Source organism: Halomonas sp. SCS19 (genome assembly GCF_040147015.1).
GTDB classification, from domain to species: domain Bacteria; phylum Pseudomonadota; class Gammaproteobacteria; order Pseudomonadales; family Halomonadaceae; genus Halomonas; species Halomonas litopenaei.
The window spans coordinates 1945744-2406111 of sequence record NZ_JAMSHN010000001.1; the positions used below are offsets into that span (position 1 = coordinate 1945744).

Consider the following 460368-nt stretch of genomic DNA (forward strand, 5'->3'; position numbering starts at 1 on the left):
CCATGCCATCCCATCACGACACACTGGTCGCTGGACTGCTTGCCCTGGTTGAAGTGGCAAGATATGGCTCACTGCGTGCGGCCGGCGAACAGCTCAACCTCACCAGCGGCGCGGTCAGCCGTCGCCTCGATGCGCTGGAGTCTCGGCTCGGGACCAAGCTGTTGCACCGGACCACCCGTGAGGTTTCACTGACCCTGGCGGGCCGCACCTACCTGGAACGCGCCGTCCCTGCTCTACGGTTACTCGACAAGGCGGCGGATACCTTGCAGGACATCAGTGACCGACCGCGAGGACTGATCCGCCTATCACTACCGGTCAATTTCGGCCGAATCCATATTGCGCCCTTCCTCCCCGAATTTCTCGAACGCCATCCAGACATTGAAGTGGACGCCGACTTCGACGATCGCTTTGTCGATATCGCCTCATCCGGGCACGATCTGGCAGTGCGAGTCGGGGTGCTCGAGAACTCTCGCTTGGTCGCCCATCCCTTGGCCGCAGATCAGCGCATGCTGGTGGCGTCGAAGGTCTACCTTCAACGCCACGGCATACCACGTCACCCATTGGACCTGCTGCACCACAACTGCCTTCACTACACACGTTTCCAGGGTATTCAGCGCTGGCCACTTCGCCGAGGCGACGAGGTTCACAACGTGCCGGTCAGCGGAAGCTACAGAGCGAACTATGGGCACGCACTGGTGATCGCGGCAGAGGCAGGCATCGGCATCCTTCACACCTCCCGTTCCATCGTCGGGGCCTCGCTGGAAGCCGGCAGGTTGCTCCCCGTGCTCGAGGACTGGTCGCTACCGGACATCAGCATCCACGCGCTGCTTCCAGGACGGGATCCTCCAATGCGGGTACGAGCATTGCTCGATCACCTGAAAGACTCGATACCCACATCACTGGCGACAGCCGGCGCGACAGGCTTGGACACCGACACTACGTCGCCACCACTTTTGGACTAGGCGCTGTCCGAAAAGTCGACGAGCGAAGGTTAGACAGGCAGCAACAGCGCAGGGTTGGTAAAAACTGCGACCTGGGCCACAGACACGGCCTCGTCAGCACCTGATTGTTTCACGTGAAACATGCCCCTACACTGGGCCGATTGCGTGACAGCAACCACCCTTACCCATCGCATAGACTAGGTAGACCCATGGCCCCACGACTCGTCATTCTCGACCGTGACGGAGTGATCAATCAGGACTCCGACAACTACATCAAGTCGCTCGCCGAGTGGGTCCCCTACCCCAGCGCCATCACCGCCATCGCCCGCTTGTCCCAACAGGGCTGGACCGTCGCTGTTGCCACCAACCAGTCAGGCATCGCGCGCGGCTACTACGATGAGGCGACGCTGGAGTCCATGCACACCAGGATGCTGAGCCTGGTGGAGGCCGAGGGCGGTCGGATCGAGCATATCGCCTACTGCCCTCACATTAGCGAGGACCGCTGTGATTGCCGCAAACCCTTGCCCGGTCTGCTCCGCCAGATACAGGATGCGCTTGCACTCGACAGCCTGGAAGGCGCCTGGATGGTGGGCGACAGCTACCGGGATCTCGAGGCAGGCGCTGCCATGGGCTGCCGCCTTGCATTGGTGCGTACCGGCAAGGGCGAGCGCACACTAGCCAAGCATCCAGAACTTGGCCGGACAGACAGCGAGGCAGAGGTCTATGACGATCTCGCTGGTTTTGTCGATCAACTGCTGCAAGGAAACCTGGATACCTGAAACGACCCTGCATCAGGCTCGCCCCCTCGTCACCCCTCGCCACCCCTCGGCGAGCCTCCAAGCCTGGCCGCCGACGTGGTTATCCCTTCATCTATCTGCGACTGCCAAGCCCCATGTTTCACGTGAAACATGGCGGCTCGCATTCTTCGTATATCAACGTCCAAACAACAGGTTAGAGCACGGGAAAGCTCTTGCGACTTACCCGCCCGGGAGGTCGTGGTGCTCAATTTTCGGTCTTTCCGTGATGACTGCGAGTGCAATGTATCGAGCCCCCTCCGGACAGGTTCCCGCACGTTCCATATAGTGCGACAACCAAGGCACCCGTCTTAAGCGAGAGACTCATCAGGCCCCAAATAACATGACGTGGATAACAAGACGCGTGTAACAAGATCCAGGCAGCAAGACACAGATGGCAAGACGCGGATCGCAAGATGCGGATAGCCAGACACGGTCCCAGCCTTGGAATCTCAGATCTGATGCCGTGATGTTTCACGTGAAACGTTGCGGAGGAGCGAGGCCACGGACGCAGCTCGATTATGGCTTGCCGTACGCTCTCGTCTGCCCCCCCTTCCGACCATCCCTTCCCCCCCCCCTTCCAACAGCTCCTTCCAACAACACCTCCATTCCTCCCTTTCTGATTCCCTCCTTCCATCCCCCTTCTTTGAGATGACGCCAGCAGTATCGATACGCCGCCTTTTTGACCACTTCAATGTCATCGCGCAAGCCGGATACCTTCCTCCGAGTATCTGCCTGAAGCTCGGGTACTCCCCGTACTCGGCACGAATGCTGATATCGACCAGACATTTGATATCAAAGAGGCGTAAGTCCTGGCTTGAGCAGCTGACCTTATATCGCCAGATGTTTCACGTGAAACGTGCAGGCCGCGCCGCGATGTCCTCAAGCTCCTGCCCACCATACGATCGCCATGGTGACACCGCGCCTTCGTCTTTCCTCTACTGACATCCAGCTACGTCCACTGACTTCCATTGCCGACACACCGCGCCCACTCACCACCCACTCACCACCCACTCACCGCGTTCGCCAGCAGAATCGGACGACCGCAGCCCATGGCGTGCGGTCAGATGTGTATCTGCTCATTCGCGATACACCCTCGCCGGATGGCAATAGAAGCCTGGTGCACCCCGCCCTCTCATAGCGGGCCTTTCAAGAAACCAGCCACCCAGCCATCCAACCATCCGGCCGCTGGCAAACTACTGATACTAGAACAGAAAAAACCCCGATCCTGAAGATCGGGGTTTTGTCGCGTGATGTTTCACGTGAAACATCGAGGCCATGGGCCTGGGACTTCCTGCTGCACTAGATGTCCAGATTGGCCACCAGAGCGTTGCGCTCGATAAAGTCACGACGCGGTTCGACTTCATCCCCCATCAGGGTGTTGAACATCATGTCGGCGGCAACGGCATCTTCGATGGAAACCCGCAGCATACGCCGCGTATTGGGATCCATGGTGGTTTCCCACAACTGCTCCGGGTTCATCTCGCCCAGGCCCTTGTAGCGCTGGATCGACAGACCACGCTGTGCCTCGTTCATCAGCCAATCCAGCGCCTCATAGAAGGTCTTGACCGGCTTCTTGCGCTCACCACGGGCGATATAGGCGCTCTCTTCCAGCAGCCCATCCAGCGTCTCACCGAGGCCAGCGATGGCGCGATAGTCGGCGCTGGTGAAGAAGTCCAGGCCCCAGACGTAGTCGGTGGTCACGCCATGGGCAATCAAGGTTACCGCCGGCAGGAAGAACCCGCGTTCATTGTCTTCCTGCAACGAGAAGGTGTAACGCGGTCCGCCCTCGTAGGCCACCAGATCGTCCATTTCCTTCTGCAGGAACTCGATCCAGTTCTGCATGGTGCCGCGATCACGAAGGCTGTTTTCGCCGTCAAGATGTGCCGCATGGACGATCTTGCGCAGCACCTCGCTGGGATAGACCCGCGACAGACGATCGATGCGCTTCATTACATCACGGTACTGGTTCACCAGAGTCTCAAGCTGAGCCCCGCTGATTCCTGGCGCATCTTCACTGACGCACAACCGCGCTCCGTCCAGGGCGGTGGTGGTCAGGTAGTCGATCATCGCCTGCTCATCCTTGAGGTAGAGCTCCTGCTTGCCACGCTTGATCTTGTACAGCGGCGGCTGGGCGATAAACACATGCCCGCGCTCGATCAACTCCGCCATCTGACGGAAGAAGAACGTCAACAGCAGGGTACGAATATGCGAACCGTCCACGTCCGCATCGGTCATGATGATGATCGAGTGATAGCGCAGCTTGTCCGGATTGAACTCCTCACGGCCAATGCCACAGCCCAGGGCAGTGATGAGCGTCCCGACTTCCGCAGACGACAGCATCTTGTCGAAGCGTGCCTTCTCGACGTTGAGTATCTTGCCCTTGAGCGGCAGGATAGCCTGGGTACGCCGATCACGCCCCTGCTTGGCACTACCCCCGGCCGAGTCACCCTCGACCAGGTAGAGTTCGGACAGACCGGGGTCCTTTTCCTGACAGTCGGCCAGCTTGCCGGGCAGCCCTGCGATGTCCAGGGCGCCCTTGCGGCGGGTCATATCGCGCGCCTTGCGCGCCGCCTCGCGGGCCCTGGCAGCGTCCAGCATCTTGTTGACGATGGCCTTGGCTTCGTTGGGCTTCTCTACCAGATACTCCGAGAAAGACCGCCCAAGCTCCTGTTCTACCGCAGTTTTTACCTCGGAAGAGACCAGTTTGTCCTTGGTCTGGGAGGAAAACTTCGGGTCCGGCACCTTGACCGAGATGATCGCGGTCAGGCCCTCACGGGCGTCGTCACCGGAGGTGTTCACCTTGGTCTTCTTCAGCAACCCTTCCGCTTCAATATAATGATTGAGCGTACGAGTCAGTGAAGCGCGGAAACCGGCCAGGTGGGTACCGCCATCCCGCTGAGGGATGTTGTTGGTGTAGCAGAAGATGTTCTCGGCGAAGGTATCGTTCCACTGCATCGCCACCTCGACCGCCACGCCATCTTCCCGCTCCACATTGAAGTGGAAGACGGGGTTGAGAACGGTCTTGTTGGTGTTGAGGTGGTCGACGAAGGCCTTCAGGCCACCTTCATAGTGAAACAGCTCTTCCTTGCCGCTACGCTCGTCCAGCAGGCGGATAGCCACACCAGAATTCAGAAACGACAGCTCACGCAGACGCTTGGCCAGAATATCGTAGTGAAACTCGATATTGGCGAAGGTCTCGGGAGACGGACGGAAATGCACCCGCGAACCGGTCTGCTCGGTCTGCCCCACCACAGCCAGCGGCGACTCGGGGACACCGTGACGATAGATCTGCTCGTGGACCTTGCCGGCACGCCAGATGGTCAGCTTGAGCTCTTCAGACAGCGCATTGACCACCGAGACACCGACGCCGTGCAGGCCGCCAGATACCTTGTAGGAGTTGTCATCGAACTTACCGCCCGCGTGCAACACCGTCATGATCACTTCGGCCGCCGATACGCCTTCCTCTTCATGAATATCGGTAGGAATGCCACGGCCATTGTCACTGACGGTGATCGACTCATCCGGATGGATGATCACCCTGATCTCGCTACAGTGGCCGGCCAGCGCTTCGTCGATGGAGTTGTCCACCAGCTCGAACACCATGTGATGCAGGCCGGTACCATCATCGGTATCGCCGATGTACATCCCGGGCCGCTTGCGTACGGCATCCAGGCCTTTCAGTACCTTGATGCTCGATGAGTCGTAAGCATGTTCGCTCATTGACCACTCCGTCGTGAAGTCTGTCTGTCTATGGCCTGCAGCTGGCCGAAGCCGTCAGCGTCTTGTTTCACGTGAAACATTGCCATCGGCGTATCGGGTTGCCACAGGTCGGCCAGTACCTCGTGATCCACGCTGGTGATGAAGGCCTGGCAGCGCATCCGCTCCAGCCACTGGCAAAAGATCCTTCGGTGGTTCTGGTCCAGTTCGGCGGGCAGATCGTCGATCAAGTAGAGACAGGTCCTGCCTGTCATCTTCTCGAGTAACCGTCCCTGGGCAAGCTTCAGTGCGCTCACGACGAGTTTCTGTTGTCCTCGTGAAAGCACTTCGACCGCTGGTCGTTTGTCGAGTCGAATCGCCAGATCCGCTCGCTGGGGCCCCTGCTGGGTAAATCCCATCTGACGATCGGTGTCGCGTCCCTGCTCGAGCACCTCGGCCAGATCTCGCTGTCGATCCCAGCCACGGCTATAGCGCAGCGTCAGTGATGGCAGTGAAATCAGCCCTTCCAGCGTTTCCTCGAATACCGGGATAAAGGTATCGATCCATTCCCTGCGCAGGATGTCCATGCGCTCGCCCGAAAGCGCCAGCTCATGCTCCCACACTGACAGGGATTGAGGCTCCATTCTACCATGCCTGAGCAGGGCATTCCGATGTTTCAGGGCGCGACGGAAACGCTGCCAGGCCTGCAGGAAGTCATGTTTCACGTGAAACACTCCCCAATCCAGGAACTCCCTCCTGCCGGCGGGAGATCCCTCCAGCAGGCGGAAGGCGTCGGGGTTGATCAACTGCAGGGGCAGGGTCTCCACCAGACGAGACACCCTGTCGAGTCGCTCACCGCCAATGCGCAGCGTCAATTCGCGCTCCTGACGCAGGCGGCGCAAACCGATCGATACAGGGGGATCACCGGCAAGGCGGCCATGCAGGACAAGGGCGTCAGCATCGTGGTGGAGTACCTGGGATAGCCGACGCGCCCGAAAGGACCGCCCCATGCCCAGCAGGTGGATACCTTCGAGCAGGCTGGTCTTGCCGCTGCCGTTGCTTCCAGTGATCAGGTTGATCCCGGAAGATGGTGAAATATCAAAGGCCTGCAAGTTTCGCAGGCCTTGAAACATCAAGCGGTCTAGCGCCATGGAAAGGCCTTGCTGGCAACGAATACCGTCACAGGCGCATCGGCATCACGACATAGAGGGCATCGCCGCCACCGGGTTCTTCCATCAGCGCACTGCTGTTGGGATCGCCCAGCGTCATCTGCACGCGATCCTCACCCACGGCGTTGAGCACATCGATCAGATAGCCGACGTTGAAGCCGATCTCCATGGCCGGCCCGCTGTATTCGATGGCGATGTTTTCCTCGGCCTCTTCCTGCTCCGGGTTGTTGGCCATCACCCTCAGGTTGCCCTCTTCCAGATTCAGCCGTACCCCACGGTACTTCTCGTTGGAGAGGATGGCGGTACGCGACAGCACCTGACGCAACTCCGAACGTTCAGCGATGAAGACCTTGTCGCCGCCCTTGGGCACGACCCGCTCGTAGTCCGGGAACTTGCCGTCCACCAGCTTGGAGGTGAAGGTGAAGTCCCCAGTGTGAGCACGGATATGGGTAGAGCCCAGGGTCAGGCTGACAGGCTCTTCGGAATCGTCGAGCAGTCGCACCAGCTCGAGTACGCCCTTGCGCGGGACGATCAGCTTCTGGGCCGACTCAATGTTGATCTCCACGGGACGAGAGCTGACCGCCAGGCGGTGGCCGTCGGTAGCCACGGTGCGGACCAGGTTCGGGGCGAACTCCAGCAGCAGGCCATTCAGATAGTAGCGAACGTCCTGCTGCGCCATGGCGAAGGAGGTGGCGTCGATCAGCTGCTTGAGGGTCCCCCGCGGCAACGCCAGTTCGACACTGCTCTGACCATCCTCGATATTCGGAAACTCGGCGACCGGAAGCGTGGACAGGGTAAAGCGTGAACGGCCACTGCGCAGCACGGCCCGCCCATCCTCGATGGACAGCTCCAGCTCGGACTGGTCTGGCAAGGACTTGCAGATGTCCATCAGCTTGCGCGCGGGCACCGTGATGGCGCCAGGCTCATCCACCTGGCTGGCCACGGTGCGGCCGACCAGTTCGACTTCCAGGTCGGTGCCGGTCAAGGCGACCTCGTCCTGTTCGACCTGGATCAGCACATTGGAGAGCACCGGTAACGTCTGACGGCGCTCGACCACACCGGCCACCAGCGTCAGCGGGCGCAGCAGCGCTTCGCGGGAGATGGAAAATTTCATGTCGGCTCCACTTCTTGTCCGGGAGAGTGAGACGGTCACGCGGTTGATGACGTAGAGACGTTAACTGGTCAAAAGCCGCAACAGATTCTTGTAGTCTTCACGAATGTCGGCGCTTTCTTCCTGCAGCGCCTGCACCTTGCGACAGGCATGTAGCACGGTGGTGTGGTCTCGGCCGCCGAAGGCGTCGCCGATTTCCGGAAGACTGTGATTGGTCAGTTCCTTGGCCAGGGCCATGGCGACCTGTCGCGGGCGCGCCACGGAGCGTGAACGCCGCTTGGACAGCAGGTCCGCCAGCTTGATCTTGTAGTACTCCGCCACGGTACGCTGGATGTTGTCCACGCCTACCTGCTTGTCCTGCAGAGCGAGCAGATCCTTGAGCGATTCGCGGATGAAGTCCTGGGTGATCGACTTGCCCATGAAGTGAGAATCGGCGATGACCTTCTTCAGCGCCCCTTCCAGTTCACGCACGTTGGAGCGAATCTTCTGGGCGATGAAGAAAGCCGCATCATGGGGTAGATCCACCTTGGCCTGGTCGGCCTTCTTCATCAGGATCGCCACCCGAGTCTCGAGCTCAGGCGGCTCTATCGCCACCGTCAGCCCCCAGCCAAAACGGGACTTGAGGCGCTCCTCGACGCCGCTGATTTCCTTCGGATAGCGATCCGAGGTCAGGATCATCTGCTGGCCACCCTCAAGCAAGGCATTGAAGGTGTGGAAGAACTCCTCCTGGGAGCGCTCCTTGCCGGCGAAGAACTGGATGTCATCGATCAACAGCGCGTCGACGCTGCGATAGAAGCGCTTGAAGTCATTGATGGCGTTGAGCTGAAGGGCCTTGACCATATCGGCCACGAAGCGCTCCGAGTGAAGATACACCACCCGAGCGTTCTCGCGACGCCCCGCCAGGGCATTGCCCACCGCATGCATCAGGTGGGTCTTACCGAGGCCGACGCCACCATACAGAAACAGCGGGTTGTAGGCTCCCCCAGGGTTCTCCGACACCTGGCGGGATGCCGCCCTGGCGAGCTGGTTGGACTTGCCCTCGACAAACGTCTCGAAGGTGAAGTTGGGATTCAGGCCACTGGAGTGCTTGAGACTGCCCTCGACCTGAACCTGACGCTCACCACCGGGTGGACGCGTGACCGGCGCCTCACCGCCTTCGTCGCGCAGGCGGTCGACCTCGCGCTCATCCCCCACATCGCCGCGGGAGCTGGTGTGCACGGCCGCCGAGCGGGCCGGAGCGGCGGAGACAGGATCGCCGAGTTCGCGAGTCTGGGGTGGGGCCGGCGCAGCACGACGACTGCCCACCGTCAGCATCACCTTGGGCGGCTTGGCCGGCGCCAACTCCCGCATCAGTTCACTGATACGCTTGGCGTACTTGTCACTGACCCAATCGCGCACGAAGCGGTTGGGTGCCAGCAGCCTGAGCTGATTGGACTCCCCTTCTTCCGCCTGCAGAGGGCGAATCCAGGTGTTGAACTGCTGCGAGCTCAGTTCATCCTGAAGGGTTTGTAGACACTGTTGCCAGAGAGCGAGCGACACGCGAGCTACCTTGGTTGAAGAACGACCGCACATTGTAGCCTTGTCACCACGAGTTATCCACACGAGAACGGCACCGAAACCTAGCTGTGGAAAACCCTTGTACGCCATTCGGAGTTGTGCTGGAACAACTTGCTGGCGAACGAGTCCCTGTGGACAATCTCATCATTGATCCACCGGAACCACACCGCTCCTCCCCGCGGTCTCAACGTTTTCTCCACACTTTTATATGCAACGCAACATGTTGAAATTTCATACGAGAACACGCTTATCCACAAAAACTATCCCCAGTAGTAATAACAACATCAGTCAAGAACTTCTCTTTATTGTTATGTAGGCAGTGGGTCATGTCGCGAGGCCGGTCCCAGGTGGCTTGTTCACCCGCCGGTTCGGCTCGAGCAAGAGTTATCCCCAGCCGTCTGGTCCGGACTGGCAGGGGCGAACACCCTGAAACCTGCTTTCTGGCCCGCGAAAAGATTGCACCCAGGGCTTGAAATCACTAAAATATCCGGTCTTGAGCCGAATACCCCCGGGGGCCCGAGCGGATTCCGGGAGCCTCTGGATGTCTATCCGTTCCAAAAAACCACTGTGGGATTAACGAGTTATGAAGCGCACATTTCAACCGAGCGTTCTCAAGCGCAAGCGCGCGCACGGCTTCCGTGCTCGCATGGCCACCAAAAACGGCCGCGCCGTTCTGGCACGTCGCCGTGCCAAGGGCCGCAAGCGCCTGAGCGCCTAAGCGCAGGTCCTTCGTGGCCTGTCTGACCTTTCCCCGGCAATGCCGCTTGCTGACTGCCGGGGACTACCGCCAGGTGTTCGATGGGGCGGTCTACAAGGTTCACGGCAAGGGCCTGATGGCGTTGGCGATTCCCAATGACTTGGGACACCCTCGCCTGGGCCTGGTCTTCAGCAAGAAGAACGTACGCCGGGCCGTCGATCGCAATCGACTGAAACGACTGGCTCGTGAGTCCGTTCGGCATGCACAGCATCGACTTCCCGCCGTGGATATCGTCTTGCTGGCCAGGCGTGGCGTCAACGAGGTCGACAACGACACCGTGCTGCGCCAGCTGTTCGGCATGTGGCGTCGTCTCGAGCGCGAGGCCGAGAAGTCGACTCGTCCCTCGCGGACATCGACGACACCTCGCCACGCGAGTGACACCCGGGGTGACACTCGGTCACAGCCGAAGCAAAGCCGTAACTAGCAGCAAGAGGCTCTTCAATGCCGAACACACTTCGTCCGAGCATGAACGAGTCCCTCTTCCGGCCCCTTGACGTCACCTCTCGCGACGCGGAACGTTTCCGTACGAATACTGGCCTGCCTCCGGCAGGCTTTCGTGTATCTCATGTAGGCGTCTCGCGTGGCGCCATCGGCATGTTCACTTCCCTTCGGGCAGACCCTTCATGGACGTAAAACGACTACTCCTGCTGATCCCCCTGGCGGTGCTCGCCTACCTGATCATGGTGCAGTGGAACCAGGACTACGGTCAGCCGCCCAGCACCCCGGATGCTCCGGCGATCACCAGCAACGCGACCTCAAACGGTGCCGACGCCTCCACATCGGAAGGCCTGGCGGCACCCAGCTCGGCCAATGATGTCGGCAGCGAGCTGCCCGGCAGCAGCGAGCCCGCTGCCAACAGTCGAGATCTCATTGCGGTCATCACCGACGTCCTCGACGTGCGTATCGACCCCCAGGGTGGCGACATCGTCTACGCCGCCCTCCCCCAGCATCTGATGAGCCAGGATGGGGATCGGCCCTACGTGCTGCTGTCCAACAACAGCACCCTGAGCTACGTCGCTCGCTCTGGACTGCAGCTTGACGGCAACAGCGGTCGTATCGCCTTCTCGCCCGAGAAGACCGAGTACCGCCTGGCCGACGGCCAGGACAGCCTGCAGGTGGACATGACCGCCACCGTCAATGGCATCGATATCGTCAAGCGTTTCACCTTCAGTCGTGACGACTACGCAGTCGACGTCAGCTACCTGCTTGCCAACGCTGGCGAGGAGCCGGTCAGCGCACGCTTCATCGGCCAACTGGCCCGCGACAACAACCCGGATCCGTCCACTGGCCCCAAGATGGGCATGCGCTCCTTCCTCGGCGCGGCGTACTCCTCACCGGAGAACCGCTACGAGAAGATCGACTTCGAGGACATCCAGGCAGGCAACTTCCAGAACCGCGAGGTCGAGGGCGGCTGGGTCGCGATCATCCAGCACTACTTCACCTCCGCCTGGGTACCGCCGCAGCAGCAGGACAACCTGTTCTACGCCGCCACCGACAGTCAGGACCGCAACGTTGCCGCCTTCGCCGGCCAGGCCCAGACCCTGGCGCCGGGCGCCGACGCCACCCTGGGTGCCACCCTCTACATGGGGCCCAAGGTGCAGGAGCGGCTTGAGGCCGTGGCTCCGAACCTTGAGCTGACCGTTGACTTCGGCTGGCTGTGGTTCATCGCCAATCCGCTGTTCTGGCTGCTCGATCACATCCACGATCTGATCGGCAACTGGGGCTGGTCCATCGTCATCCTGACCATCATGGTCAAGGCTGCCCTGTGGCCGCTGTCTGCCAAGGCCTACAAGTCCATGGCACGCATGCGCAAGCTTGGCCCGGAAATGCAGCGTCTCAAGGAACGCTTCGGCGACGACCGCCAGAAGATGTCCCAGGAGATGATGAAGTTCTACCAGAAGGAAAAGATCAATCCGCTGGGCGGCTGTCTGCCGATCCTGATACAGATGCCGGTATTCATCGCGCTGTACTGGATGCTGCTGGAGTCCGTGGAACTGCGTCACGCGCCCTTCATGCTGTGGATCCAGGACCTGTCGGTGAAGGACCCCTACTTCGTCCTGCCGATCCTGATGGGCGCCTCCATGTTCGTTCAGCAGATGCTCAACCCGACGCCTCCGGACCCGATGCAGGCGAAGATCATGAAGATGCTGCCGATCGTCTTCACCTTCTTCTTCCTGTGGTTCCCGGCCGGTCTGGTCATCTACTGGGTGTGCAACAACTGCATCTCGATCATTCAGCAGTACGTGATCACCCGCAAGATCGAGGAAGACCCCAGCGTCGGCAAGGGCATGAACACCAAGTAAGTCCTCATGCATGACGCTTCCAGACCCCCGCTTCGGCGGGGGTCTGGCGTTTCAGGGCCCGCACCTCTGGCAACAGCCGTTGGCCACACCAGCCGGACTGGCAAAGCCAAGCGCTGCGCCTGACAATACGCCCGATCATCAAGGAGTCTGACCATGACCACGCCTCTCTACACCCAGGACAGCATCTGCGCCCTCGCCACGCCGCCGGGTCGGGGCGGCGTCGGCATCATACGCGTCTCGGGGCCCGCCTGTGGCGCGATTGCCAGCGCCATGCTGGGCCAGGTACCGGACGCGCGCCAGGCCTTCTACGGACCGTTCAGGGGCGATAACGGGGTAATCGATGAAGGCATCGCGCTGTTTTTCGAAGGGCCACACTCCTTCACCGGCGAAGACGTGCTGGAACTTCAGGGTCACGGCGGCCCGGTGATCATGGACATGCTGCTCGAGCGCTGTGTGGCGCTGGGGGCACGGCTGGCCCGCCCGGGTGAGTTCTCCGAGCGCGCCTTTCTCAATGACAAGCTCGACCTGGCTCAGGCCGAGGCCATCGCCGACCTGATCGACGCCAGCTCCCGTGGCGCCGCCGAAAATGCCTTGCGCTCCTTGCAGGGTGAGTTCTCCACCCGCGTGCAGTCGCTGGTCCAGGGCCTGATCGAACTGCGCATGTACGTCGAGGCGGCCATCGACTTCCCCGAGGAGGAGATCGACTTTCTCGCCGATGGCCATGTCGCGGCCAAGCTGGGCGCGCTCATGACGGAGCTTGCCGAGGTGCGTCGCAGTGCCGGCCAGGGCGCGCTGATGCGCGAAGGCATGAGCGTGGTCATCGCCGGACGGCCCAATGCCGGCAAGTCGAGCCTGCTCAATGCGCTGACCGAACAGGACACCGCCATCGTCACCGATATCGAGGGCACCACCCGGGACGTGTTGCGAGAACATATCCATCTGGACGGCATGCCGCTGCACATCATCGACACCGCCGGCCTGCGCGATACCCCCGACGCGGTGGAAAAGATCGGCGTGGCCCGCGCCTGGAGCGAAATCGAGAAGGCCGACCGGGTCCTGCTGCTGGTGGACGCCACCACCACCGAGGCCACCGACCCCATGGCCATCTGGCCGGAATTCGTCGAGCGCCTGCCGGACGCCTCACGCTTGACCCTGGTGCGCAACAAGGTGGACCAGAGCGGTGAAGCACCGGGACTCGATTTATCCACAACACCTCCTACGCTGCGGCTCTCCGCCAGATCACGTCAGGGTGTGGATAACCTCAAGTCTCACCTCAAGGAGATCATGGGCTTTCAGTCCACCACCGAAGGCCGCTTCTCGGCTCGGCGTCGTCACCTGGACGCCCTCGACCGCGCCCGAGAGGCCCTCGACAACGGCCATGCACAACTCGAAGGCTATGGCGCGGGCGAGCTGCTGGCCGAGGACCTGCGTGATGCCCAGCAGGCGCTGGGGGAGATCACCGGCGAGTTCAGCGCCGACGATCTGCTGGGTGAGATCTTCGGCAGCTTCTGTATTGGCAAGTGAAAGCCTGAAAATGCACAAAAGCCTTTAAAACAGACGCTCCACCAATAGCGAGCACTTACCCACGTTCATGCGCCAGCGATCGCCTCGCCATCCCTTCGGTGATGGCGAAGCCACGCCTGGCGCCGACATGGGGCGCCTGAGGCGTCCGCCATCACTGGTGCCAGGCATCCGCCCCCCGGCCGGCCGGACCGAGGGCTCGTCCAGGGCATCTGTCATACCCGCTACACTGTGGGCAGTGCCCCCTTGCCCACAGGAGTCCCCATGAAAGCTCTTCCCCTGGTTGTCGCAATGGCGCTAGGCAGCGTCTCGCTTTCCGCCCTGGCGGACTGGCAGCTGTCCGGTGACGATTCACGCCTGTGGTTCGGCTCAGTGAAAAACCAGAGCATAGGTGAGACCCACCACTTGGACGGTCTGTCCGGCGGTATCGACGATAGCGGCAAGGTCACCATCGAGGTGGCCACAGAATCGCTGGACACGGGCATCGATATCCGTGATGAACGGATGCTCGAGCACCTGCTGGCCGCGGCCAGCTTCGCGATCTCGGCCCAGGTAGATACCTCCAGCTTCGATTCACTTGGCGTAGGCGAGACCCTGGCGACCAGTATCCCGGTCGATATCAGTCTCGGCTCGGCGTCGACCGAGCAGGAGGCCCAGGTACTGGTGGCAAGACTCGCCGACACACGCTGGCTGGTGGTATCGGATCAGCCGGTATGGCTAAGCGCAGAATCGCTGGGCTTCGAGGACGGCATCGCCGCCTTGCAGGAAATCGCCGGCCTCTCATCCATCGACCGAACCTCACCGGTGGGCTTTCGCTTGATGTTCGAGGCACCATGACCCGGTTGGCGTCTGGCCAGATGACCGACGACCAGGCGCTACTCCTCGACCCACCAGCGCTGGTCGTGGCGCGCTGCGTCACCGAGCAGCGGCAGCCAGTCAGCGATGGCGGCCTGCATGCTGTCGCTGACACCCCAGGGCGGGTTGGCCACCAGCATCCCGCTGCCGTACATACCGTGACTTGCCCCACCCGGGGGGTGCAGGATCACCTCGCTGCGCCATAGTTTGCGTACACCGCTGGCTCTCAGCCTGTCCAACAGCTCCTGGTGGCGCCCGGCGGGCAGCAGTGGATACCACAACAGCAGCACCGCGTGGCGGACCTTGCCGAGGGCATGAATCATGGTCTCGGCGACCTCCAGGTACTCCGACTTGCGCTCGAAACTCGGGTCGACCAGCACGCACAGCCGCGGTGTCTTTACCGGGAGCAGTGACCTGAGCCCGGCCAGGCCATCGCCATGCACGCGTCGAATATTCGCCTGCTGCCCTTCGCCTGCCAGTGACTGCCGGGCCAGGTGGCCGTGCTCACCCGGGTGCAACTCGAACAGGGTCAATCGGTCCTGATCACGCAGCCGATGACCCAGCCACCAGGGCGAGCCCGGGTAGTGGGTCAATTGCTGTGGCCGCGGCTGGACGGAGTCGATCGCCTCAAGCCAGGTCGTCAGCAGTGGATTCTGCGCGCCCGCCTTGCCCGTCTCGGTGCGGCTGTCCCACAAGCGCTTGACGCCCGTCTGGTACTCCTTGAGCCGCGCGGTTTCTTCAGCCGCCAACGGATAGCTTCCTCGCCCGGCGTGAGTATCTATAAACGTAATGGCGCTATCTTTACGTAATAGGTGATCGATCGTGGCGTAAAGCCACAAGTGTTTATGAACGTCGGCGAAATTGCCGGCATGATAGGCGTGCTGATAGGAAAGCATGGATGGTCTGACCTGGTCGTGGGGCGAAAATCGTTCGCCGAGTCGATGGCGTTACGATAACAGCAAGTAGGGGTCTGCGTGCAGACGTATGGACTCATGACAGACATTGGGCTTTAACCGAGTAGGTACGCTGTACCCCCAACGAACCCGAGCCGTTGAACATCATGGAGCCATCGCCAGTTATCGCTGTGACCAAGGTTGGGGCAGCAGCAGGGCTTGGGAGAGACCGGCCAGACAAGAGCAAGAGAGATCTAGCGAGTCCTGGAGAGATCTAGAGGGTCCTGGAGAGACCGGGCAGGAATGAAGAGATAGGCAGGTATCGAAAAGGCCCGCGCCTCTGTCGAGAGGTGCGGGCCTTGCCGTTGCAGTCGCTGCAACGTCGCGACTTCAGCTACGGGCTATCGACGCAAGCGAGAGAAGCCCGCCGAGGGGCAGGCCTCCCTCATACAGGCGGCCGAGTCGCCTTACCCCTGCTGGCCGGTCGGCGTCAGGGTAATCTCGACGCGACGATTCTGGGCGCGACCTTCTTCGGTGTTGTTGCTGGCGATCGGCTGGTTTTCACCGTAGCCGCTCACGTACAGGCGACCGGAGGCGACACCCTGCCCCTGGAGAATAGAGAAGCCCGCCGAGGGGCAGGCCTCCCTTATACAGGTCAGGCAGCCGAATCGCCTTACCCCTGCTGACCGGTCGGCGTCAGGGTAATCTCGACGCGACGGTTCTGGGCGCGACCTTCTTCGGTGTTGTTGCTGGCGATCGGCTGGTTTTCACCGTAGCCGCTCACGTACAGACGACCGGAGGCAACACCCTGCCCCTGGAGGTAGCTGCCCACCGACTGAGCACGACGCTCGGACAGACGCTGGTTGTAGCTGGCGTCGCCGGTAGAGTCGGTGTGGCCGGCGATATTGACGCGGGTTTCCGGATACTGGGTCAGCACGTTGGCCACGTCGTTGAGGGCGCTGGTGGCGCCGCCGGTCAGGTCGGCGGAGTCGAAGCCGAAGGTCACGCTACTCGGCATGTTGAGCACGATGTTGTCACCCTGGCGCTCCACGTCGATCCCGGTACCCTGCATGCTCTGACGCAGTTGTTCTTCCTGGCGATCCATATAGACACCGATGCCACCGCCCACGGCGGCGCCCGCAGCGGCACCAATCAAGGCACGGTCACGTTTGCTGGTGCTGCCGTCGCCACTGATGGCGCCGGCTGCGGCACCGACGGCGGCACCCACAGCGGCGCCAATGCCGGTGTTGTTGCGATCGGTCTGGCCAGTGTAAGGATCCGTTGTGGAGCAGCCAGCCAGAATCACGGCGGCTGCCAGCGGGGCGATCAGTCGAGTCTTGCTGCTCATGGCGTCAACGTCTCCTTCCATGTGGTACATCATCCCTTTCAGTCTTCGCTGAACAGGGTCAAAAGGTCGTTCAAGAATAATAGACCTTGCGCAGAAGCTTGAACCCTGGCGGCGTCTTGCACAATAAGTCCCTTTTCACGCGCCTTGTCGATCTTTGGCGACAACTCTGCCACAGAGCGTCCTGTGTGTGCACACCAGGTATCCAGCGATACCCCGTCGACCAGTCTCAGTGCGTTCATCGCGAATTCCAGCGCCACCTCGTCAGGCTTCACCCGTCGATGACCGGCCACGAAACCCCGTGGATCCTGATGTCGCCGCAGGTAAGCCTCGGGCTGGCGAGTCTTCCAGCGACGCTCGATGTGGAAGCCCGACTCGCCCGGCTGGCTGATCTTGCCGTGGGCACCGGCGCCGATCCCCAGATAGTCGCCGAAGCACCAGTAGTTGAGGTTGTGACGCGCCCGACGCCCGGGCTTCGAGTAGGCCGAGATCTCATAGCGTTGAAACCCTGCCGCCTCGAGACGCTCGTGGCCCAGGTCCTGGATATCCCACAGCACCTCTTCTTCCGGTAGCCGCGGTGGCTTGGCATGAAACTCGGTATTGGGCTCCAGCGTCAGCTGATACCAGGACAGGTGTTCCGGCGCCAGCGTGATGGCCCGCTCCAGGTCGGCAAGCGCGAGCTCCGGGGTCTGCCCCGGCAAGCCATGCATCAAGTCCAGATTGAGATTGTCGAATCCGGCTCGGCGAGCCTCATCGAAGGCGCGCTCGGCGTCCTCGCCGCCATGGATACGACCCAGCGCCGAAAGCTGTTCGTCGTGAAAACTCTGCACGCCAAGCGACAGCCGGTTGATGCCGGCACGGCGATAGTCGGCAAAGCGGCCACGCTCCAGCGTCCCCGGGTTGGCTTCCAGCGTAATTTCGATATCCGAGGCGAAAGGCACCAGCTGGCTCGCCGTATCCAGCAATCGGCGATAGAAATCTCCAGACATCAGACTCGGTGTGCCGCCGCCGATGAAGATGCTGACCAGCTCGCGTCCGTCGGCAAGCCTGGCATCGCTGCGCAGGTCGTCGATCAAAGCCGCCAGATAGGCCTCTTCGGGGAGTTCGGCGCCGCGCCCGACACCGTGGGAATTGAAGTCACAGTAGGGACACTTGCGCACGCACCAGGGCACATGGACATACAGCGCCAGCGGCGGAAGACGAGACACCATCACGAACTCGACCGACGCTCGAGTTCGAGCAGCAGCGCCGAGAGGGCGCGACCGCGATGACTCAGTCGGTTCTTCTCCGCCGCGCCGAGTTCGGCGGCGCTGGCGCCCTGGTCCGGCAGCCAGAACAGTGGGTCATAGCCAAAGCCGCCCTCACCGCGCGGATGGGCCAGGATCTCGCCACGCCAGTCGGCCTGGACGATAAGTGGCACTGGATCCTCGGGATGCTCGAGCAGCACCAGCACGCACCAGTAGCTGGCACCACGGCTCCCCTCGGGCACCTCGGCCATGGCCTCGAGCAACTTGTCGTTATTGCGACCGTCGTCCTTGGGTTCACCGGCAAAGCGGGCGGAATAGATACCGGGGCGACCATCGAGTGCATCCACGGCGAGCCCGGAGTCGTCGGCCAGCACCGGCAGGCCGCTGATACGGCTGGCTTCCCTCGCCTTGAGCAGGGCATTTTCGACAAAGGTCAGTCCCGTTTCCTCGACCTCGGGAACGGCAAACTCCGACTGGGCGTGAACCTTGATGCCCAGTGGCGCCAGCAGCGCGCCCAGTTCCTTGAGCTTGCCGGCGTTTCCACTGGCCAGCACCAGTTCGGTAAGTTGACTCATGGCGTCGCTCTTGATGGGTAGTTCGATAGAAGACACGTCGGCACTATGCCGGCATGTTTGCCTATACTCTATCATGCGCGGTTTGAATGCCGTTTAAGCACAAAGTTGGAAAAAAGATTCAAAAAATACCGGGAAACTGTCCGAAAATTCGCTATTTTCTAGGACCAAGGTATGAAATATTTCGGTACAACCGTGTATCAAGCCTAACTTTACTGTGCAGTAGTTACAGAACCTTACAAAATGAATGAAATAGGCCCATAATGGTCACCACTTACTAGTCATACCCATCCCTGTCAGCAGGCGTCTGCGGGTGCACGGAGACACGACGATGAGCAACAACACAGGACAGATAGTGCTGGTGACTGACCACAACCCTCAGTCACTGCTCTTCATCAACTATATCAAGGACCAATTCCACTGCCCTGTCTCCATCGCCGCCCCCGCCGACACCATCGAGATCGATGACAGTCAGCAGGTGCTGGTACTGATGGACGCCGACCACGTCGACGACGCCGCCATGCAGCATTGGCAGGACGTCAGTGCACGCCACAGCGGCCTGTTGCTCACCGCCTTCAACCTGCGTGACGAAGAGCATGCGCTGGAGGTGCTGTCCTTCATGCATCTGCGAGGGGTCTTCTATCGTCAGGACAGCCTCGACAGTATCTGCAAGGGCATCGCCAAGCTGTTCGAGACCGACGATCTGTGGATGTCACGCTCACTGATGACTCGCCTGATCGAGTTCTCCCGCCGCCAGCAGCTCAATGCCTATCGACCGGCCTGTGGCCTGACCCAGCGCGAGATGGAGATCATCGGACTGCTGGGCTCCGGCGCCTCCAACATGGAAATTGCCGAACGCCTGTGCGTCAGCGAACACACCGTAAAGTCTCACCTGTACAACGTGTTCAAGAAGATTCGCGTCAGCAATCGCCTGCAGGCGGTCAACTGGGCACGCCAGAATCTCGGCGCACCGCCACCTCGACGCTCCACTGCGACACGCTAAGGCTCGACGACCGAGCCCTGGAACGACGGGGGCACAGACGCCTATCGGCTGAGATCGAGCAACGGAATGAAGCGACTGCATCGACAACACAGGTGCAGCCAACAAGGACGCCGGCATCGCCGGCGTCCTTGTTGGTGGAGAAGGATACCTGGCTGGTCTCTTACAACACGCGTATGTGCTCTTCGATCAGGCTGGCCAAGGTCTCCGCCGCGTTGTCGGCCGTGCTGTCCAGCCGCACCAGGTGCAGGCGTTCCTCGTCGGTGAAGTCTTCGAACGCGTCCTGCTGTGCCGCCAGCACCGCCAGGCTCAACGATTCGTCCCGCTCATTGCGCACCGCACGTTTGCTGATGCGACGTCTTAGCGTTTCGTCGTCGGCCTCGAAGCTTACCAGCAGCACCGGCAGTCCCCGGGCCTCGGCCTGCCAGCGCAACAGCTCGCGCTGCTTGCGCTCGAGGAAGGTGCCGTCGACACAGACCATGTAACCGGCGTCCAGCAGAATCCCGGCGCAGGCGGCCAGGCGCTGGTAGGTCTTGTCGGTGGCCTCGCGGGTATAGATATCCACAGGCAGATCGTCACTACCCTGTTGTGGATTGAATCCATGCAGCACCAGGCGCTGAACATCAGAGCTCAGTCGCACCGCCCCCTGGCGTCCCACCAGGGTACGGGTGAAGCGGCTCTTGCCGCTGCCCGACACCCCGACGCCGATCACCAGCGGCGGAAAGCGGAACTCCGCGTGGCGCTCCGCCAGGGTCAGGTAGCGGCGGAAACTGTTCATGGTCTCGGCCATCAGCGACGGACGCTCCTGGCCGCTCACCTGGCGGCGCTGCAGCGCACGGCGCATGCCCGCCATGGACTCGATGACCTGCAACAGTGACAGGATCCGTGCCAGCTCGTAGTCGCCACTGCGACGTAGATAGCCATCCAGCGCCTGATGGGAGAGCGTCATCTCGCCACGCAGTTCGAGTTCCACCCTGAGACTCGCCAGGTCATGGCCGGGATCTGCCATCTCGGGATAGTCGAAGGGCTTGGGATCCTGGGCAGCACTCTGGGCGACCACCAGACGCCCGTTGTCACACAGACGTACATCGGAGTACTCCATGTACCAACGGCTGGGACGCAGGCGATCCTTGCGCACCTCGATGATCGGAGCGAGACGATCGAATTCCTGATCCAGCCACACCTTGAGGGCGTCCAGGCGCTCGACGTCCTCGTCCCCGGTCAGCAGGGATCGACAGGCCGAGAACTCGGCCTCGCTGCGGTGCTTGAGCACCGTCAGCGGTTCCGGCAAATCGCTCTCCGGCGGCAACGGCTCGGCGTGAAACTCGGCCAGCGCGTCCAGCAGTTCTTCCAGGGTAAAGGGCTCCAGCGCGGTGTCCGGCGAAGCGGCGTCATTGCCAGTCATGGTCGGCTCCTGTCAGGCCTGGGTCGTCATCTGGGCGAAGGCTTTCTCGGCAGCGTCCAGGGTCACCTGGATATCCTCCGGCGTGTGTGCACTGGACATGAAGCCAGCCTCGTAGGCCGACGGCGCCAGGTAGACTCCCTGCTCGAGCATGGCGGTGAAGAAACGGCGGAAGGCATCGGCGTCACAGGCGGTGGCCTGGGCAAAGTTCTCGACGCTGCTCTGGGCGGTGAAGAATACCCCGAACATCCCTCCCACGCGCTGGGTGATCATGTCGATACCAGCCTCGCGTGCCCGGCTTTCAAGCCCGTTGCATAGGGTCTCGACACGCTGCGCCAGGGCCTTGTGAAAGCCCGGCTCTTTCAGTTTGGTCAGCAGTGCCACCCCCGCCGCCATGGCCAGCGGATTACCGGCCAGGGTGCCGGCCTGGTACACCGGCCCCAGCGGCGATAGTTCGCTCATGATCTCGCGGCTGCCACCGAAGGCACCCACCGGCATGCCGCCACCGACGATCTTGCCGAGACAGGTCAGATCCGGGGTCACGCCGAAGTGTGCCTGGGCGCCACCCAGGGCGACACGGAAACCGGTCATCACCTCGTCGAAGATCAGCACACTCTGGTGGCGGTCACAGACCTGGCGCAGGGTCTTGAGGAAGTCGGCACTCGGCGGGATGCAGTTCATGTTGCCGGCCACCGGCTCGACGATGATGCAGGCGATCTGACTGCCGATCTCCTCGAAACAGCGCTCCACCTCGTCGATGTCATTGTAGGACAGCGTGATGGTATGTTCGGCCAGAGCGGCGGGCACCCCGGGAGAACTGGGCTCACCGTGAGTCAGCGCGCCGGACCCCGCCTTGACCAGCAGCGAATCGCTGTGACCATGGTAGTTGCCCTCGAACTTGACGATCTTGTCCCGCCCGGTGAAGCCACGGGCCAGGCGAATCGCCGACATGGTCGCCTCGGTGCCCGAGTTGGTCATGCGCACCATCTCGATGCTCGGAATGATCTCGCAGATCAGCTCCGCCATGGTGGTCTCGACCGCGGTCGGGGTACCGAAGGACAGGCCCTTGTCGAGGCGCTCGCGCACCGCGCCCAGCACGTCGGGATCGGCATGGCCGGTGATCATCGGTCCCCAGGAGCCCACGTAGTCGACGTAGCGCTTGCCTTCGACATCGAAAAGGTAGGCGCCCTTTGCGCTCTCCATGAACACCGGCGGACGATGCAGCCCCTTGAACGCGCGCACCGGTGAGTTGACGCCACCGGGAATGTGCCGACAGGCCTGTTCGAAGAGCTCAGCGGATGTGGTCATGGCAACCTCTTTGCCCAAAAGTGAAATTCAATCATCGATGCCACAGACATCGATTCAGCGCGACACCGCCTGTGGATAACCCTGTGGAGGGCATGGGATAACCCGGTGAATTGGGCGCCAATACCTTCCAACAGGGGCTGATCGGGGTCTCTCATGCCGACTGCCGTGTCGCCATCATACCTTGACCTCGTCCGGCGAAAAGCGCGGCGTCGGCATTTTCCACAGCCGGCGAGGCAACGACTGCCCCTGGCCGGGCGTCCAGCCATGGGCCAGCGCCTGCCAGGCAAACACCTGAGCCTGCTCACAAGCCTGCACCAGACTTTCTCCCGCCGCCAGTCGCGTAGCCACAGCAGCGGCCAGGGTACAACCGGAACCATGAAAGGTCGCCGGCAAGCGGGGCCAGGTCCACTGACGATCGCTGTCCGGAGTATGCAGGGTATGGGCGACACGCCCCTTGGCCGTCTGGCCCTGGGGATCATCGGTGCCGGTCACCAGCACCGCCTGACAGCCCTGGTGCATCAGACTGACACAGCGCTCGGTATCATCCTGGTAGTCGAGCCCGGCCAGGCGTGCCAGTTCGCCGCGATTGGGGGTCAGGATATCGACCCTCGGCAGCAGACGCTCGAAGTAGGCGTCGATCAGCTCCTGGGTCGCAAGCGGTGATCCGCCCCCCGCCTTGAGCACCGGATCGGCAACCACCGGCACACCGGGCCGGCGGCGCACCACATCGACCACCGCGTCCAGCGCCTCGAGGTCGGCGATCAAACCGATCTTGATCGCCGCGATCGGCAGGCTCTCCAGCGCTGCGGCCGCCTGGCGAATGGTCGAGGCCGGCACCGGGTGCACCGCCTGGACGTCGACGAGGTCCTGTACCGTCAGTGCGGTAGGCACGGTCAGCGCCCAGCCTCCGCAGGCGGCCACGCTCTCGGCGTCGGCCACCAGGCCGGCACCGCCGGTCGGGTCATGCCCGGCCAGCACCAGCACCATCGGCAGGTGGGGCGAAGTCGAAGGACTCAGGCTATTCAAAAGGGTTTCACCACGGCCAGGATCACGATAGCCACCAGTGCCAGCACCGGCAGTTCATTGAACACACGAAAGAAGGTGGCACTGCGACGGCAACGATCCTCGGCCAGCTGCTTCAGGTAGATCAGGCAGACATGGTGATAGGCCACCAGCGCCACCACCAGCGCCAGCTTGGCGTGCAGCCAGCCCTGGCTCATCAGGGCCGGGTTCAACCACACCAGCAGGGCCCCCAGCAGCAATACCGCCACCATCGAAGGTGTCATGATGCCGCGATAGAGCTTGCGTTCCATCACCATGAAGGTATCCATGCTGGCGTACTCGCCCTTGTCCCGGGCCATGGCGTGGTACACGTAGAGCCGTGGCAGATAGAACATGGCGGCGAACCAGGTCACGATCGACATCAGGTGAAAGGCTTTTATCCACAGATACATGGCGACTCCTCAGGCTGTGGATGGATCAGACAGGCGGTAGTACCGCTCAATGGCATCCCGGGTGATGATACCGGAAATTCGCTTCTGCTTCGGTCGATAGCCGTGTTCCACGTAGAGTCCATCCACCTTGCTTTCGTTCAGCACGTTCAGCGCCTCGGTCAGGGTCGCCTGCAGGTGGATGGCCACCAGGTCCAGTCGCTGGCCGGGGATTTCCAGCAGGTCCAGCAACGCCTCCTTGTCTTCATCGGGGCTGGACGCCGCTGGTGACACCGGCGGTGGCGAGCGATCGACGTTCTTGCCCGCGATGACATCCGCCTGGCCACCGGGGGCGCCCCCCTTGTCCATCAACACATCCATGGCAGCATTGTCGTCGCTGGCTTCGCGCTGATCTTCCGGCGCCGCCTTGTGTTCCTGTTTCTCCCGCTGTTCCTGCTGCTGCTGCTGCTCCTGCTGCTCGAGCAGATAACGCGCGAGGTCGGCCGCCTTCAGCGCCAGGGTCGGCTTGTCGTCGGTGGAACGTTCGATGATGATCCACACCGGTTTGGCCTCGAGCAATGCCCGAGCCTGGGTCTCCGAGATCCGTCGTCTGGTGCGCACCAGGCTGCGCTCCATCACCGCCGGCACCGACACCCGCGACAACGCCTGCATCAACGGTTGCTGAAGGGGGTGCAGACCATGGCGCTTGACGCTGATAAAGAAGCCGTCACAGCGACACAGCTGGCGCGCGGTCAGGCAGGACACCACCACCGCCAGCATGCCCGGCAACAGAATATGCGGCATATGGGTCAGTTCGAGCAGGGCCATCAGCGCCGCCAGCGGCGCCTGCAGCACCGCCCCCATCATCGCCGCCATGCCGATCATCGCGAATAGCCCAGGGTCTGCGGCCTTGTCCGGCCACATCCAGCCCCCGGCAATGCCGAACAGCGCCCCGGCGGCCGCGCCCACCACCAGCACCGGGCCGATGATGCTCACCGGCACTCCGCAGCCTACCGCGAAGGCAGTCAGCAGCAGCTTGCCCAGCACCAGCGCCATCAGAATATCCAGCGTCAAACGATTGAACAGCGCATCGGACAGGCTGTCGTAGCCGATGCCCTGGACCTGGGGGTAGCACCAGGCCAACAGCGCCGCCAGGGCACCGACCAGTGCCAGGCGCCACCACAGCGGCAGACTGGCGATGCGCTCCGAGCGCGAGACATGGATGAACAGACCCGCCAGCAGACCGATACCGAAGGCCATGGCGGCGATCCAGTAGATATTGAACAGCGAGCCCATGGACAGATCGGGAACCGCGAAGGCAGGGTCGGCGCCATAGACCAGCTGGGAGACCAGGGCTCCCATGCAGGCCGCCAGGATGACCGGCATGAAGCCAACGATGGTGTATTCCATCATCACCACCTCCATGGCGAAGATGACCCCGGCGATGGGCGTATTGAAGGAGGCGGCGATACCTGCCGCGGTGCCGCAGGCCACCAGCACCCGCAGGCTGTTGTGGGGCAGGCGCAGCAGTTGGCCGAGGCCACTGGAGGCGGCGGCGCCCAGGTGGATCGCCGGGCCTTCGCGCCCGGCGGACAGCCCCCCGACCACCGACACCACCCCCACCCACCACTGGTTCAACCAGTTGCGCAGCGGAAAGCGGCCCTGGTGATAGGTCAGGCGTTCGATCACATGGCTGACGCCGATCTTGCGGGCAGCCAGTGGCTGACGCCACAGCAGCACACCAATCACCGTCACCGCGATGATCGGCAGCACCATGCGCAGGCCGGTAGACAACTGCTCGAAGGCTTCGGGATCGTCGTAGGGCATCACCAGCATGGCGCCGACCATCAACGCCAGCCGGAAGACCACCATCAGACTGCCGGTGATCAGCCCCGTCACCACCCCCAGCACGCACAGTTGCGGCAGGGCGTCGACGCTCGCCAGCTGGCGACGGAAGGCATCAAGACTGAGATCGGGCAGGCGCATGGAGGTGTGGGTCGCTTCCTTGAGAGCGAAGGGTCGAGTCCCTGACGCAAGATGAAAGGCAGGCTTACCTTAGGTGACTATCTCTTGTGTATCATAGAACGTGACTTGGCACCCAGGCCGCCGTCATCGTCGTCTCTCGGAACCCCCATCGCCTGGCCCGAGAATCTCCAGGCAGGCCTGTGGCCAGGCCATTCGGCTCGCCTTGCGGGCGGCCACATTTCCATGGCAATGCGCTGAAACAGCAAAGTGCAAAGGAGCGTTACGTGATCAAGGTTGGAATCGTCGGCGGCACCGGCTACACCGGCGTCGAACTGCTCAGGCTGCTGGCGCGCCACCCCGAGGTGGAGGTGGACGCGATCACCTCACGAAGCGAAGCCGGCCTCGGCGTGGCCGAACTCTATCCCAACCTGCGAGGTCACTACGACGAGCTGCGCTTTTCCGAGCCTGACCCGGAGCGCCTGGCGCGCTGCGATGCGGTGTTCTTCGCCACGCCCCACGGCGTCGCCCACGCGCTGGCCGGCGATCTGCTGGAGCGAGGCACCCGGGTGATCGATCTGTCAGCCGACTTCCGCCTGCGCGACGCCGGCGTCTGGGCCGACTGGTACGGCCAGCCTCACGGCGCCCCGGGTCTGCTCGAGGAAGCCGTCTACGGCCTGCCCGAGGTCAGCCGCGATCAGATTCGCCAGGCCCGCCTGATCGCCGTCCCCGGCTGCTATCCCACCGCGGTGCAGCTTGGCTTTCTGCCGCTGCTGGAAGCCGGGCTGATCGACGCCGACCACCTGATCGCCGACTGCAAGTCCGGCGTCACCGGTGCCGGCCGTGGCGCCAAGGTGCCCTCGCTGCTGGCCGAGGCCAGTGAATCGATGAAGGCCTACGGCGCCTCCGGCCATCGTCATCTGCCGGAAATTCGCCAGGGGCTCGGCGACGCCGCAGGGGGTGAGGTCGGGCTGACCTTCGTGCCCCACCTGACGCCGATGATCCGCGGCATCCATGCCACCCTGTACGGGCGCCTGACCGGCGACCCCGGTGATCTCCAGCGCCTGTTCGAAGACCGCTTCGCCAACGAGCCCTTCGTCGACGTGATGCCCGCCGGCAGCCATCCCGAGACCCGTAGCGTCAAGGGCGCCAACCTTTGCCGCATCGCCGTACATCGCCCCGGCAACAGCGACACCGTGGTGGTGCTGGCCGTCATCGACAACCTGGTCAAGGGCGCCTCCGGCCAGGCCATCCACGCCCTCAATCTGATGTTCGACTTCGACGAGACCGCCGGTCTCGACGCCCCAGCGATGATGCCCTGAGGCCCATCCCCCCGCTTGCTGCGGGGGAATGTCGACGTAACAGGCACCTTACCTCCGAGGAAAAGTTGACCCTTTTACTCTGGCTTGGGGATAATGACCGATGCGGTCGACGTCGGCTGATCCGCGACATCGACCGCTTTGACCCTGTTTCTCGACCCCGGGAGCTCTCATGAGCGGTGCCGAATCCTTTGTCCCCACCCCGCTACTGCTGTCCGACAACGCCCAGCGCCGACTCAAGGCATTGATGGCCGAAGACGGCGCCAGCAACATCGCCCTGCGCGTCTATGTCACGGGAGGCGGCTGCTCGGGATTTCAGTACGGCTTCGACGTGGCCGACGGCGTCAACGACGACGACACCGAGATTCCCTTCGGCGATGTCGCGTTGGTGGTCGACCCGCTGTCCTACCAGTACCTGGTCGGCTCCACCATCGACTATGAAGAAGGCCTGGCCGGCGCGCGCTTTCTGGTGCAGAACCCCAACGCCACCACCACCTGTGGTTGCGGCGCCTCCTTTATGGTGTAGCGACCTTGCTGCGCGTCAGCCGACGCGACAGCAACACGCCTCTCCAGACAGCGCTTGATGCAGCCCTTGATGTCACCCTCGACGCAGCCTCCCGGCTGCGTCTTGCGTTGTGTCGTGGCGCCACCAGCGTTGGCCCAGCGGATTCTCCCCCAACTTGACCCCTTCCCCGCAACTCGCCATGGTAGTTGAGGATTTCACAATAACGTCAACTGGGGAAAATCATGAAAACCGCCCTTACTTCTGCCGCTCTTACCTCCGCCCTGCTCGCCTTCGGTGTCATCGGCAGCGCCCAGGCCGAGACCCTGAACGTGGCCACCGACCCGAGCTTCGTGCCGTTCGAGATGATGGACCAGGAATCCGGCGAAATGGTCGGCTTCGACATGGACATCATTGCCGAGCTGGCCGAGCGTGCCGGTTTCGAATACGAACTGCGCACCATGGACTTCAACGGCATCATTCCCGCCGTCCAGACCGGTAACGTCGACATCGCCATCGCCGGTATCACCATCACCGACGAACGTGCCGAGATCGTCGACTTCTCCGACCCCTACTACGACAGCGGTCTGAAGATCCTGGTCAACGCCGACGAAGAAGGCGTCAGCGAGATCGATGACCTGTCCGGTATGCGTATCGGCACCAAGATCGGCTCCACCAGCTATGACTTCCTCCAGGAAAACCTGGGCGAGGACGCCGAGATCACCCCCTATCCGGGCACCAGCGACATGTACATGGCCCTGCTCGGTGGCAGCGTCGATGCCGCCTTCTACGACGCCCCCAACGTCGGCTACTTCTCCCAGACCCGTGGCGAAGGCAAGGTCAAGGTCGTTGGTCCGCTGTACGAAGGCCAGCAGTACGGCATCGTCTTCGTCAAGGGCAGCGAGTGGGTAGAGCCGGTCAACGAGGCCCTGGCGGCGATGAAGGAAGACGGCACCTACGACGAGATCCACGCCAAGTGGTTTGGTTCCACCAGCGAGTGATCGCAGTCCATAGCGACCTGGGCAACCGACCTGGGATTCATGGGGGCCGGTACACGACCGGCCCCCTTGGTGTTACCCGGACGTCACCCCGAGGCACTGTCTCGACCCCGGCATCAAGGCCTCTCGCCTTGTCCTGATTTCACGTGCATGACGGAGACCCACTCGTGGACGTCAACTTCCAATTCGACTGGTCGGCGGCGCTGTCCTCCATCCCCCAGCTGCTGACCGGCATCCCCTATACCCTGCTGATTTCCTTCGGCGGTCTGGCCATCGGCTTTGTCATCGGCATCATCTTCGGCCTGTTGCGCATTTCCCCGAGCGCCTGGCTGCGTGTTCCCGCCGTGGCCTACATCGAAATCTTCCGCGGCACCCCGGTACTGGTGCAGGTGCTGTTCATCTTCTATGGCCTGCCGAGCATCCTTGGTGGCCCCATCGATGCGGTCACCGCAGGTATCGCTGCCATCGCCGTCAACTCCGGCGCCTACATCTCGGAGATCGTGCGCGGTGGTGTGCAGTCCATCGAGCGCGGCCAGCGCGAGGCCGGCCTGTCGCTGGGCCTGTCCCGCCGCCAGACCTTCCGCTACATCATCTGGCCCCAGTCCTTCCGCCGCATGATCCCGGCGCTGGGCAACCAGGCCATCATCAGCATCAAGGACACCTCGCTGTTCGCCGTCATCGGCGTTGGCGAGCTGGTGCGCCAGGGCCAGATCTACATCGCCACCACCTTCACCGCCTTGGAGGTCTATCTGATGGTGGCGCTGCTCTATCTTGCCATCACCCTTTCCTTGTCCTTCGCCCTGCGCATGCTCGAGCGCAAGGGCCTGGTGGGCCAGTGAGGTGCAACATCCCATGGAAAATTCCGACATGAACCCAGCCTCTCACGCCCAGGGCGAGCCCATCGTCCGTATCGACAAACTCAACAAGCACTTCGGCTCGCTGCACGTGCTCAAGAACATCGACCTTGAGGTGGCCCAGGGCGAAGTGGTGGTCGTCATCGGCGCCAGTGGCTCCGGCAAGTCGACCCTCATCCGCTGCGTCAATGGCCTGGAAGAATTCCAGCAGGGCGCCCTCAGGGTCGACGGCAACGACCTCAAGCCCGACGGCAAGGCCAGCCAGGCGCTGCAGACCATCCGCACCGAGGTCGGCATGGTGTTCCAGCAGTTCAACCTGTTCCCTCACCTCAGCGTGCGTGACAACGTCACCCTGGCCCCGATGAAGGTGCGCGGCGAAAGCCGTGACAAGGCCGAGGCCACCGCGGAACGGCTGCTCGATCGGGTCGGCATCAAGGACCAGGCCGACAAGTACCCGACCCAGCTCTCCGGCGGTCAGCAGCAACGCGTGGCGTTGGCCCGTGCACTGGCCATGGAGCCCCGTCTGATGCTGTTCGACGAGCCCACCTCGGCGCTGGACCCGGAGATGATCGGTGAGGTGCTCGACGCCATGCGTGAGCTCGCCAGAGAAGGCATGACGATGATGATCGTGACCCACGAGATGGGCTTCGCCCGGGAGGTCGCCGACCGCGTGATCTACATCCACAAGGGTGAGATCGTCGAGCAGGGCAAGCCCGAAGAAGTCTTCGACAATCCGCAGAATGAACGTACCCAGAGCTTCCTGGCGCGAGTGCTCAAGCACTAAAAAAACCGCCCGTTCGAGCCTCTGAAACGCCCTGTCGAGTGATCGACAGGGCGTTTTTTTGGCTTTTTGGGGCTGTGGACAAGATTTTTCACATTTGGCTGCGAAGCCCACTGCCACGGGGGCTGTGGGCAAGTCGGCGAGTTGTTCACCGTCGCGGTGACAACCGCCCCCGAGCTCGGTGGATAACTGGTGGAAGCCGAGCCCTGTGGGCAAGTCGTGATTGTGTCCACAGGCAGATAACACGCCATCAAACGCTGGTACGTCCCTTGTCCAACAAAGGATCAACATTGTATCTATTTGTTTTTTGTAGGTTTAAATGGCTTTTCCACAGAAAGTGTCCACACCAGTAGTTACAACCACTACAGAACTTCCTTTCTTATTCTTTTATTTTTTTATAGGTAGGTAAGTGAAGCTCCTGCCTGACAGACGGGGTGTGGAAAACCCTGACGTTTACCCACAGGAGGGTTTATACTGGCCGGCTATTTTTCGTACGAACCCAATATCCAGACCGCTGGCGCGCTGCGCCGAACGAGGTGAACCTTGGAGTATCCCGACCGCTTTGACGTCATCGTCATCGGCGGTGGCCATGCTGGAACGGAAGCTGCCCTGGCCTCTGCCCGCATGGGTTGCCAGACCCTGCTGTTGACCCACAACATCGAGACCCTGGGCCAGATGTCCTGCAATCCCGCCATCGGCGGGATCGGCAAGAGTCATCTGGTCAAGGAAATCGACGCCCTCGGCGGCGCCATGGGATTGGCGACGGACCTGGGCGGGATCCAGTTTCGCGTGCTCAACGCCCGCAAGGGCCCCGCGGTACGGGCGACCCGTGCCCAGGCCGATCGTGTGCGCTACAAGGCCGCGATTCGTGGCATGCTGGAAAACCAACCGAACCTGACGCTGTTCCAGCAGGCCGCCGGCGACCTGATCGTCGACCAGGACACCGTGCGCGGCGTGGTCACCGAGACTGGACTGCGATTCCTGGCCGAAACCGTGGTGCTGTGCACCGGTACCTTCCTCGGCGGGGTGATCCACATCGGGCTGGACAACAGCCGTGGTGGTCGTGCCGGGGATCCGCCCTCCAATGCCCTGGCCGAGCGTCTGCGCGCCTTGCCGTTTCGGGTCGATCGCCTGAAGACCGGCACCCCGCCGCGCATCGATGCCAAGAGCGTCGACTTCTCGCGCCTCGAGGAACAGCCGGGCGACAGTCCGACTCCGGTGATGTCCTACCTGGGATCACGGGACATGCATCCGCATCAGGTCAGCTGCCACATCGCCCATACCAACGAGCGCACCCACGAGATCATCTTCGACAATCTCGATCGCTCGCCGATGTTCTCCGGGGTGATCGAAGGGGTCGGGCCGCGCTACTGCCCGTCCATCGAAGACAAGGTCCACCGCTTCGCCGACAAGACCAGCCACCAGGTGTTCGTCGAGCCGGAGGGTCTGGATACCCATGAGCTATACCCAAATGGTATTTCGACCTCCTTGCCCTTCGACGTGCAGCTCAAGGTGGTGCGCTCCATCGAAGGTCTCGAGCGGGCCCATATCACCCGTCCGGGCTACGCCATCGAGTACGACTTCTTCGATCCGCGGGACCTGAAGCACTCGCTGGAAACCAAATTTATCCACAACCTGTTTTTCGCCGGCCAGATCAACGGCACCACCGGCTACGAGGAAGCGGGGGCCCAGGGCCTGCTCGCCGGGCTCAACGCCGCGCGTCGCGCCAAGGCGCTCGACGCCTGGTGTCCGCGCCGCGACGAGGCCTACCTCGGGGTGCTGGTGGATGACCTGATCACCCTGGGCACCAAGGAGCCCTACCGGATGTTCACCTCCCGCGCCGAGTACCGGCTGTTGCTGCGTGAGGACAACGCCGACATGCGCCTGACCGAACACGGTCGCGCACTGGGGCTGGTGGACGATGAGCGCTGGGCGCGGTTCAGCGACAAGCGTGAAGCGGTGGAGCGCGAGAGCGCCCGCCTCAAGGCCACCTGGGTGCAGCCCGGGACCGATGCCGCCGCCGACATCGAGCGAATCACCGGCAAGCCGCTGGCCCGCGAGTACAGCCTGATGGACCTGCTCAAGCGCCCGGAACTCGGCTATGCCGACGTGGCTGCGGCCAAGGGTGAGCCGGTGAGCGACGAGACGGTCGCCGAACAGGTCCAGATCCAGGCCAAGTACCAGGGCTACATCGATCGTCAGCAGGACGAGATCGACAAGCTCAAGCGTCACGAGTCCATGGCCCTGCCGACCGATCTCGACTACAGCCGAGTCGAGGGGCTGTCCCACGAGATTCGCCAGAAGCTCGCCGAGGCGCGCCCGGAGACCCTGGCCCAGGCCGGGCGGATCAGCGGGGTGACCCCGGCGGCGGTATCGATCCTGCTGATTCACCTCAAGAAACGCCGGTTGCTCGATGATCGCGAGGTAGCCAGCGGATGAGTCAGGCGATGTCCCCGGCCCTGCAGCAGCGACTGCACGAGCGCTTGAGCGAGGGCCTTGCCGCCCTCGATATCACGGCCACCGCCGCCCAGCTTGACCAGCTTCTGGCCCTGGTGGGTCTGTTGCACAAGTGGAACCGGGCCTATAACCTCACGGCGGTACGCGATCCGCTGGACATGGTCTCTCGCCACGTGCTCGACAGCGCCGCGGTGCTGCCCTGGGTCAAGGGCCCACGGGTGCTCGACGTGGGTGCGGGGCCTGGCCTGCCCGGCCTGGTGCTGGCGATCCTCAACCCCGAGCTCGACGTCAGTCTGCTCGACAGCAACGGCAAGAAGGTACGCTTTCAGCGTCAGGCGGTGATGGAACTTGGGCTCGCCCGGGTGACCCCGATCCAGGCGCGAGTGGAAGCCTATACCCCGGCCGACGGCGGGTTCGATCAACTGATCTCGCGGGCCTTTGCCAGCCTCGAGGACTTCGTCGAGCTGACCCGGCCGCTGCTGGCGCCCCACGGCCAGTGGCTGGCGATGAAGGGACCGGCGGTGGACGGCGAGCTCGAACGCCTGGAGGACGACGTGCGCTGTGTCTCGCGCCATGCGTTGAGGGTGCCGTACGAGTCAGCGGGTCGAGAACTGGTTATGCTGGAACCCGAGGCCGGGGGCCGCTAGGCTCGGGCTTGGGGTTCGGTTTTCACGATTTTGCCGCCACCAGCCACCCGAGAATTTCCACGCAAGGATGACGTCGTGACCAAAATCATCGCCTTGACCAACCAGAAGGGTGGGGTCGGCAAGACCACCTCTGCCGTCAACCTGGCCGCCAGTCTGGCGTCGCTGGATCGCCGCGTACTGCTGGTCGATCTCGATCCCCAGGGCCACGCCACCATGGGCAGTGGTGTCGACAAGCACAGCCTCGAGGGCAGCGTGCTCGACGTCATCCTGGGCGACAAGCGCCCGGTGGAGGTCATCCTCGACTGCCCCGAGGCGGGCTACGCCTTGCTGCCCGGCAATGGCGACCTGACCGCCGCCGAGGTCGAGCTGCTCGATCGTGGTGAAGGCCGCGAGCGGGCGCTGGCCAAGGCGCTGGACGAAGTCGCCGGCGAGTACGACGTGGTGATGATCGACTGCCCGCCGTCGCTGAACATGCTCACCGTCAATGCGCTGACCGCCGCCGATGGGGTACTGATACCGCTGCAGTGCGAGTTCTATGCCCTGGAAGGCCTGTCGGCGCTGCTCGACACCGTCGAGCAGATCAAGGACAGCGTGAATCCGGGCCTCGAGATCTTCGGGATCCTGCGTACCATGTTCGACGCCCGCAACAGCCTGACCCGGGACGTCAGCAAGCAGCTGCGGGACTACTTCGGCGATGCCCTGCTCAAGACCACCATTCCACGCAACGTGCGGGTTGCCGAGGCGCCGAGTCACGGCCTGCCGGTCACCAAGTACGCACGCTTCTCGCGGGGCAGCCAGGCCCACCGGGTGCTGGCCAAGGAACTGATTCGTCGGCTGTCGCTGTAGCCCCGGCCACGGTGGCAAGGGCCAGCAGTGTCGAATTTTTGAGCGTGCTGTGATGAGGATGAATCGATGACGCGCAAACGCGCCCTGGGACGAGGACTGGATGCGCTGATCGGGGCCGGTGCCCGCCGCCGCGAGAGCCTCGATCTGCCCGAGGTGGATGCCGAGCTGACGACCGACGGCGACGAAGACGCCCCGGTGGTGCCGCCTCCCGCGCCGGAGGAACGTCTGGAGCGCCTGCCGCTGGGCCAGCTCAGCCGTGGACGCTACCAGCCAAGGCGCGATATCCAGCCCGAGGCGCTGGAGGAGCTGGCCGACTCGATCCGCGCCCAGGGCGTGATGCAGCCCATCGTGGTGCGTCCGATCGGTCCCGACCGCTATGAGATCATCGCCGGTGAACGCCGCTGGCGGGCCTCCCAGCTGGCCGAGCTGGACGTCATCCCGGCGGTGATCCGCGAGGTGACCGACGAGGTGGCCCTGGCGCTGGCGCTGATCGAGAACATCCAGCGCGAGAACCTCAACCCGGTGGAGGAGGCGCTGGCGCTCAAGCGTCTGCTCGATGAATTCGAACTGACCCAGCAGCAGGTCGCCGATGCCGTGGGCCGTTCGCGTACCCAAGTGACCAACCTGCTGCGCCTGCTGGCGCTGGACCCCGAGGTGCAGACGCTGCTCGAACGCGGTGACCTGGACATGGGCCATGCCCGCGCCCTGTTGACCCTGCCGGCGGCCAAGCAGCGCAAGGCGGCCCATGAGGTGGTCAACAAGGACCTGACCGTGCGCGCCACCGAGGCGCTGGTCAAGCAACTGGCCAATGGCAAGCCAAAGGCCGCCAAGACTGCGCCGAATCAGGACGTGGCCCGGCTGGAGACCCGTCTGGCAGATCTGCTCGGCGCCCCGGTCAAGATCAGCCACGGCAAGGCCGGCAAGGGCAAGGTCACCATCCAGTACTCGAGCCTCGATGAGCTCGACGGCATCCTGGGCCACATCCGCTGAGTGGCGACGACCAGAGACAGCGACCGGATTGCGCGTATCAGCGCAGTAAACCACTTAGGTCGCTAATCACTTTAGCGGCCTTTTCTCCGCATTTGGTCGTAAGCCAGCGCGAAGTGACGACAAATCGTCACGTCTTTGGTTGAAGCCGTTAGGGGGCTTCCCTATAATCGCGCCGGAGTCTGCCGGTGGTCTGTCGCCGGCGATCACGATGGATGACGAGTTCGCGCCAAGAGGCGCGTCGGGAGAGACACTTGGCGGCCAGGATCCAACGACCCCAGGTGCAGCGCCTGCTGATGGCACAGCTCGCTGTGCTGGCGCTGACCAGCGTTGCGGCGGCTGGCATCGACGGTATCTCCGGCGCTTCCTCGGCGGCCCTGGGCGGGCTGGTGGCCTTTTTGCCCAATGTGTTCTTTGCCTGGTGTGTGTTCCGGGCGCAGGGCGCGCGCTACTCCAAGGCCATCGTCAACAATTTCTATCGTGCGGAAGCCGGCAAGTTCGGTTTGACGGCGGCGCTGTTCACCCTGGTGTTCATCGCAGTGCCTCCCTCAAACCCGACTTTTTTCTTTGGCGCTTATGTGGTGACGCTGTTCGTTCATTGGCTGGGGCCCTGGCTGGTGAAACGACCGTCGCACACCTGACAACGAGGCAGACATGGCAGGCACGAATCCGACTCCGACGGAATATATCCAGCACCACCTGCAGAACCTGACCTTCGGGCTGCACCCGGACAATGGCTGGTCGATCGCCCATTCCGCCCAGGAAGCTTCCGATATGGGCTTCTGGGCCGTTCACCTCGATACCCTCGGCTGGTCCGTCGGTCTCGGTCTGATCTTCCTGTGGCTGTTCAAGAAGGCGGCCAACACCGCTACCACCGGCGTGCCTGGTGCGCTGCAGAACTTTGTCGAGCTGATGGTCGAGTTCGTCGACAACTCGGTCAAGGACACCTTCCACGGCAAGAGCAAGCTGATCGCGCCGCTGGCGCTGACCATCTTCTGCTGGGTCTTCCTGATGAACCTGATGGACCTGGTGCCGGTGGACTTCCTGCCGCTGCTGGCGGCCAAGATCGGCGCCCTGTTCGGCGCGGACCCGGCCCACGTCTACTTCAAGGTGGTGCCGACCACCGACGTCAATGCCACCCTCGGCATGGCGCTGTCCGTGTTCGGCCTGATCATCTTCTACACCATTCGTGCCAAGGGCTTCTCCGGCTTCATCGGTGAGCTTACCCTGCACCCGTTCAACTCACCCAACAAGCTGGTCCAGGCGCTGTTCATCCCGGTCAACTTCCTGCTCGAGACCGTGACCCTGATCGCCAAGCCGATCTCCCTGGCCCTGCGACTGTTCGGCAACCTCTACGCCGGTGAGCTGATCTTCATCTTGATCGCGATGATCGGCCTGTGGCAGCTGCCGCTGCACTTCACCTGGGCGGTGTTCCATATCCTGGTCATCACCCTGCAGGCCTTCATCTTCATGATGCTGACCATCGTCTACATGAGCATGGCGGTGGAGAAGCACTGACGGTTTCGCTTCAACCCTAAACCCTTAACCCTAACCCACTGATAAACCTTAGTTTCAACTAAAAACTGGAGAGACCACCATGGAAGCACAAGTTCTGGGTATGACCGCCATCGCCGTGTCCCTGCTGATCGGCCTGGGTGCACTCGGCACCGCCATCGGCTTCGGTATCCTCGGCGGCAAGTTCCTGGAAGGCGCTGCACGTCAGCCGGAAATGGTTCCGATGCTGCAGGTCAAGATGTTCATCGTCGCCGGCCTGCTGGACGCCGTGACCATGATCGGTGTTGGTATCGCGCTGTTCTTCACCTTCGCTAACCCGTTTGTCGGTTAATGTCCGACCGCTCGTCCCGAGCCGTCGATCCGTTAACCCCAAACCCGTAACGCGAGAGGTGCTGGCGTGAACCTGAACCTTACCCTAGTCGGCCAGGCTATCGCCTTTGCGTTCTTCGTCTGGTTCTGCATGAAGTTTATATGGCCGCCGGTCATGCAAGCTCTGCAGGAACGCCAGAAGAAGATCGCCGATGGTCTGGATGCTGCCAGCCGTGCGGCGCGTGATCTCGAGGTGGCCGAGAAAGAGGCCGACGAGACCCTGCGCAAGAGCAAGCAAGAGGCGGCCGAGATCCTGGAACAGGCCCAGAAACAGGCCAACCAGAAGCTCGAGCAGGCACGCGAAGACGCCCGCCTTGAAGGCGAGCGCATGATTGCCAAGGCCAAGTCCGAGATCGAGCAGGAAGTGGCACGCGCGAAGGAAGACCTGCGCGCACAGGTGTCCCGTCTGGCGGTCCTGGGCGCTGAGCGAATCCTGGAGTCCTCCATCGACGAGAAGCAGCACGCTGCCATCGTCGACAAACTCGCCAAAGAGCTCTGAGGAGGTGCCCCATGGCGGAAACGTCAACTATCGCTCGCCCGTACGCCAAGGCTGCCTTTGAGCACGCCGTGGCCAAGGACGCGCTCGACGAATGGTCCGGCATGCTGGCCAGGGTCGCGCAGGTCGTCGGCGACGACGACATGCGCGCCCGGGTGCTCGGCAATCCCAAGCTGTCCAGCGCACAGAAGGCTGATGTTGTCGTCGACGTCTGTGGTGACGCCGTCAATGACGACCTCAAGAACTTCGTTCGCCTGGTCGGCCAGAAGGGTCGCCTGGCGGCGCTCGGCGCCATCGCCGAGCAGTTCGAGGTGCTCAAGGCCCAGCAGGAAAAGCGGGTAGAGGTGGAAATTGTTTCCGCCTTCCCGCTGGCCGAAGCCCAGGAACAATCGCTCGCGAGTGCACTGGCCAAGCGTCTGAACCGCGAAATCTCCATTACCACTCAGGTGGACAAGACGCTCCTGGGCGGCGTGATCCTGCGTGCCGGCGACACCGTCATCGACGGTTCGGTACGTGGTCGATTGAACCGCCTCCAGGAAGCCCTTTCCGCCTGAGTCTGAGGGACATGGCATGCAGCAACTGAATCCTTCCGAGATCAGCGACATCATCAAGCAGCGTATCGAGAAGCTTGACGTCGCATCCGAAGCCCGTAATCAGGGCACGATCGTCAGCGTATCTGACGGTATCGTGCAGATTCACGGCCTCGCCGACGCAATGTTCGGTGAGATGATCGAATTCCCCGGCGGCATCTTCGGGATGACCCTGAACCTCGAGCGCGACAACGTCGGTGCCGTGGTTCTGGGTGATTACCTGCAGCTGGAAGAGGGCATGACTGCCCAGTGTACCGGTCGCATCCTCGAGGTGCCGGTGGGTCCCGAACTGCGCGGCCGTGTGGTCGACGCCCTCGGTAACCCCATCGACGGCAAGGGCGACCTGGGCACCAAGGAAACCGACGCGGTCGAGAAGGTCGCACCTGGCGTCATCACTCGTCAGTCCGTCGACGAGCCGATCCAGACCGGTTTCAAGTCCATCGATGCCATGGTGCCGATCGGCCGCGGTCAGCGTGAGCTGATCATCGGCGACCGTCAGATCGGTAAGTCGGCGATCGCCATCGATGCGATCATCAACCAGAAAGGCACCGGCGTCACCTGTGTCTACGTGGCCATCGGTCAGAAGCAGTCGACCATCGCCAACGTGGTGCGCAAGCTCGAAGAGCACGGCGCCATGGAGCACACCATCGTGGTCGCCGCCGGCGCCGCCGATCCGGCCCCGATGCAGTTCCTCGCCGCCTACTCCGGCTGCACCATGGGCGAGTACTTCCGCGACCGCGGTGAAGACGCGCTGATCGTCTATGACGATCTGTCCAAGCAGGCCGTGGCCTACCGCCAGGTGTCCCTGCTGCTGCGTCGTCCGCCGGGCCGTGAAGCCTTCCCTGGCGACGTCTTCTACCTCCACTCCCGTCTGCTCGAGCGTGCCGCGCGTGTCAACGCCGACTACGTCGAGAAGTTCACCAACGGTGAAGTGAAGGGCAAGACCGGCTCGCTGACCGCACTGCCGATCATCGAGACCCAGGCCGGCGACGTGTCTGCCTTCGTTCCGACCAACGTGATCTCGATCACCGACGGTCAGATCTTCCTCGAGACCGACCTGTTCAACTCAGGCATCCGCCCGGCCATCAACGCCGGTCTGTCGGTGTCTCGTGTGGGTGGCTCGGCACAGACCAAGATCATCAAGAAGCTCGGCGGCAGCGTGCGTCTGGCTCTGGCCCAGTACCGCGAGCTCGCGGCCTTCTCCCAGTTCGCCTCCGACCTGGACGAAGCCACCCGCAAGCAGCTCGAGCACGGTCAGCGCGTCACCGAGCTGATGAAGCAGAAGCAGTACTCGCCGATGTCGGTTGCCGAGATGGCGATCTCCCTGTTTGCCGCCAACGAAGGCTTCCTGGACGACGTCGACGTCAACAAGGTGCTGGACTTCGAACATGCACTCCACGAGTACATGAAGTCCGAGCACGGCGAGTTGCTCGACAAGATCAACGAGTCTGGCGACTACAACGACGAGATCAAGGACGGCCTGAAGCAGGGTCTCGAGAAGTTCAAGTCCTCTCAGAGCTGGTAAGCGTCCACTGGCCCGCCGCAAGGCGGGCCAGGTGGTCGAACAGGATTCTGAGGGTCACCGAACAAGGGTAGATCGCCATGGCAGTCGGAAAAGAGATTCGCACGCAGATTGCGAGCATCAAGAACACGCAGAAGATCACCAATGCGATGCAGATGGTGGCGGCGTCGAAGATGCGCAAGACCCAGGAACGGATGTCGGCGAGCAAGCCTTACGCCGAACAGATCCGTCACGTGGTGGGTCATCTCGCCCAGGCCAACCCGGAATACAAGCATCCGTGGATGGAAGAGCGTGAGGCCAAGCGCGTCGGTTACATCGTCGTCTCCAGCGATCGTGGTCTCTGTGGCGGCTTGAACGTCAACCTGTTCAAGGCGACGGTCAAGGACGCTCAGGCGTGGCACGAGAAGGGCGCCGAGCTCGACTTCTGTGCCCTCGGCAGCAAGGCCAGCAGCTTCTTCCGCAAGTATGGGGGAAGCCTGGTCGCCGCCAAGAGTGGCCTAGGGGAAACGCCGAGTCTTGATGATCTGATCGGCAGCGTGAAGGTGATGCTGGATGCCTACGATGAAGGCAAGCTGGATCGTCTTTACGTGGTGCACAACGAATTCGTCAATACCATGACCCAGAAGCCGGTCGTCCGTCAGCTGCTACCGCTGACCGAGGACACCGCAAAGGTCGAGGAAGACGACGAGAACAAGCGTCCCAGCAGCTGGGACTACCTGTATGAGCCGGATGCCAAGGCGCTGCTCGACAGCCTGCTCGTGCGCTACGTTGAAGCGCAGGTGTATCAGGCGGTGGTCGAGAACACAGCGTGCGAGCAGGCGGCACGCATGGTTGCCATGAAGAGCGCGACCGACAACGCGGGCAATCTGATCGACGATCTGGAGCTGGTGTACAACAAGGCCCGTCAGGCGGCCATTACCCAGGAAATCTCCGAGATCGTTGGCGGTGCCGCCGCTGTTTAAGGCATGCAGGTTTCATTTGCAGGTATTAGAGAGGAACCAAGATGAGCGGACGTATCGTACAAATCATCGGCGCGGTGATTGACGTAGAGTTTCCGCGGGACGATGTTCCCAAGGTCTACGACGCGCTGAAGGTCACCGAAAAGGAGACCATCCTCGAAGTCCAGCAGCAGCTGGGCGACGGCGTGGTGCGCTGCATCGCCATGGGCTCGACCGAAGGGCTCAAGCGCGGCATGAACACCGATAACACCGGCGCGGCCATCTCCGTCCCGGTCGGCCAGGAAACCCTGGGCCGCATCATGAACGTGCTCGGCGAGCCGATCGATGAGGCCGGTGAGATCGGCGAGCAGGAGCGCATGCCGATCCACCGCGAGGCTCCGGGCTACGCCGACCAGGCGGCCACCAACGAGCTGCTCGAGACCGGCATCAAGGTCATCGACCTGGTGTGCCCGTTTGCCAAGGGCGGCAAGGTCGGTCTGTTCGGCGGTGCCGGTGTCGGCAAGACCGTCAACATGATGGAGCTGATCCGTAACATCGCCACCGAGCACAGCGGTTACTCCGTGTTCGCCGGTGTCGGTGAGCGTACTCGTGAAGGTAACGACTTCTACCACGAGATGCAGGAGTCCAACGTTCTCGACAAGGTGGCACTGGTCTACGGCCAGATGAACGAGCCGCCCGGGAACCGCCTGCGTGTGGCCCTGACCGGTCTGACCATCGCCGAGAAGTTCCGTGACGAAGGTCGTGACGTACTGTTGTTCGTCGACAACATCTACCGTTACACCCTGGCCGGTACCGAGGTGTCCGCACTGCTGGGCCGTATGCCGTCCGCGGTGGGTTACCAGCCGACCCTGGCCGAGGAGATGGGCGTTCTGCAGGAGCGTATCACCTCCACCAAGACCGGCTCGATCACCTCCGTGCAGGCCGTCTACGTGCCCGCGGATGACTTGACCGACCCGTCTCCGGCGACCACCTTCTCGCACCTGGACGCCACCGTGGTACTGGCGCGTTCCATCGCCGAGCTGGGTATCTATCCGGCCATCGACCCGCTGGACTCCACCTCTCGCCAGCTTGATCCGCTGGTGGTGGGCGACGAGCACTACAACGTCGCGCGCGGTGTTCAGGGCGTGCTCCAGCGCTACAAGGAGCTCAAGGACATCATCGCCATCCTGGGTATGGACGAGCTGTCCGACGAAGACAAGCAGATCGTGGCACGTGCGCGTAAGATCCAGCGCTTCCTGTCACAGCCGTTCTTCGTTGCCGAGGTGTTCACCGGCTCTCCCGGCAAGTACGTGTCGCTGAAGGAGACCATCCGTGGTTTCCAGGGCATCCTGGACGGCGAGTACGACGAGCTGCCCGAGCAGGCCTTCTACATGGTCGGCACCATCGACGAGGCCGTCGAGAAAGCCAACCAGATGAAGTAATCCCTCTAACCGGGAGACGTCATCATGACGAAAACCATCCAATGCGAGATCGTCAGTGCCGAAGCCTCGGTCTACTCCGGTAGTGCCGAGCAGGTGGTGGCGGCTGGCATCCTGGGGGATCTTGGCATCCTGGCCGGCCACACGCCGCTGCTGACCGAGCTGGCTCCGGGCCCTGTGCGGGTGCTCAACGAAGGCAGCGAGGAGCACTTCTACGTCTCCGGCGGCTTTATCGAAGTGCAGCCCGAGAAGGTGATCGTGCTGGCCGACACGGCGGTTCGCGCATCCGATCTGGATGAAGCGGCCGCCGAAGAGGCCCGCAAGCAGGCCATCAAGGCCATGGAGGACAAGTCGGCGGAGCTGGATTACACCCGCGCCGCGGCGGAACTCTCCGAGGCCCTGGCCCAGCTGCGTACCATCCAGCAGCTGCGCAGGAAGGCCGGCAAGGGCTAAGTTCCCTGGCGCCGATGCCCCACGCCCCCCGAATGGCTGACATTCGGGGGGCGTTTTCGTTGGTGATGGCGGCAGCGAACCGCGACTGACGCTTCTTCGATGCTTGCATTGTGTCTAATGTTCATCCAGACATGGCATCATGTCGCCTTTTCGAGCAGCCCCGATAGGTCGTCTCTTGGGGACACTGCGCCTCAGCGATTTGCGGCAAGGACGCCGGCCATGAGGAGACGCCCATGAATCTGACCCCCAGCCTGGATGCGCACAAGCAGGTGCTGCTGCGTGCCCTCGATCCCCGCGACAGCAAGACGCTGGAAGCCCGCCTGCCCGAGATTCGCTCGGCGGATCTGGCCGAGATCCTCGAGCGACTGATCGAGGATGAGGACCGCCTGGACAGCGCCGTGGCGTTGTTGGCCTGCCTGCCGGTGGGGCGCCAGGCCAGCGTGTTTGGTCACCTGCCATTCGAGGCCCAGGATGCCATGGCGTCTCGCATCGAGGACGCCTGGCTGTCGCGAATCCTCGACAAGATGGGCTCGGACGAACGTGCCGACCTGTTCAAGGTGCTGGGAGATGATCGCAAGGAGGCGCTGTTACGGCGCATGGCGCGGCGCGAGCGCGAGGCGCTCAAGCGTCTGGCGAGCTACGAGGAGGGCACCGCCGGCGCCCTGATGACCGCCGACTATGTGGCAATCCCGATGGGGCTCACCGTGTCCCGGGCGATGATGCGGGTGCGCCAGACCGCTCCCGACGCCGAGACCGTCTACCAGCTGTACGTGGTGGACGAGCACGGCCGCCTGGCTGGCACCATGTCACTGAGACAGCTGATGGTGGCACGGCCCCAGGCGATCATCGACGAGCTGATGATCCACGACGTCATCAGCATCGGTGTGGACGCCGAGCAGGAAGAGGTCGCCCGGGTGGTGGCACGCTACGACCTGCTGGCATTGCCGGTGACGGACACCGACGAGCGACTGGTCGGCATCGTCACCCACGATGACGCCCTGGACGTGGTCGAGTCCGAGGCCACCGAGGACATCCACAAGGGCATGTCGATCGGCCAGCTGGAAGGCGGCGTGTCCCGGGTGCCGCTGTGGAGCCTGTATCGCAAGCGAGTGATCTGGCTGGTATTACTGGTGTTCGGCAACCTCTTCTCGGGAGCCGGCATCGCCCACTTCGAGGACACCATCGCCGCCCAGGTGACCCTGGTGTTCTTTCTGCCGCTGTTGATCGGCAGCGGTGGCAACGCCGGCGCCCAGGCCGCCACCCTGATGGTGCGAGGCATGGCCACCGGTGACGTCGGCATCAAGGACTGGAGCAAGCTGCTCGGCCGAGAACTGCTGGTGGCAGGCTCGCTGGGACTGACCATGGCCCTGGCGGTGGCCCCCATCGGGGTCATTCGAGGCGGTGAGGCGGTGGCCTTGGTGGTGGCCATCAGCATGATCTGCATCGTCTTGTTCGGCAGCCTGCTCGGCATGTGCCTGCCGTTCGTGCTCGATCGGCTGGGCTGGGATCCGGCCACCGCCTCGGCACCGCTGGTCACCACCCTGATCGACGCCTCCGGGGTGGTCATCTACTTTTCCATCGCCACGCTGGTACTGATGGGAACTTGATCGACCGCAGCGGGGGCGGCCAGGGGCCCCTGACAGCGGACAAGAACGCCCGTGGAGTGTATGCTCTTGCGGGCGTTTTGCCTGTTACCCCTCGCTTACGGGTCACTCCATGGATTGGCTACAGATTGTCGTTCTCTCCCTGATTCAGGGAATCACCGAATTTCTTCCGGTATCGAGCTCCGCCCACCTGATACTGGTCCCCGTGTTCAGCGACTGGCCGGACCAGGGACTGGCCTTCGACGTGGCGCTGCACCTGGGTAGCCTTGGCGCGGTGGTCATCTATTTCCGCGACGAGATCCTGCGCATGCTGACGAGCTGGTGTGCCAGCGTCGCCGGTCGCGGCACCGATCAGGACGCTCGGCTGGCCTGGTGGGTGATCCTCGCCACCGTTCCGGTGGGGCTGGCCGGACTGCTGTTCAAGGACGTCATCGAGCAGTATGCCCGCTCGCCCATGGTGCTGGCGTTCGGTCTGATCTTCTTCGGCCTGCTGCTGGGGCTTGCCGACTGGCGCTTCAGGGGCTCGCGCAGCGAGTATCAGCTGCGCTGGAGCGATGCCCTGTGGATCGGCATCGGCCAGGCGCTGGCGCTGATCCCCGGCACTTCGCGCTCCGGCATCACCATCACCGTGGCACTGATGCTGGGCATGGGGCGCGAAGCCGCGGCCCGCTTCTCGTTTCTGCTGTCGATTCCGGTGATCGTGCTGGCGGGGGGGCTCGAGGCCTGCGAGCTGATTCAGACGGGTGTCGATGTGCACTGGGGTGACATGGCGCTCGGCACGCTGCTGTCCGGCGTCAGCGCCTACCTGTGCATCCATTTCTTCCTGTCGTTCATCAAGCGCATCGGCATGCAGCCCTTCGTCGTCTATCGCCTGCTGCTTGGTATCGCCCTGATCTGGCTGTTTGGCTGATATATCTGAAGAGACCCCTCATGACTGGATTCAAGTTCGCTCGGCGTGGATGGCTGACAACCTGGCTGACGCCCCTCCTGATGGCACTGCTGGTGTCCGGTTGCAGCGAAGAGACCACTACCCGTTCGCCGATCACCCTGGAAGGCGACATCTTCGGCACCTTCTACCAGATCACCCTGGCCGACCCGCTGACTCGCGAGCAGGTCGAGGAGATCGAGCAGGGCGTACTCGACGAGATGCACGCGGTCGACGCCTCCATGTCGACCTGGCGCGAGGATTCGGAGCTGTCCGCCTTCAATCAGTCACCGCTGGGGCAATGGCAGCCGATCTCCGATGAATTCATGGAGGTGCTGGCCATCAGCCAGTCGGTCAACCAGCAAAGTCACGGCGCCTTCGACGTCACCGTCGGTAGCCTGGTCAATCTGTGGAGCTTTGGCCCCGAGGCCCGGCCCCGGGAAATCCCCGAGGAAAACGTACTCGAGAAGCGCTTGTCTCAGGTCGGCATGGACGCGCTCGAGATCGACACCGCCGAGGCCCAGGCCCGTCGCCTGCGTGACGTCTACATCGATCTGTCCGGGGTGGCCAAGGGGTTCGCCACCGACGAGGTGGCGGCCTATCTGGATCGTCAGGGTATCGCCAACTACCTGGTCAATCTTGGCGGAGAGGTCAAGGTCAAGGGACGGCGTGACGGCGGCAAGGGGCTTTGGCGCATTGGTATCGAGGTGCCCGAGAACGGTGCGCCCAAGGCTCAGCACGTGGTCGGCCTCGATGACGTCTCGGTGGCGACTTCCGGTGACTACCGTCACTACTTCGAGGCCGATGGCAAGCGCTACTCCCATACCATCGACTCCCGCACAGGGCGCCCCATCACCCATCGACTGGCCTCGGTGACGGTGGTGCATCCGTCCAATGCCTGGGCCGACGCCTGGGCCACCGCGCTGAGCGTGATGGGCGAAGAGGAAGGCATGCAGGCCGCCATCGACCAGGAGTTGCCGGTGGTGATGCTGGTGCGTCAGGGTGAGGGCTGGGAAAGTCGGGTCAGCCCCGCCTTTGTGACGCGCTTTGGGCAGGAGATGGTCGATACCCTGGGGCTGACGGTGGTGACGGATGTCGACACCCCGCTAGAATAGTAGCGCTGGCCTCTCACGACGGATCACTGAAACCGTTGGTCGGTTCGCTACTGTTGCGATATTTGCTTCGATCTTTTGTTTTAGACAAGGAGTCACGATGAGCCTCGATGTGGTGATTCTCGCCGCCGGACAGGGCACCCGCATGCGCTCGAGCCTGCCCAAGGTGCTGCATACCCTGGCGGGCAAGCCGATGGTCCGTCATGTGGTCGATACCGCCCGGGGTCTCGATGCGGATCGCACCCACGTGGTCATCGGGCACGGTGGCGAGCGGGTTCGCGATGCCCTGGCCGACAGCGAGGTTCGCTTTGCCCATCAGGCCGAGCAGAAGGGTACCGGTCACGCCGTCGCCCAGGCGCTGGGCCAGCTCGGCGATGGCAAGGTGCTGGTGCTCTACGGTGACGTGCCGCTGATCCGTCGGCAAACCCTGGCGGCCTTGCTGGAGCAGGTAGACGAGCGCCACATGGGACTTCTGACCGTGACCCTGGACGACCCGGCGGGATACGGCCGCATCGTGCGTGACGATCAAGGCAAGGTGGTGGCCATCGTCGAGCAGAAGGATGCCTCTGAAAGCGAGCTTGCGATCACCGAGTGCAACACCGGCATCATGGCCATGACCAGCGCCCAGCTGAAGCGCTGGTTGCCTGAGCTGTCGTCGGACAACGCCCAGGGCGAGTACTACCTGACCGATGTGATCGCCATGGCCGCCGCCGAGGGCATTGAGGTGGCCACCGCCCAGCCGGCGCGGCCGATGGAGGTCGAAGGCGTCAACAATCGCGCCCAGATGGCGCGTCTCGAGCGAGCATACCAGCGCGACATCGCCGAGGCGCTGATGGAGAAGGGCGTGGCCCTGGCCGACCCAGACCGTCTCGACGTACGTGGCAAGCTGACTTGCGGGCACGACGTCTTCATCGACGTGGGTTGTGTGTTCGAAGGCGAGGTGGAGCTCGGCGAAGGCGTGCGCATCGGCCCCTACTCGGTGGTACGCAACAGCCATGTTGGCGCCGAAAGCGTCATCGAGGCCCACAGCATCGTCGACGGTGCAGTATTGGCCGGGCTGAACCAGATCGGTCCCTTCGCCCGGCTGCGTCCTGGCTCGCGCCTGGCGGTCAAGGCCAAGGTTGGTAACTTCGTCGAAACCAAGAACGCCGAGGTGGGCGAGGGCAGCAAGATCAACCACCTGAGCTACGTGGGTGACGCCCGCCTGGGACGTGAGGTCAATATCGGCGCCGGCACTATCACCTGCAACTATGACGGCGCCAACAAGCACCGTACCGAGATCGGTGACGCCGCCTTCATCGGCTCCAATTCGGCGCTGGTAGCCCCGGTCAGTGTCGGCGAGGGCGCCACCGTCGGTGCCGGCTCCACCATCAGCCGCGACGTCGCCGATCATAGCCTGGCGGTGACAAGGTCTCGTCAGATCGCCAAGGCCAACTGGCCGAGGCCGACCAAGGACGAGGATTGACGGACGCTTCCGCCCGATTCTGCCGTTGCGGCCCCCTCTCGATTGCTGGTCAGCGGTAGCCAATAACGAATCTCTCAAGGAGTGACCCCTATGTGTGGCATCGTCGCCGCGGTGGCCCAGCGCAACGTACAGAACATTCTGCTCGAAGGCCTCAAGCGCCTCGAGTACCGCGGCTATGACAGTGCCGGCATGGCGGTGCGCAGCCCCGAGGGAGAACTGGTGCGCCAGCGCGCGGTGGGCAAGGTGGCCGCGCTCGAGGCGCGACTGGAGGGTTCGGCGCTGCCGGGGCTCAGCGGTATTGCTCACACCCGCTGGGCGACCCACGGTCGCCCCAGCGAGCCCAACGCCCATCCCCACCAGTCGCGTGATCGCCTGGCGGTGGTACATAATGGCATCATCGAGAATCATGAGCAGCTGCGTCGGGAACTCACCGATCAGGGCTATGTGTTCGAGTCCGAGACAGATACCGAGGTGATCGCCCACCTGCTGGAGCGTGAGTCTCGCCGCGACGGTGATCTGCTCAGCGCCTTCCAGCGGGTCGTCGCCGGCCTCGATGGCGCCTACGCCCTGGGGGTCATGGCGGTGGACGAGCCCGATGTGGTGGTCGGCGCGCGCAAGGGCAGCCCGCTGGTGGTCGGCGTCGGCATCGGTGAGGCCTTCCTGGCGTCTGACCCGCTGGCGCTGCTGCCGGTGACCGATCGCTTCATCTATCTGCGTGAAGGCGACGTGGTGCGGCTGTCTGCCAATGGTCGCATCGAGATCTTCGATGCCGAGGGGACCGCCGTCGAGCGTGAGGTCCAGACCTTCGAGCATGGTGACGGCGCCGCCAGCAAGGGCGAGTACCGCCACTTCATGCTCAAGGAAATCCACGAACAGCCGGCGGTGATCGCCGCGGCGCTGGAAGGCCGCCTGGGCGACCGCTCGGTGCTGGTGGAAAGCTTCGGCCCCGATGCCGAGCGACTGTTCCAGCAGGTCCGCCAGATCCATATCGTGGCCTGCGGCACCAGCTATCACGCCGGCATGGTGGCGCGCTACTGGCTCGAGCGCTACACCGGCATCCCGGTGCAGGTGGAGGTCGCCTCCGAGTATCGCTACCGCCAGGTGGTGGTGCCCCAGGGTACCCTGTTCGTGACCCTGTCCCAGTCCGGCGAGACCGCCGACACCCTGGCCGCGCTGCGGTTTGCCATGGAGCAGGACAACTACCTGGGCAGCCTGGGTATCTGCAACGTACCGGGCAGCTCGCTGGTGCGCGAGGCCGACCTGAGCCTGATGACTCAGGCCGGCCCCGAGATCGGCGTGGCCTCCACCAAGGCCTTCACCACCCAGTTGACCGCGCTGATGCTGTTCGCCCTGGCGCTCGGACGAGTGCGTGGCATGGACGAGGACGAGCAGGCGGACATTGTTGCCGCACTGCGGACCCTGCCGGCGCTGTGTAGCCAGGTGCTGGGACTGGACGAAGCCATCGAGCGGTTGTCCACGGCCTTCGCCGAGAAGCATCACGCGCTGTTTCTGGGACGTGGCGCCCACTTCCCCATCGCCCAGGAAGGCGCCTTGAAGCTCAAGGAGATTTCCTACATTCACGCCGAGGCCTACCCGGCGGGCGAGCTCAAGCACGGCCCCCTGGCGCTGGTGGACAGCGAGATGCCGGTGATCTCGGTGGCGCCCAACGACGAACTGCTCGACAAGCTCAAGTCCAACCTGCAGGAGGTCAGGGCTCGAGGCGGCGAGCTGTACGTGTTCGCCGACGAGAATGTCGGCCTGAACGCCAGCGAGGGTATCCAGGTGCTGCATCTGCCCCACGTCCACGAGGCACTGGCGCCGATCCTCTACACCCTGCCGCTGCAACTATTGTCGTACCACGTGGCGGTGCTCAAGGGGACCGATGTCGATCAGCCGCGCAATCTGGCCAAGTCGGTGACGGTGGAGTAGACATACCGTCGGGCGATAGTATGGCAGCGGTCGCAGACTCGGCGTGACGGAAGGGAAATCTTCCCATCAACTCCAGAGAAGGTGTTGATGCAGTCCGTTCTTGTTCTTGGAGGCTAAAGAGAGTGCGGTGACACCCCGGTGTCCCGCGCTCTTTTTGCCTGGGAATGGGGTCCACTTCAGTTCAAGGATGGAGAGCAAGTCACCGATCAATCAGACAGGACTGCGGCCAAATAGCCCGGCACCGGATTTGACGATATCTCGTTGCGTTCTCGGTGGTGATGATTCTGATGTGCTATACAGTCATCAAGGCGTTGAACGGAAAGCGGCGTCGCTTTCGTTGATATTTCCACGCGTTATTTGCGGTCCCCCCTGTTGTGCTGACCTGCACGGGGTAGAGGGTTTCAGGGGAGGGCTGCTGTTTCCGGTGCACATATTGACGCCGAGAGCTCAATCTTTGCGCTACTGGTAAGGGAGCCTCAGCTCTCATCGCTTGTCCTGTCACACGCAACAGCTGACGTGTGCGAGACTCACTCGGCCAGTGTGTTTCCATCCACAGGAGCATCATTCATGAGTACTCAAAGCGAGCAGGCTCCAACCCCGGTTTCGGACGACATGCAGACGGACTATACCGTCGGGCAGGACAACTTCGAGGGCAGCCTGGGGCCTATCGGCTTCGATATACATAACCGGGTCTTCGCCATCTCGGCGCTGGCCTCGATTGTCTTCATCGTGCTGACGCTGCTGTTCCCCGAGCGAGCCGGTAATCTCTTTCAGTCCATTGTCAGCTTCTCCACCGGTACCCTCGACAGCTACTTCATGATCGTGGTGGACGGCTTCATCCTGTTCTGCCTGGCACTGGTCGTGCTGCCATACGGCAAGGTCCGTCTGGGCGGCCCCGACGCCACGCCGGAGTATGGCTACCTGTCCTGGTTTGCGATGCTGTTCGCGGCCGGCATTGGCATCGGCCTGCTGTTCTTCGGCGTGCTGGAACCGGTCTATCACGCCAACGTCTCCTCGCCGCTAGGCACGCCCTCGCCCTTCGGCAGCGACGGGGAACTGAACGCTGAGGCCATCGCCGACGCCACCGCCATGGGGCTGGCCGGCACCTATCTGCACTGGGGCATCCACGGCTGGGCTGTCTACGTGGTAATGGCGCTGGCGCTGTCCATCTTTACCTACAACAAGGGCCTGCCCTTCTCCATCCGTTCGGCGTTCTTCCCGCTGCTGGGTGACCGCGTCTGGGGCTGGTGGGGCCACGTCATCGACATCCTGGCGGTATTCTCGACCCTGTTTGGCCTGGCCACCTCGCTCGGCCTCGGCGCTCAGCAGGCCAACGCCGGCATGAACTTCGTCTTCGGCCTGGACGTCAGCATCACTACTCAGGTGGTCGTGATCGCAGCCGTCACCGCAGTGGCGCTGGTCTCGGTGTGGCGCGGTCTGGAAGGTGGCGTGAAGCGGCTTTCCGAGATCAACATGGGAATGGCCGTGCTGTTCTTCTTCTTCGTGCTGTTCGCCGGCCCGACCCTGGCGGCGCTCGCCGGCTTCTGGGCCGGCCTTGAGACCTACGTGACGAAGTTCATCCCGCTGTCGGCCCCCTTCGGCCGCGAGGACGACGCCTATCGCCAATCCTGGACCATCTTCTACTGGGCCTGGTGGATCAGCTGGGCGCCTTTCGTCGGCATGTTTATCGCCCGCGTCTCCCGGGGGCGTACGGTGCGTGAGTTCGTGATCTGTGTGCTGGTGATCCCGAGTCTGTTCATCTTCATCTGGATGGGCGTGTTCGGCGCCACCGCCCTTGACCAGCTATATGCCAATCCGGCCGGCAGCCTGGTCAAGGAATACGTGATCGACAGCTACAGCCCCGAGCTGTCGCTGTTCGCCATGCTCAACGAGCTGCCGCTGTCGGGCCTGATGTCGACCCTGGGCATCATCCTGGCGCTGATCTTCTTCGTCACCTCGTCGGATTCCGGCTCGCTGGTGATCGATACCATCACCGCCGGTGGCAAGATCGATGCACCGCGCCCTCAGCGCATGTTCTGGGCCACGGTGGAAGGCCTGATTGCCATCGTACTGCTGATCGGCGGCGGACTCTCGGCGCTCCAGGCCGGAGTCACGGCCACCGCGATCCCCTTCTCGGTGGTGATGATTGTGATGTGCTACACCATCATCAAGGCGCTGAACGGCGAGCTTCGTCAGTTACGCCGCCGGGGTGGCTGAGTCCTCTCATCATGCGAAATCTGTCGGCTTTCTTTGGTTGTAGATGCTCTATCTGCTGGCACAACAACGTCGACTGACCCCGTTTTGCTGCATCCAGCTTTGCCCGGCCTCACGAGGTCGGGCTTGTTCCCTTCCTGTTGTGTAGTGCTGAGGGAAGCGTAGGCTCAAGTGTCGCCGCAGATCCAGGAGGTGCGGTCGAGGACAACGCGATATTCCGTCTACCGGGGTATGGCTCCCCCTAGCTCGATAGATCAATGTTCAAGTCATTGATGGTAATGAACACAGTTTTTCTAGATAGGCGCTAGAAGCGTGACGCGATCGGTGCCGGCAGCCCAAATCCACATGAAGTGACGAAGACTCTTTCCAGAGTGATGTCGGCCGAGAGGTATCGCCGACGGCGCGACGAGTCAGCGTCATAGCTGCGAGGCCAAAGGTATCCTGGCGCAGCGCCGGGAAGTCTTGAGGCGACAAAGCAGCTTTATCCGGAGTGTTGGTCCTGGGACATCGGAAACCTCGGCCTGCCAGAGGTAGTGCACCTGAATCCCGAGAGGAATGCGGCGCCCCTGGCGGCAGGGTGTTAAAGAGTCAGAATCATTTCAAGTGTCATCTGTGTTGACAGGCTCCGCGCTGCCGGTCCGAGAACCAGATCACAAAAACAGCACGTTGATGCAGTGGTATTTTCTTGAGGTCGGCCAGGCGCCGCTTCTACTGCCTATCGATATATGCTGTACCGGTACTTGATAAAGAAGAAAGCTCGGAATTTTCCATATTTTCCGGTTCTAGCATTATGAATTTGTAAGATATATTTCTATTGTTTTGCTAATTCGGACGCTTCTTTTTCGTGCTTCATTGGGCACAATATCAAACACCGTCCTCGAACCTTCATTCCTATATTCGTTAGTTAAGCGCTTGGTTATACGTGGTCGCCATTCCTGCGAGTGGTTTGCCGGTCATGCCTGGGTCTCCGAGCGTGTAGGCGTCGGTGATTCAGTTCAGCGACAGCCGCCATGACGACCGCCACGACAACGATAATGAAGGGGGACGGCGATGAGCGGATTGCGATCCACAAGCGCCTTGCTGACGGGAACCGGCCTTTGTCTGCTGATGCCGATCGCGGCCGAGGGGCAGACGTCGATGCAGGAACTCAATGACCTGAAGGCCCAGATCGAACAGCTCAAGGCCCAACAGCAGGCGGCCATGCAATTGGTCGAACAGCAGCAGGCCCAGATCGATAACCTGATCAACCAGCAGGCCAGCATGCAACAGGACGTCGCCGACGTCAGCGAGAACGTGGTCAAACGCACCGAGAGTGGCGACTTCCTGGTGGGAGATACCACGGTGTCCTTTGGCGGCTACATCAAGGCTCAGGCGGCGTTCTCCGACAATGGACTCAGCGACGGCAAGGCCAACGAGACGGTGACGGCGGGGCTGTTGCGCGCCACCGACGATGACGCCGACAACCGCGTCAGTTTCAGTGCGCGGGAAACGCGTCTGAGCTTCGGTACCAGTACACCGCTGGGTGGCGATACCATGAAGACCTATATCGAGACGGACTTCTATGGCGCCGACGACGAAGCCAATGAATTTGTTTCGCACTCCTACGCGCCGCGGCTGCGCCACGCCTACCTGAGCTGGGGCAACTGGCTGGCCGGGCAGTACTGGTCAACCTTCATGGATCTCAAGGGGCTTGGCGAGATCGACGCCTTCAGTACCCATACCGGCTCGATCTTCGTGCGCCAGCCACAGCTTCGCTATACCTATCCGCTGGATTGGGGCAGCCTGCAGTTCGCGGTGGAGAATCCCGAGGACGGCGACGACGACCAGGACACCCCGGACATGGTGGCCCGGGTCAATGTGGACCAGGAGTGGGGGCATGTTTCAGCGGCCACCGTGGTCAGGCGCTTCAGCCTGGATGACGCCGAGGACGACGACAGTCGCTGGGGGGCGGGTTACAGCCTGACCGGACGATTCCCGGTGTTCGAAAAAGACGACCTCATGCTGCAGGCCAACTATGGCAACCTGGGACGCTACATGGCGCTGGGCGCCTACCCCAACGCCAAGGTGGAGGACGGCCAGATCAAGATGGTGGAGTCCTGGGGCGCCTCGGCCATCTATCGTCACTACTGGACCGACACGCTGCGCTCGAGCATCGCCTACTCGGCGACTGAACTCGACAGCAACGGTACCGGCGACGACACCGACAGCTACGACAGCTTCTTTCTCAACCTGATGTGGTCGCCCTTTGCCAACACCACGCTGTCGGCGGAGTACCAGCGCTACGACCTGGATGAGGTGGACGGCGATACCTTCGACCTGGACAGGGTTCAGTTCTCCGCCAAGTACGACTTCTAGGGCTTGTCTGAAAAGTGCCTGCGCTCGGTAATACGGCGTTAAAAATCGGCAGGTGCGCCAGCCCGGTCAAAATGCTCATTTACACCCCGTAAACTGCGCTTTCTCACCGATTTTTGCCTTGTCTAACCTTCGCTCGTCGACTTTTCGGACAGCGCCTAGGAGGCTGAAAATCCCCTGTGTCCGTCGGCTTTTCGGACAGAGTCCCGGCTGAGGGCGAGAAGCTCCGGCGCTCGGCGCCGCTTGAAGCTTGTCAGCATCGCCCCGTTCGGCAACATCGGGCGGGGCGATGCTATGCTGGCGCCCCTGAAACCGTCGAGTCTGCCTTCTTGAACGATCGATCAGCGCAACCACCCATGTACATTGGTCTGCCGATGTGGGCCAATCCCGACTGGCGTGGTGGTCTGTTCCCACCCCACGCCGGGCGCGAGGGTTGGCTCGACGACTACGCCGCCGTATTTAACGCTGTCGAGGGAAATACCACCTTCTACAGCGGGGTGCCCAGGCCAGGAACCGTGGAGAGCTGGGCCCGCCAGGCGCCTGCGGGCTTTCGCTTCTGCTTCAAGCTGCCTCAGGCACTAACCCATGGCAAGCGACTACGCCAGGTGGAAGCCGAGGTGGTGGACTTCCTCGATGCCCTGGGGCCACTGAAGGATCGCCTCGGGCCGGTCATGATTCAGCTCCCCAGGGACTTTGGTCCTGAGGAGGTGCCTGCTCTGGAGAAGGTTCTACGAGATTGGCCACAAGACGTACCCTGCGCAGTAGAACTGCGCCACAGTGAATTTTTCCACAAGGGGAGCGCCGAGAGAGATATCAACGCCCTGTTGATAAGTCATGGCGCCGATCGCGTGATGCTGGATGTCAGGCCGTTGTTTTCCGGGCCGCCCGAGGCCCATTCGGGATTGATCCAGGCTCGTGCGGAAAAGCCAAGACGCCCACTACACGTGATCTCTACAGCAAAATTTCCTGTGATACGTTTCATTGGCCATCTTGACAGCGCCATCAACGAGCACTATTTCACCCCCTGGATAGACCAGCTAGCCTTGTGGATAAAACAGGGGAAAACCCCTTTTCTTTTTGTGCATACGGCGGATAATCGCGAGGCCCCGGAACTGGCCAGAAACCTGTACGCCAGAGTCGCCGATAGAATGGGGTGGCAGGCATTGCCCGGGTTTCCGGGAGATCGACAGAATCAGCTGCTTTGACCATTGTTGGCTGGCGTTTGTTATTGTCATACGCTAGTTTTGTCGGCTGTTCGTCACTTGCCACGGGCCAGAGACGGTCGCCTCCTTATCCTTGGATGGTGACTCGCCTGGACCCACCGGTCTCGACCAGCGCGAACCCTGCGCTGGGGAAGAGTGGTGTGCCGGCAGTGATCCTGCTGACATCCGTCAGACCCCTTGTACATCGGTGGATCCGTGACCCGGACCATCGAGGACGTGGCGACTACAAACACAACGCCGTCATTGCATCCGATCGATCGATGACGACACGTATCCGAAGGGTGATTTATGTCCAAAACGACACACGCGCAGTGGTCATCGCGCTTTTCCTTTATCCTCGCCGCCACCGGTTCCGCTGTCGGGCTTGGTAATATCTGGAAGTTTCCCTACATGGTGGGCGAGAGCGGTGGTGCCGCCTTCGTGCTCGTCTACCTGCTGTGCATCGGCCTGATCGGCCTGCCGATCCTGGTCACCGAGTGGATGATCGGTCGGCGTGGGCAAAGCAACCCGGTCAATGCCATGGCCAGCGTCGCGGCCAAGGCCGGTCAGCCCAAGGTCTGGGCCCTGGTCGGCGTCGCCGGGGTCATCGGTGCCTTCCTGATCCTGTCGTTCTACAGCGTGATCGGTGGCTGGTCGCTGTACTACACCCTCGGTAGCGTGACCGGTGACTTCAGCGGCCAGGACGCCGACGGTATCGGTGCCTTGTTCAGCGGCATGCTGGCAAGCCCCGGTCTGCTGCTGCTGTGGCACTCCATCTTCATGCTGCTGGTCATCGGTATCGTTGCTCGCGGCGTGACCAAGGGCCTGGAAGGCGCGGTCAACGTGTTGATGCCGGCCCTGGCGCTGCTGCTGGTGGTGCTGGTGGGCTACGGCATGACCACCGGCCACTTCGGTGAGGCGTTGAACTATCTGTTCAACCCGGACTGGTCCGCACTCAATGGTGAGGTGGTACTGGCAGCGCTGGGACACGCCTTCTTCACCCTGTCACTGGGCATGGGCATCATGATCGCCTACGGTTCCTACCTCGGCGAGAAGGTCGACCTGATCAAGACCGCACGCACCGTGGTGATCATGGATACCGTGATCGCACTCGGCGCGGGCCTGGCGATCTTCCCGATCGTGTTTGCCAATCAGCTCGACCTGGCCTCCGGCCCGAGCCTGATCTTCGTCACCCTGCCGCTGGCCTTCGGCAATATGGGCGGTGGCCTGATCCTGGGTCTGATGTTCTTCCTGCTGCTGACCTTCGCCGCCCTGACCTCGGCCATTTCGCTGCTCGAGCCGGTGGTCGAGTTTGTCGAAGAGCGCACGCCGTTGTCGCGTTCCGCGTCGGCGGTGGTCTCCGGCATCGGCGCCTGGGCGCTGGGTATCGCCGCTCTGCTGTCCTTCAACGTGTGGAGTGACCCGGTACTGTTTGGCCTCGGGGTGTTCGACCTGCTGGACAAGCTGACCAGCAAGTTCATGCTGCCGTTGACCGGCCTGGGTGCCATCCTGTTCGCGGGCTGGTTCCTCAACCGCGAAGGCGTGGCCGAAGACCTCGGTCTGTCCGGTGGCAAGGAAGCCCTGTGGGTCGCCTTGACCCGCTTCGTGGCGCCCATCGGTGTGGCGGTGGTGTTCATCTCCAGCCTGTAACAGGCGTCATTGCTGCATGCCAGACCAGAGACCCGGCCTTGTGCCGGGTCTCTGCGTTGACAGGCAATGCCAGACGATCCATCGGAACCGGGCGGCAGGGCAAGACTGCCCGTACAGAGTGACCAAAGGGGGACGTCAACGAGGTGGCAGTGGGGCCTCAGCGGGAGCCCAACGAGACGTCAGTGCTTGTTCATTGATGCCTGCAGCCAAAGACATGCATTTGGGAGAGCATGCCAGGAGGGACGCTTGGCGGTGCCTTTGACGCGCCTGGGGCTTTCAGGCGACAGACACCTGATGGCGAGTCTCGTCGGTGCGATTCTCGCAAGGGATGGGCCGGCCGTCGCTCGAGCCAGCGGCCAGGCCCCGAATTATGGTACAGACCCGCGTTGTTGGCGGTCTGGCGCACGTCGGGCCGGCGGCCACGCGTGCTGGTTCAGTCTACCGGGTCAGTGCATTTCGTCGTCGTTGCCGTCTTCCGGCAGTTCGGCGATGTCTTCGGATAGACGCTTGAATTCCCGATGAAGCTCGATGCCGCGGCGGGCTCGCAGGTTACGTTGGGCCGCGGTGCGGGAGCGCCTTTCGTGTTCGGCGACTTCCATGCTCATGAAGATGTCGAGGAGTTCACTCTTGACGGAGGATAACCTTTCGACATTACGCATGATCGATTCTCCTATGCAGTGAATGTGCCGGCATCCAGGACGCTGCGCGACACTGCCCTTTTACTATACCCCAGTTGACAAAAAGATGACGGTGTGGACGTCAATCCTGCAACGTTCTGCCAACGCTAGAAAAAAATCCATCCGGTTGCGCAGGGGCGGCCTGGGGGCTCGATGCATGACGCAGCACAGGGCGCATTTGACGCCGTCATGGGGCATACTGGAACCAGACCGGATCGATAGCGACGGGCATTGCGCCCTGCCAGCTCCGGGTCCTCCCAGCCAGTCAAAGGAGTAGAGGGTGAGTCGCGCGCTGTTTGATGAAATGCGACGTCGCATGGAGCACTTCCGTCGGTCGGAGCAGAAGGTCGCACGCTTCGTATTGCGCAACCCCGACGAAGTTATCCACATGCGTATCGTCGATCTGGCCACCGAGGCCAAGGTCAGCGAGCCCACGGTGGTACGCTTCTGCCGGGCCCTGGGCTGCAACGGCTTTCAGGACTTCAAGTTGAAGTTGGCGCAGATGCTGGCGTCGGGCAGCCAGTTCGCGCAGTTCTCGATGAATGACAGCGACTCCGTGGCCGAGTTTTCCCACAGCATCTTCGATTCCACGGTGGGGACCCTGCTGTCGATCAGGGACCGGCTCGACAACGAGGCGTTGAACAAGACCATCAACGCCCTGGCCATGGCCAATCGCGTCGAGTTCTACGGCTACGGAGCCTCCGGTGCGGTGGCCTTCGATGCTCAGCACAAGTTTTTCAGGCTACAGATTTCCACCGCCGCCTACGCCGATCCGCACATGCAGAACATGTCGGCGGTGACCCTCAAGGAAGGCGATGTGGTGGTGGCGATCTCGCAGACCGGCCGCACCCGGGCACTGGTGGCCAGCGTCAAGCTGGCACGGGAGGCGGGCGCCACCGTGGTCGGTCTCTGTCCCAGCGGCTCCCCCCTGGCGGACGAGGTCGACCTGCCGCTGTACATCGATGTGCCCGAAGACACCGAGATCTACACGCCCATGAGTTCCCGTATCGCCCATCTGGTACTGGTCGACGTGCTGGCGGTGGGAGTGGCGAAGACCCGGGGCCCCAAGCTCGCCGAGCAGCTCAAGGCGGTAAAGCGCAGCCTCAACCCGCTGCGCTATCCGGAGTCTGATCCTTCCTGACCGAGGGCGCCCTGCCTGTCCATTTATCCAGCATCGCTGTGGTAGACTGGGCGCCCATTTTCGATCTCGAGCGGTGCCTTCTCCATGGACGACGTCACGGCGATCATCGACGGCCTCAATGCGGCGCAGCATGAGGCGGTCTGCGCTCCCCAGGGCAATATGCTGGTGCTCGCCGGCGCCGGTTCCGGCAAGACCCGCGTGCTGGTCCATCGCATCGCCTGGCTGATGCAGGCAGAAGGTCTCTCGCCCTACGCGGTGCTGGCGGTGACCTTCACCAACAAGGCCGCCAGGGAGATGCGCACTCGCCTGGAGGCGTTGCTGGGGATCTCGCTGCGCCACGTCTGGGTGGGTACCTTTCACTCCATCGCCCATCGCCTGCTGCGTACCCATTGGCAGGATGCTCGTCTGCCCCAGCACTTCCAGATCATCGACTCCGATGATCAGCTACGTCTGATCAAGCGCCTGTTGAAGGACAACAAGATCGACGACGAGCGTTTTCCGCCCCGTCAGGTGCAGTCGTTTATCAGCGGCTGCAAAGAGGAGGGATTGCGTCCTCACCAGGTCCGGATCAACGGTGACGCCTACGTGGAGCAGATGGTGGCGCTGTATGACGTCTACCAGCTGACCTGCGAACGTGGCGGCCTGGTCGACTTTGGCGAGCTGCTGCTCAGGAGCCTCGAGCTGTTGCGCGACAATCCTGCTCTGCTGGCCCACTATCAGGAGCGCTTCGCCCACGTACTGGTCGACGAGTTCCAGGATACCAACACCCTGCAGTATGCCTGGCTGAAGCTGTTGACCGGACAGCGCACGCCGATGACGGTAGTCGGCGATGACGACCAGTCGATCTACGGCTGGCGCGGGGCACGGGTGGAGAACATTCGTCGCTTCGAGCAGGAATTCACCGACACCAAAACGGTGCGCCTGGAGCAGAACTATCGCTCCACCAGCGCCATCCTCGACGCCGCCAATGCCCTGATCAAGCAGAACTCGGATCGCATGGGCAAGGAGCTGTGGACCGCCGGCAGTCGTGGCGAACCGATTTCGGTCTACGCCGGTTTCAACGACTTGGAGGAGGCGCGCTTTATCGTCGACACCATCAAGGAAAAGGTCGACGAGGGGTTCAAGCGCCAGGAGGTGGCCATCCTCTATCGCTCCAACGCCCAGTCCCGCGTTATCGAGGAGACCCTGATCCGCCAGGGCATGCCCTACCGCATCTACGGGGGCCAGCGCTTCTACGAGCGCCTCGAGATCAAGAATGCGCTGGCCTACCTGCGGCTGCTGCTCAACCGCGACGACGATGCCTCGCTGGAGCGGGTGATCAATGTCCCTGCCCGCGGTATCGGTACCCGCACGGTGGAGGGACTGCGCGATCGTGCCCGTCGTACCGAAGTGTCGCTGTGGCAGGCGATCCACGACACCCTGGCCGAAGGCTCGCTCAAGGGGCGTGCGGCCAACGCCGTGGGTGCCTTTGCCAATCTGATCGAAGGCCTCGACAACGACACCTCGGGGATGGCGCTTCACGAGATCATCGCCCACGTGAATCAGCGCAGTGGACTGATTGACCATCATCTGAGCGAGAAGGGGGAAAAGGGGCAGGCCCGGGTCGAGAACCTGGAAGAGCTGATCAACGCCGCCCGTGCCTTCACCCAGGGCGAGACGCTGGACAACGTCGAAGCCGGGGAGGGCATGGCCGCGCTGGAAGCCTTTCTGGCCGAAGCTGCCCTCAATGCCGGCGAGCACGAGGCCGACGAATTCGAGGACAGCGTCCAGTTGATGACGCTGCACTCGGCCAAGGGGCTCGAATTTCCCATCGTGTTCGTGGCCGGGGTCGAGGAAGGCCTGTTTCCCCACCGCATGTCGCTGGAAGAACCCGGGCGCCTGGAGGAGGAGCGCAGGCTCTGCTACGTCGGGGTCACGCGCGCCATGCAGAAGCTCTACCTTACCCACGCCGAGATCCGTCGCATGCACGGCAAGGAGACCTTTCAGCGCCCGTCGCGCTTTCTGCGTGAGTTGCCGGAGTCGCTGCTCGAGGAGGTGCGTCTGCGTGGCCAGGTGTCACGTCCGGTCAGCGCCCGGCCAACGCCGTCGCGCTTCGCCCAGACGACCGTGGAGGCGAGCGGCGATCTACCTGCCTTGTCGCTGGGCCAGCGGGTACGCCATCCGGTATTCGGGGAGGGGGTCATCCTCAACGCCGAAGGAGAGGGCGAGCGGGCCCGTGTCCAGGTCAGCTTCGAAGGCCACGGCGACAAGTGGCTGGTGCTGGGCTTCGCCAAGCTGGAGGCGCTGTAGCGGGGTCTCAGTCTAGTCATCAAGGCGCCGGTGACCGCCATGGGCCTGCTGACACTGATCCATCTGATCAGCATCCCGGTGACCAACACCTCGGTCAATCCGGCGCGCAGCACGGCGGTGGCGGTGTTCGTGGGAGACTGGGCGCTGGCGCAGCTGTGTTTATTCTGGGTGGCGCCGCTGATCGGTGGTGTGCTGGGTGCGCTTGTCTACCGCCTGATCGGAAGCGCTCGACCGGTGGGCGAGCAGGCGACCTGAGGTGACTTGAGCAAGACGCAGGAAACCGGCCCGGCCATCGCCGGGCCGACCTGCATGGTGGTGGCTTGCAGGCGAATTTCGCTTTGCCGCATACTGCTTGGCGGACACCACGCCGAGCGCGGGGAATGGCGCTTCAGCGCGGCTCCCTGCGCTCCCGGCGTCGACACTACAAGCTTCAGGAGCTCGCCCCATGGAACGTCGTTCCTTCCTCAGGACAGCCGGCCTCGGCGCCGCCGGCGTGGCCGCCGCCCCCTTCGTCAATACCGCCAGCGCACAGGAAACCATCACCTGGAACATGGTGACGTCCTGGCCCAAGAACTTTCCGGCCCTCGGCACCGGAGCCAACGATCTGGCAGCGCGTATCGAGCGGATGTCCGGCGGACGCATGAAGGTCAGGGTCCATGGTGCCGGCGAGATGGTACCGCCGATGGAGGTCTTTGACGCCGTGTCCCAGGGAACCGCCGAGATGGGCCACTCCGCTTCCTACTACTGGCGGGGAAAGGTCGCGGCTTCTCAGTTCTTTACCGCCGTGCCCTTCGGCATGACCACCACCGAGACCAACGCCTGGCTGTACTACGGCGGCGGCCAGGAGCTGTGGGACGAGCTCTACGCCGACCACAACCTCAAGCCTTTCGCGGTGGGTAACACCGGCACCCAGATGGCTGGCTGGTTCAAGAAGGAAATCAACTCGCTCGAGGATATGCAGGGCCTCAAGCTGCGTCTGCCAGGGCTCGCCGGCGAGGCGATGGCCGGGATCGGCGTGACCACCCTGACCATACCGGGTAGCGAGATCTTCACCTCCCTGCAGACCGGCGTGCTCGATGCCGCCGACTGGGTGGGGCCCTACAATGATCTGGCCTTTGGTCTGCATCAGGTGGCTGACTACTACTACACCTCGGCCTGGAATGAACCCAGCGCGGTGCTGGAAGGCACGGTCAACCTGGATGCCTGGAATGCGCTGCCCGATGACCTCAAGGCGGTGGTCAACGAAGCCGCCAAGGCCTCCAACCTGGCCATGATCAGCGAATTTGCCTTCCGCAACGCCGAGGCCCTGGACGCCCTGGTCAACGAGCATGGCGTCAAGCTGCGCTCGTTTCCGGAGGAAGTACTGGCGGCCCTGCATGATTCCTCGCAGCAGGTGCTGCAGAAGCAGGTCGACAACGACGAGGCGTCGGCGCGGATCTACGAGTCCTATCGCAATTTCCAGAGCCAGGTACGCAAGTTCTCTGACGTTGGTGAGTTCGCCTACCTGAAGGCCCGCGATAGCGTGCTTGGCCAAGGCGAGTCCTGACGCCAGGCAAGGCTCAAGAGTGGTGGCGCAGACCCGGCGGTGACGGGCCTGACGTGGTGTTGAAGGCTAGCGACGGAAAACCAGGCGCGCCACGGGCGCGCCTCTCTTGAAGGGCTATCTTGCAGGTCTAGCTCGCACCTCTCTCTCGCCGGTCGCGTTCCCAGCTCTTGCTGAGGTATCGCTCAGGTATCGGATCGGACGCCGCGTATGCGACCGTTGTCATCCAGTGCCACCATCACATGGCGCGCCTCGGTGACCTTATGCAGGTCGGCGTCTTCGGCGTCCTGGAGGGACCGGATCCAGACCTCCACGTCGATCTTGATGGAACTGTGGCCGATATCGCGCACCTCGGTGTAGACGCAGACCAGCGAGCCGACACGCACCGGGCACAGAAAGTCCATGCCTTCGATGGCGACGGTGGCGGTACGTCCCATCGCCTCGCGGCTGGCGGTCCATTCCGCGGCCTGATCCATCAGGCCCACCAGCCAACCTGCCGGGATATCGCCGTGGGCATTGGTATGCTGTCGTGTCGCGGCCAGCTGGAGCGTCAGCTGTCCCTTTGGCACGGGAACGTCATCGAGTTCTGTCATCATGGTGGGCGGCGCCTGGTCGTGGATGTTGTTGTGTCGTCATGGTACCCACCCGGGTCAGTCTTTCTCTACCGTTGGTGTCATGAAACGCCCAGGGGAGCGCATGTCTAGGTTGTCGCGTTGCATAGGTGCGCTCAAGCGCACGCTGTTGGCTCCCAGCCGGGGGCCGAGAACGCTGTCGATAGCGGTGTCGAGCGAAGCGCCGGCAGCGGTGTCGAGAGTGGCGCCGGGAGTGGCGCCAAGAGTGGCGTCGAGGCTGGTCTCGGGCCTGGTGCTTTCCGCCATGCTGGTGTCGGCGAAGGTTGCCGCCCATGACGTGGCCGGCTCTCTCGATGCGGTAGGCTCGGATACCATGGCGGAGTTGATGCTACGTTGGGGCGAGCAGTTCGAAGAACAGCGACCGGGGGTCAGGCTGCAGCTTCAGGTGGCCGGTTCGGCCAGTGCACCGCCTGCCCTGATCGCCGGCACCACCCTGCTGGGCCCCATGTCCAGACCCATGCAGGAGGACGAGTCCGCGGCCTTTCTCGAGCGCCATGGCTACGCGCCGACGCCGGTGGTGGTCGGCAAGGATGCCCTGGTGGTGGTGGTCAATCGCCACAACCCCTTGTCTCGACTGTCTCGAGCAGAGCTCGATGCGATCTTTTCCGACACCCTCGCGTGCGGTGCCAGCGAGAGCATCGAGCGCTGGCAGCAGCTGGGGCTCGAGCGCCCGGGGGGCACCATCCACCTGTATGGCCGCAACGCGGTCTCCGGCACCCATGGATTGTTTCGTCGCCGCGCCCTGTGTGACGGCGAATTCAAGGTATCGGTCATGGTGTCGGCGGGCTCTGCCGCCGTGGTGGCCGCCGTGGGTGACGATCCCGCAGGCATCGGTTACGCCGGCCTGAATCACTTGAATGCGGACGTCAAGGCGGTAGCGATCGGCAACGCCGAAGGCGGGATTCTTCCGCGCCGACAATCGCTGCGAAGCGGCGGCTATCCGTTGTCACGGGACCTGTTGATCTACGTCAATCGCCCACCCGAGGGCGAGCTTCCCGACGTCGAACGGGCCTTTCTCGACATGGTGCTGTCACCCTCGGGCCAACGGGTGGTCAAGGAGCTGGGTTTCGTGGCGCTGCCGCCGTCTGTGCTGGCCGCTCAGCGACATGCCCTGGGGCTGGCTGAACTGCCACGGGACGGGCCTTGAGAGATGCCAGGCCCCGGCCGGGTTGTCATCTGGGTGTCATGAAGTTGTCGTAATCTTTCGCTATACACCGATGGCCCAAGATCAATGTCTGACCCTTCTCCGATAACCTCACTGCACCAGACGAGACAGCGACGTGACCGCCTGGCGACCATGCTGATCACGGCCGGAGGGGTTGGCGTGCTGTTGGCGGTGGTCGCCATTGCGGTATTTCTGCTGGTCGAGGTGCTGCCGCTGTTCTGGCCGGATGGCGCTAGCTTTCCGCTGGAGGCGCTGTGGTCATCGCCAGACGTGAGCGGCGAGCCCGAGTATCGCTGGCTGCCCCATCGGCTGGATGACGCCGCGGTGCCCCAGGCGAGCCTGGCCCCGCTGTTGTGGGGCACCCTGGAAGCGGCCGCCTGGGCGTTGGTGGTGGCGATTCCCTTGGCCCTGGGTGCTGCGGCGCACTCCAGCCTGTACATGTCTCCCGGCCTGCGCGCACGGCTCAAGCCGACGCTGGAGCTGATGGAGGCGATGCCCAGCGTGGTGCTGGGGTTTATCGCGGGTCTGGCGCTGGGGCCCTGGGTCGAACGTCACCTGGCGCAGTCGCTGTCGATTGTGGTGGTGCTGCCCGCGGCGGTGGTGCTGCTGGCGTTGGGCTACCGGTGGTTGCCCGATCGGCTGAAGGCTGCCCTGACGTTACGCTGGGCGGCCCTGTGGTTGATACCCTGTCTGTTGCTGCTGGTGTGGCTGGCGATGAGTGTGGCGCCGATGTGGGAAGGATGGTGGTTCGATGGCGACCTGCGCCTGTGGGTCGAGGAGTCCTGGGGGCTCGACGTGCAGGCACGCAACGCCTTGATCGTCGGGCTGGCCATGGGTTTTGCCGTGATTCCCGGCATCTACGCGCTTGCCGAGGATGCGCTGAGCGATGTGCCTCGGGAGTTGGCCGAAGGCGCCCAGGCCATGGGCGCGACCCGCTGGCAGACGCTCACCCGGGTGATGCTGCCGGTGGCGCTGCCAGGTGTCTTTTCGGCGATCATGATCGGCGCCGGGCGCGCCGTGGGCGAGACCATGATCGTGCTGATGGCCAGCGGCAACAGCGCGCTGATGACGGCGAGCCCGCTGGATGGCTTGAGGTCGCTGGCCTCGAGCATCGCCATCGAACTGCCGGAAGCCGCACCCGGGGGCAGCCACTATCGGCTGTTGCTGCTGGCGGCGCTGGCCCTGTTTGCCTTCACCTTTCTGGTCAACACCCTGGCCGAGGTGGTGCGCGCCCGCCTGAAGCGTCGTTTTACCCGGCGTAAGGGGGACGCATGAAGATTCCCGGCCACACCGCGGTGGGCATGCCCGGCAAGCGGCGCACTCGAGAGGGCCCCTGGGCCTGGTTGGCAGCGGCCTCGGTGGCGCTGTCGCTGATCATGCTGGGGGCCTTGCTGGTGCTGTTGAGCGTCAAGGGCCTGGCCAATTTCTGGCCAGCGACGGTCCACCAGTTGACCCTGAAGAGCGGTGAGATGGTGATAGGGGTTCCCCTGGAGACCCGCGAACTACCCTCCGGGCAGGGGCTGGAGCGGCGCTATCTGACCGCCAATCGTGATGACGGCGGTGGCATCTGGCGGTGGCTCGCCAATGACCAGATCACCGAAGACACCACGCCGGAGGATCTGGTGGTGCTGGAGCGGCGCCACTGGGGCACCTTCCTGGGGCGTCTGGTGGCCTTGCAGTCGGGTGATCAGCGCTTGACCGGTCCGGATGCCTGGACGGTGCTCGAGTCCCGGCTGAAGGAGATCAATGCCCTGCGCGACGAACGTCGGCGTCTGACCCACGACGAGATATTACCGCTGATCCGCAGCATGGAAGACCAGGATGGCCACCGCTCGGAGGATCGGCGTCTGGCCGACCTGCAGCGCCGGGCCAGTGAGCTTCAGCAGCGCATGCAGGGTGACCTGGTGGTGCTCGAGAATGGTCAAGGGCGCCGTCAGGAACAAGCCCTTGCCGAGATACTCGAGGCCTGGCGCCCCAACGCCATGGCCTGGCATGAAAAACTCGGCCACTGGGTGCGGGAGCTGTGGCAGTTTCTGTCCCAGGGGCCACGCGACGCCAATACCGCTGGTGGCGTCTGGCCGGCGATCTTCGGCACCATCCTGATGGTGCTGTTGATGTCGATTCTGGTCACGCCCTTTGGGGTGTTGGCGGCGGTCTATCTCAATGAGGTCGCCCACCAGGGTCGATTGACCCGACTGGTCCGGATCGGCGTGCGCAATCTGGCCGGGGTGCCGTCCATCGTCTACGGCGTGTTCGGCCTGGGGGTCTTCGTCTATGGCATCGGCGGCAGCATCGATCGCTGGTTCTTCGAATCGACGCTGCCCTCGCCGACCTTCGGCACCGGCGGGCTGCTGTGGGCCTCGCTGACCCTGGCGCTGTTGACCTTGCCGGTGGTGATCGTGGCCACCGAAGAAGGTCTTTCGCGGATCCCGCTGCACCAGCGTGAAGGCGCCCTGGCGCTTGGGGCCACGCGCTTCGAGACCCTGACGCGGGTGGTGCTGCCGATGGCCACGCCGGCGATGCTGACCGGCCTGATCCTGGCGGTGGCCCGGGCCGCCGGCGAGGTGGCGCCGCTGATGCTGGTCGGGGTCGCCAAGCTGGCGCCGCAGGTGCCGCTGGACGGGGAGTTTCCCTTCCTCCACCTTGAAAGGAAGTTCATGCACCTGGGGTATCACATCTATGACGCGGCCTTTCACTCCAGCGATGTCCAGGCGGCGATGCCGCTGGTGTATGCCACAGCGCTACTGCTGGTCACGGTGATTCTGGTGCTTAACCTGACTGCAATATTCATGCGTCACTATTTGCGTAAGCGTCATGGTGCCCCGGTGCGCCGATGATGCAGGGAGAGGCAATGTCCATCGATGGCGAGCTGCCCAAGCGTCAGCTGGCCCAGGCAAGACTGGGAAATCGACGCGGGGCGGTCATGGAGTTTTCCGCGGCCGATACCTGCCTGGATATCCAGGGTTTGACCCTGGCCTATGGCGGCAAGACGGCGCTCAAGGATCTGACCCTGCGCATTCCACGCCATCGGGTCACGGCCTTTATCGGGCCGTCGGGCTGCGGCAAGTCGACGCTGTTGCGCGCCTTGAATCGTCTGCACGACCTCAATGAGGACGTCAGTCGTCACGGCCAGATTCATCTGGACGGCCACGATATCCATGACCCCAGGGTGGCGGTGGCCGAGCTCAGGCGTCGGGTGGGCATGGTGTTTCAGGCACCGAACCCCTTCCCCATGTCGATCTACGACAACGTCGCCTTTGGCCTGCGTCTGCAGGGAGGCTTGAGCAAGCGCCGCATCGACGATGTGGTCGAATGGGCACTGAAGTCGGCGGCGCTGTGGGACGAGGTCAAGGGGCGTCTACGGGCGTCGGCCTGGTCGCTCTCGGGAGGCCAGCAGCAGCGTCTGGTCATCGCCCGGACCCTGGCGGTGGAACCCGAGGTGCTGTTGCTCGACGAGCCGGCCTCGGCCCTGGATCCGATCTCGACGCTGAAGATCGAGGAGCTGATTCGCACACTCAAGCCGCATCTGACCCTGGTGCTGGTGACCCACAACATGCAGCAGGCGGCGCGGGTGTCGGACTATACGGCGTTTTTGCACAACGGTGAGCTGGTGGAGTACGGCCCGACCGACACCCTGTTCACGCATCCGCGCCTGAGGCGCACCGAAAACTACATCACTGGACGCATGGTGGGCTAGCGTCCCGTCCCATGCTTCTTCAGGAGACCTTCATGGATATCACCAGCGATACCCACAGCCAGCACATCTCGAGGCAGTTCAATCATGAGCTCGAGGAACTCAAGACCCACCTGATGGCCATGGGTGGCCTGGTGGAAAAGCAGGTGCAGGATGCCGTCAGTTCGTTGCTCGACGCCGACTCTGCACTGGCCTCTCGTGTGGTCGACAACGACCGTGCGGTCAATGACATGCAGGTCAAGATCGACGACGAGTGTACCCGCGTGCTGGCACGCCGTCAGCCGGCGGCCTCGGACCTGCGACTGGTACTGGCGGTGATTCGTGCGGCGTCGGATCTCGAGCGTATCGGTGATGAGGCCAGCAAGATCGCGCGCAACGCCATCGAACTGGTCGACGGCAACAACGGCACCCGCGGCTTCGTCGAGGTGCGCAATATCAGCGAGCACGTGCGTCACATGATGCGTGACGCCCTGACCTCCTTCGCGCGTTTCGACACCGAACTGGCGATGCAGGTGGTGCAGGAAGACGAGCGGGTCGACAGCGAGTATCAGAGCGCCATGCGCTCGCTGATGACCTTCATGATGGAGGATGCGCGTTCGATCTCTCCGGTACTGGGCATCATGTGGATCCTGCGCGCGCTGGAGCGTGTCGGCGATCACGCCAACAACCTGGCCGAGTACGTCATCTATCTGGTCAAGGGCCTGGATATCCGTCACATCGACCCTGACGACCTCAACCAGGAACTGCTCGACGACAGCAGCACGTCTTGACCTCGACGCCCTGAGCGGCGTCAATAGGCCGGCCCCGTCAGGGTCGTTGCCTGCACTCTGAGCATCGGGCCATCGTCGAGACGATGGCCCGATGTCGTTGGGGCACTGTCATCTTCAGCCACTGCCAAGGATCGATGTCATGCTGAATGCCCTCGAGGCGGTCCGCCGCGGAACCCGCCTGGTCTATAGCCAGGGCCTGCGTCGTTATGTGTTTCTTCCCATTCTGGTCAACCTGCTGGTCTACGCCGGCATGCTCAGCTACGTGCTCGGTGAGTTCGGTGGCTGGCTCGATAGCTGGATGGCCATGGTGCCGAGCTGGCTGGAATGGCTCGACTGGCTGATCTGGCCGTTGTTTGTGGTCAGCCTCGTGCTGATCGTGTTCTTCAGCTTTACCCTGGTTACCCACCTGATCGCCGCCCCCTTCTACGGCTTCCTGGCAGCCCGGGCCGAGGTCGAGCTGACCGGCCGCGAGCCCATCGATGATCGTGGCTGGCTCAAGACCGGTCTCGACGCCCTGGGCAGGGAGCTGTTGAAGCTGGCCTATATCCTGCCGCGCATGATCGGGCTGTTTATCCTGAGCTGGATTCCGGTGGTCAACCTGATCGCGCCGCTGTTGTGGGCGGCCTTCAGCGCCTGGGTCATGGCGATCACCTACCTCGACTACCCGATGGATAACAACAAGGTCAGCTTCGCCGACATGCGCAAGCGCCTGTCGGCGCGCTGGTGGCCGAGTCTCAGCTTCGGTGGCCTGGTGACCTTGATCACCTGGATCCCGCTGGCCAACCTGTTTCTGATCCCCGGGGCCGTGGCCGGCGCGGTGCTGATGTGGGATCAGCACTATCGGCAGTTGCCGGTGGTAAGGCGTTGAGCAGCAGTTTGAGCACCGCTATCGGCGTTGTCGATGGCCGTACGGCGTTGAGTAGCGCTGTCGATGGACGTGCGGCATCAAAAGGGGAAAGCAGGGAGGCACCATGACGGCGCTGTTGCCTAGTCTTTTGCTCTATATCGCGGCGGCGCTGGCCGAGATCGCCGGTTGCTTTGCGGTGTGGCGCTGGTGGCGAGATGACGCCTCGGCCTGGTGGCTGCTGCCCGCGGTGGCGAGTCTGGTGGCCTTCGCCTGGCTGCTCAGTCAGATCGATGCCGACTACGCCGGGCGTGCCTTTGCCGCTTACGGGGGCATCTACATCGTGGCGTCGCTGGGCTGGCTGTGGTGGGTCGAGCAGCGCCTGCCGGATCGCTGGGACCTGATCGGGGGAGTGCTGTGTCTGGTGGGTGCCGCGGTCATCCTGCTGGGGCCCAGGAGCTGATGGGAGCACGCTCTGTTCGTTCTGGCGGGGCCTAGTGCACAGCGCCTGCGCGGCCGAGCGCCACCGGGTCGGCCGCTGCCAGCCGGCTCGAGGGAAAGATGCAGCGGAAGGTTGCGCCCTCGCCGAGTCGGGAGTCGATATCCAGGCGTGCCTCGTGGCGCAGCAGCACGTGCTTGACGATGGCAAGCCCCAGGCCGGTACCACCGGTGGCGGTGCTGCGGCCCTTGTCGACCCGGTAGAAGCGTTCGGTAAGGCGTGGCAGGTGCCTCGGATCGATGCCTTCGCCGTCGTCTTCCACCTCGAGGCAGGCGCCTTCGCCGTAGGCACGCCAGCGTAGCGTGATATGGGCGCCGTCACCGGCGTAGCGCACCGCATTGAAGGCCAGGTTGGAGACCGCGCTGTGCATCTCCTTCTCGCTGCCGGTGAGACTGCGCGATTCTTCGACGACGACCTCGATCTGCTGGCGCCCGCCTGACAATGCCTCGGCGTCGCGCTTGACCGCCTGCAGCAGGGTGGTGGGGTCGAGGCGAACGTGGTCGCTGCCGCCCTGGTCGTTCTCGAGTCGTGACAGCAGCAGCAGGTCGTTGACCAGATTCTGCATGCGGCGCGTCTGGCTCTGCATCTGGGCGACCCCCTTGCCCAGGCGCTCCGGCAGCATGCCGGCCATGTCGCTGTAGGTCTCCAGGTAGCCGGTGAGCACGGTCAACGGCGTGCGCAGCTCGTGGGAGACGTTGGCGACGAAGTCGCGGCGCATCTGTTCCAGGCGATGCAGACGGGTGATATCGCGGGCCATGACCAGGCGTTCATCGTCACCGTACAGGGTGATCTGGAACTGCAGGATCATGTTCTCGTCGATGGGGGAGGGCAGGCTCAGCGGTTCGCGGTAGTCACGGGCATTGAAGTAGCCGACGAAGCGCGGGTCGCGCAGCAGGTTGGTGATGTGCTGGCCGCGGTCCAGCGCCGGCTTCAGGCCGAGCATGCGCTCGGCGGAGCTGTTCCACCACTCCAGGTCGCCGTGGCGATCGAGCATCACCACGCTGTCGCGCATTGCCTCGGATGACTCCTGGATACGCTGGAGGGTCGAGCGCAGGCGGCGCTGGGTGATCCGCTGGCCCTTTTGATAGCGATAGAGGCGATCGAACAGCTCGCCCCACAGGCCACTGGCGGTGGGAGGTTCCTGCTGGGGGCGGTGGGTCAGCCAGTCGTGCATCGCGTGCAGGTTGCGCAGGTGATAGCTGAGCCCAAGCGCCAGGCCCAGGCCGATGCCTACGCTGGACAGCGAGAAGGGCCAGCCCAGCAAGGCGCCGAGACCCACCAGCACGGCCAGGCGCCAGACTTCTCGTCTCCACAGACGACCCACGTCAGTTCTCGGCTCCGTTCACCTCATCCCTCCTGGTGCTGCGTTGCGTCGATGGCTCGCTCAGACCTTGGCCGAAAAGCGATAACCGGTACCGCGTACGGTCTGGATCAGTTGCTGATGGGGTTCCCCCAGGGCCTTGCGCAGGCGGCGGATATGCACGTCGACGGTACGTTCTTCCACGTAGACGTTGCCACCCCAGACCTGATCGAGCAACTGGCCACGGGTGTAGGCGCGCTCCTGGTGGGTCATGAAGAACTGCAGCAGGCGATATTCGGTGGGGCCCATGTCCAGTGACTTGCCGTCGACGCTGACGCGATGGCTGACCGGGTCGAGCTTGAGGCCTTCTACCTCCACCGGGTCCTCGACGCCCCGCGGAGTGGCGCGTCGCAGCACTGCCTTGAGTCGGGCCACCAGTTCTCGCGGCGAGAATGGCTTGGTGATGTAGTCGTCGGCGCCGGCTTCGAGACCCTGGATCTTGTTGTCCTCCTCACCCTTGGCGGTGAGCAGGATGATCGGCAGCTCTGCGGTGGTTTCCTCGCGCTTGAGCCGGCGGGCCAGTTCGATGCCGCTGGTGCCCGGCATCATCCAGTCCAGCAGCAGCAGGTCTGGCTGGTCATCGACGATGATGGCGTGGGCGGCCTGAGCATTGTCCGCCTCGAGCACCCGGTAGTCGGCCATTTCCAGCGCCACCGCGATCATTTCGCGGATCGGGGCTTCGTCATCGACGATCAGTACGGTCTTGGCGGTCATCCCGGGAGCCTCTTGGTCAGGGTCTTACACTCGACGGTGACAAATGACACCACGTCAATGTGACAATTAGATGACATTGTATCCATTGTCGAGCGACCGAGACGGGCATTTCCCTCACCCGAGGGAGGGGTAGAGGCTCAGTCCGAGTCCGGCGAACAGCAATAGGCCCGACCAGTGGTTGTTGAGAAAGGCCTGGAAGCAACGGTCGCGGTCACGGCTCTTGATCAGCCGCTGCTGGTGGACAAAGGTCGCGCCCATGGCCAGCCAGCCGAGCCAGAAGAAGCCGCCCAGCGCCAGCAGGCTGCCGGCCCAGGCCAGCAGCCCCAGGGTAGCCAGCTGCAACAGCGCAATGATACGGGTGTCCCAGCGGCCGAACAGTACCGCGGTGGACTTGATGCCGATCTTGAGGTCGTCGTCGCGGTCGACCATGGCGTATTCGGTGTCGTAGGCCACGGTCCACAGCACGTTGGCGGTAAACAGCAGCCAGGCGACCATCGGGACTTCGCCGAGCACCGCGCCGAAGGCCATCGGAATGGCCCAGGAGAAGGCTGCGCCCAGCACCACCTGGGGGAAGTGGGTGTAGCGTTTCATGAAGGGATAGCTGGCGGCCAGCACCGCTCCGATCAACGACAGCCACACGGTAAAGCCGTTGGTCAGCCAGACCAGCGCGAAGGCCGATCCCAGCAGGCACACGAACAGCACCTTGGCCTCCCGCTCACTGATGCGGCCGGTGGCCAGCGGTCGGTTCTTGGTGCGTTTGACGTGGCCATCGAAGTGGCGATCGGCGTAGTCGTTGACCACGCAGCCCGCCGCCCGCATCAGGTAGACGCCGGCGACGAAGATCAGCAGGGTGTCACGGGCCGGAATGCCCTCGGAGGCCACCCAAAGCGCCCACAGGGTCGGCCACATCAACAGCCAGGTACCGATGGGGCGGTCCAGACGCATCAGCGCCAGAAAGTCGGGAATTCGGTTCAGGTATCCAGGGGGACGCAGCAGCGAACGATCCATCGGTCTCTCTCATGCTCTGGCGCAGGTCAGGCGAAAATGAGGCGTAAGCCGGGCAACAGTCGCTCCTCGGAGAAACATCGCCGAGAAGCCTTGGCGCAGCCTAGCGCGAGCCGACGGCCATGACCAGCCAGGCGGCTCGCTCCGAAGGTGGCGACGGAAGGGCGATGGCGGGGTGACAGCCGGTGAGCGACAGCTAGTCAGCCGGTGGCAGAGGCCGACAGCGACAACGCTCGGCCCATGGTCGGCATAAAGCTCTCCTGCACCAGCAGCACCCAGCCGCTGTGACGAAATACCGAGCGGCGTTGCCACAGTCCGGTATAGCCGTGGATCGGCCTGGTGTTACGGCCGATCTGAATGGCGCTGCGCTCGAGATCGGGCTGGCGAAACAGCCAGCTGCCGAGAGAGGTCTCGCCGAGGCCTTCGAAGGGAGCGTCGTGACGCTCGACGATCGGTGCCACGCTGCGCGCCACCACCCAGGGCTCCTCGTCCACGCACAGGGCGACCTCGCGCAGCCAGGCCTGCTCGTCGCTGGCCAGGCCCAGCACGTGGGCCTCGTCAGGCCACGGCAGGCCCTTGGCCTCCGCCAGCAGGCGTACGCGAAAGTGCCCGGCGCCTGCCGCCTCGATCAGGCGTTCTGTCAGGGAGTCCCGCGAGGCCAGCCAGGCGTGCCAGTCAGCGGGCACCGCGATGCCACCGGAGGCCAGCGACACCCAGCCGGGGTCGACGATATCGGCCGCGTCGGCATTCGGCGAAGCGGCTGTGGCTGGCGCGGGATTACCCGGTTCGGACCCCGAGCGCTCCCCCAGGGAGCGGAATGTGGAAGGAAGCTGTGTCATGCGGCCTCGGCAGGGCTGTCGTCACCGGAGGGCGGTGCTCCGGTCGGTCGGCGCATAGTGTACCATGTGGCCCAGCACTCACCCGCTGGTGTGGCCCCGTGCGGGCCGGCCCAGCTTCAACAGCGACCGCCCGGCGGTCGTCGGCAGAGTCGAAGGAAGCGATGCAAGGACCCTTGACCATCATCGGTACCGGCATGGCGGGCATAGGCCTGGCACGCCAGGTGCGGGCGCTGGACGCCCACCGACCGATCACCCTGATCAGCGCCGACTCAGGCGATGACTATTCCAAACCGCTGCTGTCCACCGGCTTCGCCAAGGGCCTGGCGGCGGATCGGCTGGCCGCGCGCTCGGCGCTGGAACTGGCCGATCAACTGGGCGCGGTGGTACGTCCCCACACCAGGGTCGATGCCATCGATCTGGCGTCGCGCACCCTGAGCCTGGGCCAGGAACGCCTGCCCTGGTCGGATCTGGTGATTGCCACCGGTGCCAGCCCCGTGGCGCCCTTCGAGATTCCCGATGCCCTGGCCGGACGGGTGTTCTCGATCAATGATCTCGACGACTATCGGCGTTTTTCGGCAGGCCTCGAGGCGCTGGGGCGCCCGGCTCGGGTGGCCATCGTCGGCCTCGGACTGGTCGGCTGTGAATTTGCCAACGATCTGCACGCCGGTGGTCATCGCGTCTGCCTGGTCGGCCCTGAACCCTCGTTGCTGCCCAGGTTGCTGCCACGGCGGCTGGGTCAGACCCTGAGCCAGGCCTTCATCGAGGCCGGCATCGACGTCATCCATGGCCGTCTGGTGAGCAGGCTCGAAGGTGCCGGTGGTGACATCGGTGTGCACCTCGACGACGGCCATGAGCTGGAGGCGGATATGGTGCTGGTGGCCACCGGTCTGAAGCCGCGCTCTCGGCTGGCGCGAGAGGCCGGTATCGCGACAGATAATGATGCCATCGCCGTCGATCGCTACCTTAAAAGCTCCGATCCTCGTGTTCATGCGCTGGGTGATGTGGCCTCGGTGGACGGTGTCAATGCCATGTACGTGCAGCCGCTGCAGGCTTCGGCCAAGGCGCTGGCTGCGACCCTGTGCGGTCGTCCCACCCAGGTGCGTTACGGGCCCTGGCCGGTGCTGGTCAAGACGCCGCTGCTGCCGGTGGTGGCGCTGCCGCCGATGACCGACAAGGTGCATTGGCGAATCGAGGCCGACGGCGAGGATATCAGCGCCCTGGCCGAGGATGACGAAGGGCGTCTGCAGGGCTTTGCGTTGACGGGAAAATGCGTTCGTCGGAAAGTCGAACTGGCGCGGGCGGCACCGCCGTTGCTAGGCTAGGTTCGTCAACGGCGCGGGTTGTACGCGATACAGCCGTCGTTGAAGGTGCCACCGAGGCAGGGCAATTCTATCGGGGACGACCGCCACGACGTGTGGCTGGCCGGTGCCGTATCGCCGGTTTCGTACCGATGGAAGAGGCAAGGTCCCGTCGGCGGTGGCTCTCGCTAGTCGAAAGACAGTCAGGAAGCGCTGAGCGCACCGTGATGTTCATCGTCGTGGTCAACGATCCTGTTGTCACGGCGCAGGGCCGGGGACTGCCCGTGTGGACACTCGGACAGTGTTTCCATAACAATGATGCCGGTGTCACGGCACCGGAGTATCAAGCCAAACCAGGAGGGCTGTATGCGCAAGCCAGAACTCGCCGCGGCGATTGCCGAGCGTGCCGATCTATCCAAGGACAAGGCCAGCCAGGTGTTGAACGTCATCCTCGACGAAATCACCGGTAGCGTGTCTTCCGGCCAGGACGTGTCGTTGATCGGCTTCGGCACCTTCACCGTGCGCGAGCGTGCCGCCCGCACCGGCAAGAACCCTCAGACGGGCCAGCCGCTGAAGATTCCCGCCAGCAAGACAGTCGCCTTCAAGCCCGGCAAGGGGCTCAAGGACGCAGTCGCCCGCTGAGGTGACGACTACCACCGCCTGTCCTCCAGGCGGTGGATCGATATCGCGGCCCGGTAGCGGGCCGCGCCTACCCGTCGACCGGTGAGGCAACATGACCCTGAGACTGATGCTGTGGCTGCTGGGCGTCATGCTCAAGCGGGCCTTCAAGCGCAAGGCGCGATTCCGCGAACGTCTGCAAGACCGGGGTGGGCTCGATTGGGGCATCGCCACCGAAGATCTGTCCATCGCGCGCCACTATCGCATGCGTCCCACGGGGATCGAGAGTCAGCGCGGACTGCCGGTGGATCTCGATCTGGAACTACGCTTCCAGGACAGTCAGACCGCGATCAAGGTACTCCGGCGCCCCTCCCAGCGCACCTTCCTCGATGCCATGATGGCCGGCCAGCTGCGACTGGTGGGCGACGCCCAGGATCTTGATCGGCTGCAGCGCCTGCTCAAGCACCTGTGAGGCATACCTGATTCATACCCGGCCCACGCCTGGCCCACACCCGGTTCACACCTGGCCATAGCGGCCGGCTTCCTCGCCCAGCCAGCGCCTGATCAGTGGCCTGCTGGCCTCTGCTGCCTGCTCGAGCAGGGCATCGGCCAGTGGAGTGATGCGCGGCAACAGGTCGGCATCGCGCTCCAGGTCGGCGATCTTCATCTGGGCCAGCCCCGTCTGGCGGGTGCCCAGCACCTCTCCGGGGCCACGAATCTCGAGGTCCCGCTCGGCGATGCGGAAGCCGTCGGTGGTCTCGCGCATGACCGACAGGCGCTGTTTGGAGGACTCCGACAGCGGCGGATGGTAGAGCAGCACGCAGTAGCTCTCGGTACTGCCGCGCCCCACCCGGCCACGCAGCTGATGCAGCTGCGATAGCCCCAGACGTTCGGGGTTCTCGATGATCATCAGGCTGGCGTTGGGCACGTCGACACCGACCTCGATGACCGTAGTGGCAACCAGCAGGTCCAGCTCGCCGCTCTTGAAGGCGGCCATCGTCTCGGCCTTCTCGGCCGCCTTCATGCGCCCGTGGACCAGGCCGACGGCCAGGCCCGGCAGAGCCTCGGTCAGCTCCTCGTGGGTCACCTCGGCGGCCTGGCAGGTCATCGCCTCGGACTCCTCGATCAGGGTGCAGACCCAGTAGGCCTGGCGGCCCTCGTCGCAGGCCGAGCGGATGCGCTGAATCACCTCGGGCCGGCGTTCGTCCGGCACCACAGCGGTGGTCACCGGGGTACGCCCGGGCGGCAGCTCATCGATCACCGAGACGTCCAGGTCGGCGTAGGCGCTCATCGCCAGGGTGCGAGGAATCGGGGTGGCGGTCATCACCAGCTGGTGGGGCGTTAGCCCGCCCTGTTCGCCCTTCTCGCGTAGCGCCAGACGCTGATGCACGCCAAATCGGTGCTGTTCGTCGATGATCGCCAGGCCCAGACGAGAAAACACCACATCATCCTGGAAGATGGCGTGGGTGCCGACGATCATGCGCGCTCGACCGTCGGCGATGGCGGCCTTGGTGTCCAGGCGCGCCTTGCCCTTGAGCTTGCCCGACAGCCAGGCCACGTCGATGTCCAGCGGCGCAAACCAGTCGCGGAAGGCGCGGTAGTGCTGCTCGGCCAGCAGTTCGGTGGGGGCCATGATGGCGGCCTGGCAGCCGCCGGCAATGGCCGTCAGTGCCGCCATCGCCGCCACCACGGTCTTGCCCGAACCGACGTCGCCCTGGACCAGACGCAGCATTGGCGCGGGCCTGGCCAGGTCGGCTCCGATCTCGTCGAGCACGCGACGCTGGGCGCCGGTCAACGAAAACGGCAGCTGGGCCAGAAAGCGAGTCTTCAGGCTGCGACCGCTGGGCAGCTCCGGCGCGCCGTCCGACTGAATGCGCAGGCGCACCTCGCGCAGGCTCAACTGGTGGGCCAGCAGCTCTTCCATGGCCAATCGCCGGGTGGCCGGGTGATGCCCGTCGCTTAGCGCCTCGACGTCGCTGTCGGGGGGCGGATGGTGCAGGGTGGCGAGGCTATCGTGCAGCGAGGCCAGGCCGAAGCGCTGACGCAGGTTTTCCGGCAGGTAGTCCGGCAGCGCCTCGGGGGTCTCTTCGAGCAGCGTCATGGCCTGGTCGATCAGCGCCCGCAGACGTGCCTGGGCAAGCCCCTCGGTGGTGGGGTAGATCGGTGTCAGGTGGTCTTCCACCGGCGGTTCACTGCCACCGATCAGACGATATTCCGGGTGGTAGATCTCCAGACCGGTCGCGCCGGCGCGGGCCTCGCCAAAGGCGCGTACCCGCACGCCGGGGCGAAACTGCTGCTGCTGCGCCGGCGAGAAGTGGAAGAAGCGCAGGCTGAGGATGCCGCTGCCGTCACGCAGTCGTACCAGCAGGCTGCGGCGGCGACCGCGGACCACGTCGGCGGCGGATACCTCGCCCTCGACCACCGCCTCGTGTCCCCCCCGCAGGGTGGCGATGGGGGTGATCCGGGTGCGGTCCTGGTAGCGCAACGGCAGGTGAAACAGCAGGTCCTCGATTCGCTCCACCTTGAGCCGGGCCAGCTTCAGGGCCAGCGCCTCGCCGACCCCCTTGAGCGTCGTGACCGGGTCCGCCAGCCCGCTCACGGAGTCTCCGATTCGGCGGCGCGGCAGCGCGCGATGGCTTCGGTCACCGCATCGATGGCCTTGGGCCGGGGAAAGCTGGCGCGCCAGGCGATCGCCACGGTACGTCCGGGGGGATCCGTGAAGGGGCGGCTGATCAGCATGCCGCTCTCGTAGTGGCTGGTGCCGATGGCCGAGCGTGGCAGCACCGTGATGCCGAGTCCCGAGGCCACCATATGGCGGATGGTCTCGAGCGATCCGCCTTCGGCGGTGAGGGTATTGTTGGGGCTGTTGAGCTTGTGGCTGATCGCCGGGCAGGCCTCGAGGATCTGGTCGCGGAAGCAGTGGCCTTCGCCCAGCAACAGCAGGCGTTCATCGAGGAGGTCTTCCTTGGCGATGGTCTCGCGCTCGGCCCAGGGATGCTCCGCCGGCAGCAGCACCTCGAAGTCTTCCTTGTAGAGCGGCTTGGTGACGACGTCGGTCTCGGTGAACGGCAGCGCCACGATGATGGCGTCGAGCTCGCCATTTCTGAGCTTGCGGCGCAGCCCGCCGGTAAAGCCTTCCTCGATGTACAGCGGCATCTGGGGCGCGCCGCGGGTCAGCTCCGGGATCAGGTGCGGGAACAGATAGGGCCCGATGGTATAGATCGCACCGATACGCAAGGGGCTTGCCAACTGGTCCCGGCCGGCGGTGGCCAGTTCCTTGATGGCGCTGCTTTGCTCCAGTACGCGCTGGGCCTGTTCGACGATCTTTTCGCCGAGGGGTGTGACCTGTACCGTGGACTTGGAGCGCTCGAACAGGGCAACCTCCAGCTCCTCTTCCAGCTTCTTCACCGCCACCGAGAGGGTCGGCTGGGAGACGAAACAGCGCTCGGCGGCGCGGCCAAAGTGGCGCTCCTGAGCCAAGGTTACGATATAGCGGAGTTCTGTTAGAGTCATGATGGTGCCGATCGGCATCCTCTATCCGGGGTATTGATCGAGGCGCCAGACGCTGGACGCGCGGGTCTCCGGGCCGGAGCCTCATAGGGATTTTATATCAGGGGGACGCGGTAAAGGTGAAGACAACGACACTGATTGTTGGTTGTGGCGACATTGGCATAACGCTGGGACGCGAGCTGCTCGCCAGTGGACACCGGGTGATCGGCGCGCGTCGCCGGCCCGAACGTCTGGCGGATTCGGGCATCGAAGGCGTCAAGGTCGATCTTGCCGACCCCGAGACGCTGGCTGAACTGCCCGATGCCGACATCCTGGTCTACGTGGTCAGCGCCGACCGCTTCGAGGAGGAAGCCTATCGCGCCGCCTACCCCGAGGGCCTTAAGGCGGTACTGGCGACCATGGCCATCCGTGACAAGGCGCCTCGCCACGTGTTCTTCGTGTCCTCCACCAGCGTCTACGCCCAGCGCGACGGCGAGGTGGTGGACGAGACCAGCCCGGCTGAACCCACCGGTTTCTCCGGTGTGCTGATGCGAGAGGCCGAGCAGGCGTTGATCGAACATGATCTGCCCGGCAGCGTGGTGCGTTTCTCCGGCATTTACGGCCCTGGGCGTGATCGCCTGATCCGCCAGGTGGGCGAGGGCCGCATCGCGCCGGCGTCGCCGACAATGTACTCCAACCGCATCCACCGCGATGACTGCGCCGGGGTGCTGGCCCATCTGATCGGCAAGGCGCTGGAGGGAGCCACCCTCGAGCCCCTGTACCTGGCCAGTGACACCGAGCCGGCCCCGCTCAACGAGGTAATGACCTGGCTGGCGAAACAGCTCAAGGTGGAATGTACCGAAACCATTCAGTCACCGCTGCGTCGCAGGGCCAGCAAGCGCTGCGACTCCAGCTTGTTGATCGACAGCGGGTATCGCTTCCGTTACCCGACCTTCCGTGACGGCTATACCCAGGTGCTGAAGGAAGGCGGTTTTCTCAAGGCCGGCGTGGTGGAGTAAGGCCGGCGTCGAGCACCGGATCGACGAGGGTTTCAAAAGGACCGACAGCGCAAGGTCCGACAGCGCAAGGCCGGCAACGGAAAACTGCCGGCCAGATAGCAGAAAAAGCCCGCAACGAGGTTGCGGGCTTTTTCTTATCGACTTTTTCTTGCGGGCTTTTCTTGCAGACTTTTTCTTGCGGACTGTTTTTGCGGTAGTGGCAACGCGGGGGCGATCGCTTGCCCCGTCTTGTGCAAGACGAACGGGGAGTCACCGCTAAAAATGGCATGACAAGATAGTGCAGCGCACGTCTTGTCCGATAAAAGCGTATTCGCTTTGGTGTCTCGAGTGCGCCGAATGCATCGCCAGGGTCTGACCCTTGTCGGTCACATCCCGCAAGGCTTCAGTAGGCAAGGCGCCAGTTGAGCGCATACAGCTCGAAGCCATCGTTGGGCTCCTTGATACTGGCGTTGGAGTAGTGGGTGGCACTGATCGACAGATCGCCGTAGGGGCCCATCCGTAGACCCAGGGCGAGACGATCCTCGAACTGGAAGGAGCTCCCCAGATCACGGTCCTCGATATGGGTATCGATAAAGGCCGAGGCACCGATGCCGCCTTCCACGAAGACGTGGTCCCAGCTGTAGCGCAGCGCAGGACGCAGGTAGAAGGCCTGGTTGGCGCTACGGTCGTCGCCTTCGAACAGGATCACCCCGGTGCCCAGGCGCAGGTCCAGTGAGGGGTGGTAGCGACTCAGGTCGAAGGTCCAGTCATAGCCCAGATCCAGTGCCCCGGTGCCCTCGCTGGTGGAGCCGAGGCCGAGGGTGGGGCCTGCCGTGGCGGTAGAGGCGAGTCCCATGAGCAGGCAGCAGGCCAGCGGGCGGGCGAGTGAGGTAGTCATGGCGATTCCCCTATCCTTGTTGTGTCCTCGGGTCGTGGATCCGGCTGGCCCGAGCGCTGTTCGTTATTGTCTTTTGCAAATGGCTTTCGACACCGGCATTCGCACTCGTGCCACTGTCGCGTCTTGCCCGGATATCGTTGACGTTGCTGTGCTGTAATACGCTAGTCCCGGGTCCCACCATCGTTCGTGATTCAGGTCACATTCTTCTGCATAGCCGTGAGGTTTCTGCACAGCGGAAAAGCTCTTGTCGATGGACCAACCCCAGGTAGATCGGTCAACAGGCAGACCCTCCGGGTGTACGAAAGGTGGTGTTCCTGTGCCTGGCCGGAGCCTACGCTCAAGGGTGCCACTATCGGTCAGATGGCAGAGCTACCTATGCCGAGTTATCGACTGGTTGCGAGCGTGGTATATCGGCTGCCTTCATGACTAATTGATGACTGTATTAGTTGAATTGAAGTATAAGGCCAGCAGAAACAATCTTCTGATAAAGGTTGTGCTGATTGAGTCATCGCACTACGCAGTAACGATACATGGGGACGAAATTGCTGCGGTTGGTGGGGCAGGCCCCATCGGGTGAGCTGTCGCGACAGGTCGCTCTGCAGCTTGAGAAGGGAATCGGGGGGAGAGGAAGGACCGATCCAGACGATGCCGGGCCGGTGGAAGTAGCCTACGTGGTCGAGGGTCAGCCGACCGGGCGCACAGGGGTAGCGCTGGACCCAGCGACGCAGCTTCAAGGCGGTGGTGTCGCTCTGCTCACCGAGGAAGGCCAGCGTCAGATGAAGGTTGTCGTCGGGGATGCGGCGCCCGCCCAGTTCGGCGTGCAGCCGGTCGGCCAGCCCGCCGAGACGTTGGCGCAGCGCAGTCGGCGGCGTGAGCGCAAGAAACAGTCGCATCCCCGGGTTGCCCAGGCAGGGAGCGAGGCCGGAAATCCAGACGCCTCGGACCCTGACCTCAGGCTCCGTCCATCAGTCGCCGATGACCATCACCGCCTCGGCTTCGAACTGGGCGCCCTTGGGCAGGGCCTTGACGCCGACCGCGGCACGCGCCGGGTACGGCTTGGTGAAGACCTCTTCCATCACCTTGTTGACGGTGGCGAAGTTGTCCAGGTCGACCAGGTAGAGGTTGAGCTTGACGATGTCCTGCAGCGAGCCTGCGGCCTCTTCACACACCGCCTTGAGGTTGGTGAAGACCTGGCGCGCCTGGGCCTCGAAGTCGTCGGAAACCAGCTCCATGGTGGCCGGGTCCAGCGGAATCTGGCCAGACATGTAGACGGTGTTGCCGGCCTTGATGGCCTGGGCGTAGGGGCCGATGGCGGCGGGCGCCTGGTCGGTGTTGATGACAGCCTTGTTGCTCATTGTTGACTCCTGATGTCGTGTCAGCGGCAAATAGCAACACCACCACCAGGGCCGTCATCGGGATGACGGCCCTGGCGTCGGGGCTCAATTGCCAAGTCGAGAGATCTTGCCGATATGCGAAAGGTTACGCAGTCGTTTGATGATGCGTGCCAGATGGGTCCGATTACGCACAGAAAGTGTCAGATTGACGATCGAGAGGCGGGCGTCACGCTCCTCGATGCCGATGCGCTCGATATTGGCGTCGGCGTCGGTGATCAGGCCGGCCAGCTCGGCCACCAGGCCGCGGCGACTTTCGACCTCGAGGCGAAGCGCCACGGGGAAGTCCTCGTCGATGGTGTCCGACCAGTTGAGCGTCAGCAGCTTCTCCGGGTCGCTCTTCAATTCCTGCAGGTTGCGGCACTCGGAGCGGTGTACCACGATGCCCTTGCCCACCGACAGATGGCCGATGATCGGGTCTCCCGGCAGCGGGTGGCAGCAGCGGGCAAACTTGATCACCATGCCTTCGACGCCGCTGATGGTGACCCTGGAGCTGTCCTCGGCGGCCTCGCTATGGGAAATTCGCTCGCCACGGTGCAGTTCCACCAGGCGACGGGCGATCACCTGGGTCATGCGATTGCCAAGGCCAATGGCTTCGAGCAGGGCGGATTCGCTCTGCAGCTCCATCTCCTTGAGCAGTCGTGCCATGACGTCTTCGCCGACGTCCTCCAGATGCACGCCAAACTCGCCCAGCGCCTTGGTCAGCAGGCGGCGTCCCAGCTGTACCGCTTCGGTATGCTGCTGATGCTTGAGCGCATGGCGGATGGCCGAACGCGCCTTGGCGGTAACGACGAAATTGAGCCAGGCGAGGTTCGGCTTGCCGCCCGGAGAGGTGATGATCTCCAGCGTCTGGCCGCTCTCCAGGCGCGATGACAGCGGGGCCAGATGGCGGTCGATGCGACAGGCGATGCAGGTGTTGCCGATCTCGGTGTGCACGGCGTAGGCGAAGTCGATCACGGTGGCGCCCTGCGGCAGCTCCATGATGTCGCCTTTCGGCGTGAACACGTAGATATCATCGGGGAACAGGTCGTTCTTGACGTGTTCGATGAACTCCAGCGAATCGCCGGCATGGCGCTGCATCTCGAGCAGCCCCTTGACCCATTCCCGGGCCCTGGCACGGCTGCCTTCGGCGATCGGGTGGGAAGTCTGCCCGGCCTTGTACAGCCAGTGGGCGGCGATACCGTTGTTGGCCATCGCCTCCATTTCCCGGGTACGGATCTGGACCTCGATGGGCATGCCGCTGTTGCCGAACAGGGTGGTATGCAGGCTCTGGTAGCCGTTGGCCTTGGGGATGGCGATGTAGTCCTTGAAGCGCCCCGGGACTGGCTTGTAGAGATTGTGCACCATGCCGAGGATGCGATAGCAGCTGTCGACGTCGTCGGCGATGATGCGAAAGCCGAACACGTCCATGATTTCGGCGAAGGACTTACGCTGGTCGCGCATCTTGCGATAGATCGACAGCAGGTGCTTCTGGCGCCCGATCACCGTGCCCTTGAGCTCGTGCTCGTCGAGCCGGGTCTGCAGCGCATTCTGCACCTGACGGATGGCCGAGCGACGGTTGCCTCTGGCGCTGGCCACGGCGCGCTTGATGCGTTCGGCGCGCATCGGGTGGATGGCCTGGAACGACAGGTCCTCCAGCTCGACCCTGATGGTATTGATGCCGAGGCGGCTGGCCACCCGGGCATAGATCTCGAGCGTCTCCCGAGCGATGCGGCGCTTCTTGTCCGGGCGCAGCGCGCCCAGGGTACGCATGTTGTGCAGCCGGTCGGCCAGCTTGACGATGATTACCCGGATATCCCGGGACATCGCCATGACCATCTTCTGGAAGTTTTCCGCCTGGGCGACGGCCTTGTCCTCGAAGGTGATCTGGGTGAGCTTCGAGACGCCGTCGACCAGTTCGGCCACGGCTTCGCCGAACTGCCCGGCGAGGGCATCCTTGGAGACCCCGGTATCCTCGATGACGTCGTGCAGCATGGCCGCCATCAGGCTCTGATGGTCCATGTGCATGTTGGCGAGGATGTTGGCCACCGCCAGCGGGTGGGTCACATAGGGTTCGCCGGAGCGACGACGCTGGCCGTCGTGGGCCTGTTCGGCATAATAGAAGGCACGCCTGACCTGCTGGATTTCCTCGGCGGGCAGATAGCCTCCGAGTCGGTCAGACAGATCGTCGATCGTGAACATGTGGCGTGCCCTGACTGCGTGATGAGAGGTCCGAAGGGCGACCCGCGGCCGCCTTCGGCACGATCATTCCTCGGAGGGCGAGGCCTGGTACTCGGGACGGAAGCGGCTGGGCGCCTCGACCGGCTCGTCCAGCACGCTGTGGTCGATCAGGCCCTCGGCGATCTCGCGCAGAGCCATGACCGTGGGCTTGTCGTTTTCCCAGGGAAGCAGCGCGTCGCGTGAGCCACGGGCCAGCTGCCGGGAGCGCTGGGTGGAAATCATCACCAGCTTGAAACGGTTCTCGACGTGTTCCAGACAATCTTCGACAGTAACTCGCGCCATTGGGCCCTTCCTGATCTGACAGACGGTGTGTCGGGCAGGTGCTGGCCTTTCGCGGTCGGCGAGACGGACTGTGCCCCCGTCGACGATTGCGCCCGGGGGTTGCACCTGCGAAGTGACAGGCTAGATTACTCGAGTCACGCCGCCTGTGACAAGACGCCGGGGTCTGGTTGCAGCGCCGAAAAGCGAGCCGTGGGAGGCGTGGGTTGCCCGCGCTCCTCGGCGACTTGCCTTTGATAGCGTGTTCTAGTCGGACAGAAGCGCCTCGAGCAGCGGGGCATGGCGCTGTCCAAGGCGCGGTGTGGCCAGGCGCTGGCTCACTACTAGGGCGCGCAGCTCGTCCAGTGCGGTGGTGAAGTCGTCGTTGATGACCAGGAAGTCGTATTCGCTGTAGTGGGACATTTCGCTGACCGCCTCACGCATGCGCGCGCTGACCACCTGATGGTCGTCGGTGCCGCGGCTCGACAGGCGGCGTTCAAGCTCTTCCCGTGAAGGCGGCAGGATGAACACCGAGACAGCCTCTGGCATCTGCTCGCGAACCTGGCGGGCGCCTTGCCAGTCGATCTCCAGAATCACGTCCTGACCGGCGGCCAGCAGTGTCTCCACGGCGCTGCGCGAGGTGCCGTAGCAGTTGTCGAAGACCCGAGCGTGCTCGAAGAAGTCACCCTGCTCGATCATCGCCTCGAAGGTGGCCATGTCGACGAAGTGGTAGTTCACGCCGTCGACCTCGCCCGGGCGCATGGGGCGGGTAGTGTGGGAGACCGAGACCTGAATGCCGTCGAGACCCTCGATCAATTCACGCACCAGGCTGGTCTTGCCGGCGCCGGAAGGGGCAGAAACGATAAACAGCGTACCTTGGGACATGGGCGGGGTCTTCACTTGGAGGCCTTGGGGATCGAGCGCCGTTCGCGGGCGACTTCGCGGGCGACAAGGTGGCGAAGTATGGCACAGTTGGGCCTGGGCCTGCATCCGCCCAGGCTGACCCGCGACGTCGCTCGGTGGGGCCATCGCTCCCCCTGGACTCTCCGTGAATTCCCCCTGAACTCCCGTGAAAAAGCGCCGTGGAGAGGGAAACGGGACCGCCTGGACGGGCGGCGAGATCGGAAAAAGGCAAGCCGATGGCGGCGGTGGATCCGGGGAGCGTCATTCAGCCGGGGCGGAACAACGTCCGAGCATGGGCAAGGGAGCATAAGACATGAAAGGAACAGCCTGGCGGGCGGCGTTGACGGGGGTGCTGATCCGGCTGGTGGCACGGCTGGTGACGGCGCCCAGGCCGATCTGGTCGGGGGTCGCGCCGGTGGCACGTCAGCGGCTGTACTTTGCCAATCACTCGAGTCATGGCGACTTCGTGCTGATCTGGACCACCCTGCCGCCGCGCCTGCGGGCGCGCACCCGCCCCGTGGCGGGCGCCGACTACTGGCTGGCGTCACGGCTGCGGCGCTTTCTGATCCACGACGTCTTCAAGGGGGTGCTGGTCGACCGCCAGCGCAAGCCCGGCCAACCTGACCCCCTGGCAGTGCTGCGTGAGGCGCTCGACGGCGGCGACTCGCTGATTCTGTTTCCCGAGGGCACCCGCAATACCGATGACAAGGGCCTTTTGCCGTTCAAGCCGGGGCTCTACCACCTGGCCTGCGACTATCCCGAGGTAGAACTGGTGCCGGTATGGATCGATAACCTCAATCGGGTGCTGCCCAAGGGCGAGGTGGTACCGCTGCCGCTGCTATGCACGCTCAACTACGGCGAGCCGCTGGCTCGGATAGAGGGCGAGGACAAGGCCGATTTTCTCGCCCGGGCGAAGCGAGCGCTGCAGGCGCTGGCGCCGGCCGGGGCCAGCGTTCCCAGCGACCCCGTGTCTCCCGACACCGCGCCACCCGACACCGCTCATCCAGGTTCTACCACCCCTGGCTCTACCACCCCAGCTACCAGCACCCCAGACACCACCACCCCAGCTAAAAGCACCCCAGGCTCCGCCACCGAGGCATCTGGCCCCAGGGAGGGGGCGCCGAATGACTGATATCGTGATTCCCGCCGGTCTCGGCACCCTGCTCGCCGCCATCGTCGGGATCTTGCTGGTGGCCAGTAGCGTTGGCTTCGTACTGGCCCGCCGCTATTCGCCCGAGGGCGAAAACGAAGTGATCGAAAACCTCAACCAGCGCATCCGCTCCTGGTGGATCATGACGCTGTTGATGGGTATCGCCCTGCTAGGCGGCAGGACCGGGGTGGTGCTGCTGTTTGCCTTCGCCTCGTTTTCCGCGTTGCGCGAGTTCATCGGCCTGGTGCCGTCACGACGGGCCGATCACTGGGCCCTGGCGCTGGTGTTCTTTGTGGTGCTGCCGGTGCAGTACCTGTTCATCTGGCACCAGTACTACGGCATGTACTCGATCTTCATTCCGGTCTACGCGTTCCTGCTGTTGCCGGTGGTGGCGGCCCTGAGAGGGGATAGTCAGGGCTTTCTCGAGCGGGTCAGCGAGGTCCAGTGGGCGCTGATGGTGTGCGTCTTCTGCGTTTCTCACGTGCCTGCGCTGTTGAGCCTGGACATCCCCGGCTATGAGGGGCGCAACGTGCTGCTGATCGCCTTTCTGATCGTGGTGGTGCAGCTCAGCGATGTCCTGCAGTACGTCTGGGGCAAGCTGCTCGGACGCCGGCGTATCGCCCCCAGGCTATCGCCCTCCAAGACCTTGGAAGGCTTCCTCGGCGGGGTGGCCAGTGCCACCCTGGTCGGGGCCGGATTGGCCTGGATGACCCCCTTTTCCATGGGCCAGGCGGCGCTGCTGGCGCTGATGATCGCGCTGCTCGGCTTCGTCGGGGGGCTGGTGATGTCGGCGATCAAGCGCGATCGCGGGATTAAGGACTGGGGTCACCTGATCGAGGGACATGGCGGCTTTATCGATCGTCTGGATTCGGTGATCTTCTCGGCACCGATCTTCTTCCACGTGGTGCGCTACTTCTGGTCGGTGGCATGAGGCCCTGGTGGCGTCACAGCGCAATGCATGGACTGGTGGGGTTCGTCGCCATGGGCGGCTGGACCGCCTGGGCAAGGGCGCGGCGCCTGCATCGTTTCCTTGCCGAAGGCGGTAACTAAGCCTGGGGACGCGGCGCGGCGCCTGTCATTGCGGTTCTCGATTGGCGAAGGCGGCGCCTGACATTGCGCATTCTGCTCAACGAAGGCGACGCCTGAGTCCGGGGCGAACGATCAGCTCTCGCTGGCGCAGTCGGTGGCCGCGGCGCGGCGCCTGTCGCTGCGCTTCTCGGCGCGCAGGCCGATATAGAAGACCACCAGGCCGCCAAGGGCGAGCCCGGCGCCGACCAGGCCACTGGAGGACCAGGGCGCACCGGCCTTGATGGTCACCCCGGCCAGATAGGCGCCCAGCGCATTGGCGCAGTTGAAGGCGGCGTGATTCATCGAGGCGGCCATGGTCTGGGCGTCGCCGGCCACGTCCATCAGGCGTGTCTGCAGCGCCGGACCCAGCGCCATGCTGGTGCCGACCAGGCCGACGAACAGGATGCCGGTGTAAAGGTTGTCGGCGGCAAAGTAGAAGGCGCCCTGGACCACCAGGCACCACAGCAGGATGCGCGGCACCGCCTTCATCAGATTCTTGTCCGCTGCCCGGGCGCCCACCAGATTGCCGATGATGCCGCCGATGCCGAAGATCGCCAGCACCCAGGGGCCGACCATCTCGGGCATGTCGGCCTGGGCGCGCAGGGTCGGTACCACATAGCTGAACACCGAGAACATGCCGCCAAAGCCGATGCTGGCCACGCCCAGGGTGTAGAGCACCCGCTGTTTGACCAGGGCGGTCAGTTCGCGCTTGGGGCTGGCCTTGACGTCATGCGGCTGACGCGGCACGAACAGCTTGATCAGGCCCATGGTGACAAAGGCCACGACGCCCACCGCGAAGAAGGCGAACTGCCAGCCGAACCACTGGCCGGCCCAGGTGGCCAGTGGCGCGCCGATCACGATGGCGCTGGTCAGCCCCAGCATGACCCGGCTGATGGCTCGGGCGCGTTCTTCCACCGGTACCGCTGCTGCGGCCACCAGGGCGGCCACGCCGAAGTAGGCGCCGTGGGGCAGGCCGGCAAGAAAACGCAGACCGACAAAGGGCCAGAAGCTGGTCGCCAGGGCACTGGCGATGTTGCCCACGGCGAACACCAGCATCAGGCAGATCAGCAGGGTGCGCCGGGGCACCCGCGCGGCCAGCGCCGAGATCAGCGGCGCACCGACCACTACCCCCAGGGCATAGGCGGAGATGGCGTAGCCGACGTCGGCGGCGCTGACCGACAGGTCCTGGGCGACACGCTCCATCAAGCCCATGATCACGAACTCGCTGGTACCGATGCCAAAGCCACCGAGGGCCAGGGCGAGCTCCGCCAGGCGAGGATGACGAGCTCTGAGATGGGTGATGGAGATTGCCATCGGGCCTCCTGGAAAACGAAAACGATCCCGACGGGTGTCGAGATCGTAAATTTACGACAAAAGTATAAGGCATCCGAAAGGTGGGTTCTAGCGCCGAAAACGTCAATCTTGTCGATTAGATAGGGCTAAAATGCGGGTAAGTGACGGTTATGTGTCGTCGAGCCGGGGCGCTCTCCAGCGCCACGGCGAGCTATCGTGTTGTTAATTTTACCACTGTGAAAAAGCGCTCAGCTTTAGCGCATTTCTGTTGAAGAAGTTTCACCTATACGCAGTGTACTGTTTTTCTGTGCTCTTTTTTTGACACGACCAGCAGGCTGATCTCTTCAAAACTCTCCACTGCGCTTAACATTTGATTGAAAATCAATAGCCTGGCATGTGTTCACCGGCAAGTGATCGTGCCGATGTCGACGCGTGATTGTCGTGACGAGTGATGGCGGCGAGTGAGGAACGAACTACCTTAGTAGTTCAGTACCACCCGACTAAGTCCGTTGAGCCCCATTCCTCGGTTCAGCGGCGGTCGTCGTGGCGACGCCGAAACCGATGGTTCGGTGCACGCGCTGACGGCAGGGAGTCGACATGAAGGTCGAACTGCATCAGGCAAGGAGCGGCGACGCGACGCTGACCGAGCGCGTCGAGAAAGCCGGTGGCTGGCTGGTGGAGGCTGGACGCAAACGGCTGCTGGTCGCCGCCAACGCCCGCTGGCGGGCCGTCCGCGAGGCCACGAGCCTGCATGACGCCGATGACGCCGATGACGCGATGGTCCAGGACCTGGGCCAGGGAAGGCTGCACGGTGTCTGCCAGAAGGGTCGGCTGTTCCAGCAGGCCCATCCCGAGGTCCCGGTGCTGCTGGATGCGGGGCGCTATCTGGTGGTGGACCTGCCCAGGTCCGAGGCCAACAGGATCAACAAGCCCCTTGAGCAAAGTGAAGCGCCCTGCTTCCGCCTGTTCCCTTTACGCGAATCGACCCGTCTGTTTCGCCAGGTTGCGCCTCGTCGCGACGCCGCAGGAGCCCGGGCCGTCGACGCTGTCGTCGCGTCGGCCTCCCAGGCCCGCTACGTCACCCTGCTGAGTCAGCTGGTGTCCTATCCGACGCGCCTATCATCGAGCGCCGAGTACGCTCAGGCGGTGGACTGGGCCGAGTCTCAGCTGACCACGGCGGGGCTGGCCGTGGATCGCCAGCAGGTATCGCTGCCCGGCGGCGCCAGCAGCATCAACCTGCTGGCGCGGCTGCCGGGGCAGGCCGCCAGCCCCCGTCACTGGCTGGTGGTCGCTCACCTGGACAGCGTCAACCATCAGGGCGGTCCGTCCGCACCGGCGCCGGGCGCCGACGACAACGCCAGTGGCTCGGCGGCGCTGATGCTGATGGCCGAGGTGCTGGCCGGGCAGCGTTTCGATGATGACCTGAGCTTTGTGCTGTTCGGCGGCGAGGAGCAGGGGCTGCACGGTAGCCGCCAGTTCGTGGCGGGACTCTCCGCTGCCGAGCGGGGGCGCATCACCGGGGTGCTCAATATGGACATGATCGGCTCGATCAACGCCACACCGGCGGCGGTACTGCTGGAAGGCGCGCCCCTCAGCCAGGACATGATTGATGGCCTGAGTGCGGCGGGAGGCCGCTTCACCGATCTCGAACTGCAGGTCTCGCTCAACCCCTTTGCCAGTGATCATGTGCCCTTTATCGACGCCGGCATACCCGCCGTGCTGACCATCGAAGGGGCCGACGGCGCCAATGACGCCATCCATGGACCTAACGATGTCCTGGCCACGGTGGATCCGTCCTACGCCATGAAGATCGTGGCAATGAACCTGGGGTTTGTGGCCACCAGCGCCGGCCTGCACGCGGTCGACGCCCCACCCCTGCCGGAATGCCACTGTCGTGGCGACGAGCGCCACCACCTGGGCGACCCCTGGCGCCAGCTCGAGGCCCATCATGAAGCCCTGCTGGCCCAGTATCGTCGCTGGCAGGGACAAGGTGTCTGGTTGGCGCAGCTGGACGTCGGCTGGCGTCAGGCCTGGCAGCGGTTGGAGTTGCTGCGCTCGCGCAGGGAATGGGAGCGACGGTCTCGGTCAACGGGCCGTTGAACGAGCCAGTGGCAAGGCCGCTCACCCAGCCACTCAGCCAGCCACTCACCCAGCCACTCACCCAGCCAGTGATCGAGTGACGCCCCGGCGAGACGAGAACAGGCAAGACAAGATCAGGTAAAGCAAGACAAGACCGATCAGGAGGATGTGATGCCAAAGGACCTGTGCGGAGACTGGATCGAGATGCGCGAGGAAGGCATCGGCGACTGCACGGTGCTGCGGCACCCGGATTCGCCGGCTGTCACCCCCTCGCGGATGCCGCGAAGGCGCCTGTGTCTGCACCAGGACGGCGCCGTCGAGCTCCACACCGGAGACGCCGCCGACCGCCTTGCCTGCGATGCCCGTGGTCAGTGGCGGCGTGATGGCGATCAACTGCACCTGACACTGCCCGGTTGGGACGGTGACTACGATATCGATGCGCTGGAGGACGATCTTCTGATCATTACCCGTCATTGAGGCCACCAACGCCGCCAATACCGTGCGTTGTGGGGCCACTTGAGGCCAGTTGCTGGCCATTGAACCTGTACTCACGACGCCGACCGGCTGGCCGGCGGGGAGGCTTGCATGTCCGATAACACCACCCATCCGGAACGGTGTCGCTGTTGTGGCACCATGGCGGTTCACCGGCGACTGCTGGACCAGGACCCCGGTTATGCCAGGCGGCGATCGCGCATCGAGGAACACGCCTTTCGCGCCATGCGTGGCACCATCGTCCAGCGTCCGGGGTGCACCCGCATCCCGGTGGTCGTCCACGTGGTCTACAACACCGACGAGCAGAACATCTCGCGGGAGCAGATCGACAGCCAGATCGAGATCCTCAATGAGGACTTTCGCAAGGCCAATGCCGACATCTCGACGGTACCTGCGCCCTTCGCGCCGGTGGCCGCCGATGCCAGGCTATTGTTTGCGCTGGCCACCAGCGATCCCGACGGCAACCCCACCGATGGCATCACCCGCACCCGCACCGACGTCAGCGGTTTCGTCGATGACGACAAGGTCAAGGCCGACGCCAGCGGCGGCAAGGATGCCTGGCCCGCAGACGAATACCTCAATATCTGGGTCTGCCCGCTTTCCGGTGGCCTGCTCGGCTACGCCCAGTTCCCCGGCGGACCCGCCGCCACCGACGGCGTGGTGGTGACCTACACCGGCTTCGGCAACATGGGCACCGCCCGGGCGCCGTTCGACCTGGGGCGCACCACCACCCACGAGATAGGCCACTGGCTCAATCTCTTTCATATCTGGGGAGACGACGGCACCGGCTGCTCCGGCTCGGACTTCGTCGACGACACCCCCAACCAGGGCGGCGCCAACCTGGGCAAGCCGACCTTTCCCAAGGTGTCCTGCGACAACGGCCCCGATGGCGACATGTTCATGAACTACATGGACTACGTCGACGACGACACCATGGTGATGTTCACTGAGGGCCAGGTGGCACGGATGCAGGCCTGCCTGGATGGCCCCCGCAGTGCCATCGGCGAGATGGTGTCGTGCACACCGCTGCACCCCAAGGCGCTGCCAAAGGACGCCCCCAAGGAGTTCACCAAGGAACCGATCAAGGATCCGCCAAAAGAGCGGCCCAAGGATAACCCCAAGGAGTTCGTCAAGGAGCCGGTCAAGGAGAGCGTCAAGGAGGGACCGAAGGACCTGATCAAGGATGGCATCAAGGATGGGATCAAGGACGGCGGCAAAGACGGGATCAAGGATGGCATCAAGGACGGCGGCAAGGAGTTGCCCAAGGACAACCCCAAGGACTTTGGCAAGGATCCAGGCCTGGAGCCGGGCAAATGGAAGCCGCTTGACCCGCCTCCCAAGCAGATCTTCGAAGTGCCGACCAAGCAACTGGTGGAAGGCCCCGTGGGCGGCAAGCAGGCCTTCGAGAATCCGCTACCGGGGGGCTGGGGCAACCAGCCCGTCCAGCCGATGCAACCAATGCAACCAGCCCAGCCGCTGCAGCCCTTTGTGCTGGCCACCGGTCAGGCGCCGTCGGGCGCCTCGCTCAAGCCGCCGGTGGCGGACGGCGGAGGCGAGCAGGATCAGAGCCAGGCGTTGCTTGGCGAGTACGCTCAACTGCTGGCGCAGTACGCCCAGCTCTACCAGCAGGGCATGCTCGATCAGCAGGGGATGCTGGCCTGGCAGCAGGCCTGGGCGGCCTACGTGCAGCTTGGTGGACGGTGAGCGATGACAGGACCCGCGGGCACCCTGTCGGTGCCCGCCTTTTTCGAGGGAGCCGAGCATGATCCTGATCCTGTCGTTTGCCGACAATGCCCATGTCGAGCGGGTACTGCCCCATCTTCACTCGCCGGTGGAGGTGATCGACGTCGCCGACTTCCCCCGGCGCCTGGGAATCCTGGCCTACGCAGGTGCCAGCGGTGACAGCCTGTGGCTGGAACTTGGCGACGGGCGCCGGCTGGCGCTGGACGAGGTGCGCTCGGTATGGAACCGGCGCATCCGTTCCTTTGACCTGGACCCTGCCCTGGGCGACGGCACCGAACGGCTGTTTGCCTGGTCCGAGACCCAGGAGGCGGTGCTTGGACTGTGGTATGCCCTGGATAGCTTCTGGATGAACCATCCGCTGGCCGACGAACGCGCCCAGCGCAAGCTGACCCAGCATCGTCTGGCCCACCGGCTGGGGCTCGAGATTCCCGATACCCTGATCACCAATCGCCCGGACGCCGCTGCCGAGTTTATCGCCCGCCACGGCGACGGTGGAGTGGTACGCAAGGCCTTTCGCAATATCGTCGAGGCGCCGCGAGAGACCCTCAAGGTCGGCCAGGACGAGATGGCCAGGCTCGAGGCGGTTCGTCTGGCGCCGGTGATCTTTCAGGAGTACATCCCGCTGGCGCTGGACCTGCGCGTCACCGCGGTGGCCGGCGAGATGTTCGCGACCGCCTTCAGGAGCGAGCCGCAGTACGAGGTCGACTACCGCAGTGGCGTGGGCAGCGCCGAGGTCTTCCCCTATACCCTGCCGGATGAGGTGGAGGCCGGACTGCGCGCGCTGATGAGAGAGCTTGGACTGGCCTACGGCGCCATCGATCTAAGGGTCACACCCGAGGGGCGTCATGTGTTCTTCGAGGTCAATCCGGCCGGCGAGTACCTGTTCGCCAGCGAACGCAGCGGCCAGCCGATTCCCCAGGCCATCGCCGCCGCCCTGGAGCGCGGCGGCGGCGAGTGGTGACGTCCCCGGCCGGTGGCAGCAGGGCCCCCGGTCGGTGGGATCAGGGCCCCCGGCCGGTATCAGGTCAGTAGGGTCCCTGGGACCCGTCGCCAGGGCTGGTGGATGAGTCTTCCTGCGAATCGGCCGCCTGCGGGCCAAGCGCAAACTCTGATGCACGCTGGCGCACCGCCTGCATCATCAGGCTGACGTCGAGCCCCACCGCCACGAAGCTGGCACCAAGGGAGAGATAGTGTCTGGCAAGCTCCGGGTCACCGGTGAGCACGCCGGCGGCCTTGCCGCTGGCAACGATGCGGGCGATGGCCTCGTCGATGGCGGCCTGGACCTCGGGATGGCCCGCGTCACCGAGATGGCCCATGGAAGCGGCCAGGTCGGCGGGTCCGACAAAGACCCCGTCGACGCCGTCCACCGCGCAGATCGCTTCGAGGTTATCCAGCGCGGTCACGCTCTCCGCTTGGACCAGTAGGCAGATCTCGTCGTTGGCCCGATGCACATAGTCAGGCCGTGCATTCCAGCGTGACGCCCGGACGATGGCGGAGGCTTCACCTCGCACCCCGTCCGGTGGGTAGCGGGTGGCGGCGACCATGGCGCGGGCCTGCTCCGGGGTGTCGATCATCGGCACCAGCAGGGTCTGGGCGCCGATGTCCAGCAGTTGCTTGATCCGCGCCGTCTCGCCGTTCACCACCCGAACCACCGGGTGGCTGTCGTAGGCGGCGACCGCCTGCAGCTGGGCGAGCATGGAGCGCACATCATTGGGGCCGTGCTCGCCGTCGATCAGCAGCCAGTCGAAGCCGGCGCTGGCGCACATCTCTGCGCAGTAGGGGTCGCCCAGCGACAGCCACAGGCCGATTCTGGCCTGGCCACTGGCCATGGCGGTCTTGAAGGGATTGCCGGCGGGGACACCCGCGCAGTGGGAAGGGGTCATGGGCAGCGTCCTTGATGAGTGTCAATCGTCCAGCATCGCCTTGAGCCGACGGAACACCCCGGGGTCCTGGCGCAGCCCGTCGTGCTCGTACTCGTTGGTGATCCAGTAGCGTAGCCGCGGGATCGCCTCGGCGGTGGCCAGCGACAGCTCGGCGTCCACGTACATGTCGTCGAAGTAGATCAGCGCCGCCACCGGCACCCGGTTGGCGGCGAGCTGTCTGGCGTCGTAGAAGGGGCTGGCCAGAGGTCGCCGGGCCAGCTGGTGTACCGCCCCACGGAAGGGCTTGAGGGCGCGAATCTCGTCGAACATCCAGGGGTAGATCATCTCGCCGGTCAGCCTGAGCGGGCGATGACGCTCGTCGAACTGCGGCCCCTGCTGGCGCTCGGCGGCCCAGTCGCACAGGCGCTCAGGGTTGGCGTAGATGTTCTCGTGGATGGCGCCGAACAGCGGATTCTCGTCGAAGCCGGTCAGCGTCATCACCTCCACCAGAAAGTGATGGTTGAGGGCGCTTCGCGTGTCGTCGGTGAAGGCCTCCTCGAGCAGCCAGTGGAGCTGCTCGGCGCCGTCACCCATGCCCAGCATCAGTCCCAGGCTCTGGAAGCGGCGCACGCTCAGTCGGTCGCCGTCGGGCAGGCGGACATCGTGGTCCAGCAGATGGTCGGCGATGGCGTCGATCCGCTCGCGATCATCGGGAAAGCGCGCCAGATACGCCTCAAGCTTGCGCTCCACCCGACGGTGAGTGCGCCGATAGACCTCGTCGGGGTCGGCGTCGAGCGCCGGCAAGCCGCCGGTGATATAGCAGCGGCTCAGTCCCTGAGGCGCGTAGGACAGGTAGGTCAGGGTCAGAAAGCCGCCGTAGCTCTGGCCCAGCGTGGTCCAGGTGGCGCCCTGATAGCGGGTCTTGCGCAGGTGCTCGAAGTCCGCGACCACCGCGTGGGCGTCGAAGCAGGCCAGGTAGTCACCGCCTGCCTCGTCACTGTCGAAGGCGGCCATGGTGGCCTCGGTGATGCGCGAACTGCGTCCGGTGCCACGCTGGTCGGGCAGGATCACCCGATAGTGCTTGAGCGCCTCGTGCAGCCATCCCGGTCCATTGGCGGTGGGGCGTGGCGACTTGCCGCCTGGGCCACCCTGCAGGAACAGCAACAGCGGCAGTTCCTCGTCGACACGGTCTGACGCGCAGACCTCGCGGTAGAACAGGCTCAGGGTCTCGCCGCTGTCCGGGTGGGACCAGTCCAGCGGCACCTCGAGGCGATGGTCGCTGATGGAAAGGCCCGGGATGGCGTGGTCGGAAGGCATGCCTGCATCCTGTGTCGAAAGAGTGACGAGAGAGTATCCGGGCGGCCATGGCCGCCCGGTGCCGAAAGAGACAAGGTCGGCCAGCTTCTTGTTGCCAGCGCTGGCCGACCCTGGCGGTAGCTCAGTCTGCGCCGCGCATGGCCCGGCGAATGAACGGCAGGCAGGCCGCCAGCAGCAGGGCGCTGACGCCACCGATGGCCGCCATGGCAATAAAGTAGCCGACTTCGGTGTCCTCGGTATAGAAGGCGCCGAGCTTGCCGCCGGCGGCGAAGCCGAGCGCCAGCGAGAGAAAGAACAGTGCCATCATCTGGGTCTGGAAGGCCCGCGGTGCGAGCTTGGTGGTCACCGACAGCCCGATCGGCGACAGGCACAGCTCCGAGGCGGTGAAGCCCAGCAGCAACAGCACCAGCATGGCCAGCGGCATGTTCGACCCTTCGCTGCCGAGAAACGGCAGGTAGCCGAGGAAGGTGGCGCCGATGATCGCCATGGCGATCACGAACTTGCCGGCCGACGACGGCTGGCGCTTGCCCAGCGTCGTCCACAACCAGGCGAACACCCCCGAGAACAGGATGATGGTCAGCGCCTGCACCGATACCAGCCAACCCACCGGAATCTCCCAGCCGAACAGGCTGCGATCCACGCGCTGATCGAAGAAGGCGGTGATCACGGTGTAGGACTGGCTGTACAGCGCCCAGTAGGCGGCGCTGGTCAGAAACAGCGGAATGAACGCCAGCACCCGGCTGCGTTCCTCGGGGCTTACGTGGGTGGAGCGCAGGATCACCGCAAAGTAGCAGAGCGCCGCTACAGCGATGATGCCAAGCATCACCCCGGACAGATTGTCGGCACGAATCCAGCCCGCCAGGGCCGCGCCGACCACGAGGGCGAGCACCACCAGGGCGATACCCAGGTAGCGCTTGAGGGTCGCTGGCGCGATGGGGTCCGGCGCGGCCTTCTGATCATCGGGCAGCCCCTTGCGTCCCGCCGTGTACTGGGCCAGACCGATCGCCATGCCCACGGCGGCGATGCCGAAGCCATAGTGGAAGCCGGCGTTCTGCTGCAGCAGACCTGTCAGCAGCGGGCCGACGAAGCCGCCGATATTGATACCCAGATAGAAGATCGAGAAGCCGGCGTCGCGCCGCGGGCTGCCGGGCTCGTACAGGGACCCCACCAGCGCCGAGCAGGTGGCCTTGACCCCGCCGCTGCCCAGCGCCACCAGAATCAGGCCGGCGGTGACGCCGTAGACACCGGGCAGGATGGCCAGGGCGATATGCCCGAGCATGACCACAATGCCCGAATAGAACAGGGTGCGTTCGGCGCCGAACACCCGGTCGGCGAACCAGCCGCCGAGGATGGTGGCCAGATAGACCGAACTGCCGTAGGCACCGACGATACCGATGGCCACCGACTGGTCGATCGCCAGGCCCCCGCGGCTGGCCTCGTAGTACAGGTAGATCAACAGGATCGCCTGCATGCCATAGAACGAAAAGCGCTCCCACACCTCCATGCCGAACAGGGTGGCGAGAGGCCAGGGATGGCCGAAGAAGCGGCGTTTGCCGCTGTCGCCGTGCTGGCGGGCGGCGGCCTCGGTGGTTTTCATCGGGAGCTCCTGCTTTGACGAGAAAATCGGAACGAAAAATACATTTTCCGCCCATGAAAACCCTAAAGCGTTGCGAATTACAGGGCAAAACTCATGTCCGCGATCGGAAAGGCCACGACGAAAAACGACAAGCGGGAGCGAGGACGTTGGCTCACAGCAAAACGAGCGGAACTGCTGCTGCACAGTGATGCTCTGGAGACAGCCCGTCGTGGGGGAGAAGGCCTGCCTGGCTGGGCGGCACGGGCCCCGCCCCTTTCGACGCATAGCCCGCCCCTTTCGGCGCATAGGTAGTGCACGTTTAGCGTGCTACTATCCGCGCGAATGTGCAGGGATAACGTCAGAAGGCGACATGATAAGAACTTTTTTCAAGAAAAAGGTGGCCGAAACGCCACTTGGGAGCATCACCGTCCAGGACCGGACCATCACCGATCTGACGCCACTGGGCAGCAAGCATTCTCCCGGCATGACCAAGGCCGGCAGGCTGTCGTTTGCCGGCTGGATGAACGGTCGCAAGGTCAAGGTCTATAGCGCCTTCTCGACACGTCAGATCGCGTTGAGCCACGCCATTCGCGAACTGCCGGCGTCGGGGCTCAGCTTCCCGGCGATACTCGCCCACGACGACGAGCTGGTCGTCGAAGAGTGGATCCAGGGGCCATCTCTCAAGCAGATCGAACGCTCCAGGGCAGACAAGGCGCCTATCGCTTCGGCGGCGGAGGCGGTGAGCCGCTTTCTCGAGATGGCGCAGTCGGACGAGCGCTATCGCGCCCTGGCCGACGAGCACGCCGGGGCCTTCTGTTACATTGACGACTACCTGCTCAGACGGGTGGACGGCTGGAAGCACCTGGATGCGATCGGTGGCTTTCTGGCCCGCTGGCAGCGTGAGGACGAGCGCCACCGCGCAGCGGTGGGCGCCAGGCTCAGCCACCCTGACCTGTCGCTGGCCAATATCGTGATGGAAGAAGGCAGTGGCCGCTTTGTGGTGATCGACAACGAACTGGTCGGGGTCGGTCCGGGCTGGGTCATCGACTGGCACAATTCCTTCCTCAAGCGGCGCAGCATGGCCGACGCCCCCGTCGTGCCCGAGGCCATCCGACCCTTCATCGACCTGACCTGGCGCCTGCGTCTGCTTGGGTCCGCGCTGTCCACCGGCAAGCTTCATCGCGCCATCGAGCAACTGGACGCCGAGACCGCGCCGAGCTGGTAATGCCCACAACAAGGCGCTGCAGGCCCCCACCGGCAGCGCCTTCCCGCCTCTCGATTGCTTTCCTTCCCGTCGAGTCCCTGGCCGGGGTTCGACTACCTGTTCAGCAGGCCCCAACCCCATACCCCATACCCCATACCCCATACCCCATACCCCATACCCCATACCCCATACCCCATACCCCATACCCCATACCCCATACCCCATACCCCATACCCCATACCCCATACCCCATACCCCATACCCCACCATTGGCTAGTTGCCATTTGCGCTGCGAGTACGGTTGTGCTTTATTGTTCACATCGCACGCAGAATTGCGTGCAATCCTGACAAGGCCGCCAGACGGTCGATAACAACACCAACAATCAGGGTCGTCGCTTGCTTGGCGACCTCAGGAGAAACGGGATGCTCCCGCAGCGTGATCTGGTCGGCTACGCCGATACTCCCCCCACCGGGGCCTGGCCCAACGGCGCCCGCCTGGCGGTCAATATCGTGGTCAACTACGAGGAGGGCTCTGAAAGGTCCTTCGCCATGGGCGACGACGACCAGGAGTCGATGACCGAGTGGGGGAGTTACGTAACTCCCGCTGGCACCCGTAATCTGGCGATGGAGTCGATGTACGAGTACGGCTCGCGGGTCGGCATCTGGCGCATCCTCGACATCCTGCGCGAGGCCGACGTGCGTTCGACCTTCTTTGCCTGCGCGGTGGCGCTGGAGCAGAACCCCCGCGTTGCCCGTGTCGCCAGCGCCGATGGCCACGAATTCTGCAGCCACGGCTATCGCTGGGAGGAGGTCTTTCGCCTCAGCGAAGACGAGGAACGCGAGCACATCCGCCTCGCCATCGAGTCGATCACCGCCACCACCGGCAAGCGCCCTGTGGGCTGGTACTGCCGCTACGGACCCAGCGTGCGTACCCGGCGCCTGCTGGTGGAAGAGGGTGGCTTCCTCTACGACTCCGACGCCTACAACGACGACGTACCCTACTTCACCGAGGTGGCGGGCAGTCGTCAGCTGGTGGTGCCCTACACCACCGACATGAATGACTTCCGCTTCTGGCTTTCTCCTGGGCTTACCTCGGGGCGCGAGTTTCTCGACAACCTCAAGGAAGGCTTCGACGTGCTGTTCGAGGAGTCGGCGCGCGGCCCCAGGATGATGTCCGTCGGCCTGCATCCGCGCATGGTCGGGCGCCCCGGCAAGATTCGCGCGCTCAAGGACTTTATCGCCTACGCCCAGGCCCACGAGGGCGTATGGTTCGCCACCCGTGAAGAGATCGCCCGGGCCTGGCTTGCCCGGGAAGGTGAAGCGACCGGCGTCGTCTGACGTCGCCGATGAACCCCGTGTTTTCTGCTGTACCCGCAACAACGACAATAACCAGAGGAAATATCCCATGAGCCTTTCCTACAAGACCTTCTCCAAGCGTTCCCTGGTGCTGGCCACCGCCCTTTCCGCCGGCCTGGCAGCAGGCGGCGTGATGGCCGAAACCCTCAAGGTCGGTGCCAACATCGGCAACCTGCCCTGGGAGTTCCAGGACGACAGCGGTGACTACGTCGGCTTCGAGATCGACCTGGTCAACGAGGTCGGCAGCCGCCTGGGCTACGACGAGGTGGAGATCAGCAACATTCCGTTCAATGGCCTGTTCTCGGCGGTACAGTCTGGGCGCATCGACGTGGCGGTGTCCTCCATCACCATCACCGACGAGCGTCTGGAGTCGGTGTCCTTCGCCCAGCCCTACTACGACAGCGACCAGTCCCTGGCGACCCACACCAGCAAGGGCATCAGCGGGCTCGAGGACCTGGACGGCAAGGTGGTCGGCGTCGACACCGGCTCCACCGGCGACATCTGGACCAGCGAGAATCAGGAGCAGTACGGGATCAAGGAAATCCGCCGCTACGAAGGCCTGCAGCCGGCCATGCTGGACCTGTCCAGCGGCCGCCTGGACGCCTACATCTCCGATATTCCGGCGGTTCAGTACTACGTGCGTGACAAGCCCAGCCTCGAGGTGGTCAGCCGCATCCCTAGCGGTGAGCAGTACTCGATGATGTTCGCCAAGGACGCCGAGCTTGCCGCCAAGGCCAGCGAAGTGATCAGCGAACTCAAGCAGGAAGGCTTTGTCGCCGAGCTGCACGAGACCTGGTTCGGCGCCGCTCCGGATGCCGGCACCAGCACCGTCGAAGTGCGCGATATGCCTTCCGCCCAGTAAACCTGGCCCAGCAAGTCCCGTGGCCGCGGCGGTGACCGCCGCGGCCAGCGTATTACCCTCGATCGTGGAGACGATCCATGGACCTGGTCCAGACATTCTTCAACTGGGAGGTGCTGGTGCGCACCTTCCCGATGCTCCTGCAGGGGCTCGGCATGACCCTGATGCTGGGCTTTCTGAGCATCCTGCTGGGGCTGATCGGCGGGCTGGGGCTGGCGCTGTTGCGCCTCTACGGCCCCAAGCCGCTGCGTTTTCTCACCATCGCCTACATCGACGTCTTTCGCTCGCTGCCGGTGCTGGTGTGGCTGGTCATCGTCTACTACGCGCTGCCGTTCGTCGGCATCACCCTGTCACCGTTCGCCGCGGCCTGTACCGCCCTGACCATGATCTCGAGCGCCTACGCCGCCGAGATCTACCGCGCCGGTATCGAGGCGGTGCCACGGGGCCAGTTCGAGGCCGCCCAGTCGATCGGCCTGAGCCAGTATCGGGTGATGTGCGACGTGGTCCTGCCCCAGGCGATCCGGCTGATCATTCCGCCGCTGACCAGCAACTGCATCAACGTGATGAAGGACACCGCCCTGGCCTCGGTGGTGGCCATGCCCGACCTGCTCAAGCAGGCTACCCAGGCCCAGGCGCTGGCAGCCAACCCGACACCGCTGATCGGCGCGGCGCTACTCTACCTGGCGGTGCTGCTGCCACTGGTGCGCCTGGTCGGTCTGCTCGAGAAACGCTTCGCCCAGGGCCGGGCCTGACAGGAGAACTGCCATGATCAATGAAACCCGGACAACCCAGGGCGCTACCCAGGGCACTACCCAGGGCACTACCCTTCCCCCGCTCGAGGCTGGTCTGCCCGAGGCGCCCAGAGCGATCATCTCGCTCGAAGGGGTCAACAAGTACTACGGCGACTTCCACGCCCTCAAGAACATCGACCTCAAGGTACGCGAAGGCGAGGTGGTGGCGATTCTGGGCCCGTCGGGCTCCGGCAAGTCGACGCTGATCCGCTGCATCAATCATCTGGAGGCCTACAGCGCCGGCGACATCTACGTCGACAGCGTGCGGGTCCAGCCCGGCCCCGAGCTGATCGAGGTGCGCAAGGACGTCGGCATGGTGTTCCAGAGCTTCAACCTGTTTCCCAACATGACGGTGCTGGAGAACGTGACCCTGGGACCGATCCGGGTGCGTGGCATGAGCCCGGGGGATGCCCAGGCGCGGGCCAAGGAGTTGCTGGAAAAGGTCGGCATCGCCGAGCAGATGTACAAGTATCCAAGCGCCCTGTCCGGCGGTCAGCAGCAGCGGGTCGGCATCGCCCGGGCGCTGGCCAATGAGCCGCGCGTGTTGCTGTTCGACGAGCCCACCTCGGCGCTGGACCCGGAGATGGTCGGCGAGGTGCTCGACGTCATCAAGACCCTGGCCGGCACCGGCGTGACCATGCTGCTGGTGACCCACGAGATGGGCTTCGCCCGCCATGTCGCCGACCGGGTGATCTTTATGGAGGCTGGCCAGATCGTCGAGGAAGGCGCTCCCGAACAGATCTTCTCGGCGCCGCAGGAAGACCGAACCCGCGCCTTTTTCCAGTCGGTGCTGGCTCACTGAACCGTGGCGCCTGTTCGACGGCTGGCTCGGCGCTTGTTTCGCCCCAGCCTTGCCTCTCGACGTCCATGTATCGCCTCTCGACCCCTATTCAAGGACTTCCCATGTCACTCGATTCATCCTCAGACGCTCGCCTTGATCTGACACACGTCAGAGCCCAGTTTCCCTCGCTTGAAAGCGACTGGGTGTTCATGGACAACGCCGGCGGCGCCCAGGTGCCGAAGATGGTGGTGGAACGCATCAGCGACTATCTGCTGGGCGACAACGTGCAGCTCGGCGCGAGCTACGCCCCCAGCCAGAATTCCAAGGCCAAGGTCGACGCCGGCCGTCAGGCGGTGGCGACGCTGGTCAATGCACGCCACGTGGAAGAGCTGGTGTTCGGTCCCAGTTCGACCATCCAGTTCCGCCTGCTGGCCGACGCCATGGCCAGCCAGTTTGCGCCGGGCGACGAGATCATCGTCACCAACACCGACCACGAGAGCCACGTCGGCCCCTGGATGCGCCTAGAGCAGCGCGGCGTCAAGCTGCGCTTCTGGAACTGCAATCCCGAGACTCTGGAGCTGGAGCTGGACACCCTGGCGGAACTGCTCAACGAGCGCACTCGTCTGGTCTGCGTGACCCACGTCTCCAACCTGCTCGGCACCATCAATCCGATCAAGCGGATCGCTGCCATGGCCCACGACGCCGGCGCTCGCATCTGTGTCGATGGGGTGGCCTTCGCCCCGCACCGAGCCATCGACGTCCAGGACTGGGATGTCGACTACTATGGCTTCAGTCTGTACAAGGTATTCGGTCCCCATCACGCGGTGCTCTATGTGAAAAAGGAATGCCTGCTGGAGCTGGATAATATCTACCATCACTTCTTTACGCGTGAGCAGATTCCAGGAAAGATGGAACCGGGAAATCCCAACTACGAGCTGACCTACGCCGCCACCGGTATCCTGGATTACCTGACCTCGCTGACGGGCAATAATGGTGAAGGTGACAAGCGGAAAAAGCTGGAAACAGCCTTCGATGCCATCGCCAAGCATGAAGCGATATTGAGCAAGAAACTGCTCGATTATCTCGCTGGAAAAGAAGGCGTTCGCATCATCGGAAGGCGGGATGCCGATATCGAACATCGCGTCGCGACCATCAGTTTTACCGTGGAAGGGCATCAGTCTGACGAGATCGTGCGAAAGATCGACGAGGCCAAGGTAGGAATCCGCTACGGCGACTTCTACGCCCGTCGCCTGACCGAGGACCTCGGTCTGATGGACATCCAGGGCGTGGTGCGGGTATCCATGGTGCACTACAACACCGAGGCCGAGGTGGACCGACTGATCGAGGCGCTGGACGCCGCACTCTGATGGCGTGGGCCAGAAGCTGGCAATGACGTCGTGGAAATGCACAAAAGGGGCTTCTGGCCCCTTTTCTGCTGCGCATGTCCCAGGCTCAGGGCCGGCCTTGTCTCCTGCTTACGCGGGTTTTTCGGTCTGGCCGGCCCTTTAGCCGAGCAGATCGTCGATGTCGATATCGTAGATGTTGGCCTCGGCGCGGCGGCGCTCGGACAGGTCCAGGCTGTAGAAGATGTGGCGACAGTGCTCCATCATCGACGCGGCGGCGCCCTCGGCGTCGCGCTTTTCGATCAGGTCGACCAGGGTCTGGTGCTCGTGGGTCAGGCACAGCACACCGGTGGGGCGTTCGTAGAGTGACTGGATGATGCAGAAGCGTCGGATGATCGGACGCACGATGGCGATCAGCTCGTCGTTGCCGGTCAGCTCCGCCAGCATCAGGTGAAAGTCGCCGGAGATGCGATTGACGCTGGGCTGGTGCTCCTCGAAGACCTGATGTTCCAGCGCCAGGTGGCGACGTAGCGTGGCGATACCTTCGGCGTCGATACGCTCGCAGGCGATCCGCGCCACCGCGCCCTCGATATGCAGCCGCGTCTCGAAGATATCGTAGGCTTCCTTCACCGATGGCAGCGAGACGAAGGCGCCCCGGTGCATCTCGAAGCGTACCAGACGCTCCGCCGTCAGCCGGTTCAGTGCGCGACGTACCCGGCTACGCGGCGTCTTGAAGGCGCTGGCAAGCTTGGCTTCGTTCAAACGCTCGCCAGGACGCAGACGCTTGTCGATCAGGGCGTCGACGATGCGATCATAGACGAGCTCTTCGGCCAGGGCTTCCGGCTTGGATGGTGCAGCGGAGGTGGCGTCACTCGTCATGGCATTGTCTCGCCAGAAGGCTCGCCCATCATCAGGGGAAAATCACCGGGATGGTTGAGCATTGTGAAAGGTGAAATAGCGTCAACTTACGGCCGTCGTTCAAGGGACAGATTATCACGATGTCACTCGAACGGTAACGTTGGATCGACCAAAGTTCAGGCGCCCAGTGTGCTGCATTTTTGCCATCCGGTCAGCCAGGGCGTACTACTATGAGCAAGCTTCTCGATAACTCCGGACGAACCAGGAAGGATCGGGTAGCGTCCCTTGCCTCGTTCTGGCGCCCGGCTGGGGGTGAGGTTTGCTGTTCCGCTGCCACCAAGGAACGATCAGATGCAGACATTGAAGCCTTCCATCAAGGCCAGCGTGGCGGTATTTGACGACGCCCTGATGAGTCAGGTGCGCGCTCGCTTTCACCACGTCGACCGCTGCCCCTACACCGGCCCCCGGATATTCTTCGAAAACGCCGGCGGATCCCTGACGCTCAAGGCCGTGGTGGCACGCATGGCCGAGGTCGCCGCACTGCCGGACAACGAGCATCGCGACAATGACGCTTCCTGGGCTATTTCGCGCATGGTCGATGACGGCCGCCACGCCATGGCCAGCCTGCTGGGGGTAGAGGATGGCATTGTGTTTGGCGGCGAGACCGGCACCGAGTGCCTGTTCCGGGTGATTCGCGCCGCCGCCAATGCCGCGCCAGCGGGGGGCGACATCGTTGCTTGTGAGCTCGAGCATCCTGCCACCTTTGATGCCACCGCGCAGTGGGCGAGGCGCACCGGCAGGCAGCGGCTGACGGTGCCCTTCGATCCGCATCAGGGGCGCGCCACCGCCGAGGACTATGCCCGCGTCGTGACGCCGGAGACCCGTGTGGCCACCATTTTGCACACCAGCCCGGTGACCGGCATGACCCAGGACGTGGCCGCCATCGCCGAGTCGATTCGCGACATCGCACCGGACTGCTACATCATCGTCGACGGCATCCAGCATGCCCCCCATGGTGCGTTGGCGGTATCGCACTACGGCGTCGATGCCTACGCGGTGTCGCTGTACAAGGTGTTCTGCCCGTTCAACGACGGCTACGCCTGGGTCTCGCCGCGACTCAGTTGCGCCGATCACGACCGCCTGGCGGGCAAGCCGGACGACGCCTGGGAGCTGGGTAGCCGCGATCCTGCCGCCTGGGCCGGCGCCCACGAGATGGTCCGCTACCTCGAGTGGCTGGGAGGACACTTCACCGACGAAAGCGACCGCCGTCAGCGCCTGCTGGCCGCCGGCCAGGCCATGCATGACCAGGAGGCCGCGCTGATGCGTCGGCTGATCGACGGAGCCGATGGTGTCACCGGACTCAGGGACCTGCCCGGCGTGACCCTGATCGGCGAGGCGGATTCGCCCTGGCGGGAAGGCGCGGTTTCGTTCTGCGTGAAGGACCAAGACGCACTGGAGATCGTCGCCGAGCTCGGCAAGCGTGGCATTCGCGTCCACGCCCGCAAGGATGACGCCTATTCCGGCAATATCCTGCGCCCCCTGGGCCTGCCCTCGGTTACTCGGGTGTCATTGGCCCACTACAACACCCCATTCGAAGTGGACGCCTGTCTGGCGGCGCTGAAGGACGTCCTCGGAGCCTGAATATAGCGGCCCCCCGAATTGCCCATTCCGGGCGCCGCTGGTCAGACCTGGCTTGCCAGGACACCGAGTTCAGGCGATGGCTTCGACGCGCACTCGCCGAAGACGCGTTTGGCGCAGCCCTGGCAGACGTCTGGATCCAGCGCCGGGGTAATGGAGGTGATGGCCGCCTCGGTGGTCTCGAAGAAGCGAGCCTCGCCGATTCTCTTCAGATCACCGCGACGGCGTAGCTCATCCATCACCGAGCCCTTGAGCGAGCTGATCATCAGCTCGCCCCCCTGGTCCGTCAGGCGACGGACCTCCTGCAGCAGCATCTCCACGCCCGCCGTATCGATGAAGTTGATGCCCTTGCCGATGATCAGCGCACGGGAGCCCGGCTCTGCGGTGAAGGCGCGAAGACGACGTTGTACGTGGTCGGTGGCGCCGAAGAACAGCGAGCCGTCGATGCGCAGAATCTTGAGCTGTGGGCACTGCTCGAGCTGATAGCGTCTGACGTTGCGGATGAGTCGCCGGGGATGATCTTGGCGCGGCGCCACTTCAAGGACGGTGGGACGCGAGGTGCGCTTTAGATAGAGCACCAGTGACAGCAGCACGCCGATATAGATGGCGAACTCCAGTGCCACCAGCAGGGTAGCGGAGACGGTGGCGACCAGCACCATCGCCTCGTGGCGACTGACGCGTACCAGATGGACGATGTGCGGGATGTCGATCAGGTTCCAGGCGATCAGCAGGATGCCTCCAGCCATGGCGGGTAGCGGCAGATAAGCGGTGATCCCCGGGGCGAAGATCAGGATCAGCGACAGCAGCAGGGCGGCGAACACCGAGGCCAGCGGGGTGCGGGCGCCTGCGTCATAGTTGGCACCGGAGCGGGTAAACGAGCCCGAACTGGCGTAGCAGGAGAAGAAGCCCCCCACGATATTGGACACACCCTGGCCGATGAATTCCTGATTGCCGTCGATCACCTGACGCGAGCGCAGGGCAATGGCGCGGGCGATGGATACCGCTTCGATCAGCCCCAGCAGGGCGATGGCGAAGGCGCCGGAGGTCAGCACACGCAGGCTGTCCGGCGTCAGTTCGGGCAGCGTAACGGGTGGCAGGGTCCCGGGCAGGGCGCCGACCAGCGCCACACCGTGGGCGGCGCCATCGATCCACCAGCAGGCCAGGCTGCCGGCGGCCAGCCCCAGCAGCAGGTGAGGACTACGACGATGGAGGCGTCGTGCTACCAGCGAGGTGATCAGCGAGATCAGCCCGATGGCCAATGCGTAGAGGTTGATATCCGGCAGCGCCCGGAACAGCGCTGACAGCTCGGCCAGGAATCCCTGAGCGTCGATGGACACGCCAAGCAGGTGCTCCATCTGACTGGTGGCGATCAGGATGGCCGCACCAGAGGTGAAGCCGATGACCACCGTGTGAGAGATGAAACTCACCAGATTGCCGAGGCGCAAGAGCCCCATGGCCAGCTGGATCAGTCCGACCAGGAGCGTGATGGTCAGCGCCGCTCCCAGGTATTGGTCGGGTGTCAGCGTGCCGAGGCCGCCGATCACGCTGGCCAGCACGATGGAGAGCGCCGCAGTGGGGCCTGAGATCATGTGCCAGGAACTGCCGAACAGCGCCGCCACCGTGGCCGCGACGATCGCCGTGTAGAGCCCGACCTCCGGTGGCAGCCCGGCGATGAAGGCATAGGCCACGCCCTGTGGCAGTACCAGGATGGCGCCGGTAAGGCCCGCCATCATGTCCGCCGACAGGGTGCGGCGGTCGAGGCCGCGTCCCCAGCGCAGGAAGTGCAGATAACGCTTGGGGGAAGACGCCATGGCGGAACCTCAGGTGGGCAGAAGTAAGGGGTCGGGCAAGCCTAGAGAAATGCGGGTATCCTGAAAAACAAAATTTTTTGCGCTTCCTGAACAAAAAAACCGCATAGGTGAGCCGTGGATACCCAACTGCTGAAGACCTTTCTCGAGGTCAGCCGGCTGCGCAATTTCGGCAAGGCCGCAGAGAGCCTCTGTGTCTCGCCCTCGACGGTCAGCGCACGCATTCGTCAACTCGAGGCGCAGCTGGGGTTGTCGCTGTTCAGCCGCGGCCATCACCACATCGGTTTGACCCCGGCCGGGGAGCGCATGGAGCGTCACGCCCGCTTTCTGCTCGACGCCTGGGAAAGAGCCTACGAGGACACCGCCCTGAGCGAGCGGCACCAGCGGCGTCTGGTGGTGGCGGGGGTCGCCAGCCTCTGGGATATCTTCCTGCAGGACTGGCTCGCCACCATCTATCGCGCCTACCCGACCCTGGGCGTTCGTGCCGAAGAAAGCACCCCGCTGCGGGTGGTCGAGAAGCTGGAGCGCAACATGGTCGACGTCGGCTTCCTCTACGACACCCCGCGCATCAGTGGCGTAGGGGTCGAGGAGGTGGCGACCATCCCGCTGGTGATGGTCTCAAACCAGCCGGATAGAAGCGCCGAGCAGGCGGTGGGCGAAGGCTACATCCGAGTCGAGTGGGGCACGGCGTTTGCCAGCATCCACGAGAGCAGCTTTCCGCAGCGCCAACTGGCGCGAGGCAGGGTCAACAGCGGCCGCATCGCCCTCGGGCTGCTGCTCGAGTGTGGCGGCGCCGCCTACCTGCCCCAGGACATCGTCGCCCCTTGGTGTGACCGGCAGCGGCTGTTCGTGGTCAAGGACGCGCCCGTCATCGAGCTAAAGGCCTATGTGGCCTACCACTGGCACGGCGAGCACCGCGAATTGATCGGCGAGTTGATCGAGCATCTGGGGTGATCTGCCGTTGAGCCGGATGGCTTGTAAAGGTCGCTGCGTCATCGTGCCTGGTGTCTTGGCATCATCACCCTGTCGGATCATCGAACCATGACCATCCGGTTCTCCAAAAACCGCTGGAACACGGTTGAGCCAAGTCGCCCCTACCCACACTGATCGACTTGGAAAAACGGTGGATACAAAAAGCGAAAAGTCCCAGTGAAACCACCGAGGCTGTAGCGCCGACCGGGAACTCCCAATTCACTTGATTCACAGTCAAGTGGATGCGCTAACCAGGGTCAAGGCGTCTTCTGTGCTGAATGCTCGGCTGGCCTTGGCGGATACAGAGGCCCTCACTCAATATTCTGAATCTGAAGATGTAATTTGATGTATTTTTTATTTATAAAACAGTTGGTTAGTTTTATTTTGTGCATAGTTTTTTATTTGTTCCTACCCATCTTACTCCCCATCTGGTAGGAGAGAGACAGTCCTAGCTGAGAGCAAATGCAAACCTACCACAATCAGCTCAAGGTGACGCTCTCGCAGGGGGCTTCGTGCGTGCGATGAAATGTCCACCACCTCTGGGCTGGTATTGAGAGTAATGTCAGCAGCGTAGTGGTGAAAATGCCGCTACTGACCTTGGGGGCGTGCATGATGTCCTGTTCAAGGCTTCCCAGACACCGTTCGCTGCGGGGAACCTTCTTCTTGTTCTGTTGCTGAGCCTGAGCGACAGAAATCTGCTTCATCGGTTGGCTTTGGTCAGACAGTGGCAAGAAAGCCAGGTTTTACCCTGCGGTTGACTCTCCGTCAGCTGCGGAGGTGTTTACGCAGCGCTTCCCTAGCCCCACAGCTACTCACTCTGCGACGGAAATGGGGCTCCCTCGCTTTCTTCCGCCTGATGACGTCGTTGCTCCGGCGTCCATAACGTCTTGAGATAGTTCACCACGGAGCGGATCTCGGCGGGGGTCAGGACATTCTCGAAGGCCGGCATCGTCAGTCGCTCGGTCTTGTTCCAGGGGTCGCGCCATCCCTCGGCGATGATCCGGTAGAGCATCGCATCGGAGTGTTTCCAGGTATGCCCCTCCGGCCCGTGAGGGGGAGCGGGCAATTCGCCCTGGGCATTCTGGTGCTCCCAGTTCGGCTGGCCCTCGCCCTCGCTGCCGTGGCAGCTGGCACAGTACTGCTGGTAGATCCTTTCTCCCTCTTCCAGCCGAGAGGTATCGCGCGAAGAGGGGCCACCCCCCGCCATGGCCTGCCCGGCGGCACTCATCAGCAGCCACGTTGTGACGAGGATCCAGAGCTTACGCATCGGGGGGTGTCCAGGTTTGGCCCTGATCTTCGCTGCGCATGAGCTCCCCCTCGCGATCCAGGGCATAGAGCGTTCCCTGCGGCGCAAGCGTAAGCGTGACGAACGTCGGGCCATCACCCTTTACTTGCTGCCACTCCTGGCCGCCATTGTCGCTGCGCCACAGGCCTTGCTCCGTGGCCACATAGACGTGTTCGGGATCGTCGAGCTTGTAGGCCAGATCATAGACTCTGCCGGCATCGAGCTCCCCGGTCGGTCGCCAGCCGCAGAAGCAATCCATCGACAGGCGAACCGCATCGTCGGACACCGCATAGAGCCAGCCAGTCTGCATGCTCCCCTCCATATCGGAGTGGATGAGCCGGCGAACGGGTTGGGCAGGACCGCTATCCATCTTCTTCCAGGTCGTGCCGGCATCCTCACTCTGGTAGAGGCCGTCGTCGGCAATCACCACATAGAGTGTCTCGGGCTGATGGCGGTGCACGTCCAAGGCGGTAACGTCCTGGTTAGGCAAGCCATCGTTGAGTTCCTGCCAGGTTTCTCCATGATCGGTGCTGCGCTGCACCCCGATCGAGGGGCCGGCGATATAGAGGGCCTGTTCGGCTGTTGCCGGTTCCGATACCGTTACCAACCGTCCCTCCGCTACTTCGTCGGGCAAGGGAATCATCGTCCAGGCCGCCCCGCCATCCGTGCTTTCGAAAAGCTGGTTGGCCTGTACTTTGAGCAGCCGTTCGCCTGTTTGGTCATAACTCAGCGACGGCAATGCCTCCTCGGCGGCCCCGGCCATACTGACGAAGCTCAGACTGGCCATGACCCAGCTCGTCAGTGACAGGGCACGCCAGAAGCGACCCGTGATTTTGTTCATTGCAATATTTCCTCGAATAATGGCTAGCCGATGCTGCCTAGCGCCGGAAAGGTGCGCAATAACCAATAGGACAGCTCGGTCAGTTTGCCGGTGATCATCAAGATGCCCATCAGGATCATGATCAGCCCGGCCGCCAGATGCATGACTCGGCCCCAGCGGCGCAGGAATGGCTGGTGGTGCAGGAAGCGATCGAGCGACACCGCCGTCAACAGAAAGGGCACCCCCAGGCCCAGCGAATAGATGCCGAGCAACGCCATTCCGCTCGAGGCATTGGCCGTCGAGGCGCTGACGGTCAGAATGGCGCCCAGGATCGGGCCGATGCAGGGGGTCCAGCCGAAGGCGAACGCCACACCTAGGAGGTAGGCCGCACCAGGCCCCCCGCCCGCTTCCTTGAGGCGGCCGATCAACCGCCATTCCCGCTGTAACCAGTGCAGCGGAATGAGCCCGGTCATGAAGGCACCGAACAGGATGACGATGAGACTGCCGACCAGGTTCGCCTCCTGGCGATAGATCAGCAGCAGACGCCCGATGGCCGTGGCACTGGCGCCCAGCATCAGGAATATCGTGGTGAACCCGAGCACGAACCAGATCGACTGGGTTAACACCCGGAGTCGCTCCCGTCGATCCGCTTCCCGTATCTGCCCCAGCGAGCGCCCGGCGACGAAGGAGAGATAGCCAGGCACGAGCGGTAAGACACAGGGCGAAGCGAACGAGATCAGGCCCGCCAGAAAGGCCGTCGCCAGGCCGATATTGGCAAGCTCCAGCATCCTCCCCTATCCCGCGGCTAGGCTTGGAGCTTGGATATGGGCCGCTCGGACGGCACCTGGTGATTCGCCGCTTGGCGATTGGCGGATGTCGTCTCCGTGGGTACCGCGGTAGAGGCTTCCACCCCGGCTTGTGTATCAGTGACTTCGTCCTGGTCGGTCGACTTGTTTGTCTTGTCCTTGCATTTCATCATGCACAGTCCTAATCCGCACATGACAAGGCAAGGCAAGAGGCTCACCAAGAGAGGCGCGAGCCCAAGCAGGACCAACTGATCCCAGCCCATGGCAAGACCACCAGCCACCGCCACAGCGCCCAGCAGCATCCAGCGGCGTGGGCCTGTTACCAGGCCTTTCAGTCCGGCTTTCTCTTGGCCCTTTTGGGGCTTGTCGTCACAGCAACTCATGGCGCGTCCTCCTGGGTGGTTTCTATGGTTTCGGCAAGAAAGTCGATCATTTCAGGGGTATCCCACTCGGCCTCCCCGACCAGGCGTCCGATCTCCCTGCCCTGGCGGTCGAGCAGAAGCGTCGTGGGAATACCCACGGCACTGAGGTTCGCGCTGGCCATGCCGGTTGGATCGACGTAGGGAGCTAGATGCTCGATCCCCACCTCCTGATAGAATTCGTTGACGACCTCGATGCCTTTGCGATCGATCGAGAGTGCGACGACCTCGAAATCTGTCCCACCCAATTCAGCCTGGAGGGCATCCAGGGTGGGCATTTCCTCGCGGCAAGGGCCACACCATGTCGCCCAGATGTTGAGCAGGATCAGCTTTCCTCCGAAGGTGGTCAGCGTCAGCGGAGTACCGTCGCCAGCCTCGAAGCTGATTTCCGACACCTCGCGTGGGCTTTCCCAGAGAAGAAACCCATTCGGCCCCACACGTTTGGGTGGTTCGGCGACGGCCAAAGAAGTGATCATTCCCCACAATGCCACCGCTACCCAACTGGTCCCGATCAGTTGTCTCATCACCAAGGCTCACCTTCAGTGGGTGGCGTAAACTTCAGGGGTATCGGTCGGCTGAAAGGCCAGGGTGTAAACCTCCAGTGGGCCCTGTTTCTCGCCCGACATCCCCGGTGAGCCAAGTGGCATTCCGGGTACGCTCAGGCCTTTGATGAAAGGTTTCTCTTCGAGTACCTGGGTGACGCTTTCCACGGGTACGTGGCCCTCGAAGACATAGTTGTCGATGAGCGTGGTATGGCAACCCTGCAGTTTCTCGGAAACATCGTGTTCGGCTTTCATCTTCGCGAGATCGTGAGTATCGATTGTCTCCACTTCGAACCCGTTTCGTTCGAGATACTTGGCATATTCGGCGCAACAGCCACAGTTGGGGTTCTTGTAGAGGGTTGCCGACGTCTCGGCTGCCAACCCTGTCAGGGGGAAGGTCAATAGAGAAGCGATGGTCAGCGCTTTCCAGTGTTTCATACGCTAAGGCTCCATAGAGTTCACGAGAACGTTCGGCAGCGAGGCCGGCTATACTCTCGCGGCATTAATCGAAGGTGTTGACGACAGTATGGCGAATGCGATCCCACACACCGGTGGATAATGTCTCTGGTCCTTCTGCCAACACCTTTACATAGGAAACTAGGTGCTCCGGATCGAATTTGAGCCCATGAAAGCGGGCCCGTATCCGTCCTGATTGGTCGATGACATGAGTCACAACGCCATGCGCCTGGACGCCCTCGGCCACATCGTCGAATTTCAGACCGTAGGCTTCCGCGACCTGGCGTGTGGTGTCGACAAACTCATTTTCGCTTCGATAAAGAAACCGCCAGTTGGCGGGGTCCAGATCGAAATTTTCACCGTAGGCCCGCATGTTGTTGTGCGTGCCGGCAAAGTCCTCGCTGTCGGTAGCGATGGTGATAAATTCAACATCATCTCGTAGGCCGGTATCGTTGACTCGCTCTTGCACCTCGGCAATCAGGTTCATGTGCACCGGGCAGGCTTCCTGGCAGCGGGTGTAGATAAAATTGAGCACCACGACGCGACCTTCCAGGTCGGAAGATGCCACGATGTTGCCCTCAACACCGGCCAGGGAAAAAGTCGGGGCCGGCTGGTCGACAAACTGGGCGTAGCGTTCCCGCTCTTGCAACTCTGCCTCGGCATCTTCAAGGGAATGAGCAAAGGACGAAGCACTTGCCACCAGCCAGAGAATGGCTAATGGAGCATAGATGCATTTACGCAAATGCTGTTCTCCCCTCGCTCCACTAAAATGTAAATGGCTGCTCCTCTGCGGAGCAGCCCCTGGCGATCTCACGTCAGGCGTTACTGTCGGTTTCATGACCCTGTTGCATTTTATCCATCATGGCATTGCATTTTTCCATCATGGTATTCATGTCACTCATCATCCCCATCATGCCACCTTCTTGCATCATGTCCCCATGCATGCCCTTGCCCTCCATTGGCTCCTGCTGCGGATCTTCCTGTGCAAGGAGCGAGCCGGTCCCGAAGGCACTGGTGGCGATGATAGCGACAGTCAGGACTGCAGTGTGACGTTTCCGCATGACACTCTCCTCGATCTTCTTGGGACTCACCTTTCCACCAGCAAGGCTGATGGCACGGCTTGGCTTTGATTTCCACCCTGCAGCAGCGCTGCTTCTTGGAAAGGTATCCTTGAAGCCTACTTCAAGGTCAAGCCCTTATTTTTTGGCGTTTCCGCGTCATGCGGGCGGCCACCCATTGAGCGCTATAACCAGGCCTTGACCTTTGGGCGGCCTCACGGTTGTAGGCTGACTGAAACTGAGTAGGTAAGGAAAAGGCAATGCGAGTCACTGAACTGGCTCGGGCTGGTGGGGTCACTGCGGAAACGGTACGTCACTACACACGTGAGGGGTTGTTACGACCGCAACGGGACCCGCGCAACGGCTATCAACTCTATGACGAGGAGGCACTGGGTCGCCTGCGCCTCATTGATTGCCTTCGCTCGTTGGGAGTCGGCCTCCCAGAAATCAAGCAGATATTGACCTGGGCGGACCAAGACAGCCCTCCGGTTGTTGATAGGCACACGCCGCTGGCTGAACAAGGGCGCCACATTTGCATGAGGATTCAAGAACTTCAGGCGATAGCGCGATGGCTGGATAGCATCGGCCACGATGATGGTCCCGAGGCCCCTAGCCTGAAGCAACTGATCGAATCGCTGGGATCGGAGCAACCGGCCATCGTCACGGATGGTCCGCGCATTGGCCATCAGTGATGCGACGGCGCCATGCTGGCCATATCGTCCATGCCGGTCATGGAGTGCAGATGCCAGAGTTGCCAGACGGCAAACGCTATGATCAGCAACGCCGCCAGCGTGCGGGTCGCTGGATGGCGAATCCATAGCGAGACGCGGCGGGCTGCCATACCGGTCGCCAGGACGACGGGCAGGGTGCCGAGCCCGAAGGCCCCCATCATCGTCGCGGCGCGTAGCGGCTCGGCCACGGCCAGACTCCAGGCCAGCATTGAATAGATCAGCCCGCAGGGCATCCAGCCCCAGATCGAGCCCAGCGCGAAGGCCTGGGGCACCTTCACGACGGGCATCAAGCCTCGACCAAGCGGTTCGATACGCCGCCACAGCGAGCGACCCAGGGCTTCGACACGTAGCAACCCCTTCCACCAGTTGGCGATATACAGCGCCATCAGAATCAGCATGACCGCCGCCAGGATACGCAGCACCATGGCGATGCCGTCCAGGGCATGGTTGAGCACGGAACCGAGCAGCGCCACCAGGGCACCGGCGAGCATGTAGCTGGTGATGCGGCCCAGGTTGTAGCCGAGCAGGAGGCCCGCCAGGCGGCTCGGCTGCCGCATGCTGGGGGGCACGGCAAAGGTCAGGGCACTCATGATCCCGCCACACATGCCGATGCAGTGCGCCCCTCCGAGCAGGCCGAAGACGAAAGCCGCCGCCAATGGCGGTAGGCTCAGGCCGGTGGGATCCATTCAAGGCGCTCTATTTTCGCTATCCCCAGTACCACGAGGAGGAGAATCGAAGGCTGCCGGAGGCGACCCGTGAAGCGCGTCGAGCTCGACCTGCTCGGGTGGATAGCAAAGTCCCCGATCGGAGCAGCCCTGAAAGGTCACCGTGATGGCCAGCGGCCCGGTAGCGGCATCGCTCGCCTCGATGGGCGCACTAAATACCACCTGGTCATAGAACACCTCGATCTCCCCCAGAGACGCGTGCACCATGGGTTCGCCGGGGGGAATTGCCAGCTCACCGAAGCTGACGTCCGCGTCGCGGCTGTCCAGGGCGAATTGGTGGCGATGGAGGTAATAGTCCTCGGCATTGAGGAAGCCGACATAGAGCCGTTCATCGTCTCGCCAGGCGCTAGCCCGGAAGGCTTCATCGGCCGGCAGGAATTCCCGTTGAGCCGAGTTACTGAAGGTGGAGCCTTTGCCACCGCCCACGGGAAACTCTCCACGGGCCGCTACGGGTGTAGCGACGAACAGCAGCACCAGTAGAAAAGCGAAGGCCGTGTTCATGAGGTCGCCGCCGCCTTCGCCCTATCCACTGGCTGACGCCTCGACCAGATGACCAGGGCCAGCCCCGCAATGAGCATCGGTAAGGTCAACAGTTGCCCCATGGTCAGCCAGCCGAAGGCGATGAACCCCAGTTGGGGGTCGGGCAGGCGCACGAACTCCACGCCGAAGCGGAAGGTGCCATAAAGCACCAGGAACAACCCCGAGATGAGCCCTCGCTGGCGCGGTCGGCGCGACAACCACCACAGCACGGCAAACAGTACTACCCCTTCCAGGGCGAACTCGTAGAGCGCTGAAGGGTGGCGCGGCTCCGGCCCCAGCCCCATCATGGGAGGGAAGACCATCGCCCAAGGGATATCGCTGACCCTTCCCGGCAACTCGTGATTGATGAAGTTGCCGAGGCGCCCGGCACCCAGGCCGATCGGCACTAGCGGGGCGATGAAATCGGTCAACTGAAAGAAGGCCAGGCGGTGCTTGCGGGCAAACAGCCATGCCGCGAGCAACACACCGGCCAGGCCGCCATGAAAGCTCATGCCGCCGTCCCAGATTCTGAAGAGCCACAGTGGGTTGGCCAGCAGTTGCTCGAGCCCGTAGAACAGCGCATAGCCCAGACGACCACCGAGGATGATCCCCATGGCACCGTAAAAGATCAGATCGCCGATATCATCGTGATTCAGGTCCAGGCGGTGGGCACGACGACGCCCCAGCCACCAGGCGGCGACCAGCCCGACTACGTACATCAGGCCGTACCAGTGAATCTGTACTGGCCCCAGAGAAATGGCCACGGGATCAATCTGAGGATATTGCAGCATAAGCCTTCCTTATCTGACCGTTACCGGCCGCGTTATCAATAAAAGTAACTTTCAGCACGCTCGATGACTCATTGCTGCCATTTTTCTATCTCCTGAATAACTTTCTCAACATCCTCGGGAGTGATATAGCCCGTATGCTTATAGCGGATAATGCCCTCGGTATCGACGAGGAAAGTCTCTGGCACACCATAGACACCTAGCTCGAACCCAAGATCGCCATCCGGATCAAAAATATTGACTTCGAAAGGTCGTCCAAAATGGTCAAGAAACTCCAGCCCCTTGGCACGGGTGTCCTTGTAGTTGATGCCAATCAAGCGCACACCACGTTCGGCCAGTGTCAGCAACTGGGGCATCTCTTCCTTACAGGTTGGACACCACTCCGCCCAGACATTGACCAGCGTGACCTCACCCTTGAGGAGGGACTCGTCAACACGGCGTGAGGGGGCTTCCAGAGTTGTCAGGGTAAAGGGTGGGAAATGCTTGGCCAGTAGAGCCGAATCGCGAGCGAAAGGATTCATTTCCAAACCACGATAGAGGAAGAACCCCAGTCCCAGGAAAACCAACAGAGGAATAAGCAGTAACAGTCGCCGTTTCACGTATGCGTCTCACAGGATGTCAGCTGTCATGGTTCATGTATTCCGAGCCCAGACGAGTTTTGCCAGGATCGGCAGGAGCGTGATGCCACTGATCAGAATCAACGCGACCGCGAGGCCGTGGGAGTCGGTAGCTATGAGTATCTCCCCGAACATGACGATCAAGTACGCCGTCGGAAGTACGCCAGCCAGCGTGGCAATCAAGAAACGCCAGAAGGCCAGCGGTGTCAGGCCTGCCGCGTAGCTGACGGCATCAAACGAAATGAATGGCACCAATCGCGATGCGAATACGACGAGCATCAACCCCGTCTGAGAGCGTTCTCTGCCCAGCCAGTCGAGGATGGGGCGAGTACGCGACCAGCGATGGATCACCTCATAGCCGAGCAGGCGAGCGATGCCGAAAGCGAGCAACGCGCCGGCCTCGGCACCGATGACCACATACGCCGTCCCCCATAGAGGGCCGTAGATCGCACCGGCCACTATGGCTATCGGCCCACTGGGTATCGGGCTCATGACAATGGCCGCTATCATCATGGCGATAATGGTCAATGGCCCCCAGACCCCCAACTGGCCAACCCACTCACGCAGGACCTGCTTATTGGTGAGCGTCGATAAGGCACCGGTCTCCATCAGGATCCAATAGAGGATCACCAAGCCAATCAGCACAGAAGCTCCCAATATGAGCCTGTGTTTTACACCGAGCGTGCTTGCCATACTCATCTCAGTTGTGTGAGATGACATCTCATGTCACCCCTGTGCCGTTATGGCGCGTCATTCGACACCCAATATGTCGCGAAGCCGGTCGGTCGACACCGCACCATTGATGCGCTGCACATTACCTTCATCATCGCGGTAATAGCTGGTCGGCGTTCCCGTGGCGCCGGCCTCGCGCATGAGCTGGGCATGCCGCCTAAGAAGCGCTCGAATCTCCTCCGACGGCACCACCGGACTGATGCCGCCATTGCGGAAGTTCAATTCATGGGTTTCGAGGGCTTTGGTTGGGGCATTCGACTCAAGGATCGCGGCCGCCTTGCGGAGACTGCCCTCTGACAGAACGCCGACCAGCACATGACGAAGCTGAAGCTCACCTTGATCGATTAGAGACCGTGAGCTCTTCCACAGCGCATTGCAGTAGGGACAATTGGGGTCGGTCAGCGTATACACGATATGTGACGCACTATCAGGTCCTTCCGGAATGAAGCGAGTGTCCTCGAACGCGCTCCAGGTAGCTTCCAGCATCGGTTCCAGCACCAGAGCTTGAAGTTGGTGTTCCATTACAGCGTTGCCCTGAGGATCAATTAAGGTACCGATGATGGCGTGGTCGGAAGTGGAGGGAATATAAGCCGCCACGGGCTCATTATCATAGGACAAGGCATAACCTTGTATATCTCCAGGGGCATTAAAGGTTCCATGGAATTTGAGTCCTTGATCCAATAATGCCGTAATCGATGCGGGTAGGGGGGCTCCAGTAGCGGCTGTACTAATGGCCTGGTGGCCTTCAAGCGAATCGTCCCCCGTTTCCTTCGCCAGAGCGGGGAGCGTAATGAGACCGAACAGCCCTGCAATAACAAGGCAATAAGTGGAATAGATGATTTTCTTCATGAACGGTCTCTTTGTCGCTCTCTGATCAACCCCGGAATCGTGCCTGCTTGTAGCGATGGGCTGTCAGCTATCACGCTTCTTTCCGAAGAACAGATACTTGGCGAGCGCGGCGACGCCAAACACCAGCGCGATAATCAGCAGGATGGAAATGAGCCCCATCCCTGCCATCCCCCACGTGCATGCTTCGCTTCCCATCATCTTGGTCTCCTATTAAATTTTGCTACTCAGACTTGGCGGGCCCGAACCGCCTGGGGTTCACCGCCCGTCACCGGCGAAGCGTCATCGATATCCGGCGTGAAGCGGCGTAGCCGCAACGAGTTGGTCAACACGAAGACGCTGGAGACGCTCATGGCGGCTGCCGCCAGCATGGGGCTGAGCAATACGCCGATGAACGGATAGAGCACGCCCGCCGCCACGGGGATCAGCGCCACGTTGTAGCCATAGGCCCAGACGAAATTCCCGATGATGGTCCGGTGGGTGCGCTTGGAGAGTGCCACGGCATTGACGATGCCCCGCAGGTCGCCACGCATCAGCACGATATCACCGGCCTCGATGGCGATATCCGTCCCGGTACCGATGGCGATGCCCACGTCTGCCTGCGCCAACGCCGGCGCATCGTTGATCCCGTCGCCCACGAAGGCGACCTTACCGCCCTCGGCCTGTAGTCGCTTGATCTCGTCTGCCTTCTGGTCAGGCAGCACCTCGGCGAGTACGCGCTGAATGCCGACCTGTCGGGCGATGGCGTCGGCGGTGGCGCGGTTGTCGCCGGTGAGCATCGCCACTTCCAGCCCCAGCGCCTTGAGTGCTGAAATGGCTTCGGCCGAGCCCTCCTTGAGCGGATCGGCCACCGCGATGACCGCGGCGAGTCGGCCGTCCACCGCGGCATAGAGGGGGCTCTTGGCATCCTCGGCAAGCGCCTTGGCGCGCTCTTCCGCCTTGCCGAGCCCAATCCCGAGCCGGTTCATGTAGCGATCGGCCCCTACGTAAAGCCGGTGACCGGCGACGTCGGCTTCGATGCCGTAGCCCGGCTCGGCGCTGAAATGGCTGACGGCCGGCAGCTCGAGTCCACGCGCCTGGGCGCCGCGCACGATGGCATCGGCGATGGGGTGCTCGCTCTGGGCTTCCACTGCCGCGACCAGTCGCAGCACCTCATTCTCGTGCCCCTCGATCACTTCGAAGTCGGTCAGCTCGGGGCGACCCTGAGTCAGGGTGCCGGTCTTGTCCAGCACGACGGTATCCATCTTGGCCAGCGTCTCGAGCGCCGCGCCCTTGCGAAACAGCACCCCCATCTCGGCCCCCTTGCCGCTACTGACCATGATCGCAGTCGGGGTGGCCAGGCCCATCGCGCAGGGGCAGGCGATCAGCAGCACACTCACCGTGGTGACGAAGGCGAAGGACAGCGCCGGGGCCGGCCCGACGGCGAACCACACCCCGAAGGTGATCAGGGCGATGGCGATGACCACGGGCACGAAGACACCGGCGATCTTGTCGGCCAACTGCTGGATCGGGGGTTTCTCGGCCTGTGCCGCTTCCACCATCTTGACGATCTGTGACAGCACGGTGTCGGCACCGACCCGAGTGGCGCGGAAGGTAAGCGCGCCGTTCTTGTTGATGGTGCCGCCGACGACTTCGGCATCCTGCTGCTTGGCAACCGGTACCGGTTCGCCACTGATCATCGACTCGTCGACGAAGGAATGGCCTTCTTCAACGATGCCATCCACCGGGATACGCTCGCCCGGGCGGGCCAGGATGCGATCGCCGGGCACGACGGCCTCGATCGGCACCTCGACCGCTTCGCCATCGCGGATGACGCGGGCGGTTTTCGCCTGCAACTGCAGGAGCTTCTTGATCGCCTCGGAGGTACGGCCTTTGGCGATGTGCTCGAAGTAGCGTCCCAACAGGATCAGCGTCACGATCACCGCCGCCGCCTCGAAGTAGCTCACGGCGGTATCAGCCGGGAAAAAGCCGGGTACCAGCAGAGCGGCGACCGAATAGAAGTAGGCGGCGCTCGAGCCGATCATGACCAGACTGTTCATGCCCGGGTTGAGATGTCGAAGTTCGGCATAACCACCGCGATAGAAGCGCGCCCCGGCATAGAACTGCACGGGCGTGGTCAGCAGCCACTCGACGCCCATCCAGCCGCGATGCGGCATCAGACTCGCCAAGAGCGCATCAAAGTCGGGAATCACTTTTCCCATGGCGATGATGACCACCGGGATGGTGAGCACTGCCGCGAGAATGACCCGGTGGAGAAGCTGTCGTCCCTCGCGATCCTCGTCGTCCGCCTGCTGCTGCGACTCGGTTTCCTGCGGTTCATAGCCCGCCTCGCGGATGGCATGCTGAATGCGTGCCAGCGATACGGTCCCCGGCAGGAAACGGACGAAGGCCTTCTGGGTGGTGAGATTGACACTCACCTCCACCATGCCGGGCAGCTTGCCGAGCGCTCGTTCTATCCGCGAGACGCAGGATCCGCAGCTCATGCCGGCGACGGGAATCTCGAGGCTCTCCACCACCGGCTGATAGCCCGCCGTTACGATAGCGTCGAGCAGGCTGGCCGTCGTGGAGCCTCCCTCTATCTGGATCGCCGCCTTCTGTGTGGCCAGGTTCACCTGAGCGTTAATCACGCCCGGCTGCTGGCCGAGGGCCCGCTCAACCCGTCCGACGCAGGACGCACAGGACATGCCCCGAATCTCGATATCGACGTTTTCCGCCATTGCGGTCTCCCCCAACTTGGTTCTTCATCAGCCCAGCGTGCGCGCTTCGGGACTCCTGCGTTACACTGCCAGAAGCGACGAGGCCGCTCATTCGTCCCTATCGGCGATGGCGTCGACGATGGGGCAGCCTTCCTGCATCGGTCCTTCGCCTGTACATTCTTCAAGCGTTTTGGACAGCACAGCCTCGATTTGCGAGAGATGCTTGATCTGCTCGCGAATCTTGTGCAGCTTCTCGCCGGCGATGCGCTTGGCCTGTGCCCGGTCGCCGTTGGCATCCTGGAGGATCAACAGCTCACGGATCTCGTCGAGCGTAAAGCCCCACTGCTTGGCATGGACGATGAATTGCAACCGGGCCACGGCATCCAGGGGATAACGCCGATAGTTGGCTTCCGTCCGTGGGGGGGCGGGCATGAGCTTCTCTTTCTCGTAATATCGGATCGCCTGACTGGCGATCCCACTACGTTCGGCAAGCTCACCGATACTGAGGGTTTGCATGGCTTCACCTCTCGCACTGTGAATCGGAGCTTCTAGCCGCCCGACTGGGCCGGGCAGCCTGAGTCACGAGTCGTGACTTCGACTAGTCCGGTTGGCGCACGACCCGCAGATAGGGTGTCTTGGCATCCCAGCCGTCGGGGAAGTGTTGTCTGGCGTCGTCATCCGTGAGCGATGGCAAGATGATGACATCGTCACCGGTTTGCCAGTCGACGGGCGTTGCAACCTTGTGCTTGTCGGTTAGCTGAAGCGAGTCGATGACCCGCAGGATTTCGTCGACGTTGCGCCCGGTGCTGGGCGGATAGGTCAAGGTCAGGCGAATTTTCTTGTCGGAATCGATAATGAAGACGGTACGCACCGTCACCTTGGGGTCGGCTTTCGGGTGGATCATTCCATACAGCGTCGCCACCACCTGGTCTTCGTCCGCCAGTAGGGGATAGTTCAGGGCCGCGCCCTGGGTCTGCTCGATATCCTTCGCCCAGTCGTGGTGAGAAGCGAGGGGGTCGACCGATACCCCCACCAGCTTGACGCCACGCGCGGCGAACTCGTCCTTTCGCCTGGCAAACGCGCCAAGTTCCGTGGTACAGACTGGCGTATAATCGGCGGGGTGCGAGAACAGTACGGCCCAGTCCTTGCCCAGCCACTGATGAAAGCCAAGCGTGCCTTCGGTGGATTCGATCGTGAAATCGGGAGCTATCTCCCCTAGCTGTAGGGTCATCTCACTATCCTTATCTATGGTAAGTGTCGGATGATGCACTACGCACGATAACCTTTAAGTCAACTTTAAGGTCAAGGGCTTTCGAGGAAAGGAGTCTATTCTTTTACGTTATATCAAAAGGCATTAACTCATGGATGACTTTGAGGTAGGCGCAACCCTTAGAATTCTCTGCCTAACCATGTCCGAAGTAGGCGGCCGGCCCCAGGCTGCTTCGCGCCCAGCACCTTGCCCCCCCCCAGGAAGCGTAACGCCTTGGAATCTCTCTCTTCTATCGGTCTGATTGGCGCCTTCGCCGGCGGGTTGGTTTCCTTCTTCTCGCCCTGCACCTTGCCGCTGTTGCCGGCCTACCTGTCGGTGGTCACGGGCGGGAGTGCCGGCAAGGCCGATAGACGCCTGGAGGCATTGATCCTCAGTGCCTTCTTCGTCTTCGGCTTCAGCATCGTGTTCATCCTGTTGGGACTCGGCGCCAGTGGTATCGGCCAGCTGATGCGGGGGTATCGCCAGGAATTCAACTGGGTCGCCGGCTCGGCGGTGATCGTGCTGGGCCTGTTCATGACCGGTGTGTTCCGGTTGCCGCTGTTCCAGCGCACCCTTCAGTTCACACCGAACGTCCAGGGTGGCTCCCCGCTGTCGGCGACGGTGTTCGGGATCTCCTTCGCCATCGGCTGGACGCCCTGTATCGGCCCCATCCTGGGCGCCATCCTGATGGCCACCTCCAGCGCCGCCAGTGCCCAGGCCGGCATGCTCTATCTCAGCGCCTACTCGGCGGGCCTGGCGCTGCCTTTTCTCGCCAGCACCCTGCTGATCAATCGATTCGCCCTGCATCGGCAAAGTCTGGGTAGGTGGAGCGCCTATGCTCGCCCAGTCGCCGGCACGATCGTTATCCTGATGGGCATCGCCATCGTCTCGGGCACCATGACGCGGCTTTCCAGCATCATGGTCGACTGGTTTCCCTCGCTGGCGACACTGGGATAGTCGGGTCGGCGGCGGTGGCAAGGTGTAACCTGTTCATATCAGCGAGGAGAAACGCCACCGACCACGCAACAGAAACCTTTTGTACAATGGAGGGTTCTTCATGGAAAAAGACCCCGTTTGTGGCATGAGCGTCGATCCCGCCTCGACGGAGAGCGTCGAGCATCGCGGTGAGCGTTACTATTTCTGTAGCAAGCAGTGCGCCGAGCACTTTCGCGAGGATCCAGGCGCCGTGCTTGCCGCCACCTCGGCGGCTGCGTCGAAGCCCAGTGGCAAGGCCAATTATTTCTGCCCCATGTGTTCTGGCGTAGAGAGCGAGGAGCCGGGGGAGTGTCCCAAGTGCGGCATGGCGCTGGAACCCGTCAAGCCGCAACCGTCGTCGAGGGTCCAGTATACCTGCCCCATGCATCCGGAGGTGCGGCAGGATGAGCCCGGCGACTGCCCCAAGTGTGGCATGGCACTCGAGCTCACCCGCGTTTCCGGAGAGGAACGCAGCTTCGAGTTTCTCGAGATGTTCCGACGCTTCTGGGTGGGCGGCCTGCTGACGCTGCCGGTGTTGTTCGTCGCCATGGGCAGCGTGCTGCCCGGTATCGGCCCTTGGGTGGATGAGGTGCTGCCCGCCGGCAGTGGTCACTGGATCGAACTGATCTTTGCCACGCCCGTGGTGCTATGGGCCGGATGGCCATTCTTCCTGCGTGGCTGGAAGTCCCTCGTCACACGCAACCTCAGCATGTTCACGCTGATCGCCCTCGGTGTGGGGGCGGCCTATGGCTACAGTGTCGTCGCCACGCTCGCCCCTGGGATATTCCCGGCCACTTTCCGTGACGCCGATGGCTCGGTCGGCGTGTATTTCGAGGCGGCGGCGGTGATCGTCGTGCTGATCCTGCTCGGTCAAGTGATCGAGGCCCGCGCCCGCGAGAAGACCGGCAGTGCGCTGCGCGCGATCCTCGATCTCGCGCCGCCGACCGCACGACGCATCGATGCCGAGGGCAATGACGAGGAGGTCTCGCTCGACGAGCTGTGTACCGGTGACCGTCGACGGGTACGCCCCGGTGACAAGGTGCCGGTCGATGGCGAGGTGCTCGAAGGCCACAGCACGCTGGACGAGTCGATGGTGACCGGGGAGTCCCTTCCCGTCGAGAAGCGCGAGGGCGACACGGTCATCGGCGGCACCGTGAGTGGTCAGGGCAGCTTCGTCATGCGCGCCGACAAGGTCGGCGAGGACACGGTGCTTTCGCAGATCGCGGAAATGGTGGCCGAAGCGCAGCGTTCGCAGCCGCCCGTTCAGCGGCTTGCCGATGTGGTCGCCGGCTATTTCGTCCCCGCGGTGGTTATCGTGGCGATCCTGGCATTTATTGCCTGAGGGATCTGGGGGCCACCGCCGGCGATGGCCTACGCGGTGATCGCCGCGGTATCGGTGCTGATCATCGCGTGTCCCTGTGCGCTCGGCTTGGCGACGCCGATGTCGATCCAGGTTGGGGTCGGTCGCGGGGCCCGGGCGGGCGTGTTGATCAAGAATGCCGAGGCACTGGAACGTTTCGAGAAAGTCGACACCCTGGTCGTCGACAAGACCGGCACCCTCACAGAGGGTAAACCCCGGGTCGTATCCCTCAAGCCCGTTTCCGGCAGTGATGAAGCGCAGTTGCTGCAACTTGCCGGCAGCCTCGAGCGAGGCAGCGAACATCCGTTGGCCGAGGCCATTGTCAGTGCTGCGCAAGAGCATCATGTCGAGCTGAGCGATGCCAGCGATTTCGAGGCGGTGACCGGCATGGGGGTCACCGGTCGGGTCGAAGGACGCGAGCTTGCGCTTGGCAATGCCCGGCTGCTCGAAACACGTGGTGTGGAGGCGCGGGAATGGACGCAGCGTGCCGAGACGCTGCAAGCCGAAGGGCAAACCGTGATGTTCCTGGTGGCCGATGATCAGGTCATGGGACTCATCGGTGTCGCGGACCCGATCAAGGAAACCACCGCACAGGCGATCCGGACGCTCAAAGAGGATGGCCTGCGCCTGGTTATGCTCACCGGCGACAACCGTACCACCGCCGAAGCCGTGGCGCGCCAACTTGGTATCGACTAAATTGAAGCGGACGTACTGCCGGAAGATAAAGGGCGTATCGTGCGCGAGCATCGCGAGGCCGGGCGCGTGGTCGCCATGGCCGGCGACGGCGTCAATGACGCCCCCGCCCTGGCCGAGGCTGACCTCGGTATCGCCATGGGCACGGGGACCGATGTCGCCATCCAGAGCGCGGGGGTGACTCTGGTGAGAGGGGATCTCTCCGGCATTGTTCGCTCCCGGCATCTCAGTCGCCGGGTGATGCGCAATATCCGCCAGAACCTGTTTTTCGCCTTCGTCTACAACAGCCTGGGGGTGCCTCTGGCCGCCGGGGCGCTGTTTCCGTTCACCGGCTGGCTGCTCAGTCCCATCTACGCCGCCGCCGCGATGAGCCTGAGCTCGGTCTCGGTCATCGCCAACGCACTGCGGCTACGCGCCGCCAAGCTATGAGCCGGGGCCGCCGACAACCATAGAGGAGGGGGAGCATCATGGCTTATGTCGACCTGCAGCGACGTAGCGTATTGCGCCGCATCGGCGGTGTGGCGGCGTTGTCGACCCTGGTGGGGGCCGGGGTATGGACCGGGAGATATCGCCCCGCTCTGCGGGCGGCGTCCGCGTCAACGGCCATGGAGGGGCCCTTCGACGTCGACCTGCGTGTGCGAGCCCGTCCCGACAAGGTGGCTATCCTGCCCGGTGCGCCGAGCGACGTCTGGCGCTACACGGCCGAGCGAATCGTCGGGCCTGAAGATACCCTGACGCCCGTGGGTGAGAGTTATACGGGGCCATTGATTCGCCTGCGTCGTGGTCAGCGCTTGCGGGTACGCATCGACAACGATCTCCCCGAAGACACCACCGTGCATTGGCATGGTCTGCACGTACCACCGGACGTGGATGGTCAACCGCGCCTGCCGATCGCGCCAGCGACGAGCATGGCGGTCGCCTTCGATGTCGTGGATCGTGCCGGTCTCTACTGGTACCACCCCCATCCTCACGGCCCCGATGGTGGCCGGGTTGGCTTTCAGAGTTACGCCGGCCTTGCCGGTCCACTGATCATCAACGACGACGCCGAGCGTGCCTTGGAGCTCCCCGACGGAGAGCGGGAACTGGTCCTCATCCTGCAGGATCGCACCTTTAGCAATGGCAATGAGCTTCAGTACATCGACGATGGTGGCATGGGGGCGATGATGACCCGCATGCAGGGCTTTCGCGGGGAGCGGGTACTGGTGAACGGCCACCCGGACGCGCGACGCGAGGTGTCCACGCAGCCATATCGATTGCGCCTGCTCAACGGCTCCAACTCGCGCATCTACAAGCTGGCCTGGAGCGATGGCCGGGCGGTGACCGTCATCGGCACCGACGGTGGCCTGCTCGCCAAGCCCGAGCGGCGCCGCTCGGTCACACTGGCGCCGGCCCAACGGATCGATCTGTGGGTCGATTTTGGCGACACCGAGCCGGGAGAGTCCGTACAGCTGGTGAGCGAGGAGTACCAACTCGGCATGATGGGCGAGCGAATGGGCGACATGATGGACCGGGGCATGATGGGCGATCGAATGGGCGGCATGATGGATCGAGGGATGATGGGTGATCGAATGGGCGAGATGATGGATCGAGGCATGATGCGCGACATGATGGGAAGCGAGCGGCTCTCGCTAGTTACCTTCGCCGTCGTCGCACGGGCGAACGATGCGGAAACCCTGCCGGAACGCTTGGCTCAAGACCTGCCGGCCTCCCCGGTTCAGGCCGATACGCCAGTACGCCGCTTCGAGCTGGGCATGCGCATGATGCAGGGGTTCACGATCAACGGCCGGCAGATGGAGGGCGCGACGGTGGCAGATGACGAGATCGTCCGGCTGGCGCAGACGGAGATCTGGGAGTTCGTCAACAACACCATGATGCCGCACCCCATGCACGTTCATGGACTGCAATTCCTGGTTCAGGAGCGGATATCGGCGGGCGGCAAGACGGACCTGCACGATGGGATCATCGACGCGGGATTGCATGACACGGTGCTGGTGTTCCCGGAGGAACGGGTGCGCATCGCTCTGACCTTCAAGGACTTCGAGGGGTTCTACATGTACCACTGCCACACCATGGAGCATGAGGATGCCGGTATGATGCGCTACTTCAAGGTGGTGGCATAACGAACCGGTCTGGTTTCGATCACACCGTATTTCGATCACCTGGCAACCACACGGGATGACGATACAGATGTCCTTCTACGAGAATCGTGTTCTGCCGCATTTCCTCCACCTGGCGTGTGGCAACACGGTGGTCGATCGTCAGCGGGCGGCCGTGGTGCCGCAAGCCCGGGGCCGTGTTCTGGAGGTGGGTATGGGGTCCGGGCTCAATATTCCCCACTACGATCCGGACCGGGTCGAGCTGGTCTGGGGGCTCGAGCCTTCCGAAGGCATGCGACGCAAGGCCCGCCACAACGTCGCCAGCGCACAGTTCGAGGTGCGCTGGCTGGACCTGCCGGGCGAGGAGGTCCCTCTCGACGACAACAGTGTCGATACCGTAGTGCTCACCTACACCCTGTGCACGATTCCGGACTGGCACCGGGCGTTGGAGCAGATGCGTCGCGTGCTCAAGCCGGGTGGCCAACTGCTGTTCTGCGAACACGGCACGGCGCCCGACGAAGCCGTACGCCAGTGGCAGCGCCGTATCAATCCCCTGTGGCGCAGAGTGGCGGGGGGCTGCCATCTCAACCGCGACATACCCGAGCTTATCGGGCACGCAGGCTTCGGTATCCAGCGGATGGAGACGGGCTATCTTTCGAAGGTCCCGAGGTTCGCTGGCTTCAATTTCTGGGGGGCTGCTGTTCCCCGCTGATCAAGCTCGCGTGTAATGAGGCGATTCCCCGAACAACTGGCCATCCACTTCGATGGCGGTGCCATCCACGAACACTGGCACATAGCTCAGGGTCTTGACCTGATAGTCCAGGATCGGCGGCGCCAAGTGCCTTGCCCAGTAGCGAGCGATGCTCTGGAGCGCGTCGAGGTGGACCGTCCCCATGCGTACCAGGTATTTGCCGAGGCGGCCTCTCGCCGGCACGGTCTCGATGCCCAGCAGCTTCGCCGTGACCGGATCCTGACGAAAGGCGTCCAGATCGGACGCGCGCCATTGCCCGTGGCGAGGGAGGCCACCAGGCTCCAGAGTGTCTTCGCAACACTGGCGTCGTGCTTGAGGTGACTTTGCTAGGTGAACTGGCTCAGCAGGCCACTGAATAGCTATTAATAGACATTATTTAACCCTTGAGCGCCAGAATGCGCCTGGCACCGTTGAGCACAATGACCCCCGCGATGGTGCCGATAATCAGATCCGGATAATTGGTTCCGGTCCACGCGACCAAGGCGCCGGCGGTGATGACCCCCAGGTTGATCACCACGTCATTGGCCGAGAATATCCAGCTTGCCTTCATGTGCGCCCCGCCCTCTCGATGTTTGGATATCAGCAGCAGACAACTGGTATTGGCAATCAATGCGACGAATGCGATAGCCATCATCATCATCGATTCAGGCTCGCTACCGAATACAAAGCGCCTGACCACCTCTGCGAGTACGCCAACCGCCAGAATCAGTTGGAGCACACCTGCAAGATGCGCGGCACGCACCTGCATTTTTACGCTATGCCCAACCGCATACAGGGCGAGCCCGTACACGGCCGCATCGGCAAAATTGTCTAGGGATTCTCCAATCAGGCCGGTGGAGTGCGCGATCAGGCCGGCCGTCATTTCCACCACGAACAGGACCGCATTGATACCGAGCAACCAACGCAGGGTGCCGGACTCCTGCGCGGCAGAGGCCGACGTGTCACCGACCGCCTTGATCGACTCAGGATCGGCAGCGGCCGTTTCCTGAAGCGAGGCTCCTAGCCCCAAGGTTGTCAGTTTTGCGGTGATGGGCTCGACCTCGCCGTCATGCACGACCTCTAATCGGCGGTTCGACAAGTCGAAGGACAGCACCCGAATCTCCTCAAAGCCGTTCAGGGCAAGGCGAATCATTCGCTCTTCCGATGGACAGTCCATCTTCGGCACGGCATAAACGCTGACCCATTTCCCCGATGCTTCGGAGGAGCGACGCATATCGGTATCCGCTATGGGCGTCGCATCGCCGTCACAGGGGGCTCCACAGGTTTTGCTCATGATACGACTCCACTTGAATATTATCGGGCTATCATTTAAAACCATATAGTCACTATAAGGTCAACAGAGCGGAGAGAATCCGTTGAGGAGGAGCTTGGTGCGTATTGGTCAGTTGGCAGAGTTGGTAGGGGTCGATACACAGACGATCCGCTTCTATGAACGACAGGGCCTGTTACCGTCGCCTGAACGGCAGGAGAACGGTTACCGTGTCTATACCGAGGAACATGGTGAGCGGCTGGCTTTCATTTGTCGCTGCAGAATCCTGGACCTGTCGCTAGCAGAGATTCACGAGCTACAGAGGTATCAGGACGACCCTCACCAACCTTGTGCCGCCGTGAACGCTTTGCTCGATGATCACATCTCTCACGTGCGCTCGCAGATAACCGCTCTACAGGCGCTTGAGAAACAACTCGTTTCACTGAGAGCGAGTTGCAACGATGGCCGGGAAGTTGAGGCGTGTGGGGTTCTTGCTGGAATTAGCGAGGGAAGCATGCACCAACAGTAGGTTGACGCATCAACCATTAAATCCGGATACCCTCCCCAGCCGTGCATTAGAATGTACGAGAGTCTGAAGAAACGCCCCAGCGATCCTGTTCGCCAGGGCGCCGCTGTGCTGATGTATTGAACGCTACTCAGTCGCGGTTAGTCACCATTGCCCACTCGCAGGGCCACGAAGTAGGTGCGGCCTTCGCGGTTGAGCAGAACAGGCACCGCTTGATCATCTGGCAGGCGGGTCAGCATCTCCTTCAGCTGTTCCGGACTCTCTACCGGCTGCTGGCCCAGTCTGACCAGCACATCGCCGGGGCGAATGCCGACGGCAGCGGCATGTCCGGCGGGGGCCACCTTGACGATGCGCACCCCGTGATCGATGCCAAGCCGACGCTTCTCCATGTCGTTCAACGGCTGAACCGCGATGCCCAGTCGAACCGGGTCGCCATCGGATTGACCGGGGCCGGCATCCGGCCACTCGCCAACTTCCACCGTGATGGTCTCCTGCTGACCATCGCGCAACACGGAGAGATCAACGTCTTCGCCGGGGGCCGTCTCACCGATCAGGCGCGGCAGCGTGGTGGAGTGGTCCACTTCCTGGCCGTTCACCTCAAGGATGACATCACCGGCCTTGAGGCCGCCTTCTGTCCCAGGGCTGCCGGGCTCGACCTGGGCAATCAAGGCACCCTCGGCCTGCTCCATGCCGAAGGACTCCGCCAGGTCCTTGGATACCGGCTGGATGCTGACGCCCAGCCAGCCGCGGCTCACGTACCCCTCTTCACGGAGCTGGTTGGCCACATCCAGTGCCACATCAATGGGAATGGCGAAGGAGAGGCCCATGTAGCCTCCACTACGGGTCAGGATCTGGGAATTAATGCCCACGACCTCACCGTCGAGGTTAAACAGTGGTCCGCCCGAGTTGCCCGGGTTGATCGCCACATCGGTCTGGATGAAGGGAACGTAGACGTCTTGGGGCAGGGTGCGGTTGATGGCACTGATGATCCCGGACGTCACCGAGTGGTCGAAGCCGAAGGGTGAGCCTATGGCGGCGACCCACTGGCCGACCTGGAGGTTGTCGGAGTTGCCCAGTTGCAGGGTGGGTAGGTTATCCGCCTCGACCTTGAGGACCGCCACATCGGTCTTCTCGTCGGCCCCCACCAGCTCGGCCGAGAGTTCGCGACGGTCGTTGAGGCGCACCAGAATCTTGTCGGCCTCCTTGACCACGTGCGCGTTGGTCATGATGTAGCCGTCTTGATCGAAGATGAAGCCCGACCCCAGTGACCGACGCGGCTCTTCATTGCGATTGGGCGCACCGCCAGGTGGCATCGGGAAGCGGTCGTCGAAGAAGTCACGGAAGATCTCCGGCACCTCCTGCCCCCCAAATTGCCGTGAGGACGTCATGGACCTCTCGACCTTGCGGGAGGTGGAGATGTTGACCACGGCCGGCGCGGCCTCGTCGACCAGTTCCGTGAAGTCCGGCAGCTGTGGCTCGGCGAGGGCTGGCGTTGCCACCATCAGCAGTAAAGCTAAGCTCATCAGCCAGGCGTGCGAGTAAGGCTTGGGTATCACAATGGGCTCCTTCCGGGGGCATGGAACATGGTAGCCAACTTGGTACAGTGCCCACTATGCAAAGTTCCGTACTCCTAACCCCGGCTCGGCCTTCAACAGAGTTCGGGCTTGAAGCTTGAGTTGCTATAGGTTTTATACTGCTGGGTCATCAGGTGACACCACAAGGATGACGCATGGGACATCATCACGATCATCCCCATCTTGCCCCCACCTCTGGTGACCGTCGGGTGAGTATCGCCATCTGGGCCAACGGGATATTGACCCTTGCCCAGATCGTTGGGGGCATTCTGGCGGGAAGCCTCTCGCTGATCGCGGATGCGCTGCACAATTTTTCCGACATGGCTGCGCTTGTCATTGCGTTTGCTGCCCGCAAGATCGCGAGACGACCGCCCGACTCACAGATGACGTTTGGCTATGGCCGAATCGAGGTTGTCGCAGCGCTGATCAACTACACCACCCTCATTATCGTTGGCATTTATCTAATTTACGAAGGCTTCATGCGCATGATCGACCCGCCAGAGATTCAGGGCTGGATAGTCGTTATCATTGGCATTGTCGCTCTTCTTGTCGATGCGCTAACGGCCTTGCTCACCTGGTCGATGCAAAAACATAGCGTCAATATCCGCGCCCTCTTCCTGCACAACCTGTCTGATGCCTTTGCGTCCATCGCCGTGATCATCGGGGGCTCACTGATTCTGCTGTATGACATGCGTTGGGTAGACCCCGCGATTACGATCGGTATTGCACTCTATATTCTCTATCTTGCCTTTACGGAGATAGGTACCCCTATCCGGACACTGATGCTGGGCTCGCCACCCGATGTCGATGGTCAATCCGTCATTGATCTCCTGCGCAGCGTCGAAGGGGTTGAGGATGTGCATCATGTTCACCTATGGCAAATGCAGGAGAATACCGCCGCGCTTGACTGCCACGTGGTGACGACGGAAGCCGGCTGGCAGCAGCTCGAGGCGATCAAGGCGGATATCAAAGCTCAGCTGAAAGCGCGCTTTGGCATTGGCCACTCCAGCTTGGAATTCGAGCATATTGATTATGCACATCAGGATGCCAACCTTTATGGGCATGGATAACACGCCACTATTCGCCGACTTAGGCACCCAACAGCGGCTGAGCTCCACTCAGCAGTATCCTGAGCTTTTTTAAACCTAACTCTTTGAAGTTGAGAGAAAAATGTACAAAAAGGCGACGTTTATCCTGGCCGGAGCGTTGATGCTGACGGCCATCATCGTGATCGTGTCGAGGCCCTCGTTGTTGGGCATGGGCGCCGAGACGGCGAGCCGAGAGGGTGCACAGGCCGAGAATTCGCTGGTGCGCGCGCACTCGCCGGTCCTAGGATCGGAAGAGGCACCGGTGACGGTCGTGGAGTTCTTCGACCCGGCCTGTGAGGCCTGCCGTGCCTTCTATCCGCTGACCAAACGCATCCTGGAAGCCTACCCCGAGAAGGTGCGGCTGGTGGTGCGCTACACCCCCTTCCACGGAGACGTATCCGAAACCGCCATTCGCGTGCTCGAAGTGGCCAGGCGCCAGGATGCCTTCCAACCGGTGCTGGAGGCGCTGCTGGCTCGGCAGAGCCAGTGGGCGGCTCATGGCAGTGTCGATGAGGAAGCGATCATGGAGATCGCCAGCGAGGCCGGACTGAACAGAGCCACAGCCGAAGAGCAGCTCAATTCACCAGAGGTACAGGCGGTCTTCGACCAGGACAAGGCTGACGTCGAGGCCAACCAGATCAGCAAGACGCCGACCTTCTTCGTCAATGGCGAGCTGTTGGACCCCTTCGGCATGCAGGAGCTGGTCGACGCCGTTAACCGTGAGGTAGCCGAGGTCTCCGGCGAAGGGGATGCATCATGACACGACGCTGGTTGCTAGCGGGACTGATGGTCCTGAGCCCCGTGTTGGCTGAAGCCCGTTGGCAAGAGCGTGCCGGATTATCACCGGCCAAGCCGGTATCGGCCAGGGCACAAGGTCGCGTCGCCCAAGAGCTCACTGTGGCACCAGGGGATACCCTGGACGCACTGCTGCAGCAGCTTGGCGTGGATGCCGAGATGCGCACCCAAGCGGCGACCTCGCTGGCGAACAGGTTCGACCCGAGACGATTGCTGCCCGGAGATCGTATCACTTTCACCTCTATGGCGACGGGACAGCCGGTGTCGGTGGCCATCGAGCGTGACTCGGGTATTCAGTACGTCGTCACCCTGGGTGAGCGTCCGTCGACGCGCATTGTCCAGCCTCGCCTCGACACCCTGACCTTGGGTCGTGAAGTAGATGTCAAGACGTCACTCTATGCCGCCTTGGAGGCTGAGGAGATACCCAGGCGTTTCGCAGCAGAGCTTGACATGCTGCTGGGCGGACTCATGGACACACGCCGTGATATCGCGGGGGGCGAGCGCCTGCAATTACTGTGGGAAGAAGATCGCCGTGAGGATGGCACTCGAGTCGGGCCTCCCCGTCTGACCTATATGAGGTTGGTTGACCAGGGGGAGCGGCTGGAGGTGCTGTGGCCGGCGGACCAGAGAACCACCGTGATGCTATTTAAAAATGGTAGCCTCTTGGACTCCTTGCAGATTCCGGTTCTCGGCGCACGCCTGACATCTCCCTTCGGCAACCGGCGCCATCCCGTATCCGGAGAGGTCCGACGTCATGACGGTATCGATCTTGCCGCGCCTCGCGGCACCCCGGTCATGGCCACCGCACGGGGGCGCATTTCCTTCATCGGTCGCCGGGGCGGTTATGGTCGTGTCGTCGAGATAGAGCACGAGACGGGCACCATCAGTCGCTATACGCACCTCAGCCGGTTCGTCGCCAGGCTGGCGGTCGGGGACTCCATCAAGGCCGGCGAAAAACTGGGTGAGGTAGGGGCCTCCGGACTCGCCACGGGGCCCAACCTGCACTACGAGGTGAGAGTGGATGACCGCCCCGTGGATCCTCTCGAGGAAGGGCAGCTCATCCTTCTGAGTGAGTCACCCACACGCCAGGAGTATCGCAGCGCACTTTTCGAGGCTCGGACACGTCTGCAAAAAAACATTGGAACGTCCGCTGCTCCCGATCTGGCCGCATTGGACAATCGATAAGCCACCAGGCGGGCTTGCGATGCAACCCGCCTCGGTGGGCACGATCTGCCTATCGTCATGAGACCCTACCGCCTCAGCGGCAATCGCTTCACCCGGGAAGGGGTTATGGAAGGTATCTCGACAGTCACGCTGGGTTTTTAGGCAGCCTCACCGCCGGCGTGATGGTGTATGTCATTGGCCATGAGATCACTCCCGAGACCATCGCAGCGGTCACCAGAACAAGGCGACCCTGGGAGTCTCAATGGAGCATGGTGATCATGCTGCTCCTGAATGTCTCAACTAGGGCACGCTGGGACGCGCAGGAGGTTACCCAAAGTCGTGAGCGCCTTTGTGGGCTGTCTCACTGATACACAGCTGGTGATCACTCAGCACCTCGATGATCCGGCAGCTTTCGACTTTCCCCCCATCACACTGGCTCACCATCCGCCTGAGCTCGTCACGCAGTGCCGAGAGCCGCTGCAGACGTGTCTCCACTTCCTCCAGGTGATGCTTGGCAACGGCATCGACCTCCTGACAGGACATGTCGGGCTGGTCGGACATCGCCAGTAGCTCACGTACCGCATCCACCGAGAAGCCGAAGTCCCGGGCATGGCGAATGAAGGTCAGCCGTCTGACGGCGCGCTCGTCGTAGCGACGCTGACCCCCTTCAGTCCGTAAGGTGTTTTCCAGCAGCTCGATGCGCTCATAGTAACGCACCGTTTCAGGCTGGCAGCCGGTACGGCGAGCCAACTCCCCGATACCGATGGCATGGCTAATCTCCGGCATCCTGATGCTCCTCTTGCATGACTTGAACCTGTAGTTGCTACAGGGATTATGCTTCCGGACAAGATTAAGACATTCGGAGAGGCAGCGCCATGACCGAACCAACGCAAGGCACCATCCCGTCGACGCTGACACTGCAGGTGGAAGGCATGGACTGCGGCGGCTGCGAGCGCAAGGTAGAGGCCGCTCTGGGCCGCCTGGAGGGCATCGGGGAGGTGTCGGCCAGTTCGGTCACCGGATCGGTGAGGATTCACCCTCAACAGGATACGACGCCTTCTCATGAGGCGATCGAGCGGATCCTTAACGAGCTCGGCTACCAGCTTGCCACCGATGATGAGGGAGATGAGGCGGATGCCGCTCCGGCCTCTTGGTGGCAGACCGCCAAGGGACGCTTGGTGCTCGTCACGGGGGGGCTGCTGGCTCTGGCCTTCGTTCTCCGCCTGGTCTGGCCTAGCCTAGGCAACTGGCCCTTCGTAGCGGCCACCCTGGTGGGGTTGGTGCCCATTGCACAAGGCGCCTGGGGTGCGCTGAAGATGCGCAACCCCTTCACCATCGAGATGCTGATGAGCATCGCCGCCTTGGGGGCCCTGGCCATCAATGCCGCCGCCGAAGCGGCGGTGGTGGTCTTCCTGTTCGCCGTAGGCGAGTTGCTGGAGGGGGTGGCCGCGTCGAGGGCGCGACGCAGCATCTCGGCCCTGGCGGACCTGACGCCGTCCACGGCGAGGCTGATGGAGGATGGGGATACCCGTGAGGTCTCGGCCGCCTCGCTCACGCCTGGGCAGCGAGTCCTGGTGCGACCGGGCGACCGCGTGCCCTGCGATGGACGTATTCTGACCGGCGAATCCGACCTGGATGAGTCACCGATCAACGGGGAGTCGGTGCCCCGCACGCGGGCGCCGGGGGACGACGTCTTTGCCGGCACGGTCAACCTCGATGCCGCCCTGGAGGTGGAGGTAACCCGCGGCGCCGAGGACAACACCATCGCACGGGTCATCCGCCTGGTGGAGGAGGCCCAGGCCGCCAAGGCGCCGGTGGCACGTTTCATCGACCGCTTCGCTCGCTACTACATGCCGGCGGTGGTGGGGCTCGCCCTGCTGATGGCGGTGGTGCCGCCGCTGGTCTCGACCATGGCCTGGTCGGAATCGATCTATCGCGCCCTGGCCCTGCTGTTGATCGCCTGTCCCTGTGCTCTGGTGATCTCAACCCCCGCGGCGATCGCTGCCGGCCTCTCGGCGGGCGCCCGGCGGGGCCTGCTGATCAAGGGCGGCGCGGTGCTCGAACAGCTGGGTAAGCTGCGGACGGTGGCGCTGGACAAGACCGGCACCCTCACCGCCGGCACCCCCAAGGTCACCGACGTGGAGGACTGGGCCACTGGCCAGGGCACGCAAGAGATCCTGAGGCTGGCGGCTGGGATGGAACGTGACTCCAGCCACCCCATCGCCACGGCCATCCTCGCCCACGCTGAGCAGTTGGGCCTTTCCCTTCCACTGGCGAGTGAGAGCCGCGCCCTGTCGGGCCGAGGGGTCTCCGGTCGGGTCGAGGGGCGTGAGTTGAGCCTGATCACCCCCCGCCACCTGGCAGAGCAGGCCGCCCTCGATCACGATCTGACCGCTCGGATCGCCGAGCTGGAACACGCCGGCAAGACTCTCGCCGTGCTGGTCGAAGGCGAGCGCCCGCTGGGCCTGATCGCCGTGCGCGATGAACCTCGCGACGATGCCCGGGAGGGGCTGACGGCGCTGTCGCGCCTGGGCGTGCAGGCGGTGATGCTCAGCGGTGACAATGCGCGTACCGTCGCGGCCATCGGTGACAGCCTGGGCATCGAGGCACATGGCGAGCTGATGCCCGAGGAAAAGGCCCAGCGCGTTCGTGACTGGCAGGCCGCCGGCCGAGGCCCAGTCGGCAAGGTGGGCGACGGTATCAACGATGCGCCGGCGCTGGCCGCGGCAGAGGTGGGCATCGCCATGGGCGGCGGCACGGATGTGGCACTGGAAACCGCGGATGCGGCGCTGCTCAAGAACCGCGTCGGCGGCATCGCCGAGCTGATCGCCCTGTCCCGGGCCACGCTGCGCAACGTCAAGACCAACGTCGCCCTGGCGCTGGGCCTGAAGGCCATCTTCCTGGTGACCACGGCGCTGGGCATCACCGGCATGTGGATCGCGGTGATGGCGGATACCGGCGCCACCGTGCTGGTGACCCTGAACGCCATGCGGCTGCTGGGCTATCGCTTCTCGCCAGGCAATAATGCCACGACTGGCTCGGCAAGCCCGCGCTACCAGGAAGCCACGTCATGAGGACAGAGCGGATACCGACAGTGCCGCGCCGCTGGTACTGGTTGGCATTGGCCGTTATGGTCGGCCTGGCCGACCAGGCCATCAAGGGGCTGGTGCAGGCGCTGATGCCGTATGGCCAGACCATCCCGCTAGCCCCGTTCTTCAATTGGGGCCACTGGTGGAACACGGGAGCGGCCTTCAGCTTCCTCGCCGATGCAGGCGGCTGGCAGCGCTATCTCTTCTTGGGCCTGACGGGGATGGTGACTATTGTCCTGACGATCCTGCTGTGCAGGCCCAGGCCCCGTCTGGAGGCGCTGGGGTACAGCTTGATGCTGGGTGGCGCGCTGGGCAATGGCATCGACCGCCTGGTACGAGGGTATGTCGTAGACTACCTGGACGTCTACTGGCATGAGTGGCACTGGCCCGCCTTCAACCTGGCGGATATCGCCCTGTTCCTGGGTGTCATCGCCTTTGCGATTGCGGCCTTACGTGAGCGTCCCTCCCCCAGAGCGTCTGAGTAACGGCATGGATGCAGAGAACCTGCTAGTCCGGTACATGACGCTTGCCGGCCGGATCTCTCCGGCCCTCGGCTGTTTCCTGGCCCTGACCGCCGGGGGACTGACCACTCTCAGCGCCGCGCCCTTTGCGCTGTGGTGGCTGGGCCCGGTGGCGGTGGCACTGGTCTATTCCGGCATCCATGTCCTGACACCCGCTCAGGCCGGCCTCCGCGGCTGGTGCTATGGGGTGGGCCTGTTCGGCTCCGGTGCCTCCTGGGTCTTCGTCGCGATCCACAACTACGGCTATACGGGGGCGCCCCTGGCGCTCTTCCTCACCGGCCTGTTCGTGGCCAGCCTGGCGCTGTTCTTCGCCGTCCCCTTCTGGCTCTATCGCCGCGTCACGGGCCCACGCCTGGCCTTCCTCAGCTTCGCCGGCATCTGGGTACTCAGCGAGTGGCTGCGCACCTGGCTGTTTACCGGGTTTCCCTGGCTGCTGCTGGGCACGTCCCAGGTAGACTCGCCGCTGGCGGCCTGGGCCCCGGTGGGCGGGGTCTATCTGCTGTCGCTGATCACCGCCCTGACCGGCACCCTGGGCGTGGAACTGCTGAGACGACGCTGGTGGGCCGCGGCGCCCATCGCTGTTCTCTGGCTAGCCCCGATGGCCTTGCCGACCCAGTGGACCTTCCCGGCCGGCGAGCCGCTGCGGGTCGCCCTGCTGCAGGGCAACCTGGATCAGGCGATCAAGTGGACTCCCGAGGGGCAGCGCGAGGCGGCCAGTATCTATACGGCGTTGACCCTTGCACAGTCCAACGACCTCGACCTGGTTGTCTGGCCCGAGGCGGCCCTGCCGATGCTCGAGGAGGAGGCCCGGCCAATACTGGAGCGGGTGCAGTCCAACCTCGCCCCCGACACCGCCTTGCTCACCGGCATCCTGCAGCGCGACGGCGGCGACTACTACAACGGCGTGATCGGCCTGGGTAACGCCGAGGGAAAGTACCGTAAGGCGCGCCTGGTGCCCTTCGGCGAGTACCTGCCGTTGGAGAGCCTGCTCGCCGGCACCATCGCCTTCTTCGACCTGCCCATGCCCACCATGACGCCTGGCACCGACGATCAGGAACCGCTGCGCGCCGCCGGAACCACCATCGGTAACGCCATCTGCTACGAGATCATCTATGCCGACCGGGTGGCCGAGCAGGCGCGCGACGCCGAGCTGCTGCTGACGGTCTCCAACGACACCTGGTTCGGACGCTCCATCGGCCCCCTGCAGCATCTGCAGATGGCCCGCCTGCGCGCCCTGGAGAACGGCCGCTATCTGATCCGCGCCACCAGCAACGGGGTGACCGCCATCGTCGATACTCAGGGCCGTGTCACGGCCCGCGCACCACAGTTCTTGGCGACGAGCCTCCGCGGCGAGGCGCTGCCCATGGTGGGGAACACACCGTTCACACGTACCGGTAGCTGGCCGACCTGGGTGTTGGCCGCCTTACTGGTGCTGCTTGGATGGAAACTCAACACACGTCGGTCTGGATGATAATAGTCCAGTCGAAAAGGGAGAGAATAATGGCTTTATCGGAACGTCACTCTAGTACAGCGAGGAAAGGTCCATGGTGGCAGCTCCGAGCACGCTCAGTGGTGGGGGTGCTGGTCGGTTGGCTGGCACTCATTAGCGTTGCTCAGGCCGAAGAGGAGAACGAGTGGCCCCGCGGCCACTATCCGCTGCCTGAGGAAGGCAATGTGATCGGCGACACCTACCGCATAACGGTGGATGATCGAGGAGATACCCTGCTCGATATCGCCAGGCGACACAACCTGGGGTACAGGGAGATCGTGCGCGCCAATCCGGATGTGAGTCTCTGGATTCCCGGCGAGGGTACCGAGGTGACCATACCCGGGCGCTTCATCCTGCCCGATGCTGAGCGCACCGGGATCGTCATCAACATCGCCGAGCTGCGCCTCTACTACTATCCGGAGGTTGACGATGGTGAAACGCCACGCGTTGAGACCTATCCCATCGGCATCGGTCGTGAAGGCTTCGGTACCCCCCTCGGTGTCACCGAAACCACCATGAATATCGAGAACCCTGCCTGGTACCCACCCGAGTCGGTCCAGCGTGAAGCCAGGGCACGCGGTGAGAAGGCGCCCAGCGTGGTGCCTCCGGGTCCGGATAATCCACTGGGGGATCATGCCATTATCCTGGGTTTCGACGGTTACTTGATTCATGGCACCAACCAGCCGGATGGTATCGGCATGCGTGCCAGCCGTGGCTGTATTCGCATGTTCCCTGAGGACATCGAGTCGATTTTCGACCGCGTGCCACCGAACACCCAGGTCCAAATCGTCAACCAACCCATCAAGATCGGCTGGGAGGAAGAGCAGCCGCTGGTTCAGGCATTCCCGCCGCTGGAAGAAGAAGGGCACAGCATGTCCGCGTTGGAAGACACCGTCACACGCCTCAACCAACGCGGTGTCGAGGGCTTGAGCTTCGATGATGGACAGCTTCGCGGCCTATTGGATGACCCCAGCGGTCGCATGGTGTCCCTGAACCCCAAGCCGGCGCCGGAACCGGATAGAAAGCACGACACTGGCTACAAGGGTATCTACGCAGAAATCGCGCTGCGTAGGCCATGACGACGACATGGCGAGTCTTGTCAGTCTCGTGAGCTGACTCGGTCGTGGCTTATCCAAGGTCTATCGCCCTCTGCATGGCCACTGGCGGTGCGTTGGGGCTCGGCCTTCCTCGCCTACCAGGCACCGAGGTGCGGGCTCTGGCTTTGCCTGCGTTTATAGGCCCACCTTGCCGCATGGTGCGGCGGGCTCCTAAGCTCACCATTGGCGTGCCGATTCTGGGGAGGGAAGGGCTATCGAGCTCGACGTCGCTCTGGGCTACCTGCTGCCGTGGGAGTTCTCACTGACCTGGTCGGCGAGCTGCCTGCTGGCCATCGTGCTCTACCTGCGAGGCCTGCGGCAGCGCAGACGGCGCGGCGAGGCCACCGGCGCGGGCCGAATCCTGGCCTACCTGCTGGGTGTCGCCACCATCTATGGCGTCACCCAGACTCATTACGACTACCTCGCCCAGTACATGTTCTTTACCCATCGGGCCCAGCACCTGGTGCTGCATCACGCCGGCCCCCTCCTGATCGCCCTGGCCGCCCCCTTGCCGGTACTGGCAGACGGCTTGCCGACTCGAATCAGACCCTTCCCCGGGTGGAGCCTGGCCGCGCGCCTGCTGCGTCCTGTTTATCGGACTCTGCAGCATCCACTGATCGCCCCCCTACTGTTCGTCGGGCTGATCTATTTCTGGCTGATTCCCGAGATCCACTTCGACGCCATGCTCAGCGCTGATCTCTATCAGGTGATGAACTGGAGCATGGCGCTGGATGGGTTGCTGTTCTGGTGGCTGATCCTGGATCGCCGCTCGCCGCAACAAGGCGGTCTCGGCTATGGCAAGCGTGTCGCCATCCTGTTGGCGGTGATCCCCCCGCAAATTCTCCTGGGCGCCTATATCACCTTCAGTCGCGACGTGATCTTCGATGTCTACGAGGTTTGCGGTCGCGCCTGGCCGCTGGATCCTCTGACTGACCAACTCCTCGGCGGCCTGCTGACCTGGATTCCCGCCTCGATGATGAGTGCCATTGGGGTTCTGATCATTCTCAGCTTTCTGTTCCGTGACGCCCGCAAGGAGGATGCCGCTGATGTCTCTCACGCCACACGCTAGTCTGCCGCGCCTGGCGAAACGCTGGTGCTGGGCCTTCCTGCTGCTGATCGCGACGCCCGGCACGGTGGCTGCTGCCGAACTGCAGGTCAGCGAGGCGCGTCTTCGGCTTCTGCCCGGGGACCTGCCCGCGGCAGGCTATTTCACCCTCACGAATACCAGTGAGAAGGGCGTCACCCTGACAGGAGCGGATAGCCCCGCTTTCGGCAATGTCACCATGCATCGCACTGTCAATCAGGATGGCATCACCAGTATGCAACCCGTCGCCCAATTAGAACTGGCAGCGGGGGAGCAGATCGAGTTCGCACCGGGGGGCTATCATCTCATGCTCATGAAACGGACTCGCCCCCTCGTTGTTAGTGACGACATCGAGGTGAACCTTCATTTCGCCGGCGAGCAGCGACAGCGTGTCACCTTCCGCGCCGTGGCGCCGACAGCACAGTAGGGGGAGCAGGATGCACCGATGGATCATGGCACTATTCGTGACCCTATGGCTTGCGGGCTGCAGCGAGCCGCCTTGGCAGACCAAGGATATCTCGGGGCTCATGCCTCCCCTGGCGTTCGAGCTTGTCGACGAGAACGGCAAAGACGTCAACGCCGATCAGTTCCTCGGCAAGAGCACACTGCTGTTCTTCGGCTTCACTCACTGCCCCGATGTCTGTCCCACCACCCTCGCGCGCCTCGACGCCGCCACCCAACGCATGGATGAGGCGGCGCGCGACGACATTCAGGTGCTCTTCGTCTCGGTCGACCCTCGTCGCGATGACGCCGAGACGTTGCGAGAGTACACGGATGCCTTCGGCCCCCAGTTCATCGGCCTCACGGGGGATAAAGCGGCCCTCGATGAACTGACACGCCGCTATCGGGTGACCTACGGGTATGGCGAAGAGGACAGCGAAGGCAACTATGATGTGTCGCACTCCAGCGCTGTTTTCGCCTTCAATGATCAGGGAGAGGCGCGCCTGCTGATCCGCGACAGCGATCCTATGGAGGCCGTGGTTGCCGACCTCGAAAGGCTTGCCAGCGGTGCCTGAGTAGTCACTGTCCATCGCCCCTATCTTCCGTAGAGGATCGGTACGGTTCAGGGGGCTGCCGAGGGGGGCTTGGCTAGGAGTACGGTGCAAGGTTCGTCGTTGCGCCTTGAGGCAGCCGAACACGACGTTCGATCACATTTTACTCCTGGAAATTGGATGGGGAGCTGCAAGGGCTATGTGTGAGAGGGCTCCGGGATCAACTTGCCTGGCACCCATCTCAGGTACACCACCATGCCGAACAGCTCGACCAGCGACTGGAAGACGATGACCACCACGGCGGCTTGCCAGGCATCGGGCAGCGTCAGGGCGATGGGTAGCACCACGAAGGAGTTGCGTGTGCCGAAGCTGAAGGTCAGAGTCCTGGCTGATGGCGCGGAGAGCCGGAAGAGCCTGCCGAGGGTCTTGCCCAGGATGGCGGCAAAGGCCAGGTAGGCGACGAAGATCGGCAGCACTTGCAGCAAGACCCCGCCGAGGCCGGCCACGGTCGTCACCTGGGAGGCCGCGATGACAAAGACCACCAGTGCCAGCAGGGGTACGGGCAGTAGGCCCAGGCCATGAACCCACCGTCTGGCATTGAGGTGACGCTCGGCCAGCCGCTCGGTCACCCAGGCCAGGGCCAAGGGGGTGAGAATCAATCCCGCGAAGGCGCTGAGGAGGTGGGTGCTGATCGCTGCCTGGAACCACTCCGCGCCCAGAAAGAGCCAGAGATAGACCGGTAAAGCCAGCAACTGCACGAGCAACAGCGCCGACGTGGCGCGCATGAAATTCGTGAAAGCGGTGCAGCGGCTGGGATTCAGCCTGGACGAGATCGGGCAGCTACTGGCTCTGGAGGATGGTGCTCATTGCAGCGAGGCGGCGGAACTAGCGTCACAGCGACTTGACGACGTGCGCGCCAGGCTGGCTGATCTGACCCGCATCGAGGCGGCCTTATCCCGGCTGGTCGATGAATGCCATGTGCATCAAAGAAAGGTGTCGTGCCCGTTGATCGCTGCCCTGCATGACTGGTAGGTCATGACGGGGCTCGTCAATGTGGTGCTGCCAGCTTCTGGCATTCCATGCAGCCATCTGTTGAAACTGACAGTCTCGAAGAACTCCGACATGCGGTGCAGCGAAGACCTTGACAGCTGTTGGCGGCCAGCCGGTCGTCCATGATGGAGTTGATACGGCTGTTGGGTGGAAATTTCATGCGTGGCCGCCGTGGTCAGTGGGCTGTGGGTAGAGACGGCGACGTTATCGCGCCATGCCGCTCTGTGCGGCGTTTATGCCGCTACCTGATGATTTCGTATCTCACGGTATAAAAGCGGCCCGGGGCCGCTGTGCGCCATTTGTAAGGCAGGGGGTGGTGATCGAGACGACAAGTCGCCTCTACTGTCTCGGCCATGTAGCCGCCTGGCTTAAGAAGCCTGAGGTATCACAGCTAACGAGGGGGATCGGGAAGAGCGGATGTCAGAGGTCCGTGTGATAGGCTTTGCGAGATATTCGATGGCGAAAAGGCACGAGGTAGGGAATGACGGATCATGGTCAGGATAACCACGAGTCTCATCCAGTGGGACACGAGGTAGCCAATACCAAGCACCGGCGGCAGAGGTTTGGCCTGAGTGAGCATTGGCGTGAGCAAGCTCGGAAGGTGGCTTCTGGTGAGCTTGATGATGCCGCAGAGACTTCGCCTACGCCCGATACAGGACCCTCTTCCTCATTTCCCAATGCATCACACGATGATGAGCCACCGGCCACTTTAAAGTCCCTCTTTAGTGACCCCGATCTCCAAGCTGCGCTCAATGCTCCTTGGCCTTCCTGGCCGGCAGCGCCTGATTTGAGCAGTGAATCTGGTGCTGGGGGCATGGGGTTATTTGGAGCGCGCCAAGCGCCAAAGCAATCTCGTCACGATAGACAAGTAGCCGATGTCATGTCCATGCTTCAAGGACAGTTTTATCTCACTACTAATGAGTCGAGAAGCCCACTGCTGACTGATAAGTTTACGGGCGAGACTTTGCCACATTTGGACCCAAAGATCCTTGAGAGGCTGAAGGGAGAGTATTGGAGAACCTCCATAGGAAGGCAGCAGGATGTCTCCTATGGTGTCATCAGGTCTGCCATCAGCAATTTTGTTTATGGTGCTATCCCCGAGGCTGTTCTACCGGTTTACGGTCGTGCAGGCGTTGACTTGAACAGTGGTCGACGTGCGCTGATCTTGGGGAATCAATGCTTGATTTTTTCACCGGGCTTATCGAGCTATGAGATACGGACTGGGATTCCCCATGTCATGCCTCGAGAAAGCTTGCCGGTGTGTGTTCCTGATAACGTTGGGAATGTGCTTCCTCAATCGATATCTACTTTATTCGATGTCACTTCGCTGCCGAAAGATAGTGACCTGTTGGTGATTGCCTGGATGGTCATGGCCTGGCGCTCAGATAGTGCGCCCGTGTTGCTTGAGTTGTTAGGTGAGCCTACTCCTGAGCTGATCGATTCACAGAAGATGCTGAAGACGGTCATAGACCCGGCGAGTAGTCTGTTTGAGATCGAGGTTCCCAAGTCGATAAAGCAAGTGGATATTCGGGCGCAGTGCCATTACCTGATGAGTTTCCATCGAGTGGATTCGCTGTCCAAAACACAGCAGAAAGGCTTGCTTTCGATCATGCAGGGAAAGGCAATGGAGTGGCGCACGAAAACGAAGCGTTCTGGGGTAGATCTTTCCGTCCGTTGTGCGGTCATGCTGAATAGCAGCGAGAGTGTAGTGACCTATGCACCGCTATCCGACGCTACCTTGAGCATAGAGCTGGATGATGCAGGAGGGGGCAAATCTCAAAATGCTGTGGAGGATCGCAGCATGGCGGAGAGAACCATCATTCATGGCCTTCTCCAAATATTTGGCTATGTTAACCAGTTCTGGAGCCATGTTGAAAATGATCGACAATGCGACCGCTATGGTGGTTTGCGAGACCTATGCCGGATAGGTGTACTGGTGGCTGATGCTTTGGGTCGAGATACTGCCGAATTCTGGCAACAACTTGATGCCAACCAGCAAAGTCGTCGCGATTATGAGCTGGAGGAGAATCCTGTCGCGATGGCCGTGAAGCGTCTCATCGATGCGTCGGAAGATGGACGGATAGAGGCCACGGTCAAGGATTGGCTTGTGCTGCTCGATGGGTATCGCCCTGAGCCTGATCCTTCAGGTTCCTGGCCTGTCACGTCCCGAGGGTTGGCGGCCAAGTTCAAGCAGAGCAGGGCCTTGCTTGCGACGTTCGGGGTTCAGCTTGTCCCTCTCGAGAAACGTGGCCCCTATGGGCGCTGGCGTGCCTCATGCGATGCCTCTCGCCAGAAGTAGCGATGGGCTGCCTAGAGCGTGCAAACTGGTATTGGGTTAGACATTGTGACTTATAAATCTAAAAAAACATGAAAATCGACATCCTGCGGCGCTCATGTTGTACGATAATCCATCGCAATGTCTCAATCTCCATCGCTTTGGTGGGTCTCTACCCACTGTCTGAGCAGGGCATGGCCAACCCCCGAGGGCAGTCGTCGCCCCTGCTCCCACTCCTGCAAGGTTCGCACGCTGACTCCCAGATCGGCCGCCAGCGCTGTCTGGCTCATGCCACGAATCCGGCGTAGGGCCATGACGTCACGTAGCAGTCGACGGGTCGGTTCCTTGCGTTCCATCCTGGCGAGGCGACGATCTCCCCAGGGATCGTGGGATGACGATTCTTCTTGGCTGCCACGGGTGTTGTGAGGGAACGAGAGGGAGGGAAACATCGAAGTCGGAAACATTGCAGGCACCATGTTGAGAGAGGTAGGACGGGTCCGCCTAGGACGGACCCATACCATGTCACTCAATCACCAAAGACGACTGCCATCGAAGACATGCGCCCTCTGGCCGAACGGTTTACTGAAGGCCTTGCACAGATAGCTGGCCATGAATACCGCCTCATTCATGGCTATCCAGTCATCCCGATGCAGGGCGCAGGACCAGGGCTCTTTTGTGACCGGGTCTTTGCAGACATGGATCAGCTGATGGAAGCGTGGATCGTCATGATCGAACCCCATTGCCTTCAACCAGGAACGCATCATGCGGTGGTAGAGGTTGTTGAATGAGTAGACCCCGAACCAATCTGGACCGAACGCCCCCAGGCTGTCGTAGGCGTTCCTGTTGAGCATGATCATCAGGTGGTAGTGCGGCTTGTCGCTGTTGACCTGCTCGCGTGCCCACAGGTAGTGCAGCTGGGTCGGGTACTTGGTTTGCCTCCGCTTGAGCTCGTAGCGGAAGAAGTAGAAGAACCGTGCCAGCACGGCGTTGGTCTCATGCATCGGCAGACGCGGCATCTCATCCGGGAAGTGGAGATCCACGCGAAAGATGAAGGTGGAATGGTTGATCCGTGTCACGGCGTCAAGGGTCTGCAAGGACCGTTCCAGGTAGTTCACGACCAGTGGGCCATCTGTCCAATGCTGGACGTCAAAGCCTCGATAGATGTCTTCGTAGTGAAGGCGCAGCTTGTCGTTAAGCGGATGGCAGAGGGGGTGATGTTGAAACATGAGGAGATACCTCGCTGTGGGAATGGTGAAAGATTCCGCAGCGATGGTCTTGTCGATCGATAGGAGGATAATAGGAAGCGGTATGTACTGACCTTGATGTGATGCTGTCGCTCACTTGAACTTCATCATCAGGCGTTTTCCAGTCGCCTGTGAGGTCAATCCCTAGAAGGTCATGTTGGGTGATGGTTTCATTGGGAGTGGTCTGTATGGGACCACTCCTCGGATGATCCTTCATGATCCTGGATGGGCTTTCACAAGTGAGCCCATCATGACCTAGTGACCTATCCCTGTAGACCCTGTTAGGAGTCTAGTGAATCTCCCTATAATACTTACCCGTCAGTGACGCATGTCGGAACCCCAGGGAAACGCTATCCCTGGACATGCCAATCGCCCCAGTTTTCTGGCGAATGAGGTGTCACTAACTTTCTCGGGAAATTCCGTTATCGATCCGTACAAGACACCGCGACGCGATGACGTCACGGTTTCGCTGCATCCCATCTCACAGCGCTGTAAAATATTACGTCGTCCTGGCTTGTCATCCTGGGAAACATCGGACGGATGTTCTGAAACATGCTCAGGAAGCCGACGGAGGCCGGAAAACCCGGCTTTTTCCCGTAGCTGACGTATACCTCGATGATGTTGCGGGTGTGTCGCCCAGGATCTTGCCCGTTGTCGATTCAATCGAATTTCAAACCTGTACTACCTCCTTGAAGCCCCAGACGGGTGGCTTCGTTCTCATGTCTTTTTCGATGGAAGAGGTAATGTCATGTCCATGTCTTGTCCCAGCTGTGGCGCGTTGCGGGTCGTGTCGCGCCATCGCGGGCGGAAGGTAGGAGGCTCCACGGGGGCGGTGGCCGGTACCGCCAGTGGGGCGGCCGGCGCCTGGAGTGGCGCCGAGGCCGGAGCCCTGGTGGGCGCAGTAGGCGGTCCGGTCGGGATCGCTGTCGGCAGTATCGCCGGAGCCGTCTTTGGTGGATTGGTCGGTGGCACGGCAGGCGGTGTCGCTGGGGCACGGCTGGGTAGTCAGCTGGATGATCAGGTGCTCGACAATCTCGAGTGCCGTGCCTGCGGCCACACCTTTCGTCCCCATATCGATTGACCCCTAAAGATCCGTCTCACGAGTCCATCGCTGCTCAGCGATGATCCCGCGACTCCCTTTATCAACATGCTCACGGACGGCCTGCTTCCTTGGGGAGCGGGCTGTTATGCAGTGCTCGACTCTCAAGGAGCTTTCCCCATGGCACACCTGATCGAACAAATGGCCTACGTTGGCGATACCCCCTGGCATGGCCTGGGCCAGCAGCTGTCTCGTCATCAGCCGCTGGAAGTCTGGCGACAGCAGGCCGGCATGGACTGGCACATCGAGGAATCCCTGGTGCGCTTCATTGCCGACGGCGCTGGCCACCTGGGCAGCATCCATTCCTTCCCCGAGCAGAAAGTGCTCTACCGCTCCGATACCAAGGATCCACTGTCGGTGGTCTCCCAGCGTTACAAGGTGGTGCAACCGGAGGAGGTGTTGGAGTTCTACCGTGATCTCACGGAATACGCGGGATACGAATTGGAGACGGCCGGGGTGCTCAAGGGTGGCCGCAAGTTCTGGGCCCTGGCGCGCAGCGGCCTGGGCGGGGCATTGAAGGGCCAGGATCAGGTCAACGACTACCTGCTGCTGGCCACTTCCTGCGACGGCTCGTTGGCCACCGTCGCCACCCCGACGTCCGTGCGGGTGGTCTGCAACAACACCCTGACCATCGCGGTGGATGGCACCTCCCAGGGCGTGAAAGTGCCACATAGCACCGAGTTTCGCCCTCAGCTGGTCAAGCAGCAGCTGGGGATCTCCGTGTCCCAGTGGGACGACTTCATGTACCGCTTGAAGACCCTGGCTGAGCGCAAGGTCAGCCAGGAGGAAGCGAGAACCTACTTCCAGTCGGTGGTCTGCAACGCCGAGGCGCCGATGGACGATCCGTCCAAGCTGCCCAACGTTCGCGCCCTCAATCGCGTCCAGAAGCTCTATCAGGGTGAGGGGCGCGGCTCTCAGCTGTGCACGGCGCAAGGCACCGCCTGGGGCTTACTCAATGCGGTCACCGAGTACGTGGATCACGAGAAGCGCGCCCGCAGCAACGACTACCGCATGGACTCCGCCTGGTTCGGCCAGGGCGCCGGCCTCAAGGACAAGGCGCTGGAGTCTGCCCTTGCGCTGGTGGGCTGATCATCACTCAGCAAAACATCCACCCAGCCTTTCCCTCATCGCGGCAGAGCGCCCGGCCCCTTCAAAGGCCGGGCGCTACTGTTTCAGGAGATACCAATGCAATCGCCCATGACGTTCGAGATATGCCGGGCCCTGACCCAGCTGACCCGTCAGCTGCTGGAGGCCGGCGAACAGGCAACCGAAACCCACGTTCTGGCCAAGGGGCAGGTCTATCGCGTGGCCGTGTCCCTGGAGCCGGTCCCGATCGAGCAGCTCCCTGACGTCATCCAACGCTATCGATAACGGAGGCCATCATGGCAACCCCTATTCATCCCAAGACCGCCAACCAGGCACCGGTCGCACAGGCCACCCAGGACAGCACCGCGATCATCCAGGTGATCGAGCGGGCCGCACTCAATCCCGAGGTCGACATCGACAAGATGGAGCGTCTGCTCCAGATGCAGGAGCGTGTGCTCGACCGCCAGGCGCTGATGGCCTACAGCGCCGCGATGGCGGCCATGCAGACCGAACTGCCGAGCATCGCCGAGCGTGGCAAGACCAACAACGGTCACTACGCCACCTTGGAGGACATCGTCGATACCGTGCGCCCGATCATGAAAAAGTACGGCTTCGCGGTGAGCTTCCGCATTCAGACCCAGGAACGCGGCATCCAGGTCACCGGCGTGCTGATGCACCAGGACGGCCATCGGGAAGAGACCAGCATGCTGTTGCCGGCCGATACCAGCGGCAGCAAGAACGCCGTTCAGGCCTTCGGCTCCTCTACCAGCTACGGCAAGCGCTACGTGCTCTGCGCACTGCTCAACATCACCACCCGCGGCCAGGACGACAACGGTCAGGCCGCCGCCCCGGTCAAACTCGTCACCCCTTTCCAGGCCGGGCAGATCCGGCAGCTGATCGCCGCCTGTCCTCCTGCGACCCAGGAGTGGTTCGTCGGCAAGTACGGCGACGCTGAGCAGGTGCCGCGCGGCGACTTCGACAGATTGCGTGCCTCCCTGCAGAAGCGGGCGCAGCCCAACCATCAACATCACTGATCGGGCGGCGAAGGGACCTCCCCTCGCGGCCTATGCCGTGTCATCGAGAAGGAGAACGTCATGCAGATACTGGCGCTGGACCAGGGCACGCCCGAGTGGCATGCCGCCCGTCTGGGTATCGTCACCATGTCCGAGCTGAAGACTCTGCTGGTCAAGGGCAAGGGACCGGGCGGCTTCGGTGCCGGGGCCCTCAGCTACATGCATCAACTGATCGGAGAGCGCATCACCGGCGAGCCGTCCGATGCCTTTCAGGGCAATGCCCACACCCAGCGCGGCCATGAGCTGGAGCCCGTGGCCCGGGAGCTCTATCACGAGGCCACCGGTCTGCCCCGCCTGGCGCAGGTCGGCATCATCCTCAACCACGGTGTGGGCTATTCGCCGGACTGCCTGGTGGATACCAATGGCTTGGTGGAGATCAAGACCAAGCTGCCCAAGTACCAGATCGAGCTGCTGCTGGCCGACGAGCTACCTCAAGAGCACGTCGCTCAGTGCCAGGGCGGCCTGTGGGTCAGCGAGCGGGAATGGATCGACTTCGTTAGCTACTGGCCGGGGATGCCGCTGTTCGTGAAGCGGGCCTACCGGGACGAGGTGATGATTCGCACCATCGCCGAGCGGGTCGAGGCCTTCTACGAGGAGCTTGATCGTCGCATGGCCATGGTCATGGCGGCCTGATGCCTGATGAAAACCTGGTGGATTTACACGCCTAGTGGTTGGCAGTGAGGAGGTGGTGTCCTTCGCTGAGAGGGGATGCCTTTGAAAAAATAACATGATAATGCCGACACAGCTTCCTGCTTAGGAAGCTGTGTCGGCTGGTGGAGCGGTATTTTTTTAGTCGGCGGGAATGTTGCGGCTAGGTGGAATGACGAGCGTGTTTTTTTACCCTATTTATGCAAGGTCTCTTTCGGCTATTTTTTCTAGGATCCAGTCCTGAATTTCTTCCTCTACCCAGGCGACATTTCTTTCTCCCAAGGATACTGGTTTTGGAAATCTTTCTTCGGAAATGTATTTGTAAATGGTGGAGCGTGCAAGACCTGTAAGGCTGGTGACATCTTTAAGCTTGATTAGTCTCATGGCGCTTTCTCCAGAATTGGCTCATGAGATGTTGTTGGTGTGTAGAAATTTACGTTGTGAGTTAGGGCAGATTTATTGCAGGGCCAAGAAGGTTTGCGACCTTGATAATCGCTTCTTTTCGCTCGTCGAAGTAGTCGTAACGGTCGTAGATGCCTTCGACGCCCTTGAGCTTGTGATTCAAGCAACGCTCCGCGACATGCCCCGGTACACCAACCGCAGCGAGTAAGCTGCGGCAGGTGCGGCGCAGATCATGCACAGTAAACTCGGTGATATCGCCCATCCGGTTCTCTGGTTGCGGCTTCTTGCCAGGCTCCTTGCCAAATAGCTTGGCAATGGCACGATTCAGCGTGTCTTTGCCCATGTGGGCCCGCTTACTGCTGCGGCGATTAGGAAAGACATAGTCCGAGCCGCAGGCACGGATCTTGAGCTCTTCCAGCCAGCCGATGGTTTGCGGTGGGAGGGGAATGACGATCCCGGCGCCTGTCTTGCTGCGCTCACCGCTCAGGTTCCACCGGCCGTTCTTCAGGTCGAATTCTGACCACTGGGCTTCGGTAAGTTCGGTCTTACGTACTCCCAGGACGAGCAGTAGCGCGCAGGCGAGGTAGTTGTCGCGGCTGAAGCTGTCGCTATTGTCTCTGAATGCTTGGAAAACGTTGCGAATCTCATCGAGGCTCAAAACCCTATCGCGGCTTTTCTCAATACCGCCTGCGTCGTTGACGTTGAAGGCTGATGCTGGGTTGTAAGTTAAAATTCCCAGTTTTATGGCGTGGTTGAACATCTGTTTAAGATACATCAGTGTGTCATTAGCTATTGTCGGCCTACCACTATTTGTTACTCGTCTAATTATTTCACGGATATCAATTGGAGTGACAGCATCCAGCGATCTACCCCCGATGAGGGGCGCCACTTCTTTTTTGTATATCCGCTTTGGAATAGCTGGGTGCTTGAGTCTTCTCTCTAGCTCCGGGTACCAGTCAGCAAACAGGTCCTCCACTGTCCTGATCAAGGCTTGGCTATCGCGTTTGCGTTCCTCGATGGGGTCAAGGCCTTTGCGGATAGACTTCTGGTTTTCAACCGCTTTCGTCCGAGCCTCGGCGAGAGAGAGGTGGGCATGTTTGCCCAGTGTCATCTCACGCCGCTTGCCAAACAGCGTGTATCGCAACATCCAGTAAGGAGTTCCTTTCCTCGGTATCATCAGGTACAGGCCGTTGCCGTCGCTGTAGCGCCCTGCTTTACCCTCCTTGACAAGCGACTGGCTCTTCTTGGCGGTAAGGCTTCCCATTATTTCCTCTCGTCCCCCGTGGAAAATAAAACAAACGACCGTTTGATAGCTGCTCGGGCTAGGCTTGGGCTAGATAGGCGGCTCAATGTCATATGAGCTCGTCACTGGCGCCCAGTGGGCCTTTTTGCAACGGCATTTAGAGTGCCAGCGGGCACCTCCCCCACTTTCTCCCGGTCATGCACTCGGATCGACATGGTTGGGGAGTATCTTCAAGGGTATGTGTCTGAGGGAGGAGAGGCAATGCTTTTTCTCCCCGGTTTACTCCCCGATATGATCTGGATTTCCGGGGATGCTGGTGGGTCTTGGTGGATTTCTTATGTCTTTGTTTCTTTGAAAAACAGTAGTTTAATGGTTTTTGATGGCCTTTGGTGGATGCTACTCGATGTTCTGAATCTGCTCGCGCATCTGCTCGATCAGTACCTTCAATTCCACCGCGCAGCGCGTGGTGTCGGCGACCACGGACTTGGACGACAGGGTGTTGGCCTCGCGGTTCAGCTCCTGCATCAGGAAGTCCAGGCGACGGCCGATGGGGCCTTTCTGCTTAAGCTGGCGGCCGACTTCGGTGACGTGGGTGTCGAGGCGGTCGAGCTCTTCGGCGACGTCGGCCTTCTGGGCCATCAGCACCACCTCGGCCTCGAGCCGGTGGGGGTCGAGCTCGACATTGAGGTTGGCGAGCTTCTCCTCGAGCTGGGTGCGCTGACGTTCGAGGATCTGCGGCATCCTTTCGCGTACCTCGGCCACCAGCTCATGGATGGCCGCCAGACGCTCCTCGATCAGCGCCTTGAGCTGCTCGCCTTCCCGGGCTCGGCCTTCCACCAGGTCATTCAGGGCCTGCTTGAACATCTGGTTGGCGGCTTGCTTGACCGCGTCCAGATCGAGGCCTCCGCCTTCGAGCACCCCAGGATGGCCGAGCATGGCCAGGGCGTCGGGCATGTGCACCTCGGGCAGGGTGGCGCGTACCTCGGCCAGGGCCGATGACAGGGCGGCGAGGCGCTCATGGTTGACGCTCAGGCTGTCGCTCTTGTCGCTGGCATCGAAGCGCAGGGTGCACTCGATCTTGCCCCGTGCCAGGCGCTTGCGCAGGGCATCGCGGAAGCCGGGTTCCAGGTCACGCAGGGCCTCGGGCAGACGGAAGTGCGGCTCCAGGTAGCGCTGGTTCACGCTGCGCAGCTCGAGCTGCAGGCTGCCCCAGTCGGCCTCGAGGTCCTGGCGCGAAAAGGCGGTCATGCTGTGAACCATGGCGGGTCTCCTGGCGATTTCCTGGCGAATTCCTGGCGTCGGGCGCGGTGGTGTCGCAAGGCCGTCGAGGGTGGGCTCGACACCGGTGAGCGCAGTGTACCCGATTCATCGGTCAAGGCGTGTAGAATGGGCGGCCTTCGTTTTCCATTCCATGATCGACGTCGTCCCCTTCGCTGCGCCAGGCGATGCCGCGGCAAGAGGCGTGTCGACCAAGAGAGGTGCCATGTCCACGGACATCCGTCGTCCCAGCGGACGCGCTTTTGACCAGACCCGCGAGATTCGTCTCACCCGTGACTACACCCGCCACGCCGAAGGCTCGGTGCTGGTCGAGTTTGGTGACACCAAGGTGCTGTGCAACGCCAGCGTCGAGGCCGGCGTGCCGCGCTGGTTGCGGGGCAAGAAGCAGGGCTGGGTCACCGCCGAGTACGGCATGCTGCCGAGGGCGACCCACTCGCGCAGCGGGCGCGAGGCGTCACGCGGCAAGCAGGGCGGCCGCACCCTGGAGATCCAGCGTCTGATCGGGCGTTCGCTGCGTGCGGCGGTGAACCTGAAGAAGCTTGGCGAGTTCACTATCACCGTGGACTGCGACGTGATCCAGGCCGATGGTGGCACGCGTACGGCTTCGATTACCGGGGGCTGCGTGGCGCTGATCGACGCCATCCGCTACCTGCAGCGCGAGAAGCTGATCAAGACCGACCCCTTTTCGCAGCTGGTAAGCTCAGTATCGGTGGGGCTCTATCGCGGTCAGCCGGTGGTGGATCTCGACTACCCGGAAGACTCCAGCGCCGATACCGACATGAACGTGGTGCTGAGCGAATCCGGCGAGCTGATCGAGGTCCAGGGCACCGCGGAGTCCGGCACCTTCACCCGTGGTCAGCTCAACGCCATGCTGGATCTGGCCGAAAAGGCCGGGAACGAGCTGTTCGAGCACCAGCGTGAGGCGCTCGGCAATCGCGCCTGAGCGGTCGCCGTGACGAGATGAGTCGCATGAACGAAGGCGCCGGCCCCCTGAGGGGCCGGCGCTTTCGTGTCCGGCCCCGGACCCGGGCCAGACGGCGACGAAGGGAGGCTTACAGTTGCAGGTCGTACTCGACGATCAGCGGCGCGAACTCCGAGAAGGTGGCGTCGTAGTCGATCCAGGCGTCGGTGATATGGCGACGGAAGTTCGGCCCGACGATCTGGTAGTCCAGGCGCCAGCCCTCCTGACGGGAGCGCGGCTGATCCTGGTCCAGCGCCGGCCACCAGGTGTACTCGTCACCGTCGCGGTTGATCTCGCGGAAGGTGTCGATGAAGCCGGTGGGACCGAACACCTGGTCCATCCAGGCGCGCTCTTCGGCCTTGAAGCCGGGCGTCGTCTGGTTGTCGGCCCAGTTGGCCAGATCGATGGTCTTGTGGGCGATGTGCCAGGTGCCGCAGATGATGTACTCGCGGCGCTTGCGAGCCATCTTCGACAGGTACTCCTGGTACTGGGCCATGAACGCCTGCTTGGCGTCAGGATCGCTGCCGTCGGGCATCAGGAAGCTGGCGATCGAGAAGCGATCGTAGTCGGCCTGCAGAAAGCGTCCTTCATGGTCGCACTGGGGGAAGCCCAGGCCGTACATGATGGCCTTGGGGATCTTGCGGCAGTAGAGGCCGACCCCTGAGAAACCGTCCTGTTCGGCGTCGAGGAAGTAACCCTCGTAGCCCTCAGGATAAAGAATGCTGTCGTCCAGCTCGAAGCTTTTGGCCTTGATGTTCTGGACGCAGACAACGTCGGCGTCCTGGTTGGCGAGCCAGTCGAGAAAGCCTCGACCGACGGCCTCGCGGATGCCGTTTACATTGATGGTGGCGATTTTCATACGTGGTCCCTTTTGCGTCGCGCGTGTATGATACCCGACGTTTCGACGTTTGGGTAAATGGCCGGTCGAGAAAAACGTGATAAGGCCAGGCAATTGGACAGGAGGCCTCGTGGCTGACATGGCACCTCAACCGCCAGGCGCGGCGCGCCTTCATCCCTACCAGCGGGAGTTCATCGAGTTCGCCATCGGCGAGGGCGTGCTCAGTTTCGGTGAGTTCACCCTGAAGTCGGGGCGGGTGAGCCCGTACTTCTTCAACGCCGGCCTGTTCAAGACCGGCCGCGCCCTGGCGCGCCTCGGGCGCTTCTACGCCAAGGCCATCGAGCAAAGCGGGATCGAGGCCGACGTGCTGTTCGGTCCGGCCTACAAGGGCATTTCGCTGGCGGCGACCACCGCCGTGGCACTGGCTGACCATCATGACCGTGATCTGCCCTTTGCGTTCAATCGCAAGGAGGCCAAGGACCACGGCGAAGGCGGCAACATCGTCGGGGCCGCGCTCGACGGTCGCATCATGATCATCGATGACGTGATCACCGCCGGTACGGCGATCCGTGAGGTGATGGGGCTGATCGACGGCGCCGGCGCCCAGGCCGCCGGGGTGGTGGTGGCGCTGGACCGCCAGGAGCGCGCCAGCGACGACACCGACAAGAGCGCCATCCAGCAGGTGCAGGCCGAGTTTGGCATCCCGGTGGTCAGCATCGTCGGCCTCGACCAGGTGCTGGCCTACCTCGAACAGAGCGGGGGAGACACCCTCAAACCCCACGCCGAGGCCATCCGCGCCTACCGCGAACGCTACGGCGTCAGCGCCTGAGTCGCTATGGCTTCCTTGCGCCGAGGTCTTCCTCCCAGGAGGGCCTCGGTGATCTCCCTGCCTCACATCGTCCTCCGCCGCGATCCTGGTGATGTCCAATGCTCGACGTGGTGCTCTATCAACCCGAGATTCCGCCGAACACCGGCAATCTGATACGCCTGTGCGCCAATACCGGATTTCGCCTGCACCTTATTGAGCCGTTAGGCTTTACCCTAGACGATAAGCGCCTCAGGCGCGCGGGGCTGGACTACCATGAGTGGGCGCGGGTCCGGGTCCACGCCGACTGGCAGACGTTCATCGACGAGGTTTCGCCCTCTCGGGTCTTCGCCGTCTCGACCCGTGGGCGGCGTGGTTACCATGAGCCCGACTATCGTTCCGGCGACGCCCTGGTATTCGGCCCCGAGACCCGAGGCCTGCCCCAGGCGATGCTCGATGCACTGCCGCCGGAGCAGCGCCTGCGCATCCCGATGCTGCCGGACAGCCGCAGCCTGAACCTGTCCAACGCCTGTGCGGTGCTGGTGTTCGAGGCCTGGCGACAACTCGATTTCGACGGCGCGGCGCGACTCGATGTCCAGCCCGGCGCCCAGGACGACGCATGAACGCACCTGTGAAGACGATCCGCGAACGCATCCGCGGCCTCAACCCGCGTCAGCGCGAGGCCGTGCACTTCATCGACGGTCCCTGCCTGGTGCTGGCCGGGGCCGGCTCCGGCAAGACCAGCGTGATCACCACCAAGATCGCCTACCTGATCCAGGAATGCGGCATGAGCGCCCGGCGCATCGCTGCGGTGACCTTTACCAACAAGGCCGCCCGCGAGATGAAGGAGCGGGTCAGCTCGATGCTGCAGGGGCGTGAAGGCCACGGCCTGACGGTCTCGACCTTCCACACGCTCGGCCTCAACATCATCCGCGGCGAGCTCAAGGCGCTGGGCTACAAGCCGGGCTTTTCACTGTTCGATCCGGAAGACGCCAAGGCGCTGCTGCGCGATCTGATGAACAAGGACGCCCAGGTCGACGCCGACCAGATCAATCAGGTCCAGGGAGTGATCTCCAACTGGAAGAACGACCTGATCCTGCCCGGCCAGGCGCTGTCCCACGCCGCCACCGAAGACGAGCAGTACGCCGCCCGGGTCTACGAGGCCTACGTTCGCCACCTCAAGGCCTACAACGCGGTGGACTTCGATGACCTGATCCTGCTGCCGGTGGTACTGCTGCGCGACGACCCCGAGGCGCTGGCCCGCTGGCGTCGCAAGATCCACTACATGCTGGTGGACGAGTATCAGGACACCAACGTCAGCCAGTACATGCTGGTCCGCATGCTGATGGCCGAGCGCCAGACCTTCACCGTGGTCGGCGACGATGACCAGTCGATCTACGCCTGGCGCGGTGCCCGGCCGGAGAACCTGGTGACCCTGGGCGAAGACTTTCCGCGGCTCAAGGTGATCAAGCTGGAGCAGAACTACCGCTCCACCGGCACCATCCTGCGCGCCGCCAACACCCTGATCGCCAACAACCCCCACGTCTACGACAAGACCCTGTGGTCGGACATGGGCCAGGGCGATCCGATCCGGGTGGTGGTCACGCGCCACGAGGAGGCAGAGACCGAGCGGGTCGCCAGCGAGATCCTGACCCGCCGGATCAAGGAGCGCGCCGAATGGCGTGACTTCGCGGTGCTCTACCGTGGCAACTTCCAGGCGCGCCTGCTGGAATTGAAGCTGCAGCACTACCAGATTCCCTACAAGCTGTCCGGCGGCACCTCGTTCTTCTCCCGGGGCGAGATCAAGGACGCCATGGCCTACCTGCGGCTGTTGATCAATCCGGCCGACGACAACGCCTTCCTGCGTATCGTCAACGTGCCGCGTCGCGAGATCGGCCCGACCACCCTGGAGAAGCTCGCCAACTACGCCACCGAGCGCGGCGTCTCGTTGTTCGCCGCCTGTCACGAGCTGGGGCTGGCCGAGCAGCTGCCGGCCCGCGCGGTGGAGCGGCTTACGCGGTTCACCCACTTTATCGATGGGGTGCGCCGCCGCATGGACCAGGGCGACGCCATCGCCGCGATCCGCGAGATGATGCGCGAGATGGACTACGAGGCCTGGCTCTACCAGAACGCCAGCGCCCCCACCATCGCCGAGCGGCGCATGGCCAACGTGTGGATCCTGATCGACCAGCTCGAGAAGTCGATGCAGGCCGATCCGGAAGAGAACACCGCCAGCACCGATACCGAAACCGACGACGTGGAATCGGCGATCTCGCGCCTGGTATTGCGCGATATCCTCGAGCAACAAGCGGAAGAAGATGACTCGGATCGTGTGCAATTGCTGACCATGCACGCCTCCAAGGGCCTCGAGTTCCCCCACGTCTACCTGATGGGTCTCGAGGAAGAGCTGTTGCCTCACCGCAACTCCATCGAGGCCGGCACCGTGGAGGAGGAGCGCCGCCTGGCCTACGTTGGCATCACCCGTGCCCGGCGTACCCTGACCATGACGCTGGCGCGCCAGCGCAAGGCCTACGGCGAGTTGATGGACTGCGCCCCCAGCCGCTTCCTCGACGAGTTGCCGCCGGATGATCTGGAGTGGGAAGGACGCGCCGATCGGGAAGACCCCGAGCGCAAGCAGGAGCGGGGCAAGAGCGCCATCGCCGGGCTGCGCTCGCTGCTGGACTGAATCCATCCACAGCCGCTGGATCGCCACAGGCTGTGGATAAGCCCGATGGCATCAAGGCTTGGCACGACCCGAGTGCAGGACCAGGCCTCGCCAGCAGACCAACGCAAGCGGGGCGCCCATGGGCGCCCCGCTGCTATATCGCGTGAGTCGATTTACTGGGTCATGTAAATGACGGCCGCCTTGATCTCGTCATCGGACAGACTCGGGTTGCCACCCTTGGGCGGCATCGCGTTGAAGCCGTTGATGGCGTGGTCATAGAGGGTGTCCATGCCCTTGGCCAGGCGCGGTTCCCAGGCGGCGGCGTCACCGCGAACCGGGGCGCCGGCGACACCGGCTTCATGGCACGCCATGCAGATGCCGCCATAGACCGCTTCACCATCGATGGCCGCCACCGCCGGGTCGACCTCGGCAGAGCCTGCATCGGTTGCAGCGGCGTCGTCGCCGCCAGCCGCATCGGTGGCGGCAGCGTCCTCACCTGCTGCTTCGTTGCTGGCAGCGGCGGCGCTGTCGTCTGATGCTGTCTCTTCGGCAGGGGCCGCCTCGCTGGCGCCTGCGTCGCTTGACGGCACTTCCATCACCGGCTCGACCAGGTAGGCCACCGCCGCATGGACTTCTTCATCGGACAGGTTCGGGTTGCCGCCACGGGCCGGCATCGCATTGAAGCCGTTAAGAGCGTGATCCAGCAGGGTGTCGAAGCCCTTGGTGGTGCGTTCGGCCCAGGCCGCTTCGTCGCCGCGCTTGGGTGCGCCGGCGACGCCGGTATCGTGGCAGGCCATGCAGATGCCGCCGTAGACGGCTTCGCCATCGACGCCACCGCCCGACGCCGCGGCGTCACCGCCGCCTGACGCGGCGGCCATGGCGCTGCCACATTCCTGGCCTTCGAGGCACACAGAACCTACCGGGGCCAGGCGCTCGGCCATGGCGTCACGCTCGGCATCGTCCTGTGCCATCGCCTGGCCGGAGCCCAGGCCCAGGGTGATCAGACACCCCATGATCAGCTTGCTGGATTTCACTCTCACCACCTCTGTAACGGTCGCTTGATGGAAGTTATTGTTGGTGGCGCCGAGCACGGCCATCGTCCCTATCGCCGGGCGTCACGCTGTGCCGGCAGTATAGCGAGATCGCTCGAGACGGGAAAATGTCGCCCGTCGCCGGGAAGGTGGCGCTGCGGGGCTTGGGCATGCCCTTGGGTGGACACCGGCGGGTGCGCAAGGTAGGATATGGCTCGCCGCGTGACAGGTTCAGGCGGCACCGCGCGCCCTTAGCTCAGCTGGATAGAGCGTTGCCCTCCGGAGGCAAAGGTCAAAGGTTCGAATCCTTTAGGGCGCGCCATAGAATTCAAGGGCTTACGACACTGTCGTAGGCCCTTTTTCATGTCTGGAGGGTGGGTCGGCAGGGGGGCATCGAGCGTTCGAATCGGGCCATTCACTGCCGTTGAATTTGCCCATTGCTGCACGAGCACATGCTTGAAAGTGCACGGTTTTCTGTCGAAGTTCGCCCTTGAGGCGAAAGCGCCTTTGCTGATCTGGATCAAGTCGGCCTTTGTTGCCGAGCGCCGTAGGCCAGGAGCAAGCGGCAGCTTCGCCCCTGGCGTGAACGTTACGCTTCTCTGACGTGGACGTTGCTCTTCTCTGGCGTGGACGTTACCGGGCGCTCGCTGGACGCTTACTCGACCGGGCCGCTATCCAGCTCGCTGAACACGACCTGAGCGTAGTCGCCGTGTTGCTGGTCCGTCTCCCACACCCCGGTACCCAGGCAGGCGCCAGATTCCGGCTTGGTGTTGCACTGGTTATAGGACCCCGCCTTGAAGTACATCCAGTCACCGGCGTAGCCGTGCGGATGATCGGCCTCGTCGACCTCACCGTCGGGACCGACGTTGTCGGCCAGGTTCTGCTCGAAGGTGCGGGTGGGGTGGCCGTCTGACGCGAAGGTCAGGTGCATGACGTCGTCCTTGACCTCGACCCGATAGCGGAAGCTCTCGCCCAGGGCGATGCCCGCCTCGCCCGGATCCTCGCTGCCGCTCCAGTCGTTGCCCCACACCGCGTGGCTGACATCGATGCGCTCGGGGTCATCCTTCTCGAGGTTGCGTTCATAGTTCCAGAACACCGAGCCGGTCTCGTGGTCGGGAAACTTCTTGTAGTAGATCTTCAGCGGTTCGTTGCCGTGGCCGAAGCCATTGTCCTGGGCCAGCACCGCTTCGTCCTTGCCGGCGTGGATCTGGCCGATGACCACCGAGTAGGCCGCTGCCCGGTCGGGCTTGTCGGTGCGCTCGGCGACGTGATCGACCCGCAGCGTGGCATCGAGGTAGCCGCCGATCTGGGCGTAGCGGTCAGCCTCGGGGTGGGAGGCGAGGGCAAAGTTTTGCTCAGGTGCCTTGGGGCCGAAGGCGTCGTCGGCGCCGGCCAGCATCTGACGCAGTTCCGTGCGTGCATTGCTGGAATTGGGGGTGGTGAAGGCGCTATTGGGGGTCACGAAGACCAGATTATTGTTGTCGTTCAGATAGTAGTAGTCCGGATGTTGATAGGACTGAAGCTCGCCGACCGATATCTCGTCGACGTCGTCGTCGCCGTCGACGTCCATGGGCAGGGTTAACTTCCAGGTCGTCAGGTCGAAGACCTGCGCCGGTGGCGTATCCTCGGCGGCGGCCATGGAGGATATACCGAAGGAGGAGACGGCCAGGGCCGACAGCGCGACGATCAAGGGCTTGCGAAGGGGGTGGCGAGGGGACTGGTAAAGGGGCTGGCAAAGGGAATGGCGATGGGAGTGAAAACGGCTGAGATGGTCGTGTTCGAGCACGGCGTTGTTCCTTGTTGTGCTGGGGTGGCATCAGCAAGGCTAGAATTGCGTTTCAATATTGTCAAAGACGATTCATCAAAAATAAAACGAGGTTTTGTTTGTATGGGTTCCATGCCTGATAAAAAAAGCCGCCCGGAAGGGCGGCAAGGCGGGGAACCTGTAGGGCCTATGCGTGGCAGTCGACAAGGGTGGCCTGGGGTGAGCCAATAAGCGGCCCGTCTTCCGACGTGGCGTGAAGGGCCGTTGGCACATCGACCTTGAAGCGGCCCACCAGCGAGGCCATGTCGCGAGCCCGCTTGTCGAGGGACTCGCTGGCGGTGGCAACGCGTTCGACCAGGCCGGTGTTGCGCTGGGTGACGTCCTCGAGTTGCGCCAGTGCCTGAGTGATCTGTTCGATACCCAGCGACTGCTCGGTCGCCGCGGTGGAAATCTCCGACACCAGGGTCGCCGTCTGCTGGGCATGCTCGGAGATGGTGACCAGCGCCTCGCTGGTGGAAGCCACCAGTCGCTCCCCCTTGTCGACCCGCTGCGTACTGGTGGTGATCAACCGGCGGATCAGGGTGGCTTCTTCTGCGCAGCGGCTGGCAAGCTTCTGCACCTCCGAAGCCACCACCGAAAACCCTCGACCCTGGTCGCCGGCGCGCGCCGCCTCCACCGAAGCGTTCAGGGCCAGAATATTGGTCTGGAAGGCGATGTCGTCGATGGCCTCGACGATCCTGGTGACTTCCTGGTTGGCGTCGCGAATCTGTTCCATGGCCGTACGGGTCTGGGCGGCGTTCTGGCTCAGGTCGTTGGCGCGGCAGGCGACTTCACGGGTCATTTCCTGCGCCTGGCGAGCGGAGTCCGAGGTCTGCTTCACGGTGGCGGTGATCTGCTCCATGCTGGAAGCGGTCTGGATCAGTGAGGCCGCCTGCTGCTCCGTCCTGCTCGCCAGGTCATGGTTGCCCCTGGTGATTTCTCCACTGACCGCCTCGACGGCGCTGGCGCTCTTCTTCAGGTTGACCACCAGGCTGGCAATACTGCTCAGCGAGTCGTTGAAGGCGCGGTAAAGCTGCGACAGCTCGTCCTTGCCGGGGACCGCCAGTCGCTTGGTCAGATCATCTTTCTGCTCGCTGATGTCCATCAGGGCAATCTTTAGAGGACGCACCACGCTGCGGGCGGTCACAATCGAAAACACGAAGGTAATGCCCATGACCACAAGCATGGCCAGAGCGTGCTTGAGAAGGTAGCTGAAGGATGCTTTCTGCAAGTCGTCAATACGTGCCATAAGGTGCTGTTCTGCCGACCGGGAGATCTGCTGAATGCCATCGATATACTCGGTCTGGGCCTCGAACCACTCCTGGTGATCGATGCCGAAGCCGCCGCTTGAGGCCTTGTCGAGGACCACGTTGCGCATGGCATTCAAACGCTCGCCAAGTGCGCTGCCGGTCAGCGTCTTGAGCTCCTCCTGAACCCTCGGTGATGAAAGCTCGAAGAAGTTCTTCTTGTGCACATCGGACTTCACGATCAACGAAAGCAGCTTCCTGAACATTACTGGCGATATCGCGTCGGCGCTGAAAGATGCCGCCAGTACCGCCCGTTCTATGCCGGCCAGCTCCTTGATGTTCAAAAGGTCGTAATAGGCCGTCAGCTGACGGGCGACCTCTCCCTGATCGACGCCAAAGGTCAGCTTGGCGACGATATCGATCAGCGCCTCGTTGATGTTGGTATAAGCGTCCGTCGATGCTTCGGCAGATATGTCGAGACCATCGACCTTACGCCGTAGGTCATCCTTCTCCTCAAGCAGACGCTTTGCCAGATCGACCTGTGCTGCGATTCGAGGGTCATGACGGGAAAAGTCTATGTCAGCGATGTAGCGGTCAAATGATTCGGCCTGGGTATTGGTCGCCTCACGTTGCACCGGTAGCTCTGCGTGATAATTACGGCCATGACTGCTGAGAAAGGCGGCCGTCATCCCCCGTTCGCGCTGCAGTTCGTGTACCAGGTTGGCCGAATGACGCCCGAGGATCGCTACCTCTTGAAGATTGTCCATCCGGGTAACGACCGCCTGGCGTTCCAGCACTGTGGAGAGCGTCATCCACAGGATGGAAAGCAGCGGCAAGAAAAGCACCAGGAAGAACTTTCTTCCCATGGTCAGGCGATCAAGGAGTGATGTCATTGGCAGAGGGCTCATGCTGGGAGGGGCCAACCGGCAGTCATGGGGTGAGCGAAGTCATTTCCTGGCTTGCTCATCGCTCGGACTGCCTCCGATTAGCAGCGATGCCAGGGTTATCGACCCATGAAAGCGTCAAGTTGAGAGGAATATGCTAAAGCGCTTCGCACCAATGATCTGGGTCATGAGAGTCGCCGGTTCTCGGCCATGATGCTCAGGTTCGACCGCGACTATTCGCTGGGTGACGGAGGTTTCACGAGAATGGCCGCCTCGGAAGGCGGCCTGTCTTTTTTGCCCAAACCTCAGAACCCAGGTCCTGAGGCGAGTCGGGGGGATGTTTTCGGTCAAGCAGGGTGGTCAGGGAGGGATGGGTTCGGATGGCGGGCATGGGTGCGATGGCTGCGACCGACGAGGGTCACGCCGATATACAGAGCCGACGACACCACGCAGCCGGTCAGCGGACCGATCAACCAGCCCACATCGGCGAACAGCATCATGTAGCCGCTGGTGAAGAAGCCGCCGAGCATGGCCGCCAGCGCCCCCCAGGCCGAGCCCTGCCAGAAGGTCGAGATGAACACCGGGCCGATCAGGCTGGCGAGCAGGGTGCCGGTGCCGAGGATGCCGAGCCAGGACAGCATGAAGGGCGGTGCGTAGAGCATCATCAGCAGCGCCAGCACGCCGAGCACCAGCACCGCGGCCCGGTTCAGGCCCAGGACGCGCCGTGCCGAAGGCTGTCGTTCGGCAAAGATCGCCAGGCGCAGGTCATGGGAGACGCTGGAGGCCACGGTGTGCAAAAGGGAGTTCGCGGTGGACTTCATGGCGAAGATGATGAACAAGGTGATGACGCCCTGGATCGCCGGATGCATGAACTGCTCGAGATAGACCGGCATGGCGCTGTCGGGGTCCGCCAGTCCCGGCAGCTTGACCCTGACGTAGAGCCCGACCAGCGGAATCAGACTGAGCAGGCCGCCGAGCACCGCGACGTAGATGCCGACCTTGTGCAGCTTGACCTCGGGCTTGAAGGCCAGGAAGCGGATCGCCATGAACGGCAGCACCGCCGCGAACAGAAAGGCGTAGGGCAGGACCAGGAAGACGTTGCCTCGGGAGGCGCCGTAGTGGGCCCCGTTGGTCGGGTTCAACAGCTCCGGGTCGATGGCGTTCAAGCCGCTTTCCCACTCGTTCAAGTCAATGGTGGTCAGCATCTGAATGACGATGATGACCGCCGCCAGGGCCATGCCCCAGACCATGATGGTGTCGGTCCAGGCCACCGCGGCCAGCCCCCCGAGCATGGTGTAGAGGATGATCACCCCGACCATCAGCACGGCGCTTTGGTCGAGCTCGATGCCCAGCCAGCTGGCACCCAGAAGCCCCACCGCCTTGATCTGACTGGTCAGGAAGACCAGTAGCAGCACCACGGTGATGATCGCCGATACCGCCTGCAGCACTCGCCCCATGGCGCCGCCGCCGTGGGACTGGCCGATGTACTCGGGGATGGTATTGCTGCCCATCTCGAGCGCCTTGCGCTGCATGAAGCGGGCGAAGTAGAGCACCGCGATGACCATCGCCGGTGCAAAGAAGAAGTTGCCCAGCACCTCGATGGCACCAAACTGGTAGGTGACCCCGGGCGAGCCCATGAAGCCCCAGCCGCTGAATCCGGTGGCAACGATGGTACCGGCACCGACGAAGGCCCCCAGCGAGCGCCCGGCGACCAGGAAGCCGGCGGCGTCATCCTTGTGCATGCGCCGCGAGGACAGGTAGCCCAGATAGAGCATCAGGCCGAAGGTCATCAGCAGAAGCGCCCAATTGAACAGGGTAAAGGAGTCCATGTGCGTCACCTCGGTTGGCGGGCCTTGAGTTCTCGACGCAGGTAGGCTGCACCGGTGTGAATCAGCATGTAGAGCGTTAGAATGGCAAAGGTGGTCAATACCCAGGAGTTCATGAGGAAGCCTCTATTGTTTGTTGTTGGACGTCGACAATCGGCAGTCGTCGAGAGGTAGCGTCGATCTCCATCGACAGATTCAAGGTATTTTCTTGCCGCTGATGCGACCAATAAGAACGACAAATCGATGCATGATCTATGCCAATGAGGCCCCAGGTTGAAGACGATACCGAGTGAGTTATTGCGTACCTTCGTGACCATCAATGAGCTGGGAGGCTTTACCGCGGCAGGAGAGCGTCTGGGGCGTTCCCAGCCCGCCATCAGCCTGCAGATGAAGAAGCTCGAGGAGATGCTGGGTACTCGCCTGTTTCTGCGCGGAAGTCAGCTGGAAATGACCCAGGATGGTGACTATCTCTACCAGGAAGCCAGGGCCATGCTGGCGATCAATGACCGGCTGGTGGAGAAGCTTTGCGGAGGGGGCGTCAGTGGCAAGGTAAGGCTAGGTATTCCCAACGATTTCGAGCTGGCATTTGTGCCGAGAGTGCTGAGGAATCTGGCGCGGGTCTACCCCAATATCGAGGTTGAGGTCGACTGTGAGATCAGCAGGGTCATACTCCAGCGTTTTCACAGACATCACTACGATATCGCCCTGGTGATGGAGCCGGAAAGGGTCGACGATGATCGCGATGCTCGGGATATCCGGGTAGATGACCTGGTCTGGGTGGTCGGCGACACGGCATTGCTCGAGGGTGAAGCGCCGCTGCCTCTGGTCACCTATCCCCTGGGGTGCCTGTACCGCTCGGCGGCGGAAGCGGCGTTGAGGGCCAGGGCGATGCCCTATCGGGTGAGCTACGCCAGTACCAGCCTGCTCGGTATCTTCACCGCGGTGGAGGAGGGCCTGGGCGTGACCGCCCTGGCGCGCAGCGTCAGCCCCGACCACTTGCACTGCGTGGATGGCGCGGACCGGCTGCCCGAGCTTGGACGCGTCACCTTCGGCCTGCACTACCAGACCGGCGAGCTGTCCGTGGCGGCGCACCACGTGCTGGACTACCTCAGGGCCGGGCTCGCCGACATGGGGGGCGAGCGGCCCCCCATGTCACGTCCCGGCCGGTGATCGCCGGATCGGTTCAACTCACGATGTTGTGGGCCGGCCCGTAGGGGAAGCCGGTGATATTGTCGGCGCCGTCTTCCTTGACCACCAGGATGTCGTGCTCGCGGTAGCCACCGGCGCCGGGCTGGCCTTCGGGAATCATCAGCATGGGCTCCATCGACACCACCATGTTTGGCTCCAGTACGGTATCGATGTCCTCGCGCAGTTCAAGACCCGCCTCGCGGCCGTAGTAGTGGCTCAGGGTGCCGAAGGAGTGCCCGTAGCCAAAGGTGCGGTACTTGAGAACGTCGTGTCTGGCGAAGATCTCGTTGAGCTCGTGGGCGATATCGCTGCAGCGGGCACCGGGGCGAATCAGCTGCTGGCCGCGCTCGTGGACCTCGCAGTTGATCTCCCACAGCCGCAGATGGGCATCGCTTGCGTGCTCGCAGAACAGGGTGCGCTCCAGCGCCGTGTAGTAGCCCGAGATCATCGGAAAGGTGTTCAGGCTCAGGATGTCGCCGGGGCGCACGCGACGGCTGGTGACCGGATTGTGGGCGCCGTCGGTGTTGATGCCGGACTGGAACCACACCCAGGTGTCCATCAGCTCGCTCTGCGGGTAGGTCTTGGCGATCTCGCGCACCATGGCGCTCTGGCCGGCCAGCGCCACTTCGTACTCGGGCACCCCGGCGGCGATGGCGTCGCGTACCGCGACACCGCCCACGTCGGCGATACGCGCCCCCTGACGGATCAGCGCGATCTCTTCGGCGGACTTGATCATGCGCATCTGCATGGTGGGTACGCCGATGTCGACCAGCTCTACCTCGCCAAGGGCGCTTTCCAGCTTGTCGCGGTTGGCCAGGGTCAGATGGTCGAACTCCACCCCGATGCGCCGTTTGCCTTCGCATAGCCGCATGATGGCCTTGAAGAAGTTGTCCTTCTGCCAGTCGGTGTAGACGATGTTGTCACCCAGACGGTTGCGCCGATACGGTTGGCCGCCGTCGATGTTGGCGGTGACGGTAGTAAAGCCTCCCTGGGTCACCACCAGTCCGTAGTCGCGGCCGAAGCGACAATAGACGAAGTCACTGAAGTAATTGATGTTGTGATAGGAGGTCAGGACCACGGCATCGACCTGCTGCTCGGCCATGTGCTGGCGCAGACGGGCCAGGCGGCCCTGCATCTCGGCGTCGCTGAAGGTGGGGGTGACCTTTTCACCGTTGGGGATCTCGATCAGAGAGGGCAGTTGCATAGGGGCTCCTTGTAATTCTTGGCCGACAGGGCGGTGGTTCTCATCCTGCGCTGGCGCCAGCCTCGACGCTGACCACCGCGCTGGATCGACTATCGCCGTGGAGCCGTCAACGGCGCCAATCACAACCGCAAATGCCCCCATTTGCGCCAGAAAAATGGTTCTTGAACAGTGCGTTAAAGGAGTGTCTGGAAGCGCTTGTGGTTGCCGCCCGAGGCCTGTCGAAGGGCCACCCTGACCACTGTCCAATGGCTTTGCATAAATCAGGCTTATGCAAAGCATAAAATCTTGAAAATTGTCTAATACGCCTACCTGGCCGAGTCTCAAGTGACGCCTGTCTTGCCGTTAACAAAGCGGTGGCGGGCCCAGATCACAATCACAATGACTCAACGGGTACCCCCATGACCTCCAGGATGCTCCCCCTGCTGGCGCTTGGCGCCTTCGCCGGTCTTTCCACCTCGGCCCAAGCCCTCGACATCAAGCTCGGCCACGTGCTGGCCCCTACCCATAGCTGGCATATCGCCGCTGAAGGCTTCGCCGACGAGGTGCGCGAGGCCACCGAGGGTCGCGTCAACTTCCAGGTCTTCCCCAGCGGCCAGCTCGGCAACGAAAAGACCATGGTCGAAGGCATGCAGATCGGCAGCGTGCCCGCCGGGGTGATCGGCTGCGGCTCCTTCCAGCCGCTGGACGCCCGCTTCGGCATCGTCGAGCTGCCCTACTCCTGGGCGGACCGCCAGGACGCCTACGCCGCCTACGACGGTGAGCTGGGCGAGGCGCTGGAAGCCATCGCCTCCGACTACAACATGAAGATCCTGTCCTGGTGGGAGAACGGCTTTCGCCACGTCACCAACAACCAGGGCCCGGTCGAGACCCCCGAGGACCTGGCCGGCCTGAAGATCCGGGTAACCCCGGACAAGATGCGCCTGGATACCTTCACCGCGCTTGGCGCGAGTCCGGCCCCGCTGTCCTTCGGCGAGCTCTACTCGGCGCTGCAGCAGGGGGTATTCGACGCCCAGGAAAATCCGCTGTCGATCATCCATTCCTCGTCCTTCTTCGAGGTCCAGGACTACGTCTCGCTGACCGGACACGTATGGGCACCGGCCTGCCTGACCGTCGCCAACAACGTCTGGCAGCGCCTGTCCGAGGACGACCAGGCGGCGGTCCAGCAGCTGGCCGACAACTGGCGTGACGAACAGCGCCGCATGACCCAGGAGGACGACTCGCGTCTGGTGGCCGAGCTCGAGGCCGAGGGCATGAGCGTCAACGAGGTCGATACCGCGCCGTTCAATGCCGCCGTCCAGGGCGTCTGGGCCGACTACGAAGACGTCTTCGGCAGCGACCTGATGGCGCTGGTGAAGCGCTATCGCGAAGGGCAGTGATCGCGATGACCGTGCACGGCCTGCTGAACCCCGTGGCGCGCCTCGTCTCGCGCCTGTGCCTGGCGCTGGCCGGCATCGGCGCCGCCCTGCTGGCGGCGCTGGTCGCCTACTCGGTGTTCATGCGCTGGGTGGTGGGGGCGCCGCCCCACTGGGCCGAAGAGCTGCCCCAGCTTGTGCTGGTGTGGACCGCGCTGCTGGCCGGCGTGGCCTGCACCTACAAGCGCAGCCACCTGAGCGCCGGACTGATGCCGCTGCTGGTGAGTTCCCCCGCCGTTCGCAGAGAGATCACCCGGGCCACCGACCTGCTGCTGCTGGTGATGCTGCTGTTGCTGGCCAAGGCCGGCTGGGACCTGGCCTGGCTGACCATGAGCCAGACCACTACCGCGCTGCAGCTACCTGCGGGGCTGGTGTATCTGTCGGTGCCGGTGTGCTGCGCCGGCATGGCGCTGGCGCAGTGTGACCATCTGCTGGCGCGCCAGCCGCTGCCACAGGAGGGCGACGCATGACCCTTGGTGCCTTGACCCTGGTGGGCGTCTTCGCCCTGGCGATCCTGATCGACATTCCCATCGCCTTCGGCCTGATCCTGGCGGTGCTGTCCTATCTGCTGATGTTCGGCGCGGCGCCGATGATGGTCTCTGCCCAGCAGTTCGTGGCGGGCATGGAGAGCTTCACCCTGCTGGCCATTCCGCTGTTCGTGATGGCCGCCCAGTTGATGAATCACGCCGGACTGACCCAGCGTCTGGTGCGTCTGTGCATGGCGCTGGTAGGCGACATCCGTGGCGGCCTGGCGGTGGTCGCGGTGCTGGCCTGCATGATGTTCGGGGCGCTGTCAGGCTCTGGCGTGGCCGACGTCATCGCCATCGGCAGCATGCTGCTGCCGGCGATGCAGCGCAGCGGCTATCACCGCGGCTTCAGCAGCGCCCTGGTGGGCACCGCCAGCTCCATAGGCACGGTGATCCCGCCGAGCATCGTGATGATCGTCTACGGCACCACCTCCAACACCTCGGTTGGCAAGCTGTTCATGGGCGGCGTGATCCCCGGCCTGCTGTTGACCCTAGCGCTGGTGGGGGTGGCCATCTATGTGTCACGCCGCAACGGCTGGTCCGGTGGTACCCGGCCCGAGCCCGGCGAGCGCAAGCGTGCCTTTATCGCCGCCCTGCCGGCGCTGCTGGTGCCGGTGCTGATCATCGGAGGCATCCGCTTCGGCGTCTTCACCCCCACCGAAGCCGCCGCCTCGGCCATCGTCTATGCGCTGATCGTCGGCACCCTGGTCTATCGCAGCCTGAGCCTTCGGGACATCGTCGACAGCGTCATCGCCACCGCGGAGACCTCCGGCGCCATCCTGGTCATCATCGGTGCCGCCGGCATGTTCGCCTGGGGCCTGACCTACGAACAGGTGCCCCAGGCCATCGCCACACTGATCGGCGAGATCACCGACAGCCGCTACGGCGTACTGCTGCTGCTGACCGTGGTGTTGCTGGTGCTCGGCTCCTTCATGGAAAGCATCGCCATCATCATCATCATCATCGTCACCCCCATCGTCATGCCGCTGCTGGTGCAGTACGGCATCGACCCGGTGCACTTCGGGGTGCTGCTGACGGTGAACCTGGCGATCGGCGCCAATACGCCGCCGCTGGGGGTCGACCTGATGGCCGCCTGCCGCATCGCCGGAATCAGCGTGATGGAGTCGTTGCGCTACCTGGGACTGATGCTCGGGGCGATGGTCGCGGTACTGCTGCTGATCACCTTCGTGCCCGACATCGTGCTGTTCCTGCCGAACCTGATGGAGTGACCCATGGAGCCCCTGATCCCGACTCCTTCGTCCCTGGCCTCCTCGGCCCCGTCCCCCAAGCCCCTGGCCCAGTGTCGCAGCTGGCTGTTCGTGCCGGGGCATGACCCGGCACGCCTGGACCAGGCGCTGGCCAGCGGCGCCGAGGCCATCATCGTCGACCTGGAGGAGCTCACCCCGGACGCCGATCGCCGCCAGGCCTGCGACGACTTTGTCGCCTTCGCCGAGCGCTGCCGGCAGCGCCAGAGGCTCCCCATGGCGCGCATCAACCCGCTGACCCAGGGTGGCAAGGGCGAGCTGGCGGCGCTGATGCGGGCACGACCTGCGGCCATCTTCCTGCCCCAGGTCGAGTCCTCCATGGACATCGTGCTGCTGGCCCTGGCACTGGCCCGCGAAGAGCGTCGCGTCGGCCTCGAACAGGGCTGTACCGCGCTGATACCGACGCTGGAGAGCGCCGCCGGTGTGGGCGCCGCAGCGGAGATCCTCAAGGCAAGCCCAAGGGTGAGCGCGGCGCTTCTCGGCAGTGGCGATCTGTCGCGTGACCTGGGCATCGCCGCCGCCGCCGAGCCAGACGAGCGGGCCAGCGTCCTGGCGCCCTGGCGCGAGCGCTTCGTCGACGCCTGCGCCAAGGCCGAGTGTCTGGCCATCGACGGCCCCTGGCCTTATCGAGAGGGCTTCGAGCAAGACCTCGAGTGGGCCATGGCGCGGGGCTTTCGTGCCCGCTGCGTGGTGCTGCCCGAACACATCGCCCCGCTGCACCGGGCCCTGACAGACGCCTGAACCGCCTTTACCACCAACAACGATATCGAGAACCCTGACATGAGCCTGCCAGCCTCCACGCTTTCGCCAACCACGTCCCTTGCGCGCCGCAATGGCGGCCAGATCCTGATGGACCAGTTGCGCGCCCACGGCGCCCGCCGGGTCTTCCTGGTGCCGGGGGAAAGCTATCTGCCCTGCATCGACGCCCTCAACGAGCATCGGGGCGCCATCGAGCCCATCGTCTGCCGTCAGGAAAGCGGCGCCGCCTACATGGCCGAGGCCTACGGCAAGCTGACCAACGAGCCGGGCATCTGCTTCGTGACCCGTGGCCCGGGGGCTACCAACGCCTCCATCGGGGTGCATACCGCCTTTCAGGACTCGACCCCGATGATCCTGTTCATCGGCCAGGTGGGGAACGACTTCGTCGAGCGCGAGGCCTTTCAGGAGATCGACTACCGCCGCATGTTCGGCCCCATGGCCAAGTGGGTCGCCCAGATCGACGCCACCGACCGTATCCCCGAGTACATCGCCCGGGCCTATCGCGTCGCCACCAGCGGGCGTCCCGGTCCGGTGGTGCTGGCGTTGCCGGAAGACACCCTGTGGGGCGAAGCCGAGGTGGCCGACGCCCAGCCCATGGCCAAGCTGCATTCCCACCCCGGCGCGGCTCAGCTTGAGGCGCTCAAGGCGCGTCTGGCCGAGGCCGAGCGGCCCTTCCTGCTGATCGGTGGCAGCGGCTGGACGGCACAGGCCCAGGCCCAGATGGCGGCCTTCGCCGAGCGTTTCGAGCTGCCGGTGGGGGTGGCCTGGCGGCGGCTCGAGTGCTTCGACCAGCGCGATCCGCGCTTTGTCGGCCACGTCGGCTTCGCCATGGACGACGCCCTGCGCGAGCGGCTTGAGCATAGCGACCTGCTGATCGCCGTCGGCACCCGCATGGGCGAGGCCACCAGCGAAGGCTACTCGTGGATCCAGTCGCCGACCCCGCGCCAGGCGCTGGTACACGTCTACCCCGATCCCGAAGAGCTGGGCCGGGTCTATCATGCCGAGCTTGCCATCAACGCCGACGTGGTGGGCTTCGCCGCCGCCCTGGAGGGACTGGCGCCGGACACCTCACCGCGCTGGGCCGACCAGACCCGCGCCGCGCGCGCCGACTACCTGGCGACGCTTGAGCCCCAGCCGGCCCCGGGGCCGCTGAGTCTCGACAAGGTCGCCGCCAGCGTCGATCGTCGCCTGGACGGCCAGGGCTGCATCAGCGTGGGGGCCGGCAACTATGCGCTGTACGCCCACCGTTACGTGCGCTTTGCCGGGCTCGGCAGCTCGCTGGCGCCGACGGTGGGCTCCATGGGCTACGGCCTGCCGGCGGCGATCTCGTTCAAGCTCGAGCATCCCGACCGCCCGGCGGTGTGCTTCGCCGGTGACGGCTGCTTCCAGATGAACCTGCAGGAGCTGGGGGTGGCGCTGCAGTACGACGTCGGCCTGGTGATCCTTCTGTTCAACAACGGCATGTGGGGCACCATCCGCGCCCACCAGGAAAACGACTTCCCTGGCCGCGAGATCGCCCTGACCTTCACCAACCCGGCCTTCACCACCCTGGTCGAGTCCTACGGTGGCCTGGGCGAGATCGTCGAGCGTGACGAGGACTTCGACGCCGCCTTCGAGCGCGCCCTGGCCTTCGCCGAGCGCGAACGCCGTCCGGCGCTGATCGAGCTGCGCTACGAGGCCGACGGCATCGCCCCGGGCAAGCGCCTGAGTGCCATCCGCGAGGCTGCCCTAGCGCGTTGAACAGGCTGCCCTATGGCGTATCGTCAAAGGCGAGGGGCGCCTGGGCGGCGTCGGCCACGTCGATACCGGTGGTCAGGCGGTGCTCCATGGGCACCTTGGCCATGCAGGTGAGGAAGAACTCGATAAAGGTTGTCTCCGCCACGCTGGCGCGGCCTTCGCGGTGCCACATCAGGTGCAGGTCGATGTCGGCCACGCCGTCGTAGGGCGGCAGCGGCCACAGCTCGCCGTCCGCCACCTGCCGGGCTACCAGGTGCTCCGGCAGGCAGCCGATGCCCCAGCCCGCCATGACCATGCGCTGGATCTCCTGCAGACGACTGGACTGCCCCACCACCGGGCCCTTGAGGCCGTGCTGGGCGCGGAACACCGCCAGCGGCGACAGCACCCCGTCGAGCTGCTCGCTGCCGAAGGACACGTAGGCCTCCTGCTTGAGTTCTTCCATGGGCAGGCTGTCGCGGCCGAACAGGCGGTGGCTGCGCCCGCAGTACAGCCGATAGCGCTGGCGCGCCAGCACCTGGCTGTCGAGGTTGTCCGGGCAGCTCTGGGCTAGGCAGATACCCAGCGCGCTCTGGCGCTGTGACAGGGCGTGCTGCACCTCCTGGCTCGACATGTCCTCGATCTCGAAGGTGATCTGCGGATAGCGGCGATGGAAGGCCGCCAGCACGCTGTCGAGAAAGCGACACTGGATACCGGTGATAAAGGCCAGCGAGACGTGGCCGGCCACCTCCGGGTCCGACTCCCCCACCGAGGCCGCCAGGCGTGCCACATTGGCGTAGATATCCACCGCCTCGCGGTACACCAGCTGACCCGCCTGGGTCACCCGAAAGCGATGGCTGTCGCGCTCGATCAGCTTCTGGCCCAGCCGTTCTTCCAGCCGTTTCAGCGACAGGCTCACCGCCGGCTGAGACAGGTACAGGCGCACCGCCGCCTTGCTCACGCTCTCTTCCTGCACGATGACGATAAAGGTTCGCAGCAGGTTCCAGTCCAGGGTGTCGTGAATCGGCCGCATCACCGGCTCCTTTCATTTCTGTCAGCAAGAGGCGCTCGTGGGGACGATCTGTCCTCGCCGAAGGCGCCCTGATGTTGGCCTGTGTATGGTTGGCCAAGCTGTTGTCAGAGAATACACCGTCGGCCGTTGCCGGGCATGGGTTACCTCCTGCCAGCTTCGGCCTGGTCGAGGGTAACCGGCCAGGCGAGTCGATCCCTTGTTGCTGGAAAGAGCTGTTCTTCTGCTGGAAAGTGGCCGATATGGTGTCGAAATTGTCGCCTGTGGCAATAACGACGATGGAGCTGGATGGGCGTCTATATGAAAGAGGGTGTTTTATATAGGTCGTTGTATTATATGGCTTATCAGGTGTTATTGGGGTTTTGTCTCATCATGTTTGGCGTAAAATACTTCGAGATAATAGCCCTTTAATACGAGTTTTTTCACAAGATAGTGCTCTTTGTTTTTCTGGTTTTTATATTTTCATTTTGTTGTATAAATTCCGTAAATTCTACATATTAAAAATCGAAAAACTCGATCGGTGCCTTTCCATTGACCCCGGTGTGTCGGCCTGACTAGATTGAAGTGGTGTCGAAGATCCTTCTGCCGGACGCATCCCGCCTCGGCCACGGATGATAACAACCATAAACGCGAGGAAGACCATGAATCGCTCCCTGTCCCGACTCTCCCGCTCCATCCTGACCGTGTCCGCGCTGTCGCTGTCTGCCCTGTCACTGTCGGCGCTGTCACCCGATGCCCAGGCCACCGATCTGCGCATGCTGTCGAGCTACGACCTGACCTCGGCCTACACCCGCGAAGTCGCCCAGCGCTACATCGACAAGGTCCAGGGCGCCAGCGACGGCGAGGTCTCCATCAGCCTCAATGGCCCCGACGTGGTGCCGCCGTTCGAACAGCTGCAGCCGGTCTCGGTGGGGGTGTTCGATCTGCTCTACACCCACGGCGCCTACCACACCAACACCACCGGTGTCGGCGCGGCCATGGACGGGGTCTTCGTCGATCCTGCCAAGACCCGTGAGTCTGGCCTGTGGGACTTCATCGACAGCCACTACAACGAGCTCGGCCTGAAGCTGCTGGCGATTCCGCCGCTTGGCTCCAGCGGTTTCCAGTACGTGCTCAAGGAGCCCATCGAAGGCTCGCCGGGCCTCGAGGGACGTCGTCTGCGCGGCAGCCCCACCTACACCAACGTGACCCAGGGCCTGGGTGGCACGCCGGTGCTGATGTCCAGCGGCGACGTCTACTCCTCGCTGGATCGTAACGTCATCGACGGCGCCGCCTGGGGCCTCAACGGCGTCGAGGATCTTGGCTGGCACGAGGTGGCGGGCTACTTCTCCAAGCCCACCTTCGGCCAGACCTACACCTACCTGCTGATGAACCTCGACACCTTCAATGGCCTCGACGAGCAGGAGCAGTCGGTGCTGCTGGCCCAGGGCGAGGCGCTGGAAAGCGAGATCGCCGGGGTGCTCGACGAACTGGCGGTCGAGGAATGGGCGCGCCTGCGGGAGCTCGGCATGCACGAAACCGAGTTCGCCCCGGAAGACGCCGAGCGTCTCGACGAACTGGTGACCGAAGGCATCTGGCAGCTCGGCCTCGACAAGTCGCCGGAGGCGGTGGCCAAGATGCGCGAGATCGCCGAAAGCAACGACATGACCCCCTGATCGGATCGCTCCCATGCTGGCTACCCTTGCCCGTTGGCACGATGGCCTCACGCGATTCGGCTTCTACCTCGGCGGTGCCACCCTGTGTGGCATCGTCGTGTGTTTCTGGATCGAAGTGGTGGCCCGCTACTTCTTCAACGCCCCGACCCTGTGGTCGAGCTCCATCGTCGCCTACTGTCTGTGCCTGTCGGCCAGCCTGGCCATGCCGGAACTCGCCCGTACCCGTGGGCACATCGCCATCAGCGTGCTGCAGGACAGCCTGCCCGCCGCCCGGCGGCAGGGCTTCGAGCGCTTCACCTCGCTGCTGACCGCGGCGGTGTGCGCGCTGGCGGCCTGGATGCTGATCAGCGAGAGCCTTCGCCAGTTGGCCAGCGGCACCACCACCGCCATGGGGCTCGATATCCCCAAGGTGTGGGTGTCGAGCTTTATCGGCTACGGCTTTTCCAATACCGCGCTGCACTTTCTGCGGCGCGCGCTGCTGCCCGCCACCGTCGAGTGGCCCAGCGACAGTCCACGGCAGGAGGCGTAGACGATGGAGTGGTATGTCACCCTGGGCCTGGCCGTCGCCCTGCTGATGGGGCTGTTCGCCCTAGGCGTGCCGGTGTTTGTGGCCTTTCTGGCGATCAACGTGGCCGGCACCTTCTGGCTGATGGGCAGCGCCGGCTTCGGCCTGTTTGCCAACAGCGTCTATGACACCGTCACCTCGGAGACGCTGACCACCATCGCGCTGTTCGTGCTGATGGGCGAGCTGCTGTTCCGATCGGGCTCCATCGACGTCATCTTCGATTCCCTCGACACCTTGATGGGGCGCATCAAGGGCCGCCTGTACTTCTTCGTGGTGGCCCTGTCGACGCTGTTCGGCGCGCTGTCCGGCTCGGCCCTGGCGGTGACCGCCATGCTCAGCCGTTCGGCGCTACCGACGATGCAGCAGCGTGGCTACGACGACCGCCTGTCGATCGGCCTGATCCTCGGCGGCGCCGGCCTTGCACCGATCATCCCGCCGAGCCTTCTGGTGATCATCATCGGCTCCATGGTCGACGTCTCCATCGCTCGCCTTTTGATCGCAGGCATCATTCCGGGCATGCTCCTGGCCGGGTTGTTCGTGACCTACGTGGTGGTGCGCATGATGCTGGACCCGTCGCGGGCACCGGCGGTGGACGACTCGGGCGGCGGCAACTGGCGCCAGCGCGGTCGGGCGCTGGCCAACATGGCGCCGTTCTCGATCATCATCTTCTCGGTGCTGGGGCTGATGATGCTGGGGGTGGCGACGCCGTCTGAGTCCGCCGCCACCGGCGTGCTCGGGGCCATTCTGGTGGCCTTCTACTACCGCAAGTTCAGCCTCAAGATGGCCGGACAGGCGCTGCTGTCGTCGCTGTCGATCAGCGCCATGATCATCACCATCCTGGCTTGCTCCAAGCTGTTCAGTCAGCTTCTGTCCTTTACCGGGGCCACCTCCGGGCTGGTGGCCGCCGCCACCGCCATGGACCTGGACACCGGCCTGATGCTGCTGCTGTTGATGCTGATCCCGCTTATCGCCTGCATGTTCATCGACCAGATCGCCTTCATGATGGTGGTCATCCCGATCTACGCCCCGCTGGTCAAGGCCTACGGGTTCGACCCGGTGTGGTTCTGGACGCTGTTTCTGATCAACCTGGCGGTGGGCAGCCTGACCCCGCCGTTCGGCTACAACCTGTTCGCGGTCAAGGGCGGGGCACCCTCGGTGTCGATGCCGACCATCTACGCCGCCGCCTGGCCGATCGTGCTGTGCTTCCTGTTCGGCATGCTGATGCTGTACTGGGTGCCGGGACTGATCACCTGGCTGCCGAGCCTGATATAAGGAAAAACGCTGTGTACACCATCGCCGACCTGCCCGCCCCGCTGGACCCCGCCCGCCATCAGCGCCTGCTCGAGTGCGAGACCGCCACCATCGGTCACTTCCGCGAAGAGGGCTTTATCGACCCCGAGATCCGCTGCCAGCTCGACGAGGTGCGGGTGGCCGGGGTTGCCGTGACCCTGTCGCTGCCGCCGGGAGATGGCACCCTGCTCAACCACGCCATGCGCCTGTTACGTCCCGGCGATGTACTGGTGATCGATCGCCAGGGCGATCGTCGTCACGCCTGCTGGGGCGGGGTGCTGACCGAGGTCGGCTCGCGCCTGGGACTGGCCGGGGTGATCATCGACGGCACCGCCACTGACCTGGCTACCCTGCGCGCAAAGCGCTTCCCGGTGTGGAGCCGCGGCGTCTCGTCGCTGACCACCAAGCTCGCCGACCAGGGCGGTGCCATGAACCTGCCGGTCAGCGTCGGTGGAGTGGTGGTATCCGCCGGCGACGTGGTGCTGGCCGACGAGAATGGCGTGGTGGTACTGCCGCCGTCGGAGGTCGACGCGGTGATCGACCACACCCTGGAACTGCAGCGCCAGGAAGAACGCATCCTCGAGCGACTCGCCCAGGGCGAGTGCCTTCCGGACATCAGCGGAGCAAGTGCCATGGTCGAAAACCGGCTGACACCGTCGAACTGAAGTTGCAACAGTGACCAACGATCAGGCCGCTCCCCACGGGGAGCGGCCTGATCGTTTTTGGGCGCTTGGGAAATGCTATCGCGGGCGAGGCGACATCAGGGTGCGTCGGCTGCATCGATGGCGTCGAGCATGCTCGCCAGCAGGGCTTCGCCTTCACTGCCGTAGCGCTCGCTGATCACCTCGCGCACCGCTGGCTGGGCCTTGTCGATAAAGGCCTGACGGGCCTCGGGGGTGATGGCGTTGACTTCCATGCCGTCGGCCAGCTTCGGCAGGCCGTTGTCGGAGGCCTCGATGATCCGCGACATCGAGCGGCCGGCGTCCACCGCCACATCGGCGGCCCAGTCGATGACCTTCTGCTGCTCGGGGTCGAGCCCGTTGTAGAAGTCCTCGTTGATCAGCCAGATGTAGGGCGTGATCAGGTGGTTGCTGACGGTCAGGTAGGACTGCACCTCGTCGAAGTTGGCGAAGGACGTCTGCTGGATCGGGTTCATCTGGCCGTCGGCCACACCGGTCTGCAGCGCGGTATACACCTCGGACCAGGCCAGTGGCGTGGCCTCGGCCCCCAGGGCATTGATCATCGCTTCGTGGGTGGGCAGCGTCATGGTGCGAATGCGCAGTCCGTCCATGTCGTCGGTGGTCTCGATCGGACGCTGGGAGTTGGTGAACTGGAAGAAGCCGCCGCTGTCGAGCAGCCCCAGCACCTTGAGGCCGTCGGTCTCGGCTTCGAGGTCCTCGGCCAGGGCCTTGCCGAAGTCGCTGTCCAGGTCGATGACCTCGGTGGCCACCGCGATGTTGGGGAAGGCGAAGGGAATATCGAAGATGCCGATACGCGGATAGTGTTCCGCGACGCCACCGGCGGAAGAAATGGTGGACTGCACGATGCCCTGGCCGACCTGATTGATGACGTTGGCATCCTCGCCCAGCTGCCCGGCGGGGAAGATCTCGATCTGAATCTCGCCGTTGGTGGCGGTCTCCACCAGCTGCTTGAACACGGCGGTCATCGCGCCGGAGTTGCTGGCGGTGGGGTCCGGCGGATTGAGGTGGGCGATGCGCATGGTGGTCGCGGCCTGGGTCGAGGCGCTGGCGACCAGGGCGGCGGCGAGAGCGGCGCCCACCAGGGCAGTACGCGGGGCGACGGGGAGGGGCAGTCGAGACATGGTTCACTCCTTGCGTTGTTGTTGGCGCCCGCCGAGCGAGCCAGGCGCCTTGGGTGTTGCACTGCGTCGAGGACAAGCGGCGCCTGGCGCCGCAATAGATTAGCCCGCCAGTCCCAGCATGCGCGGGATGGCCAGACTGATGGGTTCCCAGTAGGCGGTGGCCAGCAGCACCAGCAGCTCGACCACGATGAAGGGCCACAGCGAGCGAGTGATCGATTCGATGCGCTCGCCGGTCACCGACGCCAGCACGAACAGGCAGGCGCCGACCGGTGGTGTCATCAGCGAGATGGTCAGCGACAGGATGATGATCATGCCTGCGTGTACCGGCTCAAGCCCGATGGTCGCGGCCAGGGGGGCGAGCACCGGCGCCAGGATGATCAACGCAGCGTTGATATCCATGAACAGGCCGATGAACAGCAGCAGGGCGACGATCATCGTGACCACCACCACGGGTGACTGCGACACCGACAGGAAGGCGTCGGCGATCAGCTGGGGGATCTGATTGAAGGTCATCCACCAGCCGAGGATCGAGGCCGAGGCGATGATCAGGAAGATGACCCCGGTGATCAGCGCGGTCCTCGCCAGCATCTCGTAGAGATCACGCCAGCCGATGTTGCGATAGCACACGCAGCCGACAAAGAGGGCGTAGAACACCGCCAGCGCAGCGGCTTCGGTGGGCGTGGTGATGCCGGTGAGGATGGCGCCGAGGATGAAGACCGGCAGGATCAGCGCCAGCAGGCTCAGGCGAAATTCCTTGAGAATACGAGCAAGGCTGGTGCCCTGTTCATCCTTGGGCAGGTTGAGGCGGCGGGCGGTGGCCGCGATCAGGCACATGCACACCAGACACAGCAGCAGCCCGGGGATGATCCCGGCGGCGAACAGCCCGGCAATCGACACCCCCATCAGCGAGCCGTAGATGATGGCCAGGGTGGATGGGGGGATGATCGGACCGATGATGGAGCCGGCCGCCGTGACGGCGCAGGCGTAAGGGCCACTGTAGCCGGCCTTCTTCATTGCCGGCACGAGGGTATTGCCGAAGGCGGCGGCGTCGGCGGTGGCCGAGCCGGTGAGCCCGGCGAACATCACCGACGCCAGCATGTTGGAGTGGGCCATGCCGCCGCGCAGCCAGCCCACCAGTGACTGGGCGAAGTTGACCAGGTTCAGGGTCAGCCCGGAACGGTTCATGATCTCGCCGGCGAGGATGAAGAACGGCATCGCCAGGAACGGGAACAGGTTCAGCCCAGAAAAGAACTTGTCAGGGACCATGGCGAGAAAACTGCCACCGCCCATGTCGACGAGTCCCAGCAGCCCGGCGACGCCGAGCACGATACCCACCGGCATGCCGATGACCAGCAGCAGAAAGAAGGCAGAGGCGACTAGCACCATGAGGGCGACTCCTGTTCAGGTGCGCTCGAGCGCCGGTTGGGGGGACGTACGCTTCATGTCCTTCAGCGCAGACAGAGCGAGCTGCAGGCACGCCACTCCGGAGGCGATGGGGAGGATCAGGTAGGGGTAGCCCTTGGGAACCCCGAAGATCATGGTGGACTGACTGAAGCCGCGTTCGACGTAGGTCAGGCTGTAGAAGAACATGACCGCGAAAAAGGCGATGCCGATAAGGTCGAAGGACAGCGCAAGAACACGCTGGAGAAGCGCCGGAAGTCGGTCGAAGAGTACCAGCATGCCGACATGCTGGCGCCGACATATCCCCATGGAGATTGCCAGCAACGCGACCCAGATCATCAGATAACGGGCCATCTCTTCGGTAAAGGTGAGGTTCCAGGGAAGGACATAGCGGGCGAGGATGCCGGTCCAGACGGTGACGACCAGAACGGCGAGCAGAATGACGCAGCAACGCTCCACCCATTGGTCCAGGGTGTGGCTCAGTCGTGCCGCCAGGTCAAGGGTTCGTGACATGGTGATTGGCTCCCGTCGTGTCTTGTGTTTGTTCTTTACATCTTTGGTGCCAGAGTCGGGTTTCTATCGGTTTTTCAGTATTTTGCTGTGTTCAATGTTCCCTTTTTCGACCTGATAAAGCTCGAGGCGATAATAAATGGTGCAAGCGGATGTTCACCTTGGTGCAGACTGACTTTCGCGCTTGAACCCTTGTGGTGAATGTGTCGGTTTATCAGAATATAGGGTTTCTAGAAATTTTCCGTCATGAGATAAGTAGTCACTGGGTTAACGGCTTTTTTGGCACATGATTGTCCCCGTATATTCATCACTACAGAAGATATTGTTACAGCCTGGAGAGCTCATCCAGGCTGTCATGAAGCGCTTCGACCTCCCTCAGGCGCTGCTGACAGGTATCGATATTCTGACGGTAAAAAATGGTGCAGATCGCCTGGATCATGCTGAGGCAGGAGGCGTAGCTGTCGAAGGGTGAAGCCGAGGCCACCCGTGCTTCCAGGCGCCAGTCGCCTGCCAGGGTGGTCGGGCAGGTCGGATCGACCAGCAGCAGGGTCTTGGCTCCCTGCTGACGGCAGCAGTCGAGCAGGCTGGTCTCCTGGCCGGTGCGTCGCCTCAGCGCGATCAGTATCACCAGATCATCCGCTCCTACGTCGACCAGGTCCTCGCCGAGGGTCTGGCCTGGCCGGGGCAGCAGCTGGACATCGGGCCTGAGCAATTGCAATTGACGATGAAAGAAGCTCGCCAGCATCTGGCTGTTGCGAAACCCCGCTAGATGTACCCGGGGCGCCTTGCCCAGGGCCGAGATGGCCTCGCCTAGCGCCGCCTGGTCCAGCTCGGCGAAGCTGCGCGCCAGGTTGTCCTGTTCCTGCGCCAGGTGCATCCCGAGTGCGCTATCCGCATCGAGCCCGCCCAGTGCACTCTGGCTCCCTGACAGCGCTTGGCCCTCCGTCCCGCGTGCCGACGGCTGGCGCGAGCTGCCGCCCTGGGCGGCACTTTCCAGGCCGGTACCCTGCTCAAGCGCACCGCTGTCATGGCCGGTGGCGTTCTGGCCTGTCGCACTGTTGTTGCCAGGAGCCGGTCGACGGGCCTCGGTGGCGCTGGACAGGTACAGCGGCGAGCCCCAGCGCTGGGCGTCACGCACCTGCTGTCTGGCCTCGTTGAAGTCGCGGTAGCCGAGCCGGCGAAACAGGCGTGACGCCGCCGCTCGAGAGGTACCGGCGGCCTCGGCCAGTTCTCCCGCACCGTAGCGCGAGATGTCACCGGGAAAGTTCAGCAGCAGCTCGGCCAGTCGGCGCTCCGCCGGAGGCAGGTCCTGGTGGTGGGCGCGTAGCCTGGCTTCGAGGCTCTGTTCGTGGCTGAGGCTCTGTTCGTGGCTCATGTCGGCGTGGGTCGTGTCGGTCATGAAAGCAGTATGGCACGTGGTAAAGCGATGTGAAAATGTATTTTCAATAATTGACAAAGTGAAAATATGGTTTCAGATTGAGGTGAGATATTCAGGCCAGGTGACCTTTGCCAGGCCAGGGCCCCACCGCCCTCGCTTTGCCCGCCACCCCGCGCACGGGCTCGACGACCGCTTCCCACCGACTCCAGGAGACCCCATGACCGCGCTGATCGAACATTCCCGCTGGCGCCACGTCGCCAACCCACGCGTGACGCCCGGTGCGCCCATCGGCGAGCGTCAGCGCGCGATCCTCCACCAGGCAGCGCTCGAGCAGGCGCGGGACGAGATACGCCGCTGGCCCGGCTACGCCGCGACCCCGCTGGTGGGCCTCGACGGCCTGGCGGCGGCGGCGGGAGTGGCGGCGATCCACTACAAGGACGAGTCGGAGCGCTTCTCGCTAAAAAGCTTCAAGGCCCTCGGCGGCGCCTACGCGGTGCTGCGGTTGATCAAGCGTCGGCTCGGCGAGCAGGTCACCAGCGAGGCGCTGATGGCCGGCGAGTATCGCGACGCGCTGGACGGTTTGACCGTGTGCTGTGCCACCGACGGCAACCATGGTCGCTCGGTGGCCTGGGGCGCTCGTCAGTTCGGCGTGCGCTGCGTGATCTATCTGCACGCCACCGTCTCCCCGGGCCGGGAACAGGCCATCGCCGACTTCGGTGCCGAGATCCGCCGGGTCGCCGGCAACTACGATGATTCGGTCCGTCAGGCCGCCAGCGACGCGGCCGAATACGGCTGGTTCGTGGTGTCGGACACCTCGTATCCCGGCTACATGGAGGTGCCACGGGATGTGATGCAGGGCTACAGCGTGATGGTCGATGAGGCGGTGGATCAGCTCGATCAGCCGCCCACCCACTGCTTCGTTCAGGGCGGTGTGGGGGGGCTCGCCGCCGCGACCCTGGCCCAGCTGTGGGAGGCCTATGGGGTGAATCGTCCGCGCGTGATCGTGGTCGAGCCGGAGCGCGCTGCCTGTCTGCTGGAAAGCGCCCGCAGCGGCGAGCCGGTGGCGGTCGACGGCGACCTCGATACCCTGATGGCGGGGCTCGCCTGTGGCGAGGTGTCGCTGCTGGCCTGGGAGGTGCTCGATGAAGGCATCGACGACTATCTGGCGGTCAGTGATGAAGCGGCGGTGGAGGCGATGAAGCTGCTGGCCGAGGGCGTTGGCGGCGATCCGGCGCTGGTCGCCGGGGAAAGCGCGGTCGCCGGTCTGGTGGGGTTGCTGCTGGCTAGTCAAGAGCCGGATCTGGGCGCCCGGTTGGGCCTCGATGGCAATAGCCGAGTGCTGCTGATCGGCAGTGAAGGTGCCACCGACGCCGAGGTCTATCGTGAACTGGTCGGTGCCAGCGCCGAGGACGTCATCGCACGCGGGAGGGCCAACCATGTGGAATGATCTGCGTATCGACGGCGAACGCCTGTGGCAGCGACTGAACGAATTGGGCGAGATCGGCGCGTTGCCGGGGGGCGGAGTCTGCCGCCTGGCGTTGAGCGAGGAAGATCGCCTGGGCCGTGAGCGAGTGATGGGCTGGATGCAGGAACTCGGCCTCGAGATTCACCAGGACGCCATCGGCAATGTGTTTGGTCTGCGTCCGGGGCAGCAGCCCGGCCCACCGGTGATGACGGGGTCGCATATCGATACCGTGCGCACGGGAGGCCTCTACGACGGCAATCTTGGGGTGCTGGCCGGTCTCGAGGTGGTCCAGACGCTCAATCAGGCCGGTATCGAGACGCGCCGGCCGCTGTGCGTGGCCTTCTTTACCAATGAGGAAGGCGCGCGTTTCGCGCCGGACATGATGGGCAGCCTGGTCTATGTGGGCGGCATGCCACTGGAGCAGGCGCTGTCCACCCGCGGGATCGACGGCGAGAGCGTGGCCGATTGCCTGACGCGTATCGGTGCCGTGGGCGAGCGGCCGGTGGGCCGTCCCGAGGCGCACGCCTTTGTCGAGCTGCACGTGGAACAGGGGCCGGTGCTTGAACAGCAGGGCATCACCATCGGCGCGGTAGAGCAGGTACAAGGCATTTCCTGGTCGGAGTATCGCTTCGACGGCTGCTCCAATCACGCCGGCACCACGCCGATGTCGCTGCGACGTGACGCTGCCCATGGGGCGGTGGCCACCGCCGCCTACGTCCGGCAACGCGTCGAGCAGGCAGGTGGCCATCAGGTGGGCACCGTGGGACGTATGGCGTTCACCCCGGATCTGATCAACGTGGTCCCCCTGAGCGCCAGCATGACGGTGGATCTTCGCAATACCGACGATAGCGTGCTGCGCCAGGTCGAAGAGGACGTGGAGCGCTTCGCCCGGCAGGTCGCCGAAGAGGAGGGTCTGGCGTTCGAGCGACGCTCCCTGGCCCGCTTCGAGCCGGTGGACTTCGATCCTGAAGTGGTGGGGCTGGTCGAGACCACCGCGCGCCGCCTGGGCTACAGCGTGCGTCGCATGCCCAGCGGCGCCGGCCACGACGCCCAGATGCTGGCGCGGGTCTGTCCAACGGCGATGATCTTTGTGCCGAGCGTGGGCGGCATCAGTCACAACATCGAGGAGTACACCGCGCCCGAGGATGTCGCCGCGGGAGCCAACGTGCTGCTGCAGGTGCTGCTCGAGCTGTGCCAGTCCCCTGACGTCCCGAGAGAGAACCCATGAGTCGACATATCGTGGTAGGCGCGGCCCAGTTGGGCCCCATCGCACGCAGTGAGCCACGCTCCCGGGTGATCGAGCGGATGCTGGCGCTGCTGCACAAGGCGCACCGGCGTGGCGCGACCCTGCTGGTGTTTCCCGAACTGGCCTTGACCACCTTCTTTCCCCGCTGGTTTTTCGACGATGCCGATGAACTCGATGGTTTCTACGAAGGCGAGATGCCGGGGGAGGCCACCAGGCCCCTGTTCGAGGCGGCCAGGCAACTGGGTATCGGCTTCTACCTGGGCTACGCCGAACGCATCGAGTCGGGAGGCCGGGTGCACCGTTACAACACCTCGATCCTGGTCGACCAGGCCGGTGAGCTGGTGGGCAAGTATCGCAAGGTGCATCTGCCGGGCCATCATGAGCACGAACCCTGGCGGCCCTTCCAGCATCTGGAGAAGCGCTACTTTGAACCTGGCGAGGACGGCTTTGGCTGCTGGGAGGCCTTCGGCGGCAAGATGGGCATGGCGCTGTGCAATGATCGCCGCTGGCCGGAGACCTACCGGGTCAGCGCACTCAAGGGGGTCGAGCTGCTGATGCTGGGCTACAACACCCCGATCCACTATCCGCCGGTGCCGGAGCATGACCACCTGCAGGGCTTCCACAATCATCTGTGCATGCAGGCCGGGGCCTACCAGAACGGCATGTGGGTGGTGGGCGTCGCCAAGGCGGGCCGCGAAGAAGGCTGCGACCTGCTGGGGCAGAGCTGCATCATCGCCCCCACCGGCGAGATCGTCGCCATGGCCAGCACCCTGGAGGATGAGCTGATCGTCCACGAATGCGACCTGGACCGCACCCGGGAAATACGAGAGCACATCTTCAACTTCCGCCTGCACCGGCGACCGGAGTGCTACGGCGTACTGGTGGACGACGATCAATAGACCAAAAAAAACCGCCCCGAAGGGCGGCAGGCTAGTCACGACCTTCCTGGTCGTGGACACCGCGGCCAAGAAAGCCAGACGGTGTCTTCAGGGAACACAGCTTTGTCGTGGTCGAGGGCTCGACCTTACTGACGAATCAGGTAGTCGAAGGCGCCGAGGGCGGCGGTGGCACCTGCCCCCACGGCGATGACGATCTGCTTGTAGGGCACGGTGGTGACGTCGCCGGCGGCGAAGATGCCGGGGACCGAGGTCATGCCGTGGGCGTCGGTGACGATCTCGCCGCGCTCGGAGAGCTCGATCGGCGAGTCCTTGAGCCATTCGGTGTTGGGCACCAGGCCGATCTGCACGAACACACCTTCCAGCTCGACCTGCTTGAGCTCGCCGCTGGCGCGTTCTTCATAGCTCAGGCCGGTGACGCGGTTGCCGTCGCCGTTGATCTCGGTGGTGCGGGCGCCGGAGATGATCTCGACGTTGGGCAGACTGCGCAGCTTCTTCTGCAGCACGGCGTCGGCACGCAACTCGTCCATGAACTCGAACAGGGTCACGTGGGCGACGATACCGGCCAGGTCGATGGCCGCCTCGACGCCGGAATTGCCGCCGCCGATGACCGCGACGCGCTTGCCCTTGAACAGCGGGCCGTCGCAGTGCGGGCAGTAGGCCACTCCGCGGTTGCGGTACTCGGCCTCGCCGGGCACGTTCATCTCGCGCCAGCGGGCGCCGGTGGCCAGGATCAGCGTCTTGGCGCGCAGGCTGGCGCCGGAGGCGAAGCGCACCTCGTGCTCGCCGCCCGGCTCGCTTGACGGCACCAGAGCTTCTGCACGCTGCAGGTTCATGATGTCGACGTCGTACTGCTTGACGTGCTCTTCAAGCGCGGTGGCAAGCTTGGGTCCTTCGGTCTCCTGCACCGAGATGAAGTTCTCGATGGCCATGGTGTCGAGCACCTGGCCGCCGAAGCGCTCGGCGGCGACGCCGGTGCGGATACCCTTGCGCGCGGCATAGATGGAGGCGGCTGCGCCGGCGGGACCGCCGCCGATGGTCAGCACCTCGAAGGACTCCTTGGCGCTGATCTTCTCGGCTTCACGCTTTTCGGCGCCGGTGTCGACCTTGGCCAGGATCTGCTCGAGGGTCATGCGGCCCTGGTCGAAGGGTTCGCCGTTGAGGTAGACACTCGGCACCGACATGATCTCGCGGGCCTCGACCTCGTCCTGGAACAGGGCGCCGTCGATGGCGTCGTGGGAGATCCGCGGATTGAGGATGGCCATCAGGTTCAGCGCCTGGACCACGTCCGGGCAGTTCTGGCAGGACAGCGAGAAGTAGGTCTCGAAGTGCATGTCCGCGTCCAGCGCCTGGATCTGTTCGATCACCTCGGCGCTGGCCTTGGGCGGATGCCCGCCGACCTGCAGAAGCGCCAGTACCAGTGAGGTGAACTCGTGACCCATGGGGATGCCGGCAAACACCACCCCGGTGGGGGCGCCATCACGATAAAGGGCGAACGACGGCGTGCGTGGGTCCGTGCCTTCGGTGGACAGGCTGATGTGGCCGCTGAGCGCGGCGATGTCGCTGAGCAGGCCGTGGAGTTCCCTGGACTTGTCGCCGTCATCGAGGGTGGCGACAAGCTCGAAGGGGCGGGTGACACGTTCGAGATAGGCTTTCAGCTGTTGCTTGAGAGAGTCGTCCAACATGACAGCGGCAATCCTGATAAAAATCGGAAAATGGTGGTCTGCGGCGGGGGCGTAGTGCCGGTATCGGCGAACTGGCCGATCATTGGGCCGCAGAATCCCCACCGGGCCGAAGGACCCGATCTCGCATAAGCGACTGGTAGGACGACCGAGACGAACGACCCGGTGGGGAAAAGGGTGTCACCTCAGGGGTGACGGGCGCCTCTGGCGAGGCGCCGTGACTGCGACAAGGGACACTAAGGCTGAGTCAGCCAGCCTTGGCGCAGTCACATCTTGCTCAAGACACTTTCGGTCAAGTGTCAGATCTGGCGGACAAGTGCCAGATCTTGCGGACAAGGCTTAGATCTTGCCGACGAGGTCCAGGGACGGCGCCAGGGTCTCTTCGCCTTCTTTCCACTTGGCCGGGCACACCTCGTTGGGGTGGGCGGCGACGTACTGGGCAGCCTTGACCTTGCGCAGCAGCTCTTCGGCGTTGCGGCCGATGTTGCCGGCGTTGATCTCGACGATCTGGATCTTGCCCTCGGGATCGATGACGAAGGTGCCACGCTCGGCCAGGCCGTCTTCCTCGATCAGCACCTCGAAGTTGCGCGAGATGGTCAGGGTCGGGTCGGCGATCATCGGGAACTGCAGCTTGCCGATGGTCTCGGAGCTGTCGTGCCAGGCCTTGTGGGTGAAGTGGGTGTCGGTGGAGACGCTGTAGATCTCGACGCCCAGCTTCTTGAATTCTTCGTAGTTGTCCGCCAGGTCACCAAGCTCGGTCGGGCAGACGAAGGTGAAGTCGGCCGGGTAGAAGAAGACGATGCTCCACTGGCCTTTCATGTCGTCGCTTGAGACGTCGACGAACTCGCCGTTGTGGTAAGCGGTGGCCTTGAACGGCTTGACTTCGGTGTTGATCAGGGACATTCCCGTCTCCTTTGAGCGATGGGTGTATTGTCTGAAGACAGGGCTCACCTTACGCAGAAACGAGCAATTGGATAAATTGAATGGTCCGATAATCCTGATAAGAGATGGCTATGGGGTGGCTGTTCCCTCTAGTCGGCCGCTCTTTCTAACCTGCCGTTTTGCCAGTGGTTTTCTTCTTTCGCTTTCTTCTTTTGCTTTCTTCGCTGAGTTGTCGGAGCGGCTCAGTGCTCGCTTAATCGCGCGCGCAGTCGGCTCACCGCCTGGCTATGGATCTGACACACCCGGGACTCGCTGACCCCCAGCACGGCGCCGATCTCCTTGAGGTTGAGCTCCTCCTGGTAGTAGAGCGCCATCAGCAGTTTTTCCCGCTCGGGCAGCTCGGCGATGGCGGCGACCAGCGCCTCGCGGCGTTCGCCGTCGAGCAGTTCGGCCAGCGGCGCCATGCTGACTTGGTCACTGAAGCGATGCTCGTTGCCTTCGGCGAGCAATTCCTCGAAGGGCATCAGCTGGCCATTGTTGACGTCGCTCAACAGGCGTCGGTAGCTGACCAGGTCCATGTCCAGCGCCTCGGCGATCTCGTGTTCCTCCGGGGGGCGGCCGAGGCGCTGCTGCAGCTCGCGGGTGGCCTCGTCCAGTGCCCGGGCCTGGCGGCGTACGCTGCGCGGCAGCCAGTCGCGGCTGCGCAGTTCGTCGAGCATGGCGCCGCGCACCCGCTGGCTGGCGAAGGTCGTGAACTGGGCGCCCTGGCTTGCATCGAAGCGCCCCAGCGCCTCCAGCAGGCCGACGATGCCGGCCTGGATCAGGTCATCCAGGTCGACCCCGGCGGGCAGCTTGACCTGCAGCGCCAGGGCCTGGCGACGCACCATGGGGAGGTAGGCTTCGAGCTGGGACTGATGCTCCATTCTGCCTTGTGCGGTGTACATGGCACTTTCCTCTGGGACAGCCTCAACGGTGGTTGACGATCACGCTCATGCCGTCGACAACGAGCGGCGACTCACCATCCAGGAGACGAAAACGAAAGACGAAGGGGCCGGCAGCGTCGAGGCCGGCGAAGTGTTCGGTGCTGCCGTGGGCGGCCTTCAGGCGCAGGCAGCGCTGTCCATGGCACAGGCGACCCTGCAGGCGGGCGCCAGGCGCTGTGCGATAGCGCCACACCACCCGCTCGATCACGCCCTCGACGCTGGCGGAGGGCGGCGTCAGCGGTCGCGACGACTGGTCGAGCTGGCTCGAGGCGACGGTCATGCGCGGGGCGTTGGCGGTCCAGGCACCGGGGAAGCCCTGGGCGCCGCTGGCGATCAGCCACAGCGCCAGCAGGGAGAGTGCCGCCAGGCGTCTCGGCGCACACTGGGTTCTCCGGGCAAGGATCAAGGCTGGGAGCATGGTCACATCCCCCCGACCTGATGGGTGACGCGCAGCATGCGGTCGTCGGGGATCTCGGCCTGGGACATCACCACCAGATGGCGCAGACGGCGGCGCAGGAAGCGTGCCAGCACCGGGCGCAGGCTCGGGGTGACCACCAGCACTGGCGGCTCGCCGGTGGCCTCGTGGCGGCCCAGCGCCGCCTCGGTCTGGTCCATCAGGGTCTGGGCCAGACCCGGCTCCAGGGCGCCGTTGCCGTTCATGGCCTGGTGCAGCACCTGTTCGAGCTGGGGCTCGAGGCCGATGACGTTGAGCGATTCCTGGCCGGCGAACCACTGCTGGGTGATGGCGCGGCCGAGCGCGATGCGCACCAGGGCAGTCAGCTCGCTGGGGTCCTGCTGATGGGGCGCGTGCTCGGCCAGGGTATCGAGGATGGTGCGTAGATCACGGATCGACACGTCCTCGTCCAGCAACTGCTGCAGTACCCGGGTGAAGGCGGTCAGCGACAGCGCCTTGGGCACCACCTCCTCGACCAGCGACTTCTGCTCCGCGCTGAGCTTGTCGAGCAGCTTCTGCACCTCCTGGCGCCCCAGCATCTCGGAGGCGTGGCGGTGCAGCAGGTGGTTCAGGTGGGTGGCGACCACGGTGCTGGCGTCGACCACGGTGTAGCCGTAGACCTGGGCGCGTTCGCGCTGGCTGGCGTCGATCCACACCGCCGGCAGGCCGAAGGCCGGGTCCTGGGTCGGGGTGCCGTCCAGCTCGCCGGACACCTGGCCGGGGTCGATGGCCAGCCAGCGCCCGGGCCAGGCCTCGGCGCGGCCGATCTCGGCGCCCTTCAGGGTGACCCGGTAGGTGGAGGCCTCCAGCTCCAGGTTGTCGCGGATATGCACCACCGGTGGCAGGAAGCCGACCTCCTGGGCGAACTTCTTGCGCACGCTCTTGATCCGACCAAGCAGCTCCCCCTGTTGGCGCGCGTCGACCAGCGGAATCAGCCGGTGGCCGACCTCCAGGCCCAGGGTATCGACCAGCTGGACGTCGTCCCAGCTCGCCTCCGGGGCTTCCGGGGGGGGCGCCGGGGCGGTGCTTTCCTGCTCTTCGACCAGGCGCTTCTCGGACTGGCGGGTCAGCCACCAGGCCAGGGTCGCAAGCAGCACGGTAAACAGCAGGAACACCAGGTTGGGCATGCCCGGCACCAGGCCCAGCAGGCCCATCACCCCGGCCGCCAGGATCAGCACCTTGGGATTGACGAACAGCTGGCTGATCATCTGCTGGCCGACGTCCTGGTCGGTGTTGACCCGGGACACCGTGACGCCGGCGGCGGTGGAGATCACCAGCGCCGGGATCTGGGCCACCAGTCCGTCGCCGATGGTCAGCAGGATGTAGGTGCGGGCGGCGTCGGAGAAGGCCATGTCGTACTGCATCAGGCCGATCATCAGCCCGCCCAGCACGTTGACCACCATGATGATCAGGCCGGCCATGGCGTCGCCACGCACAAACTTGCTGGCGCCGTCCATGGAACCGTAGAAGTCGGCCTCCTGGGCCACCTCGGCGCGCCGTCGCTTGGCGTCTTCCTCGCCGATAAGACCGGCGTTGAGGTCGGCGTCGATGGCCATCTGCTTGCCCGGCATGGCGTCGAGCATGAAGCGTGCGCCCACTTCGGCGATGCGCCCGGCGCCCTTGGTGATGACCATGAAGTTGATGATCACCAGGATCAGGAACACCACCAGACCCACCGCGAAGTTGCCGCCGACCAGAAACTGGCCGAAGGCCTCGATGACCTTGCCGGCGGCGTCGCCGCCTTCGTGGCCATTCATTAGCACCACCCGGGTGGAGGCCACGTTGAGCGATAGCCGTAGAAGGGTGGTGAACAGCAGCACCGCTGGAAAGGCGGCGAAGTCCAGCGGCTTTTCGGTGAACATGCTGACCAGCAGCACCATCACCGCCAGGGCGATGTTGAAGGTAAACAGCACATCCAGGGCGAAGGGCGGCAGCGGCAGGATCATCATCGCCAGGATCATGATGATCAACAGCGGGCCGGCCAGCACCTTCATCGGGATCTCGGCCATCCAGTCGCGGCGGGTCAGGTACTGGGACAACGGCTTCATCCGTGGTCTCCCGCCGGGCTGGCGATGGCGCTGTGGTCAGGCGCTGGGGTCATGGTTGTCTCTCGTCTGCTGTCACATTGCGCTCTGGCGTGGAGGCGGCCACGGCCAGTTCGGCGGGCACCTGGATGGATTCTGGGGCGGGCGGCGGCGTCTCGCCTTCGCTGGCGGCGCGTTTGAGGCCGAAGGCCCAGGCCAGCACCTCGGCCACCGCGGTGTAGAGCTCCATGGGAATCTCGCGATCCAGATCCACGTGGCGGTACAGGGTGCGCGCCAGGGGCGGCGCCTCGAGCAGTGGCACGCCGGCCTCACCGGCCAGCTCGCGGATGCGCGCGGCCACCGCGTCGGCGCCCTTGGCGACGACCCGTGGTGCGCCCATGCTGCCTTCGCGGTAGCTCAGCGCCACCGCGTAGTGGGTGGGGTTGGTGACCACCACGTCGGCGTCGGGCACCTGGCTCATCATGCGGCCTCGGGCCATGGCCTGCTGCTGCTGGCGGATGCGGCCCTTGACCTGGGGGTCGCCCTCGGACTCCTTGTGCTCCTGCTTGATCTCTTCCTTGCTCATGCGCAGCTTCTTGGCGTGGCTCCATAGCTGGTAGGGCACGTCGATCAGGATCACCACCACCAGGGTCAGCACCATCAGCGCGCTGGCCTCGGCGGCCAGCTTCATCGATGCCGCCAGCGCCGCGGCGATGGGCAATTCCATCAGGCTCAGCGCCTCACCCCGATGCAGGTAGACGAAGCCCAGGCCGACCCCGCCCACCAGCACCGACTTGGCGATGGCCTTGCCCAGCTCCGCCAGGGCCTGGGTGGAGAACATGCGCTTGAGGCCCTTGACCGGGTTCAGCTTCGACGCCTGGGGCTTGAGCGCCTTGGCCGACACCAGCCAGCCGCCGAGCAGCGCCGGCGCCACCAGCGCGATCAGGGTCAGCAGCAGAAACAGCGGAATCAGGCTAAGCAGGGTGCGACTGCCCAGGTCCAGCGCCTGGGACAGCATCGGCATGGTCTCCATGGCCTCGCGGCGCTCGAACAGGAAGGCCTGCTCCATCACGCTGCCCAGCTGGCCGTAGAGCATGGCACCCATGGACCACAGCCCGACCACGCCGCCGAGCAGCAGCATGAAAGTGGCGAGTTCCCGCGAACGCGCTACCTGGCCTTCCTCGCGCGCCTTCTCAAGGCGTCGCGGGGTGGCCTCTTCGGTCTTTTCCTGATCGCTGGAGCTGTCGGCCATGGGGGATCAACGGGCACAAGTTCTGGTATGGCCCATTGTCCCTTGGGCAGGCCAGTTCAAAGGCCCGAAAAGGTGACGAGAAAGAGGGCTTACCCCCTGATGGGGGAAGCCCTGTCTGATCCCGGGAAGAGATGGTAGGCGCGCGGCCCTCTGCGAGGCGGCTAGAAACCCAGTTCGTCGAGCAGGTCGTCGACCTGGTCCTGGCTCGCCACCACGTCGTTGCTCTCAGGCTTGACCTGGGGGCCGTTGAGCAATGAATCCTCGTTGCGCCGGCGCAGGCTGTCACGGGCTTCGCTCTCGGGCACGCTGTCGATCAGCACCTGCACCAGCTGGTCCTCGATCTCGCGGATGACGTCCATCATGCGCTTGATCACCTGGCCGGTCAGGTCCTGGAAGTCCTGGGCCATCAGGATCTCCAAAAGCTCCTTCTGGGTGGCCTGGGTGTTTTCCGGCACCATCGTCAGGTAGGCACGGGTGTCGCTGACCAGGTCGCGGGCCTCGTCGAGCTCCTTGGGGGCGTCGAACCACTGCTGCCAGCGATCGTCCAGCGCCTTGGCGTGTTCGCTCAGACTATCCTGCAGCGGCTGGGCGCGGTCGATGGCGTTGAGCGAGCGTTCTGCCGCCTGTTCGGTCATGGTGGCAACGTAGCTAAGGCGGTCACGGGCGTCGGGGATGGCCTCTGCGGCCTTTTCGATCTCCTTGTCCAGGCCCAGCTCGCGCATGCTTTCACGCAGCATGCGGGTCAGCTGGCCGATGCGCTGGACCAGGTCGTCGCCCTGGGCGTTGGGCCCGGGGGCGGCGCTGGCGATCTGCTGTTGTGTCATCGTTGTCTCCTCGTGGCGCCAGGGCGTCACATACCGAGCTTTTCGAAGATCTTGTTGAGTTTTTCTTCGAGGGTGGCGGCGGTGAACGGCTTGACCACGTAGCCGTTGGCGCCGGCTTGCGCCGCGGCGATGATGTTTTCCTTCTTGGCCTCGGCGGTCACCATCAGGACCGGCAGTGACTTCAGGGCATCGTCACCACGGATGGCCTTGAGCATTTCCAGGCCGTCCAGGTTGGGCATGTTCCAGTCGGAGACCACGAAGTCGAAACCGCCTTCACGCAGTTTTGCCAGGCCGTCCTGGCCGTCCTCGGCCTCTTCCACATTGGTGAAGCCCAGCTCCTTGAGCAGGCTGCGCACGATGCGGCGCATGGTGGGAAAGTCGTCCACCACCAGGATGCGCATGTTCTTGTCGGCCATTGATACGGGTCCTCGTCGTCGTTATCGCTTGGGGTGGAGGCCTAGAAGGCCTCCCATTCGGTTTCGTCGTGTCGCTGGCTCGCGCGGGCCTCAGGCTCGCGGCGACCATCGCCGTAGGGGGAGCCGTGGGGAGAGCCGGGGCGTGTGTCGTTGCCAGGGTCGTTGCCAGAGCCGGTTTCAGGGCCGGTTTCCGGGCCGGCGTTGCTGCTGGCGCTCGGCGTCAGCGGCTGTCCCGGCGCGCTTGCCAGCGCAACGGGGCTATCTGTCTCGAGCCCTGCTGGCAGACGGAACACTTCCACCGCGGCGGCCAGCTGGCGCGCCTGCAGCGCCAGGTCTTCGGCGGCGCGTGACACCTGCTGCACCAGCGAGGCGTTCTGCTGGGTGGTCTGGTCCATCTGTACTACCGCCTGGCCGATCTGTCCGATGCCGTCGCTCTGCTCGCGGGAGGCCACGGCGATCTCGTCGACGATGTCGAGCACCCGGCGCACCGAGCTGACCACCTCTGCCATGGTCTCGCCGGCCTGGCGGGCGAGTCGGGTACCACCGTCGACGCGGCTGGTGGAGGTCTCGATCAACGACTTGATGCGACCGGCGGCCTCGGCGCTGCGACTGGCCAGGCTGCGGACCTCGCCGGCGACCACCGCGAAGCCGCGGCCCTGTTCGCCGGCCCGTGCCGCCTCCACCGAGGCGTTGAGCGCCAGGATGTTGGTCTGAAAGGCGATGGCGTCGATCATCCCGGTGATCTCGCTGATCTGGCGCGAGTCCTGGCTGATGGTTTCCATGGTCTCCACCACCTGGCTGACCACCTGGCCACCCTGCTCGGCGGTGGTTGAAGCCTGGCTTGCCAAATGGCGTGCCTGGCCGGCGTTGTCGGCGTTCTGGGACACCGTGGTGGTGAGCTGCTCCATGCTGGCGGCGGTCTGTTCGATGGAGGCCGCCTGCTGTTCGGTGCGGGTCGCCAGATCGACATTGCCCGAGGCGATCTCGTGGCTGCCGCTGGCCATGCGTGTGCCGCCCCGGCGAACCTCGCTGACGGTCTGGCCAAGCTTGTGCTGCATTTCCTGCATGGCACGAAATAGCTGGCTGATCTCGTTGTCGCCCCGCACCTGGATCGGTCGCGACAGGTCGGCGTGGGCGATGGCGTCCAGGCTCTCTACCGCCCGTGCCAGCGGCTTGATCACCAGGCTTTTCAACAGCAGGTAGGCGCCGGCGATGGCCAGCAGGATCATCGCCAGGGCCGCCAGCTCCAGCCCGCGGTCCAGGCGTGACTGACGCTCGAAGTCGCTGACGATGGTGTTGCCGCGGGCGTCGGCGTAGCTGCTGAACGCATCGAGTGCCTGGTTGAGCTCGGCAAGTTCGGGGGCAAGCGCCAGGCTACCGGCCTCGAAGCCTTCGCTGTCGCCATCGCGCAGTGCCTCGATCAGCTTGACGGCGCCGTCCATGACCACCGGGTAGCGGTCCTCGATGCGCCCGCCGACGGCCTCGCCCTGGGGGGTGCGCGGCACCGCTGCGAAACGGTCGAAGTGGGACTCGGCACTGACGATCAGCTCCTGGGCCTTGTCCAGCCGATCCAGTTGCTGGCTGGTGGCAGCGACCTCGATCTCCAGCAGTGCCTCGTTGAGCAGGGCGTCACCGCGATTGACCGCGTTGAGCTGCTCGACGTTGATGCGGTTGAGCAGCGACAGGGTGTCGGCAGCCTTGTGACTGCTCAGCATGCCGATCCCCAGGCCGATGACCGAGGCGACCAGCAGGCTGGCCAGCATCACGATCATTAGGGTGTGCAGGCGAATATTGCGTAGTAGTGACACGGTGAACTCCTTGAGCGAATACGCCCTTCCCTGGGCGACCATCAGACGCGCTGGGCACGGCCAGCGGCGGCGACCAGCGCGAGAATCCTCGGCGCCACTTCAGGCAAGGCGACGGTTTCGTCCGCCCCTCCCAGGGCGATGGCTTCCCGCGGCATGCCGAACACCACGCAGCTGGCTTCGTCCTGGGCCAGGGTGGAAGCGCCGGCCTGGCGCATCTTCACAAGGCCGGCGGCTCCGTCCTTGCCCATGCCGGTGAGCAGTACGCCCACCGCGTTGGCGCCCGCCAGGCGTGCCACCGAGTCGAACATCACGTCCACCGAGGGGCGGTGGCGATTGACCGGCGGTCCGTCGTGCAGTCGGGCGATGTAGTTGGCGCCACTGCGGGCCAGCTCCAGGTGCATGTCACCCGGGGCGATGTAGGCGTGGCCGGGCAGCAGGCGCTCGCCGTCGCTGGCCTCCTTGACCGAGATCTGGCACAGACGGTCCAGGCGCTCGGCGAAGGATCGGGTAAAGCCGCCGGGCATATGCTGGGTGATGATGATGGCGGGGCTCGCCGCCGGCAGCGGCTCGAGCACCTGGCGGATGGCCTCGGTACCGCCGGTGGAGGCGCCGATGGCGACCAGCTTCTCGCTGCCGATGATGGGTGCCGACAGGCGCCTGGGCGGCTCCTGGTTCGGGCGCGTCTGGCGGGGGCGCGAGCGTGCCGCGGCGCGGATCTTGGCGGCGATGTCATTGGCGTAGTCGAGCATGCCGTCGCGGATGCCCAGGGTCGGCTTGGCGACAAAGTCCACCGCACCCAGCTCCAGTGCGCGCAGGGTGATGTCGGAGCCGGCCTGGGTCAGCGACGACACCATCAGTACCGGCATCGGGCGCAGCCGCATCAACCGCTCGAGAAAGTCGAGGCCATCCATGCGCGGCATTTCCACGTCCAGGGTCAGCACGTCCGGGTTGTGGCGCTTGATCAGATCCCGCGCCACCAGCGGATCGGGCGCCACCGCCACGACCTCCATGTCCGCCTGGGACTGGATGATTTCCTTCAACAGGTTGCGAATCAGGGCCGAGTCATCGACGCACAACACCTTGATCTTGGGGGCGCTCAAGCAGCTCTCCTAGGGGGATGGGCCAGTATCTGTGTTATCGGCGACCGGAAAGGGATCTTTAGACGTCGTTCAGCGCCCGGCCAGTCGATAGACGGTCTGGCCACGCAGACGGAAGGCGTCGCTGATCTGGGAGAAGTTCTCCGAATGGCCGGCGAACAGCAGGCCGTCGGGCTTGAGCAGCGGTGCAAAGCGGTCGAGGATCCGCGTCTGGGTCGGCTTGTCGAAGTAGATCATCACGTTTCGACAGAAGATCGCGTCAAACTTGCCTTCCATGCCCCAGCTCGGGGCGAGCAGGTTGAGCGACTGGAACGCAACACGTTGGCTGACGTCGGGATGAATCCGCGCCATGCCCTCGTGGCGGCCCTTGCCACGCAGGAAGTGGCGCCGCTTGAGGCCCTCGTCCAGCCGCGCGAGCTGCTCGATGCTGTAGACCCCGGCGCGGGCCCGGGCCAGGGCGTCGGTGTCGATATCGGTGGCGATGACCTCGAACTTGCCGGTATTGCCGCTGAAGACATCGCTCAACGTCATGGCGATGGAGTAGGGCTCCTCGCCGGTGGAGGCGGCGGCACACCACACTCGGTAACCGCCGGTACGACCACTGGCGTGCTCGGCCAGCAGCGGAAAATGGTGGGCCTCACGGAAGAAGGCCGTCAGATTGGTGGTCAAGGCATTGGTGAACGCCTCCCATTCCCTGGCATCCGGACGTCGTTCGAGTCTTTCCAGATAGTCGCTGAAGCGGGTCAGACCATGATGGCGCAGGCGCTTGGCCAGACGGCTGTAGACCATCTCGCGCTTGTGCTCGGCCAGCACGATGCCGGCCCGCTCATGGATCAGCTGACGAATGCGGCTGAAGTCGCGCTCGGTCAGCAGCAGGTCACGCTCGAGCGAGGGGATCCCCTCGCTCGTGCTCCAGCTGCCTGGTGGTGCCAGGGGCTCGTTCAAAAGGCTTCCCACTCCTCATGGTGTGTCTGGGCGGCTGGCGCCGGCTCGCGTCGCGGCGCACTGTCGTCGGTGCGTGGGTCCTGACGCTCGCGCTTCTCGCTCACCGTTTCCTGGGCCGAGCCCTTCAGGCGGAAGGCGCGAATGGCGAAGGCCAGTGCCTCGCTGTGGGCACGCAGCTGGTAGGCGGCGGCGGCGGAGGTCTGGACACGGGCGGCGTTCTGCTGGGTCACCTGGTCCATCTCGGTCACCGCCTGGTTGATCTGGACGATGCCGTTGCTCTGCTCGTTGGAGGCGGCGGTGATCTCCGCCATGATGTCATTGACCCGGGTGGTGGCTTCCATGACCTCGGTCATGGAGGCTTCGGCCTGGCGCACCAGCTCGGCGCCGCCGTCGACCCGCTGGTTGGCGTCGTCGATCAGCCCACGGATCTCGCTGGCGGCGTCGGCGCTGCGGCCGGCCAGCTTGCGCACCTCGCCGGCCACCACCGCAAAGCCACGACCCTGCTCGCCGGCCCGGGCGGCTTCCACCGAGGCATTCAGCGCCAGGATATTGGTCTGGAAGGCGATGGCATCGATGGTGGAGATGATCTCTGCCATCTTGCGCGAGCCCTCGGTAATCTCGCCCATGTTGCCCACCAGGCGCTGCATCAGCTCGCTGGTGGCCTGGGTGCGCTCGGCGTTGTCCGAGGCAAGACCACTGGCCTGACGCGCGTTGTCGCTGTTGTGGGCGACGGTGGTGGTCATCTCTTCCATGCTGGCGGCGGTCTGCTGCAGCGACGACGCCTGCTGCTCGGTACGCGCCGACAGGTCCTCGTTGCCCCTGGCGATGTCGGCCACCGCCGGGGTGACCTGGCCGATGGCCTTGTTGACGTCGCCGATGATGCTGCCGAGGCTCTTGCGCATCACGTCGAGGCCGGCGATCACGCGGCCCATCTCGTCGCGCCGGGCGCTGGGCACTTCGGCGCCCAGGTTGCCTGAGGCGATCTGCAGACTGAAACGCTCCACTTCGCGCAGCGGCTTGAGCATGGCACGCAGGGTCAGGCCACCGATCAGCACCAGCAGCAAAAGGCCCGCACCGAGCACCCCGGCCAGCACCATCAGCATGGTCTGCTGCATCTGACTGGCTTTTGCCGCCAGGGCGTTGGCGGCGGCCTGCTTGTCCTGGATCAGGGTGGTGACCCGATCGGACAGCGCCTTGCCCTCGGCCTCTACCACGCCGATGTGGTTGGGCAGGGCGACGAACACCTCATAGCTGTCTTCACCCGTGAGGATCTCGATCGACTTGCCCAGGGAGTTCTCCAGGTACTCATTGAGCTGGCGCTCGAAGATGTCGGCCAGGGCGGTCTGGTTGACCTCGCGCTCGCGATAGCGCTCCCACAGTCCGCCGAGGCTCTGCTGGATCACCGAAAGCTCGGCGGCGTGCTCCTCACGCTTGTCCATCAGCGCCATGCGCTCCTTGCCCACCAGCGACGAATACCCCTGGGTGATCAGTTGATCCATGCGCTGCAGGCTGGCCACGTCCTGCAGGCCGTCCTGGTGGATGGACGCCAAATAGCCCACCGACTGACGCTCGGCGTAGAGCCCGATCGCACCGCTGGCCGCCAGCAGCACCGCCGCCACCCCGATCAGCCCGATCAGACGCGCCTTCATGCTCTTGAGGTTCAGCCGTCCCAGGGCGCCGAAAAGCCCGCGCCGGCGCAGCTGGCCCTGGCGCAGGGCGTAGCGGGGGCGGCGCTTGCCGGCGCGGTAGTCGGCGTAGGCGCGCTCGGCCAGGGCGATCTCGTCACTCGACGCCTTGACCCGCACCGAGGCGTAGCCGACCACCTCGCCGCCCTCTTCCAGCGGCGAGACGCTGGCCCTGACCCAGTAGTAGTCGCCGTTCTTGCGGCGGTTCTTGACCAGTCCCTGCCAGGTCCTGCCGGCCTGGAGGCACTTCCACAGGTCGGCGAAGGCGGCCGGCGGCATCTCGGGGTGGCGCACCACGTTGTGGTGTTCGCCGATCAGTTCGTCGCGGGCAAAGCCGCTGACCTCGACGAAGGCCGGGTTGGCGTAGGTGATCCGGCCCTGGAGGTCGGTGCGGGAGATCAGGAAATGATCGTCATCGAGCACGAATTCCCGCTGGGTGGTCGGTTGATTGTTTCGCATCTTGCCCCCTGCATGGTCGTTTTCTTGTGTGGTTGTCGCGGGTGCTGCCCGAGGTCATTAGGGGTGTCCCCGGGCAGCCCTGAGTGAGGTCGTCAGAACGACTCCCACTCGTCGTCGCTGCTGCTGTCGTGCTGGCTGGTGCTGGTACTGGTGTTGCTGTTGGTCTGGCCGGCTCCGGGTCTTTGCCCGGCGTGGCGGCTGGCCTCGGCGTCGCGCTGGCTCGATCGCAGTGCCGGCATCCAGCGGGCCAGTTCGTCCTGGCTGTGGTCGGCATCGGCCCCGCTGTCGGCCAGCTGGAAGCGGCTCATGGTGGCGGCCAGACGGCTGGCCTCGGCCTCGAGCTGGTTGGAGGCCGAGGCGGCCTGCTGCACCATCTGGGCGTTCTGCTGGGTCACCTGTTCCATCTGGTTGATGGCGTCGTTGACCTGGCCGATGCCGTGGCTCTGCTCGCTGGTGGCCGAGGCGATCTCGTCCATGATGTCGCTGACGCGAGCGACCGAGGTGACCAGTTCCTGCATCACCTGGCCGGCCTCATCCACCAGTTCGGTGCCCGAGCCGACCTGATTCAGCGAGGCGTCGATCAGCTCGCGAATCTCGCGGGCCGCCTCCGACGAGCGGCTGGCCAGCTTGCGCACTTCCTCGGCGACCACCGCAAAGCCGCGGCCGTGCTCGCCGGCACGCGCCGCCTCCACCGAGGCGTTCAGCGCCAGGATGTTGGTCTGGAAGGCGATGGCGTCGATGGTGCCGACGATGTCGGCGACGCGATGAGAGCCCGAGCGGATGTCGTGCATGGTGGTGACCACGCTTTGCATCACCTCGCCGCCGCGGCCGGCGGCGCTGCTCGCTTCGTTGGCCAGTTGGCTGGCCTGGCGGGCGTTGTCGGCGTTCTGGCTGACGGTGGAGGACAGCTCCTCCATGCTCGAGGCGGTCTCCTCCAGCGAGGCGGCCTGCTGTTCGGTGCGGGCGGACAGGTCGTTGTTGCCGCCGGCGATATGCTGGGCACCCTGGTAGATCAGGTTGCCGCTGTCGCGTACCGCGCCCACGGTGCCGGCCAGCCCCGCCTGCATCTTGGCCAGGGAGGCGTAGAGACGGCCGATCTCGTTGTTGCCGCGCTCGGGAATCTGCTGGTCCAGGCGACCGGACTCCACCGCCTCGAAGTAGCCGACCAGCCGCCCCAGCGGACGAATCACGTTGACCGTGACACCCCACAGCACGCAACCGATGGTCAGGGCGGCGACGATCAGCACGGCGACGATGGCCCACTGCAGCAGCCCCATGTTCTCGAGGAAGGTGTCGTAGAGCGCGGCGCCGTTGCTCTCGGCGGCGACGAAGAAGTCCACGGCTGCCTGGTAGAAGGCGTCGCTGAGCGCGATCAGGCCTTCACGATTCTGGGTGAAGGCGTCGGTGTCGCCCTCTGCCAGCGCCGCCCGCTGCGGGACCAGCCCCTGGTCGACCAGGGCGCGGAAGGCCGCTTCCACCGCGGCGATGCGCTCGGCCTGTTCGGGGCGGCTCGGCAGTGCCATGAACTCGGCGAAGGTGGCCTCCAGGGTGGCCAGGTCGTCGTCGAGGGCAGCCGCTGCCTCGATCAGCGGTTCCCGCTCCTCCGGCCACACCGCGTCGAGCAGTCCGGCCTGGATGTCGCGCAGTTCGAGCTGCAGGAAGAGTTGCTGGGAGTTGGCCCGGTTGAGGGCGGATTGCTGGTCGACGTTGACCTCGTTCAGGCGCTGGATCGAGTCTTCGCTGAGCGAGGTGATATAGAGGCCGAGGGCGCTGAGCAGCGCCACCAGCAGGGCGAAGGTGCCCAGTACCAGCGTCCAGCTCAGCCTTACCGTCATGTCATTGAGTCGCTTCACGTGCCTTTCCTGTACGGGCGTCGTTTCAAGGGTCCAGGGACCGGATAGATCGGGAGCAGAGGGCGTCAGGCGCTGTCACCGGCGTGTTCGACCAGGGCCATTTCGTCGCTGGTCAACAGCTTGTCGATGTCCACCAGCACCAGCATGCGGTCCTCGAGGCTGCCCAGGCCGCTCAGGTAGTCCGACGACAGGGTCACGCCGAACTCCGGGGCCGGCTTGATCTGTTCCGGGGCCAGGGTCATCACGTCGGATACCGCATCGACCACGATGCCCACCACGCGGGTGCCCACGTTGACCACGATCACCACGGTCTGGCCGCCGTACTCGACCCGCTCCAGGCGGAACTTGATGCGCAGATCGACGATGGGAACGATGACGCCGCGCAGATTGGTCACGCCCTTGATGAAGGCCGGGGCGTTGGCGATGCGGGTGACGTTCTCGTAGCCGCGGATCTCCTGGACCTTGAGGATGTCGATGGCGTATTCCTCGTCGCCCAGGGAGAACACGAGGAATTCACGATGGCTCAGGTCGGTGGCCGCCTGTGCTGCCAGATCGGTGTGCTGGTTCATGCTGAAAGGTCCTCCGTCAGGGGCTGGGATTCAGGCAAAAGGTGGGCGCCGCGAGTATCGTGGTGGCGTCGCTGCTTCTTCTCGCGGTCGAGGCGGTGCAGGTCGGCGATGTCCAGGATCAGCGCCACGCTGCCGTCACCCAGGATGGTGGCGGCGGACACGCCCGGCACTCGCCGGTAGTTGGTTTCCAGGTTCTTGACCACCACCTGCTGCTGGCCGATCAGGTCGTCCACCAGCAGGGCGTAGCGGCGCCCTTCGCCCTGGACGATGACGGCGATGGTCTCGGTGATCTCGGTGCGGGCGTTGGCCACGTCCAGCGCCGAATGGACCGCCACCACCGGCAGGTACTCGTCGCGCACCTGCAGCACCTGGTCGTCGCCGGCCATGGCGTAGAGGTTGTCGCGGGAGGGCTGCAGCGACTCCAGCACCGCCGACAGCGGCAGGATGAAGGTCTCCTCGCCGACCCGAATCGACATGCCGTCGAGGATCGCCAGGGTCAGCGGCAGCACGATGCGGGTGGTGGTGCCCTGGCCCTGGCGCGACAGGATCTCGACGTGACCGCCCATGGCCTGGATGTTGCGCTTGACCACGTCCATGCCGACCCCGCGGCCGGAGACGTCGCTGACCTGGGCGGCGGTGGAGAATCCGGGGGCGAAGATCAGCTGCCACACCTCGTCATCGCTCATCGCGTCGGAGACGTTCAGGCCGCTTTCGCGGGCCTTGGCCAGGATGCGCTCGCGGTCCAGGCCGGCGCCGTCGTCGATCACCTCGATCAGGATGTTGCCGCCCTGGTGCTGGGCCGACAGGGTCAGCCGCCCGGTCGCCGGCTTGCCGGCGGCAAGACGCGCCTCGGGCGACTCGATGCCGTGGTCCAGGCTGTTGCGCACCAGGTGGGTCAGGGGGTCGATGATGCGTTCGGTCAGGCTCTTGTCGAGCTCGGTGGACTCGCCCTCGGTGGTCAGCTCCACGTCCTTGTCGAGCTTGGAGGCCAGGTCGCGGACCAGCCTTGGGTAACGGCTGAAGACGTAGTCCATCGGCACCATGCGGACCGACATCACCGCCTCCTGCAGATCCCGCGCATTGCGCTGCAACAGGCTCATGCCGTTGAGCAGGCGCGGATCGGCGGCGGCGTCGAGCTCGCTGACGGTCTGGTCGAGCATCGACTGGGTGATGATCAGCTCACCGACTAGGTTGATGATCTGGTCGACCTTGTCCACCGAGACGCGGATGGAGCTGGCCTCCTTGACCGGCTTGGCGCTGGCCTTGCGCTGCTGGCGCGGCGGGGACGAGCCGGCATCCGTGGTCGTGGCAGCAGCAGTGGCGGCGGGGCCGGCATCAGTGGCGGGCGTCGCTGGGGCTGGCTCGGCCTCAGGCGCTGGGGCGGCGGGGGCTTTTTCTGCGCTGTCGCCGGCGCCGCCGCCGGCGCTTTCCGGGGCGCTGTCAGTGCCGGTAGCAGGGGCAGTGCCAGCGACACTCCGGCAGGGACCTATCTCGACCTGGTGGGCCTCGGCGATAAAGCACATCACCGCCTCGATATCCTCGGCGCTGACGCTGGTGGACAGCACCACCTCATGGCGCTGGGCGTCGCCGCGTCGCTCCAGCACCTCGCCGAGCTGGGCCAGCTCTTCCACCAGCAGCTCGCGGTCCTTGTCGGCCACGCCGATCAGCGCCACCACCAGGGCCGTGCCGTCGTCCTGTGCCGGCGCTTCACTGGTGGCGGCTTGATCCGCGGGCGAGTCGGCGGGCGGAGCCGTCGCCGCCGGGGCGGGGGCCGGATCAGCCGCTTCCGCCGCCGCAGGTGCCGCAGGCTCGGCGCCGCCGTCCAAGGCCTGGCCAATCTCCTCCAGTGCCAGGGTCTTCAGGGTCTGACAGATGCGCTCGTAGGCCTCCTGGTCCGGCGCCTGTTCGTTGCGGTAGGCGTCGAGCTGGTCGTTGAGCATGTCCTTGGTTTCCAGAAAGGTGTCGACGATGTCGGGGCGAAGGCGCAGCTCGCCGCGCCGGGTATGGTCGAGCAGGTTCTCGAACAGGTGGGTGGTGCGCTGCAGGATCTCGAAGCCGAACGTACCGGCGCCGCCCTTGATCGAGTGGGCGGCGCGGAAGATGGCGTTAAGCTGCTCGGTGTCCGGCGCTGCTGGATCCAGCTCCAGCAGATGGCGTTCCATGTCCGCCAGCAGTTCTTCGGCTTCCTCGAAGAAGGTGTCGTAGAAGTCGGTGATATCCATGCCTGTGTCACCCTTGTTCTGGTTCAGTGCGGCTCGTCTGGCGGCGACGCTGGGGAATTGGCCAGGGCGGTGTGAAAGCGTGCCTCGATGTCCTCGAGGGGACCGGCGAGCTGGGCCTCACCGCCGCCCCTGGCGGGCCTGGGGGCTCGCGGATCGAGGGTGCCGGGGTGGCGAATCAGCTCGGCGACGCTGGGAAACAGCACCACCAGTTCGATACGTCGATTGATCGGGTCATCGGCGTCGGTGCCAGGCATCACCACCTGGTCGGCGAGGCCTGCCACCCGCAGCAGCTTGTCGCCCTCGAGGCCGCCATCGAGTAGCTCCCGGCGCGAGGCGTTGGCGCGGTCCGAGGAAAGCTCCCAGTTGCTGTAGCCGCCCCGGCCGTTCAGGTAGGCCAGGCTGTCGGTATGGCCACTGATGCTCAGGTCGTTGGGCAGGTCGTTGAGCAGCGGCGCCATGGTGCGCAGCAGATTGCGCAGGTAGGGCGCCACGCGGTCGCTGCCGAGGGCAAACATCGGCCGCTGCTCGTCGTCCAGTAACTGGATGCGCAGCCCCTCCTGGGTCATGTCGAAGCGCAGCTGGTCACGCAGTCCGCGCAGACTGGGGTCCTGCTGGATGGCCAGCTCGATGCGCTGCTGCAGGTCACGGAAGGCGCGTCGTTGCTGCTCGCTGGGGCGGGTCTGGCGCTTGAGGTCGATGCGCATGCGCTCGCCCTGCTGGCTGGTCACGTCGGGCCCACCGCCGGGGATGACCTGGGGGCTCATGGCCACGCTGTCGCCATTGGTCATGGCGGCCAGCAGCGGCATGCTGAAGTAGTCGGCCACGCCCTCGCGGGTCTCGCGGCTGGCGGAAGACAGGATCCACATCACCAGAAACAGCGCCATCAGCGCCGTCATGAAGTCAGCCAAGGCGATCTTCCAGCTACCGCCATGGTGGCGATGCACCACCTTCTTGCGGCGGATGATGATCGGTCGGCGCTGGTTGGGGCTGCTCATGCGGCCCCCGCGCTGGCCTTGGCGTCACGCACATGGTCCTCGAGCTCCTTGAAGCTCGGGCGTTCGCTGGTGTGCAGCGCCTTGCGGCCGAACTCCACCGCCAGCTGCGGCGGATAGCCGTGCAGACTGGCCAGCAGGGTGACCCTCAGGCACTGCAGCATCTTGATCGACTCGCCGGTCTGGCGTTCGATGCGGTAGGCCAGCGGGCTGATGAAGCCATAGCCGAGCAGGATGCCGAGGAAGGTGCCGACCAGGGCGTGAGCGATCATCACCCCCATCTCGGCGGGATCGGCGGCGGTGACGCTCAGCGCCTTCACCACCCCCATCACCGCGGCGACGATCCCGAAGGCGGGCATGGAATCGCCGACCTTGGCGATGGCGTCGGCAGGAATATGCGCCTCCTGCTCGAACATCTCGATCTCGTGGAGCATCAGCTCGTCGATTTCCATCGGGTCCATGCTGCCGGCCACCATCAGGCGAAGGTAGTCGGTCAGGAAGTTCATGATCATCGGGTCGGCGACGACCTTGGGGTACTCGCTGAACAGCGCACTTTCGGCGGGATTGTCGATGTCGCGCTCGATGCCCAGCATGCCGTCGCGGCGCACCTTGGCCAGCAGCCGGTAAAGCAACGCCATCAGCTCCATGTACATAGCCTTGTCGTAGCGCTTGGAACGCCTCAGGCGAGGAAAGATGCGGAAGGTCGCCTTGAGCGCCTTGCCGTGGTTGGAGGCGATGAAGGCGCCAACGCCGGCGCCACCGATCATCAGCAGTTCGGTCGGCTGGAACAGCGGGCCGAGGCTGCCGCCGGAGAGCACGAAGCCCCCGAATACCGACAGCAGCACGACCGCGAATCCAATAGGTATCAGCACGACGACTATCCTTTGCAGAGACGTGGAAGACGTTCTGCTTCAGTTATCGGCGTGCCGGCGACAGACTTGAGCCGTGAAATCACCGTTCAACGAAAAAATATGCAGGTTCGGTGGGCCCAAGGAAGAAGGGGGAGAGAGCGGAGAAGGGGAGAAAGTGGAGACGGAGCGAGGATGCAGGTCGAGAGACGTAGGGCGGAAAACCGTGGACTGGACTGCCGCAGGGCGCTCCGACGAGGAGCGGCCCTGCGGCCTGCGGTGGTAAAGAGGGGTCACGCCAGATGCTTGACCGGCCCTGCAATCGCTGGCGTCTCTGCGGCCTTGGCGGCCTCGTCCTTCTGCGCCTGGCGACGGCGGGTCTTGCCGGCGCGGGACGGTGGCTGGCAGATGCCGCAGACGTAGTCGTGGCTCGGCGAGTGAGCGTGGGCCACGAAGTTGCCATGACAGCGGGTGCAGGGCGTCAACTGCAGCAGGTCGCTTTCAAAAAAGCGGATCAGCGTCCAGGCCCGGGTCAGCCCCAGCACCGGCTCGGCGGCGTCGATGTCGATCTGCTCGGTGTACAGCCGGTAGGCCTTGACGAAGGCCTCCATGCGCTCGCATCCCTGGTCCTGCAGGCGCTGATAGAAGGCATAGAACAGCGACGAGTGGATGTTCGGCAGCCAGGTGATGAACCAGTCGGTGGAAAACGGCAGCATGCCCTTGGGCGGTGACATGCCGCGGACCTCCTTGAACAGCCGGATCAGGCGGGCCCGACTGAGGTCGGTCTCGGTTTCCAGGACCTGCAGACGCGCACCGAGTTCGATCAGGTCGATGGCGAGCTGCACCTGATGCATCTCCTGGACCAGGCTCTTGGTGCTCATGTCAGCGCGCCTCCGGTAGAGGCCGCGCTGCAGGCCATCAACAGCGAGGAGTGGAGGTGAGCCAGGCCCTGTTCCCGCGGGTTGTCCACCACCTGACGCAGTTGCTCGGTGGAGCCGAGCCCCAGTTGGCAGAGCAGTTGGTTGGTGCGTGACAGCCGGGTCAGCTGGCGTGCATTGAAGCTTTCCAGCAGCTCAGCCTGTTCTTCGCTGATGTTCAGACGTAGACGGGCGGTGGTGCGGTCTTCGGCCAACAGACGTTGGGCCAGTAGAAGATAGGCAAGATTCAACTCCTGAATCTCGTCGATCAGTGACTGATTGCTCATGGGTTCCCTGCCTTGATCGTTTTTTTTGCTGATCATCGCCAGCTTTAGGTATTGCCGATATACCTGAATAGGTGCGGACGGACACTATCGGAACTTTTTGACGTTTAAGTGTCAGGTCCGTGTCCACCATTCGAGGTATTGTCGATTGCTATCAGTGTGGCGCAAGCCAGGAGGGAGGAAAAAGCTTCAACGGTGTCCGTATGATGTGTATCAAGAAAAGTGAATATTCAAAGAAAACCGATATTTACGACGCCAAAAAAAACCAAGTTTAATTAGCTCTGTACATTTTATTACAGTCTGTTTCGCGAGTCGCTCGCATTTAGCTCGCCCACCCACACCAGCAGTTCGGCGATCACCTGGTAGAGACGAGGCGGAATCTGCTCGTCCAGATCGAGCTGCATCAACAGGCCCACCAGCGCCGGTTCGTCGTGGACGTGGATCCCCTGGCGGCGGGCTTCGTCGATGATGCGCTCGGCAATATCGCCGTAGCCCTTGGCGATCACCCTCGGTGCCTGATCATTTTCACCATAGCTCAGCGCCACCGCATGGCGGCGCGAGGGGGTGGGTTGGTCATCGTTCACTTGGGAAGCTCCTCGGCAGACCTGCTGTCACCTTCGGTGATGGTCAGCTCCACCCGGGCGAAGCCATGACCCTCGAGGCGCTGTATCAGCGTATCGCGCCCTTGCTCGAGTCGATCCCTCAGGGCCTCGGCGGATGTCGCCAGGCGCAGGCTCAGGTGCTCTTCACCGAGCAGCGCGGACACCCTGAGCGAGCCATGTTCGGCCAGCTCCAGTTCCAGCTCGGTGCGCCAGGCGTGTTCCTCGTCCTTGCTGTCGTCGCGGCCCTTGCCGCCGCCCTGATGATCCGGCTCCCGTTGCGGCGGATGAATGGCGAGCGCCATGAACAGTCCGCTCCAGACGTCGCCTTCCCAGCGCAGCACCGGGGTGGCCAGCATCTCGAGCTGGTGGCGCACCAGCGGAGCGAGGCTCTCGTGGACGCCGCTTGGGGATGCGCCCTCGCGACGGGCGACGGTATCGTCCGACGTGCTCGAGACGCCCTGGGCGCCCTGGGCATCGACGGCGATCGTCGTCGCCAGGCTGGGCTGATAGCCGGCCGGCTGGGTGCTGCGCCAGGGCGCCAGCGGGAAGGCGGGCGCAATGTTCGATTGAGAGCCCGGTTGAGAGCTCGGTTGAGCGCTCGGTTGCCCGGCCATTGCGCCCGCTTGAGTAGACAGCCGACCAAAGCCTGAAGCGGGGGAGTGCCCAGAGGTCTGAGCATTCGCCTCGCTGGCCATTGGCCGAAACACCAGGGCGCGCCACATCTGGGGCTCCCGTGCCAGCTGGGCGCGGTCCAGGTTGCCGTGAAACCAGCGATTGAGGTGGGACTCGTAGAACAGGCCGCTGTCGCGCACGCGCTCGCCCAGGCGCTCGGCGAGCATCGTGACGGCGGGCCCCGACGGGCCAGTGGCCAGCCCGGCCGTTGCGCTGGTCGCCGTGGTTGCCGTGGTTGCCGGGGCGCCGTGTGTGGCGCCTAGCGTCGACGGCGACGCGCTCGGGGCCGCTTGTTGGGCGGGGCTCGCCGTCAGCAGGGGGCCCGTCGATGTCAGAGCCGAGGGCGGCGCCGGAAAACGCGCCAGCAGCTCGGCGATGCGAGCACCCGGTGCGCTCAAGCGGGTGATGGTGGAGGCGGGACGATCGCTGTCGGTGGGGACCTCGGCGTTCGGTGTTGCCGGGCGCTGGCCGGTGGTGGCGGCGGCTTGCTGCGGCCGCCGTGCGTCCAGGCGCGAGTCGCTATGGACCGCGCCTGGCCCCCGTCCCGGGTCTACCGGCTGGACCGGGGCGTTGGGGTCCTTGGTCGGGGGCACGTCGACACGCTTGCCCAGCACCTGGTGGAGCAGGGTATCGATCAGCGGTGTGATGCCGCTCACGGCGTCTCGCGTCGAAAGCGGGTGCCGGCGTTGACCACCCGGCCACCGGCGTAGGCGCGGTGCAGGTCCTGCTGGTTGCGCGACACCTTGAGCAGTTCGCCGAGTTCGTCACGGCGGTGAACCAGCTTTTCTCGCAGCGCCAGATCATTGACCAGAATGGCCTCCAGCAGGCTGCCCAGGCGCTGGCGCTCGTCGGCGTCGAGGCTTGCCATCGGTGCCGCGCCATCGAGTGTCGCTCCATCACGTGCAGCGCTGTCGAGAGCGGCAACCTGGCTGACATAGTCGCCCTCAATAGCAATCAGCTCGTCCCAGGCGTGGTCAGCGGCCAGTGACAGCATCCGTTCGGTCATCGCCAGCAGTGCCTCGTAGCGAGACAGCAGGGGGCCTTGGGTATCTGGGCCTTGGGTATCTGGGCCGTGGTACTCGGCAAGCGGTGGCATCTAGGACCTCAAGCGCTCAGGAGTGGGTGGTGGTGCCGATCTCGCGCCAGGCCGAGGCGATATCCTCGATCAGGCGTTCGGCTTCGTCGAGGCCACTGGCGTCGTTGCGCAGGTTGGCGTCGAGCAGACGGCGCGCTATGTAGTCATAGAGGCTGTCGAGCTGCAGTGCCACCTCGCCGCCCTGCTCGCCGTCCAGCACCGCGCGCAGGCCGCTGTTGACGATATCCAGTGCCTTGGAGATGGCGGCGCCCTTGGCCGGAATATTACCGTCTTCCAGGTGCAGGCGGGCGGCGCGAATCGACGCCTGGGCGCCGTCGAACAGCATCACGATCAACTGGTGGGGGCTGGCCGACATCACGCCGCTCTCCACCCCCATGCGGGCGTAAGCGCCGGCGCCGCGGCCATAGGTGGCCTGTGCTTGTGTCATTGGTTGTCTCCTCGGCTGGGTCTGGCGGGCTCAGGGCTATTGGTTCAGCTGGGCGTTCAGCGCATCGAACTGCTGGGTCAGGTAGCTGCTGGTCTGGTTCATGCTGGCGATCATGCTGTCCAGCTGCCCGAATTGGCTGCGGTAGCGCTCCACGGTGGCATCGATGCTCTGCTCGGTGCGCTCGTACTGGCGGTCGAGGCTCTCCATGCGGGTCTCGAGCCCGCTGGTAGCATTGTCGAGCAGGCCGCCGTCATCGAGGATGGCGCCCAGGGTGTCGTCGAGGCTGTCGGCAAGACCTACCCCGTCCTCGCCACCGGTAAAGAAGTCGGCCAGGTCGCCGCGCTCGCTGGAGATGACCTCGTCGAGTCGCTCGTCATCGAGTTCAAGGGTGCCGTCGAGCTGCAGGGTGATGCCGATATCGCTGAGGGTGCGGAAGTCACCCTGGGCCACGCCGCCGGACAGGGTGCCGCGCAGCCGCGATTCGATGCTGCGCAGGGTGGCGTCGCCAAGCAGTTCGCCTGAGGCACCGCTCTCGGCGTCGAAGCTGGTCAGCGTGCCCATGGTGTCCTTGAGCTCGTTGTAGCTGTCGACGAAGCCGCTGACCGCCTCACGCAGGGCCAGGTTGTTGTACTCGACCTTGACCGTGGTCTCGCCGACGTCGGTCAGGGTCAGGTCGACGCCCTCGATGGCTCCCTCGACGCTGTTGGAGGCACTGGTGATGGCGATGCCGTTGACCGTCAGTGCCGCGTCTTCACCGGCCACCGACTGGTGCATGCCGGCGCCGGTGTCGTCGGGGTCGGGGCTTGAGATGTCGAACGCCAGCTTGGCCTGCAGCTCGGTATCGGCAGCGTCATCCGGCACGAAGCTCACGGCGCTGATCGACGCCTCGGCGCCGGTCTTGTCGCTCGACAGCACCAGACGGTAGGGGTTGTCGGCGTCGCCGGTATTGATGATCGAGGCGCTGACGCCGGCCTCGGCGTCATTGATGGCGTCGCGCAGTCCCTCCAGGGTGCTGTCTTCCTGGCTCAGGCTGATGCTGACGTCTTCGCCACCCACGGTAAGGCTCAGGGTGCCGGCGCCCAGCTCGCTGTCCCTGGCGTCGAAGCCGTCGCTGGCCAGGCTCTGGGCTCGGGCCAGCCGGGTCACCTCGACGTCGTAGCGGCCGGGGCTCGCCAGTTCGCTGGCGCTGGCACTGATACCCTCGCCCTCGACGCTGCTGGACAGGCTCTGGTAAAGCGCCGGGTCGCCGAGCTTGTCGACCGCCTCCTGGAAGCTGTTCAGCGCGCCTTCCAGGGTGCCGTAGGCGGAGATCTTGGCCTGATAGCTCGCCTGCTGGGCCACGATGGGCTCCAGCTGCTTTTGCTCCGCCGCCTCGAGCTGATCGAGCAGCCCGTTGAGGTCGAGACCGGAGCCGATGCCGAGCGATGAGATCGAGGCCATGTCGTCCTTCCTGTGTGATGGGGGCAGTGTGACAGAACGCCGGCAGGCCAGTGGCTCGAACAGGCGTCCTTGTGCTTGGTATATCGGGTTATCGGCGGTTGCTCATTTGACTTGAGCCTCAGGCGCCGATGATCACCTCGGCCTGGATCTCGCCCAGCGCGGCCAGCGTCTCGCCTTCCACCAGCGGGCCGATCAGCGGCTCCCGCGGGACCTGGCTGGGCGGCTTGCCGGCCATGCGCTGTACCCGCGAGGGCCGGCCCTGGTCGTCCAGCGCCAGTACCCAGCCGAGCGAGGCGTCGTCAAAGCGCACCAGCGAGCCGATCGGGTACAGACCGAAGCGCCGGATAAAGCGCTTGACCCAGCTGGTGTCGAACTTGTCGGGGTGGTCGAGCAGGTAGCGGTAGATCGCCGCGAGACGCCAAGGCGGACGGTCAGGGCGCTGGGCACGCATGGCATCGATGGCGTCGACCACGGCACTGGCCCGGGCCAGCTCACGTAGCTCGTCGTCGCGGATGCCGGCGGGATAGCCGCTGCCGTCGAGGCGCTCGTTGATCTGGCAGGCGGTGGCCTCGAACACCGAGGCGTTGATCCAGGCGCAGTGGCTGAGGCGCTCGCGCAGCCAGCCCACGTGCTGGATCAGACGATTGCGTTCGGCGTCGCCGAAGGTCGGCGTCAGGCGCAGGGGCTCGGGCAGCAGCACCTTTCCCAGGTCATGAATCATGGCGCTGGCGACGATGGACTTGCGCAACTCGCCGGGCAGGCTGTCTTCCAGCAGATCGATCAACAGGATCGCCACCGACAGGCCGTGGCGTACCGGCCAGGACTCGCGGGTCAGGAACCTCAGCGCGAACAGCACGCCGTCGCGGTCCTCGTCGTACAGGGCCAGCAGGTGGTCGGCCTGGCGCGACAGGCGCGGGCCGTGGATGCAGCCGCCCTGAATCAGCTCCATCGCCTGGGCGTGCAGGTAGCCGGCTACGCGGGACAGCCGCTGGGTCATGACGGTGGGGTAGGCTTCCGCCTCGCGACGGCCAAGGCGCGGGCCGCGGCGCCCTGCCGGTGGCTGAAACAGCGGCGATGGCGGACGCCTGGAATCCACCCCTTCGGCGATGCGCGCGGCCTCGCGTTCGACCTCGCGTACCAGCTTCCACAGGGTGCGATCCTGGTGGGCCCCGACGCCGATGAAGCGAAAGCCGGCCTCGACCAGCCGCCGTTCGGGGTCGAAGCGATGATGTTGCACGACGGCCTGGAGCGCCAGACGGGTACCATCGGGAAAGCCCAGCTCCAGCGGCACCGGCAGCTCTCTGTTGGTCAGCACAGGAGCGGCGGTGCGCGGGAGGTCGAGGCGACAGCCGTCCACCGACAGATCGATCAGGTCGCCGTGCAAGTCCTGGCTATCGCCGTCTCTGAGCACCGCCTCGGCGGCCATGCCCAGGCGCAGGCGCGCGCGAAAGCTCTGACGGCGCTGTAGCCGCTCCAGCTGGTTCGGGTAGGGGCAGCGCCACAGCCGGCGCAGCGGAACGCCTTGGCCGGGCGAGCGGCTGGCTTCCCGCGACAGCGCCGCCTCGCCCGGCGCCGTGGTCACCTCGCCGTCGGCGGCCGTGATCGCCGGAGTGCGGGTGATCATGCCCTCGCAGTAGCCGACCAGACGAAAGGACTTGCCCTGCTTAAGCTGGCGGTGAAGCCCCTCCACCGCGGTGATGTCCAGGGTGATGGACTCCCCCGGGGCAATCTCCATCAGCAGCACCGGTGTCGGCGTTCCATTGCCTTCCTCCCACGCCAGTGCGGCCCCCTGGGGGCCGCTCAAGCAGTCCAGCAGCCTGGCGATTTCCTGGGGGGCGCGTACTTCCTCGAATTCTTGTTGGTCCGGCACCAGCGGGACTCCTCGACGACATCTAGCATACGTTGTCTCGGAGTATCGGCAGAATGTGCCGGATCTTTAGGCTGACAACCTTGTTCAGGCTAGACACTCGGCGGGGGCGTGACACCGATCAAGCGTTGTCAGGCCTGGGAGTGACGCTTGCGCCGCGAGCGGTCGATGGCGTCGCGCTGGCTGGCCAGGCGATGCTCGCCGAGAAAGCGGGTCAAGCGCTCGAAGGGCATGGGGTGGGCCAGGTGGAAGCCCTGGAAGGCGTCGCAATGATGCTGCAGCAGGAACTCGTGCTGGGCCTCGTGCTCGATGCCTTCGGCCACCACCATCAACTCCAGGTGGTGGGCCATGGCGATGATCCCCTGAAGGATGGCGCCATCCTCCTGGTTGTCCGGCAGTCCCTGGACGAAGGTGCGATCGATCTTCACCGTGCTGACCGGCAGGTGCTTGAGGTAGCCAAGGCTCGAGAAGCCGGTGCCGAAGTCGTCGATGGCCACCTCGACACCCATGTCGCGCAGCGACTGCAGCGTTTCGATGGCATTCGGGGTGTCGTGCATCAGGATGCCCTCGGTCAGCTCGAGGGTGAGCTGGTGGGCCTCGATCCCGGTCTGGTTCAGGGTGTCGCGTACGGTCTCGAGGAAGTTGGCCCGGCGGAACTGCAGCGGCGACAGGTTGACCGCCACCGCCAGGCCCTCGAGGCCGGCCTCGTTGAGGAGCTGCAGGTCGCTGCAGGCGCGGGTCAGCACCCAGTGGTTGATGGCGATGACCTGGCCGGTCTCCTCGGCCAGGGCGATAAAGTCCTGGGGCGGCACCTGGCCGCGTACCGGATGTTCCCAGCGCAACAGCGCCTCGACCCCGATGATCGCCCGGTGGTTGTCGAACACCGGCTGGTAGTGCAGGCGTAGCTGCTCACCGTCGATGGCGGCCTGCAGATCATGGCGCATCGCCACCCGCTCGTTTACCCCCCAGGTGATGTCCTGGCTGAAGTGCTGCAGCGCATTGCGTCCCTGGTGCTTGGCCTGGTACATGGCCATGTCGGACTGCTGCAGCAACTGCATCGGTTCGATGGTGACGTCGCTGGACACCGCCACCCCGATGCTGGCGGTAACGTGCAGCTCATGCTCGCCGACCCGGTAGGCCTGGGCCACCTTCGGCAGCAGACGTTCGGCCAGGGTCACCGCCTGCTCGGGCTCGTCGAGGTCCGGCAGCAGCACCACGAACTCGTCGCCGCCGAAGCGGGCCACGGTATCCCCGGGCCTGAGCGCCTCGGTGAGTCGCTGGGCGACCTGGATCAACACCTTGTCGCCGACGTCGTGGCCGAGGCTGTCATTGATCGGCTTGAACTCGTCCAGGTCGATGAACAGCACGCCAAGGTGGTGGGACTGGCGCTTGGCCAGGGCGAAATCGTGGCGCAGACGATCCTCGAACAGGGCGCGATTGGCAAGGCCCGTCAGGGCGTCGTGGCTGGCATGGTAGGCCAGGCTTTCCTCGTAGGCCTTGTGCTCGGAGATGTCGTGCTGGACGCCGACGAAGTGAGAGACCTCGCCATCGGTGTCCATCACCGGCGAGATGTAGAGGTCGTTCCAGAAGGCCTCGCCGTTCTTGCGGTAGTTGAGCAGGGTGGCGCGGACTTCGCTGTGGTTTGCCAGCTGGCGGCGAATACGTGCCACCACCTGTGGATCGCTCTCCTCACCCTGCAGGAAGCGACAGTTGCGCCCCAGCACTTCTTCCTCCGGATAGCCGGTCATGCGCATGAAGGCCGGGTTGGCGTAGATGATCGGCAGCTCCGGCGAGCGCGCATCGGCGATCACGATGCCATTGATGCTGGCCTCGACGCTGCGCTGCAGGATGCGCAGCTGGGTCTCCTGGGCGTGGCGCTCGGTCACGTCCTTGGCGATGCCGAAGGTACCGCTGATGTCGCCGTCGATGATGATCGGCAGGTTGGTGATGTCCATCACCCGCCTGCCCAGGGGGGTAGTGATGGGCAGGGTGTAGCGGGTTACCTCGCCCTTGAGCGTCTTGCGCACCGCGTCGCGCACCCAGGAGCGATCCGATTCCTTGACGAACACCTCGTAGTGCCGCCCCAGGATGTCGCCCAGGGGTACCCCGGTGAGGGTCGAGCAGGTGGTGTTGGCGGCGACGAAGATGCCTTCGTGGTCGAGGGAGTAGATGGCGTCGGGGTTGTAGGTGAACAGCGAACGGTAGCGCTGTTCGCTCTGGAACAGCGCCTGGCGGTCCTGGTCGCGTTCCACCGCCAGGGCGACCAGCTCCAGGCAACGCTCGATACGTCGGCTGTGCTCCGCCTGTTGTGCCGGCATGTGTCGAAAGAACAGGCTGACCACCCCCAGCAGGCGTTCATCGCTGGCGATGACCGGGTAGGCCCAGCAAGCCTTCAACTCGCCGTCGCGCAGACGCGGGTGCACGCCGGCGCAGGCCGGGTCCTCGGTGATGTCGTCGCTGGCCCGGGGGGCCCTCGCCGCGGCGGCGCTGGCCCAGGTGCCGAAGGTGCCGCCCACCGGGGTTCTGGCGAGCAGCGGTGCCATCTCCGATGGCAGGCTGTGGCCCGCCGCCAGGCTCAGGGTCTCGCCGCCGGGGTCCAGCGTCAGCACGGTGGCAATGGCATTGGGGAGGTGGCCCTCGAACAGTCTGCAGCAGGCCTCCAGGGTCTCGGTCAGTGGCGCCTCCCGGGCGATCATCGACTGGATGCCCTGGTAGCTTTCGAGCTGGTCCTGGGCGGCCACCAGGCTCTGGGTCTGCCACAGCAGGGTGCGCATCAACGACAGGCTGATGGCCAGGCTGTAGGACATGATCAATCCGATCAGGGTGATCAGCGCCGGCAGGCTGCCCGCCAGCCACCAGTCACTGTCCGGGCCTGGCAGCGCGCGCAGGGTCAGGGTACGCCCGTCCAGCTCCAGGGTCTGCTCGGCCAGTCTGGGTAGGGTCGGGTCCTTGACCTGCCAGGTGTCTTCGCCAAAACCGCACCACCAGACGCCCTGGCTGTCGGTGACGGCCAGCAGGGTGCGGTCGGCAACGCTGCGGTTACTGGGGGCCAGGGTGCCGGGCAGATCGATGCAGGCGACCAGGCGCAGATCCTCATCGGCCAGGGTCCTGACCATGCGTGCCGACGTCGCCAGCGGGTTGTCGGGCAACTCCAACCGTAGTTCGCCGCGGGCCGGCCTGGGCAGTGCCTCGCTCAGGCGGCAGACGCTGTCCTGAGCACGCCGTGAGCGCAGCCATAGTCTCTGGTCGCCGCGATACAGTGCCAGGCTCTCCAGGCTCTGTACGTCTCGCAGATAGAAGGTGATGACGTCGGCCAGGGTATTGGCGTCGGTCGTCTGCTCGCCGGCACGGTTGGCCAGGCGGTCGAGCCAGCGCTGGTGTAGCGCCATCTGACCGCGTGCGCGCTCTTCGATGTTGGTTAGGGTATTGGCGGCGTCCTGCTGGACGTGGCTCTGGCGCACATGGTTGAGCGACAGCCAGGCCAGGCTGCTGAGCAGTACCCCGGCACAGGCCACCGCGATGCTGGCGCGTTGCAGGTGCAGCGGGCGGTTGGGCGGGCGTGAGGCCGCCACCAGCGAGGCCGGGCCGGCGATCAGGTAGAGCAGACACACCGCCATGGGCGAGGTGCTGCGGGTCACCTCCCAGACTTTAGGTGCCTGGCCAGGAATCACCAGCCAGACGGTAAAGATCGCGCCGATCAGCAGCAGCAGCCCCCCCGACAACCGCCACCAGAAGGGGCCCTGGCGATGCTCCACCCCGATCATCAGGGCCACGCAGCCCGGCAGCATCGTCAGGCCCGCCCAGCTGGTCATGCGCGGGCCGCCGGTCAGCAGCGACTGCACGTCGGCAGGGCCGCTGGCGACCAGGTCATGGACGATGGCGTACAGCGCCAGCAGCAGCATCATCAGGCCGCAGACGCTGCGGCCACGCGGTCTGCGCAGTACCTGCAGCAGAACGCCGCCGCCGCCAGCGAGGCTTGCCAGCGCCACATCGGGCACCAGCAGCGGCTGTTCCACCGGGTGGATCAACCAGGCGGCGAGACCCGCAGCGCCGACCATCAGCAGTCCGCTGGAGGCCATCAGCAGCCAGGCATCTTCCGCCACATCGCGCAGTCTAAACGGCATCCTACCCACGACCCCCTTGGCGACCCTGCTTCCGGGCGCTCATTTCCTTGTCCTTCCGACGCTATGACGAAGACTCGCCATCCTCACAGCATGGCAGGCGACAGCGTTGATAGCGGCCACCGTGGTGCGTCTACCGCCCGAGGCAAAGGCGCCTTTGGACGGTCGGTCCGGTATCCCTGGACGCGTTTGCTCGAAATGGCACCAAAACAGTCTTCAACATACCTCAATCACCCGCGAGTGCTAGCCCCTGATGTCAGCATCCACTACCAGAGTCAGCGTCCAGCAAGGGCGCTAGGGGGACAACCGTAGAGAAGATGCGTCAGCGAATAGGCACAGCAGGGGCATGAGAGGGGGGAGGGGGCGGAGGGCACAGGGCAAAAATAAATTTCTCACGTCGGGCTAAAGCTTTTCGACGAGCCACCGATAAAGAGGGTAACGGCCAACGGCGCCGTTGCGGCAGGCCAAGACGGTCCGCCAATGGAGCCTAACCCTTTAAGGAAGGATGACACCATGTCCGTGATCAATACCAATATCACTTCCATGATTGGTCAGCAGAACCTCAACGCGTCCAAGAGCGCCCTGACCACCTCCATGGAGCGCCTGTCCTCCGGCCTGCGCATCAACAGCGCCAAGGATGATGCCGCCGGTCAGGCCATCGCCAACCGCATGTCTGCGCAGATCACCGGTCTGTCTCAGGCGCAGCGTAACGCCAACGACGGTATCTCCGTTGCCCAGACTGCTGAAGGCGCACTGAATCAGGTTAACGATAACCTGCAGCGTATTCGTGAGTTGAGCGTTCAGGCGCAGAATGACACCAACTCTGCAGATGATTTGTCATCCATTCAGGATGAGATTGGTCAGCGTCTTGACGAGATCGATCGCATCTCAAAAGAAACCAACTTCAACGGTGTTGAAGTACTGAACACAAATGAAGGTGTGACGATTCAGGTCGGCGCTAACGATGGTGAGAGCATCTCTGTCAATCTTCAGACTATCAATGCTGAGACTCTCGGCCTTTCATCTTTCAGCGTTCAAAAGGCTGCTGAAGTTGAGCTGGGTGAAGAAGTTCTTGGCTCGGTAGACACCGGCACGCCTACTGGTCCCAGTGGCTTCGATCTCTCAACGGTGGACCTGAGTGGTATCACTACAGATGGGGATGGGTCAGTTGATGCAAGTAGTCTTAAGAAAGGTACAGATGGAAGTTACTACGTTACCGTTTCAGGTTCCGCTACTGCGAACCAGAACGGGGAATATGCAGTTACTTTTGATGAAGCAACAGGTGAACTCACCGACGTAGAACTGGCTCAAGCTGACGTAAGCGGTAATACCATGGGAGGCGGCTCATCACAGACACTGGCAGCCGGCTCTGTTACAGCTGATACTGTTTACCAAGATGCTGATGGGCAGAAATACGTCAAAGTCACAGGTTCAGATGCTGGATTCCAGGATGGCTTCTACGCTATTGCTGATAGTGATATTAACGACGATGGCTCGGTAAATGTCGATGTAAGCAGCGAGTCGACTCCTGCTCTGGCCCTCTCAGAAGAAACCAACCTGACCAAGAACCTTGATACTTCCGGCCTTACTGCCAGCCAAGAAGTTTATCAAGTAGAACTGGAAGATGGTTCATCACAGTATGTAGTGAAAGATGGTGAGGACTTGTACGCCGCAAGTGTAGATGGAACAGGTGCAGTTTCCATCGATACAGCTACTTACACTGACGCAGCAGGTGCTACTCAGCAGGCAAATGTCCGCTTCGGTGGTATTGATGGCGAGACAAAGTACGCACAGGTTGATGTGCAGCGCGACGGGGAGACAGTCACTGCAAACTTCGCTGTGACAGGCGATGCGACCAATGGTTACGCAGTTGATCTTGAAAATGAAATCGCCGTAGAAGGCACCGACAAGCCGCTGGCAGCTCTCGATGATGCTCTGAAACAGGTCGACAGCCTTCGTAGTGAGTTGGGTGCCGTGCAGAACCGCTTCGATTCTGCCATCACTAACCTGAGCACTACCGAGACCAACCTGTCTGCCGCTCGTTCACGCATCGAAGATGCCGACTACGCTGACGAAGTCTCCAACATGACTCGCGCCCAGATTCTGCAGCAGGCCGGTACTTCCGTCCTCGCGCAGGCCAATCAGGTGCCGCAGTCCGTGCTGTCCCTGCTGGGCTAAGGCTAGGTGGGTTGTCAGCCCTCGGCTGACGTGCTCCTCAGCGGGTCGCGCCTTTGCGACCCAACCCCGACAGGCGCCTCTGGCGCCTGTCGGCATTTATAGGCCCGGCCAACCTTGCTACAGCAGTTCCGGCTGCGGTAGTTCCAACGACAGGAGCCACCAATGAATAGCGCCAACCCGTTAAGCGTTTCGCAGGATGTCCTGGTCGACGATGTCCTGGTCGATAGCGCCGTGGAGGCTGTCTCCGACAAGGCCCTGTTGGATGCGCTTGCCCGGTATCAGGAGGTGGTGGCCTGGGCGAGTGAGTTAATCGAACGCTTTGAGGCGACGGGTATGCAGGACGCCATGGGCGAGGACTACCGTCATCTGCTCGATATTCATCGGCAGGCTATGTTGGGGCAGGCGGAGCTGGCATTGCGACTTGCCTGAAAAGTGCCTGCGCTCGGTAATACGGCGTTAAAAATCGGGTCAAAATGCTCATTTACACCTCGTAAACTGCTCTTTCTCAACGATTTTTGCCTTGTCTAACCATCGCTCGCCGGCTTTTCGTACAAAGTTTAGGGCTTGTCTGAAAAGTGTCTGCGCTCCTCGAGCCTTTCCCCGTCCCAGTGTGACGCCTCCGCATCCCTGCTTCTCTTCCTTCTCTCGACCCTTTGTCTACCCTCCGTCTTCCTTCTGCACGCTCACTTCCTCTTTTCGCCTCTCTTCATCTCGCTCTCTCTTCTCAGGCCCTGTCTTCTCTCGCTCCTGTCTTTTCTCTCTCCTTTCTCTCCTCACTTCTCTCCTCTTTCGCGCCCATCGTGGCGATAGGCAGCCGGGCTGACCTATTCATCGTATCTATCTCTTGCGAAGGTCAGTGAGCAATGCCTAAGCCATTCGCCTGACGCCCCTGGTGCTGCTCCCACCTTGAGCTTTTTACACTCCACGTTGTAGCGATAAAAGTTCATATAAAACAGTGATTTGAATCTTTTTTTGTCGAGTCTCCTAAGACGTTTGTCTTATTCGCCATTCCTTGTATTCACGTGGCTCCTCGGCTAGCTTCTCCCTCACTAGCTAAATTCATCTGATCAATTGTCTCGATAACCACATACAAATACAGTCAAGGAGTCACTTGTGGATGCATCCTCTACCGCGGCGGCTGAGCAACAGTCGGCGCCGGAAAAGTCCTCTTTTCTGCACAGGGGCATGACCTTGCCCTTTGTGCTTATCGTCACCTGCTTTGCCGCCTGGGGGCTCGCCGGCAATCTGACCGACCCCCTGGTGTCGGTGTTCGGCTCGGTGTTCTCGATGAGCGCGCTGCAGGCGTCGCTGGTGCAGTTCGCCTACTACGGCGCCTATTTTGCCCTGGCGATCCCGGCGGCCTGGATCAATTCGCGCCTGGGCTACAAGGGCGGCGTGCTGATTGGCCTCTTGCTGGCGGCCACCGGGGGGCTTCTGTTCATGCCGGCCTCCCAGATGATGACCTACTCGATGTTCCTGGTGGCGCTGTTCACCCTGGCGGCGGGGCTGTCGATCCTCGAAACCTCCGCCAATCCCTACGTGATGGCGATGGGCCCGCGCGAGAACGCCACTCGGCGGCTGAATTTCGCCCAGTCCTTCAACCCGGTGGGGTCGAACCTGGGGGTGCTGCTGGCCGCGGTGTTTATCCTGCCCCACGTCAATCCGGCCACCGCCGAGCAGCGCGCCTCGCTGACCCAGGAGGCGCTGGCCGAGATGCAGTCGGCGGAATTGCAGGCGGTGATGGGCCCCTACATCACCCTGGCGCTGGTTTATGTGGTGATCGCGATCGCCATCGCCATGGTGCGGGTGCCGCGCCACGAGGCGCTGATGGCAGACCGCAAGAGCGAGACGGTGGCGCTGTCGGGAAGTCGTCTCGGCCGGCTGGTGCGCAACCGTCGCTACGCCTTCGGGGTGGTGGCGCAGTTCTTCAACGTGGCCGCCCAGACCTGCACCTGGACCTTCACCATCCACTACGTGACCGAGGCGCTGGGCGTCGGCAGCGAAGCGGCCGGCTACTGGCTGCAGGCCTCCCTGCTGGTCTTCCTGGTGTCGCGCTTCGTCATGGTCGGTGTCATGGGTCGGGTGGACCCGCGCAAGCTGATGACCGGGATGTGCGTGCTCGGCGTCGCGCTGTCGCTGGTGGCGGTATTCAGCGGCAACCTGCTCGGCGCGGTGGCCCTGGTGCTGCTGAGCGCCTGTATCTCGCTGCTGTTCCCCACCATCTACGGCATCTCGCTGGAAGGGCTCGGGCAGGACACCAAGTACGGCGCCGCAGGTCTTGTGATGGCGATCGTCGGTGGCGCCCTGGTGCCGCTGGCCCAGGGCTGGCTGATCGATATCACCTCGGCCCAGACCAGCTACCTGGTGGTGGCGGTGTGCTTCGCGGTGATCGTGGCCTTCGGCGTCTATGTGCAGCGTCATCCGCGGCCCGCGACCAGCAACGAGGGTGATCTGGTCTGATCAGACGTCTCTTGAACGGGCTCTGGCCGGGTGTCTCTTGTACTGGCAGCGCCTTAACGCGAATCGGGGGTGTCTCGCAGCACCACGGCGACCTGAGCGAGGTGAGTCTGCATGGCGGCATGGGCGCCCCTGGGGTCGCCGGCGACAACGGCATTGAGGATGGCCAGGTGTTCCTGGTGGGTGATGGCGATACGACCGCCGAGGTGGATCGATTGCCACAGCCGCATCCGCAGGGTCGGCCGCGACAGCGCCTCGAGCAGGGCGACCAGCACGGGGTTGCGGGAAATCCTCGCCAGGCTGAGGTGGAACTCCAGGTCGGCGGCCATGGCGCCTTCGTGGTCCAGCGCCTGGATGGCGGGCTCGGCCTCGGCCAGTACGGCCTTCAGGCGCTCGATGTCGTCATCGGTTCGGCGCAGCGCCGCCACCGCCGCGGCCTCCACCTCCAGCGCCTGGCGCACATTGTGTAAATCGCGGGATGAGGTCCCGGCCTGGATGCCCGCCCAGAATTCCAGGGGCTTCAGCAGCAGCCCCGGGTCCAGCGAGGTAACGGTGGTGCCGGAGCCCTGGCGAGTCTCGAGGATGCCCATGGCGACCAGCGCTCTGACCCCTTCACGCAGCGAGCTGCGCGAGACAGCGAAGCGGGTGGCGAGGATCGACTCGACGGGCAGGCGGTCGCCGGAGGCGATTTCACCGGAGACGATCATCTCCTGGATGCCTTGCACCACCACCTCGTACTGGGAAGGGCGGCGCTGGTCGCTTGCGGATGGGGGAGGCGGCGTCATGGCAGGGGCTCCGGCTCGGAAGGGGTGATCGAATCCCGCCATTCTATCGAAAACTTCGGCAGCACTTTAATACATCTGATGAATCTGGAGGACGATACGTGTCCGTCATCACCTCAATCGAACTGGTGGATCTGCGTTTTCCCACCTCGGACAGCAGCGACGGCTCCGACGCGGTCAACAAGGACGCCGACTACTCGGCGGCCTATCTCAGGCTGGTCACCGACGACAGCGCGCTCTATGGATGTGGCTTCACCTTTACCATCGGTCGCGGCAACGAGATCTGCCTGCAGGCCATGGAGGCCCTCGCCCAGCCGCTGGTCGGCCGCGACGCGGCCGAGGTCTGCCGGTCCCCGGGGGCGATCTATCGTGAACTCGCCGCGGATTCACAGCTTCGCTGGCTGGGCCCGGACAAGGGGGTGGTACACCTGGCGCGGGCGGCGGTGATGAACGCCGTCTGGGACCTGGCGGCCCGGCATGCGGGAGTGCCGCTGTGGCGTCTGGTCTGCGAGATGGAGCCGGAGGTGCTCGTCGAGCAGCTCGATCTCAGCTACCTGGGTGACGTGCTGAGCGCCGAGGAGGCGGTGGCGATGCTCAAGGAACAGCGACCCTTCCAGCAGGAGCGCATCGCCGAGCTGAGCGAGCAGGGCTTCCCCTGCTACACCACCTCGGCGGGGTGGCTCGGCTATTCGGACGAGAAGCTGGCCCGCCTGTGTCTGGAAGCGATGGACGAGGGCTACCGCCATATCAAGCTCAAGGTCGGCGCCAATCCCGAGGACGACGAGCGTCGCCTGGGGATCGCCCGCTCGGTGATCGGCCCCGATGTGGCGCTGATGATCGACGCCAACCAGATCTGGGAGGTGCCCGAGGCCATCGAGCGGGTCGAGGCGCTTTCCCATCACGACCTTCTGTGGATTGAGGAGCCCACCAGCCCGGATGACGTGCTGGGGCATCGCAGCATCGGCGATGGCGTGCGCCCGCTCGGCATCGGCGTCGCCACCGGCGAGCACGGCATGAACCGGGTGCTGTTCAAGCAGTTGCTGCAGGCCAACGCGGTCGACTACGTGCAGATCGACTCCTGCCGTCTTGCCAGCGTCAACGAGATCATCCCGGTGCTGCTGATGGCCAGGAAGTTCGGCAAGCCCGTCTGCCCCCACGCCGGCGGGGTGGGGCTGTGCGAGCTGGTCAATCATCTGGTGATGATCGACCACATCGCGGTGTCGGGGCCCGTGGACGGTCGGGTGGCCGAATTCGTCGATCACCTGCACGAACACTTCGTCGACCCCTGCGTCGTGCGAGATGGCGCCTATACATTGCCGCGTGAGCCGGGGTATTCCGCCGAGATCAAGGCCGAGACGCTGGCGGCCTGGGCCTGGCCGAACGGCACCGAGTGGACCCGTCGGCGCCAGGCGGTGCCGGCATGATCCGCGGCCCATTGCTCAATCCGCCCTTGCTCGAGGGCCTGGCCGCCGCCGGACACGGCGCCAGGGTGCTGGTGGCCGACGCCCTCTACCCGCATTCGACCGGTGCGCCGCCAGCGGCGAGCCGGGTCTACCTCAACCTGTGCGAGGGCATGGTGCCGGTGCTGTCGGTGATGGAGACGCTGGCCCAGGCGGTATTCCTGGAAGAGGTCACCTACATGGCCAACGCCGAGGGCGGCGCCTCCGAATCCGTGGTCGAGTGCCGCCAGCGGCTGGCCGACCACCGGCATGGGGGAGGCCAGCAGATCGCCTGGTCGAGCCTGGATCGCTGGGCCTTCTATGACGCCTGCCGCGGCCCCGAGGTGTGCCTGGTGGTGGCCACCGGCGAGTGCCGCCCCTACTCCAACTTTCTGCTGACGATAGGCGTTCCGTGATGATCGATACCCACCTTCACGTCTGGGATACCGGTGCGGTGCGGATTCCCTGGCTCGCCGATGCGGGCCTGCCCGCCCGGGCGCCGGTTCCCGATGGCCAGGACCGCCGCTACGTGCTGGTCGAGGCCGACGCCCCGGACCCCGCCGAGGAAGCCGCCTGGCTGATCTCGCTGGCCCAGCAGGACCGGCGGGTCCACGGCGTGGTGGCGAGCGTCGCGCTGGAGCTTCCCCAGGCCGAGCAGGCGCTGGCGAGTCTGGCCGAGGTGCCTCAGGTGGTCGGCGTCAGACGCCTGCTGCAGGACCGGGAGCTGTTTGACTCGGCGGCCCTGGTCGAGGGCCTGAAGCGCCTGGCCGACCGGGGCCTGCCCTTCGATGCCTGCGTCAGGGACCGGGAGCTGCCGCGCCTGCTGGCGTTGCTCGAGCGGGTGCCGGAGCTGACGGTGGTGCTCGACCATATGGGCAAGCCGAACCCGCGTGGTGGCGTCGCGCGAGAGGCCTGGCAGCGTAATCTGGCGCGCCTGGCCGAACTCGACAGGGTCCACTGCAAGCTGTCCGGGCTGCCGGCGGAGTGCCGCGACGCCGATGAGCTCGAGCGCCACGCCGCGGACATCGTCGACGTGGCGCTTGAGACCTTCGGTGCCGAGCGCTGCCTGCTCGGCAGCGACCGCCCGATCAGCCAGGACCCGAAGGACTGGTGCGAGCGGGTGCTGGCGCGGGTGCCCGCAGAAAAGCGCCAGGCCGTTGCCGAGGACAACGCCTTGAACATCTATCACAGGAGGGATGCCGGATGACGACATCGCCGATCGCCAGCCGTCTGCCGCCCAAGCTGCGCCGTGCCTTTGAGGGCCTCGGCGTCGGTGCGGCGCAGTTCGGCAACATGGGCAAGGTCACCCCCGAACAGGACTGCCTGGCCGCCGTGGACACCGCCTGGGAGCTGGGGCTGCGGTTTTACGACACGGCCCCGCACTATGGGCTCGGGCTGTCCGAACAGCGCCTGGGCAAGGCGCTCAAGGGACGCTCGCCGGACGACTTCGTCATCTCCACCAAGGTGGGGCGCCTGCTGGAGCCCAACCCTTCCCCCCAGGGCAGCGACGAGGCCAACGGTTTCCACGTGGCCGATGACCTGACCCGGCGGCGTGACTACACCGCCGAGGGCGTCAGGCAGAGCCTGGAGGCCTCGCTTGCGCGCCTCGACATGGCGTCGGTGGACATCCTCTGGATCCATGACCCGGAAGAGCCCACGGATCGCTTCGAGGAAGCCCTGGCGGGGGCCGTCCCCGAGCTCGAACGCCTGCGCGAGCAGGGCAGGATCGCGGCCTGGGGCGTGGGCTCCAAGGACGCCGGCATGCTCAAGCGCTTCGTCGATCAGGCAAGGCCAGACCTGATCATGCTGGCCGGTCGCTACACCCTGCTGGAGCAGGAACAGACAGGACTGATGAGCGCCTGTCTCGAACGCCAGGTCGGTGTGGTCGCCGTCGGCGCCTTCAATTCGGGCCTGCTGGCGCGTGACGAGCCTCCCGCCGACGCCTGGTACGAGTACGGCCAGGCACCAGAGGCGGTGCTCGAACGTGCCCGCGAACTCGCCGCGGTGGCGCGAGCCCACGGCGTCAGCCTGCCGGCGGCGGCGCTGGCCTTTCCGTGGCGCCACCCGGCCGTGGTCAACGTCATGGCCGGAATGCGCTCGCCTGAGCAGGTGAAGCGAAATCATGCACTGGCCTCGTGCGATATCCCCGAGGCCTTCTGGAACGAACTGCAGGCGCGAGGCCTGCTGAAGGAGAACACATGAAGCTGTTGCGCCGTGGAACGATGGGTAACGAGATGCCGCTGGTCGAAGTTGAAGGCGTGCTCTACGACGCCTCGCCGGTGGGCGACTTCGGGCCAGGCTTCTGGAAGGACAACGGCGTGGCGCATCTTCGCCAGCTGCTGGACGCCGGGCGGCTGACCGCCGTCGAGCTTGCCGACGAGGTACGCCACGGCTCGCCGGTGGCGGCGGTGGGCTCGGTGATCTGCATCGGTCAGAACTACGCCGCCCACGCCGCCGAGTCCGGCGCCGAGCCGCCGAAGCAACCCATCGTCTTCTTCAAGACGCCCAACACCGTCGCCGGCCCCGACGATACCGTCACCATCGCGCGCGGTTCGGAAAAGACCGATTGGGAGGTCGAGCTCGCCATCGTGATCGGCAGCACCGCCAGCTACTGCGACTCGCTGGAGGAAGCGGCCAGTCATATTGGCGGCTATGTGCTCGCCAACGACCTGTCGGAGCGCAAGTTCCAGCTCGAGGTCTCCGGCGGCCAGTGGAGCAAGGGCAAGTGCAGCCCGGGCTATATGCCGCTGGGCCCCTGGATCGTGACCGCCGACGCCTTCGATCCCGCCGATGTGGGCCTGCGCTCCTGGGTCAACGGCGAGCCACGCCAGGACTCCCGCACCTCGGACATGATCTTCGGCTGCGCCGAGATCGTACGCGATCTGTCGCAGTACATGCAGCTCGAGCCCGGCGACGTCATCTCTACCGGAACCCCCGAAGGGGTAGCGGTCTCGGGGCGCTTCGACTACCTCAAGCCGGGCGACGTGGTCGAGGTGGAGATCGACGGCCTGGGCCGCCAGCGTCAGACATTTCGTGCCTGGGAGGGCTAATCCATGACAGCTCGATTCGAAGGACGGGTGGCCATCGTCACCGGTGGCGCCTCGGGCATCGGTGCGGCGATCGCCGAGTGCCTGGCCAGTGAGGGCGCCCGCGTCGCCGTACTGGATCGCGAAGATCCCGCCAATCAACACCACTGGGAAGCGTGCGATGTCGCCAGCAGCGAGCAGGTAGAGCGCGCGGTAACGGCGGTCGCCAGTGCGCTGGGGCGTATCGACATCGTGGTCAACAACGCGGGCATCGGCGCCCAGGGCGACGTCGCGGGCAACCCGGACGAGGAGTGGGCGCGCGCCTGGGAGGTCAACGTCGCCGGCATGGCGCGGGTGTCTCGGGCGGCGCTGCCTCATCTGCGCGAGTCGGACGCCGCCGCCATCGTCAATATGGCGTCCATCGCCGCCACCGCGGGGATTCAGCAAAGGGCCCTGTACTCGGCGACCAAGGGCGCCGTGCTGGCCTTGACCAGAGCCATGGCGGCCGACCACCTGCAACAGGGCATTCGGGTCAACTGTGTCTCGCCCGGCACCGCGGATACCCCCTGGATCGGCCGCTTGCTTGCGCAGGCGCCTGATCCCGAGGCCGAGCGTGCCGCGCTGGAGGCCCGCCAGCCCCACGGACGGCTGGTCGCCGCCGCCGAGGTGGCTCAGGCGGTGGCCTATCTGGCCGATCCCGCCAATCGCTCGACGGTGGGGGTCTGTCTGCCGGTGGATGGTGGCATGGACGCCCTGCGCCTGCGTCCGCGCTAGTCCTGTTCATGTGAAAAACGTTCATGTCGGTCCTCAAGAGTACGCCGGCCTAGCCGATAGTGGTTATATTAGGTAATGCGCACCGCTTACCTCTATCTGGGCAGGGCTCATGGCTAAGGATCGATCAGCGGGCTTGGGCCCGACGACGCTGTTGCAGGCGGCTTCCGCCGGCAAGGTCGCCCGGCATCCATCGGTGGTGGCGGGGCTGGTGCTTGACCGCGCCCCGGTGGGGCTGGCGCTGATCGATGCCAACGACCGCCTTTTATGGGCCAACACTGCGCTGACGGAGTTGGCCTGTCCCACCGGTGGCGAGCTGCAGGGCCGCAATCTCAACGAGCTGTTTCGCCCCTTCGTCAATCTGCTGGGGGAGCGGGGCAGCTACCATACCCTGTCACCCGGCGAGGACTGGCAGCAGGCCTGGCTTGCGGTGGATGACAGCGCCAGCGCCCGGCTGGGGCTGATGTCCTGCGTGGCCTTCGACCGAGGCGCCGATGCGTCTCTGGACAGCGGCACCGATCCGCTGATGTGGCTGGTCACCTTCGTCGATCTCGACGCCGACGCCGACGCGGTACTGGATCGCCGCCATGCCGATATCGGCAACGTGGCCAGTACCTGGATCTTCGAGGACCGCCTGTCCCACGCTTTCGATCGCGCCGACCGTCTTGGTCAGCGCCTCGGCGTGATGCTGGTCGAGCTGCACGGCCTGTCGCGCATCCTGGTGGACCATGGTGGCGAGATGGCGTCGCGGGTGTCGCGCCGGGCCGGACGCCGACTGGTCAACGTGCTGCGCCGGGAAGACAGCGTGGTGCAGATCGATCGCGAACGCTGGGGGGTGCTGCTCGAGCATCCGGTCACGCCGGAGACCATGCAACTGGTGGCCGACCGCTGCCTCGAAGCGCTGGAACCCCCCTTTACCCTGCCCGGCTATCAGCCCGCCTTGATCGAGCCGCGCATCGGCATCGTCCTGTGTCCGGAAGACGGCGAGGAAACCGGCGAGCTGCTGGCCCACGCCGAAAAGGCGCTGGAAGAGGCCGTGCCCGGAGGTTTCGCCTTCTACGACGGCAGCCTGCAGCGTCTGATGGAGCGCCAGCAGCGCTTCCGTCACGAGCTGCAGGAAGCGCTGATGTTCCCCGATCAGCAGTTCTTCCTGGTGTATCAGCCCCAGTTCGATCTGCTCACCCGGCGCTGCTGCGGGCTCGAGGCGCTGGTGCGCTGGCGCCATCCCCAGCGTGGCGAGGTGGCGCCGGCAGAATTTGTCGCGCTCGCTGCCGATATGCAGCTGGTCGACCGGCTAGATCGCTGGGTGCTAAAGGAAGTCGTGGCCCAGCGCCGGCGCTGGCGCGAGGCCGGCTCCGAGCTGGGTGACTGGGATATCTCGGTGAACATTCACCACCGCCTGCTGGATCAGGCCGGCTTCGATGGCCGCGCCCTGGATCTCTACCTGCGCCAGCTATGCGAGTCTGGCGCGAAGGGGGAGGCGGGTGCCCAGAAGGAGGCGGGCGGCCACTATCGCCACGAGTGCCTCGACTGGTTGTGCCTGGAGGTGGATGGCGCGGGGTTGTTCGAGGTGGGCCACCGCCAGTCCCACCTGTTAAGGCGTATCGTCGCTTTGGGCGTGCGGCTCGGCGTCGATGGGCTGGGCCGCTCCCCGGTGGACCTGTTCGGCATGGCCTCGCTGCCGGTGACCCTGGGCAAGCTGGGGCCGGAGACCCTCAAGACCCTGGCCGATCCCTCCACCAGCATGCGCCAGAGCGTGGCGGCGCTGATGCGCTGCCTCGAGGCGCTGGAGTTCGTCGCGGTGGCGGTGGGGGTCGAGACCGCCGAACAGCTCGATACCATCAAGGCGCTGGGGCTTGTCCGGATTCAGGGGCGTCTTGTCGGTGCGCCGCTGGAAAGCGAGGCCCTGGTGGGCTGGGCGGCCTCCGGCGCGCATCCCGCGATAGCGATCTGAGCCAGCCATTGATGCCGCCAAGGTGGCAGAGCCGGGCAGGTGTTTCCGAGAGGAGGCGTCAGGCCGAGATATTAAGAGCCCAAGCTGCGAGCCAAGACCTTGAACCAGGAAATCAGGCCGAGACGTTGAGCCGAGAGGGCTGCAGCCGGGTGCGGCCGTCGGGCTGGTAGACGCTGGCGTTGGCGATGCGGTGGATCTGGTCGAGCATGCGCTGGTTGTGCTCCATGCGCAGGGCCAGCAGTTCGCCACAGCGCAGATTGGCGCGGGAGACTTCCCTGGCGAGTGCCATGGTGGTCTGCCAGGCGGCTTCGCAGCCGGCGTCACGGGCGGCTTGCAGGGTGCCCTCGCGGTCATCGGGGTAGCCCAGTCGGCACTGTACCTGATGGCGGCGGGCTTCCGTCTCGGCAAGCCTTTGCTGGATCTCGGACTTCTGGCCGGCGAGCGCCACCAGCGCCTCGCTGTCGACCTGGCCCTGAACCAGGCACTCCTGTTCCTCGCCCAGCAGGGCCAGCAGCTCGGCGAGTCGCTCACGCTGCTGGTCGAGCAGTCGGGCAAGACTCACGACTGCGAGCCCTCTGAGCCATCGCCGAGCATGTCGCGGACGCTGTCGATCAGGCCGTCGGCGATGCGTTCGGGATGGATTTCCAGGCGACCCTCGCGGATGGCGTCACGAATCTGTTCGACCCGGGCGCTGTCGATGTCCTGGCTGGTATCCGCCGCCGGGCGGCTCAGGTGGGCCTGGGCACCGGCTTCGACACCGGCGCCAGCGGTTTTTTGCGTCTCGCTTTGCTGGAGCTTGTCGCTGTGCTGCGGCCCCTCGCTTTGGGCGGGGCGGGTCAGAGGATGTTGCGAATCGATCTTCACGGGCAAGGCCTCACGAGAATGGCGATGGGACCAGGCGCTGGCTGTCGCCGTTGATCCGAATGTCTGCGTCTATGTACATCATCGGCCGCAAGAACAAGAACTTTAGGGCTGGCGCACCAGCCGGTTTTTAACGCCGTATTACCGAGCGCAGGCACTTTTCATCAACGTCCTAGTAGGTTACCGCCAGCCGGCCGTGTTCCACCACCCGGGCGTCGAGGATCTGGCGCCGATCCACCCTTACCCGCACGATATCGCCGAGGCCGCCGGCCTCCAGCGCCTCGCCCTGGCGGCTGATGCGAAAGCCCCGGCCACTGGCTTCCACCGCGACCTGCTCGCCGCGTCTCACCAGCTTGGGTGATGTCAGCTGATGGGCCGACAGCGCTTGACCCTGGCGAATCCCGCGTCGTGCGATCTGACCGATGGCCGCTTGTGGATCGGTCAGCGCCTGGGACGGCAGACGGCTTACGTCGAAGCGCTCGCTGGTCAGCATGTCCGCGCTCAGGCGCTCGCCGGGGGCGATGTCCCGCGCCGCCACCAGTCGCTCGCCCAGTCGGGTGATTTCGGCCTGCAGATAGCGGCTGCGATGCCGCTCTCCCTCGCAGCGAAGCCCCACCGAGACGCGTCCGGCCAGTCGGCTCCCCGCCCGGGGCAGGAAGGGTTCGGGCTGGCGGCAGTCAGCCAGGCTCGCCGCCGGCGGGAATACCTGAATCTCCAGATCGCCCGGCCGGGCGCCGTCGGCCAGGGCCTGCTCGAACAGAAAGCTCTCTACCCGTGTCAGCGCTTCCCCGGTGCCCGCATCGACACCGCCGTCATCGACCGCCTGGCCGCTGGCCTGGGCGGTGCTGGCGGCAAAGCCTGTGCTGACACACAGCACCAGCGCCGCCCGGGCGATGACCCAGGACAGGGAAGCAGTGGCTTGTACAAGAGATGAGGATCGAGACATCGGGATACCGGTGGTCGGTGCGATCTTTAGCGCCCGGGGCCGTTTGAAGGGCGCTTTCCTGGCCTTTCAAGGGCGCTTGCCTGGCCATTCAAGGGCCATGGCACACCAGTGTAGAGAAGCCGGCATCGACGCATGGTCTGAAATGGGCGTGGAAATGGGGGCTGTTCACGGCTTTGTGCAGACAGGGGCCTGGGTATTCTTCATCGTCGAACCCCTTGTCTCTTTGTTCCCTTGCTTACGGAGCGCACCGGGATGATCGATCAGCTCGAGGCCTCGCTCGCTTTTCACCAGCAGGCCCTGTCGCTTAGACAGGAACGCCAGAAGGTCCTGGCCAGCAATATCGCCAATGCCGATACCCCCGGCTACAAGGCACGCGACATGGACTTTTCCCAGGCCCTGGAAGCCGCGACCAAGGGGGCGAATCAGCCTGGTCTGGCCCTGGCGCGGACGTCCAGTCACCACCTGTCGGGTCATGGCCAGGCGATGTCGCTTGGCGGCAGCGAGCTCAAGTACCGCGTACCGGAGCAGGCCAGCCTCGACGGCAACACCGTGGACATGGACCGCGAGCGGGCCGCCTTCACCGACAACTCGGTGCGTTACCAGGCCGCGCTGACGATCCTCAACAGTCGCATCCAGGGCCTCAAGCAGGCCATGCAGCCCGAGCAGTAAGCCCGGTCCATCTCAGTTTCCAAGCAGGGAGAGCGCCCCATGTCGATGTTTTCGATCTTCGATATCTCCGCCTCGGCGATGTCTGCCCAGGCCCAGCGCATGAACGTCACCGCCAGCAATATGGCCAACGCCGACAGCGTGGCCGGCCCCGACGGCGAGGCCTACCGCGCCCGCCAGGCGGTGTTCGAGTCCCGTGCCGCCAGTGACGGCATCGGTGGTGTCGGTGTGCGCGAGGTGGTCGAGGACCCCTCGCCGCTGCGCCAGGAGTATCGTCCCGAGCACCCGCTGGCCGATGACGCCGGCTACGTGGCGATGCCCAACGTCGACCCGGTGGGCGAGATGGTCAACATGATCTCCGCCTCCCGCTCCTATCAAGCCAACGTCGAGGTCATGAACACCAGCAAGCAGCTGATGCTCAAGACCCTGACCCTGGGCGAGGGCTGATCCCATGGCCAACACCATCGATGCAAGCGTTTACCAATCGGTCAACGCCGCCACCGCTCAGGCCAGCTCCAAGCAGGCGTCCGACGAGCTCGGCGACAACTTCATGACCATGCTGGTGACCCAGCTGCAGAACCAGGATCCGCTCAATCCCATGGACAACAGCGAGATGACCTCGCAGTTGGCCCAGATCAACACGGTTTCCGGCATCGAGTCTCTCAACGAGACCATGTCGTCGATCACCGGCCAGATCAACGCCGGCCAGGCGCTGCAGGCCACCGGGCTGATCGGCAAGGGCGTGCTGGTGCCGGGGGATCGCATCGTCATGGCCCACAACGATGAAGGCGCGCCGGTCTCCACGCCCTTTGGCGTCGAGCTGGAAAGCCCCGCCGCCGAGGTCAAGGTGACCATCACCAACGAGTCCGGTGAGGTCATCAACAGCTACAACCTGGGCCCGGCCTCCGCCGGGACCGAGTCGTTCCAGTGGGACGGCATGACAGGTGAAGGCGTGGCGGCCCCCGAAGGTGCCTATCACGTCAGCATCGAGGCCACCGGTGTCGAGGGCGAGGAGCTTGCGGTGACCGCGCTCAACTACGCCCAGGTCGGCGGGGTGTCCCCGGCGGATGACAGCGGCCAGGTGCAACTCGATCTGGGTGCTGTCTACGGGCAGGTGGCGCTGAGCGATATCCGCCAGATTCTGTAGCGAACGCAGGATGACCGTCGGGTCATCGACGCAGGGAAACGTATAAGGAGAGTGACATGGGTTTTTCACAAGCGCTGAGTGGTCTGAACGCCGCCGCCGATAGCCTGGACGTGCTGGGCAACAATATCGCCAACTCCCAGACCGTGGGCTACAAGAGCGGTAGTGCGCAGTTCGCCGACGTCTTCGCCAACTCCCAGATCGGCCTGGGTACCAAGGTCTCCACCGTGCTGCAGGACTTCAGCGGCGGCAACCTGGAGTCCACCAACCGTCCGCTGGATCTGGGCATCAGCGGTGACGGCTTCTTCCGCATGGAACAGAACGGCCAGGTGGTCTACAGCCGCAACGGCCAGCTGACCATGACCCCGGACGGCTACCTGCAGAACGCCCAGGGCGCGCGCATCATGGGTTACGGCGTCAACGCCGCCGGTGCGGTCCAGGTGGGCGGCCAGCCCGAGGTGCTGCAGATCGAGGCCGACGAGATGCCGGCCAGCGCCACCACCGAGGTGTCCACCACCTTCAACCTGGACTCGCGCAAGGTCGTCGACGAAGACCTCAACAGCGTCACCCTGGCGGGCTCCGACGGCTCCACCGGCGTCGAGGTCGACTACCACTACTCCAACAACTTCACCGCCTACGACTCGCTGGGTAACCCGCGCAATGTCACCGTCTACTACGAGAAGACGGGCGCGAAGACCTGGACCGGCACCATGGCGATGGATGGCAAGGTGTTGATGGACGAGACCGCGACACCTGTCGCAGCGCAGACCCTCTCCATGGAGTTTGACACCAATGGTCAACTGGTCACCCCTGCTGATGGCAAGTTTCCGGTCACCTTTGCCTCGGCCGACTACTTCAATGGCGCTGCCAATGACATGACGCTGGACTTCGATATCTCCGGCTCCACCCAGTTCGGCAATAACGCCAGCACCACCGCACTCAACCAGAACGGCTACACCTCCGGCGCCCTGGTCGGTATCAGCATCGACAGTGACGGCACCGTGGTGCGCAGCTACTCCAACGAGCAGACCCGCCCGGCCGGCCAGATCGCCCTGGCCAGCTTCCGCAACCCCGAGGGCCTGTCACCCGCCGGTGACAACACCTGGGCCGCCACCGACGCCTCCGGCCAGGAGCTGGTCGGTGCCCCGGGTACCGGCCTGCTGGGCGGCATCCAGTCCGGCGCCATCGAGACCTCCAACGTCGACATGGCCAAGGAGCTGGTCAGCATGATCGTCACCCAGCGCGCCTACCAGGCCAATTCGCAGACCATCAAGACCCAGGACGAAGTGCTGCAGACCGCCATCAACCTGCGCTGATGACCACGCCGGCCGCTGCCTCGGGCGGCGGCCTCTCACACCTTCCAGGGGAGTCGTAGATGGATCGCATGCTCTACACCGCCATGAGCGGCGCACGCCAGACCATGGAGCAGCAGTCGGTGGTCAGCCACAACCTGGCCAACGCCTCGACCACGGGCTTTCGCGCCCAGCTTCACGCCATGCGCGCGGTGCCGGTCGAGGGCGAGGCGCGTCTCGACACCCGGGTGTCCACCGCCGCCTCGACCCCGGGGGCGGACTTTTCCCCCGGAGCCATCACCCGTACCGGTCGCACCCTGGACGTGGCCATCGACGGTGACGGCTTCTTCGCGGTGGAAAGCGACGACGGCAGCGAGGCCTATACCCGTCGCGGCGACCTGCAGGTGGACGGCAACGGCCTGCTGACCTCGGTGGGGCGCCCGGTGATCGGCGAGGGTGGGCCGATCCAGGTGCCGCTGGAGGCCGAGCTGTTCCTCGGCGCCGACGGCACCATCAGCGCCATCGGCATGGGCCAGGACCCCGACGCCCTGGCCGAGATCGGCCGGCTCAAGCTGGTCGAGCCGCAGCCCGGCGAGCTGACCCGTGGCGGCGACGGTCTATTTCGCTCCATCGGTGAGAATGGCGAGCCTGCTGCGCTGGCGGCCTCCGACCAGGTACGGGTGGTCAGCGGGGCGCTGGAGGGCAGCAACGTCAATCCGGTGGAGTCCATGGTGGCGATGATCGATGTGGCGCGGCGCTACGAGCTGCAGACCAAGATGATCAGCACCGCCGACGAGAACGCCCAGAAGGCCAACAGCCTGCTGTCGTTGAACGGCTGACCCCTTCAACCGACGGCCAGGGCCGAATTATTGAGCGGTCAGGGGATCCTCCTGACCGAGGGAGAGAAGAACCATGATCAAGTCGCTGTGGACGGCCAAGACCGGACTCGAATCCCAGCAGGTCCAGCTGGACGTGATTTCCAACAATCTGGCCAACGTCTCGACCAACGGCTTCAAACAGTCCCGGGCGGTGTTCGAGGACCTTCTGTACCAGAACATGCGCCAGCCCGGCGCCCAGAACAACGTCCAGGACCGCCTGCCCTCGGGCATGCAGATCGGTTCCGGCGTGCGTCCGGTGGCCACCGAGCGCCTGCACACCCAGGGTGGGCTCGAGGCCACCGAGAACTCGCGTGATCTGGCGATCAACGGCAAGGGCTTCTTCCAGGTGCTGATGCCCGACGGTACCACCGCCTTCACCCGTGACGGCAGCTTCCAGCTCGACGAGAACGGCCAGATGGTCACCGCCAACGGCTATCCGCTGGAGCCGGCCATCATCATCCCCGACAACGCCCTGTCGGTGGACATCGGCGAGGATGGCGTGGTCTCGGTGACCCAGCCCGGTACCAGCGAGTCCGACGAGGTGGGCCAGATCACCATCTCCACCTTCGTCAACGCCACCGGCCTTCAGTCCATCGGCGGCAACCTGTACCTCGAGACCAGCTCGTCCGGGCCGCGCAACGAACTGATGCCGGGCATGAACGGTGCCGGCCGACTGCTGCAGGGCTATGTGGAGACCTCCAACGTCAATGTGGTGGAGGAGATGGTCAGCATGATCCAGACCCAGCGCGCCTACGAGATCAACTCCAAGGCGGTGCAGACCAGTGATGAGATGCTGGCACGCCTGGCGCAACTCTAGGGCTTGTCTGAAAAGTGCCTGCGCTCATCGACCCTTTTCGGATAGCGCCTAGTCACGACTCTGATAATAAATTCCGCGGTGGCACTGGAGACGGCCATGCACCCTGACACGACCTCATCATCTGGCGCGCCACACGGTGGGGCTCATGCTGTTCTGCGCCTGGCGACGCTGGCGCTGGCCCTGGTGCTGCTGACGCTTGCCGGCTGCGCCCAGATTCCCCACGCCTCGGTGGTGGGCGAGCAGGAGCAGATCGAGATCCCCGATCGGCCGCTGCCGGTGGCCAATGGGTCGATCTTCCAGAAGGCCCGGGGCTACCAGCCGCTGTTCGAGGATCGTCGTCCGCGCAGCGTCGGCGACATCCTGACCATCGTGCTGGACGAAGAGGTCAGCGCCAGCAAGAACTCCCGCTCCAACGCCGACCGTGACGGCGGCTCCAGCCTGACCTTCTCCCAGGTGCCGGAAGGCCTGGAGGAACTGATGGACTACGGCTTCGAGATCGACGGCGATACAGATTTCGAGGGCGGCGGTGGCTCCGAGGCCAACAACTCCTTTACCGGCACCATTACCGTCTCGGTGATCGAGGTGATGAACAACGGCAACCTCAGGGTACGCGGCGAGAAGCAGATCGCGATCAACCAGGGCACCGAGTTCATCCGCTTCGGCGGGGTGGTCAATCCGCGTTTCATCACCACCCAGAACACCGTGCCGTCCACGGCGGTGGCCGATGCGCGCATCGAGTACGTGGGCAACGGCTACATCAACGAGGCGCAGCACATGGGCTGGATGCAGCGGTTCTTCCTGAACGTTTCCCCCTTCTAGGCCGAGCATGATGAGAAACCCTGTCTCCCGTCGCCCCACCCTGACCCTCGGCAGCCTGATGCTGGTGTTGCTGATCGCGCTGTCGGCCTTCTCCCACCTGGCCCGTGCCGAGAAGGTCCGCGACCTGGCCAGCTTCGCCGGGGTGCGCGACAACCAGCTGGTGGGCTACGGCCTGGTGGTGGGCCTGGACGGCTCCGGTGACCAGACCATGCAGGCGCCGTTTACCGGCCAGAGTCTCAACAACATGCTGTCCCAGCTCGGCATCACCGTGCCGCCGGGCACCAACATGCAGTTGCGCAACGTGGCGGCGGTGATGGTCACCGCCGATCTGCCGCCGTTCGCCCAGCCCGGCCAGCGCCTCGACGTGGTGGTGTCTTCCATCGGTAATGCCCGCAGCCTGCGCGGTGGCACCCTGTTGATGACGCCATTGAAGGGCGCCGACGGCGACGTCTACGCCCTGGCCCAGGGCAACCTGTTGATCAACGGTGCCGGCGCCGAGTCCGCCGGCTCCAGCGTGCAGATCAGCCACCAGGCCGCCGGGCGTATCGCCGGCGGCGCCATGGTCGAGCAGACGGTACCGCTGGCGCTGGGCAGCCGTGATGGCGTGCTGGAGCTGCAGCTCAACCAGGCCGACTTCGGTACCGCCGAGCGCGTGGTCCGGGCGATCAACGACACCTTCGACTACCCGGTGGCCTCGGCCAGAAACGGCGGCGTCATCGCCCTGAACGGGCCGACCAACGCCAACTCTCGGGTCAACTTCATGGCCCGTGTCGAGAACGTCGACGTCACCCCGATGCCGGCCCGGGCCAAGGTGGTGCTGAATTCGCGCACCGGCTCCATCGTGCTCAACGGCAGCGTGACGCTCAAGCGCGCCGCCGTGGCTCACGGCAACCTGTCGATTGTCATCGACACCGCCTTCGGCGTCAGCCAGCCGGCGCCCTTCAGCCGTGGCGGCGAGACCACGGTGGTACCGGACTCCGATATCACCATCGACGAGGGCCAGGGCACCCTGCAGGTGGTCGAAGGCGCCAATCTGCTCGACGTGGTGGACGCCCTCAACGCCCTCGGCGCGACCCCCAACGACCTGATGTCGATCCTCGAGGCGCTCAAGGCCGCGGGATCGCTCAGAGCCGAGCTGGAGATCATCTGATGGCTATCTCGGATCTTTCATCGGGGCTGGCTTCGGGGCCCATGACCGGACTCTCGGGTTCTGCCCTGTCCGGCGCCAGCCGGGCCACCGGCAGCGTCGGCCAGGCCGGCTTCGCGCTGGACATGCAGGGGCTGGCGCGACTCAAGACCAGCGCCCGCCAGCAGGACCCGGCGGCAGCGGCGGAGGCGGCGCGCCAGTTCGAGGCGATGTTCATCAACATGATGATGAAGAGCATGCGCGACGCCGTGCCGTCTTCTGGCCTGACCGACTCGAAGCAGACCCAGTTCTACCAGACGCTGCTCGACCAGCAGTGGTCCCAGACCATGGCCAGCCGCGGCATCGGCTTGGCCGACCAGCTAATGGCCCAGCTACGTGGCCCCGAGGCCAGCCAGGCCAAGGATGTCGAGGCACTGATCGCGGGGATTCCCCGTGGCACTCCGCGTCCGCTGTCCAACGCCCTGAGAGCGGACGCCCCGACAGACAGCGAGGTCGAGGCGCCGACCAATTTCCTCGACGAGCTGGGCGCCGTCAGCCAGGGCATGACCACCGCCCAGGCCGAGGAGCGCATCAGCGGGCGCGAGGCCCGCGACACCCCGGCCCACGTCCAGGCCTTCCTCGACAAGCTGGCCGCCCCGGCCCAGGCCGCCAGCCGCGCCTCCGGCGTGCCGGCGGAATTGATCCTGGCCCAGGCGGCGCTGGAGACCGGCTGGGGCCGTCACGAGATCGCCACCGCCGACGGCAACAACAGCCACAACCTGTTCGGCATCAAGGCCGGCAGTAGCTGGGACGGCCCCACCACCCGTATTACCACCCACGAGGTGGAAGACGGCCAGCGCCAGCGTATTCGCGATGACTTCCGGGTCTACGGCTCGTTCGAGGAAGCCTTCACCGACTACGCCAGGCTGATCAGCAACAACGCCCGCTACGCCGAGGTCACCACCGCGCCGGACGCCGAGGCCGCAGCCCACGCGCTGCAGCGGGGCGGCTACGCCACCGACCCGGCCTACGCCGCCAAGCTGATCGCGGTGATGCACACCTTCGGCCCGATCGATGACGGCGCAGGCGCCACCCGCGTGGCGGCCGGCGAGGCTCGACCCGCGAATGTCGGCGCATCGCCTACCGGTGCCGCCGAGAAGGTGGATGCCGCTTCCACCACGGACAAGCGTGGCAGCGACTGGCTGGCCAGGGCGGATATAAGCGCCAACCCCACCCAGGTCTTCTAGGGCTTGTCTGAAAAGTGCCTGCGCTCGGTAATACGGCGTTAAAAATCGGATCAAAATGCTCATTTACACCCCGTAAACTGCGCTTTCTCACCGATTTTTGCCTTGTCTAACCTTCGCTCGTCGACTTTTCGGACAGCGCCTAGTCGCCCGGAAAATTAATGGTTTTTGCGGTACCGAGGCTCTCAAGCCAGCGGCCATTCGGCCGATAAACAGGCTATCGGCGAAAGGAATTCCACCATGAGCATGTTCTCCATCGGCTTGAGCGGCCTGAATGCCGCCCAGAACGCCCTGACCACCACCAGCAACAACATCAGCAACGTCTATACACCGGGCTACAACCGCGAAATCACGGTGCTGGGCGAGGGCAGCGGCGGGACCCAGGGCGTCCAGGTCAACGACATCGAGCGTCAGTTCAACCAGTACGTGGCCGACCAGCTCAATGGTGCGGTGAGCTCAAGCTCGGCGCTGGACGCCTACCAGACCCAGATCAACCAGATCGACAGCCTGCTGGCCGATCAGGACGCCGGTCTGGCGCCGCTGATGCAGAACTTCTTCTCGTCGCTGGAAGACCTGGCCTCGGCCCCCTCGGACCCTGCCGCCCGCCAGGGCGTGCTGGGCGCGGCGGACACCCTGAGCGCCCAGTTCCGCGCCTTCGACAGCTACCTGCAGGATATGCAGGATGGCATCAACAGCCAGATCCGCGACGAGATCACCCAGATCAACAACCAGAGCGAGCAGCTGGCCTCGCTCAACCGCGAGATTTCCCTGGCCAAGGCCAAGACCGGCGAGGCCCCCAACGCGCTGCTCAACCAGCGTGACCAGCTGGTCACCGAGATGAGCGAGCGTATCGGGGTGGAACTGACGGTACAGGACGGTTCTTCCTATCGGGTCAGCCTGCCCGGCGGACAGCCGCTGGTGGCCGGCACCGAGTCCTACCAGTTGAAGGCGGTGGCCTCGGCCAGCGATCCCCAGCGGGTGGTGGTGGGCTACCAGGACCCCGGCGGCGGCCTGCAGCGACTCGACGAGGACAGCCTGCAGGGTGGCTCGTTCGGCGGGCTGATCCAGTTCCGCTCCGAGACCCTGGATCGCACCCAGAACCAGATCGGCCAGCTGGCGGTGTCCATGGCGGTGGCCTTCAATAAACAGCACGCCGATGGCTACGATCTGGATGGCAATAGCGGTGGCGACATGTTCGACATCGGCGAACCGCGGGTCTTTGCCAACGACGCCAACAGCGGCGGCGCCACGGTCACCGCGAGCTTCAACATCGACAAGATCGAAAACCTCGAGGCGGCCGACTACGAGGTCAAGGTCAGCGACGCTTCGGCATCGCCGCCGACCTTCGAGGTCACCCGCAAGGACACCGGCGAGGCGGTGGACGCGAGCTTCGACGCCACCGAGAACACCCTGACCTTCGGCGGCGTGACGCTCGCCATCGATGACCCCAGCGCCCTGGCCGACGGCGATCGCTTCGAGGTGCAGCCGGTACGCCGCGCCGCGGGCGGCTTCGAAACCGCCATCAGCGATCCCGACAAGATCGCCGCCGCCGGGGAAACCGGCGCCAGCGGCGACAACGAGAACGCCCTGGACCTGCTGAAGCTGCAGGACGAGATGAGCGTGGGCGGCAGTGCCACCCTGAGCCAGGCCTACGCCTCGATGGTCAGCGACGTGGGTAACCGTACCAACGTGGTGCAGGTCAACCTGGCAGCCCAGCAGGGGCTGACCGAGCAGTTGAGCGCGGTGAAGCTGTCCGAGTCCGGGGTCAACCTGGATGAAGAGGCGGCTAACCTGATCCGCTATCAGCAGTACTACCAGGCCAACGCCAAGGTCATCGACACCGCCACCTCGGTGGTCGACACCATCCTCGGACTGCGCGGCTAAGGAGAGCAGAGCATGCGTATCAGCACCGTCACCATGTACGACCAGAGCGTCAGCTCGCTCAACCGTCAGCAGTCCGACTTCCTTCACCTGAGCCAGCAGCTCGCCAGCGGCAAGCGGGTGGTCAATCCCTCCGATGACCCCCAGGCGGCGTCCCGGGCGGTGGCGGTCAGCCAGGCCCAGGCGGTGACCCAGCAGTACACCGACGCCCGGGTCAGCGCGCGCAACGCCCTGTCCCAGGAAGAAAGCGTGCTCAACAGCGCAAGCGACGCCCTGGCCAGCGCCAAGGCGCTGGTGATCCAGGCCTCCAACGACACCCTGAGCGATGCCGACCGGCAGTCCATCGCCAGTGAACTGCGCGGCGTCTACGAGACGCTGATCGGTCAGGCCAACGCCACCGATGGCAACGGTCGCTACCTGTTCGGTGGCTACGCCGATGGCGCCGAGCCCTTCACCGACAGCGGCAACGGCATCGAGTACGTGGGCGCCGACAAGGTCCGCGAGCAGCAGGTGGACGCCTCGCGACTTATGTCGGTGGGGGATACCGGCGCCGACATCTTCACCAGCGTGCCCAGCGGCGCGGGCTACGTGGCCGAGCAGGGTGACAACAGCGGCAGTGTGACCTTTGCCGGCCCCGATGTGGTCGACAACAGCGACGCCGGCTACGGCAAGCGCTACCAGGTGGAGTTCGGTGGTACCGACGACGCTCCCACCTACAGCGTCATGGTCGAGGACGACAGCGGCAATTGGGTCAGCGCCGGTGCGGCCCTGGAAGATCAGCCCTACGACCCCGAAGGCACCAGCGTCGAGGTGGGTGGCCTGCGCCTGGAGCTTGAAGGCGCGCCTGCGACCGGCGACAGCGTGACCTTCGGTCCCGCCGACACCATGAACACCAACGTCTTCACCACCTTCGAGAAGGTGCTGTCGGTGCTGGAAGCCCCCGCCGACACCCCCGCAAAGCAGGCGACGCTGCATAACACCCTGAACGGCGCCATGCGCGAGCTGGACGCCAGCCTCGACAACGTGTTGACCAAGCGGGCCTCGGTCGGCGCGCGGCTCAACGAGCTGGACGTGATCGACTCGGTCAGCGGCAACCGCGAACTCAACTACGCCCAGACCATGTCGGACCTGGTCGATCTGGACTACAACCAGGCGATCTCCGAGTACAGCATGCGTCAGGTGGGCATGCAGGCCGCCCAGCAGGCCTTTATCGGCATTCGCGACCTGTCGCTGTTCAACTATATGTAGGGTCGATGTAGCGCTGGTATAGCGTGCAGGTAGCACGACTCGATCGTCGTCGTGTGACAGCCCCCTCAACCAAAAAGCGGCGCGTCCTTCCCTGGACGTCGCCGCTTTGTCGTTCTTGGCCAGGGTGACAGCAAGCGAGATGCCCTGGATCAAGAAGTACTTGACCCGCACATCAATATGTCCATAATTCCGGACATATGGACAAAGACGATCTGCAACCGACCCTCGACACCTTCGCCGCACTGTCTCAGCCTACCCGGCTCGCTGCCTTTCGCCTGCTGGTGCGCCACGAGCCCGAAGGCCTGCCTGCCGGCGAGCTGGCCCGCCGCCTGGAGGTGCCCCACAACACCCTGTCGGCCCACCTTGGCGTGCTCAGCCGGGCGGGGCTGGTCAGCCAGCGCCGGGAAAGCCGCTCCATCGTCTATCGGGCGGACCTGGCGCACATGGTGGCCACCCTCGACTTTCTGGTGCGCGACTGCTGCGCCAGCCGGCCGGAGGTGTGCAACCCCCTGGCCGACCTGCTGGGCCCCGGCACCGGTGACGACACCAGGACCTGCTGAGCCACGACAGCCTCGGTAGTGACGAGAGCCACGACAGCCACGACAGCCAAGAGCGCCTCCCGGAGACTCCATGACGCTGATCTACCACAACCCGGCCTGCGGCACCTCGCGCAACGTGCTGGCCATGCTCGAGGCCTCCGGCGAATCGCCCGAGGTCATCGAATACCTGAAGACGCCGCCCAGCCGTGAGCGCCTGGTCGAGCTGATCGAGGCCATGGGCATCACGCCCAGGGCACTGCTGCGCCAGAAGGGCACGCCCTACGACGAGCTGGGCCTCGGCGATGACCGCCTCGACGACGAGGCCTTGATCGACGCCATGATGGCTCACCCCATCCTGATCAACCGACCCATCGTGGTGACCGCCAGGGGCGCCGCGCTGTGCCGTCCCTCCGAGCGGGTACTGGCGCTGGTCGAGGCGCCGCTGTCGGCCATCGAGGGCGACAGCTTCACCAAGGAAGACGGCGAAACCGTCACGCTGGAGGCAAACCGCACATGACCCCCGATACCCTGCTCAAGGACCTGCCCAACATCGACCCGGAGCTGTGGCGGCCCATCGCCGTGGACGAGCTGGCCCCACCCAGCGCGCCACGCCATGCGCCTCGCATCCTGGTGCTGTACGGCTCGCTGCGCGAACGTTCCTACTCGCGGCACTTGGCCGAGGAAGCCGGGCGCTTGCTCGCGGCCTTCGGCGCCGAGGTGCGTACCTTCTCGCCCCAGGGGCTGCCGCTGCCCGATGGCGCCGAGGCCGACCACCCCAAGATCGCCGAGCTGCGCGATCTGGCGAGCTGGGCCGAGGGCATGCTGTGGGTCAGTCCCGAGCGCCACGGTGCGATGACGGCGGTGATGAAGGCCCAGATCGACTGGATTCCGCTGTCACTCGGCGGGGTTCGCCCGACCCAGGGCAAGACCCTGGCGCTGATGCAGGTGTGTGGTGGCAGCCAGAGCTTCAACACGGTGAACCAGATGCGCCAGCTGGGGCGCTGGATGCGCATGTTGACCATCCCCAATCAATCGTCGGTGCCCAAGGCCTTCAACGAATTCAATGAGGCGGGGCGGATGCGCTTGTCCCCGCTGTATCTGCGCGTGGTCGACGTGTGCGAGGAGCTGATGAAGTTCACCTGGCTCAACCGTGGCCGTGACGGTTACCTGACCCAGCGTTACTCCGAGCGGGTCGAAAGCGCCGAGCAGGTGTCTTTGCGGGTCAATCAGGACAGTCTCTGATAGGGAGTTTTCCATGCTGGCATTCGCCATCTTCGTCGTGACCCTGGTGCTGGTGATCTGGCAGCCAAAGGGCCTCGGTATCGGTACCAGCGCCCTGGGGGGCGCCGTGGTGGCCCTGGCCGTCGGGGTGGTGCAATTGCCCGATGTGCTGGTGGTGTGGGACATCGTTTGGGACGCGACCTTCACCTTCGTCGCCCTGATCCTGATCTCCTTGATCCTCGATGAGGCCGGGTTCTTCTCCTGGGCGGCGCTGCACGTGGCGCGCTGGGGCGGTGGCAACGGACGCCGCCTGTTTCCGCTGATCGTGCTGCTGGGGGCGGTGATCGCGGCCTTCTTCGCCAATGACGGGGCTGCGCTGCTGCTGACCCCCATCGTCATGGCGATCCTGCTGCGCCTGAAGTTCTCGCCCCAGTCGTCGCTGGCCTTCATCATCGCCACCGGCTTCGTGGCCGACTCCACCAGCCTGCCGCTGATCATTTCCAACCTGGTCAATATCGTCAGCGCGAACTTCTTCGATATCTCGTTCAACCACTACGCCATGGTGATGGTGCCGGTGGATCTGGTCTCGCTGGCAGCGACCCTGCTGGTGCTGACCTGGATGTTTCGCAGCGATATACCGGAGCAGTACGATGTCGAACGCCTCGAGGCGCCGAGCCACGCCATCCGCGACCCGCTGGTGTTCCGCGCCGCCTTCCCGGTGCTGGCGACGCTGCTGGTGGCGTTCTTCGTCACCGCGCCGCTGGGCGTGCCGGTGGCGCTGGTGACCGGCAGCGCGGCGCTGGTGCTGGTCGCCCTGGCCGGCCGCTGGCACCAGGCCGGGGGCAGCACGGTGATCTCGCTGTCGCGGGTGTTCAAGGGCGCGCCGTGGCAGATCGTGCTGTTCTCGGTAGGCATGTACCTGGTGGTCTACGGGCTCGGCAACGCCTGGCTGACCGAGGATGCCAGCGCCCTGCTGACCTGGCTCGGCCAGCAGGGCACCCTGGTGGCGACGCTGGGTACCGGTGTGGCCTCGGCGCTGCTGGCCTCGATCATGAACAACATGCCCTCCACCCTGGTGGGGGCACTCGCCATCGACCAGGCCCAGGTCGGCGACCTGACCCGGGAGCTGATGATCTACGCCAACGTCATCGGTAACGACCTGGGGCCCAAGTTCACCCCCATCGGTAGCCTGGCCACCCTGCTGTGGTTGCACGTGCTGGCGGAAAAGGGCACCCACATCAGCTGGGGCCAGTACATGAAGGTCGGACTCAAGCTGACCCCGCCGGTACTGCTGGCCGCACTGCTGGCACTATGGCTGTGGCTGCCGCTGATCTCGTCCTGAGGGTGCGGCGTCGGACCCGTGCCGATCCGCTTGCAGCCCTGCGCTCGATACGCCACTCACGCTAAGCTTGGCACCATCGATTTCCGGGAAGACCTGGCCTTCCCGGTACTGTGTATCGGCCCGTCGTGTCGACCCCGATCGGGCCTTATATCAAGGAGTCTTGCGTGCCCGTTTCTCTGAGCAGTGAACACAAGGATGCCCTGGTCGCCGGCGTGGAAGAGGCCGGTCGACTGGTGCTCGAGATCTATCAGCGCGACTTCGAGGTCGAGCACAAGGACGACGATAGCCCATTGACCGAGGCCGATCTGGCCGCCCACCACGCCCTGGTGGCGCTGCTGGGACGACTGACGCCGGAGGTGCCGGTGCTGTCCGAGGAATCCGGGGAGATCGCGACCGAGACACGTCTTGGGTGGTCGTGCTATTGGCTGGTGGACCCGCTGGATGGCACCAAGGAGTTCGTCAATCGCAACGGTGAATTCACCCTCAATGTGGCGCTGATCGAGCATGGCGTCCCGGTGCTCGGGGTGGTCCACGCGCCGGTGCTGGGGGTGACCTGGTTCGGTGATCAGGACAATGGCGCCTGGCGATCCGAGGGCGAGTCGCGCCAGCCGATCCATGCGCGTGAACTGCCGGACCCCGCCGAGGCCCCCTGGGTGGTGGTGGGCAGCCGCCGCCACGGTGCCGAGGCCTTCGAGGCTTTCTGTGCACGCTTGCCGGCCACCGAGTGCACCTCGATGGGTAGCTCGCTGAAGCTGTGCCTGGTGGCGGAGGGAAAGGCCGATCTCTACCCGCGCCTGGCACCGACCTGCGAGTGGGACACCGCCGCTGCCCAGGCGGTGGTCACCGCCGCCGGTGGACAGGTGCTGGACGCAGGGACCCTGGAGCCGCTGCGCTGCAATCGTGGTGAGTCGCTGCTCAATCCGTTCTTTGTCGTGTGTGGCCAGCGCGACGCGCGCTGGGAGCAGGCATTGGTTGCTGCCCTGGCACAGTAGTGTTTGTGATCTAGAATTTTATGCCGATCCGGGCCGTGGCTCGGGTCGGCTTTTTTTGCCACATCGATCGTTTTCTTTCTGTGGCTTCAGGTGTCCCGTGGGCTGTGGCCCTTGGCGGCGCCCTATCCCTGGCTGTCCTGATCCCGAAGGTTTCTCAATCATTTTCCTGAGTTTTTGTTTGCTTGCTGCGCGGCCGCTGGTCCGTCTGCAGGCAGGCTGTGGCGTGGCTATGCTTGAGAAGTGACGAGGAATCAGGCAATTGTCGCAAGGCGCGTTGAGAGATCGCTTGCTGCGGTAGCGGCACAAAAGTGGTAGTAATATGCCTCTTTGGTCGATATGTGCTTCTTTGGTCGAAGCGTCTTTTCCGCGTACGCTCTCGCCGGTTCCTTGACGGACGAGGCAGGGGAGTCGTGTGCCTTGGCCCGTTGGAGACGGAAGATGAGTGCCTCGGACGATATCCAGGATTTCCTGCGCAAGACCGGTTCCGATACCGCAGGCTACCAGGCGTTTGGTCGCACCAATGAGGAGTCGGGGCAGCCACGCTGGGGGCTGCTTGGCCAGCTCTCGGGCCACGACGTCGATCCTGGTGACAGGCCGTCACGCGCCGAGCCAGGTGCTCGCCCAGAGCCCTTGCAAACGGCAGCCGAGGTGGCCCCTGCGCGCAAGGGGAAGGCCTGGGCGACGCTGGAAAAGCTTCCCGCAGCCCCGGCACCTGAGCCTGCCTCTGGTCCTGCCGCCCGGCCCGCCCCCTCTGCCGTCGCTGAGCGTAGCGAGCCCCCCGCTGGGCGGCGGGTCGAGCACCAGGCGCCTGCCTCCAACGCCTTGAGCGTGGGCGAGGCCTCGCCTCCGGGGGAGGCTCGTGTGCCGCCTGCCGGGCGCTTTGGCCATCTGTTTCGCAGTGCCTCGGACAAGGCGTCGTCCGAGGCCGCTACCGGCAAGGAAACGCCGCTGAAACCTCTGCTCAAACGAATCTCTCAATGAATCTGGTTTCCCTGTCGTCGCCCAAGGGCGGCGTCGGCAAGACAACGCTGACCGCCAATCTGGCTCACGCCCTCAAGCGTCTCGGGCACCGGGTGGTGGTCATCGACTTCGACGTGCAGAACGCTCTGCGACTGCACTTCGGGCTGGGATTCGGCGAGGGGCGAGGTTTTGTCGCCCAGGCCGTGGAGATCGATGACTGGCGACGCCTGCTGGTGCCCAGTGCCAGCGGTATCGAGCTGTTGCCCTATGGTGAGGTCAGCGACGCCCAGCGCCTGGCGTTCGAGTCCTGGCTCAGCGCGCACCCCGAAGCGGTGGCCCAGCGTCTGGGGCCTCTGCTGAACGAGCCACGCTGTGTGGTGCTGGCGGATCTACCGCCTGGGCCGTCGCCGAGCCTAACCGCCATGGGCGCTGCCGATGCCATCCAGGTGGCGGTGCTGCTGGCCGACAGTGCCTCGCTGTCGGTGTTGCCGCGTATCGAAGGCGGTGACTTCATGGGGCCTGGTGTCAGACCCTACTACATCATCAATCAGGTGGATCGACGCCGCAGGCTTTCCAGCGACGTGGCCGACTTCCTGCAGGATCGCCTGGGCAGTCCGTTGCTTGGCAACGTGCATCGTGACGAGGCGATTCCCGAGGCGCTGGCCTGTGAGCAGTCGATCTTCGACTACGCGCCAGCCTCGGCGGCGGCCCACGATATCGACACCCTGGCCCGCAGCGTCAGTCGTCTGCTCCCCTCACTCCAGTCCCATGGGGTGGTCGCCCCGGCGCTATAGGATGCCCATGAACGTCTCTTCCTCTGCGTCACTGGGCACGCGTCTGCTGGCGCTGGTGGCCCTGATTCTGGGCGCGCCTTTGGCTGCCCTGCTTGTCACCACGCCGTTGACCCTGGAGCGCCAGCTGGTGTTCGCCGGTGTCGGCATGCTGGCGTTGCTGGTGCTGGCTCGCCTTCGTGGTGGCTGGGTACGCCAGGCGATGATGCTGCTGTCGGTGCTGGTTTCTACCCGCTACCTGTATTGGCGTCTGAGCGAGACGCTGGTGTTCGATACCCAGGTCGAGGCGGTGTTCGGTTACGGTCTGCTGGCCGCCGAGTGCTACGCCTGGGTGATCCTGGTGCTGGGGTACTTCCAGATCGCCTGGCCGCTGGAGCGCACGATCCGGCCGATGCCGCCGGATGCGACGCGCTGGCCGACGGTGGACATCTATATCCCCACCTATAACGAGAGTCTCGAGGTGGTGCGGGACACGGTGCTGGCCGCCCAGAACATCGATTACCCGGCGGATCGCATGCGTATCTATGTGCTGGACGATGGCAAGCGACCCGAGTTCGGCGCCTTCGCCGCGGCGGTGGGCGTCGGCTACATCAGCCGGGAAGACAACAGCCACGCCAAGGCGGGCAACCTCAATCACGCCATGGGGCTGACAGACGGCGAGCTGATCTGCGTATTCGACTGCGACCATGTGGCGACCCGGGCCTTTCTGCAGGCCACGGTGGGGGAGTTTGTCGCCGATGAGCGGTTGGCACTGCTGCAGACGCCTCACCACTTCTATTCCCCGGATCCATTCGAGCGCAACCTCGTCGCCGGGGCGGACATCCCCAACGAAGGGGAGCTGTTCTACGGGCCGGTGCAGAAGGGCAACGACTACTGGAATGCGGCCTTCTTCTGCGGTTCCTGTGCACTGATGCGGCGAAGCGCGCTGGAAGAGATCGGCGGCTTCGCGGTGGAAACCGTGACCGAGGATGCCCATACCGCCCTCAAGCTGCAGCGGCGTGGCTGGAACACGGCCTTCCTGGGGGTGCGCCTGGCCGCTGGCCTAGCCACCGAGCGACTGTCTCTGCACATCGGCCAGCGGGCCCGCTGGGCCAGGGGCATGACCCAGATCTTTCGGCTGGACAATCCGTTGTGGGGGCGTGGCCTGCGCCTGCCGCAGCGGCTTTGCTACCTCAACGCCATGCTGCACTTCCAGTTCGCCATGCCTCGCCTGGTGTTCCTGACCGCACCCCTGGCCTACCTGTTGTTTGATCTGCACGTCATTGCCTCGTCGCCGCAGATGATCGCCGTCTACGCTTTGCCGCATCTGTTTCACGCGATCTACACCAACTCGCGGCTGGTGGGGCGCTTCCGCTACTCCTTCTGGGGCGAGATCTACGAAAGCGTGCTGGCCTTTCACTTGCTCAAGCCGACCCTGGTGACTCTGCTCAGCCCGCGTCGGGGCAAGTTCAATGTCACCGAGAAGGGTGGACTGCTGGAGGAGGGCTACTTCGACGGTGAGGCGGTGCGTCCCCATCTGTTCGTGCTTGGCCTGTTGGTGGCGGCGGTGGTGTGGGGGCTGGTGCGGGTCTTCTGGAATGATCTGTTCGATGTCCAGACCAGCGTCATGCTGTTTAACGTGATGTGGGCCTCCGTCAGCATTCTGGTGCTGCTGGCGGCCATCGCGGTGGCACGGGAAACGCGCCAGCTGCGGCGCTCGGTGCGGGTTGAGGCGCGTCTTCCGGTGGTGTTGCATCTGGCCAGTGGCCATGCGGTGCAGAGCTGGACCGCCAACCTGTCCATGGGGGGCGCCCTGGTGGAGGGCAAGCGCTCGGCCCTGGGCAGCGAGGTGGAGTGCCTGGAGATCACCTTCAATCGACGGGGGCTGATGTTTCCCGTGTGTTCGGTCAATGCTTCCGGTGCCGATGACTCACTGCGCTTTCGTTTCGATGAGTTGCCGCTGCGCCAGCGCAGAGAACTGGTGCGGGTGGTCATGGGGCGTGCCGACGCCTGGATTCCCGAGGCACCGCATCCCCAGGACCGGCCATTGGCGTCACTGTGGCATGTGGTGCGCTCGGTGGTGGGACTGTTCTTCCACCAGTGGCAGCAGAAGGGGCTGCACTTCCGTAGCCCGGTGCGGGGGCTGACCCAGGGGCGCTTTAGTCGAGGTTGGCTGGCGCCGGTGATGCTGGTGGCCACCATCGTGCTCGGGGTATTGATGGTCTCGCACCGGGTCTGGGCCCAGGTCCCGGCGCCGACGATCGGCGTGACGCACGAGGCCGGCGGTTTTGGTGACGTGCCGGGTGACACCTCGGTACCGGGCGAGACGTTGCCTCCGCTGCGTTTCGGCGAGGACGGTCGGCTGGATCTGGACAGCGTCAGCCAGCCGTTGCAACCGACCCGGCGCGAGTTGTCGATCCCGCTGCTGGCCGCTGACGAGACCTTGCGCCTGACCCCGAACACCCGGCTTTCGGGTACTGCATTCTCGCTGCGCGATGATGAGGTGGCGGTGGCTGCGTCGCTGTCGCTGTCGTTGTCACACAGTGACCTGCCGGCCGACAGCCAACTCGGGGTGCTGCTCAACGGCGAGACGCTTCAGACCATCGACCTTGACCAGTTCAACGCCGGCGGCATGACCCAGCGCCTGGATATCCCTTCGGCCCTGATCCTGCCCTTCAATCGCCTGGAGTTTCGCCTGCTGGGGCAGGCGACCCAGCAGTGCCACGGTGATGACCAGGCCGTCGGCAGGGTGGAGATCGCCCCCGAATCCAGGCTGGCCTTGACCCTGCAGCGGCTGCCGACCCCCGACGAGCTGGCCCGCCTGCCGAGGCCCTTTATCGATGCCGCGACGGCGGATGTCAGTCGGGTGGCGATGGTGATGGCCCGCGATGCGTCTGAGGCCCAGTTGCGCGGGGCGGCCATCATTGCCTCGCACTTCGGACGCTACGCCGAGGCCGGGCAGCTACAGGTCGATGCACTTTACGATCGCCTGCCGCTGGACAACGCGGTGGTGATCGGGCGCTCGGGGCAACGTCTGGCGGGATTGACCCTGCCGCAGGTCGAGGGGCCGACCCTGTTGATGCGTCCCAATCCGCGCAACCCGCTGTTCAAGCTGCTGCTGGTGGTGGGCAACAGTGACGTCGAGGTGGCCCGGGCCGCCCGCGGCCTGGCGCTGTCGGGACTCGGGGAGAGTCTCGATAGCGCAGCGCCGGTGACGTTGAGCGGCGAACGGCTGCGCCTGGATGACGAACGACTGAGCCCGCCAGCCCCTCGCGAGCCCTATGACGCGCCGCGCTGGGTCGATGTCGAAACCCCGGCCAGCCTGGCCTCATTGGGCGAACCCGAGGGCTTCGTGGCACGCGGGCTGTCCGCCCGGGAGCACGCCCTGAGCCTGAGGGTGCCGCCGGATCTGTTCCTGTGGCCCGGTCAGAACTATCGGCTGAGAGTCGACTATCGTTTTCCCGACGAGCCCTGGCTCGATCCCATCGCCTCGAGCCTCGATGTCAGCCTCAACGGCGAATATCTCGCGGCCTTGCCGGTGGAGTCGGGCAAGGCGCTGGAGCGGCTGTGGCAACGCCTGGTAGGCGCGGGCCGGGAGCAGAGCGCCGAGGTCCTGCTGCCCAGGGACCTGCTCTACGGCAACAATCGCCTGCAGTTCTACTTTCACCTGGCGGTGGCAGACGGGGTCGACTGCGCGCCTGGGCTGGGTGAGGACGCTATCAGCCGAATCCTGCCCACCACCACGCTGGACCTGCGGCGGGCAGAGCACTTCAGCGTCATGCCGTCGCTGTCGTCCTTCGTCAGCGCGGGGTTTCCGTTCTCGCGTCAGGCGGATCTTGGTGCCAGCGTGGCGCTGGTGCCCGAGGCCCCCGACGAGAGCGAGTTATCGGCGCTGTTGACCAGCGTGGGCCGTATCGCCGGCGCTACTGGCTATCCCGCCCTTGGCATCGAGGTGCGTCGAGGGCTTTCCCTCACCGGCGATCTGACCGACAAGGATCTGCTGGTGGTCGCCGACCTCGACAGTCTGGCGCAGACGTCGCTGTTCGACGCCGGCGTTTACCGGGCCGACGAGGGGCGTCTGGCGGTGGCCGAGGTGCCCTGGATGGAACGCTGGCGCTACTGGCTGTTGGGTGACTGGCGGCCGCTGTGGCGAGAGGCCGCCCAGGCGCTGCAGGACAGCGAGGTGTCCCAGGGGCTGGTCAGCCTGCCGTCACCCTTGAACCGTTCGCGCTTCGTGGTCGCGGCGGTCGCCGACGACGCCGAGGCGCTGCCGTCGCTGGTGGCGCGACTGGGCGACGATGAGGTAAGCCGCTCGGTGTATGGCGATCTGGCGCTGATCCCCGCAGAGGGCAGTGCCGAGAGCTTTCGCGCAGGGCCGCGTCAGGGCGTCGGTGAGATGCCCTGGCACATGAGGTTGCGCTGGATGCTGGGCCAGAACCTGGTGGCCATGGCGGTTCTGCTGCTGGTGGTGGTGACACTGCTGGGGCTGGTCTGCCACCGAGGACTGGCTCGCCGTGCTGCACGGCGCCTGCAGGGGGGGCAGGCCGAAGGCTCAAGCGGCCAGGCCGACGATCCTGAAGCCAAGGCCGACGCTCCTGAAGACCAGGCCGACGATCCTGAAGCCCAGGCCGACGCTCCTGGAGGCCGCGTCGACACCCCGGTGGCCGACGGCAAGGGACAGAGTGACAACACCAGGGGAGCGCCACGCCGATGAAACACTTGCGTTTGTTCAAGGCTCGCAGCGCCGGTGCGGCAGGACTGCTGTCGTGCTCCCTGCTGTCATTGACGCTGTCTTCCCTTCCGGTGCTGGCGCAGGACCAGAGTCCGGCCCAGGCCCAGGGGACCGATCAAGCCCTGGCGCCGCTGTTCGAGCAGGCTCGCTTCTGGCGGGATCGGCAGCGCGCCGATCTGGCCGAGCAGTCTCTCGAGCGGGTGCTCGATGCCGACCCGGGCAACCGGCGTGCCCTCTACCTGCTGGCGGAATATGCGCTGACCGATGGCGATATGGAAAAGGCCAGCCGCTGGCAGGCACGGTTGGCCGAGGTGGCTCCGGAGGATGACCGGGTCGAGGCGCTGGCGCAGGAACAGAAGCTGCGGCGTGCCGACGGCCAGCGGCTGGCCGAGGCCCGCTCCCAGGCGGCGGCGGGCAACTACGCCGAAGCCATGGCCAGCTATCGGGCGGTGCTCGAGGGCGACGCGGTTCCGCCGAGGCTGGCGCCGGAGGTCTACCTGACCCTGGCCGGCACCGATAATGGCTGGAGCGAGGCTCGCGAGCGCCTGGCGGCGATGGCGCGTGAACATCCCGACGAGCCGGCGTTGGCCACCGCGCTGGGCCAGGTGCTGAGCTATCGTGAAGCCACGCGTCGCCAGGGTATCGAGCGCCTGGCCGAGCGCGCTGCGACCGGCGATGCGGTCGCCGATCGCGCCTGGCGTCAGGCGCTGGAGTGGCTCGAGGCGACCCCCGCAGACGAACATCTGTATGCCGCCTATCAGCAGGCGCACCCTGAGGATAGCCAGATCGCCGAGCTGTTCGCCGATAAGATGACCCTGCCGCCGGAACGTGAGGCGGCCCAGGCCAGGGCTCAGGGGTACGACAGCCTGGAGCAGCAGCGGCTGGACCAGGCCGAGGCGCAGTTCCAGCAGGTGCTCGAGCAGACCCCGGACGACGCCGACGCCCAGGGCGGACTGGGGCTGACCCTGCTGCGCCAGCAACGTTTCGCCGAGGCGCGAGACGCGCTGGAGCAGGCGATCCGGCTGGCACCCGAGCGACGCGACCAATGGCAGGCCGCCTACGAAAGCGCGGCCTTCTATGCTCGACTGGGGGAGGCGCGGGCCCAGGCCAGGGCGGGGCGACTGGATCGTGCGCTCGAACTGGTGACGCCGCTGACCCGTGGTGGTGGCGACGGGGCGCGGGCGGCGATCTTGCTGCAGGCCGATCTGCTCAAGCGCCAGGGACGTCTCGATCAGGCCGAACAACGTTACCTAAGTCTGGGCAATGACACCTCGGCACGGCTCGGTCTGGTCGACGTCTATCGACGCCAGCAGCGCTGGTCCGAGGCCGAGGCGCTGGCCGCCAGTCTGCCGGCCAGCGCTCGTGCCCAGCTTGGCGACCTGGGCGCCGCCCGGGCCCAGGCGCTGCGGCAGCAGGCCGCCGGTCAGAGCGCCAGCGAGGCGGAAGCGACCCTTCGCGAAGCGTTGGCGCTGGCGCCCGCGGACCCCTGGGTGCGCCTGGATCTGGCTCGGTTGCTGGACCGCCAGGGGCGCGTCGAAGAGGCTGGCCACCTGGTTCGCCCGCTCAACCTGAGCGAGGCCAGCGCGCCCCAGCTTCAGGCCGCGGCGCTGTATGCCAGTGAACAGGGCGACTGGGACCAGACCCGACGGTATCTGGCGGCGATCCCGCTGGCACTGCGCGACGAGGACATCCAGCGACTGGCCGATCAGGCCGAGGCTCAGTCGGCGTTGGCGACCGCCGAAGCGGCCTGGAACCGGGGGGATCGCGCCTCGGCGCTGGAGCGTCTCGATGAGGTACTGACCAGCACCAGCGATCCGGGAGTCCGCGCCCAGGTGGCCCAGCGCTATCAGCAGATGGGCCTGACCAGCCGGGCCCTCGAGCTGGTCGAGGCAGATACCGCCGGCGAGCTGGACGCGCCGGTGGAAGCCTACACCGGCTACGTGGCGGTGCTGGCGAGCGCCGGCCGCGACCGCCAGGCCAAGGCGCTGGTGCAGCGACTCGAGGCGCGCGACGACTTTGGCCTGGCGGCGCGTGCGGCGCTGGACGAAGCGATGATCGGCGTCCGTGTCGCCCAGGCAGACCGGCTGCGCCAGCAGGGCCAGCTGGCCAGCGCCTATGATGTGCTGGCCAGCGCCCTGCGCGAGCGCCCCGAGGATCAGGCGCTACTGCTGGCGATGGCGCGGCTGTATCAGGACGGGGGGCGCCAGCGTCAGGCGGGGCAGCTCTACGACTACACGCTGAGCCGTTTTCCCGAGAGCGATGACGCCCGCCTGGGGGCCGCGGATGCGGCCCTGGCCCAGGGCGATAGCATGCGAGCGTCGCGGCTTTTGGTGGCGCCGCCGGCCAACGCTCAGGATCGACCTCGCTGGCTGCTGTCGCGGGCGGGGCTGGCCCGGGCCCAGGGACAGGACCGCCAGGCCCTGGCGCTATTGCGTGAGGCGCGCAGCGAGCTGCGCGCCGATCCGCAGCAGTCGCTGGCGCTGGCCTCGACCACCGGCGACAACCCCTTCGAGAACGCCAGTGGTGGCGCTGGTGGCGGACGACCCGCCTGGCTGCCTGGTGGCTCGTTGTCCGCGGGCGCTGGCTCAGGGACGGGATCAGGGGCTGGTGCCTCGGCCGATGGGGTAGCTCCCCAGGCCTCGCCGCTGATCGATGAGGTTGAGCGGATGATGGCCGAGGTGCGCCGCGCGGTGTCGCCCAAGGCACAGGGCGGGCTTGCCCTGGTGGTGCGCAGTGGCGAGGAAGGCCTGAGTCAGTTCGATCGGGTGGAAACGCCCACCACCTTCACCTCCGGCGATTTTTCATCGGTCTTTGGTCGCTCCCGCGCCGAGCTGACGCTGACCCCGGCCTACGGTTCCGCCGGTACGCCCTCCGGCGACGCCGAGCGTCGCTTCGGCCGCATGGCGATCGTCGAGGCCATCGGTGAGCTGGCAAGCGATGACGATGTCAGCGCCGCGGTCACCGGCGACTACCTGTCCCGGCTGGGGCAGTTGGGGGGCGACGGCCTGGACGTGTCGGCGGATTCCCAGAGCGACGCCGGGGTGGGTCTGTCGCTGGGCTTTCGCAGCGATCTGCTGGACGTGGACGTCGGCACCACTCCGCTGGGCTTCGACCAGTCCCAGCTGGTCGGGGGCCTGCGCCTGCACCCGAAGGTAGGCGATTCCGGGGAGTTCACCCTGACCGCGGAACGCCGCGCGGTGAAGGATAGCCTGTTGTCCTACGCCGGCACCCGTGATCCGGTCAGCGGCGAGCATTGGGGCGGCGTGGTCAAGACCGGGGGAGCGCTGGGTTACAGCTTCGACAATGGCGACAGTGGTGCCTACGTCAGCTTGGGCGGCTATCGCTACACCGGTGACAACGTGGCCGACAACGACTCGCTGGAGGCGGGCATGGGGGCTTACCTGCGGCCGATCAACGAGCGTGACCGCGAGCTCAAGGCCGGGGTGCACGTCAACTACCTCGACTTCGATCGCAACCTGAGTCGCTACTCGTTCGGGCATGGGGGCTACTTCAGCCCGCAGGACCATATCAGCGTGGCCTTCCCGTTCAGCTTCAGCGAGCAGCGTGGGCGTTGGTCCTACTCCGCCAGGGTGTCGCCGGGCTTCCAGAGCTACTCCGAGGCGGCGGAGGACTTCTTCCCCACCGACGGCGAATCCCAGGCGTTGCTCGATGACCTGGCCGATGCCGACGCGGCGGTGGAGTCGCGCTACAGCGCCTCCAGCGAAAGCGGCTTTGGCCTGACCCTGGGAGGCGATGCCTCCTACCAGCTGACCAATGACATGAAGGTGGGCGGACGCCTGGGCTACGACACCTTCGGCGACTACGACGAGACCTCGGCATGGCTGTACCTGGACTACACCCTTGGGGGAGCAGATGAGTGACCTTGACGCGGCCCGGCGCCGTTCGCTTGCGTACTTCGACAGCACCCACTGTGCGTCACAGTGGAACGATGTGCTGCGCTTCCTGCTGGAAGAGCTGTATGTCTCCGGCGGCGAGCAGGATGCAGGCGCTTTTCTGCGCCATATCGGGGCCAGAATGGCCAGTGAACTGACGCTGCCCGACCAGCAGACCCTGGAGGGGCTCGAGCGCACCCTCAACGAGCTTTGGCGTGCGCGCGATTGGGGCTGGGTGTCATTGACCGCCGGGGAAACTCGGCTGACCATCGAGCATGGTGCCTACCCCGTTGCCGGTCACAGCGAGGCCGAGCGAGCCCGCGGCGCCCGTGCCGCCAGTGCGCTACTGGCCGGGGCCTATGGTGTATGGCTGGAACGCCAGGGGGGCGATAGCACGGTGCCCCTTCGGGTGGTGACGGCAGAGGCGGGAAAACCTCTGGAGTTCGTCTATGCAAGGGAAGAAGTTGCCGGCCACTGATGCCGGCCTGTGTTGGCGCCGATTGACGGCGATGTTGCTGGTCGCCGTGGCCTCCTTGACCTTTGCCCTCGCGGCGCCGGCCGACGAGGGCTGGGAGCGTTACAAGAGCCGCTTCATGAGCGCCGACGGTCGCATTCTCGACAGCGGCAACGGCGACGTTAGCCACTCGGAGGGGCAGGGCTTCGGCATGCTGCTGGCGGAGGCCCAGGGCGATCGCGAGGCCTTCGATCGGCTGTGGCAGTGGACCCGACTGCATCTGGCGCGGACCGATGTGGCGCTGTTTTCCTGGCGCTACGACCCCACCAACGTGCCACCGGTGGCGGACCCCAACAATGCCAGTGATGGCGACATCCTGATCGCCTGGGCGCTGCAGCGCGCCGCCAGTCGTTGGCAGGAACCCCGCTACGCCCAGGCGGCCGCCATGATCCGCGAGGCCATCGCCGAGTATCTGGTGGTGCAGCGCGGCGGCTACCGGGTGCTGCTGCCGGGGGTGCAGGGGTTTCGTGGCGAGGATTACGTCGACCTCAACCTGTCCTACTGGGTGATGCCGGCGTTGCTCGAGTTTGCGCAGGCGGAGCCGGATGCGGGCTGGGAAACGCTGGTGGAAGACGGCTTGAGCTTGCTCGAGCAAGGCCGCTTCGGTCGCTATCGATTGCCCACCGACTGGCTGCGGCTTGACGCCGACGGCAGCCTGACTCCGGCGCCGGGCTGGCCGCCCCGCTTCGGCTTTGATGCGGTGCGTATCCCGCTCTACCTGGCCTGGGCAGACCAGCTCGATCGTCCGGGTGTCTCGCCGATCCTGGCCTTGTGGAACGATCCCGCTCGCCAGCCGCCACCGGCCTGGATCGACGTCCACAGCGAGGCCCGGGCGGAGTACGCCGCCTCCCGCGGGGTGCTGGCGATTCGCGCGCTGGCCGGTCGCGACCGCCGGGCGATGCCTGCGGGCCTGGCCCCCGGCGACGACTACTATTCGGCCTCGCTGCTGCTGCTGGCGAGACTGGCCCAGCGCGAGTCCGCCCCCGCACCGGACTAGGGCTTGTCTGAAAAGTGCCTGCGCTCGGTAATACGGCGTTAAAAATCGGATCAACATGCTCATTTACACCCCGTAAACTGCGCTGTCTCACCGATTTTTGCCTTGTCTCACCTTCGCTCGTCGACTTTTCGGACAGCGCCTAGTCTTCGTTGAGGGACTAATGCTCGAGCACAAGCCTGTTCCCTCAGGCTGTCTTGGAAGGCCTAGAAGTCGTAGGACAGCGAGGCGCTGATCACGTCGTATTCGGTACCACTGCTGCCCAGTGTCGTCTGTCCCGCGAGGGTAAAGTCCACGTCGGGGCCGAGTCGCTGGGTAGCGCCAAGTTCCAGCACGGTACGATCGTCATCGCCCCCGTCGAGGAAGTCGGCGTCGTCATCCACGTCGCTGGACACGTCGTAGTGATAGAGCAGGCCACCGAACAGCCGGCCGGTGAAGACGTCGGCCCCGAGCCGAACCCCGGCAAAGACTTCGCCGGTCTCTTCGCCGTAGTCGGTTTCTCCCACCAGATAGTCGCCATCCACATCGTCATCCAGGTAGGTCCCGCCAAGGGTCAGGCTTGTGTCGATCCGGTGGTGGCCCGTCAGCTGATAGCTCGGCAGGTGATAGGTGGCGGCGCCGCGAGCGCCCCAGCGATCGCCGTCGAGGTCGATGCCCTCGACCAGATAGTCGCGCCGTGCGGTGCCGTCCAGGTCCTGAAACAGCAAGGTAGCGTCCAGCACCAGGCTGTCGTTCAGCAGGGCGATGGCGGCGTAGGGCGCGACCATCTCGCCGCCCAGGTCGGTGTGGCCACCACTTTTTCCATCCAGGTACATCTCGCTCTTGCCGGCGGCCACGCCGACCAGCAGGTTGCGGTAGCGGTAGTCGATGCCCAGCAGGGCGACCTTGCCGTCGCCGGAGTAGTCCGAACTTCGGGTGTCGCCGTCGAGATCGCCGATCTCGGCGGTGCTCCAGACACTTATCCCCGGCGGACGCTGATAGGGGCCGTCGCCGAGTGGCGCCATGGTGGCGTCGATGCGCTGGGTGACCTGCCGGAAGTTCTGGGCCATAGCCTGTTTCTGGGCGCCGTACAGGGTCTGGTCGAGTTCCAGCAGGCCCAGTGCATCGGCCAGGGCGAGGGTGCGATCACGGCCGAGCGCATCGAGGCGCCCGGCGAGCAGCACCCTGCCTTCGCCGTCGCTGAGCACCACCGGGGTCTGACCATCGACCTCTGCCAGGGTGATGCCCGCAGGTAGCCTCAGGGTGACGGGTCTGTCATTGATGCTCACGAACACGCGGCTTCCTCCTGTCACCGCCTGCTGACCGAGCAACTCCAGGGTCAGGGGGCGATCTTCCAGGGTGCCGACGAAGGTGGTGGGGCTCTGGTCGAGTGGCGCGAGGTCGACGTCAAGTGCAAGGGCACTCGACGAGGCGCTGCCAAGGATCAGGGCGAGGGGCAGGGATCGCCAGGCACACAGCATCGAGGCGGCATGGCGGGGAGTCCTGCGGGGCGGGGAGAACTGTGGCTTGTGCATGGGATCATCCTTGATGGGCGAAGCCGGCTTCCTGCCAGGATGTCTGGCGTAGCGTCTGACGCTGGCGGGGCGATCTTGAAGATCAGGGGGCGATGAGGTCGACTTCAGGGGTTGGCATGAGTGACGGCCATTGTTAAGCATCAAGGGGCGTGGGGTGCGAAATCCTGTGCAGATAATGCCTGTGCGAGGGAAAGTTGGCGTTTTATCGGCAAGTTTTGGTGTCAAAACCGACGTGATTGATGAAATTCGGGCGTCAGCAGCAGGGGCCTATGTGGCCACTGCTGCCTTGGTGTCTAGCGCAGACGACATCAGGGCACGCCGTAGCCGAACCATCGTATCAAGGCCTGTGCCAGCCTCGGCGGCAACAGGGTCAGTCCCTGGGTGGCGAGGCACAGTGGCAGTGGGAAGCTGACCCTGGGACGATTGGCGTCGAGGGCCCTGGCGATGCGCCGAGCCGCCCTTTCGGGGGAACACATGAATGGCTTGGGGCCGGGCATCGCCCGGGCCATGGCCGAATCCACGTAGCCGGGCATCACCAGGGTGACGCCGACGCCATCGCTGGCGAGCCCTCCGCGCAGAGCCTCGGCGTAGGCCTTGATGCCAGCCTTGCTGGCGCTGTAGCAGGGGGTGACCGGCAGCCCGTGCCAGGCGGCCAGCGAGCTGATGAAGACCAGCTGGCCACGGCCTCGACGCTGCATGGCAGGGGCAAGCTGGCGTGTCATTTCCATCGGCACGCGTAGATTGATCTCCATCAGCTGACGTCCTGCCTGAAGCGATTCGCCGTCGCGGCGATCGACCACGCCGGTGTTGATGCCGGCGCACATGATCACGATATCCGGCGTCCGTGACAGCCCCGCAAGCCAGGCCTGTCGGGCGTCGTTGTCTTCCAGGGGGCCGCTCGCCAGGCTGACCTCGGCGCCTTGGTCGCGACAGCGCTGCCCTATCTCTGCCAGCGTGTCTTGGCGACGCCCATGAAGCACCAGATGATGCCCTGGCCTGGCGTAGTGGCGCGCCAGGGCGCCGCCGATGGCGCCGGTGGCACCGGTAATCAGGATCAGGCGCTGGGGGGCCGTCATCTGTCGAGTCCTCCTGTGGTGGCAAAGGGGCAAGGGGCAAGGACTGGCGCGCCGTCTCAATAGCGCCCGTACAGATAGCGCCGGACGTGTCGGTAGAGGCGTTGCCACAGCCTCAGCCTTGGCCCTTGCTGGCGTTGGCGTTCGAGCAGGGTGATCGCGGTCTCGACGTTGATCGGTTGGCGGGTAGCGGGGTCCACGTAGCCGGGGTAGTGGATCAGTGCCGCTGCGACCAGTTCTTCCAGGGTGGCGCGCCGACATCGCCGAGGGGGTGTCGCTGTCTCATCCCGGGTCAGTCCCCAGCCGGCGTAGAAAGGCAGGCCATAGGTAATCACCGGGCGATTGCGGAGTAGCGCCTCGAAGCCCGCCAGGGAGGTCAGGGTGTGAACCTCGTCGACCTGATCGATCAGGGCCGTGATGTTGCCCTCTGCTGCCAGCACATCGTAGGCCTCGGCGGGAACCTGCTCGCCCTGGCGTACGCCGGCGACCACGTCCGGATGGGGACGATAGAGCAGAAAGGCGTTGGGGTGGCGGCGGCGCACCTCTGCAAGCAGGGCGCGATTGGTGCGGATCTCGCAGGCGCCGTGACGTACCGAAGCGTCACTTTCCACCTGGCCGATCACCAGCAGCCGGGGACGATCGCTGGGCAGCGCTGGCAAACCGGGCTTGGGCGAGGCGTCGTGGCCGTCGTTGTACTTGGATAGACCCCGTTGTACCAGCCGCGAGATCAGCCTGCGTGCGCGCAGGTGGTCCCGCGGGCTGAACTCGCCATTCTCGATCAGTTCCTCGAGCTCGCTGGGACGGGTGGGGTCGTAGTGGATGCCGGCCCCGTCGATGACCAGCGACAGCGGCCGAGTGAGATCGATGCCGAGGCCCACCGAGCGCAGGAAACCGTCTTCCATGCGATGGACATCGTCTCTTCGGGGATATTGGCTGCCCCACACCAGATGATTCACTGGCTTGGGTGCTGGGTCGGATGCCGTTTCAGACGATGAATCGGTCGATTTCAGCGAGCTCAGTGGCAGCTGTTCGACCCGCGACAGGGGGCCGAGGAAGTCCGTCACGAAGCCGCGCTTCCATCGCGACAGACCGTAGCATCGCCAGTGCCCGGCGCCGCGCTGTATCTGACGGCGCTGATCCTCCAGCAGGTCCAGGGTGTCGTCCAACGTCGCTGGCTCGCCGGTATAGGGGTTGGCGTAGCGTGTGTAGCGCAGGTAGGCGGCGGCGAATACCCGGGCCAGGGAGGCTCGTCGCTGGCGCCGCGCGCAGCCTTGTCGGTCCTGGGTGAGGCCCCAGCCGGCATAGAACGGCAGGCCGTGACAGGTGACCGGCAGGCCCGCCAGCAGCGCCTCGAAGCCGAGTTGACTGGTGACCACATGGACCGCATCGACCACGTCGAACAGGGCCCAGGGATTGATGTCGTCGGTGATCAGGCGGCAGCGGGGACGGCCGGCGGCCCCCAGCAGGTGGCCCTGGCGTCGCCCGGCGATCACCTCCGGATGGATCTTGATCAGGATTTCGGCCTCGGGATGGCTTTCCAGGGCCTGTTCAAGCATACGAACAAAGGTGGCCTCCGAGGCCCCGCCGCCAACAATGGAAGCGTCGTCCCGGGTCTGGTCCACCACCAGCACCCTGGGCCGGGATGATTCGGACAGGCGGATGTCGGGGGCGTGGTTGTACTTGGACAGTCGAGCGAGCCGCAGGCGCGCCATCAAGGCGTTGGCCCGTGCCTCTTCGGTGGCGTCGATGTCGGCGTGGTTGATCAGGGTCTCGAGATCGGAGGGCCGGGAGGCGTCGTAGTGGATGCCGCTATGATCCACCACCAGGGAGAGGCTGGCGAAGCCTTCATCGGCGGGCCCCCAGGAGCGCACGAAACCGTCTTCCAGGGCGACGAAGGGCAGGCCCTTGTCCGTCGCCAGGCGCCTGGCGCGACGGGTGGTCCCCCGGTTGCCCCAGCCGAGCACGGCGGCGGGGCGGCAACGGTGGCGCTGACGCCAGGGCCGTATGCGGGAAAATTCCGGCAGGCAGGGGGCGAGTATCGGTAGCCGGGCCAGGGCATCGGTCGCTGTCAGGGCCTGGTTGTCTGTCGGGGCCTGGTCGTCTGTCGGGGCATGGTTGTCTGTCGAAGCATAGGTCGCCGTCAGGGCGGTGGGCTGCCTGTCCTGCTCGTCCGTGTGTGGTGAAGCGCCCATGCGTGCCTGCATCTCGCCGATGATCGGGGGTCCATCGTATCAGCGTGGCGCTAGCCGCCCTGGTCTCGGGTGTGCCGCTGCCTGCAGCCCGGTGAGTCACGGCTTGATCGGGGTCGTTCGCGAGTCTGATATCGCGCCTGGCTTCCAGTCGCTTCCAGTCGCTTCCAGTCGCTTCCAGTCGCTTCCAATCGCTTCCGGCACCGTCAGCTTGCCAGGGGCGCCAGGGTGTCGAGCAGCGACTGCAGGAAATCCAGACCCTGGTGGAAGTGGCGCTGCAGAAAGCGACCGAGGTCGGTCATCAGAACCATCAGCAGTGCCAGGCCGACGCTGAGAGAGGTGGGGAAGCCGATATTGAATACGGTCAGCTGGGGTGCTGCGCGATTGAGGATGCCGAGTGCCAGGTTGATGGTCAGCAGCGGGGCGACCAGTGGCAGCGCCAGCAGCAGGCCGGTGGCAAAGATGGTGCCGCCGTAGCGGGCCAGCAGGATGAAGGCTTCGGGGTTGAAGCGCTGGATGCCGATGGGCAGGGTCTCGAAGCTGGTGATCAACAGTTCCAGCACGATCAGGTGGCCATTCACCGCCAGGAACATCAGCAGCGTGATCATGTACAGAAAGCGCGAGATCACGACCATGTTGGTACCGCTGGAAGGATCGAAGAAGGTGGCGAAGGCCAGGCCCATCTGCAGTCCGATAAATTCACCGGTGGCCTGTACCACCACCAGGATGACCCGCACGCACAGGCCCATGGCCACGCCTATGATCAGCTGTTCGACCACCAGGCCGAAGCCCGCCCAGGAGGCCACCGGGACATCGGGCAGCGGTGGCAGCATCGGCGAGATGACCACACTGATGGCACCGGCCAGCCCGATCTTGGCCTGGGTAGGCACCGCGCTGTGGCCCCACAGGGGGGCGCTCAGCATCAGCGCGGTGATGCGCATGAACGGCCACAGGAACAGGCTGAGCCAGGCATGTAGCTGGGTGAAGGTGATCTCGACCATCAGGACGCGGGCGCCTCGGGGATAGGGCCGGTGGCTTCAGCGCAGGTGGCCCGGCTCAGGACACCAGCGCCGGGATACTGGTAAACAGCTCCCGGGTGAAGGTGATGATCAGCTGCAGCAGCCAGGGACCGGCCAGCACCAGCACGGCAAACACGGCCAGGATCTTGGGAATGAACGACAGCGTCATCTCGTTGATCTGGGTAGCGGCCTGGAACAGGCTGACCAGCAGGCCGGTGAACAGCGCGGTAAGCAGCAGCGGCGCACCCAGCAGCAGGGTCACGCGCATGCCCTGGTAGGCCAAACTCATGACGGTTTCGGGATGCATGACGAGTCTCCTTGCTGGCGCCGCCTTGTCTGGGCCCGTAGGCCTGTGCCGGGGCCCTGTCGTCGGGGGCCTATAAATAGAAGCTTTCCGCCATCGAGCCGATGATCAGCTGCCAGCCGTCCACCAGCACGAACAGCATCAGCTTGAACGGCATCGAAATGGTCACCGGCGGGACCATCATCATGCCCAGTGACATCAGCACGCTGGCGACCACCAGGTCGATGATCAAAAAGGGGATGAAGATGGTGAAGCCGATCTGGAAGGCGGTCTTCAGTTCGCTGGTGACGAAGGCCGGTACCAGCACCTGCAACGGCACGTCCTCGGGACCGGCCAGGGGGCCGACCTCGGACAGGCGGGCAAACATGGCGAGGTCCGGCTCTCGGGTCTGGCCCAGCATGAACTCGCGAAAGGGCTGCTGGGCGAGCTCGATGAACTGGCCAAAATCGATGGCGTCGGTGGACAGCGGCAGCCAGGCGTCCTGGTATACGTCGCTGAGCACCGGAGACATGATGAAGGCGGTCAGAAACAGCGCGAGGCCCAGCAGCACCTGGTTGGGCGGCGTCGAGGCGGTGCCCATGGCGGTACGCAGCAGGCTCAGCACGATGATGATGCGGGTAAAGCTGGTCATCATCAGCAGCGCCGTGGGCAGAAAGGCCATGGCGCTGAGCAGCAGCAGGGTCTGCAGCGACAGCGACCATTTCTGCCCGCCGTCGGCCATGGGTTCACTGATCAGGCCCGGGATCTGCTGGGCCTGGGCCGGGCCGGCAGCCAGCAGACAGACAACCAGGGCCAGTCCGAGGCTGGCCACAAGTGGCGTCCAGGGACGGGAGGAGAGGTTGCGCTGAAGAAGTATCAACTGTCGCATCACCGCTCTCGCCGACCAAGGTTGGCCTTGAGAGCCTGGCCCAGGCGCTCGCCAAAGCTGTCACCCTGCGGCGCGTCCGGCTGGGCGGGCGTCGCCTCGTCGGTCGGAGCGGGCAGGCTGTCCAGCCGATTGACCTGACCGCCGCCGACGCCGAGCACCAGCCAGCGATCCTGGACCTGGACCACCACCACGCGCTCGCGCTGACCGACGGCGGTGGAGCCGACCACCTTGAGTCGGGACTGCTGGCCGTGAAAGCCGCCGCCCCGCCGCTTCAGCCAGGCGGAAAGCCCCAGCAGGATGGCGATGATCAGTGCCAGGGCGGCGGCGGTCTTGCCCAGCATGGCCAGTCCCAGCAGGCTGTCGCCTCCCTGGGCCAGTCCGTCGACGGCGGCGCTGGAGGTGGTCTCGTTCATCGGTTGAGCTTCTGCACCCGCTCTGAGGGGGTGATGATCTCGGTGATACGGATGCCGTAGCGGTCTTCGACCACCACGACTTCGCCCTGGGCGATCAGGTAGCCATTGATCAGGATGTCCATCGGCTCACCGGCCAGCCCCTCCAGTTCCACCACCGAGCCTTGGGCCAGTTCCAGCAACTGCTTGATGGTCAGGCGGGTGCGACCAAGCTCCACGGTCAGCTTGACCGGGATATCCATGATCATGTCGAGCTCGCGGGCAGCGCTGGAGGAGGTGCTTTCACCGAGCGGGCGGAACACGCTGTCTCCTGCGGCGCGCGCTGCGGCAGGGGTATCGCTTGAGGCCTGCTCGCCCGGGTTCTCCTCGGCGGCCTGCTGTTCGGCCATGGCATCGGCCCAGGGGTCGTCCTCGCCAGCGCCATCGCTGGTGGCATCGTCCTGTTGTTCGGACATGGCGGCGGCCCAGTCGTCGTCGCCGACAGGGGAGTCGGGTTTATTGGGGTCAGTCATGGTGCGATTCCTTGGAAGGAGGCCGAGAGCCTTTGACGAAGGCGTTGCTGGGCTGGTGACCGGCGGCGTGGTCGAACATCCGCAGGACTCGGAGGGCGCGCTGGTCGCGCTGGCTGCCGTATTCGCATTCCATCACCGGCACCTCGTCGACCTGGGCGGTGACGGTATCGGGCAGTTCGAGCGGCAGGATGTCACCGACCTTCAGCGCCATCACCTCGGCGATGCGCGAGTCGATGGTGGCGAAGTTGGCCACCAGCTCTACCTCTGGATGACGCAGCTCGCCGGCCATGCGCCGGTGGAAGGCGCCGTCCTTGTCGCGACTGTTCTCGCTCAACGGGTTGGTCAGCAGGTCCTTGAGCGGTTCGATCATGCTGTAGGGCATGCAGATCTGGAAGCTGGACGAGAGGTTGCCGACCTCCAGATGAAAGCTGGTGCTGACCACGATCTCGTTGGGCGAGTTGGTGATGTTGGCGAACTTGGACTGCATCTCCGAGCGCAGGTAGCTGATGTCCAGCGGGTAGACGGACTTCCAGGCCTCGCTGTAGCCATCGATGGCCATGTTCAGCACGCGCTGGATGATGCGCTGTTCGGTATTGGTGAACTCGCGCCCTTCGGACTTGGTGACGAAGCGGCCGTCACCGCCGAACAGGTTGTCCACCACCATGAACACCAGGCTCGGGGGAAACACGATCAGGGCCGAGCCCTTGAGCGGTTTCATGGCGATGATGTTGATGTTGGTGGGCACCGGCACGTTGCGCGAGAACTCGCTGTAGCTGAGGTAGCGCACGGCGTCGACGCTGATGTCGGCGCTGCGCCGCAGCAGGTTGAACATGCCGGTGCGGAAGTGACGGGCGAAGCGCTCGTTGATGATGTCCAGGGCCTGCAGACGCTCGCGGATGATGCGCTGCTGATTGGCCGGATCGAAGGGGCGCAAGCGCCCTCGAGCTGCGTTGTCTTCGCCCTCGGCATCGTCGTCGCCGCTGACGCCCTTGAGCAGTGCGTCGATTTCTTCCTGGGACAGGAGATCGTCTTGAGACATGGGGGCGACCTATTGGACGATGAACTCGGTGAACAGCACATCATCGATATGGATGCGCGGACGCTCGGGGCCGAGCACGTCTTCCAGGGTGGCGACGATATCCTCGGCCAGGGCCTTCTTGCCCGATGCGCTGACCAGTGTCTCGGCCTCGCGGTCCGACAGCAGCAACAACAGCTGGTTACGCACCTGGGGACGGTGCTGTTCCAGCGTCTCGAGGCTAGCGTCATCGCTGAGCTTGAGGGTCAGGCCGGCGTACAACAGGCGCGGTCCGGCGTTGTCTTCGGCCAGGTTGACGGTGAAGGGCTCCAGCTTCAGGTAGATGGGCGCCGTATCTTCGACCGCGCCGGTGCTGGCCTGGGCCATGTGCTCGCCGAAGGTGTCTGCTGATTCTGCGTGCGCCTTTTCCTGGTACAGCAGGTAGAACCCGGCCGCGGCACCGAAGGATGCGAGGATGACCAGGATCACCAGACACCAGATGAGCCGTCGAGATTTCGCCATGTCCTGAAGTCCTGAGCCTGTGGCCCCTCGAGGGGCGGTAATGTACTAGCGTGCGGGCGTGCCACATCTTTAGTATGCCGTCAGGCATCGGCGATCGATGGCGAGAACAGGCACCGAGTTCGTGCCTATCTTGGGTATTTGTGAGGGAGAGCCCCGCCGCTCACGCTGTGTAGCGGCAGGGGGTGCCTGGAAGGGCGTGGGTCAGGCGCAGGCCAGGCGCGTACCCAGCCCTATGCGTCAGGCGTAGATGTCCACGCGGCCATCGTCTGAGTCGTGGCGCTGGTCAGGGGCAGAGCTTGCCGTGGTGGCCGGCTCCATCGACTCGCCCTTGCCCTGGCCGGAGGCTGCCAGCGATGTCTGGCCGCGAGAGTCCGAGGGTTGCTGGCCGCCAAACTGTGCGCCCTGGTCGCTCACCGAGGCGTCACCGAGCTGGATGCCCTGTTCGGCCAGGGCTTCGCGAAGCTGGGGAATGGCCTGCTCAAGGGCCTGGCGCACCTGGGCGTGGGCCGAGAAGAACTGGGCCTGGGCACCGTGCTCGCCCAGCTTGAGGGTCACCCCCAGCGAGCCGAGTTCGGCAGGGTGCAGGCGTAACTCGACCTGCTGTTCGCCCGCACCGCCCTGACTGGTCAGTCTTGCCAGGGTCTGGCCGAGCTGCTGCGGCCAGGCGGCCTGGTTGAATGACAGTGAGGCATTGGTACCCGGGGGCATGGCGGCGGCCAGGGAGGAGCCAAAGGGCGACGCGCCCCGTGCCTGTGAGGCGGTGGGCGAGAGCACGGCATCCAGCGAAGCGTCGGCCTCGCCCCGGGCAGCGCCAGCAAGGATCTCGCCGGGACGCAGTTCCGCAGCGCCTGACCCTGTGCCCTGGGCCATCCAGCCGGCCGTGTCTGGAGCCAGGGCGCCGGGTGCGAGGCCCGCCGGGGCAACGGGTGCCTGACCTTGTAAATAGCCTTGTAAATGACCTTGTAGATTGCCCGGCGCATTGCTGCCGGCGGCCATGGCTGCCTGCTGCGCCGCCGAGGGAGCGCGATCCACCGGATGCTCGGCCCTGGGGAGTCGATGCAGCGCCGGGAGCGCGTCCTGTGCCAGGCGTGACTGGGCGGGCGCATTTTCCGTGGCGGCGGTGGCGTCGAGGGCGGCGCTCTGCAGCGCAGGGGCCTGATTCTGGACCTGAACCTGGGACTGGGCCCGAACCTGGGGCGAAAGCTGAGACTGCGCCGACGGCCCTGATAGCGGAGACGTCGAGAGCGCCGGTGTGGCCTGGGCTGCGACGTCCAGCGGCAGTGCCTGCTGACTTGCGGCGCCGCCTTGTGTCAGCAGTGCATGCGCCCCGCCGGGCAGCTGCCCGGCAAGCGCTGCACCTGTAGCGTCCCGCGGTGCGCCGTTCAAGCCTGGTGCGCCGAGTCCTGCTGACGCCAGCTGGCCTGCGTCAGCAGCGGGCTGTCCGTGGGGGCCCTGGGCCGACGAGGCAACGGCCAGCAGTGCCAGTGCCCAGTCCTGGGGCTCGCTATGGTCCTGATCACTGAGCGCCGTGTCGCTGGCCTGGCCATTGGCGGGGCGCCCGCTATTGTCGAGGGGGGCCGCCTGGCCGCCGAGTGCGGCCAGGCGCTGGGCGAAGTCGCCACCGACCGGTGCGGCGGCGCCCTTGCTGCCACTGGCCTGGGAAGAAACGGGGCCTGCCAGGCCCAACAGGGTGAGGTCCATGGTGAGTTCCTTTGAGGTCAGTAGCCGCCGGGCATGGCGCTGCCGCGCTGTAGTCGGCTGTTGATCAGGTCGTCGCTGGAGCGCTGTTCCTGGCGGGCCTGCAGGCGCAGGCCTTCCTGGGCACGGCGTTCGGCCAGGGTGTCGTAGGCGCTGAGGCGCTGCTGTTCGTGTTGCCACTCGCGCTGGCTGTCGCTGACCTTCTGGCGCTGTTGCTGTAGCGCTCGTCGTGCGGTGGCCAGGGCATCGTCAAGCGACAGCAGGAAGCGCTGAGTATTGTGCAGGGTGGCCGGATCGATGCCACTGCGCATGTTCTGGTGCAGACGCTCTGCGTATTCCTGTCGGTAGTGTTCCAGCGACGACAGCTGATCGGCGACCTGACGCTCGTCTCGGCGGGCGCTGGCAAGGTGCTGCATCGCCTGGTCGCGGGCGTCCCGGGCCAGCTCGGTCAAGGTGTCCAGAGGGGTTCTCATGGGGTTCCTCCCAGGGTGGACGAGAGCGCCTGACGCGAGACCTCGAGGGTGGCGCATTCGTCGATTCGCTGTTGCAGAAAGGCTTCCAGATCCGGATAGCGGCGCACGGCTTCGTCCAGGCGAGGGTCGTGGCCGGGCTGGTAGGCGCCCACGCTGATCAGGTCACGGTTGCGCTGGTAGCGCGAGAACATGGCCTTGAAGCCCTGGGCCTGGCGGCGCTGGCCGTCGTCGACGATGGCGTTCATGGCCCGGCTGATCGAGGCTTCGATGTCGATGGCGGGGTAGTGGCCGGATTCCGCCAGGCTGCGCGACAGCACCACGTGGCCATCGAGGATGGCGCGGGCGGAGTCGGCGATGGGGTCCTGCTGGTCGTCGCCTTCGGTCAGCACGGTATAGAAGGCGGTAATCGATCCCCCACCGGGCTCGGCGTTGCCGGCGCGCTCCACCAGCCCCGGCAGTTTGGCGAACACCGAGGGCGGATAGCCCTTGGTCGCCGGAGGTTCGCCGATGGCCAGGGCGATCTCGCGCTGGGCCATGGCGTAGCGGGTCAGCGAGTCCATGATCAGCAGCACGTTCTTGCCGTCGTCGCGAAAGCCTTCGGCCAGGCGGGTGGCATAGGCGGCGCCCTTGAGTCGTTGCAGTGGCGAGGTGTCGGCGGGGGCCGCCACTACCACGGCACGTCGCCGGCCCTCGGGCCCGAGGATGTTGTCGATGAAGTCCTGGACCTCGCGGCCACGTTCGCCGATCAGTCCGACCACGATGACGTCGGCTCGGGTGTAGCGCGCCATCATGCCGAGCAGCACCGACTTGCCGACGCCGGAGCCGGCGAACAGGCCCATGCGCTGGCCGCGGCCGACGCTGAGCAGGGCGTTGATGGCGCGGATGCCGACGTCGATCTGTTCCTCGATGGGAGCACGAGACAGGGGGTTGAGCGGCGGTGTGGCCAATGGCGCCCGGGGGGCGTCATCCAGCTCACCGAGACCGTCCAGCGGAGCCCCGGTGCCGTCAACGACCCTGCCCAGCAGGCTCTCGCCCAGCGGAAAGCGCCGCGAGGCATTGACGCTACCGTCGCCCAGGGGCAGCACCCGGGCGCCGGGCATCAGTCCACTGATCTCGCCAAGCGGCATCAGGAACAGGCGATCGCCGGCGAAGCCGACGACCTCGGCCTCGGCGTAGTCGTGCGCTGAGCCGGCAGCGGTATGATCTGCCGTGCCGGGAAGCTCGATGCGACAGCTGTCACCCAGTGCCACCTGCAGGCCGACGGCTTCGATGACCATGCCGGTCGCGCGCACCACGCGGCCTGTGGCCCTGGTCATGGGCAGGGGCTCGACGCGATGGGCGACGGCCTTGAGGGCGTGCTGCCAGCGCTGCTGGTGGATCTGAGGGCCGTTCATGGCGCATCGTCCTCGTGGGCGACGCCATGATCCTCTGGTTCGGGGGTGTGGCGCGGGGCCCTTCTGCGCACCTGGCGATTCACCGCCTGCCAGCGACGCTCCCAGGTGGCGTCGATATCGCCCTGTTCGCCGCTGACCCGGCAGCCGCCACGGTGCAGACGCTCGTCGGCGCGCAGGGTCCAGCCGGCGGCCTCGAGCTGCTCGCCCAGGTGGCGCTCCACCAGGCGCAGATCGAGCGGGTGCAGCCACAGGCGCTGGCGTCCCACCAGTGGCGGATCGGTGTGCAAAAGCCGTTGGACCAGCTCCACCACCTGGCGTGGCCGGGCCTTGAGGGCGTCATCCGCCAGCTGCCGGCCGGTGGCCAGGGCCAGATCGGTCAGATCCTCGGCCACCGCATCGTCCAGCTCGGACAGTGCCGTGCGGAACTCGTCGACGAGTCGGCCAAGCGGTGCCAGGGCCTCTTCACAGCGTCTGTTCAGGGCGTCGGCGATCTCCTGCTCGGCGCGGGCGCGGCCCTCGGCCAGGCCCTGCTCGAGGCCCTGGGCCAGTCCTTTCTGGTAGCCCTCGTCGTAGCCCTTCTGGTGGCCCTGGGCATGGCCCTCGCGGTGGCCCGTCTCGCGGGCCCGGCGGCGCTCGTCGTCGAGTTCCTGGCGAGTGGGCGGGCGCGGGGTCGCTGCGGCCTCGGTGGTGCCGTCGTCGCCTTCCTCGGGCAGCTCGCCCATGTTCCAGCGGCGCCATTGGCTCATGCCGAGACCCTCCTCGCCGGCGTGCCAGGTTCACTGAATCGAGGTGTCCTAGACATAGGCTTCGTCGCCTCCGCTGAGCACGATTTCGCCGTTGTCGGCCAGGCGACGCACCACCTGCAGGATGGCCTTCTGCTCGGTCTCCACCTGGGAGATACGAATGGGCCCTCTGGCGTCCATGTCTTCCTGCAGCAGGTCGGCGGCGCGCTGGGACATGTTGACCAGGAACTTGGCCTTGAGCGTTTCCGGGGCTCCCTTGAGCGCAATGACCAGGCTGTTGGTCTCGATCTCCTTGAGCAACAGCTGGATGCTGCGGTCGTCCAGGTCGCCGATGTTCTCGAACAGGAACATCTCGTCGATGATCTTCTGAGCGAGGTCCTCGCTGTGGGCGCGCACGGTGTCGATGGCAGCCTCTTCCTGGGTGGTGTTCATCAGGTTGAGGATCTCCGCCGCGGTACGTACACCGCCCATCTTGCTGCGCTTGAGGTTCTGGCCGTCGAGCATGCTGGTGAGCACTTCGGTGAGTTCCTGCAGTGCCGCCGGCTGGACGCCGCTGAAGGTGGCGATGCGCAGCACCACGTCGTTGCGCTGCTTGTCGTCGAACAGCTCGAGCACGTCGGCGGCCTGGTGGCGCTCGAGGTGCACAAGCACGGTGGCGATGATCTGTGGATGCTCATCACGGATCAGCTCCGCCACCATGGACGGCTCCATCAGGTTGAGGGCGTCGATGCCGCTGCTGGTGCCGGCGGTTTCGAGGACGTCCTCGATCAGGCTGGAGGCCCGTTCGGTGCCGAGCGCCTTGGTCAACACCGAGCGGATGTGCTCGCTGGAGTTCATGTTGAGACCGATGAACTCCTCGGTCTCGGTGTGGAAGTCGTGCAGCACGCGACGCATCTCTTCGTGGGAGATCTGCCCGAGCTGGGTCATCTCCCTCGATAGCTGCTGGATTTCCTTGGCATTGAGAAACTTGAACACTTCCGCCGCGCTGTCCTCGTCCAGGGCCAGCAGCAGTACGGCGCTGCGGCGGATGCCGCTCGAGGCTTCGATGTTAGTCATTGGCGTTCATCCAGCTGCGTACGATCATGGCGACCATGCGGGGATCTTCCTGGGCCAGCTCGCGCAGGTCGTTGAGGTTCTGTTCGTAGGCGCTGGCCTTGCGCCGGCGGCGGTTGTCGCGGCCGTAGGTGGCGTCCTCACCGTCGGTCGTCTCGCTGTCACCCTCTGACGCCTCTTCGTCGTCGCTCTCGTCGTCGCCGACCCGTGCCGAGAAGGCGCTGGGCATGGGGGCCGGGGCCACCGGAGCCTCGGTATAACGACGGATCAGCGGACGCAGCACGAGCAGATAGAGCAGAGCGACGGCCAGGATGATCAGCAGATAGCGACCGAGTTCCTTGGCCAGTTGATGGACCATCGGGTCCTGCCACCAGGTGGGGGCTGCGACCTCGGGTGCCTGGGCGAAAGCGCTGTTGACCACCGACAGGGCGTCGCCGCGGCTTTCCGAGAAGCCCATGGCCTGACGCACCAGTGCCTCGATCTCGGCGAGTTGTTCCGCTGACAGGGGGGTGAGGGTGGCTTCGCCTTCCTCATCGACGCCGTCCTGGTAGTTCACCACCACCGCGGCGGACAGGCGTTCGATGCCTCCCTTCTGGTACTGCACATGCGATACCTGTCGATCCAGCTCGTAGTTGGTGACGTCATCGCGCCGCAGGCGTTGCGGTGACGCCTCTTCCTGTTCGGCGGTATCGGCGGCGGCCTCGTCGTTGTCCTGCTGCGCGGCATCACCGTTGTCGATGGGTGACGCGGCGGTACCTGGCGCGGTGTTGCTCAGGGCGCCGGGAATGCCGCTGGCCAGGTCACCCTGGCCATTGATGTCCAGGCTGGTCTGGCGACTGCGGACCGCCGCCTGTGCGGGCGGCTGGTTCGGGGTGTAGCGCTCCTGGGTCTCTTCACGCTGGGAGAAGTCGATCTGGGCGGTGACCTGGGCACGCACGTTGGCATGGCCGACCAGCGGCGCCAGGATGTCCTCGATGCGCCGCTGGTAGGAACGCTCGATTTCGGCGACGTAGTCCAGCTGCGAGCCGTCCAGCCCCAGCCCACCAGCGTCGGCCGATGACAGCAGGCGCCCGTTCTGGTCGATCACGGTGACGTCTTCACCGGCCAGGTCGGGCACGCTGGAAGAGACCAGGTGGACCATGGCGGCCACCTGACCCTCGCCGACACGTCGGCCAGGCTCGAGTGTCAGCACCACCGAAGCCTTGGCCGGCTGACGCTCGCGTACGAACACCGAGTCCTTGGCCAGGGCCAGATGGACACGGGCGTTGGCCACCGGGCCCAACGAGGCGATGGATCTGGCCAGCTCGCCTTCCAGGCCGCGCTGGTAGTTGATCTGCTCGGCGAACTGACTGATACCGAAGGCCTGATCCTGCATCAGTTCGAGGCCGACGTTGCCGCCGTGGGGCAGGCCCTGTTCGGCAAGCTGCAGGCGCAGGGTGTGCAGCTGGTCGTCCGGCACCATCAAGGCGTGGCCGCCGGCGGAAAAGCGATAAGGCACCCCGCGGCTATCGAGTTCGGTGATGATGGCGCCGCCGTCGGCTTCGCTGAGATTGCTGAACAGGACTCGGTACTGTGGGCGCGAGGCCCACATCACCAGGGCGATGATCAGAGCAATCGCGGCGGCGCCCCCGATCATCAAGGGAATCAGGGGTTTGCCGCGTAAGCGGGACGTTAGCCCGGACAGGGGGCCGGAGCTTGAGGCGGAGGCCGCTGAGCTCATGGACGACTCCCGTCGGGGGACGGCAAATGGGGGCTGTTCATTGGCATGACCGGTGGTCCGTGGGTCGGGTGGCCGCGGGCGGTGCCCGGTTCTGTGTTGATGCCCATTATCCCGGGGCTGTGACCAGCCAATGATCGAAATAGCCCATGTTTTGACGGCCATTTGCTTCGATGACGGTGCGCTCGCTCTTGTTAGGCTTGCTGTCGTGGAGGCGATGCGCCTCCGTCACCGGCCAACGAGACACAGGACCCGTCATGTCGACTCCCGCGATGCAATCGGCCCTTGCCCAGATGACCACCATGGCCCGCGAGGCCAGCCAGGTGTCGTCCCCGACACTGGGGGGCAACACCGAGGCGGCCCAGGCCGACGCCGGCTTCGCCGACGCCTTGAAGTCGTCGATCCAGCGCATCAATGAGCTCAAGGCCACCGCCGATTCGCAGGCCAAGGCCTTCCAGGCCGGGGTGCCGGGGGTCGAGCTCAACGACGTCATGGTCGACATGCAGAAGGCCAGCGTGGCCTTTCAGATGGGCCAGCAGGTGCGCAATCGCCTGGTATCGGCCTACAGGGATGTGATGAACATGCAGGTGTAGGTGCCGCGCTCGGCTACCCCCTCGGCGATCCCCCATCGTCTGCCGACATCTTTATGTAATGTTTTGCTGATATTCCTTCGGCACCCGCTCGCCCGAGAAGCGGGGCAACCAGGGATATTCGCTCCATGACGTCTTTTCGAACGCTCTCCATACGTGCCAGCGGGCTGCTGGCGTTGTCACTCTTCCTGCTATTGATGGTCGGACTGGGGGGGCTGGGCCTTTACGCCAATCAGCAGGGACGAGAGGCTTTCGATGTGATGCGCGACGAGCACGTCGGTCAGTTCCGTCTGCTCAATCTTGCCCAGACCAGGGTCTTTCGTTCACGCGTCGAGATGGATCGGGCGGCCAGGCTGACGCGGGTGCCGTCCTTCGATCGACCGGGTCCGGTGATCGCTTCTGCCGAGACGCTGCTGAGCGAGGCCAGGGAGGCCTTCGAGGCCTTCATGGCGATCGATGTCGGCGAGGCCCAGGCAGACAACAAGGCGACGCTCGAGCGCCACTTCCGCTCGCTGGTATCCACCGGCCTGGAGCTGCAGCTGATGTTGCTCAAGGAGGGAGATCTTGGCGCCTATGATTCGGGCCAGGCTCGACTGACCAGCATGAGCCAGGCCTTTGTCGATAGCGTGGAGGCCTTTTCCACCCTGGCGCTGGAGCAGGAAGAGGGACTGGCTGCCGGCTTCAGGCACCTGGCAGACAGCATGAACCTCGCCCTGGCGGCGGCGCTCACCCTGGCTCTGGTGCTGGCCATGGCAATGGCTCTGACGGTTCGACGCTACCTGCTGTTCCCGTTGAAGCAGCTGCTGGAACACTTCGAGGCGATGGCCCAGGGCCGACTCGAGCGTCGCCTGCCCGATATGGGCAGCAGCGAAGTGGGCCAGCTGTATCGGGGCGTGGAGTCACTGCGACGGGCGTTGGTGAAGAACATTCGCGGGATTCGCGAGACCAGCGATGACCTGCGTCACAATGCCGAACGCATGCTCGATGATGGTCGCGAACTGGCCACCCGTACCCAGCGCCAGGCATCGGCCCTGGAGCAGACGGTCGCCAGCCTCGAGCAATTGACGGCGACGGTGGCCCAGACGGTGCAGCATCTGGGGGACGCCAACCGCCTGGCGGGCGATGTGGGCAAGCGTGCCAGCAAGGGCAGCGAGGGCGTTGCCGCGGTGGCGGCGGCCATGGACGAGATCCAGCGCCACGCCGACCAGGTGCAGGCGATGGTCAAGCTGATCGACGATATTGCCTTTCAGACCAACCTGCTGGCCCTCAATGCCTCGGTGGAGGCTGCCCGTGCCGGCGAGCACGGCAGAGGCTTCGCGGTGGTAGCGGCGGAGGTGCGCGGCCTGGCGGCGCGCAGCGCCGAAGCGGCCGGCGAGATTCGCAGCCTGACCGGTGCTTCCAGCAAGAGTGTGGCCGATGGCGCGAGGCAGTCCCGCGCCGCCGATCTGTCGATCCAGGGGATAGCGGCGGCAGTCGGGCAGTTGGGGGGCCGAATCGCAGAACTGGAACAGGCCGCCGGAGAGCAGCATCAGGGCCTCGATCAGATTCATCGGGCGATGGCCGAGATCGATGCTGTTACCCAGCGCAACGCCCAGATGGTCGAGCGCTCACGGGAGGAAGCCGAACGTCTGACTGGCACCGCCCTGGCGCTGGGGCAATCCAGCGCGCACATGCAGCTGTCCGACGAAGACGACGACACCTGCATCGGCGAGATGACGCTAAAAACGCGGCGCTCGTGGTGGCGGGGGCTGCAGGCCTGGCGCGAGCGTCGGCAGGCCAGACGATTCGCGCAGGGTGTCAGCGCCTGACGGGCGCGGTCCATTTCCCTATCGTCGATGAGTCGCTCGGGAGCCATTCGGGAGGCGAAAGGGGGTAATCGTCAAACTTGGGCTAAAGAGGCATTCTCGATGGCCGATAGTCGCTTGTGTCGACCTTGCAGCCGCAAGGCGTAACCCTTGACAGAGAGCGACATGATTCATTCCTTGAGATTTCGGCTCCTGCTGACCACCGTGGCCGTCATAGTGGTGGCCCTGGCCATCAATGGAGCGGTCAACCTCAGCATTCTGCATCACCATCAGGAGCGCCAGGATGCGCAGCAGTTGGCCTCGGTCGCCGAAGGCAATCGGGTGGCCATCGATGAGTGGGTGTCGAGCCACGCACGCCAGCTCGAGGCACTGGCGCCGGCAGTGTCCGATGCCGATCCCCTGGCGGCGCTGCTGCAATTGCAGGCCGGTGGCGGCTTTCTCACCACGTATCTGGCCGAGGCCGCGAGCGGAGATGTGATCTTCTCCGACGGCTGGGACGCCCCCGCAGAATATGATCCGCGTCAGCGCCCCTGGTATCAGCAGGCCGTTGAGGCTGAAGCGACCGTGGTGACCCCTCCCTACAAGGATGCCAACACAGGGGGGCTGGTGGTGACCTTCGCCACACCCTTCTTTAATGAGGGCAGGCTCGAGGCGGTGGCGGGTGGCGATATCACCATCGACGGTGTGATCGATGTGGTGGCCGACATCGCGCCGACGCCGAGCAGTTTTGCCTTCCTTGTCGATGGTGAGGGAGCCCTGGTGGCGCATCCTGATGCCACGCTGAGCCTGGCGCCGGCGACCGAGCTGTCTGCGCGTCTGACGCCGGATTTCCTGACGCAGCTGGGTGACCAGGCACGCCCTGTCACCGTAGACATCGGCGGACGGCAGCGCGAGCTTCTCGCCACGCCCATCAGCGGTACCGACTGGCGACTGGTGATTGCCCTGGACAGCCGGGAGGCCGGTGCCAGCCTTCAGCAGGTGACACAGGCAGCGCTCTGGACCCTGGTGATCGTCGGCCTGGTGGCACTGCTGCTGCTGAGCGTGCTGCTGACCCTCGCGCTCAAGCGACTGTCGATTGCGCGGGATGCCATGGCCGACGTCGCCAGCGGCAACGGAGACCTGACCCGCCGCCTGCCGGAGGACGGCAAGGATGAGGTGGCCCAGATCGCGAGTGCGTTCAATCGCTTCGTGTCGCGCATGGAGGCGGTGATGATCACCATCCGGGACAGCAGCGAGTCGGTGCGGGTCGCCGCCGGCGAGATCGCACTGGGAGGGCAGGACCTGTCGCGACGCAGCGAAACGACCGCATCGAGCCTGCAGCAGACCTCGGCATCGATCGAGGAGATCACCAGCACCGTGGCGCATACGGCGGCGGCCTCGCGCGATGCCAGGCGGCAGTCGGGGGAGGCCACCGACGTCGCCGAGCGAGGCGGTGAGGTGGTGGACCAGGTGGTGGACACCATGGAGTCGATCACCGAGTCCTCTGTGCAGATCGGCGCCATCGTCAAGGTGATGGATGGTATCGCCTTCCAGACCAACCTGCTGGCGCTCAATGCTTCGGTGGAGGCGGCCCGGGCCGGGGAGCATGGCCGTGGCTTCGCCGTGGTGGCCAGTGAGGTACGCCAACTGGCCACCCGATCCGCCGAGGCTTCCCGTGAAATTCGTAGCTTGATCGAGACCTCCGGCGAGCGCGTGGCCAGCGGTACCGAGCTGGTGCGCCGGGCGGGCGAGACCATGGGCGAGATCGTTCAACAGGTCGGGCGCGTCACGTTGAGCCTGGACGAGATCAGCGTGGCGGCGGAAGAGCAGAGCGAAGGTATCGCACAGGTCAATATCGCGGTGGCGGAGCTGGACCGCATGTCGCAGCAGAACGCGAGTCTGGTCGAAGAGTCTTCTGCTGCCACCGAGCACCTGCTGGAACAGGCCGACCGACTGGGGCGGATGGTGGCAGGATTTACCCTGAGTGAGGCTGCCAGCTCTGCCTCAGCGCCGGCCAATCACCCCGAGCGGGTTGCCGCGCCAACCCCCGCTTGATGCCCTGTTAGTGGGCCGGGGGCCGGGTCTTTCCGGCCCCCGCTTCAACCCTCCACTTCAACCTTCCACTTCAACCCTCCAGTTCCAGCCCAGGTTCTTCCCCCTGGCGGCGCAGAGCCTGAGCTGTTCCCTGCCATGCTTGTTACACCAGGCCAGCAGGCACTCTGCGTCCCGGCCTCCTCTCGACGAGAGATGCCGGGGCGCGCGGTGTCCCTTGGTGGTCTCTCCCATGACAGGCCCCACGCTATCTACTTTCTACCTTTCTCTGCCTCTACCTTTCTCTGCCTCTACCTTTCTCTGTCCCTCTGTCCCTCTGTCCCTCTGTCCCTCTGTCCCTCTGTCCCTCTGTCCCTCTCTGCCTCTGTCCCTCCCCCTCCCCCTGTCCCTCCCCCTGTCCCTCCCTCTGTCCCCCTCTGCCTTCTGATTCTTGTGTTCCTCCGCGCCCTGCAGGGCGCCCGTCATCACGTGCCTGGTGACGGCGGAACGTCGACCGGCCTGGTGGCCTGGAGCGGCCTGGGAGCTAAAGTTCGGCACAGTTAGTTGCCCTGCTCAATGGCGACTCCCTCATAAAAGCGGCCCTCCGGGCGCCCCCTCATGGCCTTGGCGCCGAGGCGGGGCGTTAGAAGATTACATTTGTTGGATGCTGGCACTTCTGACGATCAAGAAATGTTCTTCGCCAAGATGGTGAAGTTTTAATGAAAAACAATACCGTCGCAGTTAATTATTAAAGTTCTATGCCGGTCGTGACTCACGCCTAACCTAAATTATCCAATACTTGCTTTAATTATTGTACCGAAGAACTAGGCACGAAGCTTTTAAATATGCCGTAACGACATTATTGCAATGAGCATGCTTTTTCTGGTCTTTGTTTTTTTGTTATGCCTTTGATTTTTTTGATCTTTTGCTGATTTTTTTGGCGTGTGTGGATTATGGCCTTTTAGATATTTTTTTGTATTGCAGCATAGTTAAAGGGAGGCGGATTACTCTCTATGCAGTAACCGTTTATTGCCCGCCAATAACCTCGCCCGTGTCTGGATGGAGAAGTACAAAAACATTAGTATCGATGATTGTGATCAAGTGTTAATGAACCGTTATCAATGTTACTCGTCTGTTTGCTACCACGGTCGAGGGCAAAATTCGTTGAAGCAGGGCATGGGAAGGCGTCCGTGACATCCCGGGGCGGTAGCGTGCTTCATCGCCATCAGGTCCAGTGCCCCTCTCCTGCACCAACTCGCGGATCACATGCCGCGCCCACTCTCCGGTGCCTGGAGCCTTGGTGCTGCTGTGGGCTATTCGGGCCAACGGCTGCGGCTACGTCACGCGGGTCGAGTCGGCCGAGTCCACGCATTCCGCCGGCGAGTGTTTCCCTTTCCGAGGACTTCGATCCGTCATGGAACTACTACCCGATCGCCAGACACACCTCCGACAGCTGGAGGCCGAATCGATCCATATCATCAGAGAAGTCGCAGCCGAGTTCCGTTCTCCGGTCATGATGTACTCGATCGGCAAAGATTCATCGGTGATGCTGCATCTGGCGCGCAAGGCTTTCTTTCCCGGCACGCCCCCCTTTCCGTTGATGCACGTGAACACCACCTGGAAGTTCCGCGAGATGATCGCCTTTCGCGATCTCATGGCGAAGCAGTCCGGCATGGAGCTGATCGAGCATATCAATCAGGAGGGGGTCGCGGCCGATATCAATCCCTTTGATCACGGTAGCGCCAAGTATACCGACGTGATGAAGACCGCCGCTCTCAAGCAGGCACTTGATCACCATGGATTCGACGCAGCCTTTGGGGGTGCCCGCAGGGATGAGGAGGCGAGTCGTGCCAAGGAGCGCATCTTCTCCTTCCGTGACAGGCATCATCGGTGGGAGCCGAAGAGCCAGCGTCCCGAGTTGTGGAGCCTGTATAACGCCAAGGTGAACAAGGGGGAGTCGATTCGCGTCTTTCCTCTCTCCAACTGGACGGAACTGGATATCTGGCAATACATCTATCTCGAGGGAATCCCCATTGTGCCGTTGTACTACGCCGCACCGCGGCCAGTGGTGGAGCGGGATGGCATGACGATCATGGTCGACGACGACCGACTACCGCTGCGGAAGGGCGAGACGCCCCAGGAGCGCTGGGTAAGATTCCGTACCCTCGGCTGTTATCCCCTGACCGGTGCGGTGGAATCTCGAGCCGCGACTCTCCCCGAAATCATCCAGGAAATGCTGCTGACGCGGACCAGCGAGCGCAGCGGTCGAGCCATCGATCATGATCAGGCGGGGTCGATGGAAAAGAAGAAGCGCGAGGGGTATTTCTAAATTAGTTGGAATGAATGTTCGTCTGCCGTCTTGTCCTGAACTCGCGAATTGCCGATGGGTGGTGTTCCCGGGAAGGCGGCTACACCCATCGCTTCACCAGACGGCAAAGGCCGCGACCGCGTGGCTCGCCGCATTCCTCCACGCTCCGCTCTTCCAGTCTCCAGATTGCACTCCGGTTCAGCCCTAGTCTCCTCGGCATCCTTGTCCGGGTGCTGTGGCTTGCGCCTCTACCAGGAATTCGTCATGTCCCATCAATCCGAGCTGATCGCCAGCGACATCGAACGCTATCTGAAGGAACACGAGAACAAGGACCTGCTGCGCTTCATTACCTGCGGCAGTGTCGATGATGGCAAGTCCACTCTGATCGGGCGCCTGCTGCATGACTCCAAGATGATCTACGAGGATCAGCTGGCCGCCATCACCCAGGCATCTCGCACCAGCGGCACCACCGGTGACGAGGTGGATCTCGCGCTACTGGTGGATGGCCTGCAATCAGAGCGTGAGCAGGGGATCACCATCGATGTGGCCTATCGATTCTTCTCCACCGATAGACGCAAGTTCATCATTGCCGACACGCCGGGGCATGAGCAGTACACCCGCAACATGGCGACCGGCGCTTCCACGGCCAGTCTTGCGATCATACTGATTGATGCTCGACACGGTGTGCAGACCCAGACGCGTCGCCATAGCTTCATCTGCGACCTGCTGGGCATAGAGCACCTTGTGGTAGCGGTCAACAAGATGGATCTCGTGGCGTATGACGAAGATCGTTATCTGCAGATCGTCGACGAGTATCGGCTCGTCATGGATCGACTCGAGGCCCGGGATATACATTTTGTCCCGCTGTCTGCGCTGAAAGGCGACAACGTGGTCGAGCCCAGCAGCGAGATGCCCTGGTATGACGGCCCCAGCCTGCTCACGCTGCTGGAAGAGGTCGAGATCAGGCACGACCAGAATCTGCGAGATGTGCGCTTGCCGGTTCAGTTCGTCAACCGCCCCAATCTGGATTTCCGGGGATACGCGGGCACCCTCAGCTCCGGTGTCTTGACTCCCGGACTGGCGGTCAAGGTGCTGCCGAGCGGTACCACCAGTCAGGTGAAGCGCATCGTTACCATGGATGGTGATCTCGATGCGGCATTTCCCGGACAAGCGGTGACCATCACCTTGTGCGACGAGATCGATGCATCGCGCGGAGACTGGATCGTCGGGGTCGATGATCAGGTGCCGCTTCGGTCGGAATTCGTGGCCGATATTGTGTGGATGCACGAGTCCCCGTTGGAACCCGGGAAATTGTATGACATCAAGCTGGCCACTCGGGACCTTGCGGGAAAGGTTGTCGCCATCGACTACCTGGTGGACGTCAACACCCTGGAGCAACGGCATGGGGAGCAGCTGGATCTCAATGCTATCGCGCGTTGCCGTGTCGAGCTCACCACCGCGATACCTGTCGACGACTATCGTACCCACCCTGGCACGGGCTGCTTCATTCTGATCGACCGATTGAGCAATCTTACCGTCGGTGCCGGGATGATCCACAGTCCGTCGGATGCGGAGCTGCCCTACGAATTCCGCAAACACGACAGCAAGGCCAGCGTGGTGTGGAACCGCACCACGGTAACCCAGACCATGCGAGAGAGGATCAATGGCCACCGTGGCTGCTGCGTCTGGTTTACCGGGTTATCGGGCTCCGGCAAGTCGACCCTCGCCAATGCTCTGGAGGTGGAGCTCAATCGACGCGGGTATCACACCATGCTGCTGGATGGCGACAATGTCCGGCATGGGCTATGCAAGGACCTTGGCATGGGGGAGCAGGACAGGGCGGAGAATATTCGGCGAGTCGGTGAGGTTGCTCGGCTGTTCGCAGAGGCTGGGGTGATCGTTATTACCGCATTTATTTCGCCGTTTCGAGCAGACAGAGAGGCGGCCAGGGCGCTGTTTCTTAGCGATGATTTTGTCGAGGTGTTTGTCGATACGCCCCTGGATGTCTGTGAAGAGAGAGACCCTAAGGGATTGTATCAGAAGGCGAGGGAAGGCAAGATTCTGGATTTCACTGGCATCAATAGTCCTTATGAGGCGCCTGTGAAGCCAGAGGTTTCCGTCAATACCGAGATAATGAGCGAGCAAGATATTATTGCGAAATTGCTAAAACATCTGTAACAGTTATTCGTCGTTTATCGCATGACGACGTCGGGAATTTCGCTATGATTATGCTTCGATATTGCACGTTTTTAAGGTCGATTCCAGCCGATGGAAGGGCGCCTGAAAGGGCCTCGGGTCTTTCGAGGAAAAGCGTCTTTCGCCGGGGTGCCACGGTCACGCTTCTTCTTGCTACGGTGCTGATCACCGGCTGTGTTCAGCGTCCGCTTACCCAGCCGAACAGTGCCCAGGGGATCATGAGCGAGCCTTCCGGGATCCCTGCCTCCAGCGACTTGTCGCGGTTTCTTGCCCAAACCCCCGCCGGGAGCGCCACCACACTATCGAGTAGCCCCTGGGGAGCGAATGTGGAGGTGGTGGCTGACTCCCCCTACTTCTCTGCCAGCAGGCGCATATGTCGTCACTTGACAGTGACTCGCCGGAGCAACGGGGATCGACTGGCGGCCGTTGCCTGCAAGTCGGGAGAAGGCGCCTGGTTTACCAGTCGCCTGGTAACGGCGCTGTACAACGGAGCGGAGACCTGGTGATGACGATCATGGATGAACGGCTCGGCAGGGCGGTGCTGTATCTGGCAAGACGGCTGGCGTTGCCTGTGTTGTTGCTGATGGTGAGCTGGTCGATGGCGAACTCGGTCGCTGCGCAGGGTATTGCCCTGCCGGACGATATCTTGCCTCAGGCCCGGGAGCAGACGGATGAAGGGACGATCAATGACTCGCCTCGCGCCAACTGGAGCAACGATCGCTACGGGCCGCCCTCGATACCGTCACCGATCGATGTGGAACTGCTTCCTCCCTTTGGCGCCAACCTCTTTACCGGTGGGTTTCGAGGCACCATGGCAGATGGGCTCAACCGTGACTATCGCATCAAACCTGGTGATCAGGTCACCCTGAGAGCATGGGGGGCGGTGGAATTCGATCGAGTGGTGCCCGTGGATGCCCAAGGCAATATCTTTCTCCCGTCGATCGGCCCCCTCGCCGTGCAGGGAATGAGCCATAGCCAGTTGGATGCTCGGGTTCGAGAAGCGATCCAGAGCATCTATCCCGAGAACGTGCAGGTGTACACCAACCTGCAAGGCGTTCAGCCCGTCGGTGTCTATGTCACCGGCTATGTGCACAGCCCTGGACGTTACGCGGGCACCCCCTCGGATTCGATTCTGTACTTTCTCGATCAGGCCGGGGGGATCGACAACGCCCTTGGCAGCTATCGCAGCATTAGCCTGATGCGTCAGGGGCAACGCCTGGCCAGCTTCGATCTCTACGACTTTTTGCTGGATGGCAGGATCGCTCGGCCTCAGTTGCGCGACGGCGATACTATCGTGGTGGGAGAACGAGGTCCCTCCATCGCGGTGACCGGTGATGTGGAACGCGCCTACCGATACGAACTACAGTCTGGCCAGTTGAGTGGCAGCGATCTGGTAAGCCTGGCCCGCCTGAAGAGTGGTGTGTCTCACGTATTGCTGCGCGGAGAGCGTGCAACAGGCCCGGTTGCCACCTACCTGACGCTCGACGAATTTCTCGCGCGCCAGGTCCAGCCTGGTGATGAGGTGATCTTCAATGCAGATCATCAGGAAGGCACCATCGTGGTTGCCCTCGAGGGGAGTTTTCTGGGCCCGTCGAGGTTTGCCCTGCCGCGGGATGCCCGGCTCGGAGAGTTGCTGGACGCCGTCGCCATCCTGTCCGACATGTCGGCCAGCCACAATGTGTCGATTCGCCGAGAAAGCGTAGCACGGCAGCAGAAAGAGGCGCTCGAGGATAGTCTCCGTCGTCTGGAAACGACCTATCTGGGAACATCGTCATCCACCGATGAGGAGGCCAGAATCAGGATTCGCGAGGCCGAGCTGATTCAGATGTTTGTGGCGCGGGCGCGACAGCTCGAACCCAGCGGTCGACTGGTGGTCGCCAGTGATCAAGGGGTTGCCGACATTCGGTTGCAGGACGGTGACGTCATCACGTTGCCGGAGGCCATGGATTCGGTGCTCATCAGCGGAGAGGTGGTCGTGCCACAGGCGGTGGTCTATCAGCCGGGTTCTGGTCTCGACCACTATCTTGATGCCGCAGGTGGTCTTACCCAGCGTGGCGATGAGGACAACATATTGGTGGTTCGCCAGAACGGCGCGGTGCGGAATGCCGACGATATCACCCTGCGTGCAGGAGACGAGATTCTGGTGATGCCGGCTGTCCCCACCAAGAATCTTCAGTTGGCAACCAGCCTGACCCAGATCCTTTATCAGATTGCCGTGGCCACCAAGGTGGCGATCGATCTCTAGAGGGGGGCAGCATGTCGATGATTGGCAACTCCGTGCAACGCCACCCTTGGGTGGTGACGCGTAGCGTCTGGTACGCCATGTTCCTGCGAGAGGCCATTGCGCGCACCATGTCGGATCGCCTGGGCTGGTTCTGGATGATCGCGGAACCTGTGTTCTTCACACTGATCATGGTGGCCATCCGCAGTCTCATCCGCGGAGACGCCCTTATCGTGGGAGCCCCTTTCATCCCATGGATGGTGGTCGGACTGATGGGATTTTTTCTGGTTCGCGAAGGGATGATTAGAGGGCTGGGAGCCATCAAGGCCAACCAGGCGCTGTTCGCCTATCGGCAGGTCAGGCCCGTGGACCCGGTGTTGGTGCGCAACGCCCTGGAGGGGCTTCTGCGATCACTGATATTTCTCTTGTTCATCTTCGGCGGCATGTTGCTCAAGGTCGAGGCGCTGGCACCTGACGACGCCCTGTTGGCACTGGCGTGGTGGCTCTCGCTCTGGCTGCTGGGCCTGGCGCTTGGGCTAATTGTCTCCGTGCTTGCCACCCTCATCGCCGAGGTGGCGATCGTGCTACGGATGATGATCATGCCATTGTTGATCCTATCCGGTGTCATTTTCCCGATCCATCACATGCCCCACTGGATGCGTGAGTACCTGTTGCTCAACCCGATTGTTCATGGTCTGGAGCGACTACGTGGCGGTTTTTTTGAAGGGTATTGGCAGGTCCCTGGTACCAGTGCCCCCTATTACTGGATGGTGACGCTGGCACTGCTGTCACTAGGATTGATGCTACACCTTCGGTTTCGACATCGGCTGATGGCGCAATGATCCAGATAGAACACCTCTACAAGCGCTATCACCATCACAAGGTCAGGGACTGGGTGTTGAAGGATATCAACCTGACCATCCCCCACGGCGTAAGCGTTGGAGTGTTGGGGAGAAATGGCGCGGGAAAGTCGACCCTGCTGCGATTGATTGCCGGCATGGATACGGCTGAAAGGGGCTCTATCCGGCGCGATGCTCGGGTCTCCTGGCCGATGGGACTGGCCGGAGGTTTTCAGGGGGCCTTGAGTGGCCGTCAGAACGTCAAGTTTGTTGCCCGTGTCCATGGTGGTGGTCGTGACGTCGGAGCCATCATCGACAAGGTGCAGGAATTTGCAGAGCTCGGGCCGGCCTTCGATGACCCGATTCGTACTTACTCCTCCGGGATGCGTGCGCGACTCAATTTTGGTCTGTCGCTGGCGTTTGATTTCGATGTCTATCTGTCTGACGAGGCGACCTCGGTGGGCGATCGGGTATTCAAGGCCAAGGCGACCCGTGCCTTCAAGGACAGGGTCAATCGCGCAAGCCTGGTCATGGTCTCCCACAGCGAAGGCATACTGCGCGAACTGTGCCAGGCAGGCATCTATCTGAAGCATGGCGAGGCGTTCTGGTTTGACGATATCAGAGACGCCATTCGCAGCTATCACCAGGACAGTGACAGCAAGGCCAAGGCCAAGGCCACCGGCGGCCCCGGCAATGGGCCACGCCACGATGGCGAGCCGCAAGCACCCCGGTATCCGTCACCTGCGCCGACACCGGGTATCGACACAATGTCCCTGGATACGCTCAAGGCATTGCTGGGCAAGCGCAGACAGCAGCTGGAGCGTATCCAGAAGCGCCTCGATGCTCTGGAGATGGGGCGTGAGAACGCAGACGAACTGGTCGACCCGAGGGTCCGTCAGGAGCTCATTGCTCGCCTTCACCTGGCGAAGCAGCGCTTGCATGAGGTTCGTCGCGCGGTACAGACGAAAAAGCGAGCCACACCCGCCAGTGGCAAGGACGATTCGGGGAAGGATTCGCGGAAGGAGTCGGAGAAGGGTTTCGAGAAGAAAGAACGGTAGCCACCAGGCGATGGCAAGGCGTCGCTCACTGAGGATTAGATCCCGACGGTGGTGCTCGCATTCAGAGGCGTCCGGATGCCCCGCGACGTCGCTCCAGCAAGGAAGCCAAGATAATGTTGCGATGGATTGCTCGGCAGCCCCATTGGGCATTTGCCTGCCTGTCGATATTGGCCATGTCCTTCTACTGGCTAGTCTGGGCCGAGGATCGGTACGTATCCGAGGCCGTCGTGGTACTGGAAAGCCCACAGATCGCTGCCCCAACCTTCGACTTCTCGAGCCTGCTTTCCGGTGCCAGCATCGATAGCGATATGTTGCTTTTGCGGGAGTATCTGCTTTCTGTGGATATGCTCAAGAAGGCTGATGAACGGCTCGACCTGAGGTCTCATTACAGTGAGAACGGTGACTTTCCTGCTCGTCTGTGGGACGCCGAGGCTCCCATCGAAGACCTTCATGAGTATTACCTGAGTCGCGTAGAGGTAACGCTCGATGACTACGCAGGGGTCCTGAAGCTGGAGGTCCAGGGCTTCTCTCCCAAGTTTGCCCAGCAACTGACCTCGCTTTTACTGGCGGAAGGTGAAGCGCACATGAATGCCATGGGGCAGCGCCTGGCTCAGGATCAAGTACGGTTCCTCGAGCTTCAGGTAGAGCGCCTGTCCGATCGGTTGGATCAGACACGCACAGATCTCCTGGACTATCAGAACGAGCATGGTCTGGTGTCTCCTACCTCGACCGTGGACAGCCTCAACCAGGTGGTGGCCAGTCTGGAAGGTGAGCTGGCAAGACTGGAAGCTCGGCGTAGCGCCTTGGCCAGCTTTTCCAGCCAGCGTTCATCGGACATGGTGAGAGTCGAGAGCGAAATCACTGCGTTGCGTCGTCAGATCGATCAGGAGCGTGAGCGACTGGCAAAGGCCACAGGAGACTCCCTCAACCGCCTGTCCTCCGAGTATCAGCGGCTTGAACTGCGGGCTCGCTTTGCCCAGGAGACCTATGCCAGCGCTCTCGGTGCATTGGAGGGCACGCGCATCGAGGCTGCTCGCAAGCTTAAGCAGATCAGTATCTTGCAGAGCCCTCTACTGCCCGAGTACGCCACGCGTCCTGAGCGCCTCTACAACCTGACCATCTTTGTGATCGTCACTCTGTTCCTTGCCTTCATTGCCAGCATGCTGTGGCTGATCGTCCAGGACCACAGAGACTGACGCTCTTGCTGATGGAACTACCGATAGCTGTCGTCGGACGGCTGCCGCAATGAAGCCCTTCATGTTGAAGAGCTCAGGGCTCACGCTTCCTGTCATCCTCTCTTCCTTCCCGCCCGTATGCCATTTCTAGCGTCCTCCCTGGCGGGGCGGGCAGAATTTCCAGTCCTCTCGGGGTTCTTTCATGATCAAGACGTTTCTCGTGACCGGTGGTGCCGGTTTTATCGGCTCGGCCGTGGTGAGGGAGTTGATTACCCACACCCCTCATCGTGTCGTCAATGTGGACAAGCTGACCTATGCCGGCAATCTGGCATCCGTAGCGTCTGTCGCCTCCGATCCTCGCTATATCTTCGAGAGAGCGGACATCTGTGATGGCGCGGCAATGAGCAGAATTCTGGACAAGTACCGCCCCGATGTGGTGATGCATCTGGCCGCTGAAAGCCACGTTGATCGCTCCATCGACGGGCCTCGCGCCTTTATTCAGACCAATGTGGTGGGCACTCTGGTATTGCTCGAGGCGGTACGCGGGTACTGGGAAGGAATCAGGCAACAGGACAGCGACAAGGCCGATGGTTTTCGGTTTCACCACATCTCCACCGACGAAGTCTACGGAGACCTCGAGAATGATGGCAGCCTGTTCACCGAACAGACCCCCTACGCGCCTAGTTCGCCCTACTCGGCCAGCAAGGCGGGATCGGATCACCTGGTGCGGGCGTGGACGCGCACCTATGGCTTGCCTTGCCTGGTGACCAATTGTTCAAACAACTATGGTCCGTTTCACTTTCCTGAAAAACTGATTCCTCTGATGATCCTCAATGCGCTGCATGGAGAGGCTCTTCCTGTCTACGGTGATGGTGGACAGGTACGAGACTGGCTCTATGTCGAGGACCATGCGCGCGCCCTGGTGCTGGTTGCCAGCGAGGGAAAGGTTGGAGATACCTACAACATTGGTGGCCATAACGAGAAAACCAACCTCGAAGTGGTACACACAATCTGTGACCTGTTGACGGAAATGGCTCCGGACAAGGGCGAATATCGTGATCTGATCACCTACGTCGCCGACAGGCCTGGCCACGACCGGCGCTATGCCATCGATGCATCCTACATTCAGCACACGTTGGCCTGGGAGCCACGAGAGACTTTCGAGTCTGGCCTTCGCAAGACAGTGTCCTGGTATCTGGCCAACGAGTCGTGGTGGAAGGCGGTGCAGGATGGTAGCTACCGGGCCGAGCGCCTGGGGGTGTTGTCATGAGTGGGCTCTTGCTTGGTGCCTCGGGCCAGGTGGGCCATGAGCTTCACAAGGCGCTAGCCATCCATCTGGATCTTCATGCGCCTGACCGCAGGACCCTGGATCTGACCGACCTTGATGCGGTGAAACGCTGTCTGGACCACTATCGCCCCCAGTGGGTGATCAATGCTGCTGCCTACACCGCGGTGGACCAGGCAGAGACCGATACGGCGACTGCCTTTCGACTCAATGCAGAGCTGCCTGGCTGTCTCGCACGCTATTGTGCCGATCACGGGGCACTGTTGACGCACTATTCCAGCGACTACGTCTATCCAGGCGATGGCATTCGGCCCTGGACGGAAGATAGTCCAACCGACCCTTTATCTTGCTACGGCCAGTCCAAGCTTGCCGGCGACGAGGCGGTGCTCGCCAGTAGATGCGACGCACAAATCTTCCGGACAAGTTGGGTTTACAGTGCCAGGGGCAACAACTTCATGAAGACCATGCTGCGTCTGGGGCGGGAGCGGGCGTCCCTGGCAATTGTCGACGACCAGGTGGGGGCCCCTACGCCCGCACGCCTGATTGCTGACGTGACCTTGCATGCGTGGCAAGTCTACCGCTCTCGTCCCGAACTGACCGGGCTCTACCATCTGGCACCACGGGGTTTCGTGTCCTGGTATGACTTTGCCCGAGAGATTTTTCGTCTCGCCCGTCTGCACGGCCTTCCTCTCATGCTCTGCGACGACCAGCTGTCTCGTCTGGCGACGAAGGACTATCCCACACCAGCAAAGCGTCCACCCAACTCCCGGCTGTCGGTCTCTCGTCTTGAGAACGCCTTCGACATCTCGCTCCCTGACTGGAGGGGACAGTTGTCTCTCACCATGAAGGACTACCTAAGGTAGGCCTGCCGCCGCAAGGCGTTGTCCGAAAACTAGAGGTTACCGCCATGAATCGGAAGGGAATCATCCTTGCCGGAGGCTCCGGTACGAGACTTCACCCCATTACCCATGGGGTCTCAAAACAGCTTCTCCCTGTCTACGACAAGCCGATGATCTACTATCCGCTCTCGGTGCTAATGTTGGCAGGAATAAGAGAAATACTGGTGATATCTACACCGGATGATCTACCGGTCTACCGTCAGTTGCTCGGTACCGGTGACCAATTTGGTGTTTCCTTGTCCTACGCAGAGCAGCCAAAGCCAGAGGGACTGGCCCAGGCTTTTATTATCGGCGAGAAGTTTATTGGTGATTCTCCTGTCTGTCTCGTCCTTGGCGATAATATCTTCCACGGACAACACTTTTCCGAGCAACTTCTGAGAGCCTCCGACCAGGCTCGAGGTGCCACAGTGTTCGGCTATTTCGTCAAAGACCCGGAACGCTTTGGTGTTGTCGAGTTTGATGAGAAAGGGCGTGCGGTCTCTATTGAGGAAAAGCCCAAAAAACCAAAGTCATCCTATGCGGTGACGGGCTTGTACTTTTATGACAACTCAGTGGTGGACATCGCGCGGAGCGTCAAGCCATCGGCTCGGGGAGAGTTGGAGATAACCTCGATCAACAATGAATATCTACACCGTGGTGAACTTCACGTAGAGCGTTTGGGGAGAGGATTTGCCTGGTTGGATACAGGTACTCATGACAGTTTACTTGAGGCAGCGCAGTACGTGCAGACAGTCGAACATCGACAGGGGCTGAAGATAGCCTGTCTGGAAGAGATTGCCTGGACTCAAGGCTGGATCAGTGACGAGTTCCTGCTTTCACAGGCAAACAGCCTTTCCAAGACAGGATACGGGGAATACCTGCTACAGCTTCTGGCCGCGAAGGCTGTTGGTCAGTGACAAGGCTACCTGATGGTGGAGGTGACGTGCATGAAAGTTGAAAGGCTGGCTATTCCTGATGTCGTGCTATTTACGCCAAAAGTGTTCGGTGACGAAAGAGGTTTCTTTATGGAAACCTTTCGCCAGGAAACATTTGATGAAGTCTGTGGTGAACACAAGTTTGTTCAGGACAACCATAGTAGGTCGAGTCGCTCGATACTCAGGGGACTGCATTATCAGCTGAAGCATCCCCAGGGAAAGCTGGTGAGAGTAGTCAGGGGAGAGGTATTCGACGTAGCCGTTGATATGCGAACGTCCAGTGCCACCTATGGTAAGTGGGTAGGCGTTTTCTTGAACGAAGACAACCGGCAGATGCTCTGGGTACCACCTGGATTTGCACATGGTTTCTACGTTACCAGTGACGATGCCGAGTTTGTATACAAGTGTACTGACTATTACGCGCCTTCAGACGAAATGTCGGTGCACTGGGCAGATACTATCCTGTCAATCGACTGGCCATTGGACAACATTGAGCCACGAGTTTCCGATAAGGATGCTCGAGGGATGTCTTTTGTCGAGGCTCCTGGCTACTAGTAATTGCCTGAGGAAGTAGACGTGGTAGAACATGAACCAAGAAACGGCCCTCCCTCTTCGCAATCACCACACTTGGCTACACTGGCGTTGTCGGCACGCCTGAGGCGAATGCAGACTTCCTTCAGTTGGCGAGCGACCAAACCGCTGAGAGATCTCGGTGGGTTGTATCACAAGTACATCAAAAAATGCTCCCGCATGGACTTGCTGCCGATCCATGAACTGGAGCTGATGACCCGCAATAACAAGGTGGTCTGGGTATCTCGCGGTGGAGATCCACAGTTCCTGCTCACCCCGATCAATCCCGCTGTGCTTCGCCAAGGTGGATGGTTCAGCCTCGAATACGACTTTTCGGCGACTCAGGCAGTGGATCAGTGTCTCTATATTGATTATGGCGATGGTTTCCAGGCAGATATCGTGTGGGCCCGTCATGTGGAAAAGAGCGGCCACCAGAGCCTGGTCATTTACTTGCCGATGGGAACACAGGCATTGCGGCTGGACCCGATGACTCGACCTGGAGAGTTCCGGTTGGAGGATCCGGTGCTGAAAAAGATCGAGACGCCACAGATCCCGCACCCTTGGTCGGGGCTGGATGGATATCTGAAGTGCTGCGAAGGCTGTGAATTTACGCTTGCCGCTGCCCAGCAGCTCGAGCGCCGCCTGGAAGGGGAGTTCCATTGGCGTTCCCACGGTACCGATCCGGCCTTCGTCGTTCGTCATCGCCGAGGTCGAGTCATCGAGCCTGGGTGGTGTCGTATCGAATTTGTTCTCAGTGGCGAGTATCAGCACCAGGTCGCCAAGCTATATATCGATCACGGAGAGGGCTTCAGTGAAACCCACGCCTATCCCATACCCTTCCAGTCAGGGAAACTGGCGACAAGGGTGATTCAGCTTGAGCGAAGTATTGTCAACATACGCTTTGACCCATGGGAGCGGGAAGGAAGCTTCCGTCTGGAGCGACTATGCATCGACAATGTCGATGCCGAAGAGGCTTGGGATGCGATTGCCGGGCGTCTTGTCGAGACTGCTCCTGAGTACATGGACTTGAAAAAGGCCGAGGTCCTTGCGGGAGTGGGTAGGTCTGCTCCGGAAACGGATGAAGGTGACGGGACGGCAAAGAAAGCCGAGTTGGCGGATGCCGAGGACGACGCCGCACGCGAGACCCGCCTTCTCGAAGAGTACGCGGAAACCTTTATTGTCAACGAGGCCGAACTCTCCTACCAGAAATGGATAGATGAGGTAGAAGTCAATGGCCTGCCGAGCTCTGAAACCATCCGCAGCTATCTTGAGGGCCTTGAGAGTCCTGCATTAATTTCGGTGTTGGTGCCGGTTTACAATACCGATGAAACGCTTCTGAAAGCTTGCATCGACTCGGTCATCGCACAGTCTTATCCCCACTGGGAGCTTTGCCTTGTGGATGATGCCTCTCCATCACCACATGTCGAAAAAGTACTCAGGCACTATGCCAGCAAAGATAAACGCGTAAAAATACATTTTCGGCCGGATAATGGGCATATTTCCAAGACAACTAATGACGCCCTGTCGATGGCCACTGGTGACTATCTGGCATTGCTCGATCACGATGATGAATTGGCCAGAGATGCGTTGTACTTTATTGCAAAAGAGCTGGAAAAGAATCCCGATGCCCAGTTGATCTACAGTGATGAAGACAAGATCGATGTTCAGGGCATGCGCTGCGAGCCTCACTTCAAGCCAGACTGGAACATCGACCTTCTCTATTCGCAAAACTATGTTTCTCATCTGGGCGTATATCGACGCTCGTTGATCGAGAAAATTGGGGGTTTTCGAGTCGGGGTAGAGGGATCGCAAGACTATGATCTGGTGCTGCGTTGCATACCACACCTGACCGCTGGCTCAATTTCCCACGTTCCCAGAGTTCTCTATCACTGGCGCGCTATCGAGGGTTCGACAGCACTGGCTGAAGAGGGCAAGGATTACACGACCTCAGCTGGTGTAAAGGCGCTGAAAGACCATATTGAAGGAATAGCAGATGGGCGTGCGATTGTAGAGCAGGGGATTGTGGGAAATACCTATCGTGTGCGTTGGCCTATTCCTGAGCCGGCACCGTTGGTGAGCATGTTGATTCCTACGAGAGACAAGAAGGACGTCACAGAGCTGGCAGTGCGCAGTATCCTGGAGAAGTCACGTTATACAGACTACGAGATTATTCTCCTTGATAATGGCAGTGTAGAGCCTGAGACGCATGAATTTTTTGAAAAAATTCAGGCTGAAGACTCCAGGGTAAGCGTTCTCAGGTACGACCACCCCTTCAACTACTCAGCTATCAATAATTTTGGTGCAGAGCATGCCAAGGGAAGCATCATTGGTTTGGTAAATAATGATGTTGAAGTGATCAATGGAGACTGGCTCCGGGAGATGGTTCCTCATGCCTGTCGCGAGGATGTCGGCTGTGTCGGCGCAAAACTATACTATGGGAATGACACCATTCAGCACGCAGGCGTCATCGTTGGGCTTGGCGGAGTAGCAGGGCACTCTCACAAGCACTTTCCTCGAGAGTCCGGCGGTTATTTCAACCGTTTGAAGGTGGTCCAGTCTGTATCTGCCGTGACAGCGGCGTGTCTGCTCGTGAGAAAGTCGGTGTATGAGGAAGTCGGAGGCCTGAACGAACAGGACCTCAAGGTCGCTTTCAATGACGTTGATTTCTGCCTGAAGGTGCTCGATGCCGGGTATCGTAATATCTGGACCCCATACGCTGAATTGTATCACCACGAATCCATCAGTCGTGGAGCAGAAGATAACCCAGAAAAAGTTGCCAGATTCAACACCGAGATAGATTACATGCAGAAGGCCTGGGGAAAAATAATCGAACACGACCCCAGCTACAGCCCTTGCCTCACAAGAAGCCGAGAAGACTTCTCCATCGGAGGTCGTTGATGGCTTTCTTGATGGGTCGTCGTATTCGGAGAAACTACGTATCCCAGGAGGGGACATGCCCAAGAATGATGCCTTGATCAACAAGGGAGTCGTGGTCATAGGGGACCAGGATGACAAGATGCCATCTCCTATCATCGTCATTGGAACCGCGCGAGGCGGGACCTCGATGGTCGCTGGCGTGTTGGCCAAGCTTGGCGTCTTCATGGGCGACCGTGCCTCACACCCTGTGTACGAAGACGTCAGACTTTCCGAGGCTTTCGAAAAGCAGGACATGGCTCAGACAGCTTTGATTGTGAAGGAGTACCAGACCAGGTACACCCGCTGGGGCTGGAAGCGACCTTCCATCATCGACCATCTGGATGAAGTAGACGCTCTATTGCCGAATGCCAGGTATGTGTTTATCTACAAGGATATTCTTTCAATAGCGCAGCGGAATTCTATTTCCATGTTGGCCGAAATTACCGAGGGCATGGACAGAGCGCTGTCACAGTATAGAAAGACGCTTCGCTTTGTCAGGCAGAAGTCTCCGCGTGCCATGCTCGTCTCCTACGAAAAGGCCAGTGCTTATCCCGAAGCCTTTCTTTCCACTCTCGAGTCCTTTTGCGGAATTTCTCCCTCGCAGGAGGAACACCAGACGGCACTGGCCTTTATCGATCCTGAACCAGAAGACTATATAGAGGCAACCCGGATCACCAAGTCACAGGGAAAACTTCTTTCATGTGATTCACGACGTGTCAGCGGTTGGGCGCGCTATGTACACAAGAAACAGCATGCTGAGGTAGAAGTTTTTGTTGATGACCGGTCCGTGGGTGTGGTGGTGGCGAACGAACCGAACCCCGGTGGCGGTGCTCCCGCGAACGAGCCATGTGGCTTCACCTTCACCCTTCCTGCCGGTGAAAGCTTGAGCGAGGACGCCAGTGTCAGAGCCAGAGTAGTGAACGACGTTGTCGATCTTGGCAACTCTCCGGTCAGGGTGGGCTAGAGATGGCGAAGTTCTGTGTTGCCGGTATCGTCCGCAATGAGGTGGATTACCTTGTCGAGTGGGTAGCTTGGCATCGGCTGGCAGGGTTTGGGCATGTCATTCTGGCCGACAACGGTTCCGACGACGGCACCCGCTCTTTGCTCGAGGCGCTGGCAGATCTGGGAGAGGTCAGCCTGCTGTACCAGCCGGTGCTTGAGCGCAGGTCGCAGCAGTTGGCCTATCGTCGCATCCTTGGGCTGGCTCTGGGAAAGCATGACTACGTCATGTTTCTCGATGCCGATGAGTTTCTTGTGCACGAAAGCCAGCGTCACGGTGAGGAATGTCGCGAGCTGGAAAGGCTGGTGGCGTCGGGTGATGTGGGAAGCGTCAGCGTGAACTGGAAATGCTTCGGCTCCTCGGGGCTTGAAGAGGCGCGATCTGAACCGGTACTGCAACGTTTCACCCGTTGTGGCACTGCACCAGGCGCGAGCGCAGATTGTCACACCAAGAGCCTGGTACGCGTCGACCATGTCAAGGCGCCCTATTGTCATTCCTCTACCCTGGTATCGGCCTGGAAATATGTCGATGCCACAGGGGACGTGATCGAGGACTTCGTTGGCTCGCCGGACGGCAGTGGTGAGTCGGACCCACGTGGTGGGCGTACGCGGTCGATCCATCAGGGACCGCTTCGGGTTCACCATTACGCGGTGAAGTCGCGTGAGGAGTTCTCGCGCAAGCGATTGAGGGGGAGTGCTACGCGAGGCGCCAACTTCGACAAGGGCGAGGCATATTTCGGACGTTACGACATCAACGACGTTGCTCATGAGTTCCAGGCCGGCAAGCTTGCCCGCCTGGCTCGGGAGATGTCGGCGCTGAAACAGCGTCTGGCAGAGCGCACCGTGCTAGATCGCCCTTTGGTGGGAGCCATCGATCATTTTGACGCCAACGCAGTCTGTGGTTGGGTGACGGACCGCAACGGCAAGGCCAGTGGTCTGGCAGTGAACATCTTCGTCAATGGTGTTCACGCGGGGCGTGCAAGGGTGGGGTTCTATCGACCCGATCTACGACGTTCCGGCAAATCCGTGGATGGTTATTGCGGGTTTCGCTGGCTGCATCCGGCGCCTTTGAAAGAAGGCGATCATGTGACCGTTTCTCTCCATGCCAATGCTTCAGTGCTGGTGGGGGGGAGTGATCTTGTTGTCGGCACATCGTGACGCGTCTGGAGTGTGGAGGTGGCTCCGCCACCGGATCCCGTGTCGTCTTCCCCTATCCCTTTTGCCACGCCGCGCCGCAGGACTGATTCCTGCGGCGCTTTTGTCAGGAGACTCCACCATGAAACCCTTGTTTTTCGTACATATACCCAAGACGGCGGGAACCAGTTTTCGTCACGGTGCTGAGCGCGCCTTTGGCTTCGACAAGATCGTCTATGACTACGGCCAGGATGCATCTCAGACCAGCGTCCTGACACGCGAGTGCATGTATGGCGAGTCCCCCGATCCTTGGCGCCTGTATCGCAGGAGCCTGGACAACCAGGCGATGATGCTGGCAGGACACGTCACCGCGGCCAAGTATGTCCCGCTGTGTGGCGTCGATCGCGCGGTGACCTTTGTTCGCGAACCGTTGCAGCGGGCGGCTTCCGAGTATTCGCACTTTCAGCGGATTCATCAGTACAAGGGCAGCTTCCGCGACTTCATGAAGATTCCTCTGATGCTTGATCGCCAGTCGAGCATCTTCAAGGGGGTCGATGTCGAGGCGATCGGGATGGTCGGCTTGACCGAACGCTACTCGGAGAGCCTGGAGTTGATCAATGCTCGCTTTGGCATCGATATCGCCCAGCGTGAGGACAACCGGGGGAAGCCGCAGGTGGGCGAATTGCATGACATCGCGCCGGAGGATGAACAGGAGTTCCGCAAACTCAACCCGCTGGATCTGGCGCTCTACGAGCGTTGTCGCAAGCTATTCGAATCGCGCATCCAGCTCTATCGCGACAATCTCCCCTTTGCTCACGCTCGACTGACGCAGTTCGATGCCGAGCGGGTGGGGGGGTGGGCCTGGTGGGAAGGTGGTGCTGATACCCCGGTGGACGTCGAAGTCTGGGTCAATGACGAACATCGCGACACTGTGTCGGCCACCCAGCTCCGTCCGTCCATGGCTCGCTTGAAGCTTCCCCGTGGCGGCTATGTCGGCTTCCAGCTGAAGGTGAATCTGTCTGCGGGTGACAGGGTCCAGTGTCGTGTTGCCGAGACCGGACAATGGTTCCCGCCGGGGCCGCGTCGAGTCGCTGTGGCCAGCAACTGAGCGGCGGGTATGGAAGGTGCCAATCGAGGTGGCGGAACACGGTCGTGGCTGAAAGGTCTTCTCGATCTGTGCCACCTGGTCGTTCAGCCTCAGCGACACTGGCAGCCTCATCATGGCCTGAGACAGCAGGCGAGTGGAGGGGACTGGGAGTGGGAGTCGCTGGATGAAGACCCCCAGTTCCTGCTGTGTCGGCACCTACCGTTGCCTGGCTGGCATATGGTGGAGCTGGACCTGGACCACGACCAGCATAGCGTTGCTGTCAGGCTTTACTTCGATACGGGGGAAGGCTTCAGTGAAGACGAGTCGTTGACCCTTCCGCTCAAGGGTGGACGTATTACCAAGCGGTTGATCTACGTGAAGCGGCGACTGCGCCGGTTGAGATTCGACCCGATGGAGTCGCCGGGATACTTTGCGATCCGCCACTTTCGCGTCGTCTGGCTCTCCCCCTGGTTCGCGCATGATCGCCTGAGCCAGCGTCTGGTCAATATGCACCATCGCTGGCGTGATGTGTCGAAGCAGGAAGTGTTGGGAGTGCTTCGCCACCGCGCCCTCCAGGACGGCACCTGTTGGCGCGACCTTGCCCTGTCGGACTACGAGGAAACGTTCGAACGATTCTGCTCGGGTCGAAGCTATGTGCAATGGCTGCGTGAGCGCGGATGGGATAAGAATTCGGATAGCAGTTCAGATAGTAGTTCGGATAGTAGTTCGGATGATTGCGACAAGACCTCTATGGTCTCGGCGCTCGAAGGTGGGTGGCGTTCCAGGAATAGAAGAGCTGAGCTGGACGAGATTCGTGGTGGGCTTGACGGGTGGCGAGGCAAGGATGAACGCCGCCGTAGCCTGGCGCTTGAGCGTCGCTGTGCTGCTGCCGAGCGAGCTGCGCAGTCATGTGTGGACACCGCAGTAGCAGCCAGGACGGATACGTTCAGGCCGATTGTGTCGATCTTGCTGCCGGTACATGATCCTGCGCCGGAACATCTGAAAGACTGTCTCGAGTCTGTGCTTCGCCAGGACTATGATCATTGGCAACTCTGTATCGTTGATGACGCCTCCAGAAACCGCGAAGTCATAGCGTTGCTGGAGCAATTTGAGGTTCGTGATTCTCGAATAGTTCTGCGTCGCCAGAAAACTAATGGCCATGTCTGTGAGGCCTCCAACGCGGCCTTGAGCATGGCCGCTGGGCCCTACGTGGCGCTACTGGACCATGATGACCTGCTGACTCCGTGTGCCTTGAGCTATGTTGCCGAGGCGCTGAGTCGCTCACCACGACCGGTGCTGGTGTACAGCGACGAAGACAAGGTGGATCAGCGTGGTGTGCGCTGCGAACCTCACTTCAAGCCCTGCTTCAATCCTGATCTGCTGCTGGCCCAGAACTACATGGCGCACTTGAGTGTCTTCGACACCGCGCTGGTACGGCAACTGGGAGGCTTCCGCAAGGGGCTGGAGGGCAGCCAGGACCATGATCTGGCCCTGAGAGTCTGTGCCCACACAGAGCCTGATCGCATCGTCCATATTCCCAGGATTCTCTATCATTGGCGTGCCAGTCCCGGCTCCACGGCGATGACCAGCAACGCCAAGGATTATACGTCCCGTGCAGGGCTGCGAGCGGTCGCCGACCATCTGGCACGAAGCAGCCCCGGCGCCACCGTCGAGCTTGGGCGCCTGCCCAATACCTATCGTGTCCGCTGGCCTCTGCCGGATCCGCTCCCGCTGGTCAGCCTGATGATCCCTACGCGTGATCGTGTCGATCTGTTGGCACCATGCGTCGATGCGATCCTGTCTCGTACCCGCTATTCCAGGCTTGAGGTGCTGATCCTCGACAACGGGACGCGATGCGAAGAGACACTGGCTTATCTGGCCGAGATCGGCAAGGGAGACCCCCGGGTCAGGATTCTGGCCTGGAACCATCGCTTCAACTATTCCGGCATCAACAATTTCGGAGCGTATCACGCACGTGGTGATGTGCTCGGACTTATCAATAACGATATTGAACCCATCAACGAAGAGTGGCTCGAGGAAATGGTGCGGCACGTCGTGCGGCCGGACATCGGTTGTGTCGGCGCCAAGCTCTATTATCCCAACGATACCATCCAGCACGCCGGTGTCGTGTTGGGTATCGGGGGCGTTGCGGGCCACGCTCACAAGTATTTCAGCCGCCATGCCAACGGGTATTTTTCTCGCCTGGCGCTAGCGCAGAATTACTCTGCGGTGACCGGTGCCTGCTTGTTGATACGCAAGGCGCTCTATCGGCAGGTGGGCGGCCTCAACGCGCGAGATTTGCCGATCGCTTTCAATGATGTGGACCTGTGTCTAAAGGTTCGGGAGGCGGGTTATCGAAACGTATGGACGCCCGACGCTGAACTCTATCACCACGAATCCGAGTCGCGTGGTGCCGATGACAATGCCAGCAAGCGAGCCAGGGCCATCGGAGAGGTACTCTACATGCGCCACACCTGGGGTGAGCAGCTTGATCGGGATCCGGCCTACAACCCCAATCTGACGCTGGTTCACGAGGATTTTTCTCTGCGTTGAGAGGCGTTCACCATGGCCCGGGGTTCTGGCATTTGTGGTTCTCGCTGGCTGTTGCTGAGTGATGGGGCTCTGCCCACCGAGGACATCTACTTCATGGCGACGGCTGCGCCCTGGCTTCGCTATGCAGGTGCGACAGTGACTCGCCTTGATACCCGTCGGTGGGCGTCTCCTCTGCTGTGCTGGCCCTGGCTGGATCGCACCTTGTCCGGGGCACATGTCATCGTTTGTCGAAGCTTGTCCGAAGCCTGGATCGATCTGCTGGAGACGCGACGAGCTCAGGTCGCCAGCGTGCATTACCTGCTGGATGATGATCTTGATGCTGCCGCCAGGGATCCTGGCTTACCGATGGACTATCGTGAGCGTATGGGGTGGGTGTCGCGCCGGATTATGCCCAGGCTACTGGCCCTGGCCGACGAAGTCGTCGTACCAAACGAGGAGCTGGCGGCACGAATCAGCACGCGCCACTCCCGGGTGGTGACGCTGGCACCTGCGCTGCTTTTTTCCCCGGAGATGGCCACCCCCGAGGCAACATCGACGGGATGGCGATTGGGTTACCACGGTACGCGGGCCCACCGTCGGGATCTGGAGCAAATCAGCTCGGCACTGGTCAGCGTTCTCGAGGCCCACTCTGGTTTGATGCTGGAAGTGGCAATGGGGCGCTACACTCCGCAATCCTTGCGTGAGCATGATCGTGTGGGCGCGCTCGCGCCCATGGCCTGGCATACCTATCTGAGGCACTTGAAAGGATCGCGGTTGCATCTGGGGCTGGCTCCCTTGTGGCCGACAACGTTCAACACTGCCAAGTCCCATATCAAGTTTCTGGAGATTGCCGCCATGGGTGGTGTGGGCCTCTTCAGCAGGCGTGCCCCCTACAGCAATATCGTGAGCGACGGGGAAGATGGACTGCTGGTCGATGATGATCCCGCGGATTGGCAGCGCTGCCTCGTCCGGTTGCTGGAGTCTCCACGGGAAACCCATCGCATGGCCCAACGGGCGTTGGAAAAGGCCCGGGATATCGGCAGTGCGGCCCACCACCATGCCTTCTGGAGTGAGCGTCAGTGCTGAAACAGACAACAGTTTCCAAGGGAGCAGATGCTGTATAGACAACAGTGATTGGTGCTTCCTTTTCTCCTTCCTCTCCCTTCCTTCCTTCCTTCCTTCCTTCCTAACTTCCTTTCTTCCTCTCTCTTCCTTATCTTGCCCTGCTTCCTGTTCTTTCATTGAAGCTTGGTACCTATCCCTATCCCTATCCCTATCCCTATCCCTATCCCTATCCCTATTCCCTCTCCCCATCCGTGGCCGCCGCTCGCTATCCGCCTTGGAGGTTGGACTGCTTGCAAGGTGGGGGAGCGTCAATCAGTGTTGGTCAGTCGTTCCAGGGCCGACAGGGTCTGATCGATCTGGTCCGGCTGGTGCTCGCAGCTGACAAAGAAGCGCAGCCGAGCGCTACGTTCTGGCACTGCAGGGTGCAGGATGGGTTGCACATTGATACCCGCCGCCAGCAACGCATGGGACAGCTTGGCTGCCCTGGCGGAGCTGCCGAGAATAAGTGGCACGATGGCATGTCCCTCGCTGCTGCCGGTATTCAGCCCCAGGGACTGGATACCGTCCAGCAGACGTCGAGCGTTCTGCGTCAGCCTGGCGGTTCGCCAGGGTTCTTCCTGCAGCACTTGCAGAGCGCGGCGTGCTGGTGCGGCCAGTTGCGGTGCCAGCCCGACGCTGTAGAGAAACCCTGGCGCAAGGTAGCGCAGCGTATCCACCAGTGCTTGGCACCCGGCGATATAGCCTCCGCAGGAGGCAAGGGATTTGCTCAGGGTGCCCATCCAGATGTCCACATCTCCCGGAGCCACTCGGCAATGCTGGTGAAGACCTAACCCGGTTGCCCCCAACACGCCAAGCGAGTGGGCTTCATCCACCATCAGCCAGCAGTGGTGCCTGCGCTTCACCTCAACGAAACGTGCCAGGTCCGGGGTGTCACCGTCCATGCTGTAGTGGCCTTCGATTACCACCAGTACGCGCTCGAAGCGATCGCGATGGTCGAACAGCAGACGATCCAGGGCTTGGGCATCGTTGTGGGGGAAACTCATGCGAGTGGCGCCGGATACGCTGGCGCCCACCACCACACTGTTGTGGATCAGGCTGTCGTGGATGATCAGGTCCCTGGTGCCCACCAGCATGGCGATGGTGGAGACATTGGTAGCGTGGCCGCTGACGAAGGCGAGCGCATCGTCACTTTGGTAGCAGTGCGCCAGCTCACGCTCCAGGGCCCCGTGAAAGGGGCGTTCGCCGGCGACAATGCGACTGGCCGATACCGAGGTGCCGTAGTACTCGATCGCCTGATGGGTGGCGTCCAGGACACGGCGATCGCCGGCCAGGCCGAGATAGTCGTAGTTTGCAAAGTTGATGACGTCCTGATCGCCGAGTCGGCTGGTAGCCCCCGCCCTACGCTGATGACAGCGAAAGAAGGGGCTGGTGATACCGAGGGAGTCCCCTAGCGTCCTCATCATGGCGATGCGGCGATAGCCTTCGAGGCTGCGGAAGTCGGTGGTTGTGACGAGTGTTTCGGTCAGCGGGTAGTGCTCTGAGGTTGAAACAGCGCGGTCGATGGGCGTTGCCTGGGCATGACGAGCGCTGTCGATCGCCCTGGCCTGGTTGAGCAGGCGGTCTTTCAATGCCTTCCGGTCATCGGGATTCATGTCACCTCCCGTGCAGGAGCAGGAGGGGAGACTGCGTGGCGGTAGGCCAGCGCAGCGTGTTCGTTGGTTGCATCGAGCTCGGGGCTTTCCAGCAGGTCGCAGATCAACAGGGTGGTGCGATGCAGGGTCGCGGCGTCGGCGAGGGCCAATGCGGACACCTTCACGCCAAGCCGGGTCTCGATGGCCGATACCAGCTCGACGGCCATCAGCGAATCGAAGCCGAACTCGGAGAGCCTGCGCCCACTGTCGATGCGTTCCGGGTCCAGCATCAGGATGCTCGCCAACTGTCGACGCAGGATGGCTTCGACGGCCTTGCGGCGGGACGATTCATCGAGCGCCGATAGATCGAGGTCGTCGTTGCTACTTGCCTGGCGGTCCGCTTCACCGGAGTTCTGGCGCAACTCGATAAAGCGCCGCTGGATGAAGCCATGGTCGATGGCACCGATGACGGCGGCGTTGCTGACGCCTGCCGCGAGTGCTCGTTCCAGCGCGTCCAGCGCCTGCTCTGCGCTCAGCTGCCCACCTCCCATACGCTGGGACAGGGCCTGACGCCTGGTCTGGTGACGAGCCAGAAAGCCGGTGTCCTCGATGATGCCCAGGCTCAGGCAGGTGGCGGGTTTCCCCGCCTGACGGCGCCGCACGGCCAGCGCTTCCAGGCCAAGGTTGGCCGCCACATAGGCGGACTGCCCGGGACTTCCGAACAGGGTGGTGGCCGAGGAGTAGAGCACAAAGTGCTGCAGGTCGTGATGGCGGGTCAGGCGGTCCAGCAGGATGGCGCCCAACAGCTTGGGGCCGAGTACCGCGTCCAGCTGCTCGCGAGTCAGCTGTCGCGCGAGGCCGTCTTCGATGACGGCGGCGGCGTGAATGACGCCACGTAGCGGTGGGCGCCGGGAACCGCACTCCTCGATCAGTCCAGCCAGCGCCTGCTCATCGGTGACGTCCAGCGCTGGCGCTTCTACCGTGACGCCCTGTCCTTGCATGGCGGCGATAGCGGCACTGGCCTCCGGGCTGCTGACGCCCGAGCGACTCAGCAGCAGCAGATGGCGAGCGCCGCGCCTCACCAGCCGCTCTGCGCTGGCCAGGCCGAGGCCGGACAATCCACCGCTCACCAGGTAACAGCCTTCGGTATCCAGCGCCATGCAAGCCGGATTGGTAGAGTTATTGGTGGTGTTTCTCGGACCGCCATGCGGGTGCATGGTGGTCTTGGAGACTGAGCCTGTGCGGAGTGTGTCAGGAGAAGGACTGGCAGCGGCTGAAGGGTGCGTCACGATGATCTTGCCGATATGCCGCGCCTGCTGCATATGGCGGAAGGCCTTGACCACTCTGGTGGTCGTGAAGGTGGTATAGGGCAGGGCGCTGAAGGCGCCCTCGGCAAAGCGGTCCATGACCTGTCGGAACAGTTGGCGGGCGAGCGCGGGACGATGTGACAGCAGTTGATCGGAGTCGATGCCGAAGTAGCTCAGGTTGTGACGGAAGGGGCGCAGCCCCATCGGGGTATCCTGGTAGAAGTCTCGCTTGCCAAGCTCGAGAAAGCGCCCGAAAGGCGCCAGCACACGCAGGTTCTGGTGGATGGCGTCGCCGGACAGGGAGTTGAGCACCACATCGACACCCTGGCCATCGGTGTCTGCGAGGATCTGTTCGGCGAAGGCCAGGCTGCGTGAGTCGTAGCAGCGCTCGGCACCCAGCAGGGTCAGCAGATCACGCTTGTGCGGGCTGCCGGCGGTCGCCAGCACTTCAGCCCCTCGCCACCGGGCCAACTGTACGGCAGCCAGACCGACACCGCCGGCAGCGCCGTGTATCAGCACCCGTTCCCCGGGCGATAGCCGAGCCAGATGCTCGAGGCTGTACCAGGCGGTGAGAAACGCCGTGGGCAACCCGGCAGCGGCCACCGGGTCGAGACCTGTCGGCACCCTGGCCAGCGAGTCGGCGTCGACCACCAGGTGGTTCGAGAAACAGGCCGACCCCAGCCCGACCACCGGGTCACCAATATCGAACTGGGTGACCCCTTCGCCCAGCGCCTCGACGATACCGGAGAACTCGAGCCCCAGGGTGGCGCCGGAAAAGCCCTGCTCGAGCGCCTCATCGGTGAGCACGCCGAGAGCATACATGACGTCACGAAAGTTCAGACCCGTGGCCAGGACCTTTACTCGGACCTGGTCCTTGGTGAGCGTCGACCGTACCGGGTGGGCTCGCCACTGCAGGCGCGAGAGCTGACCGGGATGAGCGATTTCCAGGGTCACCCTGGACGCTACTCGGTCTGGCGTGGGGGGTGGTGTGAGCGCTGGCGGTGTGTCGGCGACAGGACGCACGCGCAGTGCCCGGCGATGTCCGTGGTGGTCGATGACCACCTCATCCTCGCCATCGTCGTGATGCAGATCCTGCGCCAAGGCCACCAACGCCGCTTCTCCCGAGGCCAGGTCGACCAGCCGTACGCGGGTGTTCGGCAGTTCGTTGTCGAGGGAGCGACAGCCCCCCCACAAGCCAGCCTGGTACAGGTCGATCTCGGGGGTATCAGCGCCGAACAGCGCGGCGACATCGCGAGTCACCACGACCAGCGTCCCGTGGCGATCCGCCAATGTCCTTGCCCAGTCACCCAGTCGCTCAAGGGCGTCCAGGCCCGCCTGGTGGGTCTCGAGGTCACCGCCTGTCTGCCGAGACGGTACGGCGGCTCGCAGGTCGACAACTTGCGGGGCGACCACTTTCCGGGCACTCGGCGCTTGCTGCGCGTTCGAGGCGCGCGCTGAGGTGACCTCCGCAAGCGAGGACGGGGCGGCAAGCGTCAACTCGAGATCATTGTATGTCACGCAGCGGGTAGCACCCGAGGGCATGTGTTGTACAAGCCGCTCACCCAGAGCACGACTGGCAGCATCCACCACCAGCAAGGTGGCTGCGTCGCGCTGTGCAAGAGGCTCGTCCGAACCGGTCTCGGTGGTGGGGCGAGCGCTTGCCGAGGGCACGGCACTCAGCAGAGTCGGAAGATGGGAGGCCTCTGTCGGGGGACGCGCCTCGACGCTGAACCCGGCCTGGCTCAGGTGGTGGCAGATCGCCTCGACAGTGGCCGGTCTGGCGTCAGGACGCAGGGAGCCCAGCGCTCGCCACCACCCTGTAGGGGGCAGGACCAGTATCAGCAGTTGCCCGTGCGGTGCCAGGCGCGCCGTGGCCTTGTCGATTGCCTCGATGCTGACCTCGAGATCCGTCGGTGTGCTCACCACCCAGGCCAGCTGGGCGCCGGGGGCGGTATGGAAGGGGGGCAGCGATGCGGCACCGTTGGACGCTTCGATCAGCGGTTGGGTGCGTTGGCTGGAGCCATCATCTGGGGGCAGGATGTCCACCATGAGGCAATCGGGGTCCAGTGTCTGGCTCAACGCCTCGCCCAACCGAGGCGCCGCGCATCCCGCCTCGACCAGATGCAGCCGTTGTGCCGAGGGTAGCGTTGACAGGATCCGGGAAACGCTGGCGAGAACCTCGTCGTGCAGGGCCTGCCACAACGCTTCCGGGATCAGCGAAGCGGCGTCGAGGGTCAGCCCTTCGATGTGCTCGACCGAGCCCTCCAGCAGGCCGGGAAGATGCAGGCCAAAACGCCCGAGTGAGCCAAGCAGAGGGAACTGCCGAGGGTACTCCGCCAGCAGCAGGCGCCAGATATCGACCGCCGCAGGAGACGCTTGCACCTCCGAGGAGGTTACTGTCGCGTCTGTCGGGTACTGAGCCAGAAGTCGACGGTAGAGTTCATTATTGCCGAGGCCGTCGCCTTCGATATCGGGCCGAGCGGCGACGAAGGCCTCCTCGAGCCAGGCAACGTTGAGACGCTCGAACAGCAGGCTGAGCTCCTCCAGGTCGCGCCCCACTGGGCCTGACATGATGCCGGCAAGGGCATTGGCCAGTCGCCTGCCTTCTTCGCCCAAGGGGGTAGGTACCAGTGGCGCCGGGGTCAGGCGGGTGGTCAGCCACTCGGTGGACGAGGAGGTTGGCAGGGCCAGTGGCGTTGCAGCGAAGCGGACCTCCTCGAGGGCAGCAACGCAACGATGCTTGCGGTACAGCCAAAGGTCCGCGGTGAAGGAGTGTGGCGAGCGTCGCGTAATGACGGCGCGGGCGTGGGTCGGTCGACCGGCGTCCTTGTCGAACTGCATGCGCGACAGGCGCACGGGCAGGTAGCCCTGCGTCGGCGGCGTCTGATCGTTGTTCATCAGTGGCAGGCACAGTTGCAGGGCGCCATCCAGCAGACCGGGTGGCAACCACCAGCAAGGAGTGTCTTCACTGACGGTGAACTCGCCGATGGCTTCATCGTCCTGGCACCAGATCCGGCCCAGGCTACGGTACTCGCCGCGGTAGTCGAGCCCCATCGACCTGGCGAGCGCCAGGTGGGCGTCGCTGTTTATGCAGGCCTTGTTGTCCAGCCAGGTCTCGCCATCCAGGTGCTCCTCACTGGCCGGCACAAGCGGAGGGGCCGAACGCAGCAGACTGCCCTGGCAGGCAGGGGCCAGGCGGGCGCTGAGGTGTAACTGCCAGGCGGCTACGGGGTCGAGGTCGCGTACCGTCAACTGGACGCGCCCTTGGTCGGCCAGGGTGAGCCGCGCCAGCTTGCCCACAGAGGCGTCCAGTACCAGCGGCGCCAGGATCTCCAGGTCGTTGATTTCGAAGATGGTGTCTGGCGACGAAGTGATGGCGGCAGCCAGTACCATCTCGACCTGCGCCGCTGCGGCCAGCACCGGGGTCTCCCCGACCCGGTGGTCCGCGAGAGCGGGCTGCGTGGCAACACTCAGGCGCTGGACCCACGTCGACTCGCCCGGGGCCTGGCGAGCCCCCAGCAGGGGATGTTCGTCACGCTGCTCCAGCGGGTTGTGACCCAGGCCACTCGGGCGGGTCCAGTGGTAGCGACGTTGCCAGGGGTAGGCGGGGAGTTCGATGGGGGCAAGGGGCCGTTCGAACCAGGGGGAAAAGCCATCCAGCGCTCCACTGAGCCACAGGCGTGCCCGTGCTTCGGAGAGTTCGTCCTGGCCCTGGCCCTGGCGTGTCAGGGTAGCGATATGCAGGACCTGATGCCCCCGCAGGCGACACTGCTCCTCGATGTATCGCTTCAACAGCGGATGGGCGCCGATTTCCACCAGCACCGAGTCGCCGCGATCGATCAGCGACTCGATGGCCTGGCGAAAGCGCACCGGCGCCCGCAGGTTTTGCCACCAGTAGTCAGCGCCGAGGGGGCGGTGGGTCTCGCCACCCTCGACGGTGGAGATCATCGGCAAGCGCGGAGATGATCCGTCCAGATCGGCAAGCGCCTCGAGCAGCGGGGTCTTCAAGCCATCCAGCAGTGGGCTATGGAATGGGTAGTCCAACGCCAGGCGAAGGTATCGATGGCCCGCGGCCCGCAAGGCGTCTTCCAGTTCGGCCAGCGCCGGCAGCGGTCCCGCCAGCGTGACATTCCCTTCGCTGTTGTCCCCGGCCAGGGAAATCTCGGCGAAGCGTGGCTGTGCGAGCCAGGTGGCGATGGTGTCAGCGGAGCAGGACACCGCGGTCATGCCTCCCTGATGACGGATCTTGCCCTGCAGGCGGCTGCGGTGGGCAATCACGGTCACCGCCTCAGCCAGTGACAGTGCGCCGCAGGCCCAGCCCGCCGCGACCTCACCGACGCTGTGACCGACCACCGCAGTGGGGGTGACCCCTGCCTCGTCAAGCCAGGCAGTGATCCCGACCTGAATCGCAAATAGCGCCGGTTGGGCCACCACGGTGTCTTCGAGCAGGGCCGGATCATCGCTGCGGGCCAGTACGTCGAGCAACGAGAAGCCGGCGATGGGCAGGAAGTGCTCATCCACCCGCGCGACGGTATTGGCGAAGGTGGGACTGGTCGAGAGCAGGTCACGCCCCATGCCAAACCATTGGCATCCATTGCCGGTGTAGACGAATACCGGTCCCTGGGGCGCATCCAGGCGTTGCTGGCGCCACACCCTGGGGGCGCTGCTGTGGGGAGCGGTCGTCGTGTCCTTCAGCGAGTCCAGGGCCGCCTTGGCCTCGTCATGGTCCCGCACCAGGGTCAGCGCCTGTTCGTTTAGGCGCTCGCGGTGGTGAACCAGGGTCCAGGTCAGGGCATCGAGGGCTGGCTGGTGAGTCTCGAGGTAGTCGCTTAGCCGACTTGCCAGTGCTGCCAGCGCTTCCTCGTCGTGGGCCGAGACAAGCAGCGGTAGCGGCTGCTCGAAAGAGACTCGTGGCGTCGGTCGCGATCGCACCAGTGACGGTGGTGGCGGCGTGGTCAGCACTACGTGGGCGTTGGCCCCCCCGAAACCGAAGCTGTTGATACCGACGGTCAAGGGGCCGCTTTCGGGAAGCGTCCGCGGTGTCAGCACCACGTCCACATTGGCCTCGTCGAGGTGCAGCTCAGGGTTGAGGCGGTCGACACCGATGGTGGCGGGGACGAAGCGCTGGGTCAGGCAACCCAGCGCCTTGTAGAGTCCGGCGATGCCGGCCGCTGTCTCCAGGTGGCCAATGTTGCTCTTGACCGAGCCGATCGGCAATGGGTGGTGACGATGTCGCCCAAGGGCCTGGCCGATGGCGGTGACTTCGATGGGATCTCCGACGGCGGTGCCGGTCCCATGGGCTTCCAGGTAGTCCAGCCCGTCGGGATCGATCCCCGCCCGGGCGTAGACCTCGGTCAACAGTTGGGCCTGAGCCTGAGCGCTGGGTACCGTGAGTCCTGACTTGTGTCCGTCGGTATTGGTGCCGCTGGCGGCGACTTCGGCGAGGATGGGGTCGCCGTCCGCGAGCGCCTGGTCGAGCGCCTTGAGCACGAAGATGCCGGCCCCTTCCGAGCGCACGTAGCCGTCCGCGTCTTCGCTGAACACGCGACAACGGCCTCGCGGCGACAGCATGCCGGCCTTGGAGAAGGCGACGAAGCCGAAGGGATGCAGGTGCAGGCTGACGCCGCCGGTCAGGGCGGTGTCGCATTCACCGGCGCGAATGGCCTGACAGGCCTGATGAAAGGCTACCAGGGAAGACGAGCAGGCCGTGTCGATGGCCATGCTGGGTCCCTTGAGATCGAACACGTAAGACAACCGATTGGCGGCGATGCTGAAGGTGTTGCCGGTGGCGAACAGATTGCCCAGAGAGGCCAGGTCGGCGGTATGCCGATAGGCGAAGTCAGGACTGGAGATGCCGATATAGACCCCGCAGCGGCTGCCGCGCAGGCGCGAGGGGGGGACGCCCGCGTGCTCGAGCGCTTCCCAGGTCAGCTCCAGCAGCAGGCGCTGCTGGGGATCCATGGTCGCCGCTTCCCTGGGAGAAATTCCGAAGAAGTCGGCGTCGAAGCCGCCGATGTCGCCGAGTGACCCGGCGGCGAAGGTCACGCTGGTACCGGGCGAACGACGGTCGGGATGATAGAACCGGCGCCAGTCCCAGCGCGATGCATGCACCTCTGTGACCAGATCCCGCCCCGCCAGCAGGCTCTGCCACAGGGTTTCTCCGGGGACTCCAGGAAAGCGGGTAGCGTTTCCGATGATGGCGACGCGCCTGGTCATAGCGGTTCCTTGCAATGGCGGTGGAGGGAGCGCCCGAGGGAGCCTGTGGCGACGGTCGTGGTCTGGCACCCGATGGAGTGGAGCAGTGCTTCGGCCAGTTGCGACAGGTCGGACGGTGGCTCCGGCCGTCGTGTGGTCTGGGGGCGGTTGCTCCAGATCATGAACGGCGTTGTTCCATCGGGCTCTCCGTGCCAGCGATAGCTGGGAGACAGGATAGGGACGTGGTCGCCATAGGCGCACAACAGGCCCGGGCGCGATTGCCTGGTGAGGGTCGCCGCCAGGGCGCCGAGCATGGCGTCGGTATTGGCCAGGTGATGAAGATAGATATCGAGTTCGTGGGTCACGGCCATGGGGCGCGAGGCGTCGGCAGCGAGCCAGCGCAGTGGATCGGGCGCTGGCTCCAGCAGAAAGGGGCCATGGCTTTCCATGGTGATCACGAACACCATCAGTGGGCGCGGGTCTGGATCATCCAGGGCTTGTGTGACCCGCCTGGCGAGCTCGACGTCGGCGATGAAGGGGCCATCTCGACGGCAATGCCTGAAGCTTTCGATGTCCTCGAATGCCTGAAATCCCAGCCGAGGCATGACCTGGTCGCGCTGGTAGAAGTCGCCGGGGTAGGGGTGCAGCACCAGTGTGCGGTAACCCAGGTGAGCGCAGGCACTGGCCAGACTGGGAACCGGCTGGCGGGACAGCTGACGATAGGGATTGAAGCGATGCATGCCCAGAGCATCCTCGTCCAGCCCGCACAGAAAGGCCGTTTCGCTGCGTATGGTGTTGGCGCCCCAGGCCGGCACCTTGAGGTAGCCGTGGGTGATGGACTGCTCGTTCAGGCGATCCCAGTGGGCGAGCACATCCAGGGGTATCTGGCCGTACCAGGGGCGTGGATCGAAGAACGACTCGCCCTGGACAATCACCAGGTGTGGCAGTGACTCCTGGGAGACTGGTGATGGCGGTTGGCGCAGGAGCGCTGGAGCCTGGGTGGTGTCGATGGGGGTATCGGGGAAGCGGGCGTAGGCCCAGAAGCAGCTCCACAGTCCCAGGTGGTGGTGGTCTCGGCACGGAACCAGGGAGGCCGCCGGGAGTCGCCGCAGGCCAAGCCCCAGAGCAATGGCTGGCCCCAGTGCCAGGCCGCCCAGCAGCAGCGCCATGGAGGATAGGGAGAGCTGATCCAGCAGCCAGGGTTCGAGGAAGACGAAGACCGACACCGCCATCAGGGCGGCGAGGCTGGCACCCAGGGCCAGGCCGATACCGAAGAACGGCAGGTAGAGCCTTGGATGTCGGATGGCATCGAGGAAGTACTCGAAGTCCTGCACCAGGAAGGGCTCCTTCAGGCTCTGCCACTTCGCCTGATGGCTGCGCTGCACCACCCATTGCAGGGTAAGCACCGTGGCCAGGGCCAGCGCACCTCGTTGCAGCACCGCTACGGCTAGTACGTAGCACAGCCCCCAGGTGCCCGCATGGACCAGCCAGGGGGCCGGAGGGCGGTCGCGCCAGTTGCCCAAGCCTCGACAGCCTATGGCGTCCATGGCGAGGCTGAGTCCCGTGCCGAGGGGGAGTCCCAGTACGCACAGGATGAACGCCAGGTCTCGGGACGCGATCCACGTCAGCATCGGCGGTCAGAAAGAAGCGGGCCAGCGAGCCGAGCAGCTACGACGTGCCGCGAGTCGGCCCCTGAAACCGCCAAAGCCGTATCTGGCACGGGGAAAACAAGGGTCAGGCGGCGGCGGGCAGGCATGACAGTAACTCCTCCAGGGGAGAGCGTTCGGCGACGAGTCGCCTGGCGCTGTGGTGCACACCGAGACGAATACCGAGGCGGCAGTAGAAGCTGCCGTTGAGCTGAACGGTTCGCAGCAGGGTGGTCCTGAGCGCCTGATACAGGGCGGCGTTCGGTGCCGGTGGATCGTGCCAGAAGCCCGCGGGGACCCGTTGCCGGCCTGTCGCCAGTCCGGGCATGGTGTAAATGGCTTCGCCCAGGGTCAGCAACGGACAGCCGTGCTCCAGGGCCACGAAACCGGAAGTACTGTTGACGGTGATGGCGCCAGTGGCGCCCGGCAGGAGGTGATTGAGGTCACCGCCCTCGATGAACAGTACCCGCCGGTCGATACCCAACTCTCGTGCCAGTCGGCGAGCGCGACGATGGTGTGCGCTGAGGCCGGGGTCGAGAGGGTGGTTCTTGATCAACAGACGTGTCCGGGCCGGCGCGTCGCGAGCAAAGGACGTCATGGTTTCTTCGAGTACCCGGGCCATGTCGGGAAAGGGCGAGTGGCAGCGGATCTGGGCGTCGCTGTCCAGTTGCAGCAACAACACGAAGTAGGGCGCTGGCGCCGAAAGAAATGCCATGATGCGGTTAGCTTCAAGGCCAGCCAGCAGGCGTTTGCGCGTCAGTTGCTGCGCATAGGCGGCGTACTCCCGGGGAGCGCTGACCGGGGCGTGGCCGCGATAGCCCGGGAACAGCAGAGGGTTAAGGACGCCTGCCAGATGGTAGATCACGTCGTGGGTGGCACGGGTCAAGAAGGGACTGATGCAAGGAACGGGAGGCTCTGCCGGCCCAAGACAATGGGCGGCCTCGAAGACCCAGGCCGGGTCCCTGGGAAAACGGGAACATCCGTTGACACCTTGGGGCTCCAGGGTGATCCAGTGGGGACGCAGGTAGCCTTCCTCGAATACATGGACCCGCAGCCGTTGACGCTCTGCGGCCTGAACAGCGAGCCGATGCAGAGGGCGCTGGTCGCCGAAGACCACCAGGTCGGAGATTCCCCGTTGACCGAGAAAATCATCGATCAGCTCGCCAAAGCCTGCGGCGTCGCCACGGTAGCGTTGGCCCCCGAGGCGCCAACGATAGAGCAGGTCTCCACCACACAGGTCGAGCACATGAACACCGTGTCCCTGGTCAGCAAGGGTGCGAGCCAGTTGCGTGAAGAAGGGAGAGCATGGCCCCTGAAGCAGCAGAAACTGACGCGCCTTGAACGGGCCCATGTTCAGACCTCGCCCCCATGCACAAGAGACGCCGGGCGTCGACTCAGGAAAAGAAATGAAGATGCCATCATGCGGACGGGTGGGCTCCTGTGGCAATGAGGAGCATGGGGAATGATCGTTCTCAAGCACCGCTCAAGATCATTTGCCAAGCATTAGTTGAATGGGTCTTTCAGAGGTTACGAGGAACATAGCACGTGCCCCGCCGAGTCCGGCTGACGAACTTCGCAGCGTCGAGCCGGGGAAATGGAAAACTTGCCCACAGTCATTACAGGTGGCATGTAGCGGCACAGCGCCACGGTTCATGGGGGGAGCGGCGGCTTGTCAAGAGCCTATCCACAGCGGGTGGAGAACTTTTCCACCGAGTTGTTCACAGCCCTGACAGGGGCGGCTGCAAGAGAGGGGCTGCGAGCGGTGATCAGCGAGCGAAGATCAGCGGCCGGACATCTGCCGGTGCCAGCGGTGGTTGGCTTCGATGCTCGCTCAATGGACTTCCGCTGGCTGCGGTCAGCAGGATCTGCAGGGGGTCACCATGGCCGACCAGCAGGATGGTGGCATCATCGAAGCGCTGTTCCAGCGAGATGATCAGGTCGATGAGTCGGCGGGAGACGTCGCCGACGCTTTCGACGCCGTGGGTGCGGTGTTCGGCATTCTCGCTATCCATTGCCCAGACGTCCGCGTAGGCCGGGTCCGGCCCCTGGTCGTAGTCACCGAAGAAGCGCTCTCGCAGGCGCGGTTCAGGGTGTGGGGTGACGTTGAAGTGTTGCCCGACCAGTGCTGCGGTTTCGGTGGTGCGCAGAAAGTCCGAATGGAAGACCTGGTCAGGCGCGGCCAGGTGCCAGCCGGTCAGCCGTTCGTGCAGCTGTTCCTGCCCCTTGGGCGAAAGACCGTAGCCCTCGAGTCCCTGCTCGGGGGAGGAAACGATCAGGCCCATGGCATTGGCCTGGCTATGGCCGTGGCGCATCAGCAGGTAGTGATTGCGGCAGCGTGGAAAGTCGTTGGCCTCAACGTTTGACATAAAAGTGTCACCTCCTAGATTGAACTCAACGATGTTTGTTTTCGAACATCGCTGCGTCGCTGGCGCTCGTCTTCGCACTTGGCAGAGCCTTCAGCCCATGTGATAGAGCCTTCAGCGTAACGCGGGAAGTCTTCAGCCCATGTGGCAGAGCCTTCAGCGTAACGAGTGAAGCCTTCAGCCCATCTGACAGAGCCTTCCCCAAGTCGCCAGTCGTCGACCGCCAGGCTGTCCGCTGCCGCCGGGACCCGCGATGTCGGCGCGAGAGGCCGGGGTCGATTCCCACCCTATAACAAGACTCAGCATAGGTGAGCCACGCCATGACACAACGCTCAAGCCGGGGACGTCAGGTCCTCAACGCAGGTCTCCTGCTCACTTTCGGCGCTGTTGCATCCGTCGCTGTCGCGGAGGATTGCCCCCGAGGTGATCTGGATGCGCTCTACTGCGACCGCAATGGCGATCTGGTGGCCGACCCGCCCGCCAATCAGGACGAACTGGTCGACCCCGACACCCTCATCTTCGCCTACACCCCGGTGGAAGACCCCGCCATCTATGCCGATATCTGGGAGCCCTTCATCGATCACCTCCGGGAGGTGACGGGCAAGGACGTTCGTTTCTTCGCGGTCCAGTCGAACTCGGCCCAGGTCGAGGCCATGCGCAGCGGGCGTTTGCATATTGCAGGTTTTTCCACCGGCCCCACGCCCTTCGCCGTCAACCTGGCCGGCGCCGTTCCCTTTGCCTTGATGGGCTCCGACGACGGACGCTTCGGCTATACCCTGCAGGTCTACACCCAGGCCGATTCGGATATCCAGTCGCTGTCCGACCTGGCCGGCAAGCGGGTCGCCCACACCTCACCCACCTCGAACTCGGGCAATCAGGCGCCGCGTGCGCTGTTCCCCGAGGAAGGCGTGGTGCCGGACGAGGACTACGAGGTGGTGTATTCCGGCAGTCACGACCAGTCGATGCTGGGAGTGGTAGCGGGTGACTACGACGCTGCACCGGTGGCGTCCGAGGTGGTGGAGCGCATGGCCGCACGGGGGCTGTATGACGAAGACAGCGTGCGCATGATCTTCGAGTCCCAGCCCTTCCCCACCACCTCCTATACCTACGCCCATGACCTGGCGCCGGATCTGGTCGAGCGCATCGAGGAAGCCTTCTTCAGCTTCGATTTCGCCGGTACCGCGCTGGGTGAGGAATTCGAAGGCGTCGAGAAGTTCATCCCGATCACCTACCAGGACCAGTGGGAGGTCATTCGCACCATCCAGGCCTCGAACGGCGTCAGCTACACCGCCGACAATCTGGAGTGACGACAGGGTATCCCAGGGACAGGAGGGCCGGCGCACGGCGCTCGGCCTTCCCGGGGAACGAGGATGTGCAATGCTCGAGATTAGCCAGCTGGTCAAGCGCTATGGCCACGATGACCCCGTGCTCAAGGGGCTGGATCTGCGCGTGGAAGGCAACTCCGTGGTGTCCATCGTGGGGGCGTCCGGGGCGGGCAAGAGCACCTTGCTCCGCTGCATCAATCGGCTGATCGAACCCACCTCGGGGTCGATCAGGCTCAATGGCCAGGAGTTGTCCAGCCTCAAGGGCGCACCACTGCGCCAGGCCAGGCGGCGCATCGGCATGGTCTTCCAGGGCTTCAACCTGATCGACCGATTGACGGTGATGGAGAACGTGCTGGCCGGTCGGCTTGGCTACGTCGGCTTCTTTCAGGCATGGCGGCGGCGCTTCCCGCCGGAGGATATCGAACGCGCCTTCCACCTGATGGAGCGAGTGGGCATCGCCCAGTACGCCAACAAGCGCGCGGACGAACTGTCCGGCGGCGAACGCCAGCGCGTCGGGGTCGTCCGAGCCTTGATGCAGGAGCCGGACATTCTGCTGGCCGACGAGCCGACCGCCTCGCTGGACCCCGTCACCAGCGAGCAGATCATGAAGCTGATGAGAGCCCTGGCCAGCGAGCTGTCATTGCCGGTGCTGATCAACATTCACAATGTGGCCCAGGCCAGGGCCTACACCGAGCGTATCGTCGGCTTGCGCCACGGTCGCATGATCTTCGATGGCACGCCGGAGCGCTTTGATGCCGCAGCGCTGGAGGAGATCTACGGTGGCATCGAGGCCCCGGACGAGACCTCCGCATCGACCGTCGCGGAAGGGGAACGCTGATGGTCAACGACAAGGCTCGGACCTGGCGCAAGCCGCCCTTTATCGCCAGTCCTGTGGTGCGCCTGCTGCTGGCGCTGGGCGTGTTGGGTTACCTGGGCTGGGCTCTGGCCACCCTGCCGTTCGACTGGGAGCGGATCAGCGATGGGCTGCCGCGGGCCGCGCGCATCTTCGGCGGCGGCTTTCCGCCCAGCTTCGAGCGCTTCGAACTGCTGCTGACCGGCTTCAAGGAAAGCTTCCAGATTGCCCTGCTGGCGACTCTGCTGGGGGTGGCACTGTCGATCCCCTTTGCGGTGATGGCGGCGCGCAATATCGCCCCGCGTCCGGTCTATCTGGTGGGGCGAGCGGTGATCATCGTGTCGCGCAGTTTTCACCCGGTCATCGTGGCGATTCTGTTCGTCAAGGCGGTGGGGTTCGGACCCCTGGCCGGGATCCTGACCCTGACGCTTTATTCCATCGGCTTTGTCGGAAAACTGCTGGCCGAAGAGATCGAGGAGATCGACTGGGGGCAGGTGGAGGCCATGAGGTCGGTCGGTGCAGGGTTCATGTCCACGTTGCTGTACGCCGTCTTCCCCCAGATCCTGCCACGCCAGCTGGGGCTTTCCATGTATCAGCTGGACAGCAATCTGCGCGCCTCGGCGGTGGTCGGTATCGTCGGCGCCGGTGGTATCGGTGGCACCCTGATGAACGCCTTCGGGCGCTACGACTATGACTTTGCCTTCGCCATCCTGCTGGTGATCATCGCGGTGATTCTGGTCAGTGAGGGCATCAGTGGCTGGGTCAGGAGACGACTATGGTAGCGACGCCGACAGAACAACGGGTATGGCAGCGCTACAGCCGACGGGAGCGCTGGACGCGCTTCGTGCTGCTGTTGCTGGTCGTGGCGGTGTTGAGCTGGGCGGCCAGGGATGTCGATATCTTCTGGCCCTGGGTGTGGGATGCGCCTGCCCAGATCTACAGCCTGGCCGACCGCATGTGGCCACCCGACCCGCGGCGCCTCGGCGAGATCGTCGAGGCATTGGTCGAGACCGTCCATATCGCCACCCTGGCCACGTTCTCGACGATCTTTGTGGCCCTGCCCGTCGCCTACCTGGCGGCCCAGAACACCACGCCCAATCGTGCCTGCCTGTGGTTTGCCCGTTTCGTGCTGGTGGCCAGTCGTTCGGTCAATACCATCATCTGGGCGCTGCTGTTCGTGGCGATCTTCGGCCCCGGCGTGCTGGCGGGCATCCTCGCGATCATGTGTCGCTCCATCGGTTTCGTCGGCAAGCTGATGGGCGAGGCCATCGAGGAAATCGACCGACGGCCGGTCGAAGCGATGGAAGCGGTGGGCGCCAGTCGGCCCAAGGTCATCCTCTACGCGGTGGTGCCTCAGGTCGTTCCGGCCTTCTTTGCCGTGATCATCCTGCGCTGGGACATCAATATTCGCGAGTCCACCGTGCTGGGGCTGGTCGGGGCCGGCGGTATCGGCGTTATCCTCCAGGGGGCCATCGACACCTTTGCCTGGCCGACGGTGGCCACCATTCTCTGTGGCATCGTCATTCTGGTGTTGCTGGGAGAGGTGTTGACCGGATGGTTGAGAAGCCGGGTGCTTTAGGGCTTGTCTGAAAAGTGCCTGCGCTCGGTAATACGGCGTTAAAAATCGGCTGGTGCGCCAGCCCGGTCAAAATGCTCATTTACACCCCGTAAACTGCGCTTTCTCACCGATTTTTGCCTCGTCTAACCTTCGCTCGTCGACTTTTCGGACAGCGCCTAGGCTCGTACGACGGAAGGATGTACGAATCTGTGCGATTACCGGCATGAACCGTTGATGCTTGCGACTTAGTACTAACGTTCTGTTTTCTGGGACAGTTGTCTTGGAGTTGTCGCCGTTTTCTGGTGCCGGATGGTGTCTGGTCCTGGGGGAAACGGCACAGAATGCCAGGGCGAGGCGGCGGGGTGCCCCGAAGTTAAGCTATCCTCGATACCATTGATTACCTTGTTCAGTGGATCGTCGCCCGGCCTATGAAGATGGATGCCCGCAGAGCCTTTCAAAGCCTAGCCGACAGCCTGTCGCGGGATATCGGTGATGACTTCTTCATGCATCTGGTCGATCGGCTGGCGGTAATCCTCAACGCTGACGCCATGATGATAGCGACCCCTGTCGCGGACGGCTCACGCCTGCGGTCCATGGTGCTGATGGCAGATGGCAAGCATCAGCCAGACGTCGAGTACGAGACTGCCGGCACCCCCTGTCGCGATGCCCTGGACGGCGGAGCCTGCATCTATCCGGAGAACGTCTGCAGTGCCTTTCCGGACGACGTCCTGCTGCGAGATTTTGGTGCAGAAGCCTATGCCGGTGTGGCGATGCGAGGGCCCGAAGGTGAGTTGCATGGTGTTCTGGTTGCCTTGCACCGCCATCGACTGCACCAGCGTCGCCTGGTCGAGGAGGTGCTGAGAATTGCCGCGGCGCGCTGCGGGGCCGAACTGTCCAATCGGCGCACCGAGCAGGCGCTGGAGAAGACCGCCACCCAACTGGACACGACCAACCGACAGCTCAAGCGCGCCCACCGCGCCTTGACCCTGCTGCGACTGGTCAACCGTGCGGTGATTCGGCTCTCCGACGAGATGGCAATCTTCCAGGAGGCCTGTCGGCTGGCGGTGGAGCAGGGCGGCTACCGCTACGCCTGGGCGGGGCTGGCCCAGGACGACCCCGAGCGCAGCATCCTGCCGCTGGTCAGCGCCGGTGGCGCCGATGATTTGTTGCGTCACGCGCGTTTCAGCTGGGATGTGACCACGCCTGAGGGCCTGGGTCCCAGCGGGCAAGCGGTGCATGAAGGCAAGGAGCAACGGGTAGCCGACTATACGACAGGTACGGTAGCGCCTCCGCCCTGGGCCGAGCGATTCGGGGTCGTGGCGGAGGTGGCCTTACCGCTGAGTCTGGGAAGCGAGCGACGGGGCGTGCTGGTGCTGTTGATGGATCAGCCCTACCACGCTGGCGCCGACGAACTGGCGCTGCTGAGGGAGCTTGCGGACAACCTGTCGTTTGGCTTGCAGGCCATGCGTGCCCACCAGCACCAGCAGAACACCCAGCAGGCGGTGCTGGACATGGCCGAACTGGTGACGGCGCGCAGCGACGACGCCTTCTTTACCCTGCTGGTGCGACGTCTGACCGACGCCCTCGGCGCGGACGCCGTGTTCGTGTCACGCGTCGAGGAAAGCGTCCCGTTGCAGGCGACGCTGATCGCCGGCCTGGTATCGGGCCAGCCGGTGGAGCCCTTTCACTACAGTTTCGAAGGGCTGCCCTGCGAGAGGTCCTTTCGCGACAGCGAGCATGTGATTGCTCGAGGCATGAGCCAACGCTATCCCCGCGCCGAGGAGATGGTCGGCTTCGCTGTGGAAGCCTACGTCGGCCGACGCCTGGAAGACGCCAACGGCGACGCCGTCGGTATCCTGTTTGCGCTGTATCGCCAGCCGCTGCATGATCCTGAACCCATCTGTCATCTGTTGCGGATCTTTGCCGCAGGCGCCTCGGCGGAGCTCGAACGGCGCCGCAGCGACGCCCATATACGGCATCTGGCCTTCTTCGATCCCGGGACCGGTCTACCCAACCGGGTCCACTTCATGGAGCGTCTGCAGGCGGCCATTGTCCGGGCTCGCACCGAGCAATATCGGGTGGCACTGATGTTCCTCGACCTCAACCGCTTCAAGGAGATCAACGACGGTCAGGGCCACGACGTCGGTGATCAAGTGCTCAAGGAGGTGGCCGCTCGCTTCAGCGGTTGCCTTGGCAGGCTGGAAAGCCTGGCGCGGATGGGGGGCGATGAGTTCGTCGTCATGGTGGAGCAGACCGACGAGATCGGAGCCGCCCAGGTCGTGGGGCGTCTGCTCAGCGCCTTGAATGATCCAGTGGTGCATGAGGGGCATCGATTCAACGTCGACGTCAGCATCGGCGTCGCCTTCTTCCCCGACGATGGCGATAGTTCCCGGGAACTGCTCAAGCACACCGACATCGCCATGTACCATGCCAAGGAAAGCCGTAGCGGCTATCGCTTCTACGCACCTGAGATGGGACGTGATCTGCGGCGCCGACTGGTGCTTGCTTCTCGACTGGGTGAGGCGCTGGACACGAAACGTCTCGAGCTCCGCTTTCAACCTTGCGTCGACCTCAAGAGCGGGGACCTGATCGGCGCCGAGGTACTGTGTCGCTGGCACGACGCCGAACTGGGATGGATAAGCCCGATGGAATTCGTCGCCGTGGCCGAGGAACAGGGGATGATCGAGGCCCTCGGCAGTTGGGTCATGGAGCAGACCTGCCGACAGCTAAAGCAGTGGCAGCAGGCATCGCTGGACCGGCTTCCCGAGCGACTCTACGTCAATCTGGCGGCGGCCCAGTTCGAGGACCCCGAGCTGGCAATCAAGCTTTGCGAGATCGCCGCCCGGGCTGGCGTCTCCCCCTCGCTGCTGGGGCTGGAAATCACCGAAAGCGGCTTCATGAAGGATCCCGAGCAGGCGATACGCATCACCGACACCCTGCGCCAGCAGGGATTCGCCCTGGCCATCGACGATTTCGGGACCGGCTATTCCTCGCTGGCCTACCTCAAGCGCTTTTCCGTACAGGCGGTCAAGATCGATATGTCCTTCGTCAGCGACATGCTGACCGACAGCAACGATCACGCCATCGTCGCCACCATCATCGCCATGGCCGATCGTCTGGGACTGACGGTGGTGGCGGAGGGCATCGAGACGCCGGCGCAGTTCGAGGCACTGCGTGCCCTGGGTTGCGATCTTGGGCAGGGGTATCTGCTGTCACGGCCTTTGAGCGGTGATGACTTCGCGCGGCGCTGGTTGAGCCGCGATGGGCAGCGGCAAGATGGTCTGGGAGATACCTTGCAGGCGATGGAGCGGCCCGCCTGAGCGGCCTCAGGGGACCCGGTTCAGGTATTCGGGGAAGGTCCCCGAAGCAGGTCCCCGAAGCAGGTCCCCGAAGCAGATCCCCGAAGAAGGTCCCCCGAAGAAGGTCCCCGAAGCAGGTCCCCGAAGCAGGTCCCCGAAGCAGATCCCCGAAGAAGGTCCCCCGAAGAAGGTCCCCCGAAGAAGGTCCCCCGAAGCAGGCGCGCCGCTAGCCCTCGCAGGGATCATGACGCCCGCACCTTTATATTGCCTCTGGAATTGCTGCCGGATCAGGAAGCCCTGCACAGGGTCTTCATCCGCTGCCATGCCGTAAAGGCGCCATTCAGTGAAAAGCTCATGAACCAGTAGTCGCTGGTATCGGGCGTCATGCGCAGGCGCAGATGCAGCTGCTCACCGGTGGCGAGACGCGAGGCCAGCAGGTCCATGTCGATGCCATTCACGCGCACGTAGAGGCCGTCGTCACCGCGTTGGGTGGACAGCACCGCCGTGCCGGTCTGGGCACGTTGCTCGTCTACCAGCAGGTCGATGGGAACGCGATTGACCACTTCGCTCACGGCCTGGCGCTGGCCAAGGTCGCTTCTGACCTCGATCCAGGGCGTGCGGCAATGCCCTGGCGTGGCGTTGACGCTGAGCATGGCGTCGCTGTAGCTGGTCCTTTGGACCGCTCGCACATGGGACTCGTCGCCGAGGGTCGCGATCAAGGTCTGCCAGTCCTGGTGGGTCTGGTGGGCCGAGGTGTCGAAATCCACCGCCATGGCTTGGCTGCTGACGCCTGTCAGCCCGAGTACGGAGACCAGTGCGGCGGCGACACTCAGGCGAAGAAGGCGGGCGCGGCGAGGTGAAAACAATGGCGGAATCGGCATGCTGGCTCCTGACGACCGAGAGAACTCAGAGGTCAGGAGGCTAGCATTCTCGGAGTACGCTGTCGTGGCGTTACCCAGTCTTGCCTCGGCGCGTCAGGCGGGCTCGGCTTCAGGCTCCGGCTCGAGCTCGATCAGCTTGAGGGTGTGCAGGCGCTGGCGGCACTGAGGGGTCATCAGGTCATCCAGGGTGTAGCGATCCAGGACATCCAGAAATGCGGTCAACCCTTCGTTGGCGATCTGCTTGAAGCGGCAGATGGGCGCGATGTAGCAGGCGCTGTCGTCCCCTTCGCACTCCACCAGGGCGAGGCTATGTTCGGTATCCCTGACCAGGGCGCCGAGGTGGATGCTGCCCGGCGCCTGCTTGAGCGACAGTCCCCCGTGCTTGCCACGGACGGCGGAGACATAGCCAAGGCGACTGAGCTCCTGAACCACCTTCATCAGATGGTTGCGTGAGACCTCGAAGCGTGAGGCGATCTCGGCGATCGTGGTGCGTTCGCTGCCGGATTCGGCAAGGTACATCAGAACGCGCAATGAGTAGTCGGTAAATCTTGTCAGATGCATTGGTCGTGCCCCGGCGCCCCTTGGGCGACTTGGTAAAGAGAAGGGAGGCTTTCGCTCATGCTTTCGACTCTAGCAAGGGACGAGAAATCTCACGCAGGCTTGGCGCATTAAAGCGTAGCGATGTGCGATTATTCCTACGCCAGATGACCTATATCAATGAGATAACATGCGCGGTTTAACTCCTTGTCATGGATGTTCCATCCATCTTATTGTCTCTTGAACGTAGCATGGTAAATCCATAAATTTAGCAATTTTTTTGGTCGGATTTTGTCGCTGCATATTTGCGGGATTTTCTATACCTATTCAAGGGTGGCTTGCTCGGCTCATATGGGTTAGCTGGTCGATTTCTAGCTCATCAAAGCGCTCGATGATGCCGCCATGTTCGTGCTGAAAAGCCTCCGCGCCGCTTCTTGTGGCAAAGGTAGCCAACGGATGTCCCATGCCGCCGGGCCGCGAATGACCAGACACGTACCAGGCCTCCTGTGCACTGATAAAGGCACCGTTTCCGGGGTGGTCCCAGTCGGTGCGAGCCATGTCATGAACCCAGGCATGGGCAAGGCGTTCGACGTTTTCCGGTTGAAGAAGAAAGACCAGCATTTCCGCCGCCGAGCAGAACTTGGTGACCTCGCTGTCACCATCGAGTGCGAGTTCTCCCTTGGGACCTGGCATGGCCTCGATCAACATCCCGCATACATGGCAGATGTCGTCATCACCGATGGGGGCGGGGCCGATAGTCGTGTCAGAGGTGCCGTCGTTGCAGCCGATCAACAACAGCATCAGGCCACCGATGGCAAAGCGTTGCAGCATAGAAGGAAGGGACATGGGAGTTCTCCAGGCGAGCGTCCTGGCGGACGGAGTGGGGGGACCGCTGGCAGCAAAAGCCAGCAGCAATAACCCGCAGTAATGGCTGGCAGGCAGCGTCGGCTTTCCGATGAGCTAGGCGTGCGGGTTACAGCGCTCGATGCTCGAATCGCCTGATCGCCAGACACAGGGGTAGCAGCACCCAGACGACCTGCAGCAGCGCCAGCAGCAAGGGCGACCTGGGGGTGGCGCTGGCCAGGGCGGTGATCGCGGAGGCCTGATGAGACTCGACCGCCGAGAGCACCAGCAGTCGGAAGCACTCGGCCGGGTTGGCCAGCATCAGCCAGGGCAGCCAAGCCCCTCCCTGGCGCACGCCTACCAGCAGGGCGAGTAGCGCCAGGTCCAGTACCAGCACGAACACGAACCAGGTGATCAGGGCCTGGCTGGCAGCAGCCTGCTTGCTGCCGGCACGGGCGCTGATCCAGTACGCCAGGGCCAGAAACGACCAGCCGAGCAGCACGCTGGAGACGATCAGTGTAGTGAGCCCTGCGGCTACCTCGGCCAGCGCGGTTTCAGGTGTGGCGAAAGCGATGACCACGCCAGCGACCGCAAAGCCGCACAGGGTGGCCAGGCCCAGCACCCAGGCGTGGCCCATGAACTTGCCGAGCAGCCAGGTCCGGCGTGACATGGGGTAGGTGGCGAGCAGCAGCAGGGTGCCGCCCTCGTCTTCGCCGACGATCGCGTCGTAGGCCAGCATCAGGGCGATCAGCGGGATCAGCAGCATGGATAGCGTCGACAGGCTGATCAGGGTGGTGGACAGGCCGGTAAAGCCGGTACCACCACTGGCGGCGGCACCGAAGGCGGCGATACCCAGCGCCAGTACCCCCAGCAGCACGGCGATTCCGAGCACCCAGCGGTGGCGCAGGCCGTCACGGAATTCCTTGTGGGCGATGGTCAGTAGAAGGCGCATCAGGGCGTGTCCTCGGCGGATGGTGAGACGGTGGTGTGGTCGGACTCGTCGATCACCTGGTAGCGGTCGCTAGCGTCGCTCTCGCTGCTCCCTTCACTGCCATTGCCTGGATCGCGGCCGCTGGGGTCCTGGACACGTCGGTACAGTGCCTCGAGGCTGGGGGGGCGAATTTCCAGGTCCTTGAGCCCCTGAAAGGCAGTGCACAGCCTCAAGGCGTTCATGCGGTGCTCCGGGGCCACTTCCAATCGCAGTCGACCACCGTCCGCCAACGAAGAGCGGGCGGGGATGCCCTCGCGAATCAGCCTTAGTGCCAGATCCTGGGGAGCACCACGCATCTCGATCACGTAGGGCAGCGCAAAGCGTTCGCGCAGGCTCGCCAGGTCGCCCAGCGCCAGGCACTTGCCCTCGCCGAGGATCAGCGCACGATCGATCACCGGCTCGACCCCCGGCAACAGGTGGGAAGACAGCACCACCGTCACGCCACGCGCCTTCAGCATTCCGATGGTGGCGTAGACCGCCTCGGTGGCGGCGGGGTCGAGCCCGCTGGTGGGCTCGTCGAGCAGCAGCAGCCGAGGCTCGCCAAGCAACGCCTGGGCCAGCCCCAGGCGCTGGCGCATGCCCTTGGACCAGGTCGCCAGGCGTCGGTCGGCGGCCTCACCCAGCCCCACCTGCACCAGCAGCTCGTCCACCTCTGTCGTGGGCCGACCCTTGAGTCGGGCCAGATAGGTGAGGGTCTCTCGCCCGCTCAGGTTGGGGTAGAAGCGGACATTTTCGGGCAGGTAGCCCAGGTGCTGGCGAAAGGCACGGTCGCCGGCTCGGTCCGGCCGTTGCCCAAGCACGCTGAGACTTCCCTGGGTGGGCGACAGCAGTCCCAGCATCAGTTTCATGCTGGTGGTCTTGCCGGCGCCGTTGTGGCCGAGCAGGCCGAGCACCTCGCCCCTGTTCACCTCGAGGCTGAGATGGGACAGGCGGGTCACGCCGCCGTGTTCCAGGCTGACGTCGTCAAAGACGATGGCGCAGGTCGTGGCGCAGGTCGTGGCGCGGGTCATGGATAGGATGTCCGTGTGGCGGAACGAGGTCTCGAAGGCGTCATCAGGGGGGCGCTGTCGCTGACGCCGGCGGGGCGAAATACCGGGAAGGCGCGCTGGACCCAACGCAGCGCCAGCACCGCCGGGCTGGCCATCAGCACCTTGGCCTCCGGGTGTCGCCACAGCAGCTGGTCCATGGCGTCATTGGGCTGGTAGCGGGTGTCGCCGATGCCGTCCTCGTCAAGGTCCCAGCCCAGGTAGTCGCTCCAGTAGTTGCCGCGACCGTGCTCGGACCATTCCTGCTGTCGAGTGGCCACGTACTTCACCTGGCGGCGATTGTGGATGAGGGCGTTGCCGCTGATGCGGTTGTCCTCGGAGCCTGCGGTCAGGTGAAGCCCGATGTCGCTGTCCTCGAGGCGGTTGCCGCGAATCACGTTGAACTGGGCGTTGTAGACGAAGATGGCCTTGCCATCGCCACCGCTGACCAGGCCCCGGTCATGGGCGTCGCGTGCCTGGCGCACGCCGATGATGTCGTTGTCGATGATCCGGCTTTCGGTGATGTTGTTCATCAGGATGCCGTAGTTGCGATCCTCGATGGAGCGATTGGCCCTCACCGTCAGCCCACGGGACTGCATCAGGGCGTAGCCGGTGCGGGTGTGACGGGTCAGGTTGTTGGTCACGCTATTGTCGTGGGCGTACATGTAGTGGACGCCGTAGCGAAGGTCTTCGAGCAGATTGCCGTCGATCACGCTGTCGCTGCTGGTGTCGATATAGACGCCGTCGCGCACCTGGCGGATATCGTTGCCGGAGACCAGCGCCCGACGCGCATTGAATAGCTGCACGCCGTTGCCGCGATCCTGGGAGCGTACCCGGGTATCGCCGCGAATCTGATTGTCGAGGACCCGGGCGTCGTCGACGCCATCGAGCCAGATGCCGAAGCCAGGGCCGGACAGCCGGCAACGCTCGATGCTGGCGCCATGGGCGGTCCTTTCCACGTGAACGCCCGCATCCATGGCGGTCAGGTCCGCGCCCCAGTGCTGAAGGGTCAGCCCGGACAGGGAAATGCCAGGTGAGCGCAAGGTCAGCAGGGTCCCGCTGCCGCCGCCATCGATCACCACACCGGCACCGTCGGCGACCAGGCTAAGCGGTTTGTCGATGATCACCGGGCCTGTCGTGTAGTGGCCCGGTGCGAGCCGCAGGATATCGTTGGGCTCGGCCTGCTCGACCCAGCGCTTGAGCGGTGTGCCCGCGGTCACCTTCAGCTCAGCGCCCAGCACCTCGCTGGGACTCAGTATCGCCAGTAGCGCCAACCCTGCGGTCAGGGCCAGCGCCATCGGTGTTGCTCGGCCGGATGCCGAGCCACCTGCAGGAAAGGAGAGAGCTCGAAACATGGTGATGTCGCCTGGGCCGGGCCGAGCGCCATCGGCGCCCGGCCCGGCCGCTCCTCAGGCCTTCTCCACCAGCATGCGACCGAACATTTCCATGTGCATCGCGTGGCAGAACCAGTTGCAGTAGTACCAGTGCACCCCGGCGCGTTCGGCGGTGAAGGTGACGCTGGACGTCTGCTGCGGACCGATCTCCATGGACACGCCATGGTTGACCATGCAGAAGCCGTGGGTCAGGTCTTCGACGGTATCCAGGTTGGTGATCACCACCGTGACCTCGTCACCCTGCTTCACCTTGAATTCGGTGATGCCGTACTGGGGTGCGACCGAGGTCATGTAGACGCGCACCTTGTTGCCGTCGCGGATGACCTTGTTGTCGCTCTCAAGGGTGATACCGTCGGCCTCGGCCATGGCGCGGGTGGGCGCGAAGAACGGATCCTGGCGGTCCCACACCTGGATCGGGTTGAGCTGGTCGGCGCGCATCATGATGGCGTCATGGGGCTCGGCGTAGGTCGGGCCGTCATGCACCAGCTTCATGGTGTCGCCGGAGATGTCGATCAGCTGATCGTTTTCCGGGTGCAGCGGTCCCACCGGCAGGAAGCGGTCCTTGGAGAACTTGCACAGCACCACCAGCCACTTGCCGTCGGCATCGCGTGTCTCGCACAGGCTGGCGTGGTTGTGGCCTGGCTGATAGTGCACGTCGAGCTTCTGGTGGATGTAGTTGACGTCCTCGCCGTTGTAGGCGCGGATCGCCTCCTCGATGTTCCACTTGGCCACCTGGCTGTCGATGAACAGGGTGGTGTAGGCGAAGCCGCGACCGTCGAAGGTGGTGTGCAGCGGCCCCAGGCCCAGCTCCGGCTCGGCGACCACGCTGTCGCGGGGCTCGATCTCGTCGGCGAACAGCGCCGGCAGCTTGTCGATGGCGATGATCGACACCGTCGGCGACAGCTTGCCGTTGGCGATGAAGTACTTGCCGTCGGGTGAGGTATTCAGGCCATGGGGGTTCTTGGGCACCGGAATGTAGCGGGTCAGCGGTGAGCCCTTGCGTCCGTCCAGTACCGGCACCGGGGAGTCGCCCAGGGTCTCGAACTGGCCCTTCTCGACGGCGGCCTCGATGGCTTCGACGTCGTACACCACCACCCAGTCACGCTCGGCACGCATGCTGTCGGCCAGGGTCATGCCCTTCTCGGAGTTGTAGCAGGTCGAGGCAACGAAGCGGCCGGTGTAGTCGGCGTCGGTGTTGTCCAGGTTGCCATCGACGATCACCTGCCAGGCCACCTCCATGGTCTCGGCGTCGATGGCGTTGAACATGGTGTAGTAGTTCGCAGGATTCTCCAGGTCGCGACCGTCGTTGACCTGGGGGATCGGGAACTCGGCGTTGGCGAAGACGTACTTGGTGTAGGGCACCTTCTGCAGACGCAGGCCGTGGATGGCCTGGACGTTGGGAATAGTGGTGACCTTGTCGGTCTTCATGATGTCGAGGCGGATCCGCGCCACCCGGGTATTGGCCTTGTCGTTGATGAACAGGTACTTGCCGTCATAACGACCGTCGGTGAGCGAGGCGTGGGGGTGGTGGGCGTCGCCGTTGTGGAAACGCGCGGACTCGCCGAGGATGTGCTTGGACTCGTTGGTGATGCCCCAGCCGGTGGCGCTCTCGGTGTTGAACACCGGAATGCGCATCAACTCGCGCATGGAGGGGATGCCCAGGACCCTCACTTCACCGGAGTGGCCGCCGCTCCAGAAGCCGTAGTATTCGTCGAGTTCACCGGGGGCCACCATGGCATCGCCTTCACTGGCGCGGGCGCTGCGGCTGCCGAGCAGGGCGCTGGTGCCAACACCGCCGACCACTCCGCTGGCAAGGCCGGCGCCGGCGACGCCGGTCACCGCACTGTTGCGTAGAAAGTGGCGTCGGGCCAGATTCTGGATACTGCGGGAATCGTCACTCACTTCAGTTCTCCTCAAGGCAGGGTATACGCCGCGGGTCGCCGTCCTGGCTTGATCCGCGGGGTTCTGCGTCACCCACGTCGCCGTGCGTCCTCGCCGCATCCCGTTCCAGGCGCTTTCTGCGCTTGACCCGGGGCGGACAGCGACGGTCGTCGTCGTAAGTGATCTGGCAGTCCAGGCAGTAGTGGCACTCCGAGGCCTCGATGCGACCGTCGGGATGGATGGCTACCAGCTCGCAGTCGTTGGCGCAGATCTGGCAGGGGGTGCCGCACTGGCCACGGTGCCGCCTGAGCCAGTCGAAAAGGCGCAGGCGACCGGCGATGGCCAGGCTCGCGCCCAGCGGGCAGACGTAGCGGCAGTAGGCCTTGTGCATGAAGGCCGAACTTGCGATCAGTGCCACGGCGTAGAGCACATAGCCCCAGTCGCGCAGGAAGTGCAGGGTGATGGCGGTCTTGAACGGCTCGACCTCGGCCAGCCGCTCCGCCTGTCCCAGGTCGTAGAAGGACACCCCGACCAGGCCAAACAGGATCAGATACTTCACCACCCACAGCCGCCGGTGCACGGCGAAGGGCAGCGTCAGTTGCGGCACCTTCAGGTGACGGGCGAGCTGGTTGACCAGGTCCTGCAGCGCACCGAAGGGGCACAGCCAGCCGCAGAAGATGCTGCGGCCCCACAGCACCAGGGTGACCGCCACGAAGACCCACAGCACGAACATCAGCGGGTCGATCAGGAAGGCCGACCAGCTGAAGCCATGGCTGGCGGAATTGGCGACGGCAGGGATGACGGCATGGATCAGCGCCAGCACATTGACCACCGAGAGCTGGGCCAGCGACACCCAGCCGATATAGACCAGGGTGTAGAGCAGGAAGGCCTTGCGCAGCGGGCGCAGCAGGCGCGGGCGACGCGCCAGGGCGTCCTGGAACGCCAGGATCAGTGACAGCGTCACCAGTCCAGCGCCAAGCCCGATCAGCTCTAGCCGACTCTGCTGCCACATCTCGAGCCACAGCGGGGCGGGCTCCACCGGCTCGGGACGCTCGATAAAGGCCTCGGGCAGCGCCTGGTCGAGATGAAAGCGGGTGAACTCCTGGGTCAGCGGCCCCGAGGCCCGGCGCACCAGCAGGTTTAGCCGCCAGGGCGTGCCCGGGTCGAAGTGGGCGTCCTCGTGGATCACGAAGATGTCGCGTTCGCTGAGTGCGGGGGCTCCGTCGATGGCCAGGCGCGGCAGGCGGCGCTGGTCGCTGTCGTGGAAGCTGATCGAGGCGTTGCCCTGGACCAGCTCGATACGATCGAAGATGCCGCCGCGCACGTAGCCCGACCCCTTGTAGGAAAAGCTGCCATCGGCGAGCAGGGCAACGGCGTGTTCGCCGGGGGCGAGGCTCGCCATCAACTGGTCGTAGCCGCGCTCGCCGAGCAGATTGCGGCCCACGCTCGGCGCATTGAGGTAGCCCAGGTAAAGATCGATGAAGGTGGCGTCGCGGGGCGGACGCTGGCCGCTCAGGTAGTGCTCCGCAGGGGTGCCGACGAAGGCGTCATCGACCTCTCCCTGGCGCAGGGTCAGGTGGCCCAGTGCCCCCTGGTCGAGCAGGCCCTGCCAGTCGGCGGGCGCGTAGATCTCGTCGCGCACGCGGGCGATTGGCGCTGCCGCGGGGTCCTCGATCAGCCCCAGGGCGGCGGCGACCAGGCGTCCTGCCCGCATGATGGTGTCGTTGACCACGATGACGGTCACGGTGGCGCCGGAGATGGCATCGACGTCCTCTCCCACCTCCAGGCGCGACGTCACCGAGGTACCCAGGTGCTGGCCGGCGAAGTCGTCCAGGCGCTCTGACGGGATACCGACCAGCATGATCGGCTCGGAATGATTGAGTACCTTGGCCAGGCGCAGGCTGGCGGAAGGATCGATGGCGATCAGCAGGTTGACCGGCTTGCCCGAGTAGGCGGGGATCGGCGCGACCTCGGCGCTCTCGAAGGCGTAGCCGACCAGTTCGTCGCCACGGTAGAGCGCATTGACCGGCCACGGCAGGTCGGTCACCGGCTCGACCCTGTCGGTGCCGGGAAAGGCCTGCTGAAACAGCGCGAGGTCACCCTTGGCGCTGCCAAGGTCACCGGGATACTGATCGAATTCCAGCGCCAGGGCGGGCAGGCTCAAGCACATCGCCAACAGCACGACAAGCAGGCGCAGGGGAGAAGACCAGTGGCGGGGAAAATGGCGGGGGGCTTGGGTCATGGCATGACCTCGAGGCGCAAAGCGCCCCGAGGACGCTTCGCGCACCAGGGTGGGATCAGGGCGTCAGCGACGAGAAGTAGGCGGCGATGTCGGCGATATCCTGATCCGACAGGGCCGCCGCCTGGGGCGCCATGATGGCGGACATGCCACCACCGCGCTGACCCTCGCGGTAGGCCTTGAGCGCGCTTTCCAGGTACGGAGCGTTCTGACCCGCCAGGTTGGGATAGATCGGTCCGGTGGCCTTGCCGTCAGTGCCATGGCAGGCGGCGCAGGCGCCGATCTTGGTTTCACCGGCGGCGGCGTCGCCGGCGGCCTGGGCGTTGAGACTGAACAGACAGGCGGCGCCAAGCGCGGCCAGGGGGATCCATTTCATGATGAGCGCTCCTCGGTCTTGGGGCGTGATACCTGACGCAAGCGGCGTGCGGCTTGGGTCAGGCATCACGGTTTGTGCGGGATGTCCCTTGGGACTCTCGAGTATTGGAGCGCTCAGCGACAATACCCTATGACGTTGGTCAACTTTAGGCGGGGAGAGGTACGTCTTCCGTACTATGCTTGATCGGGATCACTGGGATGGCAGGGGCATCATTGCGGTTGGCTCTCGTTTGCACTACCTCGGGCGAGAACACGCCACAGGGGCAAGCGCCGTGATGCCGCTGCCGTGATTTGATGCAGATCATGTCTGGCTTCGTCTTGCCGGGACGGGCGGATTCGACGTGCGACAATGCCGACAGATGCCGCCGTCGGGCGGTCGTGTCACGAGGGGCCTTGTCGATGTCATCCGATGTTTTGCCGTTTCAGCGTGCGCTGGTCGAGAAGTACGACCGTCCAGGGCCGCGCTACACCTCCTATCCCACCGCGCCGCACTTCCACGACGGTTTCGGTGTCGCCGACTATCGCCAGGCGGTCGAGCGCAGCCAGCAGGGGGAGCCGAAGCCGCTGTCGGTCTACGTCCATGTGCCCTTCTGCGAAAGCCTCTGCTACTACTGTGCCTGCTCCAAGATCATTACGCACAATCGCGAGCGTGCCGCCGACTACCTGGCGCTGCTCAAGCGCGAGATCGCCCTGCAGGCGGCGCTGTTCGACGAGACCCGGGAGCTCAACCAGCTGCACCTGGGTGGGGGCACCCCGACCTTTCTGTCCAATGACCAGCTCAAGGGGCTGATCGACGCCCTGGCGCGCCACTTCCGGTTCGCCCCGGAGCAGCGCCGGGAATTCTCGCTGGAGGTGGATCCGCGTACGGTGACCCCCGCCCAGATCCATGAACTGCGCGAGATGGGCTTCAATCGTCTGAGCTTCGGCGTCCAGGACTTCGATCCGCTGGTGCAGAAGGCGGTCAACCGCGTGCAGAGCGAGGCCCAGGTGGCGGCCCTGGTGGACGCCGCCCGGGACGCCGGCTTCGCCTCGGTGTCGGTGGACCTGATCTATGGGCTGCCGCTGCAGACCCGCGACAGCTTCGACGCCACCCTGGCCAAGGTGGTGGCGCTGAGACCCGACCGCATCGCCGCCTACAGCTACGCCCACCTGCCGTCGCTGTTCAAGGCCCAGCGGCTGATCCGCGACGAGGACATGCCGCCGCCCGGGCGCAAGCTCGAGTTGCTCGAGCTGACCATCGAGCGGCTGACCCAGGCGGGCTACGTCTATATCGGCATGGACCACTTCGCCCTGCCCGAGGACGAACTCAGCAGAGCCCGTCACGACGGTACCCTGCAGCGCAATTTCCAGGGCTACTCGACCCACGCTCAGTGCGACATGATCGGGCTCGGGGTCACCTCCATCGGCAAGGTCGGCGACGCCTACAGCCAGAACGTCAAGACCACCGCCGAGTACGCCGAGCACCTCGAGGCCGGGCGGCTGCCGGTGTTGCGGGGCTATCGGTTGAGCGACGAAGACCAGCTGCGTGCCGAACTGATCACCTCGCTGATGTGTCACGGCGAGGTGCGCTTCGCCGAGTTCGAAGCCCGTCACGCTATCGACTTTCGCACGCATTTCGCCAGCGCCCTCGACCAGCTCGACGAGATGCAGGCCGACGGCTTGATCGAGATCAAGCAGCAAGCGCTCAGGGTACTGCCGGCAGGACGCCTGATGATGCGCAACGTGGCCATGGCCTTCGATGCCTACCTGGTCCCCGGCAGCGGGCGCTTCTCGCGCACCGTCTAGCCGGCTCTATCGCGGCTGCCCCGGGGCGAGACGCCCGGGGTAGGCCGCGCTACCTTTCATGCGCCAAAGCCGAATTAACGATCGGGTCTTCCATGGCCCGATTTTTCGTTTATATTGTGCCGCCGGTCGAAAATTTTACTATATCTGGTAGGGTGCCCGAGCTTATCCGGAGCGCGCATCCGCCCCTTTACGACCCCGTTTATTTGCCGGTAACTTCATCGGAGACAAGCTTTCATGACCACATCCGCCAAGGCCGCCGCCCTGTCGCAGGAGGTTCCCATGCAGGGCCCCTCGTATGACATCTGGGACGCCAAGTATCGCTTGAAGGACCGCCACGGCCAGCCCGTCGACGCCGACCTTCAGGCCACCTGGGACCGCGTGGCCAAGGCGCTGGCCGCCGTCGAGGGCGACGCCGCCGACAAGTGGCTGCCGAAGTTTCGCTGGGCGCTGGAAAACGGCGCCGTGCCGGCAGGCCGGATCACCTCCAACGCCGGAGCCGAGGGCTACAAGCCCGCGGTCAGCCTGATCAACTGCACGGTATCGCGGACCATTCGCGACTCCATGCACGACATCCTCGACAGCGTGGTGGATGCGGGCATGACCCTCAAGGCCGGCTGCGGCATCGGCTACGAGTTCTCCACCCTGCGCCACAAGGGCGCCTTCGTGTTCGGCGCCGGTGCCGGCACCAACGGCCCCCTGGCGTTCATGGATATCTACGACAAGATGTGCTTTACGGTGGCCTCCGCCGGCGGCCGTCGTGGCGCCCAGATGGGCACCTTCGACGTCGGTCATCCCGACGTGCGCGACTTTATCGAGGCCAAGCGCGAGGCCGGTCGCCTGCGCCAGTTCAACCTGAGCCTGCTGATCACCGACGAGTTCATGGAAGCGGTGAAGCAGGACGCCGACTGGCCGCTGGCCTTCCCGCTGCACGAGGGCGAGAAGGGCGACGTCGATGACAGCGAGCTGATCTACCGCGACTGGCCGGTGATCGAGGACGGCTACACCCAGGACGCCGAAGGTCGCGTGGCCTGCCGCGTGGTCGAGGTGATCAAGGCCCGCGAGCTGTGGGACACCATCATGCGCTCCACCTATGACTACGCCGAGCCCGGGTTCATCCTGATCGACCAGGTCAATCGCATGAACAACAACTGGTTCTGCGAAGAGATCCGCGCCACCAACCCCTGCGGCGAGCAGCCGCTGCCGCCGGAGGGCGCCTGCCTGCTGGGGTCGGTCAACCTGACCCGCTTCGTGATCGATCCGTTCGGCGACAAGCCGCGCTTCGACTGGGACAAGTACCGCGAGGTGGTGGCGATCTTCACCCGCATGCTCGACAACGTGGTCGAGATCAGCGGCCTGCCGCTGTCCGGCCAGCGTCGCGAGATCGAGGCCAAGCGCCGCCACGGCATGGGTTTCCTCGGCCTCGGCTCGACCATGACCATGCTCAAGATGCCCTACGGCTCGGCCGAGTCGCTGGGCTTCACCGAGGAAGTCAGCCGAGTGCTGGCCGTGGAGGGCTGGAAGCAGGCGCTGGAGCTGTCCCGCGAGAAGGGCATGGCCCCGATCCTCGAGCAGGAGTTCGAGCTGACGCCGAAGATGCTGCGCGAGCGTCCCGAGCTCGGCCGCGACGGCTATGAGGTCGGCGACAAGGTGCCCGGGCGCATCCTGCACGCGCGCTACAGCCGCTATATGCAGAAGATCGCAGAGGTCGAGCCGCAGCTGGTGGCGGAGCTGGCAGAGCACGGCGCGCGCTTCACCCACCACTCGTCGATCGCCCCCACCGGGACGATCAGCCTGTCGCTGGGCAACAACGCCTCCAATGGTATCGAGCCGTCGTTCTCCCATCGCTACTTCCGTAACGTGATCCAGGCCGGCAAGAAGACCAAGGAGCAGGTCGAGGTGGTGTCCTTCGAGCTTGCCGCTTACCGTCACTTCATGCACGCCGACGCGGTGGAAAGCGACCTGCCCGAGTACTTCATCACCGCCGACGCGGTGACCCCCAAGCAGCACGTGGCGGTGCAGGCCGCGGCCCAGGCCTGGGTCGACTCGGCGATCTCCAAGACCGTCAACGTGCCCACCGACTTTGCCTTCGAGGCGTTCAAGGACCTGTACCTGGACGCCTACCAGAGCCGCCTCAAGGGCTGCACCACCTTCCGCTTCAACCCGGAGGCCTTCCAGGGCGTGCTGGTGCGCGAGGATGACCTCAAGAACACCACCTATATCTTCGAGCTGGAGAACGGCGAGACCCTCGAACTCAAGGGCGACGAGACGGTGATCTACGACGGCGAGGAACACAACGCCGCCAACCTCTACGACGGCTTGAAGGAGGGGACCTATGGCAAGTGGTAATCGGTCCAGCGGCGAGCCAGCCTGCCTGCCAGTCGGCGAGCCGCAATATCATGCCTGGGTCGTGAGCGTGTCACGCCCGCATCATCTTTCTGGAGGAGCCCGCTGATGGCTGTCGAAATCAATTCCAAGATCGTGGGCTACCGCGTCAAGAGCGAAGAGGCCGCCCCCGCGCCGGCCCCGCTGCCCGAGGAAAACCCGCTGACCATGCGCATCCCCTCGCGCCCCGAGGGAACGCTGGAGGCGGTGTCCGAGAAGATCTCCTACGTCGGCGCCGAAGGCCGCAAGAAGGTCTACCTGCTGGTGTCCTTCATGCCGGTGGAAGGCGTGCTCAACGGCCAGCGCGTTATCATCGAGCGCCCGGTGGAGTTCTTCTTCCCCTCCGGCCAGCTGTCCAGCGAGCACCAGTGGATCACCGCCACCATGCGCAGCCTGTCGCTGGCCGCCCGCGGCGGCTACGTCACCCAGGCGGTGGCGGATCTGCGCAAGGTAGCCTGGGACAAGGGCCTGGTGCGCTGCGGCATGAACCGCTGGAACAAGCCGATGTTCCACGACTCCGAGGTCGCCGCCATCGCCTGGTCGATCCAGCAGATCCTCTACCGTCGCGGCTTTCTCGACATCGACGGTAACCAGGTGCCGGTGGAGGACCTGGTCAGCCGCTACGCCCGGCGCCAGGCCTCCGGCCACGGCTGGTACCCCGCCGAGGTCGAGGACGAGACCCCGAGCGGCGCGGTCGAGCCGCTGGACGGCAAGCCTGCCGAGTCCGCCGCCGAAGGCGCCGGCCCCGCAGTGGTCGGCAACTGCCCCGAGTGTCGCGGCGAGCTGATCATGATGGACGGCTGCCCCACCTGCTACGCCGGCTGCGGCTGGTCGAAGTGTGGCTAGTCGACGTTTGGTTGGAAAGCACGACTAGAATACGTGGCTAGAAAGCACGGCTGGCGCGCGAATAGGCCAGCGTCACAACGATGGGCCCTTCGGGGCCCATCGTTGTGTCTGGAGGGGGGTGTCGTTCAGCCAGCGTCGTGACAGCAGGCGCTATGACGCCCCAGGCGGCTGAGCCTGGCCGGAGCGGGTGATGTTGTAGACGGGGTGGCCGCAGGGGCAGTGGTGGTTGATGAACCGGCTGCGGAAAAAACGGATGTCGAACTCCCGGACGTAGCTGGTCTTGTGGGCGGCCAGCACGATGTCAAAGGCGTAGTCGCGGTGGGCCTCGCCCCGACTCTGGGCGTCCAGGTAGGGCGTGTAGTCGGTGGTGATATGCAACTGGAGATGGGCTTCGCACAGGTGCCCGGTGAAGTAGGGCAACACACGTATCTGGCTTTCCTCCTTGGGCGCCGAGGGTTCGGGCATGCCAGTCACGTTGCCGATGATCACCTTGCGAGAATCCAGCACGAACATGCAGAGGCCGCTGCCGGTGCCAAGCAGGCTGCCAAGGTAGAGGGTTTCGGCATGGTCACCCTCTATCAGCTTGCGCATGGCGTGGACGGTGAAGCGATAGCTCTGCCAGTGGCACCACTGTGCTGCTCGTTGCAGTCGGTGATAGACACTAGCCCCGACGCTGCGACGCGCAAACCCGGCCAGGCGCTGGCGCAGACGGGATTGGCCCAGATAGAAGGCATAGTACCAGGCCACCAGTTTCGTAAACGCCAGGCAGATGATCGCAATGGTAAGGGTAACCAGCGACGTCTGAAGGAAGGGCTCGCCGAAGGGCTCGCCTTGGGTGTCTGGGTTGGCGTAAGGAGAAGCGGAGGGGGCAGAGAAAGCGTGCAGGAGGTAGAGCACAGCGAAGACCGGGAGGGCGGCCCCAAAGCCGGCGATGGCGCTGCGCAATGTCAGCTGTTGTCCGTTGGCACGAATGACGTAGCGTCGCCAGGAAGGGATCGAATGGCATAGCAGAAAGCCGGCCACCAGCAGGACGAAAGGTGGCAGCAGCTTGATGCCGCTCATTCCGGCTTGCTGTCCCTGCGATCGAGGCTGCGGCGAAGGGCTCTGACGTTGCTCTTGACCTTGCGCGACCGCACCAGCTCGGCGCTGTCCACGGAGACGGCGCCGCGATGCGATATCTTCATGCTACGCAGGTGGCCACCCTCTTTGGCCTTGAGGTAGCCTTCGAAGCTGGTTTCGATGGACATCGTTGCTCCTTTTCCGCTTGTGAACTTGATGCTCTGCGGAACCTGGGTGAAGCCAAGGGGCCGAACCCTATGATGTCCGCAGTGTAGCAGAGTTCCCATTTCGACCCCGGCATTCGGCTGTGTCAGAGCGTTCAACGAGCGCTACGCCAGAGGGCTTGATGGGCGTCATGAACCGAGGGCGACGGGATCGCTAGCATGACCCGGCGGCGTCGTGCCGCTTGACCAGGAACCCGTCATGTCGCTGTCACCGCTCGGCTCGCTGTCGTTGCCTTCTCTTGCCCTTCCTGCCTTGCCCACCCTTCCTTCGCTGTCGTCGTCGTTGACGTCCGGCGCCTTGACCCGGGTGCCCCATCGTCTGCATCTGTCACTGATGCGCCGTCTCGGCCCGCTGCCCCTGCCGCTGTTGCGCACGAGTCTCGAGCCCTGGCTCAACCGCACCCTGGCAGAGCCGCTGGCCGACGGTGAGTTCGACGTGCTTGAAGGGCGCCGTGTATGTCTGTCCATCGACGATCTGGCGCTGGCGGTCACCCTGACGCTTACGCACGGGCGCCTGCAGGTCACCGACGCGCCCTGGGAGGTGAAGGTGGCGGGGGGCTGGCGCGAGTTCGCCTGCCTGGCCAGCCGTGAGGAGGACCCGGACAGCCTGTTCTTCCAGCGCCGGCTGTGCCTGGAGGGTGATACCGAACTGGGGCTGACGGTGAAGAACCTGCTGGATGGCCAGGAAATGGAACTGCTGCATCCCTACCTGCTCGAGGTGCTGGGGCAGCTGCAGCGCTGGCTGCCCCGCCAGGCCTAGGCTCCTTGCTGACGGGTAGCGGAGGAGGCCGGCGAACCGGCCTCCTGAGTGAGGTGGCGTGGGAGGGAAGGGGCTTTCAGTCTTCCAGCACCGGCGCCAGATCCATCCCTGCCTGGCCGTGCCAGTAGCCGTTGCACAGCTCGGCGTCGACCAGCGCCAGCGGCGAGGGCGCCGGGTAGCGTCCCTGGCGGGCCAGGTCGAAGTCCGCCACCACCTCATCCATCCCCTCTGAACGCGGACTTAGCCGGGCCGTGGTGACGCCCATTGTGGCCATCTCGGCAAGCTCGTGGCGCAGGTCCTGACAGGCCCCGGACAGGGTCTGGATACCGTTCAGGGTGAACAGTCGACGGCTGTCGTCCTGGGTGGTCAGCGACAGCCCTTCCGGATAGTCCTGGCAGACGAACTGGCAGCGATCCTTGGGGTGCTGATGGTGACGCGCGGTAAAGCAGCGCGACGACCAGGCCAGCGGCAGGTGGCCGTAGGCCAGCACCTCGCAGTCCAGCGCCAGCCCCGCCTCGCGGGCGTCAGACAGCAGCCGGGCCAGGTCGGCGCCGGGCAACTCCACCGGGGCGACGAAGCGGAACATGCCGGCGCGCTTGAGGATCTCCAGGGTCGGCACATTGTAGAGGTTGAGCGCCGGGCCGCCGACGAAGGGCAGGCCCGCCTCGGACAGCCGGTGCACCGCGCTCATGTCGTTGGCCTCGACCAGGAAGTCGCCGTTGTCGCACAGCCTGGTCAGGTCGCGCAGGTCGGCGTTGGACTCGATCAGGGTCTGCGAACCGAGGATCACCTGCTTGCCGGCGGCGGCCAGCTGGTGGCCGATCTCCAGCCAGTCGGCGAGCTTCATGTCGCGCCGCCGGGAGCACACGGTCTCGCCTAGGGTGACGCTGGCCAGCGGCCAGTGGCAGGCCTGTTCATAGAAGGCGAAGTAGCGCTCGCGGGTCCAGTAGAAGGACACCGGGCCAAGGCTCAATTCCAGTGAAGCAGCGGTCATCTCGCCTCCTGTCATTTCCAGTCGCGCTCGTAGGCGCCGAGAGTATGGGTGGAGCCTTCGGCCAGCGGCGCCAGGGCGGCGCTCCAGTCGGCCTGGGGGCGATAGTCGTCGCCGGCCCGGTCCAGATGGTCCAGTGCCTGGCGCCACACGCGGGTGACGCTGGCCACATAGGCCGGACTGCGCTGACGACCCTCGATCTTGATCGCCTTGATGCCCAGCGCCGCCAGCTGGGGCAGCAGGTCCAGGGTGCTGAGGCTGGTCGGCGCCTCGATGGCGTGGCCGACGTCGCCCTCGACGTTGAAGCGTCCCTTGCACAGGGTCGGGTAGCCGGCCTGTTCGTCGGCGCGGTAGCGATCGATCAAGACGCCGTTCAGGCGCGATTCGCGTCCGCTGGCGGTCTCTTCCCAGCGCACGTGGGCCGCCGGCGAGCACACGCCGTGGGTGTTGGGCGACTCGCCGGTCAGGTAGGACGACAGATAGCAGCGGCCCTCGGCCATGATGCACAGGCTGCCGAAGGCGAACACCTCGAGCTCCACCGGGCTGTGGCGGGCCAGGTCGCGCACCTGGTGGATCGACAGCACCCTGGGCAGCACCGCACGGCGGATGCCGAACTCGCGGTGGTAGAAGGCCAGCGCCTCGTGGCTGGTGGCGGAGCCTTGCACCGACAGGTGGCGGGGGATGTCCGGGTGGCGTTCGGCGGCGTAGGCCAAAAGGCCCGGATCGGCCAGGATCAGGGCGTCGACCTGAAGCGAAGCCGCCTGGTCCACCGCCGCGCGCCACTGGGCCAGGCTCGACTGCTGCGGGTAGGTATTGATCGCGCAGAACACCCGGCAGCCCCGGGCGTGGGCGTAGTCGATACCTTCCCGGGCGCGCTTGTCGGTGAAGTTCAGCCCGGCGAACTGGCGGGCGTTGGTGGCGTTCTGAAAGCCGAAGTAGACCGCGTTGGCGCCCTCGTCCACGGCGCGCTTCAAAGCGGGCAGGCTACCCGCGGGACAGACCAGTTCCATGTCGATCTCCGAGCGAAGAGAGGCGCCATGCTAGCCCCACGCGGACACCGCCGGCTTGATGCGTATCAGTGTCCGCCAATGAAGTGAGGGATGGAGCGAAGGGATGACGCGCTGCACCGGGGCCGGGTGTGGACAACCTGGCGATGGTGGGAATCCGACTTGCGGGTCAGGCGTGCAGATAAAGGTGGCGATGAGCTTGTGAGTCGTTCTGTGGATAACCCTGTGTGGCACCTTGTGAAAAGCGGTGGGCAGGCGGTGCAGGGGCTGTGGGCAGCGGTGTATAAGTCGCCTGTCAGTGGTGGATCAGCGGCTCGCTCGCTGTGGTAAACGAAAACGGGCCCCGCAGGGCCCGTGGTCTTCTTGCCGGAGCCTACTGACCGCCGGAGGGGAAGTGGAACTCCGCCTGGGTGGTCTCGAAGGGCGAGGGCCAGCGCTGTGACACCGCCTTGCGACGGGTGTAGAAGCGCACAGCGTCAGGGCCGTAGGCGTGCAGGTCGCCGAACAGCGAACGCTTCCAGCCGCCGAAGCTGTGGCTGGCCACCGGCACCGGCAGCGGCACGTTGATACCCACCATGCCGACCTCGATGGCGTCGGTGAAGCGACGCGCCGCCTCGCCGTCACGGGTGAACAGGCAGGTGCCGTTGCCGTACTCGTGGGCGTTGGTCAGGGCGATGGCCTCGTCGAGGCTGTCGACACGCACCACGCACAGCACCGGGCCGAAGATCTCCTCGCGGTAGATGGTCATCTCCGGGGTGACCCGGTCGAACAGGCAGCCGCCGACGAAGAAGCCGTTCTCGTGGCCCGGGACCACCAGGTCGCGGCCGTCGGCCACCAGGGTGGCCCCTTCCTGCACGCCCTTCTCGATATAGCCGAGCACCTTGTCGCGATGCTGGGCGGTGACCAGGGCGCCCATGTCCAGGCCCTTGTCGGTGCCGGGGCCGATCTTCAGCGCGGCGATCTTGGGGCCCATGGCCTCGATCAGGCGGTCGGCGGTGTCATCGCCGACGCACACCGCCACCGAGATCGCCATGCAGCGCTCGCCGGCGCTGCCGTAGGCGGCCCCCATCAGGGTGTTGGCGGCGTTGTCGATATCGGCGTCGGCCAGCACCACGGCGTGGTTCTTGGCGCCACCGAGGGCCTGCACCCGCTTGCCACTCTCGGCGCCACGCCGGTAGATGGTTTCGGCGATGGGGGTCGAGCCGACGAAGGACACGGCCTTGACCTCGGGGGCGTCGAGCAGCGCCTCGACGGTCTCGCGGCCGCCCTGAACCACGTTCATGATGCCCTGGGGCAGGCCGGCTTCCTCGAGCAGGCGGGCGACCGCCAGGGCGGCGGACGGGTCCTTCTCGGAGGGCTTGAGCACGAAGGCGTTGCCGCAGGCGATGGCCATCGGGTACATCCACAGCGGCACCATCGCCGGGAAGTTGAACGGGGTGATGCCGGCCACCACGCCCAGCGGCTGAAAGTTGGAGAAGGCGTCGATGGACGGCCCCACGTTGTGGGAGTACTCGCCCTTGAGCAGCTCCGGCACGCCGCAGGCGTACTCGACGTTCTCGATGCCGCGCTTGAGCTCGCCCATGGCGTCCTCGAGGGTCTTGCCGTGCTCCTCGCTGATCAGTTGCACCAGACGATCGGCGTCACGCTCCAGCAACGCCTTGAAGCGGTACATCACCTGGGCGCGCTTGGCCGGCGGGGTATCGCGCCAGGCCGGGAAGGCCGCCTGGGCGGCGTCGATGGCGGCCTTGACGGTGTCGGCATTGCCGTCGGCGACCTGGCGAATGGTCTCGCCGGTGGCCGGGTTGGTGACCGGCAGGTGGCGGCTGGCCTCGAGATCCTGACCATTGATCCAGTGATTGACGTTGTCCATCGAGGGTCCTCAAGTGTCGAAAGGGCGGACGGGCATGGCCCGTCCGCGCTGTGGATAACGCTGTGAACAGTGGGTGTAAAGGTTGTCCACAGGCTGTCGGTTTCAGGTGGATAAGCCGGGCGCTCGGTACCGGCAAGCGGCCTCAGTAGTGCGGCCCCAGTCAAGCGGCCTCAGTCGAGCCGGTCGAGGGTCTCGGCGACGGCGTCGAACAGGCGCTCGAGCTCGGCCTCGGTGGTGGCGAAGGGAGGGCCGAACTGCAGGGTGTCGCCGCCGAAGCGCACATAGAAGCCGGCCTCCCACAGCGCCAGGTGGGCGTCGCGCGGGCGGATGGCCGGATCGCCGTCGCGCGGGGCCAGCTGGATCGCCCCGGCCAGGCCGAAGTTGCGGATGTCGACCACATGGGAGCGGCCCTTCAAGGCGTGCAGGCGATCCTCGAAGACCGGGGCGATGGCCCTGACCTGGGCCGGGAAGTCCTCGCGCTCGAGCAGGTCCAGCGCGGCCAGGGCGGCGGCGCAGGCTACCGGATGTCCGCTGTAGGTGTAGCCGTGGGGGAATTCGATGGCGTGCCCCGGGCCGCCGGCGTGCATGAAGGTGTCATGGATCTCGCCAGAGGCGATCACCGCCCCCATCGGCACGCAGCCGTTGGTGATCTGCTTGGCCACCGTCATCAGATCAGGGGTGACGCCGAAGGCCTCGGCGCCGGTGCGCGCGCCGCTGCGACCGAAGGCGGTGATCACCTCGTCGAAGATCAACAGGATGTCGTGGGCCGAGCAGATCTCGCGCAGCCGCTCGAGGTAGCCCTTGGGCGGCACGATGACCCCGGCCGAGCCGGACATCGGCTCGACGATCACCGCGGCGATGTTGGAGGCGTCGTGCAGGGCGATCTGCTCGAGCAGCGCATCGGCAAGCTCGGCCCCGGTTTCGGCCTGGCCCCGGGTGAAGGCCTGGTTCGGCTGCAGGGTGTGGGGCAGGTGGCTCGAGTCCAGCAACTGGCCGAAGTGCTTGCGGTTGCCGCCGATGCCGCCAAGGCTGGTGCCGCCGATGTTGACCCCGTGGTAGCCCTTGGCGCGGCCGATCATGCGGGTCTTTTCCGGGCGACCCTTGAGTCGCCAGTAGGCCTTGGCCATCTTCAGCGCGGTATCGGCGGACTCGGAGCCGGAATCGGTGAAGAACACATGGTCGAGTCCCGCCGGGGTCAGGCTTGCGACCTTCTCGGCCAGCTTGAAGGCCAGCGGATGGGACACCTGAAAGCTCGGCGCAAAGTCGAGACTGCCGAGCTGGTGGGCCACCGCCTCGCGGATCTCTTCACGGTTGTGGCCGGCGCCGCAGGTCCACAGACCCGACAGTGAATCGAACACCCGGCGGCCGCGGTCGTCGATGAAGTAACGGCCCTCGGCGCCCTGGATCATCCGCGGATGCTGGTGGAAGTCCTGGTGGGCGGTGAACGGCATCCAGTAGTGATTGTTGAGCCCGGCCCCCGCAGGGCGCTCGGCGTGGGCGTCGGGACGGGTATCGAGGGTGTCGAAGGTCAGCATGGCGAGTCTCCAGTCAGGGGCCGCAGGGCGGGCATGGACTCAGCATGGACAGGGCTTCAGGTTTGTAAAATCACTCTTTGTTGTCGTTCACGTGAGTAAAGATAAACGTTTAGTGTCGGCGATTTCTTTTCTTGACCAATTCACGCAACGGGTCTAATCCTTATATTTATTCGAATAAATGACCGAGGCGATCCGTGCCGACTTCCTTTCCCCAGCGCCGACAGAAGCTCGCGGACCTGATCTGCGAGGACATCAAGCAGAAGATCGTGATGGAGAACCTGTCGCCGGGTGACCGCCTGCCCAACGAGAAGGCCCTGATGGAGCGCTATGAATGCGCCAAGGGCACCATTCGCGAGGCGCTGCGGGTGCTCGAGGTGGAAGGCCTGGTCGCGCTCAAGACCGGCCCCGGTGGCGGCGCCATCATCCGCGAGGTGACCGTCGATCCGGCCTGCCGCGCGCTGCGCAACTTTCTGCACTTCCAGCACGTGGACGGTAGCCAGGTCTATCAGCTGCGGCGGATGGTGGAGGTCGAGGTGGCGGTCTCGGCCATGGACCGGCTCGATGCGGCGGGGCTGACCCGGCTGCGGGACAACATCGATCAGTGCCAGCGGCCCCATGAGGACGAACTCAGCCAGCGCCAGCACCGCATGCTGGAACTCGAGTTTCACAACATCCTGGCCGAGTACTGCCCCAATCCGCTGCTGCGCTTCATGAGCACCTTCCTCAACGACCTGCTGCGCGACCTGGTCGTCATCAAGAAGGCCTACAAGCCAGAGCGCCACGCCTTCGATGAATCGAACATCCGCTATCACATCGCCCTGCTGGAGGCCTTCGAGGCCAGCGACCGCGAGGCGGTGCGCCGCCTGATGTACGAGCACATGTGTGACGCCGAGCACCATATGTCGGCCCTGGAGGGCGAGATGGCCAAGCAGTTCCTGGTCTCACCTGACGCCCTCGGCGAGGCGGGCGGCTAGCCTCCTGGCCCCCGACCTGCGGCAAACCAACCAACAATGACAACAACTGCCACCCCACGCCAGCGACCCCTCATCCACTCCGATGACGTCGAAAAAAGAGGAACAACAATGACTGTGCGCAAGACCTCCCTGATGCTTTCCGCCCTGGCCCTTGGCCTGGCGACCCAGCCGCTGCTGGCCCAGGATCAACAGCCGCTCACCTTCTACGGGGTGAAGTCCCTCTCCGGTGCCTTCGCCAGCTACGGCAAGTACGCCGAGATGGGCTCCCGGCTGGCGGTGGAAGAGGCCCGAGAAACCCTCGGCCGCGATATCGAGTACGTCAGCCTGGACACCGAGGGCAACGCCGGCCGCGCCATCCGCAAGGTGCAGGAAGCGATCAACCAGGACGGCGGGCGACTGTTCAACGGTGCCACGCTGTCATCCACGGCGCTGGCGGTGGGCAAGGAAGTGGCCGGCGTCGAGGGCGTGTTCATGACCCCCGCCGGCGCCGACGAGCTGACCGGCAGCGAGTGCAACGCCTCCACCTTCCGCTGGTCGGTGCCGACCTACGGGGCCATCCGCGAGACCCTGGTGCCGCTGATCGAGGCGTTACCCGAGGCCAAGCGCTTCTACACCATCACCCCCGAGTACGTGTTCGGCGAGGCGCTGCTGGACAACGCCAAGGCGGTGTTCGAGGAGTACGGCGTCGAGCACGTCGGCAACAGCTATCACTCGCTGCAGGAGCAGGAGTTTTCCGGCTACCTGACCAACGCCATGTCGGCGGCGCCGGACGTGCTGGTGCTGTTGAACTTCGGCTCCCAGTCCTCCAACGCCCTGCGCCAGGCGCGCAACTTCGGCCTCAACGAGCAGATGGACATCCTGATGGTGTGGTCGGCGGGCCTCGACCAGTTCGAGGAACTCGGCGCAGCCAACGTCGACGGCATCTACTTCGGCGCCCAGTACTGGCACGAGGTCGACACCCCCTTCAACCAGCAGCTGGTGGCCTCGGTGCGCGAGGCCTACGACATCACTCCGACCTATCCCCTGGCTGCCGACTACACCATGACCCGCGTGATGCTTGAAGTGGCCGACGCCAGCGGGGCCAGCGAAGGTCCGACGCTGATCGAGGCGCTGGAAGGCTACACCTACCAGGGCCCCACCGGTGAGGAGACCATCCGCGCCTCCGACCATCAGGTGATCAAGGACTACTACCTGCTCAAGGGCAAGGCCGAGGGCGAAATGGAAGACCCCGACGACTACGCCGACATGATCAGCGCCGGGCGCTCCTTCGTCACCCCTGAGGACTCGCCCTGCCAGCTGTAAGGCTGTCAGCTTGCCAATCTGCCGGGGACGGCGTCCCCGGCACGACAGGAGTCGGGACCATGCTTAACGTCTATCTGTTCCAGATCCTCAACGGTCTGGGGCTCGGGATGATCTATTTCCTGATTTCGGTGGGATTGACGCTGATCTTCGGACTGTTGAACTTCGTCAACTTCGCCCACGGGGCCTTTTTCCTGGTGGGCTCCTACCTCTGCTATACCCTGGTCAGCCTGACCGGCAACTTCTGGCTGGCGCTGATCGCAGGCCCCTTGCTGGTGGCGCTGCTGGCCTGGGCGCTGGAGCGCAGCCTGATCCAGCGCATCTACCACCTGCCGCATACCTTCCAGATTCTGGTCACCCTGGGCATCGCGCTGATCATCCAGGAGCTGTCGATCATGATCTGGGGCCCGGTGGGCAAGAGCATCCCCACCCCGGAGGCACTGCAGGGCGTGGTACGCATCGGCAACTTCGCCTACCCCTACTACCGGCTGTTTCTGATCGGCTTCAGCGCCCTGGTGGCGGTGGTGCTGTGGCTGCTGCTCGAACGCACCCGCTTCGGCGCGCTGGTGCGCGCCGGCAGCGAGTCCACCGAGATGGTATCGCTTCTGGGTTCCAACATCTTTCGCCTGTTCTCCATCACCTTCGCCCTCGGGGTGGGCCTGGCGGGGCTTGCCGGGGTGCTGTCGGCGCCGCTGCGGGGGGCGCACCCCTTCATCGGGCCGGAGGTGCTGGGCCTGGCCTTCGTGGTGGTGGTGATCGGTGGTATGGGGTCCTTCACCGGCGCCCTGGTGGCGGGGCTGATCGTCGGCGTAGTGCAGAGCCTGATGACCTCGCTGTGGCCCCAGGGCGCCAGCCTGATGATCTACGCCGCCATGGCGGTGGTGATCCTGCTGCGTCCCCACGGACTGTTCGGGAGAGCATGAGATGATGACCAAGACACTCGATACCGCCGCTGCCAACCCGGGCCGGCGCCGCTTCAAGGGGCGTCTCCGCGCCGGCACCACCCTGGCGATGCTGGCGGTGATGGTGCTGCTGCCGCTGGTGCTGCCCTCCGCCACCCTGGCCACCGAGATCCTGATCTTTGCCATGGCCGCACTGGCCTGCAATCTGCTGCTCGGCTTCACCGGACTTCTGTCCTTCGGCCAGGCGATCTTCTTCGGCGCAGGTGCCTACATCAGCGCGCTGGCGATGATCCACCTTGACGCAGGACTGATCGGTGCGCTGCTGATCGCCGTGGTGGCGGGCTGTGTGCTGGCACTCGGCGTGGGCATGCTGTGCATCCGGCGCAAGGGCATCTACTTCGTGATGCTGACCCTGGCGCTGACCCAGATGGCCTACTTCCTGGCCTACACCCTGAGCGACTGGACCGGTGGCGACAATGGCCTGCTCGACGTGCCGCGCCCGCCGCTGGCGGTGGGCGAGACGACCCTGATCAGCTTCGCCTCGCCGCTGGCCTTCTATGCCCTGGTGGCCACGCTGTTCGCGCTGATCTACGTGGTGGCCCGGCGCATCACCGACTCGCCGTTCGGCAGCACCCTGCTGGCGATCCGCGAAAACGAGCAGCGCGCCTCGGCGCTGGGCTACGACACCCGTCTGTTCAAGATCATGGTGTTCGTGCTGTCCGGCGGCATCACCGCCCTGGCCGGGGCGCTCTACGGCATGCTGCTGAACTTTGTGCCGCTGTCGAATATCGAGCTGTTGATGTCCGAGCAGATCCTGATCATGACCATCATCGGCGGGACCGGCTCGCTGTTCGGTTCGCTGCTGGGCGCCGGCGCCATCGTGCTGCTGGGCGACCTGCTGTCGTCGATCTGGCCGCGCTGGATGCTGCTGCTGGGCGTGGCGCTGATCGCGGTGGTGATCTTCATGCGCGGCGGTCTGTGGGGCGGGCTGTCGAGCCTGCTGGAGCGACGCCGTGGCAACCACGCCGAGCCGCACAAGGAGGCCAGCCATGACTGACGTACTGTTGGAAACCCGCGACCTGGCCCTGGTCTACGGTGCCTTTCGGGCGGTGGATGGGGTCAGCCTGCGCATCGCCCGCGGCAGCATCCATACCGTGATCGGACCCAACGGCGCCGGCAAGACCAGCCTGTTCCATTGCCTCACCGGTGAGCGTCGGCCCACCGCCGGGCGCATCCTGCTCGATGGCCGCGAGATCACCAGGGAGCCGCCCCACGGCCGGGTCGGCCTGGGCATGTCGCGCTCCTTCCAGGTCACCAGCCTGTTCCAGGAGCTCAGCGTCCACGAAAACCTGCGCCTGGCCGCCCAGGGCATCGACGGCTGGCGCGCGCTCAACTTCTGGCAACGCCTGAACAAGCGCCGCGAGCACCTGGCTCGGGCCGACGAGATCCTCGAGCGCATCGGTCTTGCCGAGCGCGCCGGGGTGGCGGCAGGGGAGCTGTCCCACGGCCAGCAGCGCATCCTCGAGGTGGGCATGGCGATCTGCCCGCGGCCCAAGCTGCTGCTGCTGGACGAGCCCACCTCGGGCATGGGCATCGACGATATCCCCAGCATGACCTCGCTGATCGGCGAGCTGGGCAAGGACCACAGCATCCTGCTGATCGAGCACAACATGAGCATCGTGATGTCGATCAGCGACACCATCACCGTGATGAACCGCGGGCAGGTACTGGTCGAGGGCGACCCCGAGACCGTGCGCAGCGATGCCCGCGTGCGTGACGCCTATCTGGGGGAGGCCGCCTGATGCTCGAGATCAAGGATATCCACAGCTACTACGGCAAGAGCCATGTGCTCGAAGGCGTCTCTTTGACGGTGGGCGAGGGCGAGCTGGTGACCCTGCTGGGGCGCAACGGTGCCGGCAAGACCACCACCCTGAAGAGCATCATGGGGCTGGTCGACACCCCCGCCGGCAGCATCGAGCTCAACGGCCAGTCGCTGCTTGGCCAACCGCCGTTTCGCATCGCCCGCCAGGGCGTGGCGCTGGTGCCGGAGCACCGCGGCATCTTCAGCATCCTCAGCGTGGAGGAAAACCTGCAGATCGCGGTACGCGCCGGCAGTCGCTGGCAGATGGCCGACATCTATCGCTGGTTTCCGCGCCTCGAGGAGCGCCGCCGCAACCGCGGCAACGCCCTGTCCGGGGGCGAGCAGCAGATGCTGGCGATCGCCCGGGCGCTGCTCAACGATCCGCGGATCCTGCTGCTCGACGAGCCCACCGAGGGCCTGGCCCCGGTCATCGTCGACGAGATCGTCAAGATCTTGAAGGCGATCCGCGAGGAGGGCCTGTCGGTGCTGCTGGTCGAGCAGAACCTGCGGGTCTGCGAGGCGGTGGCCGACCGCCACTACATCCTCGAGCAGGGCCAGATCGTCTACACCGGCAGCGCCGACGACTTCCGTGACGATCCCGGCGTGCGTGATCGCTACCTGGCCCTGAGCGCCTGAGACCACTCTTTTGCAAGGACGATACCCATGACCGTTTCCGTGACCCCATTCGAGGCTGCCGGCGCCGTGCTCAAGAGCGACGGCGAGCGCCTGTGGCAATCCTTGATGACCCTGGCCGAGCTGGGCGCGACCCCCAAGGGGGGCGTCAATCGCCAGGCGCTGACCGAACTCGACCGTCAGGCCCGTGACCTGTTCATCGACTGGTGCCGGGCCGAGGGCTGCCAGATCCGCATCGACGCCATCGGCAACATCTTCGCCCGACGGGCGGGCAGCGAGCCCGGCATGCCGGCGGTGATGACCGGCAGTCATATCGACACTCAGCCCACCGGCGGCAAGTACGACGGTTGCTTCGGCGTGCTGGCCGGGCTCGAGGTCATCCGCACCCTCAACCAGCACGCCATCACCACCCGGGCTCCGGTCGAGGTGGTGGCCTGGACCAACGAGGAAGGCTGCCGTTTTCCGCCCTGCATGATGGGCTCCGGGGTGTTCACCGGCGAGCTTGGCCTCGATGAGATGCTGGCCCGTTGCGACGACCAAGGGGTCAGTGTCGGCGAGGCGCTGGACGCCATCGGCTATCGCGGCAGCGACCGTGTGGACCTCGACGAGGTGAAGGCCTACTTCGAGGCCCATATCGAGCAGGGGCCGCTGCTCGAGGATACCGCCACCACCCTGGGCGTGGTGATCGGCGCGCTGGGGCAGAAGTGGTTCGATGTCACCCTGACCGGCGTCGAGGCCCACGCAGGCCCCACTCCCATGCACCTGCGCAAGGACGCCCTGGTCGGCGCCGCCGAGATCACCCTGGCGGTCAACCGTATGGCCAACGAGGCGGCGCCCCACGGGCGCGGCACCGTCGGCGTACTGACGCCCCACCCGGGCTCGCGCAATGTGATTCCCGGCCAGGTGCGGATGACCGTCGACCTGCGCCATCTGGAATCGGACGCCCTCGAGGACATGGCCGCCCGGCTCGCCGAGGTGGTGGCCGAGGTCAGCCAGCGCCACGGTCTGCGGGCGGAACTCACGCCCACCGCGGACTTCCCGCCGGAGGCCTTCGACGAGACCTGCGTCAAGGCGGTGCGTGCCGGCGCCGAGGCCCATGGCCTGTCGCACATGGACATCGTCAGTGGTGCCGGTCACGACGCCATCTTCCTTGGCCGGGTGGCGCCCACCGCCATGATCTTCGTGCCCTGTGAAGGCGGCATCAGTCACAACGAGATCGAGTACGCCACGCCGGAGGACCTGCACGCCGGCTGCAACGTGCTGCTCCACGCGGTGCTGGACAGCGCCGGCGTCGCCGCTCGGGCCGAGGGAGGGCAGCGATGAGTCAGGCAACGCTCCCCCCCGAGCGTCAGGCCAGCGATGAGCCGGCCCTGGCCGAGCTGGGCGCCTGCCAGGCGCTCGAGGCCTTTCGTCAGCGGCGATTGACCCCGAGCCAGGTGATCGAGGACTGCCTTGCGCGGATCGCCCGGGACAACCCAAGGGTCAACGCCTTCGCCCATGTCGCCGGCGACGAGGCGCTGCGTGCCGCCGAGGCCTCCACCCGGCGCTGGCGCGAGGGCACGCCATGCGGCCCGCTGGATGGCATCCCGGTCACCATCAAGGATTTGACGCTGACCCGTGGCATGCCGACCCGCATGGGCTCGCGCACCAGCGACCCGGACGCCGCGATGGAGGTGGACGCCCCGGTCAGCGGCTTTCTGCGCCAGGCCGGAGCGATCATCGTCGGCAAGACCCTGTCGCCGGAGTTTGGCTGGAAGGGGGTGACCGACAATCCGCTCCACGGCATCGCCCGCAATCCCTGGAATCCTGCGCTGACCCCGGGGGGCTCCTCCGGGGGCGCCGGGGCGGCGGCGGCGCTCAACCTCGGCATGCTGCACCAGGGCAGCGACGCCGGCGGTTCCATCCGCATCCCCTGCAGCTTCACCGGCACCTTCGGTATCAAGCCGACCTTCGGCTGGGTGCCCCAGTGGCCGGCCAGCGCCATGAGCACCCTGTCGCATCTGGGACCGATGACCCGCAGTGTCGAGGACAGCGCCCTGATGATGAGCCTGCTGGCGCAGCCGGACGCTCGCGACGGCTACCTTGGCGGCCCCTGTCCCATCGACTGGCGCGCGCCGCCGCCGCAGGACCTGCGTGGCTGGCGCGTCGCGCTGAGCCTGGATCTGGGCTACGTTCAGGTGGCGCCGGATATCCGCGCCCGGGTGGAGCAGGCCGCCAGTGAACTCGAGGCGCTGGGGGCTCGGGTCGAGCGCCTCGACCCGGGCTTCGAGGATCCCATCGACACCTTCAATACGCTGTGGTTCTCCGGCGCCTCCCAGGCGCTTTCGAGGCTGTCGCCACAGCAGCAGGCGCTGCTGGACCCCGGCTTTCTCGAGATCGCCCGTCGCGGCGCCGATATTCCCCTGGCCGAGTACCTCGACGCCCGCCGCCGACGCGCCGAGCTGACCGCTTGCATGGCCGACTTTCATCGGCGCTTCGATCTGCTGGTGACCCCGACGATGCCGATCTCGCCCTTCGCGGCCGGTCATAACGTGCCGCCGGGCGGCCCCTACCGGGAATGGATGGACTGGACTCCCTTCACCTATCCGTTCAACTTGACCCAGCAGCCGGCGGCGTCGCTGCCCTGCGGGCTGGACGACCAGGGCCTGCCGGTGGGGCTGCATCTGGTGGGGCCGAAGTTCCGCGATGACAGGGTCATGCAGGCGGCCGCGCTGCTGCAGGCGCGCCTGCCTCGGCTGAACCCGCCGGGGCTCGGTTAAAGCGCTCCGTCCTTCAAGGCGGATACAGCGGACGATGCGGCGAGGGTGATAGAGAGTCGACCGCAAACGACAGCGGGGCCGATCGGCCCCCCTGTCGTTTTTCATGGTGCCCGATTCATGCCGCGCCGTCTTGTGGCGCCCAGTTGATGAAGCGCCTTCTTATGGCGCCCCGTTGATGAAGCGCCTTCTTGTGGCGCCCGGGGCCGCGCTTTTCTGATGGCGCCCGGGGCCGCGTTTTTCTGATGGCGCCCGGGGCCGCGCCGACAGACGGATATCCCTCACTAAAGTCGCATTTCGCAGTCGTCATGCTCTGGCTATCTTGGGTACACGAATACTTTGTATGATGTAATACCTTAAGTGCAAAAGCCGAAGTAGTCGTCACAAGAGCAGCAACCACAAGAGCAGCAGTCCCCACAGGAACGGCCACACCGCGTTGCGTCGGCCGTCCCCGCAAGCCAACAACAAGCACTGCCCTGACGGTGGCAAGGAGTGGAAGAGATGCGCAAGTCGATGAGCATGACCCTGGGTGGCCTGGCGCTGGTCGCCAGTGCCTCGGTCGCGGCGGACTATCCGGAGCGCGACGTTCGCATGATCGTGCCCTGGGGCGCCGGCGGCGGTACCGACGGTATCGTGCGCAAGATCTCCAACCTGGCCGAGGAGCCGCTGGGGGGTACCGTCTACGTCGAGAACATCGAAGGCGGCATGAGCGCCAACGGCCTGGTGCAGGCGCTGGGCGCGCGCCCCGATGGCTACACCCTGATCGCGCTGACCTACGACAGCGTCGTCACCATCCCGTGGCAGGGGATGCTGGCCGGCTACGATATCGACAAGCTGGATCTGATCGCGCGGATCACCAGCGAGCCGGATGCCGTCGTGGTGCCGGAGGATTCGCGCTTCGATAGCCTCGAGGCATTGATCGAGGCGGCCAAGGCCGCGCCCGGGGAGATCCGCGCCGGTATCCAGAACATGGGCTCGCGGACCCACCTGACGCTGCTGCAGTTGCAGGATCAGGCCGAGGTGGAGTTCAAGATCGTCTCCTATCCCGGTGGTGCGGCGCCCCAGAAGGAGGCCCTGCTCAACGGCGAGGTGGACCTGGCGCTGACCAGCCTCGGTGACTTCGAATCGCTGATCTCGGCGGGTGACGCCCGTGGCCTGGTGGAGTTCACCGACGTCCAGAGCGAGAGCTTCCCCGACGTGCCCCCGGCAACCGAGCTGGGCTACGACATCCAGATGGGCAGTTTCGTGATCCTGGCGGCGCCTGCCAATACGCCGGACGACGCCGTGACGGCCCTCGAGGCGGCCTATCAGCAGGCCTACGACAGCGAGGAATTCCAGACCTGGCTGGTCGACGTCGGTGTCACCCCCAACTGGCTGGGCACCGATGAGGTCGAGGATTGGGCCGAACAGACCCAGGGTGAGCTGTTCGCGCGCATGGACGAGCTGAAGGAAGCCGGCCTGATCGGCCAGTAAGCCCGCGCCGCCACCGCGGTGGCGGCTCTTTTCCGGAGGACTCCCGATGAAATCGCTCTCCCGCCTGGGGACCTGGCTGACGGGGCCGACAGGTGTCGTCATCTGCCTGTTGGCCCTGACCCTGATCTATCTGCTCGAGGCGTTCAAGATAGCCCCGCCCATCAAGAACGGGGCCCTGACCGCCTCCTTCTTCCCGGTAGCGCTCGCCGTGGTCATGCTGCTGGCGCTGGGTGGCGTGATCCTCGCCGATCGACGCGAGGCGGCCAGTGGCGAGGCAGGTGATGAGGCCGGCGCCGGGGAAAGCGACGAGGGCGGCGACAACCGTGGCGATGCAAAGGTGGCGGCGTGGCGGGGGCCGGTGGCGGTCACCCTGCTCACCGCCGTCTATATCGCCCTGTTTGCCCACCTTGGCTACTTCATCGCCACCTTCCTCTACGCCTTCAGCATGACGCTGGCCTTCGCCACCGGGCGGCCCTCGCCGCAGGCGCTGGCGTTCAAGGCGCTGGTGGCCGGCGTGATCACTCTGCTGGGATACGGGCTCTTCGAGCTGGTGTTCCAGGTTCGCCTGCCGACGCCCTGGATCTGACCCATGGACTATCTGATCGAACTCTCCAAGGGCCTTGCCGTGCTGATGCAGCCCGACATCCTGCCCTACCTGATCGGCGGCTACCTGATCGGCACCTTCTTTGGCGCCGTGCCGGGGCTCACCTCGATGCTGGCCATCGCCCTGCTGTTGCCGTTGACCTACAGCCTCGACATCACCGCGGCGCTGGTCGCCTGCGCCGCCATCTTCATGGCCGGCATGTGCAGTGGCAGCATCACCGCCACCACCATCAATATTCCCGGTGCCCCGGCCTCGATGATGACCGCCATCGAGGGCTACCCCATGCAGCAGCGGGGCGAGGGCGCCAAGGCGCTGGGCCACGCCGCCCTGGCGTCGATGATCGGCGGTGCCCTGGGTGCCATCATGCTGATGGTGATGGCGCCGCTGGCCACCGAGGCGGCGCTGCTGATTCGCACGCCGGGCAAGTTCTCGCTGATCGCCTTCGCCCTGATCGTGATCGTCATCTCCCAGCGTGGGGCCATCTCCAAGGGCCTGGTCGCCACCACCCTGGGGGTGATGGTGGCCACCGTCGGTATCGACGTGATGCAGCCGGTCACCCGCTTCACCTTCGGCACCGGCGTGCTGATGCAGGGCATCGACATCATGCCGCTGGTCATCGGCGCCTTCGCCGTCAGTGAGCTGCTGGTGCAGTCGCAGAACCGCGCCTCGCGCACCGTCGAGGTCGACGCCATCAAGGCCAGCGTCATTCGCCGCCGGGACTTTATTCCACCCTGGCACGAGGTGCGTGAAATCGGCGTCTATCGCTACGTCAAGACCGCCATCATCGGCTACAGCGTCGGCGTGCTGCCAGGCGCCGGAGGCTCCATGGCGGCCTTTGTCGCCTACGCCGAGTCCATGCGCAGCTCACGCCACCCGGAGAAGTACGGCAAGGGCTCGGTGGAAGGCATCGCGGCGGCGGAGGGCGCCAACAACGCCATGTGCAGCGGCGCCTTCGTGCCGATGCTGTCCTTCGGTATTCCCGGCGATCCCACCACCGCCATCGTGCTGGGCGTGCTGGTGATCAACGGCCTGCAGCCCGGGCCACAGTTCCTCGACAGCCAGCTTGCGCTGGTGGCACCGATGTTCATGGCGCTGCTGGTGGCGGCCCTGGTGATGGTGCCGCTGACGCTCTACGTGCTGGGGCCCTGGTTCGTGCGCATCGTCTCGATCCGCCGCGATGTGCTCTACGCCAGCATCGCGGTGATCGCGCTGGTCGGCTGCTACGTGGCCACCTACTCGATCTTCCAGATGGGACTGGCGCTGGTGTTCGGGGTGCTCGCCTTCCTGCTGCGGCGTCAGGGCTATCCGGTGGCCTGCCTGCTGCTCGGCTTCGTGCTCGGCCCGAGCCTGGAGGAATACTGCCGACGCTCGCTGTCGCTGTCCGACGGCAACCCGCTGATCTTCCTCACCAGTCCCGACAGCCTGTTCTTCCTGGCGCTGACCGGGGTGTTCTACTACTTCATGGTGGTGAGAAAGCCCGAGGCGCGACAGCACGCCTGATGTCCTGGCCAGTGAGCGACCGCCGCAAGACACGACAAGGCCGCGCCCTCGGGCGCGGCCTTGTCGTGGTGGGCTGAGTGGAACGCGACGGTCAGACGTGCTTGTCAGGCGACGCTATTGCTGTTGCTGAGCGGACGAGAGGGGCCGAAGTGCTCGTAGTGACGGCGCTGCTCGGGGATACCCAGTTCTGCCAGATGGCTGTCGATGGCGCTCATGAAGGGCGGCGGGCCGACGAAGTAGCACTGGGCGTCGCCGCCGGGCAGCAGGCGGGCCAGCAGCTCACGCTCGAGGCGGCCCTTGATGTCGCCGCCGTCGCCTTCCTCGTAGGCGCAGACCCGGGTCAGCAGTTGCGGATAGTCTCGGGCAAGGGCCTCGACCTCGCCACGGAAGGCGTGGTGGTCGATGTTCCGGGCAGCGTGGACGTAGCAGACCCGGCGTCCCTGGGCCAGGGCCTGGCGCGCCAGCGGCAGCATCGGTGTCTGGCCGACACCGCCGCTGATCAGCATCACCGGCGCGTCGCCATCGTCCAAGGTCAGCTCACCGGCGGGGGGCAGCAGTTCCAGGGTGTCGCCGACGCGCATCTGCTGATGCAGGAAGTTGCTGACCAGACCGCCCGGCTCCTGTTTCACCGAGATGCGATAGCTACGGCCGTTGGGGCTGCCGGACAGGCTGTAGTGGCGATGCACGATTGCCTCGTCCACCGCCAGACGCAAGCCGATGTACTGGCCGGGCTCAGCGTCGGCCACCGGCTGGCCGTCGACCGGCTCCAGGGTGAAGGAGCGAATCACCTCGCACTCGCGCTGGATCTGGGCGACACGAAACTCGCGCAGTCCACGCCAGCCGCCGGGGCGCTCGGCGAAGGCCTGGTAGCGCTCGGCTTCGGCGGCGATCAGCAGCGCGGCCAGGTCGTTGTACAGGGCCGTCCAGGCGTCGGCGATCTCCGGCGTCACCACCTCGCCCAGCACCTCTCCGATGGCGGCCATCAGGCATTCGCCGACGATGGGGTACTGCTCGGGCTGGATGCCCAGCGAGACGTGCTTGCTGATCACCGTCTGCATCGAGTCGATGACCTCCTGGGGCTGGCGGCGCAGGCCGACATAGGCCAGCACCCCTCGCGCCAGCGCCTTCGGCTGGCCACCGTCGGCCTGGTGGGCCTGGTTGAACACTGCCTTGACCTCCGGGTAGCGCTCGAACATCAGCGGATAGAAACGGGCGGTGATGGCGTCCAGATGTTCGGCGACCAGAGGGGCGGTGGCATCGATGATGGCGTCTTGGGCAGCGGTGGTCATGGCGTCTCCTGTCAGGGATATGGCGCAGCGCGCTCCCACTGTGGCAAAAAACCCTCACCGCGTCGGAGGCCTGGCTCGTTTGGGCCTACTTTTTCTCTACAGCTTGTGAACAGAGCATCGGTTGATATGCCTCGACACCTTCGGTGCTACCACGGGGTCGGGGCGTATCGCTCGTCGCCTTTCTGTACCCTGTATGGAGCAAGCGATATGCCGCTTCGCTTGAGGTGCGCCAACTTGCCACAGTGCGGGTGATCCAGAGCGGGTAACGAGCGGGCAGTGTGGATCCACAGGGCGCTTGTCGAGAGCGCTGGTCACGCTACCCGGCTCCTTTTTTCTGGCCCGGTTCCCGGCCACGTTCCCGACCCGATTCTGTCCCGGTATTCGCCCAGGCCAGTGGTACCTCTTGTGAACGAGATCGAGGTTGCATGTCGATCTGACACTACAAGTGCTATCGTTTTGACACTGTTGATAGTCAAAAGGACATTCGAGGTGGTCAGCTTTCTACGACGCCTGCGTGCCCTGCTGCAGCGCCTGGGCGATGAGCAGGGCCCCGAGCTCGCCGAGGCCTGGCAGGGCGTGCTCGAATCACTGGTGGCCCCCACCGCGGCGGATGCCAGCGCGCTGCTGGTGGCGCAGGGCTCCGGTCTCAGGCCGGTGGCCACCATCGGCCTGCCCGAGGGCGTGGCCGGCAGGACCTTCGCCTTGAGCGAGCATCCTCGCCTCGCCGCCATCGCCGAGGCGCCGGGGGTCTGCCGCTTTGCCGCGGACTCGCCCCTTCCTGATCCCTACGACGGACTGCTGGATGACGGTCTCAGCCCTGTCCATGACTGTCTGGGGGTGGCGTTGCGCGACGGTGATGAGCTGATCGGCATGGTCACCCTGGACGCCCTGATCCCGGGGGCGCTGGCCGAGCTGGATGACCAGGGCCTGCTGGCGGCGGCCGAGTTGCTGGGCACCTGCCTGCGGCTGTCTCGGCGTCTGGACGGCGCCCGCCTGCAGCTCGCCCTGCAGCGCGATGACCACGGCCAGTTGCCGCGTCGGCTGACCGGCTGGCGCAGTGGCGCCATGCGCAAGCTGATGGCCTCGGTGGAACTGGTCGCCGCCACCGACATGAGCGTGCTGGTGCTGGGCGAGACCGGCGTCGGCAAGGAGCGCATCGCCCATGCCCTCCATCACGGCTCGCGACGTGCCGATGGGCCACTGGTGGTGGTGAACTGCGCCGCGCTGCCGGCCTCGTTGATCGAGAGCGCCCTGTTCGGCCATCGGCGCGGGGCGTTTTCCGGGGCAACCAGCGACCATCGCGGGCACTTCCAGATGGCCGACGGCGGCACCCTGGTGCTGGACGAGGTGGGGGAGCTGCCGCTGGAGCTGCAGCCGAAGCTGTTGCGGGTGCTGCAGGAAGGCGAGGTCCAGCCGCTGGGCAGCGATCGGCTCCAGCATGTCGACGTTCGGGTGGTCGCGGTGACCAACCGGGATCTTGCCCTGGAGGTCGCCCAGGGGCGCTTTCGCGAGGATCTCTATCACCGGCTCAGCGCCTTTCCGCTGGAGGTACCCCCGCTGCGCCAGCGTCCCGAGGACCTGGCGCTGCTGGTCGGACACTTCCTGGAGCAGAACCGGGTGCGTCTCGGCGTCGGCAACCTGCGCCTGAGCGAGGCCGCGCGGGAGTCGCTGGCGGCCTGGCACTGGCCCGGCAACGTACGTGAGCTGGAGTCGCTGCTGGCACGTGCCTCGCTGCTGGCATTGGCCTCGGTGGACGTGCTCGGGACGCCCGATGCTCGCCGCCGTAGCGTACGCATCGAGGTCGAACACCTGGGGCTGGCGCCGGCGACAGCCCGGGCCACCGACTCGCCCGCAGCTCAAGGCGACACGTCTCGAAGCGCCGTGTCGCCGGCCGATCGGCCAGCGGGCGAGGCGCTGGATCGAGAGCCCTCGCTGCGGGAGGCCACCGAGGCCTTTCAGCGCGAGCGCATCCGGCAGGCCCTGGACACTGAAGGCAACTGGGCAGGGGCGGCTCGCCGGCTGGGGCTGGACCCCGGCAATCTGCATCGCCTGGCGCGGCGGCTGGGGCTAAAGGCCTGATTCTGTCCTGGTCATCGCCAAGGGCGTGCGAGGCTGTCGCGGGGTTGGGGCTGGGTTGGGGGATGCAGGGCTTGCCAGCGTGAGTCAGGTTTGCGGCATCGGCAGTGCCTTTGATGTGCATCATGGTGATGTTGTCCAAAGCGGGCCAGACTTCACAAGACCAAGTGAATTACTCAGGTACTCGCCATGTCATCCGTCGCCGCTCGTCTGCCTCTTGCGCGCCTCGCCTTTCGTCCCTTCTTCCTGCTGGCGGCGGCCTTCAGCGTGGTGGCCCTGCTGGTGTGGCTCGCTTTCTGGCACGGCATCTTCGTGCTGTCGCCCCGGGCGGGCATGCTGTGGTGGCACCAGCACGAGATGCTGTTCGGTGTGGTGGGGGCGGTGGTGTCGGGGTTCTTGCTGACCGCGGTGCAGACCTGGACCGGCCTCAGGGGGCTGCATGGCGCCCCGCTGCTGGGGCTCGTCGCACTGTGGCTGGGGGCCCGGCTGGGGCTGGCCTTTCCGGTCTTGCCACAGGCGCTGGTGATGGCGCTGGACGTCGGCTTTCTGCTGATCGTCTGCGCCGTGATGGCGGTGATGGTGATCCGGGCGAAGCGCTGGCGCAATCTGATCTTCGTGCCGGTGCTGGCGATCCTCGCCGGTGCCAACCTGGGCAGCCATCTGGGCGTGCTCCAGGGTGACCCTGAGCTGGTGCGCCAGTCGTCCTACCTGGCGGTGCTGCTGGTAACGCTGATTATGGGGGTGCTGGGCGGTCGGGTGATCCCGATGTTCACCGCCAACCGGCTGGGCCTGAAGCGCCGCCCGGCGCTGCCCTGGCTCGAGGGGCTGGCGCTCGGCAGCCTGGCGCTGGCGGTGGTGCTGCAGGTTACACGCACCCTGGGGGCCGATCTGCCCGACAGCTTACTGGCGCTGGCGCTGCTGGCGGCGGCGCTGGCCCACCCGCTGCGCCTGATACGCTGGCAAGGCCGCGCCACCGGACGTGAACCCCTGCTGTGGAGCCTTCACCTGAGCTACGCCTTCGTGCCGCTGGGGCTTTTGCTGTGGGCCCTGGGGCTGTGGGGCGTCGGCCGGGCAGAGCTGGGTGTCCACGCCATCACCGTGGGTGCCATGGGCACCATGATGCTGTCGATGATGTCGCGGGTGTCGCTGGGCCATACCGGCCGTCCCATGCGCTGTCTGCCGGGCATCGGCGTGGCTCTCGGCCTGCTGGTGGCGGCGGGACTGTCGCGCTCGCTGGTGCTGGCGCTGTGGCCCTCGGTCACCCACTGGGTCTACAGCCTGAGCATCCTCCTGTGGTGTCTCGGCTACGCCATCTTTCTGGCCCACTATGTGCCGATTCTGGGCAGTCCGCGTGTCGACGGTCAGGACGGCTAGGCTCAGATGTTACCGCTCTACCTCACTCTCAAGTCCCTGCATGTGTCGCTGGCGCTGGTCAGCGGCGCCCTCTTTGCCCTGCGCGCGCTGTGGTCGGTAACCGGCTCTTCCTGGCTAAAGCGCCCCTGGGTGCGTGTGCTGCCCCATCTGCTCGATACCCTGCTGCTGGCGGCGGGGCTGTCGCTGATGGTGCTCACCACCCAGTGGCCTCACCAGACGCCATGGCTTGCCGCCAAGCTGACCGCCCTGCTGGCCTATGTCGGCTTCGGCAGTCTGGCGCTTCGACGAGCTGCCAGCGTTCGAACGCGGGCGCTGTCGGCCTGTCTGGCGCTGCTGATCTTCGTCTATATGCTTGGCGCCGCGCACCGACACAGCGTCCTGTCCTGGCTGGTATAGCCTCTTTATTGCAATGCATTGATTTACCTCAATGGCGTTGGTTTTTTCTCCTGTCAGTGGCGATATTTTCGTCATCTTGTCTCGTCAATTTCATCGTTTATCGCCGATAGTCCAGGCGACTGTTTAAGTGGTTGATGGGGCGAATCAATCAAGAATTTTGGTGATGCATGTCATATTCCGAGTGTTTAACTCAGGTATAGAAGAGCGCTCCTCAATACAATGGTCAACGGGGCCAGGGAGGTCTGACTCTCCGGCACCATGGGCCAAACAATGAGGAGACGTGGTCATGGCCGAGGGTCTGACAAAATCCGCAGCACGTAACATCTTCTACGGGGGCTCACTGTTCTTTTTCCTGATCTTTGTAGCGCTGACTGCTCACAGTCACTGGTACATCGTGACGGAGTCCACCAGCGCACTTCCGCTGACCGATTCGGTACGCGAAGGCAAGCATGTGTGGGAAAAGAACATGTGTATCAACTGTCACAGCATCATGGGCGAGGGGGCCTATTTTGCGCCTGAACTGTCCAATGTCTGGACCCGCTATCACGGGCGCGAAAACCCCGAGGCGGCAAGGGCGGGACTGGCGGCCTGGATGCGCGCTCAGCCGCTGGCCGTACCAGGGCGGCGCAAGATGCCGCAGTTCGATCTGAGCGACGAGGAAATGACCTCGCTGATCGATTTCCTCGAGTGGACCGACGCTATCGATGATCAGAACTGGCCGCCCCACGTATCGGGATAGGTCGGTGGGTTCGCGTGACATATCGACAAGATCGCAATGGCGTACGCGTCGCGTGAGGGGAAACCGTGGAGGAACATGAAAAATGAAATATGAAACACAGAAGGTGGCCTACGCCTTCTTCCTGGTGGCGATGGGGCTTTTTGCCCTTCAGCTGGTGTTTGGCATCATGGCTGCGCTGGTCTACGTCTTTCCAGACTTCCTGGCGCAGTTGATGCCGTTCAACATTATCCGCGTCAGCCATACCAATCTGCTGATCGTGTGGCTATTGATCGGCTTCATGGGCTGCACCTACTACCTGATGCCGGAAGAGGCCGAACGGGAGATTCATAGCCCGATGCTGGCCTACCTGCAGCTGGGCATCTTTGTGGTGGCCGGGGTCGCCGCCCTGGTGTGCTATCAGCTTGGCATCCACGAGGGACGTGAATTCCTCGAGCAGCCCTTCTTCGTCAAGGTGCTGATCACGGTGTCCTTCCTGATCTTCCTCTACAACACCAGCATGACCCTGCTCAAGGGCCGCAAGACCACCATCAATCTGGTGCTGATGCTGGGCCTGTGGCTGGCGGCGGTATTCTGGCTGTTCGCCTTCTACAACCCCGGCAACCTGGCGGTGGACAAGGTCTACTGGTGGTGGGTCGTTCACCTCTGGGTGGAAGGCGTGTGGGAGCTGATCATGGCGTCGCTGCTCGGCTATCTGCTGATCAAGATGTCCGGCGTCGACCGCGAAGTGATCGAGAAGTGGCTCTACGTCATCGTCGGCCTGTCGTTGTTCTCCGGGCTGCTGGGCACCGGCCACCACTACTACTGGATCGGTACGCCGGGCTACTGGCAGGCCATCGGCAGCATCTTCTCGACCCTTGAGGTGATTCCGTTCTTCGCCATGGTGGTGTTCGCCTTCGTGATGTTCTGGAAGGGTTCGCGCAACCACCCCAACAAGGCTGCGATGCTGTGGACCATGGGCTGCCCGACGGTCGCCTTCTTCGGCGCCGGCGTGTGGGGCTTCATGCACACCCTGTCGTTCATCAACTACTACTCCCACGGCACCCAGGTCACCGCCGCCCATGGCCACCTGGCGTTCTACGGTGCCTACGTGATGCTGATTCTCGGCGTGATCACCTACGCCATGCCGCAGCTGCGTCGGAGCCAGCCGTTCAACCAGGTGCTCAACATGTGGGGCTTCTGGATCCTGACCTCGGCCATGTGCTTCATGACCTTCACCCTGACCTTTGCCGGTGCGGTGCAGACCCATCTGCAGCGGGTGCTGGGGATGAACTACATGGAGGTGCAGGACCAGCTCGGCCTGTTCTACACCATGCGCCTGGGCACCGGCATCGCGGTGACGGTGGGCGCGGTGCTGCTGCTCTACGCGCTGTTCGGTCCGGCCCGTCGGTCGGCCTCTGGCCAGCCGGCGATGTCCGCCAGCTGAATCCGATCGAGGCCGCCGTCAGGCGGCCTCGATGGTCTCGAGGACCCTGTTCATGACCCAAGCAACCCTGTCTCGGTGCGCCTTGCACCAGGACCCTGTGCGTGACGACATCCCCTTCTACCAGCCGACCGGCCAGGAGGTCGCGCTGTTCGAGCACGCCTACCGCCAGCGCCTGCCGCTGCTGTTGAAGGGGCCGACGGGCTGCGGCAAGACCCGTTTCGTGCGCCATATGGCGGCACGTCTCGGGCTGCCGTTGCACACCGTGGCCTGCCACGACGACCTGACCGCCTCCGATCTGACCGGACGCTATCTGTTGAAGGGCGGTGACACTGCCTGGTCCGACGGCCCCCTGACCCGGGCCGTGCGCGAAGGCGGCATCTGCTACCTCGACGAGGTGGTGGAGGCGCGCAAGGACGTGACCGTGGTGCTGCACCCGCTGACCGACGATCGTCGTCTGCTGCCACTGGAACGTACCGGCGAGCGACTCGAAGCGCCGGACGACTTCATGCTGGTGGTGTCCTACAACCCTGGCTATCAGCACATTCTCAAGACCTTGAAGCCGAGCACCCGCCAGCGCTTCGTGGCGATCTCGCTGGACTTCCCCGATGCCGACACAGAGGTCGACATCGTCGCCCATGAAAGCGGCCTTTCGCGTGGGCGCTGCGAGGCCCTGGTCAACCTGGCGGCACGCCTGCGGGCAATGAAGGGCCAGGACCTGGAAGAGGGGGTGTCCACTCGCCTGCTGATCTATTGCGCCAGCCTGATCCAGGCCGGCATGCCGGTGCTCGACGCCGCCCGGGCGGCCCTGCTCGAGCCACTCAGTGACGATCCCGACGTGCTCAAGGGCATCGAGGACGTCGTCACCGCCACCTTCGGATAGCCACCACCATGCTGGAGTTTCTCGAGGTCGAGGAGTTCGTCGGCCGTCACTGGCACCGCTGGGCGTCACGCGCCGCCAGCTACCCGGAGTATCCCGAGGCGGCGGTGACCCTCGATGAGGTGTCGCGCTCGCTGGGGGTGCTGTTTCGCGCAAGCGGCGGAGACCCCGGCGTCACCCTGGATGCGATCGGCAAGCGCGCCTCGCGCCATCGCCTGTCACTGCGTCAGCGCCTGGGCTTCGACGAGGAGGCGCTGGAGGTTTCGCGGCGTGACGACGAGCATCTGCTGCTGCCGCAGCGACTGGCGCTGCTGCCTGAGGTTGAGCTTAATCGCGATCTATATCGCTGGCTGGCCATGTCGCTGGCCGAGCGCCGTCCCGTGGCGCGCTGCGACGATCCACTCGAACAGGATCTGGTGCGCCTGGCCGAGGCCCGGCGCTCAACCGAGGTGACGCTTGCGCGCTATCCCGGCTTCGTCCGACGCCACGCCCGGCTGTGCCAGGCGCTGCTCGCCGTGCGTCCTCGGCGCCGCGGCCTGCCTTCGCAAGAAGCTGCGGTAGAGACACTGGTCCGGCGCCTGCTGGGCGACGACCGATCCTTCGATAGCGAGGCCCAGACGCAAGACAGTCCCGAAGGCGACGCGCGCCAGTGGTGGTCCTGGCTGCAGGCGGCGGATGACCAAGGGCGCCCGTCGGTGCGCGCGCCACGGGGGTATCGGCCCTTTCTGCCGGTGCCGCTATGGGGCGAGGCGTCGACGCTCGAGTGCGTCTCGAGGTCGACCGATGAGGATGACGAGGACGAAGACGAAGAGACGGCTCCGCCCCAGGCCGCCGAGGTGGAAGGTGCCCGGCGCAAGGCCGAGCGCCGCTATCAGGATCAGGCCGAGCGAGACGACCCGCTGATGCTCAATGCCTCGGAAAAGATGCTGTCCTGGGCGGAGATGGTCAACGTCAACCGCCACCTGGATGACGAGGAGGAAGACGCCGCGCGCGAGGCGGCCGACCAGATCGACGAGATCACCTTGAGCCGCAACCGGCGACGCGCCGCCTCACGGCTGAAGATGTCGCTGGACCTGGCGCCCGACGCCGCCTGTGGCGAGTCGCTGGCCGCCGGTTCCAGCGTCGAGCATCTCTATCCTGAGTGGAACTACCGCAAGGGCCGGCTGTTGCCGGCCCACTGCCGGGTGATCGCCGAACCTGCCATCGAGGAGGGCGAGCCCTGGCAGGGCGACGAGGCGGCGACACGGCGGGTACGCCGGGTACGCCGCCAGTTCGAGGCCCTGCGGCCCCGGCGAGAGTGGCTGCGGGGCCAGGCGGACGGTGACGAGCTGGACCTGGACGCCCTGGTCCGCAGTCGCTGCGACCTGGCCGCCGGCGGTCAGGTCAGCGACCGCCTGTTCGTCGACGCCAGGCCCCAGGGGCGTGATCTGGCGGTGTCCATCCTGATCGACGTGTCGCTGTCCACCGATGCCTGGCTGGAAAGTCGCCGCGTGCTCGACGTGGCCCAGGAAGCGCTGATGGTACTGGGCCACGGCATCACCGGCTGCGGCGACGACGTCAGCATCCACAGCTTTACCTCCCAGCGTCGGCATCGGGTCTGGGTCAGGCGGTTGAAGGCCTTCGACGAGGCCATGGGCGAGCGGGTGGAACGACGCATTTCGGCGCTGACGCCGGGGCATTACACCCGCATGGGACCGGCCATTCGCCACCTGGCCAGGGAGCTGGGCCAACACCCCAGAAGACATCGGTTGCTGCTGGTGCTGACCGACGGCAAGCCCAACGACACCGACTACTACGAGGGGCGCTACGCCATCGAGGACACCCGCCACGCGGTGCGCGAGGCGGCGCGAGAAGACGTGCGGGTATTCGGGGTGACCATCGATCGCGAGGCCAGTCGCTATCTTGGCCGCATCTTCGGTCGAGGGGGCTACGCTATCGTGCCGCGCCCGGAGCATCTCGCCCTGGCGCTGCCGGGCATCTACCGACAGCTGGTGGCCCAATGAACGTCATATCTTCGTCACAGACTCGCTGGCGCCAGCGGCTGGCGCTCGCCACCGCCGGCCTTGCGGCGCTGATACTGTTCACGCTGCTGGCCTGGCTGATCCATCACCGTGACTGGGGCATCGTGCTGATGGCGCTGGTGCCCCTTGCGGTCTGGCTCACCCTGCGGCTCTGGCGCCGGCTCGAACGCTGGGCGCTGCGGGGCTGAGTGGTCGGTTGCTCGCCGTTGGCCGTCAGTCGCTAGCAGCTCAGCGCACCAGGTCGTTGATGCCGGTGATCTCGTAGCAGAAACGGGCGCTGCCGGTGCGGTAGGTGTCGACGCGATAGACGCGCTGGCCAAGGGCCACGGCGGGGGATGAGAAGTTCAGCGCACTCTCGGTGCAGTCGCCGTAGCCCCAGCGGATCTGGTAGTGATCATCGCCCGCTCGATCCAGCACGAAGGGGTAGGTCACCAGTTCCTCTTCCGCGCGGTCGCGGGCGAAGCCGTAGACCTGAGTCGAGGTCAGGTCGCCTCGGTCGTTGACCACCGCCACCAGGCGAATGGTCTCGCCGGGGTCTTCCTCGAAGGTCATGTCGATTTCCACGGCCTTGTTCATCTGGGCTCCTGTGCCTGTCGTTCGTTGTGTCGTTCGAAGTGTCGTTCAGTGTGTCTATCGCTGCGTCGATCAGTGGTGTTATTCGTTGTGGTGCTGTGGATCGAGGCCGGGATGGCGGTCGCACCGGCGGTCGCACCAGAAGCCTCGATCCAGCGAGGCAGCAGTCCCGCAGCCGCCAGCCCAAGCCCCATCGCCCCGACCAGTACCAAGAGTCCCCCTCGCCAGGAGGCAGGGGCAATACGCAGGTTGAGGTAGATGGAGAGAATCTGTTGCGCCTTGACCAGGCTGGCAACGAGCACCAGCGCCAGGGCCCAGAGCGCCAGCGGGCCGCGATGCAGCGCGCCGCTGGCCATGGCGATGAGGGTCATGCCCATCAACAGGGCCCAGGTGCGCCACAGGCGTCTGCGCTGAGTATCCGTGTCATGCATTGTCGTCACCGCACCAGATAGAGCAGGGGATACAGCAGTACCCAGATCAGATCGACCATGTGCCAGAAGGCGCAGACGGTCTCCACGGTGTCCGCTCGCGGGCGCCATATCGCGACGCCCAGCAGGCACAGGCCAAAGATGACGTGGGCGGCGTGAAAGCCGGTCAGGCCGATGTAGAAGGTGAAGAAGTTGCCGCTGTCCGGCAGTGGGCCGGTGAAGAACTCGAGGTGATACTCGACGGCCTTGATCAGGCAGAAGGCCGCACCCAGTGCCGCGGCCAGCGCCAGCCACTGGCGTATCCGGCGCTCGCGCAGGGCGTGGGGTGGACACTGGGACTGCGTGACCGCCATCGCCGCGGCAAGGCCACTGGTCAGCAGCACCAGGGTATTGAGCCCACCCAGCAGCGGCTCGAGATGGCGTTGCCCGGCGAGAAAGCCCACGGGGTCGAGTACCCGCTGCCAGGCAAAGACGCCAAAGAAGGCGGCAAACACCAGCAGCTCACTGATGATCAGCACCCAGATCAGCGGGTTGCCCGGCAGGCCCGACAGCGGCCCCCAGCCAGGATTGGGCAAGCCAGAGCCCGGTAAGTCAGAGCCTGGAACGCCAGAACCCGGCATGCCAGAGGCGCCGCGATCGAGGTTCACCGGTCGCTGTCCGTAAAGCGCACGCGGCAGCCACCCAGCAGCGGGGACAGGGGGCGCGGGACGGGCAAGTGGTGCAACAGCCGGCGGATACCCAGGGCGCAGCGTCCCACCATCCAGATGAGCGCCAGGGTGAAGCCCAGATAGCCGTAGGCCCAGCCGGTGAGCCCCGGCAGGTCGATGTGGCCGATCAGCCCCCACAGGCCAAGGCCAATCGCCCCGGCCAGCACGCCGTACCAGAAGGTCGCCAGCTGAAAGCGCAGGTGGCTCACCAGCACCGCATCGGTGGGTCTTCTGATGGCCAGCCAAAGATGAGCGACAAGCGCACTGAGCGGGGCGGTCACCACCGCCATGACGCTGCCCAGCATCAGGGCGTAGAGCAGCAGCACCTTGCGCTGCCCGGAAGGCGTCGTGACGACGGTGGTCTGTTGTGATTGCGTCTGGCGAGTTTCCAGCGAAGCAGGGTGCATGGCGTTCTCCCGCGGCCTACAGGCCGATGCGATGGGCTCGATCGGTGAAGAAGATGCCACTGGGCGACTCGGCCTCCAGGGTCGCCAGGCGCTCGAAGGTGGCGGTGTCGTAGACCACCACCTGGTCGGAGTCCCGCGCCGAGATCCAGACCTCCTCGCCGCGCGGGCTGAACTCCATGTGCAGTACCGCCTGGCCGGGGGTCAGGGTGCGGATGATCTCGCCGCTTTCACTGTCGATGACCTGGACCACATCGTTGTCGGGGTGGGCGAAGTTGACCCACAGCTGGCGCTGGTCCGGCCGGCTCATCACGAACACCGGCTGCCCGTGCACCGCAATCCGTCGCTCCAGGCGCCAGTCGTCGAGGTTCGCCATCAGCACCTCGTGGCGACCCACCGCCGGCCACCAGGCGTGGTCGTTGGCGATGGTCCAGCCCTCCAGGTGGGGCATCTTGTACACCGGCAGCTTGTCGTCGCCCTGACGATAGCCGGACAGGACCGGCTCGACCCCGTTCTCCGGGTGCCACAGATCGAGCCGCGCCAGGTGGTCCTCGCCGAACAGGCCGGCCACGTAGAAGCGCCCGATGGGATCGATCAGGGCGTCGTAGGGTTTCTCGCCGATATCGGAGAAGCGGGTGATGGCGGGAAGCTCGCTGGCACCTTGTTCGTCCGCGATGAGCGTCGAGGCGTCGAGCACCTGGATCTCGTTGGCGTCCCACAGGCTGTAGACGAAGCGGTTGCCCGGGGCGTCGACCAGGCCGACCACCTTGGACAGCGCCTGACTGCCGTCATCTTGGGTGTAGCGCGCCGGTACCTCGGCCAACAGCTCAAGGCTGTCGGCGTCGAACAGCTTCACGCCGCCCGGCTCGTAGTTGGCCACCGCGATGATGCGGCCGTCCTGGGAGATGGCCCCGCCGATGCTGTTGCCGGACTGCAGCACTCTCTTGTCGATGGTGGCGCACACCAGATCCACCTTGGTCAGACCGCCGTCGCGGCCGAACACGTAGGCGAAGCGCTCGTCGCTGGAGAACTTCACCGAAGCGTGGGACAGATCGCCCAGTCCCTCGACACGAGTGATCACGCGATGCTGGCGGCGGTCGACCAGGGCCAGGCGGCCATCGGCGCGTTCGACCACGACCCCGAGTCCGCCGGTGGCGAGGTTGGCGCAGCTGGCCTCCGGCGTGCCGGCGTCGGTGCTGTGGGCAACGGCGGCTGAGCCGTGCGGGCTCTGACCCCAGGCGATCAGGCCGCAGGCCAGTGCCAGGCCAAGCATGAAGCCCGGGGCGTGAAAGCGCCGAAGACCCTTGGCGGCGGGGGGATGGGGCAATGCAGAACGGTGCCTCATGGGAGCTCCTGAGCGTCGGTGTGCTTGAGCGTCTCGGCGATCCAGCGGGCCTCTTCGGCGCTCAGCAGATCGCGCCAGGGCGGCATGGCGGTGCCGGGCAGGCCTTCGAGGATGATGGTGGTCAGGGTGTCGACGTCGTAGACCGCCAGGCGCTCCTGGGTGAGAGCAGGGCCGAGCCCCCCCTTGAGGGTCATGCCGTGACAGGAACCGCAGTCCTGAAGGAGCAGGTTGCCGAGCGCCTCCGGGTCGACTGCTGCGCCGTTCGAACCTGTCGCTGAAGCGCTGGTCGTTTGCGTCGCCGAGGCGCTGGTCTTGTGTGTCGCCGAGGCGCTGGGCGCTGGCGCCGCCGATGTATCGGCAGCCCATGCTCCCATCAGCAGAAGGCAGGCGAGGGCGGCACGCCATCGTGGCAAAAGCACTGAGCACGCATGGCACCTGAAAGGGTGCTGGGAAATAGGTGTTGCCATCGACAAGTGTCCCCCGGCGAAGGTCCCTGTAGGACCCGACAGTGTCCTTGATTCATCGAAAATATTTATTGATATGGGTCGTCGTTTTATCCCGAAGGTGTTGGTGTTTCTTGAAGTGGCAAGCAGTAGTCGAGTTTCGTCCTGCTGTCGATAGCGGCTGGAGCCATTGGATGATGCGCGTCAACGTCTTGATCAAAAAGTACTGAAATGCTCCTTTCGAGGTAGCTCCGAAAGTCTTATTTGGTCATTAAGCTTAAGAAATTAAAGGGGAAAAATTTCCGCTGGTGCGCGGAGGAGTGATTGTTGATAGGGGTCAAGAGTCGGCAAGAGACCCAGTGAAATCGTCGGGAATGCGCGCTTCCATGGTAGGCAGGGCAAACGCGAAGAGAGCGGGCGTCTTCGCGGCCTTCATCTGGAAGGAAGATGTGTCGCTTATCCAGGGAAGGGATTGCCGTACCAAGGGAAATAACTCGCTCAAGAGAAAGCGGAAAACCTGGCGACATTTTCATCTTGTGGCACGACATTGGCGACAGGATGAAAGACACGTGGATCATGACTCGAGGTGAAAAGATGACCAGAAGCGTCACGACTCTCAAGCCCCTTGCCGCAGCGATAGCCATCGTGATTGCAGGCCTGGGAAGCGCCCATGGCGCCGAGAAGAACCTGTCTCCGGAAGAGGCGGCCTACCAGAGCAATCCGTCCGGCGTCGACCCGGCGGCGGTGATGATGCCCGATGAAGAGGGCGCCCCTGCGATGACGCGGGAAGAGTTCGATCACGCCAAGGAGATCTACTTCGAACGCTGTGCCGGCTGTCATGGCGTGCTGCGCAAGGGGGCCACCGGCAAGCCGCTGACCACCGACATCACCCGTGAACGCGGCATGGACTATCTCAAGACCTTCATCACCTACGGCTCACCGGCGGGCATGCCCAACTGGGGTACCTCCGGCCAGCTGACCGATGACGAGATCGAGATGATGGCGAACTACGTCATGCATGAGCCACCGGTACCCCCGGAGTTCGGCCTTGCCGACATGAAGGACAGCTGGACCGTGTTCGTGGCGCCGGAAGATCGCCCCACCGAGCAGATGAACGACCTGAACCTGGAGAACCTGTTCTCGGTGACCCTGCGTGACGCCGGCCAGATCGCTCTGATCGACGGCGACAGCAAGGAGATCGTCAAGATCATCGATACCGGTTACGCGGTGCACATCTCGCGGATGTCCGCTTCCGGGCGCTACCTGTTCGTCATCGGTCGCGACGCCAAGGTCGACATGATCGACCTGTGGATGGAAGAGCCGACCACCGTGGCCGAGATCAAGGTCGGTCTCGAGGCGCGTTCGGTGGAGACCTCCAAGTTCGAGGGCTACGAGGACACCTACGCGGTCGCCGGCACCTACTGGCCGCCGCAGTTCGTGATCATGGACGGCGAGACCCTGGAGCCGAAGAAGATCGTCAGCACCCGCGGCATGACGGTGGGCACCCAGGAGTACCATCCGGAGCCCCGTGTGGCGGCCATCGTGGCGTCCCATCAGCACCCGGAGTTCATCGTCAACGTCAAGGAAACCGGCAAGGTCCGTCTGGTCAACTACGAGAACCTGGACGCCCTGTCCAGCGTCGAGATCGACACCTCCCGCTTCCTGCACGACGGTGGCTGGGACAGCAGCGGTCGCTACTTCATGACCGCCGCCAACCAGTCCAACCAGATCGTCGTCATCGATGCCAAGGAGCGTGAGCTCGAGGCGATCATCGACGTGGGCAAGACCCCGCACCCGGGACGTGGCGCTAACTTCGTCGACCCCGAGTTCGGGCCGGTGTGGGCTACCAGCCATCTGGGCGACAACACCATCTCGCTGATCGGTACCGACCCGGAAGGTCATCCGGACCAGGCCTGGACGGTGGTGCGCACCCTGGAAGGTCAGGGCGGCGGCTCGCTGTTCATCAAGACCCACCCCGAGTCCGAGCACCTCTACGTGGACACCGCGCTGAACCCCGACGAGGCCATCAGCCAGAGCGTTGCCGTGTATGACGTCAACGACCTGGAAGAGGGCTTCCAGGTGCTGCCGATCGCTGACTGGGCGGATCTTGGCGAAGGGCCCAAGCGGGTGGTGCAGCCGGAGTACAACCGTGCCGGCGACGAGGTCTGGTTCTCGGTGTGGAACACCGCCGATCAGTCTTCCGCGCTGGTGGTGGTCGACGACGAGACGCTGCAGCTGGAAGCGGTGATCAAGGACGAGCGACTGGTCACGCCGACCGGCAAGTTCAACGTCTACAACACCCAGCACGACGTCTACTGACGTCCTCGCGGGCCGCTCGCACGGGCGGCCCGCCCCAATTTTTCGCTTTTCGGGAGATGGCCATGGCAACCGACAAGGTGGTCGACGACCTGGACCGTATCGACCGGCGTCTGATCGATCGCTATCAGCGATCGCTGCCGTTGGTCGAGCGTCCCTTTGCGGCCATGGCCGAAGAGCTCGGACTGGATGAACAGGCGTTGATCGAGCGCCTGCAGCGTCTGTGTGACCTGGGCGTGGTGGGCCGTGTCGGCGCGGTGTTCGATCACCGCCAGGCCGGCGCCAGCGAGCTGGTGGCGGTGGCCGTGCCGGACCATCGCCGGGAGGCGGTGGCACAGATCATCAACGCCTGCCCCGGGGTCAACCACAACTACTGGCGCGAGCACCGCTACAACCTGTGGTTCGTGGTGACGGCGCCGGACAGCACCAGCCTGGAACTGCGCCTGACGCGGCTGGAGGCCGAACTGGCCACCCCGTTGCTGCGCCTGCCCATGGTCCAGAGCTATCACATCGACCTGGCCTTCGCCCTGCCCTGGGCGGAGCTGGAGGAAGCATGATCGAGGCCGTCACGTCTACCGCTGAGCGCCGTCCGGCGAGCCCGCTGCAGGCCCAGGATCGCCGCCTTATCAGGCTGAGGGCCTGTCTGGAACAAGGGCTGCCGCTGGTGCCTGAGCCGTTCAAGGTGCTGGCCGAGCAGACCGGCCTGAGCGTCGAGGAGGTCCGCACCTGGATCGGGCACTGGCAGCACAGCGGTTTCATCAAACGCTTCGGCCTGGTGGTCCGCCATCGCCGCCTGGGCCTCGCCGCCAACGCCATGGTGGTATGGAACCTGCCCGATGATCGCGTCGACGAGGTAGGCCGGCGTCTGGCCGCTGAGCCCGAGGTCACCCTGTGCTACCAGCGGGTGCGTCGCCTCGGCTGGCCCTACAACCTGTTCTGCATGATCCACGGCGTCCGGCGAGTGCGTGTCGAGGCCCAGATCCGTGCGCTGATCCAGCGCCATGGCCTCGAAGACGTCGACCACCAGGTGCTGTTCAGCCGCCAGGCCTATCGCCAGCGCGGCGGACGCTACACGCCCGAGGAACCATGACACCCCCGGAGGAGCCATGAGCTCAGAAACACCGTCCCGGGGTTTTCCCGGCGACCCCGACCGCCATCCACACGACGCTGCCACCGCTCGCCATGACGCGGTGGCTGCGCTGTCTGAGGTAGAGCGTCGGATCATCAACCGCCTGCAATTGGGTGTGCCCTTGACCCCGGACCCCTACGGCGACCTGGCCTTGGAGCTGGGGCTCGGGGTGCGCGAGTTGCTCGACGCCCTGTCGTCGCTGCTCGATCGAGGGATCCTCAGTCGCTTTGGCCCGATGTTCCAGGCCGAGCGTCTCGGCGGTGCCCTGACGCTGGCCGCCCTGGCGGTGCCGGAAGCCGACTTCGAGCGCGTCGCCGAGGTCGTCAACGCCTTCCCCGAGGTGGCCCACAACTATCGCCGCGAGCACCACTACAACATGTGGTTCGTCATCGCCTGTGATCGCCCCGGCCGTGTCGCCTCGGTGATCGAGGCCATCACCGAGGCCACCGGGCTTGAGGTGATCAACCTGCCCAAGGAGGAGGAGTTCCATGTCCATCTCCACCTGCCCGTCTAGGGACCGCGACGACATCTCTGTGCTGGACGACGGCGACCGCGCCCTGATCGAGGCCACCCAGGCGGGGCTGCCGCTGGTGGCCGACCCCTGGGCTGCGGTGGGCGCGGCCATCGGCATGAGCGGCGAAGAGGTGCTGGCACGCTTTCAGCGCCTGCGCCTGACCGGCGTCGTGCGCCGCATCGCCGCGGTACCCAACCACTACCGCCTGGGCTACCTGGCCAACGGCATGACCGTGTGGGACGTCGATGATCAGCGTATCGATGAACTCGGCCGGCAGCTGGCCGACTGGCCGGGCGTCAGTCACTGCTACCGGCGGCCTCGCCGCTTGCCGGACTGGCCCTACAACCTGTTCGTGATGCTGCATGGCCATCACCGTGACGAGGTCGAAGCCCAGGCCGAGCGGCTGCGTGAATGGCTGGGCGACGCCTGCCGCGACCACCGTATTCTCTACAGCAGCCGCATCCTCAAGAAGACCGGGCTACGGCTCGCCACCGCCAAGGGAGCCTCGCCATGTTCCGAGTGACCCGCTACATCGACAGCCTGCTCGAGCCGACGCCACTGGCGCCTGCCCGCACCCCGCCAGGCCCGGTGGTGATCTGGAATCTGATTCGCCGCTGCAACCTGACCTGTCGGCACTGCTACACGGTGTCGGCCGACGTCGACTTCGCCGGTGAGCTGTCCACCGAGGAGGCGCTGAGGGTGCTCGAGGACCTCAAGGCCTTCCGGGTGCCGGCGCTGATCCTGTCCGGTGGCGAGCCGCTGATGCGGCCCGACATCTTCGAACTGTCGCACCGGGCCAAGGAACTCGGGCTGTACACCGGGCTTTCCACCAACGGCACCCTGATCACCGAGGACAACATCGACGCCATCGCCGATGCCGGTTACGACTACGTCGGCATCAGCATCGACGGCCTCGAGGAGACCCATGACCAGATCCGCCAGCGTCGTGGCGCCTTTCGCGAGTCCATGGCCGCAGTCCGGCTGTGCAAGGAGCGGGGCATCAAGGTAGGGCTGCGGTTCACCCTGACCCGGGACAACTACGCCCAGTTCGACGACATCCTGGCGCTGACCGCCGAGCACGACGTCGACAAGTTCTACCTGTCACACCTCAACTATGGCGGACGCGGTCATCGTCACCGTAAGCACGACGCCTGGCACGAGATGACCCGCGACGCCATGACCCGACTGTTCGACCGCTGTCGCGCCGAGCTCGAGGCGGGTATCCGGCGCGAGTACGTCACCGGCAACAACGACGCCGACGGCCCCTTCCTGCTGCACTGGGCCAGGCGCCACTTCCCCGAGCGGGTCGCCGATCTCGAGGCGCGTCTGCTCGCCTGGGGCGGCAACGCCAGCGGCGAGTACATCGCCAATATCGACAACCTGGGCAATGTCCACCCGGACTCCTTCTGGTGGGACCACCACCTCGGCAATGTGCGTGAGCGGCCCTTCTCGGAGATCTGGTGCGAGGCCGACGACGATCTGATGCAGGGCTTTCGCAGTCGTCCGCGGCCGCTCAAGGGACGCTGCGGCGCCTGTCGTTACCTGCCGATCTGCAACGGCAATACCCGGGTGCGTGCCTTCAAGACCCTGGGCGATCCCTGGGCCGAGGACCCGGGCTGCTACCTCGACGATGACGAGATCGGCCTGACCGAAGCCGTCTCGCCCAAGATGATTCTGACGACCGGTTGAACGGGAGATCACCATGTCCTTGCAAGCCCTCTACGACCAGCTCGGCGAAGCGCCGCTCGCCTCCGGCGAGGTGGCCATCGTCGGCGCCGGCCCCGGTGACCCCGGCCTTCTGACCCTGCGCGCGCTGTACCTGCTCAGCCAGGCGGACTGCCTGGTCTATGATCGCCTGGTGTCACCGGAGGTGCTCGCGCTGGCGCCCAAGGCGGCCCAGCGTTTCTACGTGGGCAAGGCGGCGCGCTGCCACGCCCTGACCCAGGAGGAAACCAACCAGTTGCTGGTACGCCTGGCGGTGACCGGCAAGCGGGTGGTGCGCCTTAAGGGCGGCGACCCCTTCATCTTCGGGCGCGGCGGCGAAGAGGCCGAGATGCTGGTGGACAACCAGGTGCCCTTTCGCGTGGTGCCGGGAATCACCTCGGCCCAGGGCTGCAGCGCCTACGCTGGCTTTCCGCTGACCCATCGCGACCACGCCCAGGGGGTGACCTTCGTCACCGGCCACGCCCGCGCCGACGGCAGCCTCGATCTCGACTGGCGCTCGCTGGCCAGTCGCCGCCACACCCTGGTGTTCTACATGGGGCTGACCAACGCCGAGCTGATTCGCCGCGAACTGCTCGCCAACGGCCTGCCCGCCGACCAGCCGGTGGCGCTGATCGAACGCGGCACCACCCGGGAACAGCGCCGGGTGATCACCCGGCTGGGCCAGTTGCCGGAGACCATCCAGGCCGAGGGGCTCAAGCCGCCGACGCTGATCGTGGTGGGCGAGGTGGTGTCCCTGGCCGGGCGGCTCGATATGGACGCCATGACGGAGGCGGTGGCATGAGCACGGCAAGACTGCTGGGCGCGGCCCTGATCGGGCTGATGCCAGCCCTGATGCCAGCGCTGGCTGGGGCTCAGGAGGAGGCGATAACGGCAAATTCGGCGCCGCCGCAGCTCTACCAGGATCACTGTGCCAGCTGCCACGGCGCCGACCGTCTGGGCGCCATGGGACCGGCGCTGCTGCCCCAGAACCTGGGGCGCATCAAGCCCGAAGAGGTTCGTCGGGTGATCGCCGATGGCCGCCCCGCGACCCAGATGCCCGGCTTTACCGACACGCTGACCGGGCCCGAGGTCGATGCCCTGAGCGACTGGGTGCTGAGTGACCCGCCGGTGACCCCCGACTGGACGCTAGACGATATCCGCGCAAGCCAGGTGGTGTCGCATCCCCCCGGCAGCCTTGGCGACACGCCCGAGTTCGACGCCGATCCGCAGAATCTGTTCGTGGTGGTAGAGACCGGCGATCACCACGCCAGCGTGCTCGACGGCGACACCTTCGAGCGCCTTGCGCGCTTCCCCACCCGCTTTGCCCTGCATGGTGGGCCCAAGTACAGCCCGGATGGCCGCTACGTCTATTTCGGCTCCCGCGACGGCTGGATCACCAAGTTCGATCTCTATCACTTCGCCGTGGTGGCCGAGGTCCGCGCCGGCATCAATATGCGCAATATCGCGGTGTCCGCCGATGGCCGCTACGTGATGGCCGCCAACACCCTGCCCGGCAACCTGGTGCTGTTCGACGCCCACCGGCTCGATCCCATGCGGGTCTATCCCGCCGCCGACGCCGAAGGCAACGGCTCCCGGGTCAGCGCCGTCTACGCCGCGCCGCCGCGCTCGAGCTTTATCGCCGCGCTCAAAGACGTCAAGGAGCTGTGGGAGATCCCCTGGCCGGTGACGCCTGAAGCGGTGGTGGCCACGGGGCATATGGACGAGCCGCTGGATCCCGCGCGCAAGGCTCTGGAGGCCAGGGGCGAGAGCTTCGAGGTCCGGCGTCTGCCGGTGCCGGACTACCTCGACGACTTCTTCTTCGACCCCGAGTACCGCCGCGTCATCGGCGCCTCCCGCGGTGGCGATGGCGCCATGGTCATCGACCTGGACAGCGGCGACAAGCTGGCCGACCTGCCGTTGTCGGGCATGCCCCATCTGGGTTCCGGCATCACCTGGGAGACCGGCGGACGTCGGGTGATGGCGATTCCCCACCTGGCCAAGCCGGAAGTCTCGATCATCGACATGGACGACTATTCGCTGATCAAGACGCTGCATACCGACGGCCCGGGCTTCTTCATGCGCAGCCACGAAAACTCCCGCTACGCCTGGACCGACGTGTTCTTCGGGCCCAACCGTGATCGTGTCCACGTGATCGACAAGGACAGCCTCGAGATCGTGCGCACCCTGATCCCGGAGCCGGGCAAGACGTCTGCCCACGTGGAATTCGACCGTGACGGCGAGACCCTGCTGCTGAGCCTGTGGGAGCGCGACGGCGCGGTGATCGCCTACGACGCCGATAGCCTCGAGGAGATCACCCGGGTGCCGATGGACAAGCCGTCAGGCAAGTACAACGTGTGGAACAAGACCCACTATGAAGAGGGCACCTCGCACTAGAGGCCTATGTGAAAAGTGCCTGCGCTCGGCGTCTTTACGGACAACGCCCAAGGACGTGGCGCTGTCCTGATACAAGGCGGGCCTGGTGCAGGAGAAGAGTGCGTCTTGCCCGGAGGGGGCGTGCCAGCGGGCACGCTCCTCCCGGGCCTCTTTTCGATGGGGGCTGCCATCGATCTTCAATCCATCGTTTAAAACAAACGTCGACACCAGCATTGACCACGCCGGCCGAGGCTCGGATAGTGAATGGGCGTACAACGCTCATCCATTACTGGAGTTGAATCCATGCGACACAATAACAAGACGTTGCTGACCCTCTCCCTCGCCGCGCTATCCACAGCGGCGCTGGGCGTGACGAGCAGTGCTTCGGCCGCCACCCTGGACGAAGTCACCTCCCGCGGCGAACTCCAATGCGGTGTCAACGTCGGCCTGTCCGGTTTCTCCTCGCCGGACGAGAACGGCAACTGGCAGGGACTCGATGTGGAAACCTGTCGCGCCATCTCGGCGGCGATCTTCGGCGACGCCGACAAGGTGGTGTTCACCCCGCTGACCGCCAAGGAGCGCTTCACCGCGCTGCAGTCCGGCGAGATCGACGTGCTCTCGCGCAACACCACCTGGACCGCCACCCGGGACAACTCCCTGGGCCTCAATTTCACGACGACCACCTTCTACGATGGTCAGGGCTTCATGGTGGCCAAGGATCTCGGCATCGAAAGCCTCGAGGACCTGAACGGCGCCTCCATCTGTATCCAGTCCGGCACCACCCACGAGCTCAACCTGGCGGACTACTTCCCGGCCAAGGGCATCGACATCAACACCGTGACCTTCGATACCCCGGACCAGACCGCCTCGGGCTTCGCTAGCGGGCGCTGTGACGTGCTCACCTCGGACACCTCCCAGCTCAGCGCCCTGCGCCTGCAGCTGCCGGAACCGGACAGCGTCGAGATCCTCACCGAGCTGATCTCCAAGGAGCCGCTGGGCCCGGTGGTTGCCCAGGGTGACGACCAGTGGTTCGACATCGTCAAGTGGACGGTCTTCGCCATGGTCAATGCCGAGGAACTGGGCATCACCAGCGACAACGCCGAGCAGATGAAGAATGATCCGCCCAATCCCCAGGTGGCGCGCCTTTTGGGTGTCGACGGCACCTACGGCGAGCAGCTCGGTCTGACCAACGACTGGGCCTACAACATCGTCTCCCAGGTGGGCAACTACGGTGAGGTGTTCGCCGATACCGTGGGCGAGAACTCACCGCTGGGCATCAGCCGTGGCATGAACGCCCTGTGGAACGAAGGCGGCATCCTCTACGCCCCGCCGATCCGCTGATACTGTCCGCTGCGACCCCGGCCATGGCCGGGGTCGTCCGACCCATGACGGATAGAGCGACGACGTCGCGCGCCGGCCCCCTCGCCGTTCGCGGGTGAATGCCCTCGGCCGCGAGACGGGCCGGAGGCAAGCGTCGTCCAGCAAGAGGCTCGCCCATGTCCACGCCCCCTATCGAACGGACGCCGCTATGGCGGCGTCCTGCCTTTCGTGCGCTGATCATCCAGGCGCTGCTGCTGGCAGGCCTCGCCGCGCTGATCGCGATGATGATCGGCAATGCCCTGACCAATCTCGAGGCCAGGGGCATCACCACCGGTTTCGACTTCCTCGGTGAGCGCGCCGGGTTCTCGATCCCCCAGACCCTGATCGACTACTCCGGCGACAGCAGCTACGCCCGCACCTTCGTGGTGGGGCTGCTCAATACCCTGCTGGTGTCCGGGCTCGGCATTCTGGCCGCCACCCTGATCGGCTTCGCCGTGGGTATCGCCCGGCTGTCGCCCAACTGGCTGCTGGCTCGCCTGGCGGCGGCCTTCGTCGAGACCTTCCGCAATATTCCGCTGCTGGTGCAGATCCTGTTCTGGTACTTCGCCGTGCTCCAGGCCCTGCCCAGTCCGCGCCAGAGCATGTCGCTGCTCGAGGCGTTCTTTCTCAACGTGCGCGGGCTGATCGTGCCGGCGCCGGTGCCCGAGCCAGGCTTCGGCCTGACCCAGCTGGCGCTGGTGGTAGCGATCCTGGCGGTGGTGGCCCTTGGTATTTACGCCAGACGGCTGCAGCAGCGTACCGGCAAGGCGCTGCCGGTGTACTGGCTCGGCAGCGCCCTGATCATTGGCCTGCCGCTGCTGGTGTTCGTGGCCAGCGGCAGCCCGCTTGCCTGGGACGTGCCGTCGCTCAAGGGCTTCAACTTCTCCGGCGGTATCACCGTGATCCCGGAGCTGATGGCACTGTGGCTGGCGCTGTCGATCTACACCGCCTCCTTTATCGCCGAGATCGTGCGTTCAGGGATCCAGTCGGTGCCCAAGGGGCAGATCGAGGCGTCCCGGGCGATCGGCCTGCCGGGCAACATCACTTTGCGCAAGGTGGTCATCCCCCAGGCGATGCGAGTGATCGTGCCGCAGCTCACCAGTCAGTACCTGAACCTGATCAAGAACTCGTCGCTGGCGACCGCCATCGGCTATCCCGACCTGGTGGCGGTGTTCGCCGGTACCAGCCTCAACCAGACCGGCCAGGCGATCGAGATCATCGCCATGACCATGGCGGTCTATCTGACCATCAGTCTGGTGGTGTCGGCGTTGATGAACGTCTACAACGCCCGGACCCTGCTCAAGGAGCGCTGAGATGAATACGCCAACCATGCGCTCTGCCATGAGCCGCTTGCCTGTCTTCGTTGGAGGACTGCTGCCATGACCGAGCGTCCCACACCTCCTTCCCAGTCCCCGGTGCACCCCCCGAGTGAGCCCGAAGCGGCGCCGGCTGCCGCGTCCACCGAGCATTCGATGATCGCCGCCCGCCCGGCGCCGGTGGCGCGCCATGGTGTCACCGGCTGGCTGCGCAGTCGGCTGTTCTCGACCCCGCTCAATTCGGTGGTCTCGCTGATCACCCTGGCGGTGCTGGTATGGGCGCTGTCCCCGCTGGTGCAGTGGGCGCTGATCGACGCCGACTGGATCGGCACCACCCGCGAAGCCTGCACCGGCGAGGGCGCCTGCTGGGTGTTCATCAGCGCCCGCTTCGAGACCATCGTCTACGGCTTCTACCCCGAGACCGAGCGCTACCGCGTCGATATCACCCTGGCGCTGCTGGTGGCCACCATCGCCTGGCTGATGATTCCCCGGCTGCCGGCCAAGCGCTGGGTGGTGATCTTCGCCCTGGTCGGCTTTCCGGTGATCGCCTGGCTGTTGCTGCTGGGAGGCCACTTCGGCCTGCCGGCGGTGCCCACCCGTGAGTGGGGCGGGCTGATGCTGACCCTGACCGTGGCCATCGTCGGTATCGTCGGCTCGCTGCCGCTGGGGGTGATCCTGGCGCTGGGCCGGCGCTCGCAGATGCCACTGGTGCGCAGCCTGTCGGTGGTGTTCATCGAGTTCTGGCGCGGCGTGCCCTTGATCACGGTGCTGTTCATGGCCTCGGTGATGCTGCCGCTGTTCGTGCCCAGCGAGGTCGAGTTCGACAAGCTGCTGCGCGCACTGATCGGCATCATGTTCTTCTGGAGCGCCTATATGGCCGAGGTGGTGCGTGGCGGCCTGCAGGCGATCCCCAGAGGCCAGGAAGAGGCCGCCAAGGCGCTGGGCCTGGGCTACTGGCGGCGGATGGGCCTGATCATCCTGCCCCAGGCGCTCAAGCTGGTGATCCCGGGCATCGTCAACACCTTCATCGCGCTGTTCAAGGACACCTCACTGGTGCTGATCATCGGCCTGTTCGACCTGCTGGCGATCATCCGTGCCGGGCTCACCGACACCAACTGGCTAGGCTTCGCCACCGAGGGCTACGTGTTCGCCGCGCTGATGTTCTGGATCTTCTGCTTCGGCATGTCACGTTACAGCCAATATATCGAACGGCGTCTACATACCGGCCATTGACGGCCAACAACAACAAATTTGATCGGGAGGCAGCCATGTCTGCTCAAGCGGCGACCACGGCGGATTCGAACACGCCGATGATCGAGATCGACGGCCTCAACAAGTGGTACGGGGACTTCCACGTGCTGCGCGACATCGACCTGACCGTGCAGCCAGGGGAGCGCATCGTGGTGTGCGGGCCCTCGGGGTCCGGCAAATCCACCCTGATCCGCTGCATCAATCACCTGGAGGAACACCAGCAGGGCCGAATCACCGTGGGTGGGGTGCACATGACCCAGGACGTCAAGCGCATCGAACAGATCCGCCGGCACGTCGGCATGGTGTTCCAGCACTTCAATCTGTTCCCTCACCTGTCGGTGCTCGACAACTGCTGCATCGCCCAGACCTGGGTGCAGAAGAAGCCCCGGCGCGAGGCCGAGGCCACCGCCATGGAGTTTCTCGAGCGGGTGCAGATCGCCGACCAGGCCCACAAGTACCCGGGTCAGCTGTCCGGCGGCCAGCAGCAGCGCGTGGCCATCGCTCGCGCCCTGTGTCTGCGCCCGGAGGTGATGCTGTTCGACGAACCCACCTCGGCGCTGGACCCGGAGATGATCAAGGAAGTGCTGGACGTGATGATCGAGCTGGCCCGGGAAGGCATGACCATGCTCTGCGTGACCCACGAGATGGGCTTCGCCAAGACCGTGGCCGACCGGGTGATCTTCATGGATCAGGGCCAGATCATCGAGCAGGCGCCGCCCCAGGAGTTCTTCAACAACCCGCGCTCGGAGCGTACCCAGCTGTTCCTGAGTCAGATCCTGGGGCACTGAGGCGCGCTTGCGCCCGCAGAGCGCGGCAAGCCGGACGGGTGGCACCGCAAGCGAGGCACATAAGCTGGAGGACTGGTAGCGCGGGGTGGCTCCCATGGTGTCGCTGCAAGAGAGACTGCGCCGATAAAGGCGCGGAGTGTCGAGAGCGATGGCGGCGACCACCACCGTGGCATTCCTCGAAGGAATGCAACCAGCGATAATTTTCGTTTGTCGCCGCCTCCCCGCTCTGGTCTTATCGGTGGCATCACCGCCTGCCAACCGATAGGAGCCCGGATGTCTTCCGACTTTGTGACCGCCGACGAGATTCGTGACCGCTTTGCCTCTGCCATGTCGGCCATGTACCAGGCCGAGGTGCCCCAGTACGGCACTCTGCTGTCACTGGTGGAGCAGGTGAATCGGCAGACCCTCGAGGCTGATCCGGCGCTGGCCGAGCGGCTCGAGGCCAGCGGCGAGCACGCTCGCCTGGGCGTCGAGCGTCACGGTGCGATCCGGGTGGGCACGGCCGAGGAACTCGCCACCCTGAGGCGCCTGTTCGCGGTGATGGGGATGTTCCCGGTGGGCTACTACGACCTGTCCGAGGCCGGGGTGCCGGTGCATTCCACCGCCTTTCGCCCGGTCTCCGACGAGGCCCTGGCGCGCAATCCCTTCCGCCTGTTTACCTCGCTGCTGCGCCTCGAGCTGATCGAGGACGTTGAGCTTCGTACCCTGGCCAGCGAGATCCTGGCCAAGCGCGACATCTTCACCCCGGGGGTGCGTGAACTGATCGCCACCTTCGAGCAGCAGGGTGGCCTCACCGAGGAACAGGCCGAGCGCTTCGTCGCCGAAGCCCTGGAGACCTTCCGCTGGCACCAGGACGCCACCGTGGATCGCGCCACCTACGAGCGGCTGCACTCGGCCCATCGTCTGATCGCCGACGTGGTCTGTTTCCGTGGCCCGCACATCAATCACCTGACGCCGCGGACTCTGGATATTGACGAAGCCCAGCGCCGGATGCCCGAGCATGGCATGACGCCCAAGGCGGTGATCGAGGGCCCGCCCCGGCGCGCCAGCCCGATCCTGCTGCGTCAGACCAGCTTCAAGGCGCTGGAAGAGACTACCCGTTTCGTCGGTGACGCCGAGGGCAGCCATACCGCCCGCTTCGGCGAGATCGAGCAGCGTGGCGTGGCCCTGACCCCCAAGGGCCGGGCGCTCTATGACCGCTTGCTGGGCGAGGCCCGCAAGGCGACCCAGGGGCTGGACAACGCCGCCCATCAGGCACGCCTGGCCGAGGTCTTCGCCGACTTCCCCGATGACGAGACCACCCTGCGCCGCGAGGGTCTGGCCTACTTCGTCTACCGTGCGGTAGACGAGTTCGACGGTGACGCCTCTGTGGAGGCACAGATCGCCGCCGGCAAGGTGGTGGCCGAGCCGCTGACCTACGAGGACTTCCTGCCGGTGTCGGCGGCGGGCATCTTCCAGTCCAACCTGGGCGGTGAGGAGAGTGCGGTGGGGCAGGGCAACGCCAACCGTGACGCCTTCGAGGCGGCGCTGGGGGCCTCGGTGCGCGATGAACTCGAGCTCTACGCCCGCCGCGAGCGCGAATCCCTGGCGGCGCTTGGCCTGAAACGCTGATCCTGATGATTGGCCTGAGCCTGCTCTCTGTATCAGCCGCTGAATGTGCCCATCGCTGATCCTGTCGTCACGGCTCTTGCCTTCATGGAAAGTACCCGCGCCGATCGATCTTCCACCCGGAAGATCGATCGGCGTTGGCGTTGGCGTTGGCGTTGGCGTTGGCGTTGCGGGTAGCGAGGCGATGTTGACGGGCGGGTCCTCAGCGGGTGCGAGCCGTGGCACACAAAGGTAAGCTTCTGGCTTTTCTTGTCTCAGGAGTTTGTCGCCATGGAGTGGCTCGCCGCCATCTCGCCGCTGTCCCCCGTCGTCAGCCTCGGCCTGATCCTGCTGTCCGGTGTCACCTCGATGATCAGCGCGTCGCTGGGCGTGGGCGGCGGCACCCTGTTGATCATGACCATGGCCCAGGTGATGCCGGCGGCGGCGCTGATTCCGGTGCATGGCATGGTCCAGCTGGGCTCCAACGGCGGACGCCTGGCCATGAGCTGGCGATACGTTCACTGGCCGCTGCTGGCGACCTTTGTCCCCGGTGCCCTGATCGGCGCCCTGGTGGCCGGCTGGCTGCTGATCCGCCTGCCTAGCGGGGTGCTGGAACTGTCGATTGCCGCCTTCGTGCTCTATACCCTGTGGGGGCCGGGATTGCCCAAGCGCGCCCTGGGCCGCCTGGGCACCCTGATCGCCGGCGCCGTCACCACCCTGTTGTCCAGCTTTGTCGGCGCCAGTGGGCCCATGGTGGCGGCCTTCGTCAAGCAGCACGGCAACTCCCGCCAGGGCACGGTGGCCACCTTCGCCGCCTGCATGACCTTCCAGCACCTGACCAAGGCCTTCGTCTTCGGCGTCGCCGGTTTCCTGTTCGCCGACTGGCTGTGGTTGATCCTGCTGATGATCGGCGTCGGGGTGGTGGGCACCTGGCTTGGACTGCGCCTGTTGCATCACGTGTCGGAGCGGCGTTTCGACACCGGATTCCGAGTGGTGTTGACCGCGCTGTCGCTGCGTCTGGTGTGGCTGGGCATGACGCGGCTGCTGACCTGAACGTCTGGGCAGGCACGGCCGTCATGGGGGAGGGTCAAGACGAAAGATGTGGGCGAAGTAGTGCATAGGGGGTAGTTGCCCCCCGCTCCAGAGCGGCTGAATTGGCATAGAGTGATAGGTAGTCGTCACTGCTGGTCGACTGCCACCCTCGAGCCCTTCAATGCCTCTATTTGTCCGCCGTGAACTCCCGATCCAATGGCTTATCGCCGCCTCCATCGTCGGCATGACGCTGATGATGGCCGGTCTGCTGCTGTGGCAGTCATGGGATCAGGCTCGGGACTCGCTGGTCGAGGCGCTGCAGCGATCCAGCCAGCAGCTGTCGGCGACGGTGGAGGTCAAGACCCGCTCGTTGATCGAACCTTCCAGGGCGATGCTCGGTGTGCTGAGCAGAGAAACGAGCATCGAGAACTTCGACAGTGCCCGAAGCGATCATCTGCTGCCCATGCTGGCGGCGGTGGTCGACGCCCAGGAAGTGCTGGGAGGCGCCTACATCGGCTCCGACAACGGCGACTTTCTGATGGTTCGCGCCATCGAGCGACTGTCGCCCGGGGCGGTATCCGACTCATTGAATCTGGCCGGCGGCACCTACCTGGCGCTGATCCTGCACGGCGACAGGCGGCAAGGCCTGGCTGGCTACTGGCAGGTACTCGACGATGCGGCGAGGGAGCTACGTCGCATCGCCATCGAGAGCCACGGCCTGGACCCGCGCGATCGACCCTGGTTTCGTCAGGCGCTGGACGAGTACGGCCCGCAGCTATCGGCTCCCTATACCTTCTTCACCAACGGTGAGCAGGGCGTCACCCTGTCCCAGCGATCCCGTGACGGACGCGCCGTGCTTGGCATCGACATGACCTCCGCGGATCTCGGCAAGGAAATCCATGCGTTTGCCACCACCCAGGGGTCACTGCTGGCCATCACTACCCCCGAGGGCGACGTGCTCGCCCACAACGCGGACAAGGATGCGGCGCTGTTGCCGGGGACCTCGCTGGAGGATCTGGGCGAGGCGCCGTTGATCGAGCTCAAGGATCAGGGGGTGCTGGCGACGCCGGTCCGCTACTTCTGTGGTGAGCAGTACTGGTGGGGGCTGGCGCTGCCCTTCGACATGCTCGGCAGTCGACTGGCCTGGCTGCTGGTGGCCATGCCGGAGCGGGAGCTGATGGCGAGCCTGCGTGAATCCCTGTGGCACCGTCTGTTGCTGTCGCTGGGGCTGGTGATGCTGATGGTGCCACTCGGCATCCTGCTGGGTCGCCGACTCGGGCGCCCACTGCGCGAACTGGGCGAGCAGGTACGGACCATCTCCGAGTTCGACCTCGATGCCTATCGCGGGGTCGACTCCCGGGTGCGCGAGGTGGCTCACCTGTCCGGTGCGCTGGACACTCTGGTGCATCGCGTCGGCGAGTTTCGGCGCATCAATCGCATGCTGGGACGCGAGCGCCGGCTCGACGTGATGCTCGACGGCATCCTCGATGAGCTGTTGAACGTCACCGGCAGCCAGCACGGGGTCATCTATCTGGCCAACGAGGACAGTTCCGGCCGCCTGTCGCCGGTCGCCGAGGCGGGTCAGGGGTGGGGCGATGCCCCTTTGCCGGCGACGCTCGAGGTTGACCAGGACTCGGGCCCTCTGCTGGAGGTGCGACGGGCGCTGGAGGCGCAAGGGTATCTGGTGCAGTCGCTGCGCGACCGCGCCGGTAAGCGTCTCGGGATATTGCTGCTGGCGCACCGGGACGGTGGTCAGGATGATGACCAGTGGCGCACCTTCGTCGCCGAGGTGTCATCGGTGGCGGCGGTGGCCATCGACATGCGCCGCCTGCTCGAGGGCGAGGCGCGTCTGCTGGACGCCATGATTCAGCTGGTCGCCAGGGCCACCGATGCCAAGTCACCCCACACCGGGGGACACTGTACCCGGGTGCCGCAACTGGCGGAGATGCTGATCGATGAAGTGGATCGGGCGCGCCAGGGCCCTTTTGCTGCGGTTCACCTCAGCGAGGAAGAGCGCGCCACCTTCCACCTGGCGGCCTGGCTGCACGACTGCGGCAAGCTGACCACCCCAGACCACATCATGGAGAAGGCCACCAAGCTCGAGACCCGTTATAACCGGATCCACGAGATCCGCACCCGCTTCGAGGTGCTGTGGCGAGACGCCGAACTCGATTACTGGCGCGCCATCGCCCAGGGGGGCGAAGCAACAAAGCTTGACCAGGTACTGCAGCGTCGGCGCCAGGAGCTGCAGGAGGCCTTCGCCTGCGTCGCCGAGGCCAACCATGGCCGCGAGGCGATGAGCGAGGCCGACTGCCAGCGCTTGAAGACCATCGGCGAATGGCGCTGGCTGCGTTACTTCGATGACCGCCTGGGGCTGTCGCGGGCCGAACTGGACAACATGGCCGAAGAACCCCGTCGCGCCTTGCCTGCAGAAGAACGTCTGCTTGCCGATCTGCCCCGTCATCGCATTGCCTGGCAGCGTCCCTGTCCCCCGGTGCATCCCGAGGACCCCGACAATCACTGGGGCTTTTCGATGGAGCCGCCGTCCCTGGCGGAGCATCAGGGGGAGCTCTACAACCTGTGCATCGCCCGGGGCACGCTCAACGACGTCGAACGCTTCCGCATGCAGGAGCACGTGATCCAGACCATCATCATGCTCGAGTCTCTGCCCTGGCCCGCTCACCTGAAGCGAGTGCCGGAGATCGCCGGCAATCACCATGAGCGCATGGACGGACAGGGGTATCCGCGGCGGCTGCGACTCGGCGAGGCCAGCCTGGAAGAGCGGATCATGGTGCTGGCGGATGTGTTCGAGGCGCTGACCGCCTCCGATCGTCCCTACAAGAATGGCCTGCCGCTGTCCCGCGCACTGGAGATCCTGGCTGACATGGTCAAGGACGGCCACCTGGACCCGGCGGTCTTCGAGTTGCTGCTGGATAGCGGCGTGTGGCGGCGCTACGCCGATACCTTTGTGGCCGACCGACAGATCGACCAGGTCGATATCGATGCCATCCGGGCCCGAGCTCGGCGTTGACCTAACGTGGAGCCTGCCGCTGTGTTCGGGATACGCGTCTGCAGATCTGCACATATAGTGGAGAGAGCGCTACCCCTTTCGGCTTAGGGCGTTTCGTCACGCTTGAAAGTCCCGTTTGCCTCGTCACGAGAGGTCCGACCATGTACCGCCATCGTCTCGTCATTCCGGTGCAGTGGCTGATCGGTATCGTTATCGTCGGGGTGATGGTGGTGATGGCGGTGGCGCTGCTGGGGTTCTCCTGGCACCAGTCCCAGCGCACGTTGGGGGCGACCCTGGAAGAGACCTCGGCCCAGCTGGTCGACACCCTGGAGGCGCGTACCCAGGCGCTGGTGAGGCCGGCACGGGTGGCCATCGACATGCTGGCCAACGGGGCCCCGGGCGAGGCCGACGACTGGGACGGCCGGCTGTCAGCGTTGCCGCTGATGAGGGCGGCGCTGGAAGCCCATCGACTGGTCGACGCCGTCTACATCGGCTATGGCAGCGGCGACTTCCTGATGTTTCGCGCGGTGGATCGCATGCTGGAGAGCAAGCGTCCCGACCTGGTCGATAGCGGCGGCCAGGACGCGGCCTACCTGGCGCTGGTGGTGGATGCACGCCCTGGCCAGCCACCGCAGAGTGAATGGCATCTGTTCGATCCATCGCTTGCTCCGCTCGGGCGCGAGCGACTCGACCAGTACTTCTTCGATCCGCGCAGCCGTCCCTGGTTTCAGCAGGCACCCGAGGGTGACGCTCCTTTCCTGACCGCTCCCTATGTGTTTTTCAACACCGGCGAAATCGGCATCAGCATGGCGCGCCGCCGCGGTGACGCCGTGGTCGGCCTGGATGTCGCCTCGCGGGACCTTGGCATCGGCCTGGATGACCTGCGGTTGACGCCGCAGACGCGCATGGCGGTGGTCACCGCCTCCGGCCAGGCGCTGGCGACTACCCTGGACGCCACACTGGATCCTGGGCCCGGCAACGCCCGCCAATTGTCCTCTTTCGAGGATCTGGCCATGCCGGTGCTGGCGCAATTGTTGAGCACGAACGTCGACCAGCCGCCGCGGCGGTTGTCCCATGACGGTCGCCAGTGGTGGGGGCTGGTGCTGCCCTTTGTCACCCTGGGCGGCGAGGCCACGCGCCTGATTGCAGCGGTCCCGGAAGACGAGCTGACCACCGATGTGCGCCAGATGATGCTGGAGAGTTCGTTGTTGGCGGGGATCGTGACGCTGGCCTTGTTGCCGCTGGGGGTGCTGCTGGGACGACGACTGGGGCGTCCGCTGCGGGAGTTGTCCGGACAGGTCGAGGCGCTCGGGCGCTACGATTTTTCCGCCTGCGACGGTGTCGGTTCGCGGGTGACCGAGGTGCGCGGGCTCAGTGTGGCACTGCGCCGGCTGGCGCGTGGTATCGAGGGCTTTGGACGCATCACCCGGGTGCTCAACAGCGAGCCACGCCTGGATCGCATGCTGACCAGCATTCTCGAGGATCTGCTGCGCGGCACCGGCAGTCGCGCCGGCGCCATCTACCTGGCCGATGAACAGGACGAGGGACGCTTCGCTCGGATCGCCAGGGAGGGGGAGGCGAGGGACCCCGATGCGGACCCACGGAGTCGGGAGCTGCGACTGCATGAAGGCTCCGAGGCCGAGCTCGAGGCGCTGATCGAGCGCTTTGAGGCGGCCGGCTATCTGTTGCAGCCGCTGCGTAACCGGGAGGGAGCGACGCTGGGGCTGCTGGCGTTGGCGCGGCGCTCGCTGGACGATGACGACGCTCACTGGCGTGCCTTCGTCGCCGAAGTGTCGGCGGCGGCAGCGGTGGCCATCGACCTGAGGCGACTGCTGCGTGGTGAGGCGCGTCTACTGGAGGGCATCGTCCAGCTGGTGGCCCATGCCATCGACGCCAAGTCGCCGCATACCGGAAGCCACTGCTCGCGAGTGCCGGTACTGGCGGAGATGATCGTCGAGGGCATCGATCGCAGCGAGCACGGGGTATACGCCGAGACTCACTTCGACGCGACCCGCCGCAGCGCCTTCCATCTGGCGGCCTGGCTGCATGACTGCGGCAAGCTGGCGATTCCCGACGAGGTGATGGAAAAGGCCACCAAGCTCGAGGCCCGCTACGACCGTATCCATGAGATTCGCACCCGCTTCGAGGTGCTGTGGCGCGATGCCGACGTGGCCTACTGGCAGGGGCGCGCCCACGGTGGCGATCCGGTGACGCTGGAGCGACGGCGCCATGCGCGACAGCAGGAGTTGATCGCAGCCTTCGAATGCGTGGCCGAGGCCAATCGGGGGGGCGAGGCCATCAGCGATGAGCTGCTGGAGCGCCTGACCGTCATCGCCGAGTGGCGCTGGTGGCGGCGCTTCGATGATCGGCTCGGGGTGTCGCGAGATGAGCTCAAGCGCATGTCCCGCGAACCCCTGCGCAGGCTGCCCGCGGAGGAGCGCCTGCTGGCCGACCTGCCACGTCACGAGATTCCCTGGCACCGCTCTCGCCCGGCGGTGGCGCCGGACGACCCCGACAATGTCTGGCGTTTCGACATGCGGCCCAGTGAACTGGCCGGCCATCAGGGCGAGCTTTTCAATCTCAGGGTGTCCCGCGGCACCCTCAACGAGGTCGAGCGATTCCGCATCCAGGAGCACGTGGTCCAGACCATCATGATGCTCGAGGCGCTGCCCTGGCCCGCGCACCTGCGTCGGGTCCCGGCCATCGCCGGCAATCATCACGAGCGCATGGACGGTACCGGTTATCCACGCCGACTGGCGATGAAGGACGCCAGCCTCGAGGAGCGGGTCATGGTGATGGCGGACGTGTTCGAGGCCTTGACCGCCGCGGACCGCCCCTACAAGTCGGCCATGACCCTTTCCCGGGCACTGGCGACGCTGGCCGACATGGTGCGGGAGGGCCATCTGGACCCCGAGATCTTCCGGCTGATGCTGGAGCAGCGGATCTACAGCGACTACGCCGAACGCTTCTTGACGCCGGCCCAGCGTGATAGCGTTGATACCGAGGCGCTGCTGGCCCGTGCGGGAGTTTGACCTGACGCAAGCGCGCAGGAGTAGGCCCGCTCCGGCTTTTGCCCAAGTGGACGACGACAAAGGCGCCTGCATGAACGGCTGGTTCGCCCGAAATGGTCTATATAATGCCGAGAATGATGGTGAACGCTCGCCAATTTGGCCTGTACAGGCCGGTCAAGTGGGTCATAATGCCGTCAGTGCAGTCTGGAAATCGCAGGGGTTTGGATAAATGGTGACCACAAGGAATTCCGGGTGGCGTTCGCTGACGATGCTGGTCGCGCTGGTGGTGACCTGTCTGATGGTGGTGCAGTCCGCCCAGGCAGGCAATCCGCGCTACGCAGGCATCGTGGTGGACGCCGAGAGTCATGAGATCCTGTACGCGGAAAACGCCGATGAGCGCCGCTATCCGGCCTCACTGACCAAGATGATGACCCTTTATATGCTGTTCGAGGCTCTGGACGGTCGTACCATGAGTCTGGGCCAGCCGCTGCCGGTCTCTTCCCATGCGGCCTCGATGCCGGCGACCAAGCTGTGGCTCAAGCCCGGTGACAGCATCCCGGTGGAGAAGGCCATCCAGGCGTTGGTCGTGCGCTCCGCCAATGACGTGGCGGTGGTGGTGGCCGAGTCCCTGGGCGGTTCCGAGTCTCACTTCGCCGACATGATGACCCGCAAGGCGCGCAGCCTGGGCATGAATAACACCACCTTCCGCAACGCTTCGGGCCTGCCCAACTCCGGCCAGGTCACCACGGCGCGGGACATGGTCATCCTGGCGCGCCGTCTGATGCTGGACTTCCCCCAGTATTACCCCTACTTCTCTCTTACCGAGTTCACCTGGCGTGGCACTCGTCACACCGGTCACAACCGTCTGCTGACCAAGTACCCGGGCACCGATGGTCTCAAGACCGGCTTCATTCGCGCCTCCGGTTTCAATGTGGCGACCTCGGCCACGCGCAATGGACGGCGCATGGTGGCGGTGGTCATGGGCGGCTACACCGCCGCTTCCAGGGATGAGCAGATGATGAGCCTGCTCGACCGTGGCTTCCTGCGGGCTTCGCTGGTCGACGGTCGTGGTTTCCTTGCCAATACCGACGTCTCCGGTGGCGAACTGATGGCGCCTCGCCAGCGTGGGTTGATCTCTGCGCCGACGCCGAGCCGTGTCGCTCAGGTGCCATCGACCGCGGTGCGGCCGTCACGGGTCGAGACCGTGGTTCGTCCGGCCACGCCGACGCTGGCCAGCCGCCAGTCGGCGACAGCGCCGGTGCGCTTCGAGTCCGCCGCCCCGATCATCTCCGATTCGCGTCGTTCTTCGTCCGGTCCCGACCCGCTGCGCAACCTGATCGACCAGCCGAGTGCCTCGGCACCCGCCCTGGCATCGATTCCGGTGGCGGCCTCGGTGCCCGACGCGGCAGCGGCGAGGCCTGAGCCCAGCCCTGTGTCGAGTTCCGTGTCGAGCGCGCCGTCCAGCGCGCCGTCCAGCGTGGCGAGCACGAACACCACCAGCGCGAATGCGAACAGCACCATCGCGCAGACCGGCGACTGGGGGGTCCAGGTGGGGGCGTTCAGCGACATGGACAGCGCGCGCAGCCAGGCCAGCCAGGCGGCCGATCGTCTGGCGGGCGAGATGGCCCACGCCCGGGTAGCGGTGGCGCGAGCCGACAATGCCAACATCTACCGTGCCCGCGTGGTGGACCTGCAGGAAGGCCAGGCCCGTTCGGCCTGTCGGCGACTGCTGCAGCAGGGCATGGACTGCATGGTCGTTCAGGCCAGCCTCTAAGCGTCAGTTCGCGCCACCTTCACGTCGTTCTCCGACAAGGCCCGCCTCTGGCGGGCCTTTTGCTGCATGGCATACACCAGTGCACAGTTCTGGTGCGTCTGTTCTTGCCAGCGAAGCGTTCGCCCCCTAACGTTGTCCCTGTTACCCCCGTCGGCCCCGTGCCGGCGGGGTTCGTTTTTAGGTCAGGTAGATGGTGGTCGTGAGCCACTTGCCATCAGTGCTGCGGACAGGGAGGAGAGCATGGGATCATCGTTCAAGGGTATCGGGTTCATGTGTCTTGGCGTGCTGTGCCTGGCGCTCGGTGACGCCATTTCCAAGTGGCTCGGCGAGGTGCATTCGCCGTTGCAGATCATCTTCTTTCGCACCCTGGTGTCGTTGCCGTTGATCATGCTGCTGGCGCACCAGGGGGGCGGCCTACGCACCCTGTCGACCCGACGTCCTGGGGTGCATCTGATCCGTGGTCTGATCTATACCGGCACCATGGGTTGCTTCGTGCTGGGGTTGACGATGATGCCGCTCGCCGAGGGCACCGCCATCGCCTTCGCCGCGCCGCTGTTTGTCAGCCTGCTGTCGGTCCCGCTGCTGGGCGAGCGGGTGAGCGTGCCGGTGGTGCTGGCGTCGTTGGTGGGCTTTGCCGGTGTATTGGTGATCGTGCGTCCAGGCAGTGAAGGCATCTCGCTGGGTGCTCTGTCGATGCTCGGGGCGGCGGTGTTCTATGCCTTGATGATGATCACCGCTCGGCGCTACGGCGCCCGCGAGCACCTGTGGGCGATGGTGTTCTACATGACCCTGGTGCCCTTTGTGGTGACCGGCGTCGCCCTGCCGCTGGTATGGCAGGTGCCGGCGCTGGAGCATTGGCCGGCCTTTCTCATGTCCGGGGTGCTCGGGGTCGGCGCCACCGCCTTTATTACCCTGGCCTTTCGTCACGCTCCGGCCGCTATCGCCGCCCCCTTCGACTATACCGCCATGCTGTGGGCGGTCCTGCTCGGCTGGATGATCTGGGACGAGGTGCCGGATCTCGGGGTGCTGATCGGCGGCACCCTGATCATCGCCAGCGGCCTGGCGATCGCCTACCAGGAGGGGCGCACCAGCCTCAAGCGGCGCCCTTCGGCCTGAGCTGGGCGCTTGATCGGATGGAAGGACCAGGAGGTTGACCGACATCACGTCGCCTTGGGGGGAGGCGCTTGCCGTCCTAGGGCTTGTCTGAAAAGTGCCTGCGCTCGGTAATACGGCGTTAAAAATCGGCTGGTGCGCCAGCCCGGTCAAAATGCTCATTTACACCCCGTAAACTGCGCTTTCTCACCGATTTTTGCCTTGTCTAACCTTCGCTCGTCGACTTTTCGGACAGCGCCTAAGCTTGCCTTAAGTTGCTGCCGTCAGGCTGCCTGTTACGCGACAAGGCGTATCACCTTCAGGGAGCAGGACGATGGCATCGATTCCGTCACATTCAAAAGGCCGGCAGATCAAGGTGTGGGACCCGTTGGTCCGCGTCTTTCACTGGGCGCTGGTGCTGGGGTTTGCCCTCAATTACGCCGAAATTGGCCCTCATCGTTATATCGGCTACACCCTGATGGGGCTGATAGGGCTGCGTCTCGTCTGGGGACTGGTGGGGCCCTGGTCGGCGCGCTGGTCGAGCTTCTGGCCGACACCCTCGCGCCTTGGGGCGGTACTCAAGAAACAGGCCGCAGCACAGGAAGAGTGTTCGTCTCAGCGCATCACCCATACCCCGCTGGGGGCGGTGATGATGTTGCTGATGCTGGCCTTGCTGGTGGGGCTCGGTACCACCGGCATCTTGATGGTGCACACCGAGCGTTTCCACGATGTGCACTGGATGGAGGAGCTGCACGAGGGCCTCGCCACGGCGGTACTGTGTCTGGTGCCGTTGCACGTGGGCGGTGCCATCCTGGAGGGGCGACGACTGGGCGACAACCTGATCGCCGCAATGGTCCATGGGCGTCGAAGGGTCAGGCCTCGCGTCTGAGGGTCGCGTTCGGCGGTGGGCTGCCTGGCCGGGCTCCCAGGCCGGTTCAGCCTTCCCAGGCCGTCAGCAGGTCCCTCGCGGCGCACGCCGGGTCCGCCTGGCCGCAGATGGCGGAGACCACGGCCATGCCATCGGCGCCGCTTTGACGCACCGCCGAGGCGTGCTCGCGCTTGAGCCCGCCGATGGCCACGCTGGGCAGCGGGCTCGCCGCCACCAGCGAGGCAAGACCATCGAAGCCCAGCGGCGTGGCGTGGTCGCTCTTGGTCGGCGTGGCGAATACCGGTCCGAGTCCCAGGTAGTCCAGTGCCTGGACATCCAGGCGCGACAGCTGGTCGGGGTGCTGCACCGATAGGCCGATGATCGCCGTCTCGCCAAGCAGGCGGCGGGCTTCGCCCACGTCGCCGTCGTCCTGCCCCAGATGCACGCCGTCGACCTGTGCCTTTAGCGCGACCTGGACACGGTCATTGATGACCAGAGGAACCCCGTGTTCGGCCAGCGCCGGTTTCAGTCGGCGCGCCAGTTGCACCAGTTCGTCATCGCTGGCGGTCTTGTCACGTAGCTGCACCAGGCTGACTCCGCCGCGTACCGCCGCCTCCACCGTCGCTTCAATCCCCATGGATGCGCACAGCCCGGGGTCGGTGACCAGATAGAGGCGAAGGCTGCGGGGGTCGAACAGGCGCGCATCAAGGCGTCGAGGAGAGTGGGTCACGAGGGGCTCCTGGTACATGAATCGGGTAGGGCGGTCGGGTCAGTCGAGAGACTCGATGGCGAGAGGTTCCCGCCGTAACAGCGTCTCGGGATTGAGCTGATGCAAGGCGTCGATAAAGGCGACGGCGAAGCTGCCAGGACCCTGGGCGGTGCGGCCGGCGCGACTGCCGGCTTCGCCATAACAGGCCAGGGCCGCGCAGGTGGCGACCAGCGGATCCTGATCGGCGGCGAGAAAGGCCGCGACCACACCGGACAGGGCGCAGCCCAGCGCCGTCACGCGGGGCATCAGCGGGTGTCCACCGGGCACGCGCACCAGCCGCCGGCCGTCGGTGACCAGATCGACCTCACCGGTTACCGCTACCACCGCCTCCTGGCGCCGGGCCAGGGCGACGGCCGCCTGCACGGCGTCGTCGCTGGCGGCAGTGGAGTCGACGCCGCGCCCGCCAAGACCGTCCTCGGCCAGGGCGATGATCTCCGAGGCGTTGCCGCGAATGACGCTGGGCCTCAAGTCCAGCAGCCTGGCGGCCGACTCTCGCCGATAGGCGGTGGCGCCAACGGCAACGGGGTCGAGCACCCAGGGGGTCTGGTGCTCGCCGGCACTGGTGGCAGCCTCGGTCATGGCCTCGACCCAGTGAGGCGAGAGCGTACCGATATTGATCAGCACAGCGTCGGCCAATGCCGCGAACTCGGCCGCTTCCTCACGCGCATGGACCATGGCCGGTGAAGCGCCCACGGCCAGCAGCACATTGGCGGCGCTGTTCATGGCCACGTAGTTGGTCAGGCTATGGACCAGCGGCGCCGCCTGGCGCAGCCGGGTCAGCCGTGCGCCGATGTCGGCGCCGGTGAGTGTCGTCGTCATGACAGGCCTCCCTGGCGTTGGACGAAGGCGGTGAGGGTCGCCTTGCAGGGAGTCATGATCCGGTCACTGCGCGCCGCTGTAAAGCGGCGATGGCCTGAGATATCCCCCTTGAGCCGGGAGACGGTGAACCGCGACAGCTCGCCGGGCGTCAGCCCAGCAGTTGCAGTGCGATCAATACCCCCAGGGCGGCGAGGGCGAGCTCGCGAACCGGTACGCCGTTGCCGCTGTCTGTGGCGTCGTCTCGACGCTCCGAGCTTGCGGTTCGGGGCCACAGGGCGAGGCCACCGAGAATCAGGCTGAGGCTACCGAGGGGCAGGCTGATGGACGACCAGAAGGCCATCAGGGCGAGGCCGCCGACCAGGGCCAGAGAGATACGAAGAAGCCCCTTGGTGGCGAAGCGGGGGCGAGTACGGGAGACCTGCTGTAGGAAGGGCATGTTCGGAATTCCTTGTCGGTGCAGGGGGCGGGCCAGAAGACAACTACTGACACCATCGCTAGGGCTGCAGCGTAGCGGCTTTGCCTTAACGCGCGCTTAAGCTTTATTGAAAGATTTGTGACAAGGTCTGATGCGCGAATCTGCAAAATGTTCAGTCGGCGAGCTGCGACATTGGTCGAACGCCATTGGCAGAGCGTGGGAATCTTGGGGGGCAGAGGGCGCGTCGCGCCTGGCTCCGTCCTCGCCTTCAAGGGCGACCTGCAAGGGTGATCTGCAAGGGCGACCGCAATGGCCTCCTGCCAAGGCGGTCTGTCTGGACGTGGATCAAACGCGTGCGTCAGGCGCGGATATAGGCCCAGCCCTGGCGCTGGCCCTCGGCCAGGGTGAGTACCGCTGCCTCGACGATGGCCAGTCCCCGGGTGTCGACGATGCCCTGGGCGTCGAGACTGTTGCGACATAGTCTTAACCACACGTCGGTGTCGTCCGGGGTGGCGACGGCGGCGGCCACACCGCCGGCGTTGGTGATGATCAGCACCTCGGCGTCGGGGCTGGCGGCCTTGAGGTTGCGGGCATTGCGCCTGGCGCGGGCAAGGCTCTCGGCGCAGGGAGCGTGAAGCATCACCTTCAAGCGTGAATCACCCGCTTCGCGGGGGGGCAGGCCGGTATCGCTCATGACGCCTCCGGGGCGGCGCCGATCAATGTTTCCAGATGATGGACCTGGGCGCCGAAGTCGGCATGCTCACGGCGATTGTCGGCGGGCAGCGTGATCTCGAGGGTGTCGATGACCCGCGCCGGGGCCCCGCCCTGATGTCCACCGAGCACCATCACCCGGTCGGCCAGCAGCACCGCCTCTTCGATGTCGTGGGTAACGAAGACGATGGCGGCCTCGGTGCGCTGGCGCAGGTCGATCAACTCGTTCTGCAGGCGACGGCGAGTGATCGCATCCAGCGCCGAGAAGGGCTCGTCCATGAACAGCACCCGGGGCTTTACCGCCAGCGCCCGGGCAATGCCGACACGCTGTTGCTGGCCGCCGGACAGGGTGGAAGGAAAGCGCTCGGCCATGTCGCCCAGGCCGACCAGCTCCAGCGGCGCAAGGGCGCGGCGCTGGCGCTCGTCCCGGGACAGCCCCAGTCCCTCTAGCCCGAGCGCCACATTGGCGCGGATGCGTCGCCAGGGAAACAGCCGCGGCGCCTGGAAGACCATCGACCAGGGCCGCGCTCCATCACGCGGACTCTCGTCCAGCCAGCGCTCGCCTGCCACCGCCGGCAGCAGGCCGCAGAGTGCCCGCAGCAGGGTCGACTTGCCGACCCCGGAGGCACCGACGATGGCGATGAACTCCCGTGGAGCCAGGCGCAGGTCGACATGTTCGAGCACGCGCTGGCCGCCAAAGCCCAGGGCCAGGTCATGGGCCTTGAGCACGCAGGCGTCGGCGTTGCGTTCGGCTGTCAGGGTGTCCATATCAGCAGCCTTTTTTGCAGATGCAGGAAGCCCAGGTCGAACAGGGCGTAGAGCGCCGCAATGGTCAGCATGTAGACCACCACGATATCGGTGGCCAGCAGGCCCGAGGCCTCCATCATGCGCTGGCCGATGCCGGGAATGCCGAACAGTTCGGCCGCGACCACGGTCATCCAGCCCTGGCCGAGGCCGGCGCGCAGGCCACCGAGGATGCCGGGGGCCGCCGCTGGCAGGCTGACCTTGGTCAGGCGGGCCAGCAGCGAACCCTGGCCGAAGGCCCTGGCCACTTCGTCATAGCCGGGGTCCACCGCGCGCACCGCGCTGTAGCTGGCGAAGTAGTTGATCCAGAACACCCCGATACTGATGATGAAGGCCGCCGCCGATGGCGTGATCCCGAACCAGATGATGGCGAAAGGGATCCAGGCCAGTGGCGGGATCGGGCGCAGCAGGCGCGCCAGCCAGGCGTGCAGGGCGTCGAACACCGGCAGCAGGGCCGCCGCTACGCCCATGGCGATGCCTGCCAGCGAGCCGATAGCCACCCCTACGCTGTAGTGAGACAGGCTCGAGCTGACGACTTCCCACCAGATGCCGTCGACCACCTCGCCCCAGAAGACCGTCGGGATCGCAGAGGGCAGCGGAACCAGATTGCCGGGCAGCAGCCCCAGGCGCAGTGAGATCTCCCAGAGTGCCACAAAGGCGACGAGCCCCAGCGCACCGAGGCCGGTGCGCCGGCTACGAGATACCGACTTCATGGGCTCGTGTCGCCTTCTTCGGCGTCTGCGTCAGCGCTTGCGGTCAGGTCGTCGTACCAGCGGGTGTCGAACAGAGTGTCGATGTCGAGGCCCTGCTTGAGGGTGCCGTTGGCCAGCTGGAAGTCATGCATGGTGCGGGTGCCCTCGACGATCGCGTGGGGATCGGCGCCGTAGTTGGCGAAGGGCGAGGACAGTGCAGCCTCTACGGTTTCCAGCGGCACCAGACGCTTGCCGACGAACTCGCGCACCGAGGGGGCGACCTGCTGTGGCGTATCGACCAGGGCGTGGGTCGCTCGCAGGTGAAGTTCGAGCAAGGTGCTGACGGCATCGGGGCGCTGTTCGAGCAGGCTTTCGCGTGCTGCCAGCACCGCGCCGGGTTGACCCGGCAACATGTCCGAGGCGTGGGCCACGATCTGGGCGTCGTCGAGGCGTTCGGTCACGGTGGAGAGTATCGGCTCCAGGGTCGAGGCGGCGTCCACTGCACCGGCCAGCAGCGCCTGCTGGACACGATCGGCGCCCATGGCGACGATCTCGACGGCGTCACTGCCGATGCCCAGGCGTTCGTCCAGCCAGTAGCGCAATACCGTGTCGGGTACCGAGCCCTTGGGGAAGGTGGCGATCTTGGGCCGACGGCCTTCGCGCTCGGTAAAGTCGGCGATGGCCTGGGCCGGGTCGGCGTCGGCCATCAGGCTGGCCAGTTCGCCGCGGGCGACCAGGCCGATCTGCTCCTGGATGGCGGCCGCCAGTACCTTGATCGGTACCCCGTTGGCGCGAGCCACCATGGCCGGGCCGATACCGAAGTACATGACGTCGAGATCACCCGAGGCCAGCGCCTGGACCATCGCCGGCCCGCTGGAAAAGCGTGTCAGCTCAAGTTCCAGGCCGGCCTCTTCGGTCCAGCCTTCGCCCTCCATCACGAATAGCTGAGCCACCGGCAGGATCGGCATATAACCAACCTCCAGCGGACCTTCGTCGGCGGCGATGGCGGTACCAGGCAGAAGCAGGGCGGCGGCGGTCAGCCAGCGGTAAAGGAGCTGGGGCATGGAGCCCTCCCGGAGCAATGAAGTTAATGATCAGCATGATAACGATCGGGGGACGAGGGCGACACGCAGGCGTGCGATCAATCCGTTATATGCTTATTAGGCGTCGGAAGACGCCGACACGACGATGGCCGCCCGGGGGCGGCCATCGCTGAGGGGACAGGCTGTCTGACGTAGCGGTAGATAGAGAGGGGGCGCTGCTCGTCCCTCCCTCGGACACTTCTGTCCTTACGTCTGCCTGCTCCGTCCTTACTTCTTGCCCGGCTGTTTGACGTAACGCAGATACGGACGCTGTTCGTCCCAGCCCTCAGGGAACAGGGTCTTGGCTTCGTCGTTGGAGACGGCAGGCACGATGATGCAACGGTCGCCATGGTTCCAGTTCACCGGGGTCGCCACCTTGTAGCCGTCGGTCAGCTGCAGGCTGTCCAGCACCCTCAGGATCTCGTCGAAGTTGCGTCCGGTGCTGGCCGGGTAGGTCAGCGTCAGGCGCACCTTCTTGGCCGGATCGATGATGAATACGCTTCGCACCGTCAGGGTGTCGTTGGCGTTGGGGTGGATCATGTCGTACAGGTCACTGACCTTGCGATCGGCGTCGGCGAGCAGCGGGAAGTTGAGCCCGTGGCCCTGGGTGTCCTCGATATCGCCGGCCCAGGCGTGGTGATCCTCGATGGGATCCACCGACAGGCCGATGGCCTTGGCGTTGCGTTTGTCGAACTCACCCTTGAGGCGCGACACTTCCCCGAGTTCGGTGGTGCACACCGGGGTGAAGTCCTTGGGGTGAGAGAACAGGATGACCCAGCTGTCACCGGCCCACTCATGAAAGTGAATGGTGCCGGCGGTGCTTTCCTGTGTGAAGTCCGGTGCGGTATCACCCAGTCGTAGCGTCATGGTCGTCTCCTTGGCGGTTGATGGCGACGGGCCCAGGCGGACCCGTCGGGTCGATCGGTGAGACCGGGGCGCGGCCTCGTGACAGCGAGCGTCAGGGCGCTGGCGCGGCCGCCCCGACGAAGCGATCCTGCCAATAGTCTATGGACAGCGAGGTGGTGGTGACCGTTCGCCCGCGTCCGGGCGCGTGGATCATCACATCGTCGCCGGCGTAGATGCCGACATGGCTGACCCCGGGACCCTTGCCGGTAGCGAAGAACAGAAGATCACCCGGCCGTGCCTCGTCGATGGGCGGCAGGCGCCGGTATTGCTCCCGGGATGAGCGCGGCAAGGGGATACCCGCCCGGGAATACGTCATCTGGGCCAGGCCGGAACAGTCCAGCCCGCGCGGATCGTTGCCGCCGAACCGGTAGGGGGTGCCGACGGCGCTGCGCGCCTCGGACAGGATCAGGGCACGTTCCATGGACAGTCCCTGGCCGCCGTCATCGGTGCTCAGCGGGGCCGAGGCACAGCCCCCCAGAAGTACCAGCAGCGGTGCCATCAGGGCTGTCCAAGAGGACCTGGTGTACCACGGCATCGAAGTGGTCATTGCGGCTTTCCCTGCACAGACGAGGCGCCCTCTACGGTACTCTGCCCTACCAGGCAGGCCAAGGGGGCCGAGGCGTAATGTGTCGCTGGCGCCGCAGGCGTAGCGACAACGACCAGGCGACCAGGCGACCAGGCGCGGACGCGACCGACAGGCCGATGCCCCCTGACGACAGGAGATACGTGCCCCCTAACGAAAGGAGATGCGTGTGCCGTTGGCCAGCATCTCGTCGGGGGTCATGGCCTTGCCCTCCACGCCGATCATCTCGTCACCGCACTGGTCGGTCCAGGTCAGGACGCCATGGGTCAGGCCGACGCCGCCGAGTAACTCGCGGATCTCGCCGGTGCCGAGAAAGGTGCGGGTTCGCCCCTTGTCGTCGGCAAGCTCTGTGGTGCCGTTGGCGTGATGAAAGCGCACCGTGTAGATGCCATCCATCGACTCCACCTCGACGATGGGCGAAAACCCGCGGGACAAGGCCTTGGCGAGTGCCTTGAGGGTAATCTGGCGCTCCAGGGTGTAGTCGATGTCAGCCATCTTGGTGTTTCCTCCGGCGAAACGGGCCTCTTAAGACTGGTCCAGCAAAGGACTTCTGGCAAACAGGTAAGTGCGGTGCCGTGACCCAGTCGTTGAAGGCGCGTTCTTGAGGCGGTGTGCCGAGCCGGTATGGTTGATGGCTTCTACAGCTATCGACAGGTGAACCATGCGACACCATTCCATGCCCTTGGCCCTGGCGGCCTCGATTGCGCTCGCGGCTTCCTTCGGCGCCCATGCTCAGGACCAGGAAGATGCCCAGGTTCGTTTTTCCGTGCCCGCCTGGCCCGGTGTAACGGTCAAGACGGCCCTGGCATCCACCCTGCTCGAGACCCTGGGCTACGAGCCGGTCCAGGAAGAGCTGGGCTCCACCATCACCTATCAGGCCCTGCGCCAGGGAGAGCTCGACGCCTTTCTGGCGGCCTGGCTGCCGGCCCAGCAGGGCATGTACGACGCCAGCTTCGAGGATGGCGAGTCCAAGCTCGAGGATCTCGGCAACAACGTCGACGGTGCGCGCCTCGGCTTTGCCGTACCCACCTACGTCTACGAAGCTGGCGTGAAAACGGCGGAGGATCTGGACAAGGAAGAGTTTGCCGACAAGCTGGACCGCACCATCTATTCCATCGAGGTGGGCTCCGGCATGAGCGACTCGCTCAACAGCGCGGTGGATGAGGACACCTACGGTCTGGGCGACTGGAACCTGTCCGAGACCTCGACGCCAGGCATGCTGAGCGCCGTGGACGCGGCGATCGATCGTGAAGAGTGGATCGTGTTCGCCGCCTGGACCCCGCACTGGATGAACATCGAGTTCGACGTGCGTTATCTGGATGACCCCGAGGACATGTGGGGCCCGGAAGGCGGCCGCAGCGACGTGCGCACCCTGGTGCGTAGCGAGTTCGCCGAGAGCCACCCCAATGCCACCCGTCTGCTCGATCAGCTGGTGTTTACCGCCGATGACCAGAGCGCCATGATCCGTGGCTTCAGCTACGAAGAGCGCGAGCCGGAGGCGGTCGCCGTCGATTGGCTGCGTGAACACCCCGAGGAGACCAGGGGCTTCCTCGAGGGGGTCACCACGCGCGACGGCGAGGAGGCCTGGCCCGTGGTGCGCGATGCACTGGAGATCCCCGAAGCCTGATGTCGGTAGCCTCAAGCGTCGACTGAAGACCGCCGTTTGGAGTGAAAGACGAAAGGACCGCCCCAGGGCGGTCCTTTGTTTTCTGCAGGTCGACAGTACGACGTGTGGCGTCCACTCGAGCTGTCGAGCGAGCGGGTCGTGATGACAGGATCAGTGGTCGTGGTCGTGGCCATCGTGGTGGTCATGGCTATCGTCATGACCCTCGGCATCGACCAACCCCTGATGCAGCACCTCGGCATTGTGCAGGATCATTCCCAGGTAGTGAGACGTCATCCCTTCTTCGGACAGGGCGCCGTTGTAGAGTGAGCCGGCGATGGGCACGCCGGTTTCCTCGGACAGTTGTTCCATCAGCGCCGGGCTGGACATGTTCTCGACAAACAGCGCCGGAATCTGGCGTTCACGGATGACGTCCACCATGCGCGCGATATCCGCCGCTGACGGTTCCGCTTCGGTGGACAGACCGACCGGCGACAGGAAGTCGATGCCGTAGGCCCGAGAGAAGTGGCCGAAAGCGTCGTGGCCGACGATGACCTGGGCGTGTTCCGGCAGGTCTTCGAGCAGCGCGAGCACCTGGTCGTGGGCCGCCTGGATATCCTCCATGTAGCTGTCGGCCCTGGACGCGTAGTGCTCGCTGTTGTCAGGGTCGACGGCGATCAGCCCGTCGCGGATATTGGCGACATAGATCAGTCCTGCCGACAGGTCGAGCCAGGCATGGGGGTCGTACTCGCCATGGTCGTGGCTGTCGTGATCATCGTGGCCGTCGTGATCTTCATGGTCTTCATGGCTGTCGTGATCACCGTGTCCGCCGTGCTCTTCATGGCCGCCGTGCTCTTCATGGCCGTCGTGCTCTTCATGGCTGTCGTGCTCTTCATGGCTGTCATGATCGTGGCCATCGTGCTCTTCATGATCGTGCTCTTTATGGTCGTGTTCGGCCCCTTCCTCTTTCTGGCGATGCAGTGATTGGCCGCCATAGGCCAGCAGCGGCACTCCGTCCGTGGCGACAACGGTCTTGCCCTGATAGCCGCTGGCGTCGAGCAGGCGCGTCATCCAGCCCTCGAACTGCAGGCCGTTGAGCACCACCAGGTCTGCCTCGGCCAGGGCCCTGGCGTCGGTCGGGCGAGGGGAGTAGACGTGGGGGTCGCTGTCGGGGCCGACCAGTGAGGTGACCTCGACCCTGTCGCCGCCGACGTTGCGTACCATGTCGGCCAATACACTGAAGCTGGCGACCACCTGGGTGGGCTCGTCTGCCACGGCCTGGGGGCCAAGGGCGAGTCCCGTCAGGGCAATCCAGGCGTGGCGTTTGACGAAGGCATGAGGCAGTGACAGTGGCATGGACGTTGATCTCCGGTTGGTCAGGGGACGGCGGGGCGCGTCAGGCGTGGTCGTCGGCGCGCAGCGGTGTGGCGCGACGACGAAGGCGAGCAGAAAGACTGTGCTGGCGGCCAAACAGCGCCGACAGCAGATAGGCCACACCGGCCAGCAGGATGATGGCCGGTCCAGAGGGCAGGCTCAGGTGGTAGGAAATCAGCAGGCCACCGAGGCTGGCGCCCAGCGCGATCACCACCGACAGCACTATCAGGCCCTCGAGGCGCGTGCTCCAGAAGCGAGCGGTGGTGGCCGGCAGCATCATCAGACCGACCGCCATCAGCGTGCCCAGGGTCTGAAACCCGGCGGTAAGGTTGAGCACGACGAGCCCCAGGAAGACACCGTGGACCAGACCGCTTCTGGTGCCTTGGCTGCGCAGAAACAGCGGGTCGAGGCATTCCACCACCAGGGCGCGGAAGATCACCGCCAGGGTGATGACGATCAGGCTACTGATGCCGGTGATCAGCACCAGGGCGGTGGTGTCCACCGCCAGGATGGAGCCGAACAGCACATGGGTCAGATCGACACTGCTGCCGCCCAGGGCGACCAGCATGACTCCGGCCGCCAGCGAGATCAGGAAGAAGCTCGCCATGGCCGAGTCTTCCCGGTGGCCGGTGAGCTGGGACACGCTGCCGGCCAACAGCGCGATCAATAGCCCTGACAGCATGCCGCCAAGGCTCATGATGGGCAGCGAGAAACCGGCCATCAGAAAACCCAGTGCAACGCCGGGCAGGATGGCGTGGGACATGGCGTCGCCGATCAGGCTCATGCCGCGCAGCATCAGGAAGACCCCCAGCGGCGGCGCCGCCAGCGACAGCGCCAGGCTGGCCAGCAGTGCACGGCTCATGAAGGCATAGTCGAAAGGGGCGATCAGCCACAGGTACAGGGTGGAAAGCAGCGAGTCGAGCATTCAGACAGATCCAGGAAAGGTCAGCGGCAGTCGAGGTGGGCGGGTCAATTGACCGGTGTGACGCTCCACCAGCGCATCCGGCGTGGCCCAGCGGCCGTGGCCCTGGGACAGGATCAGGACGTCATCGGCCAGGCGTGCCAGTTGCTCCATGTCGTGCAGCACGATGATCAGGGTCGCCCCCTGTTCGGCCATCTCGCGCAGCACGTCCATCAGCATCTCGACGGTATCGACGTCGACGTTGGCAAAGGGTTCATCGAGCAGCAGCAGTTCGGCTTCCTGCATCAGCGTCCGGCCGATCAGGGCTCGCTGGCGCTGGCCTCCGGACAGCTCGCCCAGCGGGCGGTGGGCCAGCCGCGAGATGCCCAGACGTTCCATGATCTCGCGCCCACGGCGATAGTGAGCGGCGCAGTAACCCTTGAAGGCACCGTGGCTCGGCCAGGTGCCGGTCATGATCAGTTCCTCGACGCTCATCGGGAAGCTCAGGTCCAGCGCCAGCTGCTGCGGCAGCCAGGCGCGGCGCGCCGCCGGAACGGCGCATTCGACGCGGCCCGCGACCGGCGTCAAGTTGCCCATGATGGCCTGGATCAGGGTGCTCTTGCCGGCGCCGTTGGCGCCGATGAGCGCGGTGATGGCGCCATCCTGAAAGCGCCCCTCGAGATGTTCGAGCACGGTGCGCCCGCCGCGTGCCAACTGCAGGTCATGCAAGACGAGGCGTGACATCAGTGCCACCATCCGGCGGACCAGGACACCGCCAGCCACAGTGGCAGCAGGGGAATCAGCACCAGCATCAGTCGGCGCCGCACGGACAGGGACATCAGCGAGAAGTGGCAAGGCCCTTCGGGGCGGTGACGATGGGTCATGCAGGATAGCTCCGGGGCGAATCGGTCGAGCAAAATGGTTGAAAGTTATAACATAACAATAGCTGGGATTCCACGACTTCCCTCCCTCGGGCCATCCACTTGAGGTAGCCGCCAGAGCGTTCGAGGCAGGCGTGGAACTTTCCTACAATCGGTACTGCAAAGAATGTCTTCCCACGATAGACTGAAATAAAGTGTCAGGTGTGCCTGGTCTCGCACAACAGGACAACGTTTCTACGGAGTTTTCAGGATGTCACGGATATTGCGGCGGATGGCGCTGGTCGGGGCGGCCCTTGGGCTGGCCCTGCTGACGTCGACCCACTGCGTGGCGGGCGGCAGTACCGGCTTGTACGTCGGTGTCGGCGCCGGCCAGATGCAGGGCGATGACGACTTTGACGACGAGGCGTCGGCGGCCAAGGTCTTTGCCGGCTACAACTTCGGCTGGCTGCCCTTCCTCGATCTGGGGGCGGAGCTGTCCTACCTCAACGGCGGTGAGCTCGACGGTGAGGTCGACGGCACCTCGGCACGGCTCGAGGTGGAGAGCCTGCAGGCCATGGGTATCGCCGGCTTCAGCTTTGGCCCCTTCGGCGTCTACGGCAAGGCCGGCATGGCGGACTGGGACGCCGACCGCAGCGGCAATGGCCTGAACAAGGACTATTCCGGCACCGACCCGGTATTCGGGCTGGGCGCCCGGGTGCAGCTGTTCGATGTGACCGGGCGTCTGGAGGTCGAGCGCATCGATGCCGACGAGATCGGGCACGTCGATAGCCTGACCGGCAGCGTGGTCTATACCTTCTAGCCGGGCTGATGCGACTCAGGTACCGGTTTCCATCAGGTGCGTTCTACTCCGCAGGGCCGACGCAAAAGCGTCGGCCCTGCGCTGTTTTGGCGTCACGTATCGGCCGTTGGTACTAGTCGATTGACGATTTTTCGTCGGTTCAGAGGACGGATTGCGCAAAACGTGATGTAGATCATGCTGATTGTGTTGTAAGTGATTACGCACACAAAGGTCAGTCAAAGGGGGTAGGGGAGGAGCAGTATAGAGTATGAATATCTTCCTGCTCGGTGCTCCCCATGCTCACGCTGCCCCACCGGTTCCCACAGCTGCCCGCCCTGTCGACGGAACCTCGCCGCATTTGTCGATGGATGGCGCTTCTCGTGCTGGCCCTGCTGGCGCTGGTCAGCTTGGTGCCCCATGGCGTGCCCGTCGACCTGGCGATCTGGGCCGGGGTACTCAATGCCATGCTGTTGCCGAGCATGGATCTGGTGCTGGGCGTATTGCTCGAGGGGCTTCGCCCGCTGCTGACCTCCCTTGAGCGTCCATGGACGCGCCTCCTGCTTGTCGTCTTGGTTGCCGCCGCGATGTGGTGCTTCGCCATCTTTCTGCTGCCGCTGGCGCTGGCCTGCCGTCATCTGCGCGGCCATGGAACGGCGCAAGACTACTGAGATGGCCGTCAGACCGTTACCATGATGGCAACGCATCGACGCCATCGAGGAATCCCATGACGACAACGCCCTTCGACCAGGCCCAGGCAAGGCTCGACGCCCTGCATGCCGAGGACCCTCGCCGCGTGGAGGTGGGCGGGGCGTCACAGCCCCAGGAGCTGTGGCACGCCGGGCGCATGAGCGCCTGGCTCGAGCGTCTCGATCCCGACGCAGCGGAGCTGGTGCAGCTTGCCGTGCACAACCAGCACCTGAAGCGCTGGGAGGTGCCGCGCAGTGACTATGAAGAGGGCCGCATCGGATATTTGACCTGGCGACGTGACCAGGGCAAGCGCGCCGGCCAACTGGCGGCGGAGGTGATGCGGGCCTGCGGCTACAGCGACGCCGACGCCGACGAGGTGGCGCGGATGATCCGCAAGCAGGGACTGGGGCGCGACCCCGGCACCCAGGCGGTGGAAGACTGCGCCTGCCTGGTGTTCCTCGAGAACTACTTCGCCGACTTCTCGCGTCAGGTCGATCACGACCACCTGATCCGCATCGTCCAGATGACCTGGAAGAAGATGTCCCCCGCCGCCCACCAGCTCGCATTGGGCCTGCCCATGAGCGACGAGGCCCGCGCCATCGTCGAGGAAGCGCTGGGATAGCCGTAGTCCCTCTGCGGCGCGAGCCCTGATCCGGCTTGGCCAACCGCCTGCCGGGGGCGCACAGTGACTGATCGAGGCTAAAGTACCTTGGCAATACGTCAAACCGTTACATTGGCCACAGGTTGTGGCCGATGTCGGTTGATATCACCAAAATCAAGGGGTGTCGGTCGAGTTACGGATGCCTGCGCAGGTCCTGAAGGCGCATGATCAGCATGCCGACCAGATAGACCAGTGCAGGCGACAGGCCGATGGCGGCGCCAAGCAGGAGTTCGTTGAGTGTCATGCCTTACCCTCCTCTGTCGCGTCCTCATTGGCTCGAAGGGAGCCTAGCCGGTACGCGATCAGCGCCATCAGCAGCATGCCAAGCCCAATGGCGACCAGGGAAGTGGCCATCTGGGCCCTGGGGTTGATCAGGGCGCCAATGGTAGAGCCAATGATGACCCCTGTGGTGACCTTTTCAGATGCCTCCAGCAGTGCCTTCTCCCGATGATGTCTGACATTCATTGTAGCTCCATGGGGTCCTAGTCTCCACGAGGGGCCGTCGGCCCGCAGGAGTCGCCTGAGGACGCAAGCGCCGAGCACAACATGGTTGAGCGTAGCAGCCATGGTGCCAGTCCTCAGGTTCTCTGCTGGATGTTGCCTAGACACCATCTCTCCTAATCGGCCACAAACATCACATCAGGCGGTTTGTAGCCGATTCTTGCCTTGTCTAACCATCGATCGTCGATTTTTTGTATGAAGCCTAGAACCCCTTGGCCTGCCCTCTGGGCCTCGCCGGGGTGGGCTTGTCGCAGCGCAGGAACTGGCCGTCACCGGCTTGGCCGCAGGGCTTGCCGTCGCGGGCGACCACCTGGCCTCGGCACAGCGCCATGACTACCCGCCCGGTCAGCTCCAGGCCCTCGTAGGGGGTGTAGTCCACCGCGTGGTGCAGGTCGTCGTTGCGCACCGTGACCCGGGCCTCGGGGTCCCATAGGGTCAGGTCGGCGTCGCTGCCCACGGCGATGGTGCCCTTGCGCGGATAAAGGCCGTAGATCTTGGCCGGGTTGGTGGCGGTCAGCGCGACGAAGCGGGTGGCGTCGATGCGCTGCTTGACCACGCCCTCCGAGAACAGGATCGCCAGGCGCGTCTCGAGCCCCGGAATACCGTTGGGGATGCAGGAAAAACTCGCCTCCTCGCCATGCAGCTTCTTGCCCTTGTCGTCCTCGTAGCGGAAGGGCGCATGGTCCGACGAGAACACCTGGAAAACACCGCTTTCCAGCGCCTCCCACACCGCCTGCTGGGCCGCTGGGTCCCGGGGCGGTGGGCTGCACACGCACTTGGCGCCTTCGAAGCCGTCCTGGTCCAGGTCATCGGCGGTCAGCATCAGGTACTGGGGGCAGGTCTCGCCGTAGACCCGCAGGCCACAGCTCTGGGCCCAGCGGATCTGCTCGATCGCCTGGGGGCCGGAAACGTGGACGATCAGCAGCGGTACGTCGATCAGCTCGGCCAGCGAGATCGCACGGTGGGTGGCCTCGCGTTCGGCGATGGAGGAGTGGGCCTCGGCGTGGTAGCGCGGGGCGGTGTGGCCCTGGGCTTCCAGCAGTTCGGTCAGGTAGGCGATGCAGTCGGCGTTTTCGGCGTGGACCATCACCATGGCGCCCTCGCGGCGGGCCAGCGCCAGCACCTCGAGCACCTCGCGGTCGTTGAGCTTCAGGTCGTCGTAGGTCAGGTAGATCTTGAACGAGCTGTAACCCTCCTCGATCAGCGCCGGCAGCTCCTCGCGCAGCACCGTCTCGTTGGGGTCGGTGACGATCATGTGAAAGGCGTAGTCGATCATCGCCTTGCCGTCGCTCTCGTGGTGGTAGTCCTCCACCGCTGCGCGCAGCGACTGTCCCTTGAACTGGGCCGCGAAGGGAATCACCGTGGTGGTGCCACCGGCCGCCGCCGAGCGGGTACCGCTGGCGAAGTCATCTGCCATCACCGCGCCGTCACCCAGCGGCTGGGCCAGGTGGCAGTGGGCGTCGATGCCGCCGGGCATCACCCACAGGCCGCTGGCGTCGATGGTCTCGCCGACTGGGGCTGCACCCTCGGCGAGTCCTTCGCCGAGGGCGACGATACGCCCGTCGCGAATGCCGATATCGGCGACAAAGCGGTCGGCGGCGGTGATCACGGTGGCGTTGGTGATCAGAGTATCGAGGCGTTGCATCTTGCTCTCCAGAGACCGGCTCGCGCCGGAGTTATTCATTGTTGTTCAGGTGCTTGGTGCCAAGGCGTGGCGGATATCGCCGATCATCCCATCACCCCCGGCAGCCACAGCACGATGGCCGGCCATGCGGTGATCAGGGCGACGAAGGCGAGCATCACCGCGAGGAAGGGCAGGCTGCCGATCATCACGTCGACGATCGAGCCGCGTCCGCGCACCCCCTGCACCACGTAGAGGTTCATGCCGATGGGCGGGGTGATCAACGAGATCTCCATCATGATCACCAGAAATACGCCGAACCACACCGGATCGAAGCCGAACTGCACCACCATGGGCACCACGATGGGTACGGTGGCGATCATCATCGACAGGGTCTCGAGAAAGCAGCCCAGCACCAGGTAGAACACCACCAGTGCCAAGATCAGCCCCAGCGGCGACAGTCCCAGTTCCGAGACCCACTGGGTCAGGGCGAAGGGGATGCCGAGGATGCCGACGATATAGTTGAGAAAGAACGCCGCAGAGATGATCAGCATGATCATGGCGGTGGTGCGTGCCATGGACAGAAAGCACTCGTGAAGCATGGCGATGGTCAGCTTGCGGTTGAGCGCCGCGAGCAGTAGTGCTGCCACCACCCCCAGGGCGGCGGCCTCGGTGGGGGTCGCCCAGCCGCTGTAGATGCTGCCGATGACGATGGCGAAGACGAACGCCGGTGGCAGCAGATCGACCAGCGAGCGCAGACGTTGGGCCAGCGGCACCCGCGGCTCGCGCTCGCCGGCGACCCCGGGGCGCAGCAGGCTCATGCCCATGATGACCAGCATGAAGGTGGCCGCCAGGGCAAGCCCGGGTACGATACCGGCGATAAACAGGGCGCCGATGGAGGTGTTGGTGATCGCCCCGTAGATGATCATGTTGATGCTGGGCGGAATCAGGATGCCGAGCGTCGCCCCGGCGGCCAGGGTGCCCAGCGCCAGGCGCTCGCTGTAGCCGCGCTCGGCGAAGGCCGGCAGGGCCACGGTGCCGATGGTGGCGGCGGTGGCCACCGACGAGCCGGACATGGCGGCGAACACCGATGAGGCGCCGATGTTGGTGTGCAGCAGACCGCCCGGCAGGCGGTTGAGCCACACCGACAGCGCCGAGTACATGCGCTCGGTGATGCCGGCCCGCAGCAGCAGCTCGCCGAGCAGGATAAACAGCGGAATGGCGGTCAGGATGAAGTCGTTGAGGGTGCCCCACAACAGGTCGCCGAAGGAGAACAGCAGCGGGGTACCCAGGTAGAGCATGGCGCCGAGGGCGGCGGTGGTGAAGATGGCCACCGCCACATGGATGCCCAGCGCCATCATGGAAATCATCAGGCCAAAGCCCAGCAGTACCTCGGTGACGGAGATCATGGTGTCTTCTCCCGGCCGGCTATCTGGCCATCCGCCGAATGGCCAGGCGAGCCACTCTTCGCGCCAACATAGTGGCGACGCGCTTCGTCGAGCTCGTCATCGGCGCTGAGCGGGTCGCAGCCGGCGTTGAGCGCGCCGATCTGGCCGCGCGTTAGCTGGACTCCGGCCCGGACGGCGGCTCGCAGGGTGACGATGGCGAACACCGAAAGCCCGATCAGCCACAGCGACTGGGGGATCCACAGCGGGGTCTGCAGTGGGGTGCTGGCCAGGCTGGAGAATTCCAGGGTCTCGCCCAGGGTCGCGCCCGCCCGCCACAGCATAAACAGCGAAAACACGCACAACAGCACCAGCGCCACCAGGTTGAGCAGGGCGCGCAGCCGGGGCGGCAGTCGCGTCAGCAGGACGTCGACCCGGGTATGGGCGCGCTGGGTCAGGGCGAAGGCGAAGCTGAAGGCGACACCGATAGCCAGCACATAGCCACCGATCTCGTCGACCCCCTGCAGCGAGAAGGCGAAGAACTTGCGCGCCAGCACCTCGAAGGTGATCAGCGCAGACAGCAACAGCGCGCCGTAGCCGGCGGCCAGAGCGGCACCGCGGGACAGACGGGCAAGTCCCCGGTCGAGCCGGGAGTCCGGTGATACAGCCATCGATGCGGCAGCGGATGCAGCGCCGGGCGATCTGGCGTCGGGTGGCGAATGCGCACCGGAGGGACGGGAATCGGACATCGGGATGCTCCTGGGGACGGGGCCGCCGCATGGGCGGCCCCTGGTCGTGGGCGACAGGGTCGATCAGCCGCCGCTCAGGGCGCGCTGGCGCTCAGGCCGGTGACCTCGCCGACGCTTGCGTTCCACAGCGCGGTGCACTCGGGGTAGCGGGCGTCGCAGGTCTCCGCCCACACCGGCAGCACCGCCTCGGAGGTGATCTGTTCGATGCGCGCGCGGGAGTCCTCGTCGATGTCCACCAGGGTCATGTCGTAGGCGGTGTGGTTCTCGCAGCTCGGCTGACCGGTATTGCAGGCGATGGCATCGTCGTTGACGGTGTAGGCCAGGTCCCACATCTGGTCCTCGAGGCGGGCGAAGGCCTCGCTCAGCGACGCCTGCTGCTCGGCGTCGAAGCCGTTCCAGGTGTCCAGGTTCATGAAGTGGCCCTGCACCGAGTAGGACAACGGCAGCGGTACGAAGTGATCGGTCACTTCCGGCCACTTTCCGTTGCTGCCGGCCGACGGTGCGGTCACTCCGCAGTCGGCGACGCCGCGCTGCAGCGCCAGGTAGACCTCGCTGAACTGTAGCGTCACCGGCACCGCGCCGAGTCCTTCCACCAGCCGTGACATCGACGGCGTGAACACCCGCACCTTCTTGCCAGCCAGGTCGTCGGCACCGTTGATGTCACCGTTGCAGAACATCATCTGCGGGCCGAATGGCCACAGCGTCATCAGCTTGGCGTTGAAGCGTTCCTGCAGGCGGGCGTCGAAGTCGGCGCGGAAGGCGTCCACCGCCTCGCGCTGCTGGTCCAGGTCGGCGGTGACCCCGGCCAGGTCGATGCCCTCGAAGAACGGCTCGTCGCGGGAGGCCATGCCGATCTGCACCGACATCACGTCGAAGGCACCGGAGCGTATGTTGCGCAGGGCGTCCGCGGCTTCCACGCCGATGGCGTCCATCGGGTTGTAGCTCACCGCCAGGTCGTCACGGGCATCGAGCTCGGCGAAGAAGGGCCGCTCCACGTTGTCCACGTGAAGCTTGTTGCCGGAGAAATTGCCGGCCACTCGCAGCAGGGTTTCGGCCTGGGCCTGGCTGGTGGCCACCAGCAGGGGGGCGGCGATCAGGGCGCCGAGGGTAAGCCGGCGGGTCGCCGTCACGAGGGTGGGAGTCGTCATGGGAGAACCTCATCTTGTTGTTGGTGGTTGTTGCAGGTGCTGATGTTGCTGTTGCTGTCGAGAGGGGCAGGGGGTGTCAGCCGAGCCGAGGGTCGTGAAACAGCTGGCCCCAGCCGTTGATGGCGCTGGGGTCCTGGCCTGCCAGCAGCAGGCTCTTCCACACGGTGACGCTGACCGAGTCGTAGATGGGGATGCCGAGCTCTCGCTCCAGCTCCTCGACGATGCCGGCCCCGCGCAGGTTGGTGCATAGGATGGTGATCGCCTCCGGCTCTGCTCGGGCGACCTCGCGGACCATCTCGGCCAGGGTCTGCTCATCGTATTCGGAGAACGAGAAGTTGCCGCGGTCGTTGAGGTGACGCTCGGCCACCACCTCGACTCCTTCACGCCGGTAGTTATCGACGATGGCGGCCTGGATGTCGTCAAGGTATGGGGTGACCAGCCCTAGACGCTTGACCCCGGTGCGCTCGAGCACCTCGTTGAGCGCCAGCACGCTGCTGGTCGCCGGTATGCCGGTGGCTTCGGTGATGGCGGCGCACAGGCGGCGGTCGGCGTCGAACCCGAGCCAGCTCGAGGAGGTGCCATTCCAGGCGATCACGTCCATGCGGGCATCGCTGAGCAGGCGGGCGGCGTCAAGCTGTGGTGCGGGGTCGAACTGGGCCAGGGCCGCCTCGCTCAGCGAGATTTCCTTGACCGTGAAGCGCTGAAAGTGGGCACTGACCGCTGGCATGAGGTCTCGCAGGATGGCGCTGGTGTAGGGCTCCAGCACGGTGTTCGACGAGGGGGTCAGCATTCCGAGAAGGGTGCGTTGCATGGGCGTGGCGATCCTGTGCAAGGTCGTGTTGTTGTTGTGTGGGGCGTGCCCCGGAGGCGGATCGGCGGTGGCCGGTCTTGCCTGTGGCGCGCTACACTGAATCTTGAAAGAAATTCGGAATTCCAAATTTCTACGACCTTTTCAGCATTGCATAACGTCGAGTTTTTGCAAGTACACTGCATCAATCGCCATGACATCTTGCTGTGAAGGCGGCAGTGAACACCTGGCGACCGTCGTGGAATCCGCGCCTTGGGATCTTCGATGGAGTGTGGAAACAACTTTGATTTCAGCGCTTTGTTGAGTGCTGGCGGTCGACGGTCGGCGTGCTGAGCACTGGGTGCCCGCTCCAGGGCGCTGTGGGCTGAAGCGACGCCCCAGTCCTCCGCAAGCAGCCAGCATGAGCACCCAGGAGCACCGAGGAGCAAAAGGAGCCGCCATGAACGAGTCCCTGGATCAGGACGTGCTGTCATCGCCTCGCCCGGCGCCGCTCAAGCGCTCGAGCCTTTATGAGGCGGTGGCCGAGCGCCTGCGCGAAATGGTACTGGAAGGAGAGCTGGCCCCCGGCAGCCGGATCGCGGAAAAACCGCTGTGCGAGGCCTTTGGGGTGTCGCCGACGCCACTGCGCCAGGCGCTCAAGGTGCTGGCCAGCGAAGGCCTGGTCGAGATGCTGCCCCATCGTGGGGCCCGGGTGACCAGGGTGGATCGTGACGAGGTACGTGATCTGTTCGAGGTCATGGCGGCACTGGAGTCGCTGGCGGGCAACCTGCTGGCGGTGCGCGCCTCTGATGCCGACATCGCCGAGATCCGCCGACTCCATGACGAGATGATGGGCTATTTCGCGGACAATCAGCGCAAGCGCTACTTTGCCCTCAATCAACGCATTCACCAGCGTCTGGCGGACCTGTCCGGCAATCGGGTGCTGAAGGACCTGGAGCAATCGCTGACGTTGCGTATTACCCGGGCGCGCTACATGGCCAACCTGGACGCCAGCCGCTGGGAGGAGTCCGCTCGCGAGCACAGCTACTTCGTCGAGGCGCTTGAGGCGCGGGACGCCCAGGCGCTGTCCGAGGCCCTGAGCCTGCATATGCGCAAGACCGGCCAGGCCGTGCTGCAGGGGCTGCCCGACAACGCTGGCGACGACTGACCGCGAGCGTTGCCTGGCGCGGGGCCGCAGGTACACGCCGCGCCGCTCCCCCGAACCTTTTCTCCCGAACGCTTTCTCCCAAACCTTTGCCCTCGAGCCCCTTTTCCCAGGGCTCTTTTCCCTTCGAGCCTCCCCTCAAGCCCTGCACCAAGGGGCTTGGGCCCACTGCTCCTTGCTACCGGACACTCCCCGCCGTGCACGGCTTGCCACCCATGGTTCGCCACCCACGGCTCGGCGCCCGGAAGATCTCCTGCCGCATGGCCTCCGCATGTCATAAGTCGCTTCTTGCTGGATTTTAAAACAACAACTATATGATAAATAGAGTGTTTAAAAAAAATAGTATTCAAGATTTGGAATTCTTGAGTGTGTTCGACTAAGGTCAAAGCAGGTGGGCTCGCTTGAGCGTTCCATCACCGATTCCTTACCCAATACCAACAACAAGGATTGCGACATGACGACTCCCTCCCGTCTTTCCCTGCTGGGTGCCGGCGCGCTGGCCCTGGGTCTTTGCACACCGCTGCTGGCCCAGGCAGAAGACCTGCGCTTTGGCGGCAACTTCACCGATGATCACTCCAGCAGTCGCGCCATGGCGCGCTTCGCCGAGACCCTGGCGGAGCAGAGCGATGGCGATCTGACCGCCCAGCTGTTCCCCAACATGCAGCTTGGCGGTGCCGGCGAGAATCTCGATCAGGTCAGTTCCGGCGCCATCATGGGCAGCTGGATCGGCATCTCCTACCTGTCGCGTACCGTGCCGGAACTCGAGGCGCTGAGCCTGCCGTTCGCCTTCGACAGCCGCGAGGACGCCTTTGCGCTGATCGACGGCGAGGTCGGCGAGCTGCTCGACGAGAAACTGGCCGAGGCCGGGTTCGTGGCGCTGGGCTACATGGAACTCGGCTTCCGCCACGTCACCAACGCCGAGCGGCCGCTTGAGTCGATCGAGGACTTTCAGGACCTGAAGATCCGCCTGCAGCCCAACCAGACCCACCTGGACACCTTCCGCGCCATCGGTGCCAATCCGGTGTCGATGGACATCAAGGAGGTCTACGGTGCGCTGCAGCAGGGGGTGCTCGATGGCCAGGAGAACCCCTACAGCATCATCGAGACCAAGCGTCTGGACGAGGTGCAGCCGTACCTGTCCGATACCGGACACTTCTACGACTACATCGTGGTGGTCGCCAATCGCGACAAGTTCGAGGACCTGAGCGACGACCAGCGTGCCACCCTGATGGCGGCCATGGACGAGGCGGTGGCCTGGCAGCGTGAGACCGCGGCGGCCGAGGATACCCAGGCCCGCGATACCCTGATCGAGCGCGGCATGCAGTTCACTCCGATCAGCGACGAGACCCGCGCGGCCCTGCGCGAGGCCAGCCAGAGCGTAGTGGATGATCTGCGCGAAAAGCTCGGCGCTGAGCTGGTCGACAAGGTGCTCGAGGAGCTGGGGGCATGACACGGGCCTGGCAACGCCTGGAGGCCCACGCGGGCCATCCGGTTCGGCGCCATTTCCTGCATCTGCTGGCGTGGCTGGACCGTGCCTCCTACTACGCCATCCTGCTGGCCATGGGCCTGATGACGGTGCTGGTGTGCGCCCAGGTGGTGGCACGCTACCTGCTCGGCACCAGCATCGACTCCGCCGATGAGCTGTCCCGGTTGTGCTTTGTATGGGCGATCTTTCTGGCCATTCCCCACGGTATCAAGAGTGGCATCCACGTCGGTATCGATGCCCTTGTCAGCCACTTGCCCGCCGGCGCCCAGCGCCGGCTGGCCCAGCTGATGGCGGCGTTGGGGGTGGTACTGATGGTGATCCTGGGGGTGGTGGGAGCCGGTGCGGTGATCGACAAGTGGCCGCAGCTGATGCCAACCATGCCGATCACCGCGGCGGTGTTCTATATCGCGGTGCTGATCTCGGCGATCCACTGTGCGCTGCACCTGATTGCCCAGTGCCTGGAGCTTGAGCCGCTGCCTTCCGCCCCGGCTGGACCCGACTCAGGCCATGACCGCGGTGAGGAGGTGCGCCCATGACCCTGGCGATTATTCTGAGCTTTGCGGTACTGGCGCTTCTGCGTATGCCGCTGGCCTTTGCCCTGGGCCTTGCCTCGCTGGTGGGGCTGGTCGTCGGCGGCATGGACCTGGCGGTGCTGCCACAGCGCATGATGCACTCGGTGGACAGCTTTCCGCTGATGGCGATTCCGTTGTTCATGCTGGCCGGCGAGTTGATGGTGGCGGCAGGGATTCTTCAGCGCCTGGTCGATTTCGCCAACTCGTTGATCGGCCGCGTCCACGGTGGGCTCGCCCACGTGGCGATCGTCGCCGGCATGGTGCTGGCGGCGGTCAGCGGGGCGGCGGTGGCCAGTGCCAGCGCCCTGGGCAGTTCGCTGGTGCCGTCCATGCGTCAGCAGTACGACACCGGCTACAGCAGCGCGGTGGTTGCCTCGGCGGCCAACCTGGGGGCGATCATCCCGCCCAGCAACGCGATGATCGTCTATGCCTTGATGGCCGGCTCCAGCGTCTCGGTAGGCGGGCTGTTCATGGCGGGTATCGTGCCGGGACTGGTGCTGGCGCTGGGCTTCATGGGCCTGGCCAGCTTCCTGTCGATGCGCCGTGGCTATCCGCTGGCAGGCGGAGTCATCGGGCTGCGCCACGTGCTGGTGCAGACCTGGCGGGCGCTGCCCATTCTGCTGATGCCGATCGTCGTGGTCGGCGGCATCGTCGCTGGTGCTTTCACCCCGACAGAGGGGGCCGGCATCGCCGTGCTCTACGCGCTGGTGATCGGCTTTTTCGTCACCCGCCAGCTACGCCTGTCGCACCTGCCGCGGGCGATGTTCAACGCTGCGGTCACCGCCGCCATGGTGGGGGCACTGATCGCCTTCGCCTCGACCATGACCTTTGCCTTCACCATCGATCTGGTGCCGATGCGTCTGACCAGCGCCCTGCAGGGGCTGACCAGCGACCCGCTGATGTTCCTGCTGCTGGTGATGGGGCTGTTGATCCTGGTCGGCATGTTCGTCGAGTCCAACGCCGCCTACATCATGCTGGTGCCTCTGCTGGCGCCGATCGCGCTGTCCTACGGCATCGATCCGCTGCTGTTCGGCTTTCTGTTCGTGATGAACCTGGTGGTGGGCATGATGACGCCGCCGGTGGGGGTGCTGCTGTTCGTGATGTGCGGCATCTCCAATATCAGCCTGAACGAGCTGATGAAGAGCGCCTGGCCCTTCATCGTCTTTCAGTACGTGGTGCTGGTGGCGTGTATCGCCTTCCCCTCGCTGGTCACCTGGCTGCCGCGGGCACTGGGGTACTGAATGATCGAGGTACTGAATGATCGAGGTACTGGCGACTGAAGTACGGCATCGACCGAACGACAAGCTACGAAAGGGCCGAGGTTTCGCATTCGGCGCCTCGGACCGGCCCACCACAAAGAGACTGCCATGAAGCTTCTGGTCATCAATCCCAATATTTCAGACGACGTCAGCGCGCTGATCGAGCGTGAAGCACAGGCAAGCCTGCGCCCCGGCAGCGAACTGAGCGTCGCCACCGCGCCCTTCGGTGTGGCCTATATCGAGACCCGCGCCGAGGCGCTGATCGGCGGCTATGCGACCCTGGGTCTCGCCGCCGAGCGCTACCCCGGCCACGACGCCGTGGTGGTGGCCGCCTTCGGCGATCCCGGTCTGCCCGCGTTGCGCGAGGCCCTGCCGATCCCGGTGGTGGGGCTGACCGAAGCGGCGCTGATGAGCGCCTGTCAGTACGGCGGGCGTTTCTCGATTATCGCCATCTCCCAGCGGATCCAGGCCTGGTACCGCGAAACCGTGGACAGCTACGGCCTGGGCTCGCGGCTGGCCAGCATCCGCGCCCTGGACGAACCCCTTGCGGCCATCGGTAGCGTGCAGCAGGACCAGGGCGGGCGCCTGATCGAGCTGGCCGAACAGGCGGTCAGAGAGGATGGCGCCGACGTGCTGATCTTGGCCGGGGCCCCGCTGGCGGGGTTGGCCCGCCAGGTCGCCGCCGAGCTGCCGGTGCCGGCGCTGGACGGCGTGACCTGCGCCATCACCCAGGCCCAGGCGCTGGTCGATCTCGGTCGCGCCAAGGCCACCGTCGGCAGCTACGCCGCGCCCCCCGACAAGCCGCACAAGGGCCTGAGCAGGGAGCTGGCAACGCTGATCGGCCGGCGCTGACCCTCCGCCACTGTCACCCTGGCAGGCATCACCACAACAAGTACAACAACGAGGTATCACCATGCACCTTCAATTTCCTGCATCTGTTTCCAGATTTGCCCACGGTCGTCGTTCCCTCACAGGACTCGTCGCCGCCACCCTGCTGTGCGGTTCACTCGGTGCCACTGCGAACGCCAGTGACCTGCCAAGTGCCGCACCCAGCGAAGTGGGAGTGGATGCGGCCCCGCTGAGCGAGCTGTCGTCGTGGCTCGACGCCCAGGGCTACGACGTGCGCAGCCTGATGGTGGTCAAGGACGGCCAGGTCATCATGGAACGCTATACCCAGGATCTCGGCAGGCAGCACAACTATGAGCTCTACTCGGTGACCAAGACGGTGACCGCGCTGCTGGCGGGTCTGCTGATCGAGGAGGGCAAGATCACCCTGGACGCCAGGGTGGCCGATGTCATCGCTACCCTGCGCCCCGATCTGGCCGAGCGTGTCGCCGACAAGGAGGAGGTCACTCTGGCGCACCTGCTGTCGATGTCCTCTGGGCTTGCTTATGACTTCGATCCGGAAGGTGACCCCATCTACTACGGGGCTGAGGATCGCCTGGCGTTGATCGCCGACACCCCGGTTGCGTGGGAACCCGGCAGCGCTTTCGACTACACCGACGTCAATCCGGTATTCGCCGCCGCCATGCTCGAGGCCGCTGCCGGTGAGCCTCTTGCCGAATACGCCGAGCGACGGCTGTTCGAGCCCCTTGGTATGGAGAACGCGAGCTGGCAGCGAGCCGATGACAAGGGACTGGTGTCGGCAGGCTGGGGGTTGAGGCTCAGATCCATGGATCTGGCCAAGCTGGGCCAATTGCTGATCGACCAGGGGCGCTTTGATGGCGAGCAGATCGTGCCTGAGGGCTGGATCGCACAGATGACGACTCCTCGCGCCGCGCGAGACTTTGGCTACTACCTGTGGCTTGGCCATATCGTCGATACCACGCCGAGCTTCGACATGATGGGATTCAAGGGCCAGTTCGTGACGGCGCTGCCAGAGCGTGACGCTGTGGTCGTGATGACCGCGATGCTGCCGATCGACGGTGGGCTGCGCCATTCGAAGAACGTGCGCATCTTCCGTAACGTGGTCAATGACTATGTGTTGCCGGCGCTGGACGGTGAAGGCTCCGCCGAAGCCGACGCAGCACTCGAGGACGAGGTAGCGGCGCGTGCCTCGAGTACCCCGACGCCGGGTGTGTTCGTCGACCCGACCGACGAACCGCAGTCCTGAAGGGGATGTCGGGCCCGGGGCAGGCGATATACTCTGGGCCCTTCTCTCCTTCAATTTTCCAGGGTCCATGCCCATGACGTCGACAACCGACGACGCCACCGTCGCTTCACCCTCCGATAGAGGCGCGCGTCAGCGAGCGCCTCACCGCCGCCGTATCCAGGCGCCGTCCCTGGCCGATGAAGCCTACGACTTGCTCAAGGGGCTGATCGTCCACGGTGAGTTGGCCCCGGGGGAGCGTCTGCTGGAGCCGGCTCTGTGTCGGCGTCTGGGCATCTCGCGCACCCCCCTGCGCGATGCCTTGAACCAGCTGGCGGGTGAAGGCCTGGTGACCCTGCGGCGCAATCGCAACGCCCTGGTCACCCTGCTTGATGGTGACGAACTGCGTCATCTGTTCGAGGTCGAGGCCGGGCTCGAGGCCATGGCGGTGGAACTGGCGGCCGGGCGCATGACAGAGACCGAGCTCAAGCGGCTGGCCTCACTGCAGACTCGCCTGGAAAAGCAGCACGCCAAGGGCGATCGCGACGGCTACTTCGCCACCAATACCCGTATCCACGCGCTGCTGGTCGAGGCGGCGCGCAATCCGGTGCTGGTGGAAACCCACCAGCGCCTGCTGGGTCGGTTGGAGCGGGCGCGTTATCTGGCGCTGAATCGCCTCGGCCGCTGGCAGGAGTCCACCGATGAGCATCGCGCCATCCTCGATGCCTTGATCGCCAGGGACGCCGACCTTGCCCGCCGCCACATGCACGAACACGTCATGCACACCGGTGTCGCCATCAGCGCCTTGCTGACACGCTGAGTCTTGCGACAGACATGGCGACGGTCGCCTGCTTCTTCTGGTCGCTGAACAGCGATGATCAGGACGAGCCTTGACAGGCCACCCAAACACGACCATATTTCAAACGTTAATGATTCTCATTGTTTTGGGCTATCAGCGTCTGCAGGAGGTCGTCATGTCCTATCGCATCAAGACCGCGCTTCACGGAGCCAACCCGACCCTCGAGATCTTCGACGTCAGCTCGGGCTCCATGCGCATGGCGTGGGAGTATCCGAAGGAGGTGGGCAGTGAAGAGAAGGATCCCGAGCTTGCCTCGCTGCGCCGAGAGGAGGCGATCCACGAGCTGTTTCGGCGGCTGTTTCTGCTGACCACCGAGCAGTACCTGAAAGGCGAACTCGGCAGGGACGGAAGCGAGGCGTCAGGGTCACACGGCGGTGGGCACAAGGCGCATTGAATGGGTGGTCTGGCAGGGCTTGCCGTGGCGTAGCCACAGCACCTTGTCGGTCAGGTCCATGACCACGCTGAACAGCGTTTCCATCCGCTCGGCTTCAGCGACGCTCGGGTCGAAGTGGCGACACAGGCTGTCCTCGCCGGGGGTATGATCACCGAGCAGGTCGAATAGCCGCTCGGCGTCGAGGGTGGCGCTCTCGTTGGGGGCTGTGCTCGCTGTACCCCGTTCTGTCCCCCTCTCATCCGCACCCGAGTCATCCATACCCAGACCGTCGAGCAGTTGCTCGACCAGCGCGTCGAGGCGACTCAGGCGGGACCAGGAGTCCGGCTTGGGGAAGTCCTCGACCCAGTGGGTGGCGGTGTCACTGACCAGGTGATTGGTATGGGTGACGACCCCGCGAGCCGGGGTGATGGTTCCCGGTTGCCCGGGGTGAACCTCGAGCCCTTCTGCCTGGCCGCTGCCGTCGGCCAGCAGGAAGTGGGCGGGCGCACAGACACCGTCGTGGGCGATTTGCCGGGCGGCGTCGAGGGTCTCGCACTCGAGCATGGCGCGCAGGGCGATATGGATCGGCAGTCCCTCGCCACAGGTCGCCGAGCGGATGGCATTGAGTCCGACTCCCACACCATTGGCGTTGAGCCCTATCTTGCCGACCATGCCGGCCTCGCCCACGCTGATCAACGGCGGTGCGCCGGGAGCCTGGATCTCGAGGATCACCAGATGGTCGAGTTGGTCGGCGCGCCAGTCCCAGTTCTGGGCGAGCCACTGGCGGCCGGCGTGATAGAGCGAAAAGGCCGAGCAGCCACCGCCGGCGCGGGTCAGCGACACCTCGCTGCGACAGTTGAGGGTAAGCACGTCGGCCAGATCACCGCCGATGCCCTGGGCGATGCCGTCTAGCTCCTCGAGAATGGCCGGGTAGCGCCGCTCGATCATCGGCAGGAAGCGTTCGGCGTCGCGTCGCGCCTCGTGCCAGTGCAGGCCCGCCAGGTCATGAAACAGTCGGTCGTAGACGTCGATGCTGGCAAGGATCGCCTCACGGTGCTGACTGCCGTGGGCACGACCGATGTCGAGGCGGCTGCCGGAGAGCCTGGTGGGTGTCAACGACGAGCAGGAGGGGGTGGGAGAGGACGTGGAGGGGGTCATGAAGTGCTCCCTGCGATCGAAGCGGCTGGCGCCGGGTCGCTGACATGGGTGGATATCCCATCAGCGTAGCAGTTCTGCGCTTGGCATGGCGTCGTAGAGGTGGCAATCGAGGTGTCTTGGATGAATTTTAATATATTGATATCGTTCAGTTTTTACACGATTCGCTACCCTTCTCGACAATTCCTGGCGAGACTCCCACAGAGCGTTTCACTTTATTAGTCTGCGAAGTTGTATGCTGCCAGAGAGCCTTACCGGCCATCTCAGGAGACACAACATGAAGACCAGAAACGCGCTGCTCGTATTGGCCCTCTTGGCCCTGCCGTTGTCCGCTCAGGCAGGTGTTGTCGACGGCAAGATTGCCAAGCTGGCTGAGCCGCTGGCCCCTGCAGAAGGGCCCTGCGCCAATCATCACACCACTTACTGCGCGGCTGAACACGCTGGTGCCACGCAGGATGCCGACTTCGACGCCCGCGAGACGGCAAGCCAGGAGCAACAGGGCCACAGCTGAAAGCGATGATGCTGGCGGAACCCTGAACGACGATGCCCCGGCCAACTGGCCGGGGCATCGTCGTCTGGCAGGGGCTCGGGGGGCTGGTCAGGTCTTGTTGGCGGCGTTGTAGACGTTCTCGTCGAGTTCGCCTTCGCTCTTGCCGACCAGGGTGGTGACCATCAAGTCTCCGGCCACGTTGACGCTGGTACGGGCCATGTCGAGGATGCGATCGACGCCGGCGACCACCGCCAGGGCTTCCAGCGGCAGGCCGATCTGGGCCATGACGATGGACAGCATCACCAGGCCTGCGCCCGGGACACCGGCGGTGCCGATGGAAGCCAGGGTACCGGTGACGATGATCATGCCGTAGTCGGCCAGGCTCAGGTCGACGCCGATCAACTGAGCGATGAATACCGCCACCACCCCCTGATAGATGGCGGTGCCGTCCATGTTGATGGTGGCGCCCACCGGCAGCACGAAGCCGGCGACACCCTCGGACACGCCGAGGTTCTTCGTCGCGCAGCGCAGCGAGACCGGCAGGGTGCCGGACGAGGACGCCGACGAATAGGCCACCACCAGGGCATCGAGGATGCCCTGCAGGTAGCGCACTGGATTGAGACGACCGAGCAGCGACAGCAGACCGGAGTAGACCACCAGCACGTGGACGACGCTGGCCAGGTAGGCCACGCCGATCACCTTGACCAGGGGCAGCAGCACCTCGGCGCCGTAGCTGCCGGCGACGTGGGCGATCAGACCGAACACGCCGAAGGGCGCCAGCGCCATCACCAGGCTGGTCAGCTTGACCATGGCCTCGGCGAAGCTTTCGAACACCTTGACCACCGGCTCGCCCTTCTCGCCGATCAGGGTCAGCGAGACACCGAGGCCAATGGCGAACACGATTATCTGCAGGATATTGCCGCTGGCCAGGGCGTCCACCGGGTTCTGGGGCACCAGGCCGACCACGATCTGCACCAGGCTGGGGGCTTCCTTGGCCGCGTCTGGGTTGGCCTCGAAGGTCATGTCGAGGCCAACGCCAGGCTGAAACAGCCAGGAGGCGGCCAGGCCGATGGCGATGGCGAAGGCGGTGGTGACCAGATACAGCGCGATGGTCCGCGCGCCGATGCGGCCCATCTTCTGGGGGTCACGCATGGCGGTGATACCGACCACCAGGGTAGAGAACACCAGCGGCACGATCAGCATCTTGATGGCGCTGATGAAGATGTCACCGATGGGCTTGAACACGCTGGCGCTTTCGCCCATCAGGGTGCCGACGAGGACACCCAGGGCGAGGCCGACCAGGATCTTCTGCCATAGCGGGATACGGCGCCACAGGCCGGGGGAACGATCGGGGGTGGACATGGGGAGGCTCCAGAAGGACAGGGTGGATGGCCTGCCGTGCAAGGTGGGAAGACGCGATACCCATCGATAGCCAGCAAAATGTTCTCGTTGACTGCTATCGAATGGGCGATCGGCACGATGGAGGCGGATTCTACCGAATAATCTGCCTCGGTGTTTTCATCCGTTGCACACCTTCTGGTGCTCAGAGGCCACCTGGGCGCGGCTTCCAGGTGGCCGGGCTGTTGACGACGCTAGCGGTTCAGCCCTGATCCTGCTGTTCCAGGGCGCGCCGCAGCAGCTGGTGGAAGGCCGCCCAGGAGGCCTGGTCGGCCCGAGCCTGGTAGCGATCGCTGCCGAATACCGTGAAGGCGTGGGGAGCACCGGAGTAGACCTGGATCTCGTAGGGGGCGCCAGCCGCCTCCAGTTCCTCGGACAGCGCCGCCACCTGGTCCATGCCGATGGAGGCGTCGGCACCACCGTGGGCGACCAGGATCGGTGGCGTATCGGCGGAGTAGCCCTGGCCTTCCGGTGTGTCGAGGCCGCCGTGGAAGGTAGCGAAACCACGCACACCTTCGTCGGCGTTGGCGCGGGCCATCTCCAGCACCACGGCGCCACCGAAGCAGTAGCCCATCATCACGGTGTCTTCGCCGGCGCCCTGTTCACGGGCCTGGGTCAGCCCCGCCAGGGTCAGCCGGCGCATGCGTTCACGGTCATCGTAGAGCACCGCCATCTCGGCCTTGCGCGCGTCGATCTCCTCGGGGCGGTTGCCGGCGCCGTAGAGGTCCACGGCGAAGGCGTCGTAGCCCGCCTCGGCGAGCATGTCGGCACGCTTTCTTTCATAGTCGGTGAGGCCATCCCAGTCGTGGATGATCAGCACGCTGCCCTTGGAAGAGGACGCGGCGGGGGCGAAATAGCCCTGGAAGGCTTCACCGTCCACCTGGTAGTCAACGTTTTGTCCGGCCATGGCGCCGGCGCTGGCGAGAACAGAGCCGAGACCGATCAGGGCAGGGGCGAGCAGGGCGCAACGAGACATGGTGTGCTCCTTGGCGAGTGAGGGGCGTTGGCCCTGCCAGATGGCAGGGCCTGTGCTGAGTATAGAAGCCTGGCCACAGACGCCAGTCCTGAACCCCGTCTTGTTGCATCCAGCCGGCCTAGCGTTGGCGGCGGGGACTTGAGTTTTCCCCGGCGGCCTTCCAGATTGGGGGTATGAAGATCGAGTGGGCGAGCCGCGGCTGACCGCGCTCGTCTCGGCTTCATCTCAGGACAACCAGAGCGAGACCAACAATCATGAAAAAGCGCGTACTGGCGACCGCCGTGGCTGCAACCACCCTGGCGGTCGGCTCCATGGCCCACGCAGAGGTCAAGATCGGATTTCTCGGCGGCTTCACCGGGGGGATCGAGAGCCTGACGCCGCCGATCTACGACGGCGCCCAGCTGGCGGTTGACCATATCAACAACCAGGGTGGCATCCTCGATGGCCAGGACGTGGTGATGCCGACCGGCGACACGACCTGCGGCGACGCTTCGGCGGCGTCCAACGCTGCTGACCGCATGGTCAACACCGAGCAGGTTACCGCCATCGTTGGCGCGCTGTGTACCGGTGCCACCATCGCCGCGGCCAACAACGCGGCGATTCCGGGTGGCGTGACCATGGTGTCTCCGGCCTCCACGGCGCCGGCGGTCACCGATCTCGACGACAATGACCTGGTGTTCCGCACCGTGCCCTCCGATGCCTTCCAGGGCGAGATGCTGGCCAAGTTGCTGATCGACAAGGGCATCGAGGAAGTCGCCGTCACCTACGTCAACAACGACTACGGACGCGGCCTGTCCGACGCCTTCAGCTCGGCCTTCGAGGACGGCGGCGGCAGCGTGCTGGAAAACCTCGCCCATGAGGACAACCGCGCCGACTACCGCAGCGAACTCGGCACCCTGTCGGCCACCGGCGCCCAGACCCTGGTGGTACTCGCCTACGCCGACACCTCCGGCCAGACGGTGGTGCGCCAGGCCTACGAGAGCGGCATGTTCACCCAGTACGTGGGGGCCGACGGCATGGTCGGCGACAGCCTGGTCGAGGCCATCGGCGCCGACGTGCTCGACGGCATGATCGCCACCCGTCCGGGCAGCCCGGACCTTCCCGGCACCGAGATCTTCACTGAACTTGCCAACAACGCCGACATCGACCCCACCGCCGTATTCGCCGCCCAGGCCTACGATGCGGCCTTCCTGCTGGGGCTGGCCATCCAGCAGAACGGCAGTGCCGAGCGCGAGGGTGTGTCTGAGGCGCTGCGCAGCGTGTCCTCTCCCCCCGGTGAGGTCATCCTGCCCGGTGAGTGGGAGAAGGCGGTGGAGCTGATCGCGGCGGGGACCGAGATCAACTATGAAGGCGCTTCCGGTACCCAGGACTTCGACGACAACGGCGATGTGCCTGGTGTGGTACAGGAAATGGCCGTGGAAAACGGCACTTTTACCGGCAAGGGCTTTGTTGAATAGCCGCCATGACGTAAAGTAAGGCGAGTCGTCGACGGACGACAACGCATCCGGGCGGTCGCCTCCGCCCAATGACCGCGCCAATGCTCGCAACAGAGGCGCTCAAGGAAAGCCCCCGGCCATCTGGCTGGGGGCTTTATCGTTGGTAGGGGCCTGTCATTGGCGTCGAGCTGGCGATGTCGTGCGAGATGGCCAGTGATGGGGCAAGAGGCGTGAGAGGCGGGCCCTGGCGACCCTGGGCCGCCAGGATGAGACCATCAGTGACGACGACCGGCGTCAGGCACTGTCCGCAGAAGCGGTGTCGACGGACACGCCTCAGTCATGGTGCTTGACCTTCTCCGGCAGCAGCCCTTTGGGGGCGACGCGCAGCACCACCGTGATCAACAGCCCGATGACGAATACCCTGGCCTGCAGGGCTCGGCTTTCCAGGTTGCTGGGTAGCTCCCAGCCGAAGCTGGCCTGGCCGAAGTGGGCGATCAACTCCATCACGTAGAGCGCCAGCGGCTCTGACATGATCCAGATGATGTACACCGCCACCGCGCCGAACAGGGTGCCGAGGTTGTTGCCCGGCCCACCCAGGATGACCATCACCAGCACCAGGAAGGTGTGGTTGAGCGGCAGGTAGCCGTTGGGGTCGAAGATGCTGTTGAAGCTGCCGAGTGCCGCGCCGCCGAGGCCCATCAGCACGCAGCCCAGCACGAAGATCTCGAGCCGGCGGCGATTGATGTCCTTGCCCATGGCGGCAGACGACACCTCGTTGTCGCGAATCGCCCGGATCATGCGGCCCCAGGGGGCGTTGTAGGCTCGGTTGAGCAAAAAGAAGATGCCCAGGATCATCACCGCCGTCACCGACAGATAGAGCGCCCGCGCCAGGGTAAAGCCGACCTCGCCGGGATCGGGTACCGGCCACGGCAGCGGCGACACGGTGGCGGTGCCACGGGTCAGCCAGTCGGAGTTCTTGAGAAAGGCCTTGATGATCTCGGCGATGCCCAGGGTGGCGATGGCCAGATAGTCGCTGCGAAGCCCCAGGCAGACGTGGCCGATAAAGTAGCCGATACCGCCGGCCAGCGCTCCGCCGACCACCCAGCCGACCCACACCGGCAGGCCGAACCCGCCGATGAAGCCCATCTGGCTTTCGATGGCGTCGGTGACCTCACGCAGCTCGCTGATCACCACCATGTAGACGACGAGGCCGATCACCACGGTGATCAGGGTGCGCAGCCAGGACGGCACGCCCAGGCGAGTCATGCGCGACAGCGCGAATACCAGCGCGATACCGACGGCCAGATACCCCAGTACCTTGGCCAGCTCACCGGGCAGTGGGCTATCCCAGAAGGCCGGATTGACCGGCACGCTGAAGGTCATGGCGCAGAAGCCGCCGAGGGCGACGAAGCCCATGACGCCTGCGTTGAACTGGCCGGCGTAGCCCCACTGGATGGTCAGGCCCAGGGCCAGGATGGCGTAGCAGCTGGCTTCCACCAGCATGCGTGTCGAATAGGCCGAACCCATGGCCATGTAGACCGCGCCGACGGCGACGGCGAGGACCACCAAGAGGCTGAGTTCGCGTACCGGAAAGCGGCTCTGGGGCGCGGTGTTGGCGTCGTCGCGGCGATGAAAGTTGTTGGTCGTCATCAGATCACCTTGCCCTTGAAGATGCCGGTGGGGCGCCACACCAGGATGGCGACGAGGATGAAGAAGGGCACCACGATCTTGTACTCGGTGCCGACGAAGGCCAGGTTACTGGGCAGCTCGAGCCACTCGGGCAGGCTGTCGCTGAAGGGCCGCAGCAGCACCCGCCAGTTGAACACCGCCAGGGTCTCGGCGAAGCCCACCACGAAGCCGCCGGCGATGGCGCCGAAGGGGTGGCCGACACCGCCGACGATGGCGGCGGCGAAGATCGGCAGCAGCAGGTGGAAGCTCAAGTCCGGCTTGAACGTCACGTCCATCGACAGCAGGGTGCCAGCGATGGCGGCCAGGCCACCGACGATCACCCAGGTCACGGCGACGATGGTGTTGGTGTTGATGCCCGACGCCCGGGCCAGGTCCGGGTTGTCGGACATGGCGCGCATGGCCTTGCCGAGCCGGGTGCGCGACAGAAACAGCTGCAGCCCGATCACCGCCACCAGGGTCAGCACGAACAGATAGATCTGCGGCTCGGTGATCACCACCGGCACCCGGGCGCCCTCGAAGGGCAGCGCCAGGCGGAAGATCTCCTTGCGGTCATCGACGTACAGGCTCTGGCCGCCGGTGCCCGAGAACAGCCGGATCAGGCCCTGCAGCATCAGGGTCACGCCGAGGGAGCCGATGACCATGACGATCGGCTTGACGCCGTGGGCACGCAGCGGCTTGTAGAAGGCCTTGTCGATGCCCACCGCCAGCGCCGCCGTCAGCACCATGGCCAGCGGCAGCATGACGATGGCGGTGGGCACACCGATGACGTCGCCGGCGTGGGGGAACAGCGTCGCCAGCAGCAGTACCATGAAGGCGCCGAAGGTCATCATGTCGGCGTGGGCGAAGTGGGCAAAGCGCATGATGCTGAAGACCAGCGTCACGCCCACCGCGCCGATGGCGTAGATCGACCCGGTGACGCTGCCGGCGATCAACACGTTGTTGATGAAGAACACGAATTCGTTCAAGGCGATATCTCCGCGCTAGGACTCGGCGTCAGCCGCCGAGGAAGCTCTTGGCCACGTCAGGATCGGCAAGCAGCGCCTGCCCCGTGTCGGTAAAGCGGTTCTGGCCGGCGGCCAGCACGAAGCCCTTGTCGGCGATGGCCAGGGCCTGCTTGGCGTTCTGCTCCACCATCAGGATGCCGACGCCGGCGGCGTTGACCTCCTTGACCCGGTCGAAGATCTCGTACATGTACTTGGGCGACAGCCCTGCAGTCGGCTCGTCGAGCAGCAGTAGTTCGGGCTCGGCCATCAGCGCCCGGCCCATGGCCACCATCTGGCGCTGGCCACCGGACAGCTCGCCGGCGGGCTGATGACGCTTTTCGTGAAGGGGCGGGAAGAATTCGTAGACCTTGGACAGCATGCGTTTCACGTTTCCCGGCTTGAGGAAGGCCCCCATCTCGAGGTTTTCCTTGACCGTCAGGCTGGGAAAGACGTTGTGCTCCTGGGGCACGAAGCCCATGCCCAGTTCTACCAGGCGGTTGGTGGGCAGGTTCTGGATCGGTTCACCGCGCAGCAGGATATCGCCCTGGGTCACGTTCAACTGGCCGAAGATGGCCTTGAGCATGGTCGACTTGCCGGCGCCGTTGGGGCCGACGATGACGCCGATCTGGTCGGCCTCGATGGCCATGTCCACCCCGTTGAGGATGTTCATGCCGCCATAGCCGCCGTGCACCTCGCGTGCATCGAGTAGAGGCATAGTCCTGTTCTCTGCATAAGAGCGCCTGTCGCGCCCTGGTTGTTGTTATCGCCGCGCCTGCAACGGGAGGGGCCCCCGGGTGGCGCGGTGTCTGTTGCCGGGCCGCTGTCAGGCCGCGCCGGCGCCGAAATAGGCTTCGATGACCTCGGGGTTGTTCTGGATCTCCTCGATGGAGCCCTCGACCATCACCGAGCCCTGGGCCAGCACGATCACCGGATCGCACAGCCTGGCGATCATGTCCATGTCGTGCTCGATGACCAGGAAGGTGTAGCCGAACTCGCGGTTCATCCGTTCGATATTGCCGATCAGGTCTCCCAGCAGGGTGCGGTTGACCCCGGCGGCGATCTCGTCGAGCAGCACCACCCGAGCGTCGGTCATCATGGTGCGGCCGAGCTCCAGAAGCTTCTTCTGGCCACCGGAGAGGTTGCCTGCCAGCTCGTTGCGCACATGATTGAGGCCGATGAACTCGATCACCTCCTGGGCCCGGCGCTTGACCTCGGCCTCCTGTGCTCGTACCGCCTTCGGCGCGAACCAGGCCTTGGCCAGGGACTCGCCGGGCTGGTCCGGGGGCACCATCATCAGGTTTTCCAGGGCGGTGAGCTGGGAGAACTCGTGGGCGATCTGGAAGGTGCGCAACAGGCCCTTGTGAAACAGCTCGTTGGCCGGACGATTGGTGATGTCCTCGCCGTCCAGCAGGATCTGCCCGGAATCCAGCGGCAGGGCGCCTGCGATGATGTTGAACAGGGTCGACTTGCCCGCACCGTTGGGGCCGATCAGACCGGTGACGGAGCCTTCCTCGACCTGAATCGAACAGTCGTTGATGACGTGAAGGCCGCCGAAGGCCTTGTTGACGTGTCGTACATCGATGATGGCTGACATCTTGGGTCCCGCCGTGTTGTCTATTGTCGTTGTTGCGTTGGTGTTGTTGGTGTCGTTGCGGTCTTGATTGTCGGGCTTCCCGACGTCCCTCAGCCGCTGGCGGCGTGCTGCTCGGCCATCAGCCGGTAGGCGGCGAAGGCACCTACCAGTACGCAGGCACCGATGGTCGGCAGCCAGTAGCCCTGGACATAGGGCAGGGCACGCAGAAAGACGAAGGCGACCCCGGTCGGCGCGATGAAGCGCACCAGAAAACGCCACAGCCTGAGCCAGCTGGAGCGGGTGTGCATTTCCTTCATCGATTCGGACTGGGTCAGCGACCAGCCGGCGAACAGCGCCACCAGCAGGCCGCACAGGGGCAGTGAGATGTGGGTCACCAGTTCCAGCACGGCGAAGGCGCTGCGACCGAACACGTCATGCACGGGGCTGGCCTCGGCCCAGACGTTGAAACTCGCCACCGTGGCGAGCCCCAGCCCCCAGGCCAGCACCGACACCAGGGCTACCGCCAGTACGCGACTGAGGTCGAAGCGCTCGACCAGATAGGCCGCGACCGGCTCGATCAGCGAGATCGCCGAGCTGATCGCGGCCCCCAGTACCAGTACGAAGAAGATGGCGCCGACCAGCGAGCCGGAAGGCATCACCGAGAATGCCAGCGGCAGTGACACGAACATCAGTCCCGGCCCTTCGTCGGCGGCAAGTCCCGCACCGAACACCAGGGCGAAGATCGCCAGCCCCGCGATTACCGCCACCAGTGTGTCGATCAGGGCGATGGCGAAGGCGGTCAGGGTCAGCGAGGTCTCGCTGGGCATGTAGGCGCCATAGGCCATGATCGCGCCCATCCCCAGACTCAGCGTGAAGAACGACTGCCCCATCGCCTCGAGCCAGCCTTCCAGGCTCAACTCGGACAGCGAGAAGGACAGCATGAAGCGACTGGCTGCCGCCATGTCGCCGCTGTTCGCGGCGTAGAACAGCACCACCAGCAGAATGACCAGCAGGGTCGGCATCAGGATGCGCAGGGCGCTCTCCAGCCCACGATGGACACCCCGGGCGACGATGTAGGCGCAGATGGCGAGAAACAGCGTGTGGTAGAGCGTCAGCTTCAGCGGCGAGGCGATCAGGTTGGCAAAGTTGTCGGCCAGCATGGCGGCGTCGGCGTCGCGCAGTGACCCGGTCAGCATCTCGCCAAGATAGTGCAGCGCCCAGCCGCTGATCACCGAGTAGAAGCTCAGGATCAGCAGCGCGGACAGGCCACCGAGCCAGCCGATGGTCTCCCAGGCGCGGGAGGTGCGATGACAACGGGTGAGAAAGCGCATGCCCATGATCGGGCAGCGCCGGCTGTTGCGCCCAAGCATGATCTCGGCGATCAGGATCGGGATGCCGACGGCAAAGACGCACAGCACGTAGACCAGCAGAAAGGCGCCACCACCGTGCTCGCCGGCCAGGTAGGGAAAGCGCCAGAGGTTACCCAGGCCCACCGCCGAGCCGACGGCGGCCAGCAGGAAGGTGCCTTTGTGGGTCCAGATGTTATCGCTGCTCATGGGGCTTCCGTCGACATGTCGGCGTCGCGACGCGGTAATGGCTGACCGGGCCGAGGCCCGGTCTGACATGTCAACTTTGCGATACAACCATGGCGCCTGACTAGGGGCGATGCGTTTAGCAGGCGTTGGCGGGACGGGTTTCCGTCACTGGCGGGTTCTGGAACTCGTCGTCAGCTGCTGGTATGGGGAGCCAGGGCGCGGTGATCGTCGCCAAGACGCACGGTATCGCCGATCGACAGGTCGCCGATATTCTTGGTGCGCTCGCCTGTGCGCACGGAGATCAGGGCGACCACGTCGCCGATGCTGGCGGTGTCGTCGTCGACCCTGGCTTCCACCCTGACCCTGACCGAATAGCCATGGTAGCGGCCGGCGATGATACTGCCGACGTGGGCGGTGGGGTATTCGTCGGGCTTGTCGGCGAAGTAGCGCTGAACGCTGTCAGCGCCGGGATCATCCCATTCGACGTGCTTGTGCATTCGCGTATCTCCTTGTTCGCGAAGGATGACGGTGCCCCATTAGCATAGACCGCAACTAGGGCGGTCGCCGTCTTCACCCCTAACGGTTATCAGTCTGCATCAATTGTGGCAGCGCTCGGCCCGGAAAGTTCCTGGATCAGACGGGTGGTGAGATACAGTCGCGGCACAATGCTGTCGAGCTCGATGAATTCCTCGTCGCTGTGGTAGCGCCCCCCGACCAGACCGAGGGACTCCAGCACCGCGGGTTGGCCGGTTTCGGGGTCGTAGGCGTAGCCCGCATCGGTGCCCCCACCGATCTCGGCCAGGGCGAGCGTCTGGTCGAGTTCCTGGCGGTAGATAGACTGGGCGAGGGCCGCCAGTTGCTCGGTGGCCGGATTCGGCGGCAGCGGCGGGCGCCCGCGCTCGAGCCGAAACGCTACCTCGGTGTCCGTGACTCGCTGCTCGGCAATAATCGACTGGGCTTCGGCCATGACGCGCTCGTACTCGGTATGATCGAAGTAGCGCATGTCCCCTTCGGCCCTGGCCGAGTCCGGGATGATATTGCGCTTGGTGCCACCCTCGACAATGGTCCAGTTGAGGGTGGTGCCCTTGTCGCTGTCGCCAAGGTCATCGAGCTGGAGCAACTGGTGGGCCAGCTCCATCACCGCATTGCGGCCTTCCTCGGGGGCGCCGCCGGCGTGGGACGCACGTCCCTCGACCTCGAGAAAGGCGTAGTTGATGCCCTTGGTCACGGTGGTGACCGCTGACTCGCCGGGCTTGCCCAGGGTGGGCTCGAAGGACAGGACCGCGTCCTGTTCGCTGGCCAGTTCGGCGATCAGCTCACGGGATCCAAAGGAGCCTTTTTCCTCGTCGGGGTTGAACACCACGGTCAAAGTTCCCCAGGGCGAGAGCCCGAGGTCAGCGAGCAGGCCCAGGCTATGCAGGATGACCGCGATGCCGCCCTTGGCATCGCCGACGCCGGGGCCATAGGCCCTGGAGGCGTCGCTGGAAAAGGGGCGCTTTGCCACAGTGCCTGAGGAAAAGACGGTGTCGTAGTGGATCATCAGCATGAGATCGGCGTCGCCGCTGCCCTGGTGTCGAGCCACCAGCGTGTTGCCGCCGAAGGCCTCGGCCGGGTGCTGTTCGACCTCGAAGCCGAGTTCGACGAGACGTTCCTGCAATAGCGCCTCGACGCGAGCGAGGTCGTCGACATCGCCGGTACCGGAGTCGAGATTGACCAGCGACTCCAGGGTCTCGAGAAAGGCCGAGCGCTCCTGCTCGGCATTGGCGAGCAGGGTGTCATCGGTGGATGGCGAGGCCAGGGCAAATGCTGGCAGCAGGGACAGTAAGGCGATGAAGCGTCGGGCGGCCATGGTGAGCCTCCTTGCTGGGTGGTCACCAAAGGATAGTTCAGTCCGGCCAGGGTGCCGTCCTCACCCCAAATACTGATGTCTCCACTTGCAGACGACACTGGCCGCCATCGGGCGCCGGGCATCGATATTGTCTATATGAGCATTGCCGCAAAACGATGATGCCCGCCATGAACAGCCGGGCATCGATATTGTCTATTCCGCAAAACGACGATGCCCGTCATGAAGAGCCGGGCATCGCTAGAGAGGCCGAAAACAACGATGCCCGCCAGGAGGCGGGCATCGATGAAGCGAGAAAACGCAGCGCTTACTTCTTGGTGGCGCGCTTGCGCTCGTTCTCGGTCAGGAACTTCTTGCGCAGACGGATATGGTTCGGGGTGATCTCGACCAGCTCGTCGTCATCGAGGAACTCGATGGCCTGTTCCAGAGTGAAGCGCACCGGCGGGGTCAGCACGATGTTCTCGTCGTTGCCGGAGGCGCGCATGTTGTCGAGCTTCTTGCCCTTGGTGGGATTGACCACCATGTCGTTGGCGCGGTTGTTGATGCCGACCAGCATGCCTTCGTAGACCTCGGTGCCGTGGTCGATGATCAGCTTGCCGCGCTCCTGCAGGGCGTACAGGGCGTAGGCCAGGGCCTTGCCCGGAACCATCGACACCAGCACGCCGTTGCGACGCTCGATGGAGGCGTCGGGCTTGAGCGGGCCGTAGTGGTCGAAGCGGCTGGTCAGGATTCCGGTACCAGAGGTCAGGGTCAGGAACTGACCACGGAAGCCGATCAGGCCGCGCGCCGGGATGATGAAGTCCAGGCGGACCCGGCCCTTGCCGTCCGGGTTCATGTTCTTGAGCTCGCCCTTGCGGTAGCCGAGCTCTTCCATGATGGCGCCCTGGTGCTGCTCTTCGCAGTCGATGATGACTTCTTCGTAGGGCTCCTGCTTCTCACCGTCGATCTCGCGGATGATGACCTCGGGACGACCCACGGCCAGCTCGAAGCCTTCACGACGCATGCTCTCGATCAGCACCGACAGGTGCAGCTCGCCGCGGCCGGAGACGATGAACTTCTCCGGGGACTCGCCCTGCTCGACACGCAGCGCCACGTTGTGGATCAGCTCCTGGTCGAGACGATCGCGAATGTTGCGGCTGGTGACGAACTTGCCGTCCTTGCCGGCAAACGGAGAGTCGTTGACCTGGAAGGTCATGGACACGGTGGGCTCGTCGACGGTCAGTGCCGGCAGTGCCTCGACGGCGGCCGGATCACAGATGGTGTCGGAGATCGCCAGGTCGTCGATGCCGGTGATGCAGACGATGTCCCCGGCGGTGGCCTGCTCGGTCTGTACCCGCTCGAGACCCAGGTGGGTCATGACCTGGCCGACCTTGCCCTTGCGGGTCTGGCCTTCCTTGTTGATGACCACCACCTGCTGGTTGGGCGAGATGGCGCCGCGGGTGATGCGGCCAAGGCCAATGACGCCGACGTAGCTGGAGTAGTCGAGTGCCGAGATCTGCATCTGCAGCGGGCCGTCGAGTTCCACCTTGGGCGGCTCGACGATGTCGACGATGGACTGGAACATCGGCGTCATGTCGTCGGACAGCTGGTCAGGCTCGGGACCGGCGATGCCGTTGAGGGCGGAGCAGTAGATGATCGGAAAGTCGAGCTGCTCGTCGCTGGCGCCGAGGTTATCGAACAGGTCGAAGATCTGGTCGATGACCCAGTCCGGGCGTGCGCCGGGGCGATCGATCTTGTTGACCACCACGATCGGCTTGAGGCCCTGATCGAAGGCCTTCTGGGTGACGAAGCGGGTCTGCGGCATGGGGCCGTCGACGGCGTCGACCAGCAGCAGTACCGAGTCCACCATCGACATCACGCGCTCGACCTCGCCGCCGAAGTCGGCGTGTCCAGGGGTGTCGACGATGTTGATGTGGTAGTCCTGTCCCTCGGGGGAATTCCAGCGGATCGCCGTGTTCTTCGCCAGGATGGTGATACCGCGTTCCTTCTCCTGGTCATTGGAGTCCATGATGCGCTCCTGACCCTCGGCCTTGCGGTCCAGAGTGCCAGACTGACTCAACAGCTTGTCGACCAGGGTGGTTTTGCCGTGGTCGACGTGAGCGATGATGGCGATGTTGCGAAGATTCTCGATCACGACGGGATCCTGCTGGAAAAAGTGGGGCAGCATTATAGGGCCTGGGCGATGACAACGACCAGCCTTGTTGGCGCCAATCTCGGCATCGATCCTCAAGATGCTGAACTATCAAGCACCTGCGAAGCGAAAAAAGTAGGCGAAATCGACAGAAAGGACGATCTGACGCTCAGGCGCGCTGCACGACCATCTTGGCGCGACAGGCCTTGAGGCGAGTGGCGAGGTCCTCTACCGCGCTCAAGTCCAGCGACGGGTCGAAGCCTCCCAGTCGATCGAACCAGGTACGTTCGACGCCCAGGGCCCGGGTCGGAGTACGTCGCAGCAGGCTGAGCAGCGATAGCGGACAGGGGCGAGCAGGACGCACCACCGGGCGCGAATCATCGCAGGCGGCTGCCATCATTCGCTCGACCCAGTGGGTGTCCAGAGGGCCGAGGCAGAAGCCGAGCATGCGTCCATTGCTGTGGGAGGCGGCCAGGTTGAGGCGCCGCCCCATGGGCGCGGGCCGGCTGCGCACCTGGCGATAGCCGACGACGGCGTGTTCGCCCGGTTCGCCCAGTAGTGGTGGCGCCATATCGCCATCGTCGATGACGAGGATCTCGCCTCTTCCCTGGAAGAGGGCGACCTGCTGGCGTGCTTCCGCGAGCCGGCGAGGCAGTTCCTTGCCGGTAAGTCGGACATCTATGATCAAGCTGATTTTCACGACGACACTCCGAGGAGGGTGACGCCGGCCGGCAGGAGAGGCGGTCGGAGTCGAACGTAATAAAGTGTATCTTTGCGTTGCGAAAGGTTCCAGCGCCCACTGACACCTCACGATCGGCCCGGCAGAGTTTATAGATCCTGTCACAAAGGTCCAAAGTGGTGCATCGCAGCCTTTGTTGCACTATTTCGGTGCATTAGGCGGCGACTCCTGTAGACGGTGGGCCTTTGTGCCCTAAGCTGGCGCAAAGGGTCTGTTTGGATAAAAAAGATTTGAAACAATGGGTTGAGATTTTTTTGGTCGATGCTGGTGCAATGCTGGCACGCAATCTGCATTGTGGTTGGCAGTGTCATCGTGTCGCGCACGTTGCCATGGGCAGTGTCCCGGGAGCGTGCTACAAAGGATCCCGGTACCCCTTTTGTTCCCTGGATCATCCCCCGTTTCAAACCGGTGACATGGGATTGGCGCCGTTGCGCAACGCTCGAGTCACGAGACAAGTTCCACTCTGGAGGACCACATGTCAGACAAGACCCTCGCCCTGATCAACGAACATGATGTGAAGTGGGTTGACCTGCGCTTCACCGATACCCGCGGTAAAGAGCAGCACGTCACCATTCCGGCCGCCGAGGTCGACGAAGAGTTCTTCGAGAATGGCCAGATGTTCGATGGTTCCTCCATCAACGGCTGGAAGGGCATCAACGAGTCCGACATGATCCTGCGTCCGGAGGACGGCACCGGCTTCCTCGACCCCTTCACCGAAGACGCGACCCTGATCCTGCGTTGCGACATCATCGAGCCGGCCACCATGCAGGGCTACGAGCGTGATCCGCGCTCCATCGCCAAGCGCGCCGAGGCATACCTGCAGTCCTCTGGCCTGGGCGATACCGCCTTCTTCGGCCCCGAGCCCGAGTTCTTCATCTTCGACGAGGTGCACTGGAAGGCCGATATCGAAGGCGCCATGTACAAGATCAGCTCCGAAGAGGGTGCCTGGTCCACCGACCGCGCCGTCGAAGGTGGCAACCTCGGTCACCGTCCGCGGGTCAAGGGCGGCTACTTCCCGGTTCCGCCGGTGGACAGCTTCCATGACATGCGCGGTGCCATGTGCAACACCCTCGAGGCCATCGGTCAGAAGGTCGAGGTGCACCACCACGAGGTGTCCAACGCCGGCCAGAACGAGATCGGTGTTGCCTTCAACACCCTGGTCAAGAAGGCCGACGAAGTTCAGGAAATGAAGTACGTGATCCACAATGTGGCTCACGCCTACGGCAAGACCGCCACCTTCATGCCCAAGCCGCTGGTCGGCGACAACGGCAGCGGCATGCACGTCCACCAGTCTTTCTGGAAGGACGGCCAGAACCAGTTTGCCGGTGACGAGTACGCCGGTCTGTCTGAAATGGCGCTTTACTACATCGGCGGTATCATCAAGCACGCCCGCGCCCTGAACGCCTTCACCAACGCTTCTACCAACTCCTACAAGCGTCTGGTGCCGGGCTTCGAAGCGCCGGTCATGCTGGCCTACAGCGCCCGTAACCGTTCTGCTTCCATCCGTATCCCGTACACCGCAAGCCCGAAGGGCAAGCGTGTCGAGGCGCGTTTCCCCGACCCGACCGCCAACCCCTACCTGTGCTTCGCGGCGATGCTGATGGCCGGTATCGACGGCATCAAGAACAAGATCCACCCCGGCGACGCCATGGACAAGAACCTCTATGACCTGCCGCCGGAAGAAGGCAAGGCCATCCCGACCGTGGCCGAGAGCCTCGACCAGGCGCTGGCAGCCCTCGACGAGGACCGCAGCTTCCTGACCGAAGGTGGCGTCTTCACCGACGACATGATCGACGCTTACATCGAGCTCAAGAACGAGGACGTCGAGCGCCTGCGCATGGCGACCCACCCGATCGAGTTCGACATGTACTACAGCTGCTGATCGGCATAACGCCTCGTGCGTTCCGTCGGCCCCGCGATGATCGCGGGGCCGATTTTTTTTGCGCGGGCCTTGCGCCTGGGCAAGGGATTCCCTTGGCTCGGGTCGTGGCTGACGTCATCCTCGTCAGGGGAAGGTCGGCGAGGGCAATCACGATGATGCAGCGGTGGACGCGCAGGGCAGGCCGGGAGAGGGGCGAGAGCGCTCCCTCGTCGCCGTGTCGACCGTCACTGATGGCCATTGCCTTGCTGGCAGCGTCCGGGCTGGCGTTGCCGGTGGCAGAAACCGTGCCGGCGAGCACCATCTATCGCAGTGTCGGTCCCGACGGCGTCGTGCGCTACAGCGATACGCCCTCGGTCGGCGCCCGCGCGCTGGCACCGCCGCCGTTGTCCAGCGCCCCTGCGCTGGATGTGGCGGCGCCCACCAGGCCGACGGCGCCTTCAGTACCAGGCCCGGATAGCGACGCCGATATCTTCCAGCCCCACGATGTCCTGGCCATCGCCTCTCCGGCGGATGGCAGCGTGTTGCCCACGGGGGCCGGGGGAAGATTGAAGGTGCTGGCCGCGATCAGCCCGCCTCCGGCGACGGGGGATCGCCTCGGCCTGGAGGTCGACGGTGTGCTCGCCACCAGCGTCACCGGCATCGGCCCACTGTGGCTCACCAATCTGGAGCGTGGCGAGCATCGCCTGGGCCTGGTGGTGCTGGCCCCGTCGGGAGAGGTGCGTCAACGCAGTGCCGATATCGTCATTCACGTACAGCGCGCCAGCCGCCTGCTTCCCGCCAACCCCCTTCGTCCTGCGCCGCCTTGACCCGCGATCTGCGGGCCTTGTGCGGACAGTGATCCAGGCGAGACTGCCCTGCACCAGGTTGGTGCACTAAAATGGTGCGTAGGTGCGCCGACGGTGACCCGCCTCCTCGACAAAAGCACCGTCCTGGCGCCTGTGCGGCGGGAGTGTGCCACTGGCACCAAGGCTGGCCCGCTTCTTGCTTTGAATGTTGTTGTCTGACGCCTGCTCGAGGCCGAGACCTGGACCGCCACCATGGAATGCCGGCTTGGCGCCGTGGCGGCCTCTATCGAGCGGGCGCTTTGCCCCATCAGGATGGACCCATGACGCCTGGCATCATCGAACACCTCACAACTGCGGTCATGCTGCTCGACGGCGAGCTGCGACCGACCTGGATGAACCCGGCGGCGGAGACCCTGCTGGCGGTCAGCGCCAGTCGGGTTGCCGGCGTGGCGCTGAGCGACTGGCTCAGCGGCGAGGATGATATCGCCGAGGTGCTGATACGTGCCCGGGATGGACAGCATCCCTATACCCAGCGGGAGGCGCGGCTGGTCCTCGCCGGTGGAGAACCCCTGACGGTGGACTACACCGTGACGCCGCTGTCGCCTGATGAGCTGCTGCTGGAGATGGAGCCACGGGATCGGCTGTTGCGAATCTCCCGCGAGGAAGCGCTGCAGTCGCGCCAGGAAACCATGAAGGTGCTGGCGCGGGGGCTGGCCCACGAGGTCAAGAACCCCCTGGGGGGGATTCGTGGTGCAGCGCAATTACTTGAGCGTGACCTGGAGCAGACGCCGGCGCTCAAGGAGTACACCCGGATCATCATCGAAGAGGTGGATCGGCTCCGGGATCTGGTCGATTCCATGCTCGGGCCCAACCGGGTGAGTCGGCGAGAGCCGCTGAACATCCACCGGGTGCTGGAGCGGGTACGCGCGCTGCTCTTGGTCGAGCAGCCGCGGGTGAGCATCGAGCGCGACTATGATCCCAGCCTGCCGGAGTTGACCGGCGATGAAGCCCAGTTGATCCAGGCGGTGCTCAATGTGGCCCGCAACGCCGTCCAGGCGCTGGTCGAGTCCGAGACGCCGAACCCGGTGATGACCCTGAGGACCCGCGCGCGCCGCCAGTTCACCCTGGGCGCCCAGCGCCATCGTCTGGTCTGCGACGTCAGCGTGATCGACAACGGCCCGGGCGTCCCCGAGACGCTGCGCGAGACCCTGTTCTATCCGATGGTGTCCGGTCGTGCCGAGGGCAGCGGCCTGGGGCTGTCGATCGCCCAGTCGGTGCTGCACCAGCACGAAGGGCTGATCGAATGCGAGTCCGAGCCTGGACGCACCGAATTCCGTCTGTTGATTCCCCTGGAGATGAGTCATGACTGATACCGCTCGTGTAATGATCGTCGACGACGACCGGGCCATACGCTGGGTGCTCGAGCGCGCCCTGGCGCAGCCGGACCTTGAGGTCGAGGCGGTCGAGCGGGCCGACGGTATCCTCGATCGACTGCTGGCCGAGCCGCCGGACGTGCTGGTCACCGATATCCGCATGCCAGGTATCGACGGACTCGATCTGATGGCCAAGGTGCGCCAGGTGCACCCGGACCTGCCGGTCATCGTGATGACCGCCCATTCCGACCTGGACAGTGCGGTGGCTTCCTATCAGGGCGGGGCCTTCGAGTACCTGCCCAAGCCGTTCGACGTGGACGAGGCGCTGGCCCTGGTGCGACGCGCGGTGGCCCACGTGCGCGAGCGCCAGCGGCCGGTCAGCGTGCCCGAAGGACTCGACGCCGAGATCATCGGTGAGGCGCCGGCGATGCAGGAGGTATTCCGGGCCATCGGGCGCCTGGCGCACTCGCATATCACGGTGTTGATCAACGGCGAGTCCGGGACCGGCAAGGAGCGCGTGGCGCGTGCGCTTCATCAGCACAGTCCCCGCGCCGCCAATCCCTTTATTGCCCTCAATATGGCGGCGATCCCCCGGGATCTGATCGAGTCGGAGCTGTTTGGCCACGAGAAGGGCGCCTTTACCGGTGCCAGCGCCAGTCGTCAGGGGCGCTTCGAGCAGGCCAACGGCGGCACCCTGTTCCTCGACGAGATCGGTGACATGCCGTCGGAGACCCAGACCCGGCTGTTGCGGGTGCTGGCCGACGGCGAGTTCTATCGGGTCGGTGGTCATACGCCGGTCAAGGTGGACGTGCGCATCATCGCCGCGACCCACCAGGACCTCGAGACGCTGGTCGCCGATGGCCGCTTTCGTGAGGACCTGTTCCACCGCCTCAACGTCATCCGCGTGCACCTGCCAAGGCTGTCCCAGCGGCGCGAGGATATTCCCCGGCTGGCGCGGCACTTCCTGGTCGAGGCGGCCAAGGAGCTGTCCACCGACGTCAAGGTGCTGACCCGCGAAGCCGAGGAGTTCCTGACCCGGGTGGACTGGCCCGGCAACGTGCGTCAGCTCGAGAACACCTGTCGCTGGCTGACGGTGATGGCCTCCGGGCGCGAGATCCTGGTCGAGGACCTGCCGCCGGAGCTGCGCGGCGGCGATGACAGCGCCGCAGGCGGGGACTGGCGTGAAGCCTTCCGCGCCTGGGCCGACAGCGCCCTGGCCTCCGGCCACACCCACCTGCTCGAGGAGGCGGTGCCGGACTTCGAGCGCATCCTTATCGAGACCGCGCTCAAGCACACCGCCGGGCGCAAGGGTGAGGCTGCCGAGCTGCTGGGCTGGGGGCGCAATACCTTGACCCGCAAGCTGAAGGTGCTGCTGCCGTCGCTGGCGGAAGACCAGGAGGTCTGAGCGGGCCAGGGCGGCGAGTCCGGGGGGCACCGGTTTAACCAGCCTGCCCGGACCGGCCTACCCCAAGGGGCATATCATCAGCCTGTTATCGGTGGCCTAGAGTGGTGGCGACGTTGCACCGCTACTCTCGGCGTCGGGGGTAGCGTCACGATTCTGAGGCCTACCCCCATGAACCTTTCACGCTCTCGTCGGCTTGGCCTGGTGGCCATGTCGCTGGTTTTCATCTCGAGCCTCTCGCTTGCCCAGGAGCGGTCCTCGCCACGCACCGTACCGGCCAACAGCGAGCCCGCTGCCAGCAGCGAGGATCTTGCTGCCATCGCCAAGGAAACCACCAACCCGGTGGGTTCGGCCTGGATGCTGTGGATGCAGAACGACTATACCCACCTGGACGGCGACGACTTCGACGGTCGCTGGTCCAATTCCTTCAAGTTCCAGCCGGTCATGTCCTTCCCCTTCGAGATGGCAGACGACAACTGGAACCTGGTGGTGCGCCCGGTGTTCCAGTACAACTCGAGCCCGATGGACGAGAGCTTCGGTACCCTGGCCCGGGGTGGCAGCCCGCTGGACATCGATCCCGACGAGTGGAGCCGCAATGCCCCCCATCGCGGGCGTACCGAGGGCCTGGGTGATACCGCCCTGGTGACCCTGGCCGGTCCGGCCCGCGCCGACGGTGTCATCTGGGGCCTGGGGCTGACCCAGATCTTCCCCACCGCCGAGCATGATGTGCTGGGCCAGGGCAAGTTCCAGGCCGGCCCGGCGGCCCTGATCGCGCGCCTGGCGCCCAATCCCGGCGGCTGGAACATGGGCCTGCTGGCTCAGCACTGGTGGTCCTACGCCGGAGAAGATGACCGCGAGCACACCAGCCAGACCGATCTGCAGTACTTCCTCAACTACCGGCTCAGCGGCACCGAGCTGGTGGGCATGACGCCCAACGTGCGCATCAACTGGGAGGCCGACAGCGGCGAGAAGGTCAACTTCCCGATCGGCCTGGGCTATTCCAACGTGGTCCGCATGGGCAGCACCCCGGTGCGCCTGGCCGCCGAGATCCAGCACAGCGTGATCCGCGGTGATGAGTGGGATGCGGACTGGAACTTCCGCTTGATGTTCATCCCGGTGGTCAAGAACCCGTTCATGTAAAGGCGCTGGCAGCCTACGCAAAGGGGCCCCGCCATGGCGGGGCCCCTTTGTATCTGCGGCCGACCAGCAGGCTCGCTATCAGGCAAGCGTCAGCGGTTCGGTGCGGGCTTCGAGCCAGGCCAGCGCCTGGCCGTCGAGCCTCGGCGCCAGCCGGCGGCGGACCTCGTCGTGGTAGGCGTTGAGCCAGTCGATCTCGGCCTGATCCAGGGTGAACAGGTTCAGGCAGCGGGTGTCGATGGGACACAGGGTCAGGGTCTCGAACTCGAGGAAGTCGCCGAAGTCGCTGGGGGCCGCGGCGCGGTTGGCCACCAGGTTCTCGATGCGCACCCCCCACTGGCCGGGACGGTACACCCCAGGCTCGTTGGAGGTGATCATGCCTTCGCGCATGGCGGTATGTTCGGCGACGGAAGCGCCTGAGCTGATCACCTGGGGGCCTTCGTGGACGTTGAGGAAGTAGCCCACGCCGTGGCCGGTACCGTGACCATAGTCGCGGCCGGTGGCCCACAGCGGCGCCCGCGCCAGGGCGTCCAGCCGCGAGGCGGCGATGCCCTCGGGGAAGCGTGCCCGCGACAGTGCGATCATGCCCTTGAGCACCAGGGTGCAGTCTTCGCGCTGAGCCTCACTGACGGTGCCGACCGGGACCATGCGGGTGATATCGGTGGTGCCACCGCGGTACTGGCCGCCGGAGTCGATCAGCAACAGGCCGTCGCCCTCGATCACCGAATGGGCCTCCTGGGTCGCGCGGTAGTGGGGCAGGGCACCGTTGGCGTTGAAGGCGGCGATGGTATTGAAGCTCTCGCAGACGAAGTCCTCGTCCTTGGCGCGTTCCTCGTACAGGCGGGCCTCGACGTCCAGCTCGGTGACCCGTTCGCCGGCGGCGAAGGCGGCCTCCAGCCAGGCGAAGAAGCGACACAGGGCCGCGCCGTCGGCTTCCATGGCCTGACGCACGAAGCCGAGCTCGTGGGCTGTCTTGATGCCCTTGGCCAGGGTGCTGGGCTGGAAGGCTTCGACCACGGTCATCTCGTCCGGCAGGGCCTGGCGGGTTCCCAGCGTCAGCCGGGCCGGATCGATCAGTACCCGTTCGTCCCGCGGCAGGGCGGACAGCCGCGTCGCCCAGTCGGCGTAGTCGGCCACCTCGACGCCATCGGCCTTGAGCGCATCGACCAGTTCAGGAGCGAGCTTACCCGGTGCCACGAACAGGGTGGCGGTGGCGCGACCGATCAGCAGATGGGACAGGAACACCGGATTGAAGCCCACGTCGGCACCGCGCAGGGTGGTCAGCCAGGCGATGTCGTCCAGCGTCGACACCAGATGCCAGTCGGCGTGGTGCTCGGCCATGGCCGCGCGTACCCGGTCCAGACGCTGGCGCCGGGTCTCGTCCAGATAGCGGCTGGCGTGGGGTTCGATGGCCCCGCTCGGCAAGCTCGGGCGATCGCGCCAGATCTCGTCGAGCAGGTCGCTGTCGCCGCGCAGGACGACGCCCCGTTCACCCAGGATGTCCTCGAACTGGCGGCCGTGGGCCAGGGACACCACCTGGGCGTCGTAGCCCAGGGTTTCGCCGGCCTCGAGACGCTCGGCCAGCCACTGCATCGGTGCGCTGGCCTGGCCCTGGGTCAGCTTCATCATGCTGATGCCGGTGCCGGCGAGTTGTGCCTCGGCCTGCACGAAGTAGCGGCTGTCGACCCACAGGCCGGCCTCGTCCTGGGTCACCACCAGGGTACCCACCGAGCCGTCGAAGCCGGACAGCCACTCGCGACCGGCCCAGTGCTCGGGCAGGTATTCGCTGTTGTGCGGATCGCTGGACGGTAGCCACCAGGCATCGATGGCGTGGCGGCGCATCGCCTCGCGCAGATCGCTCAAGCGTTGGCGAGCGGTATCGGCACTGGCTGAGGTCATGCTCAGACTCCTGTTCTGACAATGGCTTCGGCGTCCGCGCGGTGGGCGGCCGCCGGATCGATAAGACGGTGATGCTTCAGCATGCGCTTGAACACCGGTACGAGCAACAGCAGCACCCCGGCGAAGATTACCAGGGCGATGGCCGACCGCCCGAACAGTTCCGGCAACTGCTGAAGCTCCTCGGCGTTGACGTGACCGCCGATCAAGCCAGCCACCAGGTTGCCGAGGGCGGCGCCGGTGAACCACAGGCCCATCAACTGGCCCTGAGTGCGGCGCGGCGACAGCCCCGACATGGTGGACAGCCCCACCGGCGACAGGCACAGCTCGCCCAGGGTCAACAGCAGCATGCTGCCGACGATCCACCAGGGTGACACCAGCCCTGTGCCTGTCAGTACCTGTTGCGCCGCCAGCACCATCAGGCCGAAGCCGCAGGCTGCCAGCAACAGGCCGAGGACGAACTTCATCGGGCTACCCGGTTCCAGTCGGCGCCGACCGAGCGCCGGCCACAGCCAGCCGAACAGCGGGCCCAGCAGCACGATGAATACCGGGTTCAATGACTGGAACCACAGGGTGGGGACTTCCCAGCCCATCACGTTGCGGTCGGTGTAGTTGGCCGCGAACAGGTTATAGGAGGTGGGCTGCTGCTCGAAGGCGGCCCAGAAGAAGGCGGCGGCGACGATCAGCACAAAGCAGATGGTGACGCGAATACGCTCGTCACCGCTGAGTCCAGAGAACAGCATCAGGTAGGCAAAGAAGCCCAGCGAGGCGACGATCAGCACGCTGGTCATGGCCTCGGCCACCGCGCGGGCGTCGATGGTCACCACGCCGGTAGCGACCAGCGCCACCAGGGCGGCGATCAGCGCCAGGCACAGCGACACGATGGGGCCGACGTGACGACGGCGCTGGGCCGGGGCGTCCCAGGTGGAGGCGCGGCCGCGCTCGGCGTCGGCGCGCTGCATGGCGGGCACCGCCCACAGGCGAAACAGCAGCAGTGCGATCAGCATGCCAAGGCCGCCCATGGCGAAGCCCCAGTGCCAGCCCAGCGAGTCCATCAGCAGCCCGGTGAACAACGGCGCGAACAGGCTGCCGATGTTGATGCCCATGTAGAAGATGGCGAAGCCGCCGTCGCGGCGCACGTCGCTTTCGTCATACAGGCTGCCGACCATCACCGAGATGCAGGTCTTGAATAGCCCGGTGCCGAGCACGATGAAGATCAGCCCGACAAAGAAGGCGACGGCACCGAGCAGGGCCGACAGCGCGATGGACAGATGACCGAAGGCGATCAGGATGGAGCCGTACCACACCGCCCGGCGCTGGCCGAGCCAGTTGTCGGCGAGCCAGCCGCCGGGCAGCGCGGCCAGATAGATGGCACCACCGTAGATGCCGACGATGGCAGCGGCGGTCTTGGGGTCGAAGCCGAGCCCGCCGTCGAACAGTGAGGCGGCGATGAACAGCACCAGCATGGGGCGAATGCCGTAGAACGAAAAGCGCTCCCACATCTCGGTGAAGAACAGTGGCCCCAGGGCGCGGGGGTGACCAAAGAAGCCCTTGTCGGCGGCCGAGCCGTCGGAGGAAGTGGATTGCATGAAACCAGGCCTTTTCAGGGTGGGAAGGCGAACGTCGACGCCTCTACATCAAGCGCCCCGGGACGGAGGCGGCATGCGAACAGAAAAACGTGTGAAGAACACGATAATGTGCGAGTCCGCAACAAAAATTGCTGTGGATCACGATTTGGGCGGTGAATTCTATGGAAATCACCGGTCAAGGGGAATACCTCTGCGGTCTGGCACCGTCAGCGTACGGACGTCTCAGCGAAAAGGCGTATGTCCAACATGAGCCAATAGCCTCTATATTGGTGAAATATCGACTTTTAGGGACTTCTTCGCCATGACGTCATCGCCGCCCCAGCGAGCACCTGCCAGAATCGAACTGACCGAAGTGGGGCTTCGTGATGGCCTGCAGAACGAGGCGCGGGTGCTGTCCACCGAGCACAAGCTCGAATTGCTGCACGGGCTTCACCGGGCCGGACTCAGGCGCTTCGAGCTGACGTCTTTCGTCAGTCCCCGGGCGGTACCGGCGCTGGCCGACGCCGCGGAACTGGTGGCCGCCGCCAAGGGGTTGGCGGATGCCCGCTTCAGCGCCCTGGTGCCCAACCTGCGCGGTGCCGAGCGCGCACTGGAGGTGGGCATCGATCGTGTGGTGCTGTTCGTGTCCGCTTCCGAGACCCACAACGCGCGTAACGTCAATCGCTCGATCGACGCCTCCCTGGCCGGTTTCGCCGATATCGTCGAGCGTCTGTCCGGCAGCGGTATCGAGGTACAGGGCGCCATCGCCACGGCCTTCGGCTGTCCCTTCGAGGGTGACCTGCCGGCCGGGCGCATCGGTGAGCTGGCGCGTCGCCTCGGCGAACTGGGTATCGATGACCTCACCCTTGGCGATACCACCGGCATGGCCACGCCCGCCGTGGTCTCGCGGGTGGTGGGTGAGATCGCCGAACAGGCCCCAGCGGCGCGGCCGATCCTGCACTTTCACAATACCCGGGGCCTGGCGTTGGCCAACGTCATGCAGGGGCTGTCGCTTGGCGTCACGCGCTACGAAAGTGCGGTCGGTGGTCTTGGAGGCTGTCCCTTCGCCCCCGGTGCCAGCGGCAATCTGGCCACCGAGGAGCTGATCTACCTGCTCGAGGAGCTGGGGCATGACACCGGCGTCTCGCTGGAGTCCTTGATCGAGGTGGCGGGGCTTGCCGCGCGGCGACTGGAACGTGCGCCGGGCTCCCAGCTGGCCCGGGCCGGCACTCGGCTCAGGCTGCATCGACCCGATGCGGTGCCCACCGCGAAGGGCTGAGTCAGATCCCTGAACCTGGCAAGACCAGACGACACCACCACAGACATACCGACGGATACGCAAACCTATGGATGCTAGCCCCGGCAGGGATGACAGCGACGACCCGCGGCCATCGACCCAGGACGCCACCGGCCTTGCCCCGGGCAGCCTGGCCGGCATACGTGTGATCGATCTGACCCGGGTGATCTCCGGCCCCTTCGCCAGCCAGATGCTGGGGGATCACGGCGCCGAGGTGATCAAGATCGAGACCCCGGGGGAGGGCGACGTGGTCCGCCGCCAGGGCAATATGGTCAACGGCTTCAGCGCCTATTTTGCCCAGTTCAACCGCAACAAGCGCTCGATCACCCTCAATCTGCGCGAGCCCGAGGGACGCCAGATCCTGAACCGCCTGCTCGAGGACGCCGACGTGCTGGTGGAGAACTTCCGCCCCGGGGTGCTGGCCAAGATGGGACTCGACGACGACACCCTGAGGCAGCGCTTCCCGCGCCTGGTGGTGGGGCGGATCAACGGCTTCGGATCCACCGGGCCCTACCGCGACCGACCCGCCTACGATTTTGTCGCCCAGGCCATGAGCGGCTTCATGGGCGTCAACGGGGTCGAGGGGGGCGAGCCGATGCGCGCCGCGCCACCGATCAGCGACATGGTGGCGAGCCTCAACCTGGCCTTCGGGGTCAGCGCGGCACTGGTGCGCCGCGAGCGTACCGGCCAGGGCGAGATTCTCGAGACCGCCCTGACCAACGGTCTGGTGGCGATGCTGGGCTATCTGGCGGCGGAGTACTTCGCCACCGGCGAGGTCCCCCGACGTACCGGCAATGACCATCCCATGCTCTACCCCTACGGCCTGTTCGAGGCCAGCGATGGCGAGGTCGCCATCGCCCCCAGCAGCGAGACCATGGTGCGTCGTCTGCTGGAGGCGCTGGGTCGTGTCGATCTGCTCGAGCAGCCGCGCTTCGCCGACAACGCCCAGCGCATGGCGCACCGCGAGGCGCTGCGCGAGATCCTCAACGAGGTGACGCGCCGGCGCAGTGTGGACGACTGGATCGAACACCTGAACACCGCCGGCGTGCCCTGTGGCCGAGTGCAGGATCTGCGCGAGACCTTCGATGACCCCCAGATCATCGACCAGCGCATGCGCCTGACCCTGGATCAGGGCGAGGCCGGACAGATCGCTACCACCGGTTTTCCGGTGAAGATGCGCGAGGCCCCGGCGATGATCCAGCGACCGGCGCCACAGCTTGGCGAGCATACCGACGAGGTACTGGCCGAACTCGGCTTCGGTGCCGACGAGTGTCGGGCGCTGCGCCAGCGCGGGATCGTCTAGGCTGGGTGGCGGTCCCCGCCGGACAACGCCAAGCGAGTGGCCGCGCAAGATGGCGACTCGACAACCGCCAGGCAATCCGCCGGATGGCCGGTGCCGGCTGGTGACAACGATGCAGGACCGCAGGACCGCAACACCCACAACGAAAACGCCAACAACGAAAAACAAGGAGCCTTCCATGCCCTCGACTCTGACCACTCGCCTCGGCCTGCCGCTGCTCGCGCTCGGCCTCGGTGTCTCGACCTCGGCCAGCGCCCTGCCCATCGACGAGTGCATCGCCCCGGCCGACCCCGGTGGCGGCTGGGACTTCACCTGCCGCAGTGTCGGCAAGCTGCTCACCGACCTGGAACTGACCGACGGCTCGGTGCAGGTCACCAACATGCCCGGCGGTGTCGGCGCGGTGGCCTTCTCCAACGTGGCCTCCAAGCGTGCCGATGACAGCAACCTGATCGTCGCCACCAGCACCGTGGGCATGACCCAGATTGCCCAGGGTCGCTATCCCGGGGGTGCCGAGACCATGCGCTGGCTGGGCATGCTCGGTACCGACGTCGGCGTCATCCTGGTCGACGACGAGAGCGAGTACGAGTCCCTCGAGCAACTGCTGGAGGCCATCGTCGCCGATCCGACCTCGGTGGCCATGGCCGGCTCCAGCGGTGCCGGTGGCTGGGATCACATTCGGGCATTGATGCTGGCCAAGGCCGCGGGCCTGCCCGGCGACCAGGTCGGCGCCCTGCGCTGGGTGCAGTTCGACGGCGGCGGCCCCGCGGTAACCCAGATGATGGGCAACCACGTGGACGTGGTTTCCACCGACCTGGGCGAGGTCGCCGGCTTCATCGAGTCCGGTGACGTGCGGGTGCTGGCGGTGATGTCGGATGATCCGCTGCCCGAGCCCTTCGACGAGCTGCCCACCGCGGTCAGCCAGGGCTATGACGTCACCGGCTACAACTGGCGCGGCTTCTACACCGGCGGCGAGGTCTCCGACGAGGACTACGCCAGCATGGTCGAAGACCTCGAGAACCTTTACGCCAGCGACGAGTGGAAGGACGTGGCAGCCCAGAATGGCCTGGTGCCGCTGTGGCGTGGCGGTGACGACTTCTCGAGTTTCGTCGAGGAATCCATCCAGCGCGTCGAGGCCATCTCGCGCGAGATCGGGGTTATTCAATGAGTCAGATGAGCGACCTCGACGCTCACCAGCATCGCCGGCCGGCCCAGGTCGGCGATCGCCTGGCCGGCGCGGTGCTGCTGGTGCTGGCGCTGGGGGCCTGGTGGCATTCTCATAGCTTCGTCACCGGCTTCATGCAGCCGGTGGGGCCGGGGGCTTTCCCCCGGCTGGTCAGCCTGCCGCTGGCGGCGCTGTCGGCCTACCTGATCCTGCGCCCGGGCTTCAACGAGCGCTGGCCGGATCGTGCCGGCCTGGCCCGACAGCTGGCGGTGCTGCTGCTGCTGGCGGCCTACGCTGGCCTGCTCGAGCCGCTGGGGTTTGTTCCCGCCACCCTGGCCTGCGCCATCGTACTGACGCGGCTGTTCGGCGCGGCCTGGGGCCAGGCGCTGATCGCCGGCACAGGACTGGCGCTGGGGCTGTACGCACTGTTCGAGTTTGCCCTCGGCATGCCCTTGCCGGACGTGCCCTGGTGGGGAGGGGGACACTGATCATGGAAACGCTTGCCTTTCTTGCCCAGGGCTTCGCCGTGGCGACCCAGCCGGAATTTCTGCTGCTGGCGCTGATCGGCTGCGCCGTGGGAACCCTGATCGGGGCGCTGCCAGGGCTCGGCCCGGTCAACGGGGTGGCGCTGATGATCCCGCTGGCCTTCAACTTCGGCCTGGATCCCACCGCCGCGCTGATCCTGCTGGTCAGCGTCTACTATGGCTGCATGTACGGTGGGCGGATCAGTTCCATCGTGCTCAATATCCCCGGCGACGAGCCGGCGATGATGACCACTCTGGACGGCTACCCGATGGCCCTCAAGGGGCGCGGCGGCGAGGCCCTGGGGCTGTC

404 protein-coding genes, 1 tRNA gene and 3 pseudogenes (1 of these 408 only partly in view) are annotated in these 460368 nt (G+C 64.3%); 229 read left to right on the forward strand and 179 right to left on the reverse strand.

The features are described 5' to 3' along the window. Positions 1–2 precede the first annotated feature (2 nt). Positions 3–962 (forward strand): LysR family transcriptional regulator, encoded by a 960-nt coding sequence (locus NFH97_RS08415; RefSeq protein ID WP_349624682.1) that lies wholly within the window; start codon positions 3–5, stop codon positions 960–962. A gap of 188 nt (positions 963–1150) precedes the next feature. Next, on the forward strand, positions 1151–1720 hold the full coding sequence (gmhB, locus tag NFH97_RS08420; RefSeq protein ID WP_124804525.1) for a D-glycero-beta-D-manno-heptose 1,7-bisphosphate 7-phosphatase: 570 nt from the start codon (positions 1151–1153) through the stop codon (positions 1718–1720). A gap of 1317 nt (positions 1721–3037) precedes the next feature. Here the strand turns inward: gmhB and gyrB are convergent. Genes gyrB through dnaA form a run of 4 tightly spaced genes read right to left on the reverse strand, consistent with a single transcriptional unit; the run spans position 3038 to position 9253 of the window. After that, entirely contained in the window at positions 3038–5458 is a 2421-nt protein-coding gene (gyrB, locus tag NFH97_RS08425; protein ID WP_045995091.1) for a DNA topoisomerase (ATP-hydrolyzing) subunit B, read from the reverse strand. Next, positions 5455–6585, reverse strand: a complete 1131-nt coding sequence (gene recF, locus NFH97_RS08430) for a DNA replication/repair protein RecF (RefSeq protein WP_222516260.1) — start codon at positions 6583–6585, stop codon at positions 5455–5457. The genes gyrB and recF overlap by 4 nt, the downstream gene beginning before the upstream one ends. Before the next feature lie 28 nt (positions 6586–6613). Next, on the reverse strand, positions 6614–7717 hold the full coding sequence (dnaN, locus tag NFH97_RS08435; RefSeq protein ID WP_045995089.1) for a DNA polymerase III subunit beta: 1104 nt from the start codon (positions 7715–7717) through the stop codon (positions 6614–6616). A 60-nt stretch (positions 7718–7777) separates the two neighbouring features. After that, positions 7778–9253, reverse strand: coding sequence for a chromosomal replication initiator protein DnaA (gene dnaA, locus NFH97_RS08440; protein WP_045995088.1), 1476 nt, complete (start codon positions 9251–9253; stop codon positions 7778–7780). 601 nt (positions 9254–9854) lie between these two features. Between dnaA and rpmH the strand changes: the two genes are divergently transcribed. The 5 genes from rpmH (at position 9855) to NFH97_RS08465 (ending at position 14689) form a co-directional block, all read left to right on the forward strand. Then, positions 9855–9989 (forward strand): 50S ribosomal protein L34, encoded by a 135-nt coding sequence (gene rpmH, locus NFH97_RS08445; RefSeq protein WP_008959105.1) that lies wholly within the window; start codon positions 9855–9857, stop codon positions 9987–9989. 13 nt (positions 9990–10002) lie between these two features. Beyond that, positions 10003–10452 carry a ribonuclease P protein component gene (rnpA, locus tag NFH97_RS08450; protein ID WP_083970680.1) on the forward strand — a complete coding sequence of 150 codons (450 nt, stop codon included), beginning with the start codon at positions 10003–10005 and terminating at the stop codon, positions 10450–10452. A gap of 199 nt (positions 10453–10651) precedes the next feature. Beyond that, positions 10652–12331 (forward strand): membrane protein insertase YidC, encoded by a 1680-nt coding sequence (gene yidC, locus NFH97_RS08455; RefSeq protein ID WP_108131947.1) that lies wholly within the window; start codon positions 10652–10654, stop codon positions 12329–12331. Positions 12332–12484: 153 nt separating this feature from the next. Then, complete coding sequence (mnmE, locus tag NFH97_RS08460; RefSeq protein ID WP_108449589.1) at positions 12485–13855, forward strand: tRNA uridine-5-carboxymethylaminomethyl(34) synthesis GTPase MnmE; 1371 nt, start codon at positions 12485–12487, stop codon at positions 13853–13855. 261 nt (positions 13856–14116) lie between these two features. Then, positions 14117–14689, forward strand: coding sequence for a YceI family protein (locus NFH97_RS08465; protein WP_124804526.1), 573 nt, complete (start codon positions 14117–14119; stop codon positions 14687–14689). A gap of 38 nt (positions 14690–14727) precedes the next feature. On the opposite strand, the gene NFH97_RS08470 is transcribed toward NFH97_RS08465, so the two are convergent. From NFH97_RS08470 to rdgB, 4 genes are all read right to left on the reverse strand, one after another. Continuing rightward, the gene (locus tag NFH97_RS08470) at positions 14728–15603 is read right to left on the reverse strand and encodes a 23S rRNA (adenine(2030)-N(6))-methyltransferase RlmJ (protein WP_349624683.1); all 876 of its coding nucleotides are present in this window, start codon (positions 15601–15603) and stop codon (positions 14728–14730) included. Positions 15604–16273: 670 nt separating this feature from the next. Next, on the reverse strand, positions 16274–16948 hold the full coding sequence (locus tag NFH97_RS08480; RefSeq protein WP_045992732.1) for a YiaD family glycine zipper/OmpA-like lipoprotein: 675 nt from the start codon (positions 16946–16948) through the stop codon (positions 16274–16276). A gap of 38 nt (positions 16949–16986) precedes the next feature. Next, the gene (gene hemW, locus NFH97_RS08485; RefSeq protein WP_349624684.1) at positions 16987–18156 is read right to left on the reverse strand and encodes a radical SAM family heme chaperone HemW; all 1170 of its coding nucleotides are present in this window, start codon (positions 18154–18156) and stop codon (positions 16987–16989) included. Next, the gene (rdgB, locus tag NFH97_RS08490) at positions 18156–18767 is read right to left on the reverse strand and encodes an RdgB/HAM1 family non-canonical purine NTP pyrophosphatase (protein ID WP_349624685.1); all 612 of its coding nucleotides are present in this window, start codon (positions 18765–18767) and stop codon (positions 18156–18158) included. Before rdgB ends, hemW begins: the two co-directional genes overlap by 1 nt. Positions 18768–19095: 328 nt before the next feature. On the opposite strand from rdgB, the gene NFH97_RS08495 reads away from it, so the two are divergent. Continuing rightward, complete coding sequence (locus NFH97_RS08495) at positions 19096–19767, forward strand: LuxR C-terminal-related transcriptional regulator (protein ID WP_045992729.1); 672 nt, start codon at positions 19096–19098, stop codon at positions 19765–19767. 160 nt (positions 19768–19927) lie between these two features. On the opposite strand, the gene NFH97_RS08500 is transcribed toward NFH97_RS08495, so the two are convergent. From NFH97_RS08500 to NFH97_RS08520, 5 genes are all read right to left on the reverse strand, one after another. Next, positions 19928–21169 (reverse strand): P-loop nucleotide/nucleoside kinase family protein, encoded by a 1242-nt coding sequence (locus NFH97_RS08500; RefSeq protein WP_045992728.1) that lies wholly within the window; start codon positions 21167–21169, stop codon positions 19928–19930. 12 nt (positions 21170–21181) lie between these two features. Beyond that, on the reverse strand, positions 21182–22474 hold the full coding sequence (gene hemL / locus NFH97_RS08505; RefSeq protein WP_045992727.1) for a glutamate-1-semialdehyde 2,1-aminomutase: 1293 nt from the start codon (positions 22472–22474) through the stop codon (positions 21182–21184). Between the two features lie 174 nt (positions 22475–22648). After that, a complete protein-coding gene (gene thiD / locus NFH97_RS08510; protein ID WP_213229534.1) occupies positions 22649–23461 on the reverse strand; it encodes a bifunctional hydroxymethylpyrimidine kinase/phosphomethylpyrimidine kinase in 813 nt (270 codons plus the stop codon). Positions 23462–23496: 35 nt separating this feature from the next. Further along, positions 23497–23928, reverse strand: coding sequence for a protoporphyrinogen oxidase HemJ (hemJ, locus tag NFH97_RS08515; RefSeq protein WP_045992725.1), 432 nt, complete (start codon positions 23926–23928; stop codon positions 23497–23499). A 9-nt stretch (positions 23929–23937) separates the two neighbouring features. Beyond that, positions 23938–25890 carry a chloride channel protein gene (locus tag NFH97_RS08520; RefSeq protein ID WP_349624686.1) on the reverse strand — a complete coding sequence of 651 codons (1953 nt, stop codon included), beginning with the start codon at positions 25888–25890 and terminating at the stop codon, positions 23938–23940. A gap of 263 nt (positions 25891–26153) precedes the next feature. Here NFH97_RS08520 and argC point away from each other — a divergent pair, with 263 nt between their 5' ends. The 27 genes from argC (at position 26154) to NFH97_RS08655 (ending at position 57032) form a co-directional block, all read left to right on the forward strand. Then, positions 26154–27188 carry an N-acetyl-gamma-glutamyl-phosphate reductase gene (argC, locus tag NFH97_RS08525; RefSeq protein WP_045992723.1) on the forward strand — a complete coding sequence of 345 codons (1035 nt, stop codon included), beginning with the start codon at positions 26154–26156 and terminating at the stop codon, positions 27186–27188. 169 nt (positions 27189–27357) lie between these two features. After that, on the forward strand, positions 27358–27711 hold the full coding sequence (gene erpA, locus NFH97_RS08530) for an iron-sulfur cluster insertion protein ErpA (protein WP_108131956.1): 354 nt from the start codon (positions 27358–27360) through the stop codon (positions 27709–27711). Between the two features lie 221 nt (positions 27712–27932). Beyond that, positions 27933–28688 (forward strand): transporter substrate-binding domain-containing protein, encoded by a 756-nt coding sequence (locus tag NFH97_RS08535; RefSeq protein ID WP_108131957.1) that lies wholly within the window; start codon positions 27933–27935, stop codon positions 28686–28688. 164 nt (positions 28689–28852) lie between these two features. Continuing rightward, positions 28853–29524, forward strand: coding sequence for an amino acid ABC transporter permease (locus NFH97_RS08540; RefSeq protein ID WP_045992720.1), 672 nt, complete (start codon positions 28853–28855; stop codon positions 29522–29524). 28 nt (positions 29525–29552) lie between these two features. Continuing rightward, positions 29553–30323, forward strand: coding sequence for an amino acid ABC transporter ATP-binding protein (locus tag NFH97_RS08545; protein WP_045992719.1), 771 nt, complete (start codon positions 29553–29555; stop codon positions 30321–30323). A 540-nt stretch (positions 30324–30863) separates the two neighbouring features. Then, a complete protein-coding gene (gene mnmG / locus NFH97_RS08550) occupies positions 30864–32759 on the forward strand; it encodes a tRNA uridine-5-carboxymethylaminomethyl(34) synthesis enzyme MnmG (protein ID WP_349624687.1) in 1896 nt (631 codons plus the stop codon). Positions 32760–32767: 8 nt separating this feature from the next. Next, positions 32768–33424 carry a 16S rRNA (guanine(527)-N(7))-methyltransferase RsmG gene (gene rsmG, locus NFH97_RS08555; RefSeq protein ID WP_349624688.1) on the forward strand — a complete coding sequence of 219 codons (657 nt, stop codon included), beginning with the start codon at positions 32768–32770 and terminating at the stop codon, positions 33422–33424. A 75-nt stretch (positions 33425–33499) separates the two neighbouring features. Continuing rightward, the gene (locus tag NFH97_RS08560) at positions 33500–34270 is read left to right on the forward strand and encodes a ParA family protein (RefSeq protein ID WP_045992716.1); all 771 of its coding nucleotides are present in this window, start codon (positions 33500–33502) and stop codon (positions 34268–34270) included. A 66-nt stretch (positions 34271–34336) separates the two neighbouring features. Continuing rightward, the gene (locus NFH97_RS08565) at positions 34337–35260 is read left to right on the forward strand and encodes a ParB/RepB/Spo0J family partition protein (RefSeq protein WP_222567990.1); all 924 of its coding nucleotides are present in this window, start codon (positions 34337–34339) and stop codon (positions 35258–35260) included. A 278-nt stretch (positions 35261–35538) separates the two neighbouring features. Beyond that, the gene (locus NFH97_RS08570; RefSeq protein ID WP_231498561.1) at positions 35539–35898 is read left to right on the forward strand and encodes an ATP synthase subunit I; all 360 of its coding nucleotides are present in this window, start codon (positions 35539–35541) and stop codon (positions 35896–35898) included. A 13-nt stretch (positions 35899–35911) separates the two neighbouring features. After that, positions 35912–36775 carry a F0F1 ATP synthase subunit A gene (atpB, locus tag NFH97_RS08575; protein WP_045992713.1) on the forward strand — a complete coding sequence of 288 codons (864 nt, stop codon included), beginning with the start codon at positions 35912–35914 and terminating at the stop codon, positions 36773–36775. Between the two features lie 79 nt (positions 36776–36854). After that, a complete protein-coding gene (atpE, locus tag NFH97_RS08580; RefSeq protein ID WP_045992712.1) occupies positions 36855–37103 on the forward strand; it encodes a F0F1 ATP synthase subunit C in 249 nt (82 codons plus the stop codon). A gap of 66 nt (positions 37104–37169) precedes the next feature. Continuing rightward, a complete protein-coding gene (locus NFH97_RS08585; protein WP_045992711.1) occupies positions 37170–37640 on the forward strand; it encodes a F0F1 ATP synthase subunit B in 471 nt (156 codons plus the stop codon). Positions 37641–37651: 11 nt separating this feature from the next. Then, positions 37652–38191: a F0F1 ATP synthase subunit delta gene (locus tag NFH97_RS08590; RefSeq protein ID WP_045992710.1), complete on the forward strand. Its 540-nt coding sequence runs from the start codon at positions 37652–37654 to the stop codon at positions 38189–38191. A 16-nt stretch (positions 38192–38207) separates the two neighbouring features. Continuing rightward, positions 38208–39752, forward strand: coding sequence for a F0F1 ATP synthase subunit alpha (gene atpA / locus NFH97_RS08595; protein WP_045992709.1), 1545 nt, complete (start codon positions 38208–38210; stop codon positions 39750–39752). A gap of 77 nt (positions 39753–39829) precedes the next feature. After that, positions 39830–40711, forward strand: a complete 882-nt coding sequence (atpG, locus tag NFH97_RS08600) for a F0F1 ATP synthase subunit gamma (RefSeq protein ID WP_045992708.1) — start codon at positions 39830–39832, stop codon at positions 40709–40711. 41 nt (positions 40712–40752) lie between these two features. Beyond that, positions 40753–42129 (forward strand): F0F1 ATP synthase subunit beta, encoded by a 1377-nt coding sequence (gene atpD / locus NFH97_RS08605; RefSeq protein ID WP_045992707.1) that lies wholly within the window; start codon positions 40753–40755, stop codon positions 42127–42129. A gap of 24 nt (positions 42130–42153) precedes the next feature. Further along, on the forward strand, positions 42154–42579 hold the full coding sequence (locus NFH97_RS08610; protein ID WP_045992706.1) for a F0F1 ATP synthase subunit epsilon: 426 nt from the start codon (positions 42154–42156) through the stop codon (positions 42577–42579). A 233-nt stretch (positions 42580–42812) separates the two neighbouring features. Further along, the gene (gene mgtE, locus NFH97_RS08615) at positions 42813–44186 is read left to right on the forward strand and encodes a magnesium transporter (protein WP_349624689.1); all 1374 of its coding nucleotides are present in this window, start codon (positions 42813–42815) and stop codon (positions 44184–44186) included. Positions 44187–44295: 109 nt separating this feature from the next. After that, entirely contained in the window at positions 44296–45093 is a 798-nt protein-coding gene (locus tag NFH97_RS08620) for an undecaprenyl-diphosphate phosphatase (protein WP_124804536.1), read from the forward strand. Positions 45094–45113: 20 nt separating this feature from the next. Continuing rightward, positions 45114–46223, forward strand: a complete 1110-nt coding sequence (locus tag NFH97_RS08625) for an FAD:protein FMN transferase (RefSeq protein ID WP_349624690.1) — start codon at positions 45114–45116, stop codon at positions 46221–46223. A 97-nt stretch (positions 46224–46320) separates the two neighbouring features. Then, on the forward strand, positions 46321–47685 hold the full coding sequence (gene glmU, locus NFH97_RS08630) for a bifunctional UDP-N-acetylglucosamine diphosphorylase/glucosamine-1-phosphate N-acetyltransferase GlmU (RefSeq protein ID WP_108131963.1): 1365 nt from the start codon (positions 46321–46323) through the stop codon (positions 47683–47685). Between the two features lie 90 nt (positions 47686–47775). Next, positions 47776–49614, forward strand: a complete 1839-nt coding sequence (gene glmS / locus NFH97_RS08635; protein WP_349624691.1) for a glutamine--fructose-6-phosphate transaminase (isomerizing) — start codon at positions 47776–47778, stop codon at positions 49612–49614. A 567-nt stretch (positions 49615–50181) separates the two neighbouring features. Further along, positions 50182–51831, forward strand: a complete 1650-nt coding sequence (locus NFH97_RS08640; RefSeq protein ID WP_108131965.1) for a BCCT family transporter — start codon at positions 50182–50184, stop codon at positions 51829–51831. A 1047-nt stretch (positions 51832–52878) separates the two neighbouring features. Further along, positions 52879–54183, forward strand: a complete 1305-nt coding sequence (locus tag NFH97_RS08645; protein WP_349624692.1) for a DcaP family trimeric outer membrane transporter — start codon at positions 52879–52881, stop codon at positions 54181–54183. A gap of 353 nt (positions 54184–54536) precedes the next feature. Continuing rightward, positions 54537–55385, forward strand: coding sequence for a DUF72 domain-containing protein (locus NFH97_RS08650; RefSeq protein WP_349624693.1), 849 nt, complete (start codon positions 54537–54539; stop codon positions 55383–55385). Positions 55386–55691: 306 nt separating this feature from the next. Then, entirely contained in the window at positions 55692–57032 is a 1341-nt protein-coding gene (locus tag NFH97_RS08655) for a sodium-dependent transporter (RefSeq protein WP_124804538.1), read from the forward strand. A 446-nt stretch (positions 57033–57478) separates the two neighbouring features. Here the strand turns inward: NFH97_RS08655 and NFH97_RS08660 are convergent, their stop codons facing one another. After that, positions 57479–57691, reverse strand: coding sequence for a PA3496 family putative envelope integrity protein (locus NFH97_RS08660; RefSeq protein ID WP_045994480.1), 213 nt, complete (start codon positions 57689–57691; stop codon positions 57479–57481). Positions 57692–57989: 298 nt separating this feature from the next. Here NFH97_RS08660 and hexR point away from each other — a divergent pair, with 298 nt between their 5' ends. The 4 genes from hexR (at position 57990) to NFH97_RS08680 (ending at position 62685) form a co-directional block, all read left to right on the forward strand. Further along, positions 57990–58850, forward strand: a complete 861-nt coding sequence (gene hexR / locus NFH97_RS08665; protein ID WP_045994481.1) for a transcriptional regulator HexR — start codon at positions 57990–57992, stop codon at positions 58848–58850. A gap of 84 nt (positions 58851–58934) precedes the next feature. Next, positions 58935–61139: a DNA helicase II gene (uvrD, locus tag NFH97_RS08670; RefSeq protein ID WP_108131969.1), complete on the forward strand. Its 2205-nt coding sequence runs from the start codon at positions 58935–58937 to the stop codon at positions 61137–61139. Positions 61140–61178: 39 nt separating this feature from the next. Then, a complete protein-coding gene (locus tag NFH97_RS08675; RefSeq protein ID WP_274601870.1) occupies positions 61179–61394 on the forward strand; it encodes an aquaporin in 216 nt (71 codons plus the stop codon). 190 nt (positions 61395–61584) lie between these two features. Then, on the forward strand, positions 61585–62685 hold the full coding sequence (locus tag NFH97_RS08680) for a TRAP transporter substrate-binding protein (RefSeq protein ID WP_045994484.1): 1101 nt from the start codon (positions 61585–61587) through the stop codon (positions 62683–62685). A 182-nt stretch (positions 62686–62867) separates the two neighbouring features. Here the strand turns inward: NFH97_RS08680 and NFH97_RS08685 are convergent, their stop codons facing one another. Next, a complete protein-coding gene (locus NFH97_RS08685) occupies positions 62868–63275 on the reverse strand; it encodes an acyl-CoA thioesterase (protein WP_124804648.1) in 408 nt (135 codons plus the stop codon). A 103-nt stretch (positions 63276–63378) separates the two neighbouring features. Between NFH97_RS08685 and NFH97_RS08690 the strand changes: the two genes are divergently transcribed. The 7 genes from NFH97_RS08690 to NFH97_RS08720 all read left to right on the forward strand — a co-directional run bounded on the left by NFH97_RS08690 (position 63379) and on the right by NFH97_RS08720 (position 70250). Then, on the forward strand, positions 63379–64461 hold the full coding sequence (locus NFH97_RS08690) for a PstS family phosphate ABC transporter substrate-binding protein (RefSeq protein WP_349624694.1): 1083 nt from the start codon (positions 63379–63381) through the stop codon (positions 64459–64461). 84 nt (positions 64462–64545) lie between these two features. Then, the gene (locus NFH97_RS08695) at positions 64546–65754 is read left to right on the forward strand and encodes an ABC transporter permease subunit (protein WP_045994486.1); all 1209 of its coding nucleotides are present in this window, start codon (positions 64546–64548) and stop codon (positions 65752–65754) included. Next, positions 65751–67316: a phosphate ABC transporter permease PstA gene (gene pstA, locus NFH97_RS08700; RefSeq protein WP_348827326.1), complete on the forward strand. Its 1566-nt coding sequence runs from the start codon at positions 65751–65753 to the stop codon at positions 67314–67316. The genes NFH97_RS08695 and pstA overlap by 4 nt, the downstream gene beginning before the upstream one ends. An 86-nt stretch (positions 67317–67402) precedes the next feature. Then, the gene (pstB, locus tag NFH97_RS08705) at positions 67403–68176 is read left to right on the forward strand and encodes a phosphate ABC transporter ATP-binding protein PstB (protein ID WP_045994491.1); all 774 of its coding nucleotides are present in this window, start codon (positions 67403–67405) and stop codon (positions 68174–68176) included. A 32-nt stretch (positions 68177–68208) separates the two neighbouring features. Further along, positions 68209–68943, forward strand: coding sequence for a phosphate signaling complex protein PhoU (phoU, locus tag NFH97_RS08710; RefSeq protein ID WP_045994487.1), 735 nt, complete (start codon positions 68209–68211; stop codon positions 68941–68943). Positions 68944–69082: 139 nt separating this feature from the next. Then, entirely contained in the window at positions 69083–69811 is a 729-nt protein-coding gene (gene cysZ / locus NFH97_RS08715) for a sulfate transporter CysZ (protein ID WP_108449564.1), read from the forward strand. Positions 69812–69914: 103 nt separating this feature from the next. Continuing rightward, complete coding sequence (locus NFH97_RS08720; RefSeq protein WP_349624695.1) at positions 69915–70250, forward strand: YnfA family protein; 336 nt, start codon at positions 69915–69917, stop codon at positions 70248–70250. 31 nt (positions 70251–70281) lie between these two features. Here the strand turns inward: NFH97_RS08720 and phoR are convergent, their stop codons facing one another. The 4 genes from phoR to NFH97_RS08740 form a co-directional block, all read right to left on the reverse strand. Continuing rightward, positions 70282–71610: a phosphate regulon sensor histidine kinase PhoR gene (gene phoR / locus NFH97_RS08725; protein ID WP_045991648.1), complete on the reverse strand. Its 1329-nt coding sequence runs from the start codon at positions 71608–71610 to the stop codon at positions 70282–70284. A 60-nt stretch (positions 71611–71670) separates the two neighbouring features. Next, complete coding sequence (gene phoB, locus NFH97_RS08730) at positions 71671–72360, reverse strand: phosphate regulon transcriptional regulator PhoB (RefSeq protein ID WP_045991649.1); 690 nt, start codon at positions 72358–72360, stop codon at positions 71671–71673. Between the two features lie 114 nt (positions 72361–72474). Further along, the gene (gene ubiA / locus NFH97_RS08735) at positions 72475–73368 is read right to left on the reverse strand and encodes a 4-hydroxybenzoate octaprenyltransferase (protein ID WP_045991650.1); all 894 of its coding nucleotides are present in this window, start codon (positions 73366–73368) and stop codon (positions 72475–72477) included. Positions 73369–73565: 197 nt separating this feature from the next. Further along, positions 73566–74204, reverse strand: a complete 639-nt coding sequence (locus NFH97_RS08740; RefSeq protein WP_348827323.1) for a chorismate--pyruvate lyase family protein — start codon at positions 74202–74204, stop codon at positions 73566–73568. Between the two features lie 161 nt (positions 74205–74365). On the opposite strand from NFH97_RS08740, the gene NFH97_RS08745 reads away from it, so the two are divergent. The 3 genes from NFH97_RS08745 (at position 74366) to NFH97_RS08755 (ending at position 76592) form a co-directional block, all read left to right on the forward strand. After that, positions 74366–75526: an FAD-dependent oxidoreductase gene (locus NFH97_RS08745; protein ID WP_045991651.1), complete on the forward strand. Its 1161-nt coding sequence runs from the start codon at positions 74366–74368 to the stop codon at positions 75524–75526. A 342-nt stretch (positions 75527–75868) separates the two neighbouring features. Further along, positions 75869–76144, forward strand: a complete 276-nt coding sequence (locus tag NFH97_RS08750) for an HU family DNA-binding protein (protein ID WP_045991652.1) — start codon at positions 75869–75871, stop codon at positions 76142–76144. Between the two features lie 91 nt (positions 76145–76235). Then, positions 76236–76592: a hypothetical protein gene (locus tag NFH97_RS08755; RefSeq protein WP_045991653.1), complete on the forward strand. Its 357-nt coding sequence runs from the start codon at positions 76236–76238 to the stop codon at positions 76590–76592. Between the two features lie 45 nt (positions 76593–76637). Here the strand turns inward: NFH97_RS08755 and recG are convergent, their stop codons facing one another. Beyond that, positions 76638–78719, reverse strand: coding sequence for an ATP-dependent DNA helicase RecG (gene recG, locus NFH97_RS08760; RefSeq protein ID WP_045991654.1), 2082 nt, complete (start codon positions 78717–78719; stop codon positions 76638–76640). Beyond that, positions 78716–79633: a hydrogen peroxide-inducible genes activator gene (locus tag NFH97_RS08765; protein ID WP_108132191.1), complete on the reverse strand. Its 918-nt coding sequence runs from the start codon at positions 79631–79633 to the stop codon at positions 78716–78718. The genes recG and NFH97_RS08765 overlap by 4 nt, the downstream gene beginning before the upstream one ends. A 116-nt stretch (positions 79634–79749) precedes the next feature. Here NFH97_RS08765 and NFH97_RS08770 point away from each other — a divergent pair, with 116 nt between their 5' ends. Next, positions 79750–80628, forward strand: a complete 879-nt coding sequence (locus NFH97_RS08770; RefSeq protein WP_124804545.1) for an SDR family oxidoreductase — start codon at positions 79750–79752, stop codon at positions 80626–80628. Between the two features lie 382 nt (positions 80629–81010). On the opposite strand, the gene NFH97_RS08775 is transcribed toward NFH97_RS08770, so the two are convergent. From NFH97_RS08775 to gmk, 6 genes are all read right to left on the reverse strand, one after another. After that, positions 81011–81505 (reverse strand): acyloxyacyl hydrolase, encoded by a 495-nt coding sequence (locus tag NFH97_RS08775; RefSeq protein ID WP_052704262.1) that lies wholly within the window; start codon positions 81503–81505, stop codon positions 81011–81013. A 383-nt stretch (positions 81506–81888) separates the two neighbouring features. Further along, entirely contained in the window at positions 81889–82398 is a 510-nt protein-coding gene (gene thpR, locus NFH97_RS08780) for an RNA 2',3'-cyclic phosphodiesterase (RefSeq protein WP_349624696.1), read from the reverse strand. 72 nt (positions 82399–82470) lie between these two features. Continuing rightward, complete coding sequence (gene ridA, locus NFH97_RS08785) at positions 82471–82860, reverse strand: deaminase RidA (protein ID WP_108131980.1); 390 nt, start codon at positions 82858–82860, stop codon at positions 82471–82473. 84 nt (positions 82861–82944) lie between these two features. Next, entirely contained in the window at positions 82945–85077 is a 2133-nt protein-coding gene (locus tag NFH97_RS08790; protein ID WP_045991657.1) for a RelA/SpoT family protein, read from the reverse strand. Between the two features lie 63 nt (positions 85078–85140). Then, positions 85141–85398 carry a DNA-directed RNA polymerase subunit omega gene (gene rpoZ, locus NFH97_RS08795; protein WP_045991658.1) on the reverse strand — a complete coding sequence of 86 codons (258 nt, stop codon included), beginning with the start codon at positions 85396–85398 and terminating at the stop codon, positions 85141–85143. Between the two features lie 243 nt (positions 85399–85641). Then, positions 85642–86259, reverse strand: a complete 618-nt coding sequence (gene gmk / locus NFH97_RS08800; protein WP_045991659.1) for a guanylate kinase — start codon at positions 86257–86259, stop codon at positions 85642–85644. 331 nt (positions 86260–86590) lie between these two features. On the opposite strand from gmk, the gene NFH97_RS08805 reads away from it, so the two are divergent. Together NFH97_RS08805 and NFH97_RS08810 are read left to right on the forward strand one after the other, a co-directional pair. Then, a complete protein-coding gene (locus NFH97_RS08805; protein ID WP_222516278.1) occupies positions 86591–87409 on the forward strand; it encodes a lysophospholipid acyltransferase family protein in 819 nt (272 codons plus the stop codon). Next, positions 87402–88358 carry a phosphatidate cytidylyltransferase gene (locus NFH97_RS08810; protein ID WP_108131982.1) on the forward strand — a complete coding sequence of 319 codons (957 nt, stop codon included), beginning with the start codon at positions 87402–87404 and terminating at the stop codon, positions 88356–88358. The genes NFH97_RS08805 and NFH97_RS08810 overlap by 8 nt, the downstream gene beginning before the upstream one ends. A 230-nt stretch (positions 88359–88588) precedes the next feature. On the opposite strand, the gene NFH97_RS08815 is transcribed toward NFH97_RS08810, so the two are convergent. Beyond that, on the reverse strand, positions 88589–89809 hold the full coding sequence (locus NFH97_RS08815; RefSeq protein WP_045991661.1) for an MFS transporter: 1221 nt from the start codon (positions 89807–89809) through the stop codon (positions 88589–88591). A gap of 576 nt (positions 89810–90385) precedes the next feature. On the opposite strand from NFH97_RS08815, the gene NFH97_RS08820 reads away from it, so the two are divergent. The 4 genes from NFH97_RS08820 (at position 90386) to NFH97_RS08835 (ending at position 95063) form a co-directional block, all read left to right on the forward strand. After that, positions 90386–91888, forward strand: coding sequence for a M28 family metallopeptidase (locus NFH97_RS08820; protein WP_349624697.1), 1503 nt, complete (start codon positions 90386–90388; stop codon positions 91886–91888). 150 nt (positions 91889–92038) lie between these two features. Beyond that, positions 92039–92344, forward strand: coding sequence for a hypothetical protein (locus NFH97_RS08825; protein WP_045991662.1), 306 nt, complete (start codon positions 92039–92041; stop codon positions 92342–92344). A gap of 108 nt (positions 92345–92452) precedes the next feature. Then, on the forward strand, positions 92453–94063 hold the full coding sequence (locus NFH97_RS08830) for a M43 family zinc metalloprotease (protein WP_197037083.1): 1611 nt from the start codon (positions 92453–92455) through the stop codon (positions 94061–94063). A gap of 58 nt (positions 94064–94121) precedes the next feature. Further along, positions 94122–95063, forward strand: a complete 942-nt coding sequence (locus NFH97_RS08835; RefSeq protein WP_108131984.1) for an ATP-grasp domain-containing protein — start codon at positions 94122–94124, stop codon at positions 95061–95063. Positions 95064–95127: 64 nt separating this feature from the next. On the opposite strand, the gene hpaI is transcribed toward NFH97_RS08835, so the two are convergent. The 3 genes from hpaI to NFH97_RS08850 all read right to left on the reverse strand — a co-directional run bounded on the left by hpaI (position 95128) and on the right by NFH97_RS08850 (position 98878). Continuing rightward, positions 95128–95985, reverse strand: a complete 858-nt coding sequence (gene hpaI, locus NFH97_RS08840; RefSeq protein ID WP_108131985.1) for a 4-hydroxy-2-oxoheptanedioate aldolase — start codon at positions 95983–95985, stop codon at positions 95128–95130. A 21-nt stretch (positions 95986–96006) separates the two neighbouring features. After that, on the reverse strand, positions 96007–97281 hold the full coding sequence (locus NFH97_RS08845) for an alpha/beta fold hydrolase (protein ID WP_108131986.1): 1275 nt from the start codon (positions 97279–97281) through the stop codon (positions 96007–96009). Between the two features lie 121 nt (positions 97282–97402). Next, a complete protein-coding gene (locus NFH97_RS08850) occupies positions 97403–98878 on the reverse strand; it encodes a peptide MFS transporter (protein WP_045991666.1) in 1476 nt (491 codons plus the stop codon). Between the two features lie 349 nt (positions 98879–99227). Between NFH97_RS08850 and NFH97_RS08855 the strand changes: the two genes are divergently transcribed. From NFH97_RS08855 to NFH97_RS08880, 6 genes are all read left to right on the forward strand, one after another. After that, the gene (locus tag NFH97_RS08855) at positions 99228–100082 is read left to right on the forward strand and encodes an aminoglycoside phosphotransferase family protein (RefSeq protein WP_146164641.1); all 855 of its coding nucleotides are present in this window, start codon (positions 99228–99230) and stop codon (positions 100080–100082) included. Between the two features lie 402 nt (positions 100083–100484). Then, positions 100485–101399, forward strand: coding sequence for an allantoinase PuuE (locus NFH97_RS08860; protein WP_108131988.1), 915 nt, complete (start codon positions 100485–100487; stop codon positions 101397–101399). 67 nt (positions 101400–101466) lie between these two features. Continuing rightward, on the forward strand, positions 101467–102279 hold the full coding sequence (locus NFH97_RS08865; protein ID WP_213229512.1) for a transporter substrate-binding domain-containing protein: 813 nt from the start codon (positions 101467–101469) through the stop codon (positions 102277–102279). A 77-nt stretch (positions 102280–102356) separates the two neighbouring features. Further along, positions 102357–103028: an amino acid ABC transporter permease gene (locus NFH97_RS08870; protein WP_108131989.1), complete on the forward strand. Its 672-nt coding sequence runs from the start codon at positions 102357–102359 to the stop codon at positions 103026–103028. Positions 103029–103122: 94 nt separating this feature from the next. After that, positions 103123–103869 (forward strand): amino acid ABC transporter ATP-binding protein, encoded by a 747-nt coding sequence (locus tag NFH97_RS08875; RefSeq protein ID WP_045991702.1) that lies wholly within the window; start codon positions 103123–103125, stop codon positions 103867–103869. Positions 103870–103970: 101 nt separating this feature from the next. Next, positions 103971–105215, forward strand: a complete 1245-nt coding sequence (locus NFH97_RS08880; protein ID WP_349624699.1) for a cysteine desulfurase-like protein — start codon at positions 103971–103973, stop codon at positions 105213–105215. A 138-nt stretch (positions 105216–105353) separates the two neighbouring features. Here NFH97_RS08880 and NFH97_RS08885 read toward each other — a convergent pair whose 3' ends face one another. Next, entirely contained in the window at positions 105354–106070 is a 717-nt protein-coding gene (locus NFH97_RS08885) for a GntR family transcriptional regulator (protein ID WP_349624700.1), read from the reverse strand. Between the two features lie 330 nt (positions 106071–106400). Between NFH97_RS08885 and NFH97_RS08890 the strand changes: the two genes are divergently transcribed. Next, the gene (locus NFH97_RS08890) at positions 106401–107690 is read left to right on the forward strand and encodes an aminotransferase class V-fold PLP-dependent enzyme (protein ID WP_349624701.1); all 1290 of its coding nucleotides are present in this window, start codon (positions 106401–106403) and stop codon (positions 107688–107690) included. Positions 107691–107731: 41 nt separating this feature from the next. Here NFH97_RS08890 and NFH97_RS08895 read toward each other — a convergent pair whose 3' ends face one another. Further along, the gene (locus NFH97_RS08895) at positions 107732–109498 is read right to left on the reverse strand and encodes a SulP family inorganic anion transporter (protein ID WP_349624702.1); all 1767 of its coding nucleotides are present in this window, start codon (positions 109496–109498) and stop codon (positions 107732–107734) included. Between the two features lie 114 nt (positions 109499–109612). On the opposite strand from NFH97_RS08895, the gene NFH97_RS08900 reads away from it, so the two are divergent. Continuing rightward, positions 109613–110449 carry a LysR family transcriptional regulator gene (locus NFH97_RS08900; protein WP_349623077.1) on the forward strand — a complete coding sequence of 279 codons (837 nt, stop codon included), beginning with the start codon at positions 109613–109615 and terminating at the stop codon, positions 110447–110449. Between the two features lie 826 nt (positions 110450–111275). Here the strand turns inward: NFH97_RS08900 and NFH97_RS08905 are convergent. The 8 genes from NFH97_RS08905 to NFH97_RS08940 form a co-directional block, all read right to left on the reverse strand. Beyond that, entirely contained in the window at positions 111276–111695 is a 420-nt protein-coding gene (locus NFH97_RS08905; RefSeq protein WP_231498565.1) for a c-type cytochrome, read from the reverse strand. A gap of 31 nt (positions 111696–111726) precedes the next feature. Beyond that, positions 111727–112593 (reverse strand): WD40/YVTN/BNR-like repeat-containing protein, encoded by an 867-nt coding sequence (locus NFH97_RS08910; protein WP_035470136.1) that lies wholly within the window; start codon positions 112591–112593, stop codon positions 111727–111729. 23 nt (positions 112594–112616) lie between these two features. Further along, on the reverse strand, positions 112617–113360 hold the full coding sequence (locus tag NFH97_RS08915; protein ID WP_181248616.1) for a cytochrome c biogenesis CcdA family protein: 744 nt from the start codon (positions 113358–113360) through the stop codon (positions 112617–112619). Positions 113361–113377: 17 nt separating this feature from the next. After that, on the reverse strand, positions 113378–113761 hold the full coding sequence (locus NFH97_RS08920) for a hypothetical protein (protein WP_035414162.1): 384 nt from the start codon (positions 113759–113761) through the stop codon (positions 113378–113380). Then, complete coding sequence (locus NFH97_RS08925; protein ID WP_071211088.1) at positions 113758–114321, reverse strand: TlpA family protein disulfide reductase; 564 nt, start codon at positions 114319–114321, stop codon at positions 113758–113760. The genes NFH97_RS08920 and NFH97_RS08925 overlap by 4 nt, the downstream gene beginning before the upstream one ends. A gap of 15 nt (positions 114322–114336) precedes the next feature. Continuing rightward, positions 114337–114777, reverse strand: a complete 441-nt coding sequence (locus tag NFH97_RS08930) for a DUF411 domain-containing protein (protein WP_035414165.1) — start codon at positions 114775–114777, stop codon at positions 114337–114339. A gap of 64 nt (positions 114778–114841) precedes the next feature. Beyond that, entirely contained in the window at positions 114842–115537 is a 696-nt protein-coding gene (locus NFH97_RS08935) for an SCO family protein (protein ID WP_231498566.1), read from the reverse strand. Positions 115538–115610: 73 nt separating this feature from the next. Continuing rightward, positions 115611–115856, reverse strand: coding sequence for a hypothetical protein (locus NFH97_RS08940; RefSeq protein WP_035414167.1), 246 nt, complete (start codon positions 115854–115856; stop codon positions 115611–115613). Between the two features lie 257 nt (positions 115857–116113). On the opposite strand from NFH97_RS08940, the gene NFH97_RS08945 reads away from it, so the two are divergent. After that, a complete protein-coding gene (locus NFH97_RS08945; RefSeq protein ID WP_081919054.1) occupies positions 116114–116545 on the forward strand; it encodes a MerR family transcriptional regulator in 432 nt (143 codons plus the stop codon). Here the strand turns inward: NFH97_RS08945 and NFH97_RS08950 are convergent. The 10 genes from NFH97_RS08950 to NFH97_RS08995 form a co-directional block, all read right to left on the reverse strand. After that, complete coding sequence (locus tag NFH97_RS08950; protein WP_035470139.1) at positions 116539–117270, reverse strand: sulfite exporter TauE/SafE family protein; 732 nt, start codon at positions 117268–117270, stop codon at positions 116539–116541. The genes NFH97_RS08945 and NFH97_RS08950 overlap by 7 nt on opposite strands. Further along, a complete protein-coding gene (locus NFH97_RS08955; protein ID WP_035470142.1) occupies positions 117271–117810 on the reverse strand; it encodes a protein-disulfide reductase DsbD domain-containing protein in 540 nt (179 codons plus the stop codon). Next, a complete protein-coding gene (gene lgt / locus NFH97_RS08960) occupies positions 117807–118619 on the reverse strand; it encodes a prolipoprotein diacylglyceryl transferase (protein ID WP_035414172.1) in 813 nt (270 codons plus the stop codon). The genes NFH97_RS08955 and lgt overlap by 4 nt, the downstream gene beginning before the upstream one ends. Positions 118620–118687: 68 nt before the next feature. Then, entirely contained in the window at positions 118688–119215 is a 528-nt protein-coding gene (locus NFH97_RS08965) for a DsbE family thiol:disulfide interchange protein (protein WP_035414173.1), read from the reverse strand. Between the two features lie 33 nt (positions 119216–119248). After that, a complete protein-coding gene (locus NFH97_RS08970) occupies positions 119249–119878 on the reverse strand; it encodes a TVP38/TMEM64 family protein (RefSeq protein WP_349624703.1) in 630 nt (209 codons plus the stop codon). 105 nt (positions 119879–119983) lie between these two features. Continuing rightward, positions 119984–120814 (reverse strand): thiol:disulfide interchange protein DsbG, encoded by an 831-nt coding sequence (gene dsbG, locus NFH97_RS08975; RefSeq protein WP_349624704.1) that lies wholly within the window; start codon positions 120812–120814, stop codon positions 119984–119986. A 63-nt stretch (positions 120815–120877) separates the two neighbouring features. Then, positions 120878–121012 (reverse strand): hypothetical protein, encoded by a 135-nt coding sequence (locus tag NFH97_RS08980; protein ID WP_275886765.1) that lies wholly within the window; start codon positions 121010–121012, stop codon positions 120878–120880. Positions 121013–121038: 26 nt separating this feature from the next. Beyond that, on the reverse strand, positions 121039–123528 hold the full coding sequence (locus tag NFH97_RS08985; RefSeq protein WP_349624705.1) for a heavy metal translocating P-type ATPase: 2490 nt from the start codon (positions 123526–123528) through the stop codon (positions 121039–121041). Between the two features lie 87 nt (positions 123529–123615). Further along, on the reverse strand, positions 123616–124023 hold the full coding sequence (locus NFH97_RS08990; RefSeq protein WP_045991689.1) for a heavy metal-responsive transcriptional regulator: 408 nt from the start codon (positions 124021–124023) through the stop codon (positions 123616–123618). 82 nt (positions 124024–124105) lie between these two features. Continuing rightward, complete coding sequence (locus NFH97_RS08995) at positions 124106–124738, reverse strand: peroxiredoxin (protein WP_045991690.1); 633 nt, start codon at positions 124736–124738, stop codon at positions 124106–124108. A 252-nt stretch (positions 124739–124990) separates the two neighbouring features. Between NFH97_RS08995 and NFH97_RS09000 the strand changes: the two genes are divergently transcribed. From NFH97_RS09000 to NFH97_RS09015, 4 genes and pseudogenes are all read left to right on the forward strand, one after another. Continuing rightward, a complete protein-coding gene (locus NFH97_RS09000; protein WP_124804560.1) occupies positions 124991–125713 on the forward strand; it encodes a cytochrome c biogenesis CcdA family protein in 723 nt (240 codons plus the stop codon). A 100-nt stretch (positions 125714–125813) separates the two neighbouring features. Next, a pseudogene (locus tag NFH97_RS09005) lies at positions 125814–128213 on the forward strand (heavy metal translocating P-type ATPase). 38 nt (positions 128214–128251) lie between these two features. Then, positions 128252–129904: a multicopper oxidase family protein gene (locus NFH97_RS09010; RefSeq protein WP_035470148.1), complete on the forward strand. Its 1653-nt coding sequence runs from the start codon at positions 128252–128254 to the stop codon at positions 129902–129904. A gap of 67 nt (positions 129905–129971) precedes the next feature. Then, positions 129972–130592 (forward strand): class I SAM-dependent methyltransferase, encoded by a 621-nt coding sequence (locus NFH97_RS09015; protein ID WP_045991692.1) that lies wholly within the window; start codon positions 129972–129974, stop codon positions 130590–130592. On the opposite strand, the gene NFH97_RS09020 is transcribed toward NFH97_RS09015, so the two are convergent. Both NFH97_RS09020 and NFH97_RS09025 read right to left on the reverse strand, forming a co-directional pair. Beyond that, positions 130593–130775 (reverse strand): hypothetical protein, encoded by a 183-nt coding sequence (locus tag NFH97_RS09020; RefSeq protein WP_035470154.1) that lies wholly within the window; start codon positions 130773–130775, stop codon positions 130593–130595. 232 nt (positions 130776–131007) lie between these two features. Further along, positions 131008–131904: a cation efflux transmembrane domain-containing protein gene (locus tag NFH97_RS09025; protein WP_349623070.1), complete on the reverse strand. Its 897-nt coding sequence runs from the start codon at positions 131902–131904 to the stop codon at positions 131008–131010. A gap of 97 nt (positions 131905–132001) precedes the next feature. On the opposite strand from NFH97_RS09025, the gene cadR reads away from it, so the two are divergent. Further along, positions 132002–132409, forward strand: coding sequence for a Cd(II)/Pb(II)-responsive transcriptional regulator (gene cadR / locus NFH97_RS09030; RefSeq protein ID WP_045991695.1), 408 nt, complete (start codon positions 132002–132004; stop codon positions 132407–132409). 137 nt (positions 132410–132546) lie between these two features. Here cadR and NFH97_RS09035 read toward each other — a convergent pair whose 3' ends face one another. Beyond that, a complete protein-coding gene (locus tag NFH97_RS09035; RefSeq protein ID WP_045993875.1) occupies positions 132547–133929 on the reverse strand; it encodes a DegQ family serine endoprotease in 1383 nt (460 codons plus the stop codon). Positions 133930–134135: 206 nt separating this feature from the next. On the opposite strand from NFH97_RS09035, the gene NFH97_RS09040 reads away from it, so the two are divergent. The 3 genes from NFH97_RS09040 (at position 134136) to NFH97_RS09050 (ending at position 137048) form a co-directional block, all read left to right on the forward strand. Then, the gene (locus NFH97_RS09040; protein ID WP_045993874.1) at positions 134136–135050 is read left to right on the forward strand and encodes a cation diffusion facilitator family transporter; all 915 of its coding nucleotides are present in this window, start codon (positions 134136–134138) and stop codon (positions 135048–135050) included. 139 nt (positions 135051–135189) lie between these two features. After that, complete coding sequence (locus NFH97_RS09045) at positions 135190–135828, forward strand: DsbA family protein (RefSeq protein WP_231498567.1); 639 nt, start codon at positions 135190–135192, stop codon at positions 135826–135828. Further along, complete coding sequence (locus tag NFH97_RS09050) at positions 135825–137048, forward strand: M23 family metallopeptidase (protein ID WP_197037084.1); 1224 nt, start codon at positions 135825–135827, stop codon at positions 137046–137048. Before NFH97_RS09045 ends, NFH97_RS09050 begins: the two co-directional genes overlap by 4 nt. 306 nt (positions 137049–137354) lie before the next feature. Here NFH97_RS09050 and NFH97_RS09055 read toward each other — a convergent pair whose 3' ends face one another. Continuing rightward, positions 137355–137813: a MerR family transcriptional regulator gene (locus NFH97_RS09055; RefSeq protein ID WP_045993872.1), complete on the reverse strand. Its 459-nt coding sequence runs from the start codon at positions 137811–137813 to the stop codon at positions 137355–137357. An 89-nt stretch (positions 137814–137902) separates the two neighbouring features. Here NFH97_RS09055 and NFH97_RS09060 point away from each other — a divergent pair, with 89 nt between their 5' ends. The 7 genes from NFH97_RS09060 to NFH97_RS09090 all read left to right on the forward strand — a co-directional run bounded on the left by NFH97_RS09060 (position 137903) and on the right by NFH97_RS09090 (position 145323). Beyond that, positions 137903–140101: a heavy metal translocating P-type ATPase gene (locus NFH97_RS09060; RefSeq protein ID WP_035470168.1), complete on the forward strand. Its 2199-nt coding sequence runs from the start codon at positions 137903–137905 to the stop codon at positions 140099–140101. After that, positions 140098–140601, forward strand: a complete 504-nt coding sequence (gene lspA / locus NFH97_RS09065; protein ID WP_035470171.1) for a signal peptidase II — start codon at positions 140098–140100, stop codon at positions 140599–140601. The genes NFH97_RS09060 and lspA overlap by 4 nt, the downstream gene beginning before the upstream one ends. Positions 140602–140635: 34 nt before the next feature. Further along, entirely contained in the window at positions 140636–142108 is a 1473-nt protein-coding gene (lnt, locus tag NFH97_RS09070) for an apolipoprotein N-acyltransferase (protein WP_157033094.1), read from the forward strand. Positions 142109–142215: 107 nt separating this feature from the next. Beyond that, positions 142216–143205 (forward strand): L,D-transpeptidase family protein, encoded by a 990-nt coding sequence (locus NFH97_RS09075; protein ID WP_231498568.1) that lies wholly within the window; start codon positions 142216–142218, stop codon positions 143203–143205. Positions 143206–143518: 313 nt separating this feature from the next. After that, positions 143519–144292 (forward strand): cytochrome c oxidase assembly protein, encoded by a 774-nt coding sequence (locus NFH97_RS09080; RefSeq protein WP_071211138.1) that lies wholly within the window; start codon positions 143519–143521, stop codon positions 144290–144292. Continuing rightward, a complete protein-coding gene (locus tag NFH97_RS09085) occupies positions 144270–144734 on the forward strand; it encodes a copper chaperone PCu(A)C (protein WP_035470183.1) in 465 nt (154 codons plus the stop codon). Before NFH97_RS09080 ends, NFH97_RS09085 begins: the two co-directional genes overlap by 23 nt. Positions 144735–144744: 10 nt before the next feature. Continuing rightward, positions 144745–145323 (forward strand): SCO family protein, encoded by a 579-nt coding sequence (locus NFH97_RS09090; protein WP_045993868.1) that lies wholly within the window; start codon positions 144745–144747, stop codon positions 145321–145323. Between the two features lie 173 nt (positions 145324–145496). On the opposite strand, the gene NFH97_RS09095 is transcribed toward NFH97_RS09090, so the two are convergent. After that, a complete protein-coding gene (locus tag NFH97_RS09095; protein WP_231498570.1) occupies positions 145497–146084 on the reverse strand; it encodes a hypothetical protein in 588 nt (195 codons plus the stop codon). Here NFH97_RS09095 and NFH97_RS09100 point away from each other — a divergent pair. Continuing rightward, positions 146083–146331, forward strand: a complete 249-nt coding sequence (locus NFH97_RS09100; protein WP_081919056.1) for a MerR family DNA-binding protein — start codon at positions 146083–146085, stop codon at positions 146329–146331. The genes NFH97_RS09095 and NFH97_RS09100 overlap by 2 nt on opposite strands. 499 nt (positions 146332–146830) lie before the next feature. Continuing rightward, on the forward strand, positions 146831–148648 hold the full coding sequence (locus NFH97_RS09105) for a hypothetical protein (RefSeq protein WP_253554685.1): 1818 nt from the start codon (positions 146831–146833) through the stop codon (positions 148646–148648). Positions 148649–148770: 122 nt separating this feature from the next. Here NFH97_RS09105 and NFH97_RS09110 read toward each other — a convergent pair whose 3' ends face one another. Together NFH97_RS09110 and NFH97_RS09115 are read right to left on the reverse strand one after the other, a co-directional pair. Next, a complete protein-coding gene (locus NFH97_RS09110; RefSeq protein ID WP_349624706.1) occupies positions 148771–149145 on the reverse strand; it encodes a helix-turn-helix domain-containing protein in 375 nt (124 codons plus the stop codon). Positions 149146–149154: 9 nt separating this feature from the next. Next, positions 149155–149850, reverse strand: coding sequence for a YagK/YfjJ domain-containing protein (locus NFH97_RS09115; RefSeq protein WP_035470195.1), 696 nt, complete (start codon positions 149848–149850; stop codon positions 149155–149157). Positions 149851–150616: 766 nt separating this feature from the next. On the opposite strand from NFH97_RS09115, the gene NFH97_RS09120 reads away from it, so the two are divergent. From NFH97_RS09120 to NFH97_RS09140, 5 genes are all read left to right on the forward strand, one after another. After that, positions 150617–150949 carry a hypothetical protein gene (locus NFH97_RS09120; RefSeq protein WP_035470198.1) on the forward strand — a complete coding sequence of 111 codons (333 nt, stop codon included), beginning with the start codon at positions 150617–150619 and terminating at the stop codon, positions 150947–150949. 138 nt (positions 150950–151087) lie between these two features. Continuing rightward, the gene (locus tag NFH97_RS09125; protein ID WP_035470200.1) at positions 151088–152056 is read left to right on the forward strand and encodes a DUF932 domain-containing protein; all 969 of its coding nucleotides are present in this window, start codon (positions 151088–151090) and stop codon (positions 152054–152056) included. A gap of 96 nt (positions 152057–152152) precedes the next feature. After that, positions 152153–152338, forward strand: coding sequence for a hypothetical protein (locus tag NFH97_RS09130; protein ID WP_035470203.1), 186 nt, complete (start codon positions 152153–152155; stop codon positions 152336–152338). An 11-nt stretch (positions 152339–152349) separates the two neighbouring features. After that, positions 152350–153087 (forward strand): ERF family protein, encoded by a 738-nt coding sequence (locus tag NFH97_RS09135; RefSeq protein ID WP_035470206.1) that lies wholly within the window; start codon positions 152350–152352, stop codon positions 153085–153087. 60 nt (positions 153088–153147) lie between these two features. Next, positions 153148–153759: a lambda exonuclease family protein gene (locus NFH97_RS09140; protein ID WP_035470208.1), complete on the forward strand. Its 612-nt coding sequence runs from the start codon at positions 153148–153150 to the stop codon at positions 153757–153759. A gap of 213 nt (positions 153760–153972) precedes the next feature. Here NFH97_RS09140 and NFH97_RS09145 read toward each other — a convergent pair whose 3' ends face one another. The 3 genes from NFH97_RS09145 to NFH97_RS09155 form a co-directional block, all read right to left on the reverse strand. Further along, a complete protein-coding gene (locus NFH97_RS09145) occupies positions 153973–154158 on the reverse strand; it encodes a helix-turn-helix transcriptional regulator (protein ID WP_035414227.1) in 186 nt (61 codons plus the stop codon). A 61-nt stretch (positions 154159–154219) separates the two neighbouring features. Next, positions 154220–155440 carry a tyrosine-type recombinase/integrase gene (locus NFH97_RS09150; protein WP_152480003.1) on the reverse strand — a complete coding sequence of 407 codons (1221 nt, stop codon included), beginning with the start codon at positions 155438–155440 and terminating at the stop codon, positions 154220–154222. A gap of 375 nt (positions 155441–155815) precedes the next feature. Continuing rightward, on the reverse strand, positions 155816–156679 hold the full coding sequence (locus NFH97_RS09155) for a YicC/YloC family endoribonuclease (protein WP_108131998.1): 864 nt from the start codon (positions 156677–156679) through the stop codon (positions 155816–155818). Between the two features lie 223 nt (positions 156680–156902). Here NFH97_RS09155 and rph point away from each other — a divergent pair, with 223 nt between their 5' ends. Then, positions 156903–157640: a ribonuclease PH gene (rph, locus tag NFH97_RS09160; RefSeq protein WP_045992108.1), complete on the forward strand. Its 738-nt coding sequence runs from the start codon at positions 156903–156905 to the stop codon at positions 157638–157640. A 109-nt stretch (positions 157641–157749) separates the two neighbouring features. Here the strand turns inward: rph and NFH97_RS09165 are convergent, their stop codons facing one another. Beyond that, positions 157750–158517, reverse strand: coding sequence for an exodeoxyribonuclease III (locus NFH97_RS09165; protein ID WP_045992107.1), 768 nt, complete (start codon positions 158515–158517; stop codon positions 157750–157752). 118 nt (positions 158518–158635) lie between these two features. On the opposite strand from NFH97_RS09165, the gene pyrE reads away from it, so the two are divergent. The 3 genes from pyrE to rep all read left to right on the forward strand — a co-directional run bounded on the left by pyrE (position 158636) and on the right by rep (position 161987). After that, positions 158636–159325: an orotate phosphoribosyltransferase gene (pyrE, locus tag NFH97_RS09170; RefSeq protein ID WP_045992106.1), complete on the forward strand. Its 690-nt coding sequence runs from the start codon at positions 158636–158638 to the stop codon at positions 159323–159325. A 98-nt stretch (positions 159326–159423) separates the two neighbouring features. Further along, a complete protein-coding gene (gene trmL / locus NFH97_RS09175; protein WP_108131999.1) occupies positions 159424–159924 on the forward strand; it encodes a tRNA (uridine(34)/cytosine(34)/5-carboxymethylaminomethyluridine(34)-2'-O)-methyltransferase TrmL in 501 nt (166 codons plus the stop codon). Further along, the gene (gene rep / locus NFH97_RS09180) at positions 159921–161987 is read left to right on the forward strand and encodes a DNA helicase Rep (protein ID WP_108132000.1); all 2067 of its coding nucleotides are present in this window, start codon (positions 159921–159923) and stop codon (positions 161985–161987) included. Before trmL ends, rep begins: the two co-directional genes overlap by 4 nt. A gap of 152 nt (positions 161988–162139) precedes the next feature. Here the strand turns inward: rep and NFH97_RS09185 are convergent, their stop codons facing one another. After that, on the reverse strand, positions 162140–163000 hold the full coding sequence (locus NFH97_RS09185; protein WP_231498572.1) for a c-type cytochrome: 861 nt from the start codon (positions 162998–163000) through the stop codon (positions 162140–162142). 242 nt (positions 163001–163242) lie between these two features. On the opposite strand from NFH97_RS09185, the gene NFH97_RS09190 reads away from it, so the two are divergent. After that, positions 163243–163319 (forward strand) — tRNA-Arg (locus NFH97_RS09190). Positions 163320–163652: 333 nt separating this feature from the next. Here the strand turns inward: NFH97_RS09190 and NFH97_RS09195 are convergent. The 3 genes from NFH97_RS09195 to NFH97_RS09205 all read right to left on the reverse strand — a co-directional run bounded on the left by NFH97_RS09195 (position 163653) and on the right by NFH97_RS09205 (position 168761). Continuing rightward, on the reverse strand, positions 163653–164783 hold the full coding sequence (locus tag NFH97_RS09195) for a polysaccharide lyase family 7 protein (protein WP_349624707.1): 1131 nt from the start codon (positions 164781–164783) through the stop codon (positions 163653–163655). Between the two features lie 166 nt (positions 164784–164949). Then, entirely contained in the window at positions 164950–166941 is a 1992-nt protein-coding gene (locus NFH97_RS09200) for a methyl-accepting chemotaxis protein (protein WP_349624708.1), read from the reverse strand. A gap of 338 nt (positions 166942–167279) precedes the next feature. Further along, positions 167280–168761, reverse strand: a complete 1482-nt coding sequence (locus tag NFH97_RS09205) for a sodium:solute symporter family protein (RefSeq protein WP_349624709.1) — start codon at positions 168759–168761, stop codon at positions 167280–167282. A gap of 270 nt (positions 168762–169031) precedes the next feature. On the opposite strand from NFH97_RS09205, the gene NFH97_RS09210 reads away from it, so the two are divergent. Then, positions 169032–169928: a LysR family transcriptional regulator gene (locus NFH97_RS09210; RefSeq protein WP_222516290.1), complete on the forward strand. Its 897-nt coding sequence runs from the start codon at positions 169032–169034 to the stop codon at positions 169926–169928. 13 nt (positions 169929–169941) lie between these two features. Here NFH97_RS09210 and NFH97_RS09215 read toward each other — a convergent pair whose 3' ends face one another. Beyond that, positions 169942–171150 (reverse strand): M24 family metallopeptidase, encoded by a 1209-nt coding sequence (locus tag NFH97_RS09215; protein WP_349624710.1) that lies wholly within the window; start codon positions 171148–171150, stop codon positions 169942–169944. Between the two features lie 398 nt (positions 171151–171548). Here NFH97_RS09215 and NFH97_RS09220 point away from each other — a divergent pair, with 398 nt between their 5' ends. From NFH97_RS09220 to NFH97_RS09240, 5 genes are read left to right on the forward strand one after another with little or no spacing between them, the layout of a single operon-like run. After that, a complete protein-coding gene (locus NFH97_RS09220; protein ID WP_349624711.1) occupies positions 171549–172526 on the forward strand; it encodes a TRAP transporter substrate-binding protein in 978 nt (325 codons plus the stop codon). Between the two features lie 5 nt (positions 172527–172531). After that, positions 172532–173032, forward strand: coding sequence for a TRAP transporter small permease (locus NFH97_RS09225; protein ID WP_349625497.1), 501 nt, complete (start codon positions 172532–172534; stop codon positions 173030–173032). Next, on the forward strand, positions 173029–174318 hold the full coding sequence (locus tag NFH97_RS09230) for a TRAP transporter large permease (protein ID WP_349624712.1): 1290 nt from the start codon (positions 173029–173031) through the stop codon (positions 174316–174318). The genes NFH97_RS09225 and NFH97_RS09230 overlap by 4 nt, the downstream gene beginning before the upstream one ends. 3 nt (positions 174319–174321) lie before the next feature. Beyond that, positions 174322–175095: an HpcH/HpaI aldolase/citrate lyase family protein gene (locus NFH97_RS09235; protein WP_349624713.1), complete on the forward strand. Its 774-nt coding sequence runs from the start codon at positions 174322–174324 to the stop codon at positions 175093–175095. A gap of 39 nt (positions 175096–175134) precedes the next feature. After that, the gene (locus NFH97_RS09240) at positions 175135–176853 is read left to right on the forward strand and encodes a thiamine pyrophosphate-binding protein (RefSeq protein WP_222568642.1); all 1719 of its coding nucleotides are present in this window, start codon (positions 175135–175137) and stop codon (positions 176851–176853) included. A gap of 10 nt (positions 176854–176863) precedes the next feature. Here the strand turns inward: NFH97_RS09240 and NFH97_RS09245 are convergent, their stop codons facing one another. Next, positions 176864–177859 carry a LysR family transcriptional regulator gene (locus tag NFH97_RS09245; RefSeq protein WP_349624714.1) on the reverse strand — a complete coding sequence of 332 codons (996 nt, stop codon included), beginning with the start codon at positions 177857–177859 and terminating at the stop codon, positions 176864–176866. Positions 177860–178497: 638 nt separating this feature from the next. Between NFH97_RS09245 and dctP the strand changes: the two genes are divergently transcribed. Genes dctP through NFH97_RS09265 form a run of 4 tightly spaced genes read left to right on the forward strand, consistent with a single transcriptional unit; the run spans position 178498 to position 182031 of the window. After that, positions 178498–179511 (forward strand): TRAP transporter substrate-binding protein DctP, encoded by a 1014-nt coding sequence (dctP, locus tag NFH97_RS09250; protein WP_222568643.1) that lies wholly within the window; start codon positions 178498–178500, stop codon positions 179509–179511. A 13-nt stretch (positions 179512–179524) separates the two neighbouring features. Further along, positions 179525–180040: a TRAP transporter small permease gene (locus NFH97_RS09255; protein WP_045992344.1), complete on the forward strand. Its 516-nt coding sequence runs from the start codon at positions 179525–179527 to the stop codon at positions 180038–180040. Positions 180041–180043: 3 nt separating this feature from the next. Then, on the forward strand, positions 180044–181348 hold the full coding sequence (locus NFH97_RS09260; protein WP_108132012.1) for a TRAP transporter large permease: 1305 nt from the start codon (positions 180044–180046) through the stop codon (positions 181346–181348). 11 nt (positions 181349–181359) lie between these two features. Beyond that, positions 181360–182031 carry an RraA family protein gene (locus tag NFH97_RS09265; protein WP_108132013.1) on the forward strand — a complete coding sequence of 224 codons (672 nt, stop codon included), beginning with the start codon at positions 181360–181362 and terminating at the stop codon, positions 182029–182031. 95 nt (positions 182032–182126) lie between these two features. Here NFH97_RS09265 and NFH97_RS09270 read toward each other — a convergent pair whose 3' ends face one another. The 4 genes from NFH97_RS09270 to NFH97_RS09285 all read right to left on the reverse strand — a co-directional run bounded on the left by NFH97_RS09270 (position 182127) and on the right by NFH97_RS09285 (position 186498). Beyond that, positions 182127–183188 (reverse strand): TRAP transporter substrate-binding protein, encoded by a 1062-nt coding sequence (locus NFH97_RS09270; protein WP_108132014.1) that lies wholly within the window; start codon positions 183186–183188, stop codon positions 182127–182129. A gap of 99 nt (positions 183189–183287) precedes the next feature. Then, complete coding sequence (locus tag NFH97_RS09275) at positions 183288–184574, reverse strand: TRAP transporter large permease (protein ID WP_181248614.1); 1287 nt, start codon at positions 184572–184574, stop codon at positions 183288–183290. A gap of 15 nt (positions 184575–184589) precedes the next feature. Beyond that, a complete protein-coding gene (locus NFH97_RS09280) occupies positions 184590–185102 on the reverse strand; it encodes a TRAP transporter small permease (protein WP_108132015.1) in 513 nt (170 codons plus the stop codon). Positions 185103–185424: 322 nt separating this feature from the next. Next, positions 185425–186498: a MurR/RpiR family transcriptional regulator gene (locus NFH97_RS09285; protein ID WP_108132016.1), complete on the reverse strand. Its 1074-nt coding sequence runs from the start codon at positions 186496–186498 to the stop codon at positions 185425–185427. Between the two features lie 196 nt (positions 186499–186694). Between NFH97_RS09285 and NFH97_RS09290 the strand changes: the two genes are divergently transcribed. Genes NFH97_RS09290 through NFH97_RS09300 form a run of 3 tightly spaced genes read left to right on the forward strand, consistent with a single transcriptional unit; the run spans position 186695 to position 190087 of the window. Next, complete coding sequence (locus NFH97_RS09290; protein ID WP_108132017.1) at positions 186695–187924, forward strand: diaminopropionate ammonia-lyase; 1230 nt, start codon at positions 186695–186697, stop codon at positions 187922–187924. Further along, positions 187914–189170, forward strand: coding sequence for a Zn-dependent hydrolase (locus NFH97_RS09295; RefSeq protein ID WP_108132018.1), 1257 nt, complete (start codon positions 187914–187916; stop codon positions 189168–189170). Before NFH97_RS09290 ends, NFH97_RS09295 begins: the two co-directional genes overlap by 11 nt. After that, positions 189167–190087 carry an N-carbamoyl-D-amino-acid hydrolase gene (locus NFH97_RS09300; RefSeq protein WP_108132019.1) on the forward strand — a complete coding sequence of 307 codons (921 nt, stop codon included), beginning with the start codon at positions 189167–189169 and terminating at the stop codon, positions 190085–190087. Before NFH97_RS09295 ends, NFH97_RS09300 begins: the two co-directional genes overlap by 4 nt. A 125-nt stretch (positions 190088–190212) precedes the next feature. On the opposite strand, the gene ahpF is transcribed toward NFH97_RS09300, so the two are convergent. The 26 genes from ahpF to NFH97_RS09430 all read right to left on the reverse strand — a co-directional run bounded on the left by ahpF (position 190213) and on the right by NFH97_RS09430 (position 222508). Next, positions 190213–191769 (reverse strand): alkyl hydroperoxide reductase subunit F, encoded by a 1557-nt coding sequence (gene ahpF / locus NFH97_RS09305; protein ID WP_349624715.1) that lies wholly within the window; start codon positions 191767–191769, stop codon positions 190213–190215. A gap of 336 nt (positions 191770–192105) precedes the next feature. Further along, entirely contained in the window at positions 192106–192669 is a 564-nt protein-coding gene (ahpC, locus tag NFH97_RS09310; RefSeq protein WP_045992348.1) for an alkyl hydroperoxide reductase subunit C, read from the reverse strand. Positions 192670–192890: 221 nt separating this feature from the next. Beyond that, positions 192891–193592, reverse strand: a complete 702-nt coding sequence (locus NFH97_RS09315; protein ID WP_349624716.1) for an RNA polymerase sigma factor FliA — start codon at positions 193590–193592, stop codon at positions 192891–192893. 22 nt (positions 193593–193614) lie between these two features. After that, positions 193615–194049, reverse strand: coding sequence for a flagellar protein FlhE (locus tag NFH97_RS09320; RefSeq protein WP_052704317.1), 435 nt, complete (start codon positions 194047–194049; stop codon positions 193615–193617). A 2-nt stretch (positions 194050–194051) separates the two neighbouring features. Further along, positions 194052–196133, reverse strand: a complete 2082-nt coding sequence (flhA, locus tag NFH97_RS09325) for a flagellar biosynthesis protein FlhA (RefSeq protein WP_349624717.1) — start codon at positions 196131–196133, stop codon at positions 194052–194054. A 49-nt stretch (positions 196134–196182) separates the two neighbouring features. Further along, a complete protein-coding gene (flhB, locus tag NFH97_RS09330; protein WP_045992351.1) occupies positions 196183–197361 on the reverse strand; it encodes a flagellar biosynthesis protein FlhB in 1179 nt (392 codons plus the stop codon). 161 nt (positions 197362–197522) lie between these two features. Then, the gene (gene cheZ / locus NFH97_RS09335; RefSeq protein ID WP_213231734.1) at positions 197523–198185 is read right to left on the reverse strand and encodes a protein phosphatase CheZ; all 663 of its coding nucleotides are present in this window, start codon (positions 198183–198185) and stop codon (positions 197523–197525) included. Positions 198186–198211: 26 nt separating this feature from the next. Then, positions 198212–198601: a chemotaxis response regulator CheY gene (gene cheY, locus NFH97_RS09340; protein WP_045992353.1), complete on the reverse strand. Its 390-nt coding sequence runs from the start codon at positions 198599–198601 to the stop codon at positions 198212–198214. Between the two features lie 41 nt (positions 198602–198642). Then, positions 198643–200409, reverse strand: coding sequence for a methyl-accepting chemotaxis protein (locus tag NFH97_RS09345; protein ID WP_349624718.1), 1767 nt, complete (start codon positions 200407–200409; stop codon positions 198643–198645). A 41-nt stretch (positions 200410–200450) separates the two neighbouring features. Further along, positions 200451–201509, reverse strand: a complete 1059-nt coding sequence (locus NFH97_RS09350) for a protein-glutamate methylesterase/protein-glutamine glutaminase (RefSeq protein WP_045992355.1) — start codon at positions 201507–201509, stop codon at positions 200451–200453. Between the two features lie 69 nt (positions 201510–201578). Beyond that, on the reverse strand, positions 201579–202451 hold the full coding sequence (locus NFH97_RS09355; protein ID WP_349624719.1) for a CheR family methyltransferase: 873 nt from the start codon (positions 202449–202451) through the stop codon (positions 201579–201581). Next, a complete protein-coding gene (locus NFH97_RS09360; RefSeq protein ID WP_349624720.1) occupies positions 202448–204595 on the reverse strand; it encodes a methyl-accepting chemotaxis protein in 2148 nt (715 codons plus the stop codon). The genes NFH97_RS09355 and NFH97_RS09360 overlap by 4 nt, the downstream gene beginning before the upstream one ends. A gap of 92 nt (positions 204596–204687) precedes the next feature. After that, positions 204688–206448 carry a methyl-accepting chemotaxis protein gene (locus NFH97_RS09365; RefSeq protein WP_349624721.1) on the reverse strand — a complete coding sequence of 587 codons (1761 nt, stop codon included), beginning with the start codon at positions 206446–206448 and terminating at the stop codon, positions 204688–204690. Positions 206449–206513: 65 nt separating this feature from the next. Next, complete coding sequence (locus NFH97_RS09370; protein ID WP_108132029.1) at positions 206514–207017, reverse strand: chemotaxis protein CheW; 504 nt, start codon at positions 207015–207017, stop codon at positions 206514–206516. Beyond that, positions 207014–209239, reverse strand: a complete 2226-nt coding sequence (cheA, locus tag NFH97_RS09375; RefSeq protein WP_349624722.1) for a chemotaxis protein CheA — start codon at positions 209237–209239, stop codon at positions 207014–207016. Before cheA ends, NFH97_RS09370 begins: the two co-directional genes overlap by 4 nt. Before the next feature lie 23 nt (positions 209240–209262). After that, positions 209263–210234, reverse strand: a complete 972-nt coding sequence (gene motB / locus NFH97_RS09380; RefSeq protein ID WP_083970640.1) for a flagellar motor protein MotB — start codon at positions 210232–210234, stop codon at positions 209263–209265. Continuing rightward, positions 210231–211103, reverse strand: coding sequence for a flagellar motor stator protein MotA (gene motA, locus NFH97_RS09385; RefSeq protein WP_045994770.1), 873 nt, complete (start codon positions 211101–211103; stop codon positions 210231–210233). Before motA ends, motB begins: the two co-directional genes overlap by 4 nt. 269 nt (positions 211104–211372) lie before the next feature. After that, positions 211373–211960 carry a flagellar transcriptional regulator FlhC gene (gene flhC / locus NFH97_RS09390; RefSeq protein WP_045994769.1) on the reverse strand — a complete coding sequence of 196 codons (588 nt, stop codon included), beginning with the start codon at positions 211958–211960 and terminating at the stop codon, positions 211373–211375. Beyond that, the gene (locus NFH97_RS09395) at positions 211957–212283 is read right to left on the reverse strand and encodes a flagellar transcriptional regulator FlhD (protein ID WP_045994768.1); all 327 of its coding nucleotides are present in this window, start codon (positions 212281–212283) and stop codon (positions 211957–211959) included. The genes flhC and NFH97_RS09395 overlap by 4 nt, the downstream gene beginning before the upstream one ends. 290 nt (positions 212284–212573) lie before the next feature. Further along, on the reverse strand, positions 212574–212864 hold the full coding sequence (locus NFH97_RS09400) for an EscU/YscU/HrcU family type III secretion system export apparatus switch protein (protein ID WP_349624723.1): 291 nt from the start codon (positions 212862–212864) through the stop codon (positions 212574–212576). Further along, entirely contained in the window at positions 212861–214210 is a 1350-nt protein-coding gene (fliK, locus tag NFH97_RS09405; protein ID WP_349624724.1) for a flagellar hook-length control protein FliK, read from the reverse strand. The genes NFH97_RS09400 and fliK overlap by 4 nt, the downstream gene beginning before the upstream one ends. Next, on the reverse strand, positions 214207–214650 hold the full coding sequence (fliT, locus tag NFH97_RS09410; protein WP_045994765.1) for a flagellar protein FliT: 444 nt from the start codon (positions 214648–214650) through the stop codon (positions 214207–214209). Before fliT ends, fliK begins: the two co-directional genes overlap by 4 nt. A 16-nt stretch (positions 214651–214666) precedes the next feature. Continuing rightward, positions 214667–215077: a flagellar export chaperone FliS gene (gene fliS, locus NFH97_RS09415; RefSeq protein ID WP_045994764.1), complete on the reverse strand. Its 411-nt coding sequence runs from the start codon at positions 215075–215077 to the stop codon at positions 214667–214669. Positions 215078–215113: 36 nt separating this feature from the next. Then, positions 215114–216517, reverse strand: a complete 1404-nt coding sequence (fliD, locus tag NFH97_RS09420) for a flagellar filament capping protein FliD (RefSeq protein ID WP_108132034.1) — start codon at positions 216515–216517, stop codon at positions 215114–215116. Positions 216518–216635: 118 nt separating this feature from the next. Beyond that, positions 216636–218387, reverse strand: a complete 1752-nt coding sequence (locus NFH97_RS09425; protein WP_349624725.1) for a PilZ domain-containing protein — start codon at positions 218385–218387, stop codon at positions 216636–216638. Between the two features lie 128 nt (positions 218388–218515). Continuing rightward, positions 218516–222508 carry a sensor domain-containing phosphodiesterase gene (locus NFH97_RS09430; RefSeq protein WP_349624726.1) on the reverse strand — a complete coding sequence of 1331 codons (3993 nt, stop codon included), beginning with the start codon at positions 222506–222508 and terminating at the stop codon, positions 218516–218518. A 540-nt stretch (positions 222509–223048) separates the two neighbouring features. On the opposite strand from NFH97_RS09430, the pseudogene NFH97_RS21195 reads away from it, so the two are divergent. The 4 genes and pseudogenes from NFH97_RS21195 to fucP form a co-directional block, all read left to right on the forward strand. Beyond that, a pseudogene (locus NFH97_RS21195) lies at positions 223049–223786 on the forward strand (flagellin N-terminal helical domain-containing protein); the annotation flags it as partial. Positions 223787–224413: 627 nt separating this feature from the next. Then, positions 224414–224683: pseudogene (locus tag NFH97_RS21200) on the forward strand (flagellin); the annotation flags it as partial. Between the two features lie 162 nt (positions 224684–224845). After that, positions 224846–225112 (forward strand): hypothetical protein, encoded by a 267-nt coding sequence (locus NFH97_RS09440; RefSeq protein WP_349624728.1) that lies wholly within the window; start codon positions 224846–224848, stop codon positions 225110–225112. A 684-nt stretch (positions 225113–225796) separates the two neighbouring features. Beyond that, positions 225797–227143, forward strand: a complete 1347-nt coding sequence (fucP, locus tag NFH97_RS09445; RefSeq protein ID WP_349624729.1) for an L-fucose:H+ symporter permease — start codon at positions 225797–225799, stop codon at positions 227141–227143. Between the two features lie 53 nt (positions 227144–227196). Here the strand turns inward: fucP and NFH97_RS09450 are convergent, their stop codons facing one another. After that, on the reverse strand, positions 227197–227925 hold the full coding sequence (locus tag NFH97_RS09450; RefSeq protein WP_349624730.1) for a FadR/GntR family transcriptional regulator: 729 nt from the start codon (positions 227923–227925) through the stop codon (positions 227197–227199). Positions 227926–228023: 98 nt separating this feature from the next. Here NFH97_RS09450 and NFH97_RS09455 point away from each other — a divergent pair, with 98 nt between their 5' ends. The 7 genes from NFH97_RS09455 (at position 228024) to NFH97_RS09485 (ending at position 235112) form a co-directional block, all read left to right on the forward strand. Further along, on the forward strand, positions 228024–229346 hold the full coding sequence (locus tag NFH97_RS09455; RefSeq protein WP_349624731.1) for an L-fuconate dehydratase: 1323 nt from the start codon (positions 228024–228026) through the stop codon (positions 229344–229346). Beyond that, positions 229343–229777: an RbsD/FucU domain-containing protein gene (locus NFH97_RS09460; RefSeq protein ID WP_349624732.1), complete on the forward strand. Its 435-nt coding sequence runs from the start codon at positions 229343–229345 to the stop codon at positions 229775–229777. The genes NFH97_RS09455 and NFH97_RS09460 overlap by 4 nt, the downstream gene beginning before the upstream one ends. Beyond that, complete coding sequence (locus NFH97_RS09465; RefSeq protein WP_349624733.1) at positions 229777–230568, forward strand: amidohydrolase family protein; 792 nt, start codon at positions 229777–229779, stop codon at positions 230566–230568. Before NFH97_RS09460 ends, NFH97_RS09465 begins: the two co-directional genes overlap by 1 nt. Next, positions 230565–231563 carry an aldo/keto reductase gene (locus tag NFH97_RS09470; protein WP_349624734.1) on the forward strand — a complete coding sequence of 333 codons (999 nt, stop codon included), beginning with the start codon at positions 230565–230567 and terminating at the stop codon, positions 231561–231563. Before NFH97_RS09465 ends, NFH97_RS09470 begins: the two co-directional genes overlap by 4 nt. After that, on the forward strand, positions 231560–232411 hold the full coding sequence (locus NFH97_RS09475; RefSeq protein WP_349624735.1) for a fumarylacetoacetate hydrolase family protein: 852 nt from the start codon (positions 231560–231562) through the stop codon (positions 232409–232411). The genes NFH97_RS09470 and NFH97_RS09475 overlap by 4 nt, the downstream gene beginning before the upstream one ends. Positions 232412–232414: 3 nt before the next feature. Beyond that, entirely contained in the window at positions 232415–233161 is a 747-nt protein-coding gene (locus tag NFH97_RS09480; RefSeq protein ID WP_045994754.1) for an SDR family NAD(P)-dependent oxidoreductase, read from the forward strand. A gap of 133 nt (positions 233162–233294) precedes the next feature. Beyond that, positions 233295–235112, forward strand: a complete 1818-nt coding sequence (locus tag NFH97_RS09485; RefSeq protein ID WP_349624736.1) for an EAL domain-containing protein — start codon at positions 233295–233297, stop codon at positions 235110–235112. Between the two features lie 112 nt (positions 235113–235224). Here NFH97_RS09485 and flgN read toward each other — a convergent pair whose 3' ends face one another. The 3 genes from flgN to flgA all read right to left on the reverse strand — a co-directional run bounded on the left by flgN (position 235225) and on the right by flgA (position 236919). Further along, positions 235225–235674 (reverse strand): flagellar protein FlgN, encoded by a 450-nt coding sequence (flgN, locus tag NFH97_RS09490; RefSeq protein ID WP_287163782.1) that lies wholly within the window; start codon positions 235672–235674, stop codon positions 235225–235227. Then, on the reverse strand, positions 235671–235976 hold the full coding sequence (flgM, locus tag NFH97_RS09495; protein WP_349624737.1) for a flagellar biosynthesis anti-sigma factor FlgM: 306 nt from the start codon (positions 235974–235976) through the stop codon (positions 235671–235673). Before flgM ends, flgN begins: the two co-directional genes overlap by 4 nt. A gap of 169 nt (positions 235977–236145) precedes the next feature. Further along, positions 236146–236919 carry a flagellar basal body P-ring formation chaperone FlgA gene (gene flgA / locus NFH97_RS09500; protein WP_213230209.1) on the reverse strand — a complete coding sequence of 258 codons (774 nt, stop codon included), beginning with the start codon at positions 236917–236919 and terminating at the stop codon, positions 236146–236148. 252 nt (positions 236920–237171) lie between these two features. Here flgA and flgB point away from each other — a divergent pair, with 252 nt between their 5' ends. The 22 genes from flgB (at position 237172) to NFH97_RS09610 (ending at position 263994) form a co-directional block, all read left to right on the forward strand. After that, positions 237172–237588: a flagellar basal body rod protein FlgB gene (flgB, locus tag NFH97_RS09505; protein ID WP_108132049.1), complete on the forward strand. Its 417-nt coding sequence runs from the start codon at positions 237172–237174 to the stop codon at positions 237586–237588. 39 nt (positions 237589–237627) lie between these two features. Then, entirely contained in the window at positions 237628–238032 is a 405-nt protein-coding gene (gene flgC / locus NFH97_RS09510) for a flagellar basal body rod protein FlgC (protein WP_045992584.1), read from the forward strand. A 4-nt stretch (positions 238033–238036) separates the two neighbouring features. Next, positions 238037–238732, forward strand: a complete 696-nt coding sequence (gene flgD, locus NFH97_RS09515; RefSeq protein WP_045992585.1) for a flagellar hook assembly protein FlgD — start codon at positions 238037–238039, stop codon at positions 238730–238732. Between the two features lie 56 nt (positions 238733–238788). Next, on the forward strand, positions 238789–240045 hold the full coding sequence (gene flgE / locus NFH97_RS09520) for a flagellar hook protein FlgE (RefSeq protein ID WP_222516310.1): 1257 nt from the start codon (positions 238789–238791) through the stop codon (positions 240043–240045). Positions 240046–240104: 59 nt separating this feature from the next. Further along, positions 240105–240860, forward strand: coding sequence for a flagellar basal-body rod protein FlgF (flgF, locus tag NFH97_RS09525; protein ID WP_045992587.1), 756 nt, complete (start codon positions 240105–240107; stop codon positions 240858–240860). A gap of 73 nt (positions 240861–240933) precedes the next feature. After that, positions 240934–241716 carry a flagellar basal-body rod protein FlgG gene (gene flgG / locus NFH97_RS09530; RefSeq protein ID WP_045992588.1) on the forward strand — a complete coding sequence of 261 codons (783 nt, stop codon included), beginning with the start codon at positions 240934–240936 and terminating at the stop codon, positions 241714–241716. Between the two features lie 96 nt (positions 241717–241812). Next, positions 241813–242535, forward strand: a complete 723-nt coding sequence (locus NFH97_RS09535; protein ID WP_045992589.1) for a flagellar basal body L-ring protein FlgH — start codon at positions 241813–241815, stop codon at positions 242533–242535. A gap of 58 nt (positions 242536–242593) precedes the next feature. Next, positions 242594–243685, forward strand: coding sequence for a flagellar basal body P-ring protein FlgI (locus tag NFH97_RS09540; protein WP_274601887.1), 1092 nt, complete (start codon positions 242594–242596; stop codon positions 243683–243685). 122 nt (positions 243686–243807) lie between these two features. Next, a complete protein-coding gene (flgJ, locus tag NFH97_RS09545) occupies positions 243808–244908 on the forward strand; it encodes a flagellar assembly peptidoglycan hydrolase FlgJ (RefSeq protein ID WP_349625498.1) in 1101 nt (366 codons plus the stop codon). Between the two features lie 237 nt (positions 244909–245145). Further along, positions 245146–246789 carry a flagellar hook-associated protein FlgK gene (gene flgK, locus NFH97_RS09550; protein WP_349624738.1) on the forward strand — a complete coding sequence of 548 codons (1644 nt, stop codon included), beginning with the start codon at positions 245146–245148 and terminating at the stop codon, positions 246787–246789. A gap of 12 nt (positions 246790–246801) precedes the next feature. Then, positions 246802–248034, forward strand: a complete 1233-nt coding sequence (gene flgL / locus NFH97_RS09555) for a flagellar hook-associated protein FlgL (protein WP_349624739.1) — start codon at positions 246802–246804, stop codon at positions 248032–248034. A gap of 197 nt (positions 248035–248231) precedes the next feature. Beyond that, a complete protein-coding gene (locus tag NFH97_RS09560; RefSeq protein WP_108132057.1) occupies positions 248232–248594 on the forward strand; it encodes an ArsR/SmtB family transcription factor in 363 nt (120 codons plus the stop codon). A 70-nt stretch (positions 248595–248664) separates the two neighbouring features. Further along, complete coding sequence (gene arsC, locus NFH97_RS09565) at positions 248665–249090, forward strand: arsenate reductase (glutaredoxin) (protein ID WP_124804612.1); 426 nt, start codon at positions 248665–248667, stop codon at positions 249088–249090. Beyond that, positions 249087–249815 carry an arsenical resistance protein ArsH gene (gene arsH / locus NFH97_RS09570; RefSeq protein WP_349624740.1) on the forward strand — a complete coding sequence of 243 codons (729 nt, stop codon included), beginning with the start codon at positions 249087–249089 and terminating at the stop codon, positions 249813–249815. Before arsC ends, arsH begins: the two co-directional genes overlap by 4 nt. Positions 249816–249828: 13 nt before the next feature. Then, a complete protein-coding gene (locus NFH97_RS09575) occupies positions 249829–251136 on the forward strand; it encodes an arsenic transporter (RefSeq protein WP_349624741.1) in 1308 nt (435 codons plus the stop codon). Between the two features lie 164 nt (positions 251137–251300). Beyond that, on the forward strand, positions 251301–252128 hold the full coding sequence (gene cysQ, locus NFH97_RS09580) for a 3'(2'),5'-bisphosphate nucleotidase CysQ (protein WP_349624742.1): 828 nt from the start codon (positions 251301–251303) through the stop codon (positions 252126–252128). Between the two features lie 438 nt (positions 252129–252566). Next, a complete protein-coding gene (gene bcsO / locus NFH97_RS09585; RefSeq protein WP_349624743.1) occupies positions 252567–253109 on the forward strand; it encodes a cellulose biosynthesis protein BcsO in 543 nt (180 codons plus the stop codon). Then, the gene (gene bcsQ, locus NFH97_RS09590; protein ID WP_045994298.1) at positions 253106–253882 is read left to right on the forward strand and encodes a cellulose biosynthesis protein BcsQ; all 777 of its coding nucleotides are present in this window, start codon (positions 253106–253108) and stop codon (positions 253880–253882) included. The genes bcsO and bcsQ overlap by 4 nt, the downstream gene beginning before the upstream one ends. A gap of 7 nt (positions 253883–253889) precedes the next feature. Next, complete coding sequence (bcsA, locus tag NFH97_RS09595) at positions 253890–258572, forward strand: UDP-forming cellulose synthase catalytic subunit (protein WP_349624744.1); 4683 nt, start codon at positions 253890–253892, stop codon at positions 258570–258572. Beyond that, positions 258569–262471 (forward strand): cellulose biosynthesis protein BcsC, encoded by a 3903-nt coding sequence (locus NFH97_RS09600; protein WP_349624745.1) that lies wholly within the window; start codon positions 258569–258571, stop codon positions 262469–262471. The genes bcsA and NFH97_RS09600 overlap by 4 nt, the downstream gene beginning before the upstream one ends. Continuing rightward, a complete protein-coding gene (gene bcsD, locus NFH97_RS09605) occupies positions 262464–262961 on the forward strand; it encodes a cellulose biosynthesis protein BcsD (RefSeq protein ID WP_045994300.1) in 498 nt (165 codons plus the stop codon). Before NFH97_RS09600 ends, bcsD begins: the two co-directional genes overlap by 8 nt. Then, the gene (locus NFH97_RS09610; RefSeq protein WP_349624746.1) at positions 262933–263994 is read left to right on the forward strand and encodes a family 8 glycosyl hydrolase; all 1062 of its coding nucleotides are present in this window, start codon (positions 262933–262935) and stop codon (positions 263992–263994) included. Before bcsD ends, NFH97_RS09610 begins: the two co-directional genes overlap by 29 nt. 203 nt (positions 263995–264197) lie before the next feature. Here the strand turns inward: NFH97_RS09610 and NFH97_RS09615 are convergent, their stop codons facing one another. The 16 genes from NFH97_RS09615 to fliF all read right to left on the reverse strand — a co-directional run bounded on the left by NFH97_RS09615 (position 264198) and on the right by fliF (position 280498). Next, the gene (locus NFH97_RS09615) at positions 264198–265505 is read right to left on the reverse strand and encodes an autotransporter outer membrane beta-barrel domain-containing protein (RefSeq protein ID WP_349624747.1); all 1308 of its coding nucleotides are present in this window, start codon (positions 265503–265505) and stop codon (positions 264198–264200) included. A gap of 308 nt (positions 265506–265813) precedes the next feature. Further along, positions 265814–266581 carry an SDR family NAD(P)-dependent oxidoreductase gene (locus NFH97_RS09620; RefSeq protein ID WP_222516322.1) on the reverse strand — a complete coding sequence of 256 codons (768 nt, stop codon included), beginning with the start codon at positions 266579–266581 and terminating at the stop codon, positions 265814–265816. Positions 266582–266637: 56 nt separating this feature from the next. After that, the gene (locus NFH97_RS09625) at positions 266638–268770 is read right to left on the reverse strand and encodes a capsule polysaccharide biogenesis protein (protein WP_349624748.1); all 2133 of its coding nucleotides are present in this window, start codon (positions 268768–268770) and stop codon (positions 266638–266640) included. 203 nt (positions 268771–268973) lie between these two features. After that, positions 268974–269768 carry a flagellar biosynthetic protein FliR gene (gene fliR / locus NFH97_RS09630; protein ID WP_108132067.1) on the reverse strand — a complete coding sequence of 265 codons (795 nt, stop codon included), beginning with the start codon at positions 269766–269768 and terminating at the stop codon, positions 268974–268976. Positions 269769–269823: 55 nt separating this feature from the next. Next, positions 269824–270093, reverse strand: coding sequence for a flagellar biosynthesis protein FliQ (gene fliQ, locus NFH97_RS09635; RefSeq protein ID WP_045992443.1), 270 nt, complete (start codon positions 270091–270093; stop codon positions 269824–269826). Positions 270094–270163: 70 nt separating this feature from the next. Continuing rightward, positions 270164–270958 (reverse strand): flagellar type III secretion system pore protein FliP, encoded by a 795-nt coding sequence (gene fliP, locus NFH97_RS09640; RefSeq protein WP_108132068.1) that lies wholly within the window; start codon positions 270956–270958, stop codon positions 270164–270166. Further along, complete coding sequence (fliO, locus tag NFH97_RS09645) at positions 270958–271371, reverse strand: flagellar biosynthetic protein FliO (protein WP_045992441.1); 414 nt, start codon at positions 271369–271371, stop codon at positions 270958–270960. The genes fliP and fliO overlap by 1 nt, the downstream gene beginning before the upstream one ends. Continuing rightward, entirely contained in the window at positions 271368–271880 is a 513-nt protein-coding gene (gene fliN / locus NFH97_RS09650) for a flagellar motor switch protein FliN (RefSeq protein ID WP_108132069.1), read from the reverse strand. Before fliN ends, fliO begins: the two co-directional genes overlap by 4 nt. After that, positions 271873–272919, reverse strand: coding sequence for a flagellar motor switch protein FliM (gene fliM / locus NFH97_RS09655; RefSeq protein ID WP_045992439.1), 1047 nt, complete (start codon positions 272917–272919; stop codon positions 271873–271875). Before fliM ends, fliN begins: the two co-directional genes overlap by 8 nt. A 9-nt stretch (positions 272920–272928) precedes the next feature. After that, positions 272929–273417, reverse strand: a complete 489-nt coding sequence (fliL, locus tag NFH97_RS09660; protein ID WP_045992438.1) for a flagellar basal body-associated protein FliL — start codon at positions 273415–273417, stop codon at positions 272929–272931. Between the two features lie 237 nt (positions 273418–273654). Next, positions 273655–275118, reverse strand: coding sequence for a flagellar hook-length control protein FliK (locus NFH97_RS09665; protein WP_349624749.1), 1464 nt, complete (start codon positions 275116–275118; stop codon positions 273655–273657). Positions 275119–275135: 17 nt separating this feature from the next. After that, positions 275136–275588, reverse strand: coding sequence for a flagellar export protein FliJ (gene fliJ, locus NFH97_RS09670; protein ID WP_108132071.1), 453 nt, complete (start codon positions 275586–275588; stop codon positions 275136–275138). Next, entirely contained in the window at positions 275585–276982 is a 1398-nt protein-coding gene (gene fliI / locus NFH97_RS09675; protein ID WP_349624750.1) for a flagellar protein export ATPase FliI, read from the reverse strand. The genes fliJ and fliI overlap by 4 nt, the downstream gene beginning before the upstream one ends. Continuing rightward, on the reverse strand, positions 276979–277728 hold the full coding sequence (gene fliH, locus NFH97_RS09680) for a flagellar assembly protein FliH (RefSeq protein WP_045992435.1): 750 nt from the start codon (positions 277726–277728) through the stop codon (positions 276979–276981). The genes fliI and fliH overlap by 4 nt, the downstream gene beginning before the upstream one ends. A 48-nt stretch (positions 277729–277776) precedes the next feature. Further along, positions 277777–278781 (reverse strand): flagellar motor switch protein FliG, encoded by a 1005-nt coding sequence (fliG, locus tag NFH97_RS09685; protein WP_045992434.1) that lies wholly within the window; start codon positions 278779–278781, stop codon positions 277777–277779. Continuing rightward, positions 278774–280498, reverse strand: coding sequence for a flagellar basal-body MS-ring/collar protein FliF (gene fliF, locus NFH97_RS09690; protein ID WP_108132074.1), 1725 nt, complete (start codon positions 280496–280498; stop codon positions 278774–278776). Before fliF ends, fliG begins: the two co-directional genes overlap by 8 nt. 254 nt (positions 280499–280752) lie before the next feature. On the opposite strand from fliF, the gene fliE reads away from it, so the two are divergent. From fliE to NFH97_RS09785, 20 genes are all read left to right on the forward strand, one after another. Then, positions 280753–281088, forward strand: coding sequence for a flagellar hook-basal body complex protein FliE (gene fliE, locus NFH97_RS09695; protein WP_045992432.1), 336 nt, complete (start codon positions 280753–280755; stop codon positions 281086–281088). Between the two features lie 125 nt (positions 281089–281213). Beyond that, positions 281214–282893, forward strand: a complete 1680-nt coding sequence (locus tag NFH97_RS09700; protein ID WP_349624751.1) for a methyl-accepting chemotaxis protein — start codon at positions 281214–281216, stop codon at positions 282891–282893. Between the two features lie 162 nt (positions 282894–283055). After that, a complete protein-coding gene (locus tag NFH97_RS09705; protein WP_213230263.1) occupies positions 283056–284924 on the forward strand; it encodes a methyl-accepting chemotaxis protein in 1869 nt (622 codons plus the stop codon). Between the two features lie 1390 nt (positions 284925–286314). Continuing rightward, positions 286315–287229, forward strand: a complete 915-nt coding sequence (gene cysD, locus NFH97_RS09710; protein ID WP_045992429.1) for a sulfate adenylyltransferase subunit CysD — start codon at positions 286315–286317, stop codon at positions 287227–287229. Between the two features lie 243 nt (positions 287230–287472). After that, positions 287473–289386 carry a sulfate adenylyltransferase subunit CysN gene (gene cysN, locus NFH97_RS09715; RefSeq protein ID WP_222516331.1) on the forward strand — a complete coding sequence of 638 codons (1914 nt, stop codon included), beginning with the start codon at positions 287473–287475 and terminating at the stop codon, positions 289384–289386. A gap of 236 nt (positions 289387–289622) precedes the next feature. Further along, positions 289623–289910 (forward strand): RT0821/Lpp0805 family surface protein, encoded by a 288-nt coding sequence (locus NFH97_RS21205; RefSeq protein ID WP_221621186.1) that lies wholly within the window; start codon positions 289623–289625, stop codon positions 289908–289910. 92 nt (positions 289911–290002) lie between these two features. After that, positions 290003–291649 (forward strand): polysaccharide biosynthesis/export family protein, encoded by a 1647-nt coding sequence (locus NFH97_RS09720; protein WP_502878710.1) that lies wholly within the window; start codon positions 290003–290005, stop codon positions 291647–291649. A gap of 11 nt (positions 291650–291660) precedes the next feature. Continuing rightward, a complete protein-coding gene (locus tag NFH97_RS09725; RefSeq protein ID WP_108132080.1) occupies positions 291661–292467 on the forward strand; it encodes an ABC transporter permease in 807 nt (268 codons plus the stop codon). Further along, complete coding sequence (locus tag NFH97_RS09730; RefSeq protein ID WP_108132081.1) at positions 292464–293522, forward strand: ABC transporter ATP-binding protein; 1059 nt, start codon at positions 292464–292466, stop codon at positions 293520–293522. Before NFH97_RS09725 ends, NFH97_RS09730 begins: the two co-directional genes overlap by 4 nt. 113 nt (positions 293523–293635) lie before the next feature. Then, complete coding sequence (locus NFH97_RS09735; protein WP_349624753.1) at positions 293636–294718, forward strand: KpsE/RkpR family capsule polysaccharide export protein; 1083 nt, start codon at positions 293636–293638, stop codon at positions 294716–294718. A 181-nt stretch (positions 294719–294899) separates the two neighbouring features. Next, the gene (gene rfbB, locus NFH97_RS09740; protein ID WP_261395325.1) at positions 294900–295967 is read left to right on the forward strand and encodes a dTDP-glucose 4,6-dehydratase; all 1068 of its coding nucleotides are present in this window, start codon (positions 294900–294902) and stop codon (positions 295965–295967) included. Then, on the forward strand, positions 295964–296845 hold the full coding sequence (rfbD, locus tag NFH97_RS09745) for a dTDP-4-dehydrorhamnose reductase (protein ID WP_222516334.1): 882 nt from the start codon (positions 295964–295966) through the stop codon (positions 296843–296845). The genes rfbB and rfbD overlap by 4 nt, the downstream gene beginning before the upstream one ends. Before the next feature lie 44 nt (positions 296846–296889). Continuing rightward, positions 296890–297777 carry a glucose-1-phosphate thymidylyltransferase RfbA gene (rfbA, locus tag NFH97_RS09750; protein WP_108132084.1) on the forward strand — a complete coding sequence of 296 codons (888 nt, stop codon included), beginning with the start codon at positions 296890–296892 and terminating at the stop codon, positions 297775–297777. A gap of 30 nt (positions 297778–297807) precedes the next feature. Further along, entirely contained in the window at positions 297808–298350 is a 543-nt protein-coding gene (rfbC, locus tag NFH97_RS09755) for a dTDP-4-dehydrorhamnose 3,5-epimerase (RefSeq protein ID WP_108132204.1), read from the forward strand. A gap of 108 nt (positions 298351–298458) precedes the next feature. Continuing rightward, complete coding sequence (locus NFH97_RS09760; protein ID WP_349624754.1) at positions 298459–301263, forward strand: glycosyltransferase family 2 protein; 2805 nt, start codon at positions 298459–298461, stop codon at positions 301261–301263. Between the two features lie 55 nt (positions 301264–301318). Further along, a complete protein-coding gene (locus NFH97_RS09765; RefSeq protein WP_124804634.1) occupies positions 301319–302245 on the forward strand; it encodes a sulfotransferase in 927 nt (308 codons plus the stop codon). 2 nt (positions 302246–302247) lie between these two features. Beyond that, positions 302248–303438, forward strand: a complete 1191-nt coding sequence (locus tag NFH97_RS09770) for a glycosyltransferase family 2 protein (RefSeq protein WP_349624755.1) — start codon at positions 302248–302250, stop codon at positions 303436–303438. Between the two features lie 118 nt (positions 303439–303556). Beyond that, on the forward strand, positions 303557–304522 hold the full coding sequence (locus tag NFH97_RS09775) for a sulfotransferase family 2 domain-containing protein (protein WP_045992418.1): 966 nt from the start codon (positions 303557–303559) through the stop codon (positions 304520–304522). A 9-nt stretch (positions 304523–304531) separates the two neighbouring features. Then, entirely contained in the window at positions 304532–307054 is a 2523-nt protein-coding gene (locus NFH97_RS09780) for a glycosyltransferase family 2 protein (RefSeq protein ID WP_349624756.1), read from the forward strand. 93 nt (positions 307055–307147) lie between these two features. Then, positions 307148–308119, forward strand: a complete 972-nt coding sequence (locus NFH97_RS09785) for a glycosyltransferase family protein (protein WP_349624757.1) — start codon at positions 307148–307150, stop codon at positions 308117–308119. Between the two features lie 287 nt (positions 308120–308406). Here NFH97_RS09785 and NFH97_RS09790 read toward each other — a convergent pair whose 3' ends face one another. The 5 genes from NFH97_RS09790 to NFH97_RS09810 form a co-directional block, all read right to left on the reverse strand. Further along, complete coding sequence (locus NFH97_RS09790; RefSeq protein ID WP_349624758.1) at positions 308407–309750, reverse strand: aminotransferase class I/II-fold pyridoxal phosphate-dependent enzyme; 1344 nt, start codon at positions 309748–309750, stop codon at positions 308407–308409. Next, positions 309747–317252, reverse strand: coding sequence for an SDR family NAD(P)-dependent oxidoreductase (locus NFH97_RS09795; protein WP_349624759.1), 7506 nt, complete (start codon positions 317250–317252; stop codon positions 309747–309749). The genes NFH97_RS09790 and NFH97_RS09795 overlap by 4 nt, the downstream gene beginning before the upstream one ends. Continuing rightward, positions 317249–318862: an LTA synthase family protein gene (locus NFH97_RS09800; protein WP_349624760.1), complete on the reverse strand. Its 1614-nt coding sequence runs from the start codon at positions 318860–318862 to the stop codon at positions 317249–317251. The genes NFH97_RS09795 and NFH97_RS09800 overlap by 4 nt, the downstream gene beginning before the upstream one ends. 103 nt (positions 318863–318965) lie before the next feature. Continuing rightward, entirely contained in the window at positions 318966–320228 is a 1263-nt protein-coding gene (locus NFH97_RS09805) for a capsule polysaccharide biogenesis protein (protein WP_222516344.1), read from the reverse strand. Positions 320229–320643: 415 nt separating this feature from the next. Further along, positions 320644–321243, reverse strand: a complete 600-nt coding sequence (locus tag NFH97_RS09810; RefSeq protein ID WP_231498578.1) for a histidine phosphatase family protein — start codon at positions 321241–321243, stop codon at positions 320644–320646. A 317-nt stretch (positions 321244–321560) separates the two neighbouring features. On the opposite strand from NFH97_RS09810, the gene phnD reads away from it, so the two are divergent. From phnD to NFH97_RS09835, 5 genes are all read left to right on the forward strand, one after another. Continuing rightward, the gene (gene phnD / locus NFH97_RS09815) at positions 321561–322547 is read left to right on the forward strand and encodes a phosphate/phosphite/phosphonate ABC transporter substrate-binding protein (RefSeq protein ID WP_083970649.1); all 987 of its coding nucleotides are present in this window, start codon (positions 321561–321563) and stop codon (positions 322545–322547) included. A gap of 70 nt (positions 322548–322617) precedes the next feature. Further along, entirely contained in the window at positions 322618–323403 is a 786-nt protein-coding gene (gene phnC, locus NFH97_RS09820; protein ID WP_045994840.1) for a phosphonate ABC transporter ATP-binding protein, read from the forward strand. Next, the gene (gene phnE, locus NFH97_RS09825; RefSeq protein WP_045994839.1) at positions 323403–324200 is read left to right on the forward strand and encodes a phosphonate ABC transporter, permease protein PhnE; all 798 of its coding nucleotides are present in this window, start codon (positions 323403–323405) and stop codon (positions 324198–324200) included. Before phnC ends, phnE (NFH97_RS09825) begins: the two co-directional genes overlap by 1 nt. After that, positions 324194–324997 (forward strand): phosphonate ABC transporter, permease protein PhnE, encoded by an 804-nt coding sequence (phnE, locus tag NFH97_RS09830; RefSeq protein ID WP_045994838.1) that lies wholly within the window; start codon positions 324194–324196, stop codon positions 324995–324997. The genes phnE (NFH97_RS09825) and phnE (NFH97_RS09830) overlap by 7 nt, the downstream gene beginning before the upstream one ends. Positions 324998–325410: 413 nt before the next feature. Beyond that, positions 325411–328296: a bifunctional diguanylate cyclase/phosphodiesterase gene (locus NFH97_RS09835; protein WP_222516345.1), complete on the forward strand. Its 2886-nt coding sequence runs from the start codon at positions 325411–325413 to the stop codon at positions 328294–328296. A gap of 266 nt (positions 328297–328562) precedes the next feature. On the opposite strand, the gene NFH97_RS09840 is transcribed toward NFH97_RS09835, so the two are convergent. From NFH97_RS09840 to NFH97_RS09880, 9 genes are all read right to left on the reverse strand, one after another. Beyond that, entirely contained in the window at positions 328563–329156 is a 594-nt protein-coding gene (locus tag NFH97_RS09840; RefSeq protein ID WP_124804642.1) for a hypothetical protein, read from the reverse strand. Positions 329157–329249: 93 nt separating this feature from the next. Continuing rightward, on the reverse strand, positions 329250–329717 hold the full coding sequence (locus NFH97_RS09845) for an Rrf2 family transcriptional regulator (RefSeq protein ID WP_222568697.1): 468 nt from the start codon (positions 329715–329717) through the stop codon (positions 329250–329252). A gap of 303 nt (positions 329718–330020) precedes the next feature. Further along, positions 330021–330539: a nitrous oxide reductase accessory protein NosL gene (locus tag NFH97_RS09850; RefSeq protein WP_349624761.1), complete on the reverse strand. Its 519-nt coding sequence runs from the start codon at positions 330537–330539 to the stop codon at positions 330021–330023. Between the two features lie 127 nt (positions 330540–330666). Further along, positions 330667–331488: an ABC transporter permease gene (locus tag NFH97_RS09855; RefSeq protein WP_349624762.1), complete on the reverse strand. Its 822-nt coding sequence runs from the start codon at positions 331486–331488 to the stop codon at positions 330667–330669. Beyond that, positions 331488–332537: an ABC transporter ATP-binding protein gene (locus NFH97_RS09860; RefSeq protein WP_349624763.1), complete on the reverse strand. Its 1050-nt coding sequence runs from the start codon at positions 332535–332537 to the stop codon at positions 331488–331490. Before NFH97_RS09860 ends, NFH97_RS09855 begins: the two co-directional genes overlap by 1 nt. Beyond that, positions 332534–333907: a nitrous oxide reductase family maturation protein NosD gene (locus NFH97_RS09865; protein ID WP_249743040.1), complete on the reverse strand. Its 1374-nt coding sequence runs from the start codon at positions 333905–333907 to the stop codon at positions 332534–332536. Before NFH97_RS09865 ends, NFH97_RS09860 begins: the two co-directional genes overlap by 4 nt. A gap of 54 nt (positions 333908–333961) precedes the next feature. Then, positions 333962–335848 (reverse strand): TAT-dependent nitrous-oxide reductase, encoded by a 1887-nt coding sequence (gene nosZ, locus NFH97_RS09870; protein WP_253554425.1) that lies wholly within the window; start codon positions 335846–335848, stop codon positions 333962–333964. A 1-nt stretch (position 335849) separates the two neighbouring features. Then, the gene (locus NFH97_RS09875; RefSeq protein WP_349624764.1) at positions 335850–338069 is read right to left on the reverse strand and encodes a 4Fe-4S binding protein; all 2220 of its coding nucleotides are present in this window, start codon (positions 338067–338069) and stop codon (positions 335850–335852) included. A 55-nt stretch (positions 338070–338124) separates the two neighbouring features. Further along, complete coding sequence (locus tag NFH97_RS09880) at positions 338125–338442, reverse strand: c-type cytochrome (RefSeq protein ID WP_045993538.1); 318 nt, start codon at positions 338440–338442, stop codon at positions 338125–338127. A gap of 398 nt (positions 338443–338840) precedes the next feature. Between NFH97_RS09880 and hemN the strand changes: the two genes are divergently transcribed. The 3 genes from hemN (at position 338841) to NFH97_RS09895 (ending at position 343454) form a co-directional block, all read left to right on the forward strand. Continuing rightward, a complete protein-coding gene (gene hemN, locus NFH97_RS09885) occupies positions 338841–340226 on the forward strand; it encodes an oxygen-independent coproporphyrinogen III oxidase (RefSeq protein WP_108132103.1) in 1386 nt (461 codons plus the stop codon). A gap of 234 nt (positions 340227–340460) precedes the next feature. Continuing rightward, positions 340461–342572, forward strand: coding sequence for an adenosylcobalamin-dependent ribonucleoside-diphosphate reductase (locus tag NFH97_RS09890; protein WP_045993536.1), 2112 nt, complete (start codon positions 340461–340463; stop codon positions 342570–342572). Between the two features lie 105 nt (positions 342573–342677). Further along, positions 342678–343454 (forward strand): ribonucleoside-diphosphate reductase, encoded by a 777-nt coding sequence (locus NFH97_RS09895; RefSeq protein WP_108448631.1) that lies wholly within the window; start codon positions 342678–342680, stop codon positions 343452–343454. A 150-nt stretch (positions 343455–343604) separates the two neighbouring features. Here NFH97_RS09895 and NFH97_RS09900 read toward each other — a convergent pair whose 3' ends face one another. Both NFH97_RS09900 and NFH97_RS09905 read right to left on the reverse strand, forming a co-directional pair. Beyond that, positions 343605–344516: a hypothetical protein gene (locus tag NFH97_RS09900; RefSeq protein ID WP_108132106.1), complete on the reverse strand. Its 912-nt coding sequence runs from the start codon at positions 344514–344516 to the stop codon at positions 343605–343607. Further along, a complete protein-coding gene (locus tag NFH97_RS09905) occupies positions 344513–344701 on the reverse strand; it encodes a hypothetical protein (RefSeq protein WP_045993533.1) in 189 nt (62 codons plus the stop codon). Before NFH97_RS09905 ends, NFH97_RS09900 begins: the two co-directional genes overlap by 4 nt. 235 nt (positions 344702–344936) lie before the next feature. Between NFH97_RS09905 and ubiT the strand changes: the two genes are divergently transcribed. Beyond that, complete coding sequence (gene ubiT, locus NFH97_RS09910; RefSeq protein WP_231498581.1) at positions 344937–345497, forward strand: ubiquinone anaerobic biosynthesis accessory factor UbiT; 561 nt, start codon at positions 344937–344939, stop codon at positions 345495–345497. Between the two features lie 76 nt (positions 345498–345573). Here ubiT and NFH97_RS09915 read toward each other — a convergent pair whose 3' ends face one another. The 4 genes from NFH97_RS09915 to aptA form a co-directional block, all read right to left on the reverse strand. Beyond that, a complete protein-coding gene (locus NFH97_RS09915; protein WP_108132107.1) occupies positions 345574–346491 on the reverse strand; it encodes a U32 family peptidase in 918 nt (305 codons plus the stop codon). Between the two features lie 11 nt (positions 346492–346502). Continuing rightward, positions 346503–347498, reverse strand: a complete 996-nt coding sequence (ubiU, locus tag NFH97_RS09920) for a ubiquinone anaerobic biosynthesis protein UbiU (protein ID WP_108132108.1) — start codon at positions 347496–347498, stop codon at positions 346503–346505. Positions 347499–347868: 370 nt separating this feature from the next. After that, on the reverse strand, positions 347869–349365 hold the full coding sequence (locus NFH97_RS09925; protein WP_349624765.1) for a CoA-acylating methylmalonate-semialdehyde dehydrogenase: 1497 nt from the start codon (positions 349363–349365) through the stop codon (positions 347869–347871). A 170-nt stretch (positions 349366–349535) separates the two neighbouring features. Further along, positions 349536–350816, reverse strand: coding sequence for an omega-aminotransferase AptA (aptA, locus tag NFH97_RS09930; protein WP_349625499.1), 1281 nt, complete (start codon positions 350814–350816; stop codon positions 349536–349538). Positions 350817–351094: 278 nt separating this feature from the next. Between aptA and NFH97_RS09935 the strand changes: the two genes are divergently transcribed. From NFH97_RS09935 to NFH97_RS09985, 11 genes are all read left to right on the forward strand, one after another. Continuing rightward, the gene (locus tag NFH97_RS09935) at positions 351095–351874 is read left to right on the forward strand and encodes a FadR/GntR family transcriptional regulator (protein WP_231498582.1); all 780 of its coding nucleotides are present in this window, start codon (positions 351095–351097) and stop codon (positions 351872–351874) included. A 108-nt stretch (positions 351875–351982) separates the two neighbouring features. Then, complete coding sequence (locus NFH97_RS09940) at positions 351983–353176, forward strand: ABC transporter substrate-binding protein (RefSeq protein WP_349624766.1); 1194 nt, start codon at positions 351983–351985, stop codon at positions 353174–353176. 59 nt (positions 353177–353235) lie between these two features. Further along, on the forward strand, positions 353236–354096 hold the full coding sequence (locus NFH97_RS09945; protein WP_108132112.1) for a branched-chain amino acid ABC transporter permease: 861 nt from the start codon (positions 353236–353238) through the stop codon (positions 354094–354096). Between the two features lies 1 nt (position 354097). Beyond that, positions 354098–355132, forward strand: a complete 1035-nt coding sequence (locus tag NFH97_RS09950; RefSeq protein WP_349624767.1) for a branched-chain amino acid ABC transporter permease — start codon at positions 354098–354100, stop codon at positions 355130–355132. Next, positions 355125–355877 (forward strand): ABC transporter ATP-binding protein, encoded by a 753-nt coding sequence (locus NFH97_RS09955; RefSeq protein WP_349624768.1) that lies wholly within the window; start codon positions 355125–355127, stop codon positions 355875–355877. The genes NFH97_RS09950 and NFH97_RS09955 overlap by 8 nt, the downstream gene beginning before the upstream one ends. After that, positions 355877–356572, forward strand: coding sequence for an ABC transporter ATP-binding protein (locus NFH97_RS09960; RefSeq protein ID WP_108132114.1), 696 nt, complete (start codon positions 355877–355879; stop codon positions 356570–356572). The genes NFH97_RS09955 and NFH97_RS09960 overlap by 1 nt, the downstream gene beginning before the upstream one ends. A 27-nt stretch (positions 356573–356599) precedes the next feature. Next, positions 356600–357892, forward strand: a complete 1293-nt coding sequence (locus NFH97_RS09965; RefSeq protein WP_222568709.1) for a Zn-dependent hydrolase — start codon at positions 356600–356602, stop codon at positions 357890–357892. Further along, positions 357889–359328 (forward strand): amidase, encoded by a 1440-nt coding sequence (locus tag NFH97_RS09970; protein ID WP_222568710.1) that lies wholly within the window; start codon positions 357889–357891, stop codon positions 359326–359328. Before NFH97_RS09965 ends, NFH97_RS09970 begins: the two co-directional genes overlap by 4 nt. A 498-nt stretch (positions 359329–359826) precedes the next feature. Beyond that, positions 359827–360798, forward strand: coding sequence for a Bug family tripartite tricarboxylate transporter substrate binding protein (locus tag NFH97_RS09975; RefSeq protein WP_222568711.1), 972 nt, complete (start codon positions 359827–359829; stop codon positions 360796–360798). A 46-nt stretch (positions 360799–360844) separates the two neighbouring features. Next, positions 360845–361384 carry a tripartite tricarboxylate transporter TctB family protein gene (locus tag NFH97_RS09980; RefSeq protein WP_222568712.1) on the forward strand — a complete coding sequence of 180 codons (540 nt, stop codon included), beginning with the start codon at positions 360845–360847 and terminating at the stop codon, positions 361382–361384. Between the two features lie 3 nt (positions 361385–361387). After that, positions 361388–362902 (forward strand): tripartite tricarboxylate transporter permease, encoded by a 1515-nt coding sequence (locus NFH97_RS09985; protein ID WP_045993526.1) that lies wholly within the window; start codon positions 361388–361390, stop codon positions 362900–362902. Between the two features lie 104 nt (positions 362903–363006). On the opposite strand, the gene hmpA is transcribed toward NFH97_RS09985, so the two are convergent. Beyond that, positions 363007–364191 carry an NO-inducible flavohemoprotein gene (hmpA, locus tag NFH97_RS09990; RefSeq protein ID WP_349624769.1) on the reverse strand — a complete coding sequence of 395 codons (1185 nt, stop codon included), beginning with the start codon at positions 364189–364191 and terminating at the stop codon, positions 363007–363009. 489 nt (positions 364192–364680) lie between these two features. Between hmpA and norR the strand changes: the two genes are divergently transcribed. The 8 genes from norR to NFH97_RS10030 all read left to right on the forward strand — a co-directional run bounded on the left by norR (position 364681) and on the right by NFH97_RS10030 (position 373285). Then, positions 364681–366270 carry a nitric oxide reductase transcriptional regulator NorR gene (gene norR, locus NFH97_RS09995; RefSeq protein ID WP_287163943.1) on the forward strand — a complete coding sequence of 530 codons (1590 nt, stop codon included), beginning with the start codon at positions 364681–364683 and terminating at the stop codon, positions 366268–366270. Between the two features lie 186 nt (positions 366271–366456). Further along, complete coding sequence (locus NFH97_RS10000; RefSeq protein WP_287163945.1) at positions 366457–367641, forward strand: NnrS family protein; 1185 nt, start codon at positions 366457–366459, stop codon at positions 367639–367641. Between the two features lie 6 nt (positions 367642–367647). Then, entirely contained in the window at positions 367648–368037 is a 390-nt protein-coding gene (locus NFH97_RS10005; protein WP_287163946.1) for a SirB2 family protein, read from the forward strand. 286 nt (positions 368038–368323) lie between these two features. Next, complete coding sequence (locus NFH97_RS10010) at positions 368324–368776, forward strand: c-type cytochrome (protein ID WP_045993522.1); 453 nt, start codon at positions 368324–368326, stop codon at positions 368774–368776. An 82-nt stretch (positions 368777–368858) separates the two neighbouring features. Beyond that, a complete protein-coding gene (locus tag NFH97_RS10015; protein ID WP_108132122.1) occupies positions 368859–370199 on the forward strand; it encodes a cbb3-type cytochrome c oxidase subunit I in 1341 nt (446 codons plus the stop codon). A 52-nt stretch (positions 370200–370251) separates the two neighbouring features. Further along, positions 370252–371079 (forward strand): CbbQ/NirQ/NorQ/GpvN family protein, encoded by an 828-nt coding sequence (locus NFH97_RS10020; protein WP_108448720.1) that lies wholly within the window; start codon positions 370252–370254, stop codon positions 371077–371079. Between the two features lie 8 nt (positions 371080–371087). Beyond that, positions 371088–373079 (forward strand): nitric oxide reductase activation protein NorD, encoded by a 1992-nt coding sequence (locus NFH97_RS10025; protein ID WP_287163947.1) that lies wholly within the window; start codon positions 371088–371090, stop codon positions 373077–373079. Continuing rightward, the gene (locus NFH97_RS10030; RefSeq protein WP_287163948.1) at positions 373076–373285 is read left to right on the forward strand and encodes a hypothetical protein; all 210 of its coding nucleotides are present in this window, start codon (positions 373076–373078) and stop codon (positions 373283–373285) included. Before NFH97_RS10025 ends, NFH97_RS10030 begins: the two co-directional genes overlap by 4 nt. Positions 373286–373325: 40 nt before the next feature. Here the strand turns inward: NFH97_RS10030 and NFH97_RS10035 are convergent, their stop codons facing one another. The 6 genes from NFH97_RS10035 to NFH97_RS10060 form a co-directional block, all read right to left on the reverse strand. After that, complete coding sequence (locus NFH97_RS10035) at positions 373326–373673, reverse strand: hypothetical protein (protein WP_108132124.1); 348 nt, start codon at positions 373671–373673, stop codon at positions 373326–373328. After that, the gene (locus tag NFH97_RS10040; protein WP_287163949.1) at positions 373670–374101 is read right to left on the reverse strand and encodes a hypothetical protein; all 432 of its coding nucleotides are present in this window, start codon (positions 374099–374101) and stop codon (positions 373670–373672) included. Before NFH97_RS10040 ends, NFH97_RS10035 begins: the two co-directional genes overlap by 4 nt. A gap of 5 nt (positions 374102–374106) precedes the next feature. Continuing rightward, positions 374107–374673 carry a cytochrome c oxidase subunit 3 gene (locus NFH97_RS10045; RefSeq protein ID WP_287163950.1) on the reverse strand — a complete coding sequence of 189 codons (567 nt, stop codon included), beginning with the start codon at positions 374671–374673 and terminating at the stop codon, positions 374107–374109. A gap of 68 nt (positions 374674–374741) precedes the next feature. Then, a complete protein-coding gene (locus NFH97_RS10050) occupies positions 374742–375212 on the reverse strand; it encodes a hypothetical protein (RefSeq protein ID WP_287163952.1) in 471 nt (156 codons plus the stop codon). 16 nt (positions 375213–375228) lie between these two features. After that, entirely contained in the window at positions 375229–376554 is a 1326-nt protein-coding gene (locus NFH97_RS10055) for a cytochrome D1 domain-containing protein (protein ID WP_287163955.1), read from the reverse strand. Then, positions 376551–377021, reverse strand: coding sequence for a c-type cytochrome (locus tag NFH97_RS10060; protein WP_349624770.1), 471 nt, complete (start codon positions 377019–377021; stop codon positions 376551–376553). Before NFH97_RS10060 ends, NFH97_RS10055 begins: the two co-directional genes overlap by 4 nt. Before the next feature lie 570 nt (positions 377022–377591). Between NFH97_RS10060 and NFH97_RS10065 the strand changes: the two genes are divergently transcribed. From NFH97_RS10065 to NFH97_RS10155, 19 genes are all read left to right on the forward strand, one after another. After that, positions 377592–379316, forward strand: coding sequence for a nitrite reductase (locus tag NFH97_RS10065; RefSeq protein ID WP_124805214.1), 1725 nt, complete (start codon positions 377592–377594; stop codon positions 379314–379316). A 62-nt stretch (positions 379317–379378) separates the two neighbouring features. Continuing rightward, entirely contained in the window at positions 379379–379870 is a 492-nt protein-coding gene (locus NFH97_RS10070; protein ID WP_045993516.1) for an Lrp/AsnC family transcriptional regulator, read from the forward strand. Beyond that, complete coding sequence (gene ahbB, locus NFH97_RS10075; protein WP_045993515.1) at positions 379867–380403, forward strand: siroheme decarboxylase subunit beta; 537 nt, start codon at positions 379867–379869, stop codon at positions 380401–380403. Before NFH97_RS10070 ends, ahbB (NFH97_RS10075) begins: the two co-directional genes overlap by 4 nt. A 16-nt stretch (positions 380404–380419) precedes the next feature. Then, entirely contained in the window at positions 380420–380956 is a 537-nt protein-coding gene (locus NFH97_RS10080) for an Lrp/AsnC family transcriptional regulator (protein ID WP_239452570.1), read from the forward strand. After that, entirely contained in the window at positions 380931–381479 is a 549-nt protein-coding gene (gene ahbB, locus NFH97_RS10085) for a siroheme decarboxylase subunit beta (RefSeq protein ID WP_213229287.1), read from the forward strand. Before NFH97_RS10080 ends, ahbB (NFH97_RS10085) begins: the two co-directional genes overlap by 26 nt. Next, positions 381467–382645 (forward strand): heme d1 biosynthesis radical SAM protein NirJ, encoded by a 1179-nt coding sequence (gene nirJ / locus NFH97_RS10090; protein ID WP_108132131.1) that lies wholly within the window; start codon positions 381467–381469, stop codon positions 382643–382645. Before ahbB (NFH97_RS10085) ends, nirJ begins: the two co-directional genes overlap by 13 nt. A 13-nt stretch (positions 382646–382658) precedes the next feature. Then, entirely contained in the window at positions 382659–383462 is an 804-nt protein-coding gene (cobA, locus tag NFH97_RS10095) for a uroporphyrinogen-III C-methyltransferase (RefSeq protein ID WP_124805217.1), read from the forward strand. After that, positions 383459–385054, forward strand: a complete 1596-nt coding sequence (locus tag NFH97_RS10100) for a cytochrome D1 domain-containing protein (RefSeq protein ID WP_349624771.1) — start codon at positions 383459–383461, stop codon at positions 385052–385054. The genes cobA and NFH97_RS10100 overlap by 4 nt, the downstream gene beginning before the upstream one ends. A gap of 282 nt (positions 385055–385336) precedes the next feature. Further along, the gene (locus tag NFH97_RS10105) at positions 385337–386374 is read left to right on the forward strand and encodes an amino acid ABC transporter substrate-binding protein (RefSeq protein WP_045993511.1); all 1038 of its coding nucleotides are present in this window, start codon (positions 385337–385339) and stop codon (positions 386372–386374) included. A gap of 155 nt (positions 386375–386529) precedes the next feature. After that, complete coding sequence (locus NFH97_RS10110) at positions 386530–387705, forward strand: amino acid ABC transporter permease (RefSeq protein ID WP_222516371.1); 1176 nt, start codon at positions 386530–386532, stop codon at positions 387703–387705. A 159-nt stretch (positions 387706–387864) separates the two neighbouring features. Continuing rightward, positions 387865–388941 (forward strand): amino acid ABC transporter permease, encoded by a 1077-nt coding sequence (locus tag NFH97_RS10115; RefSeq protein WP_045993550.1) that lies wholly within the window; start codon positions 387865–387867, stop codon positions 388939–388941. A gap of 77 nt (positions 388942–389018) precedes the next feature. Beyond that, positions 389019–389747, forward strand: a complete 729-nt coding sequence (locus tag NFH97_RS10120) for an amino acid ABC transporter ATP-binding protein (RefSeq protein ID WP_045993549.1) — start codon at positions 389019–389021, stop codon at positions 389745–389747. Positions 389748–390020: 273 nt separating this feature from the next. Next, on the forward strand, positions 390021–391358 hold the full coding sequence (hglS, locus tag NFH97_RS10125; RefSeq protein ID WP_349624772.1) for a 2-oxoadipate dioxygenase/decarboxylase HglS: 1338 nt from the start codon (positions 390021–390023) through the stop codon (positions 391356–391358). 267 nt (positions 391359–391625) lie between these two features. Further along, positions 391626–392387: a sulfite exporter TauE/SafE family protein gene (locus NFH97_RS10130; protein ID WP_349624773.1), complete on the forward strand. Its 762-nt coding sequence runs from the start codon at positions 391626–391628 to the stop codon at positions 392385–392387. A 160-nt stretch (positions 392388–392547) separates the two neighbouring features. Then, on the forward strand, positions 392548–395397 hold the full coding sequence (locus tag NFH97_RS10135) for an HD domain-containing phosphohydrolase (RefSeq protein WP_349624774.1): 2850 nt from the start codon (positions 392548–392550) through the stop codon (positions 395395–395397). A gap of 140 nt (positions 395398–395537) precedes the next feature. Further along, entirely contained in the window at positions 395538–398408 is a 2871-nt protein-coding gene (locus tag NFH97_RS10140) for an HD domain-containing phosphohydrolase (protein WP_261395333.1), read from the forward strand. A 208-nt stretch (positions 398409–398616) separates the two neighbouring features. Continuing rightward, positions 398617–400161 (forward strand): D-alanyl-D-alanine carboxypeptidase, encoded by a 1545-nt coding sequence (locus tag NFH97_RS10145; RefSeq protein WP_045993505.1) that lies wholly within the window; start codon positions 398617–398619, stop codon positions 400159–400161. A 240-nt stretch (positions 400162–400401) separates the two neighbouring features. Then, entirely contained in the window at positions 400402–401277 is an 876-nt protein-coding gene (locus tag NFH97_RS10150; RefSeq protein WP_349624775.1) for a DMT family transporter, read from the forward strand. Between the two features lie 310 nt (positions 401278–401587). Continuing rightward, positions 401588–402142, forward strand: a complete 555-nt coding sequence (locus NFH97_RS10155; RefSeq protein WP_222516376.1) for a cytochrome b/b6 domain-containing protein — start codon at positions 401588–401590, stop codon at positions 402140–402142. A 46-nt stretch (positions 402143–402188) separates the two neighbouring features. Here the strand turns inward: NFH97_RS10155 and thiE are convergent, their stop codons facing one another. The 10 genes from thiE to NFH97_RS10205 all read right to left on the reverse strand — a co-directional run bounded on the left by thiE (position 402189) and on the right by NFH97_RS10205 (position 409397). Beyond that, a complete protein-coding gene (thiE, locus tag NFH97_RS10160; protein WP_301271164.1) occupies positions 402189–402851 on the reverse strand; it encodes a thiamine phosphate synthase in 663 nt (220 codons plus the stop codon). Positions 402852–402890: 39 nt separating this feature from the next. Further along, positions 402891–403709: a hydroxyethylthiazole kinase gene (thiM, locus tag NFH97_RS10165; RefSeq protein ID WP_222516378.1), complete on the reverse strand. Its 819-nt coding sequence runs from the start codon at positions 403707–403709 to the stop codon at positions 402891–402893. 148 nt (positions 403710–403857) lie between these two features. Next, positions 403858–404145: a hypothetical protein gene (locus tag NFH97_RS10170; protein WP_045993501.1), complete on the reverse strand. Its 288-nt coding sequence runs from the start codon at positions 404143–404145 to the stop codon at positions 403858–403860. 337 nt (positions 404146–404482) lie between these two features. Further along, the gene (locus NFH97_RS10175) at positions 404483–404818 is read right to left on the reverse strand and encodes a DsrE family protein (RefSeq protein ID WP_222516379.1); all 336 of its coding nucleotides are present in this window, start codon (positions 404816–404818) and stop codon (positions 404483–404485) included. Further along, positions 404815–405603 (reverse strand): ABC transporter ATP-binding protein, encoded by a 789-nt coding sequence (locus tag NFH97_RS10180; RefSeq protein WP_349624776.1) that lies wholly within the window; start codon positions 405601–405603, stop codon positions 404815–404817. The genes NFH97_RS10175 and NFH97_RS10180 overlap by 4 nt, the downstream gene beginning before the upstream one ends. Then, the gene (locus NFH97_RS10185) at positions 405591–406352 is read right to left on the reverse strand and encodes an ABC transporter permease (protein WP_108132144.1); all 762 of its coding nucleotides are present in this window, start codon (positions 406350–406352) and stop codon (positions 405591–405593) included. The genes NFH97_RS10180 and NFH97_RS10185 overlap by 13 nt, the downstream gene beginning before the upstream one ends. Further along, positions 406349–407395 (reverse strand): ABC transporter substrate-binding protein, encoded by a 1047-nt coding sequence (locus NFH97_RS10190; protein WP_045993498.1) that lies wholly within the window; start codon positions 407393–407395, stop codon positions 406349–406351. The genes NFH97_RS10185 and NFH97_RS10190 overlap by 4 nt, the downstream gene beginning before the upstream one ends. Positions 407396–407641: 246 nt before the next feature. Further along, positions 407642–408280, reverse strand: coding sequence for a peroxiredoxin (locus tag NFH97_RS10195; RefSeq protein ID WP_045993497.1), 639 nt, complete (start codon positions 408278–408280; stop codon positions 407642–407644). A gap of 91 nt (positions 408281–408371) precedes the next feature. Next, the gene (locus tag NFH97_RS10200) at positions 408372–408818 is read right to left on the reverse strand and encodes a C40 family peptidase (RefSeq protein ID WP_349624777.1); all 447 of its coding nucleotides are present in this window, start codon (positions 408816–408818) and stop codon (positions 408372–408374) included. Between the two features lie 234 nt (positions 408819–409052). Further along, complete coding sequence (locus NFH97_RS10205) at positions 409053–409397, reverse strand: hypothetical protein (RefSeq protein ID WP_045993496.1); 345 nt, start codon at positions 409395–409397, stop codon at positions 409053–409055. A gap of 166 nt (positions 409398–409563) precedes the next feature. On the opposite strand from NFH97_RS10205, the gene NFH97_RS10210 reads away from it, so the two are divergent. Further along, on the forward strand, positions 409564–410529 hold the full coding sequence (locus NFH97_RS10210) for an ABC transporter substrate-binding protein (protein ID WP_349624778.1): 966 nt from the start codon (positions 409564–409566) through the stop codon (positions 410527–410529). A gap of 150 nt (positions 410530–410679) precedes the next feature. Here the strand turns inward: NFH97_RS10210 and NFH97_RS10215 are convergent, their stop codons facing one another. From NFH97_RS10215 to NFH97_RS10230, 4 genes are read right to left on the reverse strand one after another with little or no spacing between them, the layout of a single operon-like run. Continuing rightward, a complete protein-coding gene (locus NFH97_RS10215; RefSeq protein ID WP_349624779.1) occupies positions 410680–411861 on the reverse strand; it encodes a metal ABC transporter solute-binding protein, Zn/Mn family in 1182 nt (393 codons plus the stop codon). Positions 411862–411901: 40 nt separating this feature from the next. Further along, positions 411902–412804, reverse strand: coding sequence for a metal ABC transporter permease (locus tag NFH97_RS10220; protein ID WP_108132148.1), 903 nt, complete (start codon positions 412802–412804; stop codon positions 411902–411904). Next, positions 412805–413524, reverse strand: a complete 720-nt coding sequence (locus NFH97_RS10225; RefSeq protein WP_045993493.1) for a metal ABC transporter ATP-binding protein — start codon at positions 413522–413524, stop codon at positions 412805–412807. It lies immediately after the preceding gene. Then, positions 413524–413664, reverse strand: coding sequence for a hypothetical protein (locus NFH97_RS10230; protein WP_349624780.1), 141 nt, complete (start codon positions 413662–413664; stop codon positions 413524–413526). The genes NFH97_RS10225 and NFH97_RS10230 overlap by 1 nt, the downstream gene beginning before the upstream one ends. Positions 413665–413911: 247 nt before the next feature. Here NFH97_RS10230 and NFH97_RS10235 point away from each other — a divergent pair, with 247 nt between their 5' ends. The 3 genes from NFH97_RS10235 to NFH97_RS10245 all read left to right on the forward strand — a co-directional run bounded on the left by NFH97_RS10235 (position 413912) and on the right by NFH97_RS10245 (position 415748). Then, positions 413912–414460, forward strand: coding sequence for an outer membrane beta-barrel protein (locus tag NFH97_RS10235; RefSeq protein WP_052704403.1), 549 nt, complete (start codon positions 413912–413914; stop codon positions 414458–414460). Positions 414461–414735: 275 nt separating this feature from the next. Further along, positions 414736–415107 carry a hypothetical protein gene (locus NFH97_RS10240; RefSeq protein ID WP_222516381.1) on the forward strand — a complete coding sequence of 124 codons (372 nt, stop codon included), beginning with the start codon at positions 414736–414738 and terminating at the stop codon, positions 415105–415107. A 56-nt stretch (positions 415108–415163) separates the two neighbouring features. Next, positions 415164–415748, forward strand: coding sequence for a DUF4202 domain-containing protein (locus NFH97_RS10245; RefSeq protein WP_108448671.1), 585 nt, complete (start codon positions 415164–415166; stop codon positions 415746–415748). Positions 415749–416027: 279 nt separating this feature from the next. On the opposite strand, the gene NFH97_RS10250 is transcribed toward NFH97_RS10245, so the two are convergent. The 6 genes from NFH97_RS10250 to NFH97_RS10275 form a co-directional block, all read right to left on the reverse strand. Beyond that, positions 416028–416252 carry a hypothetical protein gene (locus NFH97_RS10250; protein WP_108132150.1) on the reverse strand — a complete coding sequence of 75 codons (225 nt, stop codon included), beginning with the start codon at positions 416250–416252 and terminating at the stop codon, positions 416028–416030. 238 nt (positions 416253–416490) lie between these two features. Further along, a complete protein-coding gene (gene hydA, locus NFH97_RS10255) occupies positions 416491–417972 on the reverse strand; it encodes a dihydropyrimidinase (RefSeq protein WP_222568738.1) in 1482 nt (493 codons plus the stop codon). A gap of 44 nt (positions 417973–418016) precedes the next feature. Beyond that, entirely contained in the window at positions 418017–419318 is a 1302-nt protein-coding gene (locus NFH97_RS10260; RefSeq protein ID WP_108132151.1) for a TRAP transporter large permease, read from the reverse strand. Continuing rightward, positions 419315–420043: a TRAP transporter small permease subunit gene (locus NFH97_RS10265; protein ID WP_222516384.1), complete on the reverse strand. Its 729-nt coding sequence runs from the start codon at positions 420041–420043 to the stop codon at positions 419315–419317. The genes NFH97_RS10260 and NFH97_RS10265 overlap by 4 nt, the downstream gene beginning before the upstream one ends. Before the next feature lie 74 nt (positions 420044–420117). Beyond that, positions 420118–421191 carry a TRAP transporter substrate-binding protein gene (locus NFH97_RS10270; RefSeq protein ID WP_108132153.1) on the reverse strand — a complete coding sequence of 358 codons (1074 nt, stop codon included), beginning with the start codon at positions 421189–421191 and terminating at the stop codon, positions 420118–420120. 76 nt (positions 421192–421267) lie between these two features. Continuing rightward, positions 421268–422002, reverse strand: coding sequence for a maleate cis-trans isomerase family protein (locus NFH97_RS10275; RefSeq protein ID WP_349624781.1), 735 nt, complete (start codon positions 422000–422002; stop codon positions 421268–421270). A gap of 436 nt (positions 422003–422438) precedes the next feature. Here NFH97_RS10275 and NFH97_RS10280 point away from each other — a divergent pair, with 436 nt between their 5' ends. The 8 genes from NFH97_RS10280 (at position 422439) to NFH97_RS10315 (ending at position 429802) form a co-directional block, all read left to right on the forward strand. After that, complete coding sequence (locus NFH97_RS10280; RefSeq protein ID WP_162816426.1) at positions 422439–423146, forward strand: GntR family transcriptional regulator; 708 nt, start codon at positions 422439–422441, stop codon at positions 423144–423146. A 451-nt stretch (positions 423147–423597) separates the two neighbouring features. Beyond that, positions 423598–424593: a TRAP transporter substrate-binding protein gene (locus NFH97_RS10285; RefSeq protein WP_052704323.1), complete on the forward strand. Its 996-nt coding sequence runs from the start codon at positions 423598–423600 to the stop codon at positions 424591–424593. After that, entirely contained in the window at positions 424590–425165 is a 576-nt protein-coding gene (locus tag NFH97_RS10290; protein WP_349624782.1) for a TRAP transporter small permease, read from the forward strand. The genes NFH97_RS10285 and NFH97_RS10290 overlap by 4 nt, the downstream gene beginning before the upstream one ends. Continuing rightward, positions 425162–426442: a TRAP transporter large permease gene (locus NFH97_RS10295; protein WP_108132155.1), complete on the forward strand. Its 1281-nt coding sequence runs from the start codon at positions 425162–425164 to the stop codon at positions 426440–426442. Before NFH97_RS10290 ends, NFH97_RS10295 begins: the two co-directional genes overlap by 4 nt. 126 nt (positions 426443–426568) lie before the next feature. Then, positions 426569–427312, forward strand: coding sequence for an aspartate/glutamate racemase family protein (locus NFH97_RS10300; RefSeq protein ID WP_349624783.1), 744 nt, complete (start codon positions 426569–426571; stop codon positions 427310–427312). Positions 427313–427373: 61 nt separating this feature from the next. Continuing rightward, positions 427374–428573 carry a serine hydrolase domain-containing protein gene (locus tag NFH97_RS10305; RefSeq protein ID WP_349624784.1) on the forward strand — a complete coding sequence of 400 codons (1200 nt, stop codon included), beginning with the start codon at positions 427374–427376 and terminating at the stop codon, positions 428571–428573. 73 nt (positions 428574–428646) lie between these two features. Further along, on the forward strand, positions 428647–429369 hold the full coding sequence (locus NFH97_RS10310; RefSeq protein ID WP_108132156.1) for a GntR family transcriptional regulator: 723 nt from the start codon (positions 428647–428649) through the stop codon (positions 429367–429369). Between the two features lie 154 nt (positions 429370–429523). Then, positions 429524–429802 (forward strand): hypothetical protein, encoded by a 279-nt coding sequence (locus NFH97_RS10315; RefSeq protein WP_045992400.1) that lies wholly within the window; start codon positions 429524–429526, stop codon positions 429800–429802. On the opposite strand, the gene NFH97_RS10320 is transcribed toward NFH97_RS10315, so the two are convergent. Beyond that, the gene (locus NFH97_RS10320) at positions 429773–430939 is read right to left on the reverse strand and encodes a C45 family autoproteolytic acyltransferase/hydrolase (RefSeq protein WP_349624785.1); all 1167 of its coding nucleotides are present in this window, start codon (positions 430937–430939) and stop codon (positions 429773–429775) included. The two genes, NFH97_RS10315 and NFH97_RS10320, sit on opposite strands and share 30 nt — an antisense overlap. A gap of 274 nt (positions 430940–431213) precedes the next feature. Between NFH97_RS10320 and NFH97_RS10325 the strand changes: the two genes are divergently transcribed. Continuing rightward, positions 431214–431447 (forward strand): hypothetical protein, encoded by a 234-nt coding sequence (locus NFH97_RS10325; protein WP_045992398.1) that lies wholly within the window; start codon positions 431214–431216, stop codon positions 431445–431447. Positions 431448–431534: 87 nt separating this feature from the next. Here NFH97_RS10325 and NFH97_RS10330 read toward each other — a convergent pair whose 3' ends face one another. Both NFH97_RS10330 and NFH97_RS10335 read right to left on the reverse strand, forming a co-directional pair. Further along, positions 431535–432788 (reverse strand): dicarboxylate/amino acid:cation symporter, encoded by a 1254-nt coding sequence (locus NFH97_RS10330; protein ID WP_045992397.1) that lies wholly within the window; start codon positions 432786–432788, stop codon positions 431535–431537. Between the two features lie 238 nt (positions 432789–433026). Next, positions 433027–433800 (reverse strand): dienelactone hydrolase family protein, encoded by a 774-nt coding sequence (locus NFH97_RS10335; protein ID WP_349624786.1) that lies wholly within the window; start codon positions 433798–433800, stop codon positions 433027–433029. 251 nt (positions 433801–434051) lie between these two features. Between NFH97_RS10335 and NFH97_RS10340 the strand changes: the two genes are divergently transcribed. Next, complete coding sequence (locus tag NFH97_RS10340; protein ID WP_045992395.1) at positions 434052–435257, forward strand: ABC transporter substrate-binding protein; 1206 nt, start codon at positions 434052–434054, stop codon at positions 435255–435257. Between the two features lie 312 nt (positions 435258–435569). On the opposite strand, the gene NFH97_RS10345 is transcribed toward NFH97_RS10340, so the two are convergent. The 9 genes from NFH97_RS10345 to NFH97_RS10385 form a co-directional block, all read right to left on the reverse strand. Continuing rightward, entirely contained in the window at positions 435570–436886 is a 1317-nt protein-coding gene (locus tag NFH97_RS10345; RefSeq protein WP_045992394.1) for a branched-chain amino acid ABC transporter permease, read from the reverse strand. Beyond that, positions 436886–437890: a branched-chain amino acid ABC transporter permease gene (locus tag NFH97_RS10350; protein WP_045992393.1), complete on the reverse strand. Its 1005-nt coding sequence runs from the start codon at positions 437888–437890 to the stop codon at positions 436886–436888. Before NFH97_RS10350 ends, NFH97_RS10345 begins: the two co-directional genes overlap by 1 nt. A 28-nt stretch (positions 437891–437918) precedes the next feature. Then, the gene (locus NFH97_RS10355; protein ID WP_045992392.1) at positions 437919–438623 is read right to left on the reverse strand and encodes an ABC transporter ATP-binding protein; all 705 of its coding nucleotides are present in this window, start codon (positions 438621–438623) and stop codon (positions 437919–437921) included. 108 nt (positions 438624–438731) lie between these two features. After that, positions 438732–439502, reverse strand: coding sequence for an ABC transporter ATP-binding protein (locus tag NFH97_RS10360; protein WP_045992391.1), 771 nt, complete (start codon positions 439500–439502; stop codon positions 438732–438734). 89 nt (positions 439503–439591) lie between these two features. Further along, entirely contained in the window at positions 439592–441037 is a 1446-nt protein-coding gene (locus tag NFH97_RS10365; protein WP_349624787.1) for a sodium-dependent transporter, read from the reverse strand. 170 nt (positions 441038–441207) lie between these two features. Further along, on the reverse strand, positions 441208–441513 hold the full coding sequence (locus NFH97_RS10370) for a hypothetical protein (protein WP_108132161.1): 306 nt from the start codon (positions 441511–441513) through the stop codon (positions 441208–441210). Positions 441514–441602: 89 nt separating this feature from the next. Beyond that, positions 441603–442865 carry a glutamate carboxypeptidase gene (locus tag NFH97_RS10375; RefSeq protein WP_222516393.1) on the reverse strand — a complete coding sequence of 421 codons (1263 nt, stop codon included), beginning with the start codon at positions 442863–442865 and terminating at the stop codon, positions 441603–441605. Positions 442866–443169: 304 nt separating this feature from the next. Beyond that, the gene (gene typA / locus NFH97_RS10380; RefSeq protein WP_197037093.1) at positions 443170–444996 is read right to left on the reverse strand and encodes a translational GTPase TypA; all 1827 of its coding nucleotides are present in this window, start codon (positions 444994–444996) and stop codon (positions 443170–443172) included. A gap of 166 nt (positions 444997–445162) precedes the next feature. Further along, complete coding sequence (locus NFH97_RS10385; RefSeq protein ID WP_045992387.1) at positions 445163–445693, reverse strand: glycosyltransferase family 2 protein; 531 nt, start codon at positions 445691–445693, stop codon at positions 445163–445165. Positions 445694–446207: 514 nt separating this feature from the next. Between NFH97_RS10385 and glnA the strand changes: the two genes are divergently transcribed. The 5 genes from glnA (at position 446208) to NFH97_RS10410 (ending at position 452314) form a co-directional block, all read left to right on the forward strand. Further along, positions 446208–447614, forward strand: a complete 1407-nt coding sequence (glnA, locus tag NFH97_RS10390; RefSeq protein WP_108448684.1) for a glutamate--ammonia ligase — start codon at positions 446208–446210, stop codon at positions 447612–447614. A gap of 230 nt (positions 447615–447844) precedes the next feature. Further along, on the forward strand, positions 447845–448420 hold the full coding sequence (locus NFH97_RS10395; RefSeq protein ID WP_349624788.1) for a DUF4124 domain-containing protein: 576 nt from the start codon (positions 447845–447847) through the stop codon (positions 448418–448420). Between the two features lie 299 nt (positions 448421–448719). Continuing rightward, positions 448720–449769 (forward strand): nitrogen regulation protein NR(II), encoded by a 1050-nt coding sequence (gene glnL / locus NFH97_RS10400; RefSeq protein ID WP_349624789.1) that lies wholly within the window; start codon positions 448720–448722, stop codon positions 449767–449769. Further along, positions 449762–451177, forward strand: coding sequence for a nitrogen regulation protein NR(I) (gene ntrC / locus NFH97_RS10405; RefSeq protein ID WP_045992383.1), 1416 nt, complete (start codon positions 449762–449764; stop codon positions 451175–451177). Before glnL ends, ntrC begins: the two co-directional genes overlap by 8 nt. Before the next feature lie 168 nt (positions 451178–451345). Beyond that, a complete protein-coding gene (locus NFH97_RS10410) occupies positions 451346–452314 on the forward strand; it encodes a hypothetical protein (RefSeq protein WP_052704321.1) in 969 nt (322 codons plus the stop codon). Positions 452315–452392: 78 nt separating this feature from the next. On the opposite strand, the gene NFH97_RS10415 is transcribed toward NFH97_RS10410, so the two are convergent. Together NFH97_RS10415 and NFH97_RS10420 are read right to left on the reverse strand one after the other, a co-directional pair. After that, the gene (locus tag NFH97_RS10415) at positions 452393–454210 is read right to left on the reverse strand and encodes an aminopeptidase P family protein (protein WP_349624790.1); all 1818 of its coding nucleotides are present in this window, start codon (positions 454208–454210) and stop codon (positions 452393–452395) included. A gap of 2 nt (positions 454211–454212) precedes the next feature. Further along, complete coding sequence (locus NFH97_RS10420; RefSeq protein WP_349624791.1) at positions 454213–455796, reverse strand: peptide MFS transporter; 1584 nt, start codon at positions 455794–455796, stop codon at positions 454213–454215. A 301-nt stretch (positions 455797–456097) separates the two neighbouring features. Between NFH97_RS10420 and NFH97_RS10425 the strand changes: the two genes are divergently transcribed. The 5 genes from NFH97_RS10425 to NFH97_RS10445 all read left to right on the forward strand — a co-directional run. Next, entirely contained in the window at positions 456098–457054 is a 957-nt protein-coding gene (locus NFH97_RS10425; protein ID WP_253554310.1) for a hydroxymethylglutaryl-CoA lyase, read from the forward strand. 67 nt (positions 457055–457121) lie between these two features. Beyond that, positions 457122–458375, forward strand: a complete 1254-nt coding sequence (locus tag NFH97_RS10430) for a CaiB/BaiF CoA transferase family protein (protein ID WP_108448687.1) — start codon at positions 457122–457124, stop codon at positions 458373–458375. A gap of 175 nt (positions 458376–458550) precedes the next feature. After that, on the forward strand, positions 458551–459537 hold the full coding sequence (locus NFH97_RS10435) for a Bug family tripartite tricarboxylate transporter substrate binding protein (protein WP_108448688.1): 987 nt from the start codon (positions 458551–458553) through the stop codon (positions 459535–459537). A gap of 5 nt (positions 459538–459542) precedes the next feature. Continuing rightward, on the forward strand, positions 459543–460022 hold the full coding sequence (locus NFH97_RS10440; protein ID WP_045992378.1) for a tripartite tricarboxylate transporter TctB family protein: 480 nt from the start codon (positions 459543–459545) through the stop codon (positions 460020–460022). A 2-nt stretch (positions 460023–460024) separates the two neighbouring features. Beyond that, on the forward strand, positions 460025–460368 hold the 5' end (the start) of the coding sequence (locus NFH97_RS10445; RefSeq protein WP_045992377.1) for a tripartite tricarboxylate transporter permease. Its footprint extends 1153 nt past the window's final position; the window shows 344 of its 1497 coding nt (coding positions 1–344); it begins with the start codon at positions 460025–460027; the stop codon falls past the right edge of the window.

What these genes read in the sequence shown, in the direction of transcription:
- NFH97_RS08415 (WP_349624682.1), top strand. Translation starts at nt 3, where the DNA reads ATGCCATCCCATCACGACACACTGGTCGCTGGACTGCTTGCCCTGGTT.
- gmhB (WP_124804525.1), top strand. Translation starts at nt 1,151, where the DNA reads ATGGCCCCACGACTCGTCATTCTCGACCGTGACGGAGTGATCAATCAG.
- gyrB (WP_045995091.1), bottom strand. Translation starts at nt 5,458, where the DNA reads ATGAGCGAACATGCTTACGACTCATCGAGCATCAAGGTACTGAAAGGC.
- recF (WP_222516260.1), bottom strand. Translation starts at nt 6,585, where the DNA reads ATGGCGCTAGACCGCTTGATGTTTCAAGGCCTGCGAAACTTGCAGGCC.
- dnaN (WP_045995089.1), bottom strand. Translation starts at nt 7,717, where the DNA reads ATGAAATTTTCCATCTCCCGCGAAGCGCTGCTGCGCCCGCTGACGCTG.
- rpmH (WP_008959105.1), top strand. Translation starts at nt 9,855, where the DNA reads ATGAAGCGCACATTTCAACCGAGCGTTCTCAAGCGCAAGCGCGCGCAC.
- yidC (WP_108131947.1), top strand. Translation starts at nt 10,652, where the DNA reads ATGGACGTAAAACGACTACTCCTGCTGATCCCCCTGGCGGTGCTCGCC.
- mnmE (WP_108449589.1), top strand. Translation starts at nt 12,485, where the DNA reads ATGACCACGCCTCTCTACACCCAGGACAGCATCTGCGCCCTCGCCACG.
- NFH97_RS08465 (WP_124804526.1), top strand. Translation starts at nt 14,117, where the DNA reads ATGAAAGCTCTTCCCCTGGTTGTCGCAATGGCGCTAGGCAGCGTCTCG.
- NFH97_RS08470 (WP_349624683.1), bottom strand. Translation starts at nt 15,603, where the DNA reads ATGCTTTCCTATCAGCACGCCTATCATGCCGGCAATTTCGCCGACGTT.
- NFH97_RS08480 (WP_045992732.1), bottom strand. Translation starts at nt 16,948, where the DNA reads ATGAGCAGCAAGACTCGACTGATCGCCCCGCTGGCAGCCGCCGTGATT.
- hemW (WP_349624684.1), bottom strand. Translation starts at nt 18,156, where the DNA reads ATGGTGTCTCGTCTTCCGCCGCTGGCGCTGTATGTCCATGTGCCCTGG.
- rdgB (WP_349624685.1), bottom strand. Translation starts at nt 18,767, where the DNA reads ATGAGTCAACTTACCGAACTGGTGCTGGCCAGTGGAAACGCCGGCAAG.
- NFH97_RS08495 (WP_045992729.1), top strand. Translation starts at nt 19,096, where the DNA reads ATGAGCAACAACACAGGACAGATAGTGCTGGTGACTGACCACAACCCT.
- NFH97_RS08500 (WP_045992728.1), bottom strand. Translation starts at nt 21,169, where the DNA reads ATGACTGGCAATGACGCCGCTTCGCCGGACACCGCGCTGGAGCCCTTT.
- hemL (WP_045992727.1), bottom strand. Translation starts at nt 22,474, where the DNA reads ATGACCACATCCGCTGAGCTCTTCGAACAGGCCTGTCGGCACATTCCC.
- thiD (WP_213229534.1), bottom strand. Translation starts at nt 23,461, where the DNA reads ATGGTGCTGGTGCTGGCCGGGCATGACCCGACCGGCGGTGCCGGCCTG.
- hemJ (WP_045992725.1), bottom strand. Translation starts at nt 23,928, where the DNA reads ATGTATCTGTGGATAAAAGCCTTTCACCTGATGTCGATCGTGACCTGG.
- NFH97_RS08520 (WP_349624686.1), bottom strand. Translation starts at nt 25,890, where the DNA reads ATGCGCCTGCCCGATCTCAGTCTTGATGCCTTCCGTCGCCAGCTGGCG.
- erpA (WP_108131956.1), top strand. Translation starts at nt 27,358, where the DNA reads ATGAGCGGTGCCGAATCCTTTGTCCCCACCCCGCTACTGCTGTCCGAC.
- NFH97_RS08535 (WP_108131957.1), top strand. Translation starts at nt 27,933, where the DNA reads ATGAAAACCGCCCTTACTTCTGCCGCTCTTACCTCCGCCCTGCTCGCC.
- NFH97_RS08545 (WP_045992719.1), top strand. Translation starts at nt 29,553, where the DNA reads ATGAACCCAGCCTCTCACGCCCAGGGCGAGCCCATCGTCCGTATCGAC.
- rsmG (WP_349624688.1), top strand. Translation starts at nt 32,768, where the DNA reads ATGTCCCCGGCCCTGCAGCAGCGACTGCACGAGCGCTTGAGCGAGGGC.
- NFH97_RS08565 (WP_222567990.1), top strand. Translation starts at nt 34,337, where the DNA reads ATGACGCGCAAACGCGCCCTGGGACGAGGACTGGATGCGCTGATCGGG.
- atpB (WP_045992713.1), top strand. Translation starts at nt 35,912, where the DNA reads ATGGCAGGCACGAATCCGACTCCGACGGAATATATCCAGCACCACCTG.
- atpE (WP_045992712.1), top strand. Translation starts at nt 36,855, where the DNA reads ATGGAAGCACAAGTTCTGGGTATGACCGCCATCGCCGTGTCCCTGCTG.
- NFH97_RS08590 (WP_045992710.1), top strand. Translation starts at nt 37,652, where the DNA reads ATGGCGGAAACGTCAACTATCGCTCGCCCGTACGCCAAGGCTGCCTTT.
- atpA (WP_045992709.1), top strand. Translation starts at nt 38,208, where the DNA reads ATGCAGCAACTGAATCCTTCCGAGATCAGCGACATCATCAAGCAGCGT.
- atpG (WP_045992708.1), top strand. Translation starts at nt 39,830, where the DNA reads ATGGCAGTCGGAAAAGAGATTCGCACGCAGATTGCGAGCATCAAGAAC.
- atpD (WP_045992707.1), top strand. Translation starts at nt 40,753, where the DNA reads ATGAGCGGACGTATCGTACAAATCATCGGCGCGGTGATTGACGTAGAG.
- NFH97_RS08610 (WP_045992706.1), top strand. Translation starts at nt 42,154, where the DNA reads ATGACGAAAACCATCCAATGCGAGATCGTCAGTGCCGAAGCCTCGGTC.
- mgtE (WP_349624689.1), top strand. Translation starts at nt 42,813, where the DNA reads ATGAATCTGACCCCCAGCCTGGATGCGCACAAGCAGGTGCTGCTGCGT.
- NFH97_RS08620 (WP_124804536.1), top strand. Translation starts at nt 44,296, where the DNA reads ATGGATTGGCTACAGATTGTCGTTCTCTCCCTGATTCAGGGAATCACC.
- NFH97_RS08625 (WP_349624690.1), top strand. Translation starts at nt 45,114, where the DNA reads ATGACTGGATTCAAGTTCGCTCGGCGTGGATGGCTGACAACCTGGCTG.
- glmU (WP_108131963.1), top strand. Translation starts at nt 46,321, where the DNA reads ATGAGCCTCGATGTGGTGATTCTCGCCGCCGGACAGGGCACCCGCATG.
- glmS (WP_349624691.1), top strand. Translation starts at nt 47,776, where the DNA reads ATGTGTGGCATCGTCGCCGCGGTGGCCCAGCGCAACGTACAGAACATT.
- NFH97_RS08640 (WP_108131965.1), top strand. Translation starts at nt 50,182, where the DNA reads ATGAGTACTCAAAGCGAGCAGGCTCCAACCCCGGTTTCGGACGACATG.
- NFH97_RS08645 (WP_349624692.1), top strand. Translation starts at nt 52,879, where the DNA reads ATGAGCGGATTGCGATCCACAAGCGCCTTGCTGACGGGAACCGGCCTT.
- NFH97_RS08650 (WP_349624693.1), top strand. Translation starts at nt 54,537, where the DNA reads ATGTACATTGGTCTGCCGATGTGGGCCAATCCCGACTGGCGTGGTGGT.
- NFH97_RS08655 (WP_124804538.1), top strand. Translation starts at nt 55,692, where the DNA reads ATGTCCAAAACGACACACGCGCAGTGGTCATCGCGCTTTTCCTTTATC.
- NFH97_RS08660 (WP_045994480.1), bottom strand. Translation starts at nt 57,691, where the DNA reads ATGCGTAATGTCGAAAGGTTATCCTCCGTCAAGAGTGAACTCCTCGAC.
- uvrD (WP_108131969.1), top strand. Translation starts at nt 58,935, where the DNA reads ATGGACGACGTCACGGCGATCATCGACGGCCTCAATGCGGCGCAGCAT.
- NFH97_RS08675 (WP_274601870.1), top strand. Translation starts at nt 61,179, where the DNA reads ATGGGCCTGCTGACACTGATCCATCTGATCAGCATCCCGGTGACCAAC.
- NFH97_RS08680 (WP_045994484.1), top strand. Translation starts at nt 61,585, where the DNA reads ATGGAACGTCGTTCCTTCCTCAGGACAGCCGGCCTCGGCGCCGCCGGC.
- NFH97_RS08685 (WP_124804648.1), bottom strand. Translation starts at nt 63,275, where the DNA reads ATGACAGAACTCGATGACGTTCCCGTGCCAAAGGGACAGCTGACGCTC.
- NFH97_RS08690 (WP_349624694.1), top strand. Translation starts at nt 63,379, where the DNA reads ATGTCTAGGTTGTCGCGTTGCATAGGTGCGCTCAAGCGCACGCTGTTG.
- NFH97_RS08695 (WP_045994486.1), top strand. Translation starts at nt 64,546, where the DNA reads ATGTCTGACCCTTCTCCGATAACCTCACTGCACCAGACGAGACAGCGA.
- pstA (WP_348827326.1), top strand. Translation starts at nt 65,751, where the DNA reads ATGAAGATTCCCGGCCACACCGCGGTGGGCATGCCCGGCAAGCGGCGC.
- pstB (WP_045994491.1), top strand. Translation starts at nt 67,403, where the DNA reads ATGGAGTTTTCCGCGGCCGATACCTGCCTGGATATCCAGGGTTTGACC.
- phoU (WP_045994487.1), top strand. Translation starts at nt 68,209, where the DNA reads ATGGATATCACCAGCGATACCCACAGCCAGCACATCTCGAGGCAGTTC.
- cysZ (WP_108449564.1), top strand. Translation starts at nt 69,083, where the DNA reads ATGCTGAATGCCCTCGAGGCGGTCCGCCGCGGAACCCGCCTGGTCTAT.
- NFH97_RS08720 (WP_349624695.1), top strand. Translation starts at nt 69,915, where the DNA reads ATGACGGCGCTGTTGCCTAGTCTTTTGCTCTATATCGCGGCGGCGCTG.
- phoB (WP_045991649.1), bottom strand. Translation starts at nt 72,360, where the DNA reads ATGACCGCCAAGACCGTACTGATCGTCGATGACGAAGCCCCGATCCGC.
- ubiA (WP_045991650.1), bottom strand. Translation starts at nt 73,368, where the DNA reads ATGGATCGTTCGCTGCTGCGTCCCCCTGGATACCTGAACCGAATTCCC.
- NFH97_RS08740 (WP_348827323.1), bottom strand. Translation starts at nt 74,204, where the DNA reads ATGACACAGCTTCCTTCCACATTCCGCTCCCTGGGGGAGCGCTCGGGG.
- NFH97_RS08745 (WP_045991651.1), top strand. Translation starts at nt 74,366, where the DNA reads ATGCAAGGACCCTTGACCATCATCGGTACCGGCATGGCGGGCATAGGC.
- NFH97_RS08750 (WP_045991652.1), top strand. Translation starts at nt 75,869, where the DNA reads ATGCGCAAGCCAGAACTCGCCGCGGCGATTGCCGAGCGTGCCGATCTA.
- NFH97_RS08755 (WP_045991653.1), top strand. Translation starts at nt 76,236, where the DNA reads ATGACCCTGAGACTGATGCTGTGGCTGCTGGGCGTCATGCTCAAGCGG.
- NFH97_RS08765 (WP_108132191.1), bottom strand. Translation starts at nt 79,633, where the DNA reads ATGACTCTAACAGAACTCCGCTATATCGTAACCTTGGCTCAGGAGCGC.
- NFH97_RS08775 (WP_052704262.1), bottom strand. Translation starts at nt 81,505, where the DNA reads ATGACTACCTCACTCGCCCGCCCGCTGGCCTGCTGCCTGCTCATGGGA.
- thpR (WP_349624696.1), bottom strand. Translation starts at nt 82,398, where the DNA reads ATGCGACTGTTTCTTGCGCTCACGCCGCCGACTGCGCTGCGCCAACGT.
- ridA (WP_108131980.1), bottom strand. Translation starts at nt 82,860, where the DNA reads ATGAGCAACAAGGCTGTCATCAACACCGACCAGGCGCCCGCCGCCATC.
- NFH97_RS08790 (WP_045991657.1), bottom strand. Translation starts at nt 85,077, where the DNA reads ATGTTCACGATCGACGATCTGTCTGACCGACTCGGAGGCTATCTGCCC.
- rpoZ (WP_045991658.1), bottom strand. Translation starts at nt 85,398, where the DNA reads ATGGCGCGAGTTACTGTCGAAGATTGTCTGGAACACGTCGAGAACCGT.
- gmk (WP_045991659.1), bottom strand. Translation starts at nt 86,259, where the DNA reads ATGTCCCAAGGTACGCTGTTTATCGTTTCTGCCCCTTCCGGCGCCGGC.
- NFH97_RS08805 (WP_222516278.1), top strand. Translation starts at nt 86,591, where the DNA reads ATGAAAGGAACAGCCTGGCGGGCGGCGTTGACGGGGGTGCTGATCCGG.
- NFH97_RS08810 (WP_108131982.1), top strand. Translation starts at nt 87,402, where the DNA reads ATGACTGATATCGTGATTCCCGCCGGTCTCGGCACCCTGCTCGCCGCC.
- NFH97_RS08815 (WP_045991661.1), bottom strand. Translation starts at nt 89,809, where the DNA reads ATGGCAATCTCCATCACCCATCTCAGAGCTCGTCATCCTCGCCTGGCG.
- NFH97_RS08820 (WP_349624697.1), top strand. Translation starts at nt 90,386, where the DNA reads ATGAAGGTCGAACTGCATCAGGCAAGGAGCGGCGACGCGACGCTGACC.
- NFH97_RS08825 (WP_045991662.1), top strand. Translation starts at nt 92,039, where the DNA reads ATGCCAAAGGACCTGTGCGGAGACTGGATCGAGATGCGCGAGGAAGGC.
- NFH97_RS08830 (WP_197037083.1), top strand. Translation starts at nt 92,453, where the DNA reads ATGTCCGATAACACCACCCATCCGGAACGGTGTCGCTGTTGTGGCACC.
- NFH97_RS08835 (WP_108131984.1), top strand. Translation starts at nt 94,122, where the DNA reads ATGATCCTGATCCTGTCGTTTGCCGACAATGCCCATGTCGAGCGGGTA.
- hpaI (WP_108131985.1), bottom strand. Translation starts at nt 95,985, where the DNA reads ATGACCCCTTCCCACTGCGCGGGTGTCCCCGCCGGCAATCCCTTCAAG.
- NFH97_RS08845 (WP_108131986.1), bottom strand. Translation starts at nt 97,281, where the DNA reads ATGCCTTCCGACCACGCCATCCCGGGCCTTTCCATCAGCGACCATCGC.
- NFH97_RS08850 (WP_045991666.1), bottom strand. Translation starts at nt 98,878, where the DNA reads ATGAAAACCACCGAGGCCGCCGCCCGCCAGCACGGCGACAGCGGCAAA.
- NFH97_RS08855 (WP_146164641.1), top strand. Translation starts at nt 99,228, where the DNA reads ATGATAAGAACTTTTTTCAAGAAAAAGGTGGCCGAAACGCCACTTGGG.
- NFH97_RS08860 (WP_108131988.1), top strand. Translation starts at nt 100,485, where the DNA reads ATGCTCCCGCAGCGTGATCTGGTCGGCTACGCCGATACTCCCCCCACC.
- NFH97_RS08865 (WP_213229512.1), top strand. Translation starts at nt 101,467, where the DNA reads ATGAGCCTTTCCTACAAGACCTTCTCCAAGCGTTCCCTGGTGCTGGCC.
- NFH97_RS08870 (WP_108131989.1), top strand. Translation starts at nt 102,357, where the DNA reads ATGGACCTGGTCCAGACATTCTTCAACTGGGAGGTGCTGGTGCGCACC.
- NFH97_RS08880 (WP_349624699.1), top strand. Translation starts at nt 103,971, where the DNA reads ATGTCACTCGATTCATCCTCAGACGCTCGCCTTGATCTGACACACGTC.
- NFH97_RS08885 (WP_349624700.1), bottom strand. Translation starts at nt 106,070, where the DNA reads ATGACGAGTGACGCCACCTCCGCTGCACCATCCAAGCCGGAAGCCCTG.
- NFH97_RS08890 (WP_349624701.1), top strand. Translation starts at nt 106,401, where the DNA reads ATGCAGACATTGAAGCCTTCCATCAAGGCCAGCGTGGCGGTATTTGAC.
- NFH97_RS08895 (WP_349624702.1), bottom strand. Translation starts at nt 109,498, where the DNA reads ATGGCGTCTTCCCCCAAGCGTTATCTGCACTTCCTGCGCTGGGGACGC.
- NFH97_RS08905 (WP_231498565.1), bottom strand. Translation starts at nt 111,695, where the DNA reads ATGAGTGCCGCCGGGCAGGCCATGGCGGGGGGTGGCCCCTCTTCGCGC.
- NFH97_RS08910 (WP_035470136.1), bottom strand. Translation starts at nt 112,593, where the DNA reads ATGAACAAAATCACGGGTCGCTTCTGGCGTGCCCTGTCACTGACGAGC.
- NFH97_RS08915 (WP_181248616.1), bottom strand. Translation starts at nt 113,360, where the DNA reads ATGCTGGAGCTTGCCAATATCGGCCTGGCGACGGCCTTTCTGGCGGGC.
- NFH97_RS08920 (WP_035414162.1), bottom strand. Translation starts at nt 113,761, where the DNA reads ATGAGTTGCTGTGACGACAAGCCCCAAAAGGGCCAAGAGAAAGCCGGA.
- NFH97_RS08925 (WP_071211088.1), bottom strand. Translation starts at nt 114,321, where the DNA reads ATGAGACAACTGATCGGGACCAGTTGGGTAGCGGTGGCATTGTGGGGA.
- NFH97_RS08930 (WP_035414165.1), bottom strand. Translation starts at nt 114,777, where the DNA reads ATGAAACACTGGAAAGCGCTGACCATCGCTTCTCTATTGACCTTCCCC.
- NFH97_RS08940 (WP_035414167.1), bottom strand. Translation starts at nt 115,856, where the DNA reads ATGCGGAAACGTCACACTGCAGTCCTGACTGTCGCTATCATCGCCACC.
- NFH97_RS08945 (WP_081919054.1), top strand. Translation starts at nt 116,114, where the DNA reads ATGCGAGTCACTGAACTGGCTCGGGCTGGTGGGGTCACTGCGGAAACG.
- NFH97_RS08950 (WP_035470139.1), bottom strand. Translation starts at nt 117,270, where the DNA reads ATGGATCCCACCGGCCTGAGCCTACCGCCATTGGCGGCGGCTTTCGTC.
- NFH97_RS08955 (WP_035470142.1), bottom strand. Translation starts at nt 117,810, where the DNA reads ATGAACACGGCCTTCGCTTTTCTACTGGTGCTGCTGTTCGTCGCTACA.
- lgt (WP_035414172.1), bottom strand. Translation starts at nt 118,619, where the DNA reads ATGCTGCAATATCCTCAGATTGATCCCGTGGCCATTTCTCTGGGGCCA.
- dsbG (WP_349624704.1), bottom strand. Translation starts at nt 120,814, where the DNA reads ATGAAGAAAATCATCTATTCCACTTATTGCCTTGTTATTGCAGGGCTG.
- NFH97_RS08980 (WP_275886765.1), bottom strand. Translation starts at nt 121,012, where the DNA reads ATGATGGGAAGCGAAGCATGCACGTGGGGGATGGCAGGGATGGGGCTC.
- NFH97_RS08985 (WP_349624705.1), bottom strand. Translation starts at nt 123,528, where the DNA reads ATGGCGGAAAACGTCGATATCGAGATTCGGGGCATGTCCTGTGCGTCC.
- NFH97_RS08990 (WP_045991689.1), bottom strand. Translation starts at nt 124,023, where the DNA reads ATGCAAACCCTCAGTATCGGTGAGCTTGCCGAACGTAGTGGGATCGCC.
- NFH97_RS08995 (WP_045991690.1), bottom strand. Translation starts at nt 124,738, where the DNA reads ATGACCCTACAGCTAGGGGAGATAGCTCCCGATTTCACGATCGAATCC.
- NFH97_RS09010 (WP_035470148.1), top strand. Translation starts at nt 128,252, where the DNA reads ATGGCTTATGTCGACCTGCAGCGACGTAGCGTATTGCGCCGCATCGGC.
- NFH97_RS09015 (WP_045991692.1), top strand. Translation starts at nt 129,972, where the DNA reads ATGTCCTTCTACGAGAATCGTGTTCTGCCGCATTTCCTCCACCTGGCG.
- NFH97_RS09020 (WP_035470154.1), bottom strand. Translation starts at nt 130,775, where the DNA reads ATGGGGACGGTCCACCTCGACGCGCTCCAGAGCATCGCTCGCTACTGG.
- NFH97_RS09025 (WP_349623070.1), bottom strand. Translation starts at nt 131,904, where the DNA reads ATGAGCAAAACCTGTGGAGCCCCCTGTGACGGCGATGCGACGCCCATA.
- NFH97_RS09035 (WP_045993875.1), bottom strand. Translation starts at nt 133,929, where the DNA reads ATGAGCTTAGCTTTACTGCTGATGGTGGCAACGCCAGCCCTCGCCGAG.
- NFH97_RS09040 (WP_045993874.1), top strand. Translation starts at nt 134,136, where the DNA reads ATGGGACATCATCACGATCATCCCCATCTTGCCCCCACCTCTGGTGAC.
- NFH97_RS09045 (WP_231498567.1), top strand. Translation starts at nt 135,190, where the DNA reads ATGCTGACGGCCATCATCGTGATCGTGTCGAGGCCCTCGTTGTTGGGC.
- NFH97_RS09050 (WP_197037084.1), top strand. Translation starts at nt 135,825, where the DNA reads ATGACACGACGCTGGTTGCTAGCGGGACTGATGGTCCTGAGCCCCGTG.
- NFH97_RS09055 (WP_045993872.1), bottom strand. Translation starts at nt 137,813, where the DNA reads ATGCCGGAGATTAGCCATGCCATCGGTATCGGGGAGTTGGCTCGCCGT.
- NFH97_RS09060 (WP_035470168.1), top strand. Translation starts at nt 137,903, where the DNA reads ATGACCGAACCAACGCAAGGCACCATCCCGTCGACGCTGACACTGCAG.
- lspA (WP_035470171.1), top strand. Translation starts at nt 140,098, where the DNA reads ATGAGGACAGAGCGGATACCGACAGTGCCGCGCCGCTGGTACTGGTTG.
- lnt (WP_157033094.1), top strand. Translation starts at nt 140,636, where the DNA reads ATGACGCTTGCCGGCCGGATCTCTCCGGCCCTCGGCTGTTTCCTGGCC.
- NFH97_RS09085 (WP_035470183.1), top strand. Translation starts at nt 144,270, where the DNA reads ATGTCTCTCACGCCACACGCTAGTCTGCCGCGCCTGGCGAAACGCTGG.
- NFH97_RS09090 (WP_045993868.1), top strand. Translation starts at nt 144,745, where the DNA reads ATGCACCGATGGATCATGGCACTATTCGTGACCCTATGGCTTGCGGGC.
- NFH97_RS09100 (WP_081919056.1), top strand. Translation starts at nt 146,083, where the DNA reads ATGAAATTCGTGAAAGCGGTGCAGCGGCTGGGATTCAGCCTGGACGAG.
- NFH97_RS09095 (WP_231498570.1), bottom strand. Translation starts at nt 146,084, where the DNA reads ATGCGCGCCACGTCGGCGCTGTTGCTCGTGCAGTTGCTGGCTTTACCG.
- NFH97_RS09105 (WP_253554685.1), top strand. Translation starts at nt 146,831, where the DNA reads ATGACGGATCATGGTCAGGATAACCACGAGTCTCATCCAGTGGGACAC.
- NFH97_RS09110 (WP_349624706.1), bottom strand. Translation starts at nt 149,145, where the DNA reads ATGGTATGGGTCCGTCCTAGGCGGACCCGTCCTACCTCTCTCAACATG.
- NFH97_RS09115 (WP_035470195.1), bottom strand. Translation starts at nt 149,850, where the DNA reads ATGTTTCAACATCACCCCCTCTGCCATCCGCTTAACGACAAGCTGCGC.
- NFH97_RS09120 (WP_035470198.1), top strand. Translation starts at nt 150,617, where the DNA reads ATGTCCATGTCTTGTCCCAGCTGTGGCGCGTTGCGGGTCGTGTCGCGC.
- NFH97_RS09125 (WP_035470200.1), top strand. Translation starts at nt 151,088, where the DNA reads ATGGCACACCTGATCGAACAAATGGCCTACGTTGGCGATACCCCCTGG.
- NFH97_RS09130 (WP_035470203.1), top strand. Translation starts at nt 152,153, where the DNA reads ATGCAATCGCCCATGACGTTCGAGATATGCCGGGCCCTGACCCAGCTG.
- NFH97_RS09135 (WP_035470206.1), top strand. Translation starts at nt 152,350, where the DNA reads ATGGCAACCCCTATTCATCCCAAGACCGCCAACCAGGCACCGGTCGCA.
- NFH97_RS09140 (WP_035470208.1), top strand. Translation starts at nt 153,148, where the DNA reads ATGCAGATACTGGCGCTGGACCAGGGCACGCCCGAGTGGCATGCCGCC.
- NFH97_RS09145 (WP_035414227.1), bottom strand. Translation starts at nt 154,158, where the DNA reads ATGAGACTAATCAAGCTTAAAGATGTCACCAGCCTTACAGGTCTTGCA.
- NFH97_RS09150 (WP_152480003.1), bottom strand. Translation starts at nt 155,440, where the DNA reads ATGGGAAGCCTTACCGCCAAGAAGAGCCAGTCGCTTGTCAAGGAGGGT.
- NFH97_RS09155 (WP_108131998.1), bottom strand. Translation starts at nt 156,679, where the DNA reads ATGGTTCACAGCATGACCGCCTTTTCGCGCCAGGACCTCGAGGCCGAC.
- rph (WP_045992108.1), top strand. Translation starts at nt 156,903, where the DNA reads ATGTCCACGGACATCCGTCGTCCCAGCGGACGCGCTTTTGACCAGACC.
- NFH97_RS09165 (WP_045992107.1), bottom strand. Translation starts at nt 158,517, where the DNA reads ATGAAAATCGCCACCATCAATGTAAACGGCATCCGCGAGGCCGTCGGT.
- pyrE (WP_045992106.1), top strand. Translation starts at nt 158,636, where the DNA reads ATGGCACCTCAACCGCCAGGCGCGGCGCGCCTTCATCCCTACCAGCGG.
- trmL (WP_108131999.1), top strand. Translation starts at nt 159,424, where the DNA reads ATGCTCGACGTGGTGCTCTATCAACCCGAGATTCCGCCGAACACCGGC.
- rep (WP_108132000.1), top strand. Translation starts at nt 159,921, where the DNA reads ATGAACGCACCTGTGAAGACGATCCGCGAACGCATCCGCGGCCTCAAC.
- NFH97_RS09200 (WP_349624708.1), bottom strand. Translation starts at nt 166,941, where the DNA reads ATGACATCACTCCTTGATCGCCTGACCATGGGAAGAAAGTTCTTCCTG.
- NFH97_RS09205 (WP_349624709.1), bottom strand. Translation starts at nt 168,761, where the DNA reads ATGGACTCCTTTACCCTGTTCAATTGGGCGCTTCTGCTGATGACCTTC.
- NFH97_RS09215 (WP_349624710.1), bottom strand. Translation starts at nt 171,150, where the DNA reads ATGCAACTGCCCTCTCTGATCGAGATCCCCAACGGTGAAAAGGTCACC.
- NFH97_RS09220 (WP_349624711.1), top strand. Translation starts at nt 171,549, where the DNA reads ATGACCTCCAGGATGCTCCCCCTGCTGGCGCTTGGCGCCTTCGCCGGT.
- NFH97_RS09225 (WP_349625497.1), top strand. Translation starts at nt 172,532, where the DNA reads ATGACCGTGCACGGCCTGCTGAACCCCGTGGCGCGCCTCGTCTCGCGC.
- NFH97_RS09230 (WP_349624712.1), top strand. Translation starts at nt 173,029, where the DNA reads ATGACCCTTGGTGCCTTGACCCTGGTGGGCGTCTTCGCCCTGGCGATC.
- NFH97_RS09235 (WP_349624713.1), top strand. Translation starts at nt 174,322, where the DNA reads ATGGAGCCCCTGATCCCGACTCCTTCGTCCCTGGCCTCCTCGGCCCCG.
- NFH97_RS09240 (WP_222568642.1), top strand. Translation starts at nt 175,135, where the DNA reads ATGAGCCTGCCAGCCTCCACGCTTTCGCCAACCACGTCCCTTGCGCGC.
- NFH97_RS09245 (WP_349624714.1), bottom strand. Translation starts at nt 177,859, where the DNA reads ATGCGGCCGATTCACGACACCCTGGACTGGAACCTGCTGCGAACCTTT.
- dctP (WP_222568643.1), top strand. Translation starts at nt 178,498, where the DNA reads ATGAATCGCTCCCTGTCCCGACTCTCCCGCTCCATCCTGACCGTGTCC.
- NFH97_RS09255 (WP_045992344.1), top strand. Translation starts at nt 179,525, where the DNA reads ATGCTGGCTACCCTTGCCCGTTGGCACGATGGCCTCACGCGATTCGGC.
- NFH97_RS09260 (WP_108132012.1), top strand. Translation starts at nt 180,044, where the DNA reads ATGGAGTGGTATGTCACCCTGGGCCTGGCCGTCGCCCTGCTGATGGGG.
- NFH97_RS09270 (WP_108132014.1), bottom strand. Translation starts at nt 183,188, where the DNA reads ATGTCTCGACTGCCCCTCCCCGTCGCCCCGCGTACTGCCCTGGTGGGC.
- NFH97_RS09275 (WP_181248614.1), bottom strand. Translation starts at nt 184,574, where the DNA reads ATGGTGCTAGTCGCCTCTGCCTTCTTTCTGCTGCTGGTCATCGGCATG.
- NFH97_RS09280 (WP_108132015.1), bottom strand. Translation starts at nt 185,102, where the DNA reads ATGTCACGAACCCTTGACCTGGCGGCACGACTGAGCCACACCCTGGAC.
- NFH97_RS09285 (WP_108132016.1), bottom strand. Translation starts at nt 186,498, where the DNA reads ATGACCGACACGACCCACGCCGACATGAGCCACGAACAGAGCCTCAGC.
- NFH97_RS09290 (WP_108132017.1), top strand. Translation starts at nt 186,695, where the DNA reads ATGACCGCGCTGATCGAACATTCCCGCTGGCGCCACGTCGCCAACCCA.
- NFH97_RS09295 (WP_108132018.1), top strand. Translation starts at nt 187,914, where the DNA reads ATGTGGAATGATCTGCGTATCGACGGCGAACGCCTGTGGCAGCGACTG.
- NFH97_RS09300 (WP_108132019.1), top strand. Translation starts at nt 189,167, where the DNA reads ATGAGTCGACATATCGTGGTAGGCGCGGCCCAGTTGGGCCCCATCGCA.
- ahpF (WP_349624715.1), bottom strand. Translation starts at nt 191,769, where the DNA reads ATGTTGGACGACTCTCTCAAGCAACAGCTGAAAGCCTATCTCGAACGT.
- ahpC (WP_045992348.1), bottom strand. Translation starts at nt 192,669, where the DNA reads ATGTCCCTGATCAACACCGAAGTCAAGCCGTTCAAGGCCACCGCTTAC.
- NFH97_RS09315 (WP_349624716.1), bottom strand. Translation starts at nt 193,592, where the DNA reads ATGTACACCGCACAAGGCAGAATGGAGCATCAGTCCCAGCTCGAAGCC.
- NFH97_RS09320 (WP_052704317.1), bottom strand. Translation starts at nt 194,049, where the DNA reads ATGCTCCCAGCCTTGATCCTTGCCCGGAGAACCCAGTGTGCGCCGAGA.
- flhA (WP_349624717.1), bottom strand. Translation starts at nt 196,133, where the DNA reads ATGAAGCCGTTGTCCCAGTACCTGACCCGCCGCGACTGGATGGCCGAG.
- flhB (WP_045992351.1), bottom strand. Translation starts at nt 197,361, where the DNA reads ATGGCCGACAGCTCCAGCGATCAGGAAAAGACCGAAGAGGCCACCCCG.
- cheZ (WP_213231734.1), bottom strand. Translation starts at nt 198,185, where the DNA reads ATGACACAACAGCAGATCGCCAGCGCCGCCCCCGGGCCCAACGCCCAG.
- cheY (WP_045992353.1), bottom strand. Translation starts at nt 198,601, where the DNA reads ATGGCCGACAAGAACATGCGCATCCTGGTGGTGGACGACTTTCCCACC.
- NFH97_RS09360 (WP_349624720.1), bottom strand. Translation starts at nt 204,595, where the DNA reads ATGCGAAACAATCAACCGACCACCCAGCGGGAATTCGTGCTCGATGAC.
- NFH97_RS09370 (WP_108132029.1), bottom strand. Translation starts at nt 207,017, where the DNA reads ATGAACCAGCACACCGATCTGGCAGCACAGGCGGCCACCGACCTGAGC.
- cheA (WP_349624722.1), bottom strand. Translation starts at nt 209,239, where the DNA reads ATGGATATCACCGACTTCTACGACACCTTCTTCGAGGAAGCCGAAGAA.
- motB (WP_083970640.1), bottom strand. Translation starts at nt 210,234, where the DNA reads ATGAGCAGCCCCAACCAGCGCCGACCGATCATCATCCGCCGCAAGAAG.
- flhC (WP_045994769.1), bottom strand. Translation starts at nt 211,960, where the DNA reads ATGAGCACCAAGAGCCTGGTCCAGGAGATGCATCAGGTGCAGCTCGCC.
- NFH97_RS09395 (WP_045994768.1), bottom strand. Translation starts at nt 212,283, where the DNA reads ATGAGCAATCAGTCACTGATCGACGAGATTCAGGAGTTGAATCTTGCC.
- fliT (WP_045994765.1), bottom strand. Translation starts at nt 214,650, where the DNA reads ATGCCACCGCTTGCCGAGTACCACGGCCCAGATACCCAAGGCCCAGAT.
- fliS (WP_045994764.1), bottom strand. Translation starts at nt 215,077, where the DNA reads ATGACACAAGCACAGGCCACCTATGGCCGCGGCGCCGGCGCTTACGCC.
- fliD (WP_108132034.1), bottom strand. Translation starts at nt 216,517, where the DNA reads ATGGCCTCGATCTCATCGCTCGGCATCGGCTCCGGTCTCGACCTCAAC.
- NFH97_RS09430 (WP_349624726.1), bottom strand. Translation starts at nt 222,508, where the DNA reads ATGCCGTTTAGACTGCGCGATGTGGCGGAAGATGCCTGGCTGCTGATG.
- NFH97_RS09440 (WP_349624728.1), top strand. Translation starts at nt 224,846, where the DNA reads ATGAATAGCGCCAACCCGTTAAGCGTTTCGCAGGATGTCCTGGTCGAC.
- NFH97_RS09450 (WP_349624730.1), bottom strand. Translation starts at nt 227,925, where the DNA reads ATGACGCCGCCTCCCCCATCCGCAAGCGACCAGCGCCGCCCTTCCCAG.
- NFH97_RS09460 (WP_349624732.1), top strand. Translation starts at nt 229,343, where the DNA reads ATGATCCGCGGCCCATTGCTCAATCCGCCCTTGCTCGAGGGCCTGGCC.
- NFH97_RS09465 (WP_349624733.1), top strand. Translation starts at nt 229,777, where the DNA reads ATGATCGATACCCACCTTCACGTCTGGGATACCGGTGCGGTGCGGATT.
- NFH97_RS09470 (WP_349624734.1), top strand. Translation starts at nt 230,565, where the DNA reads ATGACGACATCGCCGATCGCCAGCCGTCTGCCGCCCAAGCTGCGCCGT.
- NFH97_RS09475 (WP_349624735.1), top strand. Translation starts at nt 231,560, where the DNA reads ATGAAGCTGTTGCGCCGTGGAACGATGGGTAACGAGATGCCGCTGGTC.
- NFH97_RS09480 (WP_045994754.1), top strand. Translation starts at nt 232,415, where the DNA reads ATGACAGCTCGATTCGAAGGACGGGTGGCCATCGTCACCGGTGGCGCC.
- flgA (WP_213230209.1), bottom strand. Translation starts at nt 236,919, where the DNA reads ATGTCTCGATCCTCATCTCTTGTACAAGCCACTGCTTCCCTGTCCTGG.
- flgB (WP_108132049.1), top strand. Translation starts at nt 237,172, where the DNA reads ATGATCGATCAGCTCGAGGCCTCGCTCGCTTTTCACCAGCAGGCCCTG.
- flgC (WP_045992584.1), top strand. Translation starts at nt 237,628, where the DNA reads ATGTCGATGTTTTCGATCTTCGATATCTCCGCCTCGGCGATGTCTGCC.
- flgD (WP_045992585.1), top strand. Translation starts at nt 238,037, where the DNA reads ATGGCCAACACCATCGATGCAAGCGTTTACCAATCGGTCAACGCCGCC.
- flgE (WP_222516310.1), top strand. Translation starts at nt 238,789, where the DNA reads ATGGGTTTTTCACAAGCGCTGAGTGGTCTGAACGCCGCCGCCGATAGC.
- flgF (WP_045992587.1), top strand. Translation starts at nt 240,105, where the DNA reads ATGGATCGCATGCTCTACACCGCCATGAGCGGCGCACGCCAGACCATG.
- flgG (WP_045992588.1), top strand. Translation starts at nt 240,934, where the DNA reads ATGATCAAGTCGCTGTGGACGGCCAAGACCGGACTCGAATCCCAGCAG.
- NFH97_RS09535 (WP_045992589.1), top strand. Translation starts at nt 241,813, where the DNA reads ATGCACCCTGACACGACCTCATCATCTGGCGCGCCACACGGTGGGGCT.
- NFH97_RS09540 (WP_274601887.1), top strand. Translation starts at nt 242,594, where the DNA reads ATGCTGGTGTTGCTGATCGCGCTGTCGGCCTTCTCCCACCTGGCCCGT.
- flgJ (WP_349625498.1), top strand. Translation starts at nt 243,808, where the DNA reads ATGCAGGGGCTGGCGCGACTCAAGACCAGCGCCCGCCAGCAGGACCCG.
- flgK (WP_349624738.1), top strand. Translation starts at nt 245,146, where the DNA reads ATGAGCATGTTCTCCATCGGCTTGAGCGGCCTGAATGCCGCCCAGAAC.
- flgL (WP_349624739.1), top strand. Translation starts at nt 246,802, where the DNA reads ATGCGTATCAGCACCGTCACCATGTACGACCAGAGCGTCAGCTCGCTC.
- NFH97_RS09560 (WP_108132057.1), top strand. Translation starts at nt 248,232, where the DNA reads ATGGACAAAGACGATCTGCAACCGACCCTCGACACCTTCGCCGCACTG.
- arsC (WP_124804612.1), top strand. Translation starts at nt 248,665, where the DNA reads ATGACGCTGATCTACCACAACCCGGCCTGCGGCACCTCGCGCAACGTG.
- arsH (WP_349624740.1), top strand. Translation starts at nt 249,087, where the DNA reads ATGACCCCCGATACCCTGCTCAAGGACCTGCCCAACATCGACCCGGAG.
- NFH97_RS09575 (WP_349624741.1), top strand. Translation starts at nt 249,829, where the DNA reads ATGCTGGCATTCGCCATCTTCGTCGTGACCCTGGTGCTGGTGATCTGG.
- bcsO (WP_349624743.1), top strand. Translation starts at nt 252,567, where the DNA reads ATGAGTGCCTCGGACGATATCCAGGATTTCCTGCGCAAGACCGGTTCC.
- bcsQ (WP_045994298.1), top strand. Translation starts at nt 253,106, where the DNA reads ATGAATCTGGTTTCCCTGTCGTCGCCCAAGGGCGGCGTCGGCAAGACA.
- bcsA (WP_349624744.1), top strand. Translation starts at nt 253,890, where the DNA reads ATGAACGTCTCTTCCTCTGCGTCACTGGGCACGCGTCTGCTGGCGCTG.
- NFH97_RS09600 (WP_349624745.1), top strand. Translation starts at nt 258,569, where the DNA reads ATGAAACACTTGCGTTTGTTCAAGGCTCGCAGCGCCGGTGCGGCAGGA.
- bcsD (WP_045994300.1), top strand. Translation starts at nt 262,464, where the DNA reads ATGAGTGACCTTGACGCGGCCCGGCGCCGTTCGCTTGCGTACTTCGAC.
- NFH97_RS09610 (WP_349624746.1), top strand. Translation starts at nt 262,933, where the DNA reads ATGCAAGGGAAGAAGTTGCCGGCCACTGATGCCGGCCTGTGTTGGCGC.
- NFH97_RS09615 (WP_349624747.1), bottom strand. Translation starts at nt 265,505, where the DNA reads ATGCACAAGCCACAGTTCTCCCCGCCCCGCAGGACTCCCCGCCATGCC.
- NFH97_RS09620 (WP_222516322.1), bottom strand. Translation starts at nt 266,581, where the DNA reads ATGACGGCCCCCCAGCGCCTGATCCTGATTACCGGTGCCACCGGCGCC.
- NFH97_RS09625 (WP_349624748.1), bottom strand. Translation starts at nt 268,770, where the DNA reads ATGGGCGCTTCACCACACACGGACGAGCAGGACAGGCAGCCCACCGCC.
- fliR (WP_108132067.1), bottom strand. Translation starts at nt 269,768, where the DNA reads ATGGTCGAGATCACCTTCACCCAGCTACATGCCTGGCTCAGCCTGTTC.
- fliQ (WP_045992443.1), bottom strand. Translation starts at nt 270,093, where the DNA reads ATGCATCCCGAAACCGTCATGAGTTTGGCCTACCAGGGCATGCGCGTG.
- fliP (WP_108132068.1), bottom strand. Translation starts at nt 270,958, where the DNA reads ATGCGACAGTTGATACTTCTTCAGCGCAACCTCTCCTCCCGTCCCTGG.
- fliO (WP_045992441.1), bottom strand. Translation starts at nt 271,371, where the DNA reads ATGAACGAGACCACCTCCAGCGCCGCCGTCGACGGACTGGCCCAGGGA.
- fliN (WP_108132069.1), bottom strand. Translation starts at nt 271,880, where the DNA reads ATGACTGACCCCAATAAACCCGACTCCCCTGTCGGCGACGACGACTGG.
- fliM (WP_045992439.1), bottom strand. Translation starts at nt 272,919, where the DNA reads ATGTCTCAAGACGATCTCCTGTCCCAGGAAGAAATCGACGCACTGCTC.
- fliL (WP_045992438.1), bottom strand. Translation starts at nt 273,417, where the DNA reads ATGGCGAAATCTCGACGGCTCATCTGGTGTCTGGTGATCCTGGTCATC.
- NFH97_RS09665 (WP_349624749.1), bottom strand. Translation starts at nt 275,118, where the DNA reads ATGGACCTCACCCTGTTGGGCCTGGCAGGCCCCGTTTCTTCCCAGGCC.
- fliJ (WP_108132071.1), bottom strand. Translation starts at nt 275,588, where the DNA reads ATGAGAACCCCTCTGGACACCTTGACCGAGCTGGCCCGGGACGCCCGC.
- fliI (WP_349624750.1), bottom strand. Translation starts at nt 276,982, where the DNA reads ATGAACGGCCCTCAGATCCACCAGCAGCGCTGGCAGCACGCCCTCAAG.
- fliH (WP_045992435.1), bottom strand. Translation starts at nt 277,728, where the DNA reads ATGAGCCAATGGCGCCGCTGGAACATGGGCGAGCTGCCCGAGGAAGGC.
- fliG (WP_045992434.1), bottom strand. Translation starts at nt 278,781, where the DNA reads ATGACTAACATCGAAGCCTCGAGCGGCATCCGCCGCAGCGCCGTACTG.
- fliF (WP_108132074.1), bottom strand. Translation starts at nt 280,498, where the DNA reads ATGAGCTCAGCGGCCTCCGCCTCAAGCTCCGGCCCCCTGTCCGGGCTA.
- fliE (WP_045992432.1), top strand. Translation starts at nt 280,753, where the DNA reads ATGTCGACTCCCGCGATGCAATCGGCCCTTGCCCAGATGACCACCATG.
- NFH97_RS09700 (WP_349624751.1), top strand. Translation starts at nt 281,214, where the DNA reads ATGACGTCTTTTCGAACGCTCTCCATACGTGCCAGCGGGCTGCTGGCG.
- NFH97_RS09705 (WP_213230263.1), top strand. Translation starts at nt 283,056, where the DNA reads ATGATTCATTCCTTGAGATTTCGGCTCCTGCTGACCACCGTGGCCGTC.
- cysD (WP_045992429.1), top strand. Translation starts at nt 286,315, where the DNA reads ATGGAACTACTACCCGATCGCCAGACACACCTCCGACAGCTGGAGGCC.
- cysN (WP_222516331.1), top strand. Translation starts at nt 287,473, where the DNA reads ATGTCCCATCAATCCGAGCTGATCGCCAGCGACATCGAACGCTATCTG.
- NFH97_RS21205 (WP_221621186.1), top strand. Translation starts at nt 289,623, where the DNA reads ATGAGCGAGCCTTCCGGGATCCCTGCCTCCAGCGACTTGTCGCGGTTT.
- NFH97_RS09720 (WP_502878710.1), top strand. Translation starts at nt 290,003, where the DNA reads ATGGCGAACTCGGTCGCTGCGCAGGGTATTGCCCTGCCGGACGATATC.
- NFH97_RS09725 (WP_108132080.1), top strand. Translation starts at nt 291,661, where the DNA reads ATGTCGATGATTGGCAACTCCGTGCAACGCCACCCTTGGGTGGTGACG.
- NFH97_RS09730 (WP_108132081.1), top strand. Translation starts at nt 292,464, where the DNA reads ATGATCCAGATAGAACACCTCTACAAGCGCTATCACCATCACAAGGTC.
- NFH97_RS09735 (WP_349624753.1), top strand. Translation starts at nt 293,636, where the DNA reads ATGTTGCGATGGATTGCTCGGCAGCCCCATTGGGCATTTGCCTGCCTG.
- rfbB (WP_261395325.1), top strand. Translation starts at nt 294,900, where the DNA reads ATGATCAAGACGTTTCTCGTGACCGGTGGTGCCGGTTTTATCGGCTCG.
- rfbD (WP_222516334.1), top strand. Translation starts at nt 295,964, where the DNA reads ATGAGTGGGCTCTTGCTTGGTGCCTCGGGCCAGGTGGGCCATGAGCTT.
- rfbA (WP_108132084.1), top strand. Translation starts at nt 296,890, where the DNA reads ATGAATCGGAAGGGAATCATCCTTGCCGGAGGCTCCGGTACGAGACTT.
- rfbC (WP_108132204.1), top strand. Translation starts at nt 297,808, where the DNA reads ATGAAAGTTGAAAGGCTGGCTATTCCTGATGTCGTGCTATTTACGCCA.
- NFH97_RS09760 (WP_349624754.1), top strand. Translation starts at nt 298,459, where the DNA reads ATGCAGACTTCCTTCAGTTGGCGAGCGACCAAACCGCTGAGAGATCTC.
- NFH97_RS09765 (WP_124804634.1), top strand. Translation starts at nt 301,319, where the DNA reads ATGCCCAAGAATGATGCCTTGATCAACAAGGGAGTCGTGGTCATAGGG.
- NFH97_RS09770 (WP_349624755.1), top strand. Translation starts at nt 302,248, where the DNA reads ATGGCGAAGTTCTGTGTTGCCGGTATCGTCCGCAATGAGGTGGATTAC.
- NFH97_RS09775 (WP_045992418.1), top strand. Translation starts at nt 303,557, where the DNA reads ATGAAACCCTTGTTTTTCGTACATATACCCAAGACGGCGGGAACCAGT.
- NFH97_RS09780 (WP_349624756.1), top strand. Translation starts at nt 304,532, where the DNA reads ATGGAAGGTGCCAATCGAGGTGGCGGAACACGGTCGTGGCTGAAAGGT.
- NFH97_RS09785 (WP_349624757.1), top strand. Translation starts at nt 307,148, where the DNA reads ATGGCGACGGCTGCGCCCTGGCTTCGCTATGCAGGTGCGACAGTGACT.
- NFH97_RS09790 (WP_349624758.1), bottom strand. Translation starts at nt 309,750, where the DNA reads ATGAATCCCGATGACCGGAAGGCATTGAAAGACCGCCTGCTCAACCAG.
- NFH97_RS09795 (WP_349624759.1), bottom strand. Translation starts at nt 317,252, where the DNA reads ATGACCAGGCGCGTCGCCATCATCGGAAACGCTACCCGCTTTCCTGGA.
- NFH97_RS09800 (WP_349624760.1), bottom strand. Translation starts at nt 318,862, where the DNA reads ATGCTGACGTGGATCGCGTCCCGAGACCTGGCGTTCATCCTGTGCGTA.
- NFH97_RS09805 (WP_222516344.1), bottom strand. Translation starts at nt 320,228, where the DNA reads ATGGGCCCGTTCAAGGCGCGTCAGTTTCTGCTGCTTCAGGGGCCATGC.
- NFH97_RS09810 (WP_231498578.1), bottom strand. Translation starts at nt 321,243, where the DNA reads ATGTCAAACGTTGAGGCCAACGACTTTCCACGCTGCCGCAATCACTAC.
- phnD (WP_083970649.1), top strand. Translation starts at nt 321,561, where the DNA reads ATGACACAACGCTCAAGCCGGGGACGTCAGGTCCTCAACGCAGGTCTC.
- phnC (WP_045994840.1), top strand. Translation starts at nt 322,618, where the DNA reads ATGCTCGAGATTAGCCAGCTGGTCAAGCGCTATGGCCACGATGACCCC.
- phnE (WP_045994839.1), top strand. Translation starts at nt 323,403, where the DNA reads ATGGTCAACGACAAGGCTCGGACCTGGCGCAAGCCGCCCTTTATCGCC.
- phnE (WP_045994838.1), top strand. Translation starts at nt 324,194, where the DNA reads ATGGTAGCGACGCCGACAGAACAACGGGTATGGCAGCGCTACAGCCGA.
- NFH97_RS09835 (WP_222516345.1), top strand. Translation starts at nt 325,411, where the DNA reads ATGGATGCCCGCAGAGCCTTTCAAAGCCTAGCCGACAGCCTGTCGCGG.
- NFH97_RS09840 (WP_124804642.1), bottom strand. Translation starts at nt 329,156, where the DNA reads ATGCCGATTCCGCCATTGTTTTCACCTCGCCGCGCCCGCCTTCTTCGC.
- NFH97_RS09845 (WP_222568697.1), bottom strand. Translation starts at nt 329,717, where the DNA reads ATGCATCTGACAAGATTTACCGACTACTCATTGCGCGTTCTGATGTAC.
- NFH97_RS09850 (WP_349624761.1), bottom strand. Translation starts at nt 330,539, where the DNA reads ATGTCCCTTCCTTCTATGCTGCAACGCTTTGCCATCGGTGGCCTGATG.
- NFH97_RS09855 (WP_349624762.1), bottom strand. Translation starts at nt 331,488, where the DNA reads ATGCGCCTTCTACTGACCATCGCCCACAAGGAATTCCGTGACGGCCTG.
- NFH97_RS09860 (WP_349624763.1), bottom strand. Translation starts at nt 332,537, where the DNA reads ATGACCCGCGCCACGACCTGCGCCACGACCTGCGCCATCGTCTTTGAC.
- NFH97_RS09865 (WP_249743040.1), bottom strand. Translation starts at nt 333,907, where the DNA reads ATGTTTCGAGCTCTCTCCTTTCCTGCAGGTGGCTCGGCATCCGGCCGA.
- NFH97_RS09875 (WP_349624764.1), bottom strand. Translation starts at nt 338,069, where the DNA reads ATGACCCAAGCCCCCCGCCATTTTCCCCGCCACTGGTCTTCTCCCCTG.
- NFH97_RS09880 (WP_045993538.1), bottom strand. Translation starts at nt 338,442, where the DNA reads ATGAAATGGATCCCCCTGGCCGCGCTTGGCGCCGCCTGTCTGTTCAGT.
- hemN (WP_108132103.1), top strand. Translation starts at nt 338,841, where the DNA reads ATGTCATCCGATGTTTTGCCGTTTCAGCGTGCGCTGGTCGAGAAGTAC.
- NFH97_RS09890 (WP_045993536.1), top strand. Translation starts at nt 340,461, where the DNA reads ATGACCACATCCGCCAAGGCCGCCGCCCTGTCGCAGGAGGTTCCCATG.
- NFH97_RS09895 (WP_108448631.1), top strand. Translation starts at nt 342,678, where the DNA reads ATGGCTGTCGAAATCAATTCCAAGATCGTGGGCTACCGCGTCAAGAGC.
- NFH97_RS09900 (WP_108132106.1), bottom strand. Translation starts at nt 344,516, where the DNA reads ATGAGCGGCATCAAGCTGCTGCCACCTTTCGTCCTGCTGGTGGCCGGC.
- NFH97_RS09905 (WP_045993533.1), bottom strand. Translation starts at nt 344,701, where the DNA reads ATGTCCATCGAAACCAGCTTCGAAGGCTACCTCAAGGCCAAAGAGGGT.
- ubiT (WP_231498581.1), top strand. Translation starts at nt 344,937, where the DNA reads ATGTCGCTGTCACCGCTCGGCTCGCTGTCGTTGCCTTCTCTTGCCCTT.
- NFH97_RS09915 (WP_108132107.1), bottom strand. Translation starts at nt 346,491, where the DNA reads ATGACCGCTGCTTCACTGGAATTGAGCCTTGGCCCGGTGTCCTTCTAC.
- ubiU (WP_108132108.1), bottom strand. Translation starts at nt 347,498, where the DNA reads ATGGAACTGGTCTGTCCCGCGGGTAGCCTGCCCGCTTTGAAGCGCGCC.
- NFH97_RS09925 (WP_349624765.1), bottom strand. Translation starts at nt 349,365, where the DNA reads ATGGACAACGTCAATCACTGGATCAATGGTCAGGATCTCGAGGCCAGC.
- aptA (WP_349625499.1), bottom strand. Translation starts at nt 350,816, where the DNA reads ATGCCGTTCACCGCCCACCAGGACTTCCACCAGCATCCGCGGATGATC.
- NFH97_RS09940 (WP_349624766.1), top strand. Translation starts at nt 351,983, where the DNA reads ATGACTGTGCGCAAGACCTCCCTGATGCTTTCCGCCCTGGCCCTTGGC.
- NFH97_RS09945 (WP_108132112.1), top strand. Translation starts at nt 353,236, where the DNA reads ATGCTTAACGTCTATCTGTTCCAGATCCTCAACGGTCTGGGGCTCGGG.
- NFH97_RS09950 (WP_349624767.1), top strand. Translation starts at nt 354,098, where the DNA reads ATGATGACCAAGACACTCGATACCGCCGCTGCCAACCCGGGCCGGCGC.
- NFH97_RS09955 (WP_349624768.1), top strand. Translation starts at nt 355,125, where the DNA reads ATGACTGACGTACTGTTGGAAACCCGCGACCTGGCCCTGGTCTACGGT.
- NFH97_RS09960 (WP_108132114.1), top strand. Translation starts at nt 355,877, where the DNA reads ATGCTCGAGATCAAGGATATCCACAGCTACTACGGCAAGAGCCATGTG.
- NFH97_RS09965 (WP_222568709.1), top strand. Translation starts at nt 356,600, where the DNA reads ATGACCGTTTCCGTGACCCCATTCGAGGCTGCCGGCGCCGTGCTCAAG.
- NFH97_RS09970 (WP_222568710.1), top strand. Translation starts at nt 357,889, where the DNA reads ATGAGTCAGGCAACGCTCCCCCCCGAGCGTCAGGCCAGCGATGAGCCG.
- NFH97_RS09975 (WP_222568711.1), top strand. Translation starts at nt 359,827, where the DNA reads ATGCGCAAGTCGATGAGCATGACCCTGGGTGGCCTGGCGCTGGTCGCC.
- NFH97_RS09980 (WP_222568712.1), top strand. Translation starts at nt 360,845, where the DNA reads ATGAAATCGCTCTCCCGCCTGGGGACCTGGCTGACGGGGCCGACAGGT.
- NFH97_RS09985 (WP_045993526.1), top strand. Translation starts at nt 361,388, where the DNA reads ATGGACTATCTGATCGAACTCTCCAAGGGCCTTGCCGTGCTGATGCAG.
- hmpA (WP_349624769.1), bottom strand. Translation starts at nt 364,191, where the DNA reads ATGACCACCGCTGCCCAAGACGCCATCATCGATGCCACCGCCCCTCTG.
- NFH97_RS10000 (WP_287163945.1), top strand. Translation starts at nt 366,457, where the DNA reads ATGTCATCCGTCGCCGCTCGTCTGCCTCTTGCGCGCCTCGCCTTTCGT.
- NFH97_RS10005 (WP_287163946.1), top strand. Translation starts at nt 367,648, where the DNA reads ATGTTACCGCTCTACCTCACTCTCAAGTCCCTGCATGTGTCGCTGGCG.
- NFH97_RS10010 (WP_045993522.1), top strand. Translation starts at nt 368,324, where the DNA reads ATGGCCGAGGGTCTGACAAAATCCGCAGCACGTAACATCTTCTACGGG.
- NFH97_RS10015 (WP_108132122.1), top strand. Translation starts at nt 368,859, where the DNA reads ATGAAATATGAAACACAGAAGGTGGCCTACGCCTTCTTCCTGGTGGCG.
- NFH97_RS10020 (WP_108448720.1), top strand. Translation starts at nt 370,252, where the DNA reads ATGACCCAAGCAACCCTGTCTCGGTGCGCCTTGCACCAGGACCCTGTG.
- NFH97_RS10025 (WP_287163947.1), top strand. Translation starts at nt 371,088, where the DNA reads ATGCTGGAGTTTCTCGAGGTCGAGGAGTTCGTCGGCCGTCACTGGCAC.
- NFH97_RS10030 (WP_287163948.1), top strand. Translation starts at nt 373,076, where the DNA reads ATGAACGTCATATCTTCGTCACAGACTCGCTGGCGCCAGCGGCTGGCG.
- NFH97_RS10035 (WP_108132124.1), bottom strand. Translation starts at nt 373,673, where the DNA reads ATGAACAAGGCCGTGGAAATCGACATGACCTTCGAGGAAGACCCCGGC.
- NFH97_RS10040 (WP_287163949.1), bottom strand. Translation starts at nt 374,101, where the DNA reads ATGCATGACACGGATACTCAGCGCAGACGCCTGTGGCGCACCTGGGCC.
- NFH97_RS10050 (WP_287163952.1), bottom strand. Translation starts at nt 375,212, where the DNA reads ATGCACCCTGCTTCGCTGGAAACTCGCCAGACGCAATCACAACAGACC.
- NFH97_RS10055 (WP_287163955.1), bottom strand. Translation starts at nt 376,554, where the DNA reads ATGAGGCACCGTTCTGCATTGCCCCATCCCCCCGCCGCCAAGGGTCTT.
- NFH97_RS10060 (WP_349624770.1), bottom strand. Translation starts at nt 377,021, where the DNA reads ATGGCAACACCTATTTCCCAGCACCCTTTCAGGTGCCATGCGTGCTCA.
- NFH97_RS10065 (WP_124805214.1), top strand. Translation starts at nt 377,592, where the DNA reads ATGACCAGAAGCGTCACGACTCTCAAGCCCCTTGCCGCAGCGATAGCC.
- NFH97_RS10070 (WP_045993516.1), top strand. Translation starts at nt 379,379, where the DNA reads ATGGCAACCGACAAGGTGGTCGACGACCTGGACCGTATCGACCGGCGT.
- ahbB (WP_045993515.1), top strand. Translation starts at nt 379,867, where the DNA reads ATGATCGAGGCCGTCACGTCTACCGCTGAGCGCCGTCCGGCGAGCCCG.
- NFH97_RS10080 (WP_239452570.1), top strand. Translation starts at nt 380,420, where the DNA reads ATGAGCTCAGAAACACCGTCCCGGGGTTTTCCCGGCGACCCCGACCGC.
- ahbB (WP_213229287.1), top strand. Translation starts at nt 380,931, where the DNA reads ATGTCCATCTCCACCTGCCCGTCTAGGGACCGCGACGACATCTCTGTG.
- nirJ (WP_108132131.1), top strand. Translation starts at nt 381,467, where the DNA reads ATGTTCCGAGTGACCCGCTACATCGACAGCCTGCTCGAGCCGACGCCA.
- cobA (WP_124805217.1), top strand. Translation starts at nt 382,659, where the DNA reads ATGTCCTTGCAAGCCCTCTACGACCAGCTCGGCGAAGCGCCGCTCGCC.
- NFH97_RS10100 (WP_349624771.1), top strand. Translation starts at nt 383,459, where the DNA reads ATGAGCACGGCAAGACTGCTGGGCGCGGCCCTGATCGGGCTGATGCCA.
- NFH97_RS10105 (WP_045993511.1), top strand. Translation starts at nt 385,337, where the DNA reads ATGCGACACAATAACAAGACGTTGCTGACCCTCTCCCTCGCCGCGCTA.
- NFH97_RS10110 (WP_222516371.1), top strand. Translation starts at nt 386,530, where the DNA reads ATGTCCACGCCCCCTATCGAACGGACGCCGCTATGGCGGCGTCCTGCC.
- NFH97_RS10115 (WP_045993550.1), top strand. Translation starts at nt 387,865, where the DNA reads ATGATCGCCGCCCGCCCGGCGCCGGTGGCGCGCCATGGTGTCACCGGC.
- NFH97_RS10120 (WP_045993549.1), top strand. Translation starts at nt 389,019, where the DNA reads ATGATCGAGATCGACGGCCTCAACAAGTGGTACGGGGACTTCCACGTG.
- hglS (WP_349624772.1), top strand. Translation starts at nt 390,021, where the DNA reads ATGTCTTCCGACTTTGTGACCGCCGACGAGATTCGTGACCGCTTTGCC.
- NFH97_RS10130 (WP_349624773.1), top strand. Translation starts at nt 391,626, where the DNA reads ATGGAGTGGCTCGCCGCCATCTCGCCGCTGTCCCCCGTCGTCAGCCTC.
- NFH97_RS10135 (WP_349624774.1), top strand. Translation starts at nt 392,548, where the DNA reads ATGCCTCTATTTGTCCGCCGTGAACTCCCGATCCAATGGCTTATCGCC.
- NFH97_RS10140 (WP_261395333.1), top strand. Translation starts at nt 395,538, where the DNA reads ATGTACCGCCATCGTCTCGTCATTCCGGTGCAGTGGCTGATCGGTATC.
- NFH97_RS10145 (WP_045993505.1), top strand. Translation starts at nt 398,617, where the DNA reads ATGGTGACCACAAGGAATTCCGGGTGGCGTTCGCTGACGATGCTGGTC.
- NFH97_RS10150 (WP_349624775.1), top strand. Translation starts at nt 400,402, where the DNA reads ATGGGATCATCGTTCAAGGGTATCGGGTTCATGTGTCTTGGCGTGCTG.
- NFH97_RS10155 (WP_222516376.1), top strand. Translation starts at nt 401,588, where the DNA reads ATGGCATCGATTCCGTCACATTCAAAAGGCCGGCAGATCAAGGTGTGG.
- thiM (WP_222516378.1), bottom strand. Translation starts at nt 403,709, where the DNA reads ATGACGACGACACTCACCGGCGCCGACATCGGCGCACGGCTGACCCGG.
- NFH97_RS10170 (WP_045993501.1), bottom strand. Translation starts at nt 404,145, where the DNA reads ATGCCCTTCCTACAGCAGGTCTCCCGTACTCGCCCCCGCTTCGCCACC.
- NFH97_RS10175 (WP_222516379.1), bottom strand. Translation starts at nt 404,818, where the DNA reads ATGAGCGATACCGGCCTGCCCCCCCGCGAAGCGGGTGATTCACGCTTG.
- NFH97_RS10180 (WP_349624776.1), bottom strand. Translation starts at nt 405,603, where the DNA reads ATGGACACCCTGACAGCCGAACGCAACGCCGACGCCTGCGTGCTCAAG.
- NFH97_RS10185 (WP_108132144.1), bottom strand. Translation starts at nt 406,352, where the DNA reads ATGAAGTCGGTATCTCGTAGCCGGCGCACCGGCCTCGGTGCGCTGGGG.
- NFH97_RS10190 (WP_045993498.1), bottom strand. Translation starts at nt 407,395, where the DNA reads ATGCCCCAGCTCCTTTACCGCTGGCTGACCGCCGCCGCCCTGCTTCTG.
- NFH97_RS10195 (WP_045993497.1), bottom strand. Translation starts at nt 408,280, where the DNA reads ATGACGCTACGACTGGGTGATACCGCACCGGACTTCACACAGGAAAGC.
- NFH97_RS10200 (WP_349624777.1), bottom strand. Translation starts at nt 408,818, where the DNA reads ATGGCACCGCTGCTGGTACTTCTGGGGGGCTGTGCCTCGGCCCCGCTG.
- NFH97_RS10205 (WP_045993496.1), bottom strand. Translation starts at nt 409,397, where the DNA reads ATGGCTGACATCGACTACACCCTGGAGCGCCAGATTACCCTCAAGGCA.
- NFH97_RS10210 (WP_349624778.1), top strand. Translation starts at nt 409,564, where the DNA reads ATGCGACACCATTCCATGCCCTTGGCCCTGGCGGCCTCGATTGCGCTC.
- NFH97_RS10215 (WP_349624779.1), bottom strand. Translation starts at nt 411,861, where the DNA reads ATGCCACTGTCACTGCCTCATGCCTTCGTCAAACGCCACGCCTGGATT.
- NFH97_RS10220 (WP_108132148.1), bottom strand. Translation starts at nt 412,804, where the DNA reads ATGCTCGACTCGCTGCTTTCCACCCTGTACCTGTGGCTGATCGCCCCT.
- NFH97_RS10225 (WP_045993493.1), bottom strand. Translation starts at nt 413,524, where the DNA reads ATGTCACGCCTCGTCTTGCATGACCTGCAGTTGGCACGCGGCGGGCGC.
- NFH97_RS10230 (WP_349624780.1), bottom strand. Translation starts at nt 413,664, where the DNA reads ATGACCCATCGTCACCGCCCCGAAGGGCCTTGCCACTTCTCGCTGATG.
- NFH97_RS10235 (WP_052704403.1), top strand. Translation starts at nt 413,912, where the DNA reads ATGTCACGGATATTGCGGCGGATGGCGCTGGTCGGGGCGGCCCTTGGG.
- NFH97_RS10240 (WP_222516381.1), top strand. Translation starts at nt 414,736, where the DNA reads ATGCTCACGCTGCCCCACCGGTTCCCACAGCTGCCCGCCCTGTCGACG.
- NFH97_RS10245 (WP_108448671.1), top strand. Translation starts at nt 415,164, where the DNA reads ATGACGACAACGCCCTTCGACCAGGCCCAGGCAAGGCTCGACGCCCTG.
- NFH97_RS10250 (WP_108132150.1), bottom strand. Translation starts at nt 416,252, where the DNA reads ATGAATGTCAGACATCATCGGGAGAAGGCACTGCTGGAGGCATCTGAA.
- hydA (WP_222568738.1), bottom strand. Translation starts at nt 417,972, where the DNA reads ATGAATAACTCCGGCGCGAGCCGGTCTCTGGAGAGCAAGATGCAACGC.
- NFH97_RS10260 (WP_108132151.1), bottom strand. Translation starts at nt 419,318, where the DNA reads ATGATCTCCGTCACCGAGGTACTGCTGGGCTTTGGCCTGATGATTTCC.
- NFH97_RS10265 (WP_222516384.1), bottom strand. Translation starts at nt 420,043, where the DNA reads ATGTCCGATTCCCGTCCCTCCGGTGCGCATTCGCCACCCGACGCCAGA.
- NFH97_RS10270 (WP_108132153.1), bottom strand. Translation starts at nt 421,191, where the DNA reads ATGACGACTCCCACCCTCGTGACGGCGACCCGCCGGCTTACCCTCGGC.
- NFH97_RS10275 (WP_349624781.1), bottom strand. Translation starts at nt 422,002, where the DNA reads ATGCAACGCACCCTTCTCGGAATGCTGACCCCCTCGTCGAACACCGTG.
- NFH97_RS10280 (WP_162816426.1), top strand. Translation starts at nt 422,439, where the DNA reads ATGAACGAGTCCCTGGATCAGGACGTGCTGTCATCGCCTCGCCCGGCG.
- NFH97_RS10285 (WP_052704323.1), top strand. Translation starts at nt 423,598, where the DNA reads ATGACGACTCCCTCCCGTCTTTCCCTGCTGGGTGCCGGCGCGCTGGCC.
- NFH97_RS10290 (WP_349624782.1), top strand. Translation starts at nt 424,590, where the DNA reads ATGACACGGGCCTGGCAACGCCTGGAGGCCCACGCGGGCCATCCGGTT.
- NFH97_RS10295 (WP_108132155.1), top strand. Translation starts at nt 425,162, where the DNA reads ATGACCCTGGCGATTATTCTGAGCTTTGCGGTACTGGCGCTTCTGCGT.
- NFH97_RS10300 (WP_349624783.1), top strand. Translation starts at nt 426,569, where the DNA reads ATGAAGCTTCTGGTCATCAATCCCAATATTTCAGACGACGTCAGCGCG.
- NFH97_RS10305 (WP_349624784.1), top strand. Translation starts at nt 427,374, where the DNA reads ATGCACCTTCAATTTCCTGCATCTGTTTCCAGATTTGCCCACGGTCGT.
- NFH97_RS10310 (WP_108132156.1), top strand. Translation starts at nt 428,647, where the DNA reads ATGACGTCGACAACCGACGACGCCACCGTCGCTTCACCCTCCGATAGA.
- NFH97_RS10315 (WP_045992400.1), top strand. Translation starts at nt 429,524, where the DNA reads ATGTCCTATCGCATCAAGACCGCGCTTCACGGAGCCAACCCGACCCTC.
- NFH97_RS10320 (WP_349624785.1), bottom strand. Translation starts at nt 430,939, where the DNA reads ATGACCCCCTCCACGTCCTCTCCCACCCCCTCCTGCTCGTCGTTGACA.
- NFH97_RS10325 (WP_045992398.1), top strand. Translation starts at nt 431,214, where the DNA reads ATGAAGACCAGAAACGCGCTGCTCGTATTGGCCCTCTTGGCCCTGCCG.
- NFH97_RS10330 (WP_045992397.1), bottom strand. Translation starts at nt 432,788, where the DNA reads ATGTCCACCCCCGATCGTTCCCCCGGCCTGTGGCGCCGTATCCCGCTA.
- NFH97_RS10335 (WP_349624786.1), bottom strand. Translation starts at nt 433,800, where the DNA reads ATGTCTCGTTGCGCCCTGCTCGCCCCTGCCCTGATCGGTCTCGGCTCT.
- NFH97_RS10345 (WP_045992394.1), bottom strand. Translation starts at nt 436,886, where the DNA reads ATGACGACCAACAACTTTCATCGCCGCGACGACGCCAACACCGCGCCC.
- NFH97_RS10355 (WP_045992392.1), bottom strand. Translation starts at nt 438,623, where the DNA reads ATGCCTCTACTCGATGCACGCGAGGTGCACGGCGGCTATGGCGGCATG.
- NFH97_RS10360 (WP_045992391.1), bottom strand. Translation starts at nt 439,502, where the DNA reads ATGTCAGCCATCATCGATGTACGACACGTCAACAAGGCCTTCGGCGGC.
- NFH97_RS10365 (WP_349624787.1), bottom strand. Translation starts at nt 441,037, where the DNA reads ATGAGCAGCGATAACATCTGGACCCACAAAGGCACCTTCCTGCTGGCC.
- NFH97_RS10370 (WP_108132161.1), bottom strand. Translation starts at nt 441,513, where the DNA reads ATGCACAAGCACGTCGAATGGGATGATCCCGGCGCTGACAGCGTTCAG.
- NFH97_RS10375 (WP_222516393.1), bottom strand. Translation starts at nt 442,865, where the DNA reads ATGGCCGCCCGACGCTTCATCGCCTTACTGTCCCTGCTGCCAGCATTT.
- glnA (WP_108448684.1), top strand. Translation starts at nt 446,208, where the DNA reads ATGTCAGACAAGACCCTCGCCCTGATCAACGAACATGATGTGAAGTGG.
- NFH97_RS10395 (WP_349624788.1), top strand. Translation starts at nt 447,845, where the DNA reads ATGGCCATTGCCTTGCTGGCAGCGTCCGGGCTGGCGTTGCCGGTGGCA.
- glnL (WP_349624789.1), top strand. Translation starts at nt 448,720, where the DNA reads ATGACGCCTGGCATCATCGAACACCTCACAACTGCGGTCATGCTGCTC.
- ntrC (WP_045992383.1), top strand. Translation starts at nt 449,762, where the DNA reads ATGACTGATACCGCTCGTGTAATGATCGTCGACGACGACCGGGCCATA.
- NFH97_RS10410 (WP_052704321.1), top strand. Translation starts at nt 451,346, where the DNA reads ATGAACCTTTCACGCTCTCGTCGGCTTGGCCTGGTGGCCATGTCGCTG.
- NFH97_RS10415 (WP_349624790.1), bottom strand. Translation starts at nt 454,210, where the DNA reads ATGACCTCAGCCAGTGCCGATACCGCTCGCCAACGCTTGAGCGATCTG.
- NFH97_RS10420 (WP_349624791.1), bottom strand. Translation starts at nt 455,796, where the DNA reads ATGCAATCCACTTCCTCCGACGGCTCGGCCGCCGACAAGGGCTTCTTT.
- NFH97_RS10425 (WP_253554310.1), top strand. Translation starts at nt 456,098, where the DNA reads ATGACGTCATCGCCGCCCCAGCGAGCACCTGCCAGAATCGAACTGACC.
- NFH97_RS10430 (WP_108448687.1), top strand. Translation starts at nt 457,122, where the DNA reads ATGGATGCTAGCCCCGGCAGGGATGACAGCGACGACCCGCGGCCATCG.
- NFH97_RS10435 (WP_108448688.1), top strand. Translation starts at nt 458,551, where the DNA reads ATGCCCTCGACTCTGACCACTCGCCTCGGCCTGCCGCTGCTCGCGCTC.
- NFH97_RS10440 (WP_045992378.1), top strand. Translation starts at nt 459,543, where the DNA reads ATGAGCGACCTCGACGCTCACCAGCATCGCCGGCCGGCCCAGGTCGGC.